This is a genomic window from Paenibacillus sp. FSL L8-0494 (assembly GCF_038003695.1).
GTDB lineage: Bacteria > Bacillota > Bacilli > Paenibacillales > Paenibacillaceae > Paenibacillus_AQ > Paenibacillus_AQ odorifer.
This window is the reverse complement of record NZ_JBBOPQ010000001.1, coordinates 2,361,705-2,823,077: the sequence shown is the minus strand read 5'-3', so window position 1 is coordinate 2,823,077 and position 461,373 is coordinate 2,361,705. Positions and strand designations below refer to the sequence as shown.

The 461,373-nt window shown below is 43.9% G+C and carries 428 protein-coding genes, 2 tRNA genes, 1 other RNA gene, 5 pseudogenes and 2 riboswitches (2 of these 438 running past the window's edge); of the genes and pseudogenes, 124 read left to right on the top strand and 312 right to left on the bottom strand.

Going from position 1 to position 461,373, the window contains the following annotated elements; genetic code table 11:
• The 4 genes from NYE35_RS12620 to NYE35_RS12605 all read right to left on the bottom strand — a co-directional run.
• Nucleotides 1–104, bottom strand: partial view of an HPr family phosphocarrier protein gene (locus NYE35_RS12620; protein ID WP_036686154.1) — the beginning only. 142 nt of this gene lie to the left of the window's left edge; the window shows 104 of its 246 coding nt (coding positions 1–104); its start codon is at nucleotides 102–104; its stop codon lies off the left edge, out of view.
• Between the two features lie 106 nt (nucleotides 105–210).
• Nucleotides 211–1,326, bottom strand: a complete 1,116-nt coding sequence (locus NYE35_RS12615) for an aminopeptidase (RefSeq protein WP_036686152.1) — start codon at nucleotides 1,324–1,326, stop codon at nucleotides 211–213.
• A gap of 95 nt (nucleotides 1,327–1,421) precedes the next feature.
• Nucleotides 1,422–2,249 carry a hypothetical protein gene (locus tag NYE35_RS12610; protein ID WP_076212705.1) on the bottom strand — a complete coding sequence of 276 codons (828 nt, stop codon included), beginning with the start codon at nucleotides 2,247–2,249 and terminating at the stop codon, nucleotides 1,422–1,424.
• 1,107 nt (nucleotides 2,250–3,356) lie between these two features.
• Nucleotides 3,357–5,360 (bottom strand): sensor domain-containing diguanylate cyclase, encoded by a 2,004-nt coding sequence (locus tag NYE35_RS12605; protein WP_076099563.1) that lies wholly within the window; start codon nucleotides 5,358–5,360, stop codon nucleotides 3,357–3,359.
• A 400-nt stretch (nucleotides 5,361–5,760) separates the two neighbouring features.
• Between NYE35_RS12605 and rpsD the strand changes: the two genes are divergently transcribed.
• Together rpsD and NYE35_RS12595 are read left to right on the top strand one after the other, a co-directional pair.
• Nucleotides 5,761–6,360: a 30S ribosomal protein S4 gene (rpsD, locus tag NYE35_RS12600; RefSeq protein ID WP_036686147.1), complete on the top strand. Its 600-nt coding sequence runs from the start codon at nucleotides 5,761–5,763 to the stop codon at nucleotides 6,358–6,360.
• A 244-nt stretch (nucleotides 6,361–6,604) separates the two neighbouring features.
• Complete coding sequence (locus tag NYE35_RS12595; RefSeq protein WP_341121142.1) at nucleotides 6,605–9,517, top strand: transglycosylase domain-containing protein; 2,913 nt, start codon at nucleotides 6,605–6,607, stop codon at nucleotides 9,515–9,517.
• Nucleotides 9,518–9,600: 83 nt separating this feature from the next.
• Here NYE35_RS12595 and acsA read toward each other — a convergent pair whose 3' ends face one another.
• Nucleotides 9,601–11,325, bottom strand: a complete 1,725-nt coding sequence (acsA, locus tag NYE35_RS12590) for an acetate--CoA ligase (RefSeq protein WP_036686145.1) — start codon at nucleotides 11,323–11,325, stop codon at nucleotides 9,601–9,603.
• 159 nt (nucleotides 11,326–11,484) lie between these two features.
• Here acsA and NYE35_RS12585 point away from each other — a divergent pair, with 159 nt between their 5' ends.
• Complete coding sequence (locus tag NYE35_RS12585) at nucleotides 11,485–12,117, top strand: GNAT family N-acetyltransferase (protein WP_036686143.1); 633 nt, start codon at nucleotides 11,485–11,487, stop codon at nucleotides 12,115–12,117.
• A gap of 3 nt (nucleotides 12,118–12,120) precedes the next feature.
• On the opposite strand, the gene NYE35_RS12580 is transcribed toward NYE35_RS12585, so the two are convergent.
• The 3 genes from NYE35_RS12580 to NYE35_RS12570 all read right to left on the bottom strand — a co-directional run bounded on the left by NYE35_RS12580 (nucleotide 12,121) and on the right by NYE35_RS12570 (nucleotide 14,636).
• Nucleotides 12,121–12,816, bottom strand: coding sequence for a 5'-methylthioadenosine/adenosylhomocysteine nucleosidase (locus NYE35_RS12580; protein WP_036686141.1), 696 nt, complete (start codon nucleotides 12,814–12,816; stop codon nucleotides 12,121–12,123).
• A 92-nt stretch (nucleotides 12,817–12,908) separates the two neighbouring features.
• Nucleotides 12,909–13,919, bottom strand: a complete 1,011-nt coding sequence (ccpA, locus tag NYE35_RS12575) for a catabolite control protein A (RefSeq protein WP_036686140.1) — start codon at nucleotides 13,917–13,919, stop codon at nucleotides 12,909–12,911.
• A 252-nt stretch (nucleotides 13,920–14,171) separates the two neighbouring features.
• Nucleotides 14,172–14,636, bottom strand: a complete 465-nt coding sequence (locus NYE35_RS12570; RefSeq protein WP_038570275.1) for a hypothetical protein — start codon at nucleotides 14,634–14,636, stop codon at nucleotides 14,172–14,174.
• A 209-nt stretch (nucleotides 14,637–14,845) separates the two neighbouring features.
• On the opposite strand from NYE35_RS12570, the gene NYE35_RS12565 reads away from it, so the two are divergent.
• Nucleotides 14,846–15,370 carry a type 1 glutamine amidotransferase domain-containing protein gene (locus NYE35_RS12565; RefSeq protein ID WP_036686137.1) on the top strand — a complete coding sequence of 175 codons (525 nt, stop codon included), beginning with the start codon at nucleotides 14,846–14,848 and terminating at the stop codon, nucleotides 15,368–15,370.
• A 92-nt stretch (nucleotides 15,371–15,462) separates the two neighbouring features.
• Here the strand turns inward: NYE35_RS12565 and NYE35_RS12560 are convergent, their stop codons facing one another.
• The 7 genes from NYE35_RS12560 to aroA form a co-directional block, all read right to left on the bottom strand.
• Entirely contained in the window at nucleotides 15,463–16,857 is a 1,395-nt protein-coding gene (locus tag NYE35_RS12560) for a DUF4179 domain-containing protein (RefSeq protein ID WP_341121140.1), read from the bottom strand.
• Complete coding sequence (locus NYE35_RS12555) at nucleotides 16,850–17,380, bottom strand: sigma-70 family RNA polymerase sigma factor (protein WP_094902125.1); 531 nt, start codon at nucleotides 17,378–17,380, stop codon at nucleotides 16,850–16,852. Before NYE35_RS12555 ends, NYE35_RS12560 begins: the two co-directional genes overlap by 8 nt.
• Nucleotides 17,381–17,559: 179 nt before the next feature.
• Nucleotides 17,560–19,329 (bottom strand): phosphoenolpyruvate--protein phosphotransferase, encoded by a 1,770-nt coding sequence (gene ptsP / locus NYE35_RS12550; RefSeq protein ID WP_036686134.1) that lies wholly within the window; start codon nucleotides 19,327–19,329, stop codon nucleotides 17,560–17,562.
• Nucleotides 19,326–21,212: a glucose PTS transporter subunit IIA gene (locus tag NYE35_RS12545; RefSeq protein ID WP_036686132.1), complete on the bottom strand. Its 1,887-nt coding sequence runs from the start codon at nucleotides 21,210–21,212 to the stop codon at nucleotides 19,326–19,328. The genes ptsP and NYE35_RS12545 overlap by 4 nt, the downstream gene beginning before the upstream one ends.
• 788 nt (nucleotides 21,213–22,000) lie before the next feature.
• Nucleotides 22,001–22,669 (bottom strand): hypothetical protein, encoded by a 669-nt coding sequence (locus NYE35_RS12540; RefSeq protein ID WP_326046710.1) that lies wholly within the window; start codon nucleotides 22,667–22,669, stop codon nucleotides 22,001–22,003.
• 493 nt (nucleotides 22,670–23,162) lie between these two features.
• Entirely contained in the window at nucleotides 23,163–23,597 is a 435-nt protein-coding gene (locus tag NYE35_RS12535; protein ID WP_076212713.1) for a CoA-binding protein, read from the bottom strand.
• 75 nt (nucleotides 23,598–23,672) lie between these two features.
• Complete coding sequence (gene aroA, locus NYE35_RS12530; RefSeq protein ID WP_036686127.1) at nucleotides 23,673–24,965, bottom strand: 3-phosphoshikimate 1-carboxyvinyltransferase; 1,293 nt, start codon at nucleotides 24,963–24,965, stop codon at nucleotides 23,673–23,675.
• Between the two features lie 110 nt (nucleotides 24,966–25,075).
• Here aroA and NYE35_RS12525 point away from each other — a divergent pair, with 110 nt between their 5' ends.
• Nucleotides 25,076–25,381 carry a rhodanese-like domain-containing protein gene (locus NYE35_RS12525; RefSeq protein WP_038570249.1) on the top strand — a complete coding sequence of 102 codons (306 nt, stop codon included), beginning with the start codon at nucleotides 25,076–25,078 and terminating at the stop codon, nucleotides 25,379–25,381.
• Nucleotides 25,382–25,385: 4 nt separating this feature from the next.
• Here NYE35_RS12525 and NYE35_RS12520 read toward each other — a convergent pair whose 3' ends face one another.
• The 4 genes from NYE35_RS12520 to NYE35_RS12505 all read right to left on the bottom strand — a co-directional run bounded on the left by NYE35_RS12520 (nucleotide 25,386) and on the right by NYE35_RS12505 (nucleotide 30,023).
• Nucleotides 25,386–25,934: a shikimate kinase gene (locus NYE35_RS12520; RefSeq protein ID WP_235219530.1), complete on the bottom strand. Its 549-nt coding sequence runs from the start codon at nucleotides 25,932–25,934 to the stop codon at nucleotides 25,386–25,388.
• A 144-nt stretch (nucleotides 25,935–26,078) separates the two neighbouring features.
• Nucleotides 26,079–27,494, bottom strand: coding sequence for an NADP-dependent phosphogluconate dehydrogenase (gndA, locus tag NYE35_RS12515; RefSeq protein ID WP_038570246.1), 1,416 nt, complete (start codon nucleotides 27,492–27,494; stop codon nucleotides 26,079–26,081).
• Between the two features lie 261 nt (nucleotides 27,495–27,755).
• Nucleotides 27,756–28,352: a hypothetical protein gene (locus NYE35_RS12510; RefSeq protein WP_036686566.1), complete on the bottom strand. Its 597-nt coding sequence runs from the start codon at nucleotides 28,350–28,352 to the stop codon at nucleotides 27,756–27,758.
• Nucleotides 28,353–28,733: 381 nt separating this feature from the next.
• On the bottom strand, nucleotides 28,734–30,023 hold the full coding sequence (locus NYE35_RS12505) for an MFS transporter (RefSeq protein ID WP_341121138.1): 1,290 nt from the start codon (nucleotides 30,021–30,023) through the stop codon (nucleotides 28,734–28,736).
• A gap of 97 nt (nucleotides 30,024–30,120) precedes the next feature.
• Between NYE35_RS12505 and NYE35_RS12500 the strand changes: the two genes are divergently transcribed.
• Nucleotides 30,121–31,596, top strand: coding sequence for an aminotransferase class I/II-fold pyridoxal phosphate-dependent enzyme (locus NYE35_RS12500; RefSeq protein ID WP_036686120.1), 1,476 nt, complete (start codon nucleotides 30,121–30,123; stop codon nucleotides 31,594–31,596).
• 129 nt (nucleotides 31,597–31,725) lie between these two features.
• Here the strand turns inward: NYE35_RS12500 and NYE35_RS12495 are convergent, their stop codons facing one another.
• Together NYE35_RS12495 and NYE35_RS12490 are read right to left on the bottom strand one after the other, a co-directional pair.
• On the bottom strand, nucleotides 31,726–32,037 hold the full coding sequence (locus NYE35_RS12495; protein ID WP_036686118.1) for a DUF1292 domain-containing protein: 312 nt from the start codon (nucleotides 32,035–32,037) through the stop codon (nucleotides 31,726–31,728).
• Between the two features lie 80 nt (nucleotides 32,038–32,117).
• The gene (locus tag NYE35_RS12490; RefSeq protein WP_036686116.1) at nucleotides 32,118–32,672 is read right to left on the bottom strand and encodes a copper amine oxidase; all 555 of its coding nucleotides are present in this window, start codon (nucleotides 32,670–32,672) and stop codon (nucleotides 32,118–32,120) included.
• Between the two features lie 164 nt (nucleotides 32,673–32,836).
• Between NYE35_RS12490 and NYE35_RS12485 the strand changes: the two genes are divergently transcribed.
• Nucleotides 32,837–33,574 (top strand): MBL fold metallo-hydrolase, encoded by a 738-nt coding sequence (locus NYE35_RS12485; RefSeq protein WP_036686115.1) that lies wholly within the window; start codon nucleotides 32,837–32,839, stop codon nucleotides 33,572–33,574.
• A 65-nt stretch (nucleotides 33,575–33,639) separates the two neighbouring features.
• Here the strand turns inward: NYE35_RS12485 and NYE35_RS12480 are convergent, their stop codons facing one another.
• From NYE35_RS12480 to NYE35_RS12465, 4 genes are all read right to left on the bottom strand, one after another.
• Entirely contained in the window at nucleotides 33,640–33,879 is a 240-nt protein-coding gene (locus NYE35_RS12480; RefSeq protein ID WP_036686113.1) for a DUF3892 domain-containing protein, read from the bottom strand.
• Between the two features lie 86 nt (nucleotides 33,880–33,965).
• Nucleotides 33,966–34,409 carry a GNAT family N-acetyltransferase gene (locus tag NYE35_RS12475; protein WP_036686111.1) on the bottom strand — a complete coding sequence of 148 codons (444 nt, stop codon included), beginning with the start codon at nucleotides 34,407–34,409 and terminating at the stop codon, nucleotides 33,966–33,968.
• A 107-nt stretch (nucleotides 34,410–34,516) separates the two neighbouring features.
• Nucleotides 34,517–34,729: a hypothetical protein gene (locus NYE35_RS12470; protein WP_036686109.1), complete on the bottom strand. Its 213-nt coding sequence runs from the start codon at nucleotides 34,727–34,729 to the stop codon at nucleotides 34,517–34,519.
• A 100-nt stretch (nucleotides 34,730–34,829) separates the two neighbouring features.
• A complete protein-coding gene (locus NYE35_RS12465) occupies nucleotides 34,830–35,903 on the bottom strand; it encodes a site-2 protease family protein (RefSeq protein WP_036686564.1) in 1,074 nt (357 codons plus the stop codon).
• Nucleotides 35,904–36,070: 167 nt separating this feature from the next.
• Between NYE35_RS12465 and NYE35_RS12460 the strand changes: the two genes are divergently transcribed.
• The 3 genes from NYE35_RS12460 (at nucleotide 36,071) to NYE35_RS12450 (ending at nucleotide 37,971) form a co-directional block, all read left to right on the top strand.
• The gene (locus tag NYE35_RS12460; RefSeq protein ID WP_341121135.1) at nucleotides 36,071–37,285 is read left to right on the top strand and encodes a copper amine oxidase N-terminal domain-containing protein; all 1,215 of its coding nucleotides are present in this window, start codon (nucleotides 36,071–36,073) and stop codon (nucleotides 37,283–37,285) included.
• Nucleotides 37,286–37,447: 162 nt separating this feature from the next.
• Complete coding sequence (locus NYE35_RS12455) at nucleotides 37,448–37,750, top strand: hypothetical protein (protein WP_036686108.1); 303 nt, start codon at nucleotides 37,448–37,450, stop codon at nucleotides 37,748–37,750.
• A gap of 149 nt (nucleotides 37,751–37,899) precedes the next feature.
• Nucleotides 37,900–37,971 (top strand) — tRNA-Val (locus NYE35_RS12450).
• Between the two features lie 145 nt (nucleotides 37,972–38,116).
• Here NYE35_RS12450 and NYE35_RS12445 read toward each other — a convergent pair.
• The 3 genes from NYE35_RS12445 to NYE35_RS12435 all read right to left on the bottom strand — a co-directional run bounded on the left by NYE35_RS12445 (nucleotide 38,117) and on the right by NYE35_RS12435 (nucleotide 41,011).
• Nucleotides 38,117–39,262 carry a site-specific integrase gene (locus NYE35_RS12445; RefSeq protein WP_341121133.1) on the bottom strand — a complete coding sequence of 382 codons (1,146 nt, stop codon included), beginning with the start codon at nucleotides 39,260–39,262 and terminating at the stop codon, nucleotides 38,117–38,119.
• Nucleotides 39,263–39,373: 111 nt separating this feature from the next.
• Nucleotides 39,374–39,544, bottom strand: coding sequence for a helix-turn-helix domain-containing protein (locus tag NYE35_RS12440; RefSeq protein WP_076297701.1), 171 nt, complete (start codon nucleotides 39,542–39,544; stop codon nucleotides 39,374–39,376).
• 6 nt (nucleotides 39,545–39,550) lie between these two features.
• A complete protein-coding gene (locus NYE35_RS12435; protein ID WP_076297700.1) occupies nucleotides 39,551–41,011 on the bottom strand; it encodes a YfjI family protein in 1,461 nt (486 codons plus the stop codon).
• Nucleotides 41,012–41,322: 311 nt separating this feature from the next.
• On the opposite strand from NYE35_RS12435, the gene NYE35_RS12430 reads away from it, so the two are divergent.
• Nucleotides 41,323–42,126 carry a hypothetical protein gene (locus tag NYE35_RS12430; RefSeq protein WP_076297699.1) on the top strand — a complete coding sequence of 268 codons (804 nt, stop codon included), beginning with the start codon at nucleotides 41,323–41,325 and terminating at the stop codon, nucleotides 42,124–42,126.
• Between the two features lie 191 nt (nucleotides 42,127–42,317).
• Nucleotides 42,318–43,133 carry a replication initiation factor domain-containing protein gene (locus NYE35_RS12425; protein WP_076297698.1) on the top strand — a complete coding sequence of 272 codons (816 nt, stop codon included), beginning with the start codon at nucleotides 42,318–42,320 and terminating at the stop codon, nucleotides 43,131–43,133.
• A gap of 241 nt (nucleotides 43,134–43,374) precedes the next feature.
• Here the strand turns inward: NYE35_RS12425 and NYE35_RS12420 are convergent, their stop codons facing one another.
• Nucleotides 43,375–43,935, bottom strand: coding sequence for a hypothetical protein (locus NYE35_RS12420; RefSeq protein ID WP_076297697.1), 561 nt, complete (start codon nucleotides 43,933–43,935; stop codon nucleotides 43,375–43,377).
• Nucleotides 43,936–44,854: 919 nt separating this feature from the next.
• On the opposite strand from NYE35_RS12420, the gene NYE35_RS12415 reads away from it, so the two are divergent.
• Both NYE35_RS12415 and NYE35_RS12410 read left to right on the top strand, forming a co-directional pair.
• A complete protein-coding gene (locus NYE35_RS12415) occupies nucleotides 44,855–45,289 on the top strand; it encodes a helix-turn-helix domain-containing protein (RefSeq protein WP_076297695.1) in 435 nt (144 codons plus the stop codon).
• Between the two features lie 125 nt (nucleotides 45,290–45,414).
• Nucleotides 45,415–45,642: a hypothetical protein gene (locus NYE35_RS12410; protein ID WP_076297694.1), complete on the top strand. Its 228-nt coding sequence runs from the start codon at nucleotides 45,415–45,417 to the stop codon at nucleotides 45,640–45,642.
• 143 nt (nucleotides 45,643–45,785) lie between these two features.
• Here the strand turns inward: NYE35_RS12410 and radC are convergent, their stop codons facing one another.
• The 3 genes from radC to NYE35_RS12395 all read right to left on the bottom strand — a co-directional run bounded on the left by radC (nucleotide 45,786) and on the right by NYE35_RS12395 (nucleotide 47,232).
• Nucleotides 45,786–46,385 carry a RadC family protein gene (gene radC, locus NYE35_RS12405; protein WP_256717698.1) on the bottom strand — a complete coding sequence of 200 codons (600 nt, stop codon included), beginning with the start codon at nucleotides 46,383–46,385 and terminating at the stop codon, nucleotides 45,786–45,788.
• 121 nt (nucleotides 46,386–46,506) lie between these two features.
• Complete coding sequence (locus tag NYE35_RS12400; RefSeq protein WP_076297692.1) at nucleotides 46,507–46,737, bottom strand: hypothetical protein; 231 nt, start codon at nucleotides 46,735–46,737, stop codon at nucleotides 46,507–46,509.
• Nucleotides 46,738–46,833: 96 nt separating this feature from the next.
• On the bottom strand, nucleotides 46,834–47,232 hold the full coding sequence (locus NYE35_RS12395) for a hypothetical protein (protein WP_076297691.1): 399 nt from the start codon (nucleotides 47,230–47,232) through the stop codon (nucleotides 46,834–46,836).
• Between the two features lie 533 nt (nucleotides 47,233–47,765).
• On the opposite strand from NYE35_RS12395, the gene NYE35_RS12390 reads away from it, so the two are divergent.
• Entirely contained in the window at nucleotides 47,766–50,414 is a 2,649-nt protein-coding gene (locus NYE35_RS12390) for an HD domain-containing protein (protein ID WP_076297690.1), read from the top strand.
• 514 nt (nucleotides 50,415–50,928) lie between these two features.
• Here the strand turns inward: NYE35_RS12390 and NYE35_RS12385 are convergent.
• Nucleotides 50,929–51,267 carry an ArpU family phage packaging/lysis transcriptional regulator gene (locus tag NYE35_RS12385; protein WP_051491435.1) on the bottom strand — a complete coding sequence of 113 codons (339 nt, stop codon included), beginning with the start codon at nucleotides 51,265–51,267 and terminating at the stop codon, nucleotides 50,929–50,931.
• A gap of 56 nt (nucleotides 51,268–51,323) precedes the next feature.
• Nucleotides 51,324–51,827, bottom strand: coding sequence for a hypothetical protein (locus NYE35_RS12380; protein WP_094902462.1), 504 nt, complete (start codon nucleotides 51,825–51,827; stop codon nucleotides 51,324–51,326).
• A 176-nt stretch (nucleotides 51,828–52,003) separates the two neighbouring features.
• Between NYE35_RS12380 and NYE35_RS12375 the strand changes: the two genes are divergently transcribed.
• The 3 genes from NYE35_RS12375 to NYE35_RS12365 all read left to right on the top strand — a co-directional run bounded on the left by NYE35_RS12375 (nucleotide 52,004) and on the right by NYE35_RS12365 (nucleotide 53,716).
• A complete protein-coding gene (locus NYE35_RS12375; protein ID WP_254924592.1) occupies nucleotides 52,004–52,171 on the top strand; it encodes a hypothetical protein in 168 nt (55 codons plus the stop codon).
• Between the two features lie 232 nt (nucleotides 52,172–52,403).
• The gene (locus NYE35_RS12370) at nucleotides 52,404–52,808 is read left to right on the top strand and encodes a hypothetical protein (protein ID WP_076148443.1); all 405 of its coding nucleotides are present in this window, start codon (nucleotides 52,404–52,406) and stop codon (nucleotides 52,806–52,808) included.
• Nucleotides 52,809–53,245: 437 nt separating this feature from the next.
• Nucleotides 53,246–53,716, top strand: a complete 471-nt coding sequence (locus tag NYE35_RS12365; protein ID WP_076148442.1) for a DUF2716 domain-containing protein — start codon at nucleotides 53,246–53,248, stop codon at nucleotides 53,714–53,716.
• A 413-nt stretch (nucleotides 53,717–54,129) separates the two neighbouring features.
• Here the strand turns inward: NYE35_RS12365 and NYE35_RS12360 are convergent, their stop codons facing one another.
• The 8 genes and pseudogenes from NYE35_RS12360 to NYE35_RS31420 form a co-directional block, all read right to left on the bottom strand.
• Complete coding sequence (locus tag NYE35_RS12360) at nucleotides 54,130–54,303, bottom strand: hypothetical protein (RefSeq protein ID WP_176462607.1); 174 nt, start codon at nucleotides 54,301–54,303, stop codon at nucleotides 54,130–54,132.
• A gap of 78 nt (nucleotides 54,304–54,381) precedes the next feature.
• On the bottom strand, nucleotides 54,382–54,519 hold the full coding sequence (locus NYE35_RS12355; RefSeq protein ID WP_176462606.1) for a hypothetical protein: 138 nt from the start codon (nucleotides 54,517–54,519) through the stop codon (nucleotides 54,382–54,384).
• Complete coding sequence (locus NYE35_RS12350) at nucleotides 54,512–54,889, bottom strand: hypothetical protein (RefSeq protein WP_254924591.1); 378 nt, start codon at nucleotides 54,887–54,889, stop codon at nucleotides 54,512–54,514. The genes NYE35_RS12355 and NYE35_RS12350 overlap by 8 nt, the downstream gene beginning before the upstream one ends.
• Before the next feature lie 336 nt (nucleotides 54,890–55,225).
• Nucleotides 55,226–56,443, bottom strand: a complete 1,218-nt coding sequence (locus NYE35_RS12345; protein WP_254924590.1) for a terminase large subunit — start codon at nucleotides 56,441–56,443, stop codon at nucleotides 55,226–55,228.
• A complete protein-coding gene (locus NYE35_RS12340; protein ID WP_094902456.1) occupies nucleotides 56,421–56,795 on the bottom strand; it encodes a P27 family phage terminase small subunit in 375 nt (124 codons plus the stop codon). Before NYE35_RS12340 ends, NYE35_RS12345 begins: the two co-directional genes overlap by 23 nt.
• Before the next feature lie 288 nt (nucleotides 56,796–57,083).
• Nucleotides 57,084–57,275: pseudogene (locus NYE35_RS12335) on the bottom strand (HNH endonuclease); the annotation flags it as partial.
• Nucleotides 57,271–57,402 carry a hypothetical protein gene (locus NYE35_RS12330; protein ID WP_254924593.1) on the bottom strand — a complete coding sequence of 44 codons (132 nt, stop codon included), beginning with the start codon at nucleotides 57,400–57,402 and terminating at the stop codon, nucleotides 57,271–57,273. The pseudogene NYE35_RS12335 and the gene NYE35_RS12330, both read right to left, overlap by 5 nt.
• A 58-nt stretch (nucleotides 57,403–57,460) precedes the next feature.
• Nucleotides 57,461–57,553: a LexA family protein gene (locus NYE35_RS31420; protein ID WP_141240308.1), complete on the bottom strand. Its 93-nt coding sequence runs from the start codon at nucleotides 57,551–57,553 to the stop codon at nucleotides 57,461–57,463.
• Nucleotides 57,554–58,035: 482 nt separating this feature from the next.
• Here NYE35_RS31420 and NYE35_RS12325 point away from each other — a divergent pair, with 482 nt between their 5' ends.
• From NYE35_RS12325 to NYE35_RS12285, 9 genes are all read left to right on the top strand, one after another.
• Entirely contained in the window at nucleotides 58,036–59,187 is a 1,152-nt protein-coding gene (locus NYE35_RS12325) for a hypothetical protein (protein WP_141240306.1), read from the top strand.
• Nucleotides 59,188–59,807: 620 nt separating this feature from the next.
• Nucleotides 59,808–60,863 carry a cohesin domain-containing protein gene (locus NYE35_RS12320; RefSeq protein ID WP_094902450.1) on the top strand — a complete coding sequence of 352 codons (1,056 nt, stop codon included), beginning with the start codon at nucleotides 59,808–59,810 and terminating at the stop codon, nucleotides 60,861–60,863.
• Nucleotides 60,864–60,952: 89 nt separating this feature from the next.
• A complete protein-coding gene (locus NYE35_RS12315) occupies nucleotides 60,953–61,225 on the top strand; it encodes an ATP-dependent DNA ligase (RefSeq protein WP_341121123.1) in 273 nt (90 codons plus the stop codon).
• 674 nt (nucleotides 61,226–61,899) lie between these two features.
• Nucleotides 61,900–62,241 (top strand): hypothetical protein, encoded by a 342-nt coding sequence (locus tag NYE35_RS12310; protein ID WP_094902448.1) that lies wholly within the window; start codon nucleotides 61,900–61,902, stop codon nucleotides 62,239–62,241.
• A gap of 533 nt (nucleotides 62,242–62,774) precedes the next feature.
• On the top strand, nucleotides 62,775–63,128 hold the full coding sequence (locus tag NYE35_RS12305; RefSeq protein WP_094902446.1) for a hypothetical protein: 354 nt from the start codon (nucleotides 62,775–62,777) through the stop codon (nucleotides 63,126–63,128).
• A 1,532-nt stretch (nucleotides 63,129–64,660) separates the two neighbouring features.
• A complete protein-coding gene (locus tag NYE35_RS12300) occupies nucleotides 64,661–64,912 on the top strand; it encodes a DUF3951 domain-containing protein (protein ID WP_036686019.1) in 252 nt (83 codons plus the stop codon).
• 192 nt (nucleotides 64,913–65,104) lie between these two features.
• Nucleotides 65,105–65,635 carry a GNAT family N-acetyltransferase gene (locus tag NYE35_RS12295; RefSeq protein WP_076100647.1) on the top strand — a complete coding sequence of 177 codons (531 nt, stop codon included), beginning with the start codon at nucleotides 65,105–65,107 and terminating at the stop codon, nucleotides 65,633–65,635.
• A gap of 315 nt (nucleotides 65,636–65,950) precedes the next feature.
• The gene (locus tag NYE35_RS12290) at nucleotides 65,951–66,157 is read left to right on the top strand and encodes a hypothetical protein (RefSeq protein ID WP_036686015.1); all 207 of its coding nucleotides are present in this window, start codon (nucleotides 65,951–65,953) and stop codon (nucleotides 66,155–66,157) included.
• Nucleotides 66,158–66,529: 372 nt separating this feature from the next.
• Nucleotides 66,530–67,357, top strand: a complete 828-nt coding sequence (locus tag NYE35_RS12285; protein ID WP_038570183.1) for a hypothetical protein — start codon at nucleotides 66,530–66,532, stop codon at nucleotides 67,355–67,357.
• A 162-nt stretch (nucleotides 67,358–67,519) separates the two neighbouring features.
• Here the strand turns inward: NYE35_RS12285 and NYE35_RS12280 are convergent, their stop codons facing one another.
• The 3 genes from NYE35_RS12280 to NYE35_RS12270 all read right to left on the bottom strand — a co-directional run bounded on the left by NYE35_RS12280 (nucleotide 67,520) and on the right by NYE35_RS12270 (nucleotide 69,016).
• Nucleotides 67,520–67,846 (bottom strand): YolD-like family protein, encoded by a 327-nt coding sequence (locus NYE35_RS12280; RefSeq protein ID WP_036686011.1) that lies wholly within the window; start codon nucleotides 67,844–67,846, stop codon nucleotides 67,520–67,522.
• A gap of 313 nt (nucleotides 67,847–68,159) precedes the next feature.
• The gene (locus tag NYE35_RS12275; protein WP_370510578.1) at nucleotides 68,160–68,357 is read right to left on the bottom strand and encodes a hypothetical protein; all 198 of its coding nucleotides are present in this window, start codon (nucleotides 68,355–68,357) and stop codon (nucleotides 68,160–68,162) included.
• 419 nt (nucleotides 68,358–68,776) lie between these two features.
• Nucleotides 68,777–69,016 carry a hypothetical protein gene (locus NYE35_RS12270; protein WP_036686008.1) on the bottom strand — a complete coding sequence of 80 codons (240 nt, stop codon included), beginning with the start codon at nucleotides 69,014–69,016 and terminating at the stop codon, nucleotides 68,777–68,779.
• A gap of 134 nt (nucleotides 69,017–69,150) precedes the next feature.
• Here NYE35_RS12270 and NYE35_RS12265 point away from each other — a divergent pair, with 134 nt between their 5' ends.
• Nucleotides 69,151–70,110, top strand: coding sequence for a hypothetical protein (locus NYE35_RS12265; protein ID WP_052096976.1), 960 nt, complete (start codon nucleotides 69,151–69,153; stop codon nucleotides 70,108–70,110).
• Between the two features lie 33 nt (nucleotides 70,111–70,143).
• Here NYE35_RS12265 and NYE35_RS12260 read toward each other — a convergent pair whose 3' ends face one another.
• From NYE35_RS12260 to NYE35_RS12245, 4 genes are all read right to left on the bottom strand, one after another.
• The gene (locus NYE35_RS12260; RefSeq protein WP_254924589.1) at nucleotides 70,144–70,578 is read right to left on the bottom strand and encodes a hypothetical protein; all 435 of its coding nucleotides are present in this window, start codon (nucleotides 70,576–70,578) and stop codon (nucleotides 70,144–70,146) included.
• 78 nt (nucleotides 70,579–70,656) lie between these two features.
• Nucleotides 70,657–71,121 (bottom strand): NUDIX domain-containing protein, encoded by a 465-nt coding sequence (locus NYE35_RS12255; RefSeq protein ID WP_076224008.1) that lies wholly within the window; start codon nucleotides 71,119–71,121, stop codon nucleotides 70,657–70,659.
• A gap of 375 nt (nucleotides 71,122–71,496) precedes the next feature.
• Nucleotides 71,497–72,087 carry a DJ-1/PfpI family protein gene (locus NYE35_RS12250; RefSeq protein WP_094902474.1) on the bottom strand — a complete coding sequence of 197 codons (591 nt, stop codon included), beginning with the start codon at nucleotides 72,085–72,087 and terminating at the stop codon, nucleotides 71,497–71,499.
• 5 nt (nucleotides 72,088–72,092) lie between these two features.
• The gene (locus NYE35_RS12245) at nucleotides 72,093–72,884 is read right to left on the bottom strand and encodes an AraC family transcriptional regulator (RefSeq protein ID WP_036686005.1); all 792 of its coding nucleotides are present in this window, start codon (nucleotides 72,882–72,884) and stop codon (nucleotides 72,093–72,095) included.
• Between the two features lie 248 nt (nucleotides 72,885–73,132).
• Between NYE35_RS12245 and NYE35_RS12240 the strand changes: the two genes are divergently transcribed.
• Entirely contained in the window at nucleotides 73,133–75,694 is a 2,562-nt protein-coding gene (locus tag NYE35_RS12240) for an Ig-like domain-containing protein (protein WP_094902444.1), read from the top strand.
• A 141-nt stretch (nucleotides 75,695–75,835) separates the two neighbouring features.
• On the opposite strand, the gene NYE35_RS12235 is transcribed toward NYE35_RS12240, so the two are convergent.
• Nucleotides 75,836–76,477: a uridine kinase family protein gene (locus NYE35_RS12235; protein ID WP_076273482.1), complete on the bottom strand. Its 642-nt coding sequence runs from the start codon at nucleotides 76,475–76,477 to the stop codon at nucleotides 75,836–75,838.
• Nucleotides 76,478–76,596: 119 nt separating this feature from the next.
• On the opposite strand from NYE35_RS12235, the gene NYE35_RS12230 reads away from it, so the two are divergent.
• Both NYE35_RS12230 and NYE35_RS12225 read left to right on the top strand, forming a co-directional pair.
• A complete protein-coding gene (locus NYE35_RS12230) occupies nucleotides 76,597–76,845 on the top strand; it encodes a hypothetical protein (RefSeq protein WP_036686000.1) in 249 nt (82 codons plus the stop codon).
• Nucleotides 76,846–76,977: 132 nt separating this feature from the next.
• Nucleotides 76,978–77,655 (top strand): DUF1796 family putative cysteine peptidase, encoded by a 678-nt coding sequence (locus NYE35_RS12225; protein ID WP_076273484.1) that lies wholly within the window; start codon nucleotides 76,978–76,980, stop codon nucleotides 77,653–77,655.
• Here the strand turns inward: NYE35_RS12225 and NYE35_RS12220 are convergent.
• Together NYE35_RS12220 and NYE35_RS12215 are read right to left on the bottom strand one after the other, a co-directional pair.
• Complete coding sequence (locus tag NYE35_RS12220; RefSeq protein WP_326058346.1) at nucleotides 77,645–77,962, bottom strand: hypothetical protein; 318 nt, start codon at nucleotides 77,960–77,962, stop codon at nucleotides 77,645–77,647. The two genes, NYE35_RS12225 and NYE35_RS12220, sit on opposite strands and share 11 nt — an antisense overlap.
• A gap of 260 nt (nucleotides 77,963–78,222) precedes the next feature.
• Nucleotides 78,223–79,119, bottom strand: a complete 897-nt coding sequence (locus NYE35_RS12215; protein ID WP_038570168.1) for an SDR family oxidoreductase — start codon at nucleotides 79,117–79,119, stop codon at nucleotides 78,223–78,225.
• A 316-nt stretch (nucleotides 79,120–79,435) separates the two neighbouring features.
• Here NYE35_RS12215 and NYE35_RS12210 point away from each other — a divergent pair, with 316 nt between their 5' ends.
• On the top strand, nucleotides 79,436–79,627 hold the full coding sequence (locus NYE35_RS12210; protein WP_036685995.1) for a DUF6199 family natural product biosynthesis protein: 192 nt from the start codon (nucleotides 79,436–79,438) through the stop codon (nucleotides 79,625–79,627).
• Between the two features lies 1 nt (nucleotide 79,628).
• On the opposite strand, the gene NYE35_RS12205 is transcribed toward NYE35_RS12210, so the two are convergent.
• Together NYE35_RS12205 and NYE35_RS12200 are read right to left on the bottom strand one after the other, a co-directional pair.
• A complete protein-coding gene (locus NYE35_RS12205) occupies nucleotides 79,629–81,224 on the bottom strand; it encodes a helix-turn-helix domain-containing protein (protein WP_341121118.1) in 1,596 nt (531 codons plus the stop codon).
• Between the two features lie 121 nt (nucleotides 81,225–81,345).
• Complete coding sequence (locus NYE35_RS12200) at nucleotides 81,346–82,368, bottom strand: ABC transporter substrate-binding protein (protein ID WP_254924588.1); 1,023 nt, start codon at nucleotides 82,366–82,368, stop codon at nucleotides 81,346–81,348.
• A gap of 288 nt (nucleotides 82,369–82,656) precedes the next feature.
• Here NYE35_RS12200 and NYE35_RS12195 point away from each other — a divergent pair, with 288 nt between their 5' ends.
• Nucleotides 82,657–83,712 (top strand): LacI family DNA-binding transcriptional regulator, encoded by a 1,056-nt coding sequence (locus NYE35_RS12195; RefSeq protein ID WP_036685989.1) that lies wholly within the window; start codon nucleotides 82,657–82,659, stop codon nucleotides 83,710–83,712.
• A gap of 176 nt (nucleotides 83,713–83,888) precedes the next feature.
• Complete coding sequence (locus NYE35_RS12190; protein WP_094902440.1) at nucleotides 83,889–86,324, top strand: GH36-type glycosyl hydrolase domain-containing protein; 2,436 nt, start codon at nucleotides 83,889–83,891, stop codon at nucleotides 86,322–86,324.
• 94 nt (nucleotides 86,325–86,418) lie between these two features.
• Here the strand turns inward: NYE35_RS12190 and NYE35_RS12185 are convergent, their stop codons facing one another.
• From NYE35_RS12185 to NYE35_RS12170, 4 genes are all read right to left on the bottom strand, one after another.
• Nucleotides 86,419–86,727: a hypothetical protein gene (locus NYE35_RS12185; protein ID WP_076100657.1), complete on the bottom strand. Its 309-nt coding sequence runs from the start codon at nucleotides 86,725–86,727 to the stop codon at nucleotides 86,419–86,421.
• 104 nt (nucleotides 86,728–86,831) lie between these two features.
• On the bottom strand, nucleotides 86,832–87,467 hold the full coding sequence (locus NYE35_RS12180; protein WP_076100658.1) for a pyridoxamine 5'-phosphate oxidase family protein: 636 nt from the start codon (nucleotides 87,465–87,467) through the stop codon (nucleotides 86,832–86,834).
• Between the two features lie 18 nt (nucleotides 87,468–87,485).
• Nucleotides 87,486–87,983: an HIT family protein gene (locus NYE35_RS12175; protein ID WP_094902468.1), complete on the bottom strand. Its 498-nt coding sequence runs from the start codon at nucleotides 87,981–87,983 to the stop codon at nucleotides 87,486–87,488.
• Nucleotides 87,984–88,146: 163 nt separating this feature from the next.
• Nucleotides 88,147–90,114, bottom strand: coding sequence for a glycoside hydrolase family 127 protein (locus NYE35_RS12170; RefSeq protein WP_339815938.1), 1,968 nt, complete (start codon nucleotides 90,112–90,114; stop codon nucleotides 88,147–88,149).
• A 162-nt stretch (nucleotides 90,115–90,276) separates the two neighbouring features.
• On the opposite strand from NYE35_RS12170, the gene NYE35_RS12165 reads away from it, so the two are divergent.
• The 5 genes from NYE35_RS12165 (at nucleotide 90,277) to NYE35_RS12145 (ending at nucleotide 96,544) form a co-directional block, all read left to right on the top strand.
• Complete coding sequence (locus NYE35_RS12165) at nucleotides 90,277–91,143, top strand: helix-turn-helix transcriptional regulator (RefSeq protein ID WP_038570156.1); 867 nt, start codon at nucleotides 90,277–90,279, stop codon at nucleotides 91,141–91,143.
• 2,075 nt (nucleotides 91,144–93,218) lie between these two features.
• The gene (locus NYE35_RS12160; protein ID WP_036685975.1) at nucleotides 93,219–93,821 is read left to right on the top strand and encodes a YitT family protein; all 603 of its coding nucleotides are present in this window, start codon (nucleotides 93,219–93,221) and stop codon (nucleotides 93,819–93,821) included.
• An 81-nt stretch (nucleotides 93,822–93,902) separates the two neighbouring features.
• Nucleotides 93,903–95,165, top strand: coding sequence for a DNA polymerase IV (locus NYE35_RS12155; protein ID WP_326046728.1), 1,263 nt, complete (start codon nucleotides 93,903–93,905; stop codon nucleotides 95,163–95,165).
• Nucleotides 95,166–95,322: 157 nt separating this feature from the next.
• Complete coding sequence (locus tag NYE35_RS12150; protein ID WP_051491428.1) at nucleotides 95,323–96,087, top strand: threonine/serine exporter family protein; 765 nt, start codon at nucleotides 95,323–95,325, stop codon at nucleotides 96,085–96,087.
• 28 nt (nucleotides 96,088–96,115) lie between these two features.
• Complete coding sequence (locus tag NYE35_RS12145) at nucleotides 96,116–96,544, top strand: threonine/serine exporter family protein (RefSeq protein ID WP_036685970.1); 429 nt, start codon at nucleotides 96,116–96,118, stop codon at nucleotides 96,542–96,544.
• Between the two features lie 110 nt (nucleotides 96,545–96,654).
• Here NYE35_RS12145 and NYE35_RS12140 read toward each other — a convergent pair whose 3' ends face one another.
• The 4 genes from NYE35_RS12140 to NYE35_RS12125 form a co-directional block, all read right to left on the bottom strand.
• Entirely contained in the window at nucleotides 96,655–97,539 is an 885-nt protein-coding gene (locus NYE35_RS12140) for a DegV family protein (protein WP_076274934.1), read from the bottom strand.
• A 534-nt stretch (nucleotides 97,540–98,073) separates the two neighbouring features.
• On the bottom strand, nucleotides 98,074–98,535 hold the full coding sequence (locus NYE35_RS12135; protein WP_038570144.1) for a DIP1984 family protein: 462 nt from the start codon (nucleotides 98,533–98,535) through the stop codon (nucleotides 98,074–98,076).
• The gene (locus tag NYE35_RS12130) at nucleotides 98,532–99,062 is read right to left on the bottom strand and encodes a GNAT family N-acetyltransferase (protein ID WP_244886468.1); all 531 of its coding nucleotides are present in this window, start codon (nucleotides 99,060–99,062) and stop codon (nucleotides 98,532–98,534) included. Before NYE35_RS12130 ends, NYE35_RS12135 begins: the two co-directional genes overlap by 4 nt.
• Nucleotides 99,063–99,064: 2 nt before the next feature.
• The gene (locus NYE35_RS12125) at nucleotides 99,065–101,083 is read right to left on the bottom strand and encodes a Na+/H+ antiporter (RefSeq protein ID WP_036685967.1); all 2,019 of its coding nucleotides are present in this window, start codon (nucleotides 101,081–101,083) and stop codon (nucleotides 99,065–99,067) included.
• Nucleotides 101,084–101,332: 249 nt separating this feature from the next.
• On the opposite strand from NYE35_RS12125, the gene NYE35_RS12120 reads away from it, so the two are divergent.
• Nucleotides 101,333–102,094 (top strand): MBL fold metallo-hydrolase, encoded by a 762-nt coding sequence (locus NYE35_RS12120; protein WP_036685965.1) that lies wholly within the window; start codon nucleotides 101,333–101,335, stop codon nucleotides 102,092–102,094.
• A 77-nt stretch (nucleotides 102,095–102,171) separates the two neighbouring features.
• Here the strand turns inward: NYE35_RS12120 and NYE35_RS12115 are convergent, their stop codons facing one another.
• From NYE35_RS12115 to NYE35_RS12060, 12 genes are all read right to left on the bottom strand, one after another.
• Nucleotides 102,172–102,807, bottom strand: coding sequence for an NAD(P)-dependent oxidoreductase (locus NYE35_RS12115; protein WP_036685963.1), 636 nt, complete (start codon nucleotides 102,805–102,807; stop codon nucleotides 102,172–102,174).
• 18 nt (nucleotides 102,808–102,825) lie between these two features.
• Complete coding sequence (locus NYE35_RS12110) at nucleotides 102,826–103,704, bottom strand: beta-1,6-N-acetylglucosaminyltransferase (RefSeq protein WP_036686534.1); 879 nt, start codon at nucleotides 103,702–103,704, stop codon at nucleotides 102,826–102,828.
• A gap of 82 nt (nucleotides 103,705–103,786) precedes the next feature.
• Complete coding sequence (locus NYE35_RS12105) at nucleotides 103,787–104,653, bottom strand: VOC family protein (RefSeq protein WP_326046735.1); 867 nt, start codon at nucleotides 104,651–104,653, stop codon at nucleotides 103,787–103,789.
• Nucleotides 104,654–104,807: 154 nt separating this feature from the next.
• Entirely contained in the window at nucleotides 104,808–105,320 is a 513-nt protein-coding gene (locus NYE35_RS12100; protein ID WP_076100668.1) for a GNAT family N-acetyltransferase, read from the bottom strand.
• Nucleotides 105,310–105,654 carry a low molecular weight protein tyrosine phosphatase family protein gene (locus tag NYE35_RS12095; protein ID WP_326046805.1) on the bottom strand — a complete coding sequence of 115 codons (345 nt, stop codon included), beginning with the start codon at nucleotides 105,652–105,654 and terminating at the stop codon, nucleotides 105,310–105,312. Before NYE35_RS12095 ends, NYE35_RS12100 begins: the two co-directional genes overlap by 11 nt.
• A 36-nt stretch (nucleotides 105,655–105,690) precedes the next feature.
• On the bottom strand, nucleotides 105,691–106,242 hold the full coding sequence (locus tag NYE35_RS12090; RefSeq protein WP_326046737.1) for a GNAT family N-acetyltransferase: 552 nt from the start codon (nucleotides 106,240–106,242) through the stop codon (nucleotides 105,691–105,693).
• On the bottom strand, nucleotides 106,239–106,997 hold the full coding sequence (locus NYE35_RS12085) for a Type 1 glutamine amidotransferase-like domain-containing protein (RefSeq protein WP_341121112.1): 759 nt from the start codon (nucleotides 106,995–106,997) through the stop codon (nucleotides 106,239–106,241). The genes NYE35_RS12090 and NYE35_RS12085 overlap by 4 nt, the downstream gene beginning before the upstream one ends.
• Before the next feature lie 5 nt (nucleotides 106,998–107,002).
• Nucleotides 107,003–107,605, bottom strand: a complete 603-nt coding sequence (locus NYE35_RS12080) for a GNAT family N-acetyltransferase (protein WP_341121110.1) — start codon at nucleotides 107,603–107,605, stop codon at nucleotides 107,003–107,005.
• An 81-nt stretch (nucleotides 107,606–107,686) separates the two neighbouring features.
• Nucleotides 107,687–108,421, bottom strand: coding sequence for a metallophosphoesterase family protein (locus NYE35_RS12075; protein ID WP_341121108.1), 735 nt, complete (start codon nucleotides 108,419–108,421; stop codon nucleotides 107,687–107,689).
• A 175-nt stretch (nucleotides 108,422–108,596) separates the two neighbouring features.
• Nucleotides 108,597–108,731, bottom strand: coding sequence for a hypothetical protein (locus NYE35_RS12070; RefSeq protein ID WP_341121106.1), 135 nt, complete (start codon nucleotides 108,729–108,731; stop codon nucleotides 108,597–108,599).
• Between the two features lie 288 nt (nucleotides 108,732–109,019).
• The gene (locus NYE35_RS12065) at nucleotides 109,020–109,544 is read right to left on the bottom strand and encodes a hypothetical protein (protein WP_341121104.1); all 525 of its coding nucleotides are present in this window, start codon (nucleotides 109,542–109,544) and stop codon (nucleotides 109,020–109,022) included.
• Between the two features lie 175 nt (nucleotides 109,545–109,719).
• Entirely contained in the window at nucleotides 109,720–110,142 is a 423-nt protein-coding gene (locus tag NYE35_RS12060; RefSeq protein ID WP_076100677.1) for an Rrf2 family transcriptional regulator, read from the bottom strand.
• A gap of 145 nt (nucleotides 110,143–110,287) precedes the next feature.
• Here NYE35_RS12060 and NYE35_RS12055 point away from each other — a divergent pair, with 145 nt between their 5' ends.
• A complete protein-coding gene (locus NYE35_RS12055) occupies nucleotides 110,288–110,494 on the top strand; it encodes a hypothetical protein (RefSeq protein ID WP_076147195.1) in 207 nt (68 codons plus the stop codon).
• Here the strand turns inward: NYE35_RS12055 and NYE35_RS12050 are convergent.
• The 28 genes and pseudogenes from NYE35_RS12050 to NYE35_RS11920 form a co-directional block, all read right to left on the bottom strand.
• A complete protein-coding gene (locus NYE35_RS12050) occupies nucleotides 110,491–111,318 on the bottom strand; it encodes a hypothetical protein (protein WP_339211810.1) in 828 nt (275 codons plus the stop codon). The genes NYE35_RS12055 and NYE35_RS12050 overlap by 4 nt on opposite strands.
• 281 nt (nucleotides 111,319–111,599) lie before the next feature.
• Entirely contained in the window at nucleotides 111,600–112,016 is a 417-nt protein-coding gene (locus tag NYE35_RS12045; RefSeq protein WP_341121102.1) for a 4'-phosphopantetheinyl transferase family protein, read from the bottom strand.
• 29 nt (nucleotides 112,017–112,045) lie between these two features.
• Nucleotides 112,046–112,285 (bottom strand): hypothetical protein, encoded by a 240-nt coding sequence (locus NYE35_RS12040; protein WP_341121101.1) that lies wholly within the window; start codon nucleotides 112,283–112,285, stop codon nucleotides 112,046–112,048.
• A 56-nt stretch (nucleotides 112,286–112,341) separates the two neighbouring features.
• The gene (locus NYE35_RS12035; RefSeq protein ID WP_076105502.1) at nucleotides 112,342–113,766 is read right to left on the bottom strand and encodes a B12-binding domain-containing radical SAM protein; all 1,425 of its coding nucleotides are present in this window, start codon (nucleotides 113,764–113,766) and stop codon (nucleotides 112,342–112,344) included.
• Nucleotides 113,767–113,784: 18 nt separating this feature from the next.
• Entirely contained in the window at nucleotides 113,785–114,528 is a 744-nt protein-coding gene (locus NYE35_RS12030) for a hypothetical protein (RefSeq protein ID WP_038570138.1), read from the bottom strand.
• A gap of 21 nt (nucleotides 114,529–114,549) precedes the next feature.
• Nucleotides 114,550–115,722: an NAD(P)/FAD-dependent oxidoreductase gene (locus NYE35_RS12025; protein ID WP_036685941.1), complete on the bottom strand. Its 1,173-nt coding sequence runs from the start codon at nucleotides 115,720–115,722 to the stop codon at nucleotides 114,550–114,552.
• Nucleotides 115,719–116,726 carry a hypothetical protein gene (locus tag NYE35_RS12020; protein ID WP_036685938.1) on the bottom strand — a complete coding sequence of 336 codons (1,008 nt, stop codon included), beginning with the start codon at nucleotides 116,724–116,726 and terminating at the stop codon, nucleotides 115,719–115,721. Before NYE35_RS12020 ends, NYE35_RS12025 begins: the two co-directional genes overlap by 4 nt.
• Nucleotides 116,719–116,976 carry an acyl carrier protein gene (locus NYE35_RS12015; protein WP_036685937.1) on the bottom strand — a complete coding sequence of 86 codons (258 nt, stop codon included), beginning with the start codon at nucleotides 116,974–116,976 and terminating at the stop codon, nucleotides 116,719–116,721. The genes NYE35_RS12020 and NYE35_RS12015 overlap by 8 nt, the downstream gene beginning before the upstream one ends.
• A gap of 21 nt (nucleotides 116,977–116,997) precedes the next feature.
• Entirely contained in the window at nucleotides 116,998–120,339 is a 3,342-nt protein-coding gene (locus NYE35_RS12010) for a non-ribosomal peptide synthetase (protein ID WP_341121099.1), read from the bottom strand.
• Nucleotides 120,340–120,377: 38 nt separating this feature from the next.
• Complete coding sequence (locus tag NYE35_RS12005; protein WP_036685933.1) at nucleotides 120,378–120,665, bottom strand: hypothetical protein; 288 nt, start codon at nucleotides 120,663–120,665, stop codon at nucleotides 120,378–120,380.
• Nucleotides 120,666–120,692: 27 nt separating this feature from the next.
• On the bottom strand, nucleotides 120,693–122,345 hold the full coding sequence (locus NYE35_RS12000; protein ID WP_036685931.1) for a carbamoyltransferase family protein: 1,653 nt from the start codon (nucleotides 122,343–122,345) through the stop codon (nucleotides 120,693–120,695).
• The gene (gene uvrA / locus NYE35_RS11995) at nucleotides 122,339–124,924 is read right to left on the bottom strand and encodes an excinuclease ABC subunit UvrA (protein ID WP_341121098.1); all 2,586 of its coding nucleotides are present in this window, start codon (nucleotides 124,922–124,924) and stop codon (nucleotides 122,339–122,341) included. Before uvrA (NYE35_RS11995) ends, NYE35_RS12000 begins: the two co-directional genes overlap by 7 nt.
• Nucleotides 124,917–126,650, bottom strand: coding sequence for a hypothetical protein (locus NYE35_RS11990; protein ID WP_341121096.1), 1,734 nt, complete (start codon nucleotides 126,648–126,650; stop codon nucleotides 124,917–124,919). Before NYE35_RS11990 ends, uvrA (NYE35_RS11995) begins: the two co-directional genes overlap by 8 nt.
• Before the next feature lie 11 nt (nucleotides 126,651–126,661).
• Complete coding sequence (locus NYE35_RS11985) at nucleotides 126,662–127,855, bottom strand: glycosyltransferase (RefSeq protein ID WP_076272858.1); 1,194 nt, start codon at nucleotides 127,853–127,855, stop codon at nucleotides 126,662–126,664.
• Between the two features lie 2 nt (nucleotides 127,856–127,857).
• Nucleotides 127,858–128,124: an acyl carrier protein gene (locus tag NYE35_RS11980; RefSeq protein ID WP_341121094.1), complete on the bottom strand. Its 267-nt coding sequence runs from the start codon at nucleotides 128,122–128,124 to the stop codon at nucleotides 127,858–127,860.
• A gap of 14 nt (nucleotides 128,125–128,138) precedes the next feature.
• Nucleotides 128,139–129,308, bottom strand: a complete 1,170-nt coding sequence (locus tag NYE35_RS11975; protein ID WP_038570123.1) for a peptidase U32 family protein — start codon at nucleotides 129,306–129,308, stop codon at nucleotides 128,139–128,141.
• A gap of 3 nt (nucleotides 129,309–129,311) precedes the next feature.
• Nucleotides 129,312–130,508: a glycosyltransferase gene (locus NYE35_RS11970; protein ID WP_076147185.1), complete on the bottom strand. Its 1,197-nt coding sequence runs from the start codon at nucleotides 130,506–130,508 to the stop codon at nucleotides 129,312–129,314.
• Complete coding sequence (locus NYE35_RS11965; RefSeq protein WP_341121092.1) at nucleotides 130,505–131,419, bottom strand: NAD-dependent epimerase/dehydratase family protein; 915 nt, start codon at nucleotides 131,417–131,419, stop codon at nucleotides 130,505–130,507. The genes NYE35_RS11970 and NYE35_RS11965 overlap by 4 nt, the downstream gene beginning before the upstream one ends.
• A gap of 8 nt (nucleotides 131,420–131,427) precedes the next feature.
• Complete coding sequence (locus NYE35_RS11960) at nucleotides 131,428–132,909, bottom strand: class I adenylate-forming enzyme family protein (protein WP_341121090.1); 1,482 nt, start codon at nucleotides 132,907–132,909, stop codon at nucleotides 131,428–131,430.
• Nucleotides 132,910–132,921: 12 nt separating this feature from the next.
• Entirely contained in the window at nucleotides 132,922–133,716 is a 795-nt protein-coding gene (locus tag NYE35_RS11955) for an ABC transporter permease (protein WP_036685913.1), read from the bottom strand.
• Nucleotides 133,717–133,721: 5 nt separating this feature from the next.
• The gene (locus NYE35_RS11950; protein WP_036685911.1) at nucleotides 133,722–134,513 is read right to left on the bottom strand and encodes an ABC transporter permease; all 792 of its coding nucleotides are present in this window, start codon (nucleotides 134,511–134,513) and stop codon (nucleotides 133,722–133,724) included.
• Nucleotides 134,510–135,517, bottom strand: coding sequence for an ABC transporter ATP-binding protein (locus tag NYE35_RS11945; RefSeq protein ID WP_036685909.1), 1,008 nt, complete (start codon nucleotides 135,515–135,517; stop codon nucleotides 134,510–134,512). The genes NYE35_RS11950 and NYE35_RS11945 overlap by 4 nt, the downstream gene beginning before the upstream one ends.
• Entirely contained in the window at nucleotides 135,514–136,662 is a 1,149-nt protein-coding gene (locus NYE35_RS11940; RefSeq protein ID WP_052096964.1) for a DegT/DnrJ/EryC1/StrS family aminotransferase, read from the bottom strand. The genes NYE35_RS11945 and NYE35_RS11940 overlap by 4 nt, the downstream gene beginning before the upstream one ends.
• Before the next feature lie 12 nt (nucleotides 136,663–136,674).
• Nucleotides 136,675–137,532, bottom strand: a complete 858-nt coding sequence (locus NYE35_RS11935; RefSeq protein ID WP_036685907.1) for a hypothetical protein — start codon at nucleotides 137,530–137,532, stop codon at nucleotides 136,675–136,677.
• A gap of 26 nt (nucleotides 137,533–137,558) precedes the next feature.
• On the bottom strand, nucleotides 137,559–138,254 hold the full coding sequence (locus tag NYE35_RS11930; RefSeq protein WP_076272854.1) for a hypothetical protein: 696 nt from the start codon (nucleotides 138,252–138,254) through the stop codon (nucleotides 137,559–137,561).
• The gene (locus tag NYE35_RS11925) at nucleotides 138,251–139,363 is read right to left on the bottom strand and encodes an electron transfer flavoprotein subunit alpha/FixB family protein (protein WP_445321969.1); all 1,113 of its coding nucleotides are present in this window, start codon (nucleotides 139,361–139,363) and stop codon (nucleotides 138,251–138,253) included. The genes NYE35_RS11930 and NYE35_RS11925 overlap by 4 nt, the downstream gene beginning before the upstream one ends.
• 3 nt (nucleotides 139,364–139,366) lie before the next feature.
• A pseudogene (locus NYE35_RS31415) lies at nucleotides 139,367–139,453 on the bottom strand (4Fe-4S binding protein); the annotation flags it as partial.
• The gene (locus tag NYE35_RS11920; RefSeq protein WP_341122454.1) at nucleotides 139,450–140,253 is read right to left on the bottom strand and encodes an electron transfer flavoprotein subunit beta/FixA family protein; all 804 of its coding nucleotides are present in this window, start codon (nucleotides 140,251–140,253) and stop codon (nucleotides 139,450–139,452) included. The gene NYE35_RS11920 and the pseudogene NYE35_RS31415, both read right to left, overlap by 4 nt.
• Nucleotides 140,254–140,474: 221 nt before the next feature.
• On the opposite strand from NYE35_RS11920, the gene NYE35_RS11915 reads away from it, so the two are divergent.
• Together NYE35_RS11915 and NYE35_RS11910 are read left to right on the top strand one after the other, a co-directional pair.
• Nucleotides 140,475–141,461: a hypothetical protein gene (locus NYE35_RS11915; protein WP_076100704.1), complete on the top strand. Its 987-nt coding sequence runs from the start codon at nucleotides 140,475–140,477 to the stop codon at nucleotides 141,459–141,461.
• 33 nt (nucleotides 141,462–141,494) lie between these two features.
• Nucleotides 141,495–142,583 carry a hypothetical protein gene (locus NYE35_RS11910; RefSeq protein WP_036685899.1) on the top strand — a complete coding sequence of 363 codons (1,089 nt, stop codon included), beginning with the start codon at nucleotides 141,495–141,497 and terminating at the stop codon, nucleotides 142,581–142,583.
• Nucleotides 142,584–142,779: 196 nt separating this feature from the next.
• On the opposite strand, the gene map is transcribed toward NYE35_RS11910, so the two are convergent.
• From map to NYE35_RS11880, 6 genes are all read right to left on the bottom strand, one after another.
• Nucleotides 142,780–143,526 (bottom strand): type I methionyl aminopeptidase, encoded by a 747-nt coding sequence (gene map, locus NYE35_RS11905; RefSeq protein ID WP_076100706.1) that lies wholly within the window; start codon nucleotides 143,524–143,526, stop codon nucleotides 142,780–142,782.
• 32 nt (nucleotides 143,527–143,558) lie between these two features.
• On the bottom strand, nucleotides 143,559–144,545 hold the full coding sequence (locus NYE35_RS11900) for a hypothetical protein (RefSeq protein WP_143761272.1): 987 nt from the start codon (nucleotides 144,543–144,545) through the stop codon (nucleotides 143,559–143,561).
• A 168-nt stretch (nucleotides 144,546–144,713) separates the two neighbouring features.
• On the bottom strand, nucleotides 144,714–145,340 hold the full coding sequence (locus NYE35_RS11895; RefSeq protein ID WP_076100709.1) for an SGNH/GDSL hydrolase family protein: 627 nt from the start codon (nucleotides 145,338–145,340) through the stop codon (nucleotides 144,714–144,716).
• A gap of 164 nt (nucleotides 145,341–145,504) precedes the next feature.
• Nucleotides 145,505–146,683 (bottom strand): NAD(P)/FAD-dependent oxidoreductase, encoded by a 1,179-nt coding sequence (locus NYE35_RS11890; RefSeq protein ID WP_036685891.1) that lies wholly within the window; start codon nucleotides 146,681–146,683, stop codon nucleotides 145,505–145,507.
• Nucleotides 146,684–146,723: 40 nt separating this feature from the next.
• Nucleotides 146,724–147,167, bottom strand: a complete 444-nt coding sequence (locus tag NYE35_RS11885) for a DUF1641 domain-containing protein (protein WP_036685888.1) — start codon at nucleotides 147,165–147,167, stop codon at nucleotides 146,724–146,726.
• 200 nt (nucleotides 147,168–147,367) lie between these two features.
• Entirely contained in the window at nucleotides 147,368–148,210 is an 843-nt protein-coding gene (locus tag NYE35_RS11880) for a DUF2785 domain-containing protein (RefSeq protein WP_076225135.1), read from the bottom strand.
• A 220-nt stretch (nucleotides 148,211–148,430) separates the two neighbouring features.
• Between NYE35_RS11880 and NYE35_RS11875 the strand changes: the two genes are divergently transcribed.
• On the top strand, nucleotides 148,431–149,048 hold the full coding sequence (locus NYE35_RS11875) for a nitroreductase family protein (protein WP_036685885.1): 618 nt from the start codon (nucleotides 148,431–148,433) through the stop codon (nucleotides 149,046–149,048).
• Nucleotides 149,049–149,158: 110 nt separating this feature from the next.
• Here the strand turns inward: NYE35_RS11875 and NYE35_RS11870 are convergent, their stop codons facing one another.
• The 7 genes from NYE35_RS11870 to NYE35_RS11840 all read right to left on the bottom strand — a co-directional run bounded on the left by NYE35_RS11870 (nucleotide 149,159) and on the right by NYE35_RS11840 (nucleotide 154,634).
• Nucleotides 149,159–149,779, bottom strand: coding sequence for a hypothetical protein (locus tag NYE35_RS11870; protein WP_076105485.1), 621 nt, complete (start codon nucleotides 149,777–149,779; stop codon nucleotides 149,159–149,161).
• Between the two features lie 3 nt (nucleotides 149,780–149,782).
• Nucleotides 149,783–150,667, bottom strand: coding sequence for an EFR1 family ferrodoxin (locus NYE35_RS11865; protein WP_076105484.1), 885 nt, complete (start codon nucleotides 150,665–150,667; stop codon nucleotides 149,783–149,785).
• Nucleotides 150,668–150,850: 183 nt separating this feature from the next.
• Nucleotides 150,851–151,993 carry a DNA polymerase III subunit beta gene (dnaN, locus tag NYE35_RS11860; RefSeq protein WP_076105483.1) on the bottom strand — a complete coding sequence of 381 codons (1,143 nt, stop codon included), beginning with the start codon at nucleotides 151,991–151,993 and terminating at the stop codon, nucleotides 150,851–150,853.
• Nucleotides 151,994–152,329 carry a hypothetical protein gene (locus NYE35_RS11855; RefSeq protein WP_235219526.1) on the bottom strand — a complete coding sequence of 112 codons (336 nt, stop codon included), beginning with the start codon at nucleotides 152,327–152,329 and terminating at the stop codon, nucleotides 151,994–151,996. It lies immediately after the preceding gene.
• 638 nt (nucleotides 152,330–152,967) lie between these two features.
• Nucleotides 152,968–153,453 (bottom strand): DUF3888 domain-containing protein, encoded by a 486-nt coding sequence (locus tag NYE35_RS11850; protein ID WP_036685880.1) that lies wholly within the window; start codon nucleotides 153,451–153,453, stop codon nucleotides 152,968–152,970.
• A 60-nt stretch (nucleotides 153,454–153,513) separates the two neighbouring features.
• Nucleotides 153,514–154,446, bottom strand: coding sequence for a phosphotransferase enzyme family protein (locus NYE35_RS11845; RefSeq protein ID WP_254924695.1), 933 nt, complete (start codon nucleotides 154,444–154,446; stop codon nucleotides 153,514–153,516).
• A gap of 26 nt (nucleotides 154,447–154,472) precedes the next feature.
• A complete protein-coding gene (locus tag NYE35_RS11840) occupies nucleotides 154,473–154,634 on the bottom strand; it encodes a hypothetical protein (RefSeq protein WP_155288118.1) in 162 nt (53 codons plus the stop codon).
• Between the two features lie 174 nt (nucleotides 154,635–154,808).
• On the opposite strand from NYE35_RS11840, the gene NYE35_RS11835 reads away from it, so the two are divergent.
• Nucleotides 154,809–156,023, top strand: a complete 1,215-nt coding sequence (locus NYE35_RS11835) for an MFS transporter (protein ID WP_038574369.1) — start codon at nucleotides 154,809–154,811, stop codon at nucleotides 156,021–156,023.
• Nucleotides 156,024–156,098: 75 nt separating this feature from the next.
• Here the strand turns inward: NYE35_RS11835 and NYE35_RS11830 are convergent, their stop codons facing one another.
• Both NYE35_RS11830 and NYE35_RS11825 read right to left on the bottom strand, forming a co-directional pair.
• Nucleotides 156,099–156,809, bottom strand: a complete 711-nt coding sequence (locus tag NYE35_RS11830; RefSeq protein ID WP_341121086.1) for an SAM-dependent methyltransferase — start codon at nucleotides 156,807–156,809, stop codon at nucleotides 156,099–156,101.
• A 388-nt stretch (nucleotides 156,810–157,197) separates the two neighbouring features.
• Nucleotides 157,198–158,091 (bottom strand): LysR family transcriptional regulator, encoded by an 894-nt coding sequence (locus NYE35_RS11825; RefSeq protein ID WP_341121084.1) that lies wholly within the window; start codon nucleotides 158,089–158,091, stop codon nucleotides 157,198–157,200.
• A 131-nt stretch (nucleotides 158,092–158,222) separates the two neighbouring features.
• Here NYE35_RS11825 and NYE35_RS11820 point away from each other — a divergent pair, with 131 nt between their 5' ends.
• Nucleotides 158,223–158,963, top strand: coding sequence for an SDR family NAD(P)-dependent oxidoreductase (locus NYE35_RS11820; protein ID WP_076100720.1), 741 nt, complete (start codon nucleotides 158,223–158,225; stop codon nucleotides 158,961–158,963).
• Nucleotides 158,964–159,562: 599 nt separating this feature from the next.
• Here NYE35_RS11820 and NYE35_RS31410 read toward each other — a convergent pair.
• The 4 genes and pseudogenes from NYE35_RS31410 to NYE35_RS11805 form a co-directional block, all read right to left on the bottom strand.
• The gene (locus tag NYE35_RS31410; protein WP_445321968.1) at nucleotides 159,563–160,297 is read right to left on the bottom strand and encodes a X2-like carbohydrate binding domain-containing protein; all 735 of its coding nucleotides are present in this window, start codon (nucleotides 160,295–160,297) and stop codon (nucleotides 159,563–159,565) included.
• Nucleotides 160,298–163,183, bottom strand: a pseudogene (locus NYE35_RS11815) (X2-like carbohydrate binding domain-containing protein); the annotation flags it as partial. It lies immediately after the preceding gene.
• Nucleotides 163,184–163,534: 351 nt separating this feature from the next.
• Nucleotides 163,535–164,293 carry a DUF6612 family protein gene (locus NYE35_RS11810; protein ID WP_341121082.1) on the bottom strand — a complete coding sequence of 253 codons (759 nt, stop codon included), beginning with the start codon at nucleotides 164,291–164,293 and terminating at the stop codon, nucleotides 163,535–163,537.
• A gap of 218 nt (nucleotides 164,294–164,511) precedes the next feature.
• Nucleotides 164,512–165,753 (bottom strand): purple acid phosphatase family protein, encoded by a 1,242-nt coding sequence (locus tag NYE35_RS11805; RefSeq protein ID WP_038570063.1) that lies wholly within the window; start codon nucleotides 165,751–165,753, stop codon nucleotides 164,512–164,514.
• Nucleotides 165,754–165,979: 226 nt separating this feature from the next.
• Here NYE35_RS11805 and NYE35_RS11800 point away from each other — a divergent pair, with 226 nt between their 5' ends.
• The 3 genes from NYE35_RS11800 to NYE35_RS11790 are packed head-to-tail and all read left to right on the top strand — an operon-like array spanning nucleotide 165,980 to nucleotide 169,400.
• Nucleotides 165,980–166,693, top strand: a complete 714-nt coding sequence (locus NYE35_RS11800) for a polyphosphate polymerase domain-containing protein (RefSeq protein ID WP_036683495.1) — start codon at nucleotides 165,980–165,982, stop codon at nucleotides 166,691–166,693.
• Between the two features lie 2 nt (nucleotides 166,694–166,695).
• Nucleotides 166,696–167,424: a DUF4956 domain-containing protein gene (locus NYE35_RS11795; protein WP_341121080.1), complete on the top strand. Its 729-nt coding sequence runs from the start codon at nucleotides 166,696–166,698 to the stop codon at nucleotides 167,422–167,424.
• A gap of 29 nt (nucleotides 167,425–167,453) precedes the next feature.
• Complete coding sequence (locus NYE35_RS11790) at nucleotides 167,454–169,400, top strand: CotH kinase family protein (protein WP_341121078.1); 1,947 nt, start codon at nucleotides 167,454–167,456, stop codon at nucleotides 169,398–169,400.
• Nucleotides 169,401–169,512: 112 nt separating this feature from the next.
• Here NYE35_RS11790 and NYE35_RS11785 read toward each other — a convergent pair whose 3' ends face one another.
• The 10 genes from NYE35_RS11785 to NYE35_RS11740 all read right to left on the bottom strand — a co-directional run bounded on the left by NYE35_RS11785 (nucleotide 169,513) and on the right by NYE35_RS11740 (nucleotide 182,783).
• Nucleotides 169,513–170,154, bottom strand: coding sequence for a DUF1775 domain-containing protein (locus NYE35_RS11785; protein ID WP_341121075.1), 642 nt, complete (start codon nucleotides 170,152–170,154; stop codon nucleotides 169,513–169,515).
• A gap of 63 nt (nucleotides 170,155–170,217) precedes the next feature.
• The gene (locus NYE35_RS11780) at nucleotides 170,218–170,877 is read right to left on the bottom strand and encodes a response regulator (RefSeq protein ID WP_038570057.1); all 660 of its coding nucleotides are present in this window, start codon (nucleotides 170,875–170,877) and stop codon (nucleotides 170,218–170,220) included.
• Nucleotides 170,874–171,692, bottom strand: coding sequence for a sensor histidine kinase (locus tag NYE35_RS11775; RefSeq protein ID WP_036683484.1), 819 nt, complete (start codon nucleotides 171,690–171,692; stop codon nucleotides 170,874–170,876). Before NYE35_RS11775 ends, NYE35_RS11780 begins: the two co-directional genes overlap by 4 nt.
• Before the next feature lie 241 nt (nucleotides 171,693–171,933).
• The gene (locus tag NYE35_RS11770; RefSeq protein WP_341121072.1) at nucleotides 171,934–172,827 is read right to left on the bottom strand and encodes a hypothetical protein; all 894 of its coding nucleotides are present in this window, start codon (nucleotides 172,825–172,827) and stop codon (nucleotides 171,934–171,936) included.
• Nucleotides 172,828–172,847: 20 nt separating this feature from the next.
• Nucleotides 172,848–173,768, bottom strand: a complete 921-nt coding sequence (gene cysK, locus NYE35_RS11765) for a cysteine synthase A (RefSeq protein ID WP_038570052.1) — start codon at nucleotides 173,766–173,768, stop codon at nucleotides 172,848–172,850.
• Nucleotides 173,769–173,915: 147 nt separating this feature from the next.
• Nucleotides 173,916–177,806, bottom strand: coding sequence for a discoidin domain-containing protein (locus NYE35_RS11760; RefSeq protein WP_341121070.1), 3,891 nt, complete (start codon nucleotides 177,804–177,806; stop codon nucleotides 173,916–173,918).
• A 267-nt stretch (nucleotides 177,807–178,073) separates the two neighbouring features.
• On the bottom strand, nucleotides 178,074–179,768 hold the full coding sequence (locus tag NYE35_RS11755) for a methyl-accepting chemotaxis protein (RefSeq protein WP_341121068.1): 1,695 nt from the start codon (nucleotides 179,766–179,768) through the stop codon (nucleotides 178,074–178,076).
• Between the two features lie 161 nt (nucleotides 179,769–179,929).
• Nucleotides 179,930–180,628: a Crp/Fnr family transcriptional regulator gene (locus tag NYE35_RS11750; RefSeq protein WP_036683474.1), complete on the bottom strand. Its 699-nt coding sequence runs from the start codon at nucleotides 180,626–180,628 to the stop codon at nucleotides 179,930–179,932.
• A 94-nt stretch (nucleotides 180,629–180,722) separates the two neighbouring features.
• Complete coding sequence (locus tag NYE35_RS11745; RefSeq protein ID WP_094903097.1) at nucleotides 180,723–181,247, bottom strand: hypothetical protein; 525 nt, start codon at nucleotides 181,245–181,247, stop codon at nucleotides 180,723–180,725.
• Between the two features lie 24 nt (nucleotides 181,248–181,271).
• The gene (locus NYE35_RS11740) at nucleotides 181,272–182,783 is read right to left on the bottom strand and encodes a DUF4153 domain-containing protein (RefSeq protein WP_254924627.1); all 1,512 of its coding nucleotides are present in this window, start codon (nucleotides 182,781–182,783) and stop codon (nucleotides 181,272–181,274) included.
• Between the two features lie 112 nt (nucleotides 182,784–182,895).
• On the opposite strand from NYE35_RS11740, the gene NYE35_RS11735 reads away from it, so the two are divergent.
• On the top strand, nucleotides 182,896–184,590 hold the full coding sequence (locus tag NYE35_RS11735; RefSeq protein ID WP_094903095.1) for an ABC transporter substrate-binding protein: 1,695 nt from the start codon (nucleotides 182,896–182,898) through the stop codon (nucleotides 184,588–184,590).
• 71 nt (nucleotides 184,591–184,661) lie between these two features.
• Here NYE35_RS11735 and NYE35_RS11730 read toward each other — a convergent pair whose 3' ends face one another.
• From NYE35_RS11730 to NYE35_RS11705, 6 genes are all read right to left on the bottom strand, one after another.
• Nucleotides 184,662–186,650: a CotH kinase family protein gene (locus tag NYE35_RS11730; protein ID WP_094903093.1), complete on the bottom strand. Its 1,989-nt coding sequence runs from the start codon at nucleotides 186,648–186,650 to the stop codon at nucleotides 184,662–184,664.
• 88 nt (nucleotides 186,651–186,738) lie between these two features.
• Entirely contained in the window at nucleotides 186,739–187,230 is a 492-nt protein-coding gene (locus tag NYE35_RS11725) for a DinB family protein (protein ID WP_094903091.1), read from the bottom strand.
• 31 nt (nucleotides 187,231–187,261) lie between these two features.
• The gene (locus NYE35_RS11720; protein WP_036683459.1) at nucleotides 187,262–187,705 is read right to left on the bottom strand and encodes a GNAT family N-acetyltransferase; all 444 of its coding nucleotides are present in this window, start codon (nucleotides 187,703–187,705) and stop codon (nucleotides 187,262–187,264) included.
• 330 nt (nucleotides 187,706–188,035) lie between these two features.
• On the bottom strand, nucleotides 188,036–188,569 hold the full coding sequence (locus NYE35_RS11715; RefSeq protein ID WP_094903089.1) for an AAA family ATPase: 534 nt from the start codon (nucleotides 188,567–188,569) through the stop codon (nucleotides 188,036–188,038).
• A gap of 116 nt (nucleotides 188,570–188,685) precedes the next feature.
• Nucleotides 188,686–190,104: an NAD-dependent malic enzyme gene (locus tag NYE35_RS11710; protein ID WP_094903087.1), complete on the bottom strand. Its 1,419-nt coding sequence runs from the start codon at nucleotides 190,102–190,104 to the stop codon at nucleotides 188,686–188,688.
• A gap of 321 nt (nucleotides 190,105–190,425) precedes the next feature.
• Nucleotides 190,426–191,001, bottom strand: a complete 576-nt coding sequence (locus tag NYE35_RS11705) for a hypothetical protein (protein ID WP_076100739.1) — start codon at nucleotides 190,999–191,001, stop codon at nucleotides 190,426–190,428.
• A gap of 139 nt (nucleotides 191,002–191,140) precedes the next feature.
• On the opposite strand from NYE35_RS11705, the gene NYE35_RS11700 reads away from it, so the two are divergent.
• Entirely contained in the window at nucleotides 191,141–192,136 is a 996-nt protein-coding gene (locus tag NYE35_RS11700; protein ID WP_036683447.1) for an acrylyl-CoA reductase family protein, read from the top strand.
• A gap of 288 nt (nucleotides 192,137–192,424) precedes the next feature.
• On the opposite strand, the pseudogene NYE35_RS11695 reads toward NYE35_RS11700, so the two are convergent.
• A pseudogene (locus NYE35_RS11695) lies at nucleotides 192,425–193,012 on the bottom strand (cupin domain-containing protein); the annotation flags it as partial.
• 171 nt (nucleotides 193,013–193,183) lie between these two features.
• Here NYE35_RS11695 and NYE35_RS11690 point away from each other — a divergent pair.
• Nucleotides 193,184–194,041 (top strand): alpha/beta hydrolase, encoded by an 858-nt coding sequence (locus NYE35_RS11690; RefSeq protein ID WP_094903083.1) that lies wholly within the window; start codon nucleotides 193,184–193,186, stop codon nucleotides 194,039–194,041.
• 1,360 nt (nucleotides 194,042–195,401) lie between these two features.
• Here the strand turns inward: NYE35_RS11690 and NYE35_RS11685 are convergent.
• Nucleotides 195,402–195,926, bottom strand: coding sequence for a hypothetical protein (locus tag NYE35_RS11685; RefSeq protein WP_341121060.1), 525 nt, complete (start codon nucleotides 195,924–195,926; stop codon nucleotides 195,402–195,404).
• A gap of 185 nt (nucleotides 195,927–196,111) precedes the next feature.
• On the opposite strand from NYE35_RS11685, the gene NYE35_RS11680 reads away from it, so the two are divergent.
• The gene (locus NYE35_RS11680) at nucleotides 196,112–196,381 is read left to right on the top strand and encodes an excalibur calcium-binding domain-containing protein (protein WP_038570042.1); all 270 of its coding nucleotides are present in this window, start codon (nucleotides 196,112–196,114) and stop codon (nucleotides 196,379–196,381) included.
• A 121-nt stretch (nucleotides 196,382–196,502) separates the two neighbouring features.
• Here NYE35_RS11680 and NYE35_RS11675 read toward each other — a convergent pair whose 3' ends face one another.
• The 4 genes from NYE35_RS11675 to NYE35_RS11660 all read right to left on the bottom strand — a co-directional run bounded on the left by NYE35_RS11675 (nucleotide 196,503) and on the right by NYE35_RS11660 (nucleotide 200,258).
• Nucleotides 196,503–198,128: a glycoside hydrolase family 9 protein gene (locus NYE35_RS11675; protein WP_341121058.1), complete on the bottom strand. Its 1,626-nt coding sequence runs from the start codon at nucleotides 198,126–198,128 to the stop codon at nucleotides 196,503–196,505.
• Nucleotides 198,129–198,284: 156 nt separating this feature from the next.
• The gene (locus NYE35_RS11670) at nucleotides 198,285–199,034 is read right to left on the bottom strand and encodes a GTP pyrophosphokinase (protein WP_036689808.1); all 750 of its coding nucleotides are present in this window, start codon (nucleotides 199,032–199,034) and stop codon (nucleotides 198,285–198,287) included.
• A gap of 68 nt (nucleotides 199,035–199,102) precedes the next feature.
• A complete protein-coding gene (locus NYE35_RS11665) occupies nucleotides 199,103–199,663 on the bottom strand; it encodes a GNAT family N-acetyltransferase (RefSeq protein ID WP_339810845.1) in 561 nt (186 codons plus the stop codon).
• Between the two features lie 16 nt (nucleotides 199,664–199,679).
• Complete coding sequence (locus tag NYE35_RS11660) at nucleotides 199,680–200,258, bottom strand: LOG family protein (protein WP_036689805.1); 579 nt, start codon at nucleotides 200,256–200,258, stop codon at nucleotides 199,680–199,682.
• A gap of 97 nt (nucleotides 200,259–200,355) precedes the next feature.
• On the opposite strand from NYE35_RS11660, the gene NYE35_RS11655 reads away from it, so the two are divergent.
• A complete protein-coding gene (locus NYE35_RS11655) occupies nucleotides 200,356–200,673 on the top strand; it encodes a MazG-like family protein (protein WP_341121054.1) in 318 nt (105 codons plus the stop codon).
• An 83-nt stretch (nucleotides 200,674–200,756) separates the two neighbouring features.
• Here the strand turns inward: NYE35_RS11655 and NYE35_RS11650 are convergent, their stop codons facing one another.
• The 3 genes from NYE35_RS11650 to lepB form a co-directional block, all read right to left on the bottom strand.
• Nucleotides 200,757–201,617 (bottom strand): alpha/beta fold hydrolase, encoded by an 861-nt coding sequence (locus tag NYE35_RS11650; protein WP_341121053.1) that lies wholly within the window; start codon nucleotides 201,615–201,617, stop codon nucleotides 200,757–200,759.
• A 264-nt stretch (nucleotides 201,618–201,881) separates the two neighbouring features.
• On the bottom strand, nucleotides 201,882–202,919 hold the full coding sequence (locus NYE35_RS11645) for an HD-GYP domain-containing protein (RefSeq protein ID WP_341121051.1): 1,038 nt from the start codon (nucleotides 202,917–202,919) through the stop codon (nucleotides 201,882–201,884).
• A 184-nt stretch (nucleotides 202,920–203,103) separates the two neighbouring features.
• Nucleotides 203,104–203,601 carry a signal peptidase I gene (lepB, locus tag NYE35_RS11640; protein ID WP_036689798.1) on the bottom strand — a complete coding sequence of 166 codons (498 nt, stop codon included), beginning with the start codon at nucleotides 203,599–203,601 and terminating at the stop codon, nucleotides 203,104–203,106.
• Nucleotides 203,602–203,756: 155 nt separating this feature from the next.
• Between lepB and NYE35_RS11635 the strand changes: the two genes are divergently transcribed.
• Nucleotides 203,757–204,734 (top strand): alpha/beta hydrolase, encoded by a 978-nt coding sequence (locus NYE35_RS11635; protein ID WP_341121049.1) that lies wholly within the window; start codon nucleotides 203,757–203,759, stop codon nucleotides 204,732–204,734.
• A gap of 84 nt (nucleotides 204,735–204,818) precedes the next feature.
• On the opposite strand, the gene NYE35_RS11630 is transcribed toward NYE35_RS11635, so the two are convergent.
• Both NYE35_RS11630 and NYE35_RS11625 read right to left on the bottom strand, forming a co-directional pair.
• The gene (locus NYE35_RS11630; RefSeq protein WP_036689795.1) at nucleotides 204,819–205,220 is read right to left on the bottom strand and encodes a DUF4265 domain-containing protein; all 402 of its coding nucleotides are present in this window, start codon (nucleotides 205,218–205,220) and stop codon (nucleotides 204,819–204,821) included.
• A gap of 366 nt (nucleotides 205,221–205,586) precedes the next feature.
• Nucleotides 205,587–206,447, bottom strand: a complete 861-nt coding sequence (locus NYE35_RS11625; RefSeq protein WP_341121048.1) for an SDR family oxidoreductase — start codon at nucleotides 206,445–206,447, stop codon at nucleotides 205,587–205,589.
• 204 nt (nucleotides 206,448–206,651) lie between these two features.
• On the opposite strand from NYE35_RS11625, the gene NYE35_RS11620 reads away from it, so the two are divergent.
• Nucleotides 206,652–207,461 carry a hypothetical protein gene (locus tag NYE35_RS11620; protein WP_341121043.1) on the top strand — a complete coding sequence of 270 codons (810 nt, stop codon included), beginning with the start codon at nucleotides 206,652–206,654 and terminating at the stop codon, nucleotides 207,459–207,461.
• A 17-nt stretch (nucleotides 207,462–207,478) separates the two neighbouring features.
• Here NYE35_RS11620 and NYE35_RS11615 read toward each other — a convergent pair whose 3' ends face one another.
• From NYE35_RS11615 to NYE35_RS11555, 13 genes are all read right to left on the bottom strand, one after another.
• A complete protein-coding gene (locus NYE35_RS11615) occupies nucleotides 207,479–208,270 on the bottom strand; it encodes a lipid II flippase Amj family protein (protein WP_036689792.1) in 792 nt (263 codons plus the stop codon).
• A gap of 24 nt (nucleotides 208,271–208,294) precedes the next feature.
• A complete protein-coding gene (locus NYE35_RS11610; RefSeq protein WP_036689831.1) occupies nucleotides 208,295–208,690 on the bottom strand; it encodes a ribosomal maturation YjgA family protein in 396 nt (131 codons plus the stop codon).
• Nucleotides 208,691–208,963: 273 nt separating this feature from the next.
• Complete coding sequence (locus tag NYE35_RS11605) at nucleotides 208,964–209,551, bottom strand: histidine phosphatase family protein (RefSeq protein ID WP_341121041.1); 588 nt, start codon at nucleotides 209,549–209,551, stop codon at nucleotides 208,964–208,966.
• Nucleotides 209,552–209,567: 16 nt separating this feature from the next.
• Nucleotides 209,568–210,041, bottom strand: coding sequence for an NUDIX domain-containing protein (locus tag NYE35_RS11600; protein ID WP_038574363.1), 474 nt, complete (start codon nucleotides 210,039–210,041; stop codon nucleotides 209,568–209,570).
• Nucleotides 210,042–210,071: 30 nt separating this feature from the next.
• Nucleotides 210,072–210,521, bottom strand: a complete 450-nt coding sequence (locus NYE35_RS11595; protein ID WP_341121039.1) for a hypothetical protein — start codon at nucleotides 210,519–210,521, stop codon at nucleotides 210,072–210,074.
• A 168-nt stretch (nucleotides 210,522–210,689) separates the two neighbouring features.
• Entirely contained in the window at nucleotides 210,690–210,836 is a 147-nt protein-coding gene (locus NYE35_RS11590) for a hypothetical protein (protein WP_155288116.1), read from the bottom strand.
• 49 nt (nucleotides 210,837–210,885) lie between these two features.
• Nucleotides 210,886–211,362 (bottom strand): DUF523 domain-containing protein, encoded by a 477-nt coding sequence (locus tag NYE35_RS11585; RefSeq protein ID WP_036689786.1) that lies wholly within the window; start codon nucleotides 211,360–211,362, stop codon nucleotides 210,886–210,888.
• 146 nt (nucleotides 211,363–211,508) lie between these two features.
• Complete coding sequence (locus tag NYE35_RS11580; RefSeq protein ID WP_052096957.1) at nucleotides 211,509–212,075, bottom strand: putative ABC transporter permease; 567 nt, start codon at nucleotides 212,073–212,075, stop codon at nucleotides 211,509–211,511.
• A gap of 164 nt (nucleotides 212,076–212,239) precedes the next feature.
• Nucleotides 212,240–212,419, bottom strand: coding sequence for a hypothetical protein (locus NYE35_RS11575; RefSeq protein WP_038570027.1), 180 nt, complete (start codon nucleotides 212,417–212,419; stop codon nucleotides 212,240–212,242).
• Between the two features lie 166 nt (nucleotides 212,420–212,585).
• Nucleotides 212,586–212,765 (bottom strand): hypothetical protein, encoded by a 180-nt coding sequence (locus NYE35_RS11570; RefSeq protein ID WP_036689781.1) that lies wholly within the window; start codon nucleotides 212,763–212,765, stop codon nucleotides 212,586–212,588.
• Between the two features lie 94 nt (nucleotides 212,766–212,859).
• Nucleotides 212,860–213,546, bottom strand: coding sequence for an LrgB family protein (locus NYE35_RS11565; protein WP_036689780.1), 687 nt, complete (start codon nucleotides 213,544–213,546; stop codon nucleotides 212,860–212,862).
• Nucleotides 213,546–213,956, bottom strand: coding sequence for a CidA/LrgA family holin-like protein (locus NYE35_RS11560; protein WP_036689778.1), 411 nt, complete (start codon nucleotides 213,954–213,956; stop codon nucleotides 213,546–213,548). The genes NYE35_RS11565 and NYE35_RS11560 overlap by 1 nt, the downstream gene beginning before the upstream one ends.
• A gap of 187 nt (nucleotides 213,957–214,143) precedes the next feature.
• Entirely contained in the window at nucleotides 214,144–214,818 is a 675-nt protein-coding gene (locus tag NYE35_RS11555) for an NAD(P)H-dependent oxidoreductase (RefSeq protein WP_036689777.1), read from the bottom strand.
• A gap of 150 nt (nucleotides 214,819–214,968) precedes the next feature.
• On the opposite strand from NYE35_RS11555, the gene NYE35_RS11550 reads away from it, so the two are divergent.
• Nucleotides 214,969–215,361 (top strand): winged helix-turn-helix transcriptional regulator, encoded by a 393-nt coding sequence (locus NYE35_RS11550; protein WP_341121037.1) that lies wholly within the window; start codon nucleotides 214,969–214,971, stop codon nucleotides 215,359–215,361.
• A 16-nt stretch (nucleotides 215,362–215,377) separates the two neighbouring features.
• Here the strand turns inward: NYE35_RS11550 and NYE35_RS11545 are convergent, their stop codons facing one another.
• The 10 genes from NYE35_RS11545 to NYE35_RS11500 all read right to left on the bottom strand — a co-directional run bounded on the left by NYE35_RS11545 (nucleotide 215,378) and on the right by NYE35_RS11500 (nucleotide 226,142).
• Nucleotides 215,378–215,755, bottom strand: coding sequence for a YkvA family protein (locus NYE35_RS11545; RefSeq protein WP_080742463.1), 378 nt, complete (start codon nucleotides 215,753–215,755; stop codon nucleotides 215,378–215,380).
• 110 nt (nucleotides 215,756–215,865) lie between these two features.
• Nucleotides 215,866–216,504: a Vat family streptogramin A O-acetyltransferase gene (locus NYE35_RS11540; protein WP_038570025.1), complete on the bottom strand. Its 639-nt coding sequence runs from the start codon at nucleotides 216,502–216,504 to the stop codon at nucleotides 215,866–215,868.
• Nucleotides 216,505–216,663: 159 nt separating this feature from the next.
• Complete coding sequence (rhaA, locus tag NYE35_RS11535; protein ID WP_076273057.1) at nucleotides 216,664–217,938, bottom strand: L-rhamnose isomerase; 1,275 nt, start codon at nucleotides 217,936–217,938, stop codon at nucleotides 216,664–216,666.
• 75 nt (nucleotides 217,939–218,013) lie between these two features.
• Nucleotides 218,014–219,504 (bottom strand): rhamnulokinase, encoded by a 1,491-nt coding sequence (gene rhaB, locus NYE35_RS11530; RefSeq protein ID WP_341121033.1) that lies wholly within the window; start codon nucleotides 219,502–219,504, stop codon nucleotides 218,014–218,016.
• A gap of 26 nt (nucleotides 219,505–219,530) precedes the next feature.
• Nucleotides 219,531–220,259 (bottom strand): LutC/YkgG family protein, encoded by a 729-nt coding sequence (locus NYE35_RS11525; protein WP_341121031.1) that lies wholly within the window; start codon nucleotides 220,257–220,259, stop codon nucleotides 219,531–219,533.
• Nucleotides 220,252–221,805, bottom strand: coding sequence for a LutB/LldF family L-lactate oxidation iron-sulfur protein (locus NYE35_RS11520; RefSeq protein WP_341121028.1), 1,554 nt, complete (start codon nucleotides 221,803–221,805; stop codon nucleotides 220,252–220,254). The genes NYE35_RS11525 and NYE35_RS11520 overlap by 8 nt, the downstream gene beginning before the upstream one ends.
• Complete coding sequence (locus NYE35_RS11515; RefSeq protein ID WP_036689769.1) at nucleotides 221,802–222,530, bottom strand: (Fe-S)-binding protein; 729 nt, start codon at nucleotides 222,528–222,530, stop codon at nucleotides 221,802–221,804. The genes NYE35_RS11520 and NYE35_RS11515 overlap by 4 nt, the downstream gene beginning before the upstream one ends.
• Nucleotides 222,531–222,556: 26 nt before the next feature.
• Nucleotides 222,557–223,315, bottom strand: coding sequence for a DeoR/GlpR family DNA-binding transcription regulator (locus NYE35_RS11510; protein ID WP_076317008.1), 759 nt, complete (start codon nucleotides 223,313–223,315; stop codon nucleotides 222,557–222,559).
• Nucleotides 223,316–223,355: 40 nt separating this feature from the next.
• On the bottom strand, nucleotides 223,356–225,425 hold the full coding sequence (locus NYE35_RS11505) for a bifunctional aldolase/short-chain dehydrogenase (protein WP_341121025.1): 2,070 nt from the start codon (nucleotides 225,423–225,425) through the stop codon (nucleotides 223,356–223,358).
• Between the two features lie 216 nt (nucleotides 225,426–225,641).
• Complete coding sequence (locus NYE35_RS11500) at nucleotides 225,642–226,142, bottom strand: GNAT family N-acetyltransferase (RefSeq protein ID WP_036689764.1); 501 nt, start codon at nucleotides 226,140–226,142, stop codon at nucleotides 225,642–225,644.
• 507 nt (nucleotides 226,143–226,649) lie between these two features.
• Here NYE35_RS11500 and NYE35_RS11495 point away from each other — a divergent pair.
• Both NYE35_RS11495 and NYE35_RS11490 read left to right on the top strand, forming a co-directional pair.
• Nucleotides 226,650–227,558: an alpha/beta fold hydrolase gene (locus NYE35_RS11495; RefSeq protein ID WP_052096955.1), complete on the top strand. Its 909-nt coding sequence runs from the start codon at nucleotides 226,650–226,652 to the stop codon at nucleotides 227,556–227,558.
• 29 nt (nucleotides 227,559–227,587) lie between these two features.
• Nucleotides 227,588–228,454 (top strand): sugar phosphate isomerase/epimerase family protein, encoded by an 867-nt coding sequence (locus NYE35_RS11490; RefSeq protein WP_341122452.1) that lies wholly within the window; start codon nucleotides 227,588–227,590, stop codon nucleotides 228,452–228,454.
• Nucleotides 228,455–228,516: 62 nt separating this feature from the next.
• On the opposite strand, the gene NYE35_RS11485 is transcribed toward NYE35_RS11490, so the two are convergent.
• Complete coding sequence (locus NYE35_RS11485; protein ID WP_162164297.1) at nucleotides 228,517–228,720, bottom strand: DUF1572 family protein; 204 nt, start codon at nucleotides 228,718–228,720, stop codon at nucleotides 228,517–228,519.
• Complete coding sequence (locus tag NYE35_RS11480; protein ID WP_162164296.1) at nucleotides 228,707–228,871, bottom strand: hypothetical protein; 165 nt, start codon at nucleotides 228,869–228,871, stop codon at nucleotides 228,707–228,709. The genes NYE35_RS11485 and NYE35_RS11480 overlap by 14 nt, the downstream gene beginning before the upstream one ends.
• A 142-nt stretch (nucleotides 228,872–229,013) precedes the next feature.
• Between NYE35_RS11480 and NYE35_RS11475 the strand changes: the two genes are divergently transcribed.
• Both NYE35_RS11475 and NYE35_RS11470 read left to right on the top strand, forming a co-directional pair.
• Nucleotides 229,014–230,042, top strand: a complete 1,029-nt coding sequence (locus tag NYE35_RS11475) for a glycosyltransferase family 4 protein (RefSeq protein WP_036689759.1) — start codon at nucleotides 229,014–229,016, stop codon at nucleotides 230,040–230,042.
• A gap of 157 nt (nucleotides 230,043–230,199) precedes the next feature.
• The gene (locus NYE35_RS11470; RefSeq protein WP_036689758.1) at nucleotides 230,200–231,168 is read left to right on the top strand and encodes a glycoside hydrolase family 43 protein; all 969 of its coding nucleotides are present in this window, start codon (nucleotides 230,200–230,202) and stop codon (nucleotides 231,166–231,168) included.
• 73 nt (nucleotides 231,169–231,241) lie between these two features.
• On the opposite strand, the gene NYE35_RS11465 is transcribed toward NYE35_RS11470, so the two are convergent.
• Nucleotides 231,242–232,036: an AraC family transcriptional regulator gene (locus NYE35_RS11465; RefSeq protein ID WP_036689756.1), complete on the bottom strand. Its 795-nt coding sequence runs from the start codon at nucleotides 232,034–232,036 to the stop codon at nucleotides 231,242–231,244.
• A gap of 133 nt (nucleotides 232,037–232,169) precedes the next feature.
• Between NYE35_RS11465 and NYE35_RS11460 the strand changes: the two genes are divergently transcribed.
• Nucleotides 232,170–233,513, top strand: a complete 1,344-nt coding sequence (locus tag NYE35_RS11460; protein ID WP_076224949.1) for a glycoside hydrolase family 30 protein — start codon at nucleotides 232,170–232,172, stop codon at nucleotides 233,511–233,513.
• A gap of 88 nt (nucleotides 233,514–233,601) precedes the next feature.
• Here the strand turns inward: NYE35_RS11460 and NYE35_RS11455 are convergent, their stop codons facing one another.
• From NYE35_RS11455 to NYE35_RS11435, 5 genes are all read right to left on the bottom strand, one after another.
• Nucleotides 233,602–236,019: a glycoside hydrolase family 31 protein gene (locus NYE35_RS11455; protein ID WP_341121022.1), complete on the bottom strand. Its 2,418-nt coding sequence runs from the start codon at nucleotides 236,017–236,019 to the stop codon at nucleotides 233,602–233,604.
• Between the two features lie 22 nt (nucleotides 236,020–236,041).
• The gene (locus NYE35_RS11450) at nucleotides 236,042–237,646 is read right to left on the bottom strand and encodes an extracellular solute-binding protein (protein WP_076100764.1); all 1,605 of its coding nucleotides are present in this window, start codon (nucleotides 237,644–237,646) and stop codon (nucleotides 236,042–236,044) included.
• Nucleotides 237,647–237,691: 45 nt separating this feature from the next.
• Nucleotides 237,692–238,615 carry a carbohydrate ABC transporter permease gene (locus NYE35_RS11445; protein ID WP_094902015.1) on the bottom strand — a complete coding sequence of 308 codons (924 nt, stop codon included), beginning with the start codon at nucleotides 238,613–238,615 and terminating at the stop codon, nucleotides 237,692–237,694.
• A 17-nt stretch (nucleotides 238,616–238,632) separates the two neighbouring features.
• Nucleotides 238,633–239,556: an ABC transporter permease gene (locus tag NYE35_RS11440; protein ID WP_036689753.1), complete on the bottom strand. Its 924-nt coding sequence runs from the start codon at nucleotides 239,554–239,556 to the stop codon at nucleotides 238,633–238,635.
• A gap of 82 nt (nucleotides 239,557–239,638) precedes the next feature.
• Nucleotides 239,639–241,243 carry an extracellular solute-binding protein gene (locus tag NYE35_RS11435; protein ID WP_076105382.1) on the bottom strand — a complete coding sequence of 535 codons (1,605 nt, stop codon included), beginning with the start codon at nucleotides 241,241–241,243 and terminating at the stop codon, nucleotides 239,639–239,641.
• A gap of 256 nt (nucleotides 241,244–241,499) precedes the next feature.
• Here NYE35_RS11435 and NYE35_RS11430 point away from each other — a divergent pair, with 256 nt between their 5' ends.
• Complete coding sequence (locus NYE35_RS11430; protein ID WP_254924564.1) at nucleotides 241,500–243,224, top strand: cache domain-containing sensor histidine kinase; 1,725 nt, start codon at nucleotides 241,500–241,502, stop codon at nucleotides 243,222–243,224.
• A 14-nt stretch (nucleotides 243,225–243,238) separates the two neighbouring features.
• Nucleotides 243,239–244,849: a response regulator transcription factor gene (locus NYE35_RS11425; protein ID WP_036689748.1), complete on the top strand. Its 1,611-nt coding sequence runs from the start codon at nucleotides 243,239–243,241 to the stop codon at nucleotides 244,847–244,849.
• A gap of 565 nt (nucleotides 244,850–245,414) precedes the next feature.
• Here the strand turns inward: NYE35_RS11425 and NYE35_RS11420 are convergent.
• Entirely contained in the window at nucleotides 245,415–246,509 is a 1,095-nt protein-coding gene (locus NYE35_RS11420) for a glycosyltransferase family 2 protein (RefSeq protein WP_038570004.1), read from the bottom strand.
• Nucleotides 246,510–246,690: 181 nt separating this feature from the next.
• On the opposite strand from NYE35_RS11420, the gene NYE35_RS11415 reads away from it, so the two are divergent.
• A complete protein-coding gene (locus tag NYE35_RS11415) occupies nucleotides 246,691–247,572 on the top strand; it encodes a DUF4850 domain-containing protein (RefSeq protein ID WP_076296310.1) in 882 nt (293 codons plus the stop codon).
• A gap of 131 nt (nucleotides 247,573–247,703) precedes the next feature.
• A complete protein-coding gene (thiD, locus tag NYE35_RS11410) occupies nucleotides 247,704–248,516 on the top strand; it encodes a bifunctional hydroxymethylpyrimidine kinase/phosphomethylpyrimidine kinase (protein WP_036689743.1) in 813 nt (270 codons plus the stop codon).
• 198 nt (nucleotides 248,517–248,714) lie between these two features.
• Here thiD and NYE35_RS11405 read toward each other — a convergent pair whose 3' ends face one another.
• The 6 genes from NYE35_RS11405 to NYE35_RS11380 form a co-directional block, all read right to left on the bottom strand.
• Complete coding sequence (locus NYE35_RS11405) at nucleotides 248,715–250,058, bottom strand: glycoside hydrolase family 30 protein (protein ID WP_076296309.1); 1,344 nt, start codon at nucleotides 250,056–250,058, stop codon at nucleotides 248,715–248,717.
• A gap of 63 nt (nucleotides 250,059–250,121) precedes the next feature.
• The gene (locus tag NYE35_RS11400; protein WP_038569996.1) at nucleotides 250,122–251,759 is read right to left on the bottom strand and encodes a sugar ABC transporter substrate-binding protein; all 1,638 of its coding nucleotides are present in this window, start codon (nucleotides 251,757–251,759) and stop codon (nucleotides 250,122–250,124) included.
• Nucleotides 251,760–251,814: 55 nt separating this feature from the next.
• Nucleotides 251,815–252,702, bottom strand: a complete 888-nt coding sequence (locus NYE35_RS11395) for a carbohydrate ABC transporter permease (RefSeq protein ID WP_036689738.1) — start codon at nucleotides 252,700–252,702, stop codon at nucleotides 251,815–251,817.
• A gap of 14 nt (nucleotides 252,703–252,716) precedes the next feature.
• The gene (locus tag NYE35_RS11390) at nucleotides 252,717–253,658 is read right to left on the bottom strand and encodes an ABC transporter permease (protein WP_036689816.1); all 942 of its coding nucleotides are present in this window, start codon (nucleotides 253,656–253,658) and stop codon (nucleotides 252,717–252,719) included.
• A 179-nt stretch (nucleotides 253,659–253,837) separates the two neighbouring features.
• A complete protein-coding gene (locus NYE35_RS11385) occupies nucleotides 253,838–254,845 on the bottom strand; it encodes a LacI family DNA-binding transcriptional regulator (protein ID WP_036689737.1) in 1,008 nt (335 codons plus the stop codon).
• 170 nt (nucleotides 254,846–255,015) lie between these two features.
• Nucleotides 255,016–255,918: an ArsR/SmtB family transcription factor gene (locus tag NYE35_RS11380; RefSeq protein ID WP_076100771.1), complete on the bottom strand. Its 903-nt coding sequence runs from the start codon at nucleotides 255,916–255,918 to the stop codon at nucleotides 255,016–255,018.
• A 150-nt stretch (nucleotides 255,919–256,068) separates the two neighbouring features.
• Here NYE35_RS11380 and arfA point away from each other — a divergent pair, with 150 nt between their 5' ends.
• Nucleotides 256,069–257,574: an arabinosylfuranosidase ArfA gene (gene arfA, locus NYE35_RS11375; RefSeq protein WP_076100772.1), complete on the top strand. Its 1,506-nt coding sequence runs from the start codon at nucleotides 256,069–256,071 to the stop codon at nucleotides 257,572–257,574.
• 72 nt (nucleotides 257,575–257,646) lie between these two features.
• Here the strand turns inward: arfA and NYE35_RS11370 are convergent, their stop codons facing one another.
• Nucleotides 257,647–260,028, bottom strand: coding sequence for an alpha-L-arabinofuranosidase C-terminal domain-containing protein (locus tag NYE35_RS11370; RefSeq protein WP_076296308.1), 2,382 nt, complete (start codon nucleotides 260,026–260,028; stop codon nucleotides 257,647–257,649).
• A 172-nt stretch (nucleotides 260,029–260,200) separates the two neighbouring features.
• Nucleotides 260,201–262,867: a family 78 glycoside hydrolase catalytic domain gene (locus NYE35_RS11365; RefSeq protein WP_341121015.1), complete on the bottom strand. Its 2,667-nt coding sequence runs from the start codon at nucleotides 262,865–262,867 to the stop codon at nucleotides 260,201–260,203.
• Nucleotides 262,868–263,003: 136 nt separating this feature from the next.
• On the opposite strand from NYE35_RS11365, the gene NYE35_RS11360 reads away from it, so the two are divergent.
• A complete protein-coding gene (locus NYE35_RS11360; RefSeq protein ID WP_076273071.1) occupies nucleotides 263,004–263,873 on the top strand; it encodes an AraC family transcriptional regulator in 870 nt (289 codons plus the stop codon).
• A 47-nt stretch (nucleotides 263,874–263,920) separates the two neighbouring features.
• Here the strand turns inward: NYE35_RS11360 and NYE35_RS11355 are convergent, their stop codons facing one another.
• Together NYE35_RS11355 and NYE35_RS11350 are read right to left on the bottom strand one after the other, a co-directional pair.
• Nucleotides 263,921–264,826, bottom strand: coding sequence for a hypothetical protein (locus tag NYE35_RS11355; RefSeq protein WP_076133480.1), 906 nt, complete (start codon nucleotides 264,824–264,826; stop codon nucleotides 263,921–263,923).
• 167 nt (nucleotides 264,827–264,993) lie between these two features.
• Nucleotides 264,994–265,818, bottom strand: coding sequence for an AraC family transcriptional regulator (locus NYE35_RS11350; RefSeq protein WP_036689725.1), 825 nt, complete (start codon nucleotides 265,816–265,818; stop codon nucleotides 264,994–264,996).
• Between the two features lie 121 nt (nucleotides 265,819–265,939).
• On the opposite strand from NYE35_RS11350, the gene NYE35_RS11345 reads away from it, so the two are divergent.
• Nucleotides 265,940–269,050, top strand: a complete 3,111-nt coding sequence (locus NYE35_RS11345) for a glycoside hydrolase family 2 TIM barrel-domain containing protein (RefSeq protein WP_076100779.1) — start codon at nucleotides 265,940–265,942, stop codon at nucleotides 269,048–269,050.
• A gap of 66 nt (nucleotides 269,051–269,116) precedes the next feature.
• Here NYE35_RS11345 and NYE35_RS11340 read toward each other — a convergent pair whose 3' ends face one another.
• Complete coding sequence (locus NYE35_RS11340; RefSeq protein ID WP_038569983.1) at nucleotides 269,117–269,947, bottom strand: AraC family transcriptional regulator; 831 nt, start codon at nucleotides 269,945–269,947, stop codon at nucleotides 269,117–269,119.
• A 120-nt stretch (nucleotides 269,948–270,067) separates the two neighbouring features.
• Here NYE35_RS11340 and NYE35_RS11335 point away from each other — a divergent pair, with 120 nt between their 5' ends.
• Complete coding sequence (locus NYE35_RS11335) at nucleotides 270,068–271,528, top strand: alpha-L-fucosidase (RefSeq protein WP_341121013.1); 1,461 nt, start codon at nucleotides 270,068–270,070, stop codon at nucleotides 271,526–271,528.
• Nucleotides 271,529–271,621: 93 nt separating this feature from the next.
• Here the strand turns inward: NYE35_RS11335 and NYE35_RS11330 are convergent, their stop codons facing one another.
• Together NYE35_RS11330 and NYE35_RS11325 are read right to left on the bottom strand one after the other, a co-directional pair.
• Nucleotides 271,622–272,827 carry a mannitol-1-phosphate 5-dehydrogenase gene (locus NYE35_RS11330; protein ID WP_094903805.1) on the bottom strand — a complete coding sequence of 402 codons (1,206 nt, stop codon included), beginning with the start codon at nucleotides 272,825–272,827 and terminating at the stop codon, nucleotides 271,622–271,624.
• Nucleotides 272,828–272,869: 42 nt separating this feature from the next.
• Nucleotides 272,870–273,532: an HAD family hydrolase gene (locus tag NYE35_RS11325; protein WP_036689719.1), complete on the bottom strand. Its 663-nt coding sequence runs from the start codon at nucleotides 273,530–273,532 to the stop codon at nucleotides 272,870–272,872.
• 527 nt (nucleotides 273,533–274,059) lie between these two features.
• On the opposite strand from NYE35_RS11325, the gene NYE35_RS11320 reads away from it, so the two are divergent.
• From NYE35_RS11320 to NYE35_RS11295, 6 genes are all read left to right on the top strand, one after another.
• The gene (locus tag NYE35_RS11320; protein ID WP_341121012.1) at nucleotides 274,060–275,085 is read left to right on the top strand and encodes an ABC transporter substrate-binding protein; all 1,026 of its coding nucleotides are present in this window, start codon (nucleotides 274,060–274,062) and stop codon (nucleotides 275,083–275,085) included.
• Nucleotides 275,086–275,224: 139 nt separating this feature from the next.
• On the top strand, nucleotides 275,225–276,892 hold the full coding sequence (locus NYE35_RS11315) for a helix-turn-helix domain-containing protein (RefSeq protein ID WP_038569974.1): 1,668 nt from the start codon (nucleotides 275,225–275,227) through the stop codon (nucleotides 276,890–276,892).
• Nucleotides 276,893–276,940: 48 nt separating this feature from the next.
• Nucleotides 276,941–277,084, top strand: a riboswitch (cyclic di-AMP (ydaO/yuaA leader).
• 132 nt (nucleotides 277,085–277,216) lie between these two features.
• Nucleotides 277,217–278,389, top strand: coding sequence for a KamA family radical SAM protein (locus NYE35_RS11310; RefSeq protein WP_370511399.1), 1,173 nt, complete (start codon nucleotides 277,217–277,219; stop codon nucleotides 278,387–278,389).
• A 142-nt stretch (nucleotides 278,390–278,531) separates the two neighbouring features.
• A complete protein-coding gene (locus tag NYE35_RS11305; RefSeq protein WP_076100790.1) occupies nucleotides 278,532–279,443 on the top strand; it encodes a helix-turn-helix transcriptional regulator in 912 nt (303 codons plus the stop codon).
• An 82-nt stretch (nucleotides 279,444–279,525) separates the two neighbouring features.
• Nucleotides 279,526–280,041, top strand: coding sequence for a DinB family protein (locus tag NYE35_RS11300; RefSeq protein ID WP_341121009.1), 516 nt, complete (start codon nucleotides 279,526–279,528; stop codon nucleotides 280,039–280,041).
• 56 nt (nucleotides 280,042–280,097) lie between these two features.
• Complete coding sequence (locus NYE35_RS11295; protein ID WP_340890093.1) at nucleotides 280,098–280,667, top strand: YdeI/OmpD-associated family protein; 570 nt, start codon at nucleotides 280,098–280,100, stop codon at nucleotides 280,665–280,667.
• Between the two features lie 682 nt (nucleotides 280,668–281,349).
• Here NYE35_RS11295 and NYE35_RS11290 read toward each other — a convergent pair.
• Nucleotides 281,350–281,490 (bottom strand): hypothetical protein, encoded by a 141-nt coding sequence (locus NYE35_RS11290; protein WP_179089339.1) that lies wholly within the window; start codon nucleotides 281,488–281,490, stop codon nucleotides 281,350–281,352.
• Between the two features lie 502 nt (nucleotides 281,491–281,992).
• On the bottom strand, nucleotides 281,993–284,497 hold the full coding sequence (gene uvrA, locus NYE35_RS11285; protein WP_341121007.1) for an excinuclease ABC subunit UvrA: 2,505 nt from the start codon (nucleotides 284,495–284,497) through the stop codon (nucleotides 281,993–281,995).
• A gap of 206 nt (nucleotides 284,498–284,703) precedes the next feature.
• Between uvrA (NYE35_RS11285) and NYE35_RS11280 the strand changes: the two genes are divergently transcribed.
• Nucleotides 284,704–285,192 carry a MarR family winged helix-turn-helix transcriptional regulator gene (locus tag NYE35_RS11280; RefSeq protein ID WP_038569967.1) on the top strand — a complete coding sequence of 163 codons (489 nt, stop codon included), beginning with the start codon at nucleotides 284,704–284,706 and terminating at the stop codon, nucleotides 285,190–285,192.
• Nucleotides 285,193–285,262: 70 nt separating this feature from the next.
• On the opposite strand, the gene NYE35_RS11275 is transcribed toward NYE35_RS11280, so the two are convergent.
• From NYE35_RS11275 to NYE35_RS11240, 8 genes are all read right to left on the bottom strand, one after another.
• A complete protein-coding gene (locus tag NYE35_RS11275; RefSeq protein WP_341121006.1) occupies nucleotides 285,263–288,022 on the bottom strand; it encodes an alpha-mannosidase in 2,760 nt (919 codons plus the stop codon).
• Nucleotides 288,023–288,085: 63 nt separating this feature from the next.
• Complete coding sequence (locus NYE35_RS11270; RefSeq protein ID WP_341121004.1) at nucleotides 288,086–291,220, bottom strand: beta-galactosidase; 3,135 nt, start codon at nucleotides 291,218–291,220, stop codon at nucleotides 288,086–288,088.
• Entirely contained in the window at nucleotides 291,217–292,536 is a 1,320-nt protein-coding gene (locus NYE35_RS11265; RefSeq protein WP_038569961.1) for a glycoside hydrolase family 125 protein, read from the bottom strand. The genes NYE35_RS11270 and NYE35_RS11265 overlap by 4 nt, the downstream gene beginning before the upstream one ends.
• Before the next feature lie 122 nt (nucleotides 292,537–292,658).
• Nucleotides 292,659–294,176, bottom strand: coding sequence for an ABC transporter substrate-binding protein (locus NYE35_RS11260; protein WP_038569959.1), 1,518 nt, complete (start codon nucleotides 294,174–294,176; stop codon nucleotides 292,659–292,661).
• 85 nt (nucleotides 294,177–294,261) lie between these two features.
• Nucleotides 294,262–295,185, bottom strand: coding sequence for a carbohydrate ABC transporter permease (locus NYE35_RS11255; protein WP_038569957.1), 924 nt, complete (start codon nucleotides 295,183–295,185; stop codon nucleotides 294,262–294,264).
• A gap of 18 nt (nucleotides 295,186–295,203) precedes the next feature.
• Nucleotides 295,204–296,133 carry an ABC transporter permease gene (locus NYE35_RS11250; protein ID WP_076100799.1) on the bottom strand — a complete coding sequence of 310 codons (930 nt, stop codon included), beginning with the start codon at nucleotides 296,131–296,133 and terminating at the stop codon, nucleotides 295,204–295,206.
• A 281-nt stretch (nucleotides 296,134–296,414) separates the two neighbouring features.
• Nucleotides 296,415–297,989 carry a response regulator transcription factor gene (locus NYE35_RS11245; RefSeq protein ID WP_094902544.1) on the bottom strand — a complete coding sequence of 525 codons (1,575 nt, stop codon included), beginning with the start codon at nucleotides 297,987–297,989 and terminating at the stop codon, nucleotides 296,415–296,417.
• Nucleotides 297,964–299,802 (bottom strand): cache domain-containing sensor histidine kinase, encoded by a 1,839-nt coding sequence (locus tag NYE35_RS11240; protein ID WP_169744758.1) that lies wholly within the window; start codon nucleotides 299,800–299,802, stop codon nucleotides 297,964–297,966. Before NYE35_RS11240 ends, NYE35_RS11245 begins: the two co-directional genes overlap by 26 nt.
• Nucleotides 299,803–300,051: 249 nt before the next feature.
• Between NYE35_RS11240 and NYE35_RS11235 the strand changes: the two genes are divergently transcribed.
• The 3 genes from NYE35_RS11235 to NYE35_RS11225 all read left to right on the top strand — a co-directional run bounded on the left by NYE35_RS11235 (nucleotide 300,052) and on the right by NYE35_RS11225 (nucleotide 305,242).
• Nucleotides 300,052–303,198, top strand: a complete 3,147-nt coding sequence (locus NYE35_RS11235; RefSeq protein WP_094902543.1) for an alpha-mannosidase — start codon at nucleotides 300,052–300,054, stop codon at nucleotides 303,196–303,198.
• A gap of 171 nt (nucleotides 303,199–303,369) precedes the next feature.
• On the top strand, nucleotides 303,370–304,560 hold the full coding sequence (locus NYE35_RS11230; RefSeq protein ID WP_094902542.1) for a pectin acetylesterase-family hydrolase: 1,191 nt from the start codon (nucleotides 303,370–303,372) through the stop codon (nucleotides 304,558–304,560).
• A gap of 46 nt (nucleotides 304,561–304,606) precedes the next feature.
• Entirely contained in the window at nucleotides 304,607–305,242 is a 636-nt protein-coding gene (locus tag NYE35_RS11225) for a TetR/AcrR family transcriptional regulator (RefSeq protein ID WP_051491631.1), read from the top strand.
• A gap of 2 nt (nucleotides 305,243–305,244) precedes the next feature.
• On the opposite strand, the gene NYE35_RS11220 is transcribed toward NYE35_RS11225, so the two are convergent.
• The 5 genes and pseudogenes from NYE35_RS11220 to sbnA form a co-directional block, all read right to left on the bottom strand.
• Nucleotides 305,245–306,597 (bottom strand): HAMP domain-containing sensor histidine kinase, encoded by a 1,353-nt coding sequence (locus tag NYE35_RS11220; RefSeq protein WP_094902541.1) that lies wholly within the window; start codon nucleotides 306,595–306,597, stop codon nucleotides 305,245–305,247.
• A complete protein-coding gene (locus tag NYE35_RS11215; RefSeq protein WP_341122451.1) occupies nucleotides 306,594–307,292 on the bottom strand; it encodes a response regulator transcription factor in 699 nt (232 codons plus the stop codon). Before NYE35_RS11215 ends, NYE35_RS11220 begins: the two co-directional genes overlap by 4 nt.
• Nucleotides 307,269–307,718 (bottom strand): annotated as a pseudogene (locus tag NYE35_RS11210) (serine hydrolase domain-containing protein); the annotation flags it as partial. The pseudogene NYE35_RS11210 and the gene NYE35_RS11215, both read right to left, overlap by 24 nt.
• A gap of 409 nt (nucleotides 307,719–308,127) precedes the next feature.
• Complete coding sequence (locus NYE35_RS11205; protein WP_076104643.1) at nucleotides 308,128–309,093, bottom strand: 2,3-diaminopropionate biosynthesis protein SbnB; 966 nt, start codon at nucleotides 309,091–309,093, stop codon at nucleotides 308,128–308,130.
• A gap of 24 nt (nucleotides 309,094–309,117) precedes the next feature.
• Complete coding sequence (gene sbnA, locus NYE35_RS11200; RefSeq protein ID WP_341120999.1) at nucleotides 309,118–311,325, bottom strand: 2,3-diaminopropionate biosynthesis protein SbnA; 2,208 nt, start codon at nucleotides 311,323–311,325, stop codon at nucleotides 309,118–309,120.
• A gap of 162 nt (nucleotides 311,326–311,487) precedes the next feature.
• Between sbnA and NYE35_RS11195 the strand changes: the two genes are divergently transcribed.
• A complete protein-coding gene (locus tag NYE35_RS11195) occupies nucleotides 311,488–312,297 on the top strand; it encodes a YheC/YheD family protein (RefSeq protein WP_076140960.1) in 810 nt (269 codons plus the stop codon).
• 71 nt (nucleotides 312,298–312,368) lie between these two features.
• Here NYE35_RS11195 and NYE35_RS11190 read toward each other — a convergent pair whose 3' ends face one another.
• Both NYE35_RS11190 and NYE35_RS11185 read right to left on the bottom strand, forming a co-directional pair.
• On the bottom strand, nucleotides 312,369–313,391 hold the full coding sequence (locus NYE35_RS11190) for an NADP-dependent oxidoreductase (protein ID WP_038569942.1): 1,023 nt from the start codon (nucleotides 313,389–313,391) through the stop codon (nucleotides 312,369–312,371).
• Between the two features lie 127 nt (nucleotides 313,392–313,518).
• Nucleotides 313,519–313,815 carry an ArsR/SmtB family transcription factor gene (locus tag NYE35_RS11185; protein WP_038569940.1) on the bottom strand — a complete coding sequence of 99 codons (297 nt, stop codon included), beginning with the start codon at nucleotides 313,813–313,815 and terminating at the stop codon, nucleotides 313,519–313,521.
• 129 nt (nucleotides 313,816–313,944) lie between these two features.
• On the opposite strand from NYE35_RS11185, the gene NYE35_RS11180 reads away from it, so the two are divergent.
• Entirely contained in the window at nucleotides 313,945–314,724 is a 780-nt protein-coding gene (locus NYE35_RS11180; RefSeq protein ID WP_051491630.1) for a helix-turn-helix domain-containing protein, read from the top strand.
• A gap of 47 nt (nucleotides 314,725–314,771) precedes the next feature.
• Here the strand turns inward: NYE35_RS11180 and NYE35_RS11175 are convergent, their stop codons facing one another.
• The gene (locus NYE35_RS11175; protein WP_341120996.1) at nucleotides 314,772–317,639 is read right to left on the bottom strand and encodes a glycosyl hydrolase 115 family protein; all 2,868 of its coding nucleotides are present in this window, start codon (nucleotides 317,637–317,639) and stop codon (nucleotides 314,772–314,774) included.
• 240 nt (nucleotides 317,640–317,879) lie between these two features.
• Here NYE35_RS11175 and NYE35_RS11170 point away from each other — a divergent pair, with 240 nt between their 5' ends.
• Nucleotides 317,880–319,622: an SGNH/GDSL hydrolase family protein gene (locus tag NYE35_RS11170; protein ID WP_341120994.1), complete on the top strand. Its 1,743-nt coding sequence runs from the start codon at nucleotides 317,880–317,882 to the stop codon at nucleotides 319,620–319,622.
• An 86-nt stretch (nucleotides 319,623–319,708) separates the two neighbouring features.
• On the opposite strand, the gene NYE35_RS11165 is transcribed toward NYE35_RS11170, so the two are convergent.
• Nucleotides 319,709–320,659 carry a methylenetetrahydrofolate reductase gene (locus tag NYE35_RS11165; RefSeq protein WP_254924596.1) on the bottom strand — a complete coding sequence of 317 codons (951 nt, stop codon included), beginning with the start codon at nucleotides 320,657–320,659 and terminating at the stop codon, nucleotides 319,709–319,711.
• 237 nt (nucleotides 320,660–320,896) lie between these two features.
• Between NYE35_RS11165 and NYE35_RS11160 the strand changes: the two genes are divergently transcribed.
• A complete protein-coding gene (locus tag NYE35_RS11160) occupies nucleotides 320,897–321,295 on the top strand; it encodes a cytidine deaminase (protein ID WP_038569934.1) in 399 nt (132 codons plus the stop codon).
• Nucleotides 321,296–321,663: 368 nt separating this feature from the next.
• Here NYE35_RS11160 and NYE35_RS11155 read toward each other — a convergent pair whose 3' ends face one another.
• The gene (locus NYE35_RS11155) at nucleotides 321,664–324,303 is read right to left on the bottom strand and encodes an adenosylcobalamin-dependent ribonucleoside-diphosphate reductase (protein WP_445321953.1); all 2,640 of its coding nucleotides are present in this window, start codon (nucleotides 324,301–324,303) and stop codon (nucleotides 321,664–321,666) included.
• A gap of 404 nt (nucleotides 324,304–324,707) precedes the next feature.
• Here NYE35_RS11155 and NYE35_RS11150 point away from each other — a divergent pair, with 404 nt between their 5' ends.
• The 3 genes from NYE35_RS11150 to NYE35_RS11140 all read left to right on the top strand — a co-directional run bounded on the left by NYE35_RS11150 (nucleotide 324,708) and on the right by NYE35_RS11140 (nucleotide 328,693).
• Nucleotides 324,708–326,453 (top strand): DEAD/DEAH box helicase, encoded by a 1,746-nt coding sequence (locus NYE35_RS11150; RefSeq protein ID WP_076129985.1) that lies wholly within the window; start codon nucleotides 324,708–324,710, stop codon nucleotides 326,451–326,453.
• Nucleotides 326,450–327,514, top strand: a complete 1,065-nt coding sequence (locus tag NYE35_RS11145) for a YqhG family protein (RefSeq protein ID WP_341120989.1) — start codon at nucleotides 326,450–326,452, stop codon at nucleotides 327,512–327,514. The genes NYE35_RS11150 and NYE35_RS11145 overlap by 4 nt, the downstream gene beginning before the upstream one ends.
• Before the next feature lie 156 nt (nucleotides 327,515–327,670).
• Nucleotides 327,671–328,693 (top strand): hypothetical protein, encoded by a 1,023-nt coding sequence (locus tag NYE35_RS11140; protein ID WP_341120987.1) that lies wholly within the window; start codon nucleotides 327,671–327,673, stop codon nucleotides 328,691–328,693.
• A 75-nt stretch (nucleotides 328,694–328,768) separates the two neighbouring features.
• Here the strand turns inward: NYE35_RS11140 and NYE35_RS11135 are convergent, their stop codons facing one another.
• Nucleotides 328,769–328,957 carry a YqzE family protein gene (locus tag NYE35_RS11135; protein WP_036689445.1) on the bottom strand — a complete coding sequence of 63 codons (189 nt, stop codon included), beginning with the start codon at nucleotides 328,955–328,957 and terminating at the stop codon, nucleotides 328,769–328,771.
• A 183-nt stretch (nucleotides 328,958–329,140) separates the two neighbouring features.
• Between NYE35_RS11135 and NYE35_RS11130 the strand changes: the two genes are divergently transcribed.
• A complete protein-coding gene (locus NYE35_RS11130; protein ID WP_235219580.1) occupies nucleotides 329,141–329,893 on the top strand; it encodes an N-acetylmuramoyl-L-alanine amidase in 753 nt (250 codons plus the stop codon).
• On the opposite strand, the gene NYE35_RS11125 is transcribed toward NYE35_RS11130, so the two are convergent.
• From NYE35_RS11125 to NYE35_RS11115, 3 genes are all read right to left on the bottom strand, one after another.
• Nucleotides 329,880–330,740 (bottom strand): divergent polysaccharide deacetylase family protein, encoded by an 861-nt coding sequence (locus NYE35_RS11125; protein WP_076100825.1) that lies wholly within the window; start codon nucleotides 330,738–330,740, stop codon nucleotides 329,880–329,882. The two genes, NYE35_RS11130 and NYE35_RS11125, sit on opposite strands and share 14 nt — an antisense overlap.
• A gap of 105 nt (nucleotides 330,741–330,845) precedes the next feature.
• On the bottom strand, nucleotides 330,846–331,931 hold the full coding sequence (locus NYE35_RS11120) for a glycerol dehydrogenase (RefSeq protein ID WP_076100827.1): 1,086 nt from the start codon (nucleotides 331,929–331,931) through the stop codon (nucleotides 330,846–330,848).
• A gap of 82 nt (nucleotides 331,932–332,013) precedes the next feature.
• Nucleotides 332,014–332,757, bottom strand: a complete 744-nt coding sequence (locus NYE35_RS11115) for an SDR family oxidoreductase (protein WP_076296916.1) — start codon at nucleotides 332,755–332,757, stop codon at nucleotides 332,014–332,016.
• A 68-nt stretch (nucleotides 332,758–332,825) separates the two neighbouring features.
• Here NYE35_RS11115 and NYE35_RS11110 point away from each other — a divergent pair, with 68 nt between their 5' ends.
• A complete protein-coding gene (locus tag NYE35_RS11110; RefSeq protein ID WP_341120985.1) occupies nucleotides 332,826–333,209 on the top strand; it encodes a hypothetical protein in 384 nt (127 codons plus the stop codon).
• Nucleotides 333,210–333,323: 114 nt separating this feature from the next.
• Here the strand turns inward: NYE35_RS11110 and NYE35_RS11105 are convergent, their stop codons facing one another.
• The 11 genes from NYE35_RS11105 to NYE35_RS11055 form a co-directional block, all read right to left on the bottom strand.
• Nucleotides 333,324–333,914 carry a TetR family transcriptional regulator gene (locus NYE35_RS11105; protein WP_341120983.1) on the bottom strand — a complete coding sequence of 197 codons (591 nt, stop codon included), beginning with the start codon at nucleotides 333,912–333,914 and terminating at the stop codon, nucleotides 333,324–333,326.
• A gap of 455 nt (nucleotides 333,915–334,369) precedes the next feature.
• Nucleotides 334,370–335,299: an alpha/beta hydrolase gene (locus NYE35_RS11100; protein ID WP_341120981.1), complete on the bottom strand. Its 930-nt coding sequence runs from the start codon at nucleotides 335,297–335,299 to the stop codon at nucleotides 334,370–334,372.
• Nucleotides 335,300–335,367: 68 nt separating this feature from the next.
• Nucleotides 335,368–335,775 (bottom strand): MerR family transcriptional regulator, encoded by a 408-nt coding sequence (locus NYE35_RS11095; RefSeq protein WP_051491619.1) that lies wholly within the window; start codon nucleotides 335,773–335,775, stop codon nucleotides 335,368–335,370.
• Nucleotides 335,776–335,941: 166 nt separating this feature from the next.
• Nucleotides 335,942–336,385 (bottom strand): DinB family protein, encoded by a 444-nt coding sequence (locus NYE35_RS11090; protein ID WP_076104632.1) that lies wholly within the window; start codon nucleotides 336,383–336,385, stop codon nucleotides 335,942–335,944.
• Between the two features lie 3 nt (nucleotides 336,386–336,388).
• Entirely contained in the window at nucleotides 336,389–336,916 is a 528-nt protein-coding gene (locus tag NYE35_RS11085) for a HugZ family pyridoxamine 5'-phosphate oxidase (protein WP_341120978.1), read from the bottom strand.
• 44 nt (nucleotides 336,917–336,960) lie between these two features.
• Nucleotides 336,961–337,740 carry an ABC transporter ATP-binding protein gene (locus NYE35_RS11080; RefSeq protein ID WP_036689433.1) on the bottom strand — a complete coding sequence of 260 codons (780 nt, stop codon included), beginning with the start codon at nucleotides 337,738–337,740 and terminating at the stop codon, nucleotides 336,961–336,963.
• 1 nt (nucleotide 337,741) lies between these two features.
• Nucleotides 337,742–338,731: a FecCD family ABC transporter permease gene (locus NYE35_RS11075; protein WP_051491618.1), complete on the bottom strand. Its 990-nt coding sequence runs from the start codon at nucleotides 338,729–338,731 to the stop codon at nucleotides 337,742–337,744.
• Between the two features lie 16 nt (nucleotides 338,732–338,747).
• On the bottom strand, nucleotides 338,748–339,785 hold the full coding sequence (locus NYE35_RS11070; protein WP_341120975.1) for an ABC transporter substrate-binding protein: 1,038 nt from the start codon (nucleotides 339,783–339,785) through the stop codon (nucleotides 338,748–338,750).
• Between the two features lie 223 nt (nucleotides 339,786–340,008).
• The gene (locus NYE35_RS11065) at nucleotides 340,009–340,560 is read right to left on the bottom strand and encodes a GNAT family N-acetyltransferase (RefSeq protein ID WP_341120974.1); all 552 of its coding nucleotides are present in this window, start codon (nucleotides 340,558–340,560) and stop codon (nucleotides 340,009–340,011) included.
• A gap of 25 nt (nucleotides 340,561–340,585) precedes the next feature.
• A complete protein-coding gene (locus NYE35_RS11060) occupies nucleotides 340,586–341,287 on the bottom strand; it encodes a hypothetical protein (protein ID WP_341120971.1) in 702 nt (233 codons plus the stop codon).
• 194 nt (nucleotides 341,288–341,481) lie between these two features.
• Nucleotides 341,482–341,853: a hypothetical protein gene (locus NYE35_RS11055; RefSeq protein WP_051491616.1), complete on the bottom strand. Its 372-nt coding sequence runs from the start codon at nucleotides 341,851–341,853 to the stop codon at nucleotides 341,482–341,484.
• 166 nt (nucleotides 341,854–342,019) lie between these two features.
• Here NYE35_RS11055 and NYE35_RS11050 point away from each other — a divergent pair, with 166 nt between their 5' ends.
• A complete protein-coding gene (locus NYE35_RS11050) occupies nucleotides 342,020–343,267 on the top strand; it encodes a S8 family peptidase (RefSeq protein ID WP_341120969.1) in 1,248 nt (415 codons plus the stop codon).
• Here NYE35_RS11050 and NYE35_RS11045 read toward each other — a convergent pair.
• Nucleotides 343,259–344,068, bottom strand: coding sequence for a class I SAM-dependent methyltransferase (locus NYE35_RS11045; RefSeq protein WP_036689424.1), 810 nt, complete (start codon nucleotides 344,066–344,068; stop codon nucleotides 343,259–343,261). The genes NYE35_RS11050 and NYE35_RS11045 overlap by 9 nt on opposite strands.
• Nucleotides 344,069–344,268: 200 nt before the next feature.
• On the opposite strand from NYE35_RS11045, the gene NYE35_RS11040 reads away from it, so the two are divergent.
• From NYE35_RS11040 to NYE35_RS11030, 3 genes are read left to right on the top strand one after another with little or no spacing between them, the layout of a single operon-like run.
• Nucleotides 344,269–344,640 (top strand): GntR family transcriptional regulator, encoded by a 372-nt coding sequence (locus tag NYE35_RS11040; protein WP_036689422.1) that lies wholly within the window; start codon nucleotides 344,269–344,271, stop codon nucleotides 344,638–344,640.
• Nucleotides 344,637–345,527: an ABC transporter ATP-binding protein gene (locus tag NYE35_RS11035; protein ID WP_341120967.1), complete on the top strand. Its 891-nt coding sequence runs from the start codon at nucleotides 344,637–344,639 to the stop codon at nucleotides 345,525–345,527. Before NYE35_RS11040 ends, NYE35_RS11035 begins: the two co-directional genes overlap by 4 nt.
• Nucleotides 345,527–346,210, top strand: a complete 684-nt coding sequence (locus tag NYE35_RS11030) for a hypothetical protein (protein ID WP_036689417.1) — start codon at nucleotides 345,527–345,529, stop codon at nucleotides 346,208–346,210. Before NYE35_RS11035 ends, NYE35_RS11030 begins: the two co-directional genes overlap by 1 nt.
• Nucleotides 346,211–347,145: 935 nt before the next feature.
• On the opposite strand, the gene NYE35_RS11025 is transcribed toward NYE35_RS11030, so the two are convergent.
• Nucleotides 347,146–347,229, bottom strand: a tRNA-Leu gene (locus tag NYE35_RS11025).
• Nucleotides 347,230–347,411: 182 nt separating this feature from the next.
• Between NYE35_RS11025 and NYE35_RS11020 the strand changes: the two genes are divergently transcribed.
• Nucleotides 347,412–347,858, top strand: coding sequence for a hypothetical protein (locus NYE35_RS11020; RefSeq protein WP_051491615.1), 447 nt, complete (start codon nucleotides 347,412–347,414; stop codon nucleotides 347,856–347,858).
• Nucleotides 347,859–347,954: 96 nt separating this feature from the next.
• Here the strand turns inward: NYE35_RS11020 and NYE35_RS11015 are convergent, their stop codons facing one another.
• The 3 genes from NYE35_RS11015 to NYE35_RS11005 all read right to left on the bottom strand — a co-directional run bounded on the left by NYE35_RS11015 (nucleotide 347,955) and on the right by NYE35_RS11005 (nucleotide 349,280).
• The gene (locus NYE35_RS11015) at nucleotides 347,955–348,173 is read right to left on the bottom strand and encodes a hypothetical protein (protein ID WP_036689413.1); all 219 of its coding nucleotides are present in this window, start codon (nucleotides 348,171–348,173) and stop codon (nucleotides 347,955–347,957) included.
• Nucleotides 348,174–348,288: 115 nt separating this feature from the next.
• Nucleotides 348,289–348,606, bottom strand: a complete 318-nt coding sequence (locus tag NYE35_RS11010) for a hypothetical protein (protein WP_036689410.1) — start codon at nucleotides 348,604–348,606, stop codon at nucleotides 348,289–348,291.
• A gap of 101 nt (nucleotides 348,607–348,707) precedes the next feature.
• Entirely contained in the window at nucleotides 348,708–349,280 is a 573-nt protein-coding gene (locus NYE35_RS11005; RefSeq protein ID WP_038569895.1) for a xanthine phosphoribosyltransferase, read from the bottom strand.
• A 196-nt stretch (nucleotides 349,281–349,476) separates the two neighbouring features.
• Here NYE35_RS11005 and NYE35_RS11000 point away from each other — a divergent pair, with 196 nt between their 5' ends.
• Nucleotides 349,477–350,598 carry a YkvI family membrane protein gene (locus NYE35_RS11000; protein ID WP_076140944.1) on the top strand — a complete coding sequence of 374 codons (1,122 nt, stop codon included), beginning with the start codon at nucleotides 349,477–349,479 and terminating at the stop codon, nucleotides 350,596–350,598.
• On the opposite strand, the gene NYE35_RS10995 is transcribed toward NYE35_RS11000, so the two are convergent.
• Genes NYE35_RS10995 through NYE35_RS10980 form a run of 4 tightly spaced genes read right to left on the bottom strand, consistent with a single transcriptional unit; the run spans nucleotide 350,585 to nucleotide 356,308 of the window.
• The gene (locus tag NYE35_RS10995) at nucleotides 350,585–352,000 is read right to left on the bottom strand and encodes an ATP-binding protein (RefSeq protein ID WP_341120965.1); all 1,416 of its coding nucleotides are present in this window, start codon (nucleotides 351,998–352,000) and stop codon (nucleotides 350,585–350,587) included. The two genes, NYE35_RS11000 and NYE35_RS10995, sit on opposite strands and share 14 nt — an antisense overlap.
• A 17-nt stretch (nucleotides 352,001–352,017) precedes the next feature.
• Entirely contained in the window at nucleotides 352,018–353,823 is a 1,806-nt protein-coding gene (locus tag NYE35_RS10990) for an AAA family ATPase (RefSeq protein ID WP_341120963.1), read from the bottom strand.
• The gene (locus tag NYE35_RS10985) at nucleotides 353,813–355,165 is read right to left on the bottom strand and encodes a metallophosphoesterase family protein (protein WP_326047614.1); all 1,353 of its coding nucleotides are present in this window, start codon (nucleotides 355,163–355,165) and stop codon (nucleotides 353,813–353,815) included. The genes NYE35_RS10990 and NYE35_RS10985 overlap by 11 nt, the downstream gene beginning before the upstream one ends.
• 6 nt (nucleotides 355,166–355,171) lie before the next feature.
• Complete coding sequence (locus NYE35_RS10980) at nucleotides 355,172–356,308, bottom strand: glycosyltransferase family 4 protein (protein ID WP_036689393.1); 1,137 nt, start codon at nucleotides 356,306–356,308, stop codon at nucleotides 355,172–355,174.
• 157 nt (nucleotides 356,309–356,465) lie between these two features.
• Here NYE35_RS10980 and NYE35_RS10975 point away from each other — a divergent pair, with 157 nt between their 5' ends.
• Together NYE35_RS10975 and NYE35_RS10970 are read left to right on the top strand one after the other, a co-directional pair.
• Nucleotides 356,466–357,866, top strand: coding sequence for an RsmB/NOP family class I SAM-dependent RNA methyltransferase (locus NYE35_RS10975; protein WP_341120961.1), 1,401 nt, complete (start codon nucleotides 356,466–356,468; stop codon nucleotides 357,864–357,866).
• A 112-nt stretch (nucleotides 357,867–357,978) separates the two neighbouring features.
• Complete coding sequence (locus NYE35_RS10970; RefSeq protein ID WP_197069771.1) at nucleotides 357,979–358,074, top strand: sporulation protein YjcZ; 96 nt, start codon at nucleotides 357,979–357,981, stop codon at nucleotides 358,072–358,074.
• Nucleotides 358,075–358,144: 70 nt separating this feature from the next.
• Here NYE35_RS10970 and NYE35_RS10965 read toward each other — a convergent pair whose 3' ends face one another.
• Genes NYE35_RS10965 through NYE35_RS10955 form a run of 3 tightly spaced genes read right to left on the bottom strand, consistent with a single transcriptional unit; the run spans nucleotide 358,145 to nucleotide 360,358 of the window.
• A complete protein-coding gene (locus tag NYE35_RS10965) occupies nucleotides 358,145–358,735 on the bottom strand; it encodes a class I SAM-dependent methyltransferase (RefSeq protein ID WP_036689384.1) in 591 nt (196 codons plus the stop codon).
• Nucleotides 358,736–358,750: 15 nt separating this feature from the next.
• A complete protein-coding gene (locus NYE35_RS10960) occupies nucleotides 358,751–359,392 on the bottom strand; it encodes a histidine phosphatase family protein (protein WP_036689381.1) in 642 nt (213 codons plus the stop codon).
• 27 nt (nucleotides 359,393–359,419) lie between these two features.
• A complete protein-coding gene (locus NYE35_RS10955) occupies nucleotides 359,420–360,358 on the bottom strand; it encodes a ketopantoate reductase family protein (RefSeq protein ID WP_339823231.1) in 939 nt (312 codons plus the stop codon).
• 163 nt (nucleotides 360,359–360,521) lie between these two features.
• Here NYE35_RS10955 and NYE35_RS10950 point away from each other — a divergent pair, with 163 nt between their 5' ends.
• The gene (locus tag NYE35_RS10950) at nucleotides 360,522–361,091 is read left to right on the top strand and encodes a TetR/AcrR family transcriptional regulator (protein WP_341120959.1); all 570 of its coding nucleotides are present in this window, start codon (nucleotides 360,522–360,524) and stop codon (nucleotides 361,089–361,091) included.
• Here the strand turns inward: NYE35_RS10950 and NYE35_RS10945 are convergent.
• The 22 genes from NYE35_RS10945 to NYE35_RS10840 all read right to left on the bottom strand — a co-directional run bounded on the left by NYE35_RS10945 (nucleotide 361,082) and on the right by NYE35_RS10840 (nucleotide 389,679).
• Nucleotides 361,082–362,080 carry an ABC transporter ATP-binding protein gene (locus tag NYE35_RS10945; RefSeq protein ID WP_249267665.1) on the bottom strand — a complete coding sequence of 333 codons (999 nt, stop codon included), beginning with the start codon at nucleotides 362,078–362,080 and terminating at the stop codon, nucleotides 361,082–361,084. The genes NYE35_RS10950 and NYE35_RS10945 overlap by 10 nt on opposite strands.
• A gap of 34 nt (nucleotides 362,081–362,114) precedes the next feature.
• On the bottom strand, nucleotides 362,115–362,897 hold the full coding sequence (locus NYE35_RS10940; protein ID WP_036689373.1) for an ABC transporter permease: 783 nt from the start codon (nucleotides 362,895–362,897) through the stop codon (nucleotides 362,115–362,117).
• Nucleotides 362,894–363,715: an ABC transporter permease gene (locus NYE35_RS10935; protein WP_036689371.1), complete on the bottom strand. Its 822-nt coding sequence runs from the start codon at nucleotides 363,713–363,715 to the stop codon at nucleotides 362,894–362,896. Before NYE35_RS10935 ends, NYE35_RS10940 begins: the two co-directional genes overlap by 4 nt.
• 49 nt (nucleotides 363,716–363,764) lie before the next feature.
• Nucleotides 363,765–364,937, bottom strand: a complete 1,173-nt coding sequence (locus NYE35_RS10930) for a serine hydrolase domain-containing protein (RefSeq protein ID WP_038569878.1) — start codon at nucleotides 364,935–364,937, stop codon at nucleotides 363,765–363,767.
• Between the two features lie 143 nt (nucleotides 364,938–365,080).
• Complete coding sequence (locus NYE35_RS10925; RefSeq protein ID WP_036689366.1) at nucleotides 365,081–365,479, bottom strand: hypothetical protein; 399 nt, start codon at nucleotides 365,477–365,479, stop codon at nucleotides 365,081–365,083.
• Between the two features lie 162 nt (nucleotides 365,480–365,641).
• Nucleotides 365,642–367,198 (bottom strand): extracellular solute-binding protein, encoded by a 1,557-nt coding sequence (locus tag NYE35_RS10920; protein ID WP_340889837.1) that lies wholly within the window; start codon nucleotides 367,196–367,198, stop codon nucleotides 365,642–365,644.
• Nucleotides 367,199–367,254: 56 nt separating this feature from the next.
• Complete coding sequence (locus NYE35_RS10915; protein ID WP_341120956.1) at nucleotides 367,255–369,549, bottom strand: DUF4962 domain-containing protein; 2,295 nt, start codon at nucleotides 369,547–369,549, stop codon at nucleotides 367,255–367,257.
• 2 nt (nucleotides 369,550–369,551) lie between these two features.
• Nucleotides 369,552–371,630, bottom strand: a complete 2,079-nt coding sequence (locus tag NYE35_RS10910; RefSeq protein WP_341120954.1) for a heparinase II/III domain-containing protein — start codon at nucleotides 371,628–371,630, stop codon at nucleotides 369,552–369,554.
• On the bottom strand, nucleotides 371,627–372,388 hold the full coding sequence (locus NYE35_RS10905; protein ID WP_076143279.1) for an SDR family NAD(P)-dependent oxidoreductase: 762 nt from the start codon (nucleotides 372,386–372,388) through the stop codon (nucleotides 371,627–371,629). The genes NYE35_RS10910 and NYE35_RS10905 overlap by 4 nt, the downstream gene beginning before the upstream one ends.
• A 47-nt stretch (nucleotides 372,389–372,435) precedes the next feature.
• Complete coding sequence (locus tag NYE35_RS10900) at nucleotides 372,436–374,232, bottom strand: sensor histidine kinase (RefSeq protein ID WP_341120953.1); 1,797 nt, start codon at nucleotides 374,230–374,232, stop codon at nucleotides 372,436–372,438.
• A complete protein-coding gene (locus NYE35_RS10895) occupies nucleotides 374,232–375,263 on the bottom strand; it encodes a response regulator transcription factor (protein ID WP_038569866.1) in 1,032 nt (343 codons plus the stop codon). Before NYE35_RS10895 ends, NYE35_RS10900 begins: the two co-directional genes overlap by 1 nt.
• Nucleotides 375,264–375,327: 64 nt before the next feature.
• On the bottom strand, nucleotides 375,328–376,212 hold the full coding sequence (locus NYE35_RS10890; RefSeq protein WP_094902792.1) for a carbohydrate ABC transporter permease: 885 nt from the start codon (nucleotides 376,210–376,212) through the stop codon (nucleotides 375,328–375,330).
• Between the two features lie 21 nt (nucleotides 376,213–376,233).
• Nucleotides 376,234–377,190 (bottom strand): ABC transporter permease, encoded by a 957-nt coding sequence (locus NYE35_RS10885; protein ID WP_036689353.1) that lies wholly within the window; start codon nucleotides 377,188–377,190, stop codon nucleotides 376,234–376,236.
• Complete coding sequence (locus tag NYE35_RS10880) at nucleotides 377,180–377,386, bottom strand: tautomerase family protein (RefSeq protein ID WP_051491612.1); 207 nt, start codon at nucleotides 377,384–377,386, stop codon at nucleotides 377,180–377,182. The genes NYE35_RS10885 and NYE35_RS10880 overlap by 11 nt, the downstream gene beginning before the upstream one ends.
• A gap of 103 nt (nucleotides 377,387–377,489) precedes the next feature.
• Entirely contained in the window at nucleotides 377,490–381,743 is a 4,254-nt protein-coding gene (locus NYE35_RS10875) for an alpha/beta hydrolase fold domain-containing protein (RefSeq protein WP_341120951.1), read from the bottom strand.
• A 74-nt stretch (nucleotides 381,744–381,817) separates the two neighbouring features.
• Nucleotides 381,818–383,371, bottom strand: a complete 1,554-nt coding sequence (locus NYE35_RS10870; RefSeq protein ID WP_076100870.1) for an extracellular solute-binding protein — start codon at nucleotides 383,369–383,371, stop codon at nucleotides 381,818–381,820.
• A 16-nt stretch (nucleotides 383,372–383,387) separates the two neighbouring features.
• Entirely contained in the window at nucleotides 383,388–384,452 is a 1,065-nt protein-coding gene (locus NYE35_RS10865) for an SGNH/GDSL hydrolase family protein (RefSeq protein ID WP_076104617.1), read from the bottom strand.
• Between the two features lie 213 nt (nucleotides 384,453–384,665).
• On the bottom strand, nucleotides 384,666–386,027 hold the full coding sequence (locus tag NYE35_RS10860; RefSeq protein ID WP_170914164.1) for an extracellular solute-binding protein: 1,362 nt from the start codon (nucleotides 386,025–386,027) through the stop codon (nucleotides 384,666–384,668).
• A 216-nt stretch (nucleotides 386,028–386,243) separates the two neighbouring features.
• Nucleotides 386,244–386,954 (bottom strand): Crp/Fnr family transcriptional regulator, encoded by a 711-nt coding sequence (locus NYE35_RS10855; RefSeq protein ID WP_052096938.1) that lies wholly within the window; start codon nucleotides 386,952–386,954, stop codon nucleotides 386,244–386,246.
• 45 nt (nucleotides 386,955–386,999) lie between these two features.
• Entirely contained in the window at nucleotides 387,000–387,182 is a 183-nt protein-coding gene (rd, locus tag NYE35_RS10850) for a rubredoxin (protein ID WP_076296398.1), read from the bottom strand.
• Nucleotides 387,183–387,210: 28 nt separating this feature from the next.
• Nucleotides 387,211–388,425, bottom strand: a complete 1,215-nt coding sequence (locus NYE35_RS10845; protein ID WP_341120948.1) for an NAD(P)/FAD-dependent oxidoreductase — start codon at nucleotides 388,423–388,425, stop codon at nucleotides 387,211–387,213.
• Nucleotides 388,426–388,440: 15 nt separating this feature from the next.
• Nucleotides 388,441–389,679 (bottom strand): FprA family A-type flavoprotein, encoded by a 1,239-nt coding sequence (locus NYE35_RS10840; RefSeq protein ID WP_341120947.1) that lies wholly within the window; start codon nucleotides 389,677–389,679, stop codon nucleotides 388,441–388,443.
• 270 nt (nucleotides 389,680–389,949) lie between these two features.
• On the opposite strand from NYE35_RS10840, the gene NYE35_RS10835 reads away from it, so the two are divergent.
• Entirely contained in the window at nucleotides 389,950–390,966 is a 1,017-nt protein-coding gene (locus NYE35_RS10835; protein ID WP_341120944.1) for a CapA family protein, read from the top strand.
• A 77-nt stretch (nucleotides 390,967–391,043) separates the two neighbouring features.
• Here the strand turns inward: NYE35_RS10835 and NYE35_RS10830 are convergent, their stop codons facing one another.
• Entirely contained in the window at nucleotides 391,044–392,207 is a 1,164-nt protein-coding gene (locus NYE35_RS10830) for an NADH-dependent flavin oxidoreductase (RefSeq protein ID WP_254924647.1), read from the bottom strand.
• Between the two features lie 112 nt (nucleotides 392,208–392,319).
• The gene (locus NYE35_RS10825; protein ID WP_076143289.1) at nucleotides 392,320–393,174 is read right to left on the bottom strand and encodes a DUF6612 family protein; all 855 of its coding nucleotides are present in this window, start codon (nucleotides 393,172–393,174) and stop codon (nucleotides 392,320–392,322) included.
• Nucleotides 393,175–393,291: 117 nt separating this feature from the next.
• Nucleotides 393,292–393,383: riboswitch (cyclic di-GMP riboswitch) on the bottom strand.
• A gap of 203 nt (nucleotides 393,384–393,586) precedes the next feature.
• Here NYE35_RS10825 and NYE35_RS10820 point away from each other — a divergent pair.
• Nucleotides 393,587–394,105 carry an RNA polymerase sigma factor gene (locus tag NYE35_RS10820; RefSeq protein WP_341120941.1) on the top strand — a complete coding sequence of 173 codons (519 nt, stop codon included), beginning with the start codon at nucleotides 393,587–393,589 and terminating at the stop codon, nucleotides 394,103–394,105.
• Nucleotides 394,089–395,702: a DUF4179 domain-containing protein gene (locus NYE35_RS10815; protein ID WP_341120939.1), complete on the top strand. Its 1,614-nt coding sequence runs from the start codon at nucleotides 394,089–394,091 to the stop codon at nucleotides 395,700–395,702. Before NYE35_RS10820 ends, NYE35_RS10815 begins: the two co-directional genes overlap by 17 nt.
• 125 nt (nucleotides 395,703–395,827) lie before the next feature.
• On the opposite strand, the gene NYE35_RS10810 is transcribed toward NYE35_RS10815, so the two are convergent.
• The 6 genes from NYE35_RS10810 to NYE35_RS10785 all read right to left on the bottom strand — a co-directional run bounded on the left by NYE35_RS10810 (nucleotide 395,828) and on the right by NYE35_RS10785 (nucleotide 401,435).
• On the bottom strand, nucleotides 395,828–396,628 hold the full coding sequence (locus tag NYE35_RS10810; protein WP_036689337.1) for a Cof-type HAD-IIB family hydrolase: 801 nt from the start codon (nucleotides 396,626–396,628) through the stop codon (nucleotides 395,828–395,830).
• Nucleotides 396,629–396,662: 34 nt separating this feature from the next.
• The gene (locus NYE35_RS10805; protein ID WP_076275004.1) at nucleotides 396,663–397,427 is read right to left on the bottom strand and encodes a pseudouridine synthase; all 765 of its coding nucleotides are present in this window, start codon (nucleotides 397,425–397,427) and stop codon (nucleotides 396,663–396,665) included.
• Between the two features lie 2 nt (nucleotides 397,428–397,429).
• On the bottom strand, nucleotides 397,430–398,950 hold the full coding sequence (locus NYE35_RS10800; protein WP_076140926.1) for an RsmB/NOP family class I SAM-dependent RNA methyltransferase: 1,521 nt from the start codon (nucleotides 398,948–398,950) through the stop codon (nucleotides 397,430–397,432).
• 101 nt (nucleotides 398,951–399,051) lie between these two features.
• Complete coding sequence (locus NYE35_RS10795; RefSeq protein WP_076272655.1) at nucleotides 399,052–399,504, bottom strand: DUF309 domain-containing protein; 453 nt, start codon at nucleotides 399,502–399,504, stop codon at nucleotides 399,052–399,054.
• On the bottom strand, nucleotides 399,494–400,306 hold the full coding sequence (locus NYE35_RS10790) for a GTP pyrophosphokinase (protein ID WP_036689325.1): 813 nt from the start codon (nucleotides 400,304–400,306) through the stop codon (nucleotides 399,494–399,496). The genes NYE35_RS10795 and NYE35_RS10790 overlap by 11 nt, the downstream gene beginning before the upstream one ends.
• Before the next feature lie 34 nt (nucleotides 400,307–400,340).
• The gene (locus NYE35_RS10785; protein ID WP_036689322.1) at nucleotides 400,341–401,435 is read right to left on the bottom strand and encodes a quinone-dependent dihydroorotate dehydrogenase; all 1,095 of its coding nucleotides are present in this window, start codon (nucleotides 401,433–401,435) and stop codon (nucleotides 400,341–400,343) included.
• A gap of 209 nt (nucleotides 401,436–401,644) precedes the next feature.
• Here NYE35_RS10785 and NYE35_RS10780 point away from each other — a divergent pair, with 209 nt between their 5' ends.
• A complete protein-coding gene (locus NYE35_RS10780) occupies nucleotides 401,645–401,782 on the top strand; it encodes a hypothetical protein (protein WP_167348489.1) in 138 nt (45 codons plus the stop codon).
• Here the strand turns inward: NYE35_RS10780 and NYE35_RS10775 are convergent.
• The 3 genes from NYE35_RS10775 to NYE35_RS10765 form a co-directional block, all read right to left on the bottom strand.
• A complete protein-coding gene (locus NYE35_RS10775; RefSeq protein WP_341120936.1) occupies nucleotides 401,779–403,212 on the bottom strand; it encodes a L,D-transpeptidase in 1,434 nt (477 codons plus the stop codon). The two genes, NYE35_RS10780 and NYE35_RS10775, sit on opposite strands and share 4 nt — an antisense overlap.
• 134 nt (nucleotides 403,213–403,346) lie before the next feature.
• Nucleotides 403,347–403,589, bottom strand: coding sequence for a ferredoxin (locus NYE35_RS10770; RefSeq protein ID WP_036689316.1), 243 nt, complete (start codon nucleotides 403,587–403,589; stop codon nucleotides 403,347–403,349).
• Between the two features lie 160 nt (nucleotides 403,590–403,749).
• On the bottom strand, nucleotides 403,750–405,081 hold the full coding sequence (locus tag NYE35_RS10765) for a DNA polymerase IV (protein ID WP_370510582.1): 1,332 nt from the start codon (nucleotides 405,079–405,081) through the stop codon (nucleotides 403,750–403,752).
• A gap of 117 nt (nucleotides 405,082–405,198) precedes the next feature.
• Between NYE35_RS10765 and cimA the strand changes: the two genes are divergently transcribed.
• A complete protein-coding gene (cimA, locus tag NYE35_RS10760; RefSeq protein ID WP_076100885.1) occupies nucleotides 405,199–406,818 on the top strand; it encodes a citramalate synthase in 1,620 nt (539 codons plus the stop codon).
• Nucleotides 406,819–407,443: 625 nt separating this feature from the next.
• On the opposite strand, the gene NYE35_RS10755 is transcribed toward cimA, so the two are convergent.
• Complete coding sequence (locus tag NYE35_RS10755; RefSeq protein WP_076100887.1) at nucleotides 407,444–408,007, bottom strand: TlpA family protein disulfide reductase; 564 nt, start codon at nucleotides 408,005–408,007, stop codon at nucleotides 407,444–407,446.
• A gap of 160 nt (nucleotides 408,008–408,167) precedes the next feature.
• On the opposite strand from NYE35_RS10755, the gene NYE35_RS10750 reads away from it, so the two are divergent.
• The gene (locus tag NYE35_RS10750) at nucleotides 408,168–408,644 is read left to right on the top strand and encodes a M67 family metallopeptidase (protein WP_051491608.1); all 477 of its coding nucleotides are present in this window, start codon (nucleotides 408,168–408,170) and stop codon (nucleotides 408,642–408,644) included.
• Here the strand turns inward: NYE35_RS10750 and NYE35_RS10745 are convergent.
• From NYE35_RS10745 to NYE35_RS10735, 3 genes are read right to left on the bottom strand one after another with little or no spacing between them, the layout of a single operon-like run.
• Complete coding sequence (locus NYE35_RS10745) at nucleotides 408,626–409,375, bottom strand: exonuclease domain-containing protein (RefSeq protein ID WP_076143300.1); 750 nt, start codon at nucleotides 409,373–409,375, stop codon at nucleotides 408,626–408,628. The two genes, NYE35_RS10750 and NYE35_RS10745, sit on opposite strands and share 19 nt — an antisense overlap.
• Nucleotides 409,372–410,445, bottom strand: a complete 1,074-nt coding sequence (locus NYE35_RS10740; RefSeq protein ID WP_341122450.1) for a DUF294 nucleotidyltransferase-like domain-containing protein — start codon at nucleotides 410,443–410,445, stop codon at nucleotides 409,372–409,374. Before NYE35_RS10740 ends, NYE35_RS10745 begins: the two co-directional genes overlap by 4 nt.
• 39 nt (nucleotides 410,446–410,484) lie before the next feature.
• On the bottom strand, nucleotides 410,485–411,879 hold the full coding sequence (locus NYE35_RS10735; protein ID WP_036689307.1) for an ammonium transporter: 1,395 nt from the start codon (nucleotides 411,877–411,879) through the stop codon (nucleotides 410,485–410,487).
• Nucleotides 411,880–412,427: 548 nt separating this feature from the next.
• On the opposite strand from NYE35_RS10735, the gene NYE35_RS10730 reads away from it, so the two are divergent.
• Nucleotides 412,428–412,859 (top strand): MerR family transcriptional regulator, encoded by a 432-nt coding sequence (locus NYE35_RS10730; RefSeq protein WP_036689305.1) that lies wholly within the window; start codon nucleotides 412,428–412,430, stop codon nucleotides 412,857–412,859.
• 35 nt (nucleotides 412,860–412,894) lie between these two features.
• Nucleotides 412,895–413,566, top strand: coding sequence for a zinc metallopeptidase (locus NYE35_RS10725; RefSeq protein ID WP_341120933.1), 672 nt, complete (start codon nucleotides 412,895–412,897; stop codon nucleotides 413,564–413,566).
• Between the two features lie 36 nt (nucleotides 413,567–413,602).
• Here the strand turns inward: NYE35_RS10725 and NYE35_RS10720 are convergent, their stop codons facing one another.
• Together NYE35_RS10720 and NYE35_RS10715 are read right to left on the bottom strand one after the other, a co-directional pair.
• Nucleotides 413,603–414,517, bottom strand: a complete 915-nt coding sequence (locus NYE35_RS10720; protein WP_036689300.1) for a LysR family transcriptional regulator — start codon at nucleotides 414,515–414,517, stop codon at nucleotides 413,603–413,605.
• 4 nt (nucleotides 414,518–414,521) lie between these two features.
• Nucleotides 414,522–415,157: a rhomboid family intramembrane serine protease gene (locus tag NYE35_RS10715; RefSeq protein WP_326047628.1), complete on the bottom strand. Its 636-nt coding sequence runs from the start codon at nucleotides 415,155–415,157 to the stop codon at nucleotides 414,522–414,524.
• Between the two features lie 117 nt (nucleotides 415,158–415,274).
• Here NYE35_RS10715 and tpx point away from each other — a divergent pair, with 117 nt between their 5' ends.
• On the top strand, nucleotides 415,275–415,793 hold the full coding sequence (gene tpx, locus NYE35_RS10710; protein ID WP_036689298.1) for a thiol peroxidase: 519 nt from the start codon (nucleotides 415,275–415,277) through the stop codon (nucleotides 415,791–415,793).
• Between the two features lie 189 nt (nucleotides 415,794–415,982).
• Here tpx and NYE35_RS10705 read toward each other — a convergent pair whose 3' ends face one another.
• The 3 genes from NYE35_RS10705 to NYE35_RS10695 all read right to left on the bottom strand — a co-directional run bounded on the left by NYE35_RS10705 (nucleotide 415,983) and on the right by NYE35_RS10695 (nucleotide 417,663).
• A complete protein-coding gene (locus NYE35_RS10705) occupies nucleotides 415,983–416,372 on the bottom strand; it encodes a DUF1499 domain-containing protein (protein ID WP_036689295.1) in 390 nt (129 codons plus the stop codon).
• Between the two features lie 159 nt (nucleotides 416,373–416,531).
• Nucleotides 416,532–416,723, bottom strand: a non-coding RNA gene (gene ssrS / locus NYE35_RS10700) — 6S RNA.
• A 103-nt stretch (nucleotides 416,724–416,826) separates the two neighbouring features.
• Nucleotides 416,827–417,663: a YesL family protein gene (locus NYE35_RS10695; protein WP_341120932.1), complete on the bottom strand. Its 837-nt coding sequence runs from the start codon at nucleotides 417,661–417,663 to the stop codon at nucleotides 416,827–416,829.
• A gap of 186 nt (nucleotides 417,664–417,849) precedes the next feature.
• Between NYE35_RS10695 and NYE35_RS10690 the strand changes: the two genes are divergently transcribed.
• Complete coding sequence (locus NYE35_RS10690; protein ID WP_036689290.1) at nucleotides 417,850–417,948, top strand: hypothetical protein; 99 nt, start codon at nucleotides 417,850–417,852, stop codon at nucleotides 417,946–417,948.
• Between the two features lie 127 nt (nucleotides 417,949–418,075).
• Here NYE35_RS10690 and NYE35_RS10685 read toward each other — a convergent pair whose 3' ends face one another.
• A complete protein-coding gene (locus NYE35_RS10685) occupies nucleotides 418,076–419,728 on the bottom strand; it encodes a DEAD/DEAH box helicase (protein WP_038569823.1) in 1,653 nt (550 codons plus the stop codon).
• A 335-nt stretch (nucleotides 419,729–420,063) separates the two neighbouring features.
• Here NYE35_RS10685 and NYE35_RS10680 point away from each other — a divergent pair, with 335 nt between their 5' ends.
• From NYE35_RS10680 to NYE35_RS10665, 4 genes are all read left to right on the top strand, one after another.
• The gene (locus tag NYE35_RS10680; RefSeq protein ID WP_036689285.1) at nucleotides 420,064–420,897 is read left to right on the top strand and encodes a YitT family protein; all 834 of its coding nucleotides are present in this window, start codon (nucleotides 420,064–420,066) and stop codon (nucleotides 420,895–420,897) included.
• Nucleotides 420,898–421,077: 180 nt separating this feature from the next.
• Nucleotides 421,078–421,266 (top strand): hypothetical protein, encoded by a 189-nt coding sequence (locus NYE35_RS10675; protein WP_036689649.1) that lies wholly within the window; start codon nucleotides 421,078–421,080, stop codon nucleotides 421,264–421,266.
• A gap of 231 nt (nucleotides 421,267–421,497) precedes the next feature.
• Nucleotides 421,498–422,709 carry a putative glycoside hydrolase gene (locus NYE35_RS10670; RefSeq protein WP_341120929.1) on the top strand — a complete coding sequence of 404 codons (1,212 nt, stop codon included), beginning with the start codon at nucleotides 421,498–421,500 and terminating at the stop codon, nucleotides 422,707–422,709.
• Between the two features lie 135 nt (nucleotides 422,710–422,844).
• Entirely contained in the window at nucleotides 422,845–424,218 is a 1,374-nt protein-coding gene (locus NYE35_RS10665) for an MATE family efflux transporter (protein WP_038569819.1), read from the top strand.
• A 69-nt stretch (nucleotides 424,219–424,287) separates the two neighbouring features.
• On the opposite strand, the gene pfkA is transcribed toward NYE35_RS10665, so the two are convergent.
• Both pfkA and NYE35_RS10655 read right to left on the bottom strand, forming a co-directional pair.
• Nucleotides 424,288–425,259, bottom strand: coding sequence for a 6-phosphofructokinase (gene pfkA, locus NYE35_RS10660; protein ID WP_036689277.1), 972 nt, complete (start codon nucleotides 425,257–425,259; stop codon nucleotides 424,288–424,290).
• A 66-nt stretch (nucleotides 425,260–425,325) separates the two neighbouring features.
• Nucleotides 425,326–426,408: a tetraprenyl-beta-curcumene synthase family protein gene (locus NYE35_RS10655; RefSeq protein ID WP_036689648.1), complete on the bottom strand. Its 1,083-nt coding sequence runs from the start codon at nucleotides 426,406–426,408 to the stop codon at nucleotides 425,326–425,328.
• Nucleotides 426,409–426,601: 193 nt separating this feature from the next.
• On the opposite strand from NYE35_RS10655, the gene NYE35_RS10650 reads away from it, so the two are divergent.
• The gene (locus NYE35_RS10650) at nucleotides 426,602–427,852 is read left to right on the top strand and encodes an MFS transporter (RefSeq protein WP_076107451.1); all 1,251 of its coding nucleotides are present in this window, start codon (nucleotides 426,602–426,604) and stop codon (nucleotides 427,850–427,852) included.
• A gap of 214 nt (nucleotides 427,853–428,066) precedes the next feature.
• Here NYE35_RS10650 and NYE35_RS10645 read toward each other — a convergent pair whose 3' ends face one another.
• Nucleotides 428,067–428,264: a cold shock domain-containing protein gene (locus tag NYE35_RS10645; protein WP_036689272.1), complete on the bottom strand. Its 198-nt coding sequence runs from the start codon at nucleotides 428,262–428,264 to the stop codon at nucleotides 428,067–428,069.
• A gap of 173 nt (nucleotides 428,265–428,437) precedes the next feature.
• On the opposite strand from NYE35_RS10645, the gene NYE35_RS10640 reads away from it, so the two are divergent.
• The 6 genes from NYE35_RS10640 (at nucleotide 428,438) to NYE35_RS10615 (ending at nucleotide 433,108) form a co-directional block, all read left to right on the top strand.
• Entirely contained in the window at nucleotides 428,438–428,671 is a 234-nt protein-coding gene (locus NYE35_RS10640) for a hypothetical protein (RefSeq protein ID WP_036689271.1), read from the top strand.
• A gap of 6 nt (nucleotides 428,672–428,677) precedes the next feature.
• Complete coding sequence (locus NYE35_RS10635) at nucleotides 428,678–428,848, top strand: hypothetical protein (protein ID WP_036689267.1); 171 nt, start codon at nucleotides 428,678–428,680, stop codon at nucleotides 428,846–428,848.
• A gap of 212 nt (nucleotides 428,849–429,060) precedes the next feature.
• Nucleotides 429,061–430,851 (top strand): oligoendopeptidase F, encoded by a 1,791-nt coding sequence (gene pepF / locus NYE35_RS10630; protein WP_036689265.1) that lies wholly within the window; start codon nucleotides 429,061–429,063, stop codon nucleotides 430,849–430,851.
• An 88-nt stretch (nucleotides 430,852–430,939) separates the two neighbouring features.
• Entirely contained in the window at nucleotides 430,940–431,251 is a 312-nt protein-coding gene (locus NYE35_RS10625; RefSeq protein ID WP_042126298.1) for a LapA family protein, read from the top strand.
• Nucleotides 431,252–431,253: 2 nt separating this feature from the next.
• On the top strand, nucleotides 431,254–432,294 hold the full coding sequence (locus NYE35_RS10620) for a M42 family metallopeptidase (RefSeq protein WP_036689645.1): 1,041 nt from the start codon (nucleotides 431,254–431,256) through the stop codon (nucleotides 432,292–432,294).
• Nucleotides 432,295–432,388: 94 nt separating this feature from the next.
• Entirely contained in the window at nucleotides 432,389–433,108 is a 720-nt protein-coding gene (locus NYE35_RS10615) for a hypothetical protein (RefSeq protein WP_256717038.1), read from the top strand.
• A gap of 353 nt (nucleotides 433,109–433,461) precedes the next feature.
• Here NYE35_RS10615 and NYE35_RS10610 read toward each other — a convergent pair whose 3' ends face one another.
• The 10 genes from NYE35_RS10610 to hemE all read right to left on the bottom strand — a co-directional run bounded on the left by NYE35_RS10610 (nucleotide 433,462) and on the right by hemE (nucleotide 443,921).
• Entirely contained in the window at nucleotides 433,462–433,947 is a 486-nt protein-coding gene (locus NYE35_RS10610) for a tetratricopeptide repeat protein (RefSeq protein WP_249267663.1), read from the bottom strand.
• A 42-nt stretch (nucleotides 433,948–433,989) separates the two neighbouring features.
• The gene (locus NYE35_RS10605; RefSeq protein ID WP_076098407.1) at nucleotides 433,990–435,927 is read right to left on the bottom strand and encodes an ABC-F family ATP-binding cassette domain-containing protein; all 1,938 of its coding nucleotides are present in this window, start codon (nucleotides 435,925–435,927) and stop codon (nucleotides 433,990–433,992) included.
• Between the two features lie 86 nt (nucleotides 435,928–436,013).
• The gene (locus tag NYE35_RS10600; RefSeq protein ID WP_076098408.1) at nucleotides 436,014–436,583 is read right to left on the bottom strand and encodes a TetR/AcrR family transcriptional regulator; all 570 of its coding nucleotides are present in this window, start codon (nucleotides 436,581–436,583) and stop codon (nucleotides 436,014–436,016) included.
• Nucleotides 436,584–436,627: 44 nt separating this feature from the next.
• A complete protein-coding gene (locus NYE35_RS10595; RefSeq protein WP_036689254.1) occupies nucleotides 436,628–437,431 on the bottom strand; it encodes a DUF92 domain-containing protein in 804 nt (267 codons plus the stop codon).
• 22 nt (nucleotides 437,432–437,453) lie between these two features.
• Nucleotides 437,454–438,077, bottom strand: coding sequence for a fumarylacetoacetate hydrolase family protein (locus tag NYE35_RS10590; RefSeq protein WP_036689251.1), 624 nt, complete (start codon nucleotides 438,075–438,077; stop codon nucleotides 437,454–437,456).
• Between the two features lie 36 nt (nucleotides 438,078–438,113).
• Nucleotides 438,114–438,845 (bottom strand): glycerophosphodiester phosphodiesterase, encoded by a 732-nt coding sequence (locus tag NYE35_RS10585; protein WP_038569810.1) that lies wholly within the window; start codon nucleotides 438,843–438,845, stop codon nucleotides 438,114–438,116.
• 21 nt (nucleotides 438,846–438,866) lie between these two features.
• On the bottom strand, nucleotides 438,867–440,264 hold the full coding sequence (locus NYE35_RS10580; protein ID WP_339211756.1) for a CapA family protein: 1,398 nt from the start codon (nucleotides 440,262–440,264) through the stop codon (nucleotides 438,867–438,869).
• Between the two features lie 162 nt (nucleotides 440,265–440,426).
• Nucleotides 440,427–441,851 carry a protoporphyrinogen oxidase gene (gene hemG, locus NYE35_RS10575; protein ID WP_076107459.1) on the bottom strand — a complete coding sequence of 475 codons (1,425 nt, stop codon included), beginning with the start codon at nucleotides 441,849–441,851 and terminating at the stop codon, nucleotides 440,427–440,429.
• A complete protein-coding gene (gene hemH, locus NYE35_RS10570) occupies nucleotides 441,848–442,804 on the bottom strand; it encodes a ferrochelatase (RefSeq protein ID WP_341120925.1) in 957 nt (318 codons plus the stop codon). The genes hemG and hemH overlap by 4 nt, the downstream gene beginning before the upstream one ends.
• A gap of 55 nt (nucleotides 442,805–442,859) precedes the next feature.
• Nucleotides 442,860–443,921 (bottom strand): uroporphyrinogen decarboxylase, encoded by a 1,062-nt coding sequence (gene hemE, locus NYE35_RS10565; RefSeq protein WP_341120924.1) that lies wholly within the window; start codon nucleotides 443,919–443,921, stop codon nucleotides 442,860–442,862.
• A 231-nt stretch (nucleotides 443,922–444,152) separates the two neighbouring features.
• Here hemE and NYE35_RS10560 point away from each other — a divergent pair, with 231 nt between their 5' ends.
• Complete coding sequence (locus tag NYE35_RS10560; protein ID WP_038569803.1) at nucleotides 444,153–445,373, top strand: MFS transporter; 1,221 nt, start codon at nucleotides 444,153–444,155, stop codon at nucleotides 445,371–445,373.
• Nucleotides 445,374–445,377: 4 nt separating this feature from the next.
• Here the strand turns inward: NYE35_RS10560 and NYE35_RS10555 are convergent, their stop codons facing one another.
• Nucleotides 445,378–446,007 (bottom strand): O-methyltransferase, encoded by a 630-nt coding sequence (locus tag NYE35_RS10555; protein ID WP_341120922.1) that lies wholly within the window; start codon nucleotides 446,005–446,007, stop codon nucleotides 445,378–445,380.
• 202 nt (nucleotides 446,008–446,209) lie between these two features.
• Between NYE35_RS10555 and NYE35_RS10550 the strand changes: the two genes are divergently transcribed.
• On the top strand, nucleotides 446,210–447,349 hold the full coding sequence (locus tag NYE35_RS10550; RefSeq protein WP_036689227.1) for a THUMP domain-containing class I SAM-dependent RNA methyltransferase: 1,140 nt from the start codon (nucleotides 446,210–446,212) through the stop codon (nucleotides 447,347–447,349).
• A gap of 209 nt (nucleotides 447,350–447,558) precedes the next feature.
• Nucleotides 447,559–449,598 (top strand): LTA synthase family protein, encoded by a 2,040-nt coding sequence (locus tag NYE35_RS10545; protein WP_341120920.1) that lies wholly within the window; start codon nucleotides 447,559–447,561, stop codon nucleotides 449,596–449,598.
• 497 nt (nucleotides 449,599–450,095) lie between these two features.
• Here NYE35_RS10545 and NYE35_RS10540 read toward each other — a convergent pair whose 3' ends face one another.
• The 9 genes from NYE35_RS10540 to NYE35_RS10500 all read right to left on the bottom strand — a co-directional run bounded on the left by NYE35_RS10540 (nucleotide 450,096) and on the right by NYE35_RS10500 (nucleotide 455,984).
• A complete protein-coding gene (locus NYE35_RS10540; RefSeq protein WP_036689224.1) occupies nucleotides 450,096–450,335 on the bottom strand; it encodes a DUF1450 domain-containing protein in 240 nt (79 codons plus the stop codon).
• A gap of 41 nt (nucleotides 450,336–450,376) precedes the next feature.
• Nucleotides 450,377–450,679, bottom strand: coding sequence for a HesB/IscA family protein (locus NYE35_RS10535; protein ID WP_036689223.1), 303 nt, complete (start codon nucleotides 450,677–450,679; stop codon nucleotides 450,377–450,379).
• Nucleotides 450,680–450,805: 126 nt separating this feature from the next.
• Nucleotides 450,806–451,057: a hypothetical protein gene (locus NYE35_RS10530; protein ID WP_341120919.1), complete on the bottom strand. Its 252-nt coding sequence runs from the start codon at nucleotides 451,055–451,057 to the stop codon at nucleotides 450,806–450,808.
• Nucleotides 451,058–451,167: 110 nt separating this feature from the next.
• Nucleotides 451,168–452,376 (bottom strand): M14 family metallopeptidase, encoded by a 1,209-nt coding sequence (locus NYE35_RS10525; RefSeq protein ID WP_341120917.1) that lies wholly within the window; start codon nucleotides 452,374–452,376, stop codon nucleotides 451,168–451,170.
• Nucleotides 452,377–452,682: 306 nt separating this feature from the next.
• Nucleotides 452,683–453,489, bottom strand: coding sequence for a glutamate racemase (gene racE, locus NYE35_RS10520; protein ID WP_076272909.1), 807 nt, complete (start codon nucleotides 453,487–453,489; stop codon nucleotides 452,683–452,685).
• Nucleotides 453,490–453,744: 255 nt separating this feature from the next.
• On the bottom strand, nucleotides 453,745–454,224 hold the full coding sequence (locus NYE35_RS10515) for a YtxH domain-containing protein (RefSeq protein ID WP_076272885.1): 480 nt from the start codon (nucleotides 454,222–454,224) through the stop codon (nucleotides 453,745–453,747).
• A 100-nt stretch (nucleotides 454,225–454,324) separates the two neighbouring features.
• The gene (locus NYE35_RS10510) at nucleotides 454,325–454,990 is read right to left on the bottom strand and encodes a helix-turn-helix transcriptional regulator (RefSeq protein ID WP_036689218.1); all 666 of its coding nucleotides are present in this window, start codon (nucleotides 454,988–454,990) and stop codon (nucleotides 454,325–454,327) included.
• A 58-nt stretch (nucleotides 454,991–455,048) separates the two neighbouring features.
• Nucleotides 455,049–455,489: a DUF86 domain-containing protein gene (locus tag NYE35_RS10505; RefSeq protein WP_076098416.1), complete on the bottom strand. Its 441-nt coding sequence runs from the start codon at nucleotides 455,487–455,489 to the stop codon at nucleotides 455,049–455,051.
• Between the two features lie 207 nt (nucleotides 455,490–455,696).
• Complete coding sequence (locus tag NYE35_RS10500) at nucleotides 455,697–455,984, bottom strand: Dabb family protein (protein WP_036689213.1); 288 nt, start codon at nucleotides 455,982–455,984, stop codon at nucleotides 455,697–455,699.
• Between the two features lie 164 nt (nucleotides 455,985–456,148).
• Between NYE35_RS10500 and NYE35_RS10495 the strand changes: the two genes are divergently transcribed.
• Together NYE35_RS10495 and NYE35_RS10490 are read left to right on the top strand one after the other, a co-directional pair.
• The gene (locus tag NYE35_RS10495; protein ID WP_076098462.1) at nucleotides 456,149–456,733 is read left to right on the top strand and encodes a helix-turn-helix domain-containing protein; all 585 of its coding nucleotides are present in this window, start codon (nucleotides 456,149–456,151) and stop codon (nucleotides 456,731–456,733) included.
• A gap of 151 nt (nucleotides 456,734–456,884) precedes the next feature.
• The gene (locus tag NYE35_RS10490; protein ID WP_341120915.1) at nucleotides 456,885–457,688 is read left to right on the top strand and encodes an MBL fold metallo-hydrolase; all 804 of its coding nucleotides are present in this window, start codon (nucleotides 456,885–456,887) and stop codon (nucleotides 457,686–457,688) included.
• A gap of 112 nt (nucleotides 457,689–457,800) precedes the next feature.
• Here the strand turns inward: NYE35_RS10490 and NYE35_RS10485 are convergent, their stop codons facing one another.
• The 6 genes from NYE35_RS10485 to NYE35_RS10460 all read right to left on the bottom strand — a co-directional run.
• Nucleotides 457,801–458,436: a class I SAM-dependent methyltransferase gene (locus NYE35_RS10485; RefSeq protein ID WP_341120913.1), complete on the bottom strand. Its 636-nt coding sequence runs from the start codon at nucleotides 458,434–458,436 to the stop codon at nucleotides 457,801–457,803.
• Between the two features lie 3 nt (nucleotides 458,437–458,439).
• Nucleotides 458,440–458,805: a hypothetical protein gene (locus NYE35_RS10480; RefSeq protein WP_038569788.1), complete on the bottom strand. Its 366-nt coding sequence runs from the start codon at nucleotides 458,803–458,805 to the stop codon at nucleotides 458,440–458,442.
• Between the two features lie 16 nt (nucleotides 458,806–458,821).
• The gene (locus NYE35_RS10475) at nucleotides 458,822–459,592 is read right to left on the bottom strand and encodes a GNAT family N-acetyltransferase (protein WP_081382350.1); all 771 of its coding nucleotides are present in this window, start codon (nucleotides 459,590–459,592) and stop codon (nucleotides 458,822–458,824) included.
• Nucleotides 459,570–460,004 carry a DUF6157 family protein gene (locus NYE35_RS10470; RefSeq protein ID WP_341120911.1) on the bottom strand — a complete coding sequence of 145 codons (435 nt, stop codon included), beginning with the start codon at nucleotides 460,002–460,004 and terminating at the stop codon, nucleotides 459,570–459,572. The genes NYE35_RS10475 and NYE35_RS10470 overlap by 23 nt, the downstream gene beginning before the upstream one ends.
• A 149-nt stretch (nucleotides 460,005–460,153) precedes the next feature.
• On the bottom strand, nucleotides 460,154–460,423 hold the full coding sequence (gene rpsN, locus NYE35_RS10465) for a 30S ribosomal protein S14 (protein WP_038569786.1): 270 nt from the start codon (nucleotides 460,421–460,423) through the stop codon (nucleotides 460,154–460,156).
• A 26-nt stretch (nucleotides 460,424–460,449) separates the two neighbouring features.
• Nucleotides 460,450–461,373 carry the 3' portion of a metal ABC transporter substrate-binding protein gene (locus tag NYE35_RS10460; protein ID WP_076140913.1) on the bottom strand. The gene runs 201 nt beyond the window's last position, so only the last 924 of its 1,125 coding nucleotides appear in the window; its start codon lies beyond the right edge, outside the window — the gene reads right to left on this strand; it ends in the stop codon at nucleotides 460,450–460,452.

The window sequence follows — 461,373 nt, the reverse complement described above, 5'->3', positions numbered from 1 at the left end:
CTTTTAACATCAATGTACTTGTTGTCCGCTTGAAGAACGATTGAAGAGTTGAACTGGCCTGCCGTTTGGGCAATATCGACAATTGCCGCATTGTTACTGGACATAGAAATCCCTCCGCAACTTGATTATAAAACTTTAGTCTTTTGTTATCATTTCTTATGATACATTGAATCCGCTTACTTGTGCAAGGAGTTTTCTTGTTATTACATTTTATTTCAAGTTTTCAGGATTCAGACCTTCGAGTTCCGGCAACACAAAAATTCCATCCTTACGGATCAATACATCGTCAAAATAAATTTCTCCGCCGCCATAATCTGGACGTTGGATCAACACAAGATCCCAGTGAATGGAGGAGCGGTTACCGTTATCTGTAACATCATATGCTTGTCCTGGCGTAAAGTGCAGGCTGCCTGCGATTTTTTCGTCAAAAAGAATATCATTCATCGGGTGAAGAATGTAAGGGTTAAACCCGATAGCGAATTCGCCAATATGACGTGCGCCGTCATCTGAATTCAAAATCTCGTTCAAACGGGCGGAGTCATTGCTGGTGGCTTCAACAATTTTTCCGTTCTCGAATTTGAATTTGATATTTTCAAAGGTCACTCCATTATATACTGACGGTGCATTATAGCTGATCGTTCCATTTACAGAATCGCGAACTGGGGCGCTGTAAACCTCGCCATCCGGAATATTTTTTTGCCCGGAGCATTTCTCTGCACCGATTCCTTTAATCGAGAACTTAAGATCTGTCCCAGCACTCAAAATATGTACCTTATCCGTTCTGCGCATGAGATCAGCTAAAGCATCCTGAGCCTTGTCCATCTTGGCGTAATCCAAATTACACACTTCGAAATAAAAGTCCTCAAACGCTTCAGTGCTAATATTCGCAAGCTGAGCCATGCTCGCATTCGGATAACGCAGTACTACCCACTTCGTATGCTTCACACGTTGTTCGCTATGCACTGGATGAGAGTACAACGAGTTATACAATTTCATATTTTCTTCAGGAACATCAGACAGGTCATTCACATTCTCACCTGCACGAATCCCGATATAACAATCCATTTGCTTCATCCGGTTCAAGTCAATTTCAGCCCATGTCTGAAGACTCTCACGAGTTGCGTATTTAAGCATGCTGCGCAGGACTGTACGATCTGTTAATTGTACAAAAGCATGACCGCCGGCCTTGCCGATTTCCTCTACAACTGCTTTAATTAAATCTCTTTCATTGCCAATCATTTCGACTAGCACGTTCTCGCCTGGCTGGACATTTACGGAATAACCGACTAGGTTAGCCGCCAGCTTTTGAATTCTGGGATCTTTCATTGTGTATTCTTCCTTCCTCTGTCTAAAAAATAAGCAAGCTTTTCTATTGTAGCACGCCCTGTATGGAGCGCAAGACCTGTAGGATAATGTGAAAATCAACGAAAGCCTGAAAAATTTACCTGTGATACATAAGTTTCATTATCAGAATTATTCCCCGCTTCCAAGTAGGTAACCTTACGATTTAAGGTGAGCTTTCTCGGCAGATTATGTTTTGTATCAACGGTTAAATGGTAGACAGTCTCAACATTAGCTTGTTTCAGCTTTTGCTGTAATTCATTATTTTTCTTCTCCCACAGTTCCACTAAAGCTTGCGTAACCGCCTGATCGTTCTTTGTTATTTTTCCAGCCGAATCAGGTGTTTCAGGTCGAAGGTCTTGCATCTCTTTTTCTAATTCAGCAGTCAGCTGCTTTCTGGCCTCAGCAGGCGTCAGCTCGATCCGCAGCACATTTGTCCCTCTGCCTGCACCCGCATCTTCAGTCACATTAGCCTCCATGGATTGCAGCTCCTCCAGCTGTTTTAACGGATTAAGCAAAGCAAGCGGATTTCCGTCCTCAGATGAACCTTCAGTGGTCAACGCTACCCATTCCCCCTCTTTTTTCTCTAGCTGACTATGGAAAGCTTTCATAGAAGTGATGCCGCTTTTTAAATCTTTAGCGCTATTAGCAGCTTTTTTTGTGGATGAGGATTTATCAGGAAGCAGTGTATACAGATTGACCTTCTTATGGTCCTGTACTGTGCCTTCGTAAAATATCATGGATTCCGGAACGGTCTTTCCACCTTTTGTAAGCATGGTTGACCCTTTAAAAGTAACCCCATCGCTGCCCGTTATACCCGCTAACACCAAACTTAGATCTTTCTTGGCTGGTTTGTCTCTAATAACGCTGCAACCGCTGTTGAACACGCAGGACAAGGTAAAAATCATAAGAACTAACCCCTTTAGTAACAATGACTTTCTCACGGTCATCAGGCCTTTCTTGGAGTATTTTACTTTACAGCCCACTATAGGGTTCTCCCTTCCTGCGCGCCTTATACAGATGCAAATACGTTGCTGCTATCGTTTTCCATACATTGCTCTAACTTATGCGCGTTCGTCGCTTGCTTTCGAATGTCAGTACATACCACCTTCAGACTCACGAAGTTACCGCTGCCAGTCGCCGCACCGTTGTCGCTTTCGGACACAGCTGACCTTAATTACAGTATTTTGCGATATTTCGTATGCCAACGGACTCCATTGCAGCTATTGACCTCAAAAACGCACAATATGAGTCCTTTTCCAAACAATAGCGTCTCCGGAGTCCGAAACCATGCTTAAAAAGCTAAAATCACGCAAATAACGTCATCTGAGTCCGATGCACGTTGGATGCTGTGGACGCAGATGAAACGCCAAGCTAACGTGCAACACAAAGAGCAGCATTTCTCCAATATCGGAGAACCGCTGCTCATGTGGGAGTCAGATACTGATTTATTAGTGTCGACCTATCTTAAATGTGCGTACATTTAAGATATAGACTCAATTAGGTAGTCGCAATCTTGTGCGCATACAAAGTCACCGTAAGCATGGAGCCATTATCAAATGTAATGCGGTGGTGCATAGGAACCTACTTCACTCTCACCTTCCTTTTTCAGAACTATTCAATGTGTCCATACATATTCGCTAATGAATCCGCGTGGTGTCGATAGTTAATGCGAGACTTACAGCGCCACAGTCCTGGCTAACTAAAGATATGCACAGTAACTCCCTAACGGACACAACTGACCCTTAACGCAGCATTTCCCGATATTTCCCATACCAACGGACTCCAGCGCAGCTATTGACCTCAAAAACGCACAATATGAGTCCTTTTCCAAACAATAGCGTCTCCGGAGTCCGAAAACATGCTTAAAAAGCTAAAATCACGCAAATAACGTCATCTGAGTCCGATGCATCGCAGCAGGATGATAGATACACAGTCGAAGCAGCCAGCCATCTGCCAAAACAAAAAGCAGCGACTCTCCAATAAGGGGAGAACCGCTGCTCTGCTATCTTTTTTTACTTATGAGGCAATCCCTTCACACCACTGCCATTCTCTTTAGTGTCAACGATCACCTGGTTACGCCCATTGTTCTTAGCTTTATACAGTGCCATATCCGCTCGATAGAACAGGGATTCCACGCTTACACGTTCGTCCATCCAGCTCCATTCTGCTATACCGCAGGACACTGTTACATTAGGTTCGGTTTCGTTCATCACCCGCTTGCGAATACGCTCAGCCACATTTACTGCCTGTTCTACTCCCATTAATGGTAAATAGACCGACAGTTCTTCTCCGCCCCATCTCGCAGCAATATCACCTTGACGGATGGAGGACTTCACAATTTCACTGACCTCTTTTAAAATCTTGTCACCCTTTTGATGACCATAGGTATCATTCACCATCTTGAACTGATCGATATCCACAACGATTAAGCAACCGCAAAAATCTGTAGACTGCCGTTCCTTTATTTCTTCGTCCAGATAATGACGAGCATAAAGTCCAGTTAGGCTATCTCTGTTCGCTAGACGTCTAACTTCGGCATGCAGCCTTGCGTTCCCTACAGCAAGTCCAATATGCCCCGCCATCGCCTGAAGCAATCTGTAATTGTCATAAGAGAAATAATGGGCATCGCGATGCGCCAACATGATGGCACCACGCACTTCACCACCTACACTTAAAGGTGTGGCAATCAGCGACTGCGACCCGGTAGCATTCATTAAACGAGAAGTAGTATTAGGATTATCTATGTAGTTAGACATGATTAATGATTCCCCAGTAGTATAGACCTTCCCGCCTAAACCTTGTCCTACTTCTAAAATTTCATTTTGCAAGGAGGAATGATTGCAAGCAATAACCTCTAGCCCGCCCTTTTCTTCGTTCATATGTAAAATACAGCAGTAGTCTGCGCCAAACATCTCTAACAGCTCTTCAAACGCAAATTGAAAAATATCCCCTAAACGCAAGCTCTGATTCAGCCGTTGTGTAAGTTCATTACTCATACGCAGCTCACGAATGAGCTGATTGGACCGTTCATACAGCTTGGCATTCTCAAAAGCAGTACCTGCGGTATCTGCCACCATCGAGAGAAACCGTAAATCTACATCCATAAAGATTGAGTTATCCATCACCATGTGGAATACCCCATAAACCCCCTGCTTGCCACCTAGCGGAAGACCAATTTCTACAATGTGTTGATCTTCAGTATTGGTGTTCAGAGCAACACGGCCGTCTTTAAATGCTCTAGCGCAGACATCATCACTGGACATCTGAAACGGTAAAGGTTTGACCTGCGGATGAGTGCTGCGGTGATCTTGCGACATAAACAGCTCAAGCCTGGCACCAGGGTACATTGCAGAAATGCTATCTATAACCTCCGTAAGCACGGCGTTCACATCAATATTGTCATGCATCCGCTGAACGATCTGAAATAACAAGGAGCGGCGATTGCTCTCACGTTCAGCATGTAGATGAACACTCGCAAGATCAGTTACAAAAATATGTTCAAACTTATGATAGAAAATGGTCCGGTACTGCAACGATATAGCCTCAGCAGTATCTCGTCCACCCATTAAATATTGTTGTGTCGGCATAGCACAGCCCAGGAAAGCAAAAATTTCTTTGTCAACGCGAGTGATGAGCGGTATAGTAAAAAAGCTCATATCCTGACCTTGCACCGTCAGTTGAACAGATGAGGTTGTGCCGGAAAGTAAACTAGCTGCCGCCGCCTGCTCCCATTGGTGCCTCCATCGTTCTTGCTGATCGGCAATATTAGCAAAATATCTGCCTTCAAAATTCAGTACACACCAATCCCATGATTTAGCGAACGGTAGAGCCTCTAGCCCATCGATCCATTCCTCGAAGCTGTCTGCAATCAGATTGGCCAAATATGGGAAGTCATGGGACACTATTTCCGTTTCCCTAAGCCAGGCGGTGGGATCTTCGGAATCTCTACTAGCGTGCAATTTGTCCTGTATCAGCATACGACTGTCTTTATAAGCGTATGCTTTCTGTTCTGACATAACGAAGATCCCCTTTGCTTCTCAATTAAGAAAAAAAACCTTCCCAATTAACATCTAATTAACTATATTTTACTCCCTTTCTTTGTGTATTGCATTATATTTTCCTTATTTCCGGGATTTTTTTTAGGACCAAAGAACTAACGACAAAGAATGACAAAAACTCTTTTAATATGCGCTTGACTTTATATACTACTTTCATATAATATTTATTGTTGAACAAGACTGTAACAAGTCTTACTTGGGCGTAACGTTGTGTCACCCTCACGCATTTCGTTACTGCCAGGGCAGCGGCTGAACTTCCCTGGTAGTGTGGAAGCCAATAATGCTAATCACGGATACGAAATGCGGCGCAAATAGAGCCCTAACCTGAAATTTCAAATATAAAGGAGTCTACTATAACATGGCACGTTACACCGGACCTAAATTCAAACTCAGCCGCCGTCTGGGCATTTCCCTTAGCGGTACAGGCAAAGACCTGAAACGCCCTTTCCCACCAGGACAACACGGCGCTAACCAACGCAGAAAAGTAAGTAACTACGGAATGCAGCTTTTGGAAAAACAAAAACTGCGTCACATGTACGGCTTGGGAGAGAAACAATTCCGTACTCTCTTCGCTAAAGCACAAAAACTTCCAGGTCTTGCGGGCGAAAACTTCATGTTCTTGCTTGAAAGCCGCTTGGACAACCTAGTTTACCGTCTTGGATTTGCTAACTCCCGTGCTGGAGCACGTCAGTTGGTATCCCACGGACACGTAACTGTAAACGGCAAAAAAGTCGACATCGCTTCTTACCGTGTAAGCTTGGGCGACGTTATCGGTCTTCGCGAGAAGAGCCAAGGCATGGCTTCCATCAAAGAAGCTCTTGCTAACCGTAACCACCTTCCAGCTTACCTGGAATATGCTGAAGGATCTTTCGAAGGTAAATATATCCGTTTGCCAGAACGTTCCGAGCTTTCCCAGGATATCGATGAGAAACAAATCGTCGAGTTCTACAACCGTTAATATCTCGCTTTTAGCGGGTATGACCGAAGCCTCCGGATTAATCCGGGGGCTTTTTGTTATGTCTATATTCTAAATTCCAAGCCGTTTGTTGCCTATTACGCTTTCGCAAATCATACCCTAAATTACTTTATTTATAATTTTTGCACAAAAGTCGAATCTTAAGACCATGAGAATCAGGTAGAAGCGCATTCAAAAACGCCAATTTATGCTATAATAATTCCGTTAAAAGGAGGAATTATCGTCGATGGCTCAAGAGAACAAGAAAAAAAACGCTAAGAAGCCTTCACCCCGCAGATCCGCCCTAAGCAGGTTCGGTTCTGTAGTTAAGTGGATGTTTATTCTTGGAATAATAGGCGTTCTATTTGCCGGTGGTGCTGTAGCAGGCTATGTCGCTTCCATTGTGAAGGATGAACCTGTTCGCTCCGAAGAAATGATTCAGCAGCAGGTCAGTCAAAATGCGATCACCGGATTCGCTTATTTCCGAGACGGCGCACCGATCGGCCAGCTTCGGACAGAAGAAGACCGAAGGCTCATTGAATTCAACGATATCCCCCAGCTTATTATCGATGCAGTTCTCGCAATAGAGGACAATAATTTTAATGAGCATAATGGCGTGGATTTCAAAGGCACCTTGCGTGCCGTCAAACAAAAGCTTCTCAATGAATCCGTTCAGACCGGAGGCAGTACACTCACCCAGCAGCTCGCAAGACGTGTATTCCTGAATCTGGATCGGACAGAAGATCGTAAAGTAAAAGAAATTCTACTTTCTCTTAGATTGGAACGCTTCTTGACCAAGCAAGAAATATTAACGGCTTATCTAAATAAGGTTCCTTTCGGCAATGGTTCGAATGGCTACAATGTTTTCGGGATTAAAGCAGCAGCCAAGGGGATATTCGGTCTAGACGATCTGGACAAATTGAATGTCGCTCAAGCAGCGTATTTGGCTGGTCTTCCGCAGCTCCCTTCTGCTTATTCTGCATTTAATGGCATAGGTGAATTCAACGAAAAAGCTTTCAACAGAGCTATGGACCGTCAACATCTTGTACTTCGTCGTATGCTTGAGGAGAATAAGATCACTACCTCTCAATATGATGAAGCCCTTAAATTTGATATCAAGAGTTCTCTGGCGCCACATACCAAAAAAGCCTATGCTACATATCCATACCTGATGATGGAGACTGAGCGTAAAGCATCCGAGATCCTTCTATCATTGAATGAAGAGAAAAATGGCACAACGGATGCCAATAGCACTACTGACAATGCCGTGTTACTTGAAGAAGCAAGACAGCAGCTCATGACCGGCGGTTATCGAGTCTACACAACTATTGATAAAAAAGTTTACAATGCAATGCATAGTGTCTCAGAAGACAGCAATAATTTTACTAAAGACAGCAAAACCAAAGGTATGGAACAGACGGCTGGCATGTTAATTGATAACAAAACGGGAGCCATTCTCGGCATGATTGAGGGCCGCGACTTCAATATTGAGCAGATGAATTATGCTACCCAAATGATCCGTCAGCCCGGATCGACTATGAAGCCAATTTCAGCTTATTTACCAGCCTTAGATGCAGGGCTGATTCAGCCTGCCGGGATTGTGGATGACGCGCCAATTATTCTAAAAGACGGCGGAAAAGGATTCCATATTCCCAAGAATGCCAATAACCGCTATCAAGGTCTGGTCACTGCCCGTTACGCACTTAACAAATCGCTCAACTTGCCTGCGCTTAAGCTGTTTAATGAAAAGGTCGGAATAGAGAAATCTTGGGCCTTTACTAAAAAGCTGGGGATCACCACCCTCACAGATGATGATTACAGCGCGCAGACTGGGGTTATAGGCGGTCTCAAATACGGTGTATCCGTAGAAGAGTTAACCAATGCCTATTCCGCTATCGGCAACCAGGGAGCCTTTAATGATGCCTACATGATTGAGAAAATCGTCAATTCAGAGGGCAAAATTATCTATCAGCACAAGGTTAATCCTGAGCAAGTATTCTCTAAGCAAACAGCTTACCTAATGACAGATATGCTGCGAACTGTAATTACAGAGGGTACAGCCAGCACCGTAAAAAGAGCATACAAACACTCTAAAGAAATTCCGATTGTCGGTAAGACTGGATCTACCCAGAATTATGGGGACGTATGGTTTATGGGCTACACTCCTGATGTCACATTGGGAATGTGGGTCGGTTACAAAGAGCAAATCAACACCCTTACGGGAGATACACAAAAACGTCAAGCCCAAACATTATGGGCAAAAGTATTGAATGCTGTCATTGATAAGCAGCCGGAACTATTCGTCACAGACAAATTTGCACAGCCTGAAGGAATTATCAAAAAGACAGTTTCAGCATATAGCGGCAAACTGCCAACATCTCTGACTGATAAATTCACAACGGATATATTTAATACAAAATATGTGCCAAAAGAGAGCGACGACGGGATTTCCAAAGCCAAGTATATTACTTACAAAGGCGTCAATTATATCCCGTTGGAAGGTACTCCAGAGGAGTTCCTAAAGGAAAAAATCGTCGTTAAACGTGAGAAGCCGATACAGGAACTCGTCAAAGAACTCCTGGCTGCCTTCCCTAAGATGAAGGATCATAAATCACTGGAGTATTATATGCCAGCCGATGCCAAGACGGATTTCCCAACAGAAGTTGATCCACGAGTGGACGACGGGGCTTCCCCTGCTGCTCCTGGAAATGTTAACGTCTCTTATAGCACTGGTAAAGCGGTCATCAGCTTCTCCGCTAGCAGCTCGGCAGATGTTGTGGGATACCGCTTATATCGTTCATTAAATGGAGGTTCTTTCCAAAAGCAATCTATACTCATGGCAGATGAGAACAAGGTATTCACGCCGGGTACACCGGCAAGTGCTAATGCAACCTTCTATGTAACCGCCGTGGATGTTGCAGGTAATGAGACGGCTTCTGGCAGCGTTGCTGGAGGGATTACACCAACACCAGAAGCAACTCCTACACCTGATCAACAACCTGGCACAGAGCCGCCTACAGAGCCTGAGACGACACCAGGAGACATTATTGAGGATCCAGGTAACATTCTCCCGCTACCGACGGAAACACCAGCCGGTGGAGGTAACAGTACTGGGGGCAGTAATAATCCCACAGCAGGTAATAATACAGGGACACGTTAGCCCAAAGATTAATAAATAACTTTACACAGCAAAACACCGTTCCCATGGATTCATCCGGGAACGGTGTTTTTTTACAATTCATTCTAATCCTCAATCGTGGATAGATCTCCTGTCGGAAGATGCAGCTCCCATGCCTTCAGTACACGCCGCATGATTTTACCTGATCGTGTCTTCGGTAGTTTATCCTTAAACTCGATTTCTCGCGGCGCAGCATGTGCAGACAGGCCTGCTTTGACAAAAGCGGCGATCTCCTCTTTCAGAGCAGCAGTTGGAGTATAACCTTCTCTAAGCGAGATAAAAGCCTTAATAATCTCACCCCGCACAAGATCCGGTTTGCCGATTACACCCGCTTCTGCCACTGCCGGATGTTCCACTAATTTGCTCTCCACTTCAAATGGCCCAATACGCTCACCAGAAGAGTTGATAACATCATCAATTCGTCCCTGAAACCAGAAATATCCTTCGTCATCCATATAAGCGGAATCGCCAGAAATGTACCAGCCAGGAATCCGGAAATATTCCTCATACTTCGTCTGATTGTTCCAGATCGTTTTCATCATGGACGGCCACGGAGTTTTTATCGCAAGATTCCCCATAGAGAACGGCGGAAGAACATTTCCCCGATCATCCAGAATCGCTGCTTCAATCCCCGGTAACGGACGGCCCATTGAGCCTGGTTTGATATCCATTGCCGGATAATTACAAATCAATTGTGCCCCTGTTTCAGTCATCCACCAAGTATCATGTATACGCTGATTGTAAAATTTATCTCCCCAACGCACCACTTCCGGATTTAACGGTTCACCAACCGATAGAACATGGCGCAAACTGCTTAAATCAATCCCCTGTAAAGAGTGCTCCCCTGCACCCATCAACATACGAAAAGCTGTAGGTGCGCTGTACCATACAGATACCTTATTCCGTTCGATTGTCTTATACCAATCCTGAGGACTAAAGCGACCGCCTCTGACTACATTCGTTACGCCGTTTAACCAAGGGGCAAATATCCCATATGAAGTTCCTGTCACCCAGCCAGGATCTGCCGTACACCAGTATATATCGTCTTGACGTAGATCTAGCACTACTCTACCTGTATAATAATGTTGAATCATTGCTCTATGCACATGATAAACGCCCTTGGGCTTACCTGTAGAACCAGATGTATAATGCATAATAAGGCCATCGTCCAAATCAAGCCATTCTAAATTAAGATCAGCTGAAACGTTAGCCATCTCTTCTGCGAATCCTAAGTTTCCTTGCTCAATATCTGTTGCTCCACCTACTAGAAAAATATGACGAAGCTCCGGAAGCTCTTCTCGTTTGACCCGATGCAGCAATTCAGGCGTAGTTACCAACGCAACGGCTCCACTATCCTCCAAACGATCCTTAACTGCTGTTTCCATGAAGGCTTCGAACAAGGGTCCTGCTATGGCTCCGATTTTGAGAATACCTAGCAGACTGAAATACAGTTCCGGTTGGCGAGGCATAAAAATAAATACCCTATCTCCTTTACCGATGCCATATTTACGCAATACATTTCCGAACCGATTCGACCGTTCCTGCAGATCGGTAAATGTATAGGATTCTTCCCGTACAGTGTCACTGTAGAGTAGGGCCGTTGCCGCTCCCCGCCCTTCATCAACATGGCGATCAACGGCTTCATAGGCCATATTAACCTTGCCGGTTTCATACCATGAGAAATTACGTTCAACATCCTCCCACTCAAAATTGGCTACTGCCTCCGCATAATCAGACATATTGGAGCTCTGCACACGACCCGGCAAAATTTCGCTATGGACTTGACCCATCACTCTTGCCTCCCTCACTCGTTTGATTTAAGCTTTAAGGGTAAGACTCATGTTTTAAATAATGATGTCAATGCAGTGAATGTGAATTTTTTATGTCTGAATTAGTATACCATAGCAAGCGTTTACATACCATTTTTTTGATCTGAAAGGAGCACTGTCATGGAGCATCGCAAAATCCCTATTTCCCATACTCTCTCCTATATGGGTAGAACGATAACTGTGAGCGGACCCCGATCTCCTGAGGACCTTGAAGCCCTGCATATGCATCAGGATCTAGATGCTTTTCGCAGGCCATTAGAGCAGCAAGAGGCGCTCGTAGAGATCGCCAGCTTGCCAGAAGGCCGTGTGATTACTGCGGTAGAGAATGATGTCATAGTGGGCTATGTGACCTTCCATTATCCAGATGAAATGGAGTTATGGTCACAGGGTGGGATGGAGGATCTTATTGAGCTTGGAGCGATAGAGGTGAGTAATGATTATAGAGGGGCCGGACTAGGCCGGCTGCTGATTTCTACTGCTTTTGAACGGGAGCAATTAGAGAATTGTATTGTTTTTACAACAGAGTATTATTGGCACTGGGATTTAAAAGGCAGTGGGCTGGACGTGTGGGCCTATCGCCAAATGATGGAACGCCTGATGAAGACCGTTAATATGGTTTGGTATGCTACGGATGATCCGGAAATCTGCTCACATCCCGCTAACTGCCTAATGGTTCGCATTGGACAAGAGGTGCCCATGTCCTCTCAGGAGACCTTTGACAGAGTACGTTTTAGACAACGTTTCATGTATTGAGCATTAAATATGCTGCAGCATAAATTCTAATATGGAATGCGAGCGTTGTGAAGATTGTACTGTAAATTCTCTGAAATTCACCTCAGCTGATCCATCAGACTTATCTGACATCGAGCGAATGATGACAAAGGGCGTGGCGTTCATATGACAGACTTGGGCAACCGCCGCCCCTTCCATTTCCACACAAGCTCCATCCATTTGCTCTCTTAATTCAGCTACCATCTCCGCATTAGAAATGAATTGATCACCAGATAACACTTTGCCTATCAAGTACTTTTGACCTAACTCATTGCATGCCTTCTCAGCAAGCTGTACTAACGCAGGGTCTGCCTGGAAGACGGAAGTCTCCTGATAAGGAATTTCGCCTCTTGCGAACCCAAGCCCCGTAGCATCCATGTCATGTTGTACACATGTAGACGATATAACAATATCTCCAATATTCAATTCAGGATGTACAGCACCAGCAACCCCCGTAAACAGCACACGGGATACGCCAAAATTATCAATTAGAAGCTGAGTCGTAACTGCTGCATTTACTTTACCCACCCCAGATTTACAGAGCACTACGGATTTGCCTAATATATTTCCTATGTAATATTGTATACCTGCTTTAACTTTTGTCCGCTTGTCCTCCATGCCTTCTAGAAGCAGCTTAATTTCTTCATCCATCGCTCCGATTAATCCGATGATTTCACTCACAGCAAATGCCTCCTTTGATGATTTGTTTAATAAATAAAAACATAAAAAGCTCCATAAGGAGCTTTTTACGGAATAACTGTTCAGTTCTTAAATTACTTATTCAGATGATTAACCGACAAGCGGAGAATCGTTTCATGAGGCAGGATAACCCGCGGATTCTCAACGGTTTCTTTCTTCATAAGCTTGGTCAAAAGTCTCATCGCAACCGCGCCCAAATCGTACATAGGCTGAGCTACGGTTGTCAGCAAAGGACGAACCATCGAAGCCATACGAATGTTATCCACACTAATAATGGAGAAATCATCCGGTACCTTCAGACCTTCATCTTGAATACTGTGAATGGCGCCAATAGCCATTTCATCCGTTGCCGCAAAAATAGCGGTTGGTTTCTTCTTGAGTCCAAGGAAATACTTCATTGCTTCTACACCAGATTCATAGCGGTAGTTACCGATGCGTACCAAATCCTCTTGGTACTCGATTCCTGCCTGTTCCAGTGCTTTCTTGTAACCATGGAAACGTGCATATCCATTTGCAGGATCCTGCAGTGTGCCACTGATCATAGCAATCTCACGATGACCGTGACGAATCAATGTGTTCACAGCATCAAAAGCAGCGGTTTCATGATCGATGTCAACGGAAGGATAAGTTCCCTTCTCATCCCGTGTAGCACATAGAACAATCGGAACTGCAGAAGTCTGGAAAGCTTGAATATGTTCGTCAGTTACTGTACCCCCCATGAAGAGCAGACCATCGACCTGTTTCTCCAAAAGGGTATTAATGACACGAATTTCTTTCTCTTTACGCTTATCCGCGTTACACAATATGATATTGTAATGATACATGTTCGCGATATCTTCAATCCCGCGTGCAATTTCTGCAAAAATCGAGTTTGAAATATCAGGGATGACAACCCCAACGGTTGTCGTTTTCTTACTGGCAAGACCTCTTGCCACGGCATTGGGACGATATCCCAAACGTTCAATCGCTTCAAAAACTTTCTTCCGGGTCTGCGGTTTCACGTTAGGGTTATTATTCACAACCCGTGATACCGTAGCCATAGATACGCCTGCTTCTCGAGCTACATCGTAAATGGTTACCGTCAAATTACTCTCTCCATTGCGATAAATTTTATCGTTCGACTAATTAAAAATATGATACGACACTTTGTACATTTGTGCAATGATAACGCTTCATTTTCCTTTCAAAATTTCTTTCAAGGCTGAAAACGTCACCCTGGATTAAAATTGTGACCAGTGCTGGTTAACCTGTCCAAGAGCATCAATAATGTAACTTCTATCTATCGTAACAAAAAGTGAGTGAAAAATCCAACATTCCGTGAAAAATTTTCATTATTTTCACACAATTTTTTTATAATCTTCATTTTCAGTCATTTGGAAGGATAATTGAGACAATCTTCGACTAGTTTCTTCCATCCAATGCTGGTCTGACAGCTTCTCAGCTAAACGATAGATATCGAGAAGCATATCGACTCGGGTCTGAATCCTCTCTCGGATTATCGTCTCTAGTTCTGATATTCCCCCTATTATAGTTTCTGACAAGGATTCTTTTAATACACTGGCCAATTCATTTCTCTCCGTAAACAAAAAATCTTTTCCCGGATCATCTCCACTGAGTTCTTTTACTAATTTGCCTAGATCTGCTTTAATAAACTGCAAAGGTTCATAACTAGCGCATTCTGGGCAGGTATAGACAGGAACATGCGTAATCTTCATCTTCGTATTAAAAATCAAAGAATGCATATGTAAGTTCATGAGGCCACCACAACTGCACAACTTCTCCATCAAATTATCTTTATACATCTTCTACACCTCTTGCACAAAATTAATAAAGCACAAAGTTTGACTTTTTCAACTTCTATATTCGACTCTACTCGATTAAAACCCTCCTTTATTGCATATAATGATTAAATTGGCAATTTGTCTATAATTTACATCCCTAAAGATGACTTCATATTTTAAATTTGATAGAATAATGAAAGAATCATGGGAATCGAAAGGAGCTTAACTAAATGAGACTAGCCGGTAAAAAGGTGATAGCACTCGTAGACGATGAATTTGAAGATTTGGAGCTCTGGTATCCCGTGTATCGGGTGAGAGAAGAAGGTGCCGAGGTTCACTTGGCAGGTCTGGAAAAAAATAAGACGTACGTCGGTAAATATGGCGTACCTGCTAAAGCAGAATACTCCTGGGACGAGCTTAATGCCGCAGATTATGATGGGATTTTGGTTCCAGGCGGCTGGGCTCCTGATAAAATCCGTAGATACAGTGCCGTTCTAAAGCTAGTACAGGATTTTAATGCGGCTAAAAAACCAATTGGGCAGATCTGCCATGCAGGCTGGGTATTAATTTCTGCTAAAATTCTGGAAGGTGTAACCGTCACCTCCACGCCGGGCATCCGTGATGACATGGAGAATGCCGGAGCCATCTGGAAGGATGAGGCTGTAGTTACGGATGGACATATCATTTCCGCTCGCCGCCCGCCAGATCTTCCGCCATACGGCAAAGCCTTTTGCGATGCACTTGCTGGGGAATAAACATAGGTATATAGTTTAAAATCAAACAAGCCCTGTTTCTCACAATTTGAGGAGCAGGGCTTTTGATTTGAGGCGTTTAAAATTCCAAATTATTACCTGATCCGCATAGAATCCGTCTCCATGATCATATTTGGATAATTTGTAAACCTAAAGGTCAAAGGTTGAGGCAGCTTTTCTTGACCCACGTTAAGAAAATAAGTTATTGTAGTTCCTTTTGCATCCTCTCTATACTCTCTATATCCGGAGTAATTATCATGTACAAGCCAATGTCCGCTTCCAGCGCTATCCACAAAATTATCGTCTATCCCAAAACCGGTTGCTTCATGCAACTCCTCAACTTTTTTGGGAATCAATAAATCCAATACTATAATCCCCTGCTCTTCGTCCGCGGTCCGTTTGGAAATCGAGAGAGAGTTATCCGGTGCCTTTAAAATCTGCTGCGTTTCCGTGTTAATCACAAGCTCGACCTCTGATTGATCTAGAGCAGAGATTCCTTCAACTTCAAGTTTGATTGGATCATTAGGTCTCATATTGTCATTGTGGTAAATATTCGATCCACTTGCCCGCATTAGTTCCTCTTGATGATCCCCTTTTCCGAGGACAAGCTTAGGTGATAGCAAACTAAAAATCCTCATTGTATTCTCTCTGCCAAAGGTTTCCCGCATATAAATACCCGTAGGTCCAATATAAACCTGGTCCATTATAATTTTCTGTCCACCGATAGACAGACTATCCTTCAAATCAACAAGTTCTCCTTGAAAATAATTGTTATCGGCTTCCAGTGGAATTTTGACACCCATTTCTTTTATATCCTTGTTATTAAAAACTTGACTAAGAGCATCTGGAAAAAGCGATAATGTGATATTCAACTCCTCTGGTATCTCATCCTGATATTTATCCCAGACGATTTGCTCATACATACGAGTCGTCCCAGGGGACCCAACCTCTTGTGCATTAGAAGTGCTAAACCCGCTGTATCCACTAAGGTGGTATTTATCCTCTGGAGTCTTTTTCAAAGACAAGCCAAAAAGACGCATCTTCTGATCCGTATTGTTCTGGATTGTATAAAGCACTGCAATGCCTCTTCGATCTGCAATGATTCCGTTAACAGTCCATGTTATCCCGTCCACCTCAGAAGAAGAGATACTTACCTCCTTCATCATCCCTGCATCAAGTGCTGATTTAATCGTCAGATTATTAGCAATAACGGGTCTAAACACTTCAAGCTGGCCCCAGCTTTTTGGAGGTAATTGTGCACGTACGGGATTTATCATCTGATTTGCCCAAGGCACAATTATAAGTAAGGCGAATGCCAAGACCACCAATACAACAACAGCGTACCTTTTACTAAAAGACAAACGTGTACGGTTCCCTTGCTGCATCCCCCTGCGGATCGCGGTGTCCAGTTTTACATCCAGAAGTTCTTCTGCCTCCGCATCGATTTTCTGAAAATAATCTTTAAGCAGCTTCTCTTCAGACTCAGCCATAAAACAGCTCCCCCTTCCGCTTCATTTTGTCACGCAGTTGTTTTAATCCTTTATTCAGCCATGTCTTCACTGTACCCTCTGGTTTATCCAGCACCTCTGCAATTTCGGCAAGGGTCATATCCTTGTAATATTTGAGCACCAGCACTTGGCGATATTTGGGTTTCACTCCATCCAGCGCTTGTTCCATGTCCAGTCTGCGGTCACTTTTCATCTCCATGATTCCCTCATCACTTCGAGCAGCTTCTGCGACTGTGTTCCTCTTTCGGCGCTTCAGCTCATCATTACAGCAATTAATCAAAATACGTGTTAACCAAGGAGCGAACCGCTCCGCGTCTTTTAAGCTCTTTCGTTTAATCCATGCGCGGCAGGTTGCCTCCTGCAAAACCTCCAGCGAATCCGCTTCATTTCGCAAATAGCTGTAGGCAATGCTATAAAGTTTTCTTTTCTGTCCAGCCACTTGCTCATAAAATAGCTCTTCGTCCGTAGCGGCCATTTCCATTTCATCATTTATAATGTGATCCATTTTCGGCCTGCCTCCCCCCTTGCCTTTATTCCTAAGTCGGTTCTGTGTAACTCTCTCTATGTATTGACTGCGCTGCAGGGTAAACGGTTTTGTTTTTTTAAAAGTATGTCATAAATATAGAAAAAGGCTCGGCAAGAATGCCGAACCTTGATATGAATTGAATAAAAGTTACAGTAACTTTAGGATGAGGCTTTCTCCTGTAGTTCTCCGCTTGATCCAAGCGTAAGGCCACTTTTTTGCGCAAACGCAGTTAACATTTCTTCCGTCTCTGAGCTTGTACGATGATGGAAACACGCTTTGGCAATTCTTTTGGCATCCTTGGCCAATGTGTTCAGTGTGCGGTGTTTAACCTTCAGCAGCGCCTGCGGCGACATGCTGAGATCTCTAATTCCCAGCTCCAGCCAAAGAGGCAAAGAACGCTCATCCGCCGCCATTTCACCACATACACTGATATCAATCTTGGCATTACGTGCCGCTTCTACCGTCATACGGATCATTCGCAGAACCGCTGGATGGTACGGATGATACATATGAGCAATTTGTTCATTCATACGGTCTACCGCTAACACATATTGAACCAAATCATTAGTGCCGATACTGAAAAAGTCAACTTCCTCAGCCAATAAATCCGCAATCATAACCGCCGCCGGAACTTCAATCATAATACCCACAGGAAGATTCCGGTTAAAAGGGATATCTCGTTGCTCCAGCTCAGCTTTCACTTCTTCTAAAACAGCTTTTGCCGCCTGCACTTCCTCTACGGAAGAAATCATCGGAAACATTAACTTTACATTCCCGTATGCACTTGCCCGCAAAATGGCACTTAACTGGGTTTTGAACATATCCAATCGATCCAAGCTGATGCGAATCGCCCGATAACCAAGGAAAGGATTCTGTTCTTCAGGCAGCTGGATATAATCCAACTGCTTGTCCCCGCCAATATCCAGCGTACGAATCACTACAGTGTTATTGCCCACCTTCTCGACAACCTGTTTATACACTTCAAATTGTTCATCCTCAGTTGGGAAAGATCTGCGGTCCATATAAAGAAACTCTGTACGGAACAGGCCTACACCTTCAGCACCATACTTAAGTGCTATGTTGAGTTCTTTAACTGAACTGATATTGCCGGCAAGTCGCAGGTTCACACCATCCTTGGTGACAGCCTCCACGGTGGCGAGCAGTTCCAGCTGCTCTTTCTTTTTATGCTGTTTATCCCGAATCGCTACATATTCATTTATCGTAAGTTCATCTGGATGGATTTGTACAGATCCGGTATCGCCGTCGATCACAAGCATGTCCCCGGTCTGAATAGGATTAGACAGATTATTCTCCAAGCCCGCTACAAGCGGAATGCCTAGCGCACGAGCCATAATGGAGGAATGTGAGGTTTTACCGCCCATCATGGTGACAATACCTAGAACATAAGTTGGATTCAAGTGAGCTAGCTGGGAAGGAGACAACTCCTTCGCAACAAGAATATATGGCTGTGTATCCGATGGTAACGTAACCTCTGGAGCGCCTAAAAGATGTTTTAAAAGACGGTTTCCGACATCCTTGATATCAACCGCCCGCTCCTTCATGTACTCATCGTCTAGCAGATCAAACATCGCTACAAAATGATCAATCGCTTCTTTCACAGCTACTTCTGCCGCTTTGTACTGGCGTTCAATGATCCCGCGGATTTCACTCATGAACACAGGATCATCTAAGATCGCCAGATGAGCATCAAAAATACTCGATTCCTCCGGACCTACCACTTCTCTGAACTCTTTTTTGATGAATTCAATCTCGTCCTTAGAGGTACGGATACCTTCGTATAAACGCTCAAACTCCTTAGCTAGATCCACTGGGTTCACTTGTGTATCCGGTAAGCTCCATTCCCAGTTCGGCAAGACAAAGGCCTTCCCGATAGCTACACCTGCTGCTGCGCCTATGCCTTGTATCATCCTTCAATCCCTCCAACGTTACTTTCGTGTAAGACTACGGACATTACTGATGATTGCCCCTTTTTAACATTTTTAAATGGAGCATAGCTCCATGATTTGACCCGATCAGGATTCGTGATCACCATCGGTGTAGCCAATGAGGCCGCATGTTCACGCAAATAAGCGAGGTCGAATTTAACAAGCAATTGACCTGGCTCCACGCTGTCGCCTTCTTTTACAACCGCCTCAAAGGGTCCCTTGAGCTGTGAAGTGTCGATCCCTATATGCATGAGTACTTCCAGCCCTTCCGGCGTCGAAATACCCACGGCATGCATTGTAGGATAGACGTGCATAACTTTCCCGAATACGGGTGAAGTAAGTTCCCCTTTTTCCGGCAAAAATGCAACCCCATCGCCCACTAGCTTAGCTGCAAAAATGTGATCAGGCACTTCCTCGATAGGCATCATTCTGCCCTGCATTGGCGAACTGAACAGCACCTGCGGCAAATCACGAAGCATAAGCTTGTTAATCTCCTCGCGGATCAGTTCAGAATACGTGCCAAATACTACCTGGACATTTCCGCCGCCCAGCTTGATAATCCCTGCGGAACCCAAACCTTTAAGCGCTCCAGTATCTATATATCGGTCATTATGAACCGTAAGCCGCAGACGGGTGATACAGGACTGCACTTGTACAATATTCTCCTTGCCCCCAAGCGCCTCTAAGATTAGCGGTGCCTGATAAGGGATATTGCCGGCCCAATCCCCAAGCTCTGAACCTTCTTCACGCCCCGGTGTCGGGATCTGAAAACGGCGAATCGCCCAGCGGAATAAATTATAGTACACAATCCCGTAGCCGATACCAATCGGAATCAGCAGCCAAGCCCTCTGTGATAAATGCATGTTCAAGAAGAAATCGATGGCTCCAGCCGAATAGGAGAACCCGTGATGGATTCCCAGCATGTAGGTCAGTACCATTGCGAGACCGGACATTACAGTATGTACCGCGAACAAATACGGAGAAGCAAATAAAAATGCAAATTCGATTTGCTCCGAAACCCCGGTCAGAAAACAAACCAACGCCGCCCGTACAAAAGTCTTTTTAATCTTGGGCTTCAAATCCTCGCGCGCTTCCTGAATAATTGCAAAAGCAATGGCAGGCAGCGCAAACATCATAATCGGAAACAACCCCGCCATAAAAATCCCCGCCGTAGGATCGCCTGCAAAAAAACGCGGCAAATCCCCCTGAACCACAGCACTACCATCAGGAGTCGTAAAATTCCCAAATTGAAACCAAAACACATTATTAAGAATATGATGTAGTCCAAAAGCGGTCAGAACCCTATATAGGACCCCATAGATAAAAACGCCAAACCCGCCCGTCTGCAATATTCCCTGAAAAAGATTATCCAGCCCAATCTGCAGCAGCGGAGATATTCCTAACATTACCCACGCGAACCCGGCAGAAAATAAGCCCATGAACAGCAAAACAAAACGCGACCCTCCAAAAAACTGGATCGCCTCTGGAAGCTTAATATTTTTAAACCGGTTTTGCGCGACACCGGCAACGATCCCCAGCAAAATTCCGATTAGTGTTGCAGGTTGTACAAGCCCGTCTCCCATTTGGGTGACAATTCGGTCGTAAGTGAACATCCCAGCCAGCGCTGCAAGCCCCGCCGTTCCGGCTTGATTGGATAAACCCCATGCTACACCTACAGCGAACAAATAAGGCATATAATAAAATATTGCCTGCCCCGCGTAAGTAGCCACTTCAGACACCGAAGAAAGTCCCCATGCAGACCAAGGTAAGCTGCCCAAACTCAGCAAAATGGCTGCCGCCGGCAGTACCATGGTAGGAAGCATTATGGCTCTGCCCAATTGCTGCAATGATCCGAGCCAATTCAAGGCTACCCTCTCCTTTCTTTCTATATTGAATGGTAAGCGCTGCGGGGATTTTTGTCAAAAGAAACTCATGAGATCTTCACGTTACATTTTTAAAACAAATATTCTCACATTCCACTAAACATTTATTCATTAGTATCCATAGAACGGCTGGTATTTACGTGGAGCTATTAATACTACAGAGTCAGAATTTAGTTTAAGTGTACTTTGTGCAACTATTCCTATCGATGTTACTCTGAGCACCTTTTTAACTGCACTTCATACAACTATTTTTAGAGATTTTCCACTTAACCTAATCGTTGATGCGTTTTAAGTGTACAAAGTACAACTATTTCGCATTTAGATAGTTATTTCGGCGATTTAGCTGTATAAAGTGCAATTATTCCCTTGCGCAGCTATCGTATAGATGTCCCTAGCATACCTGATTGGATTGGATTGGATTTGATTTGGTCTGATCCGGTCTGGTTTGGTCTGAACTGATCTGATCTCAGAGCCCTCGCTTCATAACATCGAACTTTTCTCCCCCCATTAGCTATCTCCAACACCCTAAACTCACAGTTAGGAATTCCACCTGAGTTTAAGTGTACTTTGTGCAACTATTCATATCGACGTTACTCTAAGCACTTTTTTAACTGCACTTCATACAACTATTTTTAATGATTTCCCTCTTCATCTAATATTTGATGCGTTTTAAGTGTACAAAGTACAACTATTTCGCATTTAGATAACTATTCCGGCGATTTAGTTGTACAAAGTGCAATTATTCCCTTGCGCAGACTCTAAAGATCCTCTTACCACATTTGATCTGGTCTGAGAGCCTTCACCTCATAATACCGAATTCTTTCTCCCTGATTAACCGGCTTCAGCAACCCCTTCTCACTTAATGATTGCAGCAATCGACGCGCCGTACGGAAATTAATGCAGAAATGCGTGGCCACATCCTTTGGACGAACCGGTCTACCGAGACGCCAAGCGAAACGCAGAACCTCTTTTTCCTCAGACAAAATAGCTACGCTAGCAGAATTACGAGCCAAGTAAGGCGCCAGCACCAGTTGTAACAGCATCCGGCAGACCTCGGGACGTTGCTGGATATCATCAAAAGAAAAATGAATCATCCTCCAGCCCATCCCAGTCAAAAAAGTGTCCCGATTTACTGAATAGTTGAATTTTTCGCGGTCCATATCTTTCACATGGCTTTGATATCCATCACACTCGATCCCAAAGCTGCTGCCCGTCTGCGGAAGAAAAGCAAAGTCCAAAAATTGTGATTTGCGATTCCAGTCATATACTTCGTATTCTGGATGCAAATCGTCTAGGGACTCAAACATAGGCCACCATACATTCTGCAAAAATAGCTTTTCCGCAAAATTATGTCCTCTAACCAGCCTCCCTCTTCTTTCACCTGTTCTTGATTTCATATGCTGGTCGATAAACAAACCATGCGCTTCTTCAAACTCCATAACCTATAGCCTCCCCTACAAAATAAAAAAACGCCCTTCACCGCAAAAAGCGGTTAAAGGACGTTCTTCGTCTAATCTCATTATAACTAGCTCAACAGGCGATTTACATTAAAAATCGCACCTTTTGTTACACAATACCTCTTACTTTGGCTGATCTCCATCATCTAAGTTTGCTATAACCTCAGCGTCATAAATTTAAACCTAGTTAGTTTATTCCTCTTTTGCTCGTTCTCGCCAGTTTGCTCATTCTTCACCAGCTAGTTCGTTCTTCGCCAATTAGCTCGTTCTTCACCAGTTAGTTCGTTCTTCACCAGCTAGTTCGTTCTTCACCAGTTAGTCCGTTCTTCGCCAGCTAGCTCGTTCTTCATCAGCTAGTTCATTCTTCACCAGCTAGTTCGTTATTCGTCAGTTCCTTGTTACGTCCGTTGGTCAACGATAACTGTAATCACCACACACTTAACTCAGTGTTCAGTTCAACAGTATATGACCAACCCTACTGCCGGCTACGCCCATGCATTGTGATCGCTTCTTCGACCTTGATGCAGCGGTCCATAATGGCGATCATACCGTGCTCAGCGGCGATTTTAGCGGCTTCTGCGCTAACTATACCCTGCTGGAGCCACAGCACACGTGCGCCAATGTCAGCAGCCTCCTGCGCGACCTTTGCGCAGTGTTCGCTTCGACGGAATACATTGACGATGTCCACTGGCTCCGGAATTTCTGCTAAAGTGTGATAACACTTTTCTCCCAGGATCTCACCATCCACCGTTGGGTTAACGGGAATGATCCGATATCCCCGGCTTTGCATGGCGCCCGCGACCATATAAGAGGTACGGTCTGTTTTGTCTGACAAGCCGACAACAGCAATGTTACCTGCGGAAGCAAGGATATCTCCGATCTGCTCCCGACTTGGATTCTCAAAGCTCATAAGTAGTGCCCCTTTCCATAGTTACACTTAATGATCCTTGTTTAACTGAAGCTAGATACGCTAGCTCCCTCATTCCTATTGTACCCACTCCACATTCGCACCAAGCGCACGCAAGTGATCAAAATATTGCGGATAAGATTTTGCCACATGATGTGCATCCTTAATCAAAAGAGGTTTACGCGCACGCAAGCCCACTACGGATAGTGCCATAATTACGCGGTGATCATAATGCGCATTAATGGTGACTCCGCCTTCGACACCTTCAGGCATACCGTGAACAATTATCTCATCGCGGCGTTCTTCTACCTTAGCTCCGGCACGGGTTAATTCTGCTAAGTAATCGGTAATGCGATCGCATTCCTTATAACGCAAATTCTCAACATTATAGAATCGGGAGGTGCCTTCTGCAAATACTGCGGCAGCCACCATGGCCAATACCGCATCGGTTGCAGCATCTCCATCAAATTCAACAGCTTTTAGGATACCGTTCCCTTGGACATGTACTGTGCCCTCTTCATGAGTAAGAGGAACTTCCATCATCCGCAGCACATCAACAATGGCTCTTTCACCTTGTTTACTTTGTTCTGCAAGACGGTGGATTTTCACATCCGACTTTGTAACGGCAGCCGCCGCAAGGATTGCCGCAGAGCCTGGGTAGTCACCTTGAACAGTATATGACTTAGCTGCATAAGCTTGACGACCTGGAACTTTAAAGGACATGTAATCATCCGCAGCGTGCACCACAATACCTGCCTGCTCCAACACTTCCAAGGTCTGGCCCACGACAACCTTCGATTTCAAATCATCGAGGACAATAATTTCACTATCTTCTTCAAGCAATGGTGTCAGGAATAATAGAGCACTTAAGAACTGGGAGCTTACTGCACCAGAGACAGTAATTCTGCCTCCAACCGGTTTACCCCCACGGATCGTGATTGGCAATTTCCCTTCATTATGCTCCACCTGAACACCTAGCTGTTCCAGCGCCACAATCAAGTCGTCATGCGGACGTTTGCCCAATGAGTCTGGATACGTATTTACAAAAGTAACCTCAGGACTTAACGCGGCCACAGCCATAAGAAAACGCAGCACCGCTCCGGCATTTCCTACATTAAGTTCTTTAACGTCTTTTGGATGACGTCCGAAGCCTTGAATCACAATCTTTTCCTCATCCTCTGTAAGCACAGCACCCAAATCTGCTATGCAGCGACGGATCGCGTCGCTATCCTCACTATGTGCAGGATGATAAATCGTACTTACTCCTTCAGACAATGCCGCAACCAGCAGATAACGTGTCGTATAGTTTTTGGAAGAGAGGGCTCCAAATTCTCCTTGCAGAGATGGCGTTGGCCTAACAATAACGTCCATAATATAAACTCTCCTTAGTAGATGTAGTGGGTATGTAATGCTCGTTTGACAGGGTATTCTGTTCTTGTGTTATCATTAAACCATTCTTCTGATGAAAAGAGGTCAAACCCATGCATAATGTACCACAAATCACACCGCAAGAATTACGGCAGTGTATAGAGACAGGTGAAGACCTTGTACTCATCGATGTTCGCGAAGACGAAGAGGTGGCCTCTGGGATGATTCCAGGTGCACAACATATCCCTATGGGAGAAATTCCACACCGTACTGAGGATATTCCAAGCGACGCCAAAGTGATCTTCATTTGCCGTTCCGGTGCCCGCAGCCAACGTGTCTGCGAATATCTACAGCAGTTTGGTTATAACGCTGCGAACCTTAGCGGTGGTATGATTGAATGGAATGAGACACTCTCTTAAAAGCTCAACCGCGGTAATGCATTAAAATATGTTGCGACACTTCTGCCGCAGTCAGTCCCGTTGTATCGACCGTGTAATGCGCGAATAGGTATGCATCCTGGCGATCTTCCATGATTCGTCTGACCCGTTCTTCTGCATTGCCGGCGAGCAGCGGACGATTCTCATCCCCGCTAACACGTGCAATAATCTCTTCCTCAGTTGCCGTTAGCGCAACTACATGCCCTTTACTCAGCATTAAGGCTGTATTCCCCGGCGCCAATACCGCGCCTCCACCAGTGGATATTAATTTATTCTCAGACTCTAGCATTTGCTTTAGAACCGCAGTTTCTACGCTTCGAAAGTATTCCTCACCATCTTCTGCGAAGATTTCTGCAATGCTTCTGCCTTCAGTCTCAATAATGACATGATCCAAATCAACCAGCTCATAGCCCAGCTCCTCGGCCAAAATAGCACCAACAGTTGACTTACCAGTCGCCATCATCCCTACTAAAATAATGTTTTTGTTCTTATCTTCCTGACTCATCGTTTTTAGTTCTTCTGTATCCCCAGCCATGACTATCCTCCAACCGCGATATTTGTCATATCATAACACAGGGTCAAAACATTAGACAATCCGCTTCTTCCAGTAAAAAAAGACCCGAAAGGCTCCCCATTTCTGGTGAAGCCGTCCGGGCCGCTTGTCATACAGTCAATTAGATTATTCCGCTGCCATCCAGTTGTGGTGGAAGACGCCTTCTTTGTCCACACGTTTGAAGGTGTGAGCGCCAAAGTAATCACGTTGAGCCTGAAGCAAGTTAGCAGGCAAACGTTCTGTACGGTAGCTGTCATAGTAAGCCAATGCGCTGGAGAATCCAGGGACTGGAACACCCAAAGTTACCGCAGAAGCAATGACTTTACGCCATGCGGATTGGTAATTGTCCATAACATTCTTGAAGAAAGGATCAAGAAGCAGATTCTTAAGCTCTGCATTGTTCTCATAAGCATCTGTGATGTTTTGTAGGAAACGGGAACGGATAATGCAGCCGCCGCGCCAGATTTTAGCCAGCTCGCCATATTTCAGATCCCATCCATATTCGTCGGAAGCTACGCGAAGTTGAGCGAAACCTTGCGCGTAGGATACGATTTTGCTCGCGAACAATGCTTTACGCACGTTCTCGATGAATTCGGCTTTGTCGCCTTCAAAAGTTGTTGCTTCTGGTCCGTTAAGCACTTTGCTTGCTTCTACGCGCTCATCCTTCATAGCAGACAGGAAGCGGGAGAATACGGATTCGGTAATCATGGACAGAGGTACACCAAGATCTAGTGAGCTTTGGCTTGTCCATTTACCAGTACCCTTTTGGCCAGCGGAATCAAGGATAACGTCAACCATAGGTTTGCCGGTTTCTTCGTCATATTGAGCAAAGATATCAGTAGTGATCTCGATCAGGTAGCTGTCGAGCTCGCCGCTGTTCCACTCTTTGAAAATATTGTGAAGTTCTTTTGCATCCAGACCTAGAACATCTTTCAACAACTGATAAGCTTCACAGATCAATTGCATATCACCATATTCGATACCGTTGTGCACCATTTTAACATAGTGTCCTGCACCGTCAGGTCCGATATATGTACAGCAAGGCTCTCCGTCCACTTTGGCTGAGATTGCCGTTAGGATAGGCTCTACAAGTTTATACGCACTTTCTTGACCACCTGGCATAATCGAAGGACCTTTAAGAGCACCTTCTTCACCACCGGAAACTCCAGTACCGATAAAGCGGAAACCTTTTTCTTCCAGCTCTTTACTGCGACGAACTGTATCAGGGAAGTAAGCATTCCCTCCGTCGATAATGATGTCGCCTTGATCAAGATGCGGCAGCAGTTGCTCGATGGTAGCATCAGTAGCTTTACCAGCTTGAACCATGATCAGAATTTTGCGCGGTGTTTCCAGCGAAGCTACAAATTCCTCAACAGAAAATGTGCCTACGAGGTTTTTACCTTCCGCTTCAGCAAGAAGATCATGTGTCTTCTCCGGGGAGCGGTTGAATACGGATACGGAAAAACCTTTGCTTTCGATATTTAGAGCCAAATTCTTGCCCATTACCGCCAAGCCAATAACGCCGATTTGTTGTTTTGCCATCTGGTCCTCCACCCTTTGCACCCTATATTTTTGTGAAATCCATTTCTCGCAGTATAAGAATACCACCCTTTATCAGAGACAGCAAAGCCTGCCCTGCGAATAGAGATCAATTTCATTGACAAATTCAGACCAAGAAATGATCACAATGACTATTTTAACGTTTTTAACGTCAGAAGTGAACCCCTGTCTGCAAGTTCCAATACAAATATAAGACACCCCGATGAACAGGGTGCCTTGAAAGAACATCTGCCCGGCACTTGCTTACCATTCTAACATAAACAATTCCTTGGTCAAAAAGGCAAGCTCAGCTCGACATTTGTCCGCGCGAACCGTATCTCCAGCCTTTAATGCATCATTTAACCGATCCAACTGTTCATCAACTTCAATTCTCCGCTGGCGAACCCGTTCTTCCCCTTCAATAGAATAAAAGAGTCTTGTCAGCTCCTCATCTGTGAGCATAGGTCCCTTCTGATATAACACACGCTGCTGATAACCAGAAATTTCAACCAGGCGAATCACTTCGCCAAACAGAATATTTTCAATAATAATCTGCCGATCCCGGAAACGCTTAACGATAGCATGCCCGCGCATATCCCCAATTAATTTCTCCATCCACTCTGACAAGCGAGCATCACGGATCATATAATCGCCCACAAGCTTATAGCCGTCCTTAATCCTTTGAAACCGCAATTTCACTAACTTGCGACCCGTACGGACCGAAATCACAAAGACCTGTTCATTCTCGCTCCAATATAGGGAATAACCTTCTTGAATCAAATCCTTGATCAGGTCCTGGATATGCTGTCTGTCGAACCGCAGTTCCAGGTTACAATATTCCACCTCGTCGTTTTTGTTCACGGCACTCCCCCCTAACAGCTTCACATCTGTAAAGCCAGCCTTCATTAGTTCAATTCCAGAGTAATCATGGCTGCCGGACCTCTTCTTGAGTTAACTTCCTTTTTGCGTTCGTCTTAATCTTATTTTATACTTCAGTTTATGTAGCGGTAACTTGGTTTATTGACTATTTTTACCCGCAACAGCCTTTCTCCAAACGCTGAGCGAGAATTTTAATGCCTTTTAGTCCTTTTGGAGCATAGACGTTCTAGTCCTTCAGCTGCACAGTGTCATACAGAAGACCTTCGAAACTTACTTCCGTTATATCTTATGTCCTTCTAATTTTCTAAAAAAACCGCTGATATACCGGATCATTCTTCGGTTATCAGCGGCTCTTTATTTTCCTCAGCTAGTCTTAAATTTCTGTTTCGTTCTATGCACAATAAGCAGATGCAGCCCGAAGAGCAGCAGCATTACAATGGCACTTGCCAGGAATGGGACACCATGTCCTACATGATCCCATAATCTTCCTGACAAAACTGGCCCCGCTACCATTCCTGATCCTTGGAGTGTCAGGAACAACCCCCAGACCGTCCCTCGTTCTCCCTTAGGTACTTGCTTAGCCAGAAAGGCATTCCATGCCGGGAGGATAAGCGCGTAGCTTATACCGACCAGTGCCACCGCGATAAAGGCAAGTGGCAGCCAGCGAACCTGAGAGAAAAAGGCCAGTGAAAAGGCAGCTAACAAAAAACCTATATTCAGAAACACCGTTGTCCCTATGCGGTCCACCAGCTTGCCTGCGGGAATAAGTGCAAGAACTGTAATCCCTCCCCCTGCAATGAGGAGCAAACTGAATTGATTGGGACTAACATGCAGCTCTGTACGTGCAAACAAGGTAACTACAGGCGTCATCAAGCCAATGGCGAAGGCTTGTAGGAACAACGCCGGGTACAGCCATCTGCTGACCTTCAGGGTAGTTCTCACCTGATGCAGCGTTCTTTTTATACTTTCTATCGGACTAAGCTTTTTACGATCCATTGCTCCGCCAAGTCCATGCATGTCCCTCACGACAGCATGAGACCCGCTGGAAGAGATTCGTTTAGGTAAGAAAAGGGCTACTACAACTACAGCGGCAGCACAACCTAACAAGACCAGAAAAGCCACATGATAACTCTGTCCACCCTGATCCATTAAAAAATTCACAACAATTGGACCGATTCCTGTTCCTGCGAGAGAGGCCATCTCAACAGCGCCCATGGCCGCACCACTGCTGCCGCTTTTGGTTGATCCGGCGAGTTCGGTAATTCCGGTCATCACACATGGCCAAAGCGGAGATGTCCCGATCCCAAGAATGAGACAGGCGATGGATAACGTAACGGCCGTTTTGGCATAGATTATCAAGCCAATGGCTACTAGAATCAGCAACAATGCACCTGTCATCGTCCAGCGGAACCCTATGCGCTCCATAACCCAGCCTGAAGGGCTGCGGAAGACGTTGTCCCCCAAATACTGTAGGGCAAAAGCGAATCCCACTACTGTCACCGACAGGCCCAGTATATTCTCCATATACACCGGCAACAAGGCAACAAGCAGCGAACCTTTAACAAATTCAACTAAAAAAATAATTACCCACATCTCCACAATAAATGGTGATGCTAAACTAATATTCATCCGTTGTTCAGCTTTCGTGGACATTCTATCACATCCAAATCCTAGTATTCTGAAGATTGTTTTGTTATACTGATGCTTGCCTTAAAAATTAACTATTCGCGAAAGGTTGTGACAGCATTAAATGAATCAACACCGTACTCCCCTCTTCACAGCTCTAAAAAAGCATGCCGCCGGCAATCCAGTTCAATTTCATATTCCCGGGCATAAGAAGGGGCTAGGAACCGATGCCGAATTCCGTGAGTTTATCGGCGATAACGCTCTATCCATAGATCTAATCAACATCGCACCGCTTGATGATCTACATCAGCCAACTGGCGTAATCCAGGAGGCTCAAAAGCTGGCTGCGAAGGCTTTCGGCGCCGACTATACGTATTTTAGCGTACAGGGCACGAGCAATGCCATCATGACGATGATCCTCTCTGTCTGCTCACCGGGTGAAAAAATAATTGTGCCGCGTAACATTCATAAATCCGTAATGTCGGCCATTATCTTCTCCGGAGCCAAGCCTGTGTTCGTCTCGCCTGTACAGGATGAGAATCTCGGGATAGATCACGGCATAACCACCAGTGCGCTGGAACGAGCGTTAAAGCGTCATCCAGACGCTAAAGGAGTTCTAGTTATCAATCCAACGTACTTCGGCGTATGTGCCGACCTGCGTTCGATTGTCGACCTGGCTCACCGTTACGGGGTACCCGTACTGGTGGACGAGGCACATGGAGTACTGATTCATTTTCATGAGGATCTGCCGGTATCGGCCATGCAGGCCGGTGCGGACATAGCTGCCACTAGTGTGCATAAGCTTGGTGGTTCCATGACGCAAAGCTCGGTACTGAATCTAAATGCGAAGACTGGGCTGATTAACCCACAACGGGTGCAGACCATTATGAGCATGCTGACAACAACATCAACCTCATATATTTTATTGGCGTCTCTCGATACATCTAGACGTAATCTCGCGCTGAACGGACATGAAATGGCGGAAAGAACGATCCAATTGTCCAACTACGCACGCGAGACCATTAACACTATCGAAGGCTTGTACAGTTTTGGTAAAGAAATACTTGGAACTGAAGCAACTTTCGATCTAGATCCAACCAAACTTAACATTCATGTTCGCCATTTAGGGATCACAGGTTACGAAACCGAAAACTGGCTGCGTGAGAAATACAACATCGAAGTTGAACTGAGTGACATGTATAATATTCTTTGCCTTATTACCCCAGGTGATACTCAAGAATCAGTAGATAAATTATTAGCTGCTTTGCGGGTGTTGTCCGCCATCCATTATAGCAAGGGTGAAATCTATGAACTGAAGGTTCAGGTTCCAGAAATCCCGCAGCTTGCTTTGATTCCAAGAGATGCTTTTTATGCTGACACTCAGTTAGTTCCGTTCCGCGAATCTGCCGGGTACATCATTGCAGAGTTTATCTATGTATATCCACCGGGGATACCGATTCTCCTCCCTGGCGAAGTCATTACTCAGGATAATATCGACTACATTATCGACCACGTCGAAATCGGTCTGCCGGTTAAAGGTCCTGAGGACCGCAGCATCACTAATGTTAAGGTGATTGTTGAAGCCGATCCTATATCCTAAGATCCATCTTTTCCTAAAAAACTTCAATCATTTATACAAAAACCCGATACCATAATGAGTATCGGGTTTCTGTATATAAGCATCAACTGTCCCATTCACATAGAACAGCTTAAGTTTAGTCGCTAGAATCTATTCTTGCTGAGCAAGCAGATTGTTGTAAGCTTCTTCAACAGCTTTCCATTCTTCTTCATCTTCGATATTATACAATACCATTTCTTCGTCTTCTTCTTCCATACGCAGAATAATGCCGTCTGCTTCTGGATTCTCGCGCTCTAACAACAGAGCATATAATTTCTCGCCTATGTCGAACGTTTCTACAAGCACCATTTCCACATCTTCGCCCTGCTCGTTCGTCAAGGTCAGCACAAACTCCTCGTGCTCATGGTCGTGATCATGCCCGCAACCGCATGCTTCACCATGCTCATGTTTGTGATCGCTCATTGTAATACCTCACTTTGAATTGTATTATCCTACATCTGGTATCGTACCACGTTAGATTAGTTCAGGTCAATTTAGAACACCTAATTTAACGCTGTAATTACCTTCTCCGACACAAGTACGTAATCTGCATTTTTGGATGGCTTAATATAGAAGCCCACCCGATATTTGCCCGCTTCTTTAAAGTCATAAGTAAACTCAGAGGTTGGAAACCAGAAATTATCCTTCTGTGAGCCTTCAAGCACCTGCGACTGAATATCCTTAACGTTACCAGACGGATCTGTCATGGCTACTTTCACAGCTGAAATCTCTTCAGTCAGGCTATCTACCTGTGTTAATATCTTAATTTTCAGCTTGCCTACGTTGACATTGCCAAAAACCGTATCCCCTTTAAAAAGTACAATATGGACATTAGGTTTAAGAATCGTAACTTTCCCAGAACCGTCCCAAGTAACAACCCCGCCTGTTTCTCTAGCAGGAATGTACGTTTTTCCATCAATTAGATAACCGCCGTCTACAATTTCTTTTCCGTTGCTCCATACTCTAATTTTCTGATTAACGGAATCGGCGAATAATAATGAGCCACCCATTAAGGAAAAAGCAAACACGCACAAAGTGATTTTTTTCCATCTATTCATTTGAGACCCTCCAGATAATTCATGCTGTTAATATATACTTACTTTGTTTCAGCAAGTTGCGCTAATTTTAGGTAAATATTTCATTGATCTTGCGAAAAATGATATTATGGTCTTATTCGAAGCAGAAACATTAGCTATAACCGATTTCAGGAGGGTTCTTTCTTATGAGTCTAAGCCTACAAATGCTAGGAACAGGCAATGCTTTTGCGAAAAAATATTTTAACAACAATGGCTTGCTGCTAGATGAAAATTACACCCTGCTGATTGATTGCGGGATAACAGCCCCGCTTGCCATGCATAGACTTGGAAAATCCTTCAATGACGTAAATGCTACGCTCATTACACATATTCATGCGGATCACGTTGGAGGGCTGGAAGAGCTTGCGCTAACCTTAAAGCATGTGCACGGTAAAAAAATGACCTTGCTGCTTCCTGAGACACTTATAGAGCCCTTGTGGAACAATACATTAAAGGGAGGCTTGTACCAAGAAGATGCTGTATCTTCCTTATCTGATATCTTCGAAGTTAAGCCCTTGCAGCCTGAAATTACCTACAACCTCTCTCCCACTCTTTCATTAGAGATCGTACAAACACCGCATATTCCCGGCAAAAACAGTTATTCCCTTCTAATAAATAACGAGATTTTTTATAGTGCGGACATGACCTTTCAGCCGGATCTACTGATTAGCCTTGTGCGGGAGCGCGGGATCCGGATCATCCTGCATGACTGCCAATTAGGCGGAACAGGCGTTGTTCACACTACGCTGGAAGAGCTGATGTCTTTGCCTAAAGATGTTCGCGAACGGATCAAGCTCATGCATTATAGCGATGAACAACCAGATTTCGTCGGACTTACAGGGGAGATGGAATTTTTAGAGCAGCATGTGAATTATAAGTTCTGATCTTTGCATATAAAAAAAGCCGTACATAAACGTCTGTTGACGTATGTACGGCTTTTCGTGTTGAACTATGAAAATGTCGGCAAATTATCCAGATTGTTAGTTGGATCTCCATCCGCATCTCCGCGGATATAAGTTTCTCCATCCTTACCTTTAAAAGCGTTCACTCCGGCAATATTTCCGGCCTGTACTTCTTGCAGGGCTTGGTCATACGCCAGCACACGTCCTGTAGAGGTCTGGAAGCTTGTCAAATCGCCATCCCCATTTTTTTGAACAGCTACGAAAGATTCTCGTTCGTTATTTGGCACTTTAGCTCGCCCCTTGCACTTGGATTTGCCATCATTCGGCACATCCTAGCTTGCGTAAAGAGTCCAATAATTATGTGCGCCAATCTTTAAAGCATTTTTTGCATCCGTACATGTAATATACCTGCATCATAGAATGGCTCCGTAGAAATAACTTCATAGCCGAGTTTCTTATAGAAATTCTCTGCCTGACACTGAGCATCTAAAATTGAAGCTTCCAGTCCAAGCTCCCGAGCAAGCTCTTCCATAGCCAGCAACAAGACACGTCCGTATCCTTTGACCCGATAGTCTTTCAATACGGCGATGCGCTGCATTTTAGCAGTACCTGCTTTGTAATAGATCAATCTCCCCGTTGCTACAGGTACCCCTTCATCTATAATCAGAATATGGTGCGCATTCGGACTGATGGCATCGTATTCGTCAATTTCTTCCTCGGCCGGTACCTTTTGTTCCTCAACAAATACTTTAGTGCGGATATCCAGCCCCATCTGAAGCTGTTCCTCTGTAGTTACCCGTAAGATTTCTGCCGCCATGTTAGTTGCAAACTCCTCTCTCTATGTAGCCAACGATAGTTGTCTATTATATAAAATAATGACTAGAAAGAAAAGCCTACATATGGAATCCGTAACCTCTCAGTAGACTAATCCACAGAATATACTTCTTCAGGGATCGAACGGTTATATACGTCTTTCATCACAGGTGATAACGGAGGATACTGACTTTTAGATTTGCCATCCAGATTGGTCATCTCATTGATTTCCATAACTTTTGTGGGTTTCGCCGTAGAACAACCCACTACACCCAGTAGTAACACTAGGCAAACGCCGACTTCCCATTTCACAATTTTAGACATTAAAAAAGCTCCTTTCACCGCAGCTGCAGTTATACTCACTACAGCTTTGACGATTCAGGAGCTTTATAAACAATAGGAGCTATTCATTCCAGTTGCCCTCTTAGAGATTGACGTTTCCAACCAAATGGACTAAATACATCATCCCAACCAGAAAGCCTGCTAAAACAAAATAAGCTGTCCCATATTTCCAACGTGTACTGGCTGGTACATCGTAATACTTATCATTATCATGGACTGTATAGCTGATGTCACAATGCATTTTTAAATGAAGACCATTCTCTAACGTTACTTGCTCCAGCTGCGAAATTCTTACCTTTTCAATAATACATTGCTGTGGCAGTGTAGCTTTGCCATAATAATTCAGCTGATCCCATCTCACCACAACATACTGCTGTCTCTCTAGATCACTGTAGGTGGTAAAAGGTAAATCCCGGCGATGCTCAGCTCCTGGAATCATGTAACCCGCCTCTCTCAAGGGCTCCACTGGAATTAAGAAACCCTTAGTCACAGACTGCGGCCGGTTGTTGTTACGTCTTTTCACAAATTTGTTATACAGATCGTAAGCAAACATTGCCCAGATGATAAAGAACAAAATCGAACGCAAGTAAACGATTATAGCTAAGCCACCGACCAGACCCACAAGCCACAGCCAGCGCGTAACCGCGGTAGCGATACGTCCACCGTCTAGCGGATGGATTGGCAGCAGGTTAATCAAATTAAGCAAAAAGCCTATATAAGCAAGGGAATAAAGAAGCGGACTATCCATATAATATGCCGCTCCAAAAACAGCAGTAGACCCAATAGTACCCAGAATCGGTCCGCCAAAAGCTACATACGCTTCTGTCTTCGCATCCAGCGGATGTTTTTTCATAGTAATTAACGCGCCTAAAAAAGGAATAAATAGCGGAGCGCTGACGGGTAGCCCGATGCGCTTAGCGGCTATAACATGTCCCAATTCATGAACAAGCAAAAGCAGGACGATACCTATGGCAAACCCCCACGGATAAATTAAAGCATATGCCCCTATCGAAACCATCATGGAAATTAACGGACCGGCAATTTTACCTATTTTCAGCAGAGACAAAATCGCCTTTCCTTTTAACAGGAGCATAGCGGCTCCGCCCCCCAACCATTTCAGCGGAGTAGAAGTATTCTTTTTCTGCTCATTTTGCATTTGCGGCAAGATCACAAGCTCCTTTATCTTTCAATTTTAAAAAAACTGCTAGTATTTCAACAAAGAGTCCTTCCGAATGTATACGATGCAACTTTTAGAAACGTTTCAGCGTCAAACCAACTATCTTGGATAAATTTTACTGCCAGATAAAGAAAGGGTTGGTTCATATGCTCTCTTTTCACTCCAAAGCTTGGTTATCCGTCTTAATGCTCTCAACACTTCTACTCCCTGCCACCGTGTCAGCAAACTCTTCATTAACTGTATCGGAGTCGCCTGCGCTCGCCCAAGCTTCCTTTGCTAATACTTCGCAAGTATACTACCAATTTGGCGTTCCAGGCGGAAACATTGGCGGACCTGCGCTGCTCAAAAATGGTGTAATCTACGTAGATGTTCGGGGGATCGCTGAGCAAGCTGGCTTAAAAATGGACTGGGATAAATCCGGCAAACGTGCTCTGTTCAAAGGCTGGACTAAAAGTTTTGCTGTTCGAATCGGGAGTCAAACTGGCGTGCTTGACGGGAAAGCGGTAGATCTTGGAGGAATACCTTTTAAATCCAAAGAAGATGGGATATTTGTGCCGGCGCGTTTTATCGTTAAGGCTTTCGAAGGCAGCAATCTCCGTCTAGACTCCACAACGAATACACTTTTAGCGGATGATCTGAAGACCTACAATGTTTTCACAGAATCCTCTGGAGGGCGTACCTATACGCTGGTCAAAGCTAATGGTGATTTATATGTCTCACAAGGCAAGGATACGGTGATAAAACTCACTTCACTCCAAACAAACTTTGACTGGGCAGGAATGAAGATCGAGAAAACGGCGGGGGGTCTGCTAGTCATTAAGATTATTGATTCCTATGGAGAGCCTCATATTAATACACGCGAAATCACACTCATATTCAAAAATGGTGCGTTACTACGTAAGGCCACATTCGCTTACCAGTTCAGAGGAGATGCGGATTTCAAACCTTATGATGGCAACCTCATCTTGCATGATGGTAATACCTTACGTTTCATCCAAGACGGCACAGGCAATGTACTAGATACTCTTGATCTTGTAAAGCTGGGTGGCGAGGAAGATGCTTACTATGTAGAAAGCATTGATAAAGAAATCATACTGCTTCGTGGAAATCAGAATGGATTGCTAACCTTAATCGACCGCCAAACAGGCGAGCGAACCCTTTTGTATAAGGAGCTACTCACAGCAAAGGATCAGGAATACGCGGAAAATAACGATGTTCCTTTTAAAGGAGATAATTTGAAATTCGTAAAGCGGAGCGGTGACAAATTGTATTTTATAAATGACTCCCCGCTTACTGGCAAAAAAGAAGTTATCTACTCCATTGAAGCTCATTCCAATAACTCCAAGAATAATACTGATTAGAAAGTACAGTACAAGCATGTGTATTGATTAAAGAACTAATCGAATCCTCCTCAGTGATTATCCCTGAAAATTAACCTTCCTACATATAGGCAAACGCCGTGAACGTTGTAGGCTAAGGACCATAGACTGTTATCAGGATTGAAACATTCGAGGAGGATATCCATGGAATCAAATACAAATTTTCATCAACAGGTCGCTTGGAATTGCATGAATAAATATGTAGGTATAGTAACGACTGATGGTCAATCCTTTGACGGCTTCATCGCTCACGTGGACCAGAACTATATCACCCTTGCGGTTCCCAGCAATGAAATGGTCGATCGTATGAACGGAATGCCTGCCGAGCAGTCGAACTATAGACAATTCGGGTTCCAGCCCGGCTTTTACCCAAGACGCCGCTTCTATCCACGCCGTATCCCTTTTTTCGGAATAAGCAGTCTATTTCTACTCCCGTTTTTTATCTGACTCGGTGCAGGGGGATGATGGGTCATCCCCTTTCTAGCTATTAACTACTTAGTCGGAGGAGATAAGAGAAAACACCACTCTACATCTATATTGATTATAAAAAAGAATTGCCATCCTACTCTCTCATATGGTATTATAAATTTCGTCGCAGGACGGTAGCTCAGCGGGAGAGCACTATCTTGACAGGGTAGGGGTCATGGGTTCGAACCCCATCCGTCCTATACGTGAAAGCCTTGATATTCAAGGCTTTTTTACTTTTTATGGACAGAAACCATCTCAACATAACCTCTCCTATGCCTTCATGGTAGCACCGTGGTAGCACGTCTATTCATATCTTTCTATTTCCCTCAGTTACCGTTGAGTAACTCAGGTTCTGAATAATTGTTCTCCAATAAGGTGTGCTGCTCCTTCTTGCATGTTCGGAAACAGGTGAGAATACAGATCAAGGGTAATCTGTATTGAAGCGTGTCCCAAGCGCTCTGAGACGATTTTAGGGTGCACGTTGTTCTTCAGCAGTAGTGAAGCATGAGTATGCCTAAGATCATGAAAGGTTATAGGATGTAGTTCGGATTTCTTTAGCATGTTATACCATGTTCTGGACAGATTTCGCGGTGTAGTTGGTGTTCCAACCGTTGTGCAGATCACAAGATCATGATTAATGTACATTGCCCCAGCGTCATCTTTCTCCTGTTGTTGTCGCCGCATCCACTTCTCCAACATCTGAATTGTATCAACATCAAATGAGATTGTCCGAATGCTGGTTGTTGTCTTTGCTCCAGCCCTAAGTTCTTTACCATCATGACTCAGCGTTTGTCTGACTGAAATCACTCCGCGTTCTAAATCCACATCTCGCCAACGTAGACCAAGTATTTCTCCTTGTCGCATCCCAGTAGCTAGCGCCAAATGGAACGCTTCATAATATCTTACCTCCTCTTTGCGGATTGTGTGCAGGAAATGTCTGACCTCATTAGCATTCCATATCTGCATATCTTTCCGCTTATCCTTAGGCTTGTTATCAATTCTAGAGGCTACATTCCTCGCAATAACATCCTTTCTCTCAGCTGAATTTAGAGAAGCTGTAACAACATTGAAGATTCGTTTAATCGTACCCTCAGCCAGTCCCTTCTCTCTAAGATCGTTCACGAACCGTTCTATAATTATAATGTTAAGCTTTGCCAACGGATACTGGCCCAACTGGGGTTTGATATGAAGTCTGATATATGATTCCGTGCTTTTAATAGTCTGTGTTCCGTAATTGGATGATTTACCTCTGAACCACTCTATCAGAAACTCTCCGTAGGTCAGTTTAGACGGCTCACAATAAGACCCTTTATCTGCTTGCACCTGAGCTTCTCTAAGCGCTCTCTTTGCTTCCCTTTCGCTCTTGAACCCTCGCTTTCTAATTTGGATTCGCTTACCGTTAGAATCCTTGCCCAAAGTCAGAGTGTAAAAGTACAGTTCTTTATTCTCTTTCTTCACAAAGTACTTTCCTACATAGCCCGCAACTGTCATTTCAGCCGCCTCCCTTGAGTTATTATAGTTGTTAAAAGAATTTAATGGATTATGGATCACCACGAATACGTTCCACAAGCACTCTATATCACCACCTTTCAAAATGCATTCTTACCCATTAAGCCAATTGAAGAAGACCTCCTTTAGAATGCGAATCGACTTACCGACACGCACTACATGAAATTGTCCCGAGTTCACCAGTTCATACGCTTGGCGGCGGCCAATTCCAAGGATTCTCTGAATGTCAGCAACTTGCAGAACATCTGGATAAGTTTGTTTCATTGGAAGCTATCCCTCCTGCTCAGTTTTCGGTTTAGTGTGAGGAGGGATTACTTCTACTACTCTATCTATTAAATCTGGATGACATTCGATACTCATCCCATTTCTACCCCGTAAGGACTTGGTAATGTCTGCCCTCAAAAACCCCCGCTCAGCTAGGATAATTAATGCGGAGTCGAACTTTTCAGCAGTACCGAACTTACCTTTGACCGTTGACCAGAGTTCTTGACGCTTATACTTCTGTATTTGCTTTCTCTTCAGGACCTCCAACAGATACTTGGCGTCCTCGATTTCCAAATTCGACTTAAAACAACCAAAAGCTGCTTTTGCATGTGCAATAAAGTAATTCCCGAGCGCGATTGCTTTGTTCATTGTTTCTTCAGATATTTTTCGTTCAAAGGAATCATCGAACGGCATACCGAACATCGCTTGTTCAGACACATGAAGTAATGAAGCAATTCGAACAATTTGACCTGGTATTCTTTCACTCCATGAACGGAGGAAATCATGCGATAATTCTTCGCCGTCCCTCAGCTTTATTTCGAACCATTCTCGAAACTCTTGCAGCTTATTTAGTGCTTCGAGAGTTAAGGCAAGTTCTACTGGGGCTGCTGGTTCAAATTTCATGATGTGATGGATTAATTCCCTATATGACTGAAATAAGTCTGTTGGAATTGATTTTATCTCTGTGGTACGATGCCCTCTTTTTGAGGGTGGCAAAACATATAAAAATCTGCCCATGAATCCCTGCCCAGTATATCTGTCAGGCAGAGCTTGAAGCACAGAGGGTTGAACGAAAATGCACATGGTCAACGTTGGGTCATTAAGAATAATCTTTGAAGTATTTTTACGATCAATAACCATACGATCTCCTGTGAATGCCCGTAGGAACACATCGAGCTTGGCTTGATTTCCGTAATGTTTATGATTTAGGTTATCGAACAGGCCTCCTTCGGTTGATAGTAAAGCCATTCGTTCATCATTTTCGCTCAACTGTTGAATTAGTGCTTGTGGGGTTACATCATCTGTGATGTACCTTTGCACTCTAATACCGTGTTCCGTTCGAAATAAAGGATTTTCAATCATTCTCTCAAACTCAATGACTGGTTTGGACAGGTGACTATATATTGCACTTTTCCGTTCACCAGAAGGCATCGCGATTAATACATAAAGATTGTTTTTCTCTACCCAGCCTTCTCCTTCAACCAATCGAACGATAAACTTTCTGGCAGCGGCCACCGAAATCATGGACAGTATGACTGCTCCAGCAGCATCAACTGATGTTTGTGTCACATCTGATACCTGATCTGTCATTCTCGCCAATGTCTCAGGTAGAGCATCAACTGGGAATTCAACGTGTTCAAAGAATTCGAATTGAACAGGACTACCAGCCCACTTGGTCTCTTTACTTAATGATAAAGCACTATCTACAGCACTATAACCATTTGCTGGTGAGGTATTATGATTCATTTTTTCATCCTCCATTTATGAATTGTTGTCAAAAGCTTCAGCTCAATCTTAAACTTCGCTATCAATAAGGAAATGTAGTTAGTAATACTTGAAAATTTATCCAGTCTGTCATGTCACACATCCTTTCGTTTTAGCTGTGACCCGATAATACAACGCCATTCACCTGAATTCAATTAGTTGAAAAATGTTGTTAACTCCGCCGAAATTTTTAAACTAATTTGCGGTTATAACGTGAATTTCAACAGTATTGTGAATCTTTGGTATAATTCCTTTAATGGAATTTCAACTTAACGAAGGGTAGGTGAAATGGGATGGGTGCAGCTCAAACCGCATTTCAGCGTGTGATGGGTAAGTTTAGGAGGCCGCTTATTTTGGAACGGCTACAAATTGAAGAGGAAAATATCAGTGGTGGATGCCTGCACGGAGTACATTTTGAAAGATTCATTACCCTTGATCCCCGAGAGAAGCTATTAGTCATACGTGTGTGGCTTGAGGAAATGTACGGGGACGAATACACGAGAGTTAGCATTGCAAATACGGGAATATTGTCGTATCAGGGACTCAAGAATATTGAAGAAATGTTAAAAGAAAGCGTCCGTGAAAGCAATGTTGCAAGATTATCCGAAAAATACCATGTTCCACTTGGTTTGATCACTGCTAAGATACCAGATGGAGAGTGGGCAACGGGCATATTCATTGGCAAACCAAGGGATAGACTAGATTATTTCTACCACTATTACCTTCAACACGGTAAGAATCATATTCTCGATGATACTGACTATTCAAAACTTCACTGGAATGACGTAACAAAGGAATTAGATGAAGTTGAGGTTGAGGTATTTATTAAACTTTTGGACCCTGAAACAGGTGAACCCATAACATCAAGAAATATTGCGAAACTCAGAGTATTGTCGGATGAAGTACCCCGATTACACGACATTATCGTTAAAGATATGGATATGATCGCACATAAACATATTGAGTATATGAGGTTGCATGAACTTGTCAACGAGCTAAATCAGCGGCTGGCGGCGGCTGAACGCCGCATAGATATGTACGAGGGTAATTCTAATGAAAAGATTGACAGACTACTACATGAACTGATGAATGACTAACAATTGCCGAGAATGAGCCTGATTCCATCTATTTGGAGTTAGGTTTCTTTATAAGTAAATAAATAAGAACATATATTCCCATTGACTATCTGGTTTCGAAAAGGTTGTTCTCTTAGTAAGGGAGTGTACGAGGGTAAAGTATTACACAGTTTCTTGCCGTCCCCCCTACAACTTTAAGGAGGCAATCTAACATGCATGTATCAACGGATACTAAGACAATGTACCTGCTACTCAGAAACGAACTAGAGATCAAACAGCTCCATGAGCTTATCTTCAAACGTAACAAGGTGGGGCGACACCCTCGTTGGAAATACTTTACAGAGGATCGGTTAAACGGAGTTAAGCTTGGATTCAGGCCGAATTTCCCTACAGCTAAGTTTAATGTATGGCTGAGCTTTAATGGTTACTCGAACGGCAGCACTCTGTTAAGAGACATCTTTGTGCTCATTCCAATAGAGCGCTGGATGGTTAAGCGGCTAGACATTGCATTTGATAGCAACCTTCCATACCATCAGCAACATGCTATACACCCTCCTAAGAAAGCTACGGTAGATCATTATTCGCCCACATCTGTATATATGGGTAAGCGGCGCTCGTCCATCCAACTAGCTCATTATGATAAGCAGAGAGAGAGAGGAGAAAAGCGAGGTTTGGTTACGGATGCCTGGGTTAGAGCTGAACTAAGGTATCGTTTTCCCTCCATGAAGAAAGTAGCTGATCTAAAACCAGATGATTTTGCCGCTGCCAAGGGATATCAGATCATAACGGATTTAAGCGGAATGCCCGATAACTTGCGTGAAATGGTCATACAGCTTAACAGGGGTTCAAAAGTAGGAGGAATGGATTGGGAAAGTGTTACCCGAGCTGCCCAACGGAAAATAAGAGAGTATGGATCAGCACAGGGGGTTAATCTGCACGACCTCATACTCTCCACATTAGAGATTATAGATATTGGCGCTTTCATCTACACACCACCTTTGAAGCAGCTTGGCGAGCTATCTTCATAGATTCAGAGTAAGCAATACATAACCTGGCGTCAAGTATGGAATGAATACTACAAATGGTTGAAAACCGCGCCACCACTGGATTTCTTTATGTAATTTACATAGCCCTAAAAAGAGACGAAAAATCCTGAATTGGCTGCGGCGATCCACCTTCAACAATATTTACTCCAGTATGATTTCAGTATGCTGGATAAGACTAGATTAATCCTTTGCTGGACAATGCGTATCGCCATTTTAGTCTTTTTTACCCCTTGTTTTCGAACATCTGAATGAGTCGATTGAATTCACTGATTACTTGTCCTGCGAATCCGATTCCTTTGCGTTCCTCGTCGTCAATCCCATACTCGTCTATTAAATGGTTGAGGTTGGACCACGCCTTGTCAATCTGCTCTCTTTCCTCAAAGGTAAAGATATCAATCAGAATATCATCGGAGAAAGTTACTTCCTGAGGGACTTTTCTGATGGATTCCCAATCGATAACTACAGGATTACGAGTGAGCGGGGAATCGATTTGATACTTGCCAAGGACTGCGTTATGTATCTGCCTAGCCGTCTTGATTAGACGTTTGATATACAACCTCCTTAACGCCTCTCGACGCTGACGTTCTTTCTCTTGGAATGCTTCATATTGTTTCCTTATGTGTTCATTGGATTGGATTGCAGCCTCTGCGCTTCTTTCTGCCGCGATTGCGTTCCTTTCAGCAGCCAGAGTATTGCGGCGGGCAGTCCACCATGAAAACACGCTGACAATGATTGCGATTGTGGCTAATATCGATGTTATCCACTCTACGGGTTCCATTTCCATTCATTCTTTCTCCTTCCTCATATGAATGCATTAATAGACGATGTAAGCCTTCAATGGTATGGTTTCACCCTACGGCCCTTAAAGGCTTATCTTCTCTTCTAGGCTACCCTAAGCCCTCCTGTTTGCGGCTAGTTACCTTATTCAATTGGGTTGGTGGCGAAGAACAATCCTCAATCTAGTTGTCTTAGGAATTCAAAGTAATGCTGCACTGCGTTACGTAAAGAAGCTGTTCCATAGTATATGGACATGTATCCATTGTTGCCGTCTATGGGCAAGTTGTGTTTTGACTCTATGCATCTCTCAACATCATCTTTCGTGTAAGTTAGACGATCCAACAGAGAGCTGCCTCGATCATTAGTATAGTGTTGATAGAGATTTCCTTCCCAATAATTAACTTTCCTACATCTGGATATACTGTTCTGCACATGCTCTTTGCTGACTGCTTGCTTTTTCATATAACTCCTGAAAGCTTCTTCATCGTATATTGGATTCCACATGAGCTACCCCCTCCCTGAGGCGATCATATCACGAAATCCTGCAGCCAGCACTTAGCAATTGATTGACTAACAATAAGTGTTTAACCAGCGATGATTATACGTGATTGCTGATTATTGTACTTACTCCCACAGCGAGGAGGCCTCTTACCCCTGTTTAATAACATGGCTGTAAGTACCTGAAACCCCAGTGTTTATGCGGGTTTGCTCACTTACATATGCTTCATGGGTGTATAGGTCGCAGAAAGGAAAAAGAGATTAATAATTCAGTTAATAAATAATTTGACAATAAGCGAAATAAAGGGTTACGTTCGAGTAGAACGATACGGGTTCCCTACTGTTTCCTTTATCGTTTTGATTCTTCATACACGGCCTCTCATCTCTGTACAGAACGGGAGGCCTAATAACCAATAAGGAGTGATGTTATGGATTTCGATGATTTAGAGAAGTACGGACAATTCGGCTTCCGAAAAGCATATGTGGAAGACCCCGATGATTTAATGAGTATCTTCAATGCTCAAAAGAGTGTCCTAGTCTTTTTGGACACCTTACCGATACATAAGCAAATCAAATTGAAGAGAATTCATGATAACCTCTCCCAGGAGGCCCTCGGAAAGATAGTTCGACTACAGGCTTCTACTATTTCCCTCATTGAAACTGGTCAGCGGCTTTTACCTAAGAGTCGTTACAAGGAGTTTGAAGCGTACCTGTACGAAGATGTGTACTCTGATGGCATCCTGCAATACAAGATTGATCAGGATGCACCAGATGAACCGCTTGATATGGATATAGAAGCTCAAAGAGCATACTGGAAGGAAATCGCTGATAATGATCCCGATTTGTACGGTACAATTCTATAATCAATAATTGCATTGGGGGAGTATGCATGATAGGTACTATTGAACTGATGGAGCAAGAAGATTAGGGTTATTATCGGTTTTAATATACATGAAGATAATGATAATGAATGGAGGTTATGGAGATAATGGATGAACTACTAAGAGCGTTAGACTTGGAGGACTCCCTTCCTTCTACTTCAAAGAGCCAAATTGAAGCTAATAAGTATCGTCGAAATCTACTGATGTTAATGAATAAGCCTAAGCCAGAGTATGAAGCACCAGAACAATACAATAACTTTGCCCATGAATTGCTTCTAAGAAGACTGGCTGACCCTGATTACCGTTTCAACCCACGTACACTGTTTAACGATTAACAGCCAGCAGATGGTGTAAAGCCGTATGAACTGAAGAGGTGAGTAGTAGAAGGTTGGGGTATGTATATCGAGCGGAGCGAGGGAAGAGACACAGCCGAAGGCATTTGAAGAGGGGAGCAGCCATTTGACTGACTCCCATTTTGTCACATAAAGCCACGTTCCTTTAAGGATACGTATTCCTGATCACTAACTATTAAATGGTCAATTACGTCGATTCCTATAATCTGACCAGCATCTACTAATCGTTTCGTAAGCTGAATATCTTCAGCAGACGGTGTTGGATCACCACTAGGATGGTTGTGAGCACAAATAAGAGCTGCGCTAGAACGCTTGATGGCAGCGCGGAAGACTTCTCTTGGGTGTACAATTGCAGAGTTCAGAGAACCTATAGAGATGGTCTCCTTGGCAATAACATGGTTCTTGGTATTGAGGAATAGACAAACAAAATACTCTTTCGTTAAATAGGCAAGTTCATTGTGAAGTACATCAAAGGCATCTTGGGGTGAGCGAATAACTGTTGCTGGTTTCTTAGGAGTATTAAGTAATTTGGCAAGCTCTAAGGCATTGATAAGCTGTTGTGCCTTAACTTTTCCGATCCCACGGATTTCCATTAACTCCTGCTCTGTAGCGTCCATAAGAGACTCAGGGGTGCTGAATACCTTCATTATTTCTTCAACGGTATAACTGCTCTTTTTCTCGCGTAACGTATTGGCGATTATTGCTATATATGAGTTATTAGACATTATTAATTCCTCCATAACATTAATTAGAGGAGTCAGCCGTAGCCGCTCCTCTTGAATGTGAACTTATATTTGTTTATGATTACTATGAAATTAGTTTACTAAGGCCGCCTGCCAGCGGTCTTTATTTCTGTTCAGAAGCAGCAGCTTGAAACTCATGGTATCTGCCCCATTGCTTAGGAAAATATTTGGCGAAGTAGCGGACGACATAGTATCCCGCTAAATCATCCTCCAGCTCCCAGCATCGTTTAAAGTACACATATAGCACCGTTCCTGCCATTCTAAAATGTCCGTTCATGACAAGTTGCCGTAGAGTCACCGTCAGTTCCTCAGGTAATCCTTGTTTATCCTTCATCTATATCACCTCCATGTTAGGGCTAATCTCACTGACCCTTTTTATTCTCTGTCCAACAAAAAAAGACTCCTAAATCATTTCCACGAAGGATAATGTTTAGAAGTCCTTATACAGCTGTTTTCTATGTTGTTTTTTTAATTGCTTCCTGGCGTATTCATCAAAAGGGTATTCCTTGTGGTACTTAAACAGTGCAGCTTGTTCTTTAAGAATATGTGACCTGATTTCCTCTAGATTGTTTAGGTTAAGGCTCAATAATTGCTGTAAGATATACCCTGATTGATTGTTTCTAGCGGCTAATGGGCCAGTGTCATATTGAATACTCTCTCTTTTATATGAGAATCGGACGGTTATACCATAAGTTGTAAGATTCACTTCTTGTTTAACCCATCTCCCAAGTGGATTGCAAAAATATTCTGTGGAAAATGGGGTTTTAGTACAATAATGTTCATATTCAATATTACCGCAGCTCTTGACATATAGTACCTCTCTGCTCATGTAGATCCCCCATTCATGGTTTGATCACAACTCCGCGCCGCAAAAGCTCACAGGCAAGCATCTCAAAGGCTCCTATTATCGCTGTCATGCTTTAGGCCAAATGAAAAATCCTGCATCACTCCGCTAGGGATTGGAAACAGGTTATTGAATAACTATTTATTTGTCTTTGAGCTTAAATGGAGCATATAACAACCTATGGTTCGTTTGTACTATATCATCTTGATGGATTGATGCTATAGGTCAGGTCACCTATACATGGATATTATCACCAGGAGGCGGTGGGCGCATCCAAAATTCAAAGGTCAATAGTATGTACATAGCTTGTGGCTCGATTTTTTAAAATTTCCAAATCACCCTATACATAATTATTTCTTATTTAACAAAGAGAAATATATTCAATGCAACCTTATGGTATTTTTACTTAGCAGGAAATTTGTAGAATAAGAGCGAATAACATAAATTGGATTAGTAAATCGCCACTTAACTTAACACATTCTTGAATATCTTCATAATACATAGATAGGGTGAATTGAATGTCAATAAATTATATGAATCAGTCAAACTTATGGAAATTAACCTTGGGGAAGAAAGGAAAAGGGGAAGATCAGGAGCCTTTAGAGCGCTTAAGAAGTGCTTTCAATACATTTAGAGCAAACTGTGAAGTCTTAGCAGCGGATATAACCAACGATTTACCCTATTTCACAGTACATGATATTACTCACATTGATTCTTTATGGGAGATGGCTGGCTTAATTGTTGGTGATGACTATCCAATAAATCCTGCTGAGGCTTTTGTATTAGGTGGTGCAATTCTGCTACATGATCTCGGTTTAGCCTCAGCAGCATACGCTGAAGGAATTGATAAACTCCAAGTAGGAAAAGAATGGGATGACTGTTTGGAGACTTTCTTAATAAATGAGCTAAAGAGAAAACCCACTAAACAAGAAAGAGCGGTACCTTCTGAATCAGTTAAAAAAAACGCAACTGAGTTTCGATTACGTCAGCTTCATGCTATTCATGCTGAAAAGTTACTAACCTTTAGCTGGAAAACAGTTAGTGGTAAAAGCTATAAATTGTTGAATGATGATATTTTACTCGAGCATTTTGCTGAAGCCATAGGTCAAATAGCTGCAAGTCACTGGTGGTCAATTGAAGAAGTATCTCGTAAATTCCCTCCTATTCCCATAGGTTCATCCCCTACTCTTCCAGCAAGCTGGAGTGTGGATTTATTAAAGATTGCTTGTATCATTAGATGTGCCGATGCATCACATATCGATAGCAGAAGAGCTCCAGGCTTATTAAAGGCAATTCGAAAACCTGTCGGAGAAAGCGAAAAGCATTGGGGATTTCAAGAAAAACTGGCTCGACCAATAGTGGATCAGGAACTTTTAGTATACAGTTCAACACAAAGATTCTTAGAGAAAAATGTCGATGAATGGTGGTTAGCATACGATGCTATTAAAATGATAGATAAAGAATTGAGGAATGTCGATAACTTATTACGCAATACTAATAAGCAAAGATTCCAAGTAAAAGGGGTACTGGGTGCAGAAAGCCCCACCAGATTATCAACTTACATTAAGGCAGATAGTTGGTCACCTGTTGATACAACTATTCACATCAGTAATATTCCTAGCCTTGTTTCAAATCTTGGAGGAGAAGGACTTTATGGCCAAAACCCATATATTCCACTTCGAGAATTAATTCAAAATGCAAGAGATGCAGTTGTAGCAAGAAGAAAATTTGAAAACAAATCAGATTCATGGGGTAATATCCTTATAAGTTATGGAAAGGACATAGAAAATAATTATTGGATAGAAGTTGAAGATAATGGTATAGGAATGACAGAAATAACCCTTACAGATATCCTACTCGACTTTGGAAAATCATACTGGAGCAGCGACCTTATGATGAGAGAACATCCAGGCTTGTTATCAAGTGGGTTTTCTTCGGTCGGAAAATTTGGAATTGGCTTCTACTCGGTATTTATGTGGAGTAGTAGAATCGAAGTGACGACAAGATCAGTCCATTATAATCCAGATGAAACTACTATTTTGTATTTTTCAAAAGGCCTGGGAATTAACCCAATTATAAAAAAAGTGAACCCAGGGAACGGGATGTACGAACCTGGTACAAAAATAAAGATCTTTCTTGATAAATTAGACATTGTTACAAGCATTACTGAGTATCTTCTTCACAGAAATGCTAAAGAACTCAGTAATATGAATGATAAGCTTAACTTTATTTGCTGTAAGCTAGCTCCTGCGTTAGATGTTGACCTTTCTTATAAAGTCTTTGATGATATAATAGTTCACAATGTAATAAAGGCAAATGATTGGCGTACATTAGATAATACACAACTGATCTTACGCTCTTTGGGGTTTAGTAAAGAAATTTGTCCTAAACCAGTTTTGGATTTTGTTATTGAACATAAGGACTTTTTAACAGAAGTTCTTGATAAAAATGGTAATTTGATTGGTAGAGTTGGATTGGTACCTTTGGAGTACTCCTACTTAGAAAAATATGATTATCAAATAGCGTGTGCAATAATTACAGGCGGAATATTTGCAGGATATATGCAGAAGTCAGTTGGAATTGTTAATGGATCTATTATTAATGCAAGTAGAAACCATTCAGTTCCAAACCTAGAAGGAAGACAACTAAAAAAATGGGTTGCTCAGCAAGCTACATTGTACTTTGAATCATCATTAACAGAAGAATCTAAAAACCATATTGCTGAAAGTATACTCTCGTTAAATGGAGAAAGCGGGAAATTACCCATTTGCCAAACGAGTAGAGGTTGGATGAGTTTTGAAGATATTGCTTCTATAAAAAGCTGGCCAAATAAGATTTCATTTCTTAGACCATATGAAAAAAATAACCTTATTAATCTTGCTCGCCTTTCTGATGATTGCATTTTAGTAGACTCGAGCCATGGATCGTTTTTGCCGTTTTATAGTTCCGAATGGCCCTCAGCTCCCAAAGATAATATTCTTCAATATGGGTTATTGGGACTGACTATTAAAGCAGTTGCTCAGTCAAAGGGTATAAATATTAATCTATTAAATAAAAGAATAAAAAATAAACATCTACTTATTGATGAACCATACACTGTAGGATTTGATGTTCTAGGGAATGAAATTATATATAAGACAGATACATTTGATTTTAGTAATCTTTAGTATTACCTCCTTTTAAGAATTTATGTGGTAGCATCGATGGTAGCATACTCCAAATAACAGGTAAAAACGTAAGGAAGCTTACTTTAAATTATGCCTTTAAACCTTTTGTTTTATAAGCATCCAGTATCTCGTAGGATAGTAAGGGAAACCACGGTACTCCATTGACAGGGTAGGGGTCATGGGTTCGAACCCCATCCGTCCTATACGTGAAAGCCTTGATATTCAAGGCTTTTTTTGTTTTCTATTCACTTATCATTCTATTGAAATCCTTCATGATACGAATTTGATACGAATCGTTATTTGCTTTTCATATCAGTTCGCTAGGTCCTCCGGGAAAATATCATCACTTCTACCCTCTAGCCAATTCCTAAATACCGCTTTATTGATATATAATTCCCTTCCTGCTTTTGCAACATGAAATGGTGCGTCCCCTAAAAACTCATATAACTTAGCTTGACTCAATTTCATTATTTCCTTTACATGCTTTGGGCGGAGTGTCATCGGGAAGCTTTGCCTATATCTTCTGATCCGTGATGTAATCAAATTCGGTTATTATATATCTTTCTTTAATCAAAAATGATTCCATTCGTGGAAGCCTATTTACAATCCTTTCAATTCTCTCACAGTACTCCTTACGTGCTGCTAAACTATCAACATTGTGTATGGCAATATTCGCGGTTTGGTCCGAAGTTGTTCCCGTGTCGCTTCTCGGAGTAGTTGACCATGCTGCTGTCGTGGCTGCTTCGCGTTCCTCAAAAGTTAGGAATTTATTCTCTCGATACTTATCAAAAGCCGCTTCAACCGCAGCTTGCGTCCGTTCTCTATCTATCTCTGGCAGGAAGCTTTGTTGCACCTGCTATCACCTCACTGTAAAAGAATCCCCCGACCGAAGCCGGAGCGTGTAGCATCTTAAAACGGCAGATTATCATCATTTTCAAGGATTACCGGATCATTCTTATCTCCTGCAGCAGCTACCTCCTCCAGAGTGAGTTGATCCTTGTCTTCCAATTCAATCGTACCGTCTGGATTAACCTTTCCTCGTACGCCTTCTCTTGACTCCTCACGATCCTCTTCATCGTCATCACCTCGGAACTCCTCGATGCTCATTTGAGATTCAGCGATTTCCAAGACTACATCAGATCCAGCCTTCCGGTAGAATTCATAAGAGTTTTCAGAGGATTTATCACCCTTGACAATGAACTCCAGTACTGTCTTCTTCGCATCCTTCGTACTCTTGCTGAATTCGGTTGTCAGGTACTGCTCCACACCTTCAATACTCAACACAACTACCGATCTCGTCATTGCATTAAGCTCAGGCTTCTTCTCATCATCACCCTTTACGTGGAACTGTACAAGCTCCTTTTTGGAATCCTTCGTTTGCTTATTGAAATGTGCTGCTATTTGAATTTTCATTTATAATTACTCCTCTCAAATTTGAGTTGATTGATGAACTGTGGGAGAGAGGATGTACCTCCTCCATCCCCTTGTATGTCGCGTTATATCTTCGTACTGTGCAGTTGATAACTTCAAATAGATTCTTTTTTTGAAATTTGTTATAATTAAATAAAAACTTTTAATGAGGTGTTATCTTGCAATATTTTTTTTTAATACCGTTGGCATTTGTTTTGGCAATTCCCTTGGTTTTACTGTTAAAAGGTGATTATGGAACCAAAAACAAGGTTTCAGATAAAACTACTAGCATAGAGAAGAAATTAGACAGAATAATAGAATTACTTGAAAAAGATAAGGATGCATAAGCATTTTTATCTTTTTTCATATCACAATATGCATCTACTACGTCATAACCTTTGTGAGAGGAGGGCTATTAACCCTCTCTGTCCCTGTATCTTCGTACTGTGCAACAGTCACTTTGACTCATGATGAAAATGCTTCTTTAAGCTAATGGGTAATTTTGTTTAATCAAAGTCAATTTGGTAATATTGATTAAGAATTCTGTCAGGGACACCAAAATGAAGGGGAAGGGAATAAATGGTATTTATTTTTAAAGATGCAAAACATGCTTGGAATCCCACTCCAGAAGAAATAAAAACTTGGGCTTACAGTGATGAAATGATCCCAGAACAAGATTGGGAATTAGCTGTAAATAGCTTTGGAAATATTCCAATGATTTGTACTTTTATTGACGATAAAAACTGCAAGCACATTTCATTTTTCCTTAGCAGCCTTTACGTTTTCACAGGAGACATTGTTAGATCAGAGGACATTCGAGAAATTGAAAAGCTAAAAATGTTATTAGATAGAGTGACTATGTCAGCTGAATCAGAAGAACTATCCAACTGGATCAATCGTTCAAAGGGTCTTATAACGCAACCAAAAACCTATAATTACGCATATTGGGGGCTCGGTTCCAAGTACGTTAACTGGGAACGTTAGTTCAACAACACAACGGCAGACTATGACTTTATTTTCTTGTTCAGAGCTGCCGTCGTTTAAAACTTCGGAGCTATTAGCACCTTTTGCAGATATGGGTTCGTTCGCAAAAGACTACTGTCTCCATTCCAGCCCAATGAGCAGCTAATCAATGCCACCAATACCGGATAATAGGCTGAGATTTCTCATCGTACTATCTCCCCTTTACTGCGCTGTTTGCGTCTACTCTTCCTTGTGGGAGAGTAGGGCTATTAACCCTCTCTGTCCCCTTCGTTTTATCCTCGTAATGCGCATCATCTATCAAAACATTTCTGTAAAAATAAAGTATTAGACTGGCGGGCGCCTCATCAAGCTAACAAGCAGGATAACGCGGTGTTGATCCAGAATTCTTTGTTATACTTGTTTGCGTAAGTGCGACAAGCCGATAATTGGAGGCTTATATGAATTGGATTGAGTTAACGGATACAGAATATCGCAAAGCATGGGATTTATTTGAAAACAAATTCAGTTTCTTTCCAAGTACAAAAGCAGACGATTGGCCAAGCATTACCGTATTAGAAGAAAAATTTATAACGTTCTCTTTAACAGTTACCTGGGATGCTAAATCCGATTACGAAGAGAGATGCAGGCATGTATTTAAAAGCTTGATTTATAGAGACGAATATATTTTTGCATTGGATTGGCAGCATGAATGTTTTTGGTTCAACCCTCATCTACCAAACGGAGAGCGGGAATGGACTATTCCCTTCTACCCTAATGGGGATTATTGCATCTTTTTTCCTAAGGATTTAAGATGGTGTTATTTCGCTCATCCATGGGAGAACTCCGTCACTCTAATAAATAAGGATTTGATACAGGAATTTGCAAATAACAAACCTGCTATCTTTGGTAATATAATCAGAAGGGGTTAAATTAAAGGGAAACGTTAGTTCAATAAACCATCTGTATCCTTTGGGAGAGTAGGGATACTCCTACTCCCTTAATGATCTGGTTCGGCCCCCGCGTTGCTGGGCTTATGCTGTCGGACGATAGCTTTCAGCCTAATGAGTTATACTCTCTTTCGCCTTCGACATTTCAAGAAGTACATCATATTCAGTCTCATTCAACTCAACTACCGTTCCTCCGAATTCAGCCTTTACATTTTGGATTTGGCTTACAGCATAATTCCGGAGTTTGTTTGAAATAGTCCGATCAAATCGCCACTTGGCATTACCGCTTTAAAATGCCTCACTGGGTTACTCATTCCCTTTCGCCCCCTGTAGCGTGATATATGCCGCCTCTGCCCTCTCTCGGGGGCAAATGTTTGCCGTATCCTTTACCTGTTTCATGACTCCTCCCCTTCCAATGCCGCTCTTGCTCGCTTACCGTTGTCCCATTCTTCAAGCCGTTCGTGCGCTACATACACATGTGCATAATATTCCAGCGCCTCCCGTTGCCGGGTTATGATCTGCTGTGCCTCTACTAACCGTTGATAATCATCAGCCCCGCCTTTATCCAATTGAACGAATTATTTTTGCAGTTTCTCAATCGCATCGTAAGCCGTTTCCACCTCTTCAGTTATTCCGATTAGTTTTTGTTATGACTCTTCTAGAGCAGCCAGCAACTCAGCGGCCATAGTTCCAGTAAGTAATCCGACTTGACCGAATACCTTCTTGATCTTTTTAAAACGTTCTGGTGTCATGCTGGGTAAGGAAACTTTTCCTGAATCACTCATAGCACTTTACCTCCATGTGCGGGCGTGTTGCGTTATACGCCATCTTTTCTTGAATCGCTAGTCCCAGATCAATTCCATAACGACCACAAGCGTCAAATACACGAATCACAATGTCTGCCAGCTCGGACGGTATGCCGCATGGTTTCCAATCAGAGTTACGTTCTTCAGGATTACAGTAAGCTACGCCTGCTTTGGTTTCGTACCACACTTCTCTTGGAGAATGTCCATTCCGGAAATCGTCCAACCCTTCAGAAGCTTCCGAATGTATAAGGGCAATGATTTCACCAAAACTCCGTTCTTCAACCCACCAACCTTTGTCTACAGCATTACAGTGAGCTTCTTTTACTAGTTCATGAATGGATTTATTCAAACTGATTGTCCCTCCTAAATTTTTTGTACTTCACAAGGGTTTTTTTTAAAAATAAAAAAATTAATCATGCCCCTAAAATCCATTATCTTAAGATCGTATAAGGGATTTAGTTGGGAGATCATAAAAACATAAATACATAGGAGGAACTCAAAATGGACGAGTTCAATGTTAACAGCTGTAAATACTTTTCTTTATTCGTAATGGAATTTAACGAGTACAAATGTCTCTTCATGAAGTGGGAATTTGCATGTCTAATGGGGGAATACGAAGGATGAACTACGCCTGGCCAAGGAGCTTTTTCATAAAATGCGAGTAAACGGCTGGGCATAATCATGTTCACAAAGAAAACTCCAACTGCCCGTCCCCCACCGCCGACTTATACCGTTCCAGCACTAGTCCTCTAGTGAAAACCTCGCCCGTCTCCGGGATCTGAAACTCAAGACAGGCGCTGGTGAAATCAACGCTATCAGAAAGGTCGAAGGCTCCAATACATCCTTTACCCTCGAACTGCTTTTCGTCCAAATTCTTATTATTACGCTTCAGGACCTCAAATGAGAGGAATGACTCAGCATCAGATTTAACAAAAATATTAAGCCGTTTGGTAATAAAGTCATTTCGCTCGGCAGGAATATGTTTGCGGTCTTCCCACTCTTTAAGCATGTCTTCAAGTTTGATGGTTACACCCAAATTAGGGTTCGCCTTGCCCCAGTTATCGGTGTTTTCAATATCATCCTCTGGAACAAGCTCAGCCATGAAGTAAAGGGCGTTTTCGGCAGAAATTACGCCCTCTAAAACATCCGCAGCCTTATCATAGTAATCCATCAGCGGACCATCCAACTGATAACCAGCTGTTGTAATGTACAAGATCATCGGCTGTGTACGGGCACCAGTAGAGTTTTTTATGACGTCGTACTCATGGATCTCATCAAAAGCACCCATGCTGCAGTTCTTACCATCAAGCTTTTTACTGTCGGTTACCAATGGTAGGATCTTGGACATCGTTTTCCGAAATCGAATCTCATGTAGCGTCTCGTCAAAGTTTTTTCTGAGTAACGGTGACGCCTTGATCATAGCCTTACATTCATCAAACATTTCTCTGGCTTGTTCTTTGGAGTTTGCCAACTGGTAGACCCGAGCTCCGTTCTCTCCGTCCTTCGAGGCACCATATAGAGATAGACCAGACACCATTGCCGTTTTACCGTTTTTTCTGTCCATAAAAATAAGCCCCTCGCGAAAGCGACAAAGCCCGGTATCTTTATGCACCCACCCATAGAGTGAGCCGATTATGAAATGTTGCCAAGGTTGCAGCTCCAGTCGATCAAAGTCACCCATCGAGGGCTTACAGAACTTTTCAATATAACCTACTGGACGGTATCCCTTTTCCTCATCAAAAACAAACGGAAATTCACGAGTTCCTTGCCTTTTTAGATCATTTAAATGGCGTTTACAGGCTTGATAAACCTTCTTCGACGTAATAATAAGGTGCGCTGTGACCGCAGTTGCATATTGTGTGGTTTGAAGTTTAGAAGCTTCAATAGCCAGTAAATTCGTCACCTTTATCGCCACCTTCCGGATCAACTACATCGGAGACCTTTCTGTCTGAGGCGGGGGTCAATTTCAACTCGGCCTGCAGCTTCCGCTGGTGTTCAATAATTTTGATTACCGAGTCCACAGACTTGTTCTGTCTGTACATTTGCTGTGATCCATTGACAAAAAGCTCGACCACACCACGAGCCTTTATGTCCGCCAAATGCTGCTGTTTTAACTGCTCAAGCAAGGCCAAGTTATCTGTAATCATGATGGTCCGATCAGAAAGATTATCATCAATCTCTAATTCTCGTATCACAATTTCAAATAGCTTCTTAGCTGCTCTATCTTTGATCTCCCGTTTTGGTTTGTGTTCCATGACACCCCCCCTCATATATGAAATGGTCATACGCCGAAAACGAAACTGGGGGCGCGGTCCCCTGTGCTTCGTTTTAACTTTTAAGGTAGGGGGGGGTCTTATTTTGTCCCATTTCTCCACCCCATTCTTTTTCACATCTATTTATCGATACATTGTCACAGCTTCTCTGAGGCTCACAGAGACGTTATAACATTCATAGGAACACTTGTTAGATTTGTTCCAGAATCCCCCTGTAATGTCATCTTAATTAGCTATAGTTACTTATCTGCCTCTTACATTCTATTAGTATCAAAACACCTCACTATTTCCCTTGGAAACTATGAACCTCGCCCTTCGATTCGTTACTGGTGTCTCTACCTTCTTTCCTCCACCCGGATGCTCTTTGTTATGGCAGCTATTACAGAGGCTTAAGAGATTTTTTAATACCAAAGCAAGTTCAGGGTACTCACTGAGAGGCTTAATGTGATGGACCATATCAGCTAGGCTTTGATCGCACCTCTTCATTTAGCGGATCGTCCAGAATCCTATTTTTATGTTCAGGCATTAACATCCGACTTCCCTCCCAAAGACCATTACCTTCAAGTTTCTTACGCTGTTGTGATTTCATTGTCTTCGTCGACTCCCTTAATAACTCTCAATGCTCGTGGCATGTTACCTCTCTGTATTTACCCCTTACTCTTCAAGCGCTCCATGTGCGCATGTATTACCACTGTAGATGACAACCCTACCTCCCTGGCAAGTTCACGTAGTTGGTGGATAGTGAATTATTTTGATCATCTTAATTAATGATCTGAGCATTTCTTTCTCTTTATTCGTTAATGGCTTCATGCAATTGCTCCTTTATCACTTGGCTGCCAAGCTAATATATTTACCATTAGAAACAATCTTGGCGCTCCTGTATTTAAGCATGTTGCACGAATCTTTCCGTCCTTTATACCTTTAACTTCAATTTTGCGCTGAGTAATTTTGCCAACTTTATCTTAGTAAACAATTTCAACGGTTTACCAATCCGCATATGCACGCACGTTGATAGCCCCCTAAAAATAGAACATATGTTTTTATGATAAAAAGACGTACGTTCTTAAAACAACAAGAAACTTATTCACTAATTGGTATAAAGAACAAACTATCATCATTCATTCACTTCATTACATATATAGGAATTTATGTTTAGACAAGTTTGTTATCATATCTATATAATAAGGATAAAAGAACAAAATAAGGGGTGTTAGTAATTATTATGAAAAAGTTAAATTTTTTACTTGTTTTATTTTTATTATTTACTGCGGTACCTGTACATATCGCTTCCGCAAGCACGGAGCCGCGGGTGGTTTATATTGACCTCGGGGTTGATGGGCAACAAACAAGCAAAATAAGTTTAATGGGTACCGGAACAGGCCATGATTTGAAATTTTACGGTACAGATAAAGCCCTGCTGTTCCACTCCCCAGACTCTGCTTTGAAATTGACTGGAACTTATAAGAATGAAAATACATATAAAAAAATTCGTATGGTTGAAATCACGTTAGATGAAGGCGCAGAATTAACAGGAGCGATCTGGTATGATGATAACAACCCAAGACCAGTAAATAATGTTACCTCCATTAATCCGTTGACAGTCCCCATCCCTTCTGAATTTGGTGAAGATTCCTTACTCGCAGGTAAATTATTTACTAGCGTACAAGGTGCAACTTATCAACTTACTGACGGTGATGATTCTACTAACAAAGTAATTAGCAATACAATTAGATATATTTACCATCATACATTTAGTGAACCTGTATTTGCAGATAAACTATTTGTTAGAAAACAAGGTGACTGGCTTACAGCAACGATTATGTTTGAAGATAACACTCGCATAACTTTCACTCCAGTTGAAGCATTTGCAAAGACTTCTTATTATTACGATATACCTACTCAAAAAAAAGTAAAAGAAATAACGTTTTCTGCGGGACAACTGGGTTCTACTCTAATTGATACAGATTTACGCAAAGCCGAAGTGCCTGAACCAACACCAATACCTACTATTACTCCTGAACCAACAGCTTCTCCATCTCCGACCAGTACACCGGAGCCAACACCGACTACTACGCCTAGCGCTACACCAACAGTGACGCCAAAACCTACAGCAACTCCAGAACAGCCAACAGGCCATCGAGCTATTCTTACTATAACTCTGGTGAATGGAACAGAAAAAGAATATGACCTACCAAATGCTGAAGTGGATGCATTTTTGAACTGGTACGATGCTCGTGATGCAGGCAGAGGTGCAGGATCATATGCTATTGATAAGCATTCAAACAATAAAGGTCCATTCAGCAAACGTAAAGACTATGTTGTATTCGATAAGATACTTACCTTTGAAGTTAGTGAGTATATTACAACCGAATAAATAGAAAAAATCCCCGCCAATCACTTCAGGTTGACGAGGATTTTTTTATTTTCACAAAATTTAAGTGTGTTACCGGCAGTACCAATATTCGCTTCCCTTATATCAGAACAACCTATAGACACTATCTCGACTACTCAGCTATGCCTGCAAGGTTAATCCAAGTAGATATTAATCCTCTAAAGAATTGTCTTTAACTCTTCTTTGGAAGTATTAATCCAAATGAATTTCTGCCTTATAACAAAGCGTGAAACTATCATAAAGTATGTACGCATCATACCGAACACACGATTGCTTAACAAACACGAGTTTTCTCGTAATTGGAATGATTATGTATAAATGGTTAATTTAATATATTTATACCATATATACAAAAAATTGTTTAGACACAACCCATTTATTGTAATAATCTTATCGAGCTTGTATTGTTATTGGGTTCTCATTCTAAGAAGAAAGGAGAAGTATTATTTTATAAACTTAGTACATAAAATGCTCATTTGATTTATGGAATCCGAAACATTTGATTCGTCGCAGTTCCAACATATATTGAACTAATAAAATCTACAGGAAATTAAGAACTAAAGACATTTCCCTGTCGATAAAAATTATCCAAGGGGTGTATAATGAAAAAACTTTTCTTTCTTACGTTTCTATTAACTTTACTTTTGCCTATAAGTAAGATTCATGCAGAAAGTGTGCCGGAGGACGTATACGATTATCTATCAGGAAAACCATTTGTAATTGCAAATAGCACTATTGAAAATCTTAGTTTTACCGACAATAATAATACCACAGGCACCCAAATGTACAATCATTATACTATTTCCTTTGAGAATCCTATCGATATTTCGGGTTATTCATCTTACTCAGTAGGTGGAATTTATGGGGCAGGTGTTGCAATAATTTTCAATTATGACAATGGAACGAGTAATACTACTGTCGCTGGAGGAAGCGGAAGTTACACAACTTTAGACTTAAAAGGAGTTAAAAAAATAACTCTTGCACGAACTGGTACAGAAGGAAGCCCAGGCTTTTTATATGATTTAAAAGTTTTTGTAAAAAAGACACCAACACCTGTCCTGAATCCTACACTTGATGTGACGATCGAAAAAGAAAAGGTAGGAGTAGGTCAAGAGTTCACAGCAGGAATTTCACTTAAAAATGTAAAAGATATTTATGCCGAAGACTTTGAAATAAAGTATGACAATCAACACCTACAGTATCTTGGATTTGAAGAGGTTGCTGGCTATAAAGTATACAACACACCAACCGACTTAAACGGTACTCTACGCTTTATCGTAGCCAGCAAAGGTGAAGACTACGGGATTAATAAAGACACAGTTATTCTGAAATTGAAGTTCAAGGCAAAAGCCATAGGAACAGCAGTAGTCGATTCCACAAAAGCTAGAATTGCTGATACGGAGCAGGAATATGATCTTGAGAAAGAAAACTGTTTAGAGGACAGCATCATAATTGAAGCAACAGATGTCAACAAATCAGGAGAATTCACCTTGGTTGATCTAGCGATTGACGCCAGATATTTCAAGTATTTGGCGGCGGATGTTGACCCGGTAAAATACAACGCTCAGCAAGCTGGTGATGAGTACGTCAATGACGATGACCTTCTTTATATTGTGGATCAAATATTAAGTAACCCAAACTATTTGCCTAACAGCTAATAAAATAGCCTCCAAACTCTTACCTCCTCTATCCTTAGTAGCCAAGAGCTATAATTGGATGGAGGAGGTTTTGTATATTTTTAACACCTATGTCATTACAAACTCCTACCGGACCATTCAGTCACAGCGATTTCATATATGAACCAAAGATAGATGGGCATCGCCTTATTTACTCTCAAAAGTCCTGCAAGGTCAGGTTATATACCCGACATGATAATGAGTGCACCCAACAGTACCTTGAACCACATCTCCCGTTTGCGGATGATATTGTTTTGGACGGTGAGGTCGCCTGCGTCGATCCTACAACTGGTGTTTCAGACTTTGAATCTGTTATGAGTCGATTTCAGGCAAGACGCAGATAAAATCGTTCAACTAACCGGGACACTCCACGCGTATTATGCCATCTTTAATAAATCGAAACTCGCTGCATGGAAGGCGTAGTGGGTAAACGTAAAAATAGTGTATACGAGACTGACCGCCGCTCTCACGCATGGCAAAAAGTCACCAATTAGAATTATGCGGATGTATATAAAACAGGTTATCGCAAACAAGAATTCGTTTGGCTTGCGTCAGTACCTTCCGGTACTTTTGGAGAACTAATCCCAACCGGAATCATTGAACTCGGTGCGTCACCGATCCATAAACAAGCCTTTAGAAGCGTGGCTGGCCAACTGGTAACCGGTGAGGATAAGGATTTTGTTCATCTTGAGCCGCGGCTACGGGCAAAGGTGGGAATGAGGAACTGAACTAAATCCGGCATGTTCCAAGGTTCAGTGTTTACGGAGTTCATAGTATAAATAATAAACGCCTGCCGACTATTTAAGGTTGACGGACTTTTTGCTTTAAGAATTATGGCACTGAATTAGTCCCAGGACATATTTACCATTAACATTAAATATTAACTATTTTCGTCATTTTTATATATAATACAACATTATATACATGTTTTATTCAGACTTAGTACGCATATACATTTAAATCTAATTTGATTATAATTTTACATGTTACTATATTCTTTAATTGGGAGGATTAACTAATGTTGAAAAAGAAATTACTTGTAGGGCTCTTCGCTGTTGCTTCGTGTTTCGCTGCAGGATCGACCTCATTCGCAGCAACTGCTCAAACCACAACTCCTAACCCAACTCCAGTATCTAATGTAACGAGTGAACCTACTTTTGAACAAATTATTATTTACATGGATTCAGGAGAACAGAGATACATCCCCGGCGTCCTCCGTCAACTAATTTATAATGATGGAGCAATTGTATTACACGAAAATGGATGGGTTAGTGCCGTTCAATACGGAGCGGCAAATATATTTGCCTATGATGCATTAGGAAACATAAAGTCATTTACAATTCTAGTAGATAGAGATTAATAAAAATATTATAAAAAAAAGCCCGCCAACTGGTGTAAGGTTAGCGGGCTTTTTTATGTATATTCTAAATTCAAGCCGCATCCGAACAAAATGAGCTCTAGCAAGTTTAATAAAGTCTGGTGTATATCCCTCTGCAATTACGACATAATCCATAAGATGACCTATTCTTGTTCCAGCCGATATCAAACATATACCTTCGATTGAGAAAGGGCTGCTATCAGAAATTCCGCATCATTCTCTAAAAGTTTGTATGTAGCACTCAAATAATCAAATTCATAAACAAAAATATGCCCGCAATCTGGGCAGGATTTCGGTGATTATGAACTCAATAGATTAAATATATTTCATTTGGAACATTATTTAAACAAGCCTCATGTCAAACCATATTGTAATTACACGAAAAACAAACCATTTCATCGTAATTATTCCAAATTCATATTCAATAATCTATTAATCTACAAATAAGGTTTACAATTGGTATTTTATAATCCATAATTGGATTGTATTCCAAATATAGGAAGGAAGGTTGAATTATGAAAAAGAAAATTTTAGCTGGCCTCTTAACTATTTCTGCATGTTTCACTTTAGGATCCACCTCTTTTGCTGCCAGTGCTCCAACTACTCATCCTAGTTCTACACCAGTATCAAATGTAGCAACTTCCCAAGAAATAACCGCTAAAGGTACTTTTGAACAGGTTATTGTCCACTTAGATTCAGGATACTGGAAATATCTACCTGGTTTTCTGGAGTTAATTTTTAATGACGGCGGCATTGTATTATATCAAGACGGATGGGTAGAAGCCGTTCAATACGGAGCGGCAACTATAAAATCTACTGATGAATATGGAAACATAACTTACTATACGATTCTCGTAGACAGAAATTAATATTTCCAAAAATGAGACCCTGTTGTAGTTAGCAGGGTCTCATTTTATTTATGTTAAAAAGCTCAGATAAAAATCTATCAATTAATCACTCTCAAAACAAAATACCCGCCATTACTGGCAGGGTACGGTGCTTCAGTTACAGGTATTTCAACGTTACTGGAACAATGTATAAATAATTTATTTAGCTGAATATTGATCTACGCTGAAGGTAAGGATCTTGTCAAAAATCGCATATTCTTTTCGGTTTGTAAACGGCCTTTATTATTATCGTGTTTATTAATAGCAAATTTAGCAGGTCCTGTTCAAGCATCACGTGCATCATACCATTCTAAAAAGACGGTTACTTCTGTATTTGATAGGTCGTACTCTTTTTCAAGACCAGTTGTTAATGTAATTGTGAGTATTGCGCGATCACCAGATGGTTCTGGCTCAGGTTGATTTACCTTCTTAGGGGTAGCTGATGCTTCGTTTGAAACTAAACTTTCATCATTATTATTCAGTGCAGTAACTACATACTGGACTTTTTGCAGTTAATCCTCGTTTTATATTATAGCCAGTTGCATTAGAAACGTTCGTCCAACTTAATTATATTCCTTGTTAATGGTCTAGAGGTCAATAGCTTGAAGCTCAAGAATATCATCTTCTGTCGCCCTTATTGGCTCGAATTTCTAAATTTCATTCCCTTTAAGAGATAGGAAATTTCCTATCTCTTATCTACCTTAAGCGGATGGTGTGTTTATTTTCAAAAAAGTTGTCTATCCAACATCGCAGCACAAGTAAATTTAGTTATTATTTTTCTTGTTGGATACGTGTCTTTACATGGGATGCTAAATAAAAAACTCAAACTGCCGAGCAAATTAAAGCCTACCTCATTACCAAGAAGAATTACACAGAAGATGAAATATACAACATTAAAGGTTCTGTCTCTAAGAGCAGTATTTTTCGATATCGTGCAGAGGTTACATTTAAAACTGAGATCGGATATCCATATGAGTATGGTGTCTGTAACGATGGGGAAATTCGCCAGCAGGGATATACTAGTACTACCCCAAAGCATCTTGAGATAATTAATTTAAACAACCTTTCTGTGATGCTTTAAAGTAATTAATATTTTTAACTGTCAAATCACTTCATGCGTAAGTATGACTACGTGCTAAACTTCTTTTGTATGCTTGAAGATATCTCCTTCAATTTTGATACCCATGTCTTTTATTGCCACACTTACTCTTTTAACATCGAATGCTGAGATAAGTAAAACTCCATACACTGTACAGGTCTAGCGTTTATTCAGTTCTGCAACACCCCTCAAGGTATCTGGAGTTACACTTGATCCTCCATCTGTAAAATCTAATGGTCCAAGCATCTCTTATATCCTCCTTGTGGGAAAGGCGGGCTATTAACCCTCTCTGTCCATAGATGTCATGTATCTTCGTCCTTTGCATCAAATCTCAGTCGAATGAATAGTACTCAGCAGCCTGATTCTTGTAAATATTAACATTTGATTATAAAATCAAACAAAGGCGGTGTTAAAAATGAGATTAGTACTATTCATGTTGGCTGGAGTAGGCGCGATTTTCTATCTCTCATTAGGAATCATCATTGTAAAGGTAATCCTTACAAGAAAATTACCAAATAATAATTACACTCCATTTGACTACATCACGGCCCAATCTCCTGTTGAGTTTCACGATGAGAAAAAAGAGATAGAAGAAAATGCGGACCATGGTGATGATAAGGATAAAAACATCATTTCGTTATCAAAACGACGACCTTCTCTTCCCTGATGCGCAATAGGCTGCTACTTCTTCATAACCTTTGGAGGGATACTCCTACTCCTTTAATGATCTGTATCTTCGTACTGTGACATAAAAAAACTCTTACGTTATAATAGTGTTGAATTAAATATTGAAGGGACTGAACTATGCGCAGATATCGATATCTTAACCCCAAAACAAATAGATAATGGAGGTAATATATTGATTACAGAAATACAAACCAAAAGACTAAAATTAAGAAAAATGAAATTATCTGACTCTGCTAGTTTGTTTAACATTTGGTCTGATCCTGAGGTTACAAAGTTTATGAATATCAATAGTTTCACTGAGGAAAGCCAAGCAGTAGAAATGATTAAAATTCTTAATAACCTGTCTTTGGAAAGCAAAGCTATTCGTTATTCCATAATCGAGTTAGAATCAAATCGCATAATTGGTTCCTGCGGTTATAATTCTATAGATTCTTCAAACGCTAAAGCAGAGATTGGATACGATATTAGTAAAGATTATTGGGGCGAGGGATATGCTCCTGAGGCCATTCAATCTCTGATGGATTATGCGTTCAACACTTTAAATTTCAACAGGATAGAAGCAAAAGTCGAACCCGAAAACAATAATTCCATAAGAGTTTTGCAAAAGTTAAACTATACATTCGAAGGAACAATGAGAAAGTGCGAAATGTCCAAAGGAAAGTTTATTGATTTAAGCATTTTCTCAAAATTAGTAACAGAGTAACTTTTAATGAGTGGGCCTACATTTTTATGGTGTAGGCTTTTTATTTACTTCACGTTGCTCAACTAAATGCGTACTGTGTATTAAGTAGAGCAACTGTTGTCACATCTTCCAAACAGACTCTCCTAGCCCTTTTTTTTTGAAACCAGTAAATTAACACCTCTTTACCGAAAAGATAGCCAGATAAAATCTCGACACAGCCGATTCCGGATCGAGCTTAACCGCCTTCTGCCAGCAGCTCTGGGCTTCTGTTTACAGATATTCAAATTAGGTATTTATTGATAATATTTATTCCTTAAGGAGGTGGACGCACTGTTAATGATCTTTGATAAGTTATTTAATATTTCCAAGGTTGCTGCATATGCAACAATTGCGATGTACACATTCTTCCAGTTTGTACTCACAAAACATAATACGGTAAATGATTTAATCAATAGCAACCTTTTAGTTTATGTCGTAGCTGCTGCTATTCTTGAAGCATTACATAATCTATATGACTTTTTATGTGGTCATCTAGAGCGGTAATTCTACTACTACCAAACCTCACCAGCCCAGCGTTCCGTTTCCGTTACTTCAATACCTCGACGAAAATAACTCGGAAATACGGAGCGCGACCGCATGGGTCGCGGGCTCTCCCAAACTGACGATATGTTCGCTAGACAGTTGATTTCCACCGATCGCCTCACTTTCTTTTAATAAACTTTGGCCATACGCAGTACGTGTCAGTGCCATCGGGCCAAAGCTTACCCAGGCACACATCATGGCGCAACAATGGATAGATTTACTTTATTGGTCCCTATTAATCATCTATTTTTTATATGAAGCACTTAATTGACCATCTATTGATTACATTGTATAATACAGGTATATTATGTAAAATAAAGGCAGGTGAGGCTGTTGGATGGAAATATCGATTTAGATTTAGATATAAATCTTCTAGATCTTGATCCAGCCGTAAAAGTTCTTAAAATGATATATTCTTTTGAAAGCTGGCCCAATCTTCTAAAACTAGCAGATACCTTTTTCAACCGAATAACTCAAATTTATAATAATTACACACACAATAATGAACTGGAACTAAAACACCAACGACCTTTAATTTATTATTATGGATACAGCTTGCTTATGTTGGGACTAGCCCACAAAGAAATTGAAAATTATGATAAAGCTCGAACTTACATTAAAGCTTATAGCGATTTGAGTTGGTTCAAGGGATTAGATGCTGAAGGATTAAATGAGGTAGCCTATTATAAGTACATATCAGAACCAAATCTTTTAGAAGTAGAAGTGCTTTCTGGAAATATTCAATTCATAGATCGCTATGTTTCGTTCCTTTTATCCAACTCTAAAGAAGTTCTACCAGGACTAATAACTTTGTTAAAGGCAGCTACTAATTTTGATTTAAACATTGAATCTCATTTAGCTCTTTTCTCTAATAGAATTTCAAAATTTGAGGATACCGCTGCTGATGAAATTATAATAAATTCCTACCAAGAAACTTTTTTTATTAATATGATCAGATATAAAACAAAAATTCAAGATTATAATACAGCTATCAAATATAGCATGAAATTATTAGATTCTGCAGAGGTCACAAACTCTGATAAAATCTTTAAACAAGCAGTAGTATACTTCGAATCATTACGTTCATGTGCTGATGCTACTCAGATTAAAGATTTTGAAGAGAAAATAATAAATTTCAAAGAAAGGGTTGAGTCTCTGTGAAAAAATTTGCCGTCTCTTTATTGTTGGTCCTCACTATCGTCAGCATTGCGCCAGCACTGCCAAGTACCTCACCAGTGGTCTTATTCCACGGAGCAGAACATTAATATCAGAAGTACAGCGCGGGTTAGGAGATTGCTCCTAACCTGTTTTTTATTAAGTGAATTATGTAGTTATTGCAATAACATCCTCCATCTTGAACCAATCCCACTCATCCTCCGACCAGCGGAGTTTAATTCCCTGTTGTTTATCCAGTTTCATCACGATACCTCGTTTTAATATATTCTCCATGGGATCAAACAGAGTGAGTGTAATCGGGCTGTGCTCTTCCATAGAACGATATAACAATTTTTCGAAGCGCTCTATCTCCTGTAGATCTAGAGTGGGTTTTTCACGACGTTCCTGCTCATTATTGTCATCTATAATCCGGTTTTTATGTTCGGGCAATATCATTCTGCTACACTCCCATACGTTCTCTAATTTTTTCATCATGAAGTTGCCCTCCTAATAGTCCGTCCAGTAATTCGTTTTACTACCATCTATCCCCCACTGGAGCTCTTGTGGCTCTGACTTTCTCTTTTTAAACCTAGGGTCAATCCTTTCCCAGCCTTCAATAATTCGGGCGCTCTCTGGTGGAGTGTGCGGGGTCCATTCTATATATTTTTCGTTAACTAATTCCCTAAGCCCACTAATGATCTTACTTGGTGTCCGTCCACTCTTGATTTCTAACTCCTGTAAAGTTGGCATATGAGCATGATGCACGGCAGAGTGGCGCATGATCATTAGTAGCTTTCGGGCGGTGTCACTAAGCATGTCGCTTCATTTGCACAGGCTGCCAAGCAAGAATATTAGCCTCCAGAAATACGCGCGGAGCTCCGGTTGATAAGCAAGTTGCGCGAATATATTCTCCACGAATCCCTTTCACTTCAATTTTACGTTGAGATATCTTACCTGATTTATCTTGGTACACTATTTCAATGGTTTGACCGATTCTTATTTGCATAATTACTCACCTTCCAAGGATAAGAACATTTGTTTGTATTATAACCAAACGTACGTTCGTTAATCAATGTAAAAATATCCCGCCAGGCATGAATTATTACATACAAAGTCATCGCTCAGGTTTATAATTTGTTTTATAAGCATTTATTGCATTTCCGCAAACAAACTAAGGAGTATGAGTGTTTTTTATATGTTATAGGGGGAAACGAATATTAGGACCGATGACCGAGGTTGAAGCTATGCGTGAATGGTTTACTCTCTCCGGTACAGTGAAGGAGATTTATATTATTGAGGTAGATGAGAACGATAAGGTAAGACGCCAGATCGGACCCACAAAGAAGAAAAAGAAATAAATATAAAGGAAAATAACGTAAAACAGCCCCACCGACCCATTAAGGTTGACGAGGTTGTTTTTAATTTTCAAAAAGGAAACTGAGTAAGCGAGACTATTAACAGTACAATCCCAACAATCGAGGATAGCACAGCCATTTTATCTTTAGTTTTCAAATACAATGCCGCTCCATTAAATATTAAAGCTCCGCACATCCCCAGCATAGTCCAAGAGATTATCACTTGATCCTGACCGCGGAAAAATGTGATTCCCAGAATGATTGTTGCTGCACTGAATAAAATACCGCACACCCTTAGTACTTTCAGCAAAATGTTCACCTCCGAAAAATAAAGCACGCTAATCTAATATATTGGTTCCGTCATAAATTAAAATTCATAGATTACTATTCCTATATCTGGTAGAATCAACTAGCAATTATTAGCAGATTTAGGGGGATATAAGATTGAACAAAAAAGCTTTTTTATGTATCGTGGCAACTATTGTAATCCTTTCAGGATGTGGTAGTTCCACAACAAATTCAGAGAAAAAAAATACAACGTCTACAGGAGTTACACCGTCCGAAGCAACAGCCAGCCCTTCAGAGCCCACTCCTGAGCCAAAAAAGAAACTTACAGCTTCCGAGAAACTGGCTCTCAACTATGTGGAGATTTTCCTCAATGGTTCAGATATCGAAGCGAAAAAGAAATTCGTATCCGAAAATATACTTCCAGATGTACAACCCATTTTCCAAATGGCTGAATCTACTGAGACACCCGAGAATAATAAACTTAAGAATCCTACAGTAATTGAAACAGCTGATTATACGGACAAAGATGGCGGAAAAGATAAACTCGTGCTTATCCAAGGTGAGAAGTCTTCCTCCAATAGCGAACTTATCATTTTTATTAAGGATGATAAAGTTGGTTGGGGATATTCGTCTAATGACAAGGACAAGGATGCATTTAACGAAGTGAGGAAACTCTTTAAGGAACCTGTAATTAATACTTCAGATTCAGGTAATGCAGGTACAACTGAACAGTCTCCTGAAGCGACGCTTAAAGAAATCAGTAATTTTGTCGTTTCAGATATTTGGAATGATGGATTTGTTGATATCAGCTGGTATGCAGGTTCAGGAACTGGCTCTACGGGTCAAACAATAGATATAGATTTTACAATCGAGCAATTAGCAAAAGCGATGAACCAAAAAATGGAGTACGATAATTATATCAACAACCTTGATGCAAAATATGATTCAATTAAAAGCATCTGGGCTAAGCTCACGGGTGAGATGGATCGTATGTACAAACAAATCCAAGATACGCCTCCTATTGCAAATGATGCAAACACCAAAATAGATACAGGAATATTCACCCAGTACTTGGAAGCTTTTACTGATGAGGTTGACAAATTACCTAATACTTAGATTAAAAAATAAAGTCCCTGCCGGCCGCCACGGTTAGCAGGGATTTTGTTCGGCTTTAATGGCTTGCCGCTCAAAATAGTAATCCACCAGAACATAAATGAAACCAGCAATTCCGAAAAAAATAATAGCTGTACTACTATTCAAATGGTATTCCCGTATAAAGCGTTCATCGTACACCTCGTAAAAGAAACCATATCCCGCAATACCACTCAATAAGAATATCATTATGCGGCTTATTAAAGGATTAACTATCTTTCGAATAACCCATGATAAAGGAAGCAGTATAACCGGGTAAAGAAGAACTGAAAAAAGGAACATCAGAAAAATAAAAGCAAACCCAATGTTTTGAAAACCGTAATATTCTGTTGTACTTATTTTATTTCCTTCCCAAAGCTCCAATCCAAAGGCTGCCAGGGTGAATAAAACCGTCGAAATAAACCATAACATTATAGGCTTAACTGCACGCAAAACAATCCCACCATCTTTATGCTTTTTATACTTACAGCCGATTTTTCAAATTATCATTTCGCACTTGGTTTAGATGGATTACCTTTTTACCTTGCTGAATAATTCTTGCATGTAATCTTCCGTCATGTATTCTCTAAACTCTTTGTCTAATAAGTATATTTCATCTTGATTTATCCATTGGTAGTTAAAAATAGTCCCACAGTCTTCACCTTCTCCTTCTCCAGTGAAGCTCCACTTTTCAGGTAATCTCGTTTCTGGAATTAGAAGGTAGTCATGTCTTTCGACATTCGCATCTATAAAATCCTTATAATAATATTGTGTGCCTATTTTCTTTACTAATTTAAATTGTTTAAGTCCACTTTCTTCTTGAATTTCCCTGAATAACGCTTCTTCTTCTGTTTCCCCGGCATCGATATTTCCACCTACTAATCTAAAGGGTACTTCTGGTTCATTAAGATAGACTAATAAGGTCTTTTCTCCAACTTCATTGTCTTGCAAAATAAATCCGTATACCTTCTTTCTAATCGGTTTCCCTATCTTCATCGTGACACCTCATATCTTCAACATCTCTTCTGGGACTAAGTGGCTCTTCTAATATTGTTTTTCGATCTTTTGCTTCATCCTTATTTACCTGTATCGTAATTATTTTTTTCTTTTTTTGAGCCGGAATCATATGAAAAAAATATTGAAATAGGATTATGAATCACAATTTTTTTCAAGGAATCACACATAATATTTGTTTCACCGATTACTACACTATCATCTAGTACTTCAAGTTTATACTTTTCCTTTTGACTTTTTATCGAAATAAATAGAAAAGGAAAAACTGGCAGTTTGTGTCCAACATACTTACGCCTCTATTCATCACCTTAATTATTTCACTTTGGATATTATATCATTAATTCCCATATATTATAGTTATGATTTCCCTTTGGAAGGGTTAATTGTCTTGTAATATGGGTAATCCATCTTCTCTTGAATTTCTCGAACTACATTTTCATTAGTAAGCGATTCTATGAAATATAAACCCAGATCAATTGAAGCTGCTACTCCTCCCCCAGTAAAAACATTTCCATCCCTTACGAACCGTTCCTTAACTACTTCGGAACAATAAGGTGCTAATAGTTCATATGCAGAAGGGTTGGTAGTCGCCTTCTTCTGATTTAAGAAACCGGCAGCTCCCAAAATCAAAGCCCCTGTACACACTGACACCTTGTAATCAACCTCTCGAGCAGTCTGAATCCATGTTATAAAATCAGTATCGAATCTAAGTTGTCGAGTGGATAACCCTCCAGGGATAAATATCAAATCATAGGCTGACAGATCAGGGGAAACCTGGTTTATTTTCAACGTCAATCCTCGATCATCCGTGACTTCTTCCTTGTTGGAACAAAAATCCCACGATACATTTTCTATCGCCTTTAGAACTCCCATCCGGGTAACCGCATCGTAAAAACCAACAAAATCTAACGTAGTCATCCCGTCAAATAGAATATAAGCCATCTTCAGCATTTTCATTCTACACACTCCTTCGATACTTTTCGGCGAAATTCATTGGGGGTTATCCCGTATTCATTTTTAAAAACACGATAGAAAGAGCGCAAACTGTTGAATCCGGAATCAAACGCAATATCCGTGACCGGATGGGTAGTGGATAACAGCAGCATATGAGCAAAGGCTACCCGTTGGCCATTGATGTAATCACGAAATGAAATATGAAACTGCTCAGAAAAGATTCGGGAAATGATAAATTTACTAATGCCAAGCTCTCTTGAAAGCGTATCCAGATTTATGTGATCTAAAAAATGCATGTCGATGTAAGCAAGGATTTTGGGGACGAGATCCATTTCTTTTTTGTAGTCTACTTTTTTCATTAGCAGTAACGGCAGAGCGTGCCCTAATACTACAGAGGTATAAGCCTTGAGCAGACGAACATCACATTGTTCTTTATATAGTTTATACAAGGTTGCCAGCAGATCTTGAAGCACCTTTTGTTTCGAAACTATAGGGTTATCCGGAACATGATTAAGCAAATCCCCCGCAAAATCCCCCGGAAACGTGGCGTCAAAAAAGAACAGCAGGATCTGGCTTTTCTCTATGGTTTTGTAGCTGTGAGGTTGATTGGAAAAAATAATCGCTATGTCTCCTTCAGACAAATCATACTCTTTTCCATTGATGTTGATATTGATTTTGCCGGACAAAACCATTGTTATCTCTACATTTTTGTGTAGATGAAGAGGATAAGTGTTATTGGTAGAAATAAAGGAGTGAAACGCCTGGTCACGATGCTGATATTTAATATTCATGGTTTTCTCCCTATCGTCATGGAATGCCAAGCACTATAGCTGCTGTAATACTAAGAACATAATATGAATTTGTTCGTTTGCGCAAGAACCAAAGAGCAATAGTTGGCACAAAAAAAGATTTTTTTGGCAGGTAAATACGCCCTAAAAGTTTTAAAGTATTACCAGTAAGCTGCTTGTCGCAGACCAGTAACATTTCACTGAGAGGAGGAAGTATAACAGGAACAGCATTCAGCGATAAGACTGTATCCATGTTATACGTCAAAAAGATGAAATGGAAGAGTAAAAAATCAGGTAAGGTTATGGGTGTCTTATTGAGTTTTTCGGTAGCGTTTTCATTTTTAGGAGGTCACACACTTGCAGCTTCAGGGCAGACAGACGGAGACAAAAGTTTTGCGGGTGCCTCTATTCTTGCTTTTCCTGGCGCGGAAGGTGGCGGCGCCTATACGAGCGGTGGTCGAGGAGGCGATGTATACATCGTAACTACCCTTGAAGATTACGCTGTAAAAGACAAACCGATTGCAGGCTCCCTTCGCTATGGGATTTTATCTACTCCTAAAGAGGGTCGTACAATTGTTTTTCATGTTTCCGGAACGATTGAACTGAAGAGCACGTTAAGTCTCAATAATATTAAAAACCTGACCATCGCTGGGCAAACCGCTCCAGGCAACGGAATTACCATTGCAGGTTGGGATACCAATATCAGCAATTCAGAGAATATCATCATACGCTACACCTCTTTCCGTCCGGGTGCCACTAATGTGTATAATGGCAGCGATTCAATGGATGCGCTTTGGGGGAGAGACAACAACTACTTCCTCATTGACCATTGTTCCTTCAGTTGGAACACAGATGAAACTCTATCTTTATATAGAGGCGAAAATGGCACGATCCAGTGGTCCATTATTTCCGAAAGTCTGACTCTATCCGGGCATTCCAAAGGAAGACATGGCTACGGTGGTATTTCAGGCGGAGACAAAACAACATTCCATCACAATCTGTATGCGAACCATACCTCGCGAAACCCAAGACTAGGCGGCGGTTACGCAGGTGCTGCAGATGCTGATCATGTGGCGGTTGTTCAGTTCTCGAACAATGTAATTTACAATTGGGGCTTTAACGGCACTTATGGCGGAGGTTTTACTTTTACTAACTTTATGAACAATATCGAAATTGCCGGTCCAGGTACAAGAGATAATGTAACTAACAGAGTCATTGATGCCGGTGAAGCTACCAAGCTAGGCGGTTTCTACATCGCTGGAAACAGAATTAACGGCAAGCTCACAGGCTTACTGAATGATTCTTCAGATTATGTGAAATTTTCCGGTGTACAGAGTGGTGAACAAAAGACGACCCTTGCAGCCACACCATATCTTTCCGCGGACAGTACTGGAGTTAACCATGGTATTACCAATAAAGCATTTGATAATTATGTTAAGACCGGCGTAAAGCAAGCAAATGAATCACTATTAAAAAGCATTCTGCAACAAGCCGGAGCTACCTATCCACGTCGCGATGCGATCGATGCAAGAATTGTGGCAGAAGTCGAGCAGAACTCGGGAAGATATATCAACACTGAACATGAAGTCGGGGGTTACATTTCAGACTTTGGCGTCATCGAGGCACAATATGATAAGCAATTTGACACTAATCAAAACGGAATAGACGACAAGTGGGAAAAGAAAAATAAAATCTGGGGCATCAAGGATGCATACAAAACGGTTACTAAAAATGGTTACACCTGGCTTGAGCTTTATATTAACGGCCTAGTTGATATGAAACACGTCGCCGACAACCCCGCTGCTAAGCTTTTGGCGCCAGAAAACAATGCACAATTTGTTACCGGGAAAGAGGTCGAAGTTAAAATTAATGCTTCCCCTAAATCCGGAAACAAAATAAAAAAAGTTGCTGTATATAATGGTTCTAAATATCTTGGAGAAGCAGCCAAAAAAGGCAACACATACACATATACCCTCAAGAATTTAACGGATGCTTCCTACTATATTTCTGCAAGAGTGACCGATACCCAAGGAAATGAGACGCAGACCACAGCTGCTAACATTCATGTCAATGCTGCTACCTCTTCCCTGGCTGGAAAGGGTTGGACTACAGCAGATATCGGTGATCCGAACATTAAGGGTTCCGGAAGTATGACAAATGATGTGCTTACCGTTAAAGGCAACGGAAAGCTTGGAAAAAGTGAAGGTGGCGCAGAACGATCAGAAGCAAACAATGCAACCAAAGATGACTTCCACTTCGTGTATAAAGAAATGAACGGAGATATGGAATTTACCGCGAAGCTCGAAGAAATCGGGGCCGTTGACAACCATGCCTTCACCGGGCTAATGATCCGCGATGACTTGAATAAAGACAGTGCCGCGGCGGCCCTTGGTATCTCCTATGTGAAGTTGTCCAAAGAAACCAGCTGGTCATCTTATCTGACGGGCAGAAACATTAAGGGCGGAGGATTTGATGAATTAACTGAAACTTTAGACAGCGTATCAGCTGCTGAAAAAGCTGGCATTCAACTTGTTCCAGATATTCCGTTCAAAATAAATGGTGTGGAGCAAGGGTATTGGCTCAAACTTGGCCGTAAGGGAGATGTTTTTTATGCTTACGGATCAACGAATGGAAAAGACTGGAAGCTAATTGGCGAGCGAACTATTGCTATGGATGGTTCGGTATATGTCGGATTTGCCGTTGACAGTAATGATGTTGCCAATAAGATTGAACAACTGAACTATGCTAAGTTCTCTAACATTACTGTGGAGAATACATTCACTCCAATAGGTGACTCAGCGGTAAATAAATAGCATCTGTTCATCTACACAGTTCCAAAAACACGGAAGCCAGTAAAGCGGCTTCCGTGTTTTTATTGATATCCGACTGGACCAACACAATATATTGCCTGATTCGCTGTTCACTGTTTTTACTCCACGAGAATGAAGTTGACTTTACAACGTTCCCTTTTCAAGAACATACTCTTCATTGGAGTTTTTTAAAACGATATCAAATTTATGATGATAAGAATGCATAAACAACTCATATTGCATCCTACGCTGTTCATGGGATTTTCTTAAATAATTTATATCCGTTCCTCTTTCAGAAACATCACGTATACTCCTTCTCACCAACTCGGTTTCTCCATCCGTATATAAGTAGATTTTCAGATCATACAAATTTGGGTCAGTAAAAGCAACGCTCATGCCTTCTACAATATTTATCTTGTTTTGTGAAGATATGAACATACTTTTTGTATAGTCCGTGCCAATGGTGTAAAAATCCAACCCATCCCTCAACATATGAATATCTCTCTCTAAAGCAGATATATAATGAGCAGCAGGATGACAAGCTGTCACTTTATCGTGGTAATGTTCATTCTTATATTCATAGTCGATAGAAGTGTATTTTCTAAGATTAGATTCAACAATATAGGGGTCTGTATTAATATAATTCACATCATCCTGCTGCAAAAGCTTTAAAAGATTATGAGCAAACGTTGTTTTTCCAGATGCACCATGACCCGAGATCCCAATGATGACTCTATTAGCCTCACCGCTAATCAAATTAGCTATCTTATGTAACACCTTGTCCATATTATTCTCCCTCTCTCCCTACACGATCCTATGTATTCCTTACTCCGCTATTGGTTAGCACATTAAAATCTATGGTGCATTTTATATAAAGAAACTTAATAGAAAGGGGTAGATCTTCCATGGCTACTCGTCAGCCTGATTTAGTGTTGATCAGTTGGAGCAGAAATCCTTTGGTTCCTGGATCAGCACGTAGGATTATTGCCGCGCGTGTTATTGGAAATGCCGTGCCTTGCAGACCTAGCTTGAGACCCAATGGATTGCTTAACACCGCTTTGGCTTGCTTATTAGACAACGATGTTGGTTTTAAAGTAGTCTTTCGTAAAAAGACTTCAAACATTAGCGGATATATTTTGTTACAACGTAACTAATAGGTTTAGGGGGCAGTGAAATTGCTGCTCTCTTTTTTCTGTGTATCTCATTACACTTAAAGTCCAATCATTCCTAGAAAATGGTGTATATAATTTATTAGGAACTGAATCTGATTGAAAATGGGTGCGTCCATGAAATTACAAGCTGTGAAAAAAAGCTATGATTTAATAGTAAGCTTAGGGATGTCTTGTGCTCCTGCTATAAATCTGCAAAGAAATAGCTTGAGGAAATTCTCCATGCCACTCGACTGGATGGTTTCTTATTCATTAGCTGATGTAAATAGACTGTATAAGAATAGATTTCAAAATTTCATGGAATTAATAAATCTGCAAATCCTTGATGAAACACATTTTTTTCTGGAGGATGGAATACCAGTCTATCCTAATTGGAACAAAAATGCATTAGTGAAATCCTATTTTATTCAGGATACTTTTTATAACATTATCTCCGTTCATGATTTTCCAATCCACCAAGGTAAACACTGGTCTACAACCTATCCTTCGTATAAAGCGAAGCTGGAATTACGAATTAATAGATTTTGGGACAAGTTAATCACCAGTAAAAAAACTTTATTCATTAGATGGTCCGCCTCATATGAACAGGCTGTAGAGCTACAATCGATTTTATCTGGTTTATTAAAACCGAACGAATTTATTATTCTTATTCTTAATCCCGTTCGTGAAGCAACCTCGGTACAAGAATTAAGTTGGAATATTAATAATATTTGTGTGTTAGAAGTTCCTGAGGATATGAACGATTATGATAGCTGGGATTATATTTTGAAGGACATACAAGTAACTAATAACTAATTTCGCTTTGATCGATCAAATGATTAATTATTTCCTGTGCTGCAAAAACATATAGATACAAATACAGCCTACTGATGCTGACCAATAAAGAAATAGGGTTACTAATTCCAAAATCGTATTGACTCCCATGCGCTGCTGGATTTGCGGGTTCAGGCTCTACAAGATCATACTTCTCCATCAGCCTTTCCTTGGTTCCACTATCTACTACTGTTCCGTTTCCTTTATCCGCAAGGACAGATCCCGATTGAAAACACGCCATGAATAAGACACAGCAAATTGTGAGGATTGCTAGTTTCTTTTTTCGCATCATACATCTCCTAATTCTTTCTGTGGTCTCCCCTAAAACTTAGAGCCGTTCAAATTATTTCTTGGGTAATCGCAGGAAACCTATGTATTCGACAATCTTGATCAGTATAGATCATATTCTATGAAAATAATGGGAGAAAAAGCCTCGAATTCGATAATACTCCTTTCTATATATAAAAACAAAAGCACCCCGCACTAAAATTAGCAGGATACTTTTGAATGATTCGCCGTATTTACAATATCAACATTCCGCTGAGCGGTTTATGGAGTTGGTGTTCCGCCGTTCGCATTCAGTGTTTCGCCACTGATATAGCTAGATTCCTGGCTAGCCAGGAATACATATGCCGGAGCCATCTCCGCAGGCTGTCCCGGACGACCTAGTGGTGTGCTCGCACCGAACTCCTTCAGCACTTCCTCCGGTTGCCCACCCACAACTTGAAGAGGTGTCCATACAGGACCTGGCGCCACTACATTGACGCGAATTCCCTTATCAGCTACTTGCTGAGCGAGAGACTTACTGAATGTATTAATAGCCGCCTTGGTAGTCGCGTAGTCCAAAAGGATCGGCGAGGGATTATAAGCTTGAATAGAAGAAGTGTTAATAATGGTGCTGCCCGGTTGCATATGCTTCACTGCAGCTTTGCACAGCCAGAACATGGCATACACGTTCGTCTTAAATGTATCGTCAAAATGCTTCGTAGTGAGATCAGCGATGTCTGGGACGAATTGCTGTTTGCCCGCGATATTGGCTAAAATATCAATTCCACCTAGCTCCTTAACCGTAGTATCGACGAGTTGTTCACAGTATGCCTCATCCTTCAGATCACCTGGAATGGCGATTGCAGTACGACCCGCTTCCTGCACTAGCTTGAGCACCTGCTTTGCATCTTCCTCTTCCTCAGGCATATAAGATAGAACAACATCTGCCCCCTCGCGAGCAAAAGCAATAGCAACAGCACGACCTATACCGCTGTCCGCTCCCGTAACTAACGCTTTACGTCCGGTCAGGCGCCCGGTTCCTTTATAGGTATCTTCTCCTGTATCAGGTACTGGATTCATTTTCTTCTGCAAACCCGGCTCCTCTTGTTGCTGCTGAAATTCCGGTCCAGCCTTAGTGTACTGAGTGGTAGGATCTTGCATCGTATATTGGTTAGACATCGATCAATTCCTCCTTTATTTTTAGAAATACATTTTTATATTTTCCGAACTCTTTGTTATGTAAACACAACAAGCACGCCTCTAAACATTCGCCTTCGATAACACAACCTTGAATAGTGCCACAAAAATACCCCAACCACCTGTCAAGGTGGCTAGGGTATCCCTTCTCTATTTCTCAGGCTTAAATCTCCTCTGACCTGCCTTGCACTGACTCGTACCGCGTGCGTATGCTTAAATAATATATGGAAACTCACTTATAAATTGGGGAACGCTCCGTATAGTCTGGCGTATACATTAGATAAAGGAGTGATAAATCATGGGCATTTTTATATTCCTCTTTGTACTGTTAGCATTGCTTAATATCTTCTTTCCTCATTTGGGATGGTACATGCGCTATGGCTGGATGATGAAAGGCGATGTAGAGCCCAGTGATGCCTATTTATTAATGACTCGCCTCAGCAGTATAGTGGCACTTATTATCCTCGTTTTTATCTGGACTAGTTTCTGACTTACCCTAACGCTCTTAGCACATCTTCAATCTTGCGCTGATGCGACAATACCCCGTAATTCATCCAGGCCATAAAATCCACCTCATACACACAGCGACTACGCACAGCGGGCAGACTGCGCCAAAGCGGTGTATCCAGCAGTTCCCGTCCTTCTCCTTCCTGTCGATCAAAGGTAATGAACAAATGATCTGCAGTCAGGCTCGCAAGTTCTTCTCTTGTTAGGCTCACCCGCTTCTGTCCACGGGTCAACTTCGGAACCAAGGCATGGGGCTGCAAACCTAAATCATGATGGAGTACGCTACCTGTATAACCCAATTGCCCGCATCCATAGAGATTGATTCCGTAGGAAGATATTCTTAAGCATGCTACAGTCTGCCCTTGGACAGAACGGTTTAGCACTCGTTTGGCTTGCTGCGCCCGATGCTCATAATTGCCGATCACTTCCTGGACACGATCCGTTCTGCCAAAGACGGCTGCTGCAGAAAATAACGTGGCACGCCAATCCTCCTGATGAAAAGGCAGCTTGAACAACGGAGCAATTTGGCTGCACTCATCCAGGTGCCAACGCTGAAAGCCATCATCCAGCAGGATCAGTTCGGGCATGTACTGGGAGAGCTCCTGCCAATCGCCAGTTGAAATATCAACCGCAGGCACATCGTTGAGGGACAGATACTCCTGCTTCCCCCACTGAGCATGAGAATATTGCGCCACCGGTGTAATATCCAGAGCCAGCAGATAGTCTTCCAGAAAAGGAGCGAACACCCGCAGCCCTTCCTGATGGAAGCTTCTGTATTGGCCGGGCGTAACGCCCACCGATCTTTTGAAACGCCGGTTAAAATAATACTCATTGCTATATCCTACGGATAACGCGATATCATGCATACGGTCATTCGTAAGCAGCAACTGCTGCTGGGCCCTTTCAATACGAAGTCCGTTCAAATGCTCTAAGGGAATCCGCCCTGTCACTTCTTTAAAAATCTGTGTGTAGCGTGCACGTGTAACGCCTGCCACTTCAGCCAATTGATCGACGGTTATGGCGTGATTATAATGTTCCTGCATATAGCGGATGGAACGCTGCACCGCCTCATGGGCTCCTTTCATCTGGATGACAGAGGAATTTGCCCGCATGATCAGCAGCAGTAACTCTTGAAAGCGGGTATGGCCTGCGAACCATTCAATCTCTTCCGTACTTCTGCGACTATGATAGATAGCCTCAAGCAGTAGTGCACATTGTGAAAAAGGTCTGCAGCTTAGCGGACCAGACCGGAGAATTCCTTCTCTAGTCCCCTTTTCCATTCCACTCTGCTTACTTCCCCCGGTTTCGATTACTTCAAAAGTAAGCCTATAAAAGCTAAGTCCTCGCTCCTCGGCATTGATTCTGCTTATAAGCCCCGGTTCGAACAAGAACCCGACACCTTTTTCCAGGGGAAAACGCTTCTCCTCGGCTTCTAACCATCCCTGTCCTTCCGATACAATGATCAGGGTATGATCTTGAAACACTAAGGTCTGTCCGTTCACCGATAAGGATTGGGCTTCTATGTTAATCAAGCTATAGAATAGCCTCTTTTTATTGCTGTCTTGTAAATCTTCTGCCATTCTAGCGCCCTCCAATTGAGAACCATTTTCATTCACTTTACTATAGTTTAGAATAAAAAAGAAGGTCTATCAACTATGCTGATAGACCTTCTTTATGCTATTCCTTACGATGGCTACCGTTTTATTTCACCATAGCTTTCAGCAAGTCATCAAGCTTCATCGAATTGGCTGTGATGGCACCGGACTGCCAGTGGGAACGTTCCATTCTATAGACATTCCCGTTCTTCACCGCAGGCAGACTCTTCCACAATGGACCCTCAAGTATTTGAATCGCTTCCTGATTCCCTTCAGTATCCCAGCCCCCATTATCAGGGAACACAATAATATGATCCGCGTCGAGCTGAGGAATAAGCTCTTCAGAAATAACAGATTGATATTCGGTCATTTCTGCCGCCATAGGCACGGGTGTCAGCCCAAATTGATCATAAATCACACCGGTATAGCGGTTTTTAACACCGAATAGAGCAAAGGTTTTATCCGCTACGTTAAGCCGGATCACCGCTACTTTTTCCTGACCCAGGGCCTGTTGCAGCTTAGCTTTCCCCTCTGCCACCTTCTGATCATACGCTGCAAGGACGGATTCCGCCTTCTCCGGAATACCAAGGGCATCTGCAATAGCTGTAAGCATTTGTCTTGAGTCTTGCAACACCGCCTCAGGTAGACGATAGGTTGGTGCTATCTTGGAATATAGTTCATACCTCGCCGCATCAGCGCCTCCGTCCACAATAATCAAATCGGGGTCTTTTTCCAATAATGCCTCCACGCTACCCGTGATATCGAATTCTGGCACATCCAGATTTAAATAATCCTGTTTGCCCCAGCTTGGATGATACCACTGAACCACCGGGGTAATGCCCAATGCCTTCAAATAATCTTCTACATAGATCCCGGCTACCCGTTGCGGTTTAACTGGAATTTCAACATCCCCGAATTCCCCGGCAATCGTCCGGGTTGCACCCTCTTCTGCGGCATTTCCACTTCCTTCAGTTGGTGCGCCAGTGCTCGCTGAGGTAGATTCCTCTGCATTCTCTGTCTTAGCAACGTTTTCTTTCGCAGTATTGTTATTCGTTCCGCATGCTGCCAGCGCGGTGATTGCCATTATAAGTACCGCTGCCCACAAAAACTTCTGACCCCATCTTGCCATTGATCCCTTCACTCCTATGCTTTATTGTCATTGATTATCATTCTCAATAACCTTTATCACAATAGTAGCATGACTTTCATAGCTTTCAATGCACTTTCTCCGCAAAAAACTTATACAAACTATTTCTAGTTATTCTGCTCTATCATTATTTGGTAGGATTCTTCTTCTATTTAAAATAGGTCACCCTTTATTAACTTGATCGCAAAATTTCTTTTTTTACGATTGATTTATACGATGCTTTCGCTTACAATAAACTCATAAACGCGCGTTTATGAAAAGAGGGGAAACATGCGCAGCGAAGATATTGCTAAGTTGGCCGGGGTTTCCCGAAGTACGGTATCCCGCGTGATCAACAACTATTCCAATGTTCCTGAAGAAACCCGGGCTAAAGTGCTGCGGGTGATTGAGCAACATCAGTACGAACCGAACAGCTTTGCACGGGCTCTGGCCGGTAAGAAAACCGATACCATCGGATTGTTCGCCATCAGTATGAACGAGAAAGAGAACACTACCCGAATTTATCAGAACAATTACTTTGCACCATTCGTCGATGCCGTAGTCGACACGTCGAATGCCCGCGGATGTTACGTTCTGATTCATACGGTATACTCTCCGGACGATTTTCTGAAGGTAAAACAAGCTTTTCTGCAAAAACGGATTGACGGTGGTATAATTGTCGGCACTCAGAAGGATATTAATATCGTCCGCGAAATGGTGGGACTCGATTCTCCGCTTGTACTGATTGATTATGATATCTCAGAGATTATGTCGGAGCATCTTGACCGCAATCATCTGGCCATTGTGAACTCCAAAGATTACGAGGGCACCACAGAAGTGATTGAACATTTAATCTCCCTAGGCCATCAAGAGATCGGCATCATCTGCGGGCAAATGAATACGTACTCTGGTCGAGAACGCTACACGGCCTATGAGGATACGCTAAAAAAACATGGTCTGCCTATGAATGAGAAGTTTATCCTAAAGGGTGATTTTCTGAAAGAGACGGCTTATGAAGAGGTCAAGAAGCTGCTTGCTTCTGGTGAACCTTTGCCGACTGCCTTCTTCTCTTCCAACGATGACATGGCTATTTCAGCGATGGAAGCGTTCTCCGAACACGGAATCATTGTCCCTGAGGATATCTCTATTGCTGGTTTTGATGACATTCAGCTGGCATCCCGTATTCAGCCTAAGCTGACCTCTGTACGCTTGCCGATTTATGAAATGTCCAAGGCTGCAGTGGAAAAAGTAATCGAGCTGTGTGATTCGCAGCAGCCGACTTTCAGCACGATCAGCTTTCCAGCTCGTTTAGTGGAGAGAGATTCCTGTCAACCGCCGAAGAAGTAGCACAGATTCATCATTCACTGAAGAATACATATTTTTCTGTGAAGCTGCTATCATTGGTTCTCGAAATCACTGCCTAATACTATCTTTTAGAAACAACGGAAAGAATCCCTTCCCTCGAGGGAATTTTTCCTGAAACTTATAAACGCGCGTTCACAATCGAAAGGAGACTTTCTCACATGAAATTCGGTACCTTTGACGACACTCGTAAAGAGTATGTAATTAACACACCAAAAACACCTTACCCTTGGATTAACTACCTTGGTAATGAACAATTTTTCGGACTTATTTCTAATACTGCTGGTGGCTATACCTTCTATAGAGACGCTCGTCTCAGAAGATTGACCCGTTACCGTTACAACAATATCCCAATGGATGCTGGCGGCCGTTACTACTATCTTTATGATGATGGTGATTTCTGGACTCCAGGCTGGATGCCAGTAAAACGTGATCTGGACTTCTACGAATGCCGTCACGGTCTTGGCTACACTTCCATTACTGGTGAACGCAACGGCATCTCTGTAAACCAGCTTGCTTTTGTACCTATGGGTCATAATGCTGAGGTACATCGTCTTGTAGTGAAAAACACGGGTTCCGCGAAGAAATCCGTTAAGCTATTCTCTTTTGCAGAATTCTGTCTTTGGAATGCACAAGATGATATGACTAACTTCCAACGCAATCTCAGCACTGGTGAGGTTGAAGTGAAGGGTTCTGTTATCTATCACAAAACAGAATACCGTGAGCGCAGAAACCACTACGCTTTCTACTCTGTTAACAAAGAAATCGCCGGCTTTGATACTGACCGCGAAGCTTTCGTAGGGATGTACAATGGTCTGGAAAGCCCGCAAGCTGTTGCTGCAGGTGAACCAACTAACTCCGTAGCGAGCGGCTGGTCCCCTATCGGATCACACGCCCTGAACATTACTCTGGAGCCAGGCGAAGAGCAAAGCTTCATCTTTGTCCTTGGTTACATTGAAAACCCGGAAGAAGACAAATGGGAATCTCTGAACGTAATCAACAAAAAACCAGCAGAGGCTATGATCGAGCAATTTGCTACAGACGCTCAAGTGGACGCCGCTTTGGCTGCACTGGCTGCACACTGGGATAACCTGTTGTCCAAATATCAAATCCAAAGTGGCGACGACAAGTTGAACCGTATGGTTAACATCTGGAATCCATATCAATGTATGGTTACCTTCAACATGTCCCGCTCCGCTTCTTACTTTGAATCCGGTATTGGCCGTGGTATGGGCTTCCGGGATTCTAACCAAGACTTGCTCGGATTTGTGCACCAAATCCCTGAACGTGCTAAAGAACGTATTCTCGATATTGCCTCTACACAATTTGAAGACGGCAGTGCCTATCACCAATACCAACCACTCACTAAAAAAGGTAACAATGAAGTCGGTACCGGCTTTAATGATGACCCGCTTTGGTTGATCCTTGGCACAGCTGCTTACATCAAAGAAACTGGCGACACCTCGATTCTCGATGAGCAGGTTCCTTTTGACAGCAATCCGGATAACACAGCTACTCTGTTTGAGCACTTGAAACGTTCCTTCGAGCATGTAACTAACAATCTCGGACCTCACGGCTTGCCGCTGATCGGTCGTGCAGACTGGAATGACTGCTTGAACCTGAACTGCTTCTCTACAGAGCCAGGCGAATCTTTCCAAACTACTGCCAACATCGAAGGCCGCGTAGCGGAATCCGTATTTATCGCGGGTCTGTTCGTCTTCGTTGGACCGGACTATGCAGAAATCTGCCGGATGCGCGGACTTAATGATGTAGCTACGGATGCAGAAGCTAAGATTGACAACATGCGTGAAATCACACTGACTCACGGTTTCGATGGTGACTGGTTCCTGCGCGCTTATGACCACTATGGCGACAAGATCGGTTCCAAAGAAAACGAAGAAGGTAAGATTTTCATCGAACCACAAGGTATCTGTGTTATGGCCGGTATCGGTGTGGAAGATGGTCAAGCTGAAAAAGCTCTGACTTCCGTGCAAGAGCATTTGGATACTAAATATGGTATCGTATTGCAACAGCCACCATATTCCAAGTACTATCTGAACCTGGGTGAAATTTCTACGTACCCTCCGGGCTACAAAGAAAATGCTGGTATTTTCTGCCACAATAACCCTTGGATCATGATCGCTGAAACTGTACTTGGACATGGCGACAGAGCGTTTGAAATTTACGCTAAAATTGCTCCTGCTTACTTGGAGGATATCAGCGAAATTCACCGTACTGAACCTTATGTATACTCGCAAATGATCGCAGGTAAAGATGCCGTTCGCCACGGGGAAGCTAAAAACTCCTGGTTGACTGGTACTGCTGCTTGGAACTATGTAGCGATTACACAATCTATCCTTGGTATTCAAGCGGACTTCAATGGTCTGAAGATCGATCCTTGTATTCCTACAGAGTGGGACAGCTTTGAAATCACCCGTGTCTTCCGTGGAGATACTTATGTGATTCAAATCAAGAACCCGAACCATGTATCCAAAGGTGTAGCTAGTCTTACCTTGGATGGCGCAGCTGTAGAAGGTAACATCATCACTCCTGTTGGAGACGGTGCTGTACACCAAGTAGTTGTAGAACTGGGTTAATACAAAAAAATCCGCTCAACCGTTCGTTTGAACGATTGAGCGGATCAAAAATTAACAGTAGATGACCCCTGAAGGATTCAGGGGTCATCTTTTTTTACCCTTCCACAATATCTGCTCTTAAATCACTCGCAACCTCAAGCATTCTAGGAATCACGGCTTCATTGGCGCCAGAAACATAAATATCACCCTGATAATGTCTAAATGGGATTGTTGTATCACCATAGCTCCACATAAAGAAATCTCCCTCAATGGACATGGTAGTGGCACCTGTTACTGTAAAAACTGATGTATAGGTGAAATCAGGTTTGGATGCGAAATATTGCTTACACTCTTCTAAAGATAGGGTTGTTGCTGAATCTCCATCATTCTGCATTGCTCTTGTCATCCGATAACGTTTACTCATTGTGATGCCTCCATTATTATCTGTAAAATGATCAGTTGCCTTATCCAGATCAAATATAGCATACAATGAAGGGCAAATCCCATTCCATTTCTAAGTCAAAAATGTTAATATAGCCGTTTTTCATAGCTTTCTTTTAGTGATTTCGAGATATCCTCTGGAGTAACTCCAAGTTTGCGGGCATGCTGCGCCAGTATTTTTGATGGATTAGGCAATACTTCTTTCGCAAGCCAATGATCGTCATCCCACAAATGTGACCGCTTAAAGGCTTTTGCACAATGCATATAACATTCTTCAACTTCCACGCCAATTCCAATGACCGGGACTTTACCATGCGCTTCCATAGGTTTCAATATTTCTTCATCCTTAACTATACTCGCGTGCCCATTTATTCTTAATGTTTCTTCAAGTCCGGGAATGATGAATATCAAACCGACTTTTGGGTTCTCAAGTATATTCCGCAAAGAATCAAACCGTCTGTTCCCAGGGCGTTCAGGGATCACTAAATGTTTATCATCCAACACGTGAACAAAACCCTCTGCGTCCCCGCGCGGAGAGACATCGCAAGCACCGGACGAACCGCTTGTAGCCATAAAAAGCATTGGGGATTTTGAGATATAATCGCGGCAATGATGATCTATAAAAGTTATGGTTTTGTTGTTAACCAATTCGCTTGGGTACCCAAATAAAGACCTTAACTCTTCTTCTGACTCTATAACTTTTTCGAAAAAGTTTGGCTTCATACTTCTCCCCCTCTCAACTTAATAAGCCCCAATGTTCTTATTTTTGCTCAAATATCCGCTTAATAATTGGGCGAAATTTTTTCTTGCTGTCTCATCCGATAACTTCCCATAAGTGCCATACAGATTATCCGCATGATATCTTGGAAACACATGTAGATGATAATGCCATACATCTTGGCTGCCATCCGGCTCATTATGTTGTCTAGAAGAAACGCCATCACATTTATAAACTTCTTTAAGACCTTTAGCAATTTCAATTTCCAGCTCATGTATCCGGTTTGAGATCTCAACATCCAATGTGTAAATATTCTCGATATGCTGATTAGGGATGATTAGAACATGCCCTTCATTATTCGGATACCAATGAGAAGCAATAAAAGCCGTTATGTAATGATCTTGATAAATAATATCCGCTTGCTTAGAACGCACATGTTCATTTTCAATGCCCGAAACCAACAAACAAAAGGGACAAGTATAACCCTCTGGAGCATGATTATAAATATAGCCCGCCTCCACTGTTATAGGATTTAAGAATATTTCTATGTTTCTTCTAATTTCGCCATTTCGCGTGTGTTCTCCTTTTTGCAAAAAGAAAAGGACAGGCTGTAAATTACAGCTGTCCCCCTTGGAAAATACTGATAAAACACAGTCATTCCCGAGATCTATGTCTACCGATAACTTAAACGCTGGCTTCCGGAATCCATACCTTCATTTCACCACTGCCACGATTTCCCCATAAGTAATACGGAACCGCCTTAACCTTAACGGTTTGAACTGGTGCTTTTACTCTGCTGTAAAGTCCACCATTCCAGCCCTCTTTATCTACACGCAGCCCCTCTGCCTCGACAACAACAGCGCCGCCGAGCAATGTCTCATCAAAAGCCGCAGTAAGTTCACTGCCTTCTTTTAAAGAAATCGAGCTTAACGGCTCACCATTATCGATACTTTCAAGACAATACACAAGAGGTCCACGCTGAATCGTTACTTTTTGAGCATCTGCACGCAAATTCGGATGTGCGTAGATACGATGTGCCTCCATAGGGTCATGTACTTCGATTACATCTCCTGCTCTCCACAGTCTCCGGATAACGAGGTATCCCTGCTCGATGTTCTCAGCAGTATTCATTACTTCACCGTTGACTCTGATCTCCATTCCTTGGCTCCAAGATGGAATCCGCAAGGCAATCCCAAACTGGGCTTCCGCTGCAGGATTAATCTTCAACGAGACTGTACCTTCCCATGGATAGTTACTCTCTTGCTGAATCGCAACATCTGTTCCACCCAGCTTTGTTGTCAGCTCACTGCCAATATACAAATTCGTATAGAGCGTATCACCATGGGTCGTATAGATATATTGATTAAGCGAAGTCAGCAGACGCGCCACATTCGGAGGACAGCAAGCGCAGCCAAACCAGCCTTGACGCTCGGACTTCACATGATGTTTATCTGGGTTGCAGCTGCATGCCTTAGGCCATACTTCCAGTGGATTCACATAAAAATAGTGCTTACCATCCTGTGCCATTGAACCCAACACATTGTTATAAAGCGCCCGCTCCATGACGTCGGCATAACGTGCATCCGGCGATATTCTCAGCATCCGCTGTGCAAAAAAGATCAACCCAATAGATGCACAAGTCTCTGCGTACACCGAATCGTTAGGCAGATCATAATCGAAGGTGAAAGCCTCACCCCGATGCGTAGATCCGATCCCGCCAGTAATGTACATTTGCTTAGTAGTGATGTTATTCCACAGTCTCTCGCATGCTTCGCGAAGGGTATCATCTCCCGTAAGTGCGGCTAGATCAGCCATAGCAGTATACATATAAACCGCACGCACAGCGTGTCCTACAGCCACTTCCTGTTCTCTTACCGGAAGATGACTTTGGTAATATTTTAAATCTAAATTCTCCTTCTGACCTGTGAAAAAATTGATACTCCCCAGATTATCCCATTGTTGCTTTAAGAAATTCGGCTGTTGACCTCGCTCATTAATAAAAAAGCTGCTGAGCTTCAAATACCGCTCCTCACCTGTGAGCCGATACAGCTTAACGAGCGCAAGCTCAATCTCCTGATGGCCATCATATCCCCGCATTTTCCCTTCTTCCGGACCAAACACAGAATCGATATGATCAACCATTCGGCACATGATGTCGAGCAGCTTTCTTTTGCCTGTAGCCTCGTAATAAGAAACGGCTGCCTCAATGAAATGCCCAGCACAGTACAGCTCGTGGCAATCGTTCAGATTGGTCCAGCGTTTGCCGGGTTCTTTTATCGTAAAATAAGTATTTAAGTACCCGTCTTCCTGCTGCGCTTCTCCAACGAGGCCAATCACTTCATCCGCTTGACGCTCCAGCTCGGGATCACGTTTGATGCTTAAGGAATAACCTACGGCCTCCAGCCACTTGGCTACATCACTGTCTTGAAAAACCCAGCCGTAAAATTCGCCGCTTTTCCGGCCCGCAGCAATCTCAAAGTTAGCAATGGCATGACTGGGCTCAGCTCCCGCTGCTTTGTCGTGCAATGCCTCATATTGATACGGGATTACAACATCCTGTACCAGCTTTATATAACTTCCCCAGAAATCATCTTTAATGCTAACGGATTGATCTTTTACAACTTGCTGATCCTGGATCGTTTTATTCATCATCATCTTCCCCTTAGCCTTATTTTATACTCGCTAATTACAATTATAGAGCGTACAATAGATAAAAAATATAATCAGAAGCAACCCCTTTTTTGTACTATTTCACACTCCTATTTCCAAGGACAATTTGAGCTCGGACTACGATAAAAAGAGAGGTAGAACACAGTGAGTCCTTCCTATGTACATTTCGCAGCGCCGCCTTTTCCATATTTTCTGGAATGCAATCACACTGTTTATCAACCCGGAGAGCAGCATCCAAATAGAAGCCATATCGGCTTATTTGATCTGATTATTGTAGAGCAAGGTTGCCTATTTATCGGTGAAGAGCATAATCAATGGGAGGTTGCGGCTGGGCATACGCTGCTTCTGCTGCCTGACCGCTATCATTATTCCGTTAAGTCTTGCGAGGAGCTGACTTCGTTTATTTGGATTCATTTTCATACCCTCGCAGATTGGTCAAGCTCTGAAGGCGAGCCTGTGTATATCAACCGAGAGACACATTTCCGGCAGTTTCTTACTCATCCATATACCATTCGCATCCCGCAGTTTGGTCCCCTTCCTGATCCCTTTAAACGGAGTGGACAAGCTGAGAAGCTTTTACAGCTGTCCACTGGAAGACGTTCCAGTGCAGTTTGGGAGCAGCAAAGGATTTTTGAAGAAATGCTGCGGATGATGGATCTAGCGCAGCATGATACTTCAGAAAGTCATGCGGTAGAGATTGCCGAGAAGACGGAGACTTATATCCGCAATCATTATGCGGAGCCTCTCTCCAATGCCTCTCTGGCGGATGCGCTGCATTTTCATTATAACTACCTTGCCCGCTGCATGAAACGCGTATATGGACTGACTCCGATGGAGTATTTAACGGATTACCGTTTGGAACAGGCCAAGCTGCTTCTGCTTAAGACAGAGATGCCTATAGCTGCGATCGCAGAACGTATCGGTTTCGAGAGCACCGCCTACTTCTCTCGTCGCTTTACTCACCAGATCGGAATCTCTCCGCTTCGCTTCCGCAAGCGGTATTCCCGATAACAGCAAAAACAGCACGTCTCATAATGGAGGCGTGCTGTTTTCGTTGTTAATGCGATCCTGTAGCTTTCTTGTGGGAGGCTGGCTTTCTTCTGTGCTGCTGGCTTACGTGATCAGCTTTGGATTAATTGGACGCGAGATGCTCCTCTAGCTCGGAGAAACTTAGGTAACTATTGTGATGGAGCAGTACTCCGATTGGCACATTTATTGTGTACCCGTGATCCGTCCTAAATCCTTCTGCTGCTCTTACTTCTTACTTCTTGCTTCTTGCTTCTTGCTTCTTGCTTCTTGCTTCTTGCTTCTTGCTTCTTGCTTCTTGCTTCTTGCAATAATTTTACCAGTTTACCTTCCTAGGCGTGGCGCACTCATACTTACCATAGGTCAACGCTGATTATGCGGCTCGACCCTCCAAAGCTTATCAGCAAGTAACTCACCGCACAGCCATCACACTACTCTCTGTATCCCCCGGAGACGCGTCAGCTTAATCATTCATTCATAGCATTCCCCGTTGCGGACCGGATTGCACCTATTTGTGATTTTCCGTCCATTTTGCGGAAGTTTCGGACTGTATAGCTCTTATTGCCCATAATTTGCCCGCAATTGGACCACATTTGTAGGAATAGCTGCAACTGAGTCCGATAGTGTGACAAAACGAGCGGAATCATGGAAATAAGGGCAACTGAGTCCGAACAGTTGCTAAAAAGAACACTGCCTGCGCATTTGATCCTAAACGTGCTACCCATTGTTTAAACTAGCTGTCTAGGGCTCAACCTATCTACTCCGTGCGAGAAATTAGTTACCTGTTGCTCAAACTAGCCGCCTACGTCTCGAAACCTGCTACCTTTTGCTAGAACTTGATCGTATCGGACCGTATTGCACCTATTTGTGATTTTCGGCCCATTTTGCGGCAGTTTCGGACTGTATAGTTCTTATTGCCCTTGATTTGCGCAGAGAAGGAGCGCATTTGAGCGAATAGCTGCAACCGAGTCCGATAGTGTGACAAAATGAGCGGAATCATGGAAATAAGAGCAACTGAGTCCGAACAGTTGCTGAAAAGAACGCCGCCTGCCAAATTTGCTCCTAAACGTGCTGCCCAGTGCTTAAACTAGCTGTCTAGGGCTCAACCTATCTACACCGTGCGGAATTAGCTACCTATAGCTCAACCTATCTACTCCGTGCGGAATTAGCTACCTATGGCTCAACCTATCTACACCGTGCGGAATTAGTTACCTATGGCTTAACCTATCTACACTGTGCGGAAATAGCTACCGGTTACTCAACCTATCTACTCCGTGCGGAATTAGATACCTATGGCTTAACCTATCTACTCCGTGCGCAGAATTTGTTACCTGTTGCACAACCTAGCTGTCTACATCTCGAAATCAGCTACCTTTTGCTCGATCTTGATCCTATCGGACCCTATTGCACCTATTTGTGATTTTCGGCCCATCTTGCGGCAGTTTCGGACTGTATAGCTCTTATTGCTCATAATTTGCTCGCAATCGGACCACATTTGTGGGAATAGCTGCAACTGGGTCCGTTAGCTCGAAAAAATGCCTTGTATCTGCCTAATAGGGGCTCCTGGGTCCGCATGGAGGCTGGGCGGTGAGTTACTCTAATGTCTGTTTAGCTAACGGACCGCACTGCACCTATTTGTGGGTGGGATCTCACATAATGTATTGTTGAGAGTAACTTAACGTCTGTTGAGCGCAACGGATCGGATTGCAGCTATTTTGGGGTGAGATCTAAGGTGAGGCTTAGCGTGATGTATGGGTGGGAGTTACTTAAATCTGTTGAGCTTAACGGACCACACTGCACCTATTTGTGATTTTCCGTCCATTTTTCGAAAGTTTCGGACTGTATAGCTCTTATTGCCCATAATTTGCCCGCAATTGAACCATATTTGTGGGAATAGCTGCAACTGGGTCCGTTAGCTCGAAAAAATGCCTTATATCTGCCTAATAGGGTCTGCTGGGTCCGCATGATTAGGCCCGAAATCAGTTTTTTTGCTTCACTGCAATTTTTTGGAAGTGACAAGCATATTTATAAGACATGCCTTTAATGTGGAGATGTTAAATATGCAGTCATTATTAAGATACGCGATCATCCTGATCGGAAGCTTGCTCATTGCAGCAGCAACTAATTTTTTTCTTGTCCCATATAAAATCCTAGATGGGGGAATAATAGGAATAGCCCTCATCATCAATTATTTATCCGATGCCAAAATCGGTATAGCTGTCCTTCTCTGCAGCTTTCCGATATTCCTGTTAGCCTGGCTGAAGGAACGCGATATCTTTTTCAACAGTATATTAGGCTTATTGACCTCATCGTTTCTCATTGAGCTTCTCGGTCCTTTGCAGTACCACTTTCTGTATTATTTTGAGTTCGGCTCCATTTCCAGCGCCATTATTGGCGGTTTTTTAATGGGAACGGGTCTTGGGCTTATGCTGCGATTCAAAGCCAGTACAGGCGGAACGGATCTGCTTGCTCAATATATCAAAAGGTATCTCCCGCTTAACCTTGGACTCATCATTTTTTTGACGGATTTCATAATTATCGGCGCGGGAGGACTCCTAATTTCTAAAGAAACCTTCTTCCACTCCATCCTCACGATTATCGCTGGGGGGGTGGCCACAGGTCTCTGCACCTTGGAGACTGAAGAGAAATGGAAAAAAATATGAATATACACGATCATATGTTCGTATTATAATAATAAGAAAATCATCTACCGTATCTCTACCTCACCTGGAGAGTGTGAATCTATGAATAAAGAGCGTGTTATTTTGTTATCCGATTGTCAGAGCTTTTACGCCTCCGTGGAGAAGGCCTCTAATCCGCAATACAGCAACAAACCGCTTATTGTCGCCGGAGATCCAGCTAGACGAAGCGGGATTGTGCTTGCCGCTTGTCCGTTAGCCAAATCTTTTGGCATTACTACCGCCGAGACCTTGAAGGAAGCACTCGCGAAATGCCCCGAAGTAATCGTCGTCAGACCGCATATGCAGCAATATATCGATGTTTCCTCCCAAATCACGGACATTCTACGCAAATTCAGTGACCTCGTAGAACCTTATTCCATCGATGAGCAGTTTATTGATATCACCGGCAGCCTCGGCTTATTCGGCAGCCCAAGACAGATCGCTACGACCATTCAGGACCTGATCCGCAGAAATACAGGTGTGCGCGCACGTATCGGTATAGGTTATTCCAAGGTTACCGCCAAAATGGCTTGCGACCTGTGGGCCAAGAAGAACCCGGAGGGTCTATTTACCCTCACTCAGGAAGAGCTTCCAGATGTACTTTGGCCGCTGCCCATTAGTGAGTTGTTTATGGTAGGCCGCCGCATGTCTGCGCACTTCCAAAGCATGGGCCTCACAACGATTGGCCATTTGGCAGAGATGCCGCTAAGCGAGCTGAAATGGCGCATGCGGGAGAAATTCCATAAAAAATGCGATATCGATGCCGAGCTATATTGGCGAATTGCCAATGGCATCGACGATAGCCCTGTAAGTCCGGCTACCTATGAAGTTGCACCCAAGAGCGTCGGGCACCAAATGACGCTGCCACGGGACTACTATACACTGCAAGAGATCAAGACTATCATTCTGGAACTCTCAGAGCTGGTGTGCAGGCGCAGCCGCAAACTAAAGGTGCATGGTGCAGTCGTGTCTGTTGGCTGCCAAGGCGCCAGCTTTGATGACCCCAGCGGCTTCTCGAGGCAGACTACGATGAGCGATCCTACGAATGCGACCCAGCTGGTATACGAGTCCGCCCTCGCTCTTTTCAAACAGCATTGGGAAGGTCAGCCTGTGCGCCGAATTCATCTAAGCCTGTCCAATCTGTCTGACGAAAGCCAATATCAGCTAACCTTATTTGAGTCGCGTCCCCGCTACCGCGAGCTCGAACGGGCCACTGATGCGCTGAAGAATAAATACGGAGAATCGATCATTGGACGCGCCGCATCGTTCACAGATGCCGGACAACTTAAGGACAGATCCGGAAAAATTGGCGGGCACTATAAATAAACAGTGCATCTTTATACATTTTATTTCTTAAACTATATTAAAATATATCCCATATCGTTTATAATGCTATATTGAGGTTGTTATTTTCACACAATGAAGCGACAATCATAAGTATATACACATAGATATGTAACATTCCAGGGGAGGACCGGAGAAGTTGGAAAGCACGAGCAACACTAACACTACCTATTATGAAATCGTTGATCTCTGTCTTCTTGCTGGCAAGATCATGCTGCAAAACGGTGCAGAAACCTACAGAGTAGAAGATACAATGACACGTATGGCTGCTTCTCTCGGTTTTCCAGGGGCACACAGTTATGTGACGCCAACCGTTATTATGTTCACCACCAATAGAACGGAGCCCGTTAAGTTATATCGGATTGCCGAGCGAACCACAGATCTGCAGAAAGTCTCGGAGGTTAATGATATCTCGCGGCGTCTGAACGAGCGTCAGATTACAGCCGAGGAAGCTCGGACACGATTAGGAGAGGTCGATGATGCCGCACATGCGTATCCGGTATGGCTGCAAATCATAGCTGCGGCACTTACCGGCGCTTGCTTCACCGTTATGTTTAAAGGCAGCTTGTGGGATGCTCTCCCCGCATTGCCGATTTCCGGGTTAGGTTATGCTGCGGTTATCTACCTGCATCGTCTTGTGCAGACTAGATTTTTTGCAGAGTTCTCTGCTTCCTTCCTGATCGGACTTCTAGCCTTCTATTCTGTAAAGCTGGGTATAGGTCAAGAAATGGACAAAATCATCATCGGCTCCGTGATGCCTCTAGTACCCGGTCTACTCATTACAAATGCCGTTCGTGATCTGATGGCCGGTCATCTGGTCTCAGGCATATCCAAAGGAGCCGATGCCTTTCTAACTGCTTTTGCGATCGGTACAGGCATTGGGCTTGTACTATCACTATTTTAATTCTCCATGTGAAAGAGGTTAGCCCTTCATGATTTTGCAACTTATAACCAGTTTTATCGCCGCGGCAACCTTCTGTATTTTATTTAATGCGCCTAAGCGCGCTCTACTGCAGTGTGGTTTTGCTGGAATGGTAGGCTGGATGGTGTATGTGATCCTTGATGTAGAGTGTGGGCCTGTTGTTGCTACGTTTGCAGCTACTGTAGTTGTGGGCATCGTCAGCCAGTTGTTTGCACGATCCTTCAAAATGCCGGTTATTATTTTTAGTGTAGGCGGCATTATCCCACTTGTTCCGGGTGGCCTTGCTTACGATGCTATGCGCAGATTTGTGGAAGAAAACTATAATCTGGCTGTAGAAATCGCTGTTCGGGCATTAATGCTCTCTGGCGCAATTGCAGCTGGACTTGTACTGAGTGAAGTTATCGGACAAATGTTCCGCCGGCGTGCAAGCAAAGCCTAACCTTCTTACAACGTCATCTCATAGATTCAAAAAAAAAGAAATCGTCTCTTGGTATAATGAGGATCATCCAACCCTCTTCCAAGAAGCGATTTCTTTGTTTACTGTCCTATCTACACAAGTACTGCTACAGGTTCAACCTCCGAATAAATACTATTGATCCTGTTATTTTTAATCCAAGAAAGTCCTACGGTACCTTCACCCGCATGAACAGCCACGGCAGGAATGTATGTCATAATCTCCGTACGTAAATCAGGCGCCATTTCTTTGATGTCTTCTTCTAACTTCAGCGCCATTTCTAAATTATTGGAATGCATGATGCACACATCGCTAACAAGTCCAGCATCCTGTTTAAAGATATCTAACAGCGCCTGCTTCGTCTTCTTCATCGTACGGATTTTTTCCACAACAATGACCTTACCCTCGTCAAAACGCAGCAGCAAATTTATCCGCAATAATTGACTAAGCACTACTTGTGTACCAGAAACACGCCCACTACGGTGAAGCTGGGACAAGCTTGCAGGAATTAAGTAGAAGGACATATTTTGAATGATATTCTCTATCTTTTCTTTAATCTCTAGGCCAGTAAAGCCCATCTTGTGCCAATGAATACCTCGCGTGATCATTTCCCGAATCGGATAAGCGCCAACCTTAGAATCAATTCCAATGACATTAGCTTCCGCTATTTCAGCACCTTGCATGGAAGCATTGTATGTTCCGCTAAGCCCTGTCGAAAGATGCACAGCAATAATCTCATCATATTCTTCCTTCAACCGTTCGTATAACTCGATAAACTCACCGATTGGCGGCTGTGAGCTGCCTACTTGATCATGCTGACGCATTTTCTCATAGAACTCATCGATCGTAATATCTATATTTTCTTTATAACACTCGTTGTTAATAATCAGACGTAAAGGAACAATATACACATGGTTGTTCTTGGCGAACTCAGGATCGATTGTACATGTACTGTCGGTTACCCAGGCAATTGATTTCATGGTCACTTGTCACTTCTCTCTTTCATGAAAGGAATAGTAGAATGTTTGAAGAGACAAGGGCCACTAAACCTTCTCGGCCAATGAATCACTCTCTCATCCTGTACAATCAACATACGAATAGACCAGCGGTTTAGGAAGTCCTCGTGCGTATTCGTAAATTATACAAGATAACGAGCGATAAGATAGGCAAAACAGGACGATAATGCAAATTTTATTCATCTTTTTTCAACTTTATTCGACATTATTTCACATTATGTATGACGAATATACCTATCCTAATAGAGCCACTTCATGTTATGTAAAAGCCTAACCACAGCAAAAATATCCCCGTCCCCGCCCTCACCGTTCTTGCATAAATCAGCGCTTGGTAGTTACATTAATAGGTACTCTTTACAGTTGTTACAGTACGGGGCTAAGTTATGATTTGGTCAGATTTGGCCCAGCATCTGTCAATTTGTCCAACTTTCCCTGTTGGCGGGTTGCGCTCGCCTTTATGAAGATCAGTTACCTTCTGCTGTGATAAAGCTTAGCTTATTACGGTGTAAGTAAGTCTACCGTCCAGTTTTTCTCCTGAATTTTAAAATCCAACTCCCGATAAGACTTAGACAGCTCATCAATCTGCTTCTGAATCTGGGCGACATCCACCGTTCTCTGGAAACGAACCTCAGAGCGGCTGTACCGATCCTGAGTGATCGATGCTTGCTCAAGCAAATCGCTAAAAAGCTTCCGCAGCTGAAGCATTTTATCCCGTTCGGCTAGGGCATCGGCAATACTCCACTTCTCATTGAAGGCCACAGATGAATTCGTTCGATTAATTGCTCGAATCAAAATCGTCTGCTCGTTAACAGCTATTTCCAGCTCACGCAAAAGAGCCTCCGGCTGTTCTGCCGGTTCTTCCCCTTCCTGCACCTTAACGACCCGATCGAGCCGCTGCTTTAGCTGCGCGATTTTACGAGTAAGATCACTTCGGTTCACTAATGCTTCCGCAAGTTTCATATTTGAGTTCCCCCTAAGATTTTCTGATAGCTGGCGATATCCAGTCTTCGACCAAATTTACAGCCAATCTCCTTGAAGTAGGCGCATTGTTCATATCCATTCTTTGAGAAAAGCTGGCGACTGCGTTCATTCTCTGCGCAAACGGTAGCTACTAACACATGGAAATCCAGTTCGGCAGCTCTCTCTTCAATAAAGCGTAAGGCATGCTGTCCTATTCTTTTACCCACACAAGCCGGTTTCAAATACACACTAATCTCCCCAGAGCTATCATAAGCCGGCTTACTCTTATGTCTAGCAATCAGAACATAGCCCTGAATAACATTGTCCCAGGATAATATAACGTATGATTTGAACCGCGGATCATCATTCATCACTGATTGCCGCATTTCGTCCAAACTTAAAGGCTCGGTATGAAAAGAAACCGTAGTGTTCAGCACGTAATAGTTATAAATATCGAGTACATCCGACAGATGCTCTTCGCGAATTTCAGTGAATAACAAACTTTCTCCCATTACTTTGTTCAACACAGCTAATCCTCCCAAATGGATGTTTCCAAATGATCGACGAACTTGCGTAATTTACCGGCTAGCTTGCGGTTAATGGTTCCATCCTGGTACATTTGCTGGACCTTATCCCGTTGCTCCTGAATAGCTTTCAGTTTCAATTCAAGCTTTTGATCATCAACAAGACCATCTTTAGTCCAGCCTTGTCCCTGCTGGAGGCGTGAGATCAGCTTCTCGTAACTGTCTGCGACCTTCTCAGCTGCTTTACGGTTGTTCTCATTCTTACTTGCATTAATAGCAGCAATCGCTGCATGGGACATAGAGATCTTAGCTTTTCTGGCACACTCAGCCTGTTGCAGCATCAGTTGACTAGCTTCCCCTTCATTCTGGCCAGAGAACATCCCCGCAAACAGCCGTCTAATCTCTGTAATGGAGATTCTGATCTGAGAGTTTAGACTTCTGGCTAGAAAGACTTCACTATGATCCAAGAATTCTTCCATCTTCAGCGCCACTGAGGCAGGAATCTCATTGTTGGCCAGCAATTGGCTCAGCTCTTTGCGTTCGGCATGCAGACCCACAATCCTTGCTTCAACCCCAAGTCGGCGGAAGTTCTCCAATGCGGGGTCATTCGCCTGATCTTCGCGGTTAAGACTATAAACTTTTTCTTTAAACTCACTCAAAGCTGGCAATGCAGATTCCTTGCTCTCTTCTGTCATCATACTTTGAAGCAAGGTTATCCCGGCGGCAACAACCTTAGATTTGGCCGCCTGCTCAACCTCAGTATCACCCGGTTCAGCAACCGGCTCTTCTTTACCTGCGAGAATTGGTAAAAAGATACTAGCGATCAGCAGTGACATCAAAATCACACCCGCAGCGATAAAGATAATTAGATCACGTTCAGGAAAAGGCGAGCCATCCCCTAACACAAAAGGAATCGAGAAGGCACCGGCTAAAGTAACCGCGCCTCGCACTCCTGAAATTGTCAGGATTAGCATAGACTTAATAGACGACTTTTCCATTTTTTGCAGGCCGGCGCCAGCCAGGGAGAACACATACACCCATATAAAACGCAGCACAAAAAGCAGCAACGTTATCGCTAATACATAACCAATCACCATAAGATTGTCCACAGCTGTATCCCGGTAGATCACTTCAATAACATCTGGAATCGACAACCCGAGAATAAGGAAGACCAAGCCATTCAAGATGTAGAGCAGCACAGACCATGTGCTGGCGGACACCAGCTGTAGCTTATACTGTGGCGAAACTGCACGGTCCTTCTCGACAGCATGAATTATGCCTGCTGCAACCACAGCTAAAATACCGGATACCCCTATTTCTTCACTAATCAGATACACAATGAAAGGAGTCAGGATTTGCAGCAGCACATGCACTGTGATGTCCTCCATCCCCAGTCTGCGAATAAATACGCTGAACCGAATCAGGAGGAACGCGAGTATTGCTCCGACAATTAGTCCACCTAGAGCAATAATCACAAAGCTAATAGAGGCTTTCGGCAAAGAAAATATGCCTGTAACAGCTGCTGCAATAGCGAAGTTAAACGCAACAAGACCAGAGGCATCATTCATCAATGATTCACCCTCTAGAATACGATGAATACTCTTGGGAAGATGTACTCTCCCAGCGATTGCGCTTACCGCCACAGCATCTGTCGGCGATAAGATCGCTGCCAGCGCAAAAGCAGCTGCGAGTGGAATGGTGGGGATCATCCAGTTAATGGAATATCCAGCGATAAGCACTGTAGCAAATACCAAGCCTAGTGCCAGCATTAAGATTGGAGCCCGCAGGTTCCATAACTCATTTCTTGGTGTTCGCTTTCCGTCATTGAACAAAAGCGGCGCAATAAATAACACGAAAAACAACTCTGGCTCCAGTGACATATGTATTCCCAAAGGCAATAGTACGACCACTACACCCAAGCCAATTTGTATTAAGGGTATCGGCACGAAGGGAATGAATCGGTTTATGATGTTGGATATTGCGATAAGCCCAAGTAGGACGAGTACAACTAGAAATGTCTCCAAACCACATCAACTCCCTTTTTTTATTTGATTATTATATCGCAAAGCTTTAGGCAAGGGCAAAATCTAGCAAAAGATTCTCAATAATAAAATCCCCTACAAATTCCACAAAAATTCCATCAGATATATATTGACATAAATATTTATTTGTGTTATAATAAAATATTTACCTATTGCGTTCGTTTCTAGTTTTGAGTAATATATGCATTAGCCTCACGGCGTCGCTCTTATTATCAATCACGGAGGGATATTATGTACATTGCTCAAGGAATAGAAATGCTCGAGATTACAGCGCAGGTTATGGGTGGAAAAGACACGATTTACCCCACGCTACTCTGGGATGGACATGCCGCCGTACTCGTCGATACCGGATTCCCGGGTCTACTCTCTAATTTCAAAGAGGCTCTAAAAGAAGCGGATGTGCCTTGGCAGAAGCTCCGCACCCTTATTATCACGCATCAAGATTTAGACCATATTGGTTGCCTCCCTGCCCTATTGGCTGAAGAAGATCTAGAGCTTACTGTTCTGGCTCATGAAATTGAGCAGCCCTATATTCAAGGAGAGCGAATGCTCCTTAAGCACACTCCCGAAGCATTAGCGGTGGCAGCGGCTATGATCCCAGCTCATGTACCTGAGGAGTGGCGGCGTGCCTTCCTCTCTGTATTAGCCCATCCTCCTAAAGGAAAAGTGGATCAAACACTTGTGGATGGAGAAAAGTTACCTTTTGCCGGTGGAATTACGGTGATCCATACCCCAGGCCATAGCCCTGGGCATCTCAGTCTTTACCATCATGATAGCCGTACACTTATTGCTGCCGATGCCTTGACCGTTCAGAATGGCGAGCTACAGGGTCCCACTCCTTCCGCCACACCTGACATGGAGCTGGCTTTGTCCTCTCTGACCAAGTTCTCTGAGTATGAGATCGATACGGTCATTTGTTATCACGGCGGACGCTACCGCGGAGATGCAAACAGACGTATTGCTGAACTAGCAGAAGGAAAAGGAAAGCTGTAATTGTACAAAAGAAGACAGAGCCTGAAATCCGGCTCTGTCTTCTTTTTTCATATATGATCGCTATTCTTAATTATCACTTAAGACTCTGAACCCACCGTAAACCGTTCACGAATATGCTGCGGCTGTTCGATTTCATCAACAATAGCAACGGCATAGTCTTCGTAGCTGACATAACTCTCACCTTTGGAGTTCACCAGAAGATTATCCTTACCTTTTACATAAGAGCCCGTTCTTGTGCCAATGGCAAAATTAGCAGATGGACTAACAAAGGTCCAAGAGAGTGAATCTGTTCCTTGTAGTATCTCCAAATTCTTAGCTTGATTCGTCGCTGTTGGCTTAATGAAGTCAGGAAAGTCATTCGTATCCGCTACTTTAAGCGTTTTGGCTTCATCTACATAAAGACTTCCTGCACCGCCAACTACAATCAATCTTGTATCGGGTGAAGCCTTCAAAGCTTCAATAAGCACATTCCCGGCATCCACATGCAGATGTTCTTGTCCAAACGGCGCACCAAAAGCATTCACAACCACGTCGAACCCCTGCAAATCTTCAGTGGTAAGCGCAAATACATCCTTTTCGATGACATTCGCTTTCCTATTTGTTACTTTAGATGCATCCCGTACAATCGCTGTAACTTCATGACCTCTATCCAACGCTTCCTGCGTAATTCGACTTCCAGCTTTTCCACTTGCTCCAACAACTGCGATTTTCATATGATTGTCCTCCTGAGTTTACGATGTTTTCGCTTTAGTATTTATATCAAGAAGCTCCTGAACGATGGTTCTATCGATATCGAGATCAAATTTTCTCCCCCAAAAGCATTCCGTGCCCCGTTGAGTGATCCGATCATAGTCTTCTATCGTTAGTGTTCTAGGATAATCCGGTCCTGTTTCCCAATCTGTATACCGCTTAATTTCATTCAGTACATGCATCTTATAAACGCTATTCAAAATTATCGTATGGAAAAAGATTTCATCTCCACATAAAGTGTTCCTAAAAAATCTGACGTATTCCGGAGAGCTTTTTGTAAAATCCAAGATGTATTCCATACATTCACCTGTAATTGACATCCAGTTCGAGCCTTTATATAAACCTTTCGGCAAAGCGCCTAATTTTCTTTGCAGAAACGGAACGCTCATAATTAGTTTAATGTACCTCATTCTGATCGCTGTCATACGCCGGGTCCTTGAGATGAGGAACCTAGGATAATAAACTGAGACCCGCTCGTAACATCCCCAAGTTTCCGCTGCATTAGGCAGCTGCAAATACTTCACAAATTCCTTACCCTCATTCATCTTAAAGAAATCTAGAATCACTTCATTTGAAGCTAGAGGCAGATCCTGACCGCTTAAGATGTGAATATAATTGAAATCCCCATGTTCTTTGATCAGCGAAAAGCACTTCAAAATACATTCAATTTGACTGTAATGCCCCCACTGTACATCAATAGGCTTTTCCACAAAATGAATATCGTTACGATGAATAATATCAGCCTCAATATTACTTTTCTGATCGACATGCAGGAAAAACTCTACGGACTCGTTAGTTAAACTATCGATTAGCATATTGATCTGCTCCGGATTTTTATGACAGAGAATTATATACGCCATTTTGAATGCTTCCAACAAACTTCACCCTTCCGCCCACCTATTTCCAATATTATAAAATAAATGGACGAAAATGGATATAGATTTATCTTTCTAAAACAAGTCTGATTCCAATGTTCCATGGATCTTGGAATGTAGGATTTCCATTCTCTTCTGTAACTGCGTAACCAGCCTGCCGAACTCGCTCCACCACAGCGTTACGTTCCTCTTCATTCGCAAGAATTAATGTGAAATAATCAATCCCTACAGTATCAGCTGGAGCCGCAGGTGCACCCTGTCCGGCCCAAACATTCAGCCCGATATGGTGATGATAACCACCAGCAGAGATAAACATAGCAGCACTTCCATAATTAGCTGTTAGTTCAAAACCAAGCAAATCGACGTAGAAGGCTTTCGCCTTATTTAAATTCCCCACATGAAAGTGTACATGCCCTATCACTGTTCCTGCTGGCAGCCCGTTCCATGATAAACCTTCAGAAGCTGCCAATAGTCCATCTACATCCACTGGATCAGTGGACATCATTACATGCCCTTCCGCATCATATTTCCATTCATTCTTAGGACGATCTCGATAAATTTCAATCCCATTATTGTCTGGGTCCTGAATATACAGTGCTTCACTGACCAGATGATCGCCCTGCCCCACCTCAATCCCCGAAGAGATCAAATTACGCACAACCAATCCAAGGCTGGGACGATCTGGAACAAGGATAGCAAAATGATACAACCCAGCCACAGAATTAGGACGGATCACCCGCGCATTTTCAATCTCCCGCAAAATCAATAACACATTCTGACCGTCAGCGGTCATTTCAACTTCGCGGCCAGTCTGCCGTAAAACGCTTAATCCCACAACATTCTGATAAAAGGTGAGCGAACGCTCCAAATTGCTTACTCTAATCTGCACCAGACCGATCTGAGTGTCTGGTTGAAGTATTGTTTTAGTCTTCATTATAAATTCCTCCTAATCGCGCTGTAACTGTTATAGTTACAAATTAACTATCTTTAGTATAGTTACCTTCTATATGTTTGTCAATTACCTATAAAAAAATCATGTCGACTGGTTCACAGCCAAACATGATTCACAAAATAATATTATAAGTAATTCAAAAAAAGGTTTCCGGGTATTTCAACTCTCCCTTAATCCTCTGCAGTACGCCTTCCTTCAGCTCACAGACCATAAAGACATTCTCCGGTACCTCAAATTGCTTCAACTCCAGCCCATGTAGCCCTGCGGGTTGAAATCCGAATCTCGGGTAATATTCGGGATGCCCGATCAAAAAGACAAGCTCATATCCAAGCGTTCTACATCTTTCTAACCCTTCTTGGATCAGCGCCTTGCCGATTCCTTGCTTCTGAACGTTCGGCAGAACAGCTAATGGGGCTAACGCAATCACATCAGATAACTTCTCCCCATCTTGAACTACAGCCTTACTTAACAGTAGATGTCCTACAATCTCATTATCCTTTTCCGCTACAATCGAGAGCTCCGGGATAAACCCCTGCGAATTTCTAATGTTTTCGACCAACCGCGCTTCATCTTCCCGATCACCAAAAGCCTTAACATTCACTTGAAATACTCCATTATAGTCTGCCACAGTTTCTGTTCTAATTCTCATTTTTGTTGCTCCATTCCAGAAAATATTCGGATACACTGGATTCCAGAAGGCCGATCAAATCTTCATCCATATACTTATAGTCATCAGCTATGTTCAGGCAAATTATTTTTTTGCCAATTACACAACCTCTAAATTTATCTTGAATTCTTCGAATATGTTTCTTCTCCATCACAAAAATCACATCCGCCCAACCCAAATGCCCTTCAGAAATTTTGATTCTGGCATGATCTTCAGTCCCTGCAGATCTCACTTCATGACCATCAATTCCTTGAAAGATCTTCTCCGCAGTTAGACTCCGCCAGCGATTCTGGCTGCAGACAAACAGTAGTTTAATAAGTGCACCTTCCTTATCCGATTGTTAAAAAGATATTTATTGTCTCGCCTGCTTCGTGTATTCAATCAACCAACAATCTCTTAGCTCTCCTTCATGTTGCTCGTGCTGTTCAAGGTATTTCTTCTTCACAAAGCCAATCTTCTCATATACTCTAAGGGCTCTCTTATTCCAGGCTTGCGGGTCCATGACAATTTTGTCCGCTTGTTTTATTTCGATAAGATACTTAACCGTTTCTTTAATGAGCCGTGAACCAATTCCTTGATTCCATAAATCAGGCTCGCCAATGAACTGGTCCATCCCAAAGATTTGACCTTTGAATCCCACGTAGCCGTACACTTCTAATTCTTCATCATCTATAAGATAGAATTGAAGATAACCTATATCCCGCTCCTTGTATTGCACTATACACCGCGTGACTTCTGCTTGCTCGTCGTAAAAATACTCCCTCACCAGCTCCAAATCATGCGGGCGATCACGGCCTTCATAGAACTCCAGTACAACGGGATCTGAGAGCCATTTTACAAGTAATGCGGCATCGTTTAACTCAAGTGTTCTCAGTCTGATCTCTTGCTTTTCAAAAATAATCATAACGCGCCATACAGTTCATAAAGAGGTCTGTAGCTTGGATGTTCTTCTATTTCCGTTACGACAACACCTTGCTCGGAATCAATCACACGGTAGGCTTTAGCTACTTCTCTGCTCGACATCACTTTATATTCATTATCTTTATAGATGATTGCACAATTGTTATCCACCGCGATTCCCGGCAGACCTCCACCTTTAACCATGCGTGTAAAATCTTCAACCCGAATATCCTCATTATAATGCGGACAATGAATGCCCGGCAGAATCCCCATGGTTGCAAGCTTGATATACTGCCATTCCCCCTGGTCGTCGAACGCTTCAGAGTCACTATGCCCATATTCAAACCAACAGATGGAACCTGCGCTAAGCCCGGCCAATACGGTTCCAGAGGAATAAGCTTCTTTCAAAAGCGTATCTACCCCTGTATTTTTCCAAATCTCCAGCATCTTTCGGGTATTGCCTCCACCAACATAAATCAAATCAGCAGCTGTAATTAAATCTGTAATCTCATCCTGAGTGTAGGTTTGGCTCACAAGCAATAAGTGACTTGTTTCACATCCGAGAATATCGCCATATACTTTGCTAAAAGTATCACAATACCCCGGCGCATCACTACTGGCTGTTGGAATAAATAACGCCTTCGGCTTAGCCTTTTGAGTTAGCTGCACAACTTCACGATCAATTTCCAACGTTTCAAGCTCGATTAACTCTCCCCCGCCAATAACTACGATAGTGCCCATGTTTTCCCCTTCTTTCACTAGGATTACATCCTATTGCTTACTCTTTGCTTACCGATGCTTGCAAAATATTCCTCTGCCAAAATGCTGTAAATCTCCAGATCCACCAGCCCTTTACCTGACCATACATGCGCCTGCCTTAACGTGCCTTCTTTCGTAAAGCCATTTTTCAAAAGCACCCGCTTCGATCGTTCATTAAAGGGCATAACCTCAGCTTGAATTCGATTGACTTCTGCAGTCTCAAATAAATATTTCACCACTAACTGAATGGCCTGAGCTGCAATCCCTTTGCCCCAATAAGGTTCCGCCAAAAAGTAACCGATCGTCACCATATCCACCTTTTGATTAAAATCCATAACTTCGATGATACCTAGCAGTATGTAAGGGTTATTTTTGAGGAAAATCCCCCATTTCACTCTTACCCCTTTGGTAAAATCACGTTCGAAATGACCAATCATATTTTTGACTGTATCTTTATTATGTTTCGGAATAATCCCACAGTACTCAAACACTTGATCATTGCTATATATCCCAAATACCTCATTAAGGTTGCTGACTTCAATCTTTTTCAGTAATAATTGCTCGGATTCCAAAGTAGGGAATTGCTCAAATACGTGACTAAGCTTCAATTTGTTCCCTCCATTACTTTTTGATGGCTTGGATTAAGGTTGCAGTTTGATTTTTTGTTTCCTTTATTATCCTTTCCTTTATTATCCCCGGACACTTCCCCTGTACTGCGCGGTTCTAAGCTCACGAATATAAGGCTCAGCAGCTGGCATATCTGCCTCAACGGCCTGTTGAACGGCTAACTCGATGTCATAAGGCACTCTTACAAATTGCATATTTAAAGGAGCTGCTGACCCTCCCATGTATTCTCCCTCCATAATCACATAAGATGCCTGGGTTAAATCAAGCGGATTCCCCACACTGCCTACATTAAATAAAGTCTTGCCTTCTAGATGTTGAATAAAAGCATTATGAATATCCCCGTAACCTACGATATCCGCTTGTCGTTTCTCCTGGCAGAGATCAGAATAATCAAACAAAGATAATCGCTTTTCATAATCATCCCAAGGTTGAACACGTTCATACAGGCTTCGTGGCGAAGCATGAAATAATCGCACAAATTTACCACTTATCATAAACTCAACCGAAAACGGCAACGTGCTTAAATAATCTAGACGGTCTTGACCTAATAACCCGCGGCACCACCGAGCCATCTCAAAATCAACATCCTGATTCATTAAATCATCCCAGTTCCCCATAACACTGATTTCACAATTCTTTTTTATGATATCAACGGCTAGATCTGAGTTCGGTCCTTTTCCAACAATATCGCCTAAACAAAAGACTCTGCTGATTCCCCGTTGCTGGATGTCATCTAAAACGGCCGTAAGGGCCGGTATATTTCCATGAATGTCTGAGATTATTGCAATTTGCTCCACTGTAGAACCTCCGTATATATTGATCTTTAAAAAAGTTACTTATCCTAAGTCTAATTGTACTGCATCAGCGACTGTGGCTCATTTATAGGGCTTTTTTGCTTCTCATTTTGCTACTTTGGATGATTTCAGCCAAATCTGAGGCATTTATACCGTACATTTCATCATTCCAGCGACTTCAGCCCATTTCTACGGCATTTATACCGTACATTCCACCATTCCAGCCACTTCCGCACATTTCAACGGCATTTATACCGTACATTCCACCATTCCAGCCACTTCCGCACATTTCAACGGCATTTATACCGTACATTTCACCATTTCAGCTACTTCAGCCCATTTCAACGGCATTTATACCGTACATTTCACCATTTCATCCACTTCAGCCCATTTTAACGGCATTTATACCGTACATTTCACCATTTCAGCTACTTCAGCACATTTCAACGGCATTTATACCGTACATTCCAACATTCCAGCCACTTCAGCTCATTTCAACGGCATTTATACCGTACATTTCACCATTTCAGCCACTTCAGCCCATTACAAAGGCATTTATATCGTACATTCCACCATTCCAGCTATCTTGTTCTAGTCCCACTTAATCTTTTGTAAACTTTATGGATTGTAAAATATCCTCTATCCTCTTCATGTCTTCTTTATGTACTTCATCCACACTGTAAGGGAACTGCACCATAAATGACATTTCCGGTTCCTCAATAACGTAATAGATAGCTTTCCCTTTACTCCCTTCCTCTTCGAATACTTCAGTTTCGTACTTTATGGACTCTAACCCGCCTAAACTAGCTTTACTTTTTGTCAGCTCCGCCCCGTTGTTGTAATTCGTTTGGGCATCCCCGAGCCATTTGTTGACAAGCTCCATATCCTTAGGCTTAAATCCAAAGAGCATTACTCCTGGACCTTTAAGTCCCTCAGCAGGTTTATAATCAGTCGTAGAGACTATCAACCATAATGGCGCTCCATACTTCTCAGTTACAACCCAATGATCCGGATAGTTAAAGGTGATTCCAAAATTCGCATCCTCATATTTAGTGGTATCCCTTGATTCATTACATCCGGTAATCATTACCATAATTAGTAGTATAGGCAGTAATTTCTTTAACATTCTTTAGCTCTCCCTCAATGTATGTATGTATATTATCTTTAATCCGGCTTCTAAATACAGATTCTATATTCCCTCTTACTTCCCTTCTTTGTCCATAAACCTAATTAAGCAAAAAAAGACCAGAATCACGTTTTCACATGTTCTGGCCTTCCTTCTAAGCTATGATATGGAGTAATCATAATTCAGGCATTTCATTCACAATCTGCTCCAATGTAACCTCCTGGAGAACATTCTCCATTGCTTTTTGGGCGAGTGAGAACACAGGTACAATTGCACTGGCTATATTCTTGCCAACAGGACAATCGGGATTAGGATGCTCATGGACAGAAAACAACGAGTCCTCTTCCACCGCATTAACTGCTTTATAAATCTGCAGCAGCGTAATCTCGGATGCGCTACGTGTAAGCGAAGCACCTGCGACTCCGGGGCGGGCATTTACTAGTCCTGCTTTTTGCAGCATACTCGTAAGCCGACGGATAACTACAGGGTTTGTGTTTACGCTACCAGCTATCCACTCCGAAGTGCTTTTGCCTTCTTTATTGCTGTCAATCAACGTTAATATATGAATGGCTACCGCAAATCGGGTGCTAATATTCATAGAAATCTCTCCTTCTGCCTTGCTGCAAAACATCATTCAGATGCAACTATAATAGTTACATTTCATGCGTTTGTCAAACTTTTGAGGATATGAACAACTTAAAATCTATCAATATTCTCCATATAGATTAGGATGGTATATTTTCATGAAAAAAGATCGCTGGGCAATATTTTTAATAATAACAGTTGTCTTTGAATTTATTAATATAACTTACAGTTTAATATTCGAACAATCCATAGAATGGTTTTCTTTGATTATATTAATTCTCTTTGTTTCTTTAATTGTTAATTCTAATATAAGTAAAAACAAAAAAATGATTAAATACAACTGCCAAATGGCACTCGTATCCTAAGTATCTTTTCCTATGTTATCGAATTCCTTTAGAATCTCAGCCACCTGGGCAGCATATTTTTTACTCAGACGCGATTTGCCAAGATTACTCTTCACAATCTTAATGATTCGGGCATCTCGGCTCTTTGCAAATCTCTCCAGCATAACAAAGCCTTCTTCAGGCTCATTCGCCACAAATACACTCAAGCTGTATTCAAGTCCCTTAGATAATACACGAAAATGCTCAGTATCCTCATGTTGCACTCCCCTACCATCTATACTCTCCATGATTCGGGCAGCCAACTGAAGACAATATAGCGTATTTTCTTTCTTTTTTAAAAGAGGAGGATGCGCTAATGCCGCTACAAAAGCCCGTTGTTCAAGCCTGTTCGCACCTTTTTCCCACATGTCAATCAGCTGCCTGAGCAGGGTGAAATCATCCTCCCCTATACTTTGCAGCGCCATAGCAGACGCTTCACGCACCCTCCATCGCGAGTCATTCATAGCTGTCTTAATGCTGTTTTGAATCACTACTTGCTGCTCTTCTCCACCGTAACTGTAATAAGCACCGAACGCCCTAATCGCACAAAACGGCAGAAACTCACGGGGATCATTCACCCCAGCTTCAGCTTCAGTAATATTAGTCCAAGAGACGAGCAGCTCCCAGCCTGTATCTGTTAGATTAGGATGCGCGAATTGTTTGGCGAAATGGTCTGAGAGCTCCAAATTCACTCGTGGTCCTGGGAGTTTACTCTCCTGCATCATCAAATCATTAAGCTGTACCCACAGCTCCTTATCGTTTACCCATTGCTGAAACGGCACTTCAATCATCTTTTGCTCAGCCATCTCTGGTCCCTCCGATAGTTATCTTCAGATTCGAACGATTCCTTGCATCGCGTATGCGAGTTTCCTGTTCCATCAATATTTGATCAAATCTCCAGCATTAATCACTCATGGACATTTTACATCACATCAATGGCTTATGCATATAACCGATGAGGGAATATTAACACCATGGCAGAAAACTTCAAATCTAGATAAAGCGAAAACGTGCAAGACAAAAAGCAACTTATCTGTAGATAAGCCGCTTCTCTGTAACAAGTTCAATATCACCTAGGCTTAGATCGTTAAAAAGCATCCAATAGTTGCATGCAATCCTGGTGAAATTGGCATTGGTTTACCACTGAAACCTCCCCGGGAAATAAGGGGTTTTGCGCACATACGGCTAATTTATATTTCTCATCAATATGATACTGCTTAAAGTGATACAATCCGATTGCGTCATGGTTCTCCAATTGAATTCCGTTGTTTAAACGAAACGAAAACGAGTTCAATGGAAGAGATAATCCCTTCCCTATCGCTTTGATATAGCTTTCTTTAAGTGTCCAAAGGTCAAAGAACAGACTCATCCGGCCCATCTCTTCACATTCCGTCAATTGGACATATTCATCTTGCGAAAAAAAACGCTTAGCAATATTAAGATCGGCTTGCTGAATCTGCTCAATGTCAATACCGATCGGCAATTCATCCAATGCGCAAACCACCCATTCTCCTGAATGCGAAATGTTAAACTCTACAGTACCCCCCCTTTTTTTAGGGAGGGTTTTCCGTAGACATTTGTAATAAACTCGATATCGCGGTTGTTCACTTTTAACCGTTTATTTAAGCTTACACGAACCAGCAATTCAGCAATAAGAGAATGCTGCAACGCTTCCACTCTTTTAAAGCGTTTAAGCCGCTCTCTCTTTTGTTGGGGGATGCGCCACATTAATGTTTCTAACGCAGGTTCAGATATTAGCTCAGCCACCTTCACCCCGAAGATCTCCATCGCTCATCGCTACTCCTTCAGCTCATAAGTACTTGCGAATCCTATTCATGAAAGGACAACACGTCATTCTCTATAAAAGCAGCTTTCTCTACAATTTTCCGCTTATAATTCCTTACTTTTGCATCATCTTTCTCTCCTTGAAGTGCAAAAAAACTATCCCGTGTTTCATCAGAAATTCCCCAGAATTTTTGCATCACCAAGGAAGTATGCATGTAGCTTTCTTCACCATCTTTATAAATTCCAAAATCAAAAAGCTGTTCCTTCACCTGTTCATATAGCTGTGTGCCAACATAAGGAACATTGATATTTATCACATAATTATCAGCCTTTAAGGCTTTAAAAAAAGGTAACATCTCTATATAATCTTGGTCATTGAATCCAGGGCATCCCAGCAAAATATAGGCTGTCCGTTTGATTCCCGCCTCCGCTGCCATGCGGAAAGCTTCCTCGACTTCCGTCAATCTAATTCCTTTATTCACCACTTGCAGCATCCTTTGGTTGGCCATTTCCACACCAAATTTCAAATGCACGCACCCCGACTGCTTCATCTTATCAAGGATATTCTGTCTCACACAAATGTCCACGCGCGCCTCTGCCCACCAGTGAAACTCAGGGTACTCCTCTTTTAGTTCAATCAGCAATCTAAGCATTTCTGAAGTGCGTTTGCCTAAGCCCGGCAGAAAGATCATATCTGAGAAATAAAATCCAAATACATGCATACGTTCAATGCGGTAGCGGATTTCGCTAACAAAACGTTCGGGAGACATAAAGGAGACATTGCAGCCGCGCAGCGAGGGCTGATAACAGAATGTACAGCGTTTGGGGCACCCGCGCATAGACATAATGTAGTCCCAGTCTTCCGGCTTATTTTTCTGCGCTAAATATGAATCTGTCAGTATCGGAAGATCGTTTAATTGCTGGGCCCATTTAACAGGCAGCATTCCCCTTGCATTCCCCTCTACTACAGAAACCGCAAGATCCTCGCCTTCTCCAACAATGATCGTATCCAAATCAGCCGTGTCCTTCAGCTTGGCATGTTTAAGCAAATGTCCATAACCAATACAGGTAACCTTATCTCCCCATCTCTTCTTTATCTCTTTTGCAAGGTATGCACAGGACTGAGTACTTCCAAGTTCGACAGTAGGCATCAGAACATCGCCAACACCAATAAACACATAATCAGGCTGAAAGCGCTCTAGCTCATTTATGACCATATCAAAGCTTTCATGCCCCCGAGTACAACGTTCCTGCATAAGCCAGCTGTTCATAGTCATACTGTACCGCTCTGTATAATCATGATCATCTGGAGCATTATCGCCATTAATTAACGTGACTGCATGACCCCTACGATGCAATATCTCCGCTATGTAATGCATAGCAGGACTGATCCTATTGTTTTTCGACTCAATAAGCCGGTAAAACGGGGGAATAACACAGGCTACTCTTTTACTCTGACGATCTGCCATTGATTTCGGCCTCCATTGTTAAATTTTAGTGAAACTGAGGTCTGAATCTGAGACGATGGAAGAACCGACTTTGGCAGCGGAACCGGGAAGTGTTCCAAATCTGGCACCCAAAAAACTGGCAGAGAATTGGGGCATCCAGCCATGCACATTAAAGCAGCCATTTCGGTCAAAACCGGCAATTAACATTCCCGAACGGTCGTATCTCCCTCTTGGAAGCCAAATCCAGTATTCCGAATCCGGGGTATTACCTGTCAAGAATCTCACTCTAGCCACGAAAAGAAGATACCTTTCCAAACTAAAGTTAAGATGCCCGCTGTCTTCCACTAAGTGTGCAACCTCTAGCCCTGTGTGTTTCATTAATGAAGGCGACAGCGCAGCCGCTGTTCGAATCCAGCAATCTTCCTGCTCCGTTGCGGCTGTCACAAGTGGATCTTTTAAGGCCCAGCTTGAAATTCTTGTAAGCTCACCAATCTGTTCCCGTGTAATTCCCTTGGGAAAGCACAAAATAATTTCTCCATTTTCTCTCGATGAACGAATCTCTTCGCTTGTAAAAGGACAAGGCGATAGTTCGAATTTTCTGCCAATGATCTGATCTACCCCCATCCCACGATACCAGGATTCAAGCTCCAGACGCAGCATTTCGGGATCATCCGGTGAATGCTCAAGGTTTGCGGTAAACCGTTTGAGATCCGTCCGCTGAAGCACATTTGCGTTTAGCATATTATCTATAAGCCTTAACATTTGGTTCTTAGAGTTCTCCATTTCAATAAACCTCCTATACTTCTAAATCTTGTAGTATTCATTAATTTTTCTGCCTGCTGCAGTTAGCCAGCGATTGGACCGCAATGATGATATGTCTAATGTTTGTGCCGAATTCCCGGCTATTTCTTCACTGATTAGGAGTCCGGCGGCCGGGCTGTGCATAAAACCATGTCCGCTGAATCCTGACGCATGGTAAAACCCTTGGATTTTGTTATCAGCGCCCAGCACCGGATGGGAGTCCGGCGTGTCATCATAATACCCTCCCCAGCAGGATTTGATGGTTGCTTCCTGGAGACGAGGCAGCCGACGAAGAGCAGCTTCCAGATGTTTATATTCCCATTCCGGGTCTGAGTAGCTATAATCCGGATCTTCGCATCCCCCTGCAACAAAGGGCTTATTTAAGCCCGTTAACAGACCGCCTGTCTCCTTATGTAAGCCCAGACCTTCCCCGGGGAACACAATAACGGGAAAATCGGCGGGCAGCCATGGGAGCACATCTGTAACCAACAACTGCTGATGGCAGGGGATTACCGGCAACTCAATTCCGGCTTTAGCAGCCACAAATTTGGACCAGGGGCCCGTAGCATTTACAACAACTCGCGAAGTTATCGCTCCTTCTGACGTTACCACTTGCTGTATCGCGGAACCGTCAGTAATAAAGTCCGTTACAGCGACTCCAGGATAATATTTGACACCCAGCTCTCTGGAGAGCCGAATATACGTGCTTGTAATCTTATTGGGATCGATCAATCCATCCTGCTTATTGTAAGTTGCACCGGTTACATCCTCTAGAACCAGCATCGGCAGCTTCTTTTGAATCTGCTTAGGCTCCATCCATTCCGTTTGCACACCCAACCTTTGCTGCAAAAGCATAGCATCATAAAACTCAGAAAGATTATCTTGTGCCGTGAAAATAAACATATATCCGCACTGGTCCATTTCATCCTGAACAAGGTTATACGAATCAAGCTGCTCCAGCAATCGAAAACTTAACTTGGACAATTCAATATTTATCTCCGTTGTAAACTGACTTCGCATCCCGCCTGCGCAGATAGATGTGGTTGCTCCGCCTAAACTTTCGCTTTTCTCAAGCACTACCACATCAGTTATTCCTTTTTTGGCTAAATAGTAGGCTGTACACGCCCCGACTGCCCCAGATCCAATAATAACAACTTCACATTTATCGGGTATCACCGAGAATTCTCCTTTTCTTCTATTTTGCTGGTTACAGTACTAAATTCTTTCAAAAGCGCTGACAGAAGCGCGCGCTCTTGCACATCGATACTCTCCACTGTGCGTGCAGCGATCCGCAACAGGTTAAGGTCAGGCTCAAGATGATATTTCACCAAAATGTTTCTGAGAATAAGAGTGGTTTCGTATATATCCTCATAGCCTTTCATAATGAAATCAGAAAGGTTATATCCACATTGAGATAAATATCCAAGCCTGTTAACCATGCATTTTTTGTGCTCCCAGAGTAAATGAAACGGACGAACACAATAGAAAATTTCGTTACGCGCCAACCTATCTAAATAGTCTAGCAGCGCTCCATACACCTTCATTCCCCAACACGAACCTCCATCTGTTCCCGGGCAGGTTACCATGGTTTCTGGCTGGCGTGAATAGTAATAATCCGCTAGGCTTGCGATCAGTGTAGTTGGCTCAAAATGCATCTTATCAGCTTCATTTAGCCGGACAGAGCGAATCGAACGCCGTTCGAATGCATGAGCGCGCAGCGATGATATGATCTGATCGGCGGGAAGCTCATGAAACTCGAAGATTTTATCGTAATCCGAGCCAGCAATACTAAATGTATGACTAAGATCATCATAGCCGTATATCATAAAATTCCTTTCGAAATGAACCTTATTAAAATAGTGCTTACCTTCTATATAAAATTCATCCAAGCTTACTTCGACATACTCCTTCTCGGCCAGACAATCCAAGATCTGTTTTACAGCAACACGTTCAGGACCAAGCCTGATCTCTTTCAAATTCAGATAGGGGAAATGCCCCAAAGATTGCTCGGGTGACAGAAATTCAAGATCCATCACATCCATATTCGCTCCAAGATATAAATGAATATAATGGTTATGCAGCCAATCCATCTTTCTAGAGCAGACTTCCACTACACTGAGCAGATGAGAGCTGTTCATGCTGCTGTTCACCATAGGGTACTTGATCGGCAGGTTAGGCATCTGTGGCACATCCTTCACCATTTTTACTCCAGAGATATGCCGTTAAATCTCCAACCGTAGGAAAATGTCCTGCTACCAAAAGGTAAGGATCAAAGTCCAATTGCAACGCCCGCTCAACTTCAACAATAAATTTGATGTAAGTAAGCGAATCCATTTCCAGATCTGTGAACACACTTTCGGGCTCCAAGGAAATATCACACTTTACAAATAGGCGCAGCAATACCTCCACCCGCTGTTGTATTTGGTCCATCATATCCTCCCTGTCCATCATTTATCTCTGGCCTAATGTTCCTTCGCCTACTTGCAAAATTTCTTCCAATGACATTCCTAATTGAGATAACACTGATTTCGTCAGCTGTCCCTGGGCTGCAGCAGAGGACGGTTCAGCAAGCATGTCCGCCATTCTTGCAATCGTAAATTCGCCTAGGTACAACTCCATAATAGTTATGTTTGTATTGAATCTTTTGTTGACAATACTAACTAGCTTTAGAGCTAATAACGAATGGCCGCCCAGATCAAAAAAATTCTCGGCAATGCCGATCGCACGGCCCTCCAAACTCAACAACTCTTGCCAGATAGATTCTATCTCTGCCTGAAACTCATTTTTAGGAAGTAGAGCGCTGCTCGCTTCTTTAAATCTAACATCAGGCAGCGGAAGCGCCTGGCGATCAACCTTACCATTTCGATTTAACGGAAATCTCTCAAGTCTCATAAAGATGCCAGGAATCATATAGGCCGGCAAATAAGCTCTCGCATAGTTTCGCAGCTCCGCAGCGGCAATCTCTTCATCGCTCACATAATAGGCAATCATAAGCTGCCCCCCGTTATTCTGCTTGAGCGGATGGACAAGAGTCTCTTTGATCCGGTTGTAACGGCGAAATACGGCCTCGATTTCACCCAGCTCTATCCGCGCACCGTTGAGCTTGATTTGTTGATCTGTTCTTCCCCCATAAATAATCGTGCCGTCTTCGAGGAATTTGCCCATGTCTCCTGTGCGGTACAGACGTTCAGCAGCAGGATGTCTGGAGTAAGGATTGGGTACAAAACTGCGGTTGGTCAGCTCTTCATTTCCGATGTATCCTAGGCCCACTCCTATTCCACCAATGCATATTTCTCCGTAAACCCCAACGGGAACCGGCAGAAGATATTTATCCAGAATGTAAATTCGGAGATTGGAAATCGGTTTGCCGATCGGAACACTTGAATGGCCTCGGCTCTCCGCACAGTCCCAGCAGGTTACATCAATGGCCGCCTCAGCGGGCCCGTACAAGTTGAACAAATGCGCAGCGGATTTTGAGAAAAAAGAATCACGTAATGTGGTACTCAGCTCTTCTCCACTGCAAATGACATTTTTAAGTGAAATGCAGCTTTCTATTGGAAAGGAGTCCATAAACTGCTGCAGTAACGCCGGAACAAAATGAATCGTCGTAATATGCCTCTCGACAATCACATTCCCAATATATTCAGGATCATGCGGTTTATCCGGTCGGGCTAATACCAATTCCGCTCCATGCAGTAATGGCCACAGCAGCTCCCATACTGCCACATCAAAAGTGAGCGGTGTCTTCTGCAGCACTTTATCGGTCTCATCCAAACCAAACTGCTGCTGCATCCAAAGAAGCCGGTTGTATAATCCCTCATAGCTGTTCATCGCGCCCTTCGGGGTTCCGGTTGAACCGGAAGTATAGATAACATAGGCTAAATCGCTGGGTTCGACCGGCTCATTGTGCACAATTTCACACCTTAAGTCAGCTGAATAAGAGCTAATCCCGACGAGGACCACATTATGCATCGGTTTAAACAGAGCCGCATATTGTTCCTGGGTGATGATCAGTGCACACGACGACTCACAAATCATATGGGCCAGACGTTTGGAGGGTAGCTGTGGATCAAGCGGCATAAATGCCCCGCCGCATTTAATTACCGCCAGAATTGAGGTGACTAGCTCAACAGATCTCTCCAAGCCCAACCCAACAAGGCTGCCACGCCCGATCCCCAATTGCATCAGCCTCGAAGCAAGCATATCTGAGGCCAGATCAAGCTCCTCATAACTCATGTTGTCTTCTTCGCTCAAAAATACAGCCCGCAGATGACTATGCTTCGCAGCTTGTTTTTTGATCTGGCTTATGAACCTTCGGCTGTCCAGACAGCCGAAATCCGTACAAGTATCATTCCATTCGTAGATCACTTTATTGATTTCTTCCGCGGTCAAAAACATGTGGCTGCTAACCGTAGCCTCCGGTCGCTGCAGCAGCTGCTGGAGAATGTTAATGTAGTGGTAATGGAATTGCCTCAATGAGGCCGCGTACCATTTATCATTGTTGTATTCGTAAAATAGTTGCACTCCGCTTCCGGTATCATTAAGCCCAATCGTGAGGTCAAAGGCCGAAGAGCTTTTATCTGCCTTTAACGCTTCAACAGTTAGGTTGGATAACTCCAAATCCGTTTTGCCGCTCTGCACATAAGTAAACATCGTTTGAAACAGCGGATTTTCCCCTGGCCTGCGATCTGGATGCATAATACTGACCAGCTTGTCGAAAGAGACTTGTTGATAGGCAATGCCCTCATTAATTGTTTCTTTCTCTTTATTCAATACTTCAAAGAAGCTGTCTTCAGTCTGCACATTGGTGGTGAGTGGCAAAGTATTGGCAAAAAAACCGATAAGATTCCTTACTTCAATGCGGTTACGGTTAGCCATGGTTGAGCCGATAATCAGGTTAGACTGGCCGGTATATCTAAACATCAGGACCCGGTAGGCTGCGAGCATAACGTTATAGACCGTGAATTCGGGGTGACGTTTTATAAAATCCAGCATTTCATTATAGGCATCCTGCGGCAACTCTCCCCCATAATTGCACTCCGAATCGGTTGGCCCAGCAGCTTCAGGCATTGCCGCAAGGTTTAAATCAAGCCGTGTATCTGCCGAAGCTAACTTGTTGCTCCAATAATCCATTAGTGTTGGATTGCCGGCATTTGCAATATATTTTTGTTCCCAGACCGCATAAGCAGAATACTGTACCGGCAATTCAGGCAAGCGTGCCACCCTGCCTTCTTCCAAAGCGTTGTAGATCTCCCTGAATTCATTTGTGAAAATATCCAGAGACAACGCATCTGAAATGCTGTGATGGAAACGAAATATCAGTAAATGCTCGGTTGGGCTCATCTGCACCAGTACCGTCTCAAATAAAGAGCCTCCATTTAATTCGAACGGTTTATTAATCTCCATTGCCAACCAATCCAGCGCCTGTCTCTCCATCTCTGACTCAAGACAATTCAGCCGCTCAATCCTGACCGCTGCGGGCTGTGGAACCGTCTTTTGGTAAGGCTCCCCGTCTTTTTCGTAAAATACAGTGTCTAAAATTCGATGCCTTTCCTTCAATATACCCAGACATTCAGTCAAGTGTTTATAATTCAGACAACCCTTCAAGCGGTATTGTATCGTCATATTGTAAGCGGAGCTGGCAGGGTTCAATTGATGCAAAAACCATAATCTGCGCTGAGCGCCGCTCAGCGGAATATCGGTTAAATCGGAATCAGCACGGATAGGAGGGAGACTTCTATGCATTCGCTCGGCCTGCAGCAGCGCTTCCCAATTTGATAAACCTCGAGTCATACTTCATCCTCCCGATTCTTGGAATTAAAAATCATGCATCAGGAAATTGCCTTATCATTGAGCAACACTTTAAGACAGTTAATAATCGTCAAGGGAGACTCAAAGGTCTCTGGAGTGAGACAGTTGTCTGGAATCTGAACCCGGAAGACCTCCTCCAAATCGTACAGAAGATATAAAGCCCGGAACGAATTAACTCCCCATTCGGTTAAAGTTCTGTTCAAATCAGCAGCCTGTAGCGTCTCTTTCTGCTCTACTGAGGGTAAGGCTCCATTTTTGCGGATTAGTTCCATCACTGTCGCTTGGATATATTCCTCATCTCTGTTCATAACGGTCAAATCCCCTCGTTTCCCGTATTATTTTTCGATTAAGAAATTGCCGACCGCCAGCGCATCCATAGCGGAGGTATAGAAGGTTTTGATGGCGTCGTATGGAGTCTCACACACCGGTTCTCCTCGTGTGTTAAGCGATGTGTTCATTATCAGCGGAATTCCAGACAACTTATAATGCTCGGCAATAAGCTGATGCCAGACCGGATTCACCTCGCTTCGAACCGTTTGCGGTCTGGTAGATCCATCTACATGCACGATGGCAGGAACAGCCTGCCTTCTCTCTTCTTTGACTGTGTAGGCTTTCAGCATATACGGCGAATACTGCGCCTCCTCCACCAACCAATCCGCATGTTCATCCATAATACTTGGCGCCAGCGGTCTCCAGGATTCTCTGAATTTGATTTTTTGATTGACTTTTACATATGAATCATAACTTGCAGGACTGGCTGTTATGGAACGATTGCCCAATGCCCTTGGCCCCATCTCGGCTGCGCCTTGGAACCAGCCAATGACTTTACCTCTATCAATCAGTTCTGCCGTCTGCCGGCAAATATCGGATGAATAGTTATACTTCAAACCAAGCTTGTTTAATACCTCCGATATATGGTTGTCATCATAGGAAATTCCCCAGTAAGGAGTCTTCAGTCTGCCCTTTACAGGGAGAACGGAACGTTCTTTAGAGGCAATCATGGCAGCTCCAATACAGCCCCCAGCATCATTGGTTGCCGGTAATACGAAGATTTCATCGAAAATTCCGAGGCGTTCCAGCCTTCCATTCGTCGTACAATTGAGAGCAACACCTCCGCCTATCACCAAATTTTTACTGTTGCCTTGCCGGATGGTCTGCTGGCAAAGATGCACAATAGTGTCTTCCAGCGCCTGCTGCGCCGATGCGGCAATATCTTTGTGCTTCTTGCTGTATTCGACCGTATAATTGAGCCCGCCATACAGTGTATTATTGCTATAGATACGCTTTGGAGGATCACCGAATTTACGGTACATTTCCTTCATCCATATTCGGGTCAGCTTGTTATACTTATCCTCCAAACCAAGCGAACTATCAGGTTCTCCGATAGGAATCTCGTACCCGTCTTCCGTCAACCGTACAGAAAAGTCATAGACTGACTCTCCATAAGAGGCTAATCCCATCAGCTTTCCTTCTCCCGATGCTCCAAGCTGTAAATAATCACTGACGATGGAATAAAAAAATCCAAGCGATTGTGAAATCCCGTATTCTTGCTTAACCTCAATATGCTCATTCTTCCCATAGGCTACTGTGGTTGAAATATCGTCACCTTGTCCGTCCATAACCAAAATCACCGCATCATCGAACCCGGATAAATAGTAGGCACTTGCCGCATGGCATAAATGGTGGCTGACCGAAATGATAGTGGGCATTTTTTTGCCTGATAATACCGGGTGCTTCTTGAATTTCTCCAATATCCCCAATTCTTCCGCTTTTTGCGGGTCCCATGATAAAGCAATCAGATCGATATCTTCAAAAGCAACGCCCGCTTGTGACAGACAATTGAGGAGCGACAAAACCGGGGGCTCTCCGTAAGCATGTTTTTTTCGGCAAAAACGCTCCTCCTCAGCATAGGCCACCAAAACGCCATCATGAACCAAACATGCCGCTGAATCATGTCCTAGCCCACCGCTTAAACCAAGAATTAACACGTATACTCCCCCTCTAAGTTTTGTTGATATTGATTGAGAAGCTGATTTACAATTCGACCTGTTTTGGAATTCTTGATTTCCGCGATGTTCTCTGGTGTGCTTTCACCCAAGACTTGTCCCCCCTCCAGGCCTCCCTCCCGCCCCATGTCAATAATCCAGTCCGCCATGACTAAGACATCGGTATTATGTTCTATCACAACGACAGAATTACCCGAGTCGACCAACTGCCCAAGCATATCAATCAGCTTAATCACATCATGCGGATGCAGGCCTGTTGTTGGTTCATCAAGCAAGTACAAGGTGTGGTGTCTACTGCTTTTGGAGAGCTCTCTGGCCAACTTTACCCGTTGTGCCTCCCCGCCGGACAAGGTGGTTGCCGGCTGGCCCAGAATTAAATAATCCAGTCCAATACGGCACATCACATCCAGCTTGTTATATACGGATGGTTCATCCGCGAACAGTTCCATCCCTTCTTTTACAGAGCAAGCCAATACATCTGAAATGCTATGGTTTTTATACTTTACATCCAGAATCTCCGGCTTAAATCGTTTGGTCCGGCATACAGGACATGGGGTCTCAACCGACGGTAGGAATTGCAAATTCACTTGCACAAGCCCTGCTCCCTGACAGCGTTCGCATCGGCCGCCGGGGACGTTGCAAGAAAAGTGTTTGGCCTGGAGATTACGCATTTTCGCTTCAGGCAGCGCAGCAAAAATATTCCTTATCGCCGTGTACACATCTGTGTAAGTTGCCGCGTTTGATCTTGCAGTCTGACCGATAGGGGATTGATCGAAGCTAATGACCTTATGCACATTCTCCCAGCCCTTAACATCTGCATAGGCATCAGTCTCGGTGCTTTGGGTAAAATGAAGCTGTGCGGATCGAGCCAGGACGTCGAACATAAGAGTCGATTTCCCCGACCCTGATACCCCGGTCAGCACAACGAGCTTGCCCAACGGGATATTCACACTTACATCCTTAAGGTTATGGCGATTCGCATTTGTAATCTCAATGCATTTCCCGTTCCCTCTGCGGCGCTGTTCAGGAAGAACCACCGTATCTTTACCAGCGAAATACTGCCCGGTCCATGATCTGCTGCACTGAATCAGCTGCTGCACGGAGCCAGCCGCAACCACTTCTCCCCCTTGCTTGCCCGCACCCGGTCCGATATCAATAAGGTAATCGGCCGCCCGCATAACATCCGGGTCATGCTCGATAACTAGAACCGTATTTCCAAGATCACGCAACTGCCGGAGCACCCGGAGCAGACCTTCGGTATCTATCGGGTGAAGGCCAATTGTCGGTTCATCGAGAATATATAAAACTCCTGTTAAGCTAGCTCCGATTAATGAGACGAGCTTAAGCCTCTGCATTTCTCCCAGAGATAAAGAAACGGTGGAGCGGTCCAAGCTTAAGTAGCCGACACCCACTTCAATCAAGCGAGCCAGCTTTTTTTCCATTTCGGAAACGATGTTCATAAGCGGATCCTGACTTCCCCCTAGCTGTTGAGCGGACACTTTACGCAACCAGCCAAGCAAATGGAAGAGCGGCATTGCAGATGCTTCGGTGATACTTTTCCCGGCTAGCGTAACCGCTCGACTGTCTGCGTTCAGCTTCGTACCGTGACAATCCGAACACTCTTGCAGATGAAAGAATTTTTCAATCTTCTCTCGATAGTCCGATTCGTGTCCACGTTCCTTGTATCTGCGTTCCAGGTTGGTCAGAATCCCCTCGAATCTTCCCTCTGCAGCATAAGTTGGAGGGGTCTTCCCAGGAAAATGCCTGATAAATCGCTGGCTGTATACACCGAAATACAGCAGATCCCGTTCGACCGTGCCCAAATCTCTCAAGGGTTTATCAGGATCAAACACAAATCCGTAATAGTTACCGGCTGCAACCAAATTATCGGCCATTAACTGTGCTCCATGAGGATTGCTCCCCTTAAGTGCACACTGCTTCAAGCTGAGGCTGTCATCGAAAATTTCTTGTAAATTCGGTTTTCGTTCAACCCCCAAGCCCATACAAACCGGACATGCGCCTTCAGGTTTATTGAAAGAGAAATGGGACATGGTCAATGCTCTAAGCTCATGGCTGCACTCTGGGCACACGGCTTTGCCCTCATCGGAATAGGACATAGGAAGATCATGAATCTCTGTTTCGATCGACTCATAGTTTTCCTGCCAGATGTCAGCACTACTTGAACCCTTGACTTGGCTTCCGCAATTAGGACAAGCTCTTTCTCCGCTTTTGGTAAACAATATACGAAGCAAGGTGTACAAATCCGTTGTAGTTCCAACGGTTGACCGGGGATTTCGGTTAGTGTGGCGCTGGTCAATACAGATGGAAGGCGACAACCCTTCAATAGAATCAACCTTAGGTTTGTGGATAAAATCACTTATCATACCGAGCGAATCCATGTATTGCCTCTGACATTCCTGCTGCAAGGTATTCATGGCAAGCGTTGATTTGCCGGAACCAGACAATCCAGTTAACACCACTAGTTTGTTTCGGGGGATAGACAGAGATATATTTTTCAGATTGTTTTCTCTCGCACCTTGAATTTTAATCCAGTCATTCAATGTGATCGGCTCCTTCATGAGACATCGTCATATGCTGCCGTATGAATGTTATCCATTCGGTCTTCGCTTCAGAAATGTTCATCAGCTCACTGAAGCATGATTCATGGTTAAAAGCTACTAACAGATTTCCTTGCATCTTTGATGCTGGTTTTCGTTTTTTGCCGCTCCATATTTCTCCTTCAAAAAAACAATAGCTATCTTCATCAGTTATACAAACCCCGCCTTGAGACTGGTGGCTTTGATTTAACCAGACATACACCAACACTGTAAGGGAAGCCGGATCGGCGGTACCGTGACGTATTACTTGGTCTGCAGTCATCAGTCGGTCGTGTTCCCGAAATATTGATTTCTTCTTCAATAAATCCACATACTCAAAAAAATGCTGTTTCGTATTATAATCGCTCAGAAACTGACGAACAAGCGGACTATTCATAGATGCCAGAACATAAGCCTGCGGTTTTGTTACTAATAGTGTCTGATAAGCATATTTGGCGTACGTATATACAGAATCCGGCAGATTGCAGCTGTATCTCAGCATCGTTTGACGCAGCAACCGATGAAGTTGCAGCGGGTCAGCGCATTCTTTTAAACTGGGCATTGGGCATTCATCCATATTGCTAATTCCCGTTGTTAGCGGACGTGAGAATTTAAACACAATGCCATCCTTGAACCAGTTATTTAATCGCTCCACCGTCCGGCCTGATAAATTCGAACTTCCGGCAGCAGACCAATACTCCCTCTCATTGAACAGCTTGCTGATTTCGGTCTGATAATAGTAAGTACCTGCATTTAATTTAACAATCCGGTCTGTGAAAAACAGGTATGCCTCTCCAGTGATGGAGACGAGCAAACAATCGTAATTAACTAAACGGAGCTGGACGATATCCGAAGCCGCCAAGCCGCATAATCGGAGCACCGCAAAATAAAATGACATAAGCGGCGTACAATTAGCGGTTAATGGAAAGTGATCTTCTGCCAAGGTCAACAGTTCATCATAACTAAACGTTGGAGCAGTAAATTTGCTTGACCAGCTGCTGTTACGATCAGGCCGCTCAATCTGGAAATTGATATTTTCACTTGCAAAATGATATAAGGACTCCAGCGTCCCTAGAGCGGTTGGCTGAAACAGCAATGCTGCCAGATCAGCTACGCGCAAAGACAGCATATTGGATAGAATGGCCGCACATTCCAATTCAGAGTGCACTTCCCGGGAACGTATATTTCGTGGAATTGCCCGAGCGTATAAATTCGCCGGCAGAGGATCGTTGCTGTTTCTAACAATCTCCAATTCCGCTTCATTGGTCCACCAGAAGAGATCAGTCATGGAATAAGTATCGTAATGAATTAGATCGGCTTCGGCCGAACCAAACGGTAGCCAGCTTTTCTCGATCGTTACAACCTTCCATTCTTTTTTGTCTTCAACATAGCGCATAGTATAAATATGCTCATCCTTTAGCTGGTCAAACTGTTCATAAGTAAAGGTCAAAGTACAAGCAGCAACAATTTCAGCAAGACTTATTCTGACATTTCGTACGTTAAATTCTATGCAAGTCGGAACTGTTTTTTGTAAATACCCATGGAACCATGCCCGCTGTGATTCAGCTTCCATTTCATCTTCGAAATACTGGGTCTCCAGCCAAAGTTCAATATCTCCTGTTGTTAAAGCACGATGAAGACAGTCGAGCAATGTAACGGAAATGGCGGATGTATCCAATGTCTTATCCACACTTCTTCACCTCACCTTGCTGACATTTCGGATTGCAGCATATTCTCCAGATACAGTTCGAATTTTTCAGGCTGGGCCTCCGTTATAAATTCCTGCGCGGCAGCTTTAGAGGCTGCAGAAATGGATTCGTAGAGTGTCCTGTCCGTCAGCAGCCGTTGCAAAGTCTCCACCCATATGGCAGTATCCTGTTCGGGAATAACCGGCATTGTATGTCCTGTTGCTTCATCCTTGTAAGTTTCCGTAATCGGCGTCACCGGAAGATTATAGTCAACCTTGCATTTCGATTGCATGAGGCCGCCTTGGTCGCTTGCAATAACAGGAATACCTCTTAGCATCGCTTCAATTACTGTCTGCCCAAAAGCTTCAGCGCAGATGGAAGGATGAAGCCACACTCGTACCTGTTCAAAAATCAAATTCATCTCGCGCTCCGGTTCAAGCAGTGTCACATTAGGCAGTGCACGTAAAGCGGATTGTTCCTCCTGCTTCAAATCGCCCCATGTAATTACCGCAGCAAAAGGATAGTCCGGAAAAGCTTGAGCCAGCTTCAGAAAAATGGATAAACCCTTTATCTCTGTAGGGTTGCATATTGCGATGTATCCTCTGTTGAAATTATGAAAGGTTGGAAAAATACCATCCCCATAAATTGGGAAACGTAGCGAAACAGCATTGGTATAACCACCCCATTCGGTGATATTATGAGCTACGAAATCACTGTCACCAATAAAGCCGGAGACCTGGGCAAGCTCCTGTCGGAGCAGCGGATTTTCGATCCAGCTATGCGGCCCAAAAGGGAGAGTGATCACATCATGACAAATCACAACCAATTTTGTTGCGCTTCCAGCCACGAGCTTTATTCCCGCAGCAACCATGGTGTGGTAAGCCATATTCACAAGAACCACGTCCGGATTGCCTTTTTTCATCAAATCCCCTGCTGTTCTGTATAACAGCATAACACTCGTGGTGAAATGGCATTCTACACCACTTACTGTCCCCTGAAGACTATGCGCGGAACGAATAATATTGTTTACCCCATGCTCCTGCAGCTGTTCCTCCACCTGTAACAGAGAATCTTCCTGGTCTACCAGATGGACTACTCTACATTGATGTCCCCTGGCAGCCAGGGACTCGAATACTGCACGGTTAGCCTTGACGGCCCCTTGATAATAAGCAAAATAAGCACCTTCAGAAAGAAACAAAAGATTCATCGTCAGCTGCTCACCCTTTCCGACTGTCCCTCAATATATGCCATCAATTTCCCGGTATCATTTAATAGTTCCAGTGCCAGGTCATCATCTTCAATGACGATTCCAAGCTGTTGTTCAATCTTAACGATAATCTGCAAAGCAATCAGTGAATCCATATGGAACGCTTCAAGTAAATCCGCTTGCGCATCCAGTTCCTCCATTGTAACCTCCTTGCTCAAGACCTCTGAAAAAATAGTGGCCAGCTTACCCAGAATCTCCTTGTTCTGCATGCTTATATCTCCTCTCAGAAAACCTTTGGTTGCCGCTCTGCCGTATCTTGTACCAGCTGCTGCAGCATGTTTAAGCTCTTGGTCCGGGCGGAAGGATCAGGAAACGAAAGGACTTCAACGGCAAATTGATCACAATACCCGCATACCGCACAATCCAGTGACCGGCAATCGACTTCTTTGAAAAAATCAATAAAACCTTGCAGCTTAGAATTGTCAATATAAACATCCAATAAGGTCAGGGCACGGATGCTCTGGCGGCTCTGCTGCGTTTGCCGGGAAAAAAACGCCTTTTCTCGTGTAACCGCACCGGCCGTTCTGCGATGGTTGGTGTGAACGATGTTCAAAATATCAGCCAAGTTCCCCGGATACTGCCTATCATGATAGGCTTTTGCCGCCTGCAACAGCCAGGCAGTAGATTTTGACCGGTCCGTCAGCTTAAAACGGTGTATGCCTATCTTCTCATATTCCGCCAAATCCTCCGGCCTGATCCAGCGCGCCTTCATGATATTCCCTGGATCATTAAATTTCTCGTAAGTGCATTTGACGGAGCAATAATCCATAAAGCTTTGGTTATCCGTTCCACGGTTGGATGAGCCATGGCTCATTACATTGTCATGATAGACCTGCATTGGACATTCATAGAGACAGGTCTGATTGACAATGACCTGGATTTCACATTCAACGCTGTTCTGTATACGTTCAAGCAGCCTGAAATCTCTGGCTATGTTTTCTCTTACTGTGATCTCTTTGACGCCCATTGAATCAAAGTATTTTGCCCGTTCCACACTTTCGACCACCGCAAAGGAGGACAAGCTCACTTTGATCTCAGGATGTCTTCTCCTGCAAATGTCCACAAGCAGCTGATTGGCTAAGGTGATCCAGTCCACACCTATTTCAGCGGCCCAATCCATTTGATCTACAATTTGTCGGTAGCCTTCATCCTCATATTCCCTGTTGCCGAGACAGGAACTGTTCATCAAATAGTTAAACTCTTTGTTGTACATATGGGCCCGCTTAACCGCTTGTTCAATATCGCTCCGCGTACTTATCGGCATTGCCGCAGCCGATCTTCCGCTTCCACAGCCCTCCTGAGAAGAACCACCGAAGAAGCAGCTGATATATTCGTATCCGCCCAGCTCGTCAATAAGCTGGATATCGCCGTTATATGGAACAGATATCTTCATAAATTACACCTGCCAGCTATTTTTTTGTGCCAGTGCGATCAATGCAGCACAGCAATTCTCAGTTCCGCTTAAAGTCCTCAGCTTGGACCTATAATGCCCGCGAAGCTCAGCCAAATTATCGTTCAACGCTGTCTCAACAATCTTACGGATACGGCTTGGTCTGAATGCTTGAACGGGTAGCTTATAAGTGAGACCAAGATTTTGGAGCTGCGTACAATTATAGTCCCGTTCAAAATGTTGACCGGGAACGGTTATGCTCGGAAGTCCATGAAGCATTGTCGTAAGCATAGTATCTTGTCCGCCATGAAAGATTACCAGAGCTGCTTCCGGCATAATTTCAGCAGCCGGGATAAACCAATGGAATTGAATATTGTCGGTATGGTCAGGAAGCACCTTAAGCTCATAATGAAATCCGCATAAACAGGCAACACGGTAGGGTTGCTTGTCAAAGATCTCTTTGACCAGCTCAATATAAATTAAAGGGGGAATGGCACTAACGCTTAAATAAATAAAAATTAGCGGCTTGCCCTGCCAGTCCGGATGCCACTGCAGATTTGAAGATTGTCTTGCCTCCAAATCCAGAATGTAACCGGCGAAATCGCACTCCTTCAACGCAGCCAGCTCCGGCTCCAGTTCCGGTAGTGTCGGTGCCATTTTAATTGTTGCTCTTGAAAATAATAATTCAGCCAGATTGGAAACAGAATCCAGTGAATAATCCGCCAACACCTCATTAAAAGCGGCGATAGCTTTGGCAGATCCCGGATACTGTAGGTTGGCCGGGAAGGCTGGATGGCTTGGCCAGCTCGCAATCATCAAAGCGGGAATCTGGGCCACGGCAGCTGAAATGGAAGCACTCGGACGAGACTCGGCAAATATGGCGTTGGGTTTAAAAGCCTGTATCGCCTTCAGTTCAGCCTCAACCGCTTGACGAATAAAGCCCGATTCTGCCATCCCTGTCCACTCTACATAATCGGCAGCACTGCGAACATCTCCGGAATTCCCTGAAGGAAGCGGAATCGGATAGTCATAAACCTGAAAGCCGTTGGCTCGGACAAAGTCAGCAAGCTTGCCGCCAATCACAAAGCTGACCGTGCAACCTTGGCTTTGCAGAACCTTGGCAATGCCCAGCGTTTTGCTCACTGATCCTACAGAACCGGAGCTAGGGGGGCTTGGAAGAAGCATAATTCTTGGCGGACTCACAAACTATTCACCTCGCTTCTATTGGACATTTCTTCGATTAAATAAGGAATCGCATGGGCGTAAGTAGGGTATGCCAGCCGTACATCGGCATTCTTTTTTATCTTTTCGTTTCCCATACGTACGGAAAGGGCGCGTAAACCATGTATACTTAGTCTGATACGATCAGTGACAGCCTCAGGAGAAATCCATTGTATTTCAGACAGTTGAGCATATTTCCGAACCTCTTTTATCAATTCCTCCTGTGTTAGAGGAAGATCATCACTCACGTTATAAATCTCTTGAACAACAAGATTACTCCAGGCCAACTGCATCATTGAAATAACATCATCAATATGCACTTTAGATGAATAACTGCGCCCGTTCCCCAGCATCTGAGTGCAGCGCATTAATTGCCGGATATAATTATGCTCAAGCGGGCCGTACACTTCAGCGATCCTGAGAATGATATAAGAAAATTTCGCATGGGTGCAGTATTGCTGGACCAGCCGCTCCATTTCGAGTGTAATTCTTCCAAATGGATGAACGGGATGGCACAGTGCAGATTCATCGGCCACACAAACGTTGTCGCTTCCATATACAGCCCCATTGCTTGCCACAATGAACTTGCCATACGTTCCGCTGCGCAAAAGTTGGTCCAGCAGATTCCGCGTCCCCTCTACATACAGCTGCCTCATCCGGGACACAGAACCAGAATGTTTGCCGGCAAGATGATAGACGACATCAATATCCTCCCCTATGCCATCCATCGTTTCAGGGTTCAGAACGTCGCCTACCCACAGTTCCATACCCAATTCTGCAAGTGTTTCGCCAACGCCTTTTTCCTTCGGCAATACAAGCCCTCTGACAGCATGTCCCTGTTCCAGTAAACTGCTTGTTAACCTGCTCCCGATAAAACCGCTGCAACCTGTCACAAGAAACCTCATGACGTCAGGATGTGACTGGCTGCTTGATTCTGATTTCTCAGCTTCTTCCCATAGCGACCCTTGGGAATGTTATCCGTCCACTTGATTACTCTCGGCACCTTATATGCCGCAAGTCTCGCTGAACAGAATCTGATAATATCATCGGCTGATACCTGGGCATCCAGCGGCACGATCTCCGCAATCAGCTTGCTGCCATAGTATTTATCGGAAACACCATATACAAGTGCTTCTTTAATGCCGTTATGGAGCAGCAGGACTTGTTCAATCTCTGCCGGATTTACCAAATGTCCGCCGACATTGATGTTATCAGAAAGCCGCCCCGACAAATACAGATACCCAGCCTCATCCAACCTTCCCAGATCACCCGTACGTACCCAACCCTGTTGAAAGACCTCTGCCTGCAACTCGGGTTGCCCGTAATACCCGCACGATATATGAGCGCCGCTGACCCATATCTCTCCTTCCTCTCCATGAGCAACCTCGTGCCCCTCCGGGTCAAGCAGCCGAATAGAAACTCCCAGATGTGGCTGTCCCACCGAATCTCTGATCAGTTCTTGCTCATTTGAAGGATTATAGGCAATTGCCCCACCTTCGGATGAACAGAACAATGAACGGATAGACTTGCCCGACAGCTTATAAAAGTCCTTAAAAGTCGCTGCGTCCAGATGAGCAGAGCAGCTGATGCACAGTCTCACTTTATCCCAAGCTACACTTGACGATGACACGACTGACTCATTAAGCAAGGTATACATATAGGGAACCGCAAAAAGAATCGTTACCTCTTTGCGATTGATCTGCTCGCAAATTCTAGCAGGCATTGTTCCCTTCGACATGATTAATGTAGCACCGGCACAGAGGGCCGGTAGGACTACAGTGGTTAGCGTCGCGGGCAGCCACGGCGAAATCGGTGTGAACAGCTTGTCGTTTGCAGTAATTTCAAGCCCTCTACAGATGGCCATTACATTATTGTAGATGGCCCGATGGCTAAACTGTACGCATTTAGGCGGTCCAGTCGTTCCTGAGGTATAAAAATTCAAAGCAATATCTTCATCAGACTGCTTATCTGCCTGTAAAAAAAGCGTTGCAGTCCTAAAGATAAATATCGGTACTCTGAGTACGAGCTCAAGCTGACTGCTGCCCTCCGAATCAATTGGATCGCAAATTAAATACTGACAATGGCTTGACGAGTGCATTCTCTCCAGTTCCGGTAAGTTCTTCACAGGTTCAAATGGGATCGGAACGGCTCCCGTATGCCAGCATGCAAGCCACAGCATGATAAAAGCAGATTTGTCTGCAACGGCTAAGGCAACTCTGTGCCCGGGCCGGATCCCCGCGAGATCCAGCTTCTCACTACTGTGCTCCAGTTCCTGCCGTAGCTCTTCATAAGTGATCGTTGATCCTTCATAATCAATGGCCGTAAGCCCTGGATTATTCGAGCAATTGAAATAAATCAAATCCAATATGGAAGAAGTGTTCACTTAGAATCCTCCTCAGCTAGAAGCACTTGCATATTTTTTCACTGCTCGTTTAAAAAACGCACTGGCTAACATTAGCAAAACCGCAGCTAGCAAGCTGCCTCCGAATAAATAGGACAGGCTTACCCTGCCCACTAATGCTTCTGCAGGAATGGAAACGATAAAGGCGACAGGAACGATCCAGGTAAGCGCTAATTGGATTGGTTTCTGATATACATTGACCGGAAATCTACCCATCTGCATGATACTGTCGAATATACTCAACATCGGACTTCCGGCATACCAAAACGCCAAAGAGCTTAATAACAGCAGTATTGAGTACAACAGCAGTAAAGCATTGCAAATGGCCCATACAAACATCAGACAAGTGGATATTCCTATCGCTTCTTGCATTTGAGAAACGCCCAGCACCATCACCGCTACTCCCACCATAACATCAAACAGATTAAGCGGAGACCAGTATCTCGTGCTCACATAAAACTGGGTCTCAATCGGTTTGAGCAGCGTTAAATCAAATCCTCCAGTCCATAGCTCCCCTTCCATCCCGGCTAATGAGCCAAGGCTTGGACCAACAAATAGATTTTTCATTGCCAAAATAAAATAGTACACGCCCGATAATGCCAGCGTATCCGCAAAAGTCCAACTGTTAAGCGAATTTGTGTTGGAAAAGAGGATCGCGATCCCGCCAATCGTCCCGGTTAAATTAATTGCGGTATACAAAATTTTGATTAGAAAGTCACCGCGGAATGACGCTTCCTTTAGAAGCGCTGTAGAGAAAAACAATCTCAGCAAACGCATATATCTCAGCATGTTCCCTACCCTCCCACGGCCATGTATGCACGAATCCCTTTTTTCCACACTAAACGGTTACATAATATGATAACGACCGCCCAAACGAATTGAACAATTATGCCAAAAACAAGCTGTGAATGATCCAACTTTCCAAGGGAAAACTCTATCGGAAAGCTGATCATATATTGAAAAGGTAAATAATCCGAGATATCCTGCATAAATCCCGGAAGCAACGACGAAGGCGCTACCTGTCCGGCCAGCAAAAATACCAGGGTGTCATTAATAGAAAGCAAGGACTTGATTTTATTGGTGAAAAATGCAAACAGGGAAAGTGTATAGGCCAGCATAAATCTGATTATTTGAGCCATGAGAAGAAGATAAACGGCCACCAGCAAGTCCAGACCGGATATAGCCAGTCTGAAGTTCAAAAAAATGGCAGCCACACCGGCAACAAATATAACAAAAGGCATACAGACGATTTTGACAGCCAAATCTGATGCAACCACATCGTAAAAAGGCGATATCGGCCTCAATAATACAATCGACATCTTGCCGCCATAGATTTGATCGCCGACCGTCCAGTGTGATGTAGGGTAGGTCAGCTGGTTCACAAGAATTAACAGAATATAATACCTCACAAAATCCTGCTGAGTGAACCCGGTTATGCTTCCATCTCCCGCAGCAACGGTCCAAACAAACATATAGATGATAGGTCCCATCATCCAACCAAGCGTCAATGTCCAGAAAAAACCTTTCTCAGCCATAAACCCGAACATAGTCCTACGTATCAGCGCAAAGCCTCCGCGAAAATTCAAAGGAGCCTCCCCTCTCGATACACTTCATCAATTACCGAATCGATTGGAGCATCATTGATTGTTACATTTCCAATGCAATAGCTATTAAAGATTTCTGAAACAATCTCAGGTACAGCTTCCTTCTGAATCTTAAACAATACGTAGCTTTCCGCAAGCTCCATGACCTGCAAGCTGTCAGTAAACTTCTCCTTTAGCTCTTCAATTGTGCCCGTTACGTCTTCATCCATAAAACTGACTTTGAGAATGCGGTAGGGAGCTATTTTACCGCTCAGTTGCTCCAGAGATCCGTCGTATAACAGCTTGCCTTGATTGATCAGCACAACCCGTTTACAAAGGGAAGAAATATCCTCCATATAGTGACTGGTAAGCAGGATGGTTGTCTCATGTTTTTGGTTATACTCCTTGATAAAACTGCGAAGCCGCAGCTGCATGCTAACATCCAGCCCCAAAGTAGGCTCATCCAAAAACAATACACGTGGCTGATGTAACAACGCTGCTGTTAATTCACACTTGGAGCGTTCTCCCAAAGAGAGATTCCGTGCCTGATTCTTAAGCAGATGCCCTATATCCAGTAGTTCTTTTAGCTCGTTGAGTCTTTGTTTAAAATCAGCATCAGAGACTCCGTATATTTCCTTCATCACAAAGAAAGAGTCCTCGACCGTAATATCCCAGGTTAACGTCGATTTGTTCCCCATTACCATACTGATGTTGCGCAGAAACTTATGTTGGCGTTCCCACGGTTTGAAGCCATAGACGGAAATGTTGCCTGATGTCGGATACAGGATACCGGAGAGCATCTTCAGCGTGGTTGTCTTTCCCGCGCCGTTAGGTCCGATGAACCCGACAATTTCTCCCGGCTCAACCCTGAGGTCGATACCTTTTACCGCCTCAACTTCGTTGTATTCCATTTTGATCAGACTTTTGAACGCATGCTTTAACCCATGTTCTCTTACAGGGACGCGATAGACCTTTCTCAGATTATCAATAATAATGCCCTCGTTCATTGCTGCCCCCTTAACTCTGCGACCACACTTAAGAATACAGCCAAAACATAATCGATCTGCTGATCAGTCAAATTGGGATAAATCGGCAAGCAGATATGACGCCGACAATAATCATCCGCTAGCGGATATTCCCCACTGAACTGTAGGGAAGCAGCGATCGGCTGCCTATGAAGCGGCGTTGCATATACCTCCCCTTGGAGCGAAACGCCTTTCTCCTTGAGTCTGTCCTTCAAATCGGAACTGTCAACGTCTAAAGGCACTATAACAATGTACTTATACCAACTGCATCTGTCCTGCGGCATCACAATCTCGAAATCAGGAAGATTTTTCGTAAAGAAGGAAGTATAACGGTTGGCGATCGCTTCCCGTTGTTCAATGATCGCGTCGAGCCGCTCAAACTGGGTAAGCGCTATCGTTGCTGTGATATCACTCATTCGATAATTGTTGCCAAGCGAGGTGTGGTAAGTCTCCCAAGGCTGGGGCTTGCCATGATTGCGGAACATTCTTAGCTTCTCAGCCATTGAATGATCGTTTGTGACAATGATCCCTCCTTCTCCCGAGGTAATGATTTTCGTGGCAAAAAAGGAATAACTTCCGGCAATTCCGAAAGCTCCCGCACCTTTTCCGGCCATCCTGCTGCCATGTGCATGAGCGGCATCTTCAAATAACCAGAGCCCTTGCTCATCGCACCATTGCCTGATTTCTTCAATCTCCGGTGTAACAATTCCGCCAATATGTACGATAATAACCCCTCGGGTACGACTCGTGGCCTGCTTCTTTATTTCAGCCAGCGACACCGAAAATGTACGGGGATCAATATCAACAAGGCGAACATGCCCTCCGGCAAACAGGACACTGGAAGCCGTGGCAATAAACGTATTTGCCGGAACCAGCACTTCCTGCCCCTTTACTTCGAGCACTCTCATTACCGCTTCAATCGCACTTGTACCCGAATTAACCGCAATGGCATGAGTAACTCCTACATACCGGGCAAAACGTTCCTCCAGCTCCTGTACATACCTACCCTGACTCAACGCTCCTCTCGACAGACAATCATCAATTCGCTCCATAATGATACGCCGCTCCTGCTCAGAAAATGCAATATCGAGTGCGGGTACATCCATAACACCTTGTGTCAACTGCATGACGAACCTCCTCTACCAGTCATAGACTACAGTTTTCCCTTCAAAAAAGCCTTCCGCCGCTTGCCTGATAAATTGCTCCATATGTTCCGCATGAATATGTTGGGCAATTAGGCTGGTTACTTCAAGCTCTTGCTTCCCAATTCTGCGAGAGATTTCCTGAATACGGTCATGCGTTATGGATTCCTTAAGTATTCCAGGTCTTGTCAGATCAATAAATTGTATGTGCTGGTCTGGTGGATGGTTTTTTAAAGCCGAATGCCGTTGAACCTGCGAGAGCAGGTCCGAATCAAGTGCAACAATGGCTCTCTCCTCGCAGTCCCACACACCGCTGTTTAACCCGGCCCAAATCTCATCCTTGGCCTCCTTCTTTTCAACACTGAAGCTCAAATCTTCATCCTGCTCAAGCAACCTTAATAAAAGCTTTCCTAGCAGTCCCATTCCCCACAGTTCCACCGTTTTAATGCCTTCATCTGCCAGCTCTTCACACACATTTAGTGCCACACAAAACATAGGAACAAACGCAGCTGTCACAGGGTCTAAGTCGTTGGAAATAAAGATCTGACCATCCACCCCACTGTGCAGAGGGACACATACATCCTTTGTATAATGAGGAGAAAACACAAGAGCTTGGCCTACGCGATGCTCTGCTCCAAGCCCCGCTTTAGTCACTACTCCGACACTGGAGTAAGGATAATGCCCTGGTAAATGGCATGCCCCATGAAAAAGCTGCAAGCAGGATGGGTCCTTTACCGTTCCCGTTAAAGTAAAACGGTTGGTAATGAACAATTCATTAGGACCCGGTTCCGCCTTGCGAGCAGCGGTGAAGTGTACACTAGGCTGAGGCCCCGATTCAGTGAACTTATTGTACATAGCCGAAATAACCGTCTCCTTACTGTTTATATATGGTCAGGTATCCAGGTATAACGTCCGCCCACCATAGGCGAGTGGAAATTCGGCATCCAGCCATGTGCTGTAAACTCGCCAGCCGAGTCGAAACCAACCACAAGCATCGCCTTTCCTTCATATTTGCCGTTGGTAATCCACATCTTTGACCTTATATCCGGTGTTTGTCCTGTCAGATGCCTCATGCGGGCGACAAATACCAGATACCGCTCCAGACTCATTCCCAATTTTCCGGTTTTCTTGTATGTACGCTGTATTTCCACAGCCGTCCGATCCAGCATATCCGGTTCGGTTGTCCGCGGAACGGTGAACCAGAAATCCTCAATTTCCGGAGTTGCTGCGACCAGTTCACTCTCCAGCGCCCAATTGCGGATATTAAACAAGCAGCCTAATTGCTTGCGACTGACGCCTTGGGGAACACATAAAATGATCTCGTTTCTTCGGTCCGCTTCTTCTAATTCTTCTCTCGTAAACTGCGGCATCCGAAGTGAAAATTTTCGCTGGATGATATATTCGATTCCTAATGTTCTGTACCAATTCTCCATCTCGCTCCGGATGTATTCCGGAGAATATGTGTCGTGGACATCGCTTTGAAACCTGAACATATCCTCCTTCTGAAGCAAGTGCTCATCGAGCATGACGCCAATCGTATGCAGCGTTTGTTGTCTTAATAGCTCCTTCTCAATCATCGCCCAACCTCCTGTACTGTGTTCAATGCCGACAATATTTCAGGTATGACTGTAAAAAGATCGCCTACGATCCCATATGTGGAGTAATCAAAGATAGGTGCATTGCGATCCGTATTTATTGCAATTATCGTCTCCGAATGATGCATCCCAACCTTATGCTGCACTGCCCCAGACACTCCGCAGGCGATGTACAGTTTGGGCTTGACCATTTTACCTGTCAGTCCGACTTGATGCATACTATCCATCCATCCACATTCTACAAGCGGTCTGGTAACCGCTACTTTCCCCCCAAGCGCATCGGCGAGCGCATAGATTAAACGAAGATTGTCTGCGTTTTGAATGCCTCTCCCGGCAGCAACAATAATTTCTGTAGTCTCGATGTTCTCCTTGCCCGCGGCTTCTTCAATTACTCCCATAAACTGCAGGACTGAGGAAGAGCAAGAATACAGGGAGCTTAAATCAACAATCTTGCCCTGCGCGACGTGTGCGGTCTCAGCAGCGGAATAAAAATTGGTTTTTACAGTTGCCATTTGCGGCCGTCTTGCCGGTATTTTTATCTCAGCGAATTGCTCGCCCATTTGCGTCGGTCTGGTAATAATAAAATCCCCGTGATCCGGTCCCATCTTCAAATCGATGCAATCGGCGCATAGCCCCGTCCGCAGGCGGACTGCGACTCTGGGGAAAATAGACCTCCCCCATGCGGTAGCCATACCTAGTACGACAGACGGTCTTTGATCCCGGAGCACCGCAGAAATCAAATTATAATGAATATCTTCGGCGTAACGCTGTATTCCCGGTTTGTTCACCATCCACACCTCATCTACTCCCCACTGAAGCAGATGCTGGGCTAGGTCTTCTATACGCTCTCCGACCACCAAAGCGTAAATGCGCTGGGCTCTCATAGCCTGCAGCTGTTTTGCTGCGGTAACCAGTTCCGGAAAATATGAAGAGAGAGCGCCCTCAGCATGTTCCACAACAAGGCAAATACCCTCATGCTCAGGGTACGGTTGTCTGGTCTCCTGTGCCCTGTCTTTCATTATAATGGCTTGGTTAGGACAGCAAGACGTGCAGACTGAGCAATAAGTACATGCCGCAACGTCGATACGCAAGCCCTCATCCTCATCCTTGATTGCAGCGGCGGGACAGCGTTTTAAACACAGGAGGCAATATGTGCATTGTTCCTGATCAATCCTAATCATCCATTTCTAACCTCGCTGATTTTGCTGATTATCGGCTCCAATACCCGTAGATATTCATCGCTTTCCAGCAAAATCCCCTTTCTTTCGGAGTGCTGTTCGTACACTGAAACTACTTCAGTAGCCGAGCCTGCCAAACCAACCGTCTGTGGGTCAAGGCCAAGGTCATGACAGGACCATACTAGAATATCCTTGGTTCTGGCATGCAATTTGGCAGCAATTGTTAGCGGTTTCAACTCAGAGGCGGCTGTCATTCCACCAATACTCAATACTGCCGGAAGCCGGCAAGACTGTCTGGTTGTTACCCCTTCGTCATGCTGGCGGTGGAACAATACCTCATCGGTCGAAATATCCTCAAACCGTGTTACATTTATCGCGTGGGGGATATCTAGATACTCGCCGATTCCCGGACCTACCTGACCGGTATCACTGTCGGTTGAATGGCTGCCGGTCAGAACCAGATCACATCCACCAAGCTTCTCAACAGCACGAGCCAGTACCAGCGATGTCGCCAATGTATCCGAACCGGCAAAAGAAGCGTCGCTGAGCAGGACTGCCTCATCGATTCCATAACCCATAAACTCCTGCAGAGCCGTTTTACAACCGGGAGGGGCCATGGAAATAAGAGTTACATTAGCATTACAGCTATTCTTCAGCTCCAATGCCACATGGATGGCTTGCCGGTCCGGATAGTTTAGCTCAAAGGTTGCCTTCGGTGGCGGTGAGGCCGAGATCTTACGGCCATCAGCAATGCCACGCACATCGCCTTTGTTCACGTGTGCAATAAACTTTAAACAAACCACTATTCGCAATATATCGCTCCTCCCATCACATTCTGCTGCTTTTTTATCAGAGAAACGTATGTCAAAATGTTTCCAAAAGTACTATTCTTCGCCAGATTACCATTTCCCTTTATTATCATAATATGATTATCATCACATAATTGGAATGAACAATTATTATAGTATAATAATGTCATTTATTTCATTTTCATTTACATATAAGGGGAATATGGAGGTGTAAATTGAGTAAAATTACTTTACCCGTTTCCGATCCACTAATAAATACTTCCAACGCCTATGGGACTTTGTTTTCTATTATTTCTTCGGATAACCGCATATGGCCCTGGGTTTATTCCAACTTCATTCAGCTGAGATATGTAACGGATTGGGAAACTTACTTTTTTGACAATCATGAGCTTCTTGTTGATTATTGCCCATTTCTCAATAAGTTCATATTGCCTAGAACCATCATTTCCAAGTGGTCTTCCTTTACGGATTTTGTAGTAGACTCTATCAACGGCGATTGCTATGTATGGTGCCATCTCGACCGGTACTTTATATCTGCATTTCAGGAGTTCGGCCAAGAGCACCGTTTTCACGAGACATTAATTTACGGCTACGATCTTGATCGCCAAACAGTCTGCATTCGGGACAATATTACGGGCGGTAAATTTATGACCGCTCAATGCACCTTTTCCGAACTGGAATCCGCCTTTGACTATCTGTCCGGGGAAGAAAATTTTATTACGCGTGTAACTTTGCTTAGCAAAATCGATGCAGAATTTGATTTAAACGTCGAACAGATTGTCGACAGCTTGCAGCGATATCTATCCTCCAAGCGCTCATTCGATTTTATTAACCATACCACTACCAGCATCTATGGACAAAGTGTTTACCAACACCTCATTTATCAAATGGAGCATCCTAAAGAAGATGACCCTGAGCTTGACATTAGAGCCTATCATTTGCTGTGGGAGCATAAGAAGCTTATGGTTTTAAGACTTAAATATCTCCAACAAATAAAACTCCTGCTGCAAAGCGACCGATGGATTGAGCGTTGTACTGAGCTTGAAGAACGCTCTCTTCTGAACAGAAATATGGTGCTTCGGTATAATCTGTCCATGGACCCCAAGGTGCTAGACGCACTCAAACATTCTCTGTTGACCATACAAACAGACGAAACCAAATTATTGGGCGAAATAATAAGCGCGCTCGGCTCCAAGGGATGAATTGGAGAATTAGCAGCAGTTGGAGGGACAATTATGCAGACGTTGCAGACGTTAGAAATGGAATATTACTATAATTCTGCAGGGGAGCCTATTGCAGAGGTACAGTCACTGGGAAACTGCTATACCCGTAATATTTTTTTCATGCTAAAGAGGTATGTCAATGATTCTAGCGTATTGTACAAGATGTTTTTAGATGATTTTAATCTGAAATTAGTTACCCATACTGACAGTGACCAGTTTGAATTAAGCTTGAACGAGATCAAAGATCCCGAGGATTATATAACAGTCGCTAATAAACATACTTTTAGCAACAATGCAGAGGCAGCCATCCAGACGATAGAGACACTGTTAGCAAATAACGAAGTCGTATTTGTCAATACGTTAATGAAACGAGTCCCCTTTTATAGAACATTTGAATTAAACCCGGCTCTGGAAACAGATCATATTGTGGATGGGCATATATTTTTGATCCTAGGGCAGACGGCAACTGATTTTTATTTCTTGGACAATTATATAAATTACAACAAAGAGTATTTCAAGCCTTATCCGCATAACAAAAATATCGGTCAAGATGCCAAAACTTCGTTTATGGATGCCTACAATCGGCAGTTTTCCTGTTTCACAGTGCATCCTAATCAAGATGAGCTTGCTGAATTGCCAGCCCGAGCCTCGCTCATTTTAAGAACCGCACTATCGAATTATTATAAGCCGCCCTCTTGTACCGAAGGACGCCTGGAATATATCGGACGATCAGCCATCCAGGAACTGAACAATCTGTTTGCAAGTGGACGTTTCATCCTCAATACAAAGATTTCAAACCGCCCCCATGACCTTTACTCTTTAACCCGGACGACGCTCACCCGTCATTCAGATAGGAAAAAAGTATTGCTGTTGCTGCTGAATTCCTTAGCAAATCCTAATGCTCTCAGCGATGTCATTCATTGTGCTCGGCAAAGCATCGAACAATGGGAACTTTTAAGGAATGTTATGACCAGGCAGTATATCATGAATGAATTTACACTTACTGACCAGATGGAAGAATACATGGCCTATGTCCTTCATGCGGAAGACCTGTTTTATCATTCCATTGAAAAAAACATCGATAATTTATGCCAAATATAGGATATAAGCGTAACGCCTCATCCTAGAAAAAAAGAGACTTGTCAAATAGACAGGTCTCTTTAAAGCATTTACCGCATTGCCACTTATCACGGCTAATAACATCTTCGCTAACGACATGGAAGGAACGGAGGGTCCGGGTAAGGGCTTTTGCTCATATCCCCCTCCATCCTCCACCCCTTTAAGTCGCTATTCGGGCTTACACACTAGTCAGAATAATAGGCTCACCTTTAGTCACGATAATCGTATGTTCAAACTGCGCTACCCGACCGTTATCTACAACACTTAGCGTCCAGCCATCCGATTGCTGCTCCACATAGTCCGCTCCAGTCGAGAGGAAAGGCTCTACTGTAATTACTTGTCCTTCCTTCAGTACTGTGGTCACTCTTGGATTATAGAAGGGTAGAATTTCAAAAGGCTTCTCATGCAGTGATTTGCCAATTCCATGGCTACACAGATTACGCACCACTCTATAACCGCGTTTGCGAGCTTCAAGTTCCATCATTCTGCCGATCTCGTTAACCTTCATCCCTGCCCGCAGATGATTGATCACACTCATCATGGTTTCCTCAGTACTCCGGCATAAACGCAGAATATCATCGTTATAGGGCGGCAGTTGAAAAGAAACGCCAGCATCCCCATAATACCCATTCAGCTCAGCAGAGACATCAATGTTGATCAAATCGCCAGCATTAATCACTCTCGGACCCGGAATACCATGAGCAACCTCTTCGTTCACACTGATGCAGGTGCTGCCCGGGAAATTATAAGTTATCTTCGGGGCTGAGGATGCTCCGAAGCTTTCCAGAATCTCAGCTCCAATAAGATCCAACTCCGCAGTCGTCATCCCAGGGGTTACTTTCTTTTTCATCTCGGCGATGGTGTGGCCCACCACTTTTCCAATAGCTTTTAACCCTTCTAAATCTTGTACCGTATCACTTGTCATCCAACACACATTCCTCTCACTTCATGAATTAATCAATTGTCCAGCCTCTGAAATGCACTCCCTACCCACTGAAAAGTATCTTCCACTTGTTTGCCTGCTGCGTTATCGTAGTAACTTCTCTTGAAGCTATGCTCATCAACTTTATCCAGCTTTATGGAATACCGCTCAGGACTGCTGATAAACAGCTGATTTTCAGGTTTAATAGGCAGTTCTTCTATCACGTTATTTCTTCTGAGTGTAAAAAGCTTATAGAAATAACCGTTACTCGTTCCATATTGTCCGATCGTAAAATCGGGATCACCGTCTCCATTATAATCCTCAAACTGAAGCTGGAAAAAATCATTAAAGGTCTGGGCAAATTGATCATTTAACGGATAGCTACTCAGCGTTTTCCCTTGCTCATCAGTCACAACTAGTCTAAATCGGCCACTCCAGTTTCTTCCCGTTAACGGACTGGGTGTAGTCCAATCTTCGCTATATCTCCCCTCTAGCAGTTGCAGATTTAAAAATCCCGCTCTGCCTGTGACCGGAGACAGTTCATTATGTGATAGGGTTACTGGACCTGTTACCTCGACAGAAGTCTCCACAGGGTCTGCCTGTTCAATGTTCTCCGTATCGATTGTTCCATAAATGAGCTTTCTTAACTGGTCAGAGTTTTTTACAGGAATCGTGTAGCCCTGACTGCTGTTCTCCGCTGTAGTAAACATCCCTTCATGTCCAAGTTGATCTCCAAGCGCTATGTAATAGTCTTCCGAATAGCCGTCCCCATAAACAAGCTTCATTTCAAATTCCGGACCCCAATCCAGATCATCAGAAAATTTTTTACTCTTGTTCATAGCCTCCGCAAGCGTCTTGATCAAAACAGAATCCTTTAGCGTTAAGCTCTCTGAGTGCAAAGGACGATCCGCTTGTTTCTGATCACTAGTTGCCACGGGTGTCAACGACACGCCTTCGATCCATCTGGCATTGATGAAGCCCAAATCACTTTTACATCCGCTTAACACTACGACCAATAACAAAGGTGCTATCCATATTAACCGCCTAATGCGAATCGCCTCCAATACATAAGCATATTCCAATTATAACAGTGTCTATAAATATATAAAAACGACTTTACTAACACGCGATTAAAAAAAGACTACAACCTGCTTATTAAAGCGTGGTTCTAGTCTTAAAATGACAATTGATTAGATTGCTCCCATCGTTTTGAGCCAAGCATCCGCAATAAGTGCATGACCTGCAGGAGTAGGATGTACTCCATCATATGCCCAGTAAGCCGGTTCTGCTTTTACGGAGGCCGCTGCAAAAAGTCCATCTAGCGGAACCAGCGGCGCCCCATATTCACGTGCCAGCTCGCGGACAATATGAATTTTAGGATCAAGATCCTGACGCCAAGTTCTACGATCTTCCGGTACAGGCAAAACAAAAGGCTCTATAAGAACTAATTTAGCATCCAAAGATTTCTGAGTGCGTTTAATCAGGTCCCGATATGAAGCTTCAAACTGCTCGGGAGTGGTTTCTTCACCAGAATCAAAACGGCGCCAAGTGTCGTTAATTCCAATATAAATGGACACCCAAGTCGGCTTCAAATCCAGGCAATCCTTATCCCAACGCCCCTGTAAATCAACAATACGGTTGCCACCAATGCCACGGTTAATAAAAGTAAGATTCTTCTCTGGATATAAATACCCCAGACGAGCGGCGACCATCATTGCATAACCCACTCCAAGCGATGAAGCGTCTTCATGATTACGTCCCCAGTCTGTTATGCTGTCACCTTGAAACAGAATGACATCGTTTTGTTGGAATATCATAAATGAAATCCTCCTCTAACTACCTCTGTTAATATAACCCAATCTATTATATCAAATACAATGAATGCAGCCTACTACGAAACATCAATAATGCAAACATTTCACTAAAAAAACAATAACAAAAACCCCGCTCAGATTTGAGCAGGGTTTAGGGTTAAACTATATTAGTAAGCTAGGCTGAACAATCCTTTAATGTGGGACAAGTAACGGATATTACTTGCTTCCTTCATTAGAGTTGCAGGCAAGCCTTTTAACGGAGTAGAACTTGCACCAACGATGGCAACACCGTCTTTACGGCCTAAGCTAGCAAGTGTACCAGAGTTGATTGGGCTAAAGCTTTCAAACGATTTATTTTTCAAGAAAGCATACAGATTGTATCCGATCAATTCACCCATTTGCCAAGCGATTTGAGCAGTTGGAGGGTATGGACGTCCATCTTCTGCAAAGACCACCGCGCTGTCACCAGCAACGAATACATCTTTGTGGGAAGTGGATTGCAAGAACTCATTCACCGTTGCACGACCGCGGTTAACTTCAAGACCGGATTCGCCGATGAGTGGATTTCCTTGTACGCCACCAGTCCATACAAACGTGTTAGCAATAATTTTTTGACCGTCTTTCAAGTCAATCGCATTGCCTTCTACATTCGTAACAGGAAGACCTGTCAAGAATTGTACACCACGTTTTTCCAAGCTTGCTACAGCACGTTCGATCAATGCATCTGGCAATACTGGAAGGATTTTAGGACCTGCTTCAACGAGCATAAGCTTAATTTCTTTAGGATCAACGCCATATTTTTTAGTAAGTGTAGGCAATACATCCGCGATTTCACCAACAAGCTCAACGCCGGTTAAGCCGCCGCCACCGATCAGGATGTTTGCATCTGCTTCATTTTTCGATTTCGCATATTCACGAATACGATCTTCAATATGTTGATGAATTTTGTTAGCATCTGCAGCTGATTTCAATACCATACTGTATTGTTCAAGCCCTGGAATGCCAAAATAAGCTGTAGTGCTGCCAAGACCTACAACAAGCGCGTCATAAGTTAGTGTCACACCATCAGAAAGAACAATTTGTTTGTTCTCCACAGAAAATGAATTAACCTTCGCGATTTTCAGGTCAATATCTTTACCTGCGAAAAGCTTAGTTAGAGGCATAGCAACAGCACCCTCTGCAACACTACCTGCTGCAAGACGATGCAATTCTGTGATGATTTGGTGGGTAGGATACTGATTAACTACAGTAATTTTAGCTTCATCTTTTTTGAGATACTTGCGTACGGTTAAGGCGCTTAGTAGACCACCATAACCTGCTCCTAGAATGACAATATGTTTAGACATGATGTTTCCTCCGTCCCTTACGAATAAGATATGAAAATGATTATTTCTGCTTACTGCGTTCTCCAGCAACTTGAAGGTATGCATTTACGAAACGGAAAAGCTTTTGTGCTTGCGGATCTTTCAACAACTTCATAAGACCAAAAAGACCAATAACTTCGTTACTTTCATTCGCACGATCTTTTGCTTCGATCACTGTAGCTGCCATATTCTTCGCGGAATGCACTACAGGTTCAGCAAGTTCTTTAATTGCACTTACCGTATCACTTTTCAAGACATCATCCGCTGCGACAGTTTGCACAAAGTCATAGGACTTTGTAAGCACGCCAACAAGCTCAGTTAATTTTGGCAGCTGTTCCACCAAGACTGTTAATGATTCCTGAACTTCTGGTTTCAAGAGCTGCTCTAGAACATCCATTTGTTCCTTGCTAACAGCTACTTTTGGTGATTCTTGTTCAGGTTGTGTTTGAGTGATTGATTCTGACATATCCAAATCTCCTCTGCAATAAGCTTTGCTGCTTAATAGTAATGAAAAACATAAGAACTTTTAACGCCATATTTCTATTATAGCACTTATCAAGTTATAAATGTCACAAAGTTTTTGAATTTCCATAAAATTTTGTGATTTTTATTACATTATAATAAATTATTTAAATTACCAGTGTTAATTAAAACCGTTTGAGTGAATTAATGTACAAATTCATTCAAATTCTTCTCAGTTTTCAATAAAACATCCACAATGTCCATATTCTTCTCTGTTAGAAGTAACCTGAAATAAAGAGAACGCAGGAAGTTCTTTGTATTTATTCGAGTAACGTACTGGCTGTGGCTTCTAGGCCAACTGCCACATTGCGCCAAGTTGAGAATCCAATCGGTTATAGACTGCTGTGGAAGTAAATGATGATCGATGATTGTAACTATAATAGTAGCAATCCGTTCATCTTCTTCCTCCCTGAATATGTATTGATCGTTATAAAGCATCTTTTGAACAACTGTCAGAACCTCTTCCCGCACCTCGGCATCACTCTCCGAGCATAAAACCAGCTCATCCAAGGCGTCTGCGCCATGGGCTGCTGCGTGTGCCCAGCCTTCTTTTTCCATATAACCTCTTAAATCCCGTTCTTCCTTATAATAATGAATTAAACCCTGCTTCACCTTTGTAAATTCAGAGCTATCCAATATAGCCTTTTCCCTATGCCGCTGGAGAATAAGAGCAACAACCAATACAGAAAATGTTCTTGTATACACCGTCTGATCTTCTTTGTTCCCAATGTGATAAAACAGATGCTGCTCGTCAAGGAGTATCCACAGCAGTTCACGAAGCTCCGCATCATTAAACCAATGTTTCTCATTAATCCATTTGTAGAATGTGGAATAAATCAATTCATCACGCAGCACAGGCTCGGGAACTCCTAAATGCTCAAGCATCAACTTCACATAATCCTTTATGTCCTCTCCACTTCTAAGCTCGTAGTCATTCTCTTCGATTCTTTGCAAATCTATCATCAATCGTTCTCTACTATTAATCAATTTATCCACCTTTCATTCACCGTGTTTTTACATATCCTAATATCCTAATTTATGTCCTATTTTTTTACAACAGGGTATTCAAGATTAACTTCAATAAATTTTATCATTGACGAATTTTATAGGCTGTGTTATTTTGAGTTAGTAACATTTAGTTAGTAAATTTACAAATATCAGGTGTTTATATTTTACAACCGAATACATACACAACGGAGGAATACTTATGAGCGCTTTTACAGACTTGATTCAGTCCCGCAGATCCGCTATGAATTTTGTGGAAGGGGTCACCATCCCTCAAAATGAATTAGAGGAAATGTTCTCTTACGCCAGATTGGCACCATCGGCCTATAATCTACAGCATACAAATTACAAAGTGATATCTAACGAGAGCTTAAAAGAAGAAATTCGCGAAGCGGCTTACGGCCAATATAAAATCCATACTGCTTCAGCAGTTATTGTAGTGCTAGGAGATAAGCATGCTTATCAGCAGGCTCCAGAAATCTATGGCGGGCTTAAAGCTTTAGGAGCGATGTCACAAGAGGAATATGATGAGCAAATAGAGATGATTAACAATGCTTACATTGATAAGGATGCTTTTCAAAGAGATGAAGCAATACGTAATGCCTCTCTCTCGGCCATGCACTTTATGCTGATCGCCAAAGATAAAGGCTGGGATACCTGCCCGATGATCGGCTTCGATGCTGATGTTATCCAATCCACCTTGAATCTGCCGGATCATATGGTACCTGTTATGCTGATCACGATCGGCAAAGACAAAAAACATAAAATCAGACCCCGCGGCTACCGTAAGCCAGTCAACGAATTCGTTGAGTTCATCTGATTATAGATACAGCAAAACGTTCCATCCGAGGCAAGTAGCGGGTGGAACGTTTTTTAATTGAAACTCATCATGAAGATAGTCGACCATGCGCTCGTTATATAGAAGAAGTTTTACTTCGCATATTGTAAAATGGCAATCGCTGCTCGTTCCCGTCGTTCGGAGTCATCACAAATCAAAGCTTCTTTCAAAATATTAAGCGCCTTAGAGAGCATCTCCTCATCCAATTGCAGCGGACTATTCACTTCTTGTTCATTAGCAGAAACACCTGTAATCCACAGATCCAAGCGAGCACTTGGTTTTGGACCCTTATATTGTACAACCGGTGCACTTTGGTTAAATAACTCCCGCAGGCCTGTGTTTAGTTCAGAAATCGGCAGACTTTTCAACCACGTTACACCACGCCGATGGCATGTACCCTCGTCAACATTATCATTTAACTCGTTGTAAAAATAATCTCCGAGGTCTCCGAGATGTACCCAATCTCCATCGGCCACCAGCACATAATCTCCATCTTGCATCGTATGTACAAATAGCTGAAGGGCTTGCAGATGTTGCATAAGCTCCGGCTCACTATATTGGTAAGTACCGATTAATCGATCATGAAGTTCCTCTATGCTTAGATTCTCCAGATCCCCTATTCCGGGGTAGCCGATACTCACATAATTATCCTCCAAAAATGTGCTGATCCGCTCAATCCCCAGTGGCTTAGATCCCATCCGAAACAGATTCATATGTCATTCCTCCAAATACTTAATAAAATGCTTATAGTAGCCCTTGGATTTGGGAGTAACAAACCGTCCATCATTCGCAGAATCCTTCATTAGTTTATGAAGATTCGGACCTCCAGTATAGGGATCTACTACGCTAGCCTTCAGTCTTGTCGCTTGGATTGCCTTCTGAGGACAAGAATAAACACAACGCATACATAATAAACAATTTTGACTGAAAACAATTCCTTCTACGCCGCTACTAATATTGGATGTTGGACAGTTGCTGACACATTTTAAACATAGTGTGCAAGCGTCCGTTGTACTCAATCCTTTGGCGAAGTATTTTCCCCCTTGGTGTTCCTCACAATAATATACTGTTCTCAGAACCCGCTCCAACACAGGGTGAATCGGCAGATTTCGTGGTGTTCGGTTTACGATTTCCTCTGCAAACAATTCCACCTTACGCTGTGCGGCTTGGTACAACTGCTTATTCAACCTGTCATCATATTTGATATAAAAATTACATGGCATCGCCAAAATGGAATTGTGAAAAGGGATATATCCCTTCCCACGCAAAGAACGAAGAACCGTATTCGAAGCACCGTTATTGATATAGTGTGGAGAGGATGCCGTTTTGAATACAAATGCCGGGGTTCCATTACATTCAGGCAGCTGATCTGCAAAATGTTCAACAAAACCGGAAGCGCCAAAGCCTAGAACCGGATGACCAATACCTATAAGATCATAGGCTTCATATTCTACAGAACGAGTGCCTTTAATAATATCTTCCACTCTAAACAAATCTACGTCTTGCCCTTTACTTCTTAGCCTTTCAGCAAATTGCTTAGCAATAATCTCCGTATTGCCAGTACCTGAGAAATAAAATATGGCCGTCTTTGCATTATGCATTCCATCCCCTCCCAGATCAAATATACCTCATTCCCGTCTGGGAAAGCTGTGATGCTGAAGTGGGTTTGGGCTATTTCGGACTCAGTTGCTCTTATTTCTATAATTTCGCTCGTTTTGCCACACTATCAGACTCAGTTGCAGCTATTCGCTCAAATGTACTCAAATACTGCAATTAACATATCCTCAATCATGCGTCCTCACAGGAGTAATTAAAAAAAGTGTGGACGAAGATGCGTCTACAGGCAGGATCACCAGCGGTCTTTCTTTTCCCGCGAACCTGATTCTAAGCGTCTCACTATCAATCGCCCGAAGGATGTCCCTGAAATATTTTCCGTTAAAGGCTACTCGAAAATGATCACCCTCTAGATGCTCCAAAGGAATCTCTTCTTTTACATCCCCAATTTCTGCAGTCTTGGACACTAAACTTAGCGTGTTAGAAGGAAGTACGCTGAGCATAACACTCTCACCAGCCAATATAGAAATACGTTCAACCACATGTAACAAACGGTCTGTCTTAACAATCACTTCGGAGAGATACGCTTTTGGGATTAAATTATTGACAGAGGGATAAGTTCCTTCTAGAAGGGCAGACTGAACCCTCAATCCATTAGAAATAAATCTGATCTGCTTGGGGCCTATTTCTAAATCGGTGCTGCTGTCTGCATCATCGCTTAATATTTTTAAAAGATCCTCCAGGCTGCTGCCCGGGATTACAACATCTAAAGGAATTGCACCGTAATCTTCTATGCTTTCAACAATATGCTGGGCGAAGCGGATGCCATCAGTGGCGACTACACGAATATTTCGCTTATCTATTTGAAGCAAAACTCCTGTGAGCACAGGTCTGGTTTCCGATGAAGAGACCGCAAAAACCACTCTTTTAAATATTTGCTTCAGGAGAGTGTTCTTCATGCTTATCTTTTGAATGTTTGGATGATCTATGTATTGGATTCTTGGAAACTCTGCCGCATCCATTCCACATAAACGAAATTGAGTGTTCCCTGATTGAATGTTTAGAATCAATGCCTCTTCGATTTCCAGCCTAATTAGTCCAGGATCAAGCTTACGAATGATCTCATAAAAATAACGCGCGGGAACTACGATCTCACCTGTGTTGTGCACAACCATCGAATCCATCTTCACAGGGAGCTTATATTCAATGGTCATTCTTATATTGCTGGCTGTTAATATCAGACCCTGAGTTTGCGCCTGAATAAGTATTCCTGAAAGAACACGTGAGGAACTATTCGCGGATATGGCTTTTAATGCTGCCTGTAATGCGGTACTAAGAGAATCTTTTGATACATGGATTAGCAAAGACTTCACCTAACTCTCCTTAGATTCCTTTACAAAATGCGCCTCAATAATGTTCCGAAATACTTGAGAGCGAGATGCGTTCTGATCCGCACAAGCCTGCTCTATCTCCTGCCAAACGTCCTCAGATAACGTCAAAGATACCTTTTTAGTTACACCAGTGCTTTTTCTACCCGCACCCTCCCGAAGACCTCCCCTTGTAAAAAGAAACCCCAACTGCCCATCTTTAGTAGCTACACCTACTTTAACTTTATCCTCGTTGTTACTTGCGCTATCGCTAGTGACTTTATCTTTAATTTCGCTAAAATTGCTCCTCTTGTGTACGCCTTCGAATTTATGATCACCCAATCCCTCGCACCTCCGTATTTGAATTTAGTAACTTAAATCAATGCATTCACTAATTTCATAATACCATAATCGCCATTAATCCACCACAAGTCTAACCACAAAAAAAACACCCCAAAGATCGGAGTGTGTGTGGTGGGCTAGGCATGAGTTTGGTATGCGTTGGGTATGAGTTGGGTATTGCAACGTTAACCCATGGATTTTTTATTTTGCTTAAATTTTTTTGTGAATGTATGAGTTAATTGCACTTTATACAACTATAAACAATACATAGTGCTGCCCGAGCGAAATAAGTGTATTCTCTGCAACTAAATTCATCGATATTAACAAATTAGTGTGAAAAGACTTCTTTTAACTGCACCAAATGCAACTAAAAGTGACTAAGCTTATTATCTCCTGCAAATAAGTGCATAAACTGCAACTATCCCGTTTACCCGCTCCCGGACACACGCACTCACCCTCATCACGCCACTAGCCCAACCTTCCTCCCCTCTCACTCACCATCTCCTAAGACTCCCTTCCCTACTCAACCCATTACCTTTACCGCAGAACTCCCTACTCATGTAAAAATAGCTCGCCTCATAACTCAACGCGCGGCACATATTAACATCTACTCTTCCGCCCGCCTTACCTAAACTACACTATCTCAGGATGTTCTGATAATTTGGTGGGAAGTCTGACTTTTGGGGGTCTTTTAGATGCTTGAACGATTCAAGCTTCACCTTAGGACCAGGAGAGATCCTAAAAGTCATGGTATCTTCTCCAACTGAAATATGTGGACCTACTGTAGGATATACGTTAAGTGTAATCAAGAAATCAAACCCACGGAAACCATTGAGCCGCTTCACCTCAGTCACATCCACAAAGTAAGGATAAACCATTGGCGATTCTCGCAGAAGCGGTGAATAAATATCTGCAATTTTTTTCTCAATATGGGGTAAAAGTAATAACATCAGAATGTCTTGAAACTTAAGTTCGCGAGAATCTTGATCTGGCAGTTGAAGTCCCGAATCAGACCTGGAGGGCGTTATAGATTGAGGTTGAATTAACCTATTAGCGGAGCAAGGTTGTGGCGTCAGAACAAGCATCACTGCGACAAGAAGGGGAGCAATCCAGCTTTTTTTCATCACAATAGCCTCCTTAGGGAACTTTATATAAATTCCCCAAAGAGACCCTATTTTTATACGTTAAATCTCAATCCTGTCAAAAAGAAAGGGTTCTCCCTTAAGATAATTTTTCAGGATCGCTAGCGCATAGGGCTGTTCTGCTTTTAGACCCTCAGTTTCCCTAGGATCGGATACGTGATGGCAATAATTTTCGATCATAACCATGACCGTAAAATTCTCTAAAGTCTGAACCCACTCCCCATCGAGCTTGGCGATACTTTCGTACCCCTTAATGACCCCTTCTCTTTGCAATGGATACAGTCCAAGAAGGGTATGTGCCACGTCATAAAGATAATAACCCCAACCACATCTTCCAAAATCAATCGGCCGAGGTTCGCCCTCTTTAAATATGATGTTGCCTTGATGTAAATCTCCATGGATAACGCCATAAGACCTTCTGTTCTTATTTTTATGCTGCTTGCTTAACCAGTTGTATAATTTTTCAGCTGCCGACTGATACAGCACAAACTCATCATCCGTAAGAAAACAATGATAATGCAGCTTTAAACGAAGCATTGCTTTTCGAAAGCTATGCTCATCCCAAACAGGACGATTAAAGCCAGAGGGTAACTCCAGCTCCTGTGCCGCCTTATGCAGCTTGGCTAATAGAACGCCTTCTTTGTAAATTTGTTCTTCGGTAAGTCTTTCATTCGCATGTTCCCCTTCAACCCAACGCATTAAAGAGGCATACACACCTTCTCCATTTCCCTGTTCCACTCTGAACGTTACAGCACCTGTGCGATCGTGAATACCTTTTGGCAGGGGGACATCAATTTTGCTCTTCAAAAGCTCCAGCCACGCGATTTCGGAGTTGATTTCCTCTTTAGATCTCCCCGAATGAAGGCGCAGTAAAAAAGTTCCCTCTTTATTAGTTTCGATTACAAAGGTACAGGTATCCGATAGCTGGTTAAAACGAATCTGCGTCCAATCCAGGTCAAAGTTCTGAAGCGCCATTAAAGCTGCCTGCTTATAATTTTTTCTCATCGCAAAGGAAGGAACACTTCAGCCTCATCGGGCCAGGAAGGGTTCGCAATTTGATAGATTTCTATATCCAATCCAAGATCATTACTCTGCAAACTGTTATTAAATTCTTGCTTCATTTCCGGCAATTCAAGCACTTGGACTTGGCCTTCAACATTCATAAATAACCATCCCTTCAATGATCTATAAAAATGAAAACTATCTGAAAAAATATTTATCTTGAAAATATTTTCAGAAAACTAAATAATAGAAAAGCAATACTTACATGTCGGATCTATCATCTTAACCAAGGTGGAGCTTCATTACAGGCAGAAGAAAGGTTGAACATCGGCATCATGAATGCAATTCCAAACCTCAACAAGGCACAAACACGCAAAGAACGAGCAGGGAAAGAGCCCTTTCCCATCTCTATACTTTCTCTTACGGTAGGCGCTTTTGCGATTGGTATGACTGAGTTTGTTATTATGGGTATTTTACCAAATGTCGCCAACGATTTACAGGTTAGTATTTCGACTGCTGGCCAACTCATTACAATGTACGCACTTGGAGTGGCCGTTGGCGCACCCATCCTGACCATTCTCACGCAACGCATTCCACAAAAGAAACTGTTATGTCTTCTCATGATTCTTTTTATACTGGGCAACGGAATCTCTGTGTTTGCACCCAACTATACCGTTCTCATGGTAGCTCGTATAATTACAGCTTTAACTCATGGTACTTTTTTTGGGGTTGGCGCAGTCATCGCATCCAATCTTGTACAACCCAATAAGCGGGCCGGAGCCGTATCTATTATGATGGCAGGTTTAACGATAGCCAATATTGTCGGAGTTCCTCTAGGGACATTTATTGGACAAAGTATGGGCTGGCGGGCCTCATTTGCAGCGATTGCTGTCATGGGAGTCGCCGCGCTGATCGGTATTCTCATTTTTATTCCAAAGCTTAAACAAGAGAAACCAGCGAGTGTTATCCAGCAGATTGCTGCGCTGGCTAATCCAAAGCTGCTACTATTCTTATTGATCGGGGCGTTAGGGAACGCCAGCTTGTTCACCGTGTTCACATATATTACTCCACTGCTTGAAGAAGTGACTGGTTTTGCTGAACATAGTGTGACTTGGATTCTAGTCTTATTCGGCTGTGGGGTGACCATCGGGAACATCGTTGGCGGAAAGCTTGCGGATTGGAAGCTGATGCCTTCTATCGTGGGACTTTATTTTGCAGTCAGTATGATTCTAACGATCTTTTCCTTCACGATGCATAGCCCAATAGCTGCGGTAATCACAATATTTTTCTGGGGTATGGTGTCCTTTGCGGTCATGCCGGGTCTGCAAATACGGATTATGAGTCTGGCTCAGGCAGCCCCTGCACTTGCCTCAACGACCAGCCACTCCGCCGGGAATCTCGGTAACGCAACGGGTGCCTTTATTGGCGGTTGGGTCATTTCTCATTTAGCGATCACTTCGCTTCCTTGGGTCGGTGCGGTTCTAGTGGGCCTTGGTCTGGTATTAGGCATAGCTTGTTTTGTAGCAGAACGGAAAGAAACTGTGGCGTAAGCTTTATAGATATTTATACAAAAAACGAGGGCGCTCCCAAAGTCATCATGGCTTGAGGCACCCTCGTTTTATATTTCAGAGGAACAATTCTGCTCTTCTAATCTTCAACATCTGCTTTGCACCTTTTTGAAATTCATAAGGAACCTCTAGTTCCTCTGCAGTAAATCCTTGCCTCACCAAATCATCAATAAGGCGGTCTAAATGCTCATACCTTTTACAAGAAAGGTCGACTAGTGGAAAGATTCGAAGCTCGCCTCTCGTCACCCGCATTAGTTCCTTAACAGCCTTTAGATGAAATTCATAGTCCAGCCGATCGCTGTACATAAATAGAAAGTGAGCAGATAATGTCAGATCAAATGCTTCATCCGCAAATGGCAGATCCGGAAGTACCACAGGAACATAACGCTCCGGGGTTTGTCTTCGATCTTTAGTGCTGGCGGTTAAAGCTGCGTTCCTAGCTTCGGTCAGGCCCTCGATTGATTTAAAGTAGTTCCAAACGAAGTTATCCTGTACTTTTTCCATTCCGGACATCGCATGCGCAATATCTTGAACCCCTTTGTCTGCCAGCTCATCTTCAGAGTAATAGTAAGCAATATCGGCAGCCGTTACAGCACCACCCAACTGATTCGCTATTGCTGTAAAAGAACAAGCACCCGCAGGACAATCCAGAATTCTCTGGCCGATGAGATCTGATTCCAGCAAATCAAACATACGTAAATATTCCTCATAGGTCCTGCCAATAAAAACAATTCTCTCCAAATCAAGCTTTCCCTTTGCTCCGCTCATCTCAGCTCACCTTTCCTCTTCTAGGCTCATTTACACTTCTACTTCTGTTTTAATATACGAATAAGGTAATCAATTAAAATCCCCAAAATCAAAAACGTTCCAAAATGAATAATATAAGTTGGGAATCTGACGCTGATTAACGCACTATTGGTTCCCCATCTCGGATTATTTACATCAACCATGAAGCTTTCAAAAGGTTCTGTAAAGATCAGTGTATCTATAATAGGGTTCAAACGTACAAGAATAATATTCGCGATCCCCACCCCCAGATAGTCACTCAGACAGATGATGATACTTATAATCGAAAGCCAGAAACTGAATTTCCTCCTAAAAAACATCAAACACCGCCCTTTCTATTTTTTCTATTTCTTAACAATTCGTTTAAAATTCAAAATATCCTTGTCACGGTTAGTTCCTGTTTTAAAAAATGATACAATCTGGAGCTCGCTAGCTTAAGCGGATAATCTGAAAGTTTACACAGGATACCACAGGTCATATCAATAACCTTTCCCTCCAGCTTCCGTACTATAGTTCCTGCTGGGGCTGGATTCAGCACAATCTCAGGCACAAGAGCCACGCCTAAACCACTTCCCACAAAATATTTCAGCGCCGTCATGCTCCCAATCTCCATAGTATTTAGTGGCGGCCCACCTGATTCCTGCAGCACACTTTCTAATTTTTTGCGATAAGGACAATTCGCTGCCGTAATCAATAAGCGATGAGCCTGTATATCCTCTGGGGTGATACTCTCCTTGGATGCTAGCGGATGCTCTTCTGGCAAAAGTAACACAAATTCCTCTGCAAATAAGGGTTCAAAATAAAGCTCCTTGCCGAGCTCAGGCGCCGAGCACACAGCCATATCAATTTCACCACGCAGGAGTAGTTCACTAAGTGCTGCGGTTCCCGCAATATCCACGGAGACTTTCACTTTAGGAAACTGTGCCATAAACTCACTTAAAAGCTGCGGAAAACGATAGCTCGCCGTCGGGTCCGTTACCCCTAATCGCACGTTGCCAGCTTCCCCTATTTTTAAATCAGCCAAACGGCTCTCTAGTCGTTCCATATCTTTAACGATATGTAAGCTCTCTTCATAAAACAATCTGCCTGCTTCTGTTAAGCTGATTTGCTTACCCCGCTCAAGCAATTGACATCCCAGATCAGATTCAAGCCTTTGCATCTGCATCGTAACTGTAGATTGGGCATAGTTCAATTCTTCTGCGGCACGATTAAAGCTTCCGGAAGTTACGATTGTTTGAAAGGTTTTTATTGTTTTTAGATCCATCCTAGTGTCCTCCAGTGTTCAATTCAAATAAATTGAACCAAACTTTCATTATATTCAATTATACGAAATCCACTTTTCTCTATAGAATACTTTATATCAACAACATACGCCAACTTAAGGAGTGCATGAGGATGGATCTCAACAATAAAGTCGCATTAGTAACTGGTGGAGGGACTGGAATGGGCAAAGCTGTAAGCTTGGAACTATCCAAACGCGGGGCTCACGTCGTAGTGAACTATTCTAGATCTGAGGATGAAGCCAATGAAACCGTAAAGACAATTCTGAATCAAGGGGGGCAGGCTATAGCAATACAAGCCAACGTTTCTAAAGATCAAGAAGTGCAGAGTATGGTGGATTCGATTATTCAGCATTTCGGGACAATAGATCTGCTAGTGAATAATGCCAGTATAACTAAACATATTGCTCTCGGAGATCTGGAAAAGGCAACCGAGGAAGTATGGGATGAGCTATATGATGTAAATGTGAAAGGAATGTTTTTCTGCGCCAGAGCGGTTGCACCATATATGAATCATAAAAATTCAGGAGCCATCATCAATCTCGGCAGCATCGCTGGACAGACAGGCTTAGGCTCCTCCCTTCCTTATGCCGTCTCCAAAGCGGCTGTCCACGGTCTTACGAAATCGCTGGCACACGCGCTGGCTCCAAATATTAGAGTTAACTGTGTAGCACCGGGCGCCGTTGCTACTAGATGGTGGGCTGGACGAGAAGAACAGATGTATAAACTAGCCCCTAATCTGCTGCTTCAGCATATTTCAACCCCCGAAGATATCGCCCAGTTCGTCTGCGCTGCGCTAGAACAGGAAGCAATGACTGGACAGATCATTACCATAGATAGCGGACAAACATTGTAACAGCCAAAACAGCTAATGGTATGTCAGAACTACTTTTAAGTATCATTAGCTGGTTCTTACGTACCGTACAGGACGAAGTGAAGCGTTGATAGAATAATTGGGGAATTTCTCCCTAAAATTCTGAGTTTTCTGGTCATCCAACCAATAATTAGGGAAATCCTCCCTAATTATTAGCTAATTTACTGAAAAATAACGAATTCGCCTGATTTTTAGGGAGGAATTCCCTGATTTCGTTGATTTAAAGCAAATACCGGCTATTTTCAGGGAGGTTTTCCCTAATTACTCTCTAGCCCACACCGCACGAACCATAAATGCATCTGACATACCACATAACGTATACCCACGCCTCCTCATAGCACATACCACATACCACATGATTCATAGAACGTAGCCATCCGACATATCACATATCGCATGACTCATAGAACGTAGCACATAGCGTATCCCACATGCCTCATAGAACGCGTAGTACATAGCCTATAGCGTATATCACATAGAACATACCACCTATAGCCTGAGGGTTAAAGTAAGAAGCTGCCCCAAAGTAGAATTTTCTACTTTTAGGACAGCCTTTTCAGCATAACTATTGGTGAAGATTCTTAATTAGGTTCACTACCCCAGATCAGATTACCCGAGATGTAGGCTGGCGCTTTTGTCCAGTCTACAAAATTGGTATCAACCGCATTAAAGGAGTAATCTCCGGTTTGAGTGTAATTTGACCAATCCTCTTTAGCTACTCGCACTTGGATATCGATGCTCGCACCCGCAGCAAGTGAACCTGCTGCACTCGAGAATCCAAGCTCCAGATAATAATCCGCATCAGCTTTAGCCGTTGGCAGCTTCACAAACGTGCCCGTTACATTCGCGCTTCCAGCCTGTGACCAATCGCAAAAGAAGCTTTGTGCCTTCTCTCCGTCAATTGTGTAATAATATCTTAATTTCACATCAGAAAGTGCAACAGCACTTGTACTTGTGTTCACCAGCTTGAACTTTGGATTTAGCGTATTTCCGGAAGCAGTCACTGTACCGTTATACATCTGCACTTTCAGTGCTGCTGTAGGAGCTACTGACGTATCTGAGATAGTGACAACCAAGGATTGTGCGGCTCCGGCACTAAACTCAAAGGTCAGCGTTGTCGTTCCTACGGCTTGAGTTGCCAGATACTCCTTCTTGAGAGTGACTGTTGATCCACTTACCGTATAATCCGTTCCGGCTACAAGGGTTGCCGTTCCGTTCTTGATCGTGCTCAGTGTATTTCCGTTCAACGTCATAGTTACTGCAACGTCTGCTTGATTTGCTGTTTTCTTATCAAAACCTGCGCTGCTTGGGGTGATGGTCGAGTTGGATACTGGTGTTGTAGTATCCGTTACCGTTACCGCCAAGGATTGTGTGGCTCCAGCGCTAAAGCTGAACGTCAGCGTAGTCGTTCCTAACGCTTGCGTCGCTAAATATGCTTTTTTAATCGTCACTGTTGATCCACTTACCGTATAATCCGTTCCGGCCACGAGGGTTGCCGTTCCATTTTTGATCGTGCTCAGCGTATTTCCGTTCAACGTCATAGTTACTGCAACGTCTGCTTGATTTGCTGTTTTCTTATCAAAACCTGCGCTGCTTGGGGTGATGGTCGAGTTAGATACTGGTGTTGTAGTATCCGTTACCGTTACCGCCAAGGATTGTGTGGCTCCAGCGCTAAAGCTGAACGTCAGCGTAGTCGTTCCTAACGCTTGCGTCGCTAAATACGCTTTTTTAATCGTCACTGTTGATCCACTTACCGTATAATCCGTTCCGGCCACGAGGGTTGCCGTTCCGTTCTTGATCGTGCTCAGTGTATTTCCGTTCAACGTCATAGTTACTGCGACGTCTACCTGATTCGCTGTTTTCTTATCAAAGCTTGCAGTTATTGGCGTAATGGTCGAGCCTGTAGCTGGTGGATTTACAGGATCAGCATACAAGGTGCCTCGGCCATTCGTACCGAGATATACACGTCCATAGATTCTTGGATCCCCAGTAATCGCCATATTGATCTTAGCGTATTGGTGAGCATCGTCATTAATACGTACCCAAGTTGCGCCAACATCATCGGAACGGAAAACGCCCCTTACACCATCAATCTTCGCTACGGTGTACAATGCCATATAAGTTTGGCCCGGAGCAGCCTTACCATAACCAATAAGATCAGCTTCTTCTACATTCGTTAACTTCGTGAAGCTCGCACCTGAATTAGTGGAGTGCCATAGACCATATTTATTCTCAACCGTATTCCCTCCGGCGAACCAAATGTCGCCTTCAATACCTGGAACTGCCTTCATACTGATTTGGGCTTCATTCGGCTGTAATCCAGCCACATTATTGGTCGGGAAGCCCGAAGCTGCGGTGGCAGTAAATGTAGCTCCACCATCCACACTTACATAGAAAGTTCCTGCATAGAATCCATAATATTTGTTAGGATTCACGCGATCAGACGCTATCTTCGCCCCTGCCGGTAATCCTGCACTTGCTGTCCAAGAATTGCCTGAGGTTTTGGAGTAATAGACCCCAATATCTGAGGTGCTCCACAGAATGGAATTACCACTTGCAGAGACTGCCACTTGTCCATGGCCCACCGTTGTTTTGGTTCCATTTGAAGGCTCGGAGTTTGGCATATACCAGTTCACTCCACCATCGTTAGAGATACCAATGGACTTCATGCTTGGCGTTTTTTCTTTATCTGCACTGCCTACCCGCACCATAAAGGACGGACTCAGTTCAGCATAGTCAATACTCATCGTCGTTGCCCATGAAGGACTGGTCTGGAATTTAGTCGGCGCTACCGACAAATCCTCATGACGGAAACCGGAAACGTCACCAAGTGCAGTGATCAAATGGGAAGTTCCCGTTGGCGGGCTAATTAGCCCCAGCACTGCAGTTTCCTCCACACCTTTTGCCATGACAGAGATATTTACCTTGCCACCGGTATCCCATGAGGTCAAATTGTTCGAGCCATAAATTGTTGCTCCAGTGCCGTACATCATTCGATTCGAGTTAAATGGATCAATTTCCAAATCACCCATCATCCAGCCTAACTTCGGTGAAGGATCCAGGGATGTAGAAGTGGTTCCATGATCGAGCCATGGAGCGGCGGTGATATCCATACTGAACTTATAAGTCCGTTCTGGATAATTGCCCCAATCCCAAATGCGACTCCAAGTAGCGCCACCGTTGGTACTGCGGAAAATGACTTCATCAGGCCACCAGGCGTTTAAGCTGGATACCATCAATGTGTTAGGGTGCTGAGCATCCAGCGCCAATCCACCAAAGCCGTACCAATTATCTGTACCAGTCGTAGGACTGATATTGGTCCAAGCCCCACTAGTTTTGTTGTATTTCCATACTTCACCCTTACTACCATCATACGGTCCTACACCATTACTATAAGTAATATAGAGGTCGCCTGTGGATGACAGCTCGCCGTGATGTGGCAAGAAACCCGTAGGTTGTCCAGCCAGAGCTGTCCAGGTTACTCCACCATCTGTACTCCGATATACACTGCTAGCCGTGTCGGCTACACCCACATAGATCGTTTGAGTAGCGTTGCCAAGTGTACCTGTACTCTTATCGAAAGTGATCCAAGACAATCCGACGAGATCATTCCCATAATCAAGTGTCGGATTCTGAATATACGTGCCTACGTTTGGAAAAGAGGTTACCTTTGACCAAGTTACACCTGAGTCAATACTTTTCCAGAGGCCATTACCACTTCTAGCTCCAAAGTAGAGAATGTTGTTCTTATTGGGGTCGATGACTAGGCGTTCACCAGCGGAACGGCCCGGCATATTGCCACCTACTTTAAAAGGCAGTGGTGTGGTTTGCCAGGTGTTCCCCCGGTCATTAGAGCGCATAATCTGGCCATTATTATCCCAATGATTAGTATACGTACCCGTTGCCATGTAGACTTTATTAGGATCAATTGGGTCTGTAGCCAGAGCATCTACGCCATTCTTGTTCCAATCCACCCAGCCTACCGAGTCACTAATTGAGACCCAACTGGATGTAGCTTGATTCCAGCGATAGGCACCGCCAATATCTGTTCTGGCATAAATCAGATCCGGTTCAGTTTGATTAAAAATAATTCCGGGTACAAAGCCCCCGCCAGCTCCCGTTACAACGCTTTTCCAGGTGTAAGGTTCACTTGAGGCTGCATGGGTAGTAGCTGGGAATGCAGAGAATAAAGAGCCTACCATCGCGCCAAGCAGGACCAAAAGTCCTGTTTTCCGGATACGGTTACGAATCACGTTTTACGCCTCCTACGATATAATTGGTTTGTTTATGCCTTCTTCTTACTCTATATCCCTGCTCCTCCCTCCCCCTTAATCCATACCTTTAGAACTTAGAATCCATTTTCTGATAACGCTTTCATTATAATGGTAAGGTTTTTCATTATCGAGAGAAAATGGTTATATTTTGCAGAAGATTGTCTCTAAAAATCGTACCATTTTCACACTTCAGGATACAATTTCACTAAATTTTGATCAAAAATAATTCTGTTGATAAAGAAAACCTCCGGAATAAATCCCAGAGGCTTTCTAATATAACTATTCTTCACTAGTATCTGCAGGCATAACAATCTCTTTTATACCATTAAAATGGCTGATATTTGTTTGCAAAGTGAGCACTGATTCTGAATCTAAGTTTTCTGATTTCAATGAAGTGAATATTTCCGCTTCCACTTTTTGCGGCAAATGTGTAGTTTTATCCAGCGTATATCTTAGTTTAATTTTGTCTGTTAAATTCTGTTTCATCAATTTGAGTGTTTCCTTACTCGCATCATTAGACGATATCTCCATCGAAAGTATGTATTCTTGTTCCTCTTCAGTAACAACGATCTCCTGAGAATCTATCTGGTACGTGTCTATATAATCGTACGGATCAATAAATCTTTGTACCATTTGTTTTTCTTTCACTGGAATATAATCGTCTTGCTTGATAAATAAATCATCCATTACCTTTGTATGATATTCAGTATCCGATATGTACTCTTCTCGTTCCTTCCCTTCCGCAGTCTCCGATTTTAGATATACGGTATAAGGATTTCTAACATAGTCGACATGAAATGAGACAGCGCTCGACCAATGTTTATCTTCACTTTTTTCCGATTTGCTTGATGTTTCTTCTTGTTTCTCCATTTCTATAGTGTAGCTCTCCTGCTTAGCCAGTTCACTCCGAGACATGCTGAGCAGCTCCTCTGCACGCTTATCTCCCTCTCCTTCAGCACCCGATTTAATGTTCGTTGCACAACCTGTCAAACCTAACATACAAATGATACCGATAAAAACCGCTTTTCTGATAAACATAATACTTCCCCTTCACTTCAAATGAAATCCAAATATAACTAAATCTATTTTATCATTATAAAGCTAACAGCTTATATGACGGAAAAGGTAGACATGTGAAAAAGCGTCTTAAGGTGTACAGTTGCGCCGGGTTTGGTGCTTTGATGCAAATCAAAAAAATACCTCCCCCGCCTTTACAGCTGAGAAGGTATTTTAGTAATATTACCAATTCCCTTAGCTCAATGTGTCAGCACAAACTCATCCAGCAGCTCTCCATCCACATCATAGGCCTGATAGGTTAATGTATCCCCGGTAACGTTAATGCCGGCAAACATTTGCTTATTGTTCTGAAAATGCACCGCATGATAGAACTGATCTTCTTTTTTCTCGTTAAATTTCCCTCCAGAAGCGTTAGTCACAACATAGACTGTCCCTCGTTTAGCACCTTTGGAAATCTCACCTTCTAGAACTATTTTTCCGCCACGTAACGGGTAGGATCTGGAATATTCATGATTATGACCCTGCAGCACTAAGTCAACCTGATACGTATCAAAAATATCCGTCCAATCTTCAACTTTCTTATAGGAGTTCCCCCCGTAAGCCGGACGGTGCATCGCAACGATTTTCCATTTCTTGTCTGTGTTCTTCAGATCTTCCTTCAGCCATTCCGTTTGCTTTTTTAGATTGCTCTCTGTATTCAGTACCGTTACATGCACAGGTCCATAATCGAAGGAATACGAGGTACCTGCAATTGAACCCTTCGCCCCATTATCCGGCAGGTTGAAGTGTGAAGTATAATACGTTGCATCCTCATCCACCTCATCATGATTGCCTGTTACCGGCATTAACGGAATCCCTGAAATCCAGCCCTGCACATTGCCAAAAAAATCATCCCAGCCTGCCGAATCCTCCGGATCCTCCGTCAAATCGCCGTTATGCACAATAAATTTGGCTTCAGGAAATGTCTGAAAAGCCTTGTTCAGTGTATTCCCCCACAGCTTAAAATCCTCTTCCGTTTCCCCTTGAGAATCCGTTACGTTGATAAAAGACACACTGTCCAGTCCATCTTCTTCCGTTGTAAATTCCGCTGCCGGACTCCATTCCCCTTCAACGCCACTACCCACTCTATAAGTATATAACGTCCCGGGTTCAAGACCCGTAGCTTCCACTTTATGAACACCTTTGGTGCCATTGTCTGTTTTGATGGAACTGCTTTTCGCTTCTACCCTTTGTACATCCGTATTTGCAAAAGAGGACACCTGTCCCTTTACAATCTCCAGAATGCCTGCTGCACTAGAATCACTTGTATACCAAGTAAACGCGCGGCTTGTGCTCGCGGCTCCCTTAAAGGTAGTCACGAGATCATACGGTGCTGGTGAATTTGCATCACTTCCGCTTTTCGATCGTTCCAACCCATAAGCCACTAAAATAACCACAATCACAAGCACTCCTAGGATTATGGCAAATTTATAGTCTCTCATCACGGTACCTCCTTATGAAAATTTCTCTCTAGCCTTCTAAATAAGATAGCCCCCTACAAAGTCAGAAGTCAAATCTGCACACGATTCTTTATACAGACTTTTGTTAACGCAGTGTAAAACATTCAGCAAACATTCAGTCTATTTTAAGTTAAGCATAAGGTCTGTCTCCTAGAATTAGTCAAGCAGGAAGGTTAGCCAGAGATAGAGAGAGAAACGAGGTGTGAAAATGAATAAGAAGCTTCAATTCCGGCATGAACTTAAATTTTTCATTAACTATCATCAATACCTTATATTACGCCAGCGATTGCAAAGCTTGATTGATAAAGATCAACACGCTAATGAGAGTGGAGAATACCACATTCGGAGTTTGTATTTTGACGATATCAACAACACGGCACTTGCAGACAAGCTCGGCGGTCTCAGAGAGCGGGCCAAATACCGGATTCGCATTTACAACATCCAAGACAACATCATTCACTTTGAGAAAAAAATTAAAATGGACGATTATATCGCCAAAATCAAAGAACCGCTAACCCGGCAAATGTACGACGAGATTATGGCGGGCAACTACGAAGTGCTGAACGTCCCGGACAGTCCGCTGTTCATGGAGTTATACGATCAGATGCGCCATAACCTGCTGCGACCCAAGGTCATCGTGGATTATGTTCGCGAGCCTTATGTTTGCCACAACGGCAATGTGCGAATAACGTTCGATAAAGAATTACGTACGGGCCTGCATTCTACGGATATTTTCGATAAGGATTTGCATCCGATTCGGGCGATTGATGAGAACTTCATAATTTTTGAAGTGAAATTTGATGAGTACATTCCGGAGTACATTAAAATCGCGTTGCAGCTTGAGGGACTGAATAGGCAGTCCGCTTCGAAATACGTGATCTGCCGCAAATTCTTAAAAACTAACACTTGGGAGGATTATTGATTATGAATGCATCACTAGCACCGCTAGCAGCAACAACAACGACTACAGATACTACAAATAATTTTTCAGACATTATTAAAAACTCGGTGATCGACAATTTTGTATCTGATATTAGTATCTCCAAAATGCTGATTACTTTGGGCGTAGCTTTTCTGATCGGATACTTCATTTACCTGCTCTACAAACGTGTCTTTAGCGGCGTTTTATATTCCAAAAGCTTTAACGTCTCACTTATGGGCATGACCATGATTACAGCTACTGTCATTATTGCGATTAACTCTAACCTTGTGCTGTCCCTCGGTATGGTCGGCGCATTATCCATCGTTCGTTTCAGAACACCAATCAAAGATCCAACTGATCTGATCTTCTTGTTCTGGGCAGCTGTAGCAGGGATTGTAACTGGAGCAGGATTTTTCACCTTGGCTATTATCGGTTCGATCATTATCGGCCTCATTTTGTTCCTGTTCATCAAACACTCTTCTATCGAAACGCCATACTTACTGGTCATTAACTGCGACAGTGATGAAAGTGAACGTGAAGTACACAGCCATATCACCAAATCCGTAAAACGTTACAATGTGAAGCAAAAAACAGTCTCCGCAAACAATATTGAATTGACGCTGGAGCTTCGTCTGGATGATAGAGTAGGCGGCTTTGTCAACACAGTCTCTGACCTAAAAGGTGTCAAAAATGCACTCTTGATCAGCTATAGCGGTGACTATGTATCTTAATTACAACGAGATGAAAGGCGGTGCCCCAGATGAAAACCAGAGGTAAGTCAATCCTGCTGAGTTTTTGCTGCCTGCTGCTGGTCATCGCCGTAGCCGGGTGTCAGAACGCAAGTCCGTCTGCAACAAATAATCCAACGTCTGATGCTCAAGACAAGGTCATTTCGAGCGATGAGAAAAAGCTAGACGAGCAGGTCTTTCCAAAAGATAAGGTCGTGGATGTCAAAATCACTTTGGACCCGGACGATTTTCAGGATATGCTGGATAATGCCAGTGCTGAAGAATATAAAATGGCTTCCGTCGAGTACAACGGTATGAAATACGATAATGTAGCTGTACGTACCAAAGGAAATCTCAGTCTCAGAAGCGTAGTACAGATGACAGACTCTGACCGCTACAGCTTCAAAATTTCTTTTGATGAGTATGTTAACCAGAATTTATTCGGCATTACTAAAATCAATCTTAATAATAATTACAGCGATGCTTCTTATATGCGTGAATTTCTAACCTATGAGCTCGCTGAAAGTGTCGGCCTCCCGACGCCGAAATATTCCTTCGTCAATGTGTATGTAAACGATGAACTGAAGGGTTTCTATCTTGCAGTAGAACAGATCGGTGATGCTTATCTGGAACGCAATTTCGGCAACGCTTATGGTGCACTTTATAAAGGTGTAATGACCGGTCAGGGCAGTGATTTGACTTGGCTGGGCGATGATCCAGCCCTCTATACTGGACTAGAAATGAAATCCGATAAGTCCAACGATGATATTCTTGTCGACATGCTGAATGAGCTAAATAACGGCACCGATTATGAAAAATACATCGACGTAGAGGAATCGCTGAAGTATATCGCTCTAAATGCGGTCACGGGTAATATGGACAGTTATTTAGGTGGGAATAAGCAGAATTATTACTTATATGAAGACGATGGAGTCTTCTCGATTCTGCCGTGGGATTATAATATGGCTTTTGGCGGCATGGGAAGCGCAGATGTGTTAATTGACGAGCCTACCCAAGGTGCGTTGGCAGAACGCCCGCTGATTGCGAAACTGCTCGCTAATGAGGAATACAAAACGAAATATCACGAAATTGTTAGTGAGATGATTACTGGCTATCTAGCGGACGATACGTTCCAGGCTCGGATTGATGAGCTGAACACGATGATTTCCAGCTATGTCAAAGCGGATCCATCCGCCTTCTACACTTTCGAACAGTATGAAAATGGGATAAAGGCTGTTGAGACCTTCATGTCGAACATGGCCACAAGTATCCAGCAGCAGCTCGACGGCACCATTCCTTCATCCGGTGACGGATCAGGAAGTGGTGGCGGCATGGGTGGTGGCATGGGCGGCGGTGGCTTTGGTGGCGGCGCTAAAAATGGTGCAGCTCAAGGCGCTGCGGGTGCTGGGCAGGCCACAGGTGCGGATGGCGCTACTGGTAATACTGGCGCAAACGCAGCTGCACCAAATACCGGAGGGCAAGCGGCTACGGATGGACAGACTGCTCAGGGTGGTGCAGGTGGTGAGCCTGGTGCCATGGGCGGACCGGCTATCCCTAATGCCGGCGATGGTCCTGGCAGTAACTCACAAGCAGCTGCGGGTGGGCAGACTACACAAACAGGGCAAACTGCTCAAGACGGACAGATCAACACTAACGGCCAAGCTGCTCAAGGTGGACAAACCAACACTAATGGGCAAGCTGCTCAAGGTGGATTTGACGGCGGCGCGGGTGGTGAGCCTGGTGCTATGGGCGGACCCGCTTTCCCTGAAGGCGGCGGGAATGGACCTGGCGGTGGCGGCATGGGCGGCGGTGGATTTGGTGGCGGTATGCCTGGTGGTATGGGCGGTGGCGACTTTGGTGGTGCTGGTACTATGCAGCAAAAAGGCAGCACGAGTGAAGCCATCACCACTGGCGTCGCCATCCTTCTCCTAATACTAACCGCTGCTTTCGTAACCTACTACAAACGCAAACGGCTGTAGAGCAGTAAAAAGTATCCTCATCAACAAATAATTCATGCAAGAAGCCTCCGTCGTTTATTGACGGAGGCTTCTTGCATGAACACTATATTCTTGTATCACAACTAGTTCCCGCTTACTCTTTCCGCCCGCGCAATATACTTATGGTTGCTATTAAAAAGGCTAGTAAAGAGATCCCTAATGCGATGTAAACCATTGGGTTGACACTGTTGGAGTTGTTCTCGCTTTCCATGATGGCATTATGTTCTTCCATACTCATGCCATTGTCACTGGAACCGTGAGAATGTTCATTCCCACCGGAGGCCTGCACAATCGAAGTAATAGAATGCGGACTTTCTGTTCCTACCTCACCAGACCACTGCACCAAGCTGCCATCGGCATAATGCTGATAAGCATCCCAAGCAATGTCACCTGCAGTATCAGGGTTCTTCGCTGTGAAATAGAAACGTTGGAATTGTCCTGCTTTAATTCCTTCTCCATTAGCTATCCAGCTAACTTTGTTCCCCTCAATGGTAACATCCCAGCCCGGTGTAGCCTCATATTGCTTGAACTCGGCACCTGCCGGGATACGTAGATCAACTTGTACAGTCGCTACATCTTTTTCTGAAGGGACTTTAAGTGTGTAAGTCTCCCATGCTCCGGTACTGGATTGTGCTGGTGCCACGGTTACGTGTGCGCTTGCCACGGCTGCGAACAACAGAAGTGTTGCAGCGGCTGGTGCGAATAGTGTCATTATTTTGCGAGATAATCTGTTCATAGTTAGAGTGCCTCTTTCCTTAAGTAATTTTATCATTTTTCACTTTCATCTCTATCCTCATAATTACCGCGGAAAATCACGTTTACGTGAAGCAAGCCCCTGCTCCAGAGCATAACGCGTCAGCTGCGTACGATTTTGGAGTTGAAGCTTTTGAAGGATGTTTTTCAGATGGTTTTTTACGGTATGCTCCGAAATCGACAGGCTTATGGCAATCTCTTTATTCGTCGATCCGGAAGACACACAGCTTAAAATCTCCTTCTCCCTTGCCGTCAATGACTCTCCTTCGTCCGTTACTGAAGGAACGGTAAATTCTTTCAGGATTTGAAAAGCCAGCTCCCGGCTTAGCGGTGCTTCTTCATTCACAATGGCTTGCAAATATTCAATCCAGGTGGAAGGTGCCAGATTCTTCAATAAGTACCCTTGTGCGCCTTGCTTCAGCGCTTCGAGGAGGTGGGAAATTTCGTCCGATACCGTAACGATAACGATTTTGACATAGGGATATTCCTGCTTGATCCGGCGAGTAGTCTCCAGCCCGTCCATCTCCGGCATCTGAATGTCGATAAGAATGAGATCAGGCATCCACTGGGCCGTGAACGCGATCGCCTCAGGACCACTCTCCACTACACCAATGACCTCAAAACTATCATCCATGGACAAAATCTCACACATCGCCTCACGCGCATGCGCATGATCATCCACAACCAAAACCCGGTACCTGCTCATAAACTTCCCCCTCCTTTCGTAATTTCCACATTTGTCCCCGTATTGCCGGAGATCACCTGAAGCTTCCAACCCATTCCTTCGACACGTTCCTTCATGATCTGAAGGCCGTAACTTCCGTTTACCTCAAAAGGGTCATGCTGAAATCCTTCGCCATTGTCGACAATCGCCACGCTCCAGTTTTTCTCAGTGCCTGCACCCGTGATAGAAACCTTCGCCGCTCTTGTATGCTTACGCACATTAATAATAGCCTCTCGGATACAAGATAGCAGCTCTGCTTTTTCCGAAGGAGAGAGGGCTTCATCCTGTAGACTCCAATCCAAGGAAACTTCAATCATAATCTCGTTAGCCATTTGAGCAAGCTGATCTTTAACCGACTGTTCCAATGAAAAAGAGTGCTGCTCAGACACTGGTACCTTCAGATTAGCGATCGCCTGCCGAACATAACGGTTCACCTCGTGGACGGTCTTTTTGATCTGATCCACATTTTCTTCGCTGACTTCCCCATTCCTGCGGCTTGCTTCCAGACGATCTATTTTGACAGATAAAAGAAATAAAGATTGCGCCATCCCATCATGCAGTTCCTTAGCTAGCCCTTCCCGGGCTTTCATTGCCTCTTTGAGCGCACGTTCCTGCTCCAGCTCCCGCTGATTCCGCTCCATAAGCGAAAACATAGGGACGAGCAATACAAGAGTGAACAAAAATACGAGGACAGGTGTCAAATAATTCCCCAGATCCATCGAAATATAAGGCATTAGAAACTGATGGCGCACGACCTCCCAGATCCCTACCATTAGCGTTGGCAGTAACAGGATCATGTACTTGATTCGGTTATACGTTGCTGTCCCCTCCCGTACATCTTATGATTAACAATATCACCGTCACAATTCTGCTACATGACTCGATCGGGCTATTTAAAGTTCTTATTGTTACAAATTTAAGTATTTTAAAAAATTAATGCTATCCTTCATAATATTATAAGCAATATATAGTGAAAATTTATACTTTCTTATATTGTAGCAAAAAAAAGATACATCCTTCGATGTATCTGCATCCCAGTTATAGTGGTGATGTGTAGCGTCCGTATTGAATGTCCATTTCTTTAAAAACATCTCCCTCTTTTTTCAGGAAAAATGTATTTACGCCTTCCGCTCCCCACCACTCCATACCGAGTAATGGGCCTTCAGCGGTTTCCGCCGCAAAAAGAATAGAGAACATCTCAGGTATCACTTCCCCTCCATCATCCACCCTCCAGACGGAATATTCATCGCCTTGAATGACAGCCGGATAATCCATAAAGGTAAGCCCGACCTTGTCTTCCAGCACGAGACTGAATAACATATCCTGATCCTGCCTAATGAATTGAACGAGATACAGCTGCCGTTCACCAGACAGGTCAGCAAGTTTCCAAATATGCTCTACTTCACGATTTTTTGCAGAAACAATATTCTGCCCCACATTTTCTGCAACATTTAGCGAGGCTTGCTTAACCTCCGTAGGCTTAACAGAGATTAGCGCATTCGTATTAAACTCTGCCTGATCCGTCAGGTAATAGGTCTCATCAGGAGTCGCATTCCCCTCTTCAACCGTATAAAGATACCCTGGCAGATTCACAAAATTGTGAGCCATCTCCCGGCCATTACTGTTCTCCGTACCCTCCTGCCATTTATTCAATTTCACTTTTAGCACTTGCCCATGATCACCGATCGCCTCATTCAATTGTTGCATTTGCGCATCCAGCCCTTTTTCCTGCCCGGTGACTAAGATGCTCTTGCCAGACTCATCTGCAAAACCAAAATTCGCCTTCAGCTTTCCAGCTTCCAGATAAGCTTCTGGCTGCTGCATGCTTGCCGTTGGTGTTGGCTCTGCACTTGGAGAAGGGGTTGGCTTGTTAGTGCCTGAGCAGCCCGCCAGCAGTAGAACAATAAGAAAACTCACACTGAGCTTATTCATTCCCATTCCTCCAGACGAAACTAAAATATTCCCATACTAAGATACCGTTCCCCTGTGTCAGGTGCAATGCAAAGCACGCGTTTGCCAGCCCCAAGACGACGCGCTTCCTGCAACGCCGCCCATACAGTGGCACCACCGGATGGACCCAGCAGAATTCCTTCTTTTGCAGCCAGCCTTCTTACCGTCTCCAAGGCAGCTTCATCCGCGACCTGAACGATGTCATCATAGACCTGTGTATTCAAAATTGCGGGCACAAAGCCCGGACTCGTTCCTACCAGCTTATGTGGTCCTGGCTTTCCTCCAGATAATACGGGCGAGCCTTGCGGCTCAACCACAAGAATCCGGATATCAGGTAGATGCTCACGCAAAACCTCACCGGTTCCAGTTATCGTGCCCCCAGTTCCTGATGAAGCAACAAACACATCCAGCTTACCTTCCATTTGCTCCAAGATTTCCAGAGCGGTCGTTGTCCGGTGAATATCAGGGTTGGCTTTGTTCTCGAATTGCTGTGGAATAAAACTGTTCTCCACTTCTTTTCCCAGCTCAATCGCTTTTGCTATAGCTCCCGGCATCCGTTCTGCTGCCGGCGTCAGCACAACATCCGCACCATAAGCCTTTAGAATATTGATTCGTTCCTTGGTCATATTATCAGGCATGACAAGAATCGCTTTATACCCTTTTGCCGCGGCATTCATCGCTAATCCTATCCCTGTATTTCCACTAGTCGGCTCAATGATCGTCCCGCCCGGCTTCAACAAACCTGCTAGCTCGGCTTGCAGGATTAGATTATAAGCTGCCCGGTCTTTTACACTGCCACTTGGATTAAAAAGCTCCAGCTTCACATATAGTTCTGCATCTTGGGGGCTAGTCAGCCGATTTAATCTTACAACCGGTGTATTCCCAATCAGCTCTGTTATATTGTTAACCACTAAGGATGTCATTTTAGAGCCTCCTTCATTTCTGTACCTTCCATTATTGTAACGTGAGCAGCACCTCCTGTCGATTCAGAACCCTTGGTTTCTGCAACCTGAAAACAACCGCCCCCCACGAAAGCGGGAGACGGCTGTTCAGTATTGGCAGCTTTATTTTTACGGATTAACGTTAATCGTAAAAGTAGACGTATTATTTTTAATATTCGTTACCGTGTTGGTAATTTTCAGATTGTTAAAGGTGGCTGACCCTCTGGCAGGACCTTGCCCAGCCTCAGCCGCTTCATTTACCCAGATGCCCACTCCGGATTTGCTGTCAAAAGCATCTCCACTCTTTTGCGCACCGGAAATTGTGACATTCGTGAAGATGGTATCTGTCACTGGGAACTGCGGCGCGGAGCCGACATAGTTGGTCTGGAACATGATACCATGATAGGTTGGATCAATGATATCCACATCACTGACACGAATGCCTTGGAATACCTTAGAGGCTGAGAATACCCAGATTGCCGGGAAGGTCTGTGCCCCCCAGAAATGTCCACCTGCACGAACAATGGAAATATTCTCAAAATTCGTTGTCGGTGAAGCGCCAAAGCCGTTCATTGGATACCCGAAGTCAAGTGAGCTGATCGTAATTCCAGAATAGCAAAGCGTGTCGGCAATATAAATGTTGCGGAAGGTATTGGCATATCCGCCATAGACGGCTACACCTGCTGCCCGCCAGGTTAAGATTGAAGTGAGATTCTCATAAATATTATCCTTCATATCTGCACCACCGGAATCAATAGCCGAAAACAATGCAAAGCTATCATCCCCTGTAGCCCGTGCCTCAATATTGGATACGAGATTATTCGTGCTGCCATTCGTCATATTGATGCCGTCAGCGAAGGTGTTGCGGATACGGGAGTTTTTGATCACCATGTAATCCGTATTAGCTCCCCAGTACATACACACCTGATGTTCGGTCCAGATGTTATCGATCGTAATATTTGCCACATTGGAGAAATCAAATACTTTACCCGGACCATCAATACGTGATGTGTAGTTCCCAAAGTAAGCAAAATTCGCAAAAGTAGAGCCATTAGCAGTATCGCTTGCCCGGAAACCGATATCCGTATTCTCCTGATTCGTTGGAGCGTAGAATCTCGTATACCATGGGCCTGCACCAATGATCTTCACTGCTTTTCCATAGACTTGAAATTTACTGGAGGTCTGATAGTTACCTGCTGGCAAATACACACCTACGAGATTTCCGGTCGTATCCATGCGTACTTTATCTAGCGCATTTTGCACATCCTGATGTGTAAAGCCGGCTGGGACCGTATATTTGGCCGGATCTGGATTGGCAATCGGTGAAACCTGCTCCAGACTGATGAAATCAATGGCATACTGCGAGGTATTTGCCACATCCTTTTGCAGTCGAATCGTACTACCTTTCGGAATCGTGCTGTCGAACATAATGTTGGCTTCATCATAAATATGCCGCGGAGAGCCCGCGCTTGGTGAATTGCCGGGACTTATCTCTGAACCGTACAGCCATGCATATTTAGAGGTCAGATTAATCGCCTTGGTATAAACTCCGTTCACATAGATGTTCAGTGTAGCATTCGTACCGTCTCCACTCGCCGAATCTGGAATCGAGAAGCGGGTGACCAGTGTATTAGTGTCAGCCTTAGTAGTGAATTCTACATAACTGCCTGTAGTATTCAGTGTAACTGCTCTTCTGCCTGAAGCCTCACCCGCAAGATCTCCAATGGTCCGATTAGCAGTAAGCTTCACAGCCCCGCCACCAATCACGCCCTCCTCAGCCTCATACATGTCGTAAGGCATATTGGCTCCACGACCTACAAAAAGAGACTGTGTTTGAATATTGTTGGCTTGTTTAACTGGCAGCTCATTAGTGTCTACGGCAATTTCGGTCTTCACAGTATATTTGCCATTAGCTGCTGTCCAAGTGCCAAGGCTAACAGGAGGCGCTGTTACTCCACTGCCAATCACGCCGTTATAGGTTCCAGTTAAGGTTTGGAGTACAGCATTCGTAGTAGCATCCAGAACCTTCAAGGTTATGTTATGCGCACCCCCTGCGGATGCTGCCGTCCCTTGATTCTTGATTGCCACCGAGAAGCTGACCACATTGCCGCCTGCTGGATTGCTTGGTGTCCAGCTAACTGGGGAAGCTACTAGATCAGAACTGGATACGGGAGCAATAATAAGAGAATTTGGACTAGTGAAGCTGTTATTGCCTTCGTTCAATTCAATAACCGTATTATTCTCGTCAACCTTTGCAGTTAAAGTATAGGTAGCTGCATCCTTTACGCCCATATTTAAAGTGACGTTCGTAGATGCGCCAGCCGCTAATGCCCCCACTGGGCTAGTACCTACAAGTGTGCTGCCCAAGTAGAAATTTACATTAGTCGCTGTGGAAGCTAATGTTCCAATATTTTTTACCGTTGCATTTAAAGTAATGGCATTGGTCTCTACTGGAGCTGAAGGTGACCATGTAAGACCGGTTATCGCCAAATCCGGATTAGCAGCTGGTGCACCCATCACTTGGAATTCAGCGATTTGTCCAGCGGTTGAACCAGTATTGGTGGTAATCTTCAACTGTACTTCACTAGCCGTGGCCGTTACCGGAATAGTGACCGTATTGCCGGTTGCCGGATTAAAAGTATACACGGTTGCTGGCACAAGACTAGTAAAGGCTGTTGTATTCTGATTATGCCCAAGCACTTGAATAGTCTGAGTACGTGTGGACCAGGCCGATGATGGATTCAGTTTGAGGACAATGGATGTAATATCGGCATTACTCCCCAGGTTTACAGATAATGTATTGGGATAACTTCCTCCTGCTCCTTCCCAGTAAGTAGTTACATCACCGTCATTCGCATTTGCAGGAACAAAGGTAAAGACGGAAGAGGAAGCGTTGATGCTTTTGTTCAAAGCCAGATTGGAACCCGCCCCAGGCGTTGGTGTAACTGTTGGTGTCGGGGTCGGTGTTACCGTTGGAGTTGGTGTAGGTGTTACTGTCGGTGTTGGCGTAGGAGTTACCGTCGGTGTCGGTGTTGGTGTTACCGTTGGAGTTGGTGTTGCCGTTGGAGTTGCCGTCGGCGTTGGTGTTGTCGCAGAAGCTGGAGTGACGTTCAAATTATCTAGATTCACATTTCCAGTGTCTCCTGCATCGTACTTATAAGTAATCGTGTTAGTGCCAGCATTCAGAGCCAGCGTCTCAATCTTTGTTGACCAAGTATTCCAATTGGCCAGATTCGCAAGTGAGGTTTGCTTAATTTTAGTTCCATTCACATAAACACTAATGGTTTTTGTACTGCCTGATGCATTTGAAAATCTTAATGTAGCATCATAGTTACCAGCAGAAGCCACATTAACACTAAATGCAGTTGCAGCACCTTGATTTAGGTAACCATCAACAAATCCTGTACCTGTATAACCTGTATGATCCGTGTTAACCTTGGAACCACCCGATAATGCGGCATTCTCCGCTTCATATCCTGAGGATGGAGTTGTAGTTGTATTACCATGAACCTCAAATTCCGCTAACTGTGCTGCTGGCCAGACCGTATTGGATGTGAAATTCAGTTTAACATATCTGACATTCGCAGCTGTAAAGCTGATGGTCACTGTATTGGAATCACTCGTTGGATTAAATGTATAATTGGCGGAATCTACTAAGTTATTGTAAGCTGCATCATCTGTACTCCCTTGCACCGCTAACGTTTGAGTTCTTGTTTCCCAATTCGTAGGCAGCTTTAACACAACCTGATTCACGCTGCTTGCTGCCCCTAAATCCACTTTAATCCATTGCGGAAAAACACCGCTTGCGCTCTCCCAATACGTTCCTTGGCTGCCGTCATTAGCATTGGCTGCTACGTATACATCACCGAACGAGCTTGAAGTAATAGTCTTCCCTTGGGCTAAATTCCCCGCAGCTAAACTCACCGAGGGATATAATCCTAACTGACCTACAAATAATATAACAATCAAACAATAAAGTACTGCCGTCTTCCCGGTAAATCTTTTAGAAGCTGCTATCATTGAATAACCACCTTCCAAAATTTTGTGGAGCTATACAGCAGAAAGGATGCGCTTTCAAAATAGTAGTTTTATAGACATTCGCCTCCTACATTTGAAGTGATGAATTACGGATACAAGCTAACTAATAACGCTAATAATATAAGTTATACGTAGATGGCCGTCGATGGCAATTTCTATGCTTTGTATGTGGGATATTACGTTCAACAAAAAAAAGCCCCGGAGAGGACAAGGGGACTATATTGCCCCTTAACTCTCCGAAGCTTCATGTTATACATTAAATCTAGCTACCAACCCTTGCAGTCCATGCGCCATTGTACTTAATTCACTTGCAGAGGATGCAATTTGTTCGACCGAAGCCATTTGCTCTTGTGAGGCTGCTGACACATGCTGAGTACTCGCAGCGGTTGTTTCCGAGATTTGCGTAACGTTACGAATTGACTCTACAATCTCATCCGCAGCCGCCGTAATCTCCTCCACGGCTCCAGATACTTCCTGAACCTGTTCGGCGAGTGAATCTATAGATAATCGAATCTCACCGAAGGAACGTCCCGCTTCCTCGATAATCTCCGTACCTCCCTTTACTTCACGCATGCTGCTCATCATCACCTTCATGGCATCATCTGCTTCACTTTGGATCCCAGTCGCCATTTCTGCAATTTGATTGGCGGATTCCGCGGACTGCTCTGCCAGCTTACGGACCTGATTGGCAACCACAGCAAAACCTCTACCTTGCTCACCAGCACGAGCTGCCTCAATCGTCGCATTTAGGGCCAGCATATTCGTCTGCGAAGCGATTCCTTTTATGACTCCTACAATACTGCCAATCTCCTGAGATCGATTCACAAAACCTTGGACTTGCTGTGATAAAGATTGTATGGAGTGATTAATCGATTCCATTTGCTGCCCAGCGGCCTGAAGGGATTCATCTCCTGTAATGGCAAATGCCGCAGAGCGATGGGAGGCTTCCGAGATGTCCTGGACACTGGCAGCAATTTGGCCGATTCCTAGTGATATTTCTGAGATTGTAATTGTATTAGTCTGCAAATCATTCATCTGTTTGGCTGTTCCGGAAGCGACTTCACCCATAATATCCGTTATTCGTTCTGTGGCGCCTGCCGTCACTCCACTATCTGACCGAAGCTTTGTAGAGGAACTCGCGAGACTATTCGCTGATAACTTCACCTGTTCAATCATCGTGCCCAGATTATCTGTCATTTTATTAAAGTTAAACGCCAGTTCACCAATCTCATCTTTAGAACGAACACTTAACTTGCGCGTAAGATCGGCATCCCCATCTGCAATTTCCTTCAACTGAGTGTTCACATCACGAAGCGGTTTAATAATTCGTCCAGAAATTAGCAGCGCAAGGATCACCGCGAGCACTACCGACAATCCGGTCACACCAAAGCTAGTAATCAAAGCGTTATTACGATGCGAATTTGCCAGGCTTTGTCCATTCTCTATTTCCTCCATGAGCATGTTCTGAAACACAATCTGAGATTCTATCATAGCGTCTAATGATAGGTCCGTGAATTTCTTTTGCGCTTCCGGGAAGTTGCCTTCCTTAGCTAAAGCAAAAGCTTCCTTCAGAACGATCAAATAATCATTCCATTTGCTCTTCAGCTCAGTTACACCCTTTAACTCAGCTTCACTTAATCGGGCACTCTCCAGCTCTGTAATAGCATTTTCAATCAATGGGAGCATTTCTTCATACTGCGCCAGATAGGAATTCCGCTCATCATCTGTGTTGCTCATCACATAACGAGCACCCAGCTCATCTGCGGTACGAATCTTATCCGTTAAGCCTTGAACAAGTGACAGCTTGTCCCAGTTACGATTAACCTGATCTGTCAATTGGGTAACCTTCCCCTGAAACAATGTGTTTCCGGCTATCGCCACTAGAAAGACTATAATCACAGCAGTAAATCCTAAGACTATTTTCCCACGGATACTTTTCACCATCGTTTTTCCTCATCTCTATATGTATGTAGGTCTATTTGGTACTTTTATCCTACTAGCTCTCCCTTAAGCCTCTCTGAATTTGAACTGAATGTTTGCTTAAAAAAACAAAAAGACCCCTATTTCCGGCCGAGGGCAGGAAATAATGGTCTTTTGAGATCTTTTTATTCGTATAAATTTCCGTTAGCCAGCTCTGCCAGCTTCGATTCATCCAGTACACTTAAGCGTCCACGATTTCGTGTAATGATTCCTTCATCAATAAAACGACGTACGATTCGATTAAGATGCCGATAGCTTGTGCCAAGCAATTCTGCTGTTTCAATAAGACTTGAGGTCCGAATCTCCTCCACTCGCCGGTCACCGTTTTTATCTGCGAACAAAGACATTAAATAACTGGCAAATCGATTCTCCACAGGATACAACAGGTTAAGTGCGGAGGCTTGACCGAGCGTATGCAATTTGTGACTAAGTTCTCCGACGAGAAAACGTAACAACGCTGTATTTTCCTCAAGCTCTCTCAGGAGTAGTCTTCTCCCTGCAAAAAGAATCAAGCTCTCACCCACAGACTCCACTTGATTCTTAACAGGGAACCGGTGAAGCAGCTCTACATCCCCAATCACAGATATCGGATTTGTAAACCGCACCAGCATAGATTTGCCATTTGGCAGCAAGGTCTGAATTTTGAGCTTGCCCTCAACCAATATGAACATTCCATCCAATTGATCGCCAACCAAACACAGCTTTTCTTCATCCGCGTAACGTCTCAACTCCATTTTATGAGTTACCAGCGGGCTAAATATTCCGTCCAGACCGTTCTTCACTGCCAAGGCACGGACAGCCTCACGGTCATTTATCGTCTGCATGTAGTGCCCCCTCTATTGTTTGCTCCAGTGTAATTTAGAATACCCCACAAAAAAAGGACATATGTCCTTTTTAATGAGGTTTTCCTATGACACTTTACATTACAACAGAATCCACACAATAACGAATCATATCTACCTTCTGATCCTGCAGCCAAAATTCAATACTCCGATGGTTGATTTTATCCACGTATCCGATAATCTCAGCCCCTTGCTCCCCTCTTTTATAATAAGAAGTGCCATAAGCCTTGATCACTTCGTCTGCTGAAGCTCCAATATGAATATCTCTTGCCGTACTCATCGTATGATCGGAATAGACGCTGATTAGAATGATCTTATCATCACCACGTGCTGTGGCTATTGTTGTCTCGTGACCCAGATCATAATACTGATACCGCTCTATATCATTATTTGGCTTAGGTTCCCTAGCGATTGAATCAAGGCTTTGAAGCAGCTGAATGCCGCCCAGACTTTCCTGTTCAAGATTGGTGCAGGAAACACGCGAGTAATGATTTTGTTTGGGCGCATTGTATAAATAGATATGATAGATCCCGTAACTTAAACCTACCGTAATAAAAATGATGATAAATGACCAGCCTCTTTTAAATGGCTTCTTCCTCACTGACCTCACACCTTCTTCTTACCTTTACTGTGCAAAATATTCAGCCAGCTCACGCTGCGCCAGATATTGCGGGAAATTGAACGACTGCCAGGCCCGCTCACGCTTATTGAGTTCTCTCCATTCATTCTTTAAAAAATCATCCAGCATCCCATCTTCCTGTTCACTAAACCTTATCAGAGAAGGGATGACCTCCGGAGATAAACGGACCAAATAATTGGCGTCCAATTTACCACTTGCCGCATAACGATCCATATTTTTATTAGCGATAATAACATCCATCCCGATATAGTTCATGACGACGTAGGAGATCAAGCCCAGCACAATATAACATTTCGCCAATGGCACACGCTGAACAGCTATCCGTAAGGCTGCAACCACCAACAATAAGCCCATAAATATCATAAATGCATGCACTAAAAACCGAGTCGTGGTATAGCCGTACACCTCTTCATATAGAGTCAGACGGGTATAGGCGGAATATAGCATCACTGTCGAGCAACCAACCAGAATGTAGAGCAGGACATTAATAAATTTTTGCAGCCCTCCACTTCTTTTTCCTTCCGATACCAAAGCCAGCAGCAAAATCACGAAATTAATCGCAGCCACCATAATCAGCTCAAAAAATCCACTACGTGCGTAATCAGCATATGAGCTGCCCTCTGGTAAAATCCCTTCCCATGCTCCAAACAAGTAAGAAAACTGTACGAAAACAAACAATACATATACCGTGTTAATGACTATAAGAATCGTCGTCATAATTATCGGATCCATTTTAAAGCTTACAGGCGCCAGTACTGGACCATATTCCTTAGGCTGCATATTCCAGTCATAGATTTTCGAATCCACATACCCCCACACTAAGCCGAAAAAGCCCATGCCCAGCAGGATAATCCATAGCACCCGCACAAAACCTTCCCCAAATGAAATCCGATCCAGCACATTCGGCAGCGCCAGCAGTACATGATGAAACACTCCGTCCGCTGAGGACAGCAAAGTAACCACAACCAGCAATATTGGAAAAGAGATCGCAAGTCCTATCAGCACTTTCCCCATGACCTGCTTACGCTCGTCCTTCATTTTACTGCCGCCAGTCCTTTTAATGATCGTAAACACAGTGCTCCAATGGCGGAAATTCTGTGGAAGCAGATGCTCCAGCGTGTTCCCCACTAATCCAAGCCGGCTCCAAGCCGGCCGTTTATCACTAAGCAAATAAGTCATATGTAATAAAATCAACACCGGGATCACCAGCAGGTTCAGCCCAAAGAAGAAAAAATTATGAAAGAATAAATAGGTTAATGAAAGTAGAAAAATCGCTCCAAACCAGAAGTAACTGAATTTGTTGAGCTTGCGGATTTTAGCCTTGGCATAATAAAGCATGAACGCATAGAACAGACACACAAAGATTGGATACGATAGGCCCGCCAGCTTTCCATAAAATAAATACTGATGAACTATTGCCAGTAAGAACGCAGCAAGCAAAGCAGCAAGCGATCGATTAAGCCTAAGTCCCGTTCCCGTTTCCATTTCCTCGGTCATGGTAATTACCCCCATTTTCTTACTTTCTCATCCTTATTTTACGTGATAAAATAAGAAAAAAAAGAGAAAGAATTTATTTATAATTTCCTATTTTCCGAAAGGAACCAAAACAATGAAGCTGCATAGCCAATTTTTAAAGCTGCAATCTCATTTTGGGGGAGCCACAGAAATCTCAGTGACGATGGATGAGTTGGCATTGATTTTCGGCTGTACACACCGCAATGCCATGCATATTGTGAATAAAATGATGTTGCAGGAATGGATCAAATGGACGCCTAAGCGTGGGCGGGGAAGCCGCTCTTTGCTGCAATTTCTTGTTCCCTCCGAAGAAATTGCCCTTCAATCCATGATGCAGGCGATTAGCCGCAAAGATGTCCACCACGCTATAGAAGGCATCAAAACCCATGCCAGCTCCACCTCACTGCAGGATACACTACAGGGTTGGCTGCTGACCTATTTTGGGCATCATTCTGAAATTCGTAGTGACAAACAAATTGATACTCTCCGCCTGCCCATTACCCAGCAGCTACATACCTTCGATCCGTTATATATGAATTTGCTGGCAGAGTCATTTGTTTCCAGCCATGTTTTCGACGGGTTAGTGAAAAGAAGCGGTGAACGGGACAAAATTGTTCCCTGTCTGGCTCACGCCTGGGAAGTCGATGAGAGCCGGACGCTCTGGACTTTTTTTCTGCGCAAAGAGGTGTTATTCCATCATGGAAAAGTGCTTACAGCCAAGGATGTAGTCTATTCCCTGGGACGGTTGATGCGAACCTCTAAACGGACACTCTATAGCTATATTTTCAAAGAAATCCAGCGGGTCACCGCATTAAATCCATCTACCGTTCAAATTACGCTTAAGCAGCCTAATGAACTATTTCTGCCATTTTTGTGCACGAGCAGAGCCGCAATTGTACCGCGTGATTTAGAAGGAATAGATGAGCAGAGCTTTGGCCGTAGACCCGTGGGGACTGGCCCCTTTAAGGTTGTGGACATGACCGAGGACACTTGTGTGCTGGAGGTTTTTCCTTATTATTTTCAAGGACGGGCTCATTTAGATCGGGTTGAAATCCTTTATGTCCCGTGGGATACCGAAACGTCATCCTCTGATACGGGTTCTGCTTTTCACGTGATTCAGAATCCCTCATCCGCGAGTTCTTCGACCTGGAGCCGAATTCATTCGGAGTCTTCCATCCGGAAATTCGTCACCTGCAATACGCAAAAAAAGGGACCGCTAAGCGATCCCCTGCTTCGGGCAAAAATAGTCTCCTGTTTAAAAGACGATTCAGCGTCCATCGAGCAAGAAGTGATAAAAGATCAAGAAATCACGTTGCAAATCTCTACGATTCCACAATATGCTGGCGATGCTGATTTTATTGCCACTAGACTAGAGCAACAAGGTTATAAATGCAATGTCATTTCCGTGTCTCCAGAGGAATTTAAAGGTCCGATTCGGCTGGAATCTGACCTGATTGTTTTCTCATTATTCCGTGACGAGGATGAACAACTTCGTTTATTTGATCTATACCTTACGCTCTCCCAGCATATTGAACCGTATACCCGGGCGGATATAGAAGGCTGGCTGTATACCATCGCGCGCGAACCTAATCCGGTGGCCCGAGCGGAAAGTTTCAGTATCATCGAGAACCGTCTGATTAAAGAACACCACCTACATATTTTGTATGAAAAGCCCACTCAGACAGCTTATCTCCCCTCTGTCCGCGGGGTTAGCTTCAATAGCCAGGGTTGGGTCGATCTTCGTCATGTCTGGTTTCCGCCACTGCTCTCTAGCAGCAGCACGAGTTGATCTGCTTGAATTAAAAAATGCGGAAATCCAGAGCTTGCCCCGGATTTCCGCATACGCGATAAAGCTAATTATTAAGCTGCTGTTTTAGTCGTAGCTGTAACTGTAGAAGTCCCCGCATCCCACTTCACATCCATATTCAATCCCTCGGAAATAAATCTAACCGGAACTAATGTCCGATTTCCGATAATTTGCGGAGGAACGTCGAGTGTGAGCGCTTTTCCATTGATGTAAGCAGTCTTGCTGCCAATGGCCATTACGATCGTTGTATTGTCTTTTACTGCAGTGATTTTCTTAGTCGTTTGATCCATGGTTACTGTAGCACCCAGAGCATTAAAGATTGCATTCACTGGCACAAGCACCCGGCCATCCTTATTCACAGGAAGCTGATCTGCAAAGCTGACCGCTGTTCCGTTTAAAAGTACGGATATTCCGTTAGTTCCCGTCGTGTTCGGATTAGTTGTTGATGGTGTTGTATTTACAGAGGGTAGAGGTGTGACGTTAAGTCCTAGCTGGCCTTGCAGATTAGCAAGTCTGTTCAGCGCAAAGGTCATAATCGAACCTGCAGCCATTGTGCCCATACCTTGTCCCCCGCCTCCAGCGTTACCTGTTGGAGGTGTAGGATTACCATCAGTCGCAGTCCCTGTATTATCAGGACGTGCTGGCGGTGTCGTTCCATCCGGAGGTGTCATGCCCTCCATCCCTTCAGGAGGTGTCATGCCTTCCATCCCAGCTGGTGGAGTCATTCCTCCACTACCACCCATCTCACCTGTTGCTGAATAAGTAACATTACTTTCAAATTGTTCCATGGTATAAAATTTGGTTGGATCTGCTTGAACGTAAGGTTTAATTAAGGTAGCCAATTCAGTAATTCTGCTCTGAATTCCTTCCAAATAATCAACCAGCTCAGATACATATTTCAGGTATTTAGTCTTATATTCAGGCACTTCCAACAGATTAGCAATCATTGGGACCTGATCTAAACTTATCCCAAGTGTAGGATTATCAATCGATGCAGTTACTGCGTTGGTATTGGCTGCGATGGTTGTTGCCGATGTAGAAGTTGTGCCCGCAGCAGCTGTTGTATCTGTTGTCCCTATTCTGCCGCCTCCGCCACCAGAATACCCGTTAAAGGACATGTTCATATCCCATGGAAGTACACTAAATTTACCGGATGCATCCCCGTACAACATATAATTATGACCTTTATCCCCGTTATAGCTGTCATAGTTCCCCAATACAGCATTAGCAGCGATATACTTCAGGGCCGAATCCACATCTAGCACACTTTCAATAGAACCCTTCTCACCGGCAGGCATCTCATTCAGCACCTTGATGAAGTTCTTTAACGAAGCTTTATCATCTTCCTTACCTGTATCATAAGTTATCGTTTCGTAGTCGCTGCCTTCTTTGTACTGCAGATAACTTTTTTCTTCTGTATCATACAGAACACCGTCGTCATAATTTTCTCCATAGGTACGTTCTAAGTAGCTGTCATCTATTGCTTCCACACCTACATAAAAACCATATAATTCTCCGTTGATATACAGATTGGTGAACACAGTCAAAGGTGCATCCACACCAACAGAACGGAGCGCTTCGTAATGTAAATATTCACGAATATACGAAGGGTCCGAAAAATTGTTGTTCAGTACCATTTTATCAAGACCAAGTAATGTTTGCTTCTTATCATATTTATCAAATTTCAGCCGGAAGCTGTATCTGTCCGAGTCTGTCATACTGGCTACCGATTTTAACGTCAGATTCCCTTTAGTAGAAAATCCAACATTTTCAACAACATTCCCGTCAACTTCAACCTTAACTTTTTTGTATTCTTTTTCGAGGGGACTTGCTAATATACTTTTCCAATCCGCATCATCAATCGTTACTTTAACATCAATGATTCTGTCACCCGCGAACAGGGATTCATACGCTTTCGTTACACCTGCATCCGCCGCACTAACTACGGGCGTGTTTCCAGCAACTCCAAACGCCGTTGAGACGATAGCAAGACTTAGTGTAACTGCCATGAACTTTCTCAGCAAATTTTTCTTCTTCACCATGTGTAATCCTCCTTGAAGTACAGATTTATGTTTTCGCAGTTCAAGGAGATTGTAAAATATGAATCTGAATATACGCTGAATAGCTTGTCTAAGCTTTGCCAGGCAGGCTGTTTATCAGCCCTTTGCCAATCAGATTAGCTGAAACCGGCGGTTTTCCGATCTCTCTGGCCCAGACCGATAATTGCCCGACATGATGAATCTCATGAGCAATCACATGGCGCATTACCTCACCCCAGGCATCGGTCACGATCCTGCCATCCGGAAGGTGATCCTCAAAAATCCTCTGCTCCAGCCCCTCATGCCAAGCCGTTACAAAGGGTTCCACCTCTGTGTGGAATTTTGCATCCAATTCTCGTACTTGCTGCAAAGTCTTGTACTGCTCAAAATCCTCTTGGAAATCCTGTTTTCCTTGCAATACTTGAATCCAGCTCCACTCCACATCCACAATGTGAAAAAGCGTCTTGAGTATACTGCCTACACCACCTATACGTGTTGCAAGCAGCTCCTCCTCAGAAATATTTGCACACCACTCATACCATTGTTCGCGGACCATCCAGTTATATTGAAAAAATGTCTGCAAATAAAAACCTCCTAGAAAGTTGTTGTACTTTTTAATGGGAACTTAAATGTTTTCGGTATCCTTCTACCTTTTCATCTCTATAACCTAACGATTCATAGAACACATGCGCTTCCTTCCGCTGCTCACCGGAGACTAAAATAATATAATAGCAGTCTCTTTCCCGGGCCGCTTGTTCAATGGCGTTCATAAGTTTTTTGCCGACGCCTTGACGGCGTGCCCGCGCTGAAACGACCACATTCTCAATCACCATAAACGGTTTGCAGTCCCCCACTAAGTCCTGACACACGATGCCCATCAAAGACCCTAGTAACTCCCCCTCTACAAAAGCACCCAATAGAATGTACCGGTTATCCGCCTTAACCACTTTAAACACTTCTTCAAGCTTATTAAGGTCAGACGGTTTATTCATCAGCTCTTGATATAAATTCCCCAGTTCAGGAAGAGATTCCATTTCTATTTCTTTAATATCAACCATGATTGTTTATCCTGCTTTCTTTTAAATTAACAGCCCTGCTCATACACATACAGTCCACCATTCCGTGGATGAGATATACGCTTTCAATTATAACCTCTTTGGACCAACTGCTGTGCCAACATCTTCATAAAAGAAGAATGCCCATAATACCAAACTTCCTTCAAAACCCCATTATTTACGAACTATCAACTCGAATTCATCCTTCTGTCCATCCCACTCTACGCACCAATCCCAGAATGTACGGACTTTAACTCGCCGTTGACTCCCTCAACATTATTGCTGAATTCTTCTGTAGCCTGTTGAATATATTCCGCCGACCAAAAGTTCCTCCTATACCATTTGTAAATATCTCAGCACGATCTCAACACGATCTCCAACCGATAAATCTTCCTCTATTCGTAAAATAGGACATTCCAGTGCGGACATCCATTCCTCATGCAGCACTTTGCTCCTGACTTCAACTCCAGCAACATCATATAATGCCGCCCACTCCATAAAGGTCTGATACGCTTCGTATTTACTTCCTCCAGGCAAAATATGATCACCATATCTCTCGTACTCTCTGGCTCTTAATCTATCTAAACGAATTTCCGGTGGAAGTCCTAGAAAAATAACCAAATCGAATAATGGTCGAAGGCCATCTCCCCAGCCACATACCGCACCGCTTAGAATCCAAGGCTCCTTATGGGTCAAATCCCTTGTAATTCTTGCTAATCGCTCATTGACCTCACGTTGCTTAGTGAATTTATGCTCCCAAAAATAGTCGTCACTGTCTAACTGGACATGTGGCAACACTTTAGCTAATTCGTAACCTAATGTACTCGTTCCTACGCCTGAGGCTCCCATAATATGAATTTTTCTCATACATTCCCTCACCTTTAAGTGGATTTAAAGTTGCAATTCGGGCAATTTCCCTCCAAATATAAAAACAAATAGACTGCTCTCTAAGTAAGCAAAGCAGTCCATTTATCGTATAGCTCTTATTCCGTTATAGCTGCTACGTCTTTAGGAATCCGGCGTGCTGCATCCGTGGATATAGCCGCTTGGATTACTGCCAGGCGGACCTGTTCAACTACTTTTTCGTTAAAAATACTTGGGATGATATATTGCTCATTGAGTTCATCCGGATGAACGACCGATGCAATGGCTTTTGCCGCAGCCAGCTTCATTTCCAGATTCACAGTTCTAGCCCGGCAATCAAGTGCGCCACGGAAAATACCCGGAAAACACAACACATTATTGATCTGGTTCGGATAATCACTTCTGCCTGTCGCTAGAACGCGAACAAAAGGTTCTGCCAAATCCGGTTCAATCTCCGGTGTAGGATTAGCCATCGCAAAAACGATGTTATCACTGGCCATGCTTTTGAGATGATCCACGGTCAGGATTCCCCCACGGGACACCCCAATAAAGACATCTGCCCCTTGTATAACCTCCGTTATTCCACCCTCAATTCCCTCAGGATTGGTTGCGGCAGCAAGCTTCTGCCATTCCGGATTATCATACTGGAGATCTTTTCTGAGAACGCCTTCACGATCAACCGCATAAATATAACGCGCGCCCGCTGCCAGCAGCAGATTACATATGGACACCCCAGCCGCCCCTATACCCACAACAACAATCCGCGCATTTTCAATAGATTTATTAACAACTTTAAGCGCATTCAAAAGTCCTGCAAAAGCCACCACGGAAGTTCCGTGCTGATCATCATGGAATACCGGAATGTCCAGCTCTTCCGCAAGCCGGCGTTCGATTTCAAAGCAGCGTGGTGAACTTATATCCTCTAAGTTTATCCCTCCAAAGCCAGGAGAAACTGCTTTTACGATATTGATAATTTCATCCGGATCTTTGGTATTTAAGCATAGCGGAAAAGCATCAATGTTCGCCAATTGCTTAAACAGCATCGCCTTACCTTCCATGACAGGCATCGCTGCTTCCGGACCGATATCCCCTAGTCCAAGTACAGCAGTGCCGTCCGAAACGACTGCAACTGTATTTCTTTTCATCGTCAGAGAATAAGCTTTTCTGGGATCTTCGGCAATCGCCGTACACACTCGGGCTACCCCCGGCGTATACACTAAGGATAAATCCTCCCGATTTTTAATCGGCATTTTAGGTGTGATTTCGATTTTTCCGCCAAGATGAGCCAGAAACGTCCGATCCGACACGTTGATTATTTTAATTCCCGGCATCTTCGATAATATTGAGATAATTTCTCCATTAGCTGCGTCTTGCACATTCACTGTTATATCTCGGGTAGTGACATCCTTCCCTGCACGTATCACGTCAATAGCAACAATATCTCCGCCAGCTGCGGCAATTCCTGAAGCAACATCGCCAAAAGATGCAACCGATTTCCGAATTTCGAGCCTGATAATCATTGTAGTCGCAATCGACATGAATTAGCCTCTCTTTCTTCAATCCTATTATTTAAAAAATACTATACTTTCCCATTTAAACATATCTTCCGCCTATTAACTAGATCAACGAAAAATTTTTCTTCATTCAGTATTCCCATCCGCACCCGGTCCAAATACATCAGGTATGGCAGCTACGGACACAGAGCCATTTTTCCCGTGAAAATAAATTTCATCATAATCTTAAGTGTATGTAAGCATAAACAAACAGTAAGCTCTTCTACTCTTCATTACCTTCTCTGCATGCTGTAGAGCATCCCGCCGATTCTTTTCTCCGCTGGCACTTTCAGTTGCTCTCCCTCACTAAGGTCTGTACTGCTCTTCTAGCAAAACAGCCTTACCTTCTACAAATGTCAGATGGAATAATCTATCCACAAGCTCTTCGCTAATAAAATTCGTATAGTCAACTTGCTGAGGTCTCGCCCCATTTAGTTCAGCTATAGTTACATCAGTCTCAAGCTTAAGTCGTTCGATTTCATCGCTTGCATTTCGGATATAGAATCCATTAGGCAATGATTCGGGTTCTTGTATACCATCTTCTTTAGCCGCAATTTCTGCCGCCTCTCCACCGAACCATTCCACCTCATCCAGATCCAGATAAACCGTATTCCCTTCTGTGATTACTCCCTTTATAAAAGCTAATTTTTTCTCCACTTGAGGTAAGTTATAAATAATTTTTTTCAGTTCCTCCACGCTTTCACCCTGCACTCCACTCTCAGAGTTAGATTGGATTGAAATCTCGCCTATAGTTTGAACAAGCTCCTTGGTAGTTTGGTTAGTCTCTTTTGGTGGCTTGTTATAAAAAGAATATCCATTAAAGCCAAGTGAGACTAATGTGATACCCGCTAAGACTGTACCCATTAAATTTTTCCATTTCATAAGCTTCACCCTCTATCACAAGATTTAACGGAACCTTAATAAACAATTGCGCTATATCATAGACAATCACAAGTTGACCGGGCAGAATAAATATTATATACATGTCTTACCTATAACGTAGTTGAAGGAGCTCACACTTATGACAGAATCATTTCAGGCGTTAGTTGTCGACAAAACAGAATCATCCTTCTCCGTAGCTGTTAAGCCGGTTACCCTAGAGGATCTGCCAGCTGGAGAGGTTGTAATTAAGGTTGCTTACTCCAGTGTAAACTATAAAGACGGTTTAGCCAGTATTCCAAACGGTAAAATTCTAAGAACATATCCCTTTATTCCAGGGATAGATTTATCCGGTGTTGTGGTATCTTCCACAGATGAGCGGTTTCATAAAGGGCAGCAAGTCATTGCGACAGGATATGGTGTTGGCGTATCACACTTTGGCGGCTTTAGCGAATACGCTCGGATTCCCGCAGGTTGGATCACTCCCCTTCCCGAAGGCCTGACGCTTAAAGAAGCTATGATCTACGGTACTGCAGGACTGACAGCTGCCTTGTCCATACTAGCCCTGGAAGATCATGACGTTTCCCCGGACAAAGGCAAAGTACTTGTAACAGGCGCTACCGGCGGTGTAGGTGGATCTGCTATTGCCATGCTTGGCGCAAAAGGGTATAGCGTAGTGGCAAGCACAGGTAACGCCAAAGCTACCGATTACCTTAGAGGTATAGGAGCCGAAGACGTGATCTCACGTGAAGAGGTCATTGGCGGCGCCAGCAAACCCTTGGACAAACAATTATGGCAAGGCGCAGTAGATTCGGTGGGTGGTGACACCCTTGCCGCAGTTTTGAGTAAAATCACCTACAGAGGTTCTGTAGCTGCAAGTGGCTTAACCGGAGGCACTTCAGTTCCAACTACAGTACTTCCGTTTATTCTTCGGGGTGTTAATCTTCTCGGCATAGATTCCGTTGAATGTCCTGCAGACCTTCGCCAGAAGGCTTGGAAACGGATGGCGAGCGATCTGAAGCCAAGTCAGCTGGAGAACCTCGTGGATCGTGAAGTCACGTTAAACGAGCTACCGCAAGCATTGGAAGATATTCTACAAGGAAACCTTAGAGGAAGAGTACTTGTCCGTTTATCCTAGGTTTAACAACGAAACCTCCCGGAATCTAGAGTTCCGGGAGGTTTTTTTAGTTTACTCTTGGTTATTTGGATACTGGTAATGCGGCTGCTGCTGTACATAGGGTTGTTGGCGATAATGCTGATCATAACCCTGCGTATAGTACCCTTGCATCGGGTAAGGCTGATAATTAAAGGCTTGTGTAGCTGGAGGCATTTGTGAAGATATCGGGATGGGTTGTGCCTGCATATGAGCGTATGGATTCATATTTGGCTGCATATTAGGATGCATATTTGGTTTAACATTGGCTTGCATATTTGGGGCCATATTAGGAGCCATATTGCTGCTGCCCATTACTTTATCTTCTTCGCAGCAGTCAGCAGGAGGGCCGATGAAGGTTCCCGGCTTGATTGGAGCAAGAGCTTCTTTTACCTTAGCTTCATTTAAGCAGTAAGTATGGGCTAATACATTTGCTGGGGTTTTGCTAAGAATATCCGAACCTAAAATGACCTCAGGAATAGGTGCGTCAAAAATCGCGAGCAGATGTGTATTATCCACAGTAGCTACCTCATAATGCCACCAGCCTTGCGGCACGTTTGCCACTTGACCCGGACAAATCGGAAAATGCAGAAGTTCATTTGTGAACGGATTGATTAAAGACACTACCGCTGAACCGCAGATACAATATACAAGCTCTGCAGCATTTTGATGATAATGAGGTTCCACAACATTTGATTTGCTAAGAAAAATATCCAGCAGCGATATGTTCTCAAGCGTGTTCAATTGTTTAATCGACAGCAAGTTAATGAAGTTGTTGGCATCTTTTTTAAAAAGTGTATTGGTGTTCACATCAAAAGTAAACTCTGTATTGGGGGACGTATAGTCCATGTATGAAGTCACTTTTTTTCCTGCCTTTCTGTTGCTATAAATTTTTGCTTTCCCTAAACACAAGATATGCGTTTGCCTATGCCTAGGTGCGGAGATTCACTACTCCTGATAAAAATTCATCTTTCTTTTCTAAACGGGGCATCCTCTAAGTATTACACTCTCACCCCACATAGGAGGCATAGTATGAAATCCATTCACACAAAAATAGTGTTAGCGTTATGTATCACTCTCTTTACAATTATGGGTTTCCAGCCTATGAATCTCAGCTCCACGGTTGAGGCCGCCAATAACAAAACATCATCGAAACAGGCGCCTCTTACATTTGTTCTAGTTCATGGGTCTTGGGCTACTGCTGGTTTTTGGGATCAAACGGCCGCCGCACTTCGCAGCTTAGGACACACCGTCTATACTCCGGAATATGCCGGTCATGGCGGGGACAAAAACAATAATGTAACGTATGCGCAAATTACACAGTCTGTTGTCGACTTTATCAAGCAAAAAGACTTAAAGGATATCATTCTGCTCGGACATAGCTTTGGTGGATCGGTGATCCAAACCGTCTCTCAGCAAGTACCGGATCGGATCAAACGTCTGGTATTCTTCGATGCCTTCGTACCGCTGGATGGGCAAAGTCTGGCGGACCAATTTCCAGCTGATTCGCTTAAGTACTTTGAACAGCTAAGAGATACTTCCGGCAATAACACCATAACGCTCCCCTTTCCTCTCTTCCGGGATACATTCGTCAACACCGCCAGTCTTGCGGAAGCGCAAGCTTTTTATAAACAAGCTCCTCCTGAGCCAGCAAGTCCACTTTTCGAAAAGCTTGATCTCAAGAAATTCTACAGTCTCCAGATCCCCAAAAGTTATCTTTATCTAACGGAGGACACCGCGATACCGCAAGGTCCATACGGATTCCATCCTACACAATCCAGTCATTTAGGCGTCTTCCGCTTCATCGAAGGCAAAGGGGATCATATGACCACCGTTCGAACCGAGCCCAAAATGCTGGCGGAATTGATGGTGAAGGCGGGAAGAGATTAGTCGCTTAACAGCTGGATAGCCTAGTAGCTGTTGTGGCTTGAGCTGGGGTTCGCGAGCTGGGCTGGTGACGTGAGCTGAGCTGGTGGCTCGAGCTGCGCTTTGTGATGTGAGCTGAGCTATGCGATGTGAGTTGCGCTGTGTAATGCGAGCTGGGCTATGCGATGTGAGTTGCGCTGGTGGCTCGAGCTGCGCTTTGTGATGTGAGCTGAGCTATGCGATGTGAGTTGCGCTGTATGATATGAGCTGGGCTGGTGACGTATGCTATACTCTATAATGCAAGCTGGGCTTTGTGATGCTGAGTTGGCCTTCCACTCTGAGCTGAACAATGCGACTCTAAATACACTAGAGCTTAGCGGGGATCGGACCGAGGAGCTCTTATTTTCACAATTTCGGCGATTTAGCCATGCTATCGGACTCAGATGCAGCTATTCACCCAAAAGTACTCCTATAATGCGTGATTTCAGGGGAATAAGAGCCATACAGTCCGAAACTCTCGCCAGAACGATCATAATGCCAAAATAGCTGCAATACGGTCCGTATCGATGTCTGACGCGAGGTCTCTTAATTAATCACCAACGTAGGCTGATGATTTGTGACTCGAGCTGGCATTGCCACTCTGAGCTGAACATTGCGACTCCAAATCCACTAGAGCTTGGCGGGGATCGGACCGAGGAGCTCTTATTTTCACAATTTCGGCGAATTAGCCATGCTATCGGACTCAGATGCAGCTATTCACCCAAAAGTACTCCTATAATGCGTGATTTCAGGGGAATAAGAGCCATACAGTCCGAAACTCTCGCCAGAACGATCATAATGCCAAAATAGCTGCAATACGGTCCGTATCGATGTGTGAAGCGAGGTTTCTTAATTAGTCACCAACGTAGGCTGATGATTTGTGACTCGAGCTGGTATTGCCACTCTGGGCTGAACATTGCGACTCCAAATCCACTAGAGCTTGGCGGTGATCGGACCGAGGAGCTCTTATTTTCACAATTTCGGCGATTTAGCCATGCTATCGGACTCAGATGCAGCTATTCACCCAAAAGTACTCCTATAATGCGTGATTTCAGGGGAATAAGAGCCATACAGTCCGAAACTCTCGCCAGAACGATCATAATGCCAAAATAGCTGCAATACGGTCCGTAACGATGTCTGACGCGAGGTCTCTTAATTAATCACCAACGTAGGCTGATGATTTGTGACTCGAGCTGGCATTGCCACTCTGGGCTGAACATTGTCACTGATGATTTGTGGAGAAACAGACCGCGTGGACTGAACGATTGTGCTTTCGAATCAAAAAAAAGAGCAAGCGTATGGGAACCCCCTACTACGCTTGCTCTTTTTCCTATCCATAACCAACCTAATTCCTAGGCAATCCGCCACGCGGCAGCTCGGGGTCCGATGTCACTCCGGTAATCACCCAGCTATTCTTCTCTTGCACAAGTGAGATTGTCAAAAATATAGAAGGTGCTGGTCCACTTGAAGTCGCAGTATCCAAACGCATTTCTATGACCTCTGAGTTCTTGTTAATTATCGTTTCTTTAGTGACCTCGTAGTTCGTGATCCAGGGGCTGGAGACACCCGTTACCCAGTTTAGTTCAACAAACCGCGGATACATAATCTTTTTGAATTCTTTAGAGAAGATCGAATATTGAATCGAGGCATTCCGATGCTGTAATCCGAACCCGTATAGCTCTGATGCTTGAATTGCAGAAGGTAATATAATGCGCTTGGACTCCGGAGCTGGCTTGGGCATAGCCGATAGCAGTTCTCCATTAACGCGAGTCATAGTAACGGGGGCTGATGCACCCAAGGCCATTCCCGGCAGAAGCAACAACCCTGCAATTAGAGCAGTCGCTATTTTCTTTTTGCTAATTAGAATCACCTCATTCGTAGCCTGTTCACTACATGTGAATTGAATCTAATTATTCCCCCACTTCACTCATAAATATGTACACTGTTTCCAAATCCACCAATAATGTATACCTCAATGAATTAAACTGGTAATATAAAATACATACGATACTACGCAATCATCAATTCCATTAGATTTTTATAGGAGATGTTCTCATGAAAAAAATCTTAAACATTTGTCTAGCATCAGGCCTGCTACTCACTCTATCCGTCGGTACCTTAAATACAGCAAGCGCAGAATCCAAGGTCAAAACCTACAAAAACTGCTCGGAGCTAAACAAAGATTACAAAGGTGGAGTTGCTATTTCCAGCTCAACCAAGAACAAAGGCGGCAAAACGAAAAATAAACCCTATGTATCGAAAGAACTCTATAATGCCAATAAAAAAAGCGACCGTGACAAAGACGGAATCGCTTGTGAGAAATAGGCTTAACCTTGCTCAATCATTTGCTTGAGCCTTAGATCCCGCGTGAATATCGCATTTCAACTATAAAAAAGAGAAAGACATCCAGATCCAGGACGCCTTTCCCTATTCGAACTATTGCTTTTTATTGATTAAACCGGGCCACAACAAACACCGCAGGTGAATTCCAATAGATCGTCACTTCATTCGTAGAATAGCTAAGCTCATGATCGACAAAGCACTGCGCAGCTGGTTTTCCCTGTAAATGCTCAACTACATATTCATCATGCAGCCCACGATCTGGCCCCCCTGACACCAATCCTGGCACCGGATCAGCCACTTGGTCACCTACAGAAGGGCGATGATGCGGATTCATCACGGCATGATCCCCAAATCCGGTAACATAGCTGATATCCAATACGTTACGCCCCATCAGATAATGTAGATGATCTAAGGCACAGTCCGCAAAACCGGAGTCTCCACTAAAATATTCAGCCGCCAGCAGCAGCATTGCATTGTTCATTACAAGCATATTACTGCCCCAGATATAGTCCTCCTCTTTTAAAGAGATCCTATAGCCCTCCTCACGACTCTGTTCCACTAATCGTTGCGCTTCAGCAACAAGCCCTTCTTTTAACGAGACATATAAAGCACGGTCTGCTTGCTCCTCACCATTTAACAGATAAGCAATAGTACCATAGCCCCCCATATCACCCCAGCCTAAACTGTATTTTGGAAAAGCCAGCTGCACTAGCTGGAGAACAGCTTGATGATACTCCTCTTTCCCTGTCGTACGATACAGCTCCGCCGCTGCCCAATACCGCTCGTCCTTATCGACTCCATCCCCGTATTCTCCAGTGCTAATCTCAGGCGGATTCGTAAAACCGGGTACATCTGGATGCTGAACAAGCCATTCCCATGCTGCCCCTGCAGCATCCAGACATTTCCGCGCATAAGCAGCATCAAAAGACTCGTACACTCTTGCAGCCATAGCCATAACCCCAGCAAAATCTCCAGTAGCAGTAGCAGATATTGGTGAGAAGTACAGATCCGCTGTATCGTCCTCAGGCATAACATCCAGTCCAGGAAAGCTTAGCGTAGTCAGTTTATGGTATACACCACCTGTTGCGGAGTCTTGCATTTTAAACAACCAATCGAGCTCCACCTTGCATTCCAGCAGCACATCTGGCGTAGATCCATCACTTTCAGGCAATGGGATAGCGCTTACAAAAGCCGAGGGATATAATTCATATGCAAGCAGCATATCCGCGATAGCTTTCGCTCCGGGACCGCTATATTTTCCATAATCACCTGCATCATGCCAGCCACCCGAACAGTCTAGTTGAAGATCCGGTTGCCCATATACAATCCCTTTTGCGGTATGACACGCCTTGTGCTTCCAATCTTCAGCATATTCTTCAGTGAATTCAACGCCACAGCGATAATAATAGAAAGCTTTCAGCAAGCCCTGTTGAAGCTCATGATAAGGCTGATCTGAGATTGTAAAGGATGCCGAAGCTACACCCTCGCCCTGCTCAATCCGATATCTTCCCTCAGCCTTGACCTCCGAGAAATCACCTGTGTGCAAAGTTACTCCACTGGCTTTATCAAATCTTCCAGCATCTGAACTACCTTTGAACACAATAGTCCCGCTATCAACATCAACTACCTGAAAATCATGCTCAGCACCTGTAAATACTGCGATTTTTTCTCCATCCAGCGGATATCCGATTTGATTCACAGTAATGGCGCGAAGTGTACGCTCGCTCATCTTCATTCTCCTTTTATGTAAAAATGATGAAGCTGAAGTAACCTTTCTCTTCTAGTTGAGAATACTCTATTCTAGTTATCTATGGCAATGATGTATACAAGAAAAAACCTAGAGTCACCCGAAACGAAACGGATAACTCTAGGCGGACAAAACAGCTTATTTATCGTCAAGCAGTTTAATAAAGTTAGCTGGAAGTGTGAACTGCTTATTATGAACCACTATACGGCGAAGCTCCTCCTCGAAAGAGCTAAGATCATCTTCATCATCGTCTTTAATTTCTTTTATATCTCGGTGCAGACGCTCCATTTGCAGATCAAGAGCATGGGCGGCATCCGCCGCATTTTTCAGCTCACGAGTCATGCTCTCAGGTACTGATTTATTATATTTATAAAAGATTTTATGTTCGAGGCTTGCCCAGAAATCCATAGCAATGGTACGAATTTGAACTTCTACACAGACAAGCTCCTGGCGATCGGACATAAAAACAGGGACTTGAATCAGCAAATGAAGACTCTGATATCCGTTAGGTTTAGGATTCTTAATATAATCCTTCACCTCAAGAACCGTTAGATCATCCTGCTTCTGAAGCATCTCACTAACATGATAGATATCAGAGATAAAAGAACAGGTGATCCGCAGACCAGCGATGTCTTTAATACAATTTTTCACTGAATTCAGCGATAATTCACCATTTTTGCGCAGCATTTTGTTCATGATACTCTCTGGTGACTTAATACGCGATTTGGTATGTTCAATTGGGCTGTAATCATGCAGAGACTGAAACTCCTGTTTTAGGATCTCAATCTTTGTTTCCATCTCATCCAATGCAAATTTATAAATCAACATGAAACGAGTGATATCGTGCTTAAGCTTCTTAAATTGTTCAATTTGATTCTCGGGGGTCATTATCTCATTTCTCCTCTTGTAGCGTTTCTCTATATTTATCATAGCCAATCCACTAGTGAAATTCAAATTCAGCGGTATTCACTTTTCAATTTAGAGAAGACAGCAAGATCCACATACCGACCTTTTTCGAACTCATGTTGCCTTAAGACCCCTTCTTTGTAGAAGCCGAGCTTATTCATCAATATAAGTGACGCCTCATTTTTCGGTTCCACTCTCGCTTCAATTTTATTTAGTCTCATGTTCAAAAATCCAAACTGCATAACACGGTTCACTACCTCTGTCATAATCCCCTTTCCCCAAAAAGCAGGCATTAAGTCATACCCAATTTCCACACGATGATGATCTTGCTCATAATTCAGAAATCCGCAGGTTCCAATCACTTTTTGAGTCTCACGATCTTCAATCATCCACCGTAAACCGGATTGTTCCTTAAAAATTTTGTCATACCATTTCATTTCATCTATCGCATCCTCGACCGAAATGAAGGGTGTAAATGGCATATATTTCACAACGGCTTCTTGGGAATAAAGTTCAAATATATCATAGCGATCATTTTCTGTTGCTTTACGTAGTGTGCATCGTTCAGTTTGTAACACAGGGAAATCAGTAAATGCAAATTCTGAATTCATGTAAGTTCTCCTTTTTCTAGTTGAGCTGTTTCCACTTTTGCTCTAGCGTTTGCGGAACATACTCCTTCAATAGAGTTAAGAGTTCCAACGGCTCGTTGGATACGTTTAGCAGACTGAGATGCGAAGAATTAGAGAAGCCTTCTTGGATACTGTTATGAATCAGATTCAGCAGAGGATCAAAATAATTCCTGATATTTAGAACCCCTACCGGCTTCTTGTGTATGCCAATTTGTGACCAGCACAAAACCTCAAAAAGCTCCTCATACGTTCCAAACCCTCCAGGTAAAGCAATGAAGCCATCTGCCAATTCTCCCATTTTTGCTTTACGGCCATGCATATCTTCTACTTCTATCAACTCCGTTAATTCTCTATGTACCATTTCCCCATTAAATAATCCTCTAGGCATTACTCCGATTACCTCGCCTCCACCATTCAAAACAGCATTAGCGACTTCACCCATTAATCCGATTTTTGAGCCACCGTAAATTAAACGATAATTATTCATAGCCATGTAGTTACCAAGTTCAACAGCTTTAGCTTTATAATCCTCATGTCCCCCTAAATTCGATCCTGCGAAAACACATATTGATTTCAAAATCCCATCTCCAAACTATATATTGATAATGTCCGCTATCTAATATACTATATGTTGGAGTATAAATCATGTGAAAGATTAAGGAGTGCTACATAATATGGAAATTAATGATGTGCAGAAATGGATTAATCATTTTTATGGAGAACGAGGCTGGACTACTTATGGTCCTTTTATAAGAGTGGGATTCTTAATGGAAGAGACAGGTGAAGTAGCACGAACTGTACGCTCCTATGAAATCGGCAGAGATCGACCGGATGAATCGACTCGCACTCCAGAGCAACTGAAAAACGACTTGATTGAGGAAATCGGGGATGTTCTCGGAAATATCGCATTGTTAGCCGACTTATATGGCATCACTTTAGAAGAGGCTTTTACTGCACATAAAGACAAATTAGTGAAGCGGTTTAATTCCTAGGGACGAAGTAATCCTGAAAAAAATAGGACTACAATCGGCACAACCGAATTGTAGCCCTTCATTAATTTACTCTTTAAGCCCTGTTAAGCTTTACCGCCTAATGTATGATTCGAAATTGCTTTGATTATTGTTTCCCAATCATTCGGATAGACTTCGTGGCCCGTTCCTTCCAGGGTTAGAAGCGACGCATTAGGAATTTCCGCAGCAAGTGCCAAGCCATGCTCTATAGGAAGCACCGTGTCTTCTGTGCCGTGGATAACCAAAGTAGGAACCATGATATTTTTTGCCTTGCCCTCGTAGTCGTCATCCCCTGTAAGGAGAGAATGATTAAACATGCTAAGCAAGTTGTTGGCACGTTTTATTTCCATCCTTACTTGTTTATACGCTCTTTTCTCATCGAATTTATGTTTTGAACCACAGAGTATGCCGGAACCTGAAACCAAATAATTGGCTACCGCTTCCTCATTAGACCAATCCAGTGTTGCTCCATCTGCATGGAATGCGAGGATCCGCTCATCCATAGGAGGCAAGTTCCGATCATTATCATCAGATTCGAAAAAACTTGATGCGATCAAGGTTAAGGTTAGAACTTTTTGCGGATGACGTGTAGCAAGGACTTGTGCAATCATTCCGCCTAAGGACATCCCAACGATATTTGCCTGTTCAATATTATAGGCGTCTAGTAACCCAGCGGCATCATTAGCCATATCTATCACGGTATAATTGGAACTCCCAGGCTCATAAACAACGGAACGTCCGACATCCCGGTTATCATAACGAATAACGTAACGTCCGGTATCTGCTAATCGCTGACAGAACTCTTCATCCCAATAAACCATAGAACATGTGGCACCCATAATCAGCAATATCGCAGGATTGCTAGGATCTCCAAAACTTTCCGAGCATATATCAATTCCGTTTACTTTTACTATTTTTTCGCTCATTGTTCATTCCTCATTTCATTCGAATTTTATCAATGAATGCACAGTTAAATAAGACTCAATACATTTTCAAAAAAATGGATGATGTCATCATTGAATTGCACCTCAAATTAACGTAAACGAATGAATTTGATAATCACGATAAGCACTCTCCTATTCCATATTGAAGGGTTTTTAACCCAATTCCGATTATAACACAAAAAAGCTATCCCCTGATTTTACGGATCAAGGAGATAGCCTTACTATTTTTCGCCACAAAAATATTCGTTAAATAAATACTTCTTCAACAGTCAAATTACGCTCTTTAGATAAGTCTCTGAACGTAGTCTCATTTATTTTTACCAGAGGTTTGAAAATATCCAACGGATTATTCATAATAATCGTACCTTGCTCACCATTGCTAAGCTGAACGCTCTTACCCACAAAATTCGGCAATAAATGTCCGATCAGAGCTTGTACCGCATTTCCATTCAGCTTACCAAATCCAAGTTCATGTACCTTGCGAAGAACGTTAATCAGGCCTTGTTTCGGTTGATTCGCTCTTCCTAAGGTCATGCCTACATAAGTATTTGCGACAGCAATAATCTGCGTATACGGGTGCAAGTCCTGTTTACGGAGATTGTTAGGATAACCTGTACCATCCTCGAATTCATGATGCTGAAGCGCCACTAGTGCGGTCTTTTCGTCATTCATCGATTTAAGGATAATGTCGTATCCATACGTAGTATGACGTTTTAGTTCTTCTGATTCTTCAGGAGTTAAGTTATCCGTCTTATTTAAGATATGTGGAGCAATCTGGCTTTTTCCGATATCGTGCAAATAACCGGCTCTACTAATCTCAAATCTTTCGGCTTTTGTATGACCTAACCAAGTCGCTATGTAAAAGGATAACAGTCCGACCTGCAATGAATGATTGTATGTACTGATATCATCACGTTCAAGCAGCAATAATAAAGAAACGACATCCTTTTGTTCATCCAATTTCTCCAGCAATGGCTGCAGCGTATTATCAACATCCGACTGCGTAAAGCTACCCTTGCTGAGTGCTTCCAGAAATATAGATTCATAGTTTTGGATGGCTTGATCAAAATTACCATCTATCCCTTGTGCCACATTCATTTCTTCATTATCCAGCGCCATCATGCGTGGTTCAATATCGACATAATCAATCTGATGCCTCATCAGGATGGTGATTTCTTCTCCGTAGACCACTGTCCCCTTCGGAAGCACGTGTAGGCCAACACTATTGAATGTATCTGCTATTAGACAATCGCCATGTTTGAGATCTGTGACATGAGCTTTCAAAATTCAGCACCCCTTACTATATGTAGGTATATTTTACCTTAAGGATAGCTAAATTCTTCCAAAGTAACAATATGGTTAAAGTCTCATTAAACCACTCGGTTAGTTCAAAAGACCCCCGCGACTTCAGCACCCCTAAATCTATTTTTAGAGATTAAGCCTTACATTTATCCGTCTTACACACTACCTAAAAGGGATTGCTAAATTCAGCGATCACTTTCCCAATCAGCTTATCCTTCGACACAAATGGAGTATCCCACAGATGAGCATCATAGCTTATATTCCGGTTATCTCCAAGAAAAAAATAATGATCGGCGGGTACCGTAACCGGTCCAAAAGTGTAATCCATCTGTTCATTGAGGTAAGGTTCGTTAACCTTCGCTCCGTTTCGGTAAAGTTCGCCATCTTTAATTTCCAAGGTATCACCAGGCAGCCCCATTAGCCTTTTTACATATCTTTTATTCTCATCACCAGCTACAGGTGGCGTAAATACAACAATATCTCCATGCTCCAGTGTGGTCATCCATAACATTTTCTCAACAATTAAGCGATCATTGATTTGAATCGTTGGGATCATAGAGCCCGTTGGAACTCGCATGGCTTCAGCAACATAGGTTCTAACAAACAAAGAAATAACCACTGCGATCATAATACTCGGCAACCATTGCTTCATAAATTTCAACATTATTGCTCACCTCGCATTCATTTTATTGAGTCAAACTTTTTCAGCTGGTTCATATTCAGTTCATATTGTCGTCATGTATAGTTCATCTTCATCGGGTAAGCTTCCTTTAGCGACTCGTTAAGGTAGCTAGAATAAAGCGATTAGAACAGGAGAAGATGCGAGTGAAACCAGAAGAAGAGGTTATAAAAAAAAGGATGAATAAACCGCTGAAAATTATACTTATTTCCTTAGGGGCTTTAGCTACTGCAATAGTACTTTTTCTAGTGACTGTTTTTGTCGCTAATATTTTCCTTAATAAATCGGACCAAGCTAAAATAAAACCCTATGGTCAGTCTGTAAGCGTCGACGGTAAAAATATGAATGTTTTGATTCAAGGAAATGGCGAAGAGACGGTCGTACTCTTACCTGGTTATGGAACGGTGGCACCGGGACTTGATTTTAAACTGCTGATAGATGAACTATCTCCATTTTACAAAGTTGTCGCGATTGAGCCTTTCGGTTATGGATTAAGTGATAGAACTGAAAAAGAACGAACCACGGAAAATATTGTAAGTGAAATTCATGAAGCTGTAAAGCAGCTTAATATTGACCGTTATATTCTAATGGCACACTCTATTTCCGGTATGTACAGTTTGAATTATGTGAACAAATATCCAAACGAAGTGAGTGCATTTGTCGGGATTGATAACAGTATTGCAACAGAAGACAGAACAAATGTTAATATACCAACAGGAAAATTAAAACTACTTAGAAAATCAGGCTTGGGCAGATTGTTATTTAAAACAAGTGGAAACCCCTATGTTGGATTGCCGTTTGATGATGAAACTAAAGAACAATTGAGATTATTTACACTTAGAAACACTTATAATTACACTCACTTAAATGAAGTGGAACATATGTCTTCTAATTATAAAGGGGCTCTAAATTCAACTTTTCCAAAGGATCTTCCCCTTTTGCTCTTTGTACAAGGGGATGATACTCTCTTAAAAGATTGGATATCATTGCATGAAGAGCAAGTCAAAAATTCTAAACAAGGAAAATTGGTAAAACTTGATGCAGGACATTATCTGCACCATACCAAATCAAAAGAAATCACTGAAAATTTCAAGACATTTATGGAAGAAATAAAATAAAAAGCGTTTCTTCTATTCTCCATGCTGCAGTCATCGTGTGCAAGTTTCCTTGCATTTCATGACGCAGCATTTTTTTCTTAGTATTCAAATCTCGAACCGCTCAATAATTCGATTCATTTCCCCATCAACATCAATCGAAGTATTCTTAGGAATATGAATGACGAACAAACCGCCAAAGATCAACTCACATTTGCCTTCATTCTCTATAATTCTATGTTTAAAATCTGCAATGGCCGTTGAATCAACAGCCTCTTTACTAAGCAGCCAAGCGTATCTTTTGAAAGGAGATTTCTGGACGGTCTCTTGGTAATAATAGACTCCATTTTCTTCCTTCACCTGTATAATATCTCCCATTGTAACAGCCGGATTAAAAATCGGTGTCTCTTCAATTCGAAATTTATCTTTGCCAAATGGAGTAACATCGAGGATTTCTATTTCACGGCCATCTGCGTTGAAGCAGATATGGATTCCGGACGATTCTAGCATCGGCACACCTCTATCCTTGTTCAATATCTAATCTTGTTCATTCTAAATAACACAAAACAAAGTAAATACATTAGGCTCGTAATCCCGAACAACCTAAAGATTCCGGGCGTTAATAACATATATAAACTGTAGGGAAAACTCCAGATAAATGCAAGCAGCATTAGCCGACTTCTGTTTAAAAAGACACCTATTGCTAATAACCCCGCCGGTAATAACAACATAATTATACTAATTACAAGAGTGGAGCGATTCGTAATCTCAGCATAAGGATTGATGAATATAAAAATTAGCCATAAAAAAACGGTCATCAAACTGGACATATAACCTATTAGTTTAATGATTGTTAAATTTATGGATGACTCCATCCTATCCCCTCAATTCTTTCGCAATAATTCTCTCCAGCCATTTCCATGGAAGCAGCGTTTTGCCTAAGATTAAGATTCGCGTGCCTTTGCCGATAGGATAACGTAGCCGTGGTGCTTTCATTTCGGTAATACGACCGATAAGATTAGCCACTTGACTAGGGTCAGGCGCTGTCTCAGCAGTATGTTTGGAATATCGTAGCACAGCGTCAAGACGTTCTTTATACGGAGAATCCTCCTTACGTCGAATTTGCTCCATGCCTTTTCCCCATATCGGTGTACGGAAGGAGCCCGGTTCAATTAATACCACCCGTATTCCATAAGGGGACATTTCATGACGCAGGCTTTCGCTGAAACCTTCAACAGCAAATTTAGAAGCTGCATAAGGCGCATAACCTGGAAATCCGGATAATCCGCTTACACTTCCCACATTAATAATCGTGCCGCTCTGCTGTTCTCGCATAATGGGCAGCACAGCTGTTGTCACAGCCACTAATCCAAAAAAGTTCGTCTCCATTTGCCGCCGCCATTCCTCCATAGGTATTTCTTCTATGAAACCGCCAATGGCAAAACCTGCATTATTGACTAGAACATCAATTCTTCCAAATGTTTCGTGTACTGAAGATATTGCTGTCTCTATAGAATCGCTGTCGGTGACATCCATGGTCATTAAATGAAGCTGCTTTAAAATTCCTGCCTGCTCTGCCTGCTGCACCAGCTCGGCTTTACGGCTTAAATCACGCATGGTTGCTATCACCTTAAACCCCTGTCCAGCCAAATTGAGCGCTGTCAGCAATCCAAATCCACTGGAGGTTCCGGTAATCAGGGCCACTCGATCGTGCCCATACTCTAGATGTGAACTCATATTTACTCCCCTTTGTATTTCACAATTATAAAAACAAGCAAACAAACGTTCTATTGTCCATTGACTATCCATTAATTTCAAGTTATAGTAAGAGCATCTTTTATATTTCTGTGCGGGAGAAGCACCTCGCAAGACAGGCGTCAATGCCTATCTTGGAGGTGCTTTTTTGCGTATATTAACTAATTCATTAAGGAGCTGAGATGAATGTTTAAACCAAAAGGTACCGTCAGATGTAGAAAGAACATTTTCAGAATTAGGGATTTAAAATGGGTGGCTCAATTAGTGCTGGTAGCAGCTTTCCTAACCTGTAACCTTACACTTGTGTCTGCTGCTACTGGCTGGGATGCCGCGCTGGATGACATTAACAGTCTTCATGGTAATTATACCGCGCTTCAAGCCACCCTCAAGACAGATAACTCAGAAATTCAGAAGTTACGCAAGCAGAATAATGACACTCTGAAATCTATTCGTTCCGTCATACAGTCAACAGATCAAGCACTGTTAAGCCGCTTATCTTCAGAAGCAACCTCAGTTCAGAAGAAACACGCTCCCCTTCTGGAACAATACAGCACACTCGGTAAACAGTTTACCGCAGCCAAGAAAGCTAAAGACTTGAAAAAAGTCACATTGCTGGAACTGAAGCGTAATAAATTAAAAGCTGCTGTAACCCTGGCCCGAGCCGAAATTAAAACGAAGACAACCGCTTTGGCAGCCGCTCGCAAGCAAACCGCTGCTAAGCTTAAACCCGTCAAAGATGCGTTAGCACCCATCACTGCTTTAAAGAAGCAAATAACTGCCGAAAGTAAGAATCTCGCTGTCACGCAGAAAGTACGCGCGGATGCTGACAAACAATATAAAGCAGCTGTTAAGCAAGGTGATGCAGTTAGAGCCGCTACAGAATTGAAATCATCCTATGAGCAAATGAAACGAATTCATTCCATTCAGCAGAATATTTACAGCTGGGAGCAGAAGATCTCGCTAGCTCTAAGAGCAGCAGAATCTAAACTTCGCTAATGATTAGCCCCACTGGCTCAAATCAGCTTCACTAACATACTAATTAGCTGGGCTGCGGGCACAATCAGGAGCTGAGCAAATATAGTGCCTACAAATCGAGAACCCATCAATACCACATATATTTTTCCTAGCTGATCACGGTATTCTACATTTTCAGTAGCCTTATGGGTAATAAGACCAAGCTGTGGGTCGATAAATATGGTCAGCAGAATAGTCGCCATACCGTTAATCAGTCCGGAAGCTTGAGAAGCAGTCGTGCTATATTGAGGCATTAGATGAGCAGCATACAAAGATGATATGACACCTACGGTGTAAAAGGCTGTAACAAAAACATTCATCACAATAAATCGTTTAGGAATCCCCAGGTATCTGAAGTTATATAGATTCACTTTTGGTTTTCTTATGTATTTTCTTGTGTTCTTTAGTTGCCCGATCGTTACACTGGTAAGCAGTTTTGGGATAGAACCCTCAATTTCAAGCTTAGAGATGATTCTCCCAAACAAGCCGACAAAGGTAGGAAAAACAGCAATGGCAATTAATGTCCCTAAGGAAGAAGCCAATAATATAATTCTCAAGTAATTTAGAAGCGGAAAATCAGAATGTATTTTGGCATAATCTACGAATTTAGCCGTCAGTGGAGCTTGGATCATATTTGCAGTTCTTGAGACGAGAACAATAATGCCTGTGAGAGATAACGCAATGGCTATCTTGTTCAGCTTCACTCCGGCATATCGTACCGAATACGATAAGGTTTCTGCCGTGTGAATAATCATCGTAAGCAAGCATACCACAATCAAACTATTTACCATTTAAAGGTTCCTCTCCAATAAACACTATTTATCATTTCGGTGCACCTTTTGGTGAAAGTATTGATCCAATCCATAACAAAGGGTAATGCCAACCAAATATCTAACGAGGTCGATCCATAGGAATCCTTTTCCGAGAATTAGACCACCCAATACTGTAGATCGGATGCTGTTGATCCACTCCGCTTGATACAGCTGGCTAAATTCTATGCCGAAGCTAAACACCAAACTCCATACAAAGGCGAGCCTTAGCTTTTGATTTACCAGTAGGACCCGAAACATAAAATAAACCATACTGCCCCAAAGCGCATCTCCGAAATGTCTAGATACAAACAAAGGCAGCTGATTCGTGAATACTCTAGAGCTTAACCCCAATACAATAACAACGAGGCAGATACAAGTATAAAAAAGTCTTTCTTTCAAATCATTGATCCTCATTTCCAACCTCTATCCAGCGTCTGACTTAAAAGTGATGCTTGCGATAATACTAATCATTGCGATATAAAACGGATAAATAATCATGGCTCCTATTATGATCAGTCCTGTTACCGGTGCAGGTTTATCTGCAGGTTCTGTGATTGGGAACCACCAAGCCTGAAATTCTGCTGATTCGATAAATTTTCAATGGCAGCTCTATTACAACAAATAACATAAAGGCATAAAGTACGCTTAGTGCATTCAACTTTATAAAATATTTCATCTGTTCAGCACTTCGGAGTCCCACAGCCGCTCCACATGGGTAAGCTCCAATTCATCAAATTCCAGCTTATAAATATCCGGCTTGGACGTCTGTTCAAAGAACTCATATCCATACTTCTTATCGAAGTAATTCAGGATAATGGTCATGATATTCCCGTGCGTACCTAAAGCGATTTTGCCGCCTTTATGCTGTTTAATTAATTGCTTGATAACAGGAATTGCACGCTCTTGTGCTTCCTGAGTACTCTCTCCATTCGGCATTTTATAATATTTGTCGCTAAATGATGTCCGAATGCCCTGCAGAAAGTCATCTTCACTAATTTCAATCTCGACACTTCCGATTGCTCGTTCTCTGAGTTCTTCATACAGTTCAATCTCTTGGTTCGAAGCTTCTGCCAAATACTTGATCGTCTCTACGGCTCGTCTATATGGACTTGAGACAAAATGTGTGATTTTCTCCTCCGCCAAAAGCTCTTTGATTCTATAAGCGTCTGCGTGCCCTTTTTCGGATAATCCCCGTTCCCGCTCATTCCCTAATACAAAAGGTGACACTGCATGTCTAACCATATAAATGTAGGTCTTCATGAGGCACTCCTCTCAGTCACTCAAATATCGTTGCAGTCTTCTCTCGGTCTTTTATAAAAATCTCTCTAGGATATAGAATTGCAATCTCTGGCAGCTCGTTCTCTTTGAAAAATTTAAATTCTTCGATCTCCCCATCTATAGCTCTAAGCGTTCCTCTGATGATAGAGCACTCAAATACAATAACCGTATATTCTACCTGATCGCCATTACTATATTCGTATCTATATTTCGCTCCACCAAAAACACCTAAAATAGACATAGGATGAACCATCAACCCTGTCTCTTCATATACCTCTCTGCGTAAGGTTCTTCCAGGACGCTCCCCTGGCTCAATCGCTCCCGCAGGCAATCCCCACAAAGATTCTCCTGGCTTGCGGATGAATAGAATCTCATCCTCTTTATTTCTTATTACTGCAGCTACGGAAGGCATCATTAATAATTCTGAGCCCACTTTCCCTCGAATTCCTTGATAGTACTCAGACATCGGCATATTGTTCATCCATCCTCTCCGTAAATGGGTTTATAATCTTTCTTTTAAAAAGCTGATCACATTTATTTTCTCACCGTCTGGCTGAACATTACATTGGGATAACTCGACATTAAACCGCTCACCTGTCTCTATTAGTTCAATCGCCTTGCATACATATTCGATCTTCCCAGGACTATTACTCCATGCATCTCTTGTATCATCCTTTACCCAATGAAGCTCTTTACCATTAGAATAGAAATCATGAATTAACCGTCCACTATCCGTGGTTGGCTCAATCAACATCAGGTTATCCCCTTTACCTTCACTAAACCTTTGAACCGTTTCTTTTATCCTGTTTAAATCTTTTTGATCAAAATGTAATAAAATATCATCATGTTTAGACTCATCTGAGCCTGGCTTACCTAGATCGGCCGCCAAAACGCCTACAAGCACAGCAATCATAAACAACTGAACAATGATTATCCATGTTCTAAATTTCATAGTTCCCCCTAATTTCTTTCCTTGGACTTCCCAAAAACCCACTATATGTATATTAGACATCACTATGAAGGAATCCTTTAGATTTCACAATATGCATAGCCAGGGACAAAAAAAGCTTCCGAACTCAAAAAATCCTGAGCTCCGGAAGCAGTTACAATGAGGTGAGACTTAGTGTTTACCTTTTGTGCCAGCAAGCTGTACGATCATAATGACAAGAACGAGCAAAGCAATGAGCTGATCAATACTCATCTGCGTCCGCCTCCTATCCCAAATGAAGGATGGCTCATCGGACGGCATTTCCTCTCCCAAGGACACTGCTTCGTTCCCCTTATACACACTATGTATCCTGCAACCTATTTATTACTTAAAGAATAACCTGCCCGTCCATACGTGCGAGTTCCTGCTCGACTTCGTCCAGCTGATCTTCGCCAAATACTTTAAACCCATTTTTCCTCAACAGCTCCGTAGTGGTGCCCTCTCCCGGTGCTTTCGTATCTTTAAAGGTTCCATCATAAATATACAGGCTTCCGCATGAAGGACTGTCTTGTTTTAAAATAGCTAATGCAACCTGATGCTCCCTAGCCAGCTTTAGTGTGGCTTGAGCCCCCTTCATAAATGGCTCGGTAACATCCGTGCCTGCCCCCGTCACTACCCGATCTCCTTGCCGCTGTGCGTCAGGACGAGGGGTTGGCAAACCGCCCACTACCTCTGGACAAATATGGACAAAACGCCCTTCCTCATACCACTTTAGGAATCGGGCATCGAGACACGGAACATCGCCATTATCATAACGTACTTTATGCCCTAACAGACATGCGCTCACTAGAATCTTCCCTGTCATCGTTATCGCCACCAGTCCGTCTAGTATTTAATATATTGCTATATTATTTATGACTAGAAACGGATATGCAATATCGAAATGCCTGTCCACGAAATGTTTGTGCTTGATACACAAAAGAAGACTCATTGTATACATATAGGAAACCATTATTTCTGATATTGAGGGGTTTTCTCCATCCGATATCGGCTCCAGCAGGTCCATAATAAATCCGCCATAAAGTAGAACCCCACGATCGGAAGCACGAATTTCCAAATAGGCTGAACACCCGAATATAAAAGCTCCATAAGCGGCTGAATTACATACACACTAGCTACTGAAAGCCCCCACCAATATAGAGAAAAACGCAGGCAAATATGCCCTTGCAGTTGATAAGACATTCCTGAGTAATCCCACCATTGCTTATGGAATACCGTTTTTAACAGCCAACCGCTTATAAATTCAACAGCAGAAGGAATGATTAGCGCAAGAAATAGGAAAAGCGGAAGTGGCAGCGTCAAATCTCTAGCAATCAATAGCAATAGTGGAGCAAAGCCATACATCGGCTTAAATGGACCTTTTAGAAATCCTTCTTTGCGAAAGCTTCCATTACTGTATAGATTATAGGTCCCTTCCAATACCCAGCCTAAAAAGGAATAGACCATAAAATAAAAAAAGTATTGGCCCACCACAGTAACTGCTATATCTTCACTTAACGAAAATATAGGAATAATCATGACCTAATCCCGCCTCTCGTTGTCATTATTTTCTTAGTTGCCCATCCGGCCCTATTATGTCTTGATCGTTCAGGAAATATGCGCACAAAAAAGACATAACCCAAAAGGTTATGCCTTCATTCCAGAATTCCAGGAGTAAAAGTCTCCCACTCGTTATTTTCTAATTATTTATGCTCTTCTTCATGAGGTGTCGTCAGCAACTGATCGTCGTTTTGTTTCTTCAGTGCATCCATCTTAAGCTCACTGCGTACGCCAAAGTTTGAACCGTACTTTTTCTCAAAGTTTCCTGCGAGAGCCTCACCACGTTTTTGCCGGTAACGGCTGTTCTCATTTCGACTACGCATTCCATTTCCTCCCCATTGGCAAAGATCTGTGAAATTTGCGAAAAGCTAAGACGAACTTGGAGAAAACACTCTGATGAGGTTGTACTTTTATTTATTATACAATACTTACTACAATCATCAACAAAAACAGACTGTCCCCTAAAGGACAGCCTGTCTTCCGAATCATTTACTCCAAATTATCGGGAAGCGGATCTGGGTGTGAGGATTCAGCAGGTTTGGCTACCCACTCATCTGCCTCTGGCTCGATGTCTACACCGTTCTCCATCTTCTTAATTTCAGCTAATGAATCGCCTTCTTTATTTTCCTTGTTGCGGATTTCCGCTTCATCTTGTGTGTGATCGGACATGTGAAATCCTCCTCAGGTGCTTTGCTTTTTTTGTTCCTTAGTTATAGTTACCCGATGGAGTGTTTTGCAAACATAGTCCAATTAAAAGAATAATTTAAGGGTACATCATCCACGCTACAAGTGGGCCGATACAAGAACCAACTATCGCGCATACAGTCATCGCAACCGAGCTCATCGAAACGGATTGTTCACCATATTCCAAGGCCTTTGCTGTTCCTAGAGCATGAGAAGCAGTTCCGAGACCAATTCCGATTCCAACCTCACTACGAATTCTAAACAGCTTGATGATAAAAGGTCCGCCAATCGCACCAGTAAATCCAGCAATCATAACAAATACGGAAGTTAAAGAAGAGTCCCCACCTAAGCTGTTCGAGATCTGTATCGCTACAGGTGTAGTGATCGATTTAGGTAATAAAGATAAAACATATAATTTAGAGAATCCTAGACCTGCCGCCAAAAGCAGTCCACTAAACATCCCTATAAGCAGTCCCACAATCGCTCCGCCCAGAATCGCCGGGAGATTCTCAATCAACACATTACGTTGTTTATATAATGGGTAGGCTAACGAGACTACAGCAGGACCGAGCAGCTGATTAATCCATTGGCCGCCTATCATATATGTATCATACGGAATATGAAAATATAGCAGTAAAGTTACAACAATCACTGTTGCTGTAAGCGCGGGAATAAGTACAGGAATACGAAATCGTCTATATACTACTGACATCATCAAATAAATAGCTACGTTAAGCAGTACAATACCTGTTGCGATAAAAAACATTATATTTCCTTCCCCTTTTCGCTTAGTCTCTTGCCGCTCCAACCCGCTTTCAGCTTGTTGTTTACACTAGTAAGCCATTGGCTAGAATGTGCAGCTGCGGCAATCGTGAGAACACTGCTAACGATAAGGATTAGGATTAATAGTAAACCTCTACCACTAAAGATATCCATATGATTCACGATCCCAGCTGTCGCTGGAATAAAAAATAACGGAAGATAAGCTAATATCGTTGTTGCACCCTCTTCAATCCACTTCACAGGCACGACCCTGAATAGCAATAGAACAAAAAGTAACAGTAATCCTACGATACTCCCGGACACGGGGAGATGCAGTTGCTTTTGCAGATAGTCCCCAGCCAAGTAGAACAAATATAGCAGGAACACTTGGATAATAATGCGAATGATTTTCATGATGCAGGATCCCTTCATTATTAAGTTAAAGCGATAGCGCTAATATTGAGTCACCTTCATAAGGGTATCAGAGTTTTCATGAAACTTTCAATTACTTTTTGAATCTTATAAGAAATATCGCAAAAAAACCTGCAAAATCCCCAGAATACAGAGACTTTACAGGCTCAAAGATTAAAATTCAATTTCGTTAAACCCACTGAATTACTTGCTCTGCACCTTGACGCGTCTTACCACGTGGTTCATTCAGGCGATATCCGAAAGCTGCCATACAAGAGATTCCAAAATGCTCAGCGTCCATAATACCTTCTTCTGCCAATATCTGCTCAACCTTTGCTTTATCGAAACCTTCTATTGGGCAGGAGTCGATCCCAATTAACGCAGCTGATGTCAGCATATTCCCAAGTGCCAGATAAGTCTGCCGGCAGCTCCATTCGAACATCGCCCGCTCATTCGCCATCAGTCCGAAATCAACCTTCAAGAACTTATCAAAAACTTTACGTTTTCCTTCCATTACTTGCGGAGGCAACTCCTGCACATTCTCCATGATCCCTTTAATATAATCGGAGTCAGCAGCCATATCTTTAGGAAGACGTGAGAGAATAAGCACAAAATGGCTTGCGGTTGCCAATTGCTTTTGTGCTCCCCAGGCATTAGGACGTAATTTCTCACGTACTTCCGGACTTTGCACTACCACAAAACGCCAAGGCTCGAATCCGAATGAACTTGGTGACAATCGTCCAGTTTCCAATATAAATTGAAAGTCCGATTCACTAATTTTTTTATGGCTATCGAATTCTTTAGTTGCATGTCTGAACTGATATGCAGACAGGATTTCATTCTTGTTTAACGATAAAGTATCCATGAGTAACACTCCCTTTACTTGATTAAAATCGACGGGCATTTGACTGTTTGCCGATCACATGCTTAATATTAGTGTATATATCACTTCTTTAAAAGTACGCACAATAATGTTATGTAGTATACAAAATGATACCATGGGAGTTGAACAGCTATGCGTGACCGAAAAGGTGGCTTCGGAAATTTCCCGGAAAGCAATAAAGAAGCTTGCCCTGTAGAATTCACACTGGACGTTATAGGAGGCAAATGGAAAGGAATTCTCATCTATCACTTGATTGATGGCACGAAACGTTTTAACGAATTCCGCCGGATCTGTCCGGGAATTACCCAACGTATGCTGACCCTGCAACTAAGAGAGTTGGAAGAGGATGGGGTTGTACACCGTGAGGTCTACCATCAGGTTCCCCCAAAAGTCGAATACTCTTTAACTGAATTCGGCAAGACACTGATTCCTATTATTAAACTCATGAAAGATTGGGGCGAGGTGTACAAAACAAAACAGCTTTCCACAGAAAGCTGTCCTGAAAGTACAGATATAACGGTGTAGCTTAATGCTGCACCTTTTATTTTTCCCCATTAAAAAACGCTTCCGCCTTTTCCTTATGTTCGTTGGTTACCTGACCGGATATCGCTTTAATGCCTGCTGCGATAATCGCTGCATCATCTGTAAATCCAAGGCCTAGAATCGCATCGGGTATAGCATCTATAGGAGAAATAAAATAAGCCAATGCACCGAAAGCAATTCCTTTCGCCCATAAAGGTGTCTTAGCGTCGACGGCACAATAATACATCGCGATAGCATCTTTAGTAAATGGAATTTTGCCTGCAAACTTTTTAGTTTTCGTCCAAAAATTTTGCGTTACCATTTCCTCATTTTCTTTGCTATATGGAAATTCCTCTGCAGTGAGCTCCATGCTATTCTTGACCTTATCTTTCTTCATTGCCGGTTCCCTCCGAAAGGTTCATATGACGTACATACCTAAAGTATTCCCTCAATTGAGGTTTATATCTTTAAGATAAACTAAAGTCCGTATCCTGAACCTACTTACGATTAATCGATCGCTTTGATTTTCGTTAAATCGCTGCTGCATAACACTTCAAGATTATTAAAGATTCGCTCTGCATCCCAATCCCACCACTTCAGCGCTTCAAGATATTCGATCATTTCATCATCAAAACGTTGTCTAATCACTTTGCAGGGATTTCCTCCAGCTACACTATACGCCGGGATATCCTTTACAACTGTAGAATTGGCTGCGATAACTGCTCCGTTTCCAATATGCACACCTGGCATAATCGTAACATTTTGTCCAATCCAAACATCGTTTCCGATGACTGTATCACCTTTTAGCGGCAGATCCTTTAAATCCGGGACCGCCTGTTCCCAGCCATGTGCCATGATATTAAACGGATAGGTCGAAACCGAATTCATCCGGTGGTTGGCACCATTCATGACAAATTCAATGCCTTTGGCAATCGCGCAGAATTTTCCAATAATAAGCTTGTCGCCAATAAAATCATAATGATGAGTCACACGTTCCTCAAACTTCTCTGCACCGTTTATATCATCATAATAGGTATAATCGCCAACAATGATATTGTCTCTTGTAATCGCATTTTTTATATAGCAGATACTTTTAATTTGTTCATTGGGATAGAGCGTATTCGGGTTCGGTCCATATTGTTTCATAGTTTACGCCTCGCTCTCTTTTGGATAAAACATAGCAGAGATCAGAGCTGAATTCAAATAATGTACGATTTATAAACAAAAAAAGCGGCCACCTGCTGGTAACCGCCTATCTATTATCTACTTATATTGTCAAAGCTCGTTCTGCTTCTACTTCTACCTCTATCTTTTCGATAAAACCTCTGCCTCATACTGTTTTACTTCATTTAGCCAGCTTTCCCGGACCGGTGCGCCATTCTTCGCACAATAATAATCCCAAATGGCTCCAAACGGATACGATTTAAATTCCTCGACCAAGGCAAGTCTTGAAGTGTAATCTCCATCCAGCTCAATTTGCTTCAATTGCTCGATTGGCTCCAGCATGGCACGAAGCAAAGCTTTTAATGTATTTCGTGTTCCGATCACCCAAGCAGCAACATGATTGATGCTTCCGTCAAAAAAATCTAATCCAATATGCGTTCTGTCCAGAAACTGGCCACGAACCAGTTCACGGGCAATCTCGAGCAGCTCATCGTCCATAGTTACCACATGATCACTATCCCAGCGTACTGGACGGCTAACATGCAGCAGCAATTGATCCCCAAACAGCAGCCAGGAAGACAGCTTATTCGAAATCGTCTCGGTTGGATGGAAATGCCCAGCATCGAAGCACACCGCCTTGCCCCGGCTTAGCGCATAACCCATATAGAATTCATGTGAGCCAACCACGTAACTTTCCGAACCAATACCAAACAGCTTACTTTCTACAGCATCAATGTTATATTGCTGATCGATTTCCTCGCTAAAGATTTCATCGAGTGACTGCTGAAGCCGTACCCTTGGTGACAAACGGTCGATCGGCGTATCTTTATAACCATCTGGAACCCAAAAATTAGTCACACAAGGCTGACCTAATGCCTGGCCAAAGGACTCGGCGATTCGACGTGAGGCCTTGCAATGAGCGATCCAGAAGTTGCGGATTTCAGGATCTGGGTGGCTCAGTGTGAAGCCATCGTTTGCTTTTTCATGAGAAAAACAGGTAGGATTGAAATCCAATCCGAGTCCCCGCTCTTTGGCCCAGCTCACCCATCGCTCAAAATGCTTAGGCTCTAAAGCATCGAGATCTACAGTCTCTTCTGTATCCGCATAAATAGCATGTAAATTTATTTTATGTTGGCCTGGGATGAGTGCAAGGGCCTGTTCCAAATCACGGCGCAGCTCCTCCGGATTCCCGGCCCTCCCCGGGTAACTTCCAGTGACTGCGATCCCGCCGCTCAGTTCTTTTTCCTTATTCAAAAATCCCTTCACATCATCACCTTGCCAACAATGCAAAGAAATCTTAATTTCCGCTAGCTGCTGCAACACCTTATCTACGTCGATCCCATGCTGTGCGTAAAGCTTTTTCGCTTCATTGTAGCTGTTCTGAATGCTCTGTAAGCTCTCTTTACTCTGCTCCATGATTGAGCCTCCTGATTGTGTTTTAGGTGAGGCACTTTTGCCTCTCTTTGGCTCGCGTGCCTCTTAACTTAGCTACTAATTAACGGCCTGCAGCCGGGCGAACTGTGCCAAAGCCGCCTTTTTGGTCGTGGGGTCCATCCCCTTCGGTATATAAGATGTAACTTGGAATGAACGACTTATAATTTCTCTCGCCTCTTGAAGATCATTTACAGCACCCGTGCTGATCATCTGCACCACCAGATTGCCTAAAGCCGTAGATTCCGTTGGTCCGGCGTGAATTTCCATCTCCAGCAGATCTGCCGTAATCTGGCACAACAGACCGTTATTCGCACCTCCGCCAACGATATGCAGCCTCTCTAAGTTGTCACCCGTCAATTGCTGGAGATCCTGAATGTAGAAATAATAAGATAAAGCAAGACTATCAAATACACATCGAGCCATTTCCCCAGGCGTTTGAGGAACCAACTGTCCTGCTTCCACACAATAGCTGCGGATCTCGTCAATCATGCTCTGTGGATTCATGAATCGTTCATCATTGCAATAAATGATTGATCTAAATGGGATTTCTTGTGCTGCCAGCTCTACCAGCTCGCCGAAGCTGTATTGTCCGCCGTACTCCTCACGAACCTTTTGAATCAACCACATGCCCATAATATTCTTAAGAAACCGGAATGAGCCGTAGGCTCCCCATTCATTCGTATAGTTGCGTAACATTGCCTCTGGACTTGTGATGGCTGAACCCCGTTCCACCCCGATGAGTGACCAAGTACCACTACTGAGAAATCCCCAGTTCTCGCTGTTTGCCGGAACCCCTAATACAGCTGATGCTGTATCATGAGAGGCTACTGCTATGAACTCGCAATCTGGAAGATCACCGCGAGCCGCCAAGTCCTCCGTCAACCTCCCAACGGGTTCCCCAGGTTCTGTTAAGGGAGGGAATTGCTCTTTTGAAAGACCAAGCACCGACAGAAGATCCTCATCGTAATCACGAGTGTGAAGATTCAGCATCCCAGAGGTGGAACCTATCGTCACTTCACTAATCTTGCGACCCGTAAGCCGATAATAAAGATAATCAGGGACCAGCAGGATGGAATGTGCTGCTTCCAGCTCCGCCTGATCATGCACAAACAGCTGATACAACGTATTTATCGGGAGATATTGTATCCCCACTTTTTCGTAAACGCTTTCAGTTGAGATGTTACGATGCAGCCTCTCTATCGCTCCATCCGTTCGGGAGTCACGATAAGAAAAAACCTCATGGATCCGCGCCCCCTCCTGATCGAGAAGTACATAATCGACACCCCAAGTATCGATGCCCACGGTGCAGCGCGCGATCCCTCTAGCCTTGGCCTGCTGTAAGCCCTTGACGATTTCAGCAACTAAATAATCTATATCCCAATATAGATTACCATTTTGTTCAGCGAATCCATTACTGAAGCGATGAATTTCTTCTATAGACAGGGTTCCTCCCGGCTGCTGCAAGGTTCCGCAGACCACTCTCCCACTAGAGGCTCCGATATCAACAGCAATATGATTCTGAATTTGATTATGAGCTTGTGTATTCATCCCTATACAACACTCCTTATCTCCTATCAGCCTACTAGCAAAGCGAATACGATTCCTGGACCATGCACGCCTATCGTCAGATCATTCTCAATATCCGCTGAACGGCTAGGTCCGGAGATAAAATGGATGCCCGCCGGCAGCCCCGATGGCCCAGCTTCATCAAAATCAATAAGCACCTCACCGAGACGAGTCTTCAGCCGCTCCAATGGAACGATGGCAATTAATGCGGTAGGCAATAAGCTGACTGAACGGCCTTTATCCTCAGAGGAAAGCACAGTAATGGAGCCTGTATAGGCAACTGCATAATCCGCAATCACAATTCCAATATCAGCCTCGGCCGCCCTAGCTTTCCATGCCTCCTGATCATCTGTATTCCAGACAGAGACCCGTGTATCTGTGAGTTCCTCCTCTAGTCGAAGTACTGCTAGCTCGGTGACATTTTGCCGGAGAATATACCGTGCGAGCATCTCATTGACTTTGCTGACGATGAAAGCCTTGGCTTCATCCATATCCTGCACACGAAATACATGACCACCGGCGCTTTGAAAATTCGCCGTAAATTGTTCAATCCTTTCCTCCGGACTCCACTGGAATTGCTGCCAGTACTGCGGTGCGCCGCGAAAAGGATGTGCAGGAGCTTCAGTAATTCTCGGCCGCTTCAGGCGGCGAGCGATATCATTCATGAATGCCTGCTGCTGTTCACGTGAATCCTGCTCCATACGTTCCAACCAGTTACTGTGCGTCTCTTCAGTCATGCCCGGCCCCTCCTTCCAGCTCTTCCCGCTTCCGCTTCGCTAGTAAATCTTCCATTCGCTTCTGTATCACAGGGTCCATTTCGCGACTGTTCTTATCTAGCTCCTGTTGCAGCCCCTTCCAGCTCTCACGGAAGGATTGATCTGCCAGCTTCGGGGCGATCCGATAATTGTTCCAGCCTTTCAGCGGCCCCAGTTTCGACGGAATTCCTCCGTCTCGCACGAGCAGCTTTTGCCCGATTCTACCTACCTTCATCATATTACTAAATCGCTGTGACTTCGCCATAATCGCCCCAAAACCCTTCATGCCGAGACCTTCTGCCTTATCCCCATAACCACGTTCTACCTTCCGCCGCCGTAAATAGATGAGCATATCATGCAGAGGGATTTTGACCGGACAAGCTTCATAACATGCTCCGCACAGGCTAGAGGCTGAGGCGATGTCATCCCATTGATCTACATTTTTATTCAGCGCCGGGGTCAACACCGCTCCTATAGGTCCGCTATACGTTCCTCCATATGCATGACCGCCAATATGACGGTAGACAGGACAAGCATTCAGACAAGCTCCACAGCGGATGCAGTTCAGCAGCTCCTGAAACTCAGGATCGCCTAGCTGCTCAGATCGACCATTATCAAGAATAATAATATGCTGCTCTTCCGGCCCATCACCGTCATTATCCCTGCGGGGACCAGAAATACCCGACATATATACCGTTAACTTCTGCCCTGTTGCCGAACGAGGCAATAATGTAGCCATCACTTCAAGATCACTCCACGAAGGAATAATCCGCTCCATCCCCATCAGGGTAATTTGCGTTTTCGGTAAAGTGGTGACCATACGAGCGTTACCTTCATTCTCGAACAGCACCATCGAACCCGTCTCTGCAATAGCAAAGTTACAGCCAGTCATTCCGATATCCGCATCAAGGAACTTCTCTCTCAGCTTACGCCTTACAAATCCAGCAAGGATAGTAGTTTCGGGCAAAAGCTCCTCTCCTGCCTCTTTGGACAACAGCTCGGCAATCTGGTAGCGGTTCTTATGAATCGCCGGAATAATGATATGTGACGGGGTTTCCCCGGCAAGCTGGATAATATACTCCCCCAGATCCGTCTCTATGGTCTCCACACCAATGGATTCCAGCGCCTTATTTAAATGCAGCTCCTCTGTAACCATTGATTTGGATTTGACCACAGAAGCTGCCTGTTTTCGCTGCGCGATTTCAAGGGCAATCTTCACAGCCTCTTCACCCGTTGCTGCAAAATGAATATGTGTGCCGTTTGCTCTTGCCTTGTCTGCAAAAAGATTCAGATAGTAATCAAGATGGGCGATCGTGTGTAGACGGATTTGCCGCCCACGTTCACGCCACTCTTCCCATTGGCCATGATCGTTAGCCGCTTTCTGTTTTCCATCACGCAGTCTCTCCGTGGTAAAACGAACAGCCTTGCGTAAAAAGTCATTATTCAGCGCCAAGTCTGCACGTTCTTTTACCGTAGCTGGCTTTCCATTCTCTGAACCCGCCGTAGGATTGGTGGTGGCTTGGCTCATTTATCAGTCACCCCCTCATACAGCAGTTCTGCTAAATGCATAACTCGAACGGGTTCGCGGCGGTAACGCAGATTCCCGGCAATATTCATCAGACAACCCATATCCAGACCCGTTAGGATTTCTGCTTCCGTCTCCAGCACATGATCTGATTTCTCAGTGACCATTGCCCCGGAGATATCAGACATTTTCACGGCAAAGGTTCCACCAAACCCACAGCAGTCCTCAGCAAAAGGCAGTGGCACCAGCTCCATCGCCTTCACATTTTGCATAAGCTGCATAGGTTCGTCGCGAATCCCTAGAATCCTTGTGCCATGACAGGAAGGATGATAGGTAACCTTATGCGGAAAGACTGCTCCTAGATCAGTTACGCCAAGTACCTGCACCATAAACTGGCTAAATTCATAGGATTTGCGTTGCAAATTCTGCGCCTTGACCAGATTAACCGGATCATCCTGAAACAGCTTAGGGTAATGATGAAGCATCCCCGTACAGGATCCGGAAGGTGCAATGACAAAATCACTGTCATCAAAAGCCTGTAGAATCGTAAGTGCAGCTTGCCGCGCTTCATTCCAATATCCACTGTTGTACGCAGGCTGTCCGCAGCAAGTCTGCACCTCCGGGAACTCCAGCTGTACGCCATACCTGGCTAGCAGACGAGCCATGGCTTCCCCGACCTTCGGGAACACGGCATCGCTGACGCAAGTTATAAACATCGATACCTTCATGCCTTCACCTCCTGCACAACTATTTACTACACCGTCGTTATTGCGATGTTCAGCTTCTGCAACTGCTTCATTTGTTCTCCAACAGGGTTGTAATCCGTTATTAGGACATCCACATCACTAGGAGCCGCAAAATGTGTGAACGCTTGTATTCCAAATTTACTGGAATCACATAATAAGATCACTTGCTCCGCTATAGAAATCATCTTTCGTTTCACCATAGCTTGCAGCTCATTTGATTCACTAGCGCCACGTTCGAGATGAAATCCTTTGCAGGAAAAAAACATCTTATCCACGTAATACAATTCAAGCGAACGTTCTGCTAAATGACCAACATAGGACATTGATCTGCGGCTCAGCTGTCCGCCTGTAGAAAAGACCTCGATCCGCTCCTTCCCGCTTAACTCTGCTGCCACTCTAGTAGAATTGGTCAACACAGTAAGCGGCATATCCGGCAAATGCGAAGCCATATACCAAGCCGTTGTACTGGCATCCAGCAGAATTCGATCGCCCGGCTTAATCATCATTACCGCCTCACGGGCAATCCGCTGTTTCTCCGCTGCATTCATGATTTCTCGTTCGGCATAAGGGGTCTCCGGTTGCCGGTCACGCAGGCTAACTGCTCCGCCATGCGAACGCAGCAACCGCCCCGCTTTTTCCAATCGATCCAGATCGCGGCGAATGGTTTCTTCCGTCACTTGGCATAATGTACTCAATTCTGAGACACGGATGCTGCCGCGTTCATTCACTAGTTCTACGATTCGTTCATATCTGTCTGCAATCAGCATGATTTCCCTCCGTTATCCCTATCTATATTCAAGCTACCTCTTATCTAGTAAAAGCTGCTGGCACTCCACCGTCGATTGTCAGCATACAACCCGTAGTTTTCTCTGACTTGGAAGAAGCAAAAAAAGCAACGCCTTCGGCAATATCACGCGGATAAATATTAACTAGCAGCGTCGTGCGTTTACGGTAATGCTCCTCTAATTGATCCGGCTCAATCCCGTAAGCAGCCGCCCGTTCATTACGCCAGTTCGAATTCCAGATGGCTGATCCCTGTAAAATTGCATCGGGCAGAATCGTATTGGCACGGATGCCAAACTCTCCGCCTTCAGCTGCTATACAGCGGGCCAGATGGGCTTCGAGCGCCTTGGCAGAACTGTAAGCCGAAACGCTTTTTCCTGCAAAAATAGAATTTTTGGAGCCGATGAACACCATGCTGCCACCGATTTTTTGCTCCTTCATCACTTTAAAAGCTTCGCGTGCAACGAGGAAATATCCTGTGCCCAGTACAGAAATATTCAAGTTCCACTCTTTTAATGAAGTCTCATCAAACGGACTGGAGGTTGCAAGCCCAGCATTATTAACGATAATGTCGAGCCCGCCATAAAAAAGTGCTGTCTCCGCATATGCTGCGGTTACCTGCTCTTCCTGAGTTACGTCCATTTTAACGGCGAATGCACGATTTTCACCATACTTAGCGTTAATCTCTTCCGCTACTTTTTGTGCACCTTCCAGATTGAGGTCTGCCAATACAACATGCGCTCCTTCTGATACTAAACGACGAGCCGTCTCACTCCCAATTCCCCCGGCACCACCTGTAATAAAGGCAACTTTACGGGAGAACTCCGCTTCTGCCGGAGCCAGTGATAATTTATATAATTCCAAGGGCCAATATTCCACATTGTACGATTCATTCTCACTAAGAGAGACGAAATCTCCCAGTGCAGTAGCTCCGCGCATAACAGCAATCGCCCGGTGATACAAGGCTCCGCTGATCTTAGAATTGCTCCAGCTTTTACCTGTGTTGATCATGCCCACGCCAGGAATCAGGATCACACGTGGCGCAGCCTCGAACATTACATCGCCCTCATGTTTATTACGGTCGAAGTATGCTTTGTACTGCTCCTTATAAGCGCTAATCGCTTCGCTCAGCTTCGCCTTCAAGCCATCGATATCATTGGTGTTTGGCTCCCACGCAACAAAAAGCGGCTTCATTTTGGTATGTACCAAATGATCCGGACAAGCTGCGCCTACATCAGATAACTTCTCCGAGTCAGCCCCTCCTACGAAACGCAGCACATCCTCCGCATCGTCGAAGGTCAAAATCATTTTACGCTCATCGCTGACTGCGCCTCTGATCAGTGGCATCACTGCGGCCGCTACAGCCCGTCGCTCTGCTTCTGGAAGTGCTTCTGATTTGCGGCCGCCAAATAGGTTCTGATCTTCAATTCTTTCTTCAATATAACTTTCCGCTTCGTTAATTATGGAGATTGTTTTGTCATAACAAGATTCAGGTGTATCCCCCCAAGTCACGAGACCGTGTTTCTCCATCAGCACTAATTCAGCTTTCGGGTTTGCGAGCACACCTTCGGCAATCATTTTGGATAAAGTAAAGCCTGGACGGATGTAAGGCACCCATACGAAACGATCCCCATAAATCTCACGGGCAATTTCCTTACCGTTATGAGCGCAGCATAGGCTGATAATGGCATCTGGATGCGTATGATCCACATGCTTGAAAGGTAAAAATGCATGCAGCAACGTTTCGATGGAAGCACGCGGATGTTTAGGGTCAATCATACAATTTGCGAGATAAGCTACCATCTCTTCATCTGGCATTTCATCACGTTCAAATAACGGGGCAATATCCTGAAGCCTTAGTCCGGTAAAATTGCCTGCTTTCATCGTAGCGAGGTCAGAGCCGCTGCCCTTCACCCACATTACTTCTACCTCACGCCCGCGAAAATCCAATTCTATCGTTTTGCTGGAGGTATTCCCTCCGCCAAAGTTACAGACTCTGCGATCTTCGCCCAGCAGATTAGAGCGGAACACTAATGCATCCAATCCCCCGTTTAATTTCTTTTCCCGAGATGAATCCCATAAGTTTTGTACCATTTGTGAATACCTCCGTTTTTGAATGTTTGTTTTTTTGTTTATTTTTGTTTGTTTTGATTTTAAACTATTTGTTTGTGTTTGAATAGAGCGCTTTCAACAAAATTTTAAATTTTTTTCACATTTTAGACGAATCTACATTGGATGAACTACAATAACATCGCGAATAACAAAAAAGAGCTGCCTCTTGGCAACTCCTCCCCTATTGTTCACACCAGCTTAAAGGGTGATCCAGTAGTTACATTTTTCATTCTCAATACCATGTAGTATTCCTTTGTTCGCTTCAATAACCTTTCTCGAAAATATATTGTCCGGCTCACAAGTTAGCATGACCTTATCAATCCCCATGTCCGCAGCTTTTTTTAACAGCTCTGCCAAAAAAATCGTACCATAACCTTTTCCTCTCTCACTGGGTCTGATACTATAGCCAATGTGTCCACCTGACTTCCTCAATTGATCATTTAAGGAATGTCTTAATTTTCCGACACCAACGGGATAGGAGTCAATCAGTAGCCAGTAGTTGGTCTGTGCTACATACTGTGGTGGAAGATTATCACCTTGTGAAAGTGCTATCCTCTCCCGGATGAAATCAGGAAATTGACTGAAAGCCAGATCAAATCCATTGTTGACGAATCCATTTTCCCCCGGACCTATCTCCACAATCATCTCAAAAATATCGCGTCCATCTGAAATGCTAGCTTCCTTTAGCTCAACAAGCATAATAATCCCCCCTAGAACGTTATTAATAACTTCCCTATCAAAAATTTACCGCAAAAAAGACCGGCATGCATTATTTAATTGCACAATCTACAACTAAAATGCACTTCAATGCTCACGCCTAATGTATTAAGTGTACTTTGTGCAATTAAATTCGCCCAATTTAGCTAAATCAGCTAATTACGAGAGATATAGTTGTACAAAGTACATCTATATCACCGAAGTGAGAGTAAAGTAGCAATTTAGTTGTATGAAATACACTTATCTGGCTCCTTGTGACTACTAGGTGATCAAGCAACAGGTATCTAAACTAATCTATCTAATCTAATCTAATCTATCTAATCTATCTAATCTATCTAATCTAATCACCATCTACTCACCCTCTAATCACCTTCTGCTCCCCCACTTTTCACAGGAATGTTTCTATTTCTCGCCCCTCCTTCCGCACTCTCGTAGTATACTTATTGGAATAAGATACAGATGTTGTATTTTTCACTAAGGAGGTTTGTGATGGTGAATAGCTTTAAGAATGCCAAGGCGCAAGAACAAGTGTGGCAGTCCTACCAACAGCTAGTTGATCAGTGGCCTGTTCCTCTTGAAGAACTCGATCTCCCAACCACATATGGGCTGACGCATTGTATCCTTACCGGGCAAAAGAGTAATCCCCCCTTATTTCTATTTCATGGCGTTGGTGATAACTCGGCGGTCATGTGGCTCCTTAACATCGAGGAATTATCGCGGCATTTTTACTGCATCGCTATTGATACTCTGGGCGGACCCGGAAAAAGCATTCCTAATGCGTACTTTAATAAACAAAAGTTTGAGCAGGTGGAATGGATTAATGAAATAGCCAAACATCTGAGCATTGACATCTTTAATATTGCAGGGGTGTCAAATGGCGCCTATATTGCTTTTAATTATGCGACCAAGCAACCGGACAAAGTGAACCGTGTGATTTGTTTGGAAGGCGGAATGGTCACCACACCAATCAAAGCCATGCTGCAAACGCTAATGATGATGTTCCCAGAGATTCTGGTTCCCACGGATCGCAATTTACTGAAAGTGCTGAAGAAGTTAAGTGCGCCTGACTCCCCTTTATTTGACAATCACCCAGAAGTAGCTGCTCATCTAATCCTTTTAATGCGCACTCATAATCAACAAGCTATGTTTGTTCATAAGCTTCAAAAATACGATAGAAACGCCGCAGTTGCCGTCAGAGATAAGCTCTATTTTTTAGTAGGAGAACACGCATTAAAACAATCAAAGGATTTCATAGATATTTTAGAGGACGGAAAGTTTCATTACCAAGTCATCCCCCGTGCGGGACACGGCATTAATCATGAGCAACCGGATAGAGTCAACACTGAAATCATCAATTTCCTGACCGGCGATAATGATACATCACTTGCATCCTTATGAAAGCGTTACTATTATGAAGGTTATTACTCATACTTACTCTATTAAAGGAGAGGTTACCCATCAGATACGGAACTCTAGCCCACACATTTGGCTGCCTGCCGCTCAAGTCGTTAACTGCAACCCTTCAGAATTATGATATCGATTTTGTTCAGCTTGCATTATCCAAAGCCATTCAGGACATCGACACTTCTACCGGTAAACTAAGTCCAGGTCTTGCCAGCTATATTGGCGAACAATTTGATAAAGCAGGAATACGCATCGGTGTTTTGGGCTGTTACATCAACCCTGTTCATCCGGATCCTGTCATCCGGAGAGCTGAGATCAATCGTTTTAAAGAGCATCTTCGTTATGCCCGCCAATTCGGCGCACCTATGGTGGCAACAGAGACCGGTGCGCTGACTACTTTTCAAGCACAAGATCCGGTCCATTACGAAGCTATCGGCTGGGATACGTTAAGGGCAACTATAGAAGAACTTGCAGAGGAAGCTGAAAAATGGGGCGTTTTTCTAGGACTAGAGGGGGTCTGCACACATACACTTTCTACACCAGACAAGATGCGCCGCATCTTAGATGAAGTCCCATCAAGCTGTATAGGTGTTGTATTGGACCCTTGTAATTTTATTAGCACGGCTGCGCATTTGCAGGATCAAATTGTCGATGATTCCTTCAGATTATTCGGCGACCGTATCATTCTGGCGCATTTAAAAGATATCTATCAAGATGGTGAAAAAGCATACCACGGCAAAGCAGGCAGCGGATTATTCCATACCGAAGCTTTCCTGCGCAAACTCCAAGAATATAAGCCAATGATCGATGTGTCATTAGAAGATATCAAGGATCTGGAGGTTAATGATACCGTTGCTTTACTGAAGAAGCTTGCTCCTATAACACAATAAAAACCCACTTCTGAGGATAGGTGTTAGCAGCAGCTGCGCATCTATCCCAGCTTTATCTATGCTCAAAAATAGTGTTTCCAGTTATTGAGCAGATGATCATCCTCTGCCTGCAGCAATTTGGAGGCATATACGATTTGACCTGTATGATAGGAATAATGTTCTACCGCTCCGATCATAATCTTTTGAATACTCCAAGTATAATTCTCCATTCCAGCCCCCTCAGGGAAACTAATGGTGACCTCCCGTTCTAGATCAGCCTTCGTCAAATTGCCCACCACCGCACGGCTTTCTTCCCTGACCTTCAGCATATACTGCAATAATTCCTGTGATGAATAACCGCCTCTGGTCAAAAATTTGCTCCACATACCCCAAGGATTGATCGAGCCTTCTCATACATTCGATAATGATTTCACTCATACTAATCCCTCTTCCTTCTACTTTTGTTTGTAAACTTGTTAAATGGTACTTTTCTATAGGAGCTGAATAAAATAAGAAACATAACGATTGAATCATATTGTTTCACTATTACAGCTCTAACTTGGAAGGGACGGGATTATCAATGAGATTCACATTCCCTATTCTGACCTTATCTCATGGCGGAGCACAACGTATGCTGGTAGAGCTCACCAATGGGCTGACAGATTTGGGCCATCAGGTCAACCTCCTCTTGCCTGTGGATGGCGCTATTTCTTATGATGTGCGCGCAAACGTAATCCGCTCCTCACATATGAATATTCACGAGCATGACTTTCCTCCCGGAGACGTCATTGTTTCTAATTATTATACAACTGTCCCCATCGCCCAAGCAGCAAGCAAACAAGGAAAAGGGGTTCATGTACGTTTATCTTTATGTTATGAGCCTCCTTTTTTACCGGATAACGGACGCTCCTTCCCCTCCTATCACATCACTGAGCATCTAATCGTTTTATCACGTTGGCAGCAGGAGCTGATCTTTTTAAATCATGGCATCACCGGCAGTATCGTGCCCATTGGCATTAGCTCCTCTTTTAAAAATATGAATATCCGTCACAGTCTTCAAGAGCCTTTAAACATAACAGCTATATTAAGAAAAACAGAACGCGGTTTCTCCTGGCACCGCGAGCAAGATTACCTTATAGAACAGCTGGATTACGTAAAAAGCCAATATCCCGATGTAAATATTAACTTCATCAGTCCGCCTGACGAGTTCAACACCTCAGAAATTCTCCAAAGAATGAAAGCTACTGGCAAATATCGGTTCTTTACGCCAGCAAATGATGAGGAGCTCTGCTATCACTATAACGGTGCGGATATTTTTGTTAGCTCAAGTATTTTTGATACAGGTTCTTTACCGGGACTTGAGGCCATGCGTTGTGGAGCAGCGTTAGTCTGTGTATATTCGGGTGGGAATATGGAATACGCCCATCACAAGAAAAACTGTTTGCTCTCTTATCGATATGAGAACCGGCTCGGTGAAGATGTCATCCGCTTAATACGTGATCCCAACTTAAGAACTAAATTAGCGGAGCAGGGGGAAAGATATTCGCGCAAATGGACTTGGGAAAATAGTGTCAGATTATTTGAACAAGCGATCACAGATTTATTATAAAAATATAAAAAAGCAAGTCTCCAATGGCTGAGATTTGCTTTTTTATTGATCCAAAAGAATCATTGACTAGAGAAATAATACAAGATATTATGTAAGCGTTATCAATTGCAAAATAATGAAACACTTTAGGGAAATCTAAACTAAAAGGAGAAGGAATATGGCGAAAAAAGGTAGGCAAGGTTATCGGTTGTTATTGTTGTCTTTTTTAATGCTTTTTACAACTGTTTTCTCAGGAGGATCGCAAGCTTATGCAGCAACCTGGAATCTGACTGGAGATACCAACGTACACGACCCTTCATATATCAAAGAGGGGAACACACATTGGGTATTCAGCACGGGATCAGGTCTCCAAGTGATGTTCTCAAACGATGGAACTAACTATATTCGCTCCCTCCCGATTTATACCTCGAAACCCTCCTGGTGGAGCTCTTACGTTCCCAATCAAGAAGGGCTAGATGTATGGGCCCCAGAAATTTTCTACTATAACGGTACCTATTACCTCTATTATTCTATCTCTACATTCGGCTCAAGAGTGTCTGCTATTGGTTTAGTAACTACTAAATCGATCTCCGGGGGAAAATGGACGGACCAAGGTGTCGTTATCTCGTCTAATGACGCCTCCAATTATAACGCCATTGATCCTAACATTACGGCAGATGCTAACGGAAACCTATGGATGACCTTCGGTTCCTGGAGCAACGGGATTTACATTACCTCCATCAACAAAACAACCATGAAGCCAACGGGCAACTCGTATCGCATTGCCACTAAATCCGGGGGGATTGAAGGCTCCAGTATGGTTTACAATCCAAATACCGGATATTATTATCTATTCGTATCCATTGGCCAATGCTGCTCAGGCGTAAACAGCACCTATAAAATTGCAGTGGGACGCTCAACCAGCGTACTGGGGCCTTTCTATGCGAAGGACGGTACCGATATGAAAAATGGCGGTGCTACGGTCATCGATAGCGGCAACAGTTTTTGGGCGGGTCCTGGTGGACAGGATATATACGGAACCAACGTTATCGTCCGCCATGCTTACAGTGTCGCTGAGAATGGCGCACCCAAATTGTTAATCAGTGATCTCGAATGGGATTCTGCTGGCTGGCCTTACTATAATTAACGTCTAATCGAGGAGTTGCCCCTGAGTCCTACTCTGTGATTTATGGGGCAGCTTCTTTTTACCGATAAACCTTCTACTCTCTCTTTCGATAGATACCTGGCGAGACACCATAACGCTCCCGAAACACCCTGTGAAAATAGGTGTAACTTCCAAACCCCGTCTCCTCTGCTATACGCTCTAAGGTGTAATTGGTATTGTCCATTAATCTCAGTGCCATCGCAAGCCGGATTTGCCCCGCATATTGCATAATAGAATAACCGAATTGGATCTTGAATAAATGTACGGCCCTTGTCACACTAATTCCAGCATGAGCAGCTACGTCCTTTAGTCTGATCTCTGAAGTAGCATGCTCCTCCACATAACTCTTCATTTTAAGTCCGTGTAGAAGCGAAGCCGAAGATGATGCAGGTGCCTCTTCCATAGCCCGATCTAACAACAAACATAAAGCTTTAAATAGTGCTTCAAGTATTTCAGGGCTACCCCCGTCTAGTCTTCTATTCTCCAGATCAAGCTGTTGCCATATACTTTGCAGCTTACCATCATCCGCAATTCTAACCTTTTTGGGTCGCTCACGCAGGTTCCACCAGTGGTCCACCCATTCCCCTGTACACATTACAAAATAGTCCACACTATGTCCCAAAGGACTTTTCTTTTCACCGATTCTCAGATCATATATATCGTAGGGCTTAAATAACAATAGATCCCCCGGCACTACGGCAGTCATTTCTCCATCGATGAGGACTTCACATTCCCCTTCTGCTTGCAGCCTGATGATATAGGTATCCAACCCACTGCGATATAGTTGCCGAAAAGGCTGAGTATGGCGGATAAATCCACACAGACTAATTTGAACGCTGTTTGTTTCCATCGCATATGCTCCTCATTCTATAGTAGTCGATGACCAGATTGTTGAGGTTCTTAGCCATATAGTTTCTTCAAAGTGCAGTGAATCTCCTTCTATAATAAAGACAGAATTCATATGTAGGAGGTTATCAACCATTATGAGTAAAACTATTCGCGTCATTCAAACCGCTAAAGAAACCACGGATCGTTTAACAGAAAAGGACCCTCTGATTTTCCTTCCCGATACGTCAGGAGTCGAATCAGAGCTAATCAATATCTATGATGATCTGGAGTATCAAGAAATTGAAGGCTTTGGTGGAGCTCTTACGGAGTCCTCTGCCGTTACTATCTCTAAACTTAGTGCAGCTAAACAAAAAGAAATCATCGACGCTTATTTTCATCCTGAGCACGGCATTGGATATACCCTTTGCCGCTCACATATCCAAAGCTGCGACTTCTCACTGGGCAACTATGCTTATGTAGAGGAAGGCGATGCGGAGCTACGTTCGTTCGATATTTCCAGAGATCACGAGTCGGTTATCCCCCTCATAAAAAATGCTGCCGCAGCAGTAGGTGAAGATTTCCGTCTGTTCTCTTCCCCATGGAGTCCTCCAGCGTTCATGAAGACTAACGGGCAAATGAACGGAGGCGGAGCTCTTAAGCCTGAATATCGTGAGGCTTGGGCTAACATGTTCGTTAAATATATTGAGGCGTACGCTGCAGAAGGGATTGATATCTGGGCTGTCAGTGTTCAGAATGAAGCCAAAGCTGTACAAAGATGGGATTCCTGCCTGTATACCGCCGAAGAAGAAAAGGATTTTGTGCGTGACTACTTGGGACCTGCTCTGGAACAAGCGGGCTTGGGCCATGTAAAGGTTATGATCTGGGATCATAATAAAGAACGGGTGTATGACCGTGCTAAGGTTGCTTTTGAAGATCAAGTTGCATCCAAATACATATGGGGAATCTGCTTCCACTGGTATTCCGGTGATCACTTCGAAGCCCTCTCTGCCGTTCATGATCGTTTCCCAGATAAAAAGCTGTTCTTCAGCGAAGGCTGCCAAGAAGGTGGCGTTCATCTCGGCTCATGGAACACCGGTGAACGTTACGGACATGATATCATCGGCAATCTGAACAACTGGATGTCGAGCTGGACAGACTGGAACATTGTCTTGGATGAGCAAGGTGGACCTAACCATGTAGGAAATTACTGCGACGCTCCAATTATCGGAGATACCAAAAACGATGAAATTACTTTTGAGAGCTCTTTCTATTACATCGGGCACTTCAGTAAATATATTCGTCCGGGTGCTAAACGTATTGGTTTCTCTAAATATACAGATAAGCTTGAAACAACAGCTTTCCGCAACCCTGATGGCACTATTGCTGTTATCGTTATGAACCGCACAGAGCAAGAGCTTCCATTCACCTTGCGCTTCCATGACGAACTGGCTGAGAACATGATTCCGGCTCATGCCATTCAAACCCTGCTAATTAAGTAGCAGCTGTTCATTTCTAATAAAAAGAGGTTCTCTTTATGCCAGCGCACAGAGAGAACCTCCTTTTTTATTAAATTAAAAGAAATAGTGCTTAAAGCCTTGCTGATAGTATTTCGCATAACGCTCCATACAGTGTATGTTCAAGATCCAACGAGGCAAGAGAAGCCAGGGCCGCCATCGGCGTTACTGCTGCTTTGACTACATGGTAAATTTGTTCTTTCAATTGGAAAAGAATTTGCGCACGGTTCAGAAGGCTGAACACCTCATCATCTACAGAATTCACCGCAATCCGGGCATCTGTGAACGTTACCTCCAAGGAATGCTCTACCACTTGATCCGAGATCATGATCGTAAGCGTATGTGTTGCCTCATCATAGTCTATGTTTGCTTCGATTTCTGTGCCGCCAGCGAATACCTGTACCTTCGTATCAGCAAAACCGACAAAGGACAACTTCCATGATCGCCGCTCAGGCACAACCTTTGTATTTCCCTGAGCAGAGAGAATCTTGAAGCTGGCTCTATCCCCCATTTCCAGGATCATTTCTGTATCACACCATTGATCGTCCTGATCCTCCGCAGTATCGCCCTCATCCTCCCAGAGATGAAAATGACCCCTTCCTCCCGCAAATACACGGACCTCCATATGCCTCGGATTATCCACTGAAGAGGTGAATTGCGTCAGATCTGCCATGGGCACAATAGCACCTGCGTTAGCTAATACAGGGATATTCTCAAGATTGCGATAAAGAGAAAGCTTTCTGCCACCGTCGTACACTCTTCCGTTAAAAAAATCTATCCAAATCCCTTCAGGTAACCAAGCCTTAAATTCGGCAACGCCTACCTTTGGATTGACCGGCTGTGTAATCGGACAGGCAATAAGTTCCGTTCCGAAATAATATTCATTGGGCACTTCATAGGCTTCATTCGACAACGCATGATGATAATACATCGGTCGGATTAGCGGAAGACTATCGCGGCTGGCATAGCGATTCATCGTGTACAGATAGGGAAGTAAACTATGCCGCAAACGCAGGCAATCCTTCATCACATCTTCCGCAATCTTATTGAATCGCCATGGCTCCTTGCTGTTAAAGGCACTAGCAGAACTATGTAACCGCATAATAGGCGAAAACACACCGAATTGCACCCAGCGCATTGCCAACTCATCGTCTAAATAACCATTCATATGGCCCCCGATATCATGGCTCCACCAACCATATCCCACGTTAGCGGCGTTGGCTGTGAAGTATGGCTGGAAATCCAGCGACTCCCAAGTGACAATGGTATCTCCAGAGAAGCCCACAGGATAACGATGGCTGCCAAGACCTGCATAACGTGAGAAAGTAATCTGCCGGTTGCCTCGCCGGCCGCTATCCAGATAGTGATAATGGTTCAGCATCCAAAGCGGATCTAGTCCCGGTACTTTAGTCACTCCACCCTGCTGCCAATCAATCCACCAGAAGTCCACACCTTCATTCTCTAGCGGATGATGCAGAAACTTAAAGTATGCTCGCAAAAAATTCGGATCCGTAATATCAAATTCTACAGCATCACCCTTTTCCGGGTCCATACCCATCTCCGCAGCAATGGCTAGATAAGGATCTTCAAACGCTCGTACACCGTCTGCTGGATGTACGTTGAGCGTTACTCGAAGTCCTTTTTCATGCAGCCATGCCAAAAATCTTTGAGGCTCCGGAAACAGTTCCCGGTTCCAGGTATAACCCGTCCAACCACTGCCGTACTGCGGATCAATATCGACGAGATGCCAATCCATATCTATAACAGCGACGGAAAACGGAATTCGCTCGAGCTCAAACCGCTCCATTAGCGCTTTGTATTCTTCTTCTGAATATCGGTAATAACGGCTCCACCAGTTGCCAAGGGCATAACGTGGCAATAGGGGCGTACGACCGCAAAGGTGATAGAAATCCTTCAAGCAGTGCAAATAATCATGACCGTATCCAAAAAAATAAACATCGAGGCCAGCCAACGCCCGTAGCTCTACCCGTCCATCCTCTTCCAGTACTAGGGAGGTGCTATCATCAACTAACGTATACCCGGCACGTGAGAGTAGTCCGTGCTCCAGCGGAATGGCACCATCTGCATTATCCAGTGTACGTGCTGTCCCTCCCAAATCTTGGACTGTATCTCCATAATTCCAGACACTCATTAAATGACCCGCTTCGTTTCTCACCCGAATACTGAGACCATGCCGGGAGAAAGGCTGTTTGTCATAAGTTAAATGCAGGCGCTTCGTAATCAACTCAAGTTTATTCCCCAGATCCATTACGCGGAACTCTGGAACCGGAAAATTGCGATTCACAACGGTCTGTGACGCCCGATCTTCGAAATAACCTTCCTCACTATATTCCATCCGGATAAGCTCCGGAGTTAAGACAGTGAACCGATAGCACTCCCCCTGAATAATCGCATCAGCATTACTGCCTGGTTCAGAACGCAGCTTTAATTGGGTCGCCAAAGGGGTTGGCTCTTTCATCGTATTTCCCATCAAGTAAAAACCTCATTTCTTTTTATTCAACACCCATATAACGGCTGAAAGCATCTGTCCGAATTTTCACCATCTTTTCGAGGCCCATCCCCCGCAGCTGCTTCACATAATCATCCCACTGCTCGTCAATATCACCTGAGATTATAAATTGAGCACGCATTGTATTGACGTAACTGTCAATATCGGTGGTCAAGGTCGGCAGCTCCTGAAACTCTTCTGCAGTGTACATTACGTTAGGGAAAGGTGGTGTTGTGTAGTCACTTCCCAGCTTATCGAGTTGTAGCTTCAGTCCATCTCCGGTTTTAGGATTTAGAAAGATGGTCTTTTCAAAAGCTGGGCTCACATATTTCGGCCCGAAATCCCGGAGTGACTGTTCCCAATACCAAGCATCCGCACTGGTGCCGGTTGGAGGGTCCATCAATGTATACGTACCGTTGTCATTTTTCTTAATCACCGTTCCAATGGCACCCCAGAAATTCTGAATGCTGGCTTCATTGGTATAGAACTGATCCGCCCAGCGTGCAGCAATTTCTGGATACTTGCAGGATGTGGTGATCAACAGCTCGTTGCGTTCCAGATTCATCCCATACGGGTTCCCAACGGTGTAGCGCTTCCCGTCTGGTCCAGCAATTGGCGGAATGGTCACATATTGATCACTCCATTTGCCAAACATAGCGTCTGGCGTCCACTGATAAGAGAAGCCTACGATTGGGGCATCCGGATTTAGAAACTTTGCCGATCTCATCGTTTCGTCTTGAGTGAATACCTCTTTATCAAGTAATCCGTCTTTAAACAATTTGCTCTCCCATTTGAGCCCTTCTTTGTACTCCTCTGAAATCGGGTAATAAACCGCATTTCCGTCCTTGACCACCATGAAGTTATTATTCAAATCTGCGATTCCGAAGGGACTGATTAGATCATTACTTAATTCGATAAAAGGAATCTCATCCTGTTTTCCGTTTCCATTCGGATCTTGTTCTTTGAATGCTTTTAGCACGTTATAAAGATCGTCTATCGTATCCGGTACCTTCAAACCCAATTTGTCCAGCCAGGTTTTGTTAATCACAGGCTGACGAGAGCTTTTAGGACGTGAGGGTAATCTTGCAGGCAGCGAGTAGATTTTCCCGTCAGGAAAGGTGCTGATTTTTTTCATTTCCGGTGTTTCTTCCATAGCTGCTTTGAGATTAGGCATGTTGTGCTCAATATAGTCATCTAACGGCCGAAATAAGCTTAAATTATTGACGATATCCGCATCTCCGAAGGTCTGACTCCCTAAAATGATATCTGGAAGTGTGCCGCTGGCCAGCATAATAGACTTCCGTTCACTCCAATCATTGGAGGACATCACCTGCCACTCGATTTTGACATTCGTGTTCTTCTCCAAGTCCTTGAGCCATTGATTCTCGGTAAAAGAATCTCCCATGCTTACCCACCGGACAGTGAGTACTTTCAGCGTCACCGGCTTATCCACTATCGGCAATCCTTCTTTGTTAAATTCACCCGGTTCAGGTTCAACAGAATTAATCCCACTGTCCCCTTTACAAGCTGTAAGGCTAGCAAGCAACGTTGTCACTAAAAGAATGACGGTGATTGTTCTATATATCCTGTTTTTTTGTTGCTTTTTCATAACGTTCTTGCTCCCTTACGAATGTTAGTAGAATAGCTGAATGTACTATTCCTTCACTGCGCCGATCATTACCCCTTGGTTAAAGTATTTTTGTACAAAAGGGTACACGCACATGATCGGAACCGTTGCCACGATAATAACAGAATACCGCATCATATTGGCGAGTCGTAGTGCGATTTGCGCAGCTTCCCCGGTTCCCATCCCCGACTGCATCTGATTGGTGATCAAAATATTTCGCAGGATCAGCTGCAAAGGATACATATTAGGATTTTTCAGATAGATCAAAGCATTAAAATATGAATTCCAGTAACCAACGGCGATCCATAGACCCAGCACGGCAATAATCGCCTTCGACAGTGGTAAAACGATCTGTAGAAAATAACGAAGATTTCCACAACCATCGATCTGTGCAGCTTCCCATAAATCTCCCGGAATACTCGACTGAAAAAAGGTGCGGGCAACGATAATGTTAAACACCCCAACGGAGAAAGGCAGTACCATCACCAGAAATGTGTCGTACAGATGGAAATCACGGATCGTTAGAAAAGTCGGAATTAACCCTCCATTAAAAAACATCGTAAAGATGAAAAACAGGGAAAGATATTTTCGTCCCACAAGATCCTTTCTGGACAACGCATAGGCCGCAGAAATATTTACAATTAAACCGATTGCCGTCCCTACCACCGTATACATGATGGTATTCCAGTAACCGATCCAAATATTTTCATGACGCAGCAGCTCTTTGTAACCATCGAAGGTGAACCCTTTAGGAAATAACCAAACCTGCCCCCCCGCCACCGCGGAAGGATCACTGAACGAAGCAATGACGATAAAATATAGCGGATAGATTAAGATAACTAGAAAAATTGCTGATATAACATACATCACTATTTCCATTATAGTATCCGAAGAACGATTCTTCTTTATTTTCCCCACATTCCCTTTAGTAACTGTCTCTAAACCTCCCATTTCAATTCTCCTCCCTTCTACCACAAGCTATTTTCGCTTAGTTTTTTAGATATCTGATTGACCATGATCAATAAAATAAAATTAATAACGGTGTTGAATAGGTTGATCGCCGAGGAAAAGCTGTATTGACTGCTGAGCAAGCCAATTTTGTAGACATAAGTAGAAAGAATTTCACTTGAAGTGATGTTCAAGTCATTTTGCATTAGGTACACTTTTTCAAAACCAACCCCAAGCAATCCACCGACCCGCAAAATAAGCAAGGTTATCGCGGTTGGCATCAGCATCGGAATATCGATATAACGAATTTTATGCATCCGGCTTGCTCCGTCTACGGTTGCCGCCTCGTACAAGCTAGGATCAACTGCGGAGAGCGCAGCGATAAAGATAATGCTGTCCCAGCCGACATGCTGCCACACATCCGACCAAACATATACACTGCTGAATAATCCAGCGGAGCCAATCAGATCAGGAGCCTCTTTTCCAAAAAGACTATATATATTGCCCAGCAGTCCGGTGCTAGGTGAGAACAAAATCATCATTAAACCCACCATTACTACCGTGGAGATAAAGTGCGGCATATAGGACACCGTCTGGAAAAAACGTCTAAACCGGTTAGGTCTCATCTGGTTAACCATCAACGCCAGTATAATTGGAATCGGAAAGGTAATCAGACTGTACACACTGATGATCAATGTGTTTTTAATCGTTGATGAAAATTGATAGGAATGAAAGAATTTCTCGAAGTATTTGAATCCAGCCCATGGGCTGCCCCCTATTCCCAACGCAGGGCTATAATCCTTGAAGGCAATCAGCACCCCGTACATTGGCTTGTACGCGAATAATAACGTCAGAACTACAGCAGGAAAAAGCAATAGATAGAGACCCCAATTTTGTTTGATTTGTCCGAATTTCCGCCCGAAATGAAGTGGACCAGATTTCATGACATCCCCTCCTTATTTAAAATAGAGAATGCTACCCCACAGCTATCCTGTAGGGCAGCACCTTTTTCGAAAGACGAATAGGTTATTTCACGTTCATATAACGGGTGTAAGCATCCGTGCGAATCTTAACTAACTTTTCAAGTCCCATTTTATTAAGCTTGCTCACATAAGCATCCCAGCCCTCGTCAATTCCGCCTTTGCTAATAAATTGCGCCCGCATAGTATTCACATAGCTGTCGATATCCGTAGTCAAGGTTGGCAGCTCCTCGAACTCCTCAGAAGTGTACATTACGTTAGGGAAAGGTGTTGTTACATATTCACTGCCCAGCTTATCCAGTTGCAGCTTCAGTCCATCTCCACTTTCAGGGTTCAGGACGATTTTCGATTCAAAGGATGGGCTCACATATTTCGGTCCAAAATCACGTAGAGATTGATCCCAATACCAAGCATCTGCGCTGGTTCCAGCTGGTGGATCCATCAATGTATAAGTGCTATCATCGTTTTTCTTAATAACCGTTCCAATCGCACCCCAGAAATTCTGAATGCTCGCTTCGTCAGTGTAGAACTGATCTGCCCAACGTGCAGCAACCTCAGGATATTTGCAAGATGTGGTAATCAGCAGCTCATTACGGTTAAGATTCATCCCAATCGGATTTCCGATCGTATAACGTTTACCATCTGGTCCGGCAATCGGTGGAATCGTCACATATTGATCGCTCCATTTTCCAAACACGGCGTCTGGAGTCCACTGGTACGTAAAGCCTACAATTGGAGCATCCGGATTCTGGAACTTAGCCGATCTCATCGTATCGTCCTGAGTGAATACCTCTTTATCTAGCAAGCCTTCCGCATACAATTTATTTTCCCATTTGAGACCTTCTTTGAACTCCTCTGAAACAGGGAAATATATCGCTTTTCCGTCCTTGATGATCATATTATTGTTATTCAAATCGGCAATTCCGAAAGGACTGATCAAGTCATTACCAATTTCAATAAAAGGAATCTCATCTTGTTTTCCATTACCATTCGGATCTTGTTCTTTAAAAGCTTTGAGCACGTTATAAAGCTCATCAATCGTTTCAGGCACCTTCAAGCCCAATTTGTCCAGCCAGGTCTTGTTAATCACAGGCTGACGTGAGCTTTTTGGACGTGCAGGAAGTCTTGTTGGCAGTGAGTAGATTTTCCCGTCAGGAAATGTGCTGATTTTTTTCATTTCTGGGGTTTCTTCCATAGCTGCTTTGAGATTAGGCATATTTTGCTCAATATAATCATCAAGCGGCCGGAAAAAGCTTAGATTATTTACGATATCGGCATCCCCAAAGGTTTGATTTCCCAAGACGATATCCGGAAGCGTGCCACTCGCCAGCATAATCGACTTCTGCTCACCCCAATCATTGGAGGACATCACTTGCCAATCGATTTTGACATTCGTATTTTTCTCCAGATCCTTCAGCCATTGGTTTTGCGTAAAGGTGTCCCCCATACTCCCCCAACGGACAGTCAGCACTTTAAGTGTTACAGGCTCATTCACAATCGGCAGACCTTCTTTGTTATAGCTGCTCGTTTCATTTGTCGCTGCATTATTCCCGTTGTTACCGCCGCAGCCAGCAATTCCAAATACCATCGCAGCCGCCAGCAGACCCACAGTCCATTTCTTTGCAGTTTTTTTCTTACTGTGTTGACTCATCTCTTAATCCCCCATTTCAATTTATCAAAATGCATCTGAATAGCTTTATAATAACTTCTTATTTTTTCGTATTCCGGACTCATTAAGACGGTTATCCAGACCTTTGAATTCGCTTACAAAAAATGCAAAAGCTAAATGCTCTACTTGGGGAGATTTAATAACAGTATCCCGACTTCTGTATGTGCTATCCGGACTTTGAGGGAAATCGCTAGCGAGTTCTTATGTTTTTTTCACGCAGAGGTTTTATAATGACTTTATGATCAAAAAAACAGCGAACCACAAAACCTACCCCATTCGCCATTATATAAAAGTCATGATGTTGGTTTCATTCACAGTCCTTATTCTGGATTTAGGAATCAGCATCGCTTCCATTTCCATCGTTAAGCAGCAGTCCACTCGAAATTTGCAGGATACTGCGGCGCTTTACATCAATCGTATTAATCATGATTTTGCCTACATTAATCACTATATGGGCTGGACGCTTGGGAACGATGAGAGCTTACTAACGATGAATACTTACGGGGTCAACAGTATCGAGTTCTTAAAGGCAAATGATAATCTGTTCAAACGCTTTACCGAGCTGCAAAAAAACTACGGGCATGAGTATAACTTCTTCTACTATTTGAAAAATGAGACCTATTTTTTGAATTGCGCACCGATCAGCGTAACCTATACGGATTACAGGGAGCTGAAAAAAAAGATTATTTCTTATATTGATGATAAGGAGATGTACGAGAAGTTTTATTCCAAATGGACGCCTATTCTAGTAAACAACCATTATTATGTGATTAATATCGTGCCCTATTACAATCGCTATTTAATTGGACTGATCTCCGCAGATAATCTGATCCGGCCGCTACGCCAAATTAATCTTGGCGCCAATGGTTATGTTTCTCTAGTAGATGAGAATGAACAGCCTTTAACTAGTCCGATCTCCAATAGCGGAAAGCTAATAACGGAAAATGGGGGATTCTCTAATCTTTTGCAATCGCGTACAACAATCAACAGTGCATTCTCAGACACCACCTTCAGCACCAAAATGGTCATTAAATATGGCATATTCGAAAAAATCATGATTGCCCAGCTGCTTATTATGTTATTGTTCTTCATTGTGACCTCCACGTTATGCATTGTTCTGCTCTTTTTCAAAAAAAGAGTGTTAGGTCCGATTCAAAGCTTCTCCGATAACCTTGCTTTCATTAATGAGTCTGGGCAACCCGCAGATTTCAGAAGCAGTGAGATTATAGAGCTGGAACAGGCAAACACTCAGTTTAAAGGCTTGGTTGAACAAATCAAAACCTTTAAAATCGCTATGTACGAGCAGGAACTGGAGAAACAAAGAATACAGCTGGACTATATGAAGCTACAGATTAAACCACACTTTTTCTTAAACTGTCTGACTAGCATCTATAGCATGGCGCAAATTCATATGTATAAAGAAATTGAAAATATGACGTTGTCTACCTCTAAGTATTTCCGTTACATTTTTCAGAATGGCGAGAATTTTGTCCGGTTGGAGGATGAAATCGAGCATGTCCGAACCTACTTGGAGATTCAAAAGCAACGTTATCAGGACGCATTTATTTATTACATCGAACAAGAGGATCAGGCAGGCAGTGTGGAAATTCCACCGTTAGTGCTGCAAACCTTTATCGAAAATTCAATTAAATATGCGATTTCACGCGAACATGAAGCCGAAATCAGACTTACAGTACAACGATTACAGATGGAGCAGGAAGAAGAAATGCTCGTTATCCAGCTCACCGACACCGGTCCCGGTTTTCCACCTCAAGTGTTAGAGAAACTTAATCTTGGAGAGCCCTTGGATCAAAGTAAAGGTACACAAATCGGCATTATGAATACGCTTAAAAGACTAGAGTACCTATATTTAAAAAGAGCAACCGTTACCTTCTCCAATTTGGAGGGCGGCGGCGCTAGTGTAATCTTATATCTTCCGAAGCTTCCTAATAAATCTAAATGAATGGAGAGCAAACTATGAATGTACTGCTTGTTGATGATGACTTTTATGTTATTGCCGCATTGCAAAAGAAAATTGATTGGGAATCACTACACATTGATACTGTTTATACGGCTAATAATGTCGCTCAAGCACGTGAAATAATAGAAAAGCATTCTGTTCAAATTCTGATTTCAGATATTGAAATGCCACAGGGCAGCGGACTGGAATTACTAGCATGGATTCGCGAGGGAAATTATAGTATTCAGACTATTCTTCTTACCAATTATGCAGATTTCAACTATGCGCAGAAAGCAATCGAATTGCAGAGCTTTGAATATTTCCTTAAGCCCATTGAATTTGACAAGCTGATGTTGATCATCCATAAGGCGGTTACCCAAGCAAAAGAGCAGCAAAAAAACGAAAAAGCCATTCAGGGCGGTTACTTTTGGCAAAAAAATCAGGCGAAGATTCTTGAGCATTTTTGGCGAAAGCTAGTTAGTGGCAGTACATCATTTCCGATTAAATTGTCAGACATCACACATGCCATTGAAGAACAAAACCTCTCCTATCAAATGAGTGATACCCTACAGCCTTTGATATTTAACTTATTCCCTTACAATGGCAGTATGGGAAAAGAAGAAAAGGATCTGTTTGATTTTGCCCTGCTAAATGTATTGTACGAATTGTTTCAGCACCCTTGTTTTACCATCGAAAGCATTCTGGAATACAAAGATTATAACTGGATCGCCATATTAAAATGGAACCAGGCTCCAGATACGCAACTGCTTGAAGCATTATGTGCTTCTTTTATTCAAAAGGCGAATCCTTATTTAAAATGTGATGTCTGCTGCAATATTGGTTTAAACGATAAACTGAGTAATGTGGGGAATGTTCTAAAACAATCCCTGACTATGGATGAAGAAATTACGAGATGCAGAAATCAGACCTTTTTGGTGGAGGCTTACCTGCATCAAAATAAACCGGGCTATACACCACCGGATCTTGCCTATTTGGAAGAACTGCTGAATCAGAATAAATTCACTGCTTTTCTTGAAGAAGTTACACAATATTTAAAGGTCATGCTTAACAATAGAACACTTGAGACCTCTGTCCTTAGCTTGTTCCGTTTAGATGTAGTACAGCTAGTCTATTCATTTCTCAACCTGAAAGGGATAAGATCACACAAATTATACTCTGGCAAAACTAATGATAAATTATCTATGCACTCTTTGGATTCAATCGAGGATATGGAAGAATATCTTAAATACCTTGTCACTACAGCCATGAAATATCGTGACTTTGCTGCCCAGCCTAAGTCCGTCGCAGAAGAAATCAAACAATACATTCATTCACATTACGGCGATGACCTGACCCGAAATGATTTGGCTGAAATTGTCTATCTCAATCCTGATTACCTGGCAAGGATATTCAAACGAGAAACTGGGGTTTCATTAGGCAGTTATGTCATCCACGTCCGAATCGCGGCTGCGAAACATTTATTGGAAACCACAAATATGTCTGTATATACCGTCGCGAACAAAGTTGGCTATAGCAACTACTCCTATTTCTCCAAGCTTTTCAAACAAGAGGTAGGTCTCCCTCCAAACGATTATAAAAAGGAACAACAATACAATCCAGCTTACTAAAAGAGGGTAACCCAGCATCTAGTTCATGGATGCTGGGTTACCCTCTTTGGGATATCTTCTGCATATTAATTACTGTCTACCTTTACTCCTACGCTGCTGATAATGATCCACCTACGAGCTTACTCTTGCGCCCAGTAATCATCTGCCACTCCTTTACTCCTACGCTGCCGGGAATCTTACACCCCTGACTTTACTCTTACATCCAGTAACCATCCACCATGTCCCCCTGCTTCCGGACCCAGATGACGCTATTTGCGCATTTATCGCCTTTTGAGCACAGTTTCGGACTCCAGTGCAACTATTACTGTGATATTGCTCCAAATCGAGTGTGTTTCAGGTCAATAGCGACTATGCGGTCCGTTAGAATTCCAAATGTGGCATAAAGCAGCGTTTAAGGTCAGCTGAGTCCGATAGCTACTTCGTACGCGGAAATCTAATCGAATCTGCGAAGCTTGCCGGGGATCACGGGAAGGTTCCCCACCGCCAGTAATCTTGCAAGCTCCAAAAAACACATAAATGCCCCAGCAGTCATAATCAGAACGGCTGGGGCATCTCTTTTACTAAATTAAGCCTGAAGCGTTACATATTTATCGCCAAGCAGATTTTTGAAATAGGTGCGATTATATAACATACTAGGATGGGATGGATAAAAACTCAACGCCGTTTCATTGTGATGATTCGCCTTCTCGTGTTGGCCGAGACGATCATAACAGAGTGCCAATTGAAGATGCGGCAGCCAGGTATAAAAGATCCCATTCTTCATCCCCATCGAATCGTAATCCCGCGGTAGTTGAATCGCTAGCTCATACCAGTATGCGGCTGGTTGCAACTGGCCTTTTTCCAGCAGAAGTGCCCCCAGTCGGCAACAAAACTCTGAACGTGGTTTATCATACTGCAAGGTTTTACATAACGCTTCAAAAGCACCTTCTTTATCCCCCAGCCGTTCCCGGCATTCGGCAAGCTTTAGGCAAGCCTGGAAATTATCTTCAATCCAGCCCTGCCTACCCGCTAAAAAAATCTCATAGTATTTGCAAGCCTCTTCATTAATAGCATGATCTCTTAATTCATTCGCATAATAATACTGGTCTCTCGGCGAAAACACTTCACCCTGTGCAACTCGTTTTTGATAAATCCGCAAATTACGATCTGTGTATTCCTTATCCTTCTCATGTGTGATGCAGACATCACTACTAAAAGAAGGACCACTTACCTCTAAATACTCATGAACAGGCCCGATCCACTGAAAGTTGCAGCTGCGCCGAACCAGCCTGTTGCGGCGTAAACTAGCTGTGACATTTCCCGCTTCGTCAAAAGCCAGATTATATTGCATGTTCACACTGTGAATATGTCCCGGCAGGATTTCTTTTAGTTTTTTAAAAAGAATCTGATCCTCTTCCTTTATATAATCATCCGCATCAAGCCACAAAATGTATTCCTGAGTAGCTTTGCTAAAGGCAAAATTACGTGCGGCACTAAAATTATCAATCCATTCGAAATCATAAATTACAGCTCCGAAGGACAACGCAATCTCTTTCGTTTTATCCGTCGAGCCTGTATCCACGATAACAATTTCATCTACGAGACTTGCAATGGTAGATAAACATCGGTGCAAGCTTTTTTCTTCATTTCGTACTATCATACATAAACTAATCGTAACCATACTCGCCCTCCTACACGCTTTGTTTGAAATTCTTTCTATATTGATATGCAGGGTTTAAAAAATGGACTCCCGCTCTATCCCGCCCGATCATGAAGAACTTCAGAAATATAAAGGTTATGTAAGAAACTTTCCACTCCATTCTTAGGTCTATATAAGTAAGATCAAAGGAGGTACTGCATATATGAAATCCACACGAAGAGGTGTTAGAAACAGCTGGATCTTAACTTCAATATTGTGCGTCGTAATTGTACTAGTGCTGCTGATTGGATATAAAGGGCTCGACTGGGGAACGCCCACCACACCACCCCCGTCCACCAACGCACAAACTAATAATGAAGCAGATAACGAACCCAGCTCCACTCAAAAAATGCTCGAATTTCCTAGCAGTGATCCCGATAATGGGCAGGTCATCATTCCACTGCATACCACGCTCGCGCAGCTAAATATTGATAGTGGCAGCGAATATGTAAACACAGAAATCCCCCCCATACCTGAAATGACCTTTGCTTTATCTCAAGACATGAAAAACCAAGTAGAAGCAACGCTGGTCTACCGCCCTGATATCGGTGGAGGTTATCTTCTACTCGCTCCTGCCGGATGGCAGGCTACCGCGGTTGTCGGCGCTAACGGTTCTTATGGAGTTACCTTTCAGGATCCGAACCATCCGGAACAAAACATGAACTATTCAGATACGGCTTGGACTTGTATAGGCTGTGCTATCACTGCAATCGGAGCCTATTTCCCGGAAAAAGCCGAATGGGCTGACGCGTTGGGATTTACCATTAATAATCCGCTTAAGTTTAGCGAACAGCATATTTTAGGTACTGCAGGAGCTGAAGCCAGAACGGTCAGATATACGCTTCAAGCAGACGCGAATGGCTATCAGGACGAGGGTGCTGCCTATTACGATAAGGGAGAATGGGGTTATTTATTCCGCAGTATCGGAATACATCAAGCTCAAACATCCCCACAGCAGGAAGTAGTGGAGACCCTCATGAAGTTCTTTACAGATAATCATGGACCGCTCTTCATTGCTGACCCAAACGCAGAGAAGCTGGACTAAGGGTGGGAATTTTTAGAGGAAGGTATTTTCAACCTTGCTCTTGCTTTTAGAAAGACGTAGGTGCTATTTTTTGTTATAATCAATGCAATGCGTTGTTTATGAATTCAGACATATATAAAGGGGACGTAACCATGACTCAAATTATTAAAACTCTAACTATTGCAGGCAGCGACTCCAGTGGTGGCGCAGGCATCCAAGCGGATCTAAAAACATTTGAAGAGTATGGTACCTACGGCTTTAGTGCCTTGACCACTATCGTTACTATGGACCCGGACAACGGCTGGCACCATAATGTTTATCCAATTGATGCCTCCATTGTTGCTGAGCAGTTAAAAACTATTTTCGCTGGTGGCCCGGTTAATGCCATGAAGACAGGTATGCTTGGAAGTGTTGAAATTGTGCGCGTTGCAGAGCAAGCGATCAAAGAAAATCTTCAGACTAATGTAGTTATTGATCCAGTTATGGTGTGCAAGGGTGAAGATGAAGTCTTGAACCCTGACAGCGCTGAGGCTATTCGTGACTTATTGCTACCACTAGCAACTGTGGTCACCCCAAACTTGTTTGAAGCAGGTGTTCTTTCAGGTCTTGGCAAACTTACTACCCTTGAGGAAATGAAAGAAGCTGCCCGTCTGATTCATAAGCTCGGTGCACGTAATGTCGTGGTTAAAGGCGGCAAAGCACTCGGCGGCGATCAAGCGATTGATATCTTCTACGACGGTTCTGAGTACACTGTATTCCAAACAGCCAAAATCGAACCCGCTCACAATCACGGGGCTGGATGTACTTTTGCCGCAGCAATTACAGGCGGTCTAGCTAATGGATTAACGGTTCATGAGGCTGTTGCAAAAGCTAAAGATTTTGTCTCCGCAGCCATTCGTAATGGATTTGCGTTTAATGAATATGTGGGTCCTGTATTTCACGGTGGTTACCGTTTAGAACGTTAGAACTCGCAATCCAATTCACAAAAAATAAATGGCAGTCCAGACGCTGAACTTCAGCTCTGGACTGCCATTTTTATTTACTATTATTGAAAATCCGTAAATTCAAAACTTTGCTTACCGAACATAGATTTTTTATACGATTATTTTCATAAAAAAAGCACCCGAATCAAGATTCGAATGCTTCTGAGCTACGTCCAGCAATTATTTTATCAAAATGGATAAAGCACTTTTTGACGCCAAACGGAAAGATAATTCATCCGCTCCCGGCAAGTTCAAAGCCACATTCTCAGCCTTTTCGCTATCGTTGAACAGAACAACTGCAATAGAGTTATCTGTATTCTTAAAAGCTACTGAGCGAATCACTTCTTGATTGGTGGAGGCGTCAATACGCACAGCCTTCGGACGAATAAATTTACTGAAATGGGCCAGCGCATAATAGTCGAGCGTATACGTAAGCTCCTTGGTCTCTTGGTTGACTGTCACAACACCACGACAAGTACTTTTGCCAAAACCCGGTACGGTTGGGCCGTTCTTTTCATCTAAGGCCATATTCCATAACACAAAGGATTTACTATGATTTCTAAGAATATCAATCCCTGTTCTCATTACATTGGAGAAGGCTTGTTCAAACGGAGGAATCCATTCTCCACCAGAACCTTCTGTAAAATGCACTTCTTTATCAGCATAAGCTTTCAGAACCTCTGATTGCGCTGATGCATTGCCACCATACCAGTGCCAAGCTACACCATCTACTTCATCTTTTGCATAATCGAGCACGGTTAACGGATAATCTGGACGATCCCAGTTGTGGTCGTAGCAGAGAATTTTTGTAGCGATGTTGTGCTTAACAAAGCTAGGCTTCAGGTAGTTTTTAATGAAATCTTTTTGCGCCTCAGGCAACATTAACATACTAGGGTAGTGTTTTGGTTCAAATAAAGGCTCGTTCTGTGGTGTTACAGCATAAGTTGGCAATCTGTGCCCTTCAAAAGCTTGAATATATCGAACAAAATAATCGGCATAAGCCTGATAATATTCTTGTTTAAGTTCTCCAGCAATCATCGATCCGCTAGTCTTCATCCAACCTGGTGCACTCCATGGAGAAGCCATCAGTTTGATCTCAGGGTTAATTTCCAGAGCTTGTTGCAACAAAGGGATAATGTCTGCTTCATCATGTGCGATAGAGAAGTGGGTTAATTCCGTATCCGTTTCCTGTGCAGGTCTATCATCATAGCTATAAATATCTCTAGCATAATCCGATGCCCCCATTGGATTTCTTAATACGGACAAACCAATTCCATCTTGTGCGTCAAAAAGCTTGCTCATGACTTCCTTTTTCTGTTCGTTGTCCAGGACTTGATTAATCAAATAAGCGGATGAATCCGTAAAAGATGCTCCAAAGCCATCCATTTCCTGAAAGGTTTGATTCTCGTCAATAGTTACAGTAGTGGTCGCCTCTGCGTCAGCAATTGGAGTTAATTGTTGCAGACTTTGCTCTACAAACAATGTATTCTCCCCGGTGGATTGATAAATTTTAAGCTCTGGCATGTTGTTTCCCTCCATCTTTCTATGAAGAGGCCCCAGTGAAGGGGCCACATTCTATTTTCTAACTTATTTAAGGCCTAATTTTTCTTTGTTGTTTTTCATTTTTTCAGAACGAACTTCTACAATCTTATCCCAGTTGTTATCATTTAAAAATGTTTTGTAAGCAGCTAAGGTGCTGTCGAATGTAGCATCGTCTTTAGCGCGGATCATACTTACAAGCGTAGTGTTCCAAGTAGTATCAATTGCAGTAAGACTGCGAGCTTCAGGCGTTCCTTGAGCCGGGTTAATGTTTTCAAGAATAAAGTGTGGTTTCAGCTTTCCTTTGCCCCACTCTTGCATTTGTTTAATGGAATCTGCGAATGCGTCGTTACTTAGCGCCTTATCACGGTCATGTCCAAAGAACATAAATTCACCCATCCGGTAATCCTTTTTGAATTTATCGGCATTATTTAATTGCAGGTCTTTGATTTCAGGCAAGAATTCAATTTTACCGCTGTCGTTAACTTTATAGGTTTCTCCTTCAATACCGTAGTTCATGAGCTTTTGTCCTTCGTCGCTGAGCAAATAAGTGTAAATTTGAATCGCTTTGGCAGGGTCCTTAGCCTTTTTAGTAACATAGCTAATCATCCAACCTGTAATTCCTGATTGATTCAACGTTGGTTCATGTCCAACAGTACTTTGTGGGCCATCAATAGCGATATATTCCTTGCCTGGATTTTCTGTCATGAAGATTTGCAGGTTACCACTTTGTTGCGGTGTTCCATCCAAAAGTATTGTTGCATATTTACCGGATTTCACTTTTTCTTCAAAGGCAGTACCGTCATCAGCAAAGCTGTCATCACTGATGTCACCATTTCTGTAGACTTCATTTAACGTTTTCAACCACGTCAAGTAATCCTCATCCAGGTTACGGTTGTAGAATTCGCCATTTTCAGTTTCCATCGGCACTCCGATGAAGTCCTCCAATACATCTCCCAAAGAACCAGTGCCTGAACCAATGGAGTTAAAACCAAAAGGAATCATGTCCGGGAATTGCTTTTTGATTTGTTGCATTACACTCTTGAATTCTTCAGGAGTTCCAAAGCTTGGTTTTCCAATGGCCTCGTAAACATCCTTGCGGATGACAAAGGCTGTTTTGGCAGGGATGTTACCGCTATCATAATCGTTTTGCGTATTGGAATAGTTAGGGTATCCATAGGTCTTGCCATCAGCTAACTGGAACCAGTTCATCGTATCTTTTTCTGCAACTTTATTGAAATAAGGATCATATTTATCTGCCAGATCATTCAAAGGCAATGCCCATGTAGCAGCTTTTTGTACGACTGGAGAGTTGGAATCAAAAATAGTCAACAGGTCTGGCATTTCACCGCCGGCAAAAATCGTATTTAGCTTAGTGTCATCGCCTGTAATGAATTTAATGTTGATGTTTAAATCCTCTTTAATTTTCTTGGTGACAAGGTCTTTTCCGAAATCAGTATTCCACCAGTCTGCATTCACGTACCAAGTCAGATCTGTTGTCTCTTTTTTTGTATCCAGCTTCCATGCCGGTGTTTCCGGATCTATAGTATAACGGCCTTCAATGGAGCTTAACTCTTTACTGGAGCTGTCAGAATTACCTTTCGATCCACAACCTGTAAATACTAATACAACAGCCATAAGTGCCGTACAAAGTTTGAGTCCTTTTTTCCCAAATGCTTTGTTCATCTTTTATTTCCCCCTAAAATGTTTTGTAAGTATTCACTACTTGGAGATTTACTTACTATTCCTTCACCGCCCCCATCATCATGCCTGAGATAAAGTACCTCTGTAATATTGGATACATCACAACAATCGGCAAAGTTGTAATGACAATTGTTGCTAGTTGAACCCCTTTAGTCGTAGTTTCGATAATCGCAGATCCACCCACATTTTGCATGGATTGTGTTTGCGACTGAACAATGATTTCATAGAGCTTCATCTGCAGCGGGTAGAGCGATTGATCGGTAATATATAACTTGGTGGTCATAAAGTCGTTCCACTGCCCAACCCCGTTAAATAACGCAATGGTGGCCATAGCCGGCATGGAAAGAGGGATAAAGATTTTTAGGAAAATGCGCCAGTCACCTGCACCATCAATTTTGGCTGACTCTTCAAGTGAATCCGGTACATTTCTGAAGAAGTTCATTAGAATAACTACATCATAATAACTGAACAAGGCCGGGATAATATAAACCCAGAAGCTGTTTAAGAGGCCTAATGATTTAATCAATAAATACGTAGGGATCATTCCACCAGAGAAAAACATAGTGATTACACCCATGGCAACATACAGCTTACGTCCACGTATGTATTTCTTACTCAAGCCATAACCGATCATGGCACAAAAGAATACGTGGGTAATGACACCAATAAATGTTTTGGCAAGCGATACTACGAATGCTAAACCAATGGTCTCATCTTGAAATACAGCACGATAATTTTCCAAGGAGAACTCTGGAGACCAAAATATGAATCCGCCTTCCGCAAGCGCCTTGCCCGAGCTTAAAGAGGATATGACTACATTCCATAAAGGAACGACAATAATGATTGTACAAATACAGAGCAGGATAATATTTAAGGTATTAAAGATTCGACTATCGAGATCTTCTTTAGCCACCGTACGATTCACAGAAATGCCTCCTTCTACAGAACTGATTGATTATCATTTAATTTACTGGATACTTTGTTGGCGCTAATCAGTAGGATGACTGAAACGATGGAGACACCTAAACCAACAGCAGTAGCATAAGAGAAGTCACCTTGCGTCATACCCATACGATACACATAAGAATTAATGACCTCCGCCTTAACGCGGTTCTGAGAATTCATCAATACCAGGGTTTGATCCAGATTTGATCCTAATAAACCGCTTACAGTGAGAATCAGATTTAAACTGATAATCGGTTTCATGTTAGGAAGCGTGATATTCCAAATTTGTCTCATACGGCTTGCGCCATCTATTTTGGCAGCCTCATAATAAGTAGGATCAATTTTCGACATAATGGCTAAGTAGAGAATCGTTCCCCAACCAGCCTCTTTCCAAATATCGGATAACGTTGCAATCCACCAGTATTTATTCGCATCAAGCAAAATATTTACCGGTTTCGAAATCAGTCCCAAACTGAGCATAATCTCATTAAACATACCGGATGAGGAAAACCAGGCAATCAGCATCCCGCCGAGAACGATCCAGGACAAAAAGTGTGGTAAATAAGAGATGGTTTGCACTATCTTTTTAAAGCGTCCACCACTTAACTCGTAAATCATTACGGATAAAATAATAGGAATAACAAACCCTATGGCTAATTTCAGAAAGCTGATCCCTAATGTATTGACTACAGCGTCCCAAAAATATTTATCAGATAAAATAATTCTGAAATTATCGAGCCCTACCCAAGGTGCAGAATCGAGTGTATCAATTACGGTGTAGCTTTTAAAAGCAATCGTCAATCCGTAAATCGGAATAAAACAAAAGATAATCATAAAAATAATTCCCGGGATGACCATGGATTGAATTTCCCATTGTCTCTTATAATCAATTACAAATTCTTTGACCCTCTGCCCCATAGGCTTTTTCCCGCTCATTGGATTCTTTCCGTTTGTTGGCACTACGGCTAATTTATCCACTTTTTCTTCTCCCCTCCAAATCATGATCCCCAAACAATAAAAACGTTTTTATTTTTTTGAAAAAAAAACCCTCCCAAAACAACAAAATTTTAAAAAATGATCGGGTGAAATCTTGAACCCATTACATATATGTGTTCTTACCGACCAATCTTTACTTGACTAGAACCTCTTACGACTAATTCACCCGCCAATTTCATCATCTCGCCCTGTTCCTTCTTCTGGATCATGCGAACTAGGTGATTAATAGCCAAAATACCCTGTCTAGCAATTTGATTTCTTACCGTAGTTAAAGGCGGTGAGAAATACTGCGCAATATCAATATCATCAAACCCCATAACGCTAACATCTAGCGGAACTTCGTATCCATGCGATTTCAAAGCTTGAATACATCCAATTGCACTCAAGTCGTTCCCTGCTAAGAAGGCATCAGGTATTTTATCAGGACTATAGTGAAGGAAAGATTTTATAGCGTTGTAAGTGCTTTCTTCCTCAAAATATCCTTGTATAATATACTCTTCATGCGTGGGTAGCTGATACTGACGCAAAGCAGCTAAGTATCCTTCTCTCCGCTGAACACTGTCGTACATCTCATCCACACCAGATATGTAAGCAATCTTTTTATGCCCTAGACTGATTAAATATTTGGTCGCTTCAAACCCCGCTTCAAAGGAATCAAAAATCACGCTTCCCATCGTGTCGTTCTTAAGCGGCCGATCCAGAAATACAGCCTTGATCTTGTCTTTCACCATTGCGGCAATTTCTTCTTCGTCTATTCTCAGCTCTTCGTAGATAATGACACCATCCACTCGCCGGCCTAGAATATTGCTCATAATCACTTGTTTATCCTTGGTAACAAATACATTCAGCCCGTAACCTAGTCGATCACATTCACGCGACATGGACTCGACCAGTTTATAGAAGTATGGACCCGACACACTTGTTGTGAAAAAACCCAGCATTTTGGTTTTTCCGTTCCTTAGGAGCTTACCGTTTAGGTTAGGAACATAATTTAATCGCTTCGCAACCTTAAGAACATGTGATTTGGTCTCCGGGTTCAATACATCTACGTCATTTAGCGCGTTGGAAACCGTAGAAATGGAGACTCCAGCCTCTCTGGCAACATCTTTGATCGTTACCTTTTCCATAATGATTCAATCTTCCTTTACGAATAAAAACGTTTTTATAGATTTAAATTAACATAAAAACGTTTTCATTACAATATATTTTTTATATTTATTTTATCAGAGGTAATAATTGGTACACAAGCTTAAATTTTCTACAGAATCTTATAAACACTTTACCTGCAAACTCGAAATCATTCGTAATACACTCTAAACATAATGTCTTGCTCGTAGTTCCCAAATCCACGGCCATATATGGTTAGTCCGCCTCTTCTCCGTCCGCTATTCTCTGCCGTTAAACGAAAGGTCCACTGATCCTGCTCTACTCGTACATCCTCCAAGGTAATATCTGAGATTTGCTGCCCATCCACAAAGGTTCCACCTGCATTAATCCGCAGAACCTTAAGCAAACCATATTGGTTAACATCCGAACGCCACCAAATGGGATTTAATCGTCCTCTAGTGAGGCCAAAGTCGCCCGGACTAGTCCATTTCCCTAAATCCTGTCCATTCATCATAAAGCCGATATCCGACGGCCACTTCTCATTTACATGTGGAGCTTCGGAACCTATTTCCAGTGAAATCTCAATCTCTTGCACCACTTGATCTTGAAATAGATAATTTGGAATCTTGTACTCGATAGAACCTTTCGCAAACCATACAATGCCGGCATTCACCCGTTCCGGGTCCAGAAAATAACGTGGATCATCATAATAGCCGATCAGTTTCTCAGTAGTAGCAATCCCGCAGGTAGGTAAAGCCTGAATATCGGTATATTGCCCTACAGGGATAGACACCTCAACCACCTTTCTGGCAACTCCACGGGAGCCCGATAATTTAATCTGCAGGTAATTCGCAGACAAAGAACAATATTTATAGGTCCCTCCATTTACTCGTCTCATTTTAGAACTGATCAGGCCTGCTTTTTGCAGCTTTGCTACATGAGTACTAACAATTGCACTACTAAGATAGAGCTCCGCTGCCAGCTCTTTGATGTGCATCTCTCTGCGGTCCAGAAGTTCAATAATTCGCAGCCTAACTTCACTTGCCAGTGCTTCATACACCTGCAAGGATTCAGAATCTGTGGTTAAGTACATTTCAACGTCTCCTATGCTTATTGAATTAGTATTTTAACGAATCCTAAATTAATTCATTGCTTATTATAAGCTAAAATCAGTATCATGTAATCATAAAACAATTACTTAATTAGTGAAATCATTAATTCAACTAGAGGGAGCTGTACACTCATGCCGATTAAATCGACAATGATTATTGACAAAGATTTCAGACTAGCTGAAGTAGACCCGCGGATCTACGGCTCATTTATCGAACATTTAGGAAGAGCAGTTTACGGTGGGATTTATGACCCGGGTCACCCTACTGCGGATCAGAATGGTTTTCGGAACGATGCCATCGAAGCTATTCGTGCCCTAAACGTTCCTATCATCCGTTATCCTGGAGGAAACTTTGTATCCGGTTACAATTGGGAAGATGGGGTTGGACCCAAGCATGAACGCAAGCAATCTCTTGAATTAGCTTGGTGGACCACAGAAACCAATCAAGTGGGTACCAACGAATTTGCAGATTGGGCTAAGCTCGTAGGCAGCGAAGTCATGATGGCAGTTAACCTTGGAACACGCGGCATCGATGCAGCTAGAAATCTAGTAGAGTACTGCAATCATCCTTCCGGTTCCTACTACAGTGACCTGCGGATCTCTCATGGGTATAAAGAGCCCCACGCTTTTAAGACCTGGTGCCTCGGAAATGAAATGGATGGTCCGTGGCAGATTGGAGCTAAAACCGCGGTCGAATATGGCCGGTTAGCGAACGAAACTGCAAAAGCTATGCGCTGGGTCGATCCAACGCTTGAGCTTGTGGCTTGTGGCAGCTCCGGCAGCGGCATGGACACTTTTGCCGAGTGGGAAGCTACCGTGCTTGATCTTTCTTATGATAATGTGGATTATTTATCACTGCATACGTACTACAATAACAACAATGACGACACGCCTAACTTCCTAGCCCGCTCCATGGATTTGGATCATTTCATCAGCAGTGTGGCTGCCACCTGTGATTATGTTCAAGCGAAGAAAAAGAGCAAAAAGAAAATAAATCTGTCGCTCGATGAATGGAATGTATGGAAATCACAAGGCAGCAGCCGTGCCGAACAACACTGGCAGATCGCACCGCCAGAATTCGAAGATGTGTACACACTTGAAGATGCACTTGTTGTGGGCTGCTGTCTTATTTCATTATTGAAGCATGCTGATCGTGTGAAAATGGCCTGCTTAGCGCAGCTGATCAATGTTATCGCCCCAATTATGACTGAAAATGGCGGACCGCTTTGGCTGCAGACTACTTATTATCCGTACCTGCATGCTTCCCTTTATGGTCGTGGAACCGTACTTCACCCGCTGATTTCCAGCCCTAAATACGATTCCAAAGATTTCACTGATGTGCCTTATTTGGAAGCCATTAGTGTATACAACGAGGAACTGAATGAAGTAACCGTCTTCGCTGTAAACCGCCATTTATCCGAAGGACTAGAGCTCGACGTGGATCTGCGCAGCTTCAGTTCCGTAAACATTATTGAGCATATTGTACTGGAACATGAAGATATTAAAGCTGTAAATACCAAATCCAATCCACATAATGTGATGCCTAGCCAAGGCAAAGCCGTTGTTGAGGGTGGACATGTAAAAGCCCTTCTCGCAAAAGCTTCCTGGAATGTGATTCGACTGCGTGTGAACGGCTAAGTTAACTTGTAATAGTCATAGAAACGCCCCCATGAATCTTTAATAAGCCTTAGATTCATGGGGGCGTCTTCGTTATTTTATTCTGAAAATTGTCACGGATTGCTTCGGAAATTCATAAGTAAAGCTGCTTCCTTCTGTCTTAAAGCTGGTTTGTTTCGGAGAGACCCGCTGCTTATTCTCAAAGTTATTTTCGTCCTCAAGCTGGTATCCCGACATTTCATAGACTTCGATGGTCAGTGCTTCTTTTACCAAAGATTCCAGTACAACCTTTGCAGAAACACTGTTCTCTTGTACATTTACTGTCTTGAGGATAATATCCCCCGTTAAATCTTCCACACTTGCCGTGTAATACAGCGGTTCAATGACCGGAAGTTTATCTTCTGTCTCATTCACCAGTTCTCCGTTAATAAAAGTACGGATATGTCTGCCCACTACTTCTAACTTAAGATCGTATTCTACATCTGTTTCAACCGTAAACATAGCATGCGTCAGAACAGAATTTCTTCCGTTGATAATTGAGGCCACAATCGAATCCTGATTCTGCCAGCCACCCAGCTCCCAGTACAAATGATTCTGATCATCCGCTTTACCAAAATAGAAGATAAACCCTTTATTTCCTGCGGTTCGTGTAGCCTTAAAATGTAAAGTATAGTTTTCCCACTCTGTCTCACCAAGCTCTTGTGTCCGTTTAGCCGTTCTATTCTGAGCAGGGTCAGGCAGATTTGAGACTTCCTCTGATAAGTCAGAGTACGTCTTCACTTCTCCCGTAAGATTGTTGACTAATGTGATCTCGGAGAAACGAGCAGCAGAGGCATCCACACCGAAACTGACGGCTCCAGTGATCGCTTCCTTTCTGCTTTCCTTCGGTGCCGTGAAGCCATCTGCTTCCATCTTCAGCAAATGATCTCCCTGATGGTTCATGAATAGCTTTTGCACATAATAGTTTGCCGTGCCGTACACTTCATGATTATTGAACCAGATCAGGTCCGGCTTCCAGTTGATATAATCCACATTACAGAGCATTGGAGCATAACAAGCTAAGCCAACGGCATGGGCATTATTTTGCAGACCTGTCATAAATGCTGCTTCCACCAATGCATTGTAATAGGTATTGCCCCATGAAGCATATTCACCGAGGAATACCTTTGGCTCATCCGCTTTGAAGTCATCATAACGATGATGATTAGCCAGGAACCATTCAGGTGTACAGTAATAATGCTCGTCTACGAGGTCAGACTTATTCTCTTTTGCCGACGTCCAGCCCCGTTCATATTCCTGACCGGCAGAGAACGGGCCACTAGAATTAATGACCTTGATTTCCGGATATTTTGCTTTGATGGCTTGATGAAAGTAAGGATATCTCTCGAAAAAGGGTGTACCTACCTCTTCGTTCCCAATGCCGACATACTCCAGCCCAAAAGGCTCGGGGTGACCCAGTTCTGCACGAATGCCTCCCCACTTCGTGGAAGAATCCCCCTTGGCGAATTCAATTAAATCCAAAGCATCCTCAATCCAAGGCGTTAATTCATCCAGCGGGACCATCCGTTTATGATGCGGGTCATAGCCGCCCGGAAGAACGGGGATCGGCTTAGCTCCAATATCCTCACAGAACTGAAAATATTCATAATAACCTAACCCAAGCGTCTGATTATATGACCAGTTATTGCGTCTTGCCGGTCTTTGTGCAACATCCCCAATCGTATTCTTCCATCTGTACATGGAGTCTCTGTCATCTGGATCCAAGGAACCGTCATGCACCAGACATCCTCCTGGGAACCGCATAAATTTAGGTTTTAAATCAGCGAGCAGCAGCGAAATATCTTCACGCATGCCTCCGGGTCTATTCTTAAAGGTCTTCTCAGGAAACAGAGAAACCATATCCAGATATACCTTCCCGCTACCTTTGGTAACGATTACAAGACGACTGCTTGTGTCAGTGCTATTAGCTGTGATAACGGCTTCATATCGGTTCCATTCCGAGCTGCTAACGGCTATTTCCACTTCACCAAGAATGGTGCCGTCTGTGCTTTCGATGTTTACGGTAAGCGGCACATCAAAGCTTGTCTCCCGGCGGGCATACACCGAGAAGTTATAATTCTCGCCTTCTTTTACCGGAATACCACTGTTAAAGCCTAGATTCATCAGGCCAACGCCGTCACCTTCAGCCACAATATCGATGGCAACATAATGTTGGTTACGATCATTTAAGGGCTTGCTGTCTTCTACAGAGATATTCACCTTTCCATCTCCACGTTCTACAGGCTCCCAAGCCATCAGCGCATGATAATCTGCCCGGTCAATCGGGTCGAATTCAAAAGATCGGTTCTGAACTAGCTCAGCGTAAAGCCCACCATCGGCCGCATGATTCAAATCCTCGAAGAAAATACCGAATAGATCGCCTAACTCCGCCCCCCGCTGCTGCGTATGTATCGTCAATTTTCCTTCTGTCTTCATTCTTTTGTCTTCCTCCTTGTGAATTCCAATTTGATTTATATTTATATTACTTAGTTCATATCAATATAAATCATTATAATAACTCCTCTCTACATTCGTCAATTCGAAAACGAAAAACTGACACCGAATACCCCTCGATGTCAGTTCACACTAGGAAGCCCCCTAGTATAGGTTATAAAGAATACGTAAATTGATAGCTGCCCGAACCTATTTCGAGTCTCACTCCGTTATCGACCAAGCTGATGCTGTGCACGCCTCTGGACTGCTTCACAGGGACTCCATTTTCTAATAACCCTAGTTGATTGGCTCCAGGCAGAACGACAATACCGTTGGTATTGGCAGGAATCGTAACGTGGATCACCATTCCATTATCCTCTGATCGCCGCCACGCTGACTCCACTTTTCCGTACATGGTTTCAAGACTAGCTTCTGCATAATCCAGACCGGGGCCTGGCTGTGGCTTGATATGAACGATTTTGAAGCCAGGCTCCAACTCATCTGTTCCAATTCCTGCAACGTAACGATACAACCATTCACCTATTGCGCCATAGGCGTAATGATTGAAAGAATTCATATCTGCACTCCAGAAGCTGCCGTCCTCCTTGATCCCATCCCAATGCTCCCAAATCGTCGTCGCACCTTTCGTCACCTGATACAGCCAGGATGGATAATCCTTTTGAAAAAGAAGCTTATACGCGAGTTCGTTATTTCCAATCTCGCTGAGCACAGGATTCAGATAAGGTGTGCCCACGAATCCAGTAGTCAGATGATCCTTAGCTTCAGCAAGCAGCTCAGTGAGCTTCTGAATTGCACGTTCTTTGGCGACCCCTTCTACAAGATCGAAACGTAAGGCTAATATCTGTGCAGTCTGTGTAGAGACGGATAACCTGCCCGCAGGTGTTATGAACTCATCACTGAATGCTTTTATAATTTTGGCGTGCAGCTCACTATAATAGTCCACGTCCTCCGATTTTTCTAAGGCTATTGCCGCTTTCAAAGTCAGAGAAACAGAATAGGCATAAAAAGCGGTGGCGACATAATCCCGATCTGTAGCTCCCACATAGCTGTCTGGCTTGGAATCAAGTGCTAGCCAATCGCCGAAATGAAAGCCAGTATTCCATAGATAAGGATTGCTTCCCTGTGCGTAGATATAAGAAATCCAATGCTTCATGCTCTCGTATTGCTCTGCAAGCAGCCTTTTGTCGCCGTACATTTCATAGATTGTCCATGGACAGATCGTAGCTGCATCTCCCCAGGCCGCAGAAGAATGGTTAGTATCTCCGTCCCCAGGAGGAGCTGCTCTCAGCTCTGGAATAAAAAACGGAATGCCGCCCTCAGGGGTTTGGTCTGCCTTCAAATCCCGCAGCCATTTCGTAAAGAATGGTGCCGTATTCATCAAATAAGAGGCTGTGCGGACAAACATCTGAGCATCCCCCGTCCAGCCGAGCCGCTCATCACGCTGTGGACAATCAGTGGGCACATCGAGGAAATTCCCTTTTTGCCCCCACAGGATATTGTGATGCAGTTGATTCACAAGTGGATCTGAGCACTGAAAATCACCCGTACGTTCCATATTGGAGTGCATCACAATTCCTGTGAAATCCTCTAGTTGAAGATCTGCTGAGAACCCACTAAGCTTCACATACCGAAAACCTTGGAAAGTGAAGTGTGGTTCATACGTCTCTTGCTCTCCACCTTTCAGAGTATAGCGGATGCACTGTTTCGCTTTACGCATATTCTCCGTGTAGAAATTTCCGTCCCGGTCTAATATTTCAGCATGCTGAAGTTCTACCGCCTGACCAGATTGACCTTTTACATTAAATTTTAACCACCCTACCATGTTCTGGCCCATGTCCAGCACTCTATCTCCCTGGGGGGTAGTCAGCAGTGCAGTCGGCTTCAAGGTTTCAACTTGTGTCACTGGCACATTTTCCTGGGCAACGATAATCGCTTTGGAATAGTTAATAATCTCCACTGGATGCCAACCTTCTGATGAAGGATCGGTGATATCCAGCTCCAGCCGAGCATCATAGGTTTCACCATTATAAATTTCAGACATCATAATTGCGCTTTTTGCAGCCTGCCAATTCTGATCTGAACTAATAAGCTCATTTGAACCGTCTGCGTACCGGATATGAAGCTCCAGCAGAAGTGAAGTCTTTGATCCATAAATTTCCTTTTGATTATCCCAGCCCAAAAAACCTCTGTACCAGCCATTGCCCAACAGTGCGCCTAACGCATTCGCACCTTCATGCAGAAGCTTTGTGACATCATAAGTTTGATATTGCAGCCGTTTACTGTAACTGGTCCAGCCTGGAGTAAAATAATGATCTCCCACCCGACTTCCGTTCAGCTGCAGTTCATACAAGCCCAAAGCAGTAACATAAATCCTTGCACTTTCCACTGGACCTTTTACATCCACGAATGTACGAAGCTGTGGGCAAATCTCAAAATCTTGTGAAAAAGAGGCTGTAGGAGCGCTGATCCACTCCGCCTGCCAATTCCCTGCATCTAATAGTCCGGTTTCAAAAAATGCAACCTCAGACCAACCCGAGTCTGTTGCATTCTGATTCCATGCCCGAACCCGATAATAGTAACGCGTGCGAGCTTCCAGCAGCAGACCTTCAAGCTCAACATGGATCGATTGAGAAGACTTTACTTCCTCTGTATCCCATAGCTTGCCTTGAAAAAGCATATTCTCAGCCACTTGAATTTGATAAGCAGACTGCATGCAGTCCCTGTCATCTGTAACTAACTGCCAACTGATTCTGGGTCTGATCACATCAATTCCTAGCGGATTTTCTTTGTACTCACAACGAAGCTTAGTGATTGCGAACATATAGATAAAAACCTCCTTCTATAGCGACAAATTAGTCTTTGCCCTATAATTATAGCTGCGTTACCGCTTTCATCACCCGGTAATAAGGACATCATATCCCTGCAATTATGCCATAAATTTGGAAGGGAAATTATACATGCAACGAACCACCGAGTTGTTCAAAAGTGAAGTCTTTTTTCAAAACGATCTGCATCTGCTGGTTAACCGCTATTCAGAGAACTTCCATGCCCCTTTTCATGCACATGAATTTATTGAGTATTGCTATGTAGCTGAAGGAAGAGGTTTTCATCACCTTGAAAATGAGATCTTTCCCGTTAGAAAAGGAATGCTGTTTGTGATTCCTGTAGGTGCTCCCCATGTGTTCCGTCCAGCATCTTCTGATACTTTAGGGAATCGCCTGATCGTCTATAATTGCCTTTTTGATATGCAAATGGTGGAGCAATTAAATATCGTCCTTCAAGAGCCATCTATCCGGGAGCACCTAGCCACTCTTGGGAGTAGCAGCTCATCTTACTTTTCCGTCTCAGATCGAGATGGCTCGATTGAGCGCTTAATGCTGAATTTATATCATGAAATGTCGGTATCCGGTATGGGCTCCAAAACAATGCTTTACACCCTGCTGAGTCAATTAATCATAGCAGTGTACAGGCAAAAATACGGAGAAGATGACAAATCTACGATGGATATGGCAGACTTCACGCAAGTCATTCAATACCTAGAGCATAATCTGTCGGAGAAGATTACACTTGCCGAATTAGCCCGTATTTCACAGTGGAGCAGCAGGCATCTTCAGCGCATGTTCCACAAGCATACTGGCCAGTCCTTTGGGACCTACTTGAAGAATCTGCGAATGCATAAAAGCTGTGAATTGCTGCGTACTTCTGGACATAAAATTAATATGATTGCCGAGCTAGTTGGTTACCGTGACATCGACTCCTTTAACGCTGTATTCAAAAAAATAGTCGGCCAGACACCCATCGCGTACCGCAAGCTCTACAGATCATAAAAAAGCCGATGTCGTATGAACATCCATACAACATCGGCCCTATTAATTTATTGATTAGTGATCTGTTTAAGTAAAAACTCAACAAAATCAGTTGATTTAGTCTTACTGTCATCTTGTCCTAACGTTCCGATGATCATCTGGTTTGAATGGATAGGGAGTTCTGTAGCAAAATCCGTATCTGTGATATCTATGCCAGTAATCAGCTCTTGACCACTCTCCGGGTTAGTCATACGTTTCAAACGGTTATCATCAAGAGGAAGTCCTGCGGATTTAATAAACGACTCCAGATTTTGCAGTCCCGACTGCTGGCCAATCCATTCAAAAGTAGCATCATCCATTATCAGGATATCCGGATGATCGGCTGCCAGCATCGCCATAGCCCGCTGCATATAGCTCATATCCAAGGCTCCACCGTCCGTCCCACCTGTTGAGGGTAGATAAACGATTTCTGCCTCCACTCTCTTCCAAGCCGGGTAACGATTGATAATTTCTTGTTTTAGCTCTTCATTCTTACCTGACGAGTCCTGAGATTCATAGTTGCCTAGGAACATGATTCGAACATCTACCGGTGGAAGCGTAGCTTCATATTTTCTTTCCTGCCATTGATCATAGAGCGCTTTCCCCCCAAAGATAACTACCAGCAGCACGATAATAGAAATAATAGTGTGCGTTTTGTAGAGTCGAAAGAAATTCTCCGATTTTCGTGCTACGCCGGACATGGCTCCCCACTTCTCCAGCCGCTTGTCCTCTGCTTCCTGAATCTCCTTCTGATCCAAGCCATCTAGGATGGTTTTGTAAGCGCGGAATTCCTCTTCATAAGCTGCGACCTCATCTTCAGTAGAATTCGATCGACGGCGTTTCAAATGAATATCTAACCTTTTGTTCAATTCCTCCCGGGTAACGTCTTCAGGCAAGTTCAAACGCTCATAGGCTTGCTTTAGCTTCTCATTCAAAATGATGTCTCCTTCCTGATGCTTTTCGTCATTTCAGATTGTTAATTTGGTTCTATGTATTGAATTCTTGTGGCAGTAAAAGTATGGGCTAAGCAGTAAAAAAAACATCGCAGGAACTCAAGTAAACTATATCATGTTGTGCTAGACGGTAACAAGTAAGCGTTTATCTAATCCAAACCATGCAGCTGCTTAAATTGCTCAGGACTCATCCCTGTCAATCTTTTAAACACCAAACAAAAGTAACTAGCATTATCAAAGCCCACTAGCTGGGCAATTTCATACATTTTTTTATCGCGTCCATTAAACATAAGCTGTTTACTCAAATTGATACGTTGCTTATTGATATAGGTTACAGGTCGATCATGAATTGTTTTTTGAAAAAGCCTGCATAAATACTGTGGCGATACAGAAATAATCTCCGCCAGCTCCTTTAAAGGAAGCGTCCTATGCAGATTGCTCTCTATATAACGCAGCACCGGTTTGATTCGCTCCAATTCATGTGCCTCATTCAGAGGCGATACTAGCTTTCTTTTTAAATCCAGAAGCAATGCGTAAAGATGTTTTGATCGTGCTAAATTGGTTTCCAGCTCATTGCTATCTGGCAGCATAAGGATTTGCTTTAGAGGATTGAGCCATTGATCTTCTTTTAATCTAGCAGGACCAGACTCGCGGATGCCCGCATAGAGCAGCATTTGACCAACCTCTCTGCCATTGAACGAGACCCATGATACCTTCCACTCCTTCCCACTGATAGGGGCATACGAATGAGGAATATCCGGGAACAAAAAGAACACATCACCTGGCCCCACGAGATATCGGCTCTCATGAATGATAAGCTCACCCTTACCTTCGTGAATCTGATGTATTTGATAGTCTGGAAAGCCTGCAGGACGTATAGTTTCTGGCTGATGCTCCCAAAATCCAAGGGTTGTAGCATAAAGCGGCAGCATGCTTACATCTTCTGTTTGGCAAAAAATAATTTTGCTCTCCATAAAAAAGTCCTCGTTTCATATTTTGTTATCTGGGACTAAAATTCTTTTATTTATCCTAACATTACTTCAACTTATAATATGAATATAATAACATTACAATGATTATAAAGGAGATCAACTCATGCGAGCAAAGTTTGTCTACCAGCCACCTGCTAACGGTTATCCGGAATGGAATAACAACCCAGAGACTTTTGAATTGAATCGATTGGATGCACATGCCTCCATGATCCCTTACCGTAGTTTATCCCAAGCGCTAACTAACGATAAAGAAACCTCACCTTTCTACCAAACCCTCAATGGGCTTTGGAAATTCGCTTTTTCCGAAACACCGGATCAACGAATTGTGGATTTCTATAAAGCCGATTTCGATTGCAGTAATTGGGATACAATTCCTGTACCGTCCCACTGGCAGTTCCAAGGTTACGACTATCCACAATATACAAATCTCCGATATCCTTGGGCGGAATCCGAGCCAGAGCTTAAAGCCCCCTTTGCCCCAACAAAATATAATCCAGTAGGCTCTTATCTGCGAACCTTTACTGTACCTGAGTCTTGGAACGGTCAACCGGTGTACCTAAGCTTTCAGGGTGTTGAATCCGCTTTCTATGTCTGGGTAAACGGTGCACTTGTCGGGTACTGTGAAGATACATTTACTCCATCAGAGTTCGATATCACCCCATATTTAGTTGCAGGGGACAACAAACTAGCTGTCGAGGTTTATCGTTGGTGTGATGCCAGCTGGCTAGAGGATCAGGATTTCTGGCGCCTTAGCGGTATTTTTCGGGAAGTCTATCTTTATTCGGCGCCTTCCGTTCATATTGCTGATTACTTCGTCCACACCGACCTGGATGAAAACTTCGTACATGCGGATTTAAATGTAGATATCAAGGTGGAAAATTACTTTAACGAGCAAAGCCCATATACACTGCAAATGCAGCTTTACAATAAAGAGGGCCAGCCTGTTTGGGAGACTCCTATCTCCACTACGGGTTCCTTTGAGCAAGAAGGCGTCCAGCAACTCAAGCTTTCTGCCCCGGTTGAGCAGCCATTTAAATGGAGTGCTGAAACCCCTTATCTTTATACCTTAGTCCTGTCTATAAATGACGACAACGGGCATACACAAGAAACGGTCAGCTGTAAGGTTGGATTCCGCAAGTTTGAGATTAGAGACGGACTTATGAAGATCAACGGCAAAAGAATCGTGCTTAAGGGCGTCAATCGCCACGAGTTCTCTTGTGACACAGGTCGTGCTTTAGCCAAAGAAGATATGCTGCGCGACATCCAATTAATGAAAACACATAATATTAATGCCGTTCGAACCTCCCATTACCCGAATCAGTCTGTCTGGTACGAGTTATGTGATGAATACGGATTATATGTAATTGACGAAACCAATCTGGAAACGCACGGCACTTGGGCATACAGCCAAGAAGGATTGAATGACGGGAATGTTCCTGGAAGCAAACCGGAATGGCGGGCCAATGTCATTGACCGCTGCAACTCCATGATGCAAAGGGACAAAAACCACCCTTCTGTCATCATTTGGTCTCTCGGCAATGAATCTTTCGGAGGCGACAATTTTATCGCTATGCACGACTACCTGAGAGAAACCGATCCTTCGCGGCCAGTTCATTATGAGGGGATCTTTCACTGTAGAGAATCGGAAGCAGCAAGTGACATAGAATCTACTATGTACATTAAACCGCAGGATGTTGAAAAATATGCGCTTAATAATCCGAAGAAGCCTTATATCCTCTGCGAATACAGTCATGCCATGGGCAATTCATGCGGTGGGCTGCACTTATACTGTGACTTGTTCGACAAATATGACATTGTTCAAGGTGCATTCATTTGGGATTGGGTAGATCAAGCCATTCGGACCCACACCTCCGAGGGAATTGAATATCTCGCTTATGGCGGGGACTTTGGTGAATCGCCTCATGACGGCAATTTTAGTGGCAACGGATTGCTTTTTGCTGATCGTACGGTTACTCCTAAGCTCTTTGAGGTCAAAAAATGTTATCAGAATATTAAAGTAACGGCTGAAAATATTCTAGAAGGACTCTTCCAGATTCGCAATTCCTTCTTATTTACCAACTTAAAGGAATACGATCTCAAATGGGAAGTTCGTTTAGACGGAGTAACTGCGCAAGAAGGCTTACTGAAGATCTCATGTGCACCAGGTGAGAGCACTTCATGCAAAGTTCCTTACGAGCTGGATTCACTGCGTGGCAATCATGAGGCAGTTCTGAATCTTTCCTTTATTCAGCCTTCAGCAACTATATGGGTAGAAGCCAATCACGAAATCGCTTGGGAACAGTTCATTCTGTCACCTCGTTTCGTAACCAATACCTCAAAGAGGACCACAGAAACACTGCGTGTCAGCGAGCTTGAGAATGTTTTGAACGTACAAGGTGATAATTTCGAACTGAGCTTTAGTACCACTACGGGTGCTCTGAACTCTTATCGTTCCTCAGGCAAAGAACGTCTGCTAGAACCTGTAAGACCTAACTTCTGGAGAGCAGTCACAGATAATGATTGCGGTAATAAATTGCCACAGCGGTGTGCAGTATGGAAGCAGGCATCGCACAAACAACACTTAATCAGCTTTACATTTAGAACCGAAGGCTCTCTCTGTCTCGTCTCTGCCAGCTACCTTCTGGCTACAAGTCCGGATTCCACGCTTCGGGTTCAGTATGTGATTCGCGCTGACGGGACTTTAGAGATCACGCAAGAACTGAGTCCGGGCAGCAGCGTTCTGCCAGAAATCCCTGAGTTCGGAATGATGTTCGTTCTAGATGGAAGTCTTGATACCCTATCATGGTACGGCCGCGGGCCTCATGAGAATTATTGGGATAGACAAACAGGGGCACCACTCGGACGTTATACAGGCAAGGTCAGTGAACAATTCACGCCTTATCTCAAACCTCAGGAGTGCGGCAACAAGACAGATGTCAGATTTGCTTCAATTACAGAGAGCAAGGATGGATCAGGGCTCTATTTTGAAAGTGCAACGCCTATAGAGATTAATGCCCTGCCTTGGAAACCTGAGGAATTGGAAGCCCATGATCACGTCTATAAATTGCCAGTCTCGAACAAAAGCGTACTAAGAGTTAACTACAAGCAAATGGGTGTTGGCGGGGACGACAGCTGGGGCGCACCAACCCACGAAGAGTTCACTCTGCCGGCTAATCGCCCGTACATCTTCCGTTTCACTGTCTCACTGCTCTAATCTCTTCCACTTATAAAAAAGGCCGTCTCTGGTTGGTTTCTACCACACAGGACGGTCTTCTTTTATTTATTTCACTGCTACTGTTCCTTGTCTGAATTCCGAAGGGCTTAAACCCACATTTTTTTTGAACTGTTTGGAGAAATAATAGAGATCGCTAAAACCAAGATCATGGGCAATCTCACCGACAGAACTTTGCGTCCCCCTCAATAGCTCCTTGGCCTTAGTTATCTTTTTTCTGGTGATATACTGAATAGGTGGAACTCCGATTTGCTGTTTAAATAGCCGGATAAAATAGTTGGGATGCATGTACGCAATCTCGGCAAGCTCCTGTATGGTGATATTACGCTCGATATGGGCGTCTATGTACGTTAATATTTTCGTTAATTTTTCGATCGAGCTTAGATTCTTAAAAGTGATTTCGTCTACATCTATGTTCATAATAAAATAAGAAAATAACTCCATTAACTTACTTTTGGCTAATAAATGAGCATACACCGCATCAGATTTCATATGACTCGTTAGGCTGCTGAAAATCTCTTGGATTACATGAGGATCTACTTCTCTGCATACATGACTTAACTCTAACATTTTGAATAGATTAATGTCTCCGACTTTTGCGCTGAAATGGCACCAATACTTCTCAAAGGGTTGATCACTTATGCAAGAATAAGATTGCTTAACTCCCTCAGGCATCAAAAAAAGCTGACCAGGCTTCGGATAATATTCTCGATCCCCGATCTTTAACCAACCCTCCCCATCGCAAATAAAATAAAACTTGCTATAGTCAGGTGTATAGTCGAGATCTCTCCAGTCACGGCCACAAAGATTGTAATCAGCCATAAATAAATCAACCTTTAAATTGGATAAATAATTAGTAAGCAAAACATGGTTATCCATCCCTTACTCCGCCTTATCAGGTTAGTTTTGTACATCTAAAAGTTAATGTCCTACATTTTGATTCCCACATCCATTCACTACAATGAAGAAGAAATAAACGTTTGAAAGGATGATTGCAAAATGGTGGATAAAAGCAAATATTTAAAAGTAATCGAAGATACGATCGTAACTGGAAGATTCAAAGCCGATTGGGATTCACTAAGTCAATTTCAAGTGCCTACGTGGTATGAGAACGCTAAGTTTGGTATTTTCATTCATTGGGGTCTTTATTCTATTCCGGCTTTCGCCAATGAGTGGTATCCCCGAAATATGTATATCCAGGGTTCACGGGAATATGAACATCATCTTGCTACCTATGGCGAGCATAAAACCTTTGGCTATAAGGATTTCATCCCCTTGTTCAAGGCTGAGCATTTCAATGCTGAGGAATGGGCCAATCTCTTTAAATTATCTGGAGCCAAATACGTGATGCCTGTTGCAGAGCACCATGACGGCTTTCAAATGTATAAGAGCGCTTACTCCCACTATAACACATATGAGATGGGTCCCAAGCGGGATTTAGTCGGGGAAATGAAAGACGCTTTTGAGCAGCAGGGATTAGAGTTTTGTGTATCTTCCCATAGAGCTGAGCACTGGTTCTTCCTGTCTCATGGCAAGGAATTTGATTCCGATATCCATGAACCGCTTGTATGTGGAGATCTCTATTGGCCATCCATGCCCGAACCCGATCATCAGGATTTATTCGGCTCCCCACCCAATCAAGAATTTCTGGAGGATTGGTTGATTCGCTGCTGCGAGCTGGTAGACAATTATCAGCCGAAAATCTTTTACTTTGACTGGTGGATTCACACAGCCGCCTTCAAACCCTATCTCAAAAAGTTCGCTGCTTACTATTACAACAAGGGAGAGGAATGGGGAACTCCGGTTGCAATCAATTATAAGCATGATGCCTTCATGTTTGGCTCAGCGATCCCAGATATTGAGAGAGGTCATTTCTCTGAGCTTAAACCTTATTTCTGGCAAACGGATACAGCAGTAGCTAAAAATTCATGGTGTTATACACCGGAAAATGATTATAAATCTGCCGTAGAAATTATCAGAGATTTAGTAGATATCGTAAGCAAAAACGGCAACTTGCTGCTGAATATAGGCCCTAAAGCGGATGGCAGCATTCCAGCTCAGGATCAGGAGATTCTGCTTGGCATCGGAGAATGGCTAAAGGTGAATGGTGAAGCAATCTATGATACGACCTACTGGCGCACCTTCGGGGAAGGCCCTACAGAGATCGTTGAAGGTCAGTTTACAGATGGGATCACGAAGATTTTCACCAATGAAGATATCCGCTTTACGGTAAAAGGCAGTTATCTTTACGCTAATGTTCTTGTCTATCCAAACAACGGTATAGTGCAAATCAAATCCCTTAAAGAAAACTCTGCTCACTTCCATGGGATGATTAAACAGATCAAAATCTTAGGTTTTGAGGAACAACCTGCATGGGAAAGAACCGATGAAGCCCTGATTATAAAAACAACCTCGGTTCGCAGTGAGACTCCGGTTGTTCTGCGGATTGAATTGGATTAGGGACACTTACAGAACTTCATAACCTATAAAAAGAGTGTTCTTGCCCATCCAGCAGAGAACACTCTTTTATAGTTTTATAACCATCAATTTATATTAAAAGTAGGGTACCCTGACGTTTACTGTCTTCATTCTAGTCCTATGAGGATATCTCGCGCGTAATTTGTTGGACTCCAAAATAATGCGACCATGAAGCGGATGCTCCGTAGGGATTTTTAGTTGTGTAGCAATGACTTCACTTAGCCCGTGGTTTCGGATGTCCGCTTGAAGCTGTAAGGCTTCTGGATCTTTTTCATAATCAAAATAAAGTGCAGAAACAATAGCTGAGACTAAATGTGAGGTCTCAAAACCAAGTTCATGAGCAAGCATTGCCGGTTTTACGAGTCGATCATTAGGTGAAAGCTTGCGAAGCGGGGAGCGGGCGACACGTGTAATTTTATCGTTAAAGTTGGGGTTAGTGAATCGTTCCATCATCTTTTCTATATACCGGTCATGTTCTATGGGCTTGAAGCCATATAAATGCACCAATAAGGTCCCTGTTTCCTTAAGCACCCCGTGAACACGAGCTCTGATTTCGGGATCAGACATCGCTTCTTGAATGCTAGTATAACCTTCCAGGTATCCAAAATAGGCTGCACTGCAATGACCTGTATTCACAGTATATAGCTTCCGTTCGAGGTATGGCGCCAGCGAATCTACATAATGGACGCCTTTAATTTCATTGTAGTTACCAATCATTCCACTGCGGGGAATAACCCACTCACTGAAGGGTTCAACGAGGATTTCAAGTGAATCTGTATTTTTCTGCATAGGTACAATCCGGTCCACCATCGCATTGGGAAAAGCGACATTGCGGTCAGCAAGCTCCTTGAAGGATTGCTTCATATATCGATAAACAGATTTTTTCAACTTCTGACTGCTTCCAATCCCATTCTCACAGGCGATGATATGAAGAGGGGTGAGATTTCTGTTGTTTTCAAGCCTTCGTTCGATGCCCTGCGCAATGGTCTCAGCAATATCTTGTAAAGCGGATATTCCGACTGCAGTTGTCACAATTTCAGCTTCTGCTATAGCTCTAGTAACGTCCTCAGTATCATTCAGATTGATCGCTGTAACATTATCAACGATAAAGCTGTCCCGATTCTTGTTAGCTAGGGTGACAGGATATTGGCCACGTTTTTGCAATTGGGCAATTTTACTCTTATTTCTTCCGACGAAACAAACGTTGTAACCGGAGTCCGACAACATAGGCCCAATAAATCCTCTGCCAATATTGCCCGCTCCAAAATGTACGGCTCTCAATTTGGTATCCCCCTTTAATTTGAACTTAGTTTCTCGGTTTCTCTATACGAAGCAACGTTGAGTAACTACATGATCAAATTCAAGAAGACTTAGATTATCAATTTTATGGTGCTGCTTATCGAATTCAAGAAAATTAGTAATTTCGTTAGGCGTCACAATGCAACGGATGCCAGCTGCTGCCGCTGCCTTAGATCCATTCGGTGAATCCTCGATAGCAACCGCCTCATCAGCTGTGATTCCAAGACAAGCTAACGTTTGGTTATATAGCTCCGGATCTGGTTTCACTTTTGCCACATGGTCGGCAGTCCGAACACATTCGAAATACTCGCGAATACCCAATTGATTCAGATATTTTTCCACCCATTCCAGGGAAGAACTTGAGGCCAGCCCTATGCGCAGTCCAGCTGCCTTGGCAGAATCAAGATAATGCTGAATACCTGGTCTTATTGTTTCAAGCTCCATAAGTTTGCTGTGTCTCTGTTTAACAGCCTTGCTGAACTCTTCTTTGTCAATTGCGAGCTTAAGATCAGTCATCAAATATTCATAAGGATTAAAACTGTTCAAGCTCGTGCCGATGCAGGTGGAATATTGTTCAAGCGTCAGGTCCACTCCATATTCTGCATAAGCCTCGTTAAATGCGGTGTACCAAGCAGTCTCCGTGTCGATAATCGTTCCGTCAAAATCAAAAATAATTCCTTTGATCACAATCAACCATCTCCCTCGTATTATGTTTGGTTAGAATATCTTACGCAAAACCTTCTGCATATTCTACAAAAAGCTATTTCGGCTTGCGTTTGACTATAAAAACCATAACAAAGCCCTTCTACTGACGTCAAGCACGGTAGATAACATGCCACGTAATGATAACGATTACAATGAATGCGGACAACCCTGAATTTTTGCATCACCTGAACATCTTAATACATAACAATAATCAGATTCAAAAAAACACCACAATCCTATGTGCTTCAAGGGATTCCTTCTGCCAAGTTTGTTATGAAGGCAAGCTCCCTCTCTTTCTCTCCATTGCTGTTATTTAGAGTATTTTTCCAAGCAGCTAAAAATAATTTAAAATAATTTCAACCACATCCTTTTTACTTGATTGTACAAATCAAATTACGGGGTTATTTTTTGTCCATTGAGTAAAAAGAGGCTTTAATTTATGATAGTTTTTAATCGAGAATGATTATCATTATTGGTGGTCGTTACATATAATAGGGAGGCAATAAGATATGAACAAGGTAAGACAGTCCTTCGCTGTGGTATGTGTACTATTTTTGCTGAGTACATTGCTACTGGCGTGCGGAAACTCAAAGGAACAATCCTCTGCCAATAGTACGGCAAACGCAACCGGGAACTCTTCCGCTGCAACCGCGGCACCTTCAGCAGAACCCTCAGATAGCAGTACAGATGAAGCTGCAGCGACTACCCGCTCCTATACAGATTACATAGGACATACTGTAGAGATTCCAGTGAATCTGCAGCGAATTATCTATTCTGGAGAAACTTATGGCGATTTGCTCGCACTTGGTGTGCAGGCGGTAGGTTATCCTCTTTCTATGGGGGAAGGCCAGATTTTTGAAGATCAATTGCAAGGTGTGGAGGATGTAGGCTTCCCTATCAATCTGGAAAAAACATTGGAGCTTCAACCTGACTTGATCATCTATGCGGGCACAGATGAAGCTGATTTCGAGCAGCTCTCCAAAATTGCACCAACGATAATATTTAATACCTTTGCCCCACTCCAGGAACGTATGCTGGACATTGGTGGAATTGTTGGTAAAACGACTGAAGCAGAAGCATGGCTTGCCCAGTATAAAACCGCTGAAGAGAACATGTGGAAGCAATTGAAATCCGCAGGCATGAAAGAGGGCGAAACGGCTGCGGTCTTCACTTATTATCCAGGAGACAGATTGTTTATAATGGCAGCAACCGGACTTTCACAGGTACTCTATGGGGAGAATGGCTTCAATGCAACTCCAGCTATTCAGAAGATACTTGATGAAGGTAAAGGGTTCCAGGAAGTATCCATGGAAGTCCTGAAAGAATATGCCGGAGACCGGATATTCATCTTGACTCCAGTGGCAGAAGAAGCAAAACAATCCACAGAGAATCTATTAAAGAGCCCTATCTGGAAGAGCCTTCCTGCCGTCAAGAACGGATATGTCTATACACAAGACATCATGAAGACTTCAAGTGATGCAACAACAAGAGAATGGCTGCTTGGCGAAATTCCACAGCTATTGAATATGAAATAACCTTCTGTGATGAAGAGTTTAACACAAGGCTGATAAAAAACTGCAAGAAGCATGTCAACGGCTGTTGATATGCTTCTTTTTTTTATATACAATGAATTCATTGATAATCATTCTCACCAAATGAACGGAGGCTGAACCCATGCTGCATACATCATCGTCCTGCCCCCCACTCCACTCTCTGCTATTTCAGCTAAACGAGGCCGAACTGATGATTCAAGCTGCCGATTCAAGCTCTATAACGCGTACAACCCAGGACTATACCCTTCTCATATTTACTGGAGGGAACGGACAATTGAACCTCGATGATCAAAGCGTGATACTAAGTACGGATAAATGTTATCTACTATCTCCTGGAATCTCCTATAGTACGAACAACCAGGAGCTGACGTTGTATTATTACCTCATCACCTTTACAGCAATTTATACAACCAAGCTTCCTAAACGATATTCTGGAGAGCTGCTTTCCGGCAGGCGGGAGTTAATTGTGCACCCGTTCACCAAGGTAATCCGGCTAGTCGAAGACCTGCTCATGAACAGGAATAACACCGATGATGTACAACAATTCAAGCAACAATTAAAATTCCAAGAATTGCTGCTGTTACTTTTTGAGCATAATTACCCTTCCAAACACCTGCCAAGTCCTACGGAATCCGTAGAAAAGACCATAACATTCATTCAGGAGCATTATACAGAGAGTATCACCGTGAAGCAGTTAGCTGAATTGGCGGGAATATCAATCTGGCAATATACACCGATCTTTCAGCAGCTTACGGGTAAAAAGCCGCTTGAATACCTGACGGATCTGCGTATTAATCATTCCAAACGATTCCTGCAGGAATCGACTGAACCACTGCGGGAAATCGCCAGACTGGTCGGCTTCTCGGATGAATATTATTTCAGCCGCCGCTTTCGGCAAAAAACCGGAGTTACACCCGGACAATATGCACATCAGCAAGGTCGTAAGCTTACCGTCAAGGATTGGACGGGTCATGAGGTGGAAATTCCTGAACGAGCGAAACGTATTGTCTATCATGGCGAGACACTTGGCGACCTTCTCGCGTTAGGTGTAAAGCCTATCGGTGGAGATGAAGCATTCGCCCGGAACAGCGTCTATAAACATCGGCTTAAGAAGCTCGCCAACGTCGGGTTTCCACTGGACCCGCAGTTGACCGCTTCCCTAAACCCAGATTTGATCATTTTGGCAAATAGTGATGAAAGAGCCTACAGAGCAGTTTCTGGTATCGCTCCGACACTCACCTTTGATTCATTTGCGCCTCTCGACAACCGAATGCGGACATTAGGCAGTTGGCTAGGTAAACAGCGCGAAGCCGAAGCATGGCTGGAGTCATTCACAATCAAAAACGCTGCCATGTGGCAGCAGCTTTACTCGACAACTCTCCAAGTTGGAGAAACCGCCTCTGCTTTGGTCTATGATCATGGAGATCATCTATATGCTATGGGAATGTCCGGATTCTCCACTGCGCTTTATGCCCCATGTGGTTTACAACCGACCGAAGAGATCCAAGCCATATTGGACGAAGAGTTAGGGTTCGCCGAAGTTGATCCAACACGACTGCCTGCCTACGCCGGAGATCATATCTTCATGTTCATTCCGGAACGCAAAGACTCGCGAGCTGCGATGGAACGATTACTAGACAGTTCACTTTGGAACACTCTTCCGGCAGTACGTCAGGGACATGTTTATCTGCTCGACGGAAGCAAATGGAACTCTAGTGATGCGTTAACCCGGGAGAAACTGCTAACGCTGTTGCCTAAACTACTCGGCGGAAGTAGCGCTAGCAATTGAAGGTGAATCTAGGATTCTCTTTTGACTTTTCAAAACTTGATAGGGTATACTTTATCTACGCTTAATTTCCAACTTTTACAGTTGAAAAGCGGGGGAACCAGTTAATTGGGGCGAATCATTGAGCATTAGAATGTAGGGTACCATCTTACCCGAGTCCGTCAGCTAACCTCGTCAGCAGTGGATGGGTCTGCTTTTCATGTTATTTACATAACCAGAGACCCTTGCTAAGGGTCTCTTTTTGTGCTTTTTTTGGACCCTGCTGGCAGTAGATTGGCCTTTGACACTAAGGCTCCCTCATTTCTCACACTACGAGACAAAGGAGAGATGTACGTGCAAAAGGTAAAGTACTTCACGGATATTAACAAAATAGCTATGTTGTCTGAGCTGGAAAAAGAGAATCTGAAAGAAATTACAGACAAATTTGTTTTTCGTGTAAATGACTACTATCTGTCTTTGATTAACTGGGATGATCCAGATGATCCCATCCGTAAGCTGGTTATTCCTAACGAAGGTGAACTGCTGGAGTATGGGCGCTGGGACGCCTCCGATGAGGACACGAATTATGTGGTACCTGGTTGTCAGCACAAGTATAGAACCACTGCACTACTGATTGTATCCGAGGTCTGCGGGGCTTATTGCCGCTACTGTTTCCGTAAGCGTCTGTTCCGAAATGACGTGAAAGAGGCGATGGCTGATGTCTCTCCGGGCTTGGAGTATATCGCAAAGAATCCGGAGATTAACAACGTACTTCTTACGGGCGGGGACAGTTTAATTCTCTCCACACCGAAGCTAAGATCCATTATTGAAAATCTAAGAAGCATTGAGCATGTTAAGATCATTAGACTAGGTTCCAAAATTCCCGTATTTAATCCGATGCGGATCTCTGAAGACGAAGAGCTGCTGGAGCTGATTCGTACTTACTCTACCGAAGACAAACGAATCTATGTTATGGCGCACATCAATCATCCTCGTGAAATCACACCTGAAGCCAAAAAAGCATTTAAAGCTCTCCACAACGCAGGGGCAATTGTCGTAAATCAGACTCCCATCCTCAAAGGCATCAACGATGATCCCATTATTTTAGGGGAACTACTGGACCGACTTTCATGGGCTGGCGTTACACCCTACTACTTCTTTGTGAACCGGCCCGTTGCCGGAAACCGGGATTTCGTATTACCGCTCGAGCAAGTCTATCAAATTGTAGAAGAAGCCAAAGCTAGAACCTCAGGACTTGGCAAAAGAGTACGCTTATCCATGAGCCACACCTCAGGAAAAATAGAAATTCTCGCCATTGATAACGGGAAAGCCTATCTCAAATACCATCAATCCAGAGATCAGGAATACGGAAAATTCATGATTCTAGATTGTCCAAAGGACGCCGAATGGTTCGATGACCTGCCTGGGAATGAGCAATATTGGACCCCACCTGTGAAAAAAAACGATGCTATTATTTCTGTTAATCATTTATCAGAGCCTGCGGATTTAATCTGTAAATAAATTAATCGGCTCTGTCAGACTCTGTCATAGGATATTTCTTCATCACCAACAACAAAACTCCTCCCTCCCAAAATTAGCCCGAAAAAATCTATGATATAATCACGCTGTAACACGAAATGGACTAATGGGTGGGAATGCACACATGAAATTGGAAAGATTGATTTCTATGATCTACAAGCTATTGAACCACGAAGTTTTATCTGCCTCCAAGCTGGCTGAAGAGTTTCAGGTTTCCCAGCGGACGATCTATAGGGATATCGATGTGATTTGTGCCGCTGGTATCCCGGTCGTATCATATCAGGGAACTAAAGGTGGATATGGCATTATGGACGGATATAAAATGGATAAAAGCCTGCTCCGTTCGTATGATGTCACTTCTCTGATTACTGTACTTAACAGTCTCTCTTCCGTGTTTGAAGATGAGCATACGCAAGGAACCATTGAACGGCTGCAAACGATAGGAACGGAGCCACAGACTTCTAGTCTCGCGGTGGATCTTGAAACCCGGCGTACGGATCCTGACGCACTTCCTCTTTTACGTGCGGCTATAGCGGAACGAAATGTTGTCCGTTTTGATTACATCAGTGTAAAAAATGAACGTACAACCCGTGAAATGGAACCAGTAAAGCTTCATTTTAAATATAGCAACTGGTACATCTATGGTTATTGCCGGGCACGGCAGGATTATCGGGAGTTTCGTCTTTCCCGGATGCTGAATTTGTTCCTGACGCAGGATACCTTTCAATCACAACATGAAGTACCCAAAGAGGCTGGCTGTTCAAACAGGGTAGATCAGGTGGAGGAAATAGTAATCCGGGTGGGCCCTGAGGCTTTGGCAGAAGCTTTGGATCAGTTTCATCAAGTCGACAAGGAATTTCATTCTGATAAAAGCATGACGATGCGAATTCCTGTGTATAAGCCATTGGAAGCTCGTTGGCTTTGGTCCATTCTGCTGAGTTTCGGCAGCGGGGCCGAAGTCCTCGAACCCCCTGCATTGCGAGGTATTTTAAAAGAGCAGCTTCAAAACACACTCAAACTTTATGAAGAAGTATGACAGTCTGATGTCATACTTCTTCTTTTATATTAACAACAGTAACAAAAACAAATCCATGACAATTCAAAAGGAGACAATACGAATGACAAATTATCCAGTAGAAATGTTTAAATACCACACATGGGCAAACCAAACTATCCTGGGGAGAATCAAGGAACTCCCGGCTTCTGTGCTAAGTCAAGAAGTGAACAGCTCATTTCCCACCATCGCTCATGCCCTTAGCCATATCTATGCGGTTGATACGATCTGGTATCTTGTTTTAACGGGCACTGCCATGCCTGAGGCTTTTCAACAAAGTATCCCGCTAAATTTGAGCATTCTAGATTCTGTGGATGAGTACGTAAATATCTTTGCACAGCTATCGGAACAATACAAAGAATGGTTACACCACCAATCCGATTTGGAGCAAACCATTCTGCTTGACAATCCATTCGCCGGAATCCGCCAAACACGCCTATCAGAAATTGTGTTGCAAGTCGTCAATCACGGGACTTATCATAGAGGCAATATCTCTACTATGTTACGGCAGTTAGGCCACGCTTCCACCATGAATGACTATTCTCTTTTTTGGTATCAGGTAACAGCGGAAGCTGTTTAAACACTAATGGGCAATCTGCCCCACTCCATACCTAGAAAGGAAATTGTATTTTAATTATGGAGATTGAAAATCTAATTACAGTAAAAACGAGAGAAGATTTAAGAGTTTGGCTGCAGGAGAATTGTAAGACTGAAAAATCTTGTTGGGTACTCGTTAGTATGACGCCAAACCCAGAAACGTTGCTATATTTGGACGTAGTTGAGGAATGTTTGTGTTTTGGATGGATCGATGGAGTGAAAAAGAAAATTTCGGAAACAGAGCTGGCGCAAAGACTCTCTCCCCGAAGTAAAAAAAGCTCTTGGACTGAATTGAACAAAGAACGGGTCCGCCGCCTCGAAAAGCTGGGGTTAATGAGTGCTGAAGGAAAACGGATACTTCCTGATATGAACCCTGATTCTTTTATAGTAGATAAGATTATAGAGCAAAGGCTAAAAGAGGACAGGCAAGTATATGAGAATTTCCGGGCCTTTCCCCCCCTTTATAAAAGAGTTCGGATCGACACGATCCAAAGCAATAAACATCAGCCAGATTTATTTAAGAGTAAATTAGACAAATTCATAACAAACACTAAAGAAAATAAAATGTACGGGCAATGGCATGATAATGGACGTCTGCTCGATTATTAAGCTGCGCTAGATGCATGATCTCCTGCTGAGGCTTTCGGACTCCAATGACGCTATTTACTAATTTATCGCCTCTTCAGCAATCCATCGGACTCCAGTGCAGCTATTCCTTAGAAACAGGCTCTTATAAGGCGTTTTTTTTCGCCAATAGGGGCTATGCGGTCCGATAATACTCCAAATGGCGGATTTTCCTGCATTTAAGGTCCGCTGAGTCCGATACCGCCGAAGCATGGTCATTTGCTGGGTCTACTGCTACTGCTGCCGATACCATGATCTCCTGCTGAGGCTTCCGGACCCCAATGACGCTATTTACTAATTTATCGCCTTTTCAGCAACTCATCGGACTCCAGCGCAGCTATTCCTTAGAAACTGGCTCTTATAAGGCGTTTTTTTCGCCAATAGGGGCTATGCGGTCCGATAATACTCCAAATGGCGGATTTTCCTGCATTTAAGGTCCGCTGAGTCCGATACCGCGAAGCATGATCATTTGCTGGCTCTACTGTTACCGTTATTGTTATTGTTACTGTTACTGCTACTGCTGCTGACACCATGATCTCCTGCTGAGGCTTTCGGACTCCAATGATGCTATTTACTAATTTATCGCCTTTTCAGCAATCCATCGGACTCCAGTGCAGCTATTTCTTAGAAACAGGCTCTTATAAGGCGTTTTTTTCGCCAATAGGGGCTATGCGGTCCGATAATACTCCAAATGGCGGATTTTCCTGCATTTAAGGTCTACTGAGTCCGATACCGCCGAAGCATAGTCATTCGCTGGGTCAACTGCTATTGCTACTGCTACTGCTACTGCTACTGCTGCTGACACCATGATCTCCTGCTGAGGCTTTCGGACTCCAATGATGCTATTTACTAATTTATCGCCTTTTCAGCAATCCATCGGACTCCAGTGCAGCTATTTCTTAGAAACAGGCTCTTATAAGGCGTTTTTTTCGCCAATAGGAGCTATGCGGTCCGATAATACTCCAAATGGCGGATTTTCCTGCATTTAAGGTCCGCTGAGTCCGATACGCCGAAGCATAGTCTTTCGCTGTCTGATGCTACCGTATCCTAATCATCTGCGGATCAAACACCATCGACTCATGATCATCTGCTAATCCTATAGTGCTACATACGTGTAAATTCATCTGTTAATCCTAATGTGCTACGTACGTGTAAATTCATCTGTTATTCCGAAAGTGTTAAGTACGCGTGAATGGGATCGGTTCAAACGTTCAGACGAAGTTTAGAGTTGAGAGCAGTGGTTGGTTTAAGTTCAAAAAAAGGAGGTGTCCTAGCCATTTTCATGGCTTTTGGACACCTCTTTTTTTTGATTATAGCCCCTCAGCCAGAATCCGTTTCAGGAACATCCCTGTGTAGGATTCCCGCACTTCAGCAACCTGCTCCGGTGTACCTTCAGCTACAAGCTTACCGCCCACAACGCCACCTTCAGGGCCAATGTCAATCACCCAGTCGGACTCCCGAATCAACTCTAAGCTGTGCTCCACAACCACGACCGTATTTCCCGTATCAACCAATTTGCTCAATAAGGTATGGAGCTGCCTGATGTCTGACGGATGAAGGCCTGTTGTTGGTTCGTCGAGCAGATAGAGGGTATGGTTTTTGGAAGGTTTGCTCAACTCTTTAGCCAGTCTAATCCGTTGCCCTTCACCACCAGATAAGGTTTTGACAGATTGTCCCCATTTAAGGTAACCGAGACCCACCTCACACAACGTCTCGATTATCCCCGCCATTTTGGCTTCCGACTTAAGAATTGGCAAGCTTTCCTGCACGGACATGTCCAGCAGATCCGAGATGGAATATCCATCATATTTCACCTGGAGAACCTCATCCGTAAATCTTCTCCCCTTGCAAACGTGGCATTTAACCTCCAAATCGGGTAAGAAATTCATGTCTACAGTCAGCACCCCAAGACCCTGACAGGTTTCGCAGCGTCCACCCGGTGTGTTAAAGGAAAAATGCTTGGAGGTCAGTTTTCTTTTTTTCGCCTCCGGCAATGCAGCAAACAGCTGGCGCAGATGTGTGAAAACATCTGTATATGTCGCTACATTAGAACGCAACATCCTACCCATGGGCGATTGGTCAAAAATCACTATATTTCCAACCTGATCTAAGCCTGCAATCTCCGCACAGCCTGTTTGCTCATGTTCTTTCGCACTATCTTGCGCAAGAATATCAAAGACTAGCGTCGACTTGCCTGAACCCGAAACCCCAGTTACAGAAACTAGACAACCTAGAGGAAATGTAACCTCCGGGATCTCAATGTTCCGGTATTGAGCCTGTCGGATGGTGATCTGTTTTCCGTCACCTTTCCGGCGAACATATGCAGCAGTCTTATGACGCTCTTCTCTAAGATAGGCTCCCGTAACAGAAGTCTCGCTTGCCATCAAGTCCTCAATGCTGCCCTCGCCAACAACTTGCCCGCCGTCCAGACCAGCACCCGGACCCATATCAATAATATGATCGGCAGCGCGCATCATCTCAATATCATGCTCGATAACGAGCACCGTATTCCCCAAATCGCGTAACTCCTGAAGCACACGAATGAGGCCAACAGTATCCCGCGGATGAAGCCCGGTCGTCGGTTCATCTAGAATGTATAACACTCCAGTCAGACCTGACCCCAGCAATGAGGCAAGGCGCAGCCGCTGTGCCTCTCCACCAGATAGGGAGACCGTCTGACGGTTCATAGAAAGATAACCTAGACCAACATCGATAATCCGTTTTAGTCGGGTAGGCATATCGTGAAGGATGGGTTCAAGCAGATGAAGTCCCTCGGCGGGCAAAGCCGCCTCTAAGCCTTTCGTCCACTCGTAAACATCGCTTAATGACCAATCCGATACCTCCGTAATCGATACGCCAGCTACCCGTACGAGACGAACTTCGTTTTTTAAACGAGCGCCAAGACATTCCGGGCATTGCTGCTCATGAAAAAATCCGCCGTCTTTTTCCTGTGTACCAGCTTCTCCTTCCTTCTCCTTGTAACGCCGCCACAAACCAGGAATGACGCCTTCAAATTTGGTGCCTTGAATCGGCTTAACATTGGGAAAATGGCGCTTAAACGCCTCACTTTCCACTCCGTAATACAACAAGTCGCGCTGAATTTCACCGTAATCTTTTAAGGGCTGATCCGGGTCAAACTCAAAGCCAAAATGCTTGCCAGCGGCCAATAATATACGCATCTGTATATCACGATGAACACCATTCAGCGAGGCAACCCCACCCTCACGCATACTAAGCTCTGGATTAAACACCGCCGCTTCATTTATAGTTGCCACAGATCCAACACCACCGCAGGCTTCACAAGCTCCCTCCGGTTTATTAAAAGAGAAGTGGGACATGCCCAGCTTCTCAAGCTCTGCTCCGCAATGTGGACAACCCATCGTCTGACCATCCATTTCCTCGTCTTCCTCGATCAGCAATCCCCTCGCTTCAAAAAAAGGTGGGATGCTGCCACTACAGGAAGGGCAAACCCGCTCGCCTAATCTGGAAAAGATAAAACGGACAAACGTATAGATGTCAGTGACAGTCCCGACTGTCGAACGGGGATTACGATTGGTGACATGTTGTCCAACACTAATGGACGGAGATAGTCCAATAATAGACTCCACCTTTGGTTTACTGATCGTATCTGACGTCATGCCCATGGAATCCAAATACTGTCTTTGGCATTCCCGCTGTAGTGTATCCATAGCTAGCGTCGATTTGCCTGATCCCGAAGGTCCTGTCAGGACAACTAGCTTATACTTAGGAATCGTGAGCGAGACATTTTTCAGATTATTCTCTCTTGCACCTTTAATAACAATAGTCTCTTTCACATCTATTCCCCTCTCATTTCAACCCACTGGTTTGTAGTTATATCTTCTATCCATATGGTTGCCCAAAGTTGTTGTATTGCAATTATTTTGCAAAACATTTCTAATTTCGATAGAATGTATTTGATAAATCACAAAATTTTCAAATAACTTTATAATCTAATATCTTGACTATCAAGATATAATTATTTTAAAAGGAGCGTTATCTTTTGTCAAGCCACGAACAACCTACACCAGAGCAGGAACAATTCACCTTGCTTATGCGCAGTTTGGGAAACCGAACGGTATTGTACCAACAAAATGTAGCCGCCTCACTTGGGTTATACAATAATGATTTCTTATCTATAGATATTCTACGGGAGAAAGGTCCGATCACTGCCGGAGAACTGTCTAAATTAACCGGTCTGACCACCGGAAGTGTTACAGCATTAATAGACCGGCTCGAAAAAAATGGCTATGTCCGCAGACAAAATGACCCGAATGACCGCCGTAAAGTGATTATTGTGCCATTATATGAGAATAAAGATGATGTCATTAATACGTACCAACCGCTCCATACCGCCATGGTTAAGCTCGCAGCTTCTTATACGGATGAAGAGCTCGCCCTTATTTCGCAGTTTTTAGGCAAAGCAAGTGCGGTTCTAGAAGAGCAGATTGATCATCTTGGATCCACTGCGCGCGGCAAATCTTCTTCCTAAGATACGTATTTATACAAAAAAGGACGATATCCAAAAGTCATACGACTCTCTGGATACCGTCCTTTTTCATTTATTTTCTAATACCAATCGTTACAATTTCGCATGGACCGATCTGTAAGTCAAAGCTTCCTTTCTCTTTCTCATCACTAGAGACTGGGTGGCTCGCCTCTTCTAGGATCGTCGTTTTATAGAAATACTGCTGTGGAATACTTGAACGGAAGGACAGGTTGGTGTTCTGCTGACTCATGTTATACCAACGCAGCAGCAAGTCTCCAGTCTGCTTGTTCATTTTTAGTGAAGAAAATGCAAGTTCCTTACTCTCCCAATCGAATGGAGTATACACCGGCGCAACCACGCCTGCATGTACATCTGTCTGACATACAATCCACGGAACCTGGAATTGGTAAGCTTCAGCATAAGCACCAGAAGTTATACCCTCACCTGTGTGTGGGATTAGCTCCATACGAACAATGTGCTCTCCAAGACACTGCGCTTCTGGAGTAGGGAATAGCCCCCAGTCACCAAGTTCACCAACAGAACGTAGCAGTGTAATCGCAATAGTGTTACGCCCATCTCGCAGCACTTCATATTCATTTAATCCAAAATTAGCGACGGTTAGACCCGCCTTCCCATCACTAATATCAACAAAGGCTTGCTGATGTTGCGTGTTACTCGGATTCTTCCATTCTGTAGCTGGTTCAATATTCCGCTCAGCAACCTCGAACATCGAATCTACACGATGCGTGACAGCATTCAGATCTGTCGGAAACAGTATACGAATCCGGTGATCTTTGGCCTGGTTATCTATTGTCGTTTCGATATGCAATCCCTTTCCGCCCCGCTCCAAGGTGATTACAGTACGAAGTTTTAGAATGACTGTGTCACTACTGCGCTGAGCTTTGCGCTCCGGATAGTAAACCAGTGCACGCTGCTCCTCATCCAGTTTATCATCTGCCGAAGCTGGAATCTCCCAGTCATGCTTAATTTCTATAGTGGCGCGAAACGATGTATTTTCCAGTACACAAATATTAGCCTTTAGTCCTTTAGTCGTCAGAGCTTGTTCGGCCTCTGGCTGTTTGTACATATATTCATTGCCGATATCCCCGGTGTTTTCATATACGCCAAGATCTTGATAGGTCACGCCACTAGTTTTGTCACTTAGCATAAACGAACCATCATCATTAATAACTACCTTGATAACGTCATTTTCCAGCACCCGATCTCCTTGTAGCAAAGATTCAGCGGCTATTGGCAGTTTTGCATATGCTCGGCGAACCCAAGCATATGAACGAAGACCTAGCGCAGGAACTTCTACGGCTTCAAAGGTAAGTCTTACCCGGCGGCACATATACGGCTGACGGAACTTGTCATCTGGCAAATCATAACCAAACTGAAGACCTAAGTCCTCCATCTGACAGGCAATATCATTCCCTTGATCGTCTACTAACACACGACCGTGCAAGTCAATTCCGGTCATACGGCTAGCCGTTTCTTCCAGAGAGAACCCTTCTCGCAAATATAGACGCGCCACATCAAGTTCTACGCTCACAGTACCCGTGCGACTCCAACCCGTCATATTCATCGCAACTAGTGGAAGCACGTCTTCACCATATGCTGTAAACCCGGTCGTATCCACAGCTTCTGCAATCTCTCGTTTACTACCCTCAACAATGGTCTCTGCCATATGACGGCTTTTGTCAAAACGGGTGACCATCTCACGGTGTACCTCATCCACGCTGCATCCACAAATACTATCATGCGGATGATTCTGCATTAATGTCTTCCATGCATAGGTGAACAGATGATGGGGGTACTCTTTGCCCAGTAAATGTGCGAACGAAGCAAGTGGCTCGGCCACCTTTTCAAGCAAGATTTGCCCTTCCTGATTCATCTGTTTCAAATAGACACGCGCAGACGCGGTATTCACTAACGTACCCCATCCATCAGTATGCTGGCTCCGCAGTTCGCCCTTTACAGTCGACAGATTGCTGCGATCCATTACACCCTCTACGGCCTTAAGGTAATCAGGAAAGTTCGAATGAATGAACTCTATATCTGGATACAACCGCTTCGCAGTTTCGATAGCCTCTGGCAAATCCAGTTGAGCCGGCTGATGATCGCAACCATTCATGAACAGCAGCTCACCTGTGGAGGCAAACTTCCGCGCATCTGCCAGCTTTTTCTCCCAGAACACTTTGGCTTCTGCTTCATTTACAGGCACTTCATTTCCGTTAGAATACCAATTGGCAAATAGGATGCCGAGCACTTTTGATCCGTCAGGACCTTCCCAAATCAGCTCCGAGAATGAGGATTCGTAACCTCCATCTGACACCGTATTATTGAATCCAGTGGGCTTCACACCTCTTCCAAAAAAGGCATTATTGATGCCGGATTGCCGCATTAATTGTGGAGTCTGGCCGACTAGACCAAAGGTGTCCGGAAAATAACCGATTTTGGAGGGTTCCCCGTAACGCTTCGAATCCTGATGGCCAATCTGCATATTACGAACATTGGCCTCCCCACTAGTAAGGAACGCATCTTGCAAAATATACCAAGGTCCTATTAGAAGGCGACCTTCCGTAATATATTTCTGTAGCCGCTCTTGATTTTCGGGACGTACCTGAAGATAATCATCCAGAATAATCGTCTGTCCATCCAGATAGAAACTCTTAAATTCGTTATCCTCATCCAACCGGTTCAGTAATTCATCAACCAGTTTTACTAAGCGTACATGATGTTTCTCATAGGGAAGATACCATTCCCGATCCCAGTGTGTATGGGAAATGATATGGGCAGTCTGAGGTTTAATAGATTGATTTGAACTTTCCAAAGTGAAGACCTCCTTATATGCAATGCGTTCTCTCTACCAAGATGCTTAATGTAGAAGATGTGGTTAATTTACATGGATCTCGACTTCCTGCGGGCGATAAACACCAAGCAAGTCTCCTTTACTATCCGTAGCAAAGAGAACAGAACGTTCCTGTTCTAACACGAACGAATAGGTTCGGCCAGTGGCTGAATCCTTCACCTCGATCTTTGCATCTTGGGCATATTCCGACACGAAGGTAAAAAGCGCACCCGTAGCAAAGCTCAATTTCCGTCCGTAGATACCCGCTAAGTCCCCACCACTAATCCATTCAAAATCACATTCCACAAAAGCAGCATTAACCGCGTAGCGGTAAAGTGCAGCCGTAGTATCCCTACGCTCACTCAATTCAACTGGCAGTGGGCTCCATAGGAGTCGACCCTTGCCAAGCGGAAGGTTCACGACAGTCTCTATAGTTGAACTTCCACCAGTTTCTTGAATGATCGTTTCCTTTGTCACCTCAGCTATCCGGCGGTGGCCGAAAGAGACAGGCAGGACTTGACCTTGAAGCATAAGCACTTCTTCGCGGCGCACATTACGCAATTCACGTTTGCCAAGGATATCACTCAACCGATCCGAAGAACGCCAATAGGCATCAATGCCTAACGGTCCAGTGGCAAGCAATACCGCTCCTGTCTCTTCAACAATGTGTAACAACCGTTCCATTGCTGCATCAGCGAAGTTATGCGCGCTTGGCAGTATAATCAGTTTCGCAGGGTTCTTCTCCAAATCATCTAGATGGTATTCGGAAGCCCCCCGAAAAGACATCTTGAGCTCATAAGACAGAATGCGGGTAAGCTCTGTTGTAGCAGCAAAAGCCAACTTCCGATTAGAGAAATCATTCGAATAAGGGAACACCACCGCAATCTCTTCCAATTTCCGATCACCAAATATATCACGGATACCTTCTATAAACTTCCCGAAATCATAAGATACGCCTGCCTCAGGCTTCTCGGTTCCATCTGCTCTCAGTGCTCCGATATGGGACTCATTCGCATTATCCATATAGAAATTCGTATTCCAGATCCAGTGAACAGCCCCCGCACCTGCCGTTCCAAAAGCGTAAGCATACTTGCGTTCCAGCAAATTCTGCAGCTCTTGTTCTGAACGTTTGGCTCGGCCATCTGGAGTTTCTACATACATGACGCCAGTCTCCTGAATTAGGTTTGGCTTATTAGGCGTCTTGGCAAAGATGCCATCCCACACCAGATAATCATTAAACCACCAGGAATGAACAGTGGTGTAATCCACCGCCTCCTCGTAGAAGAACGGCGAAGGTCGCTGCGCTCCTAGTCCCTCATCCTGACCAACCGTAACCATCTGAGCTGGACATTGCTCCTTAATGGCGTCGTATAATTGTTTCACCCAACGGTTATGCATCTCCATAGAGAACAAACAATAATCCAACCAGCGTGTTCCCCTCTTAGCACTGTGCATGTCTTGTACGTCGAAGTTAATCTCTTTTGCTTCTGGCAGCCCTGCAGATGCAAAGTTCGGAAGCTGTGCAGGTGTCATATTCCAGCGTTCCTGCAGCACGTCGATTACACCATGTCTTTCTTGTAGCCATTCCATAAAGGCTTGTCGCTCAAAACGATCATGGCATGAACTCGGGCCGTCCGAAAAAATACGTGCCGGATCAAACATCGACGGTTCATTAATAAGATCCCAATCTACATTCGAAGAATCTTTATGACGAGATACAATAGACCAAATGAACCGCTTCTGAGCTTCCACACTTTGTGGGTCCAGATAAGGATTTACCCCTCCCCACGTTTCCGGTGTGAAGGAGAAGAACGTGAAAGTCACTTGAAGATCATGCTTCTTTGCCGTCATGATGAAGGCGTCGATCGCCCGCAATACTTCTTCCGAGACATGTCCATCGTCTTGCATCACATTGCGATAAGCTGTCCAGATCCCTGTACGGATCCAGTTAATCCCGGCCTTCCGCATCTGGCCCATATCACGGTCCCAAACTCCCACGTTCGGTAGAAATAGAAATTTCCGCGCCACATCACTCGCCATATAAGTCATGCCGACCACTGGTAGCGGACGCCCATCTTTTATAAAATAATCTCTGCCGCTCGTTACCGGATTGCCTGCTGCCAGCAGCTCAGGAGCATAACCCCAGAACCCTTGGCGCAGAATGCGAACCTCACCATCACTGGCTTCTGCTTCACAGACAATCTGGTAGAGGCCCCTACTTATCTCCAAAGGAATAGGCAGACGCACCATGTTTAGTTCAGCATTCGCCTTCATTTCCAAACTCTGAGACCACTTCAAAGAGGTATCTGATTCATGCTCTACATGAATTGTGAAATTCCATGTATCTTCATTACGCATAGAAGGTCTCACTCGTTCAAGCTGCTGAATCTGAAGGGTTAGGGAAGCACGTTCTCCTAATTCATAAGACGCGTAATTGGGCTTAACCCACATTTCCGTTACACCCTTGCTGCAGAAACGAGCCCAATTGGATATCGCGAAAGGACCTTTTTGCTCCCAAAAAGAAGCTGTTGCAGGTGTATTTACGAACAGCCAGCGTGAGCCTGCAAATAAACCGCTCGTATTCTCCCAAAGAACTACTGGCGCAGAAATTTCTCGACCCTCGAGTGTAACTCCTTTTAATAGCGGGTAAATCCGTGTGCTCATCGGACCTGCAGAGCCCATTTGATGTGGTAAATCACTCGTCTTTGTCGTATGTGGCACGAGGTTCCATGTATTCGCACTCGTTAGAAAAAGAGATTCTTGACCCTTAAGCAGAGGAATGACATCCGAGGCAAGCAATGAATGGTTGCGTGAGCATTCAACATGAAGTGCCTCATGAATATACAGCTCCTGATGATAGGAAGTCTGCTCCGCTTCCACATGCCATTGGCCATTTTCCCAACGAACAGGTTGTTTGAAGGGTGCGCCTCCAATGCTAATCAGCCCGCCACCTCTTTGCAGGTATTCAAGAATGGCTATCCAGGCCGTTTTCGGGAAATAGGGTGCATGCAGATTGATGAAACAGCCGCCTTCCGTTTCGCGAAGCGTTTCTGCAAGCTGATTCTCATTTACAATAGATCCGAACTCACTCATGGATGTAATCGCATCGCTAGGAATGGGACTGGAAATTGGAAAATCAGAATCATAAAATATGATTACAGGTCTGCTCGGGCTGCTCATAGTAGTCCTTCCTTCATCGTTTTATAGACAAGTTGGGAGAACAGGCTATTGGACCAGGCGAACCATTTTCTAGTAAACGTATTCGGATCATCAACATGGAATCCCTCATGCATAAAGCCAGTATCCGCATCTGTAGCTTCTAACATCGCAAGCATCTCCAGCTTTTCTTCCTTAGTGGAAGCCGTCAAACCTTGCATCGATAATGCCATATGCCAGATGTAGTCTTTGGGAGTATGCGGACTGCCGATTCCCTTCGCTGCGGTTCCTTCAAAATAAAAAGGATTCTCCTTGCTCAGAGCAAATCGTCTCGTATTCTGATAAATTTCATCCTCTGCGGTAACATAGCCGAGATAAGGAATCGACATGAGTCCTGGTGTTCCCGCATCATCCATCAAGCAGTAGTTGCCATAACCATCGGTCTCGTAGGCGTAGATTGGACCGAATTTCGGATGACGATAAATACCATACAATTGAATTCCGTGATCAATCTCAGCTTCTAATGCTTTAAGCTGTTCCAGAAATTCAAGATCACGGAATACCCATTCAGCGAATTCCTGCATATGACGTAATGCAACAACAGCGAACATATTCCCCGGAATGTTGTAATGGAAGTCGCAAGCATCATCGCTCGAGCGGAACCCGGACCAGACCATGCCCGTGTAATTAACAGGCATACCCAGGCCGTTATTACGCAGTGTATCTTCAGGAATCCCATTGTTACGCGTAAAGCGGTATGGAGATAATTCACTATGGCGCTGTTCAGTTTTGAACAGGTTGAATATTTTGACCATTGCTGCCTTAAATCCGGCGTCGAATATATCAGCCTTTCCGGTTTCTTTCCAATAGGCATAAGCCAGACGCATGGAAAAACAAAGAGAATCGATCTCGAATTTACGTTCCCACACCCAGGGGGACATTTCCGTAATATCGCTAGTGCTCCAATGCCAATCATTCGCCGTCTCATTAAACGCATTGGCGTACGGATCGATATGAATATACTCGATATGACGTTTAATTAACCCGCCAATAATCCGCTGAAGATCGGGATCGTTTTTAGCAAAGGGCACGTAGTGCATAACCTGCTCCACAGAGTCTCGCAACCAAGAAGCCGGGATATCTCCTGTAATCACAAACGTTGTTCCATCATCCATAAGCTTAGTCGTTGTCTCAAGCGTATTAGGGAAACAATTCTTAAAGAGCTGCAATAGCTTCGGCCGATGAGCTAACTTCTCCTCTGCTTCGTTTAATACTTCTTGAACCGCTTGAGGAAGCGTCAGCTTCGGCATAGAGATGGTGGGAAGTCGGAATTGTTCCATATTCTCACTCCTTCATAATAAATGGGGATAGATAGAGAGACGGGCAGCATAGCTGCCCGTCTCCACTAATCCTATTTGTGTTACCTTTAGTGATTAATCTTAGGCGTGTTACGTTCATTAGCTTATTTCTTTGTCTGGTTCCACTCATCAAGTTGCTTTTGAACTTCTGCAATGACTTTATCAAGTCCAGCTTCTTTAAATTTCTTCGCTGCTTTTGGCAGATATGTTTTAGGATCAACAGAACCTGTGTATAGCGCTGGCATAAATTCTTTAGTTACGTTGTTGATAGCCGCTACTTCTGTTTTCACAGGTGTAGGATCAAATGCAAAACCGAAGGTAGGGGCTTCTTTTGAAGAATCATTAAACTTCTTAAAAGCATCCCATTTATCAGCAGGGTCATCAGCATGCAGATAAGTCAGTAACATGTTTCCAAGTGTGAAGCCTGGCATTGCATAGCTATCTTGCATAGCTGGCAGATCTTCAATGACATTGTCGGAGATTTTCTTATAATGAGTGCCTTCAATACCATAGTTGAGCAAATTGCGTAAGTACTTATCTGTATTCAAAAGATTCAAGAACATCATAGCCCGTTCAGGATCACCTGAGGTTACGGAAATCGCGTGCATCGAACCTGCGGCGGACTGTGTATATACATAAGGCTCATGCATAGGCGAAGTTACAATTTCATAACCTGCTGAACGAGACCAACCTTTTTCTGCATAAGGTTGTGTAATTTCGCGATCGGCAAACCATTTACCCGTCTTAATGTTATCAATACCTTCAAGTGTCGCAACGTCTGGGCGTAAGTAACCTGCTGTGTAAAGTCTACGCATCGTATCTAACGATGTTGCAAGTTCAGGTGTCTCCAGAATATTAACAACCTTGCCATCTGTGGAATCCATATAGACCCCGATAGGTAACTCATCACCTAGTACATAGTCAAATGGCATAAATGGTTTAAAGCCTTTAGGAACAGCTAGCGGTGTAATATCACCCGGCTCGTTCTCTTTAATCGTTTTAAGAAGTGGCTCTAGATCATCCAATGTACGGATATTGGAAATGTCCATGTTGTATTTATCAACATATTTCTTATTGAAGCGCCATACCCATTGCTGTCCAAGCTCCTTATTTACAGGAACACCATAGATCTCACCTTTAATCTTAGTTCCTTCTAAGAAACGTGGGTCCAAAACTTCTTTCGTTTCCTTACCATACTTATCTAGCAGATCATTCAGACCCAAGAACGTACCATTAGCAGCGTTACGACGGAAGTCATTTGTCCAAGAAGAGGTAAAGGCAATATCATAAGGCTCACCAGAAGCGGTGATGACTTGCATCTTCTTATCGTAATCGCCCCAATCGAACATCGTAATATTCAACGTCGCGTTAATTTTTTCTTGGGTATATTTATTAACTTCTTTTAAGACAAGATCCAAATCCTTTTGAGGTCCACCAATTAAATACATCTTCAACTCATATGGCTTTAATTCTGATGTGTTCCCTGCTGAATTCCCTGCTGCCGCTGAATTGTTTGTTTCTTTAGCAGCATTTGTATTATTATTCGAACCACATCCAGCTAGAAGGCCAGAAAAAAGCATTGTCCCTGCAAGAGCGAGTGTTAAGCCTTTTTTCATTTTCATTTCTATTTTCCCCCTTTAGATTAATGAACGCTTTATTTATATCGATTCCTATCCTAGCGATTCGAATAAATACATCTTAGTAGTGTTACTCCTTTAAAGAACCCACGGTTAAACCTTGTACAAAATACTTTTGGAAGAACGGATACGCTAGTGCTATAGGCAAGGTTGCCAGTACAACCATCGCCATACGAACGGTTTCTGTTGGCAAGGTTGCAGCAATCTCAAAGCTTGATCCCATCTGCATACTGTTCTGAATGACAAACTCCATATTATTCTGAATTCGCATCAGCATCGCTTGGAGTGGAACAAGACTAGCATCATCTATATACAGCAGGGCATTAAACCAATCATTCCAATATCCCAGCGTACAGAACAATCCAATCGTTGCAATCCCCGGTAAAGAGATTGGAAGTACAATTTGCAGGAAGGTCCGAAACTCACCAGACCCATCAATTTTGGCAGCCTCAATGAGTGCATCAGGTACGCTAGTCTGGAAGAAGGTCCGCATTACTAGAATAAAGAATGCATTCATCGCGATTGGCAATATCAAAGCCCATATCGTGTTGTACAAATGTAAAAACTGCGTAGCCACGATATAGTTGGGAACCATTCCGCCTGAGAATAACATCGTGAAGAAGGCGAAGAAGCTGAAATAATTACGATAGCGAAATGATCTTCGAGAGAGAACATACGCATAAGTTGTTATTAGAAATAAACTAATGAGCGTACCTAGTACAGTAACCATCAAAGTAACTCCAAAGGAACGAAGTAATTGATCACCTGTGTTAAAAACAAACTGATAAGCTGCTAAACTATATTTTTCGGGTAACAAGCTAAATCCATTTAGAGCAAGTACTTTCTCATCTGTAAAAGAAATGGCTATGACAAACAAGAACGGAAACACACAAGTAAAAGCGAAGATGCCAATTATAATATTGAGTACCACATTCCATAAAGGAGTAATGGCGTTGTTGTCGATTTCTTTTGGCTTACGTTTGAATACTGCCATAACGTCACTAACTCCTTTCTAGAATATCGCATTCTCTTTGCTGATCTTTTTCACAATAGAATTCGTTACAAGCACCATGATAAATCCAACAATCGATTGATATAGACCCGCCGCTGTACTCATTCCTAGATTACCTGTCGTACTCATGCTTCGATAAATATAAGTATCGATAACATTCGTTACGGAGTATAGAACACCTGAATCCCGAGGGATTTGATAGAATAAACCGAAGTCTGATCTAAAAATACCACCAATCGCTAAAATCGTTAGCGTTACCATTAAAGGTTTAAGCAAAGGAAGTGTAATAAACTTAATCTGCTGCCATTTGCTGGCCCCATCAATCATAGCCGCTTCATAGTAGGACTTGTCGATACCCGCTATAGCCGCTAAGTAAACAACACTTGAATAACCAATTGATTTCCAAATCCCCATGAAAATTAGGATATATGGCCAAAAGCGAGTATCCCCATACCAGGAAATAGGATCGCCTCCGAAGTAAACAACCACTTGATTCAATATTCCTTTATCTACACTCAGAAAGCTGAAGGTAAAGAAACTAATAATGACCCAAGAAAGGAAGTAAGGCATAAACATCGCCGTTTGATAAACTTTAGCCGTCCGTTTGTTCACAAGTTCATTCAAGGTGATCGCAATGCCCACCGCAAGAACTAAACCGAGAGAGATCAACGCCAAGTTATAAAGAATCGTATTTCTTGTAATGATATAGGCGTCCTCCGTCGAGAACAAAAAGTTGAAATTTTCAAGGCCAACCCACTTACTATTTAAAACGCTTGCAAAGAATCCATCCCGATGAATCTTGAAATCCTTGAATGCAATTACTGTTCCAAACATCGGTAAGTAGCAAAAGATCAGGAACCATAATGTCCCTGGTAATACCATAAACCAGAGTACTTTATCCTTAATTAAACTTTTGAAAAATGCAGGCATTATTCCACATCCCCCTTCTCTCTATCCCCAAACAACCCCTATATATCCCTTCGATCTTTTTCCCTCGCCCCTTTAACTACCCTTAATTCTGCGCCATAAAAGCGGTTTCATAAAGTTGAAAAACTCCAGAATCAGATGTAAAAATTAAAGATCCACAGCAGAAAGGACATTTAAAAAGTCTATTTCCCCTTAAATTTGAGCAAAAAAAAGGAAACATTCTCGTTATCAGCGTCCATGAAACCCGTACTTGAACGTGGATAGCCAGGAACATTTCCTTTATTTTAGGATTTTGCTTTTTTGTACATATTCCGAAGCTCTGTCGGCGATACACCTACTGATTTTTTGAACTGGCGATAGAAATATGCTGGATCCGGATACCCTACTTCAGCTGCAATTTCGTTGGTTAGTAACGTAGTTTGTAGCAGCAATTGTCTTGCCTTTTCAATTCGAAATTGATTAACATAATCAGAGAAACTACGGCCCATTTCCTTCTGAAATAGCTGTCCTAAGTAATTAGGATGCATTTCCATACGCTGACTGAGCGTTTTCAGGGATAGCTCTTCTCTATAGTGTTTGCTTACTTGATCAACCATATATCTCATATTCGGACTGAGCTCATCACTTACTAACGATAATTGGTCCAGTGTTTCTTTCACACTTTCCTGCACATGGTGCACCAATTGCTCAATAGTATGTATGCGCAGCAATGGATTAAACACGGCACTAAAATTAGAGTTTTTCTCCATTTTCTTGGCAATCAACATTAACTCAATCGCTACGTTGTAATTATCAATACGGGTAATCATGCCACAGCCAAACAGCTTTTCGAACGTTTCTGCGATAAACTGGTTCGTAGCTTCACTATCTCCAGATAATAATAATTTGGTGAATTCCTCATAATCAATTTCGAGCTTCTCCTCGTGCAGAACCATCTTTGACAGTTGTTCCGCATCTATAATCGGGTAACCAGGTAGCATTAGATGATCAACATATAAACTCTTCGCTTTTTTATAACTTTTTGGGACTTCCTGAAAAGCATGCTCCTTACTTCCTATCGTTATCCAGACAGACTTCTCCAACTCATGCATAATCTCATATTGTACTCGTTCCAGTACACAATAAAGCTCTTCTTTGTTCTCAGCTTCAGCCCGCTCAGCAATAATAAGAACAAGATCACCTTCCATATCTATAAATACAATAACGGTTCCAAGTTGCTCTAATGACTTCACAGCGATACGATAACATTCATCCATAAGCTGATTCCTGTGGAGTTTATCCTGCCCCTCATCGTCATCCTGTTCGGTGATAAGCCGAATCGCAGCCACCGTAAAAAATGAACAGTCCAGTGAGATATTTAAGACTTTTGAACGGTGCTGTAGCTCCTGCCTACCTATATTGCCAGTTACCCAGCGGTTTAGAATATTGTTGCGCAGAACTTGCCAATCCTCTTTAGCATGAAATTGTTCAACATCCTCTTGATTCAGCACTTCAACAATTTGTTCAATGGTTGATTCCAATTCATTTATATTAATGGGTTTGAGAATATAATTTTCAATGCCTAGACTCATTCCAGCTTTTAAATACTCAAATTGCTCATAGCCGCTCAAGATAATAAATCTCATTTTTGAATCAAAAACCTTTATTTGTTGAATCAGTTCAAGTCCCGTAAGTTTTGGCATCGTAATGTCAGTAATTAATATGTCGATCCCTTCATTATGATTGCGCAGAAATTCTAAAGCTTCTTCCCCATTAGACGCTTGTCCCGCGATTCTCAATCCATATTTTTCCCATTCAATCACTGAACGTAATCCTTCAAGAATAAGAGGTTCATCATCCACGATAAGTATATTGTGCATTATTAGTACTCTCCCTTACTACTGGTATATTCATGATGACTATTGTTCCTTTATTTACTTCACTAGCGATCGTCAATCCATATTCAGTCCCATAATAAAGTTTAATTCGTTCATTCACATTACATAGGCCTACCGAAGAAGGAGGTTCATCCATTCTCATACTGACTTGAAGCATTTGCTGTAGCTCTGTTAGCTTGCTGGGAGTAATTCCATTTCCGTTATCACTTATAGCAATTTGAATTTCCCCGCCAGATTCAGTAACTTCAATACGGATGAGATTGCCAAAACGGTCAGGTCTAAATCCGTGAACAATATAATTTTCAATAACCGGTTGAATAAGCAATTTAACGATAGAACAATTCATGGCAGCTGGACTTATTTGTGATTCGATTTGGAGCCTATCTTTATGTCTAATCTGGAACAACTCCAGATACAAATTACAATATTCAATCTCATCAGATATTGTAACGACCATGCTTTTCTTAATCATCGTTCGAAATAATGTCGATAAAATGTAAATCATCTGACCTACATCCTTCGCTCCTTGCGTAATTGCCCGCATCCTAATCGCCTCAAGTGTGTTATATAAAAAATGTGGATTAATCTGTGATTGAAGTGCAACTAGCTCAGCATTTTTCTGGGTAAGCTCCGAAATATACACTTTGTTAATATAGAGTTCTAGTCTTTCACACATATAGTTAAAATTGTTGGCAATTAGCTGCAATTCATCTTCTCGATTAAGGTGAATACGTGTGCTCAAATCACCTTCCTGTAAGCGCTTCATAGATTTGACAATGATCTTCACTTTTTTAGAGAAACGTAAAATAATTCCGTATGTAAAAGACATTGCAGTAATAATAAGCGCTGTGGTAATCCCGATAATCCAAGTTCGAACCGTTTTCATTTCGTTGTTGACCTGTGACTTCTGAATGATTCCTGCCATAATAAGACCTGAGCTGTTCGTTGTATTTAAGTTAACCTTGGAGATCTCATCCAGTGTTGTCCAGCCATCCGTATGAAGCGCATCGATATGTGGATATCGCTGTCCCATATACCTTCCCAATGAATCATATATAACGTCACCGCTTGGGGTTAAGACCAACAATTGACCATTATTCTCTGTAACTTTTGTGCCAAGCCATTTTGAAATAAGTTCCGCATCAAAATCTACTATGAGCATACCGATCGTTTTCAGTGTAATCGGATCTTTAATCTCCCTAGTCATTGTATACAAATTGTTATTGTCTTCTCTTATTTCCTTAAGCACTAATTTGGTTTCATGCGAGACCCAGCCATTCTTCGGTAAGGATAATTTTTGCTTAGGACCGTCCATGTCGCTCAAATAGAATTGTCGGGTATTATTTTTATATAAATAATAAAATTCTTTCTCTGTGCTGTACAAAATAACGTCATAAATCCCATTTTTCTGATTCAAATAGGTTTTGAAATACGTATCGAACGTATGAGGAACGGAGCTCCCTATATCTGCATATTGATCTAAACGGTATTTAAGATAATCCCCATAATCATTTTGCAAAAAGTAGGACAAATCCTCACTGACAGAGGCATCGCTATATATTTGCTGGATAGCCACTTGGATGCTTTCGTACTGCTGATTCATATACAAACTTACATAATCCAGCACCTCCCGATTGGCATCTACATGTTGGCGAGTGATCGTCTGTTCATAGTATTTATATACGGTAATGGAAGAGGCTATTAACGTAATTATGATGATTGAAGAGTATATAGCTAATATTTTATTGAACAGTTTTTTCTGCAAATGGTTTTGATAAAATTTCTTTACATTCAACAAAGCCACCTTCTTTCTGAATATCACCTTTAGGATTAGAAGCTTAACATCACACTTCTTTTTCTGCAATGGAAGCGCATGCATTTTTTATTTATAAATTCTAGCGCTCCAACTTTTCTCTCCACCGAGAGTTTACAACTCACAAAAAATCGTCTATAGTTGATTTCTACCCCCCAAACAAACCTATAATAACCCAAATAGATCTTAATTTCCTCGTCCCCCATCAACATATTGGAGGGGCTATTACTCATGTTTCTAACCAAACGCAAACTCAACTCCCAACTAAACGAAATTTCCGAATATCGTTACCGGGATCGTATACACATTCCTTTTTTCAACTCAATGATTGACGAACAAGGTGAAATTGCAGCCGAACCGCCCGTGGATGGAGAATGGTCTGAGCTACGAGTTGGCGATACCTGGAAAGGCCGCGATTTGTATTTATGGCTAACGACAAATATAGACGTACCCGCCACTTGGGCAGGCCGTAGAGTACTGGGTCGATTTGATTTTGGCGAGACGGGTGCTGGAAACAACTCCGGATTTGAATCCTTATTCTTTTTCAACGGCAAACCCTATCAAGGTGTAGATTCCAATCATACCGAAGTGTTCTTGCCAAATGAAACGGTAGGCACTCAGCTTCCACTGACCTTCCGGTTATGGTCGGGACTCGAAGGAGGCGGCCCTAAAACGGATCAGACACATGGCATTCGCATGGCTGAAATTTGTTGGCTGGATGAAGCAACGGATGATTTCTATTTTACCGCGCTTGCTGTAGTCGAGACGCTGAACGTACTCGATGCCAAAACTCCAGAATATACACAACTTATGAGTACAGTAGACCGCTCCTTTCTTCTGATCGACTGGTCTCGTCCAGGTTCAGACAACTTCTATGCTTCGATCGGGGAAGCCCGCAATTATTTGCGTGATGAAATTAATAAAATGGAGAAGTCCTCACCCGTCACAGTTACCTGTATTGGCCATACCCATATTGATGTGGCTTGGTTGTGGCAATTGAAACACACCCGTGAGAAATGTGCGCGTTCGTTCTCAACCGTACTGCGTCTGATGGAAATGTTCCCGGACTATACCTTTTTACAGACTCAGCCGCAACTCTATGAATATATCAAAAATGACTATCCAGAAATCTACGAAAATATTCGTGAACGTGTGGCTGAAGGACGCTGGGAAGCTGGCGGCGGCATGTGGCTTGAAGCAGATTGCAACTTGACCTCAGGAGAGTCTCTAGTCCGTCAATTACTGTATGGAACTCGCTTCTTACGTAATGAATTTGGGGTTGAATGTGACTATTTATGGCTGCCGGACGTATTTGGCTACAGCTGGTCCTTGCCACAAATCCTAAAAAAATCAGGAATTAATACCTTCATGACCACAAAAATTAGCTGGAATCAATATAACCGGATGCCACATGATACCTTTCAATGGCGTGGGATTGATGGCACAGAGGTGTTAACACATTTTATTACAACGCCAGAGCCTTGGTCCGAAGAAGATTCTTGGTTCTACACTTATAATGGCCGGATTATTCCTAAGACTGTAAAAGGAATTTGGGATACCTACCGGGATAAAGAAGTGAATCGCAATCTGTTACTTTCTTACGGATATGGCGATGGTGGCGGGGGTGTGAACCGTGAAATGCTAGAGATGCGCCGTCGGCTAAACGATCTTCCCGGTCTGCCGAAGATTGAAACAGGAACAGCGGGAGACTACTTCCGTAACTTGCAAGAAACTGTTGCAAATACGGATCGTTATGTCCATGTATGGGATGGCGAGCTTTACTTAGAATATCACCGCGGCACCTACACAAGCCAAGCCTACAATAAGCGGATGAACCGTAAGCTTGAACTGCTATACCGTGAGGCGGAATGGCTAAATACACTGCAAAGTGTGATGACAGGTGACTGGTCGAACTATCGTCAGACCGATTTAGACGAGGGCTGGAGAATTATTTTGCGCAACCAATTCCATGATATTATTCCGGGCTCTTCGATTCGTGAAGTATATGAAGACAGTACGATTGAATATGCACAAGCAGAAGCAATAGGTCAGTCTGTCTGGGAGCAATCCAGTAAGGCACTTGTGAGCGGAAATGAAGCCGGTAAATATACGATCTGGAACAATGCTGCTTGGGAGCTGACAGAACTCGTAGAAATTACTGTTGAAGCCGGGATGGAAACAGGACATTGGATAAGCTCAGAAGGAAAACAACTACAAGCTCAACGTGAAGGTGACCGCTGGATCGTTGAAGTATCTAACATTCCTTCTCTCGGATACACAACCATTTCCTTCGTAGAAGATGTGAATTCTGAGTCTCTAAGTGCTCCATTCAAGCTAAATGAATCAGGAATTTCAACGCCTCACTTCGATATTGAATGGAACGAACAAGGTCAATTAGTATCCATCTATGATATAAATGAACAAAGACAAGTATTAGCAAACGGAAGTCACGGTAACGTGTTCCAAGTGTTTGAAGATAAACCCCTAGCCCATGAAGCTTGGGACATTGACATCTACTATCAGCAAAAGAAACGTGAAGTCACCGACTGCCGCAGCATTGAAGTCATAGAAAAGGGTTCACTGCGATGTGTTGTACAATTCACATGGAGCTATATGGATTCCACGATTAAGCAGCAAATGATCTTACATGCACACCATCGTCGTATCGATTTCGTGACGAAGGTAGACTGGCATGAGCGACAACAGCTAATGAAAGTAGCTTTCCCTGTTGCGATACGAGCTACCGAAGCCACTTATGATATCCAGTTCGGTAATGTTACGCGTCCAACACATTGGAACACTAGCTGGGATTACGCTAGATTCGAGACTGTGGGGCATCAGTGGGCAGATTTATCAGATCGTGGTTATGGCGTTAGCTTGCTGAACGACTGCAAATACGGTTATGACATCAAGGATAATGTGATGCGTCTATCCTTAATCAAATCGGCAACGCACCCTGACCCTGAAGCGGATCAAGGCGAACATACTTTCACCTACTCTATCCTGCCTCATACTGGGGATTGGCTACAGGGTGACACCGTCCGTCAAGCTTGGTCCGTCAACAACCCTCTACGGAGCACCATGGGGCAAGCAGAAGTAGCAACCAAGTCGCTTATTGCCCCTTCTACACAGACGGTTATGGTTTCTGCGATCAAGAAGTCTGAGGATGGTCAAAAATTAATCGTACGTGTGCACGACTATTCTGGAAGCCGCCAGCAAATTGATATGACTAGCGACTTGAATATTATTTCGTGGCAAGAGTGTAATCTAATGGAGCGTCCTGAAGGGGAAGTCCACACTGAACCTGTCATTACTTTTATACTTGAACCTTACGAACTAAAAACATTTGAAATCGAAGCAGAAAAATTAATAAAGTAATACACAAAAATAAAGTAACATACAAAAATCGGGGTGTCCCTGTAGCCATGGATCAAAGGCTGCGAGGACACCTCTTTATATATTTTCTCACGATTGTTTCTTATGCTTTTAAGTATACACCTTGTGCAATGAGTAATCTTGACGTATACTCCGAGTAAGGGAGAGATGGATATGAGAAAACTGAGGAAAATCACAATATTCACAGGTATTGGATTATTCAGCCTTGTTTTGATTGCCATGTTTGTAATCAGCGCTTTTGTAATCAAAAGACCGGCGACTACCACCCCCGTAATCGCGGAAGTGAAGCCTTACAAGTGGAATAAAGTCACGCTAGACGGAAATGTCATATCAAGTGATGGATCAGAGTATTTTTTGTGGAATAAAAAGGGTGAAAATAATAACTGGATCATCTTCTTTTCCGGTGGCGGGGCCAGCTGGGATGCCCAAAGTGCCGCACACCCCATCAAGCTTATGAACTTTATTAAAGGTGGAGATACAGGCAACTATTTCCCCAACATCCCCTTCTATATGCTTACATTGCTGAGAGGCATGATGGATACGGATAACCCTGCCAATCCATTTCATGGCTGGAATGTGGTCTACCTTCCCTATTCGACCGGTGACTTCCATATCGGCAACCGCACAGTTGAATATAAAAAAGATGACGGCAGCCCCTTTACTATGCGTTATAACGGCAGCAATAATGTGCGAAGCAGCCTCGATTGGATATATGCCAACGTGGATAAACCCGGCAAACTACTGATTGCTGGCGAAAGTGCTGGTGGCTTTGGGTCCGCTTTTTGGGCTCCCGAGATCGCCTCTCACTACAAGGACTCCGAGATCTTCCAATATTCGGACAGTTCCTTCTTGAAATCAGACAAGTGGCCAAATGTTGTGAAGCAGGAATGGCAGGCAGACTTCGTGAAGAACTTCGGATATGCCCCTGAAGCGGATATCATCGGGGCAGCTTTTAAAGCGAACGGCCATCTACTTCCTTCAAATTCGATAATATTGCAATCCTACTCGGTATTTGACGAGATTCTAATCCACTTTCAGAACAACATCAACGATTACAAGGGGCCAAGAGATCAAAGCATCATTAATGAGTGGTCACAGGAAATGCGGCAATCTGTTTCTTCTCTGGCAGCCACTTTACCTAATTATTATTACTATCTCACCGACTATGGACTGAACGCTAAGACGGGTACAACTCCGCACACTTTTGCCACCAGAGAGACCTTCTTTCAGGCTGAACAGGATGGTGTGAAGCTTCTGAATTGGTTAGGTGATGCGATCAACCGGCAGAACCCCTATTCAGTGGGCAGCAAATTCCTCATGAATTCGAAGCCAGCTCAGAAATAGTGCTAGAAGCAGCGGAAGAGTTGCAACAAGACAGGAGAGAAAATCAATGAATTTGCGGGAAAAGCAAATGCAAATGACAAGGGAGATCATTAAGGATACAGCGCTTAGCTTATTCTGTGCCCAAGGTATTGAGCGCACGGATATGGCACAGATTGCGGAACAAGCCGGCATCTCCCGGCGTACTTTGTATCATCATTATAAGGACAAGGAAGAGTTAGCCGCTCAAATCTATGCCCTTAATCTGGAGCGGATGTTTGGACAGCTGCTGTTTGATTTTGATTTTGAACACCCTGTACAGTCATTGGAGAACATTCTCGATAAATATCTGGCGTTAAGAGATCATCAGGAAGCCCTGATCTACTATGATGCCATTTTTGGAGTTTACTACAGCACGCTTTCCAAAAATCCCGCGGAACTTCCTGACTTTAAGCAGGCTATGGAAGGCTGGTATTCACGGTTAATTCTCCTTGAGACAATTTCAGTCGCTCCGGAGGAAAAAAATAAGTGGCTGGACATTCTGCACAAGTCCACCCACCTGTATTTCATGTATTTACAAAAAGCCGTCATTATTACTCATCAGCGGGGGGGGGTGGTTACGGAGGAAGATCGGGTTATGGACCGGCAATTCAAGGATTTCATTATGTTTGGCGTACGGCAATCCAAGAATGAGACAAACCCTTAATTTCACTTATGGGGCAACCTGACGATAATCGTCGTTCCCGCTCCAACCGCACCGTCCACTTCTATGTTTCCCTGATGCAGGGAGACAATTTTTTTAACGATTGCAAGTCCCAAGCCATTGCCATTGTTGTTTCCATTCCGTGACTTGTCTATTTTATAAAATCTTTGGAATACGGTGTTGAACTCTTCCGGGGAAATCCCGATCCCGTTATCACTGACGGTGACCGATACATCTGCTGCACTGTCATCTATACTGATGCGGATGTTCCCGCCTTCCGGTGTGAACTTGATGCTGTTACTAAGCAAATTCATCCATACTTGCTTCAGCTGATCTTCATCACCCTTAATTTTGACAGCTTCCGGCAGCTCAAGATCGATAACGATGCCTTTGGCTGACCATTGTGGCTCACAGGTCACAACGATGGTTCTAATCTGCTCGTCAAGATTGAAGGAACCTGCATTAAAGGGATGATGTTCAGAATCCAGGGAAGCGAGCTTCAGCAAATTATCACTTAACCTCGACAGACGTTCACTCTCTGCAATGATGATATCAAGATATTCAGAACGTTCCTCTTCCATGATTAGATCATTGTTCTGCAATGCCTTGGCAAAGCCGGAAATAGACGTAAGCGGTGTCTGAATTTCATGAGACACGTTGGATACGAAATCCTGCCTCATCTGTTCCAGCTGCTTCAGCTCCCTGGCCATCTCCACATAGCTTTGTGTCAGTTCCCCTATTTCGTCTACTCGGTTTACTTTAAGCTCTACCTCGAAATCACCCTTGGCTAGCCTTCTTGTCGCATTCGTCAAAGCTTTGATCGGCTCCACCAAATATCTGGCGGCAATAAGAATGCATAGACTACCCAGTAAAAGCACGAGTAAAAGCACAAAGAGCAGCATCCGATTGACGATATTTTCGTTCTCGGCAGAATACTGCAAGAACATTGCTTGCCACTCCCCGTTAAACATAAAGGGCATCCCGATAAAGGTATCCTTATCTTTCGCAGAGGAACGATAGAGTTTTCCTTGCAGCACTTGTTTCACAGCATCGCGGGTGATAGTGACGGCCGGACTATCCTTGAGCCCATAGAAGGTATATTCCCCGGAATGATTATACAGGTGGATAGGGTATGCAGATACCTTAACCATACTATTCAAGAACTCGTCTGTATCCTCAGGCTTGGCGTCATCATAACGGTGAATGATCTCCTTCCCCACTGTGATCATTTCATTCTGTCCCTCGTAACTTATTTGTTTCTGAAAGACATACAAACCAATGAAAAAGGAACAGATCAAACTAAAGATAATGATGCCTAGAAACGTGAGAACGACGCGTACATACAATGTCTTGATCATAGCGCAGGGATCAGCCGGTATCCTAGGCCGCGGGCCGTTTCGATTTGAAATTGCTCGTCGTTACCGCAGAATTTCTCCCTCAACCGGCTTATATGCACATCTACAGTCCGGCCGTCTCCTTCATAGTTCAATCCCCAGATTTGAGAAATCAACTGTTCTCTTGTGAAGATTTGCCTGGGGTGACTAGCCAACAGAAACAGTAGCTCAAATTCCTTCAAAGGAATCGTTACCGGTTCTTCATCACGCGTAACCTGGAAAGTGCGGCGGTTAAGCACCACATTGCCCAACTGCACAGACTGGGAAGAAACGACCAGCGAGCGTTTAAGCAAAGCTTTTACTCGCATCACCAGTTCAAGCGGATCAAACGGTTTGGTCAGATAGTCATCCGTGCCGAGTTGAAAACCTTTCACTTTATGTGCAGATTCTCCTTTAGCCGTCACCATGAGGAGGGGAATGTTGGCATCAGAGCGCCTGATTTTTCTGCACAGATCCCAACCATCCAATCCTGGCATCATAATATCTAGGATGACGAGATCGACTCGCGAGTTCTCTATAATGGACAGCGCTTTGGTGCCATCCCTGGCTTCTTTGAGGTCAAAACCTTCTTTTCGCAAAAACAAAGACATTAGCTTTCGGATGTTATCATCATCATCAGCAATAAGTATTGTAGCCCCGAAGTTCGAATAAGAACTCATCTCTCCGGGGGGTCTTACCCGTGCCAGCATATGCTTATTGAGTGTTTCCGAGATTGATCCCGGCAATTTGGTAGGGTCGATAGTGATTTGATAACCCACTCCACCCTCTTCAAACCCCGCTGTATGTGTCATCAAATGGCGCATCGTGATCGGCTCAGGATAAGTAGCAGGAATCTTCACTGATTTCAGGTAGGTGTTAATATCAGTGTCCAGATCTATCTTGCCTTGTTCGACCAGCTGCATCACCGCTGTCCAGGTGAACAGCTTTGTTGTTGAAGCGATTCGAAACATGCTGGTTGTCGGATCAACCGGTGCCGCTTCTTCCAGATTAGAACTGCCATAACCTTTGGCTAAAATAATCTTGCCGTCTTTTACAATGGAGATAACCGCTCCCGGAATTTGCAGCCGGTTCATATCTTTTTCCATAATTCCATCAACGAAGCTAGTCAGTCCTGCGGTATCATCGAGATTGGCAGATGCTTCAATTTGAGCTGCCGGCAGCGCGGTTTGACCCTTTTGGGTCTCAGCCGAGGCCTGTTTCCCGGGAAATACCAAGCTTGCGCCTAAGCCGGCACTAATCACAGCCAATAGGGCCAGACCAGCGATCAGCCTTTTTTTCATAGGTGTTAACATTATTATCCTCCGAGTCATCATTTATTGGGGTGGATGATCATCCGCCTAACACTTATAGAGATTATCAGAGTATTATGAATGGAACGTTAACAAGACAATAAAAAAACTAGACAGCAATCCACCCTTAAAAGGGACGGATCATAGTCTAGTTACATCAGAAAAACCTATAAAAAAATCCCATAGCGAACGTATGCCTACCACCTTACTGTAGCTCAGTCCCGATCCCTTTTTCTCTCGCCTTCTTCACGAAGTATACCGCTGTTGCGATATCAAAAACCGCCATGCCCATCGGACAAAAGAAAATCGGCTCATCTGCTCTGAGTTCATTCAGGCAATGGCGCGAGACGACATCGGTAATCATTCGGGTATCGGCACGAGTTAACCCATGTTTCAGATGGAGCTGCTGTATGTCAGTATTCTCGCGGCACACCTCATCCCAGTCGTCGACGATTATGGCCTTCACCGAAGCTAATGCCTCAGGCTTATAATCACGCAGTGAAATATTCAGTAGAAGACTACCTTCCACCGGAAGTATATCAATATATCTATGATTGGATACGGTACAGGTGATAAAGATATTGGACTTTCGATAAACGCCCGCCCACGTCTCCTCCACTTCTATCCTATCCTTATATATAGATGAGATGTCTGACAAATCTACTTCCCTTATATCAAAGATGCGGATACGTTCAACTCGATCTCCGTACAATGCCATAACCATTTGAAAATGATATTGCCCGATTGGTCCCCAGCCGATAATACCAAGATGAATCCGTTCAAGTGAACGAGCCTGCAAAAAGTGACCAATCATCAGTCCACTGATGGAAGCTGTCCTTACGATGCTGGGGAGCGGAGAGCTTAGGACGGATATAGGCTCGCCCGTAATGGGATCATTCAAGACAATGATGCTATGCGCGCGGGGAAGACCAACCTGGATATTATCCGGGAAGCTGGAAATCCATTTGATCCCTGCTGCGTTCACGTTCCCCCCTACGTATGCGGGCATTGCAATAATACGATTTTGAGGATTCTTATACCTTAGGTAAGGTTTTACGGGCTGCGCGTAATCTCCAGAATCAAGTATGCGCACCGTAGTTTCTATCGATTCCACGAGAGAAGGCCAATCAAGCCCCACCTCCCGGATGTCCCGATCGTTTAAATACAGCATTCCACAACCTCCTTTTTCCGTTCGTTAAGCAAGAACATCTCCACCGTCAGGCGAGAATTCCTGCCCAAATTCATTCTGAATCCATGGGTCAGAGTATACTGTATCGAGGTAACGCTCCCCTTTGTCATGCAGAATCACCGCACAGACAGATCCTGGAGCCATTTCTTGCTCCATACGCCTAACAGCGGCAAGGTTAGCCCCCGAGGATGCACCGGCCAGAATCGATTCATTCTGGGCGAGTGCTCGGCATCCTTTTACGATATCCAAGTCTGAGACATGCACAATACGGTCGATTAAATCCGTTCTGCAGAAAGGGGGTACGATGCCAGCACCCAGTCCCGGGAACCGCCGTTTCTCTTTGTTGCCACCAAAAATACTACTTCCCTCCGCATCGACGGCAACAATCTTAGTCTTCAGACCATGATCCCTTACATATTCCGCGAGGCCACGAATCGTGCCGCATGTACTTACGCTGCAAAACAAATAATCCACTTCGCCAAGCTCAGTCACGATTTCTTTCATGGTCGTATGGTAGTGGGACAAATAGTTATTTGCGTTTGCATATTGATTCGGCCAGTAGCTGCCCGGTATTTCCTCCAAGAGTCGCTGCACTCGATTCAGTCTAGCAGGCAGATATTCACCGGTCTCGGGATCGGGTTCGCTAACAAAGTCAATTTTTGCAGTTAATGCTTTCAGAATCTGCAGATTTGTTGTGGTAGTTCTTGGATCAACCACACTAATAAATCGCAGCCCTAAATATTGGCAAATCATCGCCAAGCTAATCGCCATATTTCCCGAACTCGACTCAATAATAGTAGTTCCCGGCCCGATTTTCCCTTCCTTCCATGCCTCATGGATCATCCGCAGAGCTGGACGGTCTTTCGCACTTCCTCCCGGATTTAGCAGTTCCATTTTTGCGTAGACTTCGAACTCACTGTTCTGGAACAGATTATCCAGCTTGATTAATGGTGTTTTTCCGATAGTCGATAAGATACCGTCTTGGATATTTATGTCCACCTTAGCTTTGTCCTTCTGATAATATAACTTCTTGTTCTTGACCTGCCCGCTGGCCAGCGGCTCCCCTTTAGCTACTATAATGATCTCAATATCATCAAGCAGATGGTTGCGAATCATCATCCCGATTTCCGGAATACACTCCCTGATTTCCTCTTTGATTACCGGAATAATAGAGTGCTTCACAGATTTACTCTTGATATAAATAGAGAGCGCATTGTTTTTTACCTTGACCCGAATGATCGCATCTTCAATATGACGGTATACGACCTGCTCGATATCGTACAGGCTGATCTTCTCACCGTGCTTCAGTTCTTGACCCACTCTTTTTACAATAGACTCAAAGCTTTGTTGTTCAACCCCGTCTATCATCACAGGCCTAAAATCCCTTACAACGTCATAAGTAACAAAACGAAGAGCTGGCAGCATCTTGCGGACAGTTGAGGTAAGCACCAGAATACTTTCATTGTTCCGAAGTGGCCTTACTTCTTCGTCTAACTCATGAACCCCGATTCCTTCCGCAAAAATTCCGTCGGCAAAAATGTACCTGCCATGATCATGGGAGTAATAAGCGATCGTACCGATTTCAATGGAGCCGTAAGTATCGATGATGTCTCTAGGCTCAATACCGAACATGCCAGCCATGTTCCGCTGCCACTCAGGCGGAGCAATTTCCCCTACCAAAATAATCTTGCGAATTCCGAATTCACGCGGGTTTCCGGCAGCATATACGATATGGTCAAGGATGGACGGCATCGTATAGAGCAAGTCAGGTTTAAAAGCTTTAAGCTGTTCAATATGCTGTTCGATTGGCAGTTCAAAGGGGATTGAACTTTTTTCCAATCCTAACCTTTCAAAAATGGTCAGCGCAGTATTTGCTGCATGTCCAGTGCCCATATCCGCCAACGCTCTGTTACATCCGCTTCCCGCAATAAGCTCGCCGAATAGCTTCGTTTTAATATCCACATAGTGTTTGTCATCTTCCTCAGAGTAGAGGATTGCTTTTCTACGGCCTGAGCTTGTACCAGACGTCCTATAAACAGTCCAAGAAGGATCGATGGGTTGGTTATAATAGAAAGTTTCAAGTGTTTTCGAAGACATAAGAGGTAAGTTCTGCAGGTTATAATTCGTTTTCTCCCCATCGATCAACCCCTTGTACCAAGGGTATTCGTCCATTACTTCTTGCACCTTATTCTGCAATTTCCCGAGCAGCATCATAGCCGCCTCCCGTTGACCGCATGCTGCAGCCCAAGTTTAATAAATGCCTCCAATATTCATATGTAGAATTCTTTGCATGTGTTCTATTCTTCTGTGGTTGCCCAAGCAAAAACTGCGTATTCCCGTAATATAGCCTATAGATATATAGAACGGAGGAACAAAATGAAGGAGCCAATACGGCGGATATCCAATAAGCTGACGAAAACAAAGGTACTGCTTAGAAAACAAGAGCTAAGGAAGTATATCCCGGTAACGAAAAAAATGAATAAAAACGTACTCTATGAGATGTTGCAAAAACATAAAATGGTGTACATTAAGCCCTGCTGTGGATCTTTGGGACAGGGTGTAATTCGGATTGAAAGATCACAAGATCATTCCGCCAAAAAACGACCAGCCTACAGCTATCAGTCCGGTACGCATAAACATACATTTTCTGATTACGAGATGGCTTATCGGGCAATCTTTAACGAGACCCAAGGAAAGTCCTATTTGGTGCAAAAGGGGATTTGGCTTTTGGTTTATGAAGGAAGGCCATTCGATATCCGGGTAATGGTGCAAAGAAATCTTAAGGGTGGGTGGGAAGCTACAGGCATTGCGGGTCGCGTTGCTCATCCTCGCAAAGTGGTTACGAATGGGAGCCAAGGGGGAACGATTTATCCGGTAGAGGCATTATTAGAATCCTACACAAACATAGAGAATAGTAGCGCGTTGATCCGGTCCATGCAACAAATTGGAGTGAACTCCGCCAGACAGCTAAGCACAGCCTATCCCGGCCTGCAGGAAATCGGTGTGGATATTGCCTTGGATCGACGCCTTAAACCATGGATCTTGGAAGTAAATACGGCCCCCGATCCGTGCCCGTTTACCAAACTGAATGACACCAGCATGATTGAGCGAATCGTCAAATATGCGAAAGCCTATGGCCGCACATACAATCTTAAATGCATGAAGTCCAAACAGGGTATGGTCTGAACGGATTTGATTGGTGATAATACAAACAGCCCTGATATATAAAAATCTCTACCAGGGCTGTTTGTGATGTTTTAGAATTCGGAGTCGCTCACCTTAACAAGCATCTTCCCGAGGTTCGCACCTTGAAACAATTGCAGGAATGCTTCAACCACATTGTCGAATCCTTCAACAACTGTTTCTTCATATTTTAATTTACCTTCTGTTAGCCATTTTCCAAGCTCTTGAAGGCCTTCTGACTGGCGGGCTGCGTAATCACTAAGAACGAATCCTTTGATAAGGGAGCGGGTTTTGATCAATCTGCTCTGAATACGGGGACCCATATCTCCATCTGTACTGTTATAGGAAGAAATAGCGCCACATAGTGGAATACGTGCATAATCATTAAGCAAACTCATCACAGCATCTGAAATCGCTCCACCCACGTTGTCAAAATAAACATCAACACCATTTGGACATGCTTCTTCCAAAGCCTGGCCTAAATTTTCCGTTGTTTTATAATTAATGGTTGCATCAAAGCCAAGTTCATTTTTCAAATAGTCGCATTTATCATCGCTACCTGCGATCCCAACGACACGAGCGCCTTTGATTTTGGCAATCTGTCCAACAAACATCCCCACTGAACCCGCTGCCCCAGACACTACGACAGTCTCTCCTTCTTTCGGCTGACCGATATCAAGTAAACCGAAATATGCAGTGAGCCCTGTTAAACCTAGAACACTTAAGTAAGCCGATACAGGTGCAATCGAATCATCGATTTTGGTTACTGCTTTAGCATCTACAGTATTATATAGCTGCCAGCCCAGCATACCGATGACTTTATCTCCAGCTTTGAATAGCTCCGATTTGGAGTCTACGATCTCTCCCACAAGTCCTCCAGCGATGACTTCATTAAGCTGATACGGAGGAACATACGATTTAGCATCATTCATTCTTCCGCGCATATAAGGATCCACTGACAAATACAACGTACGTACAACAACTTGTCCTTCTTTTGCTTCAACTACAGGAATATCTTTGAACTCGAAATTTTGCTGGGTTGGCATGCCTACAGGACGTGAAATTAACAGGACCTGTTTATTTTTCAACTGATTCATAGATCACTACTCCATTAATATTTATTTTTGCTGCTACCTATAACTATTAACCAAACCCTGTACATGATTATCAAATAGTTATAAAACTATCAAACTATCAAGAAAAAATTATAGGTTTCCGGACATATTATAAACTGTCCAAGAAACCCGGTAATAATTCGCTAAACGTATCCTCTCGAAGCTGGCTAATCTTATTCTGCCCCATACGTGTGACACTTACTAAATCAGCTTCATACAAAATCTTCAGATGGTAAGACACATTGGATTTGTCCATTCCCATAGATTCACCAATGGACCCACATGTATTGTTCTCCTTATGGAGATGAAGATAACGAATCATTTCAATTCGTTTCACTTCTGCTAATGCTTTAAAAATCTTCACTCGCTTTTCATCATCTTTTAAGGAATATTGTTCGATAGTCATAAAACTATTGTATTCTTCTGATTGCGCAAAGTCAATTTACAATCCCATTTCTTAATCGGTTTCATTTTTGTATAATATACCAATCGGTATTAGCGAGGCTCTATTTATTAGGAAGGAGGAGTGGTAGAAATGGACATTACCAAATATGAAAATCTTGTTCCCCGTGTTTTTTTGTTCGTTGATCGCAGATCCTTCCCGGATTGGGAGATTACGAGGAGTAAAATTGATTTCCATGATCTTACCTTCATCGTAGAAGGGAAATCTGACTATTTTATTAATGGAGAGAAATTCACCGTTGAAGCCGGAGATATGCTCTATGCCCCTTCTGGCAGCATTCGGGAAGCTCAGACCTTTAAGGAGGCACCAATGCGTTCCTTTGCCTTCAATTTCTTCTGGGAGGGTGAGGACAATCATGTGCAGCTCCCTTTTGAGACTGTAACTAGGAATTGGAGAACTAAAGAGATTCTAGAGGATATTAAAGAATTCTCACATGTCTGGATGGGCAAACAACCTTTCTACAAAATGAAGGCCCGGGCCATTTTTCAACTGATTGTGTACCGCTTATTAAGTATCGCCCACCATCAAGAAACACCTCTGATAGATCTAAGAATCCAAAAAGTGATGACCTATATCATGGATCATTATTCGGAGGAAGTCACGATCAAGGAGCTGGCAGATTTGGTTGCCCTAAATCCCGTATATCTTGGTAAGCTATTTAAGCAGAACACTGGCTCCACCTATAAAGAATTTATAAACAAGGTGCGGGTGAACAATGCTGAGATGATTCTATCGGCAGGTGGTTTTAATGTGTCCGAAGTGGCAGCGCACTGTGGTTATCAAGATGTCGCCTACTTCAGCAACGTTTTCAAAAATATAAAGGGTTATCCTCCGTCATCTGCCCTGAAATAACGGAGGATTCGAAGCAACAACCCTGTTGTTCGCCCTTTTAATTCAACCTAACTAAGAATGGACGCAGTCCCGCTAGTATAAAAGCTCTCCTCCGGCCCTAAATAGGAATAAGGAAGCTGGGCAGCGGACAATACAAGCTTTTGCAGAACCAGACCCGCATCCAATCCGTAAAAGCGGAGGGTATGAAGACCCTTCGTTAAAGCATGGCTGGTGGTCACAGCATGAATATTGTCCATAACCGCGCGGCACCACGGTTCATTATCATGATTGCCGCCTTCAAAGTTCGTTGGTAAAGTATCCTTAATCACGGGTGCCTGATCATCGAAACCTATCGCATATTTCAACCCACTAGTTTGTGACAGATTGTTTGTCGGCGCAATATACGCGGTTAAGCTATAATCAGTGTCCTGCTGCACTATAATCCGATATTCCAGATAAGGTGCATCCTCCGGTTGTTCAAAAGATACAGCATCCGGATACATTTTAACCGAGGATAAAGAACGTCCATAGCTGTCAATGGTCTTCCATACCACCCCTGATTTCGAAACACGAGTTATGGTATGCTCCGCTTCAATGGACACAATATTATGGGTCTCGATGAAAGTCATCGGTGGCACATCCGGAATGTCTATCCAATCCACGGCTGCCTTCACCTTAACTATATTCCCGGCACCGGAGATCGTAATTTCGCCCGTCGATGCTTCTTTGACCTTCTCCCAATCTACGGAAACCTGAAGCGTCTCCCCTGCCTCAATCCAGCCGCGTATTTTCTCAAGCTTGATCCAATCCACGCTGCTCCGCACCTGATATTCAAAACCCGCTTCTCCACCGTTACTGATTGTTATGCGATAATTTTCTTTTTGAAGATTTGTAATTACCGGAAGTTCAGCTGTGCCGGAAACATACGCTTGTTCCGTTCCTTCCACATCGACAATCATTAAAGAACCTCTGGCGGGCGTCAAGCTGTTTACATCCGGATAGTTCCACCCTTCTGCATTCCAATGTATATACCCTACATGAGGGGAACTCATCATTCCCTGCCATTTTCCATTCGAAATTCCGCTATTATAAAGCAGCTCCAGATACTTATCCCGTTCGATGGTTTCGCGGGTCAGAGCAGCGTAAGTATTTGCCAACATACTATTTCGTTTATCGTATAGATGGTTCAGTTCAGCATAAATTTGCATTTTGACCACATTGGCCGAGGCAACAGCAGGGAAATATACGAGCTGGAAGTAAGCATCCTTTAGTTGTTCCGGGATTAGCTCATCGTATTTGCCGGCAGCCTTCTCGATCATCACCGCTTGCTCCAGAACTCTGTGCGCCTCATTGTAATGGATAGGACTGAAGGTGGACGGATAAATAATTTCAGGCTTGCGCCGACCGTTCATCCGGGTATAATCCCCTAACAATTGTGCGATTCCCAGACATGTCTCTTGTTCCAGCGCATATCCGAATTGCTGCTCTACCCAACGGTTGGTGTATTCCACAGTTCGATTGATTGCACCTGTCCCCCATACCTCAAAATCGTAGGCCAAATCCAGAAAGTAGGAAATGGGCAATTCCATAGGCTTCAAATCTCCGACGTTCACAATCCATACATCACGGATGCCATAGTCAAATGCCATACACATTTGCTCCCAGACTTTTTCAAGCGGGGTCGTATTTAACCATTCATAGGAATGCGGACCACCATGATAGTCAAAATGATAATACATCCCCCATCCTGCGCTGCGGTTACGTTCGTTTTTCGTCGGGATTTTGCGGAGATTGCCAAAGTTATCGTCAGCAAGCAGGATCGTAACGTCATTCAGAACATCCCAGTCCTTCAACCCTTCCACCCCGGCAGTGCCATACCAGTACTTCTCAACTTCCTTATAAACGGCCAAAATTTGCGGCGCATGTTCAAGATTGTATTTCTTCAATAGTTCTTTTTGCGTAAGTATAATGTCCTTCAGCAGATCAATATTCTCCTGGTCGGAGCCCTCCAGCGCAGAGTCACTTTCCCCCCGCATACCTAGGGTAATCAAGTTATCAAAGTCCTGATTGCGCTTGATTCCGTCTTCCCAGAAATCTGTAATCGCCTGTTTATTACGGGCGAAATCCCATAGGTTACTTGTCCCGTATTGACTGTATACCTTCTGCCATTCACTGCCTGCCCGGAATAAGGGTTCATGATGGGAGGTCCCCATAATAATTCCGTATTCTTGTGCATGCTTGGCGTTGGCAATCGGGCTGCTTTTACCATTCAGGCAGAATTCGGCGCTCCACATCGCCGGCCATAAATAATTCCCCTTCAAGCGAAGAATGAGTTCAAATACCTTGTCATAGAAATCTTCATTAAAGTCACCAAAGCTTTGAGTTACCCAAGAACCTAAAGACGGCCAGTCGTCATTCAAAAAAATACCTCTATATTTAACCGAAGGCTCCTTGGAGATCACATGAAGCTGGTTATCAGGAATGGACAATGCCGGCTTCTTCTCCGGCACAATATCCGCCCAGTACACCCAAGGACTAACTCCAATCTTTTCGGAGATCGAATACAACCCGTAAATCGTCCCCCGTTTATCACTTCCTACAATGACGAGCGCCTTGTCCACTCCCGCTGTGGGTTGTTCAACCACCTGAATTTTATAACATTCTCTTTTACCTTGGATGGTCGATACATCAACGGTTCCCTCCGCGATTAAATCATCGATAAAATCATTACTCCCTATCGATCCAGCGATTATGACTGTTCCATCCAATTCGTTCAATTGTGTATATATCTCAGGCTCTACCTCTGTTACCTGTTTAACATCTGCTGCAAAAGATTGAGCCACCCGGCGTAATCCCTCATAATCTTTCCCCTTGGGGTCCACGTAAATCTTGGCAGCACTGCCCTGCTTCACAAGGTGCAATTCCTTCGTAGGCATGATTATTCTCCCCTTAAGCATCCTATTTTCGTATGACTAGGCACATTATATAAGTAAGCGATTTCAACTTCCATGTGTAAACTAGCAACTTTTTGTAATTATTAAATGAAACTTTGTTTATCGGTTGAACAATCTGGATATTTGGTGTTACTGTTAACAGGTATTCCTTCTAACAGAAGTATTTTTTTGCAAGCGCATCCATAACAAGAAAAGCTTATACAAAAAGCGAGGATGATCAATATGAAAAACAATAACGGGGTCATTACAGGGGGCAAGATTGAAGGTCCAAAGGCGCCCAAGGATCCGGCTGAACGCAGGAACGGTTTTTTTGTGCTCTACAAAACAGCGATTGAGGCGACAGCCCGGGTCGAAGGTCCACCTTCACAGGAAGTTTATCTGGAAGGTAACTATCTAATCGACAAGGCCAGATATATTGGCGGCGTCAATGATGAGACAATACTGGAGCTGCTAGGAAACTGTGTTGGATTTCGCAAATTAGTCCATAGTATCGGAGTGTCTGTGAGAAGGGATCATGAGCAGAACGAGCCCATCTCTTTTCTATTGCAGAACTGGGGCAAAACCAGCAAATACGAAACAGGCAGCAGCATACGTGTGCCCTGTCCCTCCGACGGTTCTGAGATTCTCTTGAAGTTGGAGGATTTGGAATGGTCTAAAGAGGATGCAGTGCTCGGCAAATTCGCCTTTGAATTTAAACATGAAGGCGAACTGGCCATCGCGAGTATAATTTTTTATTTGCATGACGGTTATTCTGTACCAGAGCTAGTCATTGAACCGCCCGTAGCGTTTGATTCTAACGAATACCGGGAGATCATTACCCAATCCTTGCTTCATCCGGGCAATAATAAAAGATTAAAAACTGCCATCCATAAGGCTATAAAAGGTGAGGATGTCACGATTGCTTATATTGGGGGTTCCATTACTCAGGGAGCAGGCGCTAAACCGATCCATACAGAATGTTATGCCTACCAATCGTATCTGAGATTTAAGGAATTATTCGGTACGAATGGTGGCGAGAACATCCATTTTGTGAAGGCTGGGGTAGGTGGAACACCATCCGAGCTTGGGGTCATCCGTTATGAAAGGGATATTCTCCGGGAAGGTTCTGTAACACCGGATATCGTGGTGGTGGAATTTGCGGTAAACGACGAAGGGGATGAAACGAAAGGCAACTGTTTTGAAAGCTTATGCCTAAAAATACTTTCCGCCGATAATAGACCGGCTGTAGTTCTCCTGTTCAGCGTGTTTATGAATGACTGGAACCTGCAGGAACGGCTCTCCCCCATTGGCCGGGCTTATAATCTTCCTATGGTTAGTGTAAAGGATGCGGTATCCGGGCAGTTCCGCCTAAGCAAAAATGAGGGGAACATCCTCTCGAAACGGCAATTTTTCTATGATATCTATCATCCTACTAATGAGGGTCACCGGGTGATGGCTGATTGTCTGGCTTATTTATTCTCCGAAACCCACAAAACGCTAATGGACGAAGATGATCTCCTATTGGATCAGCATCCGGCCATCGGGAATGATTTTGCGGGAACCCTCCTGCTGGACCGCAAAAGCCATATTGACGCAGGCAGGATCGAGGTGGGCGGGTTTTCGGGGATCGATACCGATTTGCAGCGGGTAGAAATGGATGCCAATCCTTTCGGAACTCCGGAATTCCCTCATAATTGGATGCATTCAGCGTCTTCTGGAGAACACAGCTTCAAGCTGACGATAACAAGCAAAAATCTCATCCTCGTATACAAGGATTCTGGCAGCAGCGAATTCGGCAAGGCGAACATTTACGTCGATGGTTGTCTTGTAGTCACCGCTGATCCACATGAGAATAACTGGACACATTGCAATCCGGTAATTCTTTATCAAAATGAGGTTAGCGGGGAGCATCAGGTAGAAATCAGAATGGTGCCGGAAGATCAGGACAAGTCTTTTACTATACTGGGCTTCGGCTATAATGTTTAATGAGTTGACCTAGTGATATATAACCTAAAAAGAAACCCATGGTCTTTAAATGACCTGGGTTTCTCAATATTTTGAGGAATCTTTTTCTATTTGGTGGGCAGCTTTTTATCTAAAATGGCCTTCACATCTTTAACAAGCTGTACGGACGCTTCAATCTCCAACTTACTTGTTGAAACACTTTCAATACTGCAACCAATAGGAATTCCCTTCTCCAGCCCGAAATCTAGTAATTCTTCAAAGATTTTTTGCGATAGCTGGATTGATTTATCCAAAATATCATTCGAGTATTTCAACTCGTTTTCTAACCATCCCGGGATACTGATCCCTAACCACTTCATAAATTGTAATGTTTTCGCAGTGCCGCATGGTGCAAGATTAAATAAAATAGGAACCATCTCAAAACCGTTATTTGTATAGTAATAATATAAATCAGACAATAAATTCTTAGATGCCTCTACATTATAAGTTGCCTGAGTGATAAAAAAGTTGCACCCATTGTTGGTCTTTTCGACAACCCGTATATGCTCATCATTCTTTTTTATATGTCTTTCCGGAATGACAACTCCACCAAAAGTTAAATTACTATTTAACTGTTTGCTTAGCTCATAAGCATCTGGTAAATTCAATTTCACCTCTTGTTTACTTGACGAAGCGCCCACATACACTGAAAATCTATCTTCATTTTCGTCAGTTTTAACCCAATCCTCGAACTGGGCTCTTGTATCATTACCGACGCACCGGTAAATTATCTTTGGGACCTCCACCTGTCTTAGATATTTATCACCATAGACAGCCGGATCAATCGTTGGTAAATAGGGATAAGGTCTTTCATGATCCACTCTATCTACTTCTTCTTGAACGTCGTACAGAATTAACGCATCTAAATCAAGGTTTTTAAGTCTTTCAACCTGTTTCTGGGCGATTTCCGAGACCTTTTCTGGTGCGTGGCTTGCCTTCGGTGGTGTCATCCCATATGTTATAATACCCGGGTTTTTGCTCAATATTTTTTGTTTAAATGTATTCTCTGCCGCTCCCAAATTATAAAACCCCTCTACTCGTCGCTTTTAAGATAAGGTTACCATGGCAGGCTTAATATGTGTAACTTCTATTTACTATATCTAGTTATATTTTAAAGCTATGATTCCCTAATGATACTTTTCGAGTAGTACATGTTGACAACCATTTGGTGTGACTATAATATTAGAAGTCCTGCCAACCTTAGTTGGCGATAAGGGGACCAAAAGGTTCATTCTTATTTAAAAAGGGTGAGTATTATGAATAAAGAAGAATTAATGGAAAGCGCACGTAACACAAAGAAAGCTGCTTATGCCCCTTATTCTAAATTTCCAGTTGGAGCAGCCTTATTGCTTAAAGATGGAAATGTTATTAATGGGGTAAACGTAGAAAATGTATCTTTTGGCGCTACTAATTGTGCTGAGAGAACAGCAATCTTCACGGCTATTACAAAGGGCTATACTAAAGGTGATTTTCAGGCTATAGCTGTAGCAGGTGACACAATGGATTTTCTGCCGCCATGCAGTATCTGCAGACAAGTATTATCGGAATTCTGTTTGCCTGACATGCCTGTCTATTTAACCAATGAGAAAAAAGAAATCTTAGAGCTGAGTTTAAGAGATTTATTGCCTTACGCATTCAAAAATTTAGAGATGTAAAAATAATTCCTCTCGTAGTGGAATAACAAAAACACGCGTACCTTTGTTAGACAAGTACGCGTGTTTTTTGTGTTAAAAAGCTTAGCTAGACACGAGTTCACAGACCAGACACACCGCGTAAATACGTTGTTACTTACCAAATCGCAATTCCAACCTTATCTTTTTCTACAATTATACTTCCCTTTTGAATTACACTAATTATCAAACTCATATAGTTAAAACCTCTTAATGAACATCATCAATAATAAAAAAACAAGCGATTCATTGAGATAAAAGATTAACACTTCCTCTCGATGATCGCTTGCTTTTAGTAGCTATGCATAGTCACATTTCTAGTTTTCCCATAAAACACTTATTGGCTCTAACGTTTACCCACAACGACTATACCCGCAATTGCCACAAGTCTTACAGCCCTCAATATTAATCAGCGAGGCGCTGCCGCAGGATGGGCAAAGGTCACGGGAAGCCGTAGCATGGTTATGTCCATGATGGCCACCATGTCCATCTTCCGTAGCTGACGGAACGCTCGATTTTATCTCCGCATTTAACGCTTCATTGAAATCCTCCAGCTCCAAAGTTGCCGCAATCGGAGCGGGTACATGATCATCATGAGCATTGTTCAGCACATGTGATTCCAGTGCCTTAGCTACAGCGTCAGCAATGGATTCAACACGGTTTGCGCCGAAGCCGATAGCTCCTGATCCGCCAATGCCTTTCAGATGTTTGATCAACAGCTCAACTTTCTCACCATGATCTCCGTAACGGAGGAACAAGGAGCAGACACGGCCTAGTGCTTCTGCCATAGCAAAGACGTCAGAACCTGCTTTACCTACATTCAGGAAGATTTCAGCCGGTATTCCATCAAGGTCATTGATCGTAATATATGCCATCCCAAATGGTGTGTTGATTTTATAGGTAGCGCCGCGCAGAACCTGCGGACGTTTTTTGTATTGTTTATCCGCCTCTTTTGTAGTCACTTGAGGCGCTGGACTTGCTGCTACAACACTTGTACTCGCTTCTACAGTAGTTGTAGCTTCTTCTGCCGCAACCGGAGCGGCTTCTTTTTTGTCTTCCTTCTTCGTGGTTTCCAGGACTTGAACGTCACGGCTTCCATCGCGGTAGATCGTAACACCCTTACAACCTAGATCAAAGGCCATTTCATATAGCTCAGCCGTCTCCTCAACCGTAAAGTCAGACGGGCAGTTCGCTGTTTTGGAAATAGAGCTATCTACCCAGCGTTGGATCGCTGCTTGCGCACGGATATGATCTTTAGCTGACAGATCCATCGAAGTTACAAAGTAGTCCGGTAGCTCTTCACCCGGATGAGCTTCCAGCCACTCTTGAGCGATTGGAACAAACTGTTCATCATAGCCAAGACGACTTTGACGGAAATATTTAAAGGCAAAATAAGGCTCAATTCCCGTAGAAGTACCTACCATTGTACCTGTACTACCTGTAGGTGCTTGTGTAATCACTGTAACGTTACGCATACCATGTTCACGAATCGCTTCGCCAACCTCTGGATACGCTTCGACTATATTTTTCATAAAGCCGCTCATTAGATATTTCTCAGTATCAAAAGCTAGGAAGGAACCCTTCTCTCCAGCAATTTCTGCCGAAGCAAGGTAGGCTTCACGAGCCATAAAGCCGTATAGCTTGTCCAGAAACTCCAACGATTCCGGGCTGCCGTAACGGATGTTCAATTTAATCATCAGCTCCGCCAATCCCATGGTTCCGAGACCCACGCGGCGTTCCTTTTTCTGATTCGCTTCATTTTCCGGGAAATGATAAGGTGTTTTATCAATTACATTGTCCAGAAAACGGACGGAATAACGTGTGGTAGTCGCAAGATCTTCCCAATCCACATCATGATTTTTCTCATCGTAGAACTTGGACAAGTTCACCGCAGACAGATTGCAGACTCCCCAGCCAGGCAGGCCTTGTTCACCACACGGATTTGTACAAATAATCGGGTTGAAATACCAGCTATTAGACATCTGGTTATAGTATTCCATGAATACGACGCCCGGCTCAGCGGATTTCCATGCCGATTCAATGATCGTACGCCACACGTCACGCGCTTTTACGGTGCGATAATGGATAACGTTTTTGCCGGCAGCTTTCCACTTGTCGAGATCGCCATCCCACATTTCGTTATATTCAGGATCGGTTGTATCCGGGAATACGAGATCCCAGTCCAGATCTTCTTTTACAGCCTTCATAAAACCATTGCTCACACATACCGAAAGGTTAGCATTAGTGACTTGGCCCATCGTTTGCTTCACGGTAATGAAGTCCTCAACATCGGGATGCCAGTCATTAATCATTAGCATGAGCGCACCACGACGGCTGCCGCCTTGCTCAATAAGCCCCGTAGTATAACTAAACAAACCGCCCCAAGATACGGAACCACTGGATGAACCATTAACCCCTCTAACAATCGCACGACGAGGACGCAATGAAGACAGGTTAATGCCCACCCCGCCACCACGGGCCATAATCTCCGTCATTTCAGACAATGTCTGCATGATGCCGCCACGGCTGTCTTTTGGAGAGGGAATCACATAACAGTTGAACAATGTTAATTCTTCACTAGCACCTGCACCAGCCGCAATACGTCCACCCGGTACAAGCTTCCAATCATCCAGGATTGAACGGAATTTGCCTGCCCATTCTGCTTGAAGCTCAGGTGTCTTCTCTACAGAAGCCATCGCTGTGGATAGACGGTCCCACATTTCCTCAGGAGTTTTTTCTATATTAAGGGTCAACTTCTCAACATCCGATTTCACAAGCTCGCCACTGCGTGTCTTTACAGTTACGATTCGCCCACTGCGCTCCACAATTTCTCCGACTTCCTTAGTTGGAAACTTCGGATCATCTTTGGTCAGCACCAATACAACATCGCCTACTTTAGCATTGTTGCTGTCTGCATCCTTCCAAGCATAACGATCCAAAAATATTTTTTCACTTAGCCCTTCAAGGCGTTGCTTACGTTCCACTTTACTCAATAAAAAAACCTCCCGCATGTGTAGTAGATATTAGTTTCCGGTCCAAGGTATGGGCCCACAACAAAAACTCCCTTACCATCCTCCACTGCTTAACAGGTGTATGTAGGAAGCTCATCTTGTCAATAACAAATACCAGCTAAGCACTCTATAAAAAATACATTTTCAAGCTTTTGTCACAATATATTGTGTGCGTCAGCTTTTAAACTATACCACATATTGTATCGAAGGTCTTATTCGAAAATAGAGTCAAGTTGCCGAATTATCGCAAACGTTGCTGCTTTTTCTCGCTCTTGCTCTCTTTTTTAAAGGCTATCGTGAAAAATAGGAGGTTATGAATTCTCTCGTTTACGAGCATACTACTCTTACGAATGGTGATATAAATCCGAGCTTGAGGAGGCTGCATTATGACGCAATTATTCCGTAATTCTCTACCCCAGCAAGGGGGAACACCCGCGCCGATACTGCCTGTTCCTCTTTCTTTTGACCGTAATTGGTTGCAAGATCTGGAGCTCAAACTGGAAAAGGGCGGCCCATGGGGAGACTACCGTTTATCTAAGCTTGCCGTACAAGGAGAGGAAACAGGTCTAGTAACGAGCTTCGATGAGCTGCAATGTATGAAGCATTTATCCGGCTTGTCCCCTCTTCCCCATCAGCTGGATACAGCGCATAAGGTTCTGTTCGAAATGTCAGGCCGCGCGATTCTTGCAGATGAGGTTGGACTGGGCAAGACCATTGAAGCAGGACTGGTGCTCAAAGAATATCTCGTACGCGGTCTTGTCTCCAAAGTGCTTATTCTCGTACCTGCTTCTCTAGTATTGCAATGGGTTCGTGAGCTGAATGCGAAATTCGGCATCACTGCTGTCGCTCAGAAAAAAGCCTATTCTTGGGGTAACGCCATAGTCGTCGCATCGATGGATACCGCCAAACGCGATCCGCATAAGGAAATCCTGCTGGAAAATGAATACGATATGTTGATCATTGATGAAGCTCACAAGCTGAAGAATAAAAAATCGACCAATTATCTATTTGTACAGCAATTACGCAAAAAATATTGCCTGCTGCTCACCGCGACTCCCGTTCAGAATGATCTGGGCGAACTCTTTAATCTGATCACTATACTGAAGCCGGGGCAACTTGGAAATCAGGGCGATTTTGCCTCGAATTTCGTGGTTGATAAACGCCAGCCTAAGAATGAAGGTCAACTGCGGGACGAGCTTTCGAAGGTCATGATCCGCAATCGCCGTGGTGAAGGTCCAGTTAATTTCACGAAACGAAAAGTCCGTAATATTCCCTTAGTTCTCTCCCAAGAAGAGAAAGATTTGTATAACAGTGTTACTTCCTTTGTCAAAGACCAGTATCAGGAATCCGGTGGCAATCTTAGCAGCATGCTTTCTCTGGTAACCCTTCAACGTGAGGTGTGCAGCAGCCGGGATGCCGTCTTTATCACTTTAGTTAATTTGATCAAAAAGCTGCCTGCGGATTCACCAAAAAGAGACCGGATGATGGAGCTACTACAAACCCTCCGTACTGTTAAAACAAACACTAAAGCTGAAACAACCTTAGCCCTCATTCAAGAAATGAATGAAAAGGTCATCGTCTTCACGGAATATCGCGCAACTCAAGAATATTTACTGCAGTATTTCCGTGAACATGGGCTGATGTGTGTCTCTTATTCCGGCGGAATGAACCGTGGCAAAAAAGATTGGATGATGGATCTTTTCCGCGGCCGGGCTCAAGTTATGATTGCTACGGAAGCCGGCGGAGAAGGGATAAACCTGCAATTTTGCCACCATATGATCAACTTTGATCTGCCCTGGAATCCCATGCGCGTGGAGCAGCGGATCGGCCGTGTCCACCGGTTAGGGCAAGAAAATGATGTAGTGATCTACAACTTGTCTACTCAAGGCACGATTGAAGAACATATCCTGCATCTGCTGCATGAGAAAATCAATATGTTTGAAATGGTGATTGGCGGGCTGGATGTAATCCTGGAACGTTTTGAAAAGAAGGAATCGCTGGAGAAGAGTTTATACAAAATCATGCTCGAATCCCGCTCCGACGAAGAATTGCGGCATGAGCTGGACCATATTGGTGAATCCCTCAGTGAATTGACACAGGGTATTAAAAAAGAAAGTGGGACTGCGACATGACCCTCACCGCACAGGAAGTACGCAAGCATGTGATGGACTATCTTGAAGCCACTGAATGCTCCATCATTGAGGCTTCGCCCCTTCACGTAACTGTGAAATTATCACCTAGAGCTGACAAAATGCTCACCGACCGGCCGTATTATTGGGGATTCGTGGAGCGCACAGGTGTAGATCCTGAGACCCTTTCTTTCACCTTTGTTTTTGATCCGGAAAAATACGACAGTCAAGCTGCTGTAGAGGTTCCCCCCATTGCAAATCGTAGTGCTGGCATTTTGAATCAAGTTGTCACCGGAAGCCTAACTACAGGTGTAACAAACGATGCAGAGGCCAGCGCTGACTTACTCGAATCCGCCTCCCCGGGCTCAGAAGCAGTGAATGCTCCATCTACTGACCCGGAGGAAAGTATTCTAGCCCGCTACTTCGGCATTGTGCCGGCACTCCCACGAATTGGACCCGGGATGATCCGAAGAGAGGATATTATTTACGGAAGCAAGCGATTGCAACAAATTTGGAACGCCGCTAGGGACGAAGGGAAATGCCTTTATTTATTTGAGGACCCGGGCAGCAGGCAGCGAAACACGCTGTTCTCTGCCGCTTACGAACCATGGCTTAGTGTCTGCTATAAAGTGGAGATGAGCTGCGATTTGAAACGTGAAGAACTCCATTATCTTAGCATCTCCCTAACAAAGGGAACCATCATTGATGACTTTAATGCAAAAGTTTCCACAAAAGAGATGATGCCACGCTTGCCGGAAAATGTGCATATCCAGCCTTATGAAATGACAGTAGCAGCCGCTACCGAACTATTGGAAACTCATCTAACCGCTCAGCTAGCCGAACTGGACTATACTTGGGCAGAACAGGCGCGTGAGCGGCTAAGGGTTGAGCTGGACATCATTGATGTCTATTATGGAGAGCTGTTGAAGGAGCCTGATGAAGAAAAACGCCTAGCGACACAAGAACAGTATAACCGTCGTCGCCAAGAGACCATTTGGCAATATGAGCCGCAAATCGCAGTTTCTGCGGTAACCTATGGACTGTTTCATCTGCGGAGCCTATAGAATGCGACCCTACTCGCTAAAAGCAGGCAAAAAAACAAGAGAACTTCCGCCTTCCGGCGCGACAGCAAGCAACAGCCTTTTTATAGCTTGTCCTCTACAATAAAAAGGAAGCTTATACTTTCTGATATTTCATAACAAAGAAAGGTGAACGACGCCATGAAAATAAGTGTACGGCGGAGGCTGCTTCTTGCAGGTCAAAGCTGCTTCCTCCTGCTTCTATGCATCGGACTCATTGCAACGAGCTCCGGTTCCTCTTCTGCGCTTGCCGCTTCCAGAGTGAGTGTAGTTGATTCAGTCACACAGGATTTACTACCAGTACTGCAGATGGATATCTTACCTTCACCCGGCACAGTCCAGGAATTTGCCAAAAGTACACTGAACAAGCTCGCAGCAGAAGCTCCATTTACAGCCTGGAAGGACGCAGGAATAGAATATTATCCTCTGGGTCCAGGTACTCATAGCTGGCTTGTCAACGTTATGAAAGGTGAACAGCGGATCGGTTACATGATCATTTCCGCTACGGATCAAGGTGGTTATATGCTTAGCGAATATGGAGCTGGCACTTACGGTCTCCCCTATAGTTTATTAGAACTGCGCCAATTTTTGGTGCAGGAAGGACTTATACCTTCATCTTTTACAGGCAAAATAAAACTTACAGCCTTATATGCACCACTTCTACCCGTATGGAAAATCGCCATTGACGATAAGACGATTTTTATCAATGCTTCCGTACCCCAAGTTTTACCATGGACGCTCAGTAAAGCGGAAGAAGTGCTTAAAGGGCAGCAGACAGAAACGGATGTAATCACTAACTTAACTACTGACCTGTCGCCGCTTTCTGCCTATCAAAGCGGGGGAACAGATGATCCTTATAAAGATATCATGTGGTTGACCTCCCCAAAACTGCTTGCTGTAGGCGGTGACAATATCGCCGCACTGATTCGTCCCAAGGAAAGTATCGCTTATCAAGCCGCTGGTCGAAATGATATCGTAGGGGCCCCTTTTATGATTACAGGTTATCAAAACTGGTTGCCTGCTTCGAATAAAACACAAGCAATAAACAACATGCCTACCGTTTACGCAGCATCAGGGCCAGAAGGAAGACGGTATTTGCCACTCACTGCCTTGCAGGCTATCGGAACACTGCACAAGCTGCCCGACAAAAATATCTATAAATAAACATAACAAATAACCTTCCGCTGCCACCCTCGATTAGGCACTGGAAGGTTATTTGTTATTTGTTATTTGTGATATTCAATCCTTATCACTGTGGCTCCATTTGCTTCGCCAGATCGACCAACCAAGCGGAAGCATACCGAACCATTTCTGTGACCACGGCTGCTTAGTAGCCGCTCTTCGAGCATGAATGGCACGCGGATCCTCGATATAAACAACTACCTTCTCAGTGATATACTTTACAAGCTCATCGCCGCCGGAAGCCATTTGTAACACCTCCTACATTATAAGTGAATTAAGATAACCAGCGTCGTTCCATGCTCTTAGTGTGCACCAGCGAGCATATATCTAAACTCTTGTCCCGGATTGTTCGAATAGGTTTACCTATTAAAGCACAATCTAACAAAGAATCTAGGGCACGAGGTTATTCACATGCAAGGAGGAGTTCATTTGAACAATGGGAGAAATAAAGCTTATTCCAAGACAGCAGCTGCAATATGCGGCTTACGTATTACTTTAACTACAGTTGGACTTCTAATGCTGTTTGTGGGGAGTGCATATGCTTCTGCAACTCCATCCAAACCCGTAGTGAATGATGAACGTCAGCATCTCTTAAGCCACGGCCACCGTATGATCTTAATTGATGCAGGACATGGGGGGATCGACGGAGGTACTTCCTACGGCAACATTCTTGAGAAGGATATTACATTAGATATCTCACGCCGATTATTTCTGCTGCTGCGCAGCGATGGATTTGATGTTGCCTTAAATCGTAATGGAGATTATGCCCCAAGTGATGAGAACCGCTGGCTGCGCAGTAAATCCCGACATCTGCGCGATCTTGCCCAGCGTAAAGAACTGGCTGAGACATTACCAGCTACCGTAGTGGTCAGCATCCATGTTAACTGGGCACCTTCTCCTTCCAAACATGGTCCGCTTGTATTATATCGCCAAGAAGGCCGCAGCTTTATCCTTGCCCAGACCATTCAGCAACAATTAAACAGTCTCTATAATATCCGTGCTGAGACAAGACCGGGTAAGCCCTTTTATTTACTCAACAAAATAACCGCCACAACTGTAATTGTTGAGGCGGGTTTTGTAAGCAGTCCGACAGATCGCGAAAAGCTATGCACCCCTAAAGGGCAACAAGAAATTGCAGAAGCGATTGCTGGCGGCATAGTAGCTTATCTTATGGAAGTGTAGGATTGGAGTTCCAGTTCATTTCGTTTTTGACTAGATCAGAAATGCCTATAAATTCAACATCATCTTTTATTTGCTCAACACCGCTGCGGATGCCTGCGGCGGTTTCTTTTCCATATACACCAACATGACCAATGGTTACGCAGAATCGTTGATCCTTCGCCAGGTTATTTACGAGGCCCATTTGTTTCAGGACATGATTGGCTGTGTGTGTATCATCCAAAAAGATATGATTCTCTACACGCGGCAGCCCCATTCGATAAGCCATATTGCCAGCAACAGAACGGTAGTTGGTTTTACTGTCCACAAAAAACAATCCCCGCTCTTTGCACACGGATAAGATCACACCCATAATCCGTTCGTCCCCGGTAATCTTAGAGCCCATGTGGTTATTTATGCCGATAGCATAAGGCACATTATCGAGTGCTGCCTCTACTTTTTGACGGACTTCCTCATCAGACATCTTGGCCAGTACAGCTCCTGGTCCAAGCCATTTAGGATTACCTTGGCGCGGCTCCATCGGTAAGTGGAGAAGAACATCATCTCCGCGTTCATGCGCGCGTGTGGCATCCTTCACAGATGTAGGCAAAAAGGGCATGACCGCCACCGTAAGCTTAATCGGCAGTGAAAACATTTCATCCGTCCCCTTCATGTCATTGCCGAAATCGTCAATAATAATTACGACCTTATTACGTCGAGATGCCTTCTCTTCACTTGGTGTGTTTGTAGGGTTGTCTCTGGACTCGGCAGCTGAAACAGACGGTACCACGGAACCGATTAAAGTAACCATTAGAGCAGCAACAGCAATCCAAATCAGTAAATAACGTTTGAAACTTCGACTGTCCTTCATCAAGAGGAACGCCTCCTTCGTCTTAAACAATTGTTCTCATTGTTTGGTTCACGAAGGTTAAATATGTACGAGGAAGGTTCGCAATAATTTACAGTCGAGTTTTTTCTATTGTCCCCGTGCGTCTGCGGCAAGAATAGCTTCCAGCACATCCAGTGCTTGAATTTCAATTGGCATATTCCAGATGGGGCTATCCTTAGAACAGCTAGCTTCAGCTACAGTCATCAACTGATCGATATCCTTATTGGTAATCCCAAGATCTTTGAGAGTAACGGGAAGGCCGATTTTTTTGCAGAAATCAATCACCTGATCAATCTCTTCATATGGTGCTTTCTCCAGTACAAGCTGAACGATCGTAGCAAAAGCAACCTTTTCACCATGAAGAGTATTCCTGCATTCCTCATGCAGCGTCAATCCATTATGAATCGCATGCGCCGCAGCAAGTCCGCCGCTTTCAAACCCAATGCCACTTAAGTAAATATTGGCTTCAATAATGTGTTCCACCGCAGGAGAGGTAATGCCTTGCTTAACATCTTTTAATGCCGTTTCACCCTCTGCTAGAAGGGTATCCAGACAGGCACGAGCTAATGAAAGGGCTGCAATTGTGCTAGTCCCACCTGCATGGGTAATAGCCCCAGATTCTCGGCAAGCTCTTGCTTCATAAAAAGTAGACAACGCGTCACCCATTCCAGCAACAAGCAATCTTGCAGGAGCTTTGGCAATGATATCGACGTCTACGATAACCAGATCGGGATTTCTTTTTAATGGAAGATAACAGTCAAAGTCTCCTTCATCCGTATACAACACTGATAAAGCGCTGCAAGGTGCATCCGTTGAAGCCACTGTGGGTACAATAACTACCGGGAGGTTACTCATGTGGCTTACTGCTTTTGCCGTATCCAGGGTCTTGCCGCCACCAATCCCTATAATGACTTCCGCATCCTTCAAGCCAAGTGCTGCAACTATCTCATTAACCTGATTACTGCTGCACTCGCCCTTGAATTCAGTCATCACTAGTGGCATTTCGTTCATTTCAAAACTGTATGTGATCTCTTTTTTGTACACAGAGAAAATATAAGGATCAATAATGGCATAAGCTCTTGTCGCTCCAAGCTGCGAACAATAATCTCCCAGCTTACGAATTTCACCATGTCCTTGTATATATTTAGTTGGTGAGCAGATGATCTGCGTCATGGTTCACTCCTCCTTTTATTTACATTCATATTAGAAGGATTGACCACATTCAGCTATTAAAAAGATCCCTTTAGCCACCAGCTTAAATAAATCCACCATTCACACGGATCGTTTGCCCTGTAACCCACTGTGATTCCTTGCTGGCTAAGAACAACACAATGTTTGAGATATCCTCAGGCTCGCCTAAACGTCCAAAGGAATTCATATTTCCCACGGTCGCAATCTCTTCCGCTGATTTCCCTACGGTAAATAACTCCGTATTCACAGGTCCCGGTGAAACAGCATTGATAGTGATTCCTTTTCGTCCAAATTCTTTGGCCAGCTGACGAGTGATTTGTTCTACTGCTCCCTTAGTTCCTGCATAGACGCTGTAGGTCGGGAACATTTGACCCGTAACGGAAGTTGAAAAATTGATAATCCGTCCGTTATCATTCATATATTTAGCTGCTTGCTGGCAAGCAAAAAAGGTGCCTTTCACATTAATCGCAAACTGCTTGTCGAAATCCTCTTCTGTCATATTTAGAATCGGCTTCGTGATCATAATACCAGCGTTATTGACGAGAATGTCGAGTTGTCCATAGGCTTCTAGTGTGGTTTGGAATAACTGTTCAAGTTCTGCCACCTGGCTGATGTCTGCCCGAATAGCAACGGCCTCTCCACCCTTTTGCTTAATACCGGTTACGACTTCCTCGGCTTTGCCGGGGTTACTCGAATAGTTAACGACCACCTTCGCACCTTGTTGTGCCAAGTTCTCCGCAATCTCCCGGCCCATGCCTCTCGATGCACCTGTTACTAATGCTACTTTTCCAGCTAAATTGTGGTTCATATTTATTCCTCCTATTACTTTATCCTTCTTGTTGGTCTGATTATAAATCGATCGATTACAAATTACAAGTGACATTTTTTAATATTTGTCATTCTAATTCGCTTTTCACATATTTTGCAACAGTCGCTCGATTCAGACTAATCCACGGGATTTATACCGCTCATTCGCTGCTAGTCGCTCGATTCAGACTAATCTACGGGATTTATACCGCTCATTCGCTGCAACTCGCACAATTCAGACTAATCTACGGGATTTATACCGTTCATCTACTGCTAGTCGCTCAATTCAAACTAATCTACGGGATTTATACCGTTCATCTGCTGCTAGTCGCTCGATTCAGCCTAATCTACGGGATTTATACCGCTCATTCGCTGCAAGTCGCTCAATTCAAACTAAACTGCGGGATTTATACCGCTCATTCGCTGCAAGTCGCTCGATTCAGCCTAATCTAGGGGATTTATACCGTTCATTCGCTGCAAGTCGCTCGATTCAGACTAATCTACGGGATTTATACCCCTTTAAGACACAAAAAAACCTCCTGAACATCAGAAGGTTTTAATTAGATGCTACAAAGAAATCCCGGAAAGGAGCAAATCCCAAACAGAGGCGAAATCCTGATCAATCGTAGCCGACTGCCACTCTATAGCATGTGCTGGATGATGGTACCGCGAAGTAGCATTAAAAATTGCTCTAGCCGTTACCACTGGTTCCACCACTCTATACTCTTCGGATTGTATGCCTTTTTCAATAATGCCTGCAATTTGCCCAATTAATTGATCTACGTGTAGGGTAATCATATCCACCGCTTCTAAAGTTACAGCTGCGTACATAGCAAACATTTCGGTATCATCCACAGCATAGGTGCGTTTACTACGAATCAGCGTGTCCATCCATAATCGGAGCTGCTCTTTGGCATTCCCATCAAAATGCTCTGAAATATTCTTTAAAGGCTCTGAAATATTATACTGCAACCATCTTTCGGTTACTGCTTCTCGCAAAGCAGATTTACTGGAAAAATGTCTATACAACGTACCATGACTTACTTTAAGCACCTTCGCTACATCAACAACAGAAGTCTTGTCCGGGCCAAAACGCCGGAGCACTTGTTCAGCCGCGTCCAAAATGTTTTCTTTTGATAATGGAAGATCATTCGACATATGTATTCCCCTCGCTCTATCTCTGGTGGTAATTATCATAGCATATCATGTCCAAAAACGAACTGACAATATTACCACTTTGTCATTCGTTAAATCATTATCAGTATATACTCGTACCCAATTATTAAACTAAGGTCCCAGTTTAGTATTTTATTCTCCGTAGCCCCATACTACATGAATTCGGACTGAGGAGCCCTTATTTCCGAAAATCACCGTAATTCACCATGCTATCGGACTCAAATGCAGCTATCCACCCAAATCCCCACCTCTTCGGCGTTCTTATGTGCCAATAAGAGCTATGCAGTCCGAAAAGTTAGCCAAACACGCTAAATTGAGCAAATAGCTGCAATACGGTCCGTTACGATGAAGAAGCCCAGCATCTAGCAATCCACCTTCTGCGAACCTAACGATTTCGCCAAAAAAACCTCCTTGATCTCTCAAGAAGGCGGGCAACATCAGCTGCTTTTTTGCTCAATCCGATCTAGCCTCGTTCTAACAAACTTACCGACATTCGCGATCGCTTCCTGCGCCTCTGGCAGCATATAAGCTAAAAAGTGAAAGACGCTCCACATGTTCTCCCATATTTCCAGTTCTACATGAACATCCGCGGCTTGTGCTCGTTCAGCCAACCTCGTTGCATCGCTTAACAATACCTCGTGGTCGCCTACTTGAACAAGTAAATCAGGTAATCCCTGCAAATCCAACCTTAAAGGAGATAATATAGGAGCTAGTTCTGTCCGAGCACCTAGATAAACATCAATTATTCGTTTATTTCCTTCTATGCTGCCTGTTGGATCAAACTCCGCTCGACTCAGATACGATTCACCATCCAAATGGACGAGATCTGTATGCGGCGAGATTAAAAAAGCACCCGCCGGCAATTCCACACCCGCATCCCGTAAAGTAATCAACGTCATCAGCGCAAGGCTGGCTCCAACAGAATCCCCTCCAAGCAAGACATTCCCAGCAGAATATCCATTCGCGAGCAGCCACAGATAAGCGTCTATACAATCTTCGTTAGCAGCCGGATAAGTAAATTCTGGTGCCAAGCGATACTCAATGATTAGGATTTTCTTACCACTAGCTTTTGCAATTCGTGTAACCAAATCTCGATAAAATTCACAAGTCCCAGAAATAAAACCCCCACCGTGGAAATAAAGGATCACTTCATCAGCGGGTGGAGCAGATTTCACAGGAATAATCCACTCTCCACTTAAGGGTCCAATCATGACCCGCTCGACGATAACATCCGTAGGAATGGGCATGTTCGCAGCCGTCGCGGCCATCTCCTGCCGTATTTGCCCGATAGACTTGCTATCCAATCGGTTGCTTTGTCGCAAATAATCTTTGATCGCTGCAAGCTGCTCTGTACTTGACTTTTCCATATCGTTAATCCCTCCTACAATTCTTTTCAACTCAGATTGTAAAGTCTGTAGGAGACTACAAGGTCAAGTTAAGAATCCATTTTTAGGATTTCGAGCGTGGACTGTACGCCTGGATGTTTATCTGTGGCTAACAAATTTTTTCTCAAATCTGCGAGGGCTGTTAGTTTTATTTCCTGTTTTGCAATTTCGCCACGAACTCGATCCATTTTCTTATCCACAACAGTTACAAAATCATCTATGCTAATGCCGCTGCTTTCAGATTTAGTGAGCGCCTTCTTGATTTCCTTTAAAGTGAAACCACACAGTTTAGCATTATGTATAAAAACAAGTCGGCTAAGCACCTCATCCGAATAAAGACGATAACCAGCTTCTGAACGTAAGGGAGTGCTAATTAATCCGAGCTCTTCATAATACCTTAACGTCTCCATATTCACATTCGCCATTTTAGCAATTTGGCCTCGCAAGTATTCTGTCATAATCAGCGCCCCCTTATAATCCCCTACATTATACCAAATTCAGAGGCAGCAGAGGACATCAAAAGGCCATCAAGGGACATCAAAAGAACGTCAACAAGTAACCAAGCTCCCTTTTAAAAACTCCTTATTTACGCACGAAAAAAACGACATTTCTGCCGTTTTCTCATCAATCATTTCCCAATTTACTCACTTCACTTCGGACTGCATTTTTCTGTATAAGCGAAATCTGTCCGGCATGAATGCCTGTATGATACATAAGCCTGCCTATCGCTTCAAGCGGTGTAGATGTGCCAAAAGCCGAATCCACACTCACATGCCACGCTTCTTCCGGAAATTCCTGCATCGCAGCAGTTAGATTCTCATTGGAAACAGTCAGCAGATCAACGAGTTCATTCAATGTAGAATATGCTGCCTTGTCGCCTAGAGGATTAGGTCTTGCAAAAAACCACTCTGCGAACATAAACTCAACTTCCGCATTATGCTGAATTAATCCCCCAATCGTAGAGTTCCCTAGCTTAAGGTTAAGATCCTCTTCCGGCAATGCCTTCACCATTTTATGAAATCGCGTTTGTACCGCTTGCCAGATTGGCAACACTAAAGTGAAAGTCATAGATTATTTGCTCCCTTGTACAGTGGCTTCTTCGTCTTTTTTCTTGTCGATCACCACATGATTGAACAGGTTCGCATCTACGTCGATGTCAAAGGCCAAGCCAAAACCAACAACATAACGCCCTTGGACAGGTGTCAATTCAAACAGTGAAAAATCCAATCCACGCAGCAAATTCACCATTGCCGCCCCATGATCAGCATTAAACAATTCAAAGATCTCCTCATGCCCGTCATTCCCGATATTGCTTTCTGTGCAATTCCATCGCACACGTTCCGTTGCAAATTTATTATTCGTCGCAGACTCATCTGCAATTAGAAGCGCATCTACAAACTCGTTATTTTCCATATATCTGTAATGTTCGGCGATCTTACTAATGTAAATATAAAGTTTGCCTTCATGCTTAACAAAAGGAGCATAGCTGATAAAAGGTTTTCCTTCGTCATCTATTAAGCTCAAAATCAGATTTTTACGATTCGCAATAAATTGCAAATAGTTTTCTTTATTTTTCTCTACATCTACAGGCTTCTTCATTATAAAATCCCTCCATTAATAGGTTATGTAATCTAGCCACGAATCTAGCGAACGGTACTTAGCAAATGAATACGAGGTTTCGTCTCTGCAGGAACATATTGAACTTCGGCATCCATTCGGTATATATTCCGGATCATATCGGTTGTCATAACTTCATTTGGTGTCCCATACATCGCTTTTTCACCCGCCTGCACCACAACAATACTGTCACTATAGGTAGAGGCTTGATTGAGGTCATGCAACACCATCACGACGGTCATCCCCATGTCTTGATTTAGCTCACGTACTAGCTCAAGAACTTCATGCTGATGCGAAATATCCAAGTAAGTGGTCGGTTCGTCAAGCAACATAACCAAAGGGCGCTGCGCCAAGGCCATAGCAATCCAAGCACGCTGTGATTCACCACCGGATAACGAGGAAACTGCTCGATCCTTATAATCCTTTAAATGTGTCTTTTCCAGTGCCCAGTGGACAATCTCCATATCCTCATGATTTAATTTTTCGAACCATTTTTTATGAGGATACCTTCCATAGGAGACGAGATCGATCACGGTCATATCATTAGGCGCTTGGTTCTTCTGGCTCAGCATGCACATTTTTCGAGCCACTTGTTTGGCAGTCATGGACTTTAGATCCGTACCCTCGAGTGTGACCGCACCCGTATGATATGGAATTAGTCGTGATACCGCCTTAAGTAATGTAGATTTACCTGAACCGTTTGGTCCTATAATCGAGACGATTTCACCCTTTTTTACGGAAAAAGAGAAGTTGTTAATAATGTTTTTCTGCTCATACCGAATCGAAATAGAGTCGACAGTAAACATGTTAGAACGCCTTCTTTCTCATCAGGTATAGAAAATATGGTCCACCGATCACCGCCATAAGGATACCCGCAGGAATATCTAAAGGTGCAAATAAGGTACGTCCACCTGTATCTGCTATCAACAATACCAATGCTCCAAGTCCCATACTCATCGGCAAAAGAAATTTATAGTCTGAACCCACCAACAATCGAGCCATATGTGGCACAACAAGTCCAACAAAGCCAATCATCCCTATAGCCGCTACAGAGATAGCCGCTAGAAATACTGCCAGCAAGGAAAGTAGAATACGAATTCGATCCACATTTTCACCTAAATTCGAAGCCACCTGATCGCCTAAACGTATAATATTCGCCTTGCGGATCGCGAAAAAGGATAAGATCCAGCCTGCAATGGCATACGGGAAAACCATCATCAAGGCATTGTTCCCTTTTGCAGCCAAACTGCCGTTCAACCATTGGACTGCTGCCGGAAGTCTGTCGCTGTACATGATGGTCAGGAGTCCTATTAATCCCCCGCAAAGAGCATTCACAGCAACTCCTGATAAAATAATAGTGATCGGCGAAATGCCGGTTCTTCTCCACGCTAATGCATATACAATCCCTGCAGCGATTAGTCCACCAACAAAAGCCGCAATTGGAATAAACTCCGTATATTGTGGTGCTGCAAGCATAATGACAAGCACACATGCAGCCGCCCCACTCGTTACACCGGTCAATCCTGGATCAGCAAGTGGGTTGCCCATCACAGCTTGCAGCAGAGCGCCTGAAACCGCGATATTTGCCCCAATGATCATCGCCAGTAATACACGCGGCAAACGAATATCCCATATGATGGTGGCATTCACCGCTTTTGCCGCTGACCCAAAGATTGTGCTTAGGATGTCTGGTATAGGAATGTATACTGAGCCTAGTCCAATCGCAATTATAGCGGCAACGAGCGCAAGTGCTAACGTTACAATAACAATAATTCTGCTACGAGATGTATTTATCACTTGCTGTCTCCTTTAATTATTCATAGAAGTATTTTGCAATTTCGGTTAAGGCTGTCTCGGCGTTAAGGATCGAAGTAACACCGAATACGCTGTAATCTAGAATGTTGATTTTGTTATTTGCATAAGCTGAGAGCTTTGTCCAAGTTTCATTTTTCTCTATTTCTTTTTTGAACTTATCCTCTGTCGCTCCGTGGTCGCCTGAAGCGAGTACGAGAATGATGTCTGGATCAGCGGCTACAATGTTCTCCATATTAATAGGTGAGTAAGTGTCAGTAACTTGCAATACAGAAGTTGCGATGTTATCAGCACCAAGCTTATTCACCAAGCTACCTAAATAAGATTTCTCACTCATGACCATAAAAGAATCCGCGGTTCCGATTACGAGCAGCACGCTTGGCAGCTCTTTGCCTTCGGCTAATTGACTCAGCTCATTTTCTTTGTCCAAAATCTTAGTTAAAGCAGCATTCATTTCATCTTTTTTATTAAAATAAGTGCCTAAAACTTTGAGGCTAAGCTTTAAATCCTCGAATGATTCTGTTCTCAAATATGCTTTTTGTAGGTCGATTCCTTCTAGCGATTTGTCTAATGTGCTGCGAAGTGATTCCGCTCCCAGCAGCAAGTCTGGTTCAAGTTTTGTCACTACTTCCAGATCCGGTGCCATAGGAGATCCAATACGATCAATTGTTTCGAAATCAGCAGGGATTGGATTCGTTGAAGTAGGTACACCTACCGGAGTTATGCCGAGCAAATAAAGCATTTCTGTTAACGGTACAGAAGTTGTTACAATACGCTCCGGGACTGTGGCTGGGAATTGGCTTAACGCTTCGTTGAACAACGTTTCATCCACACCATCATTCTCCAGACTGTACACCTTGCCGGCAGCTTCCGCCGTATTCGCTACTTCTGTTGTATTTGCTGCATTCGCTTCTTTCGATTCATTAGCAGTTGTATTCGTTACTGCTTCATTTTTTCGATTGTCCGTTGTATCAGTAGACGAACAAGCAGTCATTGCAGTAAGCGCTGCAACAACCAGGAGTACTAATAATTTTTTCAAAATCTATCCCTCCGAATATGTATATTTATACGTTTCATGTAGTGATAATGATTTTCATTTTCACTAATCGCTTCCTATGATAATGAGAAGTGTCAAGAATTTTATTTTAATTTTAAATAAGAAGGAATTTCATTATTGTCCGTTGAAGCGGACTAGCATTTCTAATAAAAAAAGCCACGCCCAATGGGCGTGACTTCAAATAGTGGTGTATGAGATCCAAGCGTTAGTCAGTAGCTCTCGTATTTAAAATCCCATAATGAATAAGGTCCACAAACTCATTTTCTTTATAAATTTGCTGTAACAAAACGCCTTCTTTCAGCATGCCAGATTTTTGCATAACCCGTCCCGAACCAGGATTTGTAGCAAAGAATCTGGCATACACTTTGTGATAATGTTTTTCTGTAAAAGCAAAATTAATGACCGCTTTTGTTGCTTCTGTAGCATATCCATTACCCCAGTGTTCCTCACCTATCCAATATCCAAGCTCGCCGTTTCTGTGTGTCCGGTTATTTTTCAGTCCTATAGCACCATACAGCTCGTTTGTATTTTTATCAGTAATAGCGAATTCATATGAATTATCATTATTGAACTCATCTTCATGTGTTTCAATCCATGATAACGCACATTCAATGGGGTATGGATAAGGTAGAGTTAATGTACTTTTGTAAACATTATAATTATTGCAGAGCTCACTGACACGCTGTGCATCAGACAATGCAAAAGGTCTTAAAATCAATCTTTCAGTAGTAATTGTTCTCTTCTCTGGATTGTACAATGGTATCCCCCCGTTAATCTAAATATTATAAAACAAATACAAGCCAGATGAACAGAAAACTTGGCCACCACTGCTTACTCGCTTTCACAAACAGCCAGCCAAACACCAAAGAAAAAGCAGTAATATACAAGCCGCTTTGCAGACCATGTGTCAAATGACCTAATCCCCAAGTCAGCATTAAACCTATTCCGCCATAAGGAAGAGAAGGTTTCTTAAACCATACTTCTCCTGCAGACTGCATTAGCGCAACCAATAGTACAACTAGTACAGCTTCCACAATGTAATATATGTTTTGAACCAAGGCAACCCATATGCCCATAAAACCATGTTCTAACTTGAAGTTTTCATATTCTCTATAAATCTGTGGAATGCTCTCCCCATTAATCCAAAATTCCAACACAGCGAACAAAAAGCTTGATATAAAAGCTACAATTAATAAAGGAATGACCTTAGAGCTCCAACGCAAAGATATAACCTTTTCAATCAACTTCCTCTTCCTGAACCAAAGTAGAAATATCATAGCTCCAACTGACCACAATATGGTGACTATGCTCCAATGAACAACTAGTACGTACCAAGGGCTGACAAAAAAGTCGTCTATATTAAACAAATCCCCCCATAACCATTGATCTAATCCCATGATGAACATATCCATTCCTAACATTAAAAATACAAGCAGTCCTAATAAAAAATATTGAATACCTGATATATTCCCTTTTTCTTTCACGAAACCTCTCACCCGCCTTATGTCCATTTTTGTACTATATTCCCAAAATTATGATGCTGAAAGTATGGCATCCCCCCATTCTGTTTGTCTGTAACAAATCACTCACTTGAATCAAAGTTAGAAAAATACATAAAAAAAAGCACGCATCGATATAAAATCGACACATGCTGTTTACTTGACCTGGCTTGTCCAAACTAGAATCTAGCCACAAAAAATTCGCGGTCTGCGGGAACGTTAAAACTTCTTATAGTAGCTCCACTCTCATCTCTTAAAGTGAGAAGATAAGGTACTGATGTTAAGGTACTAATTGTTGGGAATCTAACTACACCAAATTCGTCAAAATCAGCAGTTACCGTTGTAGTTCCAGCTCTCAATGAAGCTGACCACCCCGTAGTATCTTTAGGTGTACCCGTTGCATTTGTACCAATAGCAACAACAATAAATCTATCCAGAGTCTGTCTAATTCTACGTTTCTTTCTCGTAGGAGCTGCTTTCGCTTTTTTAGCCGCGAGAACTTTGCTAGCCATAACTGCTTTCTTGTTAACTGGTTTTTTAATAATTGCCATTTACTTCACCACTTTCTTTTTAGGATACGTTAGTAAATGCAAGAATCGTAATGTTTGACCTCTCTTTCACCTACAAATCTGAAAATGTGTTAAATCCTAGTTTCATAGTTTCGTGTCCACTAGCTCTGCAGTGCATATAATACCTTCAAGAGGTGATTCATTACTAATGAACGGTCAAAAATGGCTAGAGCAATATCATTCGAAAATGCACCATTCTTTGAGAAAAAGAGTTCAACGTTCCTATCTTCCAGCACATAAGGCAAATTCCATTCCAGTTATCATTAAATTCAAACAAAAAATAACTACAGCCCAGCTACAGTCTTTACAAAACCATTTAAAATCCCACGACCTTCCGATCAGACATCATCTTCACCTGCTCAATTCGATATCATCCAAAGTTTCAAAGAACTGCCTGAACCGGATGTGCCGCTGGGATGGTATCGAAAAAATTTATTTGGATCAAGTCAAAAAAACATCCCTTAATATAGCGACACCATCCATTGATTCCACAGCTGCCCAAAAGAAAAAGCGGCTTACCGGAAAAGGGATTAATATTGCTATTCTTGATACAGGGGTGTATCGGCACCCTGACCTGTTTCGCCCTGTTAACCGCATAGTTGCTTTTAAAGATTTTATCAATCATAGAAAACAGCCCTATGACGATAACGGCCATGGAACTCATATCGCAGGGGATGCAGCAGGCAACGGTTGGATGAGTAAAGGAAAATACAAAAGCCCTGCTCCAGAGGCAGGGATAGTAGGTGTCAAAGTACTCGATAAAAATGGCGATGGATATGATTCCACAATCATTAAAGGAATTGAATGGTGTATTGCGAATCGGAGAAGACTTAATCTTCGTATTCTTTCGATGTCATTCGGAGGTAAGGTGAATCTTCCTTGTTCAGATGATCCACTCTGCCAAGCTGTAGAAAAAGCAATTAAAGCCGGACTGAACGTTGTAATAGCAGCTGGAAACAGCGGACCGGGACGCAGTACGATCGAATCTCCAGGGATTAGTCCTTCAGCAATTACTGTCGGTGCAGTGGATGACCGTCGCACGCTCACGCAAGCGGACGACCGAATCACTTGGTTCTCCAGTCGTGGACCCGCACCGGGAGGAAGGAAGAAACCGGATCTCGTTGCTCCAGGCGAAACGATCATCTCCCTTCGTGCCCCACGATCCAAGCTGGATCGCGAGCTTCCTTATTTGCGGATAGCTAAAGATTACTTTGTGCTGTCCGGTACCAGTGTCTCAACACCTATCGTCTCGGGTGTGATCGCGCAACTACTCCAGAGGAACCCTTCACTTACGCCTAAGCAAGTAAAATCCATACTAAAAAAGAACACATTTCGCCTTAAACTAAGTCCTAACACAGCAGGATGCGGTGAGATCAATGCGCGATTCTTATCGTAAATCCGCTTCTTTTTTAAAGGCAGTAATGATTGAAACCGACAATTCCTCTGTAAATATACCTGTAGGCTCTATTTCTAATAAAGCTGATTTCATATCATCTTCAAAACGTTCTAAGTTATCTCTAAATAATCGCTTAGAGGCATAAGACGTAGAATACAAATTTCCTAGAATAGAATCAACAGTCCAAGTGATGGAATAACTCGATAACACCTGTCTTTCAACATCTGTAAAACTGGATCGCTTTACAACATCCTCATGTCTTTCTTGTGGATGTCTATATGTACTGTTCCCGGCTATTCTTTCGTCACCCAACCAGCGTTTCACTACTTCATCTACCTTTTGTTGCCAAGGTAACGGTTCTTGTTGTTCATTAAAAGTATCAATTACAGCAATACCGCCGTTATCATCTAAACTGTGATAGAGAATTTCAAGAATGGATTCTCGGTCCATCCAGTGAAACGCCTTAGCCATCATGATGAGACGAAAGGAACCCCAGTCATTGGATAGTTCTTCCGCTCTCCCCTGTTGCCAGCTAACATTCTCAACCCTGTTGTACTTTGATAACAGCTTTGCTTCTTCTAGCATCTCTAGTTCAGTATCTACGCCAACAATTTTTTCGAACCAATCCGTAAACCTTTGCGCTAACTGCCCAGTACCACAACCTAAGTCCAGCAACCGGCCCTCTCCGTTAAGTGAGAATTTGTTCACTAGATATCGAATCAGTGAGGACGGATATAGCGGGCGATATCTGGTGTAATAGCTTGCAGTATCTTTGAACAGATCCGGACCATAATCATTCATAGCTGAACTCCCCCTTCTTTTTTACCAAGGACAAAATCATAGCATTTATGTAATGCAAATAAAAGGCTATCCAGAGCATTCTGGGCAGCCTTTATTTATGTGGATACAGCCCAAAATAATTAAAAAATATTGACAATTAACTTCGTTGCATATATGGTTAATTACATAACTAACTAACCAATGGAGTTGGCGGTGAATACATGGGAAACTTAATGGATGATACACGACCGATATTTATGCAGATCGCCGAACGAATAGAAAATGACATCATCGAAGAAACACTGCTGGAGGAGTCACAAGTTCCTTCGACAAATCAGTTTGCTGTTTTCTACCAGATCAATCCGGCTACGGCTGCGAAAGGTGTGAATTTGCTTGTGGATCAAGGGATATTGTACAAAAAACGAGGAATCGGTATGTTTGTAGCTTCTGGAGCGCGTGCAGTATTGATGGAGAAGAGAAAAGAACAATTTTATGAACAGTATGTAGTAACCATGATCCGTGAAGCTGAAAAATTAGGAATTACGTTGGATCAATTAACAATTATGATTCAGAGGGGAGACAACAAGTCATGAATGAAGTCGTTGAAATCAAAGGATTGACTAAGTCATACGGAAATGTCACTGCCATCCATGAACTCAGTTTTTCTTTGGAGAAAAATAAGATATACGGGCTACTCGGCAGAAACGGTGCAGGAAAAACCACAATAATGCATATGATCACAGCTCAGCTTTTCCCTACAAGTGGTGTCCTGAACGTATTTGGTGAACATCCGTACGAGAATAACCGGGTTCTCAGGCAGATTTGCTTCATTAAGGAAAGCCAAAGGTATCCGGACACGTACCGAATCATCGATGTACTGGAGGTATCCGAATTATTTTTCCCAAACTTTGATCGGGAATATGCTCACTCTTTAATCAAGGATTTCAATCTGCCATTAAAAAGAAGAATAAAAAAGCTGTCCCGAGGTATGCTCTCGGCTGTAGGAATTGTAGTAGGTCTAGCCAGCCGTGCTCCGCTTACCATTTTTGACGAACCCTATTTAGGTCTTGATGCAGTAGCTAGAAGCCTGTTTTACGATCGCCTAATTGAAGATTATGCTGAAAATCCACGTACGGTTGTTTTGTCCACCCATTTGATCGATGAAGTAAGTCAGCTTTTAGAGCATGTTATCGTCATCGACAACGGCAAGCTAATTATTAACGAAGATGCTGAAGCCCTTCGTGGGCAAGCTGTTACGGTAATCGGCGCGACAGCAAAGATCGAAGATTTTATCGCTGGCAAACAAGTCATTTCCCGCGAGTCTTTTGGCGGATTGCTTACAGCCACCATTATCGGCTTCAACGTGAAGGATCAAGCACATGCTGAAAAGTTAGGCTTAGAAATCTCACCTGTATCTTTACAGCAATTAATTGTTCATCTCACAAATGAAAAATCTCTAGGAAAGGAAGTGACCGTGTAATGAATCCTACGGCAGGTATGTTAAAAATGCATTTCAGAGATAAGTGGTTATGGTTGTATACGCCTTGGGTAATCTTGTTATCCAGCTTCTTGGTAAATGTCATCGTCGCTTCTTTCATCCAAGAACCAATCTATACCGGCGGTCTCGTCTCTATCTTCATTTATATGTTAATTACCGGTATACTCATTTTGGTGCAGACCTTCCCTTTTGCTCTGGGCTTAAGCCAACGAAGAACGGATTATTTCATAGGCACTTCCTTAATGGCTATTATAACTAGCGCCACCTACTCAATTCTCCTCTACCTGCTCGCAATCATTGAAAGCAAGCTTACGGGTGGCTGGGGTTTGGAACTACATTATTTTCATTTGCCCTTTTTAAATGATGGTAATGCCATGGAACAGCTGTGGATGTATTTTGTGCTCTTTCTTAATATGTTTTTTCTGGGGCTAATGATATCCAGCATCTTCCGGAGATTTGGCCGAAGCGGTTTGTTCATTTTCTCAGGGGTTACGTTTATCCTGTGCAGTCTCGGCGTATTGTTAATGACCTATAATCAGTGGTGGGTAGACCTCTTTAACTGGTTTGCTGGATATACCGCATTTGAACTTGCCTTGTGGTCCATGCCTCTGACAGTCGTGTACGCTCTTTTATCGTTTTTGATGCTGCGTAGAGCAACCGTGTAATTCATTATCCCATAAAAAACAGGTGTGTCCCAATAGCCATGCAATGGTTGCTGGGTGCACCTGTTTTTTTTCGTGTCTTAGACTTTGATCTAGACAACAAACTTCATTGGATTCGAGCATAGTTGCGCGCGCGAAGTTGCTATGGGACTCAGCGGGTTAAGTAGCGTAGAAGCAAAATTCAGTGTCGCTATTGCGGATAGCGAAGGACCAAAACACAGATTAGTATTTCGCCAATCTGCGCGTACGAAGGCGCTATCGGACTCAGCGGGGCGAGTAGCTTAAAGCAGAACGTAGTGCCTCTATTGCAGATAGCGAAGGACCAAAACACAGATTAGTATTTCCCAATCTGCGCGTACGAAGATGCTATCGGACTCAGCTGACCTTATTCGCAGCTTTAGAGCACATTTGGATTCCTATCGGACCCCACAGTCGCTATCGGCATAAAAAACGCCAAATTCGATCCTTTTCCTATGCGATAGCTGCACTGGGGTCCGATACTTTGCTCAAAAGGTGATAAATGAGCAAATAACGTCAGCTGGGTCCGTAAGCCTTAGGTGATGATGATTCCGCGGGGTGAGTAGCTTAGAAGTAAAACACAAATTAGTATTTCTCCAATCTGCGCGTACGAAGATGCTATCGGACTCAGCTGACCTTATTCGCAGCTTTAGAGCACATTTAGATTCCTATCGGACCCCACAGTCGCTATTGGCATAAAAAACGCCAAATTCGATCCTTTTCCTATGCGATAGCTGCACTGGGGTCCGATACTATGCTCAAAAAGCGATAAATGAGCAAATAGCTTCATCTGGGTCCGTAAGCCTCAGGAGATGTTTCTTAAAGATTTCTTTCGCTTAAGCACTACCGTCTGCTGAAAAACACAAAAAAAAAGGATTATAAAACTGCTACTGGAGCAGTTCTATAATCCTTCTTAGCTATGCGGTCAAGAGGACTCGAACCTCCACGATATTGCTACCACTGGCACCTGAAGCCAGCGCGTCTGCCAATTCCGCCATGACCGCGTATTATAATGACTCGCTTATTGCGGTCACAAGATAGATCATACCACGCTGAGAATCCAACGTCAATATATTTCCGTCATTTTCTTATCATTCATTAATTTATGGATAATTATTGCTTTTGTTGCCGAATATAAGGTATAATGAGAACAAAAGTTCGCATAATATAAATGAGGTGATTTATAATGGCGACTACGAAGCTAAACACATCCATTATTGATGAAGAAGTAACTAAAGAAGAACTGTCCCTGGTCAGAAGCTATTTGCTGCTAACGTTTATTCATAAAGTTTTCGAACGCGACTGCCGTGTAATCAGTAGAAGCGGCCTGTTTAAGACCCCTCAGCTATATATGGAGCTCGTATCTGGTGCCACTAAGAAGACGTCACTAATGCTTCAAGAGGTTACGCGCGAGCTGAGCTCCCATGATTTGAAGATTACTACCGTTCGCCAAGATCAGCGAGGAGTCGAAGCATTATATTCCTGCAGAGGATTTCAAGGAGAGATGAATATATTATGGCCAGGCTTCCGTAGAGAAATGATGCTGCGCATGCGCGCGTATCTTGGACTGTCCACAGAACTCTCCATACTCTCCAGAGAAGAGAATGCGTCTGAACTTGCTCTAACTATATAGTCCCAAATGACATTACAGAAATAGCTCCCGCCCAGTAGGGCGAGGAGCTGTTTTGTATTATGAAGATTATTACTGCGGATATTATTACTGTAAAAATTATATATTATCCGGATCTTGTCTTGGTTCACTAAATGGCTGGAATAAATAATTGCGATCCAGCTTCACTACTCGTCTATTCTGACGACGTATCATCACCTGAGAATCATCCCATGCAAGAACTATCCCTTTTACGTCGTTACTTTCCAAGCCATCGCGCACTACACGAATTTTCTCACCGGAAATCCGGTAAGCATCCAATTGCTCATCGCTAATCATCATTAATCCCTCCTGTCATAGCTTGTCCTATTTAGTCTCAGAAAAAAGACCCAAATGATAAATCATCTGGGTCTCATGTAGGCAATTAACGACTTGCATGTCTACTAAAGCATTCTTATATCAGCGCTTCATTCTTCTCAAACCAGAAGTCAAGAACTTTAGCGGACATCACACGTTGCTCCAGATACTCCACTTGGTTAGTAGTGAATTTTTCCCTCCAAGGAAAGGATAACTCTTCACACAAACCTTTGATTGTCAGAAGCTCTGACCAGGCTACATAGCGTTTGTACCAAAAAAACTGAGGATGTTCAATCATATAGGGATACAGATCGTCGAATTCCGTGTGTTTGCAGTCCAGCGCACGCTCGAAATGATCCTTGGCCTCGGTTAATTTATCAATAAAAAATTGTTCAGTCACCGGTTCTTTCCCCATTGTGACGCCTCCTCCCTATGTCTAATTTTTATTATAAAGGAAAATCCATAGGGTGAAAAGCAGTTGTTTAAAAAATAGGCCTGTTCTTATTGCCAATTAGGTTATTCCCCAAATTCGATGGTGCCTCCATTTAGAGAGGTAATTCTTACGAGTGACTCCAGACGAATGCCTTGCTCTCTGATCGTCCGAGCCCCTGCCTGAAAGCTTTTTTCAACTACAACACCAAGACCAACTAGCTCAGCGCCAGAACGTTGAATGATCTTAATCAACCCACGCGCTGCATCACCATTGGCAATAATATCATCGATAAAGAGGATTTTATCCTCTGGAGAGATAAATTGGCGAGACAACATAATATCAGTAACGATACCTTTTGTAAAAGACGGAACTCTTTCGCAAAGCGCATCTGGATCAGCTAACAGAGTTTTTTTGCGGCGTGCAAAAACTAGCGGCACCTTTAATTCATACGCGGTGGCAAATGCCACGGCAATGCCCGAGGATTCAACGGTCACAATACGTGTAATTCCTGAGTCCGCAAACCTCCCGGCAAACTCCCGTCCCATTTCCATCGTAAGCTGTGGATCAACCTGATGATTTAGCAGTGCATCCAGCTTCAGCACTTCATCCGAAACGACGACACCTTCTTCCAAAATCCGCTGTTTCAACACTTCCATGACTTTGAACCTCCAATACCCTTTATAATCGCAGACATTCCGTACAAATTAATCACTGATCATAAAGCAATTACGACGGAAGTCATGTCCTACTGATCCTCATCATAACCTGTACTATACAGAGTACACAAGGTTATCCTGCATAGCACTCGTTATGATTTTTCTTTAGCTTCGTAAAACTATTAGGAGGGGAGCCATGAAATCACATGTCCGAACATTACAGATCGCTTTCACTTATATTGGCACCATTGTAGGAGCCGGATTCGCCACCGGACAGGAAATATTAAAATTTTTCACACGTTACGGGCACTGGGCAGTCCTGACCATCCTGCTCTCAACTATATTGTTCATATGGCTGGGTACAAAAATGATGGTCATTGCTCGGCGAATAGAAGCGGAATCCTATGAAGACTTTAACCGCCACCTCTTCGGGGAACAGGTCGGAAGCACCATCAGTTTGTTCACGATGGTCGTCCTGATCGGAGTAAACAGTATTATGCTTGCAGGGGCCGGCGCTATTTTTCAGGAGCATCTCGGACTTCATTATCAGACTGGACTAATTATCACGTTGCTTGGTTCATACTTTCTGCTAAAACGAGGGATTTCCGGTATTCTGCAAATGAACAGTATTGTTGTACCTTTAATGCTTACTCTGTCACTTATCATTATTTTTAATACTTTTCAAATTCCGGGAGCTGGACGGTTCCTGTTCCTTGATAACGATCGCTCTCTCTTTGGCGCATGGATGTCACCGCTGCTCTACACCGCCTTTAATTTAGGGATGGCACAAGCTGTTTTAGTCCCTATGGCTCGTCACACAGAGGAAGAAAGATCCCTTGTATGGGGCGGTATTATTGGGGGTACCGGGATTGGTTTTATGTTGATCGCCGCACATTTCGCAATGAGCTCACAGATGCCAGGGATTCTCAAATTTGAAATTCCGATGGGCAGCATCGCCGTCCGGTTGGGTACTGTAGTGCAAACTATATATCTCCTACTGATCTTTTTGGAGATCTTCAGCACTTTTGTGGCCGATATTTATGGAGTAGCTGTACAGCTTAAGCAACGGCTTCCCCTATCAACTGCACTAATCACACCACTTCTGATGTTGGTCTGCTATTTACTGAGCCAGTTTGGCTTTAGTTCACTGCTCTCCGTGTTCTACCCAATCTTCGGAGGTTTATCATTGGTCTGGGCTGTCAAGCTGCTGCGCACGCCATGGTCCTCTCCACCAGGTAGTAATACTTCATCGAACTCAAAGGAGAAGGGGAACAGTCTCGTATCCGTAAAACCAATCACCCGAACTACACGGAAATAACCGCTGCTGTAGGAATCATACGTGCTGCCGCTTCCGCCACATGCTTGTGACAGGTCATCATCACAATCTGGCGGGAGATCGACAGTTCTCCAAGAAGTCCAAGCGCAGCATGAAGACGAGACTCATCAAAGTTAACGAAGAGATCATCGAATAACAGCGGCAGCGATACTTGCCGTGACATGGTCTCTGCCAATGCCAACCGGATGGCAAGATACAGCTGTTCTGCCGTCCCTCGGCTGAGCAGTCCGCTGTCTAGTAATCCCCCATTCTTATGTTCAGCTTTCAGCTCTTTATGCCCCAGTGTCATAACAACCCTTTTATATTCCCCTTCCGTCAGCTTGGAGAAATAATCTGAGGCAAGCAGTAATACCTGTGGCTGCTTCTCCTGCTCATACACACGACGAGTTCGCCCGATTAGTTCGGCAGTTATCGCTGCCACTGCATATTTATCAGCCACGATCCGCAAGGCTGCTCTCTGCTCTTCCAGTTGCTGAATAACGGAATCCTCCACGCAGCGCTCCTTCAGATACTCCCCTTCCTGAAGCAGCTTGCCTCGTTGCTCCAGCAGGGTGTTCCAACCCTCTTCCTGCCGTTCCATCAATTCTTCAGCCAATGACCGCTTCAGCTGCAATGCTTCCGCATCATGATGATTTAATAATTCCAGCAGAGCAGTAACTCGCTCTTCCTCCCAACCACCGAACATAACAAGCTCCCACTGGCGAATCGATTTATTCAGATCACTGCGCCGCTGCACAGCTGCTGACCTGCGTAAGAAGTCTTCTCCACCAGTCGCCCCGCCTTCTTGTATCAGAAGCTCACGCTGTTCTCTCAGCTCACCTAATATCCTGTGGCTCTCCTTGAATTCTTCATCCACATCCTGCAATCTTGACTGCATAGTTTCCCGGCGAATCAAGTCCTTTTTCAGATCATCCCACGCTCTTTTTCGCAGTTCCAGCCAGCTTAGTAAGGATAACGCAGATATTCGTTTCCCCTCTTGCGGATCTATTTCAAAACCAGCTGCCGCTACACCAGACTCGTCGCCAAGATCAGCACCCGACTCATAGATAAGTGTGAGCAGCTCCTCCTCAAACATGTTACATTCTGCTTCCAGCTCCTTCAATCGTAAGGAGAGTTTATTCTCTTGGCGCAGCAGCTCATTCCCTTGTTCAACCATAGCAAAAATATCCGGCAGTCCTTCAGGGGATAACCCTTCAGGCAGCCTGCGTTGGCGAAGCCATTCTTCATATTGCTCAGCAGTTTCCGTAAATGCCGCCTCCGCCTGGTGCATTTCTTCAGCGAGCAGCTTCTCTTGGCCTGCCAGCGTCTCCAGCTCCGTGCGGCAGGCATCACGCTCCGCGGCATAGCGTTCGATGCGCTGCCGCCAAGCTGACCAAGCCTCCATGAGCCTGCGAAGCTCCCTCATGGAGGCCTCCAGCCCGCCTGCGTCAGGGCTGGACCCCGGGGCGGCCGTCCGCCGCCCCGGCACAACGCTCTCCGGCTCCGCCCCGGAGAGCAGCTGCCCCGCAGCCGCAGCATCTCGGCTGCGGCTGCGCTGACGTCCCCGCCATGCTCTGGCGGGGACGATTCCTGCCGGCGCGCTCCGCGCAAGCCGGCCCAAAGGGCCAGATCGGCCGCGCCCAGCAGGCCGATCGCAAGCACGGCGCTGGCCGGCGGAGCACCGGTCAGCCACAGCGCTGCGGGCAGCAGCACGGTTAGTGCTGCCCCAGCCCACAGCAGGCGCCGGTAGAGCGCGGCCATGCGCTTCGCGCCAAGGCCGTCACTTGCGGCGCCGCGCGCTGGCCCTTCGCTGAGCTGCGCTTCGCGCCAGCGTTCGGCCGCCTGCTGCAGCTCGTCCCACAGCTGCAGCACTTCACGGGCGCTGCGCGGAGCCAGCTGCGCAAAAGATTCCGCGCCGGTAGCGTGCTCACGCGCCAGCGCCCGTTCTGCTGCTTGGAGCGACGCTGAGGCAGCGGCCAAACGGGATCGCAACGTCTGCCGCGTTGCACCCTCCGCCTCCATGCGGCGGTCATAACTAGCGAACGCCGCCGCAAACTTCCGTGCAGCTTCACGATCTGCCGCTGCACCGGAGAATGAAGTCAGCTCTGCAGGGCCCCAGCTCACATCAATGCCGCGCAGAATTCGCCGCAAATGCTCATTCAGCGCCGTTAATTCTCCCTCAAGCCGCTGTCTTTCCGTTCTACGGTTCTCATAACTGCTCCGATGCCGGTCCAGCCGCTCCAAAGCAGGCCCCTGCGCTGCTAATACTTCGTCTGGAGGGTTCTTTGCCAGTTCAATAGTAAGCTCGCTTAGAAGACGTTCATAACGTACTACTGATCCCTGTGCATTACGAATTTCTCCTTCAAATGCCTGAAAGCGAGTTGCCCCTTCTTCAGGAAAGGCTAAAATCAATGGCAATCCTTGCAGCTCTAGCTGAGCCTCGCTCCACTTTAACCACAGCTCACGGACTTCCTGTGCTTTTCGAAACATCACTAGCTGCTCTCCAGTGAGCTTACGCTGTTGCTCCAATTCATCTAGCTCCGACTCCGTTGCCCTCAATGCCACTATATTATCGTTATATCGCGGGAGATAAGAACGGCTCTCAACCATTTGGCGCTCAAGCTTTTCAATGGCTTGCACAACTTTTGCTGCTTCTTGCAGCTTGCCACGAGGTTTGTACAGCTTCTCAGCTTCCTGCACCAAACGGCGTTCCGCACGCATGATTGCACCTCCACCGCCCATACCTGCATGAAAAAGAAAGCTGCTCATCTCCTCAGATTGAAGGGCAGCAAGCTCCTGCAGCTCGTCCAGTGAAACTGCGAACAATTGCTGGAACATACTCCTAGAGATCCCCCCAAGTAAATGTCGTTCCATTTCAGCTTGTCCTAGCTCTTGAGTCGTTTCATTTGGATGATTTACTGTAATGTTCAGCTTTTCATTTCTTCCTGATCCCTCAGCACCTGAAGCAAAACGGCGAATGGTCCACAAACCATCATTACAGTCACGTATCTTCAGGGTCCCCCCATGCAATCCACCTTGCATAGGTTCATACCTTTCCAAGGGATTTCCACGGCTTGGAATTCCAAACAGCATAGAGCGTATGAATTGCAGTGTCGTACTTTTTCCTGCTTCATTACGCCCATAAAGTACGGTCACTCCCTGCGTTAAATGAATCTCTCGATTGTGAAGAAGCCCGAAGCCATTGATATGCAAATGTTCAATTTTCATCGTTTTGCCCTCCGGCTTGTTGATACGAAAGACTTTCCGCCGCTTCAACAGTATCATCCATCCCACCAAGCATCGTGATTCCCTGCTCTGCTGCACCACGTAGCCAGCTCAACTTCTCTTCTTGACTAGTCATAGACAACAGCTTACGCAGCTCCTGATTCTCCAATAGCGGTTTAAGCGCACTATTTAATAGTTCTTCGAGCGCTTCTGGAGAATGTTCCGTATGCTCTGCAATGCGCAGCATTTCTCCAAGAAAACTATCTTCTTCCAATAAGCGTTGGCGATCAATAGCTAAGCCGGACTCGATGGCGAACCCTTCGGTCCAGACAAGCCCTTTGTAATCTTTACGCTCAGCCCTAATCGCCTCACGGCGCTGGAGTTCAGACAGCAGATCCTCTGCCGCCCCTTTTTCAGCCAATACTTTATGTACGTCCCCTCGTCCAATCAGACGAAATCTGACCACCGACATGAGCTCCGGGAGCTCCGCGCGGATGTCTTCAATAACCTGCTCCACTTTCTGTATCCATTCTGCTTCATTGCTTAATCCTTCTATAGATAGGTCTCTAACCTGCCAGCGAACGAAATCCAGTTCATGAAATTGCAGAGCGGATCTTCCAGCCTCATCTACATCCACAATATAACAACCTTTAGCACCGGTTTCCTTAATGCTGCGCCCTTGTATATTGCCTGGATACACAATCACAGGCTTCTCATGCAGTACACTCCGTTTATGAATATGTCCAAGCGCCCAATAATCAAAACCCCGTTCGATAAGGTCCCTGCGACTGCAAGGAGAATAGGTCTCATGCAGCAAATCACCGTCTACATTGCCATGCAGCATCGCAATATGAAACAGGTGGCTGCCAGGTTTACGAGAAAAGGTTACAGCTGTGTTGTTCGTCACTTTCGCCGTTGGATAAGAGATTCCACTAACGATGGCAACTTCTTGGCCATCTATACGGCGGTAAGCTGTAGCGTGTTCTGGCTTCTCTCCGCCAAATACGGTAACATGCTTTGGCATTTCCGTTGTCAGACGCAGTCCGTCAAGCGGATCGTGGTTGCCATGAATCAGGAACACGTTAATCCCGTGCTCACCGAGTTCTTTGAGCGCTTCCTGAAATCGCAGCTGTCCCTGTAATGAAGCATCTGAAACATCGTACACATCTCCACTAATGACAATAAAATCAACATTCTCTTGGATCGCAACGCGGACAAGCCGCCCGAGGGCGGCAAAGGTAGACTCACGTAAATAAGCACGAATGGCTGGCGAAATATGCGCCAGCCCGGCAAAACGGCTATCCAGATGTAAATCAGCAGTATGCAGAAAGCGAAATGGAATCATAGCTGCTCACCCTTTCGTTCCTGAGGGATACTGTAAATAGGTTTTTTTAAGTTCATTAGCAACTCGTGTCAACGAATATAGGCTTTTGGCTTTATCCCATGCGGAACGTGAAAGCTCATAACGATAAGCCGGATCAGATATCACCTTCTCTAATGCGTCAGCAAGAGCAATCTCATCGTCAGGACTGACCAATAAACCATTCACACCATCTTCAATCTGCTCCGGTATTCCGCCCACATTTGTCCCCACTAAAGCCAGGCAGCTAAGTGCCGCTTCCGCAAACACTGAACCGAACGCCTCCGCCCGAGAGGGCAATACGAAAATATCAAAAAATGGCATGAATTCTTCAGGGTGCAGCGTATATCCGTAAAAAATCGTTTCATTATAGATCCCTAAATGTTGGGCCATCTTTTCCAGATCCGCACGTGAAGGACCATCGCCAATAATATGCAGTACATACTCATGGCCGCGATTTTTAAGCTCCGCGCAAGCTTTGAGTAATATATCTATTCCTTTAGCCGGAACCAGACGTGTCACGGTCACTAGCTGCGGAATAGCATTATCATGCGGAACAGGCTTAAATCTTTTTTCATCAAAACCATTCGGAATAACACCTATATTAGAAGGATCAATAATATAAGGGGCCACATAATCTGCAAAAGATCGCGACACCGTCATTAATCGATCACTAACATGCTCAAGTTCACGATAAAGTGAGACTAGAAAACGATGCTCCAAGCCATCCTCTGAAATCGCTCCATTTAGAATCAATTCCCGCTCGTAACTGGAATGCAGGGTATGAATTAACGGAGTATCAGGGAACACTTTTTTCATCGCTAAGCCCGCAATCGGATGATGGGAATGAATAAGATCATAGGGCTTACTCATCCGCAGTTTAGTCCACCATAAATAATCACGATAGGTCTGAATATATTTCTGAACGATCGGACTTTCTCCATACTGCGTCCAATCAAACGTCTCGAATATTACTTCCTCATGCCCCTTATTGCGAATCCGCTTAGGCAGCCAAAACAAATCCATCTCCCAACGGCTTGAACGGAATCTTTCCTGAAGATAAGGGATCATAGATGATACACCACCGGGTTGCTCCGGCGGGAAGAAGAGCGCTTGCAGCAAATTCATATGGTACATCCCCTTTACAATTGCCCTGTGTACTGTAAGACTTGGCAATTATGATATAGTTGAATATATGTAGAATTTCAGGTACGATTACGTTCCCCATACCTTGATTTTATCGGTATAAACATGAAACAGCAACTAAGAAAAAGGAGAATGAGCTATGAAGGAAGAACAGCTGCCTGCCTCTTACACCGCATCTATTAAAGAAATGCTGGGGCAAGAGGCAGATGCTTTTCTAGAAAGTTATTCAGCACCACGAACTCAAGGACTGCGCTTTAATCCGCTAAAAAGCACCTCAGCCATAGGCCAAGTTGCGGTGGACCGTACAGTCTCACAATTTAATTTGAAACCTATCCCATGGTGCCACGGCGGGTTTTATTATGATGAGCCCGCTCGACCAGGCAGGCATCCTTACCATGCCGCTGGACTATATTATATTCAGGAGCCTTCCGCAATGTCCGCAGCTGAACTGCTGGCACCTGAACCCGGTGAAACCGTCCTCGATCTTGCAGCAGCCCCTGGAGGTAAAACTACGCATATCGCTGGTTTAATGCAGGGACAAGGCCTCTTAATCTCTAATGAGATTCATCCGGAACGCGCAAAAATTCTAGCAGAGAACGTTGAACGTCTGGGCATTAAGAATACCCTCGTAACCTGTGCAACACCAGAACAGCTATCTGCGCGTTTCCCGCAAGCTTTTGACCGAATTATGCTGGATGCTCCTTGTTCTGGAGAAGGCATGTTCCGAAAAGATCCAAAAGCCATTCAAGAGTGGTCTCCTGCTCATGTAGTTATGTGCGCAGCGAGACAATGGGATATCCTGCAAGACGCCTACATTATGCTTAAACCAGGGGGTATTTTAGCCTACTCTACCTGCACCTTTAACCGTCAAGAGAATGAAGAAACCATTGCTCGATTGACGGCTAGTTACCCCGATATGGAACTACTCACCTGCAAACGCCTTTGGCCGCATTTAGAAAAGGGCGAAGGTCACTTTGTAGCACTCCTGCGTAAGCAAATTGACACTGCATCCGTGAATGATGATGCCAACCGCAACGCCAAAAAACGCCGAAGTAAAAACAACCCAAAAACTAATTCTTCTGTACGCGATGCCTACCAGCTTTTTCAAGACTGGGCTGCGGTAGAACTGCCTGGTCTTTCATGCCAAGGTGTGCCACTGCTCTTCGGCGAATCCCTTTATTTGCTGCCAGAATCCTTTAATGGCAATCTCCATACCGGGCTGCTGGACGGACTGCGTATTCCACGAGCTGGACTACATATCGCCCATTTGAAGAAAAATCGGATTGAACCTGCTCATGCATTAGCTATGGCACTACAGCCCATACAAGCTTCACGAAGCTTTGATCTCAGCAGTGATGGCCCGGAAATACATGCTTGGCTACGTGGTGAAAGCCTGCCTGTCCCCAGCGAATTACATGGATGGACACTTGTAACTTTAGATGGTTTGCCGATTAGTTGGGGCAAAGCGAGTTTAGGGCAGCTTAAAAATCATCTTCCTAAAGGATTACGTATCCTAAAAGCCCATATTGACGAGCAATAGGCCATAGACCAGTACAACAGGCCCTCTTCGGCATATGATGTCATTATCTCAGAAAGCTGCGACATCAGTCACAGCAATTGAGAAGAAGACATAAGTTGAGGAGGAATAAATCATGGGTGAATTTCATGGAGGAGCCTTCACTTCGACCGGAGCGATTTTGGTACTTTTCATCTTGCTGGTCATCATTTCCCGTTCGTTGTTTGTTTAATACCTTCCCGGCTTAAATAGCTGGTGAAACGAAGCGGCTGTGTCGTCCTTTTTGGGGCGGTGCGGCCGCTTTATTTCTTTCCAACATAACATCTCCATTTGTTATTCTCGTGAATATTTACCGTCTGAAAGCCCGATTTCCGAAATAACTGCTCCATCTCTTCGTTCTTAGTGAATTGCTTCATATGATAATTGATTTTATAGATCTCAGAAATAATAACAAATGTACCGCCTGCCATCAGCACCCTAAATGCTTCACTTATATCGTGTTCGAGGTCCGGCCAGAAATAATGTGTCTGAATCGCTGTGATCGTCCCAAAAAATCTATCGTTGAACGGTAACGCTGACACATCTCCCTGACTAATTTTCACCTTACCAGCGATTACAGCCTTATTGTTTTTTTGAATAGATGTCTCTACAGCTTGTTGTGAGTAATCTATGCCGTAAATTTCATGTTGTCTATTTTGTTTTGCTAACGTATGTATAGTTTGACCGCCACCACAGCCTATGTCCAGGATAGGATCGCCGCTCTTAATTTCTATTTTTCTAAGTCCCCATGTTGTGATGCTGGTATGTGCCTGATTCATGATTTTGATCATGATATTTCCTACGAACCCTCTAGGATTCTTGGCTTGCTCAATCAGCGCATTCAATAAACCCATATTTGTACCTCCCAATCAATTGGCCATACCAGCAGCCTGATCACTTGATATATGTTCCGTAAGATTTTCTGCTGTAACTGCCCACTTATCTACTTGATACTCTATTTTATGAATACTAGTATATGAAGTCGGGAAATGAGCATTCTTATTCGTCCACGTTAGCCCTTTTAAAATATGGTATATAACATTAATTACGCCACCATGAGTGACCACAATTACATTTTCATTTGGATCAGTACTCTCCAGTTCATTACATAGTTTTGAGAAACTTGAACTTATTCGCGTAAAAAATTCCTGAGGACTTTCTCCTCCTGGAAATCTCTCATCCATTCTTAAAGCCGAGAAATAAAGACCCGGGTATCGTTCATTTACGATTTCATGGGGCATTCCAGCGATTACACCATTGTTCGTTTCTCTCCAATACTGGCTGCTTTCAACAGGCAAATCAAGCTCTCTGGCGATCTCATTTGCTGTATCTAACGCACGTTGCAAATCACTACAAAGAATACGGGTTATGTTAAAGCTAGATTGATTTTCCTTAAGATAATATCCAAGACGTTCGGCTTGTCTATATCCCTCTACTACAAGTCCACGTTGACTCCAACCCCCACGAAAGCCTTCATCATCTATTCCATGCCTTATAAAATATATAGCCATCGATTGTATACCTCCTGAACAAGATTGTTATACATTTGCATTAAACTTCGAAAACGCTTGTTTTTTAAGTTGATCCCAATTGGGCGTTGCAATGTTTGCTTGTTGCTTCAAAATATCAAATGAATTAAACAAAGCCGCTATTTCGCTGAAAGAACCGTCCACTAATTTCATAAACGGTAATTTATGAATTATTGTCAGACCATAATATACAGCCTGCTTGTGCTTTCGAACAAAGTTAACTTGACCTGCTGGAGTAACAGTATAGCTTAATTGCTCCATGATTTGAAACCCCTCGTCCATTACTGAAATGGCTTGTTTTAATAGCTTCTTATCTTTAGATACCTTTTTCAAATCCCCGTCATGCAGATAACTAAGGGAGTTCAAAGCCACTATTGGCACGATATGACTTTTGAGCCAAGCATCCATATCCTCATGATAAGTTAGCTTATACTTAGCGTTCTCAAACGCTTTTTCCAGTAAGTGTTTTATTGGAATCTCACCGTCTAAACTGCCAAGTACCATTTGCCCTCCTGCGTGTATTTTAATAACACGACCGCTCGTTTCCCGAATTCCTGCACTAAGTTGAAATCCGAAGAGTATATTTTTCCTCACATTGCTCATTTCCTGGAGATCCTTTTGCATGCCAAGAGCATCGCCATTGTTCCCCACAAGAATTATATTCAGACTCTGATTCTCAGCTAGAATAGGTAACACAGATGGAAAATCATTATATTTCATAACAACAAAAATAAGATCATAGAGATCATCGGATCGAAGCGTAGAAATGACCTTTACTGTATCCACAGTGTTTTTAATTTGAAAATAATGGCGAAGCACAAGCCCGTCTTTCGTCAATTGCTCTGCTCGCTTCCCTCTGGCAAGCATGGTGACATCATTTCCCCCACGCACTAGAACATGCGCAAGATAGCTGCCTAATACTCCCGCTCCAAAAACTAAAACTCTCATATTTAGCTCCTCTATCCCTTTTTAGACATTTGTTGAATTTTGATCAACTGTTCGATAAAATCAGATTATCACATCTCCGGTAGGGTTCAATCGTTAGTTTGACCGGTTTTGTTGATTTTTCAACAAAATACAATACATTGTTTAATAAAAAGGGAGTCTTATCATGGATAGAAGAATTAAAAAAAACCAAACAGCCATCATGAATGCATTAATTCAACTGATGGCTGAAAAAGATTTTGAAAAAATAACGATCAACGAAATCGCAGAGCGTGCTGATGTAAACCGCGGAACGATTTATTCCCATTATGCGGACAAATATGATCTGATGGATAAATGCCTGGCGGCTCAGCTCCAGCAACTAATCGAAAGCTGCTCCGCAGTGGAGGATGAAGCCGATCCCAATCCCTCAAAGGCGTCATTGCTCCGCACGCTGGAACAATTGGAGGAGAATGCTCTTTTTTATAAGACTTTATTAAGAAACAAAGCTCTGCTCTCCTTTAGAAACCAATTACAAGAAATGATAAATGAGCAGATTAAGGTACAATTTTTAGAAAACAATTTTAATCTCGATGAGCTGAGTAAAGATATATCTGTGCAATTTTTAAGTTCGGCGACTGTCGGAGTGATTGAATGGTGGTTTACCCATAGTAATCCTTGCTCTGCAAAAGAGATCACTGAAAAGTTATGGTCCATGCTCGATCTAAATCTGCAGATGATCCGTTCTCAAGCTTGAATATGTTCTCCCATATCCATCTCATAAATGGAGCTGATAATTTTTTCAATGGGAATCTCCTTAATGGATATATCAAGGATCTCTACCTTTTCGCTAAGAATATGCAGAAACTCGCCCATTTTACATTGCTCGGTATCGATCAGCAGCTCCACTTCGTAATCCGATATTCTTTCCGATATCTGAGTGCCAGGCAGATCAATATTTCCAATAGTTGTGGCGGCTGAAAGCCTAACTACTTTTTGGGCACCCAGATGCAGTCGAAGTTCAGAGAACTTGTCGTCATATACTTTTTTCCCTTGATGAATTATAAGTACTCTTTGAACCAAACGCTCTACATCTTCCAAGTCATGTGTTGTCAGAATAAATGTGGTGCCTTCCTGATTCATTTGCTTAATGAATTCTCTGATTCTTTGTTTAGCTATTACATCCAGCCCGATCGTTGGCTCATCTAAAAAAACCACAGGTGGTGAATGAAGCATCGCCATAATAAACTCGCATTTCATTCGTTCTCCCAGGGAAAGGGTGCGCGTGGGCTTAGTAATAATATCGCCAATCTCAAACATGTTTACAAATCGGTCTAGTCTTGTACGAAAGTCGTTCGTAGGAATATCATAGATTTCCTTGTTCATATAAAAGCTATCCAAAGGGGGAATGTCCCATATTAACTGCGATTTCTGTCCGAACAATACCCCGATTTGTTTTACATATTGATTTTTCTGCTTATGAGGGTTGTACCCTAGAACATTTATTTCGCCCGAGGTAGGATAGAGAACGCCTGTCAGCATTTTAATAGTCGTAGATTTCCCTGCACCGTTTGGACCCAGAATGCCAATGATTTCTCCTTTTCCAACACTAAACGAAAGATCTTCTACAGAGGTAATTATCGATTTTTCACGGTGAAACAGACTTTTAAATACACTTTTTGCATCTTGTCCACGGTGATAGGTTTCATATTGCTTGGTTAAGTTCTTGACGGTAATAATGTCCAAGTGAAATTCTCCTTCTTAGATCTTAACTAATCTTTTATCCTCCGGCGCTTTTGTAACTGCGAAGCATATATGTATAGAGCCAAATTCCGAAGGCAGCAAATAATACACAAGGAATAATCGCTATAAAAAAATAGGGTTCCCATCGGCCAATCAGTGTAGATGCTGGAAAGTAGGCAATCATGGAGACCGGAAACAGAAAAGAACTCACAGCTACGACTGCCTTAGGAAAAATCGTCCCTGGATAACGTCCAAAAGACTTAATGCTCTCAAACATCTCCGGCAAGCGGGAATTCGCCACCCATTTGAAGGAAATCGCTGCCACAATAAGCGCCACACCGAACATAACAAGCAGCCCTGCACCAAACAACAACAGGAACAATAACCAAGAGCCTATGGTCATCCCATCGATTCCGCTAAGTGCGTATACGAACATGATTACTCCTCCACCTAAAAGCCCGATACTTTCGAACTCAAAAGATCTGGCCAACAGCAGAAAAAGGCTCGAGGTCGGTTTAATTAATACCACTTCCAAAGTCCCTTCTACAACATGAGACATCGTATTCCACATAATTCCGTTAAAAAAAATCCCGGCACAAGCCGTAGACAGAATAAAAACGGATTGAATTAACAGCGCCTCTTTAAAGGTCCATCCTGCAAATGAAGCATTCGAATTATAAATAAATACCGTTACTAGAGGAAACAGCACATTCCCTATGAGCATGATAAGACTATTAAGAATAAAGTTAACACGATAAGTGATAGCAGAAGCAATATTCGCCTTCATGCAGGTTTTATATATTTGATACATACGTTTCATGCGCCCACCCCCGTAAAATGCTTAAGCGACACCGCATACAGCACCCGGCAGACAACTCCGGCAATAATTACGGCTATGAGCTGCAGCAATAACACTTGAGGAATAGGTAAGCTTATATCAGCTAAAGTATAGCTACCTGTATAGACCATTGCTGGAAGAAAGGCCGTATATTGAAAGGGTAAGAAAAAGGATGCCATTTGTAAGGATTTTGGGAAAAATACTAATGGAATCAGCGATCCTGAAAATATCCCTTCGCAGAGATTAAAAAAATTACGAATACTAGAGGATTGCACCATCCAAAAGGCGACCATTCCAATACTATAATGAATGAAAAAATTCATCATAAACGCCATAGCTATTGAAAGAATCGCGTATAGTAAATTTGCGGGTAAGACATCAATATGAAAAATAAAGAAAAAGATCATAAAGCAAGGTAAAAATTCAAACAAAAGCCCAAGTACCCTATGCCCTGCCTTCTGAGATAAAGCAAAGAACATATGATTTAGCGGTCTTAACGAAAACGTAATGAATTTCCCGGTACGAATAAGCATTTGTAAATTCCAATCGGCAAAATCCATAGTCAGATAGTTGATCAACATCGTAGCACAAAAATAGGAAAGCATTTGGGAGAGTGACATCCCGTTGATGTAAGATTCCCCGCTATAAACAGCGCTCCATATATAATACTGCACTAAAAAGTACACTGGGCCTACAAAAATAGAAACCATCGAATGCGTCCTGTACGCACTCCATTCCTTATAAGTAACAAAAGCAACCGCCCTCATAATGCGAAAGCGGTGCTTTATCATCTCAAACATAAGTCACATCCTGCCTATCTATAGATATCACATAAAAAAAGTCTTTTTCTTATTCGAGTCCGGACCAGATCACATTGTTTGTACCGAAAATCCCTCTACCGTCCCATATATTTTTATGAAAAGGGATATACCAAACGGCAATCAGCTTTTCTACCGGATCAACGACCAAAGAACAAGACCCCCATCCTTCGTGAAAAAAAGTGCCTTCAGAATAAGATGTACTTTCATTATATCGAAGGTCTGGCCCAAGACCGTATGGTCTATCCGCTCCTCCATCTCCCCATGCGTAGTTTGGAATTTTTTCAGAATTGAACCGCTTGGTCATTCTCTGAACAGCCATCCGACTTAAGACATGACCCCCTTCGTATTCCCCATGGTTAAGCAGCATGATTCCGAACTTTTGTAGATCATTAACGGTTGAATACAGTCCCCCACCAGTTCCGGGAGTCTTGATTTCTTCCTCAGACCTTTGTTCTTCATCCGTAATTTCCCCGTTTTGCAGCTTCTGAAGATATTCCTTGGCTTCTTCCGAACGAATAGCGATCCTACCAGCTTTCTCAGGCGGTATATCAAAGAAAGTATCTGTCATGCCTAACGGTTTTACAATGTGGTCCATTATGTAATCTTCTGCAAAAACACCTGTTATTTTCTCAATAATTGCACCAAGAACCACGTATCCAAACGAGGAATACATCCATTGAGTCCCTACCGGAAAACGAATGCCATAGGAAAGTCCAGCTTTAATCCAGTTTTCTTTTCCAAGCTCTGATTCATAAATATACCACCATGCACTTTTATAGTAAGTATCACTTATAGTTCCATGATCAGGTGCGATGCCGGAGGTATGAGTCAGTAAATGAGCAATTGTAATCGGCTTAAAAGGGTCGGCATCAAACTCTGGAAGAATAGAACTAACTGGTTGTCCCATAAAAATTTTTCCATCATCTGCAAGCTGCCAGATCGCTGTTGCCGTAAACAGCTTGGTAATAGAAGCGATTCGAAAAATTGTATCCGTTTTCAATTCTTGGTCGCTATCTTCTTCGTAACTGAAGCGTCCCCCCGCTCCATTAGCAAATATTTTTCCATAACGACTAAGAGAATAAATATAGCCATCGGCTACTTTCTTATTACAGAGATCCTCATAAAAATGATTAAGTGCCTCTAATCGGTCCTCCCTGTAATTCACTTCGTTCAGCTTGCTAAGCTCTGTGGATGATAACATTATTCGCACTCCCCCTTATTATTCAATAAAATACATGATGCATAAATATCTTGCAATAAAACCCAAATAATTGAAAGGGTGATTTTGCATATAACTATTTTATACTGCTCCAATAATTCTGTAACAGCAATGCTGTAATCTCGTTAACGGTTTGTCGTTAGAGATTTAACTAGTGCCATTCCACTAACCAGACCAAATACTACCCCATCATGTATGCTTGCAAATTTGTAAATCTCTATGTTCGAAATGTTAAAATACATTACTAAAATTGGATACATAAGCAGAAGAAAACTTGGAAGAAACACAATAAACAACAGCGGCCAATTAACAATAAAAGCTTTAGGTAATCCTTCTAATAACGCCAGATAGATCCCATAGACAAACGGGACAATAGCCGTGATCCATACAGTATTTTCTAATTGATAGTTCTTTTGTGCCTCTTCAGTGTAATGACTAATTAGCGAGTTGCCATAATGTAATAAGAGCGCCCCCACTATGATCCAGACAAGATAATATAAAAATTTTGAATTCCGCATCTTCATGAAATCACTCCGTTTCTTTTTAGATAGTTCATTAGAATGTCTCTATTTAACTTACCATATAATCCATACTTTGGATATTGCATTAAAGTAAACTGGTCCTAACTAAAAAGGCTACCTCTCGGCAGCCCTTAAATTGAATTCCAACTCCCCTGGAGGATAAGTTTATCTGCGTGGCATGGTGACGCCTGCTTTGTTGTTATATTTTTCCGTAGCTTCCTTGATGACATCGTTACCGCCCTTAGAAAGCCACTCCTCCACAACCTTCGGCCAGTCGCTGATAGGTTCCTTGCCATATACCATCTTTACCATGTGCGTCAGCAGTACCGGAGGAGCCGTGTCCGAGTTAGGTGCAATGTCTGGATTCTTCACCAAGGCATCTAGCCGCGGGTCGAACTGAATTCCGTCACGGCCTTCGTTAGCCAGAATAGTATCATATACATTGATCAAGCTTCTGCCTTCTTCTGTCATGTTAAGGACACCCTTATTATAAGTAGTATCCTGCACCATCCAGAGGAAAGACTGGCGGTAGCGCTCCTCATCTATAGCAGCGGAATCCGCAGGAGAAGTGTACACGATTTTGCCGTTCTCTTCCTTATAGGTTTCGTCCTTGATCCCAAAGGTAAAGAAGGTCTCAGCCTCTTCGCTCAACATCCAGTCAAAAAATTTCACGATATCCGCAGCATTTTTCGTACCTTCCTTGATAAAGTAGGTGCGCGTGGCGGAGCCGTACAAGTAGGAGCCTCCTTTTCCATCAGGTCCAACTGGCGAAGGAATAATCTCCAGCTTGGCGGATGGCGTCGTAGCCTTCAATTGTTGCTCCCACTGCAGAAGCTCGTTGGCATTCATCGTCCACATGCCCGCTTTGCCTGAGAGAATCGCATTTTTGTAGTTGGTCGGGTTAATGGTGGCAAATTCCTTGTTGATCAAACCCTCTGTATACATGGTGTTGTAGGTTTGTAACGCCTTCATCATATTTTCGCTATCCATAAACTTCGGCTGAACCTGGCCGTTTACTTCCTCGAACATAGTCAGATACGGAAAAACATCATAAGCGCCAAAGAAAGCATCCGCATATTTGAAGTCTTGACGACCCATGTACGGGTTCTCTATCCCCAGCTTTTTGAAGGCACGCAACACAGTCAAGTACTCATCGACCGTTTTTGGAACCTGCAAGCCGGTTTGATCCAGCAGGTCCTTGCGAATCCAAGTCGCCCGGCGGGAGGGATTGGACAGAAACTCCGGTATTGCGTAAATTTTCCCTTGATAGGTGACGTTCTCCCAAGCTTCCTTCGGGATTACTTTCAAAAGGTTCTGGCCGTTTTGCTGCAGCAGATCATCCAAGGGCATGAACACACCAGCTTCAACGGAACCAGCCATTTCCTTGCCATTTACGCCGCCCGAGCCTTGAACGACATCCGGAATATCATTAGTGGCGAACATCTGCACCATTTTCTGCTCGAACTCTTTATGAGGAACCAACACAATATCCAAGTCTGTGTTTGTCATCTCCTCCAGCTTTTTCACCCATTTGTCCTTATTCAAGTCGGGTGATTTCTCAACATAGTTAAAAGCCAGCGTCCGCATCGAGATCGAGAATTCAGTTTTCTGCGGCGTATTTGACGAACTTCCGGCAGTCTCTTCTTTGTCCTTGTCCGAGCAACCTGCAATAACGGTAGCACCCATTACGGTAGCCAGACAGATGCCAATCCATTTTTTCATAATATAACCCTCTCCTTGTACAATGGGGTGTATACGTAAATGAAGATATTTTAAGGCTAATAAGCTTTTGGGATCTCAACCCGGTGGGTAATTCCCTGATTCGTAAAGTAGACATGAACCCCATGGTCCTGATCGTCCATAAAGTACGATACGTAATCCCGGCTTCCTGATTTTTGGGGAATCAGAAGAGTGACGATCCGATGACTTACGGCCTCTTGGGTAGAGGCAGTCAAATGCCAATGCTCGGGCAGCCCTTCCCATTCTTTCGGATCTACATCTGTAAATTGATTGCTTTGGCTAAGTGTCATTTCTCCCGAGGAACTATAGACAAATCTGCCCTCCATCTGAGCTTTTTTACCATTTACTTTAAAAGATTGATCCTTCAACTTCATGGGATACAGTGTATGAAACAGCCAATCCAATTTTCCCGGACGTTCCAGCTCGACACTGTCTGCGATAACAAAGTAAGCGCTATCAAAGAAAAATATTTCCCGCACATACCGCTTGATATAGGGTACATTCTCGCGGTAGGCTTCGGTGGCATCCATTTGCGTGTAGTTGATTCCGGGCGTACTATACGCCTTCAACACCTTGCCGTAGGCTGCCATGTTCTTCGACTTGTCCGTGCCAGCATATTGGCCTTTGCCGTCAATAAGAATTGCGTTCTTGGAGCGGGTCTGCCTGCGCCACTGCATATGCATCGTACTGTTGAATGCAACGTAATAGCCGCTTTCAATAGCCAAAGGCTCGCCGAAGGCATGCAGCAGGAAGGCGTTTTGATCCCCATGGCTATGGCTCACAGAGCCGTAACGGCTGCTCTTGGTCAACAGCATGATATGTTCCTGCGGATCCTCCATCCGATGATGCATGGCGACCCATCCCACATCCTGAAACCACTTCAGAGGTTCTGCAGCCACCGGTGGCTCTGAAGAAATCTGCGGATAATCTGTGCGATAAACCATTTCATCGAACCGGAAATCCCACCAGCCGTAGTTATAGAAGATCATCTGGGTGTCAGGGTTCAGTTCCTTAGTTTGCTCAAAATACCATTGGTACTGGCCATTCCCGGTTAAACCGGCAAATTGGCGGATATTGAAGCCCGTTTTGAGATTGACCGGATCTCCCAGTGACGATTGATCGCCGAAGCTGGCCCTCACGGTATCCGGACTGAAGCAATAGAGCGGAAAGTCACCGGTTTTGCGAAAGAAAGGACGGTCATAGAAATTGATTTCCATGTATTTGCGAATTAGATTGAGCGCCTCCGTAACGAATGCCATCTGAGTGGTCCAATACATCGGACCTTCGGCCCACCCGCCATCTTTGCCACCCCATGGAGTATACATGGCGGAGAAGTACTCCAGCGTATAATCAAGCCATTCCTGCGCCTTCTCCTCCTCACCCAACATGGAAATACAACACGGTACGAGTACAGAGGATAAAGAGCGGATCGCATGGCTGTCATAAGGAACTTGATGGATGCGGGAACGTTCGATGACATGGAATGCGATCTGCCCGGTTCTTCGCAGTAGCGCCTGCCTTACCTTAAGGCGTTCTTCTTCCGCCAGAGAGCCGTGAAGCCAATCATAGCCCCATGCCAACGCTCCGGCTATGCGAAAGGAGCATTCATCATTGTAATCCCGGCTGGTGGTACCATCCGTGTTCCAGCTTGCAGCATGAAGCAGCCACTCTTTAGCTTTGGCGATAAGCGCCTCGTCCTCCAACACAACTCCAGCTATAGCAAGATGCCGGACAGCATAGAAAACTTCCTGGCAGTCCATATACATCTGCCGCCATAGTGTGGCGACACGCTTATTATCTGGATACGGTGCAGGCTCGGGAATAAGCTCGCGCTTTGTCCAGGGTAAAACGGAATGCTTCAGGAAGTCATCCCAGCCAGTGGAAATGGGGTCTTGGCGGACAACTTCCCGGTAAGACGGAAGTTGCTCCGCTTGAAGCCATAGCCGCGGATGGTGGGCGGAAGCAGTTGAATATCGTTCTGTACGGGAAGGCAGTGGCGTTAGCGGCAATTCATCCTCCACCACAAAAGCTCTTACTTTACTCCACTCGGAACGGATATCATTCTCCCCGATAAGACTGTATCGCCAATAATACGAGCCGGGCGCCAACGGCTTATCCGGGGTAAACAAATTATAGGGAATTCTACTGTAGGTCAACGTACCTTCCGGCTCAAATCCAGTGTTTGAGGAGATCTGCAGCTCGTACATACTCTCTTCTAGACATGCAGGCATCCAAGTAAACCGCGGAGGATTCTCTCCAACATCTGTATGTTCATCTGGCCCATATGACAGGTCGAGTACGCCGCTGGTAGGTTGAAATAAAGGTTCTAACATCTCTACTCCTCCGTATTCCGGGACTTTTCCTGAATCAGTCCCGCTTTAGGGTCAAGGCAATAGACCACTACTTGCCCAGTTGTTGCTATTTGGATTCGGGGCGGTTCGCCCACCTGACTCACTAGCTTCAGTACAGCAGGTTCGTGACCGTCCCGATAAACCGTAATAAAATTAACCGACGGTCCTTTGTGCCGAAGCATAATACCTCGTAGCAATCTACTCGGGTCTTCGGCATTACCCGGTGTGCAGATTTCATACATAGTGGAGCCGGGCGCCAGTAGAGTACTCGTGGATACTTCATACTCCCGGCCGGTGCTCACTCCATCATAACGGATATTCCACTCCGTATTTAACGGACAATCCGTCTCATTTTTCATTGCGGACAGTACTTCTACTGAGCCATAACCTGCTTCCAGACCAAGGACTGCCGGAGAGTCCGTCTGGACACGGTGAAGGTCAAACGGTAACAGCAAATGTCCCGTTGGATGAAACCATAAGTCCACTTCCTGATCCCGCTCCGTCACCTGCTCAACATGAAACCAATCCAGCAGCCAACCGCCGGCCAATACAAGATGCCGGTCTAGAACAGCTCCTTCATAGGCGCCGTCTGAGCGAATCCATAAGTACGTAGCATTGCCTTCCTGACGGAATTGACAGCACCTTCCGGTATGTGGAGCTTGGGAGCGCCCTCCGATGGTAACCGTGTTATGGCTCGCGGTTTCGGAATACCATTCCTTCCGCAAAACAGATCCATAAGGAACCATGCCCAGCTCGGGAGCAACCTCCCCCCATCGGTGCATAATCGTGATATGAAGCTTATCAAAATGCCCATGTGATCCGCCATGCTCTCCGAAATCCGCCAGAACGGACAACGGATTGCCCGGGTGGCGGAGCACGGCGAATCCGGAATCCGGCAGTAGAACAGAGTCTCTCACCCTGTAACTGGTCTGAAGTTCCTTACTCTCACCTGCTCCATACAGCACTGCCTCCAGACCGGTCCTTAATTCCTGTCCATATAGATACCTATAAGCATTCGCCAGTATTGGCTGGAGACTCGGGTCTTTGTAAACCGCAATACCTATTTCAAATACTTCAGCAATTTCTTGGGCGAAAGGAACGCGCGCATAAGGACCATCATGCACGGCTGGAAGCTCCCCGTTATCGCCGCTAAGCTCTACCAGCAACTGAAACATGCCACGGATGGATTGTCCCTGATCTCCTTTGGCAGCATAGAGGTCAACCCCAAAGCGCCCGGACATCTCGGCTGCTATGAGATAAGCCCGCAATACAAAAATGTGGTAGTACGTGCTGCCTTCGAATTCAAAGCCATCTGGCTTCACGCCAATGGACAGATGATGATAGAATCCGCCTTCTCCCTCCAGCAAAGAAGCAAGCTTTTCTCTGGTGCCTTTGGCGGCATATACACAAGCCAGGCTAGCGTTCAGCCATGCGGTATAATTGTTCTCTGCATTCTTCTTCTCGTAAATGAGGATGTGGCGGTATTGCTCCATGCTCTCCTCCAGCATCGTGAAGAATGTTTGAAGCCTCAACTCTTCTTCCTCAGTGAACGTTACTCCATAGTCCACAAGAAGCAGATAGGCCCGAATAAGCGTGGTGGACCAGATAGCCTCTGTCAGCGCCTGATGAAAGGCACGGCCACTAAGCATCCAGGGTTGGGCATCGGGATGAACCGGATACAAAGGGAACTGCTCTGCATAACCGACAAGAATCTTCCGGGCTAAGCTGCTATAGAATTCTTCTCCGTCTGCGGCGAATACCGCGGCAGCTTGCAGGGCGTATCGCGCCATCGCCTGATGCCGGTATACCAGCCATGCTCCCCGGTAGGGTTCACCTTCCAGCTTGCAGCCCTTCGGGCAAGAAAAAACAAACGCATCTTGCTCCATAACATCGAAGATTAGCTCAGTATGATGCTGGGGACATACATATTGGTGCCACCAGCCACCAGGCTCTGACGGGAGCAGAATCTCTTCTCTCCGGAAGGGATCCAGCTCCATTTTCAATTTATCCACCTCAAGACCAACCCAGGAAAAAGTATCTGCTTTCTCCTTAAGGTTCATCATCGCATGAACAAGCCTCCGTTAATTTCAATAATTTCGCCTGTCAGATAATCCGACAGCTCTGAAGCGAGGAAGAGTGCCACATTGCTCACATCCTGTGGAGCACCTTCCCGGCCCAGCGGAATCTTTGCAATCGTTGCCTGTCTTGCCGCATCCGCAGTAAAGGTAGCATGGAAAGCGGTCTGACCGATAAATCCGGGAGAGATAGCGTTTACATTAATTCCATGAGGACTCAGCTCTTTGGCAAGTCCCTTGGTATAAGACCATACCGCAGCTTTGCCCGCTGCATAAATGGAAGCCCCCGGTCCGCCGCCGTCATGGGCCGCAAGGGAAGATACATTGATGATTTTACCGCTTTTCTTGGCAATCATTCCTGCTGCTACGGCTTTGCAGGCAAACACGCATGATTTAAAATTGACGTCCATCACCTTGTTGTAATGCTCTTCGTTCATTTCAGTATTTGGAACCCTATTGATCATACCGCCTGCATTGTTGACGAGAATATCGATGGTTCCGCCGAAATGCTCCTCTATTTCCTTTACCATATTGTCCAATTGGGCAGGACTTGTTGCATCTGCCTGAAAAGCATGAGCTTCTCCTCCGGCCTGACGGATCGCGTCAACCGTCTCCTCCGCAGAACCAAACAAATAGTTTACCGCCACTTTGGCGCCGGAAGCAGCCAAAGTCTCCAAGATTTGTCGGCCTATCCCTGCATTGGACCCTGTAACAAGCGCAATTTTACCAGTCAAATCAATTTTCATTGCATATTTCCTCCTAGTAGTAGTTTTTTCTGAAATCATCTATCTTCTCACTCCGCAGGCATAGATAAGATCAGCCGGGTTCCCTCATTCTCCACGCTTTCGACACTTAACCCGTATTGTTCACCGAACACCATTTGAATTCTCCGGTGCACGTTCATGAGCCCGATTCCACCTCTATGATAGAGGGAATCTCCTTCCGTATCCGCCAGCTGATTCAGATTCAGCTTCTCACGAAGCTTATCAAACCGTTCGCGGGACATCCCTGCGCCGTTATCCTCTACAAGAACTAGAAAACGGTCTCCCTCTATTCTGGCGTCGATTCGAATATAGTGCTTGTCTTCAATTCCCTCGGGAAACGCATGCTGAAAAATATTTTCGATCAAGGGCTGAAGTGTCAGCCTGACCATCTTAGCCAGTAACAGCGTCGGCGGAATTACTACGTCAATTTCGAACTCTCTGCCGATCCGGTGCTTGAGAATCGTCATGTAGCTCAGTACATGATTAAGCTCATTGGCAATCGTAATTTCCTCCAGATTAGTTTGGATGGAGTAGCGAAGCATGAATGCCATGGCCTCCACTATTTCTGTGATTTCATCCGAATCCTGAACGACCGCGTAACATTTGATAGTCTCTAATGTGTTATATAGATAGTGCGGATTAATCTGCAGCTGGAGTGCCTGAAATTCAGCTTGATGACGCTCCAGAGCCTCCTTCTGGGTGGTAAGCTCCGCTTCGTATACCCGCTCAATCATTTCGGAAAGCCGGGTCACCATGAGATTGTAGCTGCGCATCAATCCCCCCAGCTCATCCTGACGGCCGTTCATCTCAAGCCTGCGCCACTTGCCTTTTTCCGTCTCCCTCATGCCCTCCTTAAGAATCAGGATGGGCTTTGTGATGGATCGTCCGAACCAGGTTGCAAGGAGCAGTGTGCCTACAAGCGTGAGAACTCCCACCACCAGCGTGGTCGTACGAATGGTAGAAATAGGCTTGCGCAGCTCACCAACGGGTATGGATACTACAAGCTGCCATTTGGAATATTCGGATTTTCTCGACACGAACAAATACTCTTTCCCGTCTACTTTTTCCACCACAGAGTCATTTGGGTGTTGAAATACGTTCTGAATGTGCTCAGCAGATAACCCAGGGTGGTTATTATTCCCTTCCGCCCGATAGAGGAGTTTGCCGAATTCGTCCATGATAAAGTAGGACCCGCCCTGTCCCAGATCAAGAGGTTCCCATATGCGGGCCAGATCCTCTGCCTTAAATTCAATAGCCACTATACCTTTAGGACGATAGGAAGAGACCCCTCTGATTCGTCGGACCATCGTAATAATGTTCTTATCCCCTTCATTCATCACATTTGTGTTGAGAATGGTGATGCGGCCGCTCTCCGGCGTATGTTCGCTTAAGAAACGGTAGCGTTCCTGAGGATGAAACTGCAGGCTATGCGCCTGATAGGAGTTATCATCGCTAATGGCCTTGCCGTGTTCACCGATGATGTACATCAGATTAATCTGAGGATACAGAATAAACAAAGAACGAAACAAATACTTCTGAATGTCATTCGTATATTGATAGTAAGAGAAGCTATCCTCCGGGTCCATATCCAGGAACTCCTTGACTTGATTGTAGGACAGGATGGAATCGCTAGCCTTTTCATAATTTTGCAAATACAGATCCGTTTGATAAGACGCACTTCTGATAACTTGGGCAATGGACTTCTCTGAAGACTTATCCAGCTCAGCCGAAGCCTGAAAATAGGAGATAAATCCAACCATGGACAAGGATAGAAGAATGACGGTGAGAAAGGAGGCGTACAGCTTGTTCGACAGACTCTTTCTCATCAATCGATCCCCAGCTGGTTGCGATACTCGGAAGGAGCCAGCCCGGTGAACTTTTTGAACGTTTTCGTAAAATGAGGATGGTCTGCATACCCGACCTCATAGGAAATATCGGTGATCCGATAGCTTGCATCGGCAAGCAATCTTTTGGCCTTCTCCATCCTGCGTTTTATGCGGTAATGTACAAAGGTCTCTCCCGTTGAGTGCTTAAACATCTGGCTGAAATAAGAGGCATTTAGTCCAAGCACTTCCGCCACTTCTTCCAGCGATACTTCCTGAGCGAGATGCTTTTCTATAAATGCTTTAGCTTCCTCTATCGGATCCTTCGCTTTACCCTTGCGCTTTCTACGAAGCTCTTCCAATATAGCTGCTGACGCTTCTGCGAAACAGTGGAATAACTGCTCAGATCCAGCTGCTGCGGACAAGTCTAATACGCTTTTACCGGGTGTAACTGAATTGACAAGCAGCTTCTTCACGAGCAAAGCGTAGCCCTCTTCCAGAAGCTCTTTTTGCTGACTTCGGCTCATCTTGCGCTGGAGGAAGTCAGTTTCCCATTCCTTCAGTACAAGGTACAGCCTCTCTTTATCCAAGGTCCAGATGGCATCATCCATACGCACGATCCATTCATCGAGCTTAGCGACAGAGACAAAACTCTCTAACTTCTCTCTATGCGCTTCCAGTTTGGCGATCACATTTTGAAGGTTCCCTTTGCTCACGGGTTTCAGGAGATATTCTTTCACTCCATAGGACACGCATTGGCGGGCGTATTCAAAATCCCCATAACCCGAGATGACAACAGTCTGAATATCCGTCTCCATCTCCGACAGCCGCCGGCACAGCTCCAGTCCGTCTACCTTGGGCATACGGATATCTGTAAAAAGAAAATCCGGCTGCTCCTCCATAATGAGCTGGATGGCCTCTTCGCCATTCTGGGCCAGCTTAATGTTATACGGATGCTCGCCGCATTGCTGGATCATGATAGAAAGTCCCTTTCGAATCATGGGCTCGTCGTCTACGATTAATACACATCTCATCCATGGATACCACCTTCCGATTCGTCTCGCTTAACGCGTTCCTATTCTACCACACTATGATAGATCAGGATTTGACGGATCCGACCATCATTCCTTTAACGAAATGGCGTTGAAGAAACGGGTAAATCATGATAATCGGAATAGTAGCGACAATGATAACAGCCATTTTAATGCCCTCAGGTGAGGTGTGGGCCAAAGAGCTATACACTGAGGAAGCCGGATCAATGCTGATATCGTCCGTCTCGAAGAGCTTCTTCAACATCACCTGCAGAGGCCATAAAGACGGCTTGTTGATATAATACAGAGCGCTCATGTACGTATTCCAGTGCCCGACGGCATAGAAAATCCCCAATGAGGCCATTACCGGTTTGGACAACGGCAGTACCATGTTGACAATGATCCGCAGCTCGCCACACCCATCGATTCTAGAGGAATCTATCAGCTCCTGAGGCAGCTGCATGAAGAAGCTTCTCATCACGAAAAAGTTAAAAGCGCTGATGGCTCCCGGAATCATAAGTGCCCATAAGGAGTTCATAAGCCCCAAATTTTTTATCAGGATAAAATTTGGAATAAGAGGGGCGCTGAATACCATAGTGAACAATACCATCATGACGATGTATTTACGTCCTAGGAATTCCGGCCGCGACACCGGATAAGCGAGAGACGCTGTCGCAATCAGATTAATTGCGGTGCCCAGTACCGTAATATAGACGGAGACACCGAACGCCCGCCAAATGGAATGATCGCTGAAAACGTACTGATAATTGATCGCGGTAAATTCCTTTGGCAGCAAACCTACCCTGCCATTAATAATTGCTTCAGAGCTGCTAAAGGACTGGGCAATCACATTCAGAAACGGCAGAAACATAGCCAAAGCGAGAGCGGTCAGAAACAAAAGATTGAACACATTAAATAGATTCTGGCCGCGAGTATAGCGTACTCTCATCATCCCTACCTCCATAAAGAGCGATTAATACAGCGATTCACCGGTTGTTTTTTTGCTCAAAATGTTGCCGATGAGCACCAGAATGAGTCCAACTACCGACTTGAATAGCCCCACTGCTGTTGTATAGCTGTATTGCTGAGACAGCAGCCCCGCCTTATAGATATAAGTGTCCAGAATCTCCCCGTTCCCGGTATTAAGCGCGTTCAGGAATACCCATACCCGCTCGAAGCCAAGATCAAGAAATCTCCCGATATGGAGAAGGAACAAAATCATAATCGTCGGTATCAGAGACGGCAGTGTAATGGCTAAGGTTTGTTTCCAGCGCCCGGCTCCGTCTACTTCAGCAGCCTCATAAAGATCTGGGTTTATTCCTGCCAACGCGGCCAGATAAATGATCGTACCGTACCCGGAATCCCTCCAGATACCGGAACTGATCAAAATCGTGCGAATGTATGAATTTTCACCAAGAAAATAAATTGGTTCAAAGCCGAAGGCTTGTAAAACCTGATTCACAATCCCTGTTCCTGGGGAGAGGATACCCAAGGCGATACCGCTGACAATTACCCAAGACAGGAAATGGGGCATATAAACCACCGTTTGCAAAAACCGTTTGTAAAACACAAGCCGAATTTCATTCAGCAGAAGTGCAAGCAATATTGGAGCCGGAAAGGCGAATATAAGATCATACAAGCCTAGAAGAATTGTATTGCTCAAGATTCTTCCGAAATCCTGGTATTGAAACATCGTCCTAAAGTGCTCAAGTCCCACCCATTCACTGCCTGTAAAGCCTTTAAAAATGTTGTAGTTTTGAAATGCAATAACTGAACCAGCCAACGGCAAGTACTTGAAAATGATGAAATACAAGATCCCGGGAATCGCTATCACATAGAGTGCTCTGAATTTCCACATGTTTAAAAGCAAGGATCTTTTCGTGTCGGCTTTGTAGTTAATAAGGTCAACCCCAGTTAACTTAGCTTTCATAACCGTTTCCTATAGATCCTGTTTTCAGCAGGTTCGCCGGAGCATTCTCATCCAGGGGAATTTCTTGAAATTCGACGGTAATAAATCGTTCATCCCGTTCAATAATTCGGGATAACTCCCGCGTGAATACGGTGACTATCTCCTCCTTTTGCTCACTCGTTCGGCCTTCGTACATCCTAATCTCAATATGTGGCATCGGCCTTCCTCCATTTCCTTGAATAGTGAATGAATCTAACCTCATTCTACCTACAATAAAGCGCTTGCAATATGGAGTTTCTATGAGTGAGCTTGTGTTTTCTTTAGGGTATATTCGGTAACGGCCAACCCTCTACTCCCACATGATCATTTTTGAAATAATTGCGACTTATACTGTCAATAAGATTCCCTTGCAGGATGATCCCTTTTCCAGCAAGAAGTCGAATGCCGTTCGTATTGCCAATCAGCGAATTTCCGATCAATTGAACGTCCTGCGGGTCGCCCGCTCCGATATCATTTGCTTTGCTGTCGCCGGGATCATGCTCAAGGGATACAGCCCAATAATTCGACGCAGTATTGTTGCGAATGATATTCTCCTTAATGATTGTACCTGGCCCGTTCAAAATCTGAATGCCTTTGGCGTCCTCTATATGAGTTGTATTTTCAATCACATTTCGCTCGATGACTGTATCCGGAGTGCCCATAGTTACATTGATTCCTTCTCTTGTATTACGAATCGTATTGTCATGGATATAGTTGCGCGGTCCTGACTTACTGTGATTGCTGGGTGCTGTACCCCCGGTGTTTCCCAGCCCGATCGCCGCGCCGTAGGGAATGTCACTAATCACATTGCCGTATATCTCGTTCAAATATTCGAGTTCTCCATGCAGATCGATGGCATCCAGCTTTGTATTCATAAACTGATTGTTTCGCAGAACATTGTTATGGGCAACAAATTGGATCAGCGCCCCATGCCGCAAATAAGGGCCTTCGAAATGGGAGTCCTCCACAACATTCCAAACCGTGTCGTTCTCATACCCGTTGCGGTCCTGTTTGGCCATGCCCTGAATCGACACACCATAGCCAGCACCGCCCGGACCTACATCTGTCGCATTTCGGAACGTGCTGCGGCGTACGACAATATCACGGCTGTTGTCGATACGCACACCCATACGTGAATACTTCTCTACAGTAACCCCATCAACCGTGATGTTGTATGACGGAACCTCACCAAAATTTGCGATGGTAATCATGCTGTCGGGACCACCTGCGTCCGGGTTGTTCACTTTATGATCCGTCGTGTAGACACCATTCCAGGTAGAAGTCAATGTGAGGTTGGATATGGACAGATCATGCTGTCCGGATACTTTCATCAAGGTGCTGTTTTTCACCTTATTGAGAGATGTCTTGAGGATGGTTGTTGATTGATCCTCACCGCGAAGGTTTACACCTGACTTGAGCTTCAAATTGACAAGGGTATCCAATGTTGAGTTCAAATTATAAACCCCAGTCGGCAAATAGACCTCATCGCCGGGCTCAGCACTGTTTATGGCAGCTTGAATAGCAATACCGTCATCTGTGTCGTTATCGGCGAGATCAGCATTATAGTCCAGCACGTTCAAGATGCGCCCAGTGGTAGTAGGTGAGGAATGAACCGGATGCACCGTACCATCAGGTTCGGTTAATCCGGGAGCTGTGAATGGGATCGGTTCCCGGGGTGGATTAGGCGTGTAATTCGGAATGCTGGCTACAGGTGTATCTCCATTTGCGAACGGCGCATAGATGTTTACCTCCGATAAACTTGTAAACGCGCTGCCATCAGAATTCCCAAGACCTACGATGCGCACATATCTTGCTTCTGTGTCAGGAAGATCGAAAGGTTGCATCTCTATGGTCCTGAACATACTTGCACCAGTCCATATCGTAGTCCAAGCTAAACCGTCATTTGAAGTTTCGATACTCAATTGAGCCGTGCGCGTATCACCTTTATAAACGGCAATACCTATATAACTGATCTGCTTCCGTTCGCCTAAATCGTATTGGATCCACGGGCTGTTACCTGCAGCGGACCAACGGGTGAACAAGTTATTATCGATGGTATTCGTTGCGATATTGCCATCGCTGTCGCTGGCTGTCACGTTTGCAATCGCATAAGGAATGATGGGTTCTGTAAGCGTTGACCGGGTAAAAGCAAGCGGTACGGATGTATTGCCCGACTGATCCACCGCTTCAACCTTAAAGCTGTACGCCGTGCTAGGGCTAAGCCCAACGACTGTATACGTTGCATCGGTAACATTGGATAACAGGGTGTTATCCCGGTATACGCGATAGGAGGCGATACCTTGATTATCGCTGGCGGCCGGCCATGAAAGTTGAATGAACTCTGTACCTATATTGACAGCCTTCAGAGAACTTCCATCCGGCCAGGAAGGTTTCTCAAGGTCACTTGAAGGTTCAACCGCTTCTTGAACAACAAGCTGTGGACGGGGGTTGCTGTTGCCATTAGCTTCTTTCGAATAGACATTGAGGGAAATTCCAGTGCTTGCCGTATCACCAAGCAGAAAAGCGATATTACCGCCCGATGCGGACAATCTGTCTCTGACAAACTCGGACACATCGATGCTGTAAACCTGTGGAGCTCCTGATTTGTCTGCCGTTACGGTAAATTTCCCACTTAACGAAGCAATGGTCAGATCCGTGACAGGCGCATTGCTCCAAGTCAGCTCCGATTCAGTCCAATTTGTATCCTTTAGGCCGAATAACGAAAGTTCGAGGTCCGCATTGGATGAACCCTTTTTGGCAGCAACATTAAAAATATACCTGTTTGCAGGATTGCTATATGAAGAGACATCAAATTTAAAATACACATATTTCTTGTTCTCGGCGCCAGAAGAAATACTGAACAATCCATTGCTGCTGCCCGTCGCGCTATTGAAGTTTACAGTGGGCTTGCTGCTGTCGATGACTGCATCGTCGCTCGGTGTCAGACTGGCTAGATCGCGGTATACAACCTCATCATCAGATGTTGTTGCCGTTCGATTCTTTACATATTGATCCATAAAAGCCCAAGCCTCGGCGCTTGCTTGCTCAGCCGCTTCGCCTATAAAACCGTGACCTTGTTTAGGTACAATTTTGACATCGACCACTTTCACGCCTGCATCCTTCAATTGACTGGAGAACGTAATACTGTCCGTGTATGGGATCGTTGCATCCACATCCCCATGGCGGATGAAAAAAGGCGGATCGTCCGGTGACGCATAAGTGCCAGGCATGGCCAACCTTGCCTGGTCTGGCACAGAGAACGCGTCGTTCCCGCCTAAAAGCGCTTTCACGGATTTATAGCTATTAGCGAAATTTGTTGTAAAATCCGCTGGACCGTACAGATCGACAACGGCTTGCACTTGATCAGAATATTGCTGCCAACCGCCATTCCCCTCCAAATCCGGAACGTTTACGGTATGTCCAGTATCCAATGTGATTGTCTCGCCTGACTTGATGTCCCCAGTGGTACCGAGCAGTGAGGCCAGATGCCCCCCTGACGACGAACCCCATACACCGATCCGACTCGGGTCCAAATGGTATTCTGCCGAATGCGCGCGCAAGTAACGGATAGCAAGCTTCACATCCTGAATTTGCGCCGGGAATGGCGCTTCCGGGGTTAGGCGGTAATCCAGCGATACTCCGATATATCCTCGCTTGGTTACATAGTTGCAGATACTGGCAAGGGCTTGCTTCCGGTCCCCATGGTTCCAACCTCCGCCATGAATGTATACCATCACTGGCATCGGTGCATGAGGCGGGATCTTAGGTACGGCAATCGAAGTATAAATCGGCCGCGTTCCAGCGTTCCCAATCAGCACATCTTCATACAGCTTAACGCCTTCAGGAACCACAAACGGCTTAGGTTCAACCGGTGTAGGGATTGGCACCGGTGTCTCTGCGGGTGGTATTCCAGGAATCGCTTGAGCTTTGAGGGCCACACTATCGATGTACATATTCGCGCTCATCAATTCCCCCACACGGACCCGGATCTTGACGTTCGGGTTGTTGTCAGCTCCGCTGCCCAAGTTTTGGACTTTGAGTTGGTTCGGCTCACTGTTCTTTTGTTCCAGCGTCCCTGGGGGCAGCTTAAATTCCTCCAACGTTGTCCAATTTATCCCTCCGTCACCTGACCATTCTACGATGACGCTTCCTCCGATGTAGGAGGATGCCCGTGTATAATAACTCAATTGAAGATTGCGGTACCCCGTCGAATTCACTGGCAGCGCCAATGCATCCTTGCCATCGATTTTCACCAGATTCGGTACGGACGGGGCCGTGGACGAAACCGAAGTTTTCGCCATGCTGTTTCCTTCACCTTCCTGCAGCCAAGGCCCCGGAATGGTAACGCCACCGGTCGATCCAAAATTGTCAGGGTCATCGAAGTTTTCCTCGTAGAGCGTAACATAGTCATCGTTTATTCCGTCTGCATAAACTTTGGTAAGCGCTTGCATTTCCAAAGGCGAATATAACAAAGCCAACGCCAACAGTACTCTAATGCCCACTCGAAAAGCTTTCCTATATAGTCCGTTTCTCAAATGAATTCCTCCCTGACATGGTATAGGTAATCACAAGCATTATGGAGTTCAAACCTCTTTTGAGATGCAGCTTATTAATGTCGGGACAAAATTACACCGTCGTTATTGTTATAACGTTCTGTTGCTTCCTTGACGACGTCACTTCCCCCTTTCTGCAGCCATTCCTCCACCACCTTCGGATAGTCTGAGATCGGCTTTTTGCCGTATACCATATTGATCACATGCGTCAATATAACAGGCGGCAATTTATCTCCACCTGGAGTGATGTCCGGGTTTTTCTGATAGCCTTTTACTTGCGGTTCAAATTGAATCCCGTCGCGTCCCTCATTCGCAAGTACTGTGTCGTAGAGCTTCATCAAATCTTTTCCTTCGGGTGTGAGACTAAGCGCGCCTTTATTGTAGGTAGTATCCTGTACGAACCACAGCAGGATTTGACGGAACGTTTCCTCATCAGCTTCATCGGCTGTTTTCGGTCTGTTATAGTTAATATTTCCGTTCTCTACAGTGTAGTTTTCCCCTTCAATTCCGAAGGTAAAAAACTTTTCCGCTTCGTCACTAACCATCCAGTTGAAAAACTTGATGATCCCGGCAGGATCTTTCGCATCCTTGTTAATTAAATACGCTCGCGGCACCGTACCGACAAGACGAAGTCCCCCCTTACCGTCAGGTCCTGTGGGCGAGGCGATCAGCTTCATTTTACCAGTAGGCACCTGTTCTCTTAGCTGCTGATCCCATTGGATCAACAGGTTGGCATTCATGTTCCAGATACCCGCCTTGCCTGCAAGAATATCGTTCTTGAATTTCGTGGGATTAATTGTGACGAACTCTTTGTTTATCAGTCCTTCGTCGAACATTGTCTTGTACGTTTGGATCGTCTTTTGCATATTTTCGATATTCATAAATTTCGGGACAATTTGATCCCCTTGTTTCATAAAGAAATTGGCAAAGGTATCGTAAGATCCGAAGAACATATCCGAATATACAAAGTCCTCCCGGCCCATATAAGGATTCTCCACACCCATCTTCTTAAAAGCACGCATGACATTCAGGAAGTCATCGACTGTTTTAGGCTCTGGCAGCCCTGTTTGTTCCAAAAGATCCGCACGAATCCAAGTTGCCCGGCGTGACGGATTGGACAGCCATTCCGGAATCGCGTAGATATTACCTTTCGCATCGGTCTCCTTGTCCCATGCCTCCTTCGGAACTTTCTTGAGAAGATCTTGCCCATACTGCTCAAGCAATTCATTAAGTGGCATGAATACTCCAGCCTCCACGGAACCTGCCAACTGAGGGTTCGTCAGCCCAGAGCTTGCTTGCACGACATCCGGAATGTCGTTGATCGCGAACATTTGGATCATTTGGGAATCAAAATTTTTCTGCTGCATCAAACGGATGTTAAGATCTGTATTTGTAAGTTCCTCCAGCTTTTTGACCCATTTGTCATCATTGATATTCGGATGATTGTCTGCATACGAAATGTTTCCGCTCCGGAACGATATGGAGATAGCAGTGGTTTTTTCTGGACTCTCCCCCGCTTGCTCTTCTCCCCCCTTATTAGAAGAGGAACATCCATTCATAGAGGCGGCTAATAATGAAACTCCCACCATGGTAAGCATCCAACGCTTCATTTCCATCAACTCCCTATTACAAAATTTGGGACACGGCACTAGAATGACTAGAAGTTCGGAGGGGCTCGATCATGGGCCGCAACAGTTTTGCTAAATGCTCGCTCATTAGCGTGTGTCCATAATCGGAAGGATGAATCAGATCGGAGGTCAGCGAGGTAAGATCGCGCATGACTGATGCGCCATCCAGCAGATGTAGTTGTGGATGTTTATTGCTCTCACAGTAACGAAGCAGCACTTCGTTAAAAATCCCCTCTTGGACATGAAGAAGATGGCCTGCATCAAGAAAATACGTTGCACGATTCGGATAAATCGTAGTAACAAACACAGGTTTGTCAGGATGATTTTCGATAACCCGGTCCAGCATGTAAGACACTCTACGCTTGAATTCCTCGGGAGACACTACAGCACGCATATTGACACCAAGTTCCAGAAACAGAAAATCCCAATCCTCACGTTCAGCCAGATGATCGGCAACTACGTCCTCGCAATAACAAGATCCGCTAAGCGCAAGATTTAGCACATCCACACCAAGTCTGCGCGCTGTCTGCTGTAAGTAACCATTGAAATGATGCGTGGATCCCGCGCTCTGGCTGATGGAAGATCCATAGGCGAGCATCGTAAGCTTCGGTACCTCATCCGGTCTAGGCGCACGTACTTCACAACCAAAAGCATCCACATCGTAGAAAACAGCTCCGAAACGATCAAAATGCAAACGCCATACGTTAGAGGAAAATCCAGACTGATTCAGCCGCTTACTTGATACCTCTGTAAAACGTTCCGGCTCCTCCAAGTGCAGAGTGGTTACCGTACCCGCCTGCAAAAAATGCTGAGAATGAAAAAAATCCCCTCTGCATACCACAACTCGGCCGTTACTATCATTCGATCCGACAGTGACCCTAACATGCTTGGATTCGGTGACAAACCGCAATTCGCAACCGTTCGATTGTATAGCTTTGGTTCTTCCTTTCTCTGACAAGCCATTGCGCACATGCTGTGGAAAACGCTGGAGATGCAATCCAGATTGATAGGGTTTATGAACCAGCTCCGAAACATTGTGAAAATAAACGCCTTCCTTTTCCATCGTTGCAGCTACACCACCTTAATAATAATGAGTTCGCGTTAACTCATATCTGACTTCTATTGCATCATATAATAATAATAAAAGTATAGTCAACATGTTTTTATGAGTCATATATGAGTCAATTATTGTGCGACAAACAAATACTTCAGCATAACAAAAAGCACAGGTTCAGAATTGAACCTGTGCCGGAATTTTCGAAAAAACTTTCAGCCCTCAAGAGTGCTGAGTCTCCTGATTTACCGTATTCAATATCTCCTCAAGCCTGCGGCATAACTCGTCGTTGTCCAGTAGGCCTGATACAAACATCATGATATCGCGTTGAATCTCTTTCAACTGGAGGTTGCTTAAACCCAGCTCTGTAACCAGACGATAGGTAGGGAAGATCTCACGGTAAAGCTGAAAACGGGCCGGACGATAACCCACTTCCTCACCTTCCCAATCCATCACCAAACGGTTGGCTGCAATATTCAGTGTCTTGCGCCTAATGATCAGTTGCGCCTCGTGTGAGGTGAGAAAATCAACGAGTAGCATGGATGCATCCTTGTTCTGTGATTTGCTGTTAACCGCCAGTCCATTTATAATCAGCAGCGTATCAGCATTTTGCAGCCGAGGCAATGGAGCAATATCGAATGCCAAATCGGATTGACGCAATTGATTCAAGAAATAATAGGTCGTCATTATCATGGACACTTTGCCTTGCAAGAACAAGGCTTCCGCATCCGCATCGCTCTCGGACAATACGGCTGGAAATACATCCTTCATGCCTATCAGCTTTCGGATGGTTCCTAAACTGTCGAGTAGCTTTGAGCCACTGAACCGGTATTTGCCTTCGTCATCCTGTTCTGCCGCAAACGTTGTGCCGCTTTGAAGCAGGAACAACGGCCACCGGTTACGAGAAGGCAAATAAAAATAAAAACCGTACCAGTCATGACCTTCTGCTACCTTTCGACCATTAGCGAACAAATCGTCCCAGGTCCAGCTACTGTCGGGTGGTGATACGCCGGCTTCCTTAAAGTGCTGTTTATTATAACAAAGCACGACTGGAGAATAAATAAAGGGGCGAACACGATTATGGTCACCGTACCGGAACGGGTCGGAAAGAAAACGATACGTGTCCGGCTGTTCCTCCATCGGCTCCAGCAGCTCTGTACAGCCTTGCTCCAAAAAATCCTGGTAATTGTTATTATTCATCAGTACGACATCCATGATTTCCGATTGCAAATATTCTTTCAAAGATGTTGAGTAGTTTCCTGAAGACAACTCGAGCGGCTGAACGTCGATATGCGGATAGCGTTTGCCGAACTCATTCAGTAGCTCTTGCATCTCTACAAGCTTGGGGATGGTGTTCACATATCCGAACTTGATCGTCGTTCTGCCTTCCTCTACCGGAGGGATGACCCGATTGCCAACACGCGGAATTTTCTCAATTAAGCCTTCATCCACCAGCACCTTGAGCCCGTTGCGCACAGAAGCGTTACTAAGTCCGAAACGCACCTCTAAGTCGCTTTCTGAAGGAAGATAACTGCCGATCGCTATACTTCCCGAACGAATTTCATGTCGCAAGGTTTGAATCATTTCCTCTAGCCTAATCCTGAAAAATTTTCTGCTATTCCTTTTCTGCATTGGGTTTCCTCGCCATCTTCCGATTAATCGAGCCCATAGGGACAAGTTTATATAGTATTCATCATACTGAAATCCTTTGGGAACGACAAGTATTCGGAGTCTGGCCCCATATAGCGTATGTTCTGCACCAACGGTGTCATACAGGACAGTCAATACACCGTAATCCTCTTAATACCCCATATAACTCTCCAAACCGGCTGGATCTATAATGATCATTTGCTTGTTTCCGATTAGCTCAATAAGACCTGAATCTTCGAACCTTGAGAATTTTCTGCTAATAGTTTCGCGGGTGACCCCAACATAACTGGCCAGCTCTTCACGAGACAACGGAAGGTCAATATGAATATGAGCGCCACGCTGCTTACCATATTTGTCGCTGAGTTCCATGATCATATAAGCAATTCGTATTTCGGGATCTTTGGTCGCCAGGCTTTGCGCCAGATTTTCCGTATGGGCTAGTCTTTTGGTCACACTCTTCAGTAGCCTGAGCGAAATATCCGGATTATCCCTCATCAGCTGCTCCATATCCGTTCGGGTCAGCATGCAAATGTTAGTGTCTTTCAGAGCATAAGCACTGAAGTTACTCAGCTCATCGCTGTTAAAAATGCTCAGTTCCCCGAAAAAGTCTCCATTCGTCAAGATGTGCAAAATTTGTTCCTTGCCCTCAGGAGTTGTTTTAGATAATTTAACATGCCCTCGCTGAATAATGTACAGCGTATCTGACGGCGCCCCTTCCAGAATTAAAGGTTGACCTTTAGTAAACTTACGATGCTTGATCATAGCACTGATCCGGGAGAGATCGTCATCGCTTAACGCAGCAAAAATAGGCACCTTGCGGGTACAAGGTTCAGCAGCGTATTGGCAAGAATACTCCTTCATAACTGTCCCCCCTGTTGTTCATTTTTTGTACAACTCCTACTTCCTTTAAGATGCAGAAGTTTTTTTGTCCTCAACCGGTGCAAAATGACTGGTATCTTCACCGCATACCGGACAGACCCAATCTTCAGGCAAGTCTTCAAATGCAGTGCCTGCAACAACATCCTCATCGGGATCGCCTAATGCCGGATCATAGATATAACCACAGGGTAGACAAATGTATTTTTTCATCTTTATCATCTCCTAAAAAGTTAATAGTTTAGTTCAACCTGGTTTGTACTTCAGCCATAATCTCCTCGATGCTACTCCCGTTAACATCGATCCCCTCAAGGGGGATGCCTTGCTCTACAGCGGTTTTATACCCCAGAGAAGCAGCTGCTCCTTGCCAGGATATCGCACCAATCATTGTGTTATCTTTCACATAGATTCGCGTATACGCCCCATTTTCTTCTCCGCTTACCACCGTATCGCAATACCGTTCATCCACGTTGCCTATCGAAAATAAAGAGATGCCAAAAGCATTAAATAAGGTAACCGGAACAGCTCTACGATACGCAGTCAGATTGGCAACCATATTACTGCCGGCAATCCGGCCCTGCTCAATCGCTCCGCCCCACAGTCCTTCCACATGCCCGTTAACTTCAGCCACATCTCCGGCTGCGTACACATGTGGATCATTTGTTTGCATTTGTTCATTTACGATAATGCCCTGCCGGACTTGAATACTCGAGCCACTTACCAGTTCCGTATTCGGTACAATACCAATGGAGTAGACCACATGGTCACAGGAAAAATGAGATTGGTCGTCCAGCGTAATTCCGGTAACAAACTCTGTTCCTGTAATAGACGCCACATCTGCTTGAAGAATAACCTTCACACCTGCTTGTTCAAGGTTCTCCTTAAGTAGTTGTGAGGATTTCTCATCAAGCTGTCTGCCCATCAACCGGTGAAAAGCTTCGATCACCGTTACCTGATATCCAGCTTCATGCAGCGCCCAAGCGGTTTCGATTCCCTGCACTCCCCCACCGATTACGGCTACATGGCTGCCATCCTGCAGGTTTTCTTTCAATCTGTCCGCGTCGTTCATGTCCCGGAGGGTATGGACATTGTTCAGGCCGGAGCCCTCAAGGGAAAGTTCACGATTCTTCGCTCCCATACACAGTAAAAGCTTATGATAAGAAACACTCTGCCCATCTTCTGTCACAACAATTTGCCGGTCCGGGTGGACAGAACGGATTCGGGTCGAGGTTTTTACGGATATACGGTTATCGCGGTACCACTTTTCCTTTTTAATCAGCACCTTCTCACTGTGCAGGTCGGTAAACAGCCCTTTAGTCAGCTTAATCCGGTTATAGGGCAGTTGGCTTTCCTCCCCGAGGATCGAAATTTCCGAATCTGCGTCTTGATCACGGATGGCTTTGGCGGCATGGACGGCGGCTACTCCGCCGCCAACAATAACGTAATGTTTTGTCATCCTATGCTCCCCTCCCTAAAATGAACTCAGCAGCAAATCCGATACAAATTCAGCCGCATTTTTAATTTTTTGAACTTTCTCAGGCTCTTTCGGGGAAAACCTGATTCGTACAGGGAACTCTACATGTGTCATCCCCGTGGATTTAATAACCTCAGATGTGCTTTGCACCGTCATGTTTGTTCCATTCAGATAATCCTGAATGACTTCAATGGCTTCACCACTCCAACCGTAGGAGCCAAAGGCTGCAGCAAGTTTGCCTTCCAGATTCATATTGTGCAATTCTTTCAGAATGTTCTCCATATTCCCAATCATGTCCGCGTATTTAGTGGAGCTGCCAATAAAGACCGCGTCAGCTGACGTTATGCTGTTCAGAATATCGGTGGCACTGCTTTTATCTGCATCCCAGACCTCTGTCTCAATATTATTTTCCTGCAAGCAATCCTGTATAATTTTGGCCATCTTCTTGGTACTGTTTTTGATGGTGGTATAAACGATGGTTGCCTTTTTTCCTTGCGTCGTTTCGCGGCTCAATGTGGCGTACATCTCGATATATTTACGTATGTCCTCCCGGATCACAAACCCATGGGAAGGAGCGATCATCCGGATCTCAAGATCCTTAACAGCCTCTAACAGGGTTCTTACATATCTTCTGTGAGGATGAATAATTGCTGCGTAATAGCCCTGGAAATCTTCCGTAATATCAAACCCGGCTTCATCGCTGAATAGATTCTCCACCGCAACATGCGTGCTGAAAATATCACAAGGAAATAAGATTTGATCTTCGATACAATAGGTGATCATCGTTTCTGCGGTATGGAGATACGGTGTTTCTTTAAACAGCAGCGTTTTCCCGCCAATATCCAGCTTATCTCCGTCTTTAACCACCAGGAAGTTCCGGCTATGAAGCTTGTACATTTCCTGCAATTCGGGAACAGCAATCTCGGTGCATACGATCGTGGCATTTGCAGCCTTGGCAGCGAGAGCTGCCAGTCCACCAGAGTGATCAGGCTCTGTATGATTAATTACAATGTAATGGATATCTAGAAGATCAATCATTTCACCCAGACACTCGGCATATTCACGTCCGAATTCCATATCTACGGTATCAATGACAGTTGGTTTACCTGTTTTTAATAAATAAGAATTATAGGTAGTTCCTTTTGCCAGAATCAGGCGGTGAAATGGAACCTGGCGGTTATCGATTTTGCCTATCCAGTAAGTATCCTCGGCGATTTTTTTGAATTGTGTACTCATTTCTTTAACCTCCAATGTTTGATTGATAATGTTTATCAACAACCTTATTTTATTATGGTTGCCAAACAAAAAAGAGGATTTGAATCAAATTATAAAAGTTTGAAAAAAAATGAATACCTTAAATTTAGACGATCTAAATAAAGTGATTATGCGTTGGGTCACATTTTAAATAAAAAGCCACACAAATGTTTGCACTTCGCCTTAAAGAAAGAATAACCCATAACAACTTTATGCCATATCCTAATGAAAATAATAAAAAGGTGGATATCCATGACTGAAATACAAATAGCTGCTGTGGGAGATCTAATGGTCAAACGTTATATTATTTCGGATGCTAAACAGCCTGACGGAACCTATTCGTTCAGCCCCCTGTTTGCAAAAGTAGCTCCTTATCTAAACCAGGCTGATTTGACGATTGGCAATCTCGAAACCACCTTTGCTGGAAGTGGCCCCGAGTGCCGGAAAAGCCCACGTTCAGGCGGTCCGATATTCAAATGTCCAGACGAACTGGCCCCTGCACTTAAGCAAGCCGGATTCGACGTATTAGTAACGGCCAACAATCATTGCATGGATTATGGTGCCCCGGGTCTGGTTCGGACGTTACGAGTTCTAGACCGTAATGGAATCGACCACACGGGAACAGCTAAATCATTAGAAGAATCCAAGAGAACGCTTATTAAAAACGTCAAAGGAATTACGATCGGCATCCTCTCCTACACAGCAGGAACCAACCGAATTCCTGTACCAGTGAGTAAGCCATGGCTGGTTAACCGGATATCTACGCCCAAAATCATTCGGGAGATTCGAGATTTAAAAAAGAAAGTCGATCTAGTCTTGCTTTATCTGCATTTCGGAAGCGAATACCGTTACACTCCAAACAAGAGGCAAAAAGAGCTGGTCAATCTCTTCTTTAAAAATGGCGCCGACATCATACTGGGGTCTCACCCACATGTTCTACAACCGTTAGCGCTTCGTGGAAAAAAACAATTCGTTATTTACTCATTGGGGAATTTTGTTTCGACTAAACTAATGAATATTCCTTATACACAAAGCGGTATCATTCTTACGCTTAAAATAAAGAAGGATGAAAAAGGACACACGAGTATAACTAACGTAGGTTACATCCCGACTTGTGTAGATCGAAGAATAAAAAGCGGCAGGAAAATTACAGAGATCATCCCCATCCGCGACGCATTAAAGAAAAGCGACACCGACATAAAAACAGAACGGCGAAATCTCATGAATCGAATGTTGAAACATACGACAACAATCTTAAAGAGGGAATAGAGTCGTTACAGAAAAATAACGTTCCGCGGAATTACCGCGGAACGTTATAGATTTAGCGCTCAAAACTGTGTTTGGGTTTAGCGTAAACGATCAGGCATCATTAATTTAAGGAATTCTAGAATACCATTCTCTACTACGAGTTCTTCTCTATCTTGATCAGCAAGTACTCTTCTGATGATATCTTCATTACCCTCCAGCACTTTACTTGTCCAATGAGGATCAATGATAAGAGAACGTCCTACTGCTACTAATTCAGCATTTGTCAACGTGTCCTCTGCGTCCTGTTTGGTACGGATATCTCCGACCCCAATTAAAGGTACACGGCCATTGATTTTCTCATGTACATATTGCAGGATTGATTTTTCTTTAAAATCTTCTGATGCAGATACTTTCTTAAAATCCCCTAATGAAATATGCAGATAATCTAGCTTTTTATCAGCTAATTTATCAATGAGATAAAAGGTATCGGTGATTTTAATTCCAGGCTCTTCATATTCTTCTGGAGAAAAACGATAACCGACAATAAAATCCTTAACCTTTGAATTGTCAACGACAGCAATAACCGCATCCACTAATTGGTTAATGAAATTAAATCTTTTCTCTAAGCTTCCGCCCCATTGATCATCACGACGGTTGGAGTGTGGAGAGAAGAACTGTTGGACTAAATATGTGTTTGCTCCATGAATTTCTACCCCGTCAAATCCAGCTTGAATAGCTCGTTGAGTCGCTTTTTTAAAATCCTCAATTACACCGAAAATTTCATCTTCTGTTAATGCTCTTGGAATTTCTGCATTCGGACGTTCGGCAGCAATGGCGCTGGAGGAAACGGGTTGTACGCCACGTAGTATTTTTGAATCTGTCATTCTTCCTGCATGGAATAGTTGTAAAATAGCTTTTGTTCCATTTCGTTTAATAGTAGATGCTAATCGGCTAAGGCTAGGAATAAATTGATCGGAGGAAACACTAAGTTCACCTTCCCATCCTTTTCCACCCTCTTGTACATTTGCTGCCGCAGTGATGACCGCACCTACTTCGCCCGTTCTTAGTGAATAGTATTTCAATTCATCTTGTGTTACTACACCGTCATAAAAGCTCATTCGCGTGGTCATTGGAGCCATAACCACTCGATTTTTTAATGTCAGTCCTCTGCGAAAAGTTAATGTTGTGTCTAGTGCTATCATCTTTTTCCCAACTTTCATTAAATTATATTTAAACAAAATATTATATACATGCGCATACATATAAATTACAGCAATGATTTATTCTTGTCAACTAATAAACAACTGCTGTTGAATACAGCAAAAAGCACTGTTCAGCGGAACAGCGCTTTTTGCTCGATATGAATCGTCCTTATTATTCTAGTTCGGCCGGTTTTACAATGGCTGTACCTTTATTATTCTTGGAGTATTTAGCTTCAATTTTCGTGGTGTATGTATCTTTTGCTCCATCACTTACCAGCACATAACTCAGATCGACTGTCAGCTTTTCCGTTTGCCAGGTCTTAGTATTGACGAATAATTTCCACGTTACGCTTTTGGGTTGAACTGTCTCACCATCCCAGAGGTTCTCCTGGTCATAGAGTTTGATTATCCCCTTAGCTGCTGTCGGATCGGTTACAGTGAATTGTAAGACCGTTTGTGCGCCAGCAGTGCTGACTTTCATGGATTTTTTATAACTTTTTACCGAATCAAGCATGGAAACAGGATCGTATTGGCCTTTAGAGTAAAAGGCATCCCATTCCGTTTTCTCCAGTCCAAGCCAATACTGTGCATCAGGATCGATCGGCTCCCCGTCATCGTCGTAACCTGAAGAATCGTCTTCAGATTCATCGATAAGCTCACTTCCGTCTACAAGATAGTAAAACTCCTTATCGTTGGCATACAAGCTGTAAGATGTTTCTAAAAGACTGCTAGCGACAGTACCTGCTGCGGCAAAATTCGGCAGACGGCTGATATCCAGCTTCAGAGTGTTGGTGTTGCTGATACGCACCCCGCCGCTTTGAATATCCTGTTTTTTGGTCACATCCAGATGGAAATTCTTTATTGCTTTGGAGGCTGCCGTTACTTTGCTGATCATCTGATCCGCGGTTACTGCTGTTGAGGTAGCTGCAGACACTACTCCAGGATTAGACATCCATCCGATCGTTCCGGACAGCAATAAAGCACCTACTGCCAAACTAGTACCTATTGTTTTGAAAAAACTGTTCATGTACTTCCCCTTTCGGCCCCTTGCGATAATGTAACGCCGTATAGGTCGAAATAATAAAAGAGCTCAAAATAGACTACATATTCTTAGAGCTATCCTTTATGCTTCATAAGACATCCCTATGGCGGCCTGGCGATCATTTCCTTCTGTCGAAAGGCTTTAGACCCATGGCTTTGTGTCATCATCTTTCGATGATTTTACCTTTAACGCGGACATTCAATTAGTTTTAATAGATTAGGGACGCATGTCCCACCGCTAATTTTATCATGGTTATAATTACCTGTAAACGACTTATCTTCCATTCGAATTCGCTATGATACTCAGAAGAAATACTACAATCAAAATGAAAAATGAACGATTACATACGCTTATAAGTCTTATTAATGAGAACAGCAGAGACAGGGGGTGCAGCAAAATGAGTGACCGGGAAATTTTCGAGCTCTATAAAGAACAAGTATATTATTTTTGTTACTACTTAATGAAAAATCAGGCAGATGCGGAGGATATTTCCCAAGAGGTATTTGTAAAAGTTATCTTAGCGGATAAGTCGAAGATAAGAAACTTGAAAGCTTGGATTTTACGAATTGCTTCGAATGAGTGCAGCAGTGTGATCAAAAGGCGTAAGACGGGGTGGATGAAAGAAGTACGTAATTATTTACTATCCAGGTCTGAGGAATCAAACCCTGTAGAAAAACGTTTGGATCGACAGGAAACTAAAAAAGAATTACAAGGGTTATACAGTCAGCTTCCTGACAAAATCAGAATGGTAGTAGTCCTTCGTTTTATAAACGAATTGACTGTACCCGAGATTTCTAAAGTTATGAGCATACCCGAAGGAACTGTAAAATCCAGACTGAACAAGGGACTTAAAATACTAAATAGAATGGGTGGAACCCAACTAAAGGAGCTGAATAGTAATGAGTCTCTATATTGAAAAAGATAAACATATTCCCCGACCGGATTATGATTTGATGTGGACTGCCATAGAACAAGAAGCTTATACACGTCAAAGAAATCTGCATGCCTCCCAGAATACTCCTAGGTCTAATAAAAAGCTTATTCCTATCAGTATTGTCTTCTCTTGCCTCTTACTTGTAACCATTCCTGTATTCGCTAGTATGACGATTAATTGGGATAAAATTGGTGGTCGAAGTGTGAGCAATGCATTAAATAACGGCATCGGTCAACAGTATAATCTTCAAACTTCCATTTCAGGAGTAACAATGAATTTGAACGGTGTTGTAACTGATGGAGAAAAAATGAAAATGCTGTTATCACTTGATACTAAATCTGATCTATCCAAATATACTGGATTTGCTACAGAGGAAAACATCATGACTAGTGAATCCAGTGCCAAGGCAAAGGTATACGGTTATTTAGAATACGATCCTGAAAGCCAGAAACTCATTGGAGTATATGAGACACCTGATACATTAAAGGATGATAAAAAGGACTACAGGTTTGAAGCACGGAATCTCATTTTTTACAGTGATCGGAATATTCCCTTACAATCTAATCATCAAGCAGGGGATACTATCAATACTGGAGTTAAGCAATATCCAAGCATTCAAATCGAATCCGTTCGACATGTTTCCAATCAAACCATTATCCGTTACAAAGTCGCTGCATCACCATCTGACTTAGGACGGGGTAACCCACATTTGGTAGTTAGTACTGGTGGTCAAGAGAATGAAGCAATTCCAACCATCATGCCTAACGAAGGATCGGATTTATTTATTGAACAGGTCTTTAATATAACTGAATCAGATTGGAAGGAAGCTAGTCTTCATTTTAGTTACATTGAAGAAGCGAAACGATTTTCAGGTACGTGGAAGTTCGATTTTAACGCAGATGGAAAAAAAGCAAGTGAGGCGATTTACACTAAGAAACTGTATAACAGTCCTGAATTTCAAGAAAAGACCGGTATGACCTTAGATCAGCTAGTGGTTACCCCTTTGGATATCCAAATTCTAATAGATGAAAATGATTCGCTTAAAAAAGGAATTGTCCACTATAATACCGCTCAGTTGGTTATAGGTGATCAAACAATCACTGGGGGTTGGAATTTGAAGGGAGATCATTCCGAAAGCTACCAGCATTTATTTCAATTCGAATCTCCGGAATGGTATAACGACTGGTCCGATGTTCCAATGAAACTTATATTAAAGGATGCTGTCATTGAGAAACGTGATACTACTAAGAATTGGATCACTATAAACAAACCTAAAGAAGAAAAGCAGTTCACTTCACTTGATGTCGATGGGTTAAAAATTGAATTCACTTACTATACTGAGGGGGGAAATTTGATTGTGGAATCAACATCCAAATCTTCTGGCTTCAAAAGCGTTAACCAAACTACGTTACGGATTAATGGCAAAGAAGTTGTGCCTGAAATTACACCTAAGGGCATGATATCTACAGGAACTAATATTGATAGCTACAAAGATATCCCTTTCGACGAAAAAATCGAACTGAACCCTGGTATCTATAAATATAGCGATCCTAGCCGGAACGAGGAAATTAAACTTTAATACAGGAAGTTAATCTAGGGGCGGATTATTTTTAATAGAATCAATTCTGTTTATGTATCTCTTTTATTTCCTTCACAACAAAAAAAGCATAGAACGGACTCAAGTCCGCTTTATGCTTTCCATTATTAAGATAAACAATATTTAACCAGCGCATCTCGCACACCATGCTCGTTGTTAGACCCCGTTACAGCATTCGCTGCCGCTTTGACCTCAACCGGAGAATTATCCATCGCAACGCCCATACCCGCGTATGTAAGCATAGAAATATCATTAAAATAATTACCGATCGAAAGAACTTCCTCTTGCGGAATTCCCAGCTTCACAGCCAGATTCTTTAAGGCGTTGCCCTTGGAGGCTTCCGGATGCATCAAATCAACGAAAAATTCACCACTGCGCAAAATATTGTACTCATGGGTCCAAGTACGCCATTCACGTTCAGCTTCGTCAAGGATTTCTGGTTGTGTAAATACAGTAAACTTAACAACCGGTTCACGGAAATCTTCCCATGCTGGCAGTGTAGCCGGCACGATACGGAAGTGTTCATACATATAATTGGCTTCTTTGGTCAGGTTTTCTACATTATCTACATACATATCAAAAGCCGTATTCACATCATAATGAATATCATGCTTTCTACAATAATCAATATAAGGGTCAAGACCACGAGCATCCATACCGTATTGATGCAGCACTTCCCGATCTTTCACACGAACCGTAGCAGCTCCGTTATGACCCAGCACATAACCAGACAACCCCATTTCCTCCATAAAAGGAATCGAGTTCTGCGGACTGCGGCCGGTACATAACACGATCTGCCCGCCAAGACGTGTAACCTCAGCAATGGCTTCTTTATTCTCAGTGCTCAAGTGGTGATCATCATTCAACAGTGTACCATCCACATCTAGTGCAATCAGTTTGTATCTCATACTCCCACCATCCTTGTCTTTCTTTTTCTATATATTATTGTTCTGGTGCTTCTGTACTTAAGAGTGCCAGTTCCTCTAGCGTAAGTTCCCGGCTAGCTCCCATTGGCAGACTTTCGTCCAGCCTCAATTCTCCCATAGATACTCGTTTCAGAAAAGTGACTTTTTTGCCGACAGCTTGGAACATTCGCTTCACCTGGTGAAACTTCCCTTCTGTGATGATCAGCGAAATATGTGAGATTACTTTACTGCCGCGTTCTCTTCCCAATATAGTTAGCTGTGCAGGTAAAGTAACATATCCATCTTCCAGCTCGACACCTGCCGCAAAAGCCGCTACATCGTCTGCATCTACGTCTCCCTCAACTGTAGCTTCATAAGTCTTAGGGACATGCTTGCGTGGCGATAGTAGTTCGTGGGCAAGCTTTCCATCATTGGTGAGCAGAAGCAGCCCTACTGTGTCCTTATCTAACCTTCCTACAGGAAAAGGTTCAAACTGTACATATTCCTGCTTTAAAAGATCCAGAACGGTCCGATCCCGCTTGTCCTCTGTTGCCGACAGAACTCCCGGTGGCTTATTCATCATAAGATAAATAAATTCACGATAGGTAACAAGCTCGCCGCCAACCACAATTTTATCGTGATAAGGGTCTACATGAAATCCACTATCCTTGACGACTGCACCATTCACGGTAATTAAACCTTGCTTGGCTTGTTTACGAATATCGCTGCGTGATCCTACCCCCATATGGGACAATACTTTATCTAAACGCTGCTTTTTTGCAGTTTTCCCTGATAGGCTCATTCTTACATCCACCTCCAGCCTGCGGGATATTCATTCTTGAGCACACCGTCCTGCCACTTCCCCCAGCCTGCACTATAACCATCTATGCAGACCAGTACGTATCCTTTTTGGGTAGTTCCTATTTTAATAGAGAGACGTTCTTGACTAATCAACAATGTCTCTCCTTTAAGATAGGAAATAGCTTCATTACTCGTACTGGAAAGTGAGACACTTCGGCAGCTCTCTTCAGGGTGTAACGCGGTAGCCATTGGATGTCCTGGGATAAATCTGCCGTTACGGACATGTCCTACATACCATCCTGGACGAATCGCCTTTAATCCATTTAATCTTTCCTTAGGTAGTGGGGAGATGTACAGATGATCACCGAAGAAAATCGGATACCCTTTTGGCTCCCAGCCAAGCTGATCTTTTATAAAATCTCCATATGCAGCCAATGCTTGCTCTTCTCCTGAACCTTGACGGCCACGTTCAGCGCCAGCAGCAGATTTATTAGAGAACTTACCTTCTTTCCCTCGTCTGGCTTCTGGTTTGTTTGCGGATTTAATATGAGCAGTGCCTTTTTTATTCGTATTCCGTGTAACTGCGCTCAACTTAACTTCGGCTTGATCACGTTCCTCCGCAGATACCTTTGGCCCTACATGCTGCAGCACAGCCATGAAATGTCCTTCACCTTTTACTTTATGCGGCCATAGTCTTGCCGTCCCTGATAATTCTCCAAAACCTGGAGCAAACGAGCCAGTACCTCCAACTGTAATCACCGAAAACTGTGGATGTTCAGAAATAAACTCCGCTATAATTTCCTCATTTTCTTCTGTAGCAAATGTACAGGTGGAATAGACAAGTGTACCTCCCGGTGCCAACGCTGTTGCAGCAGAACGTAAAATATCCCGCTGCATGGCAGCATATTTGGCAGGTGTACCTGAATCCCACTGCTTCACCATGTCTTCGTCTTTACGGAACATCCCTTCACCTGAGCATGGAGCATCAATCAAGATTTTGTCAAAATAAAGCGGGAATGCCGCTGCAATATGATCTGGACTTTCGTTTAATACGATACCGTTGCGCACCCCATACAGCTCTAGATTTTTGGCTAAGGCTTTCGTGCGTTCTGGATGAAGATCATTGGTAACCAACAAGCCTTCTCCTGAGAGCTTGGCAGAAATCTGTGTGGATTTGCCCCCAGGTGCAGCGCATAAATCAAGGACACGATCTCCTGGCTGTACATCAAGCAGTTCCACAGGTGCCATAGCGCTTGGCTCTTGAATGTAATACAATCCCGCGTGATAATGTGGATGTTTACCTGGTCTGGCCCCATCCTCTGTATAGAATCCGGTTGGACACCACGGAATGGGTTCCAGCTCTAAAGTGGAAAGAGCTTGCAATTTCTCCACTGAAATTTTCAATGTATTAACACGAACGCCTCCGTTAGGGGTCTCCTTGTACGAATCCGCAAATTGATTATAATCCGTTCCCAGCAAGTCCATCATACGCTCGCTGAAAGAACTGGGCAGTTGTGCCGCCATGATGCCGTCCTCCTGATAGTACTGCTAAAATTTAGGTGTTTAAAGATTCAAGGAACACCCTTACGGGTGTTCCTTTGGCAATACTCATTTATAGAGGATCATTATTTACGATGAGAAGAGGTCGGTCTTTGAGGACCTCGTCGTTGAGGATTATTCGGTGTGATCGCCATAGCCGCAGAGTCCACTTCGTCCGCCAGACCTTGATCAATGATTTCTATAGTCAGATCATAATAAGAAAATGGCTGCTGCTCACACGACTCCAAGCGGCGAACATAACCCTTCACTTCCACCACTAGCTTAGCCAAATTAATGCCAAGTGTCACTGCTGAATATTCTTCCAGCTTGGCAGCAGCCCCGCTTAGCATAATCGTTGCACCACGCATATTATTATTGCGGCAATGGTACAACCCAACAGCTACTTGGAGAAGTGCTTTGTACAATGGGTCGCGTTGCTTGGCAAGCCATAGCTCTTCGAGCACCTCGTGACATTCGAAATAATCCCGGTCACGATTAAAGTACACTAGATAAGCCAAGTACAACGGATCATAAGCCATCCGGCAAACTATCCTTTTTAGCTGCGGAGAGAAGTCCCCGTACATGATCCAGAAGCTCCTTCATCGCTTCCATGTCCTGAGCCTGCCATATTTCGTTAAATCGAGCCTGAGTATCTATAGCCTCATTCACCAAGTGATAGAAATACAATTGATGAATAGATTTGAGAATTTGAGTCGTCATATTCGAGTTTTCCTCGAAGGTCTTTTGTGCTTCCAGGATTTCATCACGAATACTGGACATTTCGCTGTCCAAGATGGAGGCTGCTTCAGCTGCGGTTTTCAGGCGCACTCGCATTTCATCCGGCAAGCTTTCCCGATATTTATAATTCAGAGAGTGCTCTATGGTTGCCCAGAAATTCATAGCTAGTGTACGAATTTGGATCTCTGCGAGCACTATTTTTTGTCCCAGAGCTGTCTGCACAGGATATTTAATAATCATATGAAAGCTGCGATAGCCGCTCTCTTTATAATTGGTGATATAATCCTTCTCATACAGGACTTCAAGATCCTTACGAGCCCGGATATATTCAGCCACTCTGCGGATATCCTCCACGAACTGGCACATAATCCGGATCCCGGCTATATCTTCAATACCCGTCTCCAGATCTTCCATCTTCACATTCAGGCGCTTAGCCTTCTCCAAAATGCTTGACAGCCGCTTTACACGACCAGTTACGAATTCAATCGGCGTGTATTCCTCTCTTTTCTTCAACTCCGAACGCATTGTTTTGAATTTAACTTTCAATTCTTCCACTGTCTGTTCATATGGAAGCAAAAAAGTTCCCCAGTCCCTGCCGTCCATCGCCTTCGTCCTCCTGTCCTTTCGACTCCTTCAATCAGTGATGATCAGCACCCACTGCTTCAGAGATATGACTGAATCCGTCCCGCCGTAAGAGCTGCCGTAATCCGGCATGCAGCCTGCGGTTAACCTCCGGTCCTTCGTAGATAAGTGCTGTATAAATTTCGACCAGACTTGCGCCTGCTCTTATCTTGTCATACGCATCCTGACTGGTGAATATGCCCCCTGAACCTATGATCGGCATCTTCCCTTCAGTCTGGCGATAAATCCTACGAATAATTTCCGTTGACCGGTCACGAAGTGGCTTACCGCTTAATCCACCTGTCTCATTAGCCTTTTCATGACTAAGTCCATCCCGGTTCAATGTAGTATTCGTAGCAATAATACCATCCATACCAGCTTCTGTCAGTGATTGAACCATATACTCCAATTCAGAATCACTTACATCTGGAGCAATCTTAACCAACAAGCTCTTATTCATGCCGGTGGCTTTACGCTGAATCTCCATTTCTTCCTTTACTTGTGCTAGTAGGAACGCTAATTCGCTGCCATGCTGGAGACTGCGCAGCCCCGGTGTATTTGGTGAGCTGATATTGACCACAAAAAAATCACCGTACGGATAAAGCGTACGGATACACTGACGATAATCTTCATGAGCCGCTTCATTACTAGTTATTTTATTCCGTCCAATATTTACTGCTATTGGAACTCTGCGATTTTTTAATTTTTTTAGACGCTCTGCCATAGCGTCAGCCCCTTCGTTATTGAAGCCCATACGATTGATCAGAGCTTCATCAGAGGGAAGACGGAACAAACGCGGGCTATCATTTCCCGGTTGACCCTTAGGGGTAACCGTCCCCACTTCCATAAATCCGAATCCGATCGAAGAGAATCCAGAAACGGCCTCGGCATTCTTATCCAAGCCTGCTGCCAGTCCAACTGGAGTCGGAAAATGTATGCCAAACAGATCAACTGCTAAATCTGCCGTTTCAGGAACGCCATACATTAAACGCAATGCCGCGCTTCCCCCTGGAACTGATGATGATTTATCCAATCCACCTATGACGAGATGGTGAGCCTTCTCAGGGTCCAGCTTAAAGAATATTGGTTTACCAAAATTACGATACAACACCGTTCTCGCTCCTTAAGGGGTACTTCACTAATCCACGTGTCTACCCGATTCTGTAGGTTTCTTCTTAATTTTAGCCTTTTCTTGAACAAAAGAAAAGCATTTTACCCTGTAAGTGTGCAGAGAGCTTAACCCAAAGTATAGTAATTTTCTTGTAAACGCATTACAATATAGGGGTAATCAGCGATTAAGAGAGAAAGAAGGTATGCTGGATGTCAACTAAACGTAAACCACCAACTTTGCAGCAAAAGAAAGAAGAAGTTAATCGTAAAGCGCTAATGTGGATCGGCGTAAGTTTAACTTTACTAATTCTTCTCATCATCGTTCTGTTTATAGTTGCCGGGAACTAATTCAGCCAGTGGTATACTTTGTGGGGGTTGGTCTGATCATACGGAGCAGCAGGGTTGAAGCGTTTCGCCGGCAGCAGCTGCTTTTCAGGCAGAACCCCTTTACTGATCACCACTTTTGTTCCTTTTGGAATCATAGCGAATAGTTCTTCCACATCTTCTCGACTCATCCGAATACAGCCAAGGGATTCATCCTTGCCGACACTTTCTGGCTCATTGGTGCCATGAATAGCGTAATTACTATCTGAAAGTTGTAGTCCGCGGCTTCCGAACTCCCCATTATCATGACCGTTTGGATTGACCACTTTATCTGTAATGATGAAGTTGCCTTCTGGAGTCTTGTCTCCCCCAAGACCTACCTCATAATTCCGCAGAATAACAGAGCCGCTGACTACTGCCAAGCGGTGTTTTTGTTTATCCACAATCACTCTAAGCGGCTGGTCAAAAAAGGGAACGCCCTTTCCATTACTTCCACTCTCGCTTAACGCCGTCGGTATGCCCATTCCCGCCTCAACAATTGAGCTTGGAGGCTCCTCCGCAACTTCTGGTATCCCAAGTGCCTTAGCAGTTGCTACTTCCTTTAGAGAATTAAAATCACGCTTCATGACTGGTGTCGTCCCGCCAATCCAATTCTCCGGAAAAGGTCTAGTCAATTCCGCCAAGGAAACCGGAAGCTTGCCTTTATGATTCTGATAAGCCCTCATTGCACTCCATAATGTAGCTAGCTCCTCTTGATCACCCTGCCACTTAGCTGCATCCACCGCAAGTTCCCCTTGCTCTGGCGGTTCGCATGCACATGCCGCTGAATCATAGGATTGGTATACCAACCGTCCATTCCCATTCTTCTGCAATGTGGAATTCAGCGGAAGCTTCTCTTTCCACAGCAGCCACTTCCCTTCCCGCTCCATGCCCAAAATAGCAGCTTCTAACGGTTCCTTGCGCATTAGCATAGTTGCCATCAGCTTCCCTGACGAAGCCGAAGCTCCACTCTCTTGCGCTGTATACATCATTTTTCGTGCCTCTAGAACGGGTTCCTTCTCAATATCTTTTTGACCAAGCGGATCTTTAACTTCAGAAGTAACCGTGTCTTGGACCGTATCCTGATCTCCCGCAATATCTAGACCCGGAGCCACAGCCGATGGCACCATAACCAGTAATAGAAGCATCAGCCCAAGCATAATGTAGCGGAATCTTTGCTGCCTTCGGTCCCGCTGGCGGCTTGCCTGAAGCAGCCCTTCCTCATATTCCCGCAGCGTTTCCGCAGGCACCTTACTATGCTCGAAAGCTTCATATACTTCTCCAGCCTGATTGAAGCAATAGTTAGCTTTCCCCTGTTGACCGTTCTTATAGTATTCCTTACCCAGCAAGTACCATGCCATCTTATTGTCTGGATGCATCTGTACATATGCTTTGAGGTGCTGAGAATTTTTCATCGGAACCTCCGAAATTTTATAATTCCTTCCTACATTAATATCGGTCAGACATCGCAAAAAAGACATCCCTAGCTGAACAAAAGTTCGCAGGAGATGTCTTTATGTTGTGCTGGAAGTTACAAAACCCCGGTTAATTAGCCCTCTTTGTTAAAAGGCTCATCCGCAATTTTAATAGAATCGGTTGGGCATCCATCACAAGAATCCTGGAGATCATCAAACAAATCATCCGGAATCGCTGTGATGCCGTGGTTTCCGTCATTTTCATAAATAACTTCTGCCAAACCTTCATCATCGTAATCAAAAATATCAGGAGCCGTTGCGCCACATGCACCGCAAGCGATACAAGTGTCTTTTTCGACCCAAGTGTACTTAGCCATTTTATCTCTGCCTCCCGTTGAGCAATACAGCGCTGTTGTACCAGCGTCTTATTTTTCTCATATTAATATAAAAAGAATACAATTTCAATCGATTTTCAATACGTTTGCATTTCTGACGCATTCTACGACACCTATTTTGACATGTCATAGAATGTTCTTGTCACTCTTTATCAGACTCGACAGATAGAAGATTATCCTTTTGCAGTGAAGTGCCCCGTTCTTTATGATTGCGGAGCCTTGCAGAGTGAGAATCGCTTAACATCCCGGCAGTTAACACTGCATTTTCACCGAATTTATTACGCAGCATATCCATAGTCTTGTTAAGAGACTCTTTCTTAGGCTGACGTTCGTAATCGAACAAATCAAGCTGAATGGCGGAATCCTCTTTAGCAATCAAGCCCTGCAGGGTCACACCCAGCAACCGCACAGGCTTCTCCCCATTCCAATGACGAACATATAGATCGCAGACGGACTTGTAGATATCCTCCCCACTCTCCGAAGGAGCCTCTAGCTGACGCGAGCGGGTTATAGTCTTCATATCGGGCGTCCGAATGGTCAGCTGTACCCCTGAGGCAACAAGACCTTGCTTACGCAATCGCCGAGCTACCTGATCACTTAAATTCAGCAAAATCGGTCGTACCTCAGCAAGACCTACGACATCCCGCGGCAATGTTGTGGTGTGCCCAATCGACTTACTCTGCTCCCGCTCAGGGTTAACGATCCCATGATCAATACCGTTGCCGGCACGCTTTAGCCATGAGCCCATAACTCCGAAATTCTCAACCAGCATATTTTCATCAGCCGCTGCTAATTGACCAATACTGTAAATGCCCAGTTTGCGGAGCTTTTCTGCTGTTTTTCCACCAATGCCGAACATTTCATTACAGGGCTTGTCCCATAAAATCTTAGGCACATCCCGCAGCCGCAGCACCGAAATGCCGTTTGGCTTTTTTAAATCGGAAGCCATCTTCGCAAGCAGCTTATTGGGAGCGATCCCCACTGAGCATGGCAAGCCCAATTCTTCCATTATACGGCGCTGAATCGTCTCCGCTATTTCCATGGGTGTACCGAATTGTCTGGAGCCAGTTATATCAAGGTAACATTCATCGATGGACACTGCTTCCAGTAACGGAGTATAGCTATATGCAATCTGCATAAAAGCATTAGAATATTTGCGGTATAAATGGAAGTCCGGTTTAATAACGATAAGCGATGGACAAATACGAAGCGCCTTCTGAACTTGCATTCCCGTCGAAATCCCCATTCTGCGGGCGACGTAGGAACAAGTCACTATGATCCCTTTCCGCAATTCAACACTACCCGCAACCGCAGTAGCTTTGCCTCTATATTGGTCAGGGTCCTCTGCCTCATGCACAGAGCAGTAAAAAGCATTCATATCGACATGCAGGATAACCCTGCCGCTCGTTGGATAATACTGATCAACATTCTGCACAATATCTACCTTCTTATCCTCAGGTTTTCTATTGTCCAATTTAGAATAACTCTCCGCTGCGGTTAGGTCAACTTAAGAGGCTGTAAAGTTCTTTGTTACATTCCCGCGTAAAAATGCTATAATATATAAATTCATTTCCCTATAAGGAGGACTCTCATGTCTAAGTCCATCTCCATCTTCGATACTACATTACGCGACGGCACCCAAGGTGAAGGCATCAGTCTGTCGGCTGACGACAAGCTGAAGATTGCCAAGAAACTCGATGATCTGGGTGTGCACTATATTGAAGGTGGCATCCCGGGAAGCAACAATAAAGACATTGAATTTTTCAAAAGAGTCAAGGAGCTTCATCTGAACGCCAAAATTACAGCGTTCGGCAGCACTCGGCGTAAGAATTCCTTGGCCGAAAACGATGACAATTTAAAACGTATGATTGACGCAGGGGTTCCTGCTGCTACACTCGTCGGAAAATCTTGGGATTTCCATGTACACACTGCATTACAGACTACGCTTGAGGAGAACCTCGCCATGATCGGCGACTCCATATCCTACTTGAAACGCCAAGGCCTTGAAGTGATTTTTGATGCCGAGCATTTCTTCGACGGATACAAGAATAATCCTGAATATGCAGCAGCTGTTCTGTCCAAAGCCCGGGAAGCCGGAGCAGATTGGCTTGTAATGTGCGATACCAACGGTGGAACCTTACCTTATGAAATTCATGAGATTGTTACCGCTCTAAATCAACAATTACCCGGAGCCAATCTCGGAATTCACACTCATAATGACTGTGAGCTGGCGGTTGCCAATGCACTTAGCGCCATCGGAGCTGGAGCACGGCAAATACAAGGTACCATTAATGGTTACGGTGAACGGTGTGGCAACGCCAACCTATGTTCTATTATTCCTACACTACAGATCAAAATGGGTTATCACTGTATTCCAGGCGATTCATTATCACAGCTTACCAACACTGCCCGCTATATTAGTGAAGTGGCCAATGTTAATCTGCCGGTAAATCAGCCTTACGTCGGAAATGCAGCTTTCGCCCACAAAGGTGGAATCCATGTCTCCGCCATCATGCGTGATTCACGGACCTATGAGCATATCGCTCCTGAGCTTGTCGGGAACAAGCAGCGTGTGCTGGTCTCCGAACTGGCTGGACAGAGCAATGTACTCTCCAAAGCGCAGGATATGGGTTTAAATCTGGATCCAAGCAGCGAGCAGGCTCGCCGGGTGATCGAGAAGATTAAAACGATGGAACATCAAGGTTATCAATTTGAAGGTGCCGATGCCTCACTGGAGCTACTCCTTCGGGAAGCTACCGGCGAGATGAATGAAACCTTTACCTTTGAATCCTTCAAGATGTTAGTTGAGAAAACCGCAGAACATCCAGTAGTATCTGAAGCGTTCGTTAAACTGAAAGTTGGCAGTGAGAATCTTTATACTGCTGCTGAAGGTAACGGTCCAGTCAACGCACTCGATAACGCGCTTCGTAAAGCATTACAGACCTATTTCCCACAATTAAAGGAAATGCATCTATCCGACTATAAAGTCCGTGTAATAGATGAACAGGATCAGACTGCAGCGAAGGTAAGGGTATTGATTGAATCCAAGAACTTCACAGACACCTGGAGTACGGTTGGTGTCTCCAGTAACGTAATTGAAGCCAGCTGGGAGGCACTTGTTGACAGTATGCGCTACGCGCTTCTCAATGAGCTCTCATTGGAGAATGAGAAGACAACCAGCAATGAACCTAGAGGCCTGGTCAATCATTAATTGATCACTTATAGACTTTTGTAAGACAAAAAAAGAAGCTTCCCAATAGTAGCGAATTCTACTTATAGGGCAGCTTCTTTTTTATTAAATAGGCTAAATAACGGACTATTACTTTAGCCCATAGACTATGGGTGGTGGGCAGTGTGCAGTGGGCGTTGAGGGATGTACGGGATGCATGGGGTGCGAGTTCGGGTGCGGGATGTGGGGGATGCGAGTGCGGGTTCGTGGCGAGGTAGAGTAATTGGGGAAAAACTCCCTGAAAATAGCCGATATTTGCTATAAATAAACAGAAACAGGGAATTCCTCCCTAAAAATTAGGGTAATTTCATTATTTTTTACCAAAACAGCTAAATTAGAGGGATATTTCCCCTAATTATTCGTTGAATGACCCGAGATCTCAAATTTATGGGGAGAAATTCCCTAATTGTTCTAACGCGGCTTCCTTCGGGGTTCCAGCCATTTCTGCTCCACGGTATAGTGAAATTAATGCTTGTGGTCCACTAAAGCAAATCGCGTATGACCAAAAACGCAGATCAGCGATCCTCCAATAAGAAGAATCGCTGATCTTTAGACTTTTGCTGTTTGGAGAAAAAAGCAGATCTGTCTCTTATATGGACAGCCCGCTTCATGATTCGGTAAGCTTGATTATTTTCTTTTCCAACTCTTCAGGGCTAAGAATACCTAAAATAATCTCGGAGATCACTCCATTCTTATCAATGAGCACATTGGTGGGAAAAACAGCTCCATTATATTTGCTGTACACCTCATCTTTTACATCAAACATAACCGGAAACACAAGACCGTATTTCTTGATAAAACGTTCAGCATTGGGTTTATAATCCTGACTGCTCACATTAATACCGTAAATATCTAGAACATCCTTATACTTAGTGGCCATGGTATTAAGTTCAGGAGCTTCCTGCTGGCAGGGATCACACCATGAAGCCCAGAAATTAAGGATTACCGCTTTATCTCTGGGGCCATCAACAACATAGGTAGTCCCATCTGTTCCCTGAAGTGAAAACGAAGGTGCACGCAGTCCAGCCTTAGGTCCACTCTTCATCGGCAGCTCATTTTGCTGCGCAAGCACAGCTTCTGCTTTTGGCTCACGATTATGCCACACCGCAAACACAGCAACACATACAACTATGAGCAACACTGTTATATTTAATTTGTTACTTGCTTTCATAGTCATCTGTTCCTTTACAATTGGAATAGTTTTCTACTATTGTACCCTCATTAGGTTAAATTTCAAACCATTCATATTTTACACAATAATATATACTTTTATAATAAAAAAGAGGGTTTCGTCTGCGACGAAACCCTAAAGAAGAGAGAGGGGTGAACAAATGGCAGCATTCCAGGGAAATGTCCAGCCAATAAGACTGAAATATTCCGTACAGCAAGCACTGGGGAAGCACCTGCTGTCCTGTTATCCGCATGAAGCATGCGGAGTCCTGCTGGGTGCTGCCGCAGCGGGTGGCATGCTCATTGATACTTACGTACCCTTGCGCAACGTAGCGCCAGACCCGCTGCACACCTTCACTCCCCACCCCGAAGAGTGGATTAATGTTCTTTACAACGAACCGACAATCATCGGTCTATTTCATTCCCACCCACATTCAGCACCTATCCCTTCAGTTGCCGATTATAAAGGATTAACAGCACTAGGACCTGAGTTTGCCCTCTATCTTATAGGTTCTCCCAACACCAAAGACAGCGGCAATCCAATTCTGAACGGATTTTATATTGAGCGTTTGCCTGATGACCACGGTAATTTGTCCCGCGGTTTATCCCAAGCCCCGCTTCACGTTCTACTTAAATAAGCATAGAGATCTCCCAAGGTATCCACTTGGCCGCGCTCCGAAATTTCCCGAAGGTAGATCACCCACAGCTGCGCTGTCATCTTTGCGTCTTCCAAGGCATGATGACGGCCATGAATCGGAATTTCGTGCACATATAGCAGCTCATCCAGCGAATAATTACTTCGTTGTGGCTCAAGCCAACGCGCTAACATCATCGTGTCCAGCACACGGTGTGTAAGCTGAACTTTAGAGGTTTTCCATAAAGCAGCATTAAGAAAAGCCTTGTCATGTGAGCTTGCATGTGCCACCAGCACATTCTGACCTACAAAGGACATAAAATTATGAAGACCATCCATTAAGGAGGGAGCGGATCGTGTCATTTCTTCCGTAATCCCAGTCAGCCTTGTAATATCTTCCGGAATAGCCGTCTGACAGTTCACCAGTGTATAAAAGCATTCTTCTTCTTTAATCTGCTCTCCAACAACCTTGACGGCTCCGAAAGACATAATCTCATCCCCATGCTGATGGGAAAAGCCTGTAGTCTCTAGATCAAAGATCACTGTCTCTAGTTCAGACAATGGGGTATGCAGCACCTCAGGCCGCCGCTTCTCTCGCATCAAAGATCGAATAAAGGCCATTTGCTGCGCAGTCTGTTGCGCAGTTTCCCCACCTCTCATCGAAGCGATAGCCGAGGGCATTCCACCTTGTCTTAGATTACTCCAGAATCCTCCGCTTTTGTTCGGCTCCCTCATGACCGCCACCTTTCCGCTGAGCGGAGCTGACGCTGCAGCGCCCGATGAAGGCGTCTGACAAGCAGCAGGCTTTCACGCAGCTCAAACAGCAGCTGCTTATTCTTCAATTCACTCTCAGCTACATAATCACTGCTGATTAACAATCCATCCTGAACACTATATGGCGTGTTCACTCGCAACCGCATTGCTAATAAGAAAGCTCTGCGAATATCCTCTAAATGTTGATATTTCCCAAGCCTATCAAGCGCTTCAATCCGCTCTAATGTCGAGCCAGCTCTAATGCCATGTAGTAAGGACAAGCGTCTAACAATGTTCACTAACGGAATATAGACCCCATACTTAACATCAAATCCGCCTGCATAATCACCAAACCGTTCTGTTAACACCTGTCCCAGTAAATTCAAAGTCGCTTTATGGCGTACTGTATTGCGAAGAACAGCATTAGACAGCTGCTCATTTTCCGCAAAGCCTTCATAGAAAGCTTCTTGCCACTTCGCTGATAACTCCACGCTTCCTGCCACATGACGCATATCAGAAGAAATAATAAGATACCGGATCGGCTCCCATTCCAACTGATTTCTCCAGCTATCAAGCTGCTCTATCCATTCAGATAATGTCTTACGCCACATAACTTGGGAGCACATCACCTTCCCCGCACATTTCTCATACCCTACTTCTTCAAGCATATCGGATAACAAAGTTCCGAAAAATTCGAAATAGCGATTTTTTTCCCCATCAGGCTCTCCTTCGACTATCAGGCCATTATCCTGATCGCTCCAAAGCGTTGCCTCCTGCCTCCCACTGCTGCCAAACACAATAAAGGAATAAGCACAGGGAGGCGGGCCATAGCCCGCCTCTTTCATCTGCGCCTCACATATGAGTACTGCGGTTTGGGCAATAAGATCATGCATAGTATTCACACGGAACATCCATTCCTCTATAGGAATAACATTCAACTGTTCGAGAAGTACTTTTTGACAGGCAACACGCCTCTCCCTAAGCTCCTCTGACGAACCGGCCAATACGATGGTCCTAAAGCTTTCTTCATTATACTCATCTGTTAACTCCATCGATGCCACACGGTCCGCCTCCCTGTCCGAGGTGAAATATTATTGTTTAAGGGTTTTGGATTCCGAATCTGCGATCAATTTCATTTGTTCAGGGTATCCGTAAGTACCATGCTCACTGATATCCAGACCCATCAATTCTTCTTCTTCTGTAACACGAAGTCCGATAGTTACCTTCATTACATACAAGATGATGAAAGAAAGAACGGCTACGAAAACAAATGTTCCAACCACACCCAGCACTTGAACCCCTAGTTGATGGAAACCGCCACCGTAGAACAACCCAGCTTCACCTACCAAGCCGCCTTTAGTAATAAGCTCAGGTACAGCGAACAGACCCGTTGAAACTGCACCCCACATCCCCGCAATACCATGCACCGAGAAAGCATAGATTGGATCATCAAGCCCTGCACGTTCCAGCCATTGGGAAGTCATGAATGTAAAAGCACCGGCTACAAAACCAATAATGATTGCTGCCCATGGATCAACGAAAGCACACGCTCCTGTGATTGCAACCAATGCAGCCAGAACACCATTCAGCATTGCTGGAATATCAGACTTACCAAAGTACAACCAAGAAGCAATCAATGCCGCCAAACCACCTGCTGCTGCTGCGATGTTCGTTGTTAGGGCTACGTGACCGAAGAAACCGCCCATTGGGGACAAAGCACTACCTGGATTGAATCCGAACCAACCAAACCAGAGGATAATAACCCCGAGTACAGTAAATACTTGGTTATGACCTGGAATAATCACTGGTTTTCCTTCTTTATTAAACTTACCAAGCCGAGGCTTAAGCAATATGGTTGCTACCACTGCTGCCGTTGCACCTGTAAGATGGACAACTGTGGAACCTGCATAATCTTGCATTCCCAGCTCAGCCAACCAGCCACCGCCCCATACCCAGTGAGCTACAACTGGATAAATTACGACGGAGAACAAAATTCCGAAAATGATATACACGCTTAGCTTCGCACGTTCTGCCATACCACCAGATACGATAGCCAAGGAAACTGCTGCAAAGGCCATTTGGAATAAGAATTTAACATTTAAAGTAACATCAGAAAATGCAAGTGATTCAAAAGAAGCTGCGGTTGAATCTCCTCCGTACAAGAAGCCTGTAGTACCGAAGAAGCCATTGCCGTTACCGAAACCAAGTCCAAAGCCGATAGCCCAGAAGCAAAGACTTGCGATAGCCAGGGTAAGTACTGTCTTACCTGCTACGTGCCCTGCATTCTTCATCCGAACCGAACCCGCTTCGAGCATTGCAAACCCTGCTTGCATAAAGAATACTAAAATGAATGCCAGGAAGGTAAACGCTGTGTCCAATCCGACTTGTAAGTCAACGTTCGTCGGACCGTCCGCTGCAAAAGCACTTACCGGATAAATCATCAGTGTAATCATGGCCAGTAACATCATCAACCATTTCTTTTTCATTTTTACCCCACTCCCCAATGTTATATTTTCTAACAAAGCGTGAAACTCTTAATGTCATTATAATCAGAAGTCAGGTAAATTGACAAGACTATTTTGGGAATGTTTTTATTTTATTTTATTTGAGCACACGAAATTTTCACAGTACTAATGGACTAGAGGTCCTAAAGGCCTGATTCTAGCTGCATTTTCATTAAAATAACTACGTGTACAATCTCATTTATATTACCTAATTATTGAACGCATCTTTTACCAAAATCACAAAATACATAACATTTAATGTTATGTATTGGGGTAACTTATAGTTTTCATCCCCAATCATTCTTCAAATTTGATATCCCTTTGAGTTTGAGTGTATTGTATAGAAACTACAGATCACCGTTCATGAATTAACCCTTCTTTACTGCATATACTTTATGAAAGTATGACGTTTGACTGTATGGTTTCCAGTTTGTTATCATTACAGATAGCATAAGAAACCATCAATTTAGAAGATGACCGCCACTTATCGGCAGTCGTATTCAATTAGTGAGGCGAGATTAAATGGGGATATGATTTTGTATCGAATTGGAGAATTAGCTAAGGCTGCTCACATTAGTGAACGAACTATTGATTATTACACGAAACTGGGATTAATCTCCCCGGAATCTAGAAGCACCAAAAATTATCGGCTATACAGCCATGAAACCTTGGCTGCTTTAGAACGTATTACTCAATTAAAGCATGACAAGTATTCATTGGAAGAAATCAAATCTATGCTAGGCAAATGGAATGAGGCAACACCAGAAACCGACGTCTCTGATAAATTAGTCGAGTTAGAGCAGCAAATGCAGCGGCTAGAACGGGAAGTAAAAGCCCTTGAACCTCTTATAAGTGGTTTGAAGCCAGGACAGGCCAGTCGCGTACTTTCAAATCTGCTCCCTCAGGGATTAGCCTGCATGGAAGCGATCCGGCTATTGCTTACGCAAGGACCGCCAATGTAAATACCATATTTACAATACAGTGGAGGAATGCACCTATGTTTATGTACCTGTTAGTAATTATTGCCTTTCTTTTCTCATTGTGGGCACAGTTTAGAGTTAAAGGAACCTTCAGCAAATGGTCGAAGGTAGCTAATTCGAACGGCCTGACTGGATATGAAGCAGCTAGACGTATGCTCGACACCAATGGCTTACACGATGTTCCGATTGAACCTGTAAGAGGCACACTTTCAGACCATTATGACCCCATCCACAGGGTTGTACGCTTATCAGAGCCTGTTTATTATGAAAGCTCCATCTCTGCAATCTCTGTCGCTTGTCACGAAGTAGGCCACGCGATTCAGCATAAAGTAAGTTACCCTATGTTGACACTTCGTCACCGGATGTTCCCGGTAGTTAATTTCGCATCAGGTGTCGCGCCTTTCATGCTGATGGCAGGTTTCATCTTCGGTTACTTTAATCTTATAGGCTTGGGTATCATTTTCTTCTCAGCTGCTGTTGCATTCCAGCTCGTAACCCTGCCTGTAGAATTCAACGCCAGTAACCGGGCTCGCCAGGTCATGGTAGAACAAGGTTTCATCCGTAACGAAGAAGAACGCGGAGTAGCAAAGGTTCTCAACGCCGCTGCATTAACTTATGTTGCCGCTGCTCTAGTATCCTTGCTTGAGCTGCTTCGCTTAATCACCGTCTTTTTAGGCAACCGCGACTAATATCGCATACCTCTAAACAACAAAAACCCCGGAAGGCTAAGAGCCGACCGGGGTATTATTTTGTCTAGCTTTAAAGTAGGAGATTAAAAAAGTCCGAAAGGAACGTGCCACCAGCGGCAATTTACTATCTGTACGGTAGATCAAGCCAACCGTTCTCGTCACCGCAGGCTCCACAACCCTCACCTGAGCTGGTTGAAGAGGATTCGTCTGATAGAACGCCATCTCCGGAAGCAGGCTTACACCCATCCCTGCGGCCACCAAACCACGAATGGTATCGGTTTCTCCGCCTTCAAATGCAATCTGCGGTTGAAATCCCGCCTGCAAGCAAGCTTGCCAAACGATAGGTCTTAACGAATAGCCTTGGCTGAATAGAACAAACTTCTCTTTTTGCAGCTGTTCCAACCGGATCTCAGACTCTCCTGCCAACCTGTGATTCTGAGGAAGAATCGCAAACAACTCTTCAGTCATTACAATATCCCCCGAGACATGCTCATCATTCTCCGGAAAAGGCGAAATGAAAGTTAAATCCACTTCTCCAGACAATACGTCTTTTATCAAAGAAGGGTAAGATCCTTGTTTAAAACGAAATTTAACATGAGGATAATATTTACGAAAATCTGCAACGATAGTCGGGATGAGATGTGTGCCAAGACTATGCGGGAATCCGATCCGAATCTCTCCACGCTCAGGATCCAGAAATTCATGCACCTCATTTACCGAATGCTCCAACTCTTTAAGGATACTCTCAACCTTCTTGCAAAAGAGCTGTCCAACAGGCGTAAGCTGCAGATTGCGCCCTTTTTGCATGAATAGATCAACCCCAAGCTCTTGCTCCAGCTGATGAATCTGACGGCTTACCGCAGACTGCGCTACATGAAGCTCTTCTGCCGCTCTTGTTACGTGTTCTTTTTGAGCTACCTTTAAAAAATATTGCAGCTGTCTTAGCTCCACTCCATCATCGCCCCTGTCTTAGGCTTTTTTTGAATATACGAATAATTAGCCCATATACGAAAAAGCCAGAAACCAAACCTCCGAGATGCGCAACCCAATTCACATTTGGTGTAGCAAACGACATAATGATCCCGATTATTAACAATCCATATAAAGTTTTACGCGAGCCATCATCCATCATGGCCCGTTGAATAACTGCAATGTATAAAAATGCACCATAAATGGCGTAGATTGCTCCAGAAGCACCAACCGAGACCGTACCAAACTCTACTACTGAGCGAGCACTAATCGCAATTGTAAGCACATTTGCCAGAAATCCGCCCACCAGATAGAGCAGCGCATAACGCCACCAGCCCAGCAATCGCTCCAGAGGCGGTGCAAACACCAGGAGAGCGAAGCAATTAAAGAACAGATGGGAAAACCCATTATGTAAAAAAATAGCGGCCAGATAGCGCCACAGTTCCTCTTTGTACGGACTCACATCAACTATAGCACCAAAATCAACAAGCGTTTGAATATTTGTTGATCCTCCGTTAACTGCCATCAGGATAAACATGATCACATTGGCCAATATGAGCAGACAGGTTACCGGATAATACCGGACATAACTTTTCCAATTTTCGTACCGAATAAATATCATAACACCCATCCCTTTACATATATATCTTGTCCGGTTGGACATCTTCCTGCTATTAAGATTATAATTTATTGTGGCAGTAAGAATCCAATATTATAATTCGAGGAGGAAAACAAGGATATGACGCAAGAAAAAACAGGCGTAGCTACTTTTAAAGGCAACCCCATCACTCTCGTAGGACCTAAGCTAACAACTGGTGATCCTGCACCCGATTTTGTTCTGAGCAAGAATCTCCTGGAAGACGTGTCTCTAAGTGATTATGCCGGTAAAATCAAGCTGATCAGTGTTGTCCCTTCTCTTGATACCGGGGTATGTGACGCACAGACCCGCCGGTTCAACAGTGAAGCCGCAGAGCTTGGTGACGATGTGGTAATTCTCACTGTAAGCACGGACCTGCCGTTTGCCCAAGCTCGTTGGTGCGGTGCTGCCGGCATCGATCGAGTTGTTACTCTATCCGATCACAAAGCAACCTCATTCGGACAAGCCTATGGTGTGCTGATTAAAGAATTCCGCTTAGATATGCGCTCCATTTTTGTTCTGGATAAGAACGACAAGATCGTATATGTTGAATATTTGAGTGAAATGACCGAGCACCCTAACTATGAAGATGCTATTGCTGCTGTGAAGAAGCTGCTCTAATTCTCCAATCAGTAGCGGTTATTACAACAATACTTAATAATCTCTGTTAAAAAAGCGGCAGAAGGTCCATCCTTCTCCCGCTTTTTTTGTAATAGAAAGATTTATCGATAACACACTGAGCAGCTCACCGTTTACGTAAACGCATTCATACTATCCCTAAGCAAGAAGGGTTTGACGGGCCTCTAAAAATCAGTCTGCTTTGTATTTTCCTAATTTTTTGTCCAAAGATGCATACAAGCGTTGAATCACACGGTAATTCGCCCCGAGATCACCAAGTGAACCTCTAGATGCAGAATACATATCTACACCACAACGAACAGGCGTCGTATTAAGCACCGATACCGTAATGTCCAGCGTACGGCCAAATGCCGTTCTCTTCTCAAGAGTAATCTCACCTACAGACTCCACTTCGTGAAGCACCTTAAATCCAGGAACTTTCTTTAAAGTCGATGAAACTTCTTCCCATGCTTTGTCTTTAGTTAGATTGTAATAACGCGTTTTTAATGTCGGATCTTTGGCGCGGTCGCTTGTTCCATCATGACTGCGGAATAAGCCAACCAAGGTTCTTTTTAACGACAAAATTCTTCCCCCTCTACAAATCCCAAGTTCATTATTCTAAGTGTAACACTCTTGTCTCAGGAACAAAAGGGTATAACTCACTTTCCCTTTATTCCAGACATACAAAAAAGCGCCCGCTCCCATTATTCACGGGAAACAGGGCGCCTTGGCTTAAACAAGAGAAAACCCGCTTATGCCGTCCGGCTACAGTGTCTTCTGAACCTGCTAGAGCAGGTGGGTGATCGCAGAAAACGTTTTTGAATTCCCCAAGTCATATAGACAGGGCGGTTCAGCTGCGCTTCGTGTAGATCTCCCAAGACATTATCATTGGTTCAAAACAACGAGTAACCGTAACGTACATCGCAGGATTTGTTATTATTATATTGCGTTTTAACGAAAAAGTAAACCTGTATGCGCTTTATTTTTACACAGGAATTAATTACCTGGAAATATCCAACGCTAATCCAGTTTTTTGTTAAATGCGTTTGGTGTCCTTTTCATCAATTTCATCCTCGTAGTCATCACCATCGTCGTCATCGTCGTCATATTCATTCCGATTGTTCAATGCTGCTGCTTCTGCTTCTTCCTGCTCTTTCAGTTTCTTCTTTTCTACTTGCAGCTGTAGCTTATTATAAGTAGCGTAGAAGTTAAAGAAGGCTGCCATTGCAATCAACGTTGGAATACAAATGAAATAAAGAGCCGGATATCTAAGACCGATATAAACAAGAACTGCGGCTGCAATCAATGTAGAGAACACACGAATTGGGCGTGCTATAGTCAGCAATATAGAATTGGTCATCACTTGCTTGAAGCCCATTTGGTAATGAACCACAATGGAAAAGAAGTTAAACATGGATACCGACAAAAGTATCATCAGCACCAACATCAAAATACCAACAATTCTAAAGTTAGGCATTTGTGTCATGTAAACTGTTACATCAACGTACATAACAACGAACATCAATGTATAGATAACTCCTCCGAGCATACTTTTTACATAATTTTCTTTATACCCCTGAAAAAATGTACGAAAAGTTCCTACATCCGTATTCCCCATTACCCATTTACGCACTACGGTAAATAAAGCGGCTGAAGCTGGAAACACCGTAAAGGGCGCTAAAATCCCCATTGCCCAGTTCAATGTAATTTGCTCGTTCGCTCCACCTGCGCCTGTCCCTAACATAATCATCTTTAAAACACCAAAAAACAAAAACGGGGCGGAACATAGTGCCCATAAGATATTACTGCCTGCGATACGTGAAATCCATTCTGTCACGCGGTATAAGCCGCCCATTGCTCCTTTAAACTCCAATTCCCTTCCTCCTCTGTCTCTTACATACTACATATCTTAACTATACCTCATTTGACCTCCTCATTTCCATAGCCCAACTTTCTGAATTATAGACTATCGTCTATACGTAAAGCCTTTATAGTCCATATATTAGGATTGTAACCATAAGAAATACCAAAATCCCCACATTCTAAAGGAGGTTATCTCATGTCTACACCTGTTGGCTTCGGCGGTTGGACTTCTACAGGCACGATCCTCGTATTGTTTATCTTGCTCGTTATCATCACTCGTACATTCGGATACTAATATCACACAAAACAAATTCGCGCCCTACTAAGGACATAACAATTCACCAAACATCCTTATATTTCAGCAAAAAGAAGACGAGAACCGCAATGCGGCATCTCGTCTTCTTTGGTATCTTGACGAAGTATTAATTATCGAAATCTTCACGTTTTGCAGGACGAGTGCTCGTGCTGCTTGGACGAGTGTATGGTTTACGCTCTGCGCTGCGGTTTGCACTACCGTCACGAGCTGGTGCGCCATCACGGTTGCCTTTATAGCCACCGCCATAGCCGCCACTGCCGCTACCGTAGTTGCTGCCACCGCTGCTATAGCCACCACGACTACCGCCACCGTTATTATCACGGTTACCACGGTATCCGCCACCGCTACCGCTGCCACCGGAAGTACCACGGTTTCCGCCATAACCACCATTAGGTTTACGGCCACTGCGGATATCGTTTTTGCCACCACGACGTTTAGCACGAATTGGATCTTCAGGAGTCAATTCAATTGCGGAATCCTTCTTGTCGCCAGTGAGAAGCTTCATAGCTGCGGACAACAATTGTACGGAATCATATTGCTCAAGCAATTGAATAGAAATTCCTTTGTACTCGTTCAACTCTCCACTTTCTACCACTTCAAGCAAACGCTCAGCAGTAACGCGTTGTTTACCTTCAATAGCTTCAGCCATTGTTGGCAAAGGTTTACGAGTAATCCGGTGACGAGTAACACGTTCGATCAAATGCAGGTGATCAATTTCGCGTGGAGTAACGAATGACCAAGCCGTACCTTCTTTACCTGCGCGTCCTGTACGACCAATACGGTGTACATAGCTTTCAGGATCTTGTGGCAAGTCAAAGTTAATTACGTGAGTTACGCCGGATACGTCCAGACCACGTGCCGCTACGTCAGTAGCTACCAGCACGTCAATGCTGCCATCACGGAATTTACGCATTACAGCATCACGTTGGTTCTGTGACAAGTCACCATGCAATCCATCAGCAGAATATCCGCGTTTTTGCAAAGCTTCAGCAAGCTCATCAACCCGGCGCTTAGTACGTCCGAATACGATAGCTAATTCAGGTGATTCCATATCAATCAAACGACTAAGAGCTTCAAACTTTTGACGCTCAGGCACTTCCACATAAGCTTGATCAATCAGTGGGGCACTGATTTGTTTCGGAATAACGGAGACATGTTGCGGGTTGTTAAGAAATTGTTGAGCTAGGCGTTGAATGTTTGGTGGCATTGTAGCAGAGAACAACATGGTTTGACGTTCTACAGGAACGAGCTTCAGGATAGTCTGAATATCTTCCATAAAGCCCATATCCAGCATTTCATCTGCTTCATCCAATACAACGGTTTGAACATCATCCAAACGGATCGTTTTACGGTTGATGTGATCGAGCAAACGACCAGGTGTACCAATAATGATTTGTGGTTTCTTTTTCAATCCACGGATTTGACGTCCAATATCCTGTCCGCCATAAATCGCCAACGAGCGAAGACCTTTGAAACGGCTTAGTTTGCCAATTTCTTCTGACACTTGGATGGCCAACTCACGTGTTGGTGCCATAATAAGGGCCAAGATTTTTTCGTCTTCACGGTTAATCTTCGAAATGAGGGGGATACCAAAAGCAGCAGTCTTACCTGTACCAGTCTGAGCTTGACCGATCAGATCCGACCCAGTCAATGCTAATGGGATCGACTGTTCCTGTATCGGTGTTGCCTCCTCAAATCCTAACTCTGTGATTGCTTGTAGCACTTTTGGCTCCAAGCCAAATTCTGCGAATGTTTTCAAATTATTCATGCTCCTTCTATACAGTGGACATTCCACATGCTTGTCTGTATTCTTAAGTAGCGGTAAACACATTTATAGGCTGTCCAATCATGCTCTATTTTCTGCATGATATAGCGCTTTTGGGACGAAAAGCCTCCCTAATCATCAGGTACCTTGTTGTACCTGAGCAACTGTAGCTTTACATCCGATGCAATGCAAAAATACCATTGTAACGTTCTACTCAAGAATATCCTATACATTATATCACAAACACATGTGAGAATACCAGTGGGTTCCTTTCTTTTCATTGCTTTCATGTTTTATTTTTTTAAATATATATATAAGGGTGGATTTACTTGTTAAGACAGATTTTGAATTGTTTGGTTGTTTTTTTAGGGGCAGCACTGATCGCCAGTGGATTTAATCTATTTTTAATTCCACACCGTTTACTAAGTGGTGGTGTATCTGGGCTTTCCATGTTAGTGGGTTATTTCACTCCATTAAACATAAGCCTCCTATACTTGCTCTTTAATATTCCTCTGCTGGCTGCAGGCTGGTTCCAGTTAGGCCGGAGATTTATTATTATGAGCATGTTGTCCGTTGTGTTTACAACCTGGTTCTTAACAGTGATTCCCGAGCATCTGGTGGCTACAGATATGCTGCTGTCCTCTGTGTTTGGCGGAGTTCTCGTTGGGATTGGCTGTGGTATCTCCTTCCGTGCAGGAGGTTCTTCCGGAGGTTTTGACATCTTGGGTTCAATTATCACTAAATACCGAGATTTCCCGGTCGGCAATGTAGTAGTAAGTTTAAATGGACTTGTTATCCTGGCGGCCGCTTATCTTGACCAGAACTGGAATTTAGCACTTTCATCAATGGTATCTATATATGTAACAGGTAAAGTGTTGGATATGATTCATATCAGCCACTTAAAGGTAACCGTATATATTGTAACAAACCGTACAGATGAATTACTGCAACATCTAATAGGCCTTCAACGAGGTGTCACAAAGATTAAAACAGAAGGTGCTTATTCTCACGTTGAAAAGGACATGCTAATGACGGTAACAACCCGCTACGAACTTGCAGAGCTGCAACGTATCATCCGCACGACAGATCCTCAAGCTTTTGTAAATATTGTTGAAACAGTTGGTGTTATGGGTTCCTTCCGGAAAGACAAAATGAGGAAATAAAAATTCCTAGTATTGGAAAATGCACCAACCTCATAATTATGATATATTATACACACGCAGAACCCTAACAATTTCATAAAGATTGAGATTTACCCCTCTTTTTTCCAAAGCACTTCGTTTTCCGATGAACACTGAATCTATTCAGAACTATCGAAAAAGGAAAGGGTGATTTTTGTGGAAATGGAAACGGTAAAACTGTCAGCAATCGTCATGAGGTGGTATCCTGATATGATGCCGTTTCTCAAACAGGACGAATTAAATTCAGTAATCGTTCTGCGAGACGGGCTAAGTATTCTGGAACCTGCAGATGCCATGGATATTATCCATTACAGCATCTGTGAACATCAGAATTCTGCGTATCTTCAATGAGCAAGCCGCAAGAGAAGTCTTGATAGTTGCCGCCTTGGGTTCGGCCCTGTTGCCGATTTAAGGCGGCATTTACTTTTTTCATACCGTTTCGAATCCATACATCTCGTTTATAAACAACAAAGGCGGTTTTTTATTCCCAATCTGAGCTAATATTGTTACAACACTGTTCTTTTTGGGAGCAACCGTTCCTATATAATTTAGGGGAAAGTACATAAAGGGAGAGAAAAACGAATGAACATCACCTGGGCTCTACTGATGATGGCCTTGGGAAGCGTAGGCGTACAACAGAACCAACATGACGCTGAAGTGGCGATCGCTTTGAAGTCCGCCATGAATCCCCCCATCATTGCACAACAAAACAACAATTCGAATGTAGCAACTCCAGCTCCAAGCGCTTCACCTGAAGCAACAAACTCAGAAAGTATGTTACACACCGATCCACAACCAGACGCACCCAAAGTAAAAGGCATTTATGTTACCGCCTACAGTGCTGGTGGGGAACGAATGGAAAAGCTGCTTACATTGCTTGACCAAACCGAACTTAACTCAATGGTTATAGACATTAAGGACGATGCGGGTTATATCACGTATAAGACCGATAATGCCGACCTCCAGAAGCTCGGTAACCCTCAGCCTTTTATTGGAGATATCAATAAGTTAATGGAACGTTTGAAGAAACATGATGTTTATCCTATCGCCCGGATTGTTGTTTTTAAAGATTCTATTCTTGCCAAGAAGAACCCGCAGATGTCTTTTGTTAATACTGACGGCACTGTATGGAAGAATAAGGGCGGCGACAGCTTTGTTAATCCTTATAATGAAGATGTGTGGAAATACAATGTGGATATCGCCAAGGAAGCTGTTAAGCTCGGCTTCAAAGAAATTCAGTTCGACTATGTTCGCTTTCCGGAAGGATTCGAAAAACGTGCTGATAACCTTAAATACACTAAAACCACTGACTCACGCGTAGAAATCGTATCTAATTTTGTTAAATATGCCAAAGCAGAGCTAGCTCCACTTGGTGTCCGTGTGTCCGTAGATATTTTTGGATATGCCGCATCTGCCCCTGCTGAGGGTATCGGCCAGGACTTTGTTAAAATATCCAAGAATGTGGATGTTATCAGTCCAATGGTTTATCCAAGCCACTATTCAACGGGATGGTTTGGCGTGAAAGAGCCCGACTTAGATCCTTACGCTACAATCAAAGGTTCCATGGTTGATACACATAAGAAACTTGATCCACTGGGCAGCTATAAACCCGTTATTCGACCTTGGATTCAAGACTTTACAGCAAGCTGGCTCGGAAGTGGTCATTATGTGAAATATGGTAAAAAACAGGTGGAAGATCAAATCCGCGCTTTAAAAGATGAGAACGTGGATGAGTTCCTTCTATGGAACGCCAACAATCGCTATACTGCCGATGTTGATTACGAAAAACAATGAATACAGCCCTTATTATTTATAGCTGATCTGATATACGTATGCTAAAGACCCGGCGTCTGCCGGGTCTTTTAACGGAAACTTATTGAACTATTTAACCTATTCCTTGAAAAACCATAAAGAATGAGGCACATAATTATGATACAGACCACCTCTTTAAAACAAAAGGCAGGACAATTTTTTCATATTTTATTCCCAATCCTTGTTACACAAATTGCTTTATCCGCGATCACCTTCTTTGATACTAATATGTCCGGTAAATTCGGAACCGTCGATCTGGCAGGAGTTGCGATAGGAACTAGTCTTTGGATTCCAATCCAAACCGGTCTCAGCGGTATTCTTATGGGGATCACACCTATTGTTTCACAGCTCATCGGGAGCAAAAAGGATAAGGATGTTGCCTTTCAAGTCACACAAGGTATTTGGCTGTCACTGATTGTTTCGATCATCGTCTTGCTAATTGGCAGCTTTGCCTTGTCACCTATTCTTAATTTTATGAACTTGGAGTCTGGTGTAAGAGATGTTGCTTTCCGCTTTCTCAGTGCTATTTCGTTCGGAATTATCCCCCTGTTTGGATATACGGTACTTCGTAGCTGTATAGACGCTTTAGGGCAAACACGCGTATCCATGTGTATTACACTAATAGCTTTGCCTGTAAATGTAGGTTTGAACTATTTGCTCATCTTCGGGAACTTCGGATTCCCTCGTCTCGGGGGCGTTGGTGCTGGGGTCGCTTCAGCTATTACCTATTGGGTTATATTTGCCGTTGCTCTACTGTTCATATATCGTTCTCAGGCCTTTGTAAATCTCAGATTATTCCGTAAGTTCTATTTTATATCGTTAAACAGCATTAAAGATTTGCTCAAAATCGGAGTACCCATCGGTTTCTCGATTTTTTTCGAAACAGCTGTCTTTTCCGCTGTAACCTTGTTAATGAGCCGATTTGATACCGTAACAATTGCCGCGCATCAGGCAGCAATCAATTTTGCAACAACACTTTATATGATTCCGCTCAGTATTTGCATCAGCCTTACCATCCTCGTCGGCTTCGAGACCGGGTCTGGCAGACAAAAGGATGCACGCCAATATGCCATAATGGGTATCGGACTGGCGGCAATCCTTTCACTGGCCACAGCTTTATTACTCTTGTTTGCCGGAAATCATGTAGCTGGTCTATATTCAGATGAACCCGATGTCATCTCGTTAATTCAGCATTTCCTGATCTATGCAATCTTTTTTCAAATCTCAGATGCGATTGCTACACCTACTCAAGGTGCGCTTCGCGGATATAAGGATGTTAACCCAGCCTTTATCATTTGTTTTATTGCCTATTGGGTAATTGGCTTACCTACAGGTTATGTACTTGCAACTTACACAGATCTAGGAGCATTCGGCTACTGGATTGGTCTTATCACCGGTCTTGCCATCGGTGCGACCCTGCTATTGTCTCGGCTTATCAAGGTTCAAAGACGTTATGCCGCACAATACGCACAGGAACAACTTCAGAGTTAACGATCCATATTACACAAAAAAGGAACAGTGCGAATCTCGCAGCTGTTCCTTTTTATATATAGTCGCTAATTATTGGGAAAGACGGGAAGCCAGCTCGTACAGCTCCAGGTCAAAGCCCTTTTTCGTATTTACTACGAGATCAATATCCGTAAGGGTTAATTCACCTTTGATGATACCACAAGCCTTGTCGGATTCACCTTCGATTAGCTTACGTACGGCAAAATCGCCAAGACGGCTAGCCAGATTCCGGTCTCCAGGAGTTGGTGTTCCACCACGTTGGATATGTCCGAGTACAGTAACACGCGCATCCAGAGAAGCATGACGGTCTTTCAGAGCTTGAGCCACATCTTCACCTTTGCCAACGCCTTCGGCAACAATTACGATACTGTGGCGTTTACCTCTGATAAAATTATCGCGCATCCGGTCAGCAACTTCATTCAAATCATAAGGCATTTCCGGCACAAGGATTGTTTCTGCTCCGGAAGCCAGTCCAGCATGCAGCGCGATATCGCCACAGTGGCGTCCCATAACCTCTACAATCGAAGAACGTTCATGGGAGGACATAGTGTCACGCAACTTGTTAATAGCGTCTACAACAACGCCAACCGCTGTATCAAACCCGATAGTGTAGTCTGTGAAGGAGATATCGTTATCAATCGTACCTGGCAAAGCCATAGTCTTGATACCGAGTTTACTTAATTTGTTAGCTCCTTTATAGGAACCATCTCCACCGATAACTACTAGACCATCGATACCCAGTTCATTAAGGATATCCGCGCCTTTTTGCTGTCCTTCCGGTTTCGTGAACTCCAGACATCTTGCAGACTGCAGAACAGTACCGCCACGTTGAATAATATCTCCTACACTGCGAAGATCCATTGGGAAGATATCGCGATTCAGCAGACCTTGATAACCACGTTGCACCCCAAATACCTCAATACCGAAATAAAGTGCGCTTCTTACAACCGCACGAACAGCGGCGTTCATTCCCTGTGAATCTCCACCACTAGTCAATACTGCGATTTTTTGAATTTTAGACATTCTGTTGTTCCTCCTTAAAATTGTGCGAAGCCTGATACTTCTTATAAAAATAACTTCGCGACATGGTTACAAAAAGCGTTTGCGTATCCAACGGCTGTTAGCGAAGAAGAACAGTCTTGTAAGCGGACTGCCTTTCATCAGGCTTTTAGATACAGAGCGAACTTCCCGCTGTTCGCTAACTTTCGGATCAGATAAATAAAGTGCCAGCAATCCCTCAATCACCATACGATGCATCGAAGACTCTGGAAGATTACGAACATCCTTACGGGCCCACTCAACCATTGCAGCGATCCGACTCAGCATGGTATCCGTGTCATCATAATAATTGCAGAAATTAAGATCACCGCCTGCTCGGTCCTCTTCCTGATCAATCAGATAATCCAGCATAATGTGCAGACCACATACATGCGGAAAATACGCGGCTCGAATCGAAGCCGCAGAAGCTTGGTTCAGCTTCGGATCACATGCGGATAGAAATAACATAAATACACCTAGCGTTGATCCCGTTGCAGCCGAAAATTCATTCCATTGCAGATGTGGTGCTCGACTGCCCTGTTCCTCCCACCACTCCTTCAGGGCTGTTTCCCTGAGTTCCGGGCGGATGTGCTTATACACTTGTAAATCTGTATAGAGCACAGCCAGTTCTCGAATCTCCGCTGCAGCAGCGGAATAACCTGGCAACAAAGAAATCATCTCTTGGCATTTGCGAACCAGCCTGTACAAATATCCGCCGTCATTCTGTTCACTTCGAAGCGCATAATAATTACCTGGCTCAGCATTTGGATCAATAGCATCCAGCATAGATTGATGCAGCAGCCTGAAATCTGCAGGATCAAGCGAAGTACTGCGATCACATAAGTTGTCCAGATAATCACTGATAGTTTGATAAGCAACAATTAGCGGAATCAGTATATGTTTCATCGATAAATTGCCGGCGGCATAAATACCACCGCCTATGCAATGAAACTCTTTAGTTTCAATGCTGGCAAGTGCTTGCTTCCGGAGCTCGGGATCGGGAATCCCGTTCGCATCTTGGCGCCAGAAATGGAGACATTCTCTCACTTCCGGCAGCACGTACTTATAGACCCTGTTCATAAGTCCCAGTGGACCACGCGGGCTAAGGTAACGGCCTTGCTCTAATTCACTCAATGACAGTGCCTCCACATTGTTGTCTCCTTATCCAAATCACCACTTATTATAATATGATCAGGCGTATTTGTACAAACAACAAAATCACTTTCGTAAAATCATGAAAGATTCAGAAATACAGCAGTTTTTAAAAACATCTCCTCATTGCTTTATGCTATACTAGGCATATTTCAATTTCGGAGGAGTGCAATCCATGTTTTCAAAACGGACCGGCAGCCTTTACAGCGATCAAAACTGGCTGCGTTCCTTTCTCTTTACCATATATGGTACCAGCGTCCTTGTAGTATCATACTTTCCTTTATTCTACACACATTTAGGGTTTAGCAGTTCTCAGATAGGCTACTTGTATTCCCTCGGCCCCCTTATCTCCATCCTATCCAATCTATTCTGGAGTATGATAAGCGATAAGTTAGGCACCATTCGAAAGATCATGTTCATATTACTTGCGGGTCAATTAGTAACTGGTCTTCTATTAGCCAGAGCGACGGAATTTTCATCTGTCATGCTTATTTTGTCCTTCTTCTACTTCTTCTATTACCCAGTTTTTCCGCTTGCCGATACAATGGCTATCAAAGTTGCCGAAAGACACGGACGGAACTTCATTACCATTCGCGTTTTTGGCTCCTTAGGCTATTCTTTCTTTGCTCTAACCGTTGGCTATGCATTAAGAGCATTGGGCTCTACTTGGAGCTTGACCCTATGTATCATCATCATTATTGCTGCACTTTTAATTACCCTAGGACTTAAGGATGTTAAAAGACCTGCTGTTATAGAAACAACGAATCAAGATAAGGACACAGCTGAAGCTGATAATAGCAAAAATGGACTTAAAGATATATTGTTGCAAAAAGAGGTGCTGTGGTTCTTCGGCTGTGTGTTTGTACTCGCGTTAGGCCATAGAATGAACGAAGCCTTTCTGACGATCAGTCTAAAACAACTGGGCGCTGGTGAGGAAATCATTGGCTGGGCACTGCTCGCGTCAGCTCTTAGTGAGATCCCTGTATTATTTATCCTCAGCAGATACGGCGACAAATTCAAAGAATTGCCCTTGCTGGCCTTGGGGAGTCTGATGTATGCTCTGCGTTTTCTTTTGATGTCCCTAGCGGATCATCCGGGCTCAATGATTGCCATTCAAGCCATGCACAGTATATCATTTGGTGTTTTTTATGTAACATCTGTCCGTTATATCACCCGGATTATTCCGGATCGCCTTCGGGCAACAGGTCTTGCCATTTTCACCGTCGTTTGGTCAAGTGCGTCTGGGCTGCTTAGCGGTACCTTTGGCGGCATTATTTATCAAGAGGCGGGGCGTTATATTTTTTATATAGTGGCTACGGGTTTCAGCTTACTCGCTTTTGCAGGGTTTCTGGGACAGCATTTATTGAAATCCAACCTGGATCCGATCAATTATTTCAGAAAAAAGAACAAAAAAGCCTCCCTATAATTAGGGTTGGTATTATTTCATAATACAAAAAGGTCGTTGCACTCCCCTTCACTGGAGTGTAACGACCTTTTTCATTTTGGATAACTTCTATAGTGGGCGTAAAAAAACACAGTTCCCGAAAGAACTGTGTTCTGTAAGTTGGTAACCACTCTTGCAAGGGCTTGCCAAGTAAATTATATATTTGTAGCAGACAGCTTAACTGTCCTGCTGTTTCTTATAATTTTACTACGTTTTCAGCTTGCGGTCCACGACTACCATCAGTGATGTCGAATTCTACTTCTTGACCTTCGTCCAAAGTCTTGAATCCTTCACCTTGAATTGCTGAGAAGTGTACGAATACATCTTCGCCGCCTTCTACTTGAAGAAAACCATAACCTTTTTCTGCGTTAAACCATTTTACTGTACCTTTCAATTGAACAACCTCCTAAAAATAACCGCCATATATGGCGTATAACTATAGTATACTGCAATCTTCTGTTCAAATCAATCAAACCCAACCCTTAATATATGATTTAATTTGCTTTTCCCTTCTCCAGTGCGTTATCATTGAGCCAAAAGCCAAAAATCGCCAGGGTGGTAATGATAATGATCAAAAAACATGAAATATACAAAACAGACAAATGGAATATGATGACGGTAGAAGTTCAAGGCCGCTACATTGTACTCCGCGAAATTTCCGATCAATGGGGAGAAGAAACACATACCTTCCTGAGTCGTCCAGCGATGATGCAATGGGTGAATAACCGCTTCAACAAGGAATCTTATAAAGACAATGAAGAAGAGTACAAAAACATCATTGCAGCTTTCAAACAGGTATAACAGGAAATGAATAACGAAAATCTCACGATTTATGTTGTCCTAGTCCTCTGTCTAGGCGCAGTATTAATTATGACCAAGGATCGTGTCCCGCCGAAACTAAAGCGGGGCATGGCCATGGCTGCGGTCGTAATGATTCTGTTTGCTTTCATCTTTGTTATTTATAGCTTGTTGGCATAACTACCATATAAAGAAGACTAAATATTAATAATCAGGACTTAGCAGGACATAATAAGCTGACTCTACTTTTCAAAGAGGAGGACGTCATGCCTATTACACTCAAGTCCATCCCTCTTCTACTTGTGCTCAGCTTGCTACCGGGTGAAATATCATCCACAGTATTGCCGAGGGAGATTATGCCTACTACATCTCATCATTCTAGGAGGGTTTCTATGGAACAATTATTGAAGAGAAGTGAAGTACCTGCTGAGAATCGTTGGAAGCTTGAAGATATATTTGCCTCTCAGAAGGATTGGGATGCAGAATATGCTGAAGCTAAATCACTGATCAAAAAAGCTGCTGATTTCCAAGGTAAACTTGATTCCGCAGAAGCTGTGAAACAATGTTTTGAGCTGGATGACAAGCTGTCAGTCTCCACTGAGCGACTTTTTGTCTATGCTCATATGCGTCAGGATGAAGACACTGCTAATCCTGAATATCAAGCTTTGTCCTCCAAAGCGAAGAAGCTTGGGATCGAAGCAGGCGAAGCCTTTTCTTTTGTAACCCCAGAAATCTTGGCACTGCCTATTGAGAAGCTGGATCAATTTATTGCTGATCCTGAACTGTCCGCTTACACCTTCACTTTAAAAGAGATGAAACGTGAGAAAGCGCATGTATTGTCCAAGGCTGAGGAAGCTCTGCTGGCCCAAGTTGGAAACCTAGCACAAGCGCCTCAGAACATTTTTAGTATGCTGAACAACGCAGATCTGAAATTCCCTAAGATTAAAGATGAAGATGGCAAAGAGGTCGAGCTGACTCACGGCAACTATATCAAGTTCTTGGAAAGCTCCGATCGCGAGGTTCGCCGAAATGCTTTTAAAGCAGTCTATGACACCTATCGTAAGCAAAAAAACACCATCGCAGCAACGCTTAGCGCCAATGTGAACAAAAACGTCTTTTTCTCACACGTCCGCAAGTATCCATCTGTAATGGAAATGTCTCTTTACGGTGATAACATTCCAAAAGAGGTATACACCAACCTGATCGATACGATTCATGAGAGTCTTCCTTTAATGCACCGTTACATGAAGTTGCGTCAAAAGCTGCTTGGTGTGGATGAGTTACATATGTATGACCTATTTGCACCACTAGTAGATGAATATAAGCTGGATATCACGTACGAAGAAGCGAAGAAAATTACCAAAGAAGGCCTCAAACCGCTGGGTGAAGATTATCTGAATGTGCTGCAAAAAGGCTACGACAATGGCTGGATTGATGTCTATGAGAACGAGAATAAACGCTCTGGAGCTTACAGCTGGGGCCCTTATGGCACACACCCATACGTCCTGCTGAACCATAACGATAATCTGAACAGTATGTTTACTCTGGCACATGAGATGGGTCATGCTCTACACTCTTATTTTTCAGACAACGCTCTGAACTATCGGGATGCACAGTATACCATTTTCCTTGCAGAGGTTGCCTCGACTACCAATGAAGCTTTGCTTATGGATTATCTACTCAAAAAGTCTACAGATCCTAAGGAAAAAATGTATCTGCTCACCTACTATGCCGATCAGTTCCGGACAACGATTTTCCGGCAAACGATGTTCGCAGAATTCGAAAAGATCATTCATCAGCGTGTTGAAGAGGGCGATTCGCTTACCCCACAAGATCTTTCGAGTATCTACTACGACCTGAATGTCAAATACTACGGCAAAGAAATGGTTGTAGATCAGGATATCGAGATGGAATGGGCACGAATTCCGCATTTCTATAACAGCTTCTATGTTTACAAATATGCAACAGGCTTCTCGGCAGCGACTAGCTTTGCCAAACAAATCCTTGAAGAAGGTAAACCGGCGGTAGATCGTTACCTCGGCTTCCTGAAGAGCGGTGGCAGTGATTACTCCATCAATATTTTGTCAAAAGCAGGCGTTGACATGTCGTCTCCTGAGCCGATTCGCGAAGCGATGAGTGTGTTCGAAAGTGTTATCGCGCAAATGGAACAGTTGACCAAATAAGGCAGAGAGCTTAGTATTACATTAATCCCTTGCCCTATCTGGGCAGGGGATTTTATATTGTTATATCCCCCTGAGGAGGAAGAATTCAATGAGAATTCAATGGTCACTAATTGCGGGTCTAATCTTCGCGCTGCTAACCGCCATATTCGCAGTCATCAACGTTGATCCCGTTCAAGTCAATTTCGGTTTTGATGTGGTTAATATACCACTTATACTCGTTATTCTTGGCTGCGCGTTAATTGGCGGAATCATCGTGGGCTCTTACGGCATTTTTCGTCAATACAAACTACAAAAGCAAATTAAAAGCTTAACTGCTGAGCTTACCAAGCTTCGTGATGCCGACACTTCACTGGATTCTTTTAACACAGACAATGATGGCTTAACAGGAGGGCTTAACTAATGATTACCATTCAACCTAATGAAGACTACATACTTTCCATCCTAAAAAAATTACTCGATACCCCCAGCCCAAGCGGTTTCACCGCACAGGTAATGACACTAGTTGCTGAAGAAGCAGCTGCGCTGAACATACCTTTAAGCTGGAATGAAAAAGGCGGCGTAATTCTTAACGTCCCGGGCCTAGATCCCTCTCGTACTATTGGCATCAGCGCTCACGTGGATACACTTGGTGCCATGGTACGCTCGATTAAAGCTAACGGTACACTGCGACTGACCTCAGTAGGCGGCTTCGCCATGCACAGCATTGAGAATGAATATTGCACGATCCATACCCGCAGCGGCAAAACTTATACAGGAACCATCTTAACCAGCCATCCATCTGTTCACGTATATCCAGACGCTCGTGACTTCAAACGATCAGAGGAGAACATGGAAGTACGTATTGATGAGCTGGTATCTTCTAAAGAAGACGTACTCAAGCTTGGCATTTCCGTCGGAGATTTCATTTCTTTCGATGCACGTGCAGTGATTACGCCTAGCGGCTACATTAAATCCCGTCATTTAGACGACAAGGCAAGCGTGGCTGCCCTTCTTGGATTACTGGAAAGTATTAAACGTGAAGGCTGGAAACCTCTCCACAACCTTTCTTTCCTCATCTCTAACTACGAGGAAGTGGGACATGGTACAGCTTGGATTCCTGGTGAAATCAATGAAATGATTGCCGTCGATATGGGCGCCATGGGTGATGATCTCAGCTGTAAAGAAACCGATGTATCCATCTGTGCAAAAGACTCTTCCGGCCCTTACGATTATGTTATGACAGGCCGTTTGATTGAACTGGCAGAGGCACTCGCGATTCCTTATGCAGTTGATATCTATCCTATGTACGGCTCCGATGCTTCCGCAGCGCTCAGAGGCGGAAACAATATCCGCGCAGCATTGATTGGCCCAGGTGTACATGCCTCCCACTCCATGGAACGTACGCATAAGCAAGCTGTAGTGAACACTGCTAAGCTTCTCGCTGCTTATGTGGGTACAAACTGAGGCTAGCTCTGGCAAGCTAAAACAGCTCTGGAGGCGCAGACAGAGACTTATCGTCTCACTCCTGGTGTTATTGATAGCGGGGTTAGCGCTATCGTTGTTTCTGGTATTTAGAAATCACAAGGAAGATCCCTTTAAAGGTCTTCCTCACGCCTATAGCTTTTTGGAAACAGTGAGTGCAGATAATGTGCAGCTCTATATGATGTCACTTTCACCTGAAGATATTAAGCTCAGGGCCGCGGGTGTCCCTTTACGGCAAGTTAATGCATATGGGATTAACGGTGGTTTTTTCTATCAAGATGCGCTTTTATCCATGGCTATCATGAATGATACTCCAGTCAACGGGGCCCAGAAGGGTTATGGGTCTGGCTGGTTCAATGCTAAATACGCACGTGGAACTCTTGTCTGGGATGGTGCCAGCCGTAGCTTCTCCGTACAGGTTGTCTCTTCTGGAGAAGAATTGAAGATTACTGATCGCCAGCATTATTTTGCGCAAGGTGGCATTAGTATGAATCTGGGACACGAAGACTTATGGGAAGCGGCAGTAGCTGAAGAGCATCTTCCTTACGCTGATGAGAAACGCCTGCGCTCAGGCATGGTGTATGACAACACAGGAAAGCTCTGGCTGATTGTTACCCCAACGCTCTCAACAGCGGCAGATTTCCGCTCAGCGATCCTCCAGACAGTTCCTGCCAAGGGTCTGGAGGGTATCTTCTTGGACGGAGATGGCTCTTCCCAGATGAATGCGAAGGAAATCATTGTACCCGGCGATTCTCGGTCTGTAGTGCAAATGATTGCTGTGGACGGAACGAAATAAAAGAGTAGAAAAATAAAAGAGTAGAATTCTCCAATTAATGGAGGACCCTACTCTTTTTTTGTTTATTGGTGGTTCGCTTGTTCTTCAACAGACACTGCCGGAATTTTTTGGGGTCAACCCCTTCGGTGAGTGCTTATGGACCCAGATGATGTTATTCGCCAATTTTCAGCCTATGGGGCACTGTTTCGGACCCCATTGACGTTATTAGCTTGAAAAGCTACGTATTAGGAGCTTTTTGTGCTAATAGTGACTGCGGAGTCCGTAAACATTCCAAATGTGCAATAATGCTGCGTTTAAGGTCAGTGGTATCCGGATAGTACTTCGTAAGTATTAATGCGATATAAAAGCTAGCATCAATCCCAGACTTGCTCCAGCTTATCTGAATAATAAGAAATGGCCTTACTGTAACTTCTTATCCCTTCATCCGCAGAGGTTTCTGCCAACAGCTTAAGCAGCAGCTCCATCGCTTGACTATGCTCTCCAAGATTGTGCAAGGTCATGGCTAGGAACGCCGGAAATTCCTTATTCTCTGGGTACTCCTGAACAGCCTGCATCAGAAGACCTTTTGACTTCTCGTATTCTCCGAGTGTCCGGTAGGTGCTGCCCAGTCCCAATAGAGCGCCAACTCTCTGCTCAGAGGGTAATCCTAACGCCAAGCTTTTCTCATAAAAGGGTACTGCCGCCCGCTCCAAACCCAGCACATCATGCGTCCAGGCCAATTGATATAGAAGTTCAGCGTCCCCAGCATTCTGCTCATATAGCTCAAACAGCATCATTTTGGCTTCTTCCGCTTTACCAGCGTTGCGTAGGGCTACGGCAGCTTTAAGTTTATCTTCCACACAGAGCCCTCCCCTATTTTCATTAAAAGCCATCCAACTGGTTTAAGCCTTACCAGCGATTTTCTCCGCAAGCTCGTTCAGATAGGTCCAGCGTTCCATAAGACGCTCCAGCTCTGCTTCGGCTAGGCGTTGCTCCTCTACTAGCTCCTGCAGCCTTCCAGAGTCAGCAAAAGCCGCCTCCATCTGTACACTAATATCCGTCAAACGTTGCTCTGCAAGCTCAATTTGCTCATCAATGCCCTCATATTCACGCTGTTCCTTGAAGCTGAATTTGAGTTTTGTTTTGGGAGCCGTTGAAGGTGCAGGGTTGCTGCCAGTGTCCGCGGCCTCTTTTCGCTTTGAGCTTCCATCTTCTTTGTTCGATTCTCCAATGCGTGACGGTACATTTTTGGCCAGCCATTCTTCATATTCCGTATAATCGCCAACGTGAATCCGGATATCGCCATTTTCAAAAGCAATCAGCTTATCTATCGTACGGTCCAAGAAATAACGGTCATGGGATACGGTAAAGACGACACCCGGAAATTCATCCAGATAATCTTCCAATACAGCCAATGTGCCGATATCCAAATCGTTCGTAGGTTCATCCAAAAGCAATACGTTAGGTGCTCCCATCAATACACGAAGCAGATACAAGCGTCTTTTTTCGCCCCCGGACAGCTTCGAGATCGGTGTCCATTGCATCGCAGGAGGGAACAAGAAGCGTTCCAGCATTTGACCCGCCGTAATCACACTGCCGTCTGCTGTCCGTATCACTTCTGCTTCTTCCTTCACGTATTCAATGGCACGCATACTGTCATCCATATCCTGATGCTCTTGTGTAAAGTAACCAAGCTTAACCGTAGCGCCAAGCTGAACTTCACCTTTATCGGGTTGCAGCTGACCTGCAATCATATTTAAGAGTGTTGATTTGCCGCTGCCGTTCGGGCCGACGATGCCCACTCTATCCTGGGGTACAGCGATATAGCTGAGATCTTTGATTAGCTGACGACCATCCAACGCTTTCGACAGGTCATTAATTTCAATGATCTTGCGACCTAAACGTGTAGAAGCCACAGAAATATCCAATGAACCGTTCGAGCTGCTTCCTGTACTCTCTTTCAGCTTTTCGAAGCGGTCGATTCTTGCCTTCTGTTTTGTTGAACGGGCTTTGGCACCGCGACGAATCCAAGCCAGCTCTGTACGCAGCAGGTTCTTACGCTTCTGTTCGGCAGAGGCTTCTCGTTCTTCGCGATCGGCTTTAAGCTCTAGAAACCGTGAATAGTTAGCTTCATAACGATAAAGCTGGCCACCATCTAGCTCTAGCATGACACTAGCCACACGCTCCAGGAAGTAACGATCATGCGTCACCATCAAAAGAGCGCCGCGCCGTTTCTGCAAATATTGCTCCAGCCAAGCCACGGAATCCGTATCAATATGGTTGGTAGGCTCATCAAGAATCAGCAGTTCAGAGGGGGTAATCAGTGCAGCTGCCAGAGCTACACGTTTACGTTGTCCACCAGAAAGTGTGTCCATTAGCGCATCAAACTTTAAGATGCCTAGCTTGGTAAGCACGCTTTTGGCTTCACTCTCCAAATGCCATGTTCCCGCAGCGTCGATCGCCTGCCCAATCTTTACTAGTTTTCCTTCCAGTTCAGCATTACCAGGCTGCTGTTCAAGCTGGGACATAGTCTCCATATACTCACGCATGGTAGCAAGGTCTGGATCATCCCCGGCGAACACTTGCTGCAAAACTGTATTCATAGGATCATAAGGAGGATTCTGCGCCAAATATTGTACTCTTACATTATTCCCGATGGCAATTTGCCCACCATCCGGAGTATCCAGACCGGCAATAATCCGTAAAAAGGTTGATTTACCCGTTCCATTCACACCGATCAAGCCAATTTTATCCCGATCGTCCATACCAAATGAAGCGTCGCTAAAGAGTACTTTCTCGCCATAACTCTTGGAAAGATGTTCCACGGTCATAATATTCATGCTATTTCCTCGCTTGCCTTATATTTTCATAAAACCGGCCGCATCTAACCAATGCTATTTATCCGGTCTATCATCCTATCCAAAATTCAGGTGATCATAGCCCCTCTAATAAAAAGACCAGCAGCGAAATCAGCGCGTTTATACGCGTCCTCCTCCGTAAAAGACGGATCAAATAAGATATCCATCTTCAAACGATCCAACATCCCTATGTAGGACTGTGCCATAAGCTCAGGCTCGGATGCTCCACCTTCTAATAATACCTTGACCACATCTTGCATGTATTGCTCCATAAATTGTGTCATATACGCCACTAATTCAGGATTATTGTTAGGGGCACGGAAAAAGAGCTTCGTATGCCGCTTGCGTTCATAATAATAATTCAGGTGATGTTTAGCAATGATCGACAGTTTACCGGCCAAAGTATCACTAGCCTTCAGCCTTTCCTGTAATTGCAGGAGAAATCCCTCACAATCGCGGCGCGTCACTGCCATGAATAATTCTTCCTTGCTCTTGAAGTATAAATAAACGGTGCCCTTTGCTATTCCGGCTTGCTCCGCCACTTCCGACATCTTCGTTTCGTAAAATCCACCTGAACCGAAGAGCTCGTATGCGGCATCCAGAATAGCAGTATGTTTTTGATTGGATGCGCTACTCATCGGTCCCTCCCTAAACTGTGCCGTTCAAAGCTTAAATTCAAATGCTAAATGATCATGCTCAGCAGTAAGGCAGCTGCACCGCCGAGGATAGAGCTGATGGCATTGACTGCATCATTGCTCATCCACTTCCAGCCTCTTGCGTGTACAGCTGGAGCCCCACAATGCTGTGAGCCTTCCACTTCGCGGCCGCATACCGTACAGCGGTTCATCTGCTGCACGGTTGCACCAAGGATAGAGTCGGCAAAGGCGCCGACTAGTCCTCCGGCAAGTCCTGCTAGGGTAAGCAGCACGAAAGAGTGATCCGGCATGCCGGATATCATTCGCAGCAGCCAAGCTGACGCACCGATGAGTGCGCCTCCTGCCGCCGCCGCCAGCGTACCCAAGCTGGATACGCCTCCCGAAGCTCCGGCAGGAAGAACTTTACCCGTAAGGACAGAACGAGGCGGTTTCTTGCTCAGTGTTCCGATCTCCGTAGCCCATGTATCCGAGGTTACTGTAGCCATTACACCAATAAATAGAAACCCCCACAGCTCATGCGGGAAGATCGCATTCAGGAGAACCAGAACCATGCCAAGTCCACCGTTAGCAAAGACCTGCCCGGCATCGCGGCGGCCCGTCTTAGCATATGTCAGCTCTAATTCTGCTTTATTATCATGATGAAGTTTGGACAGCAGGCTTGAAGTGATGAAGAAGATCAGCAATATCCCAAACCAAAAAGCATTTCCGGCACCAAAATAAATAGTGCCCATCACTACCGCGGCAATCATGCCAGAGAGACTTAAAGACTGCTTCCAATATGCCGCTCCCGCAACAATCAAAGCGCCTAAAGCGCCAATAACCCACTGCATAGATTCATCTCCAACAGATCTATTAACCGATCAGGCAAGTCCCCATCAGCTTGTCGCCCCAGTACAGCTCGAAAGCGTCTCCAGCTACAGTAGGACCCACGCCTGCCGGAGTACCTGTAAATATCACATCGTCTTTCCCTAACCCGTAGCGCTCGGCGATAAAATCAACAATTTTTTGAAGTGAAAAAATCATGTTTTTAACATTGCCGCGTTGTACTTCCACCCCATTTTTCACCACTGTAAAATCAGTTCCCTCCAGCTCTTCCTTATCTGGAAACGCTATGTAAGGGGTGAGTGGTGCGGCATTTTTAAAGCCTTTAGCTGGCGTCCATGGCAAACCTTTCTTCTGCAGATCATTATGCACATCACGCAGCGTGAAATCCAGTCCCAGTGCCATTACATCTACCAGATCCTCCACGCTCATGCCTGGTGTATAATCACGTGCAATACGCAGTACAAGTTCCCCTTCATAATGAATCTGACCCGCATCCTTTGGCAGCTTAATTACTGCTTTATCGAGGGAAACAGCCGCATGTGAGGGCTTCATGAAAATGAGCGGCTCCACTGGCACATTGTTACCCAATTCCTCCGCGTGTAGCTTGTAGTTGCGTCCAACACAATAAAGATTATTAACAGCAGCGCACATAAACAGTCAGCTCTCTTTCCCATCGATTTGGATTATTTATACCTTCAGAAAGGTGTCGCCCCATATATCCGGGCGGTTTGTACAGATCATTATATCAGAATGCATGTCGGCTAAGCGACGCATCTCTTTCGCTTTGTTCACAGTCCAAGCCATAATTTCCACCCCTCGCTCGGACAAAAGCTTGGCCAGTCTAGGATTCAGACGCGAGAAGCTAATCGAAAGTAAAGAGCAATCCAGTTCATGCAGCCTGCGTGCAGGATTGCCAAATCTGGAATCAAAGATCAATCCGGTGCGAAAACGGGAATCAATTTCCTTGACTTTTTTTAATGCTCCAGTATCAAAAGAGGTCAAGATCACGTCGTCCCGCATACCTTTTGCAGAAATAAGATCCGTCACCGTCTTCTCAATGCCAGGATACATATCTCCCACTGTTTTCAGTTCAATATTCAGACGCAATCTTCCGGAGGCTAGTGACAGCACCTCTTCCAAAGAAGGCACCCGCTCGCCCTGAAAAGAACGCCCTTTCCAGCTCCCCGCATCCAGACGCCGGATATATTCCCAGTCCATGTTCTTCACCTTGCCATGACCATTGGTCGTCCGGTCCAACGTATAATCATGAATGACAACAGGAACGCCGTCTTTGGAGAGCTGGACATCAATTTCCATCCAGTGCACATAGGGCATGGCAATCGCCATCCGAATGGCTGCCAATGTATTCTCTGGAGCTTTACCGGAAAACCCTCGATGGGCTACACACAAATTGTTCATCATAAGGACCTCCCAGGAACCCTATTTGGTAACTTGAGTGACTTTACCGTCGCTACCGATCTTTACCCGTCCTGCGGATAGAGCTTCTACTCTTTTTAACAAAAGTTGTCCATCCACTGCGTTCATCGGCACAGGCTGTGCTAGCTCGGCTTTCATAGGCTTCAGCTTTAAGGAGCATTGACCTTTTACACTACATTCCGCCTGAAAAACCGCAGTTTCCCAAGTGGCAGGCACTGTAGATCTCGTAAAAATAAAATTCCCGGTGCTGTAGGCAATCCATTTGCCCTTATATGGCTCCACGCCTTGTAGCACGTGTGGATGGCCGCCAATGACAAGATCGGCTCCTGCATCGATAAAGCTATGGCCCAGCGACTGTTGCGTTTTATCATATTGTTCTACCCGTTCTTTACCCCAATGGACAACTACGACCACCAAATCGGCTTTCTTTTTGGCTGCAGCAATAGCCTTCAGTCCTTCTGCACTATCGTATACGGAGGCAAGTCCCGGCTTATTTTTTCCTGCCATCCAATCCGACGCAGGAATCACCCGGGTGAATCCCAGCAAAGCGATCTTAATGCCCTTACGTTCAAAATATTGCGCCGAATATGCTTCTTTACTGTTAAGCCCCGCACCCACATAAGGAATTCCTCTTTCAGCAAGGTGGTTAAGGGTATCCCGCAAGCCTTGCTCTCCTTGATCAAGCGTGTGATTATTCGCCATATTTACTGCGTCCACACCAGCTGACTTAAGCGCATCCAGAGCGAGTGGTGATCCTTTGAATACAAATTGCTTATTAGTGGCACTTACGCCACCTGTGGTCACTGGAGTTTCCAGATTCAAGATCGTAAGATCATCTTTCTTGAACAGACCCTCCAATGCGGCATACGAATAATCATAACCTTTCTTCTCCAGCAGTTCTCCAGCTTTCCCGGAAAATATAACATCTCCACCAAAATTCAAAGTCACCGTCTTACCAGACGCGTCATCATCTGACGGCAGACCAGACACTGGATCATTATTTGCTGCTTCCGAGCTGTCCTCATCCTTCGCAGGGGTCGCTGTCGCTTCAGGAGCTTGTGTTTCAATGATCTCTTCGGGCTCCTCCTGCGGTGTAGGCGTTGGCTCTGGAGTTGCCGTAGGAGAAGGGCTTGGCGTCTCCGTAGCTTCAGGCGTTGCAACTGCAACCACCGGAGGTGCTGTCTGAGGCTGATCACTACTCTCCGGTATAGGCGTAGCTGTCGCTTCTGCAACCGGAGGCGGTGAGGCGCTTTTCTTGTCAGGGTCATTCGTAAAGCTATAAGTCAATAACACGGTAATCATCAGAAGAAGACCTGCATTGATCCAAGCCCAGGCCGTTCTGCGCTTGCGTTTGCTCTTATGTTTGTTCTTTTGTCTAGAACGCGATCGCGGCGGATACATGGTTTCTGTGATCTCCTCTACTCTCAAATTGTTTTTATTATAGCATATCTATCACAGCACCCTACAAATAAGAGAGTCGATAGAAATAGAAAATTTTACTAACTAAAGAAAAACAGTGAAGCGCCTCATGCTTTGCTTCACTGTTTTATTTAGTCATCGTACTCACATTTCATTCATTAGCTGTTTAGCAACGCTTTCCGCAATAAGCTTGGACTGCTTGATGCAATCCGGCATTGCTATGCCATTAAATCCGGCGCCAATGACATACACACCAGGAAGCGAAGCTGCTAATTCTTTGCGGAATTCGGTAATATTATCAAGATGTCCTATAGGATACTGCGGCATGGAATGCTCTAAGCGGGTGATTTCCGTAAATATTGGATTCGCAGTAATGCCCATGATCTCTCGCAAATCTTTAAGTACAAGCTCCGTCAAAGCCTCATCAGGCAGCTGAACATTCTGTTCATCATCAGAACGACCCACATAACAGCGTAAAAGCACCTTATCATCAGGAGCCGTATGCGGCCATTTCGTAGATGTCCATGTGCAGGCAGTAATATTTCGCCCTTCTTTACGAGGCACAAAAAAACCCGATCCATCATATTCGTTAACAATATCCTTTTTGTTAAAAGCCATGACTAGATTCGCTACTGAAACATAATCCACCGCTTCCAGCGCTGTAACATCCATATGGGGACGAAGTAAGTCAGCAGCCGAAAAATTAGGCGCAGTGATATATACATCATCCGCAAGCAACCGTTCGCCATTCTCCAGCTCTACCTCATAGATAGAAGGACTCCCAGCAGCCTGAATAGAAACTACGTTAGACTCCGTCCGTTGTTCTACATCATGCAGCTCATAAATCAGACTATGCACGAGACTTTGCAGCCCTTTGCGGAACGTGAGGAAGGTACTCTGTGTAGTACCTTCCTGTGCCTTTTTATTCTTTCGCCCTGTGCGCATTCCACGAATAAGGCTCCCATACTGCTGCTCTAATTCTCCAAATTGCGGAAATGTAGCTTGCAGGCTAATCTTTTGTATATCTCCGCCGTACATGCCAGAAAGGAGCGGCTCAGTTAAATTCTCCAGCACTTCAGATCCTAGACGTCGCGCAATAAGCTCACCAAGCGATTCGTCCTCATCATTACGCCGCGGAGGAAGAATAAAATCCATCATCGCACGTATTTTGCCCCCAAACGAAACTAACCCACTTGATAAAAAAGGTTTCAGTTCGGTAGGGATACCGAGTACAAGACCGGTTGGCAGAGGATTAAGCTTGTCCCGCTGCAAGATATATCGCTTCTTAGCAAGAGGGTTGGAGGATACCAGCTCGTGATCCAATTCCAATTCCTTAGCCAGCTCGCACATCTCCGCCCTTTCCGCTAGAAATGAATCTGGGCCCTTTTCAATCACAAAACCATCGCGATGTAAGGTTTCAATCTTTCCACCGAGATTTTTCTCTTTCTCAAGCAAGACTATATCAGGCTTAATACCCGCTTCTTTATAAAATTTACGAATATAAAAGGCGGCGCTGAGTCCGCTCAGCCCTCCGCCTATGATAACAATTTTTCTTGTGGGGCCAATCATGATTGAGCGGCCTTCATCTGCTCCAGTCGTTTACGAATTACATCGCTCAATACAGACATATATGCGGGATCACTATTCAGTGAGTCGATCCGCATAAGACGCATATCAAGCTCCGAAGCTACGGCTGTTGCCTCTATGTCGAGATCGTACAGTACCTCTAAATGATCGGATACGAATCCGATAGGGGCCACCAATACGTATTCCACCTGTTCTTTACTAAGCTGTTGCAGCGTGTCCAGAATATCCGGACCGAGCCACGGTTCAGCTGTGCGACCAGCACTTTGCCAAGTAAACTGCCAGTTGGTTACGCCTGCCTGAGCTGCAATTGCTTGCGAAGTTTCCAGCAGCTGATCCCGATATGGATCACCCATAGCCAGAATACGTTCTGGAAGACTATGAGCGCTGAATAATACGCGAATCTCATCACGGGTCGCACCTGCTTCAATATATTGATCCAGCTTCGCCGACACTCTTTGGCTTAACACATCGATCAATTCAGGATGCATATGGTAACTCTCTACAAAACCCATGTCAATCTTGCATGCATCAGCCTTTTCCTGTGCACGCTTGATGTAGCTCCCCACACTCATACTGGAATAGTGTGGCGCCAAAACAATACCCACTGCTTGAGTAATGCCATCCTTCGCCATAGCCTCAACGCCGTCCTCAATAAAGGGACTGGCATGCTTCAAGCCTTGATAGCAGACAAATTCAACATCTGCTCCCGCTTTATCCGCATTTAATGCTGCTTGTAAAGCTTCTACTTGCCGGTCTGTATTCTCCCGCAGTGGGAATACCCCCCCGACGATTGCTTCATAACGGTCGGTTAACTCTTTAAGCTGCTCCGCTGTTGGCGGATACCCCCGTCTAATATGCGTGTAATAAGCTTTAACATCTTCTAGGCTCTTAGGAGTGCCATACGACATGACGAGAACACCTATTTTTACTGTCACGGATTCCGTCCCCTTTACAATTTAATAGCGTGGAACATATAAATTCTTATATTTTTTACGAACGTTGCTTAGCCGTTTCTTGTAATACTTCCTGAGAATAAGTGTGAATATACTCCGTCAATTCTCTAAGTTTATCTAATGAAGCCTCCGGGAATAATCCATGGCCCAGATTGAAGATATAACCTGGCTCAAGCACACCTTCATCGATCAGTTCTTTCGCGCGTTCCTTCAAAAGGTCCATCGGAGCTGTAAGCAAATATGGATCAAGATTTCCTTGAATCGCAAATTTATTGCCTGTTCTGCGTCGGCCTTCAGTCAAGCTAACACGCCAATCCAGCCCGATTACGTCTGCTTGAAGCTTCGTAAGACTTGGCAGCAATTCTCCAGAGCTCACACCAGGAAAGTATATTTTCGGTACATCAAGATCAGATAATTCGGAAAAAATACGAGAAACCGTCGGCAGCACATACGTTTCAAAATCGCGTGGAGCAAGCGCACCAACCCAACTGTCGAACAATTGGAAGGCTTTGCCTCCACTCCGTACATGGCTTCGGAGGTAAGTGATAATCATATCGCCCAGCTTGTCCATCAGCATTTCCCAGACACGGGGTTCACTGTACATTAGCTCTTTCGTACGGATATACCCCTTGGAAGGTCTACCTTCGATCAAATAGCTGGCAATTGTAAACGGCGCGCCTGCAAAAGTAATCAAAGGAACGTCCAGTTCCTTATCCAAAATAGCAATCGTTTCCAAAATGTGGCTAAGATCACCCTCTACATCAATCGGTTTTAGTCTCTCCACATCAGCTGCACTACGGATCGGATTCTCAATTACTGGACCGATATCCTTAACGATATCGAATTTCACTCCGATTGAAGCAACTGGATTCATAATGTCGGAATACAAAATGGCCGCATCCACACCCAGCTTGCGAACGGGCATCATGGTTATTTCCGCTGCCAGCTCAGGCTGCTTGCAGATTTCAAGCAATGAATACTTTTCCTTGATTTTACGGTACTCGGGATCATAACGGCCGGCCTGCCGCATGTACCATACGGGAACGTGCTCCGTGTCCTGCTTTCTACAGGCGCGGATAAAAGTGTCATTGTAGGTCATGATAAGATCTCCATTATATTTTATTAGATTTTTTTAATCGGCATATCTACTATTATGCCCTTTTTAAAAGCTTGTAACAACTAATACGAAGAGTTTGGAATGACAATCCTATGACATTACTATGACATGTGTTGCACACATTAAGCTGCAAAAAATGATATACTGATAAAATGGCATTTTTTCCGTGAATCATATATTCTCTGAAATTCTTTGAAAGGATGTGAAAGCACTATGAAGAAATGGGAGACCTGGAAGGTCAACCTCTTAGTGCTTTGGTTCGGGCAATTTTTGGTGAATGCTGGAATGACAATGATTACACCCTTCCTGACCTTGTACCTTGCGAAGGATCTTGGTGTCCAGGGTGAACATGAAATTGGAATCTGGGCGGGACTTATTTTTGCCGCAAACTTCTTAACCTCTTTCATATTCCAGCCATTATGGGGCAAGCTTGCAGACAAGTATGGCCGTAAGATCATGTTGCTGCGTTCCAGCTTTGGGATGGCTATTGTCATGGTATTAATGGGCTTCGCACAATCCCCTTTACAGCTGCTCCTGCTCCGTCTCTTAAACGGTACAATCTCTGGCTTCAATCCCGCCTCCATCGCACTGGTGTCAGGTACTACCCCCAAAGAACGTATGGGCTTCTCCATGGGATTAATGCAATCAGGATCTGTAGCAGGAACAATTCTAGGGCCACTGATTGGTGGCTTACTTGCCGATTTAATCGGATTTCGGCCGATTTTTTATGTCGTTGGGGCCTTGCTCTTTATCGCCTCTCTCCTGGCATTATTTCTTGTTAAGGAAAAATTCGACCGCGCCGAAGCTGCACAGGAACCGCAGGTTTCTGTACTCGCAGGTTTGAAGGAATTAATCAAAATCCCTCAGCTGCCAGCTCTATTCGGTGTAACCTTTCTGCTGCAATTTGCAATGATTAGTCCTATGGCCTTGTTGCCACTTTATGTAGAAAAATTAAATGGACCCGCCGAGAATATAGCCTTCTTGGCCGGAATGGTCAGTGCCGTTACAGGGATCTCCAATATGCTGGCTTCTCCCTTGCTTGGTAAGCTAAGTGACAAAGTCGGCGCACATCGTATTCTGACCTATGCGTTAATTGGCGCTTCACTATTCCTAATTCCGCAGGCATTCGTAACTAGTGTCTGGCAGCTGATTATAGTCCGTTTCCTAATGGGAGTCTTCATGGGTGGACTGTTGCCCAGCGTTAATGCGCTTATCCGCTCCTATACCCCTGACGGAAAAGAAAGCCGCGCATTCGGCTTCAACAGCAGTACATTGGCGCTAGGCAATATGCTGGGAGCTATCTTGGGCGGCTTTCTATCAGGTTACATCGGAATTGAGGGGCTTTTCATTATATCCGGCTGCTTGCTGCTGGTTAATACGATTTGGGTTCGATTGAAGCTGTACAAAGTAACAACACCGCGGTTATTTCGCTAATCAGCTATTTCACCATCGCTAGCGCCAATCCATCATAGGCAGGCAGACATGTACTGATAAGACGTTCATCCGTGGCGATCATCTCATTGAAGTGGCGCACAGCCAGGATGGCAGGACCATTTCTATCTGTATTTAAGGTCCGTCCACGGAGAAAAATATTATCACCCGCAATGATCGCTCCTGGATTGGCCAGCTTGATGGCATATTCCAAGTAGTTAGTGTAGTTCAACTTATCTGCGTCAATGAAAAAGAAATCGAACCTAGCGCCCTCTGCTTCCAGTGCCATCAGGCTGTCCATTGCGGGTCCTATTCTATACTCCGTAGTATCGCTGAAGCCTGCCAGCTCTAAATTACGTCGGGCAAGCTCGGCATAGTCGGCTCTCAGCTCTAGCGAAGTCAGTGTGCCACCTTCAGAGAAACCGCGGGACAAGCAAATTCCGCTGTAACCGCCAAGTGCGCCAATTTCCAAAATACGCTTAGAGCGAGACAGTCTAACTAGCATGGTGAGCAGTCTTCCGTACCCCGGCTCGACAGACACCGGCGGCATGCCTGCTTGGACAATTGCTTCTTTTACTTGAAGCAGAATTTCGTCCTCTGTATAAAGTTGTTCACTGTATTCTTCTTGCGTAAGCATAAAGATTCTCCTTTGAGGATCCCCCGTTTGCTCATAGTAAGGGATGACGGGGAACATTTTATGATTTATGGAATGCCGGGCATTGTGAAGTGTCCCACATTCCCCTATACTTGTATGGATGCTTTAAAGGACGACAATGTCGTCTCTTCTTATTGTACTGGCTTTTTGTATTTATCTACAAGTTAAACGGAGTTGAGAGTATTTGAGCAAATTACAATTAATCGCTACTGCCCCTATGGGTTTAGAAGCTGTGGTAGCGCGCGAATTAAACGAACTGGGTTATGAGACCAAGGTCGAGAACGGACGAGTATTATTCAGCGGTGATTACATCGATATCTGTCGCTGTAACTTGTGGCTGCGTACATCTGACCGCGTATTGGTTAAAATGGGCCAATTCCCTGCTAAAACCTTTGACGAGTTATTCGAAGGGGTTAAAGCTTTGCCTTGGGAAGACTGGATTCCAGAGAATGGAGAATTCCCGGTTGAAGGACGGTCCCATAAATCACAACTAACGAGTGTACCCGCTTGCCAAGGGATTGTCAAAAAAGCCATCGTCGAGAAGCTGAAGCTTTCGTATCATACAGACTGGTTCCCGGAGAACGGTCCTCGATATGTGATCGAAGTGATTTTATTAAATGACATCGCTTTGATCACATTAGATACCACAGGACCCGCACTTCACAAACGTGGTTACCGCAGACATGCAACAGAGGCTCCACTGAAGGAAACAATGGCTGCTGCACTAATCCAGCTTAGCCGCTGGAATGGCCATCGGCCGCTGTTCGATCCATGTTGTGGTTCGGGAACACTGTTAATTGAAGCCGCCATGATCGCTTGGAATATTGCACCAGGACTACGCCGCTCATTTCCATCTGAACATTGGCCAGTCATTCCGAAACATCTTTGGGAAGAGGCTCGCGAAGAAGCTTTCGATGCTGTGCGCGACGATTATCCTTTGCAATTAACGGGTACGGACATCGATCCAGAAGCAATTGAAATTGCTGAAGCCGCCGCCAAGAGTGCTGGACTGTCCGGAGAAATCACCTTCAAAGTGATGGCTGCCGCCAAAGCAAGACCTGAAGGAGAATATGGTTGTATCATCACCAACCCTCCATATGGTGAACGGATCAGTAATGACAAAGAAGTGGAGAAGCTGACCCGCCAGTTTGGTGAAATGATGATATATCTGCCAACATGGTCATTTTTTGCGATTAGCCCTTACAAGGAATTCGAACAATTTTACGGTCGTAAGGCAGACAAACGCCGCAAACTGTATAACGGACGTATCGAGTGTCAATATTATCAATACTTGGGTCCACTTCCACCTAGAAATCCGAAATAATTAGGATCACCATTGGTTTGAATGCAGAACGGACATCTACCTCGTATCGTATGAGGAGGGTGTCCGTTTTTCTCCGAGTATAAGACAGTTTTAGTTTAACACCCATCCTTTACGCTCTTATATTTCTAAGAGAAACGTTTGTCATCTAAAAAAGACAACAACGTTGTTTCTTCTCGTTTTATTTATTTTCTGTGCTAGGAGGCTTCAAAATGTCAGTTTTTCCATCAAGTCGGAGCAGCACAACCGTAACAAGTACAATAGCTTCTGTGATTCGCTCCCGATATATCGGTTATCTCCTTTTTCTTGGCATCATGCTGGCCAAGTTATTATTTCTGCATAGTGGGCTGCATGCTCCCAATATAGATATGAACCAGCAGGACAAATGGATCGCTGTAGGTTCAGTCATGTTATTGTCTTTTTGGACCCTGTGGCTTCCCCGCCGGGGACAGACGATAACGTTGTTAAGTATAAACTTGCTTCTGACGCTGCTTATTTATTCGGATATCGTCTACTATCGTTATTTTCAGGATTTTATCACGGTACCCGTATTGTTTCAGGCTGGACAGATGGATGCGCTTGGTGGAAGTATCTTCGCCCTACTGCGTCCTTCCGATCTTTATTTGTTCGCTGACTGGCTATTTCTTATTGCATACGGAATCGGCGTAGGATTATACCGCCGCAAATCCCATACATACTTGTCTAATGCCGTCCCTCGCCGTTATGGGCAATCTCACTCTTATTCTCAAACCGGTTATTCCCGCCGCTCTTCACGCCTAAGCAGGACGCTAAAAAGAAGCGTGAATGGGATCGTTGCTCTGGTGCTAGGTTGCGTGCTGACCTTTGGACCTATCCACACCTACGCTACTACCTGGGCTAAAGATCTATTCACTGGCAACTGGTGGAGTCTCGCCATGTATAACGTAACCGGACTAATCGGTTTTCACGGTTATGATATTTACTTATATGCTAAAGATCATCTAGGTCCGCAGCCCGAGCTTTCACAAGAAGAAGCCACCTCGATGCAGCTCTGGTTCAATGAACAAAACACTGAGCAAAGTGCCAATAATGACAGCTTTGGAGAATACAGCGGAAGCAACATTGTTGTTATTCAAGCTGAAGCTTTTATGAACTTTGTAGTTGGACGCTCAATATCCGGTCAGGAGATCACGCCTAATCTGAACGCTCTAATCAAAGAAAACACCTATTTCAGTAACTACTACCATCAGACCTCACAAGGCCGAACTTCCGATGCGGATTTCACGTCCAACGCTTCCCTGTACCCGCTGGTCTCCGGCTCGGTATTTGTCCGTTACCCGGATCATCAGTTTGACACGCTGCCTGCTATTTTGAAATCAAAGGGCTACAGTACCAATGCTTTTCATGCGTACGAAGGTAGCTTCTGGAATCGGCAGATTATGTATAACGCGATGGGTTATGACCATTTTTATAACAAAAAAGACTATACAATAGACGAACCTCTAGGCTGGTCTCTGGGTGACAAATCCTTTTTACGGCAATCCCTCGATATTATGAACACTTCAGAAACGATACAGCAGCCTTTTTATTCATTTTTGACTACACTATCCAGCCATCACCCTTATTCTCTCCCTGCAGATAAACAAGGGCTTGATACTGGAGAGTTCAAGGGCACGATCTTCGGAGATTATTTGCAGGCTGTTCACTATACGGATGAAGCTTTAGGGGAAATGGTCAAAGAGATGAAGCAGCGTGGGCTGTGGGATAATACCATTGTTGCTTTCTATGGAGATCATGATAATTCGATCCAGGAGATCGCTTATTACGAACAATTTCTCGACAAAAGCCTTAGCGCACTCGATATGCAGCAAATAATGCATCAGGTTCCCTTGCTCATTCATCTGCCAGGCTCTAACGCCTCTGTCCTAGATTCAGCTCCAGCTGGTCAGTTGGATCTTACACCTTCCTTGCTCCATTTGCTGGGGATCTCACGTGATCCTTATTATCTCATGGGCAATAATCTGTTTAGCGGGCATGAGCGTCTTGTAACGCTGCGATCCGGCGCCTATGCCGATGCAAAGCTGTCTTATCTCCCCAGCGAGAATGGGCAATTTGCCAGTGGAACCTGTTATAGTCTCGAAAGCCGCGAAGCCGTGGACGTAGGGGAGTGCAGCATCGGGTATGAGACCAGCAAGCTCCGCCTACAGATCTCCGACGATATCATGAAATATGATGGAATCAAAAAGCTTAAGAATACACAATCTGCACCTTAAGCTTATATCCCGGTAAATGAAGAGACTGTCCACAAAACTATCGAAAAGGGCTGCTGCGACATCCTCTCTATGTTGGACACTAACTCCTGATCGTTGTTGGAAGCACGTTGGGTTTTCCGACTTAGATACGCGAAGTATCTCACTAACGGACACAGCTGACCTTAAACCCAGCAATATCCGAGATTTGGAATGCTAACGGACTCCAGAGCAGCTATTAGCCTGAAAAACGCCGATATGAGCCTCTTTTCTGAGGAATAGCGTCCCTGGGGTCCGAAATCTTGCATTAACAGCTAAAAACACGCAAATAACGTCATCTGAGTCCGTAACCCCTGTGAGATGATGGGATGATAGACATACGTTGAAGTAAGCCGCCAATGGCCAGAAAACGCAGAGCAGCGATCCTCCAATAACAGGAGAATCGCTGCTCTGTTTACTTTTACTTATTCTGAGAATGAAGAGGGATCGACCCTATTATCTTAGTTGATAAGAACTCAGTATTATTTCTGAACGGAGGGCTGTTTGATAAAAGCTTCTGCTTTCTTCAACACTTCATCCTCCGTTGGAGCACTCACATAACGACCATTCACATAAACAAAAGCCCGTTTGCCACATGGACCGCAGTACGACTTGCAGCCAACCTTGATCTCGGCATCAGGTGCCATTTTTTGCAGCTTAGGGATAATACTTTTCAACTTCATGAAATTACATTCATCGCACACTTGTATTTCGTTAGCCATGGAGCAACCCTTCTTTGTGTTCGAAATTTACAGGCGAGTGTTTAGTGATCGCCGTGATTACCTTTAGAGGGATTCGTAATGACAAAACCTTCTTGTGGAAGATACAAATAATCAACGACCACGCCATCAAGGAGTGGTTGACTCGGATCAAGAATAACATCGATTTCCTTATCTGTCGACACTACAACATCGTTCTCTTTAGGCGTGTCCAAGTCCAGTCCGTAGTGAGCATGATCACCGTGTGCATGTGTAATTGCTACGCGCAGCTTCAACTCGCTGTTTCCTTCAAGCTCCATTTGTTTCTTTATCACTTTAGCCGCATTGCGGGTAATTTTGACCTTCATCTATATTCCATCTCCTAGTCCGAAAATTAAATACTCAATTACTTATTTTAAAGGTAAATGACATCTAAAAGCAACTATATTAGCTAATTAGCTCTGAAGTTCTTGTCGAAAATGTGTGGTGCGATCCTATTCACCCTGCTGAAGTGTAGGATATTTCCGCCCCATTCGTGACACGAACCAGCCCATTAGCAGCATGGTCACTCCAATATCATCGATCGGAATAAATGGCATGAAGTCCGGCAAGACCCAATAGAGCAGTACTGGAAATGTAAATAACAGCTTGTCCCCCATTGCTACTTTAGGGGAGCGGATGTATTGCCAGGAGCTACTGAAGATATGGGACCATTGTTTTAGTGACAGTATTTTTTTCAGTTTCATGGTGACCCTCCTCCCAAGTAAAAAGGATACAGCCGCGGATAACGTGTAGTGACGACAGCGGCCATACCCCATGTTTTATTTTACGCAAGTTTACTGCAAATGTTTCATAATTATTTCACATTAGAAAGGAGCGTTGCCAATATAAGTCCTGTTTCCAAGGCCATATCTTCAAAATCTGCTAGTGGCAGCGGATTTTTGCCGATCCCCAGCTCCACCGTAAATCCAGGTTTGCGGAAGGTCTGAATAAACCAATCCTTATATCCGGCATCACTTCCAGTCAGCTCCACTGCCCGGTAACTGCTCGCAACTGCCAGCTGCGCGGCTAATTCACGGCTCTCGGGAGGTTCATACCCCCGGTAGTTCCAATAAATCTCTCCTCCTTGGCTATGCAGAGACACTGCAGCTTCGCCAGGCGCTGCCTCAGCCAGGGCAGCCAGAGCGGCTGCTTCTGGCTCACTCAGCGGCTCAGGGCCGCTGTAATCCCGCGGTGAGGGCAGCCTTACTCCCCGACGTTCCCGCTCCTCTTCCCAATGAGCGGGAAATTGATCCCCAAGATCCACACCGCGGATGTTAGCTTTCCAATGCCGGAAGCTGCTTCGTCCACCATTCCATTTCATGAGGTCATCATAAAACGGATGGTCTGGCAAAACCCCTTCCTGAACCAGCTCCACGCCATCTGGATTAGCCATAGGCACGACCCATAATGTCCAGTTTTGGAACCAAACCTCAGGACTGTGTCCATTCCATTCCAAGCCTTCAGCATAAGCTGCTGCATACTCCTCTATGAAGGACATCAAGCATGGCGAAGTCAGCCATTCATTGGCATGCAAAGCGGCGTTAACATGCAGATGACGAGTGCCATTCCCGATCTTGAGTACATGGAGCGGCTTGCCGAGCACGCTCGTGCCTATTGTGGCTGCTTGTATAAACGGGTATTGGACAAGCAAGCTGTCAATGTCGCTCTCAACCTCAGCCGGACCGTACTCCCCGCGCAGAAACACCACGCGGTCTGGAATTGGGGGTGGAATGACAAGTATTTTTCCAGGTGTACAGTAGCGCCCTGAGGTCACACCAGGATTCAGCTTCTCCAAATCCTCTAAATTCACCTTAAATAATGAGGTTATCCGTTCTGGAGTGTCCCCTTCCTGCACAGCATACCTTTTACGCGGCGAAGATGGCAGAAATAAAACCTGACCTGGGTATAAATAAGATTGTCTCCCAACCCATGGATTACCTTGAATAACATGCTCAGGAGTTAATCCATGTAGAGCGGCAATTCGGCTTACGGTATCTCCCCTGTTTGCAATATATTGTCGCATTAGGTCTCATCCTCTCGGCCTTAAATTGCTGATACAGCAATACAAAAACAGCGGCATACAGCACTTAACTCTATTGTATGCAAGCGCCACTACCCGGCATGAAGGAGAAATGAATCACAAGAAAAAACAACGTCATCGCCCTTTATAGATGGCAACCGTTTCTCATGAAAAATAAGGATATTACAGTTCCGCAGCATATAAGTGCTTATATTTCAAAAAAACAGACTGGGAAATGTGCTTTCCCAGTCTGTTTTTCTTTTACACTCCCATGGAGTTTGTCCCTATTCAATTCAACATTGCTCCTGCTTATAACGTGGATACTTGCCACACTACTGGGGTGCGTCTAATTTGTTCTCCAAGCCAGTCTCGCGCGATGCTTTGAAACATCTCAGCATCACCGCTGCAGAAAAACTGGTGAATTGGACTTTCATCCCCGATGGACAGCTTGCCTTTATCATATAAAATTGTGCTGATCTCACGAGCGGTCTCATCTGCAGAACTGATCAGCTTGACTCCCGATCCCATAGTCTCACCAATGGGTTCTACAAGAAATGGATAATGAGTGCATCCTAAAATTAAAGTATCGATGTTAGTGTCTTTAATGCCTTCTAGTGCCTCTTCTACGATATCGTAACTTTTCTCTGAGCGGAACTTGCCTTGCTCGACGAGTGGGACAAGCGCTGGACAGGCTTGACTTACAACCTCAACAAAAGGGGACAACTGCTTTAATGCGTTAGTATAAGCTCCGCTGTTGATAGTTCCTATCGTACCGATCACGCCGACATGTCCGCTTTTGGTTGCGCTAATTGCTGCGCGGGCTCCGGGATGAATCACCCCAATTACAGGGATGGAGACCTTAGCTGAGATATAATCGAGTGCCGCAGCTGTTGCGGTATTACAAGCGATAACGATCATTTTAGGATTAAACTGGATCAAATAATCTACAATTTGTTCAGTAAACAGTTGTACTTCCTCGGTCGAACGGGGTCCGTACGGAGCTCGGGCAGTATCTCCGAAATAAATGATCTTCTCCCGCGGGAGTTGCCTCATCACTTCTTTGACAACTGTTAACCCTCCCACACCTGAGTCTAATATTGCTATAGCTTGCTGCACGAACACACCGCTTCCTTCTACTTGTTTTGTGTAGCTTATGTAAGGTGAAAACAAAATGTACCTGGCTTTCAGCCCCAATTGCAGATATTACTCCTTTTGCCCTCTGAGTTCAAGACTAGTCTTCTTCCATCATTTAACAAGCGGGTGCAAACTAATTAAAAAAGCCACCCTCCGCCCAATGCGAAAAAGCGGCTCTATTATAAGAGAATGAGTACTCTTTTACCACTGAAACAGAGGATTTAAACCACGGTTCCATTATAGAATTTCTTTATTAACCTTGTCATCTTGAACGACTTCTTCAAGGGTGGCTTCTTCACTTACATCTTCACTTATAGTGGCCTCAACCAACTCAGTTTCCACTTCCAAAGTGGCAGCAGCCTCTTCAACAGCTTCTACAGCGTCAACTGCTTCTACAGCTTCTTCTGTAGCGATGCCGCTGACAGTTACTGTGATTTTTTCTTCTTCATCAACAGCATTCGCACATGATTTGCTCCATTCCCGAACTTCATGTACTACATGCCCAATCGAATCTTTTGCCTTGTCATAAATCTCAATGCTCTTATCTCCCGCTTGAACGGCAAGTTCTTGAACCTTTTCAATACCAGCGGTAGTTCCTTCTGCAATATCCTTGCGCAGCTCTTTACCTGGTTTAGGCGCGAACAGCAATGCTGTCACCGATCCAACCACACTGCCGACTAAAGCGCCCCATAATAAACCTTTGGTGTCCTTTTTCATCGTTTCATCTCTCCTTTAAATTCATTGCTCCCCGCTCTACCGGGCTAATGCCTATATCTGCTATATCATAAGCAGCAGGGGATTGTCTTGTGACTAATTATTATAACTTTTCAGAAGTTTTGTCTGTAACATTTTTGGGTACGATAGCGTAGCGGCAGCAATGGCCGCCCTCTGCCATACATTCATTACGTGTTACCTTAGCATCCAGCAGTTCTTCGAAAAGACTATGCTCACATTGGCAAGCCTTACGATACTGGGTAGCCACTTGGCGAATCGGGCAATTGTACTCCCTTATGACATATGAGCCATCCTCTTCGCGGTTCCATTCTGCCATATATCCACCGGCATTTTGGATGGAAGATAATTCGGCGACGCGTTCTTCCAAATTGCGCCGTTCCATCATCGGAGCATACTGAGCGAGCATCCGGCGGCGGCGGCCTTCAAATAATGTATTAACAGCATCCAGTCCACTGCCGTAATCCAATTCACGCAGAAGCTCCAAAGCCAAGTTGTGATAACTTTTTGGAAAATATTCTTCGGCTCTCTCCGTTAATGAGTACATATGTAAAGGCCGCCCCATCGCTTGCCGGACCACTTTTGTCTTTGCAAGCCCTTCTTGCTCCAGCTGAAGCACATGACGACGGACACCCATCTCTGTAATTCCCAATTCTTCTGCCAGCGCGCCGATGGTCAGTGTTCCTTTCGTCTTCAGGAGCGTCATAATCATTTGTCTTGTCGATCCGCTTTCCTGCCCCATCTTCATCATAAAGGAACCCCTCTCTTTCACGGCTATCGCCTATTCTATGTGATTCTATCCTATGCTATTATAGCGGTACACTGGCTCCAAGCTCCTGGTCCAAATATTTCCGTACCTCAACGGCAAACTGCTCAAGTACTTCCGAAAGAATGGGGGTAAGTGGATGCAGATCACCTCTCTCCCAGGCATAATAATCCTGAACGAGTGGCTTACGCAGAGAAACTAATTCTATCAATCTCTCATAAATCTCACTTTGACCTAGCACTTTCTCTTCATGAATAATAGAAATTATATCCTCATAACTTCCAGCATCACGCATAATAAACCCGTCAATGAGACAGCTACCAACGTCTGTTACAACCTCTATTGCCAGATGGAGGCTGCGTTCCTGTATTAGTCCGGTTAGTGTTGTACCATCCCAGGAAGCTGCTACAGTCCGAAGACCAGCGGTAATATCAGGGATTTGAGCTAGAATGGTTTCGATTTGATTGCGGTTGACATAATACACAGCAATACCCCCATATCGATAATAGTTAGAGAATCGTCCTAATCTCTACTTACCGCGTTTGCCACGGCGTTTCAGCCAGAAGAACATTACGAAACATGCTCCGAGAAAAACGACTAAATAAGTTAACGCTTCCATTGGATACTCAAGCTCACGCATTCCTGTCACCGCTTCCGGTATAAAATGATGATACTATATTCAAGCAGCAGCTTAAATTTCGTAATCTACAGCAATTGAGAGCTCTTTGACTTCATTAATATGAGCAATAACTTCTTTATGAGCCGGATGAACCTGATACGCCTGTAAATCCTCTAGAGAAGCTACTTCTGTGACTAGAGCAATATCAAAGGAACGATCGGAATGAATGATGTCAGCACCCACCTCGATGGAGAGAAGCTGCGGAATCTTGCCTTCCATATTACGCAATACCGCTACCGTTGCCGCTACGCTTTCTTCGGACCGATCTTTTAATTTGAAAAACACAATATGTTTGATCATTCTATATCGCTCCCTAATGTAATATTGTAATTAGATATTAAAAATATATCATAAGCGTAGCTGTTCTGAAAGAAACTTAAACAGTGTTGTCAGAAATAGCAGCATTAACCATTGCCGATATACCAGAAAGTGTTGTAGTATATTTTTAAAAAATCGGAGGAATTATGCCTAATAACCAACAAGAACCTCATAATATCCAGGCGTGGTCTCTGATCAATCGCAAATACCTTGGACAAGGCGTTCGAGTCAAAAGATTTCGCCGTCCAAAGCGCAGCCAGATTAGAAACCGTGTGCTGCTTGCTGTATTGATGGCTAAGGATATCAAGCTGTCACGACTCGCAGAAGAGCTTGGTATATCCTCACGCAGTGTAAGCGCTTGGGTATACGAAGGTCGTATCCCTTCCAACAATAACATTGACAAGACCTGCCGCCTATTGGGGTACCCACCCCACATTCTGTTCAATGAAGCATTGATTCGTCAAAGCCCCATTGTATGTCAGCCTACACCCTCACGATTTATGAAAAGAAGTATTACCAGTTCACCGCGCAGCAATGTAATCCTGACCGGACTTTGTATGGTATACGATTTCTCAGTAACGGATGTAAGTATTTGGATAGGCGTCCATCCCGGAACGTTTCGGAAATGGCTCCACAACAGCCATCTGCCGACCCCTGCTCTGCAGGAAAAAGCCGAAGCTTTCTTTCGGATTCCACGCCATATTCTATTTGCAGACTGCGGAACGCTCTAATACAATCCTCTCACAGAACACGTTTAACACAGCCCTTCTTCAAGAAATCATGAGAAGGGTTATTTGCCATACCTTTTTTTCTTAAAAAGAGGTCATACTACTGTATGTAGATACATTGTGTAGTACTAAAGAACGGGTCAGGAGGCGCAAGATGAAACTTAACGGAATACTGTCAAAGGGCTATACCGATACTTGGAATGTGGCCCCTCGTGTCATTGGACTTCGCACTATGTTTGTAAATGTCGCATTAATTGGCCAGCCCTCTTCGGATTGGGTTCTTGTAGATACTGGTCTTAGCTCATATACAGGCAATATTATTGATTTTGCTACGGAGCATTATGATAAGCCTCCGGTGGCAATTATCCTGACGCATGGGCATTTTGACCATATTGGGGGTGTGAAAAGGCTTGTTGAGGAATGGAATGTGCCTGTATATGCTCATCCGCTAGAACTACCTTTTCTGACAGGTAAAGAAGATTACCCTCCAGCCGATCAGGCCGTAGGCGGCGGGCTTATGAGCATGATTTCCCCCTTATTTTCACATCATGGCATTGACCTTGGTTCAGCCGTTCATCCCTTGCCGGAAGACGGGACTGTCCCTGGTGCGAAGGGCTGGGAATGGATCCATACCCCTGGACATAGTCCCGGGCATATCTCCCTGTTCAGGCCTGAGGATAGAGTCCTGATCGCTGGTGATACGTTCCTTACGGTCAAACAGGAATCCGTATTTGCAGTGGCTACGCAGCATCAGGTGGTGCATGGCCCACCCTCTTATTTCACGACAGACTGGGAAGATGCCGAGAAATCAGTCCGTACCCTTGCCTTGCTGAATCCACATCTTGTTCTTTCGGGACATGGAGTACCCATGGAAGGTGAGGAGCTGTCTACCCAGCTTGCTCATTTATGCAAAAATTTCAAAGAAATGGCGCTACCGGGTCAAGGTAAATTTGTGTAAATAAGGTATTCCTGATCATCGAGCAGAGGTCTAGGGAAAAAGTCCCTATAATTCATTTGATATAGCCGATTCTACGGATATTCAACGAAATTATAGGGAGTTCCTCCCTATATTATTTGCTAAGTGCAGATTTACGTGCGACTATATATCTCAGTATGTATTGATGTTTTTTTCCAAGCGGCCCACATAAAGTCTCCACACATGAGCCGGTCGTAATTATTTTCGTACCTGCAAAATGTTGTCTTAAATCTTCATCACTAAAAAAATGGGCATATTTTCCCTCTTTGTATTCGTAGGTTCCCGGTTCCAAAAGTGTTCCACAGCCGTTGTTCGCATCCTCATCGGAAAAACTGGTAAAATAGAGCAAGCCATCCGGCCGCAGCTGTTCCAGACAATTAGCTAATAGCCTGCGGCGATCCTCTTCGAGAAATAAATGCAACACGTCATAGCAGTAGACAGCATCAACCTGTACTTCAGAAATAGTATCTAATACGGAACCTGAGATAAAATGGCTCTTGGGATCCCATTCTGCCGCCATCCTTAACGCATCCTCGCTTAACTCAACGCCTAAGGTCTTAAACTCATCTGAGAACACCTTCGTATTTCTTCCGTATCCCGCACCCGGGACTAAAACTGATTTCACGTCATATTGCCGAAATATCTCCCTTGCTGCCTGGGCTGTAGGACTAGGTTCACTCCCCCAGATCATGCCTTCCTGAGCAAATCTTCGACTCCAGTATTCGGACATAGATTAGACCTTCTTTTTAAATTTATTCGCTAATTTCATCGCAAGGAATTGAGGGATCAGGTTTAGCATACTAAAAAATAAAAACGATCCTGTAGGTCCAAGTGGTTTGAAAAACGTCCCGTCCCAACCGCCTTCTCCTGACAATTTGCTAATAAAATAATACGAAACAAACGCAGAAGCGATATTCCCAATGACTACAGCAATTATATTATTAGACCATTTTCCCAAAAAAGCTATTAGCGATGTTATGACGATCATCATTAAATAACCAACCATTGAACCATTATTGAAATCTTTATCCATCGCGAAATATACAAATGGAAAACAGTACACACTAATGATCAGGAGATTTAATCCTAATTTTCTCACCGCATCCCCTCCTCAGCTAGTTTTTCACTCTATACCAATACTGATAAATCTCCTTAAAACCCAGCTTGTCATACAAGGCTGAAGCCCCCGTATTCGCTTGCACAACTTGCAGAAAGGAAGTTGTTGCTCCCTTTGCTCTACCCCAATTAAGCAACGCTAGCAGCAGCTGTTCCGCCATTCCCTTTCTACGATGAGCAGGGGAAGTGACAATATCATACAGACCCAAGTATCCATTCTGAATCACACCAAGTCCGCAGGCGGCAGGAACACCATGATTAAACAACAGGACATAACCCTGCTGCAAATGTGATGCAGACAACATTCTAGTTAAGGTTTCCCGGTTCTTGCCAGACAACCCGGTAAGCTCACTGAAGGCGTGCAGCCACTCTTCAGTCAAGCTCTCCTGCATCTGAACCGTATAACACAGATCGGGGCTCGCTAAGCCCCCCAGATCAAGAAGCCTTACCGATGAAGGCTCGACAATTGTATAACCGCGATCCGCAAGCATCTCATCAAGCTTTGCCGGCTGGATATAGGGGGTTATTTTGAACACTGGCTGTAGTCCAGCATGCTCATAATACCGCTCCGCAAGCTTGATTTGTTCTGCGAGATCAACCTGAGAGCTGTCAGCCCCGTATAATGGATTGACCGAATTGGCCCTTTTTGTATAACCAGCTGCCGTACGTAGAATCCAGCCCTGCAGGAGAACGCTCTGCTCCGCAGGCCAAGTATTAAGTGTGATTTCTTCTATGAATTTATACAGCTTATTCCTCTCCTCTTGAAGCACGTTTGTTACGCATCGCAGGCAGTAATTTCACAGTTCCCTCCTCTTGGGAAGTGAAATAGTCATATTCGGGAGACTCTTTGCCATAAAGAGCTATTTTACCCTCACCGTTATAATGAACACCCCAACCAAACCGCTTCGGCAGCAGTGAAGCCCTTAGACAAGGATGATTTTTGGAAAATAGCTCGTTCCATATTTGTTCCTTACGGGCCAAACGTTCTTCCTGTGGAATTTGTTTATAGCGCACATGAACCTCGTACAGAAGTTCTTCATGATTGTATTTGTAGGGCTCATTAATTAACAGTTCATATTGAATCACATGTGCAGGCGGGAGCGTTCGGCAAGACATCGGAGGAACTCCGATTTCCTCAGGGCAGTCCTCTGCTACACGAATAAAAGTATCGGTATAGCTCATTTGCATCACCTCCATATTAAATAGAAATATATTCCTTCTATGATAAATCATTTTCCTATTCTTAGCATAGCCGAATTTTCTAAAGTCCATGATGGATGAGCAGCAAAAACGGCCAATCCTCTAAACTACGGAGGATTGGCCGTTCTCATTTACCAACTCGACTTGGTAATACCCGGAATCTGGCCTTTATGCGCCAATTCGCGGAATACAATTCGGGAAACATTAAATTTGCGCAAATAACCTCGAGGTCTGCCAGACACTTGGCATCTATTTTTTTGACGAGTTGCGGAGGAATCACGTGGCAGCTTTTGCAAAGCCATATAGTCCCCTTGTTCCTTTAGTTCTTTTCTTTTAACAGCGTATTTGGCGACTAGTGCTTGTCTCTTCAATTCTTTTACAACTTTAGATTTCTTGGCCATGTTCGTTCTCCTTCCATCCTTTAAATCTACTCGTTCAATGCACTCTTCAAGGCTTCCAGGTTCTGACGCATGATTCCTAAATAATCCAGGTTTTGACTGCGATCTTCCTCTGTTAATCCTTCAATTGGGTTTAGAACGGCTGCTTTGGCACCAATCTCTTTTGCTATTGTGTCTGCCACACTGGAGGATACAAGTGTCTCGAAGAAAATCGTCTTCACTTTATGCTCTTTCGCAAACTCCACAATCTTACTCATATTTGCGGCAGAAGGCTCCTGCTCCGGAGATAGTCCGGCAATCGGGACCTGAGTTAATCCATACTGCTTGGCAAGGTAACCAAAAGCCGCATGCTGAGTGATAAAATCCTTGCGTTTAGTATCCTTAAGACCGTCCTTAAATTCTTGATCCAGTTGCTCCAGCTTAGCTACATAAGCATCTGCATTTGTCTTAAAATCCTCGGCATGTTCAGGTGCGGCAGCAGCTAAAGCTGCTTCAATGTTACGCACTTCTTGAATGGCTAGTGTAGGATTGAGCCACACATGCGGATCTAATCCACCGTGATCATGCGAATGCTCTTCATGAGCATGTTCTCCTTCTTCATGCGCATGTTCTCCTTCTTCATGCGCATGTTCTCCTTCTTCATGAGCATGCTCCCCTTCTTCATGAGCATGCTCTCCTTCTTCATGAGCATGTTCTCCTTCTTCATGGTGGTGGTCAGCTTCTTCCTCTTCCGTGCCTTCCATGATGTCCAGACCCTTGCTCGCTTCTACAGTAATTAACGGAGTGCCAGATACACTTTCCAGCACCTGGTCTACCCAGCCTTCCATTCCTGCGCCATTATAGATCAGCATATCCGCATCTGAGATTTCTGCCATATCTTGTGCAGTCGGTTCCCAATCATGGGGTTCGATTCCTGCCGGTATGAGTGCTTCCACGTCCGCCAGATCTCCTGC

Bases quoted from the DNA above. Each gene is read 5' to 3' on its own strand.
- NYE35_RS12615 (WP_036686152.1), bottom strand. From the start codon at position 1,326: ATGAAAGATCCCAGAATTCAAAAGCTGGCGGCTAACCTAGTCGGTTAT.
- NYE35_RS12610 (WP_076212705.1), bottom strand. From the start codon at position 2,249: ATGATTTTTACCTTGTCCTGCGTGTTCAACAGCGGTTGCAGCGTTATT.
- NYE35_RS12605 (WP_076099563.1), bottom strand. From the start codon at position 5,360: ATGTCAGAACAGAAAGCATACGCTTATAAAGACAGTCGTATGCTGATA.
- rpsD (WP_036686147.1), top strand. From the start codon at position 5,761: ATGGCACGTTACACCGGACCTAAATTCAAACTCAGCCGCCGTCTGGGC.
- NYE35_RS12595 (WP_341121142.1), top strand. From the start codon at position 6,605: ATGGCTCAAGAGAACAAGAAAAAAAACGCTAAGAAGCCTTCACCCCGC.
- acsA (WP_036686145.1), bottom strand. From the start codon at position 11,325: ATGGGTCAAGTCCATAGCGAAATTTTGCCGGGTCGTGTGCAGAGCTCC.
- NYE35_RS12585 (WP_036686143.1), top strand. From the start codon at position 11,485: ATGGAGCATCGCAAAATCCCTATTTCCCATACTCTCTCCTATATGGGT.
- NYE35_RS12570 (WP_038570275.1), bottom strand. From the start codon at position 14,636: ATGTATAAAGATAATTTGATGGAGAAGTTGTGCAGTTGTGGTGGCCTC.
- NYE35_RS12565 (WP_036686137.1), top strand. From the start codon at position 14,846: ATGAGACTAGCCGGTAAAAAGGTGATAGCACTCGTAGACGATGAATTT.
- NYE35_RS12560 (WP_341121140.1), bottom strand. From the start codon at position 16,857: ATGGCTGAGTCTGAAGAGAAGCTGCTTAAAGATTATTTTCAGAAAATC.
- NYE35_RS12555 (WP_094902125.1), bottom strand. From the start codon at position 17,380: ATGGATCACATTATAAATGATGAAATGGAAATGGCCGCTACGGACGAA.
- ptsP (WP_036686134.1), bottom strand. From the start codon at position 19,329: ATGATACAAGGCATAGGCGCAGCAGCAGGTGTAGCTATCGGGAAGGCC.
- NYE35_RS12540 (WP_326046710.1), bottom strand. From the start codon at position 22,669: ATGGAGTTTGAAGAAGCGCATGGTTTGTTTATCGACCAGCATATGAAA.
- NYE35_RS12535 (WP_076212713.1), bottom strand. From the start codon at position 23,597: ATGAGCTTTGAGAATCCAAGTCGGGAGCAGATCGGAGATATCCTTGCT.
- aroA (WP_036686127.1), bottom strand. From the start codon at position 24,965: ATGGACGTTATTGTTAGGCCAACGCCATCTCTGCAAGGAGAATTTGGA.
- NYE35_RS12525 (WP_038570249.1), top strand. From the start codon at position 25,076: ATGCATAATGTACCACAAATCACACCGCAAGAATTACGGCAGTGTATA.
- NYE35_RS12520 (WP_235219530.1), bottom strand. From the start codon at position 25,934: ATGGCTGGGGATACAGAAGAACTAAAAACGATGAGTCAGGAAGATAAG.
- gndA (WP_038570246.1), bottom strand. From the start codon at position 27,494: ATGGCAAAACAACAAATCGGCGTTATTGGCTTGGCGGTAATGGGCAAG.
- NYE35_RS12505 (WP_341121138.1), bottom strand. From the start codon at position 30,023: ATGTCCACGAAAGCTGAACAACGGATGAATATTAGTTTAGCATCACCA.
- NYE35_RS12500 (WP_036686120.1), top strand. From the start codon at position 30,121: ATGAATCAACACCGTACTCCCCTCTTCACAGCTCTAAAAAAGCATGCC.
- NYE35_RS12495 (WP_036686118.1), bottom strand. From the start codon at position 32,037: ATGAGCGATCACAAACATGAGCATGGTGAAGCATGCGGTTGCGGGCAT.
- NYE35_RS12490 (WP_036686116.1), bottom strand. From the start codon at position 32,672: ATGAATAGATGGAAAAAAATCACTTTGTGCGTGTTTGCTTTTTCCTTA.
- NYE35_RS12485 (WP_036686115.1), top strand. From the start codon at position 32,837: ATGAGTCTAAGCCTACAAATGCTAGGAACAGGCAATGCTTTTGCGAAA.
- NYE35_RS12475 (WP_036686111.1), bottom strand. From the start codon at position 34,409: ATGGCGGCAGAAATCTTACGGGTAACTACAGAGGAACAGCTTCAGATG.
- NYE35_RS12470 (WP_036686109.1), bottom strand. From the start codon at position 34,729: ATGTCTAAAATTGTGAAATGGGAAGTCGGCGTTTGCCTAGTGTTACTA.
- NYE35_RS12465 (WP_036686564.1), bottom strand. From the start codon at position 35,903: ATGCAAAATGAGCAGAAAAAGAATACTTCTACTCCGCTGAAATGGTTG.
- NYE35_RS12460 (WP_341121135.1), top strand. From the start codon at position 36,071: ATGCTCTCTTTTCACTCCAAAGCTTGGTTATCCGTCTTAATGCTCTCA.
- NYE35_RS12455 (WP_036686108.1), top strand. From the start codon at position 37,448: ATGGAATCAAATACAAATTTTCATCAACAGGTCGCTTGGAATTGCATG.
- NYE35_RS12445 (WP_341121133.1), bottom strand. From the start codon at position 39,262: ATGACAGTTGCGGGCTATGTAGGAAAGTACTTTGTGAAGAAAGAGAAT.
- NYE35_RS12440 (WP_076297701.1), bottom strand. From the start codon at position 39,544: ATGAAACAAACTTATCCAGATGTTCTGCAAGTTGCTGACATTCAGAGA.
- NYE35_RS12435 (WP_076297700.1), bottom strand. From the start codon at position 41,011: ATGAATCATAATACCTCACCAGCAAATGGTTATAGTGCTGTAGATAGT.
- NYE35_RS12430 (WP_076297699.1), top strand. From the start codon at position 41,323: ATGGGTGCAGCTCAAACCGCATTTCAGCGTGTGATGGGTAAGTTTAGG.
- NYE35_RS12425 (WP_076297698.1), top strand. From the start codon at position 42,318: ATGCATGTATCAACGGATACTAAGACAATGTACCTGCTACTCAGAAAC.
- NYE35_RS12420 (WP_076297697.1), bottom strand. From the start codon at position 43,935: ATGGAAATGGAACCCGTAGAGTGGATAACATCGATATTAGCCACAATC.
- NYE35_RS12415 (WP_076297695.1), top strand. From the start codon at position 44,855: ATGGATTTCGATGATTTAGAGAAGTACGGACAATTCGGCTTCCGAAAA.
- NYE35_RS12410 (WP_076297694.1), top strand. From the start codon at position 45,415: ATGGATGAACTACTAAGAGCGTTAGACTTGGAGGACTCCCTTCCTTCT.
- radC (WP_256717698.1), bottom strand. From the start codon at position 46,385: ATGTCTAATAACTCATATATAGCAATAATCGCCAATACGTTACGCGAG.
- NYE35_RS12400 (WP_076297692.1), bottom strand. From the start codon at position 46,737: ATGAAGGATAAACAAGGATTACCTGAGGAACTGACGGTGACTCTACGG.
- NYE35_RS12395 (WP_076297691.1), bottom strand. From the start codon at position 47,232: ATGAGCAGAGAGGTACTATATGTCAAGAGCTGCGGTAATATTGAATAT.
- NYE35_RS12390 (WP_076297690.1), top strand. From the start codon at position 47,766: ATGTCAATAAATTATATGAATCAGTCAAACTTATGGAAATTAACCTTG.
- NYE35_RS12380 (WP_094902462.1), bottom strand. From the start codon at position 51,827: ATGAAAATTCAAATAGCAGCACATTTCAATAAGCAAACGAAGGATTCC.
- NYE35_RS12370 (WP_076148443.1), top strand. From the start codon at position 52,404: ATGGTATTTATTTTTAAAGATGCAAAACATGCTTGGAATCCCACTCCA.
- NYE35_RS12365 (WP_076148442.1), top strand. From the start codon at position 53,246: ATGAATTGGATTGAGTTAACGGATACAGAATATCGCAAAGCATGGGAT.
- NYE35_RS12355 (WP_176462606.1), bottom strand. From the start codon at position 54,519: ATGAGTGATTCAGGAAAAGTTTCCTTACCCAGCATGACACCAGAACGT.
- NYE35_RS12340 (WP_094902456.1), bottom strand. From the start codon at position 56,795: ATGGAACACAAACCAAAACGGGAGATCAAAGATAGAGCAGCTAAGAAG.
- NYE35_RS12330 (WP_254924593.1), bottom strand. From the start codon at position 57,402: ATGAAATCACAACAGCGTAAGAAACTTGAAGGTAATGGTCTTTGGGAG.
- NYE35_RS12325 (WP_141240306.1), top strand. From the start codon at position 58,036: ATGAAAAAGTTAAATTTTTTACTTGTTTTATTTTTATTATTTACTGCG.
- NYE35_RS12320 (WP_094902450.1), top strand. From the start codon at position 59,808: ATGAAAAAACTTTTCTTTCTTACGTTTCTATTAACTTTACTTTTGCCT.
- NYE35_RS12315 (WP_341121123.1), top strand. From the start codon at position 60,953: ATGTCATTACAAACTCCTACCGGACCATTCAGTCACAGCGATTTCATA.
- NYE35_RS12310 (WP_094902448.1), top strand. From the start codon at position 61,900: ATGTTGAAAAAGAAATTACTTGTAGGGCTCTTCGCTGTTGCTTCGTGT.
- NYE35_RS12305 (WP_094902446.1), top strand. From the start codon at position 62,775: ATGAAAAAGAAAATTTTAGCTGGCCTCTTAACTATTTCTGCATGTTTC.
- NYE35_RS12300 (WP_036686019.1), top strand. From the start codon at position 64,661: ATGAGATTAGTACTATTCATGTTGGCTGGAGTAGGCGCGATTTTCTAT.
- NYE35_RS12290 (WP_036686015.1), top strand. From the start codon at position 65,951: ATGATCTTTGATAAGTTATTTAATATTTCCAAGGTTGCTGCATATGCA.
- NYE35_RS12280 (WP_036686011.1), bottom strand. From the start codon at position 67,846: ATGATGAAAAAATTAGAGAACGTATGGGAGTGTAGCAGAATGATATTG.
- NYE35_RS12275 (WP_370510578.1), bottom strand. From the start codon at position 68,357: ATGCAAATAAGAATCGGTCAAACCATTGAAATAGTGTACCAAGATAAA.
- NYE35_RS12255 (WP_076224008.1), bottom strand. From the start codon at position 71,121: ATGAAGATAGGGAAACCGATTAGAAAGAAGGTATACGGATTTATTTTG.
- NYE35_RS12245 (WP_036686005.1), bottom strand. From the start codon at position 72,884: ATGAATATTAAATATCAGCATCGTGACCAGGCGTTTCACTCCTTTATT.
- NYE35_RS12240 (WP_094902444.1), top strand. From the start codon at position 73,133: ATGTTATACGTCAAAAAGATGAAATGGAAGAGTAAAAAATCAGGTAAG.
- NYE35_RS12235 (WP_076273482.1), bottom strand. From the start codon at position 76,477: ATGGACAAGGTGTTACATAAGATAGCTAATTTGATTAGCGGTGAGGCT.
- NYE35_RS12230 (WP_036686000.1), top strand. From the start codon at position 76,597: ATGGCTACTCGTCAGCCTGATTTAGTGTTGATCAGTTGGAGCAGAAAT.
- NYE35_RS12225 (WP_076273484.1), top strand. From the start codon at position 76,978: ATGAAATTACAAGCTGTGAAAAAAAGCTATGATTTAATAGTAAGCTTA.
- NYE35_RS12220 (WP_326058346.1), bottom strand. From the start codon at position 77,962: ATGCGAAAAAAGAAACTAGCAATCCTCACAATTTGCTGTGTCTTATTC.
- NYE35_RS12215 (WP_038570168.1), bottom strand. From the start codon at position 79,119: ATGTCTAACCAATATACGATGCAAGATCCTACCACTCAGTACACTAAG.
- NYE35_RS12210 (WP_036685995.1), top strand. From the start codon at position 79,436: ATGGGCATTTTTATATTCCTCTTTGTACTGTTAGCATTGCTTAATATC.
- NYE35_RS12205 (WP_341121118.1), bottom strand. From the start codon at position 81,224: ATGGCAGAAGATTTACAAGACAGCAATAAAAAGAGGCTATTCTATAGC.
- NYE35_RS12200 (WP_254924588.1), bottom strand. From the start codon at position 82,368: ATGGCAAGATGGGGTCAGAAGTTTTTGTGGGCAGCGGTACTTATAATG.
- NYE35_RS12195 (WP_036685989.1), top strand. From the start codon at position 82,657: ATGCGCAGCGAAGATATTGCTAAGTTGGCCGGGGTTTCCCGAAGTACG.
- NYE35_RS12190 (WP_094902440.1), top strand. From the start codon at position 83,889: ATGAAATTCGGTACCTTTGACGACACTCGTAAAGAGTATGTAATTAAC.
- NYE35_RS12185 (WP_076100657.1), bottom strand. From the start codon at position 86,727: ATGAGTAAACGTTATCGGATGACAAGAGCAATGCAGAATGATGGAGAT.
- NYE35_RS12180 (WP_076100658.1), bottom strand. From the start codon at position 87,467: ATGAAGCCAAACTTTTTCGAAAAAGTTATAGAGTCAGAAGAAGAGTTA.
- NYE35_RS12170 (WP_339815938.1), bottom strand. From the start codon at position 90,114: ATGATGAATAAAACGATCCAGGATCAGCAAGTTGTAAAAGATCAATCC.
- NYE35_RS12160 (WP_036685975.1), top strand. From the start codon at position 93,219: ATGCAGTCATTATTAAGATACGCGATCATCCTGATCGGAAGCTTGCTC.
- NYE35_RS12155 (WP_326046728.1), top strand. From the start codon at position 93,903: ATGAATAAAGAGCGTGTTATTTTGTTATCCGATTGTCAGAGCTTTTAC.
- NYE35_RS12145 (WP_036685970.1), top strand. From the start codon at position 96,116: ATGATTTTGCAACTTATAACCAGTTTTATCGCCGCGGCAACCTTCTGT.
- NYE35_RS12140 (WP_076274934.1), bottom strand. From the start codon at position 97,539: ATGAAATCAATTGCCTGGGTAACCGACAGTACATGTACAATCGATCCT.
- NYE35_RS12135 (WP_038570144.1), bottom strand. From the start codon at position 98,535: ATGAAACTTGCGGAAGCATTAGTGAACCGAAGTGATCTTACTCGTAAA.
- NYE35_RS12120 (WP_036685965.1), top strand. From the start codon at position 101,333: ATGTACATTGCTCAAGGAATAGAAATGCTCGAGATTACAGCGCAGGTT.
- NYE35_RS12115 (WP_036685963.1), bottom strand. From the start codon at position 102,807: ATGAAAATCGCAGTTGTTGGAGCAAGTGGAAAAGCTGGAAGTCGAATT.
- NYE35_RS12110 (WP_036686534.1), bottom strand. From the start codon at position 103,704: ATGGCGTATATAATTCTCTGTCATAAAAATCCGGAGCAGATCAATATG.
- NYE35_RS12105 (WP_326046735.1), bottom strand. From the start codon at position 104,653: ATGAAGACTAAAACAATACTTCAACCAGACACTCAGATCGGTCTGGTG.
- NYE35_RS12100 (WP_076100668.1), bottom strand. From the start codon at position 105,320: ATGAGAATTAGAACAGAAACTGTGGCAGACTATAATGGAGTATTTCAA.
- NYE35_RS12090 (WP_326046737.1), bottom strand. From the start codon at position 106,242: ATGATTATTTTTGAAAAGCAAGAGATCAGACTGAGAACACTTGAGTTA.
- NYE35_RS12070 (WP_341121106.1), bottom strand. From the start codon at position 108,731: ATGTACGGTATAAATGCCGTTGAAATGTGCGGAAGTGGCTGGAATGGT.
- NYE35_RS12065 (WP_341121104.1), bottom strand. From the start codon at position 109,544: ATGTTAAAGAAATTACTGCCTATACTACTAATTATGGTAATGATTACC.
- NYE35_RS12060 (WP_076100677.1), bottom strand. From the start codon at position 110,142: ATGAATATTAGCACCCGATTTGCGGTAGCCATTCATATATTAACGTTG.
- NYE35_RS12055 (WP_076147195.1), top strand. From the start codon at position 110,288: ATGAAAAAAGATCGCTGGGCAATATTTTTAATAATAACAGTTGTCTTT.
- NYE35_RS12050 (WP_339211810.1), bottom strand. From the start codon at position 111,318: ATGGCTGAGCAAAAGATGATTGAAGTGCCGTTTCAGCAATGGGTAAAC.
- NYE35_RS12035 (WP_076105502.1), bottom strand. From the start codon at position 113,766: ATGGCAGATCGTCAGAGTAAAAGAGTAGCCTGTGTTATTCCCCCGTTT.
- NYE35_RS12030 (WP_038570138.1), bottom strand. From the start codon at position 114,528: ATGGAGAACTCTAAGAACCAAATGTTAAGGCTTATAGATAATATGCTA.
- NYE35_RS12020 (WP_036685938.1), bottom strand. From the start codon at position 116,726: ATGCCTAACCTGCCGATCAAGTACCCTATGGTGAACAGCAGCATGAAC.
- NYE35_RS12015 (WP_036685937.1), bottom strand. From the start codon at position 116,976: ATGGACCAAATACAACAGCGGGTGGAGGTATTGCTGCGCCTATTTGTA.
- NYE35_RS12010 (WP_341121099.1), bottom strand. From the start codon at position 120,339: ATGACTCGAGGTTTATCAAATTGGGAAGCGCTGCTGCAGGCCGAGCGA.
- NYE35_RS12005 (WP_036685933.1), bottom strand. From the start codon at position 120,665: ATGAACAGAGATGAGGAATATATCCAAGCGACAGTGATGGAACTAATC.
- NYE35_RS11985 (WP_076272858.1), bottom strand. From the start codon at position 127,855: ATGAATCTTTTGTTTCTTTCTGAAGGTGCTTATTTTGCTTATTATCAA.
- NYE35_RS11980 (WP_341121094.1), bottom strand. From the start codon at position 128,124: ATGCAGAACAAGGAGATTCTGGGTAAGCTGGCCACTATTTTTTCAGAG.
- NYE35_RS11975 (WP_038570123.1), bottom strand. From the start codon at position 129,308: ATGAAGATATCTGTTCCATATAACGGCGATATCCAGCTTATTGACGAG.
- NYE35_RS11955 (WP_036685913.1), bottom strand. From the start codon at position 133,716: ATGCTGAGATATATGCGTTTGCTGAGATTGTTTTTCTCTACAGCGCTT.
- NYE35_RS11945 (WP_036685909.1), bottom strand. From the start codon at position 135,517: ATGAACGAGGGCATTATTATTGATAATCTGAGAAAGGTCTATCGCGTC.
- NYE35_RS11940 (WP_052096964.1), bottom strand. From the start codon at position 136,662: ATGCAGTTGACACAAGGTGTTATGGATGTACCCGCACTCGATATTGCA.
- NYE35_RS11935 (WP_036685907.1), bottom strand. From the start codon at position 137,532: ATGTACAATAAGTTCACTGAATCGGGGCCTCAGCCTAGTGTACACTTC.
- NYE35_RS11930 (WP_076272854.1), bottom strand. From the start codon at position 138,254: ATGATTGAGAAGGAGCTATTAAGACAACAAACGCTGCATACGATTGGC.
- NYE35_RS11910 (WP_036685899.1), top strand. From the start codon at position 141,495: ATGCAGACGTTGCAGACGTTAGAAATGGAATATTACTATAATTCTGCA.
- map (WP_076100706.1), bottom strand. From the start codon at position 143,526: ATGACAAGTGATACGGTACAAGATTTAGAAGGGTTAAAAGCTATTGGA.
- NYE35_RS11895 (WP_076100709.1), bottom strand. From the start codon at position 145,340: ATGATATTCCAACAAAACGATGTCATTCTGTTTCAAGGTGACAGCATA.
- NYE35_RS11890 (WP_036685891.1), bottom strand. From the start codon at position 146,683: ATGTCTAAACATATTGTCATTCTAGGAGCAGGTTATGGTGGTCTACTA.
- NYE35_RS11885 (WP_036685888.1), bottom strand. From the start codon at position 147,167: ATGTCAGAATCAATCACTCAAACACAACCTGAACAAGAATCACCAAAA.
- NYE35_RS11875 (WP_036685885.1), top strand. From the start codon at position 148,431: ATGAGCGCTTTTACAGACTTGATTCAGTCCCGCAGATCCGCTATGAAT.
- NYE35_RS11870 (WP_076105485.1), bottom strand. From the start codon at position 149,779: ATGAATCTGTTTCGGATGGGATCTAAGCCACTGGGGATTGAGCGGATC.
- NYE35_RS11865 (WP_076105484.1), bottom strand. From the start codon at position 150,667: ATGCATAATGCAAAGACGGCCATATTTTATTTCTCAGGTACTGGCAAT.
- NYE35_RS11850 (WP_036685880.1), bottom strand. From the start codon at position 153,453: ATGAAAAAAAGCTGGATTGCTCCCCTTCTTGTCGCAGTGATGCTTGTT.
- NYE35_RS11845 (WP_254924695.1), bottom strand. From the start codon at position 154,446: ATGGCGCTTCAGAACTTTGACCTGGATTGGACGCAGATTCGTTTTAAC.
- NYE35_RS11840 (WP_155288118.1), bottom strand. From the start codon at position 154,634: ATGAATGTTGAAGGCCAAGTCCAAGTGCTTGAATTGCCGGAAATGAAG.
- NYE35_RS11835 (WP_038574369.1), top strand. From the start codon at position 154,809: ATGAATGCAATTCCAAACCTCAACAAGGCACAAACACGCAAAGAACGA.
- NYE35_RS11830 (WP_341121086.1), bottom strand. From the start codon at position 156,809: ATGAGCGGAGCAAAGGGAAAGCTTGATTTGGAGAGAATTGTTTTTATT.
- NYE35_RS11825 (WP_341121084.1), bottom strand. From the start codon at position 158,091: ATGGATCTAAAAACAATAAAAACCTTTCAAACAATCGTAACTTCCGGA.
- NYE35_RS11820 (WP_076100720.1), top strand. From the start codon at position 158,223: ATGGATCTCAACAATAAAGTCGCATTAGTAACTGGTGGAGGGACTGGA.
- NYE35_RS11810 (WP_341121082.1), bottom strand. From the start codon at position 164,293: ATGTTTATCAGAAAAGCGGTTTTTATCGGTATCATTTGTATGTTAGGT.
- NYE35_RS11805 (WP_038570063.1), bottom strand. From the start codon at position 165,753: ATGAGAGACTATAAATTTGCCATAATCCTAGGAGTGCTTGTGATTGTG.
- NYE35_RS11800 (WP_036683495.1), top strand. From the start codon at position 165,980: ATGAATAAGAAGCTTCAATTCCGGCATGAACTTAAATTTTTCATTAAC.
- NYE35_RS11795 (WP_341121080.1), top strand. From the start codon at position 166,696: ATGAATGCATCACTAGCACCGCTAGCAGCAACAACAACGACTACAGAT.
- NYE35_RS11790 (WP_341121078.1), top strand. From the start codon at position 167,454: ATGAAAACCAGAGGTAAGTCAATCCTGCTGAGTTTTTGCTGCCTGCTG.
- NYE35_RS11785 (WP_341121075.1), bottom strand. From the start codon at position 170,154: ATGAACAGATTATCTCGCAAAATAATGACACTATTCGCACCAGCCGCT.
- NYE35_RS11780 (WP_038570057.1), bottom strand. From the start codon at position 170,877: ATGAGCAGGTACCGGGTTTTGGTTGTGGATGATCATGCGCATGCGCGT.
- NYE35_RS11775 (WP_036683484.1), bottom strand. From the start codon at position 171,692: ATGATCCTGTTACTGCCAACGCTAATGGTAGGGATCTGGGAGGTCGTG.
- NYE35_RS11770 (WP_341121072.1), bottom strand. From the start codon at position 172,827: ATGAATAAGCTCAGTGTGAGTTTTCTTATTGTTCTACTGCTGGCGGGC.
- cysK (WP_038570052.1), bottom strand. From the start codon at position 173,768: ATGACATCCTTAGTGGTTAACAATATAACAGAGCTGATTGGGAATACA.
- NYE35_RS11760 (WP_341121070.1), bottom strand. From the start codon at position 177,806: ATGATAGCAGCTTCTAAAAGATTTACCGGGAAGACGGCAGTACTTTAT.
- NYE35_RS11755 (WP_341121068.1), bottom strand. From the start codon at position 179,768: ATGGTGAAAAGTATCCGTGGGAAAATAGTCTTAGGATTTACTGCTGTG.
- NYE35_RS11750 (WP_036683474.1), bottom strand. From the start codon at position 180,628: ATGCAGACGATAAATGACCGTGAGGCTGTCCGTGCCTTGGCAGTGAAG.
- NYE35_RS11740 (WP_254924627.1), bottom strand. From the start codon at position 182,783: ATGACCGAGGAAATGGAAACGGGAACGGGACTTAGGCTTAATCGATCG.
- NYE35_RS11735 (WP_094903095.1), top strand. From the start codon at position 182,896: ATGAAGCTGCATAGCCAATTTTTAAAGCTGCAATCTCATTTTGGGGGA.
- NYE35_RS11730 (WP_094903093.1), bottom strand. From the start codon at position 186,650: ATGGTGAAGAAGAAAAATTTGCTGAGAAAGTTCATGGCAGTTACACTA.
- NYE35_RS11720 (WP_036683459.1), bottom strand. From the start codon at position 187,705: ATGGTTGATATTAAAGAAATAGAAATGGAATCTCTTCCTGAACTGGGG.
- NYE35_RS11715 (WP_094903089.1), bottom strand. From the start codon at position 188,569: ATGAGAAAAATTCATATTATGGGAGCCTCAGGCGTAGGAACGAGTACA.
- NYE35_RS11710 (WP_094903087.1), bottom strand. From the start codon at position 190,104: ATGTCGATTGCGACTACAATGATTATCAGGCTCGAAATTCGGAAATCG.
- NYE35_RS11705 (WP_076100739.1), bottom strand. From the start codon at position 191,001: ATGAAATGGAAAAATTTAATGGGTACAGTCTTAGCGGGTATCACATTA.
- NYE35_RS11700 (WP_036683447.1), top strand. From the start codon at position 191,141: ATGACAGAATCATTTCAGGCGTTAGTTGTCGACAAAACAGAATCATCC.
- NYE35_RS11690 (WP_094903083.1), top strand. From the start codon at position 193,184: ATGAAATCCATTCACACAAAAATAGTGTTAGCGTTATGTATCACTCTC.
- NYE35_RS11680 (WP_038570042.1), top strand. From the start codon at position 196,112: ATGAAAAAAATCTTAAACATTTGTCTAGCATCAGGCCTGCTACTCACT.
- NYE35_RS11675 (WP_341121058.1), bottom strand. From the start codon at position 198,128: ATGAGCGAGCGTACACTTCGCGCCATTACTGTGAATCAAATCGGATAT.
- NYE35_RS11670 (WP_036689808.1), bottom strand. From the start codon at position 199,034: ATGACCCCCGAGAATCAAATTGAACAATTTAAGAAGCTTAAGCACGAT.
- NYE35_RS11665 (WP_339810845.1), bottom strand. From the start codon at position 199,663: ATGAATTCAGAATTTGCATTTACTGATTTCCCTGTGTTACAAACTGAA.
- NYE35_RS11655 (WP_341121054.1), top strand. From the start codon at position 200,356: ATGGAAATTAATGATGTGCAGAAATGGATTAATCATTTTTATGGAGAA.
- NYE35_RS11650 (WP_341121053.1), bottom strand. From the start codon at position 201,617: ATGAGCGAAAAAATAGTAAAAGTAAACGGAATTGATATATGCTCGGAA.
- lepB (WP_036689798.1), bottom strand. From the start codon at position 203,601: ATGTTGAAATTTATGAAGCAATGGTTGCCGAGTATTATGATCGCAGTG.
- NYE35_RS11635 (WP_341121049.1), top strand. From the start codon at position 203,757: ATGCGAGTGAAACCAGAAGAAGAGGTTATAAAAAAAAGGATGAATAAA.
- NYE35_RS11630 (WP_036689795.1), bottom strand. From the start codon at position 205,220: ATGCTAGAATCGTCCGGAATCCATATCTGCTTCAACGCAGATGGCCGT.
- NYE35_RS11625 (WP_341121048.1), bottom strand. From the start codon at position 206,447: ATGAGTTCACATCTAGAGTATGGGCACGATCGAGTGGCCCTGATTACC.
- NYE35_RS11620 (WP_341121043.1), top strand. From the start codon at position 206,652: ATGTTTAAACCAAAAGGTACCGTCAGATGTAGAAAGAACATTTTCAGA.
- NYE35_RS11615 (WP_036689792.1), bottom strand. From the start codon at position 208,270: ATGGTAAATAGTTTGATTGTGGTATGCTTGCTTACGATGATTATTCAC.
- NYE35_RS11605 (WP_341121041.1), bottom strand. From the start codon at position 209,551: ATGAAGACCTACATTTATATGGTTAGACATGCAGTGTCACCTTTTGTA.
- NYE35_RS11600 (WP_038574363.1), bottom strand. From the start codon at position 210,041: ATGCCGATGTCTGAGTACTATCAAGGAATTCGAGGGAAAGTGGGCTCA.
- NYE35_RS11595 (WP_341121039.1), bottom strand. From the start codon at position 210,521: ATGAAATTTAGAACATGGATAATCATTGTTCAGTTGTTTATGATTGCT.
- NYE35_RS11585 (WP_036689786.1), bottom strand. From the start codon at position 211,362: ATGACAGGGAAGATTCTAGTGAGCGCATGTCTGTTAGGGCATAAAGTA.
- NYE35_RS11580 (WP_052096957.1), bottom strand. From the start codon at position 212,075: ATGATTATTCCTATATTTTCGTTAAGTGAAGATATAGCAGTTACTGTG.
- NYE35_RS11575 (WP_038570027.1), bottom strand. From the start codon at position 212,419: ATGCGTAGTCGAAATGAGAACAGCCGTTACCGGCAAAAACGTGGTGAG.
- NYE35_RS11570 (WP_036689781.1), bottom strand. From the start codon at position 212,765: ATGTCCGATCACACACAAGATGAAGCGGAAATCCGCAACAAGGAAAAT.
- NYE35_RS11565 (WP_036689780.1), bottom strand. From the start codon at position 213,546: ATGTTTTTTATCGCAACAGGTATTGTACTGCTTAACGTAGCTATTTAT.
- NYE35_RS11560 (WP_036689778.1), bottom strand. From the start codon at position 213,956: ATGAAAATCATTCGCATTATTATCCAAGTGTTCCTGCTATATTTGTTC.
- NYE35_RS11555 (WP_036689777.1), bottom strand. From the start codon at position 214,818: ATGGATACTTTATCGTTAAACAAGAATGAAATCCTGTCTGCATATCAG.
- NYE35_RS11550 (WP_341121037.1), top strand. From the start codon at position 214,969: ATGCGTGACCGAAAAGGTGGCTTCGGAAATTTCCCGGAAAGCAATAAA.
- NYE35_RS11545 (WP_080742463.1), bottom strand. From the start codon at position 215,755: ATGAAGAAAGATAAGGTCAAGAATAGCATGGAGCTCACTGCAGAGGAA.
- NYE35_RS11540 (WP_038570025.1), bottom strand. From the start codon at position 216,504: ATGAAACAATATGGACCGAACCCGAATACGCTCTATCCCAATGAACAA.
- rhaA (WP_076273057.1), bottom strand. From the start codon at position 217,938: ATGGAGCAGAGTAAAGAGAGCTTACAGAGCATTCAGAACAGCTACAAT.
- rhaB (WP_341121033.1), bottom strand. From the start codon at position 219,504: ATGAATACACAAGCTCATAATCAAATTCAGAATCATATTGCTGTTGAT.
- NYE35_RS11525 (WP_341121031.1), bottom strand. From the start codon at position 220,259: ATGACTGAAGAGACGCACAGTAACTGGTTGGAACGTATGGAGCAGGAT.
- NYE35_RS11520 (WP_341121028.1), bottom strand. From the start codon at position 221,805: ATGAGCCAAGCCACCACCAATCCTACGGCGGGTTCAGAGAATGGAAAG.
- NYE35_RS11515 (WP_036689769.1), bottom strand. From the start codon at position 222,530: ATGAAGGTATCGATGTTTATAACTTGCGTCAGCGATGCCGTGTTCCCG.
- NYE35_RS11510 (WP_076317008.1), bottom strand. From the start codon at position 223,315: ATGCTGATTGCAGACAGATATGAACGAATCGTAGAACTAGTGAATGAA.
- NYE35_RS11505 (WP_341121025.1), bottom strand. From the start codon at position 225,425: ATGGTACAAAACTTATGGGATTCATCTCGGGAAAAGAAATTAAACGGG.
- NYE35_RS11500 (WP_036689764.1), bottom strand. From the start codon at position 226,142: ATGCTTGTTGAGCTAAAGGAAGCTAGCATTTCAGATGGACGCGATATT.
- NYE35_RS11495 (WP_052096955.1), top strand. From the start codon at position 226,650: ATGGTGAATAGCTTTAAGAATGCCAAGGCGCAAGAACAAGTGTGGCAG.
- NYE35_RS11480 (WP_162164296.1), bottom strand. From the start codon at position 228,871: ATGAGTGAAATCATTATCGAATGTATGAGAAGGCTCGATCAATCCTTG.
- NYE35_RS11475 (WP_036689759.1), top strand. From the start codon at position 229,014: ATGAGATTCACATTCCCTATTCTGACCTTATCTCATGGCGGAGCACAA.
- NYE35_RS11470 (WP_036689758.1), top strand. From the start codon at position 230,200: ATGGCGAAAAAAGGTAGGCAAGGTTATCGGTTGTTATTGTTGTCTTTT.
- NYE35_RS11465 (WP_036689756.1), bottom strand. From the start codon at position 232,036: ATGGAAACAAACAGCGTTCAAATTAGTCTGTGTGGATTTATCCGCCAT.
- NYE35_RS11460 (WP_076224949.1), top strand. From the start codon at position 232,170: ATGAGTAAAACTATTCGCGTCATTCAAACCGCTAAAGAAACCACGGAT.
- NYE35_RS11455 (WP_341121022.1), bottom strand. From the start codon at position 236,019: ATGGGAAATACGATGAAAGAGCCAACCCCTTTGGCGACCCAATTAAAG.
- NYE35_RS11450 (WP_076100764.1), bottom strand. From the start codon at position 237,646: ATGAAAAAGCAACAAAAAAACAGGATATATAGAACAATCACCGTCATT.
- NYE35_RS11445 (WP_094902015.1), bottom strand. From the start codon at position 238,615: ATGGGAGGTTTAGAGACAGTTACTAAAGGGAATGTGGGGAAAATAAAG.
- NYE35_RS11440 (WP_036689753.1), bottom strand. From the start codon at position 239,556: ATGAAATCTGGTCCACTTCATTTCGGGCGGAAATTCGGACAAATCAAA.
- NYE35_RS11435 (WP_076105382.1), bottom strand. From the start codon at position 241,243: ATGAGTCAACACAGTAAGAAAAAAACTGCAAAGAAATGGACTGTGGGT.
- NYE35_RS11430 (WP_254924564.1), top strand. From the start codon at position 241,500: ATGATCAAAAAAACAGCGAACCACAAAACCTACCCCATTCGCCATTAT.
- NYE35_RS11425 (WP_036689748.1), top strand. From the start codon at position 243,239: ATGAATGTACTGCTTGTTGATGATGACTTTTATGTTATTGCCGCATTG.
- NYE35_RS11420 (WP_038570004.1), bottom strand. From the start codon at position 246,509: ATGGTTACGATTAGTTTATGTATGATAGTACGAAATGAAGAAAAAAGC.
- NYE35_RS11415 (WP_076296310.1), top strand. From the start codon at position 246,691: ATGAAATCCACACGAAGAGGTGTTAGAAACAGCTGGATCTTAACTTCA.
- thiD (WP_036689743.1), top strand. From the start codon at position 247,704: ATGACTCAAATTATTAAAACTCTAACTATTGCAGGCAGCGACTCCAGT.
- NYE35_RS11405 (WP_076296309.1), bottom strand. From the start codon at position 250,058: ATGCCAGAGCTTAAAATTTATCAATCCACCGGGGAGAATACATTGTTT.
- NYE35_RS11400 (WP_038569996.1), bottom strand. From the start codon at position 251,759: ATGAACAAAGCATTTGGGAAAAAAGGACTCAAACTTTGTACGGCACTT.
- NYE35_RS11390 (WP_036689816.1), bottom strand. From the start codon at position 253,658: ATGAGCGGGAAAAAGCCTATGGGGCAGAGGGTCAAAGAATTTGTAATT.
- NYE35_RS11385 (WP_036689737.1), bottom strand. From the start codon at position 254,845: ATGGAAAAGGTAACGATCAAAGATGTTGCCAGAGAGGCTGGAGTCTCC.
- NYE35_RS11380 (WP_076100771.1), bottom strand. From the start codon at position 255,918: ATGTACTTAACCACAGATTCTGAATCCTTGCAGGTGTATGAAGCACTG.
- arfA (WP_076100772.1), top strand. From the start codon at position 256,069: ATGCCGATTAAATCGACAATGATTATTGACAAAGATTTCAGACTAGCT.
- NYE35_RS11370 (WP_076296308.1), bottom strand. From the start codon at position 260,028: ATGAAGACAGAAGGAAAATTGACGATACATACGCAGCAGCGGGGGGCG.
- NYE35_RS11365 (WP_341121015.1), bottom strand. From the start codon at position 262,867: ATGTTCGCAATCACTAAGCTTCGTTGTGAGTACAAAGAAAATCCGCTA.
- NYE35_RS11360 (WP_076273071.1), top strand. From the start codon at position 263,004: ATGCAACGAACCACCGAGTTGTTCAAAAGTGAAGTCTTTTTTCAAAAC.
- NYE35_RS11350 (WP_036689725.1), bottom strand. From the start codon at position 265,818: ATGGAGAGCAAAATTATTTTTTGCCAAACAGAAGATGTAAGCATGCTG.
- NYE35_RS11345 (WP_076100779.1), top strand. From the start codon at position 265,940: ATGCGAGCAAAGTTTGTCTACCAGCCACCTGCTAACGGTTATCCGGAA.
- NYE35_RS11340 (WP_038569983.1), bottom strand. From the start codon at position 269,947: ATGGATAACCATGTTTTGCTTACTAATTATTTATCCAATTTAAAGGTT.
- NYE35_RS11335 (WP_341121013.1), top strand. From the start codon at position 270,068: ATGGTGGATAAAAGCAAATATTTAAAAGTAATCGAAGATACGATCGTA.
- NYE35_RS11320 (WP_341121012.1), top strand. From the start codon at position 274,060: ATGAACAAGGTAAGACAGTCCTTCGCTGTGGTATGTGTACTATTTTTG.
- NYE35_RS11315 (WP_038569974.1), top strand. From the start codon at position 275,225: ATGCTGCATACATCATCGTCCTGCCCCCCACTCCACTCTCTGCTATTT.
- NYE35_RS11310 (WP_370511399.1), top strand. From the start codon at position 277,217: ATGTACGTGCAAAAGGTAAAGTACTTCACGGATATTAACAAAATAGCT.
- NYE35_RS11305 (WP_076100790.1), top strand. From the start codon at position 278,532: ATGAAATTGGAAAGATTGATTTCTATGATCTACAAGCTATTGAACCAC.
- NYE35_RS11300 (WP_341121009.1), top strand. From the start codon at position 279,526: ATGACAAATTATCCAGTAGAAATGTTTAAATACCACACATGGGCAAAC.
- NYE35_RS11295 (WP_340890093.1), top strand. From the start codon at position 280,098: ATGGAGATTGAAAATCTAATTACAGTAAAAACGAGAGAAGATTTAAGA.
- NYE35_RS11290 (WP_179089339.1), bottom strand. From the start codon at position 281,490: ATGGTGTCAGCAGCAGTAGCAGTAGCAGTAGCAGTAGCAATAGCAGTT.
- NYE35_RS11270 (WP_341121004.1), bottom strand. From the start codon at position 291,220: ATGAGCAGCCCGAGCAGACCTGTAATCATATTTTATGATTCTGATTTT.
- NYE35_RS11265 (WP_038569961.1), bottom strand. From the start codon at position 292,536: ATGGAACAATTCCGACTTCCCACCATCTCTATGCCGAAGCTGACGCTT.
- NYE35_RS11260 (WP_038569959.1), bottom strand. From the start codon at position 294,176: ATGAAAATGAAAAAAGGCTTAACACTCGCTCTTGCAGGGACAATGCTT.
- NYE35_RS11255 (WP_038569957.1), bottom strand. From the start codon at position 295,185: ATGGCAGTATTCAAACGTAAGCCAAAAGAAATCGACAACAACGCCATT.
- NYE35_RS11250 (WP_076100799.1), bottom strand. From the start codon at position 296,133: ATGCCTGCATTTTTCAAAAGTTTAATTAAGGATAAAGTACTCTGGTTT.
- NYE35_RS11245 (WP_094902544.1), bottom strand. From the start codon at position 297,989: ATGCACAATATACTTATCGTGGATGATGAACCTCTTATTCTTGAAGGA.
- NYE35_RS11235 (WP_094902543.1), top strand. From the start codon at position 300,052: ATGTTTCTAACCAAACGCAAACTCAACTCCCAACTAAACGAAATTTCC.
- NYE35_RS11230 (WP_094902542.1), top strand. From the start codon at position 303,370: ATGAGAAAACTGAGGAAAATCACAATATTCACAGGTATTGGATTATTC.
- NYE35_RS11225 (WP_051491631.1), top strand. From the start codon at position 304,607: ATGAATTTGCGGGAAAAGCAAATGCAAATGACAAGGGAGATCATTAAG.
- NYE35_RS11220 (WP_094902541.1), bottom strand. From the start codon at position 306,597: ATGATCAAGACATTGTATGTACGCGTCGTTCTCACGTTTCTAGGCATC.
- NYE35_RS11215 (WP_341122451.1), bottom strand. From the start codon at position 307,292: ATGAGTTCTTATTCGAACTTCGGGGCTACAATACTTATTGCTGATGAT.
- NYE35_RS11205 (WP_076104643.1), bottom strand. From the start codon at position 309,093: ATGCTGTATTTAAACGATCGGGACATCCGGGAGGTGGGGCTTGATTGG.
- sbnA (WP_341120999.1), bottom strand. From the start codon at position 311,325: ATGATGCTGCTCGGGAAATTGCAGAATAAGGTGCAAGAAGTAATGGAC.
- NYE35_RS11195 (WP_076140960.1), top strand. From the start codon at position 311,488: ATGAAGGAGCCAATACGGCGGATATCCAATAAGCTGACGAAAACAAAG.
- NYE35_RS11190 (WP_038569942.1), bottom strand. From the start codon at position 313,391: ATGAATCAGTTGAAAAATAAACAGGTCCTGTTAATTTCACGTCCTGTA.
- NYE35_RS11185 (WP_038569940.1), bottom strand. From the start codon at position 313,815: ATGACTATCGAACAATATTCCTTAAAAGATGATGAAAAGCGAGTGAAG.
- NYE35_RS11180 (WP_051491630.1), top strand. From the start codon at position 313,945: ATGGACATTACCAAATATGAAAATCTTGTTCCCCGTGTTTTTTTGTTC.
- NYE35_RS11175 (WP_341120996.1), bottom strand. From the start codon at position 317,639: ATGCCTACGAAGGAATTGCACCTTGTGAAGCAGGGCAGTGCTGCCAAG.
- NYE35_RS11170 (WP_341120994.1), top strand. From the start codon at position 317,880: ATGAAAAACAATAACGGGGTCATTACAGGGGGCAAGATTGAAGGTCCA.
- NYE35_RS11160 (WP_038569934.1), top strand. From the start codon at position 320,897: ATGAATAAAGAAGAATTAATGGAAAGCGCACGTAACACAAAGAAAGCT.
- NYE35_RS11150 (WP_076129985.1), top strand. From the start codon at position 324,708: ATGACGCAATTATTCCGTAATTCTCTACCCCAGCAAGGGGGAACACCC.
- NYE35_RS11145 (WP_341120989.1), top strand. From the start codon at position 326,450: ATGACCCTCACCGCACAGGAAGTACGCAAGCATGTGATGGACTATCTT.
- NYE35_RS11140 (WP_341120987.1), top strand. From the start codon at position 327,671: ATGAAAATAAGTGTACGGCGGAGGCTGCTTCTTGCAGGTCAAAGCTGC.
- NYE35_RS11135 (WP_036689445.1), bottom strand. From the start codon at position 328,957: ATGGCTTCCGGCGGCGATGAGCTTGTAAAGTATATCACTGAGAAGGTA.
- NYE35_RS11125 (WP_076100825.1), bottom strand. From the start codon at position 330,740: ATGAAGGACAGTCGAAGTTTCAAACGTTATTTACTGATTTGGATTGCT.
- NYE35_RS11120 (WP_076100827.1), bottom strand. From the start codon at position 331,931: ATGACGCAGATCATCTGCTCACCAACTAAATATATACAAGGACATGGT.
- NYE35_RS11115 (WP_076296916.1), bottom strand. From the start codon at position 332,757: ATGAACCACAATTTAGCTGGAAAAGTAGCATTAGTAACAGGTGCATCG.
- NYE35_RS11105 (WP_341120983.1), bottom strand. From the start codon at position 333,914: ATGTCGAATGATCTTCCATTATCAAAAGAAAACATTTTGGACGCGGCT.
- NYE35_RS11100 (WP_341120981.1), bottom strand. From the start codon at position 335,299: ATGGAAAAGTCAAGTACAGAGCAGCTTGCAGCGATCAAAGATTATTTG.
- NYE35_RS11095 (WP_051491619.1), bottom strand. From the start codon at position 335,775: ATGACAGAATACTTGCGAGGCCAAATTGCTAAAATGGCGAATGTGAAT.
- NYE35_RS11090 (WP_076104632.1), bottom strand. From the start codon at position 336,385: ATGACTTTCACTTTAGTGTTGCCAATCTGGCAAGCGGTACAAACGCGA.
- NYE35_RS11085 (WP_341120978.1), bottom strand. From the start codon at position 336,916: ATGAAGAAGCCTGTAGATGTAGAGAAAAATAAAGAAAACTATTTGCAA.
- NYE35_RS11080 (WP_036689433.1), bottom strand. From the start codon at position 337,740: ATGTTTACTGTCGACTCTATTTCGATTCGGTATGAGCAGAAAAACATT.
- NYE35_RS11055 (WP_051491616.1), bottom strand. From the start codon at position 341,853: ATGGCAATTATTAAAAAACCAGTTAACAAGAAAGCAGTTATGGCTAGC.
- NYE35_RS11050 (WP_341120969.1), top strand. From the start codon at position 342,020: ATGAACGGTCAAAAATGGCTAGAGCAATATCATTCGAAAATGCACCAT.
- NYE35_RS11045 (WP_036689424.1), bottom strand. From the start codon at position 344,068: ATGAATGATTATGGTCCGGATCTGTTCAAAGATACTGCAAGCTATTAC.
- NYE35_RS11040 (WP_036689422.1), top strand. From the start codon at position 344,269: ATGGGAAACTTAATGGATGATACACGACCGATATTTATGCAGATCGCC.
- NYE35_RS11035 (WP_341120967.1), top strand. From the start codon at position 344,637: ATGAATGAAGTCGTTGAAATCAAAGGATTGACTAAGTCATACGGAAAT.
- NYE35_RS11030 (WP_036689417.1), top strand. From the start codon at position 345,527: ATGAATCCTACGGCAGGTATGTTAAAAATGCATTTCAGAGATAAGTGG.
- NYE35_RS11020 (WP_051491615.1), top strand. From the start codon at position 347,412: ATGGCGACTACGAAGCTAAACACATCCATTATTGATGAAGAAGTAACT.
- NYE35_RS11015 (WP_036689413.1), bottom strand. From the start codon at position 348,173: ATGATTAGCGATGAGCAATTGGATGCTTACCGGATTTCCGGTGAGAAA.
- NYE35_RS11010 (WP_036689410.1), bottom strand. From the start codon at position 348,606: ATGGGGAAAGAACCGGTGACTGAACAATTTTTTATTGATAAATTAACC.
- NYE35_RS11005 (WP_038569895.1), bottom strand. From the start codon at position 349,280: ATGGAAGTGTTGAAACAGCGGATTTTGGAAGAAGGTGTCGTCGTTTCG.
- NYE35_RS11000 (WP_076140944.1), top strand. From the start codon at position 349,477: ATGAAATCACATGTCCGAACATTACAGATCGCTTTCACTTATATTGGC.
- NYE35_RS10995 (WP_341120965.1), bottom strand. From the start codon at position 352,000: ATGGAGGCTTGGTCAGCTTGGCGGCAGCGCATCGAACGCTATGCCGCG.
- NYE35_RS10990 (WP_341120963.1), bottom strand. From the start codon at position 353,823: ATGAAAATTGAACATTTGCATATCAATGGCTTCGGGCTTCTTCACAAT.
- NYE35_RS10985 (WP_326047614.1), bottom strand. From the start codon at position 355,165: ATGATTCCATTTCGCTTTCTGCATACTGCTGATTTACATCTGGATAGC.
- NYE35_RS10980 (WP_036689393.1), bottom strand. From the start codon at position 356,308: ATGAATTTGCTGCAAGCGCTCTTCTTCCCGCCGGAGCAACCCGGTGGT.
- NYE35_RS10975 (WP_341120961.1), top strand. From the start codon at position 356,466: ATGAAGGAAGAACAGCTGCCTGCCTCTTACACCGCATCTATTAAAGAA.
- NYE35_RS10970 (WP_197069771.1), top strand. From the start codon at position 357,979: ATGGGTGAATTTCATGGAGGAGCCTTCACTTCGACCGGAGCGATTTTG.
- NYE35_RS10965 (WP_036689384.1), bottom strand. From the start codon at position 358,735: ATGGGTTTATTGAATGCGCTGATTGAGCAAGCCAAGAATCCTAGAGGG.
- NYE35_RS10960 (WP_036689381.1), bottom strand. From the start codon at position 359,392: ATGGCTATATATTTTATAAGGCATGGAATAGATGATGAAGGCTTTCGT.
- NYE35_RS10955 (WP_339823231.1), bottom strand. From the start codon at position 360,358: ATGAGAGTTTTAGTTTTTGGAGCGGGAGTATTAGGCAGCTATCTTGCG.
- NYE35_RS10950 (WP_341120959.1), top strand. From the start codon at position 360,522: ATGGATAGAAGAATTAAAAAAAACCAAACAGCCATCATGAATGCATTA.
- NYE35_RS10940 (WP_036689373.1), bottom strand. From the start codon at position 362,897: ATGAAACGTATGTATCAAATATATAAAACCTGCATGAAGGCGAATATT.
- NYE35_RS10935 (WP_036689371.1), bottom strand. From the start codon at position 363,715: ATGTTTGAGATGATAAAGCACCGCTTTCGCATTATGAGGGCGGTTGCT.
- NYE35_RS10930 (WP_038569878.1), bottom strand. From the start codon at position 364,937: ATGTTATCATCCACAGAGCTTAGCAAGCTGAACGAAGTGAATTACAGG.
- NYE35_RS10925 (WP_036689366.1), bottom strand. From the start codon at position 365,479: ATGAAGATGCGGAATTCAAAATTTTTATATTATCTTGTCTGGATCATA.
- NYE35_RS10920 (WP_340889837.1), bottom strand. From the start codon at position 367,198: ATGAAAAAATGGATTGGCATCTGTCTGGCTACCGTAATGGGTGCTACC.
- NYE35_RS10915 (WP_341120956.1), bottom strand. From the start codon at position 369,549: ATGTTAGAACCTTTATTTCAACCTACCAGCGGCGTACTCGACCTGTCA.
- NYE35_RS10910 (WP_341120954.1), bottom strand. From the start codon at position 371,630: ATGATGAACCTTAAGGAGAAAGCAGATACTTTTTCCTGGGTTGGTCTT.
- NYE35_RS10905 (WP_076143279.1), bottom strand. From the start codon at position 372,388: ATGAAAATTGATTTGACTGGTAAAATTGCGCTTGTTACAGGGTCCAAT.
- NYE35_RS10900 (WP_341120953.1), bottom strand. From the start codon at position 374,232: ATGAGAAAGAGTCTGTCGAACAAGCTGTACGCCTCCTTTCTCACCGTC.
- NYE35_RS10895 (WP_038569866.1), bottom strand. From the start codon at position 375,263: ATGAGATGTGTATTAATCGTAGACGACGAGCCCATGATTCGAAAGGGA.
- NYE35_RS10890 (WP_094902792.1), bottom strand. From the start codon at position 376,212: ATGATGAGAGTACGCTATACTCGCGGCCAGAATCTATTTAATGTGTTC.
- NYE35_RS10885 (WP_036689353.1), bottom strand. From the start codon at position 377,190: ATGAAAGCTAAGTTAACTGGGGTTGACCTTATTAACTACAAAGCCGAC.
- NYE35_RS10880 (WP_051491612.1), bottom strand. From the start codon at position 377,386: ATGCCACATATTGAGATTAGGATGTACGAAGGCCGAACGAGTGAGCAA.
- NYE35_RS10870 (WP_076100870.1), bottom strand. From the start codon at position 383,371: ATGAAGCGTTGGATGCTTACCATGGTGGGAGTTTCATTATTAGCCGCC.
- NYE35_RS10865 (WP_076104617.1), bottom strand. From the start codon at position 384,452: ATGGAAAAGGAAGGCGTTTATTTTCACAATGTTTCGGAGCTGGTTCAT.
- NYE35_RS10860 (WP_170914164.1), bottom strand. From the start codon at position 386,027: ATGATTCAAACCTTGCGACATGAAATTCGTTCGGGAAGTATAGCGATC.
- NYE35_RS10855 (WP_052096938.1), bottom strand. From the start codon at position 386,954: ATGAAGGAGTATTCTTGCCAATACGCTGCTGAACCTTGTACCCGCAAG.
- rd (WP_076296398.1), bottom strand. From the start codon at position 387,182: ATGAAAAAATACATTTGTCTACCCTGTGGTTATATCTATGATCCGGCA.
- NYE35_RS10845 (WP_341120948.1), bottom strand. From the start codon at position 388,425: ATGACAAAACATTACGTTATTGTTGGCGGCGGAGTAGCCGCCGTCCAT.
- NYE35_RS10840 (WP_341120947.1), bottom strand. From the start codon at position 389,679: ATGAGTACACAATTCAAAAAAATCGCCGAGGATACTTACTGGATAGGC.
- NYE35_RS10835 (WP_341120944.1), top strand. From the start codon at position 389,950: ATGACTGAAATACAAATAGCTGCTGTGGGAGATCTAATGGTCAAACGT.
- NYE35_RS10830 (WP_254924647.1), bottom strand. From the start codon at position 392,207: ATGTATGCGCATGTATATAATATTTTGTTTAAATATAATTTAATGAAA.
- NYE35_RS10825 (WP_076143289.1), bottom strand. From the start codon at position 393,174: ATGAACAGTTTTTTCAAAACAATAGGTACTAGTTTGGCAGTAGGTGCT.
- NYE35_RS10820 (WP_341120941.1), top strand. From the start codon at position 393,587: ATGAGTGACCGGGAAATTTTCGAGCTCTATAAAGAACAAGTATATTAT.
- NYE35_RS10815 (WP_341120939.1), top strand. From the start codon at position 394,089: ATGAGTCTCTATATTGAAAAAGATAAACATATTCCCCGACCGGATTAT.
- NYE35_RS10810 (WP_036689337.1), bottom strand. From the start codon at position 396,628: ATGAGATACAAACTGATTGCACTAGATGTGGATGGTACACTGTTGAAT.
- NYE35_RS10805 (WP_076275004.1), bottom strand. From the start codon at position 397,427: ATGAGCCTATCAGGGAAAACTGCAAAAAAGCAGCGTTTAGATAAAGTA.
- NYE35_RS10800 (WP_076140926.1), bottom strand. From the start codon at position 398,950: ATGGCGGCACAACTGCCCAGTTCTTTCAGCGAGCGTATGATGGACTTG.
- NYE35_RS10795 (WP_076272655.1), bottom strand. From the start codon at position 399,504: ATGGCTTATGATCCGTTGTACTTGGCTTATCTAGTGTACTTTAATCGT.
- NYE35_RS10790 (WP_036689325.1), bottom strand. From the start codon at position 400,306: ATGGACGGCAGGGACTGGGGAACTTTTTTGCTTCCATATGAACAGACA.
- NYE35_RS10780 (WP_167348489.1), top strand. From the start codon at position 401,645: ATGTCAACTAAACGTAAACCACCAACTTTGCAGCAAAAGAAAGAAGAA.
- NYE35_RS10775 (WP_341120936.1), bottom strand. From the start codon at position 403,212: ATGAAAAATTCTCAGCACCTCAAAGCATATGTACAGATGCATCCAGAC.
- NYE35_RS10770 (WP_036689316.1), bottom strand. From the start codon at position 403,589: ATGGCTAAGTACACTTGGGTCGAAAAAGACACTTGTATCGCTTGCGGT.
- cimA (WP_076100885.1), top strand. From the start codon at position 405,199: ATGTCTAAGTCCATCTCCATCTTCGATACTACATTACGCGACGGCACC.
- NYE35_RS10755 (WP_076100887.1), bottom strand. From the start codon at position 408,007: ATGAAAGCAAGTAACAAATTAAATATAACAGTGTTGCTCATAGTTGTA.
- NYE35_RS10750 (WP_051491608.1), top strand. From the start codon at position 408,168: ATGGCAGCATTCCAGGGAAATGTCCAGCCAATAAGACTGAAATATTCC.
- NYE35_RS10745 (WP_076143300.1), bottom strand. From the start codon at position 409,375: ATGAGGGAGCCGAACAAAAGCGGAGGATTCTGGAGTAATCTAAGACAA.
- NYE35_RS10740 (WP_341122450.1), bottom strand. From the start codon at position 410,445: ATGGAGTTAACAGATGAGTATAATGAAGAAAGCTTTAGGACCATCGTA.
- NYE35_RS10735 (WP_036689307.1), bottom strand. From the start codon at position 411,879: ATGAAAAAGAAATGGTTGATGATGTTACTGGCCATGATTACACTGATG.
- NYE35_RS10730 (WP_036689305.1), top strand. From the start codon at position 412,428: ATGATTTTGTATCGAATTGGAGAATTAGCTAAGGCTGCTCACATTAGT.
- NYE35_RS10725 (WP_341120933.1), top strand. From the start codon at position 412,895: ATGTTTATGTACCTGTTAGTAATTATTGCCTTTCTTTTCTCATTGTGG.
- NYE35_RS10715 (WP_326047628.1), bottom strand. From the start codon at position 415,157: ATGATATTTATTCGGTACGAAAATTGGAAAAGTTATGTCCGGTATTAT.
- tpx (WP_036689298.1), top strand. From the start codon at position 415,275: ATGACGCAAGAAAAAACAGGCGTAGCTACTTTTAAAGGCAACCCCATC.
- NYE35_RS10690 (WP_036689290.1), top strand. From the start codon at position 417,850: ATGTCTACACCTGTTGGCTTCGGCGGTTGGACTTCTACAGGCACGATC.
- NYE35_RS10675 (WP_036689649.1), top strand. From the start codon at position 421,078: ATGGAAACGGTAAAACTGTCAGCAATCGTCATGAGGTGGTATCCTGAT.
- NYE35_RS10670 (WP_341120929.1), top strand. From the start codon at position 421,498: ATGAACATCACCTGGGCTCTACTGATGATGGCCTTGGGAAGCGTAGGC.
- NYE35_RS10665 (WP_038569819.1), top strand. From the start codon at position 422,845: ATGATACAGACCACCTCTTTAAAACAAAAGGCAGGACAATTTTTTCAT.
- pfkA (WP_036689277.1), bottom strand. From the start codon at position 425,259: ATGTCTAAAATTCAAAAAATCGCAGTATTGACTAGTGGTGGAGATTCA.
- NYE35_RS10650 (WP_076107451.1), top strand. From the start codon at position 426,602: ATGTTTTCAAAACGGACCGGCAGCCTTTACAGCGATCAAAACTGGCTG.
- NYE35_RS10640 (WP_036689271.1), top strand. From the start codon at position 428,438: ATGATCAAAAAACATGAAATATACAAAACAGACAAATGGAATATGATG.
- NYE35_RS10635 (WP_036689267.1), top strand. From the start codon at position 428,678: ATGAATAACGAAAATCTCACGATTTATGTTGTCCTAGTCCTCTGTCTA.
- pepF (WP_036689265.1), top strand. From the start codon at position 429,061: ATGGAACAATTATTGAAGAGAAGTGAAGTACCTGCTGAGAATCGTTGG.
- NYE35_RS10625 (WP_042126298.1), top strand. From the start codon at position 430,940: ATGAGAATTCAATGGTCACTAATTGCGGGTCTAATCTTCGCGCTGCTA.
- NYE35_RS10605 (WP_076098407.1), bottom strand. From the start codon at position 435,927: ATGAATATTATGACCGTGGAACATCTTTCCAAGAGTTATGGCGAGAAA.
- NYE35_RS10600 (WP_076098408.1), bottom strand. From the start codon at position 436,583: ATGAGTAGCGCATCCAATCAAAAACATACTGCTATTCTGGATGCCGCA.
- NYE35_RS10595 (WP_036689254.1), bottom strand. From the start codon at position 437,431: ATGCAGTGGGTTATTGGCGCTTTAGGCGCTTTGATTGTTGCGGGAGCG.
- NYE35_RS10590 (WP_036689251.1), bottom strand. From the start codon at position 438,077: ATGTGCGCTGCTGTTAATAATCTTTATTGTGTTGGACGCAACTACAAG.
- NYE35_RS10585 (WP_038569810.1), bottom strand. From the start codon at position 438,845: ATGAACAATTTGTGTGTAGCCCATCGAGGGTTTTCCGGTAAAGCTCCA.
- NYE35_RS10580 (WP_339211756.1), bottom strand. From the start codon at position 440,264: ATGTATCCGCCGCGATCGCGTTCTAGACAAAAGAACAAACATAAGAGC.
- hemG (WP_076107459.1), bottom strand. From the start codon at position 441,851: ATGATTGGCCCCACAAGAAAAATTGTTATCATAGGCGGAGGGCTGAGC.
- hemE (WP_341120924.1), bottom strand. From the start codon at position 443,921: ATGACCTACAATGACACTTTTATCCGCGCCTGTAGAAAGCAGGACACG.
- NYE35_RS10560 (WP_038569803.1), top strand. From the start codon at position 444,153: ATGAAGAAATGGGAGACCTGGAAGGTCAACCTCTTAGTGCTTTGGTTC.
- NYE35_RS10555 (WP_341120922.1), bottom strand. From the start codon at position 446,007: ATGCTTACGCAAGAAGAATACAGTGAACAACTTTATACAGAGGACGAA.
- NYE35_RS10545 (WP_341120920.1), top strand. From the start codon at position 447,559: ATGTCAGTTTTTCCATCAAGTCGGAGCAGCACAACCGTAACAAGTACA.
- NYE35_RS10540 (WP_036689224.1), bottom strand. From the start codon at position 450,335: ATGGCTAACGAAATACAAGTGTGCGATGAATGTAATTTCATGAAGTTG.
- NYE35_RS10535 (WP_036689223.1), bottom strand. From the start codon at position 450,679: ATGAAGGTCAAAATTACCCGCAATGCGGCTAAAGTGATAAAGAAACAA.
- NYE35_RS10530 (WP_341120919.1), bottom strand. From the start codon at position 451,057: ATGAAACTGAAAAAAATACTGTCACTAAAACAATGGTCCCATATCTTC.
- NYE35_RS10525 (WP_341120917.1), bottom strand. From the start codon at position 452,376: ATGCGACAATATATTGCAAACAGGGGAGATACCGTAAGCCGAATTGCC.
- NYE35_RS10515 (WP_076272885.1), bottom strand. From the start codon at position 454,224: ATGAAAAAGGACACCAAAGGTTTATTATGGGGCGCTTTAGTCGGCAGT.
- NYE35_RS10510 (WP_036689218.1), bottom strand. From the start codon at position 454,990: ATGATGAAGATGGGGCAGGAAAGCGGATCGACAAGACAAATGATTATG.
- NYE35_RS10500 (WP_036689213.1), bottom strand. From the start codon at position 455,984: ATGATCAAACATATTGTGTTTTTCAAATTAAAAGATCGGTCCGAAGAA.
- NYE35_RS10495 (WP_076098462.1), top strand. From the start codon at position 456,149: ATGCCTAATAACCAACAAGAACCTCATAATATCCAGGCGTGGTCTCTG.
- NYE35_RS10490 (WP_341120915.1), top strand. From the start codon at position 456,885: ATGAAACTTAACGGAATACTGTCAAAGGGCTATACCGATACTTGGAAT.
- NYE35_RS10485 (WP_341120913.1), bottom strand. From the start codon at position 458,436: ATGTCCGAATACTGGAGTCGAAGATTTGCTCAGGAAGGCATGATCTGG.
- NYE35_RS10470 (WP_341120911.1), bottom strand. From the start codon at position 460,004: ATGAGCTATACCGATACTTTTATTCGTGTAGCAGAGGACTGCCCTGAG.
- rpsN (WP_038569786.1), bottom strand. From the start codon at position 460,423: ATGGCCAAGAAATCTAAAGTTGTAAAAGAATTGAAGAGACAAGCACTA.